The sequence below is a fragment of the Streptomyces sp. NPDC102451 genome, from assembly GCF_044765485.1.
Classification (GTDB): Bacteria; Actinomycetota; Actinomycetes; order Streptomycetales; family Streptomycetaceae; genus Streptomyces.
The window spans coordinates 171239-622444 of sequence record NZ_JBIWKD010000001.1 but is presented as its reverse complement, the minus strand read 5'-3'; the positions used below and the strand labels follow the sequence as shown (position 1 = coordinate 622444).

The 451206-nt window shown below is 70.6% G+C and carries 433 protein-coding genes, 1 tRNA gene, 1 other RNA gene, 7 pseudogenes and 2 riboswitches (2 of these 444 only partly in view); of the genes and pseudogenes, 232 read left to right on the top strand and 210 right to left on the bottom strand.

All coding sequences use genetic code 11. From position 1 onward, the window contains the following. Positions 1 to 1026 carry the 3' portion of an alkaline phosphatase D family protein gene (locus ACIRD8_RS02960; RefSeq protein ID WP_403985317.1) on the top strand. The gene continues 645 nt to the left of window position 1, outside the view, so only the last 1026 of its 1671 coding nucleotides appear in the window; the start codon falls outside the window, past its left edge; the stop codon is at positions 1024 to 1026. 53 nt (positions 1027 to 1079) lie between these two features. Here ACIRD8_RS02960 and ACIRD8_RS02955 read toward each other — a convergent pair whose 3' ends face one another. After that, on the bottom strand, positions 1080 to 1658 hold the full coding sequence (locus ACIRD8_RS02955) for a dienelactone hydrolase family protein (RefSeq protein ID WP_403985315.1): 579 nt from the start codon (positions 1656 to 1658) through the stop codon (positions 1080 to 1082). Positions 1659 to 1695: 37 nt separating this feature from the next. Here ACIRD8_RS02955 and ACIRD8_RS02950 point away from each other — a divergent pair, with 37 nt between their 5' ends. After that, a complete protein-coding gene (locus tag ACIRD8_RS02950) occupies positions 1696 to 2838 on the top strand; it encodes a mechanosensitive ion channel family protein (RefSeq protein WP_403985313.1) in 1143 nt (380 codons plus the stop codon). 28 nt (positions 2839 to 2866) lie between these two features. On the opposite strand, the gene ACIRD8_RS02945 is transcribed toward ACIRD8_RS02950, so the two are convergent. The 5 genes from ACIRD8_RS02945 to ACIRD8_RS02925 form a co-directional block, all read right to left on the bottom strand. Beyond that, positions 2867 to 4453, bottom strand: a complete 1587-nt coding sequence (locus ACIRD8_RS02945) for a Na+/H+ antiporter (RefSeq protein ID WP_403985312.1) — start codon at positions 4451 to 4453, stop codon at positions 2867 to 2869. Positions 4454 to 4567: 114 nt separating this feature from the next. Beyond that, on the bottom strand, positions 4568 to 5044 hold the full coding sequence (locus ACIRD8_RS02940) for a GNAT family N-acetyltransferase (RefSeq protein ID WP_403985310.1): 477 nt from the start codon (positions 5042 to 5044) through the stop codon (positions 4568 to 4570). Further along, the gene (locus ACIRD8_RS02935) at positions 5041 to 5982 is read right to left on the bottom strand and encodes an RluA family pseudouridine synthase (protein WP_403985308.1); all 942 of its coding nucleotides are present in this window, start codon (positions 5980 to 5982) and stop codon (positions 5041 to 5043) included. Before ACIRD8_RS02935 ends, ACIRD8_RS02940 begins: the two co-directional genes overlap by 4 nt. A gap of 23 nt (positions 5983 to 6005) precedes the next feature. Continuing rightward, on the bottom strand, positions 6006 to 6620 hold the full coding sequence (gene lspA, locus ACIRD8_RS02930) for a signal peptidase II (protein ID WP_403985306.1): 615 nt from the start codon (positions 6618 to 6620) through the stop codon (positions 6006 to 6008). 210 nt (positions 6621 to 6830) lie between these two features. Next, a complete protein-coding gene (locus ACIRD8_RS02925) occupies positions 6831 to 7577 on the bottom strand; it encodes a TraR/DksA family transcriptional regulator (protein WP_403985304.1) in 747 nt (248 codons plus the stop codon). Positions 7578 to 8126: 549 nt separating this feature from the next. Here ACIRD8_RS02925 and ileS point away from each other — a divergent pair. After that, complete coding sequence (gene ileS, locus ACIRD8_RS02920; protein WP_403985302.1) at positions 8127 to 11276, top strand: isoleucine--tRNA ligase; 3150 nt, start codon at positions 8127 to 8129, stop codon at positions 11274 to 11276. Between the two features lie 325 nt (positions 11277 to 11601). Here ileS and ACIRD8_RS02915 read toward each other — a convergent pair whose 3' ends face one another. The 16 genes from ACIRD8_RS02915 to rsmH all read right to left on the bottom strand — a co-directional run bounded on the left by ACIRD8_RS02915 (position 11602) and on the right by rsmH (position 29589). Next, positions 11602 to 12759 carry a DivIVA domain-containing protein gene (locus ACIRD8_RS02915; protein WP_403985300.1) on the bottom strand — a complete coding sequence of 386 codons (1158 nt, stop codon included), beginning with the start codon at positions 12757 to 12759 and terminating at the stop codon, positions 11602 to 11604. Positions 12760 to 12808: 49 nt separating this feature from the next. Next, on the bottom strand, positions 12809 to 13105 hold the full coding sequence (locus ACIRD8_RS02910) for a YggT family protein (protein WP_403985298.1): 297 nt from the start codon (positions 13103 to 13105) through the stop codon (positions 12809 to 12811). A 67-nt stretch (positions 13106 to 13172) separates the two neighbouring features. After that, positions 13173 to 13784 (bottom strand): cell division protein SepF, encoded by a 612-nt coding sequence (locus ACIRD8_RS02905; protein ID WP_033303289.1) that lies wholly within the window; start codon positions 13782 to 13784, stop codon positions 13173 to 13175. 127 nt (positions 13785 to 13911) lie between these two features. Next, positions 13912 to 14631 carry a YggS family pyridoxal phosphate-dependent enzyme gene (locus ACIRD8_RS02900; RefSeq protein WP_403985296.1) on the bottom strand — a complete coding sequence of 240 codons (720 nt, stop codon included), beginning with the start codon at positions 14629 to 14631 and terminating at the stop codon, positions 13912 to 13914. Positions 14632 to 14637: 6 nt separating this feature from the next. Next, the gene (pgeF, locus tag ACIRD8_RS02895; RefSeq protein ID WP_403985637.1) at positions 14638 to 15369 is read right to left on the bottom strand and encodes a peptidoglycan editing factor PgeF; all 732 of its coding nucleotides are present in this window, start codon (positions 15367 to 15369) and stop codon (positions 14638 to 14640) included. Between the two features lie 17 nt (positions 15370 to 15386). After that, a complete protein-coding gene (gene ftsZ / locus ACIRD8_RS02890; RefSeq protein WP_403985294.1) occupies positions 15387 to 16601 on the bottom strand; it encodes a cell division protein FtsZ in 1215 nt (404 codons plus the stop codon). A gap of 276 nt (positions 16602 to 16877) precedes the next feature. Continuing rightward, complete coding sequence (locus tag ACIRD8_RS02885) at positions 16878 to 17669, bottom strand: cell division protein FtsQ/DivIB (RefSeq protein ID WP_403985292.1); 792 nt, start codon at positions 17667 to 17669, stop codon at positions 16878 to 16880. 49 nt (positions 17670 to 17718) lie between these two features. Beyond that, entirely contained in the window at positions 17719 to 18813 is a 1095-nt protein-coding gene (murG, locus tag ACIRD8_RS02880; RefSeq protein ID WP_014156748.1) for an undecaprenyldiphospho-muramoylpentapeptide beta-N-acetylglucosaminyltransferase, read from the bottom strand. Between the two features lie 6 nt (positions 18814 to 18819). After that, positions 18820 to 20286: a putative lipid II flippase FtsW gene (gene ftsW / locus ACIRD8_RS02875; RefSeq protein ID WP_403985290.1), complete on the bottom strand. Its 1467-nt coding sequence runs from the start codon at positions 20284 to 20286 to the stop codon at positions 18820 to 18822. Between the two features lie 105 nt (positions 20287 to 20391). Beyond that, complete coding sequence (gene murD / locus ACIRD8_RS02870; protein ID WP_403985635.1) at positions 20392 to 21819, bottom strand: UDP-N-acetylmuramoyl-L-alanine--D-glutamate ligase; 1428 nt, start codon at positions 21817 to 21819, stop codon at positions 20392 to 20394. Next, complete coding sequence (gene mraY, locus ACIRD8_RS02865) at positions 21816 to 22886, bottom strand: phospho-N-acetylmuramoyl-pentapeptide-transferase (RefSeq protein ID WP_403985288.1); 1071 nt, start codon at positions 22884 to 22886, stop codon at positions 21816 to 21818. Before mraY ends, murD begins: the two co-directional genes overlap by 4 nt. Beyond that, on the bottom strand, positions 22883 to 24301 hold the full coding sequence (gene murF / locus ACIRD8_RS02860) for a UDP-N-acetylmuramoyl-tripeptide--D-alanyl-D-alanine ligase (protein ID WP_403985286.1): 1419 nt from the start codon (positions 24299 to 24301) through the stop codon (positions 22883 to 22885). The genes mraY and murF overlap by 4 nt, the downstream gene beginning before the upstream one ends. Positions 24302 to 24315: 14 nt before the next feature. Continuing rightward, on the bottom strand, positions 24316 to 26037 hold the full coding sequence (locus tag ACIRD8_RS02855; RefSeq protein WP_403985284.1) for a UDP-N-acetylmuramoyl-L-alanyl-D-glutamate--2,6-diaminopimelate ligase: 1722 nt from the start codon (positions 26035 to 26037) through the stop codon (positions 24316 to 24318). A 16-nt stretch (positions 26038 to 26053) separates the two neighbouring features. Then, positions 26054 to 28045, bottom strand: a complete 1992-nt coding sequence (locus tag ACIRD8_RS02850) for a peptidoglycan D,D-transpeptidase FtsI family protein (RefSeq protein ID WP_403985282.1) — start codon at positions 28043 to 28045, stop codon at positions 26054 to 26056. A 4-nt stretch (positions 28046 to 28049) separates the two neighbouring features. Next, a complete protein-coding gene (locus tag ACIRD8_RS02845; protein ID WP_403985280.1) occupies positions 28050 to 28580 on the bottom strand; it encodes a septum formation initiator family protein in 531 nt (176 codons plus the stop codon). Positions 28581 to 28623: 43 nt separating this feature from the next. Further along, complete coding sequence (gene rsmH / locus ACIRD8_RS02840) at positions 28624 to 29589, bottom strand: 16S rRNA (cytosine(1402)-N(4))-methyltransferase RsmH (protein WP_403985278.1); 966 nt, start codon at positions 29587 to 29589, stop codon at positions 28624 to 28626. Positions 29590 to 29998: 409 nt separating this feature from the next. Between rsmH and ACIRD8_RS02835 the strand changes: the two genes are divergently transcribed. The 4 genes from ACIRD8_RS02835 to ACIRD8_RS02820 all read left to right on the top strand — a co-directional run bounded on the left by ACIRD8_RS02835 (position 29999) and on the right by ACIRD8_RS02820 (position 35585). After that, positions 29999 to 30562, top strand: a complete 564-nt coding sequence (locus ACIRD8_RS02835) for a beta-class carbonic anhydrase (protein WP_403985276.1) — start codon at positions 29999 to 30001, stop codon at positions 30560 to 30562. Between the two features lie 189 nt (positions 30563 to 30751). Then, the gene (locus tag ACIRD8_RS02830; protein ID WP_403985274.1) at positions 30752 to 31798 is read left to right on the top strand and encodes an AAA family ATPase; all 1047 of its coding nucleotides are present in this window, start codon (positions 30752 to 30754) and stop codon (positions 31796 to 31798) included. Further along, the gene (locus ACIRD8_RS02825; RefSeq protein WP_403985272.1) at positions 31798 to 33168 is read left to right on the top strand and encodes a DUF58 domain-containing protein; all 1371 of its coding nucleotides are present in this window, start codon (positions 31798 to 31800) and stop codon (positions 33166 to 33168) included. The genes ACIRD8_RS02830 and ACIRD8_RS02825 overlap by 1 nt, the downstream gene beginning before the upstream one ends. Next, the gene (locus tag ACIRD8_RS02820) at positions 33165 to 35585 is read left to right on the top strand and encodes a transglutaminaseTgpA domain-containing protein (protein WP_403985270.1); all 2421 of its coding nucleotides are present in this window, start codon (positions 33165 to 33167) and stop codon (positions 35583 to 35585) included. The genes ACIRD8_RS02825 and ACIRD8_RS02820 overlap by 4 nt, the downstream gene beginning before the upstream one ends. A 323-nt stretch (positions 35586 to 35908) precedes the next feature. On the opposite strand, the gene ACIRD8_RS02815 is transcribed toward ACIRD8_RS02820, so the two are convergent. From ACIRD8_RS02815 to ACIRD8_RS02805, 3 genes are all read right to left on the bottom strand, one after another. After that, positions 35909 to 36313 carry a DUF3040 domain-containing protein gene (locus ACIRD8_RS02815; RefSeq protein ID WP_033303312.1) on the bottom strand — a complete coding sequence of 135 codons (405 nt, stop codon included), beginning with the start codon at positions 36311 to 36313 and terminating at the stop codon, positions 35909 to 35911. 301 nt (positions 36314 to 36614) lie between these two features. Next, positions 36615 to 37373 (bottom strand): class I SAM-dependent methyltransferase, encoded by a 759-nt coding sequence (locus ACIRD8_RS02810; protein WP_403985268.1) that lies wholly within the window; start codon positions 37371 to 37373, stop codon positions 36615 to 36617. 102 nt (positions 37374 to 37475) lie between these two features. Further along, entirely contained in the window at positions 37476 to 38018 is a 543-nt protein-coding gene (locus ACIRD8_RS02805) for an SAV_6107 family HEPN domain-containing protein (RefSeq protein ID WP_403985266.1), read from the bottom strand. Positions 38019 to 38188: 170 nt separating this feature from the next. On the opposite strand from ACIRD8_RS02805, the gene ACIRD8_RS02800 reads away from it, so the two are divergent. The 5 genes from ACIRD8_RS02800 to ACIRD8_RS02780 all read left to right on the top strand — a co-directional run bounded on the left by ACIRD8_RS02800 (position 38189) and on the right by ACIRD8_RS02780 (position 44144). Continuing rightward, a complete protein-coding gene (locus ACIRD8_RS02800; protein WP_403985264.1) occupies positions 38189 to 38962 on the top strand; it encodes an ATP-binding cassette domain-containing protein in 774 nt (257 codons plus the stop codon). Next, complete coding sequence (locus ACIRD8_RS02795; protein WP_403985262.1) at positions 38934 to 41021, top strand: YhgE/Pip family protein; 2088 nt, start codon at positions 38934 to 38936, stop codon at positions 41019 to 41021. The genes ACIRD8_RS02800 and ACIRD8_RS02795 overlap by 29 nt, the downstream gene beginning before the upstream one ends. 29 nt (positions 41022 to 41050) lie before the next feature. Next, the gene (locus ACIRD8_RS02790) at positions 41051 to 41662 is read left to right on the top strand and encodes a TetR/AcrR family transcriptional regulator (RefSeq protein WP_403985260.1); all 612 of its coding nucleotides are present in this window, start codon (positions 41051 to 41053) and stop codon (positions 41660 to 41662) included. Positions 41663 to 41998: 336 nt separating this feature from the next. Beyond that, positions 41999 to 42616: a DUF4126 domain-containing protein gene (locus tag ACIRD8_RS02785; RefSeq protein WP_403985258.1), complete on the top strand. Its 618-nt coding sequence runs from the start codon at positions 41999 to 42001 to the stop codon at positions 42614 to 42616. Between the two features lie 31 nt (positions 42617 to 42647). Then, positions 42648 to 44144, top strand: coding sequence for a phytoene desaturase family protein (locus tag ACIRD8_RS02780; protein ID WP_403985256.1), 1497 nt, complete (start codon positions 42648 to 42650; stop codon positions 44142 to 44144). Positions 44145 to 44178: 34 nt separating this feature from the next. On the opposite strand, the gene ACIRD8_RS02775 is transcribed toward ACIRD8_RS02780, so the two are convergent. From ACIRD8_RS02775 to ACIRD8_RS02750, 6 genes are all read right to left on the bottom strand, one after another. After that, complete coding sequence (locus ACIRD8_RS02775; RefSeq protein WP_403985254.1) at positions 44179 to 45102, bottom strand: hypothetical protein; 924 nt, start codon at positions 45100 to 45102, stop codon at positions 44179 to 44181. Positions 45103 to 45152: 50 nt separating this feature from the next. After that, positions 45153 to 46070, bottom strand: a complete 918-nt coding sequence (gene metF, locus ACIRD8_RS02770) for a methylenetetrahydrofolate reductase [NAD(P)H] (protein ID WP_403985252.1) — start codon at positions 46068 to 46070, stop codon at positions 45153 to 45155. 176 nt (positions 46071 to 46246) lie between these two features. After that, positions 46247 to 46897: a thiamine phosphate synthase gene (thiE, locus tag ACIRD8_RS02765; protein WP_403985250.1), complete on the bottom strand. Its 651-nt coding sequence runs from the start codon at positions 46895 to 46897 to the stop codon at positions 46247 to 46249. Positions 46898 to 47043: 146 nt separating this feature from the next. Continuing rightward, positions 47044 to 47409 carry an Rv2175c family DNA-binding protein gene (locus tag ACIRD8_RS02760; protein ID WP_403985248.1) on the bottom strand — a complete coding sequence of 122 codons (366 nt, stop codon included), beginning with the start codon at positions 47407 to 47409 and terminating at the stop codon, positions 47044 to 47046. Positions 47410 to 47471: 62 nt separating this feature from the next. Further along, the gene (locus ACIRD8_RS02755) at positions 47472 to 48710 is read right to left on the bottom strand and encodes an NAD(P)/FAD-dependent oxidoreductase (protein WP_403985246.1); all 1239 of its coding nucleotides are present in this window, start codon (positions 48708 to 48710) and stop codon (positions 47472 to 47474) included. Between the two features lie 28 nt (positions 48711 to 48738). Continuing rightward, positions 48739 to 49080, bottom strand: a complete 342-nt coding sequence (locus ACIRD8_RS02750; RefSeq protein ID WP_403985244.1) for a hypothetical protein — start codon at positions 49078 to 49080, stop codon at positions 48739 to 48741. Between the two features lie 51 nt (positions 49081 to 49131). Beyond that, positions 49132 to 49244, top strand: a riboswitch (TPP riboswitch). Between ACIRD8_RS02750 and thiO the strand changes: the two genes are divergently transcribed. From thiO to ACIRD8_RS02725, 5 genes are all read left to right on the top strand, one after another. Next, positions 49242 to 50453, top strand: coding sequence for a glycine oxidase ThiO (gene thiO, locus ACIRD8_RS02745; protein ID WP_403985242.1), 1212 nt, complete (start codon positions 49242 to 49244; stop codon positions 50451 to 50453). (Overlaps the previous riboswitch by 3 nt.) Next, entirely contained in the window at positions 50450 to 50680 is a 231-nt protein-coding gene (gene thiS / locus ACIRD8_RS02740) for a sulfur carrier protein ThiS (protein WP_403985240.1), read from the top strand. Before thiO ends, thiS begins: the two co-directional genes overlap by 4 nt. 2 nt (positions 50681 to 50682) lie before the next feature. Beyond that, positions 50683 to 51477, top strand: coding sequence for a thiazole synthase (locus ACIRD8_RS02735; protein WP_403985238.1), 795 nt, complete (start codon positions 50683 to 50685; stop codon positions 51475 to 51477). Between the two features lie 126 nt (positions 51478 to 51603). After that, the gene (gene pknB, locus ACIRD8_RS02730) at positions 51604 to 53526 is read left to right on the top strand and encodes a Stk1 family PASTA domain-containing Ser/Thr kinase (protein WP_403985236.1); all 1923 of its coding nucleotides are present in this window, start codon (positions 51604 to 51606) and stop codon (positions 53524 to 53526) included. A 34-nt stretch (positions 53527 to 53560) separates the two neighbouring features. After that, the gene (locus ACIRD8_RS02725; RefSeq protein ID WP_403985234.1) at positions 53561 to 54424 is read left to right on the top strand and encodes a deoxyribonuclease IV; all 864 of its coding nucleotides are present in this window, start codon (positions 53561 to 53563) and stop codon (positions 54422 to 54424) included. Positions 54425 to 54434: 10 nt separating this feature from the next. On the opposite strand, the gene ACIRD8_RS02720 is transcribed toward ACIRD8_RS02725, so the two are convergent. After that, entirely contained in the window at positions 54435 to 55067 is a 633-nt protein-coding gene (locus ACIRD8_RS02720; protein WP_365929133.1) for a sulfite oxidase-like oxidoreductase, read from the bottom strand. A 156-nt stretch (positions 55068 to 55223) separates the two neighbouring features. Here ACIRD8_RS02720 and bfr point away from each other — a divergent pair, with 156 nt between their 5' ends. After that, on the top strand, positions 55224 to 55703 hold the full coding sequence (gene bfr / locus ACIRD8_RS02715) for a bacterioferritin (RefSeq protein WP_403985232.1): 480 nt from the start codon (positions 55224 to 55226) through the stop codon (positions 55701 to 55703). 45 nt (positions 55704 to 55748) lie between these two features. On the opposite strand, the gene ACIRD8_RS02710 is transcribed toward bfr, so the two are convergent. Beyond that, positions 55749 to 56018, bottom strand: coding sequence for a bacterioferritin-associated ferredoxin (locus ACIRD8_RS02710; RefSeq protein ID WP_403985230.1), 270 nt, complete (start codon positions 56016 to 56018; stop codon positions 55749 to 55751). A gap of 160 nt (positions 56019 to 56178) precedes the next feature. Beyond that, positions 56179 to 57525 carry a class II 3-deoxy-7-phosphoheptulonate synthase gene (locus ACIRD8_RS02705; protein WP_403985228.1) on the bottom strand — a complete coding sequence of 449 codons (1347 nt, stop codon included), beginning with the start codon at positions 57523 to 57525 and terminating at the stop codon, positions 56179 to 56181. Between the two features lie 104 nt (positions 57526 to 57629). Between ACIRD8_RS02705 and ACIRD8_RS02700 the strand changes: the two genes are divergently transcribed. After that, complete coding sequence (locus ACIRD8_RS02700) at positions 57630 to 57686, top strand: trp operon leader peptide (protein WP_124277238.1); 57 nt, start codon at positions 57630 to 57632, stop codon at positions 57684 to 57686. Positions 57687 to 57782: 96 nt separating this feature from the next. Beyond that, positions 57783 to 59741 carry an anthranilate synthase family protein gene (locus ACIRD8_RS02695; protein ID WP_403985226.1) on the top strand — a complete coding sequence of 653 codons (1959 nt, stop codon included), beginning with the start codon at positions 57783 to 57785 and terminating at the stop codon, positions 59739 to 59741. Positions 59742 to 59764: 23 nt separating this feature from the next. Here ACIRD8_RS02695 and ACIRD8_RS02690 read toward each other — a convergent pair whose 3' ends face one another. From ACIRD8_RS02690 to ACIRD8_RS02675, 4 genes are all read right to left on the bottom strand, one after another. Next, the gene (locus ACIRD8_RS02690) at positions 59765 to 60769 is read right to left on the bottom strand and encodes a 2-hydroxyacid dehydrogenase (protein WP_403985224.1); all 1005 of its coding nucleotides are present in this window, start codon (positions 60767 to 60769) and stop codon (positions 59765 to 59767) included. A gap of 75 nt (positions 60770 to 60844) precedes the next feature. Beyond that, a complete protein-coding gene (locus ACIRD8_RS02685; RefSeq protein WP_403985222.1) occupies positions 60845 to 61546 on the bottom strand; it encodes a response regulator in 702 nt (233 codons plus the stop codon). After that, complete coding sequence (gene macS / locus ACIRD8_RS02680; RefSeq protein WP_403985220.1) at positions 61543 to 62769, bottom strand: MacS family sensor histidine kinase; 1227 nt, start codon at positions 62767 to 62769, stop codon at positions 61543 to 61545. Before macS ends, ACIRD8_RS02685 begins: the two co-directional genes overlap by 4 nt. 57 nt (positions 62770 to 62826) lie before the next feature. Next, on the bottom strand, positions 62827 to 63546 hold the full coding sequence (locus tag ACIRD8_RS02675; protein ID WP_403985218.1) for a lysophospholipid acyltransferase family protein: 720 nt from the start codon (positions 63544 to 63546) through the stop codon (positions 62827 to 62829). Positions 63547 to 63761: 215 nt separating this feature from the next. Here ACIRD8_RS02675 and ACIRD8_RS02670 point away from each other — a divergent pair, with 215 nt between their 5' ends. Next, positions 63762 to 64541, top strand: coding sequence for an alpha/beta hydrolase (locus tag ACIRD8_RS02670; RefSeq protein WP_403985217.1), 780 nt, complete (start codon positions 63762 to 63764; stop codon positions 64539 to 64541). Continuing rightward, positions 64534 to 65202 carry a hypothetical protein gene (locus ACIRD8_RS02665; protein WP_403985215.1) on the top strand — a complete coding sequence of 223 codons (669 nt, stop codon included), beginning with the start codon at positions 64534 to 64536 and terminating at the stop codon, positions 65200 to 65202. Before ACIRD8_RS02670 ends, ACIRD8_RS02665 begins: the two co-directional genes overlap by 8 nt. A gap of 20 nt (positions 65203 to 65222) precedes the next feature. Here ACIRD8_RS02665 and ACIRD8_RS02660 read toward each other — a convergent pair whose 3' ends face one another. The 6 genes from ACIRD8_RS02660 to ACIRD8_RS02635 all read right to left on the bottom strand — a co-directional run bounded on the left by ACIRD8_RS02660 (position 65223) and on the right by ACIRD8_RS02635 (position 70224). Further along, entirely contained in the window at positions 65223 to 65984 is a 762-nt protein-coding gene (locus tag ACIRD8_RS02660; RefSeq protein ID WP_403985213.1) for an endonuclease/exonuclease/phosphatase family protein, read from the bottom strand. Positions 65985 to 66056: 72 nt separating this feature from the next. Further along, positions 66057 to 66998, bottom strand: coding sequence for an ROK family glucokinase (locus ACIRD8_RS02655; protein WP_403985211.1), 942 nt, complete (start codon positions 66996 to 66998; stop codon positions 66057 to 66059). 86 nt (positions 66999 to 67084) lie between these two features. Beyond that, on the bottom strand, positions 67085 to 67555 hold the full coding sequence (locus tag ACIRD8_RS02650; protein ID WP_403985209.1) for a DUF5304 domain-containing protein: 471 nt from the start codon (positions 67553 to 67555) through the stop codon (positions 67085 to 67087). Between the two features lie 80 nt (positions 67556 to 67635). Continuing rightward, the gene (locus ACIRD8_RS02645; RefSeq protein WP_403985207.1) at positions 67636 to 68817 is read right to left on the bottom strand and encodes an ArsA-related P-loop ATPase; all 1182 of its coding nucleotides are present in this window, start codon (positions 68815 to 68817) and stop codon (positions 67636 to 67638) included. Between the two features lie 4 nt (positions 68818 to 68821). Beyond that, entirely contained in the window at positions 68822 to 69271 is a 450-nt protein-coding gene (locus ACIRD8_RS02640; RefSeq protein WP_124276889.1) for an SRPBCC family protein, read from the bottom strand. 143 nt (positions 69272 to 69414) lie between these two features. Further along, positions 69415 to 70224 carry a metallophosphoesterase gene (locus ACIRD8_RS02635; RefSeq protein WP_403985205.1) on the bottom strand — a complete coding sequence of 270 codons (810 nt, stop codon included), beginning with the start codon at positions 70222 to 70224 and terminating at the stop codon, positions 69415 to 69417. A gap of 279 nt (positions 70225 to 70503) precedes the next feature. Here ACIRD8_RS02635 and ACIRD8_RS02630 point away from each other — a divergent pair, with 279 nt between their 5' ends. Beyond that, entirely contained in the window at positions 70504 to 72300 is a 1797-nt protein-coding gene (locus tag ACIRD8_RS02630) for an AMP-dependent synthetase/ligase (RefSeq protein WP_403985203.1), read from the top strand. Positions 72301 to 72366: 66 nt separating this feature from the next. On the opposite strand, the gene ACIRD8_RS02625 is transcribed toward ACIRD8_RS02630, so the two are convergent. Then, the gene (locus ACIRD8_RS02625) at positions 72367 to 73509 is read right to left on the bottom strand and encodes a glycosyltransferase family 4 protein (RefSeq protein ID WP_403985201.1); all 1143 of its coding nucleotides are present in this window, start codon (positions 73507 to 73509) and stop codon (positions 72367 to 72369) included. Between the two features lie 77 nt (positions 73510 to 73586). Here ACIRD8_RS02625 and ACIRD8_RS02620 point away from each other — a divergent pair, with 77 nt between their 5' ends. Continuing rightward, entirely contained in the window at positions 73587 to 74852 is a 1266-nt protein-coding gene (locus ACIRD8_RS02620) for a glycosyltransferase 87 family protein (RefSeq protein ID WP_403985199.1), read from the top strand. On the opposite strand, the gene ACIRD8_RS02615 is transcribed toward ACIRD8_RS02620, so the two are convergent. The 5 genes from ACIRD8_RS02615 to ACIRD8_RS02595 all read right to left on the bottom strand — a co-directional run bounded on the left by ACIRD8_RS02615 (position 74809) and on the right by ACIRD8_RS02595 (position 80301). After that, on the bottom strand, positions 74809 to 76062 hold the full coding sequence (locus ACIRD8_RS02615; RefSeq protein ID WP_403985197.1) for a hypothetical protein: 1254 nt from the start codon (positions 76060 to 76062) through the stop codon (positions 74809 to 74811). The genes ACIRD8_RS02620 and ACIRD8_RS02615 overlap by 44 nt on opposite strands. Before the next feature lie 16 nt (positions 76063 to 76078). Further along, complete coding sequence (locus ACIRD8_RS02610) at positions 76079 to 77098, bottom strand: NlpC/P60 family protein (protein WP_403985195.1); 1020 nt, start codon at positions 77096 to 77098, stop codon at positions 76079 to 76081. Between the two features lie 238 nt (positions 77099 to 77336). After that, positions 77337 to 78362 carry an NlpC/P60 family protein gene (locus ACIRD8_RS02605; RefSeq protein ID WP_403985193.1) on the bottom strand — a complete coding sequence of 342 codons (1026 nt, stop codon included), beginning with the start codon at positions 78360 to 78362 and terminating at the stop codon, positions 77337 to 77339. 297 nt (positions 78363 to 78659) lie between these two features. Then, entirely contained in the window at positions 78660 to 80021 is a 1362-nt protein-coding gene (locus tag ACIRD8_RS02600; protein WP_403985191.1) for an NYN domain-containing protein, read from the bottom strand. A gap of 37 nt (positions 80022 to 80058) precedes the next feature. Beyond that, complete coding sequence (locus tag ACIRD8_RS02595; protein WP_014156692.1) at positions 80059 to 80301, bottom strand: hypothetical protein; 243 nt, start codon at positions 80299 to 80301, stop codon at positions 80059 to 80061. Between the two features lie 170 nt (positions 80302 to 80471). Here ACIRD8_RS02595 and ACIRD8_RS02590 point away from each other — a divergent pair, with 170 nt between their 5' ends. Both ACIRD8_RS02590 and ACIRD8_RS02585 read left to right on the top strand, forming a co-directional pair. Next, positions 80472 to 81221 carry a rhomboid family intramembrane serine protease gene (locus tag ACIRD8_RS02590; protein ID WP_403985189.1) on the top strand — a complete coding sequence of 250 codons (750 nt, stop codon included), beginning with the start codon at positions 80472 to 80474 and terminating at the stop codon, positions 81219 to 81221. Further along, complete coding sequence (locus ACIRD8_RS02585; protein ID WP_362886998.1) at positions 81218 to 81499, top strand: Lrp/AsnC ligand binding domain-containing protein; 282 nt, start codon at positions 81218 to 81220, stop codon at positions 81497 to 81499. The genes ACIRD8_RS02590 and ACIRD8_RS02585 overlap by 4 nt, the downstream gene beginning before the upstream one ends. 72 nt (positions 81500 to 81571) lie before the next feature. Here ACIRD8_RS02585 and ACIRD8_RS02580 read toward each other — a convergent pair whose 3' ends face one another. The 6 genes from ACIRD8_RS02580 to ACIRD8_RS02555 all read right to left on the bottom strand — a co-directional run bounded on the left by ACIRD8_RS02580 (position 81572) and on the right by ACIRD8_RS02555 (position 88671). After that, complete coding sequence (locus tag ACIRD8_RS02580; RefSeq protein ID WP_403985187.1) at positions 81572 to 82948, bottom strand: aminotransferase class V-fold PLP-dependent enzyme; 1377 nt, start codon at positions 82946 to 82948, stop codon at positions 81572 to 81574. A 176-nt stretch (positions 82949 to 83124) separates the two neighbouring features. Next, positions 83125 to 83242, bottom strand: a riboswitch (SAM riboswitch). A gap of 84 nt (positions 83243 to 83326) precedes the next feature. After that, positions 83327 to 84391, bottom strand: a complete 1065-nt coding sequence (gene trpD / locus ACIRD8_RS02575) for an anthranilate phosphoribosyltransferase (protein WP_403985185.1) — start codon at positions 84389 to 84391, stop codon at positions 83327 to 83329. 123 nt (positions 84392 to 84514) lie between these two features. After that, entirely contained in the window at positions 84515 to 86140 is a 1626-nt protein-coding gene (locus ACIRD8_RS02570; protein WP_403985183.1) for a cytochrome bc complex cytochrome b subunit, read from the bottom strand. Beyond that, positions 86137 to 87189 (bottom strand): Rieske 2Fe-2S domain-containing protein, encoded by a 1053-nt coding sequence (locus ACIRD8_RS02565; RefSeq protein ID WP_403985181.1) that lies wholly within the window; start codon positions 87187 to 87189, stop codon positions 86137 to 86139. The genes ACIRD8_RS02570 and ACIRD8_RS02565 overlap by 4 nt, the downstream gene beginning before the upstream one ends. After that, positions 87186 to 87995, bottom strand: coding sequence for a c-type cytochrome (locus ACIRD8_RS02560; RefSeq protein WP_403985179.1), 810 nt, complete (start codon positions 87993 to 87995; stop codon positions 87186 to 87188). The genes ACIRD8_RS02565 and ACIRD8_RS02560 overlap by 4 nt, the downstream gene beginning before the upstream one ends. 55 nt (positions 87996 to 88050) lie before the next feature. Then, complete coding sequence (locus tag ACIRD8_RS02555; RefSeq protein ID WP_014045480.1) at positions 88051 to 88671, bottom strand: heme-copper oxidase subunit III; 621 nt, start codon at positions 88669 to 88671, stop codon at positions 88051 to 88053. 197 nt (positions 88672 to 88868) lie between these two features. Here ACIRD8_RS02555 and ACIRD8_RS02550 point away from each other — a divergent pair, with 197 nt between their 5' ends. Further along, entirely contained in the window at positions 88869 to 89270 is a 402-nt protein-coding gene (locus tag ACIRD8_RS02550) for a hypothetical protein (protein WP_403985177.1), read from the top strand. Between the two features lie 62 nt (positions 89271 to 89332). Here the strand turns inward: ACIRD8_RS02550 and ACIRD8_RS02545 are convergent, their stop codons facing one another. The 4 genes from ACIRD8_RS02545 to coxB all read right to left on the bottom strand — a co-directional run bounded on the left by ACIRD8_RS02545 (position 89333) and on the right by coxB (position 93822). Continuing rightward, positions 89333 to 90595, bottom strand: a complete 1263-nt coding sequence (locus ACIRD8_RS02545) for an Ig-like domain-containing protein (protein ID WP_403985175.1) — start codon at positions 90593 to 90595, stop codon at positions 89333 to 89335. Positions 90596 to 90725: 130 nt separating this feature from the next. Then, entirely contained in the window at positions 90726 to 91124 is a 399-nt protein-coding gene (locus ACIRD8_RS02540) for a cytochrome c oxidase subunit 4 (RefSeq protein WP_403985173.1), read from the bottom strand. Then, complete coding sequence (gene ctaD / locus ACIRD8_RS02535) at positions 91121 to 92857, bottom strand: cytochrome c oxidase subunit I (RefSeq protein WP_403985171.1); 1737 nt, start codon at positions 92855 to 92857, stop codon at positions 91121 to 91123. The genes ACIRD8_RS02540 and ctaD overlap by 4 nt, the downstream gene beginning before the upstream one ends. Beyond that, positions 92854 to 93822: a cytochrome c oxidase subunit II gene (gene coxB / locus ACIRD8_RS02530; protein WP_403985169.1), complete on the bottom strand. Its 969-nt coding sequence runs from the start codon at positions 93820 to 93822 to the stop codon at positions 92854 to 92856. Before coxB ends, ctaD begins: the two co-directional genes overlap by 4 nt. A 272-nt stretch (positions 93823 to 94094) precedes the next feature. On the opposite strand from coxB, the gene ACIRD8_RS02525 reads away from it, so the two are divergent. Then, complete coding sequence (locus ACIRD8_RS02525; RefSeq protein WP_403985167.1) at positions 94095 to 95477, top strand: cysteine desulfurase/sulfurtransferase TusA family protein; 1383 nt, start codon at positions 94095 to 94097, stop codon at positions 95475 to 95477. Positions 95478 to 95502: 25 nt separating this feature from the next. Here the strand turns inward: ACIRD8_RS02525 and ACIRD8_RS02520 are convergent, their stop codons facing one another. Next, positions 95503 to 96477 (bottom strand): carbohydrate kinase family protein, encoded by a 975-nt coding sequence (locus ACIRD8_RS02520; protein ID WP_403985165.1) that lies wholly within the window; start codon positions 96475 to 96477, stop codon positions 95503 to 95505. Between the two features lie 160 nt (positions 96478 to 96637). On the opposite strand from ACIRD8_RS02520, the gene ACIRD8_RS02515 reads away from it, so the two are divergent. Together ACIRD8_RS02515 and ACIRD8_RS02510 are read left to right on the top strand one after the other, a co-directional pair. Further along, positions 96638 to 96850 carry a hypothetical protein gene (locus ACIRD8_RS02515; RefSeq protein WP_403985163.1) on the top strand — a complete coding sequence of 71 codons (213 nt, stop codon included), beginning with the start codon at positions 96638 to 96640 and terminating at the stop codon, positions 96848 to 96850. A gap of 138 nt (positions 96851 to 96988) precedes the next feature. Further along, positions 96989 to 98422 (top strand): hypothetical protein, encoded by a 1434-nt coding sequence (locus ACIRD8_RS02510; RefSeq protein WP_403985161.1) that lies wholly within the window; start codon positions 96989 to 96991, stop codon positions 98420 to 98422. Positions 98423 to 98498: 76 nt separating this feature from the next. Here the strand turns inward: ACIRD8_RS02510 and ACIRD8_RS02505 are convergent, their stop codons facing one another. Then, the gene (locus ACIRD8_RS02505) at positions 98499 to 98855 is read right to left on the bottom strand and encodes an iron-sulfur cluster assembly accessory protein (RefSeq protein WP_056784314.1); all 357 of its coding nucleotides are present in this window, start codon (positions 98853 to 98855) and stop codon (positions 98499 to 98501) included. 221 nt (positions 98856 to 99076) lie between these two features. On the opposite strand from ACIRD8_RS02505, the gene nadA reads away from it, so the two are divergent. Beyond that, positions 99077 to 100264: a quinolinate synthase NadA gene (nadA, locus tag ACIRD8_RS02500; RefSeq protein WP_403985159.1), complete on the top strand. Its 1188-nt coding sequence runs from the start codon at positions 99077 to 99079 to the stop codon at positions 100262 to 100264. Between the two features lie 79 nt (positions 100265 to 100343). Here the strand turns inward: nadA and ACIRD8_RS02495 are convergent, their stop codons facing one another. From ACIRD8_RS02495 to ACIRD8_RS02475, 5 genes are all read right to left on the bottom strand, one after another. Further along, positions 100344 to 103499 (bottom strand): efflux RND transporter permease subunit, encoded by a 3156-nt coding sequence (locus ACIRD8_RS02495; RefSeq protein WP_403985157.1) that lies wholly within the window; start codon positions 103497 to 103499, stop codon positions 100344 to 100346. A 186-nt stretch (positions 103500 to 103685) separates the two neighbouring features. Next, the gene (locus ACIRD8_RS02490) at positions 103686 to 104375 is read right to left on the bottom strand and encodes a response regulator (protein WP_403985155.1); all 690 of its coding nucleotides are present in this window, start codon (positions 104373 to 104375) and stop codon (positions 103686 to 103688) included. Then, positions 104372 to 105631 carry a sensor histidine kinase gene (locus tag ACIRD8_RS02485; RefSeq protein WP_403985153.1) on the bottom strand — a complete coding sequence of 420 codons (1260 nt, stop codon included), beginning with the start codon at positions 105629 to 105631 and terminating at the stop codon, positions 104372 to 104374. The genes ACIRD8_RS02490 and ACIRD8_RS02485 overlap by 4 nt, the downstream gene beginning before the upstream one ends. Positions 105632 to 105760: 129 nt before the next feature. After that, entirely contained in the window at positions 105761 to 106039 is a 279-nt protein-coding gene (locus ACIRD8_RS02480) for a hypothetical protein (RefSeq protein ID WP_033299956.1), read from the bottom strand. A 10-nt stretch (positions 106040 to 106049) separates the two neighbouring features. After that, positions 106050 to 106832: a PspA/IM30 family protein gene (locus ACIRD8_RS02475; RefSeq protein WP_014156668.1), complete on the bottom strand. Its 783-nt coding sequence runs from the start codon at positions 106830 to 106832 to the stop codon at positions 106050 to 106052. A gap of 296 nt (positions 106833 to 107128) precedes the next feature. Between ACIRD8_RS02475 and ACIRD8_RS02470 the strand changes: the two genes are divergently transcribed. The 3 genes from ACIRD8_RS02470 (at position 107129) to ACIRD8_RS02460 (ending at position 109701) form a co-directional block, all read left to right on the top strand. Further along, positions 107129 to 107728 (top strand): DUF3043 domain-containing protein, encoded by a 600-nt coding sequence (locus ACIRD8_RS02470; protein WP_124276868.1) that lies wholly within the window; start codon positions 107129 to 107131, stop codon positions 107726 to 107728. 59 nt (positions 107729 to 107787) lie between these two features. Next, positions 107788 to 108522: a class I SAM-dependent methyltransferase gene (locus ACIRD8_RS02465; RefSeq protein ID WP_403985633.1), complete on the top strand. Its 735-nt coding sequence runs from the start codon at positions 107788 to 107790 to the stop codon at positions 108520 to 108522. 105 nt (positions 108523 to 108627) lie between these two features. Further along, entirely contained in the window at positions 108628 to 109701 is a 1074-nt protein-coding gene (locus ACIRD8_RS02460; protein WP_403985151.1) for a S1C family serine protease, read from the top strand. A gap of 77 nt (positions 109702 to 109778) precedes the next feature. On the opposite strand, the gene ACIRD8_RS02455 is transcribed toward ACIRD8_RS02460, so the two are convergent. Then, positions 109779 to 109982 (bottom strand): hypothetical protein, encoded by a 204-nt coding sequence (locus tag ACIRD8_RS02455; protein ID WP_099176312.1) that lies wholly within the window; start codon positions 109980 to 109982, stop codon positions 109779 to 109781. Positions 109983 to 110068: 86 nt separating this feature from the next. Here ACIRD8_RS02455 and ACIRD8_RS02450 point away from each other — a divergent pair, with 86 nt between their 5' ends. Together ACIRD8_RS02450 and cobT are read left to right on the top strand one after the other, a co-directional pair. Beyond that, complete coding sequence (locus ACIRD8_RS02450; RefSeq protein WP_403985149.1) at positions 110069 to 111271, top strand: bifunctional adenosylcobinamide kinase/adenosylcobinamide-phosphate guanylyltransferase; 1203 nt, start codon at positions 110069 to 110071, stop codon at positions 111269 to 111271. Positions 111272 to 111383: 112 nt separating this feature from the next. Continuing rightward, entirely contained in the window at positions 111384 to 112493 is a 1110-nt protein-coding gene (gene cobT / locus ACIRD8_RS02445; protein WP_403985147.1) for a nicotinate-nucleotide--dimethylbenzimidazole phosphoribosyltransferase, read from the top strand. A 39-nt stretch (positions 112494 to 112532) separates the two neighbouring features. On the opposite strand, the gene ACIRD8_RS02440 is transcribed toward cobT, so the two are convergent. Continuing rightward, positions 112533 to 113306, bottom strand: coding sequence for a hypothetical protein (locus ACIRD8_RS02440; protein ID WP_403985145.1), 774 nt, complete (start codon positions 113304 to 113306; stop codon positions 112533 to 112535). Positions 113307 to 113394: 88 nt separating this feature from the next. On the opposite strand from ACIRD8_RS02440, the gene ACIRD8_RS02435 reads away from it, so the two are divergent. The 11 genes from ACIRD8_RS02435 (at position 113395) to ACIRD8_RS02385 (ending at position 129335) form a co-directional block, all read left to right on the top strand. Continuing rightward, on the top strand, positions 113395 to 114177 hold the full coding sequence (locus ACIRD8_RS02435; protein WP_403985143.1) for an adenosylcobinamide-GDP ribazoletransferase: 783 nt from the start codon (positions 113395 to 113397) through the stop codon (positions 114175 to 114177). A 177-nt stretch (positions 114178 to 114354) separates the two neighbouring features. Continuing rightward, on the top strand, positions 114355 to 115902 hold the full coding sequence (locus ACIRD8_RS02430; protein ID WP_403985141.1) for a leucyl aminopeptidase: 1548 nt from the start codon (positions 114355 to 114357) through the stop codon (positions 115900 to 115902). A 343-nt stretch (positions 115903 to 116245) separates the two neighbouring features. Further along, positions 116246 to 117634 carry a dihydrolipoyl dehydrogenase gene (lpdA, locus tag ACIRD8_RS02425; protein ID WP_403985139.1) on the top strand — a complete coding sequence of 463 codons (1389 nt, stop codon included), beginning with the start codon at positions 116246 to 116248 and terminating at the stop codon, positions 117632 to 117634. Between the two features lie 55 nt (positions 117635 to 117689). Then, positions 117690 to 119465, top strand: coding sequence for a 2-oxoglutarate dehydrogenase, E2 component, dihydrolipoamide succinyltransferase (gene sucB / locus ACIRD8_RS02420; RefSeq protein WP_403985137.1), 1776 nt, complete (start codon positions 117690 to 117692; stop codon positions 119463 to 119465). Positions 119466 to 119624: 159 nt separating this feature from the next. Then, positions 119625 to 120248: a GntR family transcriptional regulator gene (locus ACIRD8_RS02415; RefSeq protein WP_403985135.1), complete on the top strand. Its 624-nt coding sequence runs from the start codon at positions 119625 to 119627 to the stop codon at positions 120246 to 120248. 265 nt (positions 120249 to 120513) lie between these two features. Next, complete coding sequence (gene aceE, locus ACIRD8_RS02410; protein ID WP_403985133.1) at positions 120514 to 123183, top strand: pyruvate dehydrogenase (acetyl-transferring), homodimeric type; 2670 nt, start codon at positions 120514 to 120516, stop codon at positions 123181 to 123183. 343 nt (positions 123184 to 123526) lie between these two features. After that, entirely contained in the window at positions 123527 to 125185 is a 1659-nt protein-coding gene (locus ACIRD8_RS02405) for a glycosyltransferase (RefSeq protein ID WP_403985131.1), read from the top strand. 70 nt (positions 125186 to 125255) lie between these two features. Beyond that, the gene (locus ACIRD8_RS02400) at positions 125256 to 126224 is read left to right on the top strand and encodes a helix-turn-helix transcriptional regulator (RefSeq protein ID WP_403985129.1); all 969 of its coding nucleotides are present in this window, start codon (positions 125256 to 125258) and stop codon (positions 126222 to 126224) included. 83 nt (positions 126225 to 126307) lie between these two features. Next, positions 126308 to 126829 carry a DUF4240 domain-containing protein gene (locus ACIRD8_RS02395; protein ID WP_403985631.1) on the top strand — a complete coding sequence of 174 codons (522 nt, stop codon included), beginning with the start codon at positions 126308 to 126310 and terminating at the stop codon, positions 126827 to 126829. Positions 126830 to 126932: 103 nt separating this feature from the next. Beyond that, positions 126933 to 127832 carry a TIGR01777 family oxidoreductase gene (locus tag ACIRD8_RS02390; RefSeq protein ID WP_403985127.1) on the top strand — a complete coding sequence of 300 codons (900 nt, stop codon included), beginning with the start codon at positions 126933 to 126935 and terminating at the stop codon, positions 127830 to 127832. 183 nt (positions 127833 to 128015) lie between these two features. After that, positions 128016 to 129335: an NAD(P)/FAD-dependent oxidoreductase gene (locus tag ACIRD8_RS02385; protein WP_403985126.1), complete on the top strand. Its 1320-nt coding sequence runs from the start codon at positions 128016 to 128018 to the stop codon at positions 129333 to 129335. Between the two features lie 9 nt (positions 129336 to 129344). Here the strand turns inward: ACIRD8_RS02385 and ACIRD8_RS02380 are convergent, their stop codons facing one another. Further along, the gene (locus ACIRD8_RS02380; RefSeq protein WP_403985124.1) at positions 129345 to 130976 is read right to left on the bottom strand and encodes a regulator; all 1632 of its coding nucleotides are present in this window, start codon (positions 130974 to 130976) and stop codon (positions 129345 to 129347) included. Between the two features lie 316 nt (positions 130977 to 131292). Here ACIRD8_RS02380 and lipB point away from each other — a divergent pair, with 316 nt between their 5' ends. The 4 genes from lipB (at position 131293) to ACIRD8_RS02360 (ending at position 134402) form a co-directional block, all read left to right on the top strand. Further along, complete coding sequence (gene lipB, locus ACIRD8_RS02375) at positions 131293 to 132102, top strand: lipoyl(octanoyl) transferase LipB (RefSeq protein ID WP_403985122.1); 810 nt, start codon at positions 131293 to 131295, stop codon at positions 132100 to 132102. A gap of 123 nt (positions 132103 to 132225) precedes the next feature. Continuing rightward, positions 132226 to 133194, top strand: coding sequence for a lipoyl synthase (gene lipA, locus ACIRD8_RS02370; protein WP_403985120.1), 969 nt, complete (start codon positions 132226 to 132228; stop codon positions 133192 to 133194). A 269-nt stretch (positions 133195 to 133463) separates the two neighbouring features. Then, positions 133464 to 133664 (top strand): hypothetical protein, encoded by a 201-nt coding sequence (locus ACIRD8_RS02365; protein ID WP_099176328.1) that lies wholly within the window; start codon positions 133464 to 133466, stop codon positions 133662 to 133664. Between the two features lie 30 nt (positions 133665 to 133694). After that, complete coding sequence (locus ACIRD8_RS02360) at positions 133695 to 134402, top strand: DUF4191 domain-containing protein (protein ID WP_124276851.1); 708 nt, start codon at positions 133695 to 133697, stop codon at positions 134400 to 134402. Positions 134403 to 134493: 91 nt separating this feature from the next. Here the strand turns inward: ACIRD8_RS02360 and ACIRD8_RS02355 are convergent, their stop codons facing one another. Beyond that, positions 134494 to 134961 (bottom strand): RDD family protein, encoded by a 468-nt coding sequence (locus ACIRD8_RS02355; RefSeq protein ID WP_099176330.1) that lies wholly within the window; start codon positions 134959 to 134961, stop codon positions 134494 to 134496. Positions 134962 to 135183: 222 nt separating this feature from the next. On the opposite strand from ACIRD8_RS02355, the gene glnA (ACIRD8_RS02350) reads away from it, so the two are divergent. After that, positions 135184 to 136593, top strand: a complete 1410-nt coding sequence (gene glnA, locus ACIRD8_RS02350) for a type I glutamate--ammonia ligase (protein ID WP_403985118.1) — start codon at positions 135184 to 135186, stop codon at positions 136591 to 136593. A gap of 154 nt (positions 136594 to 136747) precedes the next feature. Here glnA (ACIRD8_RS02350) and ACIRD8_RS02345 read toward each other — a convergent pair whose 3' ends face one another. The 10 genes from ACIRD8_RS02345 to ACIRD8_RS02300 form a co-directional block, all read right to left on the bottom strand. Further along, complete coding sequence (locus ACIRD8_RS02345; protein ID WP_403985116.1) at positions 136748 to 137152, bottom strand: hypothetical protein; 405 nt, start codon at positions 137150 to 137152, stop codon at positions 136748 to 136750. Between the two features lie 440 nt (positions 137153 to 137592). Continuing rightward, positions 137593 to 137913 (bottom strand): hypothetical protein, encoded by a 321-nt coding sequence (locus tag ACIRD8_RS02340; RefSeq protein WP_391603428.1) that lies wholly within the window; start codon positions 137911 to 137913, stop codon positions 137593 to 137595. Continuing rightward, complete coding sequence (locus ACIRD8_RS02335; protein WP_403985114.1) at positions 137910 to 138860, bottom strand: LamG domain-containing protein; 951 nt, start codon at positions 138858 to 138860, stop codon at positions 137910 to 137912. The genes ACIRD8_RS02340 and ACIRD8_RS02335 overlap by 4 nt, the downstream gene beginning before the upstream one ends. 547 nt (positions 138861 to 139407) lie before the next feature. Continuing rightward, entirely contained in the window at positions 139408 to 140307 is a 900-nt protein-coding gene (locus ACIRD8_RS02330) for a phage major capsid protein (RefSeq protein WP_403985112.1), read from the bottom strand. A gap of 144 nt (positions 140308 to 140451) precedes the next feature. Continuing rightward, on the bottom strand, positions 140452 to 140841 hold the full coding sequence (locus tag ACIRD8_RS02325; protein ID WP_403985110.1) for a phage scaffolding protein: 390 nt from the start codon (positions 140839 to 140841) through the stop codon (positions 140452 to 140454). Beyond that, a complete protein-coding gene (locus ACIRD8_RS02320; protein ID WP_403985108.1) occupies positions 140841 to 141005 on the bottom strand; it encodes a hypothetical protein in 165 nt (54 codons plus the stop codon). Before ACIRD8_RS02320 ends, ACIRD8_RS02325 begins: the two co-directional genes overlap by 1 nt. Further along, a complete protein-coding gene (locus ACIRD8_RS02315; RefSeq protein WP_403985106.1) occupies positions 141002 to 142426 on the bottom strand; it encodes a phage portal protein in 1425 nt (474 codons plus the stop codon). The genes ACIRD8_RS02320 and ACIRD8_RS02315 overlap by 4 nt, the downstream gene beginning before the upstream one ends. Positions 142427 to 142545: 119 nt before the next feature. After that, positions 142546 to 144213, bottom strand: a complete 1668-nt coding sequence (locus ACIRD8_RS02310; protein ID WP_403985104.1) for a hypothetical protein — start codon at positions 144211 to 144213, stop codon at positions 142546 to 142548. 199 nt (positions 144214 to 144412) lie between these two features. After that, complete coding sequence (locus tag ACIRD8_RS02305) at positions 144413 to 144883, bottom strand: hypothetical protein (RefSeq protein ID WP_403985102.1); 471 nt, start codon at positions 144881 to 144883, stop codon at positions 144413 to 144415. An 891-nt stretch (positions 144884 to 145774) separates the two neighbouring features. Next, positions 145775 to 146356, bottom strand: a complete 582-nt coding sequence (locus ACIRD8_RS02300; protein WP_403985100.1) for a hypothetical protein — start codon at positions 146354 to 146356, stop codon at positions 145775 to 145777. 1367 nt (positions 146357 to 147723) lie between these two features. On the opposite strand from ACIRD8_RS02300, the gene ACIRD8_RS02295 reads away from it, so the two are divergent. Beyond that, positions 147724 to 148065: an Lsr2 family protein gene (locus ACIRD8_RS02295; RefSeq protein ID WP_403985098.1), complete on the top strand. Its 342-nt coding sequence runs from the start codon at positions 147724 to 147726 to the stop codon at positions 148063 to 148065. A gap of 688 nt (positions 148066 to 148753) precedes the next feature. On the opposite strand, the gene ACIRD8_RS02290 is transcribed toward ACIRD8_RS02295, so the two are convergent. Continuing rightward, positions 148754 to 148996, bottom strand: coding sequence for an HNH endonuclease (locus ACIRD8_RS02290; protein ID WP_403985629.1), 243 nt, complete (start codon positions 148994 to 148996; stop codon positions 148754 to 148756). A 373-nt stretch (positions 148997 to 149369) separates the two neighbouring features. Continuing rightward, entirely contained in the window at positions 149370 to 150131 is a 762-nt protein-coding gene (locus tag ACIRD8_RS02285) for a tyrosine-type recombinase/integrase (RefSeq protein ID WP_403985096.1), read from the bottom strand. A gap of 277 nt (positions 150132 to 150408) precedes the next feature. Between ACIRD8_RS02285 and ACIRD8_RS02280 the strand changes: the two genes are divergently transcribed. From ACIRD8_RS02280 to ACIRD8_RS02260, 5 genes are all read left to right on the top strand, one after another. Then, on the top strand, positions 150409 to 150681 hold the full coding sequence (locus ACIRD8_RS02280; RefSeq protein ID WP_124276850.1) for a GlsB/YeaQ/YmgE family stress response membrane protein: 273 nt from the start codon (positions 150409 to 150411) through the stop codon (positions 150679 to 150681). Positions 150682 to 150837: 156 nt separating this feature from the next. Beyond that, a complete protein-coding gene (locus ACIRD8_RS02275; protein WP_403985094.1) occupies positions 150838 to 151188 on the top strand; it encodes an ArsR/SmtB family transcription factor in 351 nt (116 codons plus the stop codon). Next, entirely contained in the window at positions 151172 to 153805 is a 2634-nt protein-coding gene (mgtA, locus tag ACIRD8_RS02270) for a magnesium-translocating P-type ATPase (RefSeq protein WP_403985092.1), read from the top strand. The genes ACIRD8_RS02275 and mgtA overlap by 17 nt, the downstream gene beginning before the upstream one ends. A gap of 90 nt (positions 153806 to 153895) precedes the next feature. After that, positions 153896 to 154108: a Sec-independent protein translocase subunit TatA gene (tatA, locus tag ACIRD8_RS02265; RefSeq protein WP_403985627.1), complete on the top strand. Its 213-nt coding sequence runs from the start codon at positions 153896 to 153898 to the stop codon at positions 154106 to 154108. Positions 154109 to 154241: 133 nt separating this feature from the next. Further along, positions 154242 to 154817, top strand: coding sequence for a TerD family protein (locus tag ACIRD8_RS02260; protein WP_403985090.1), 576 nt, complete (start codon positions 154242 to 154244; stop codon positions 154815 to 154817). Positions 154818 to 154893: 76 nt separating this feature from the next. Here ACIRD8_RS02260 and ACIRD8_RS02255 read toward each other — a convergent pair whose 3' ends face one another. The 4 genes from ACIRD8_RS02255 to ACIRD8_RS02240 all read right to left on the bottom strand — a co-directional run bounded on the left by ACIRD8_RS02255 (position 154894) and on the right by ACIRD8_RS02240 (position 158935). Beyond that, entirely contained in the window at positions 154894 to 156705 is a 1812-nt protein-coding gene (locus ACIRD8_RS02255) for a choline/carnitine O-acyltransferase (RefSeq protein ID WP_403985088.1), read from the bottom strand. A gap of 36 nt (positions 156706 to 156741) precedes the next feature. After that, positions 156742 to 157548: a class I SAM-dependent methyltransferase gene (locus tag ACIRD8_RS02250; protein WP_403985086.1), complete on the bottom strand. Its 807-nt coding sequence runs from the start codon at positions 157546 to 157548 to the stop codon at positions 156742 to 156744. 55 nt (positions 157549 to 157603) lie between these two features. Continuing rightward, a complete protein-coding gene (locus tag ACIRD8_RS02245) occupies positions 157604 to 158473 on the bottom strand; it encodes an arpA protein (protein WP_403985084.1) in 870 nt (289 codons plus the stop codon). Between the two features lie 192 nt (positions 158474 to 158665). Beyond that, on the bottom strand, positions 158666 to 158935 hold the full coding sequence (locus ACIRD8_RS02240) for a hypothetical protein (protein ID WP_403985082.1): 270 nt from the start codon (positions 158933 to 158935) through the stop codon (positions 158666 to 158668). Positions 158936 to 159054: 119 nt separating this feature from the next. Here ACIRD8_RS02240 and ACIRD8_RS02235 point away from each other — a divergent pair, with 119 nt between their 5' ends. Beyond that, positions 159055 to 159414: an arsenate reductase family protein gene (locus tag ACIRD8_RS02235; protein ID WP_403985080.1), complete on the top strand. Its 360-nt coding sequence runs from the start codon at positions 159055 to 159057 to the stop codon at positions 159412 to 159414. Positions 159415 to 159496: 82 nt separating this feature from the next. On the opposite strand, the gene ACIRD8_RS02230 is transcribed toward ACIRD8_RS02235, so the two are convergent. Next, positions 159497 to 159742: a hypothetical protein gene (locus ACIRD8_RS02230; protein WP_403985079.1), complete on the bottom strand. Its 246-nt coding sequence runs from the start codon at positions 159740 to 159742 to the stop codon at positions 159497 to 159499. Between the two features lie 80 nt (positions 159743 to 159822). Then, the gene (locus ACIRD8_RS02225; RefSeq protein WP_403985078.1) at positions 159823 to 160746 is read right to left on the bottom strand and encodes a Gfo/Idh/MocA family protein; all 924 of its coding nucleotides are present in this window, start codon (positions 160744 to 160746) and stop codon (positions 159823 to 159825) included. Positions 160747 to 160949: 203 nt separating this feature from the next. Here ACIRD8_RS02225 and glnII point away from each other — a divergent pair, with 203 nt between their 5' ends. The 4 genes from glnII to ACIRD8_RS02205 all read left to right on the top strand — a co-directional run bounded on the left by glnII (position 160950) and on the right by ACIRD8_RS02205 (position 165071). Continuing rightward, on the top strand, positions 160950 to 161984 hold the full coding sequence (gene glnII, locus ACIRD8_RS02220) for a glutamine synthetase (RefSeq protein ID WP_403985076.1): 1035 nt from the start codon (positions 160950 to 160952) through the stop codon (positions 161982 to 161984). Positions 161985 to 162363: 379 nt separating this feature from the next. Next, positions 162364 to 162996 (top strand): winged helix-turn-helix domain-containing protein, encoded by a 633-nt coding sequence (locus ACIRD8_RS02215; protein ID WP_403985074.1) that lies wholly within the window; start codon positions 162364 to 162366, stop codon positions 162994 to 162996. A gap of 177 nt (positions 162997 to 163173) precedes the next feature. Next, positions 163174 to 164439: a sensor domain-containing protein gene (locus tag ACIRD8_RS02210; protein WP_403985072.1), complete on the top strand. Its 1266-nt coding sequence runs from the start codon at positions 163174 to 163176 to the stop codon at positions 164437 to 164439. After that, positions 164424 to 165071 (top strand): LuxR C-terminal-related transcriptional regulator, encoded by a 648-nt coding sequence (locus tag ACIRD8_RS02205; RefSeq protein WP_403985070.1) that lies wholly within the window; start codon positions 164424 to 164426, stop codon positions 165069 to 165071. Before ACIRD8_RS02210 ends, ACIRD8_RS02205 begins: the two co-directional genes overlap by 16 nt. 17 nt (positions 165072 to 165088) lie before the next feature. Here ACIRD8_RS02205 and ACIRD8_RS02200 read toward each other — a convergent pair whose 3' ends face one another. Beyond that, positions 165089 to 165571 (bottom strand): MarR family winged helix-turn-helix transcriptional regulator, encoded by a 483-nt coding sequence (locus ACIRD8_RS02200; protein ID WP_403985068.1) that lies wholly within the window; start codon positions 165569 to 165571, stop codon positions 165089 to 165091. A gap of 68 nt (positions 165572 to 165639) precedes the next feature. Between ACIRD8_RS02200 and ACIRD8_RS02195 the strand changes: the two genes are divergently transcribed. Together ACIRD8_RS02195 and ACIRD8_RS02190 are read left to right on the top strand one after the other, a co-directional pair. After that, positions 165640 to 166185: a carboxymuconolactone decarboxylase family protein gene (locus tag ACIRD8_RS02195; RefSeq protein WP_403985066.1), complete on the top strand. Its 546-nt coding sequence runs from the start codon at positions 165640 to 165642 to the stop codon at positions 166183 to 166185. Positions 166186 to 166295: 110 nt separating this feature from the next. Next, entirely contained in the window at positions 166296 to 167840 is a 1545-nt protein-coding gene (locus tag ACIRD8_RS02190) for a DUF1996 domain-containing protein (RefSeq protein ID WP_403985064.1), read from the top strand. A 47-nt stretch (positions 167841 to 167887) separates the two neighbouring features. On the opposite strand, the gene ACIRD8_RS02185 is transcribed toward ACIRD8_RS02190, so the two are convergent. Further along, positions 167888 to 168364, bottom strand: a complete 477-nt coding sequence (locus tag ACIRD8_RS02185; RefSeq protein ID WP_403985062.1) for a hypothetical protein — start codon at positions 168362 to 168364, stop codon at positions 167888 to 167890. A gap of 108 nt (positions 168365 to 168472) precedes the next feature. Here ACIRD8_RS02185 and ACIRD8_RS02180 point away from each other — a divergent pair, with 108 nt between their 5' ends. Both ACIRD8_RS02180 and ACIRD8_RS02175 read left to right on the top strand, forming a co-directional pair. Continuing rightward, a complete protein-coding gene (locus tag ACIRD8_RS02180) occupies positions 168473 to 170398 on the top strand; it encodes a hypothetical protein (RefSeq protein ID WP_403985060.1) in 1926 nt (641 codons plus the stop codon). 56 nt (positions 170399 to 170454) lie between these two features. Further along, complete coding sequence (locus tag ACIRD8_RS02175; protein WP_403985058.1) at positions 170455 to 171186, top strand: TetR/AcrR family transcriptional regulator; 732 nt, start codon at positions 170455 to 170457, stop codon at positions 171184 to 171186. Here ACIRD8_RS02175 and ACIRD8_RS02170 read toward each other — a convergent pair. The 3 genes from ACIRD8_RS02170 to ACIRD8_RS02160 form a co-directional block, all read right to left on the bottom strand. Beyond that, positions 171171 to 171521 carry a 5-carboxymethyl-2-hydroxymuconate Delta-isomerase gene (locus ACIRD8_RS02170; protein WP_403985056.1) on the bottom strand — a complete coding sequence of 117 codons (351 nt, stop codon included), beginning with the start codon at positions 171519 to 171521 and terminating at the stop codon, positions 171171 to 171173. The genes ACIRD8_RS02175 and ACIRD8_RS02170 overlap by 16 nt on opposite strands. A gap of 177 nt (positions 171522 to 171698) precedes the next feature. Continuing rightward, a complete protein-coding gene (gene pulA / locus ACIRD8_RS02165) occupies positions 171699 to 177005 on the bottom strand; it encodes a pullulanase-type alpha-1,6-glucosidase (RefSeq protein WP_403985054.1) in 5307 nt (1768 codons plus the stop codon). 89 nt (positions 177006 to 177094) lie between these two features. After that, positions 177095 to 178819: a carbohydrate-binding module family 20 domain-containing protein gene (locus ACIRD8_RS02160; protein WP_403985052.1), complete on the bottom strand. Its 1725-nt coding sequence runs from the start codon at positions 178817 to 178819 to the stop codon at positions 177095 to 177097. A gap of 421 nt (positions 178820 to 179240) precedes the next feature. On the opposite strand from ACIRD8_RS02160, the gene ACIRD8_RS02155 reads away from it, so the two are divergent. Then, positions 179241 to 179702, top strand: a complete 462-nt coding sequence (locus tag ACIRD8_RS02155; RefSeq protein ID WP_403985050.1) for a hypothetical protein — start codon at positions 179241 to 179243, stop codon at positions 179700 to 179702. Here ACIRD8_RS02155 and ACIRD8_RS02150 read toward each other — a convergent pair. The 5 genes from ACIRD8_RS02150 to ACIRD8_RS02130 form a co-directional block, all read right to left on the bottom strand. Beyond that, entirely contained in the window at positions 179699 to 180262 is a 564-nt protein-coding gene (locus ACIRD8_RS02150) for a dihydrofolate reductase family protein (RefSeq protein WP_403985048.1), read from the bottom strand. The two genes, ACIRD8_RS02155 and ACIRD8_RS02150, sit on opposite strands and share 4 nt — an antisense overlap. 65 nt (positions 180263 to 180327) lie before the next feature. Continuing rightward, the gene (locus tag ACIRD8_RS02145; RefSeq protein ID WP_403985046.1) at positions 180328 to 180612 is read right to left on the bottom strand and encodes a hypothetical protein; all 285 of its coding nucleotides are present in this window, start codon (positions 180610 to 180612) and stop codon (positions 180328 to 180330) included. Between the two features lie 76 nt (positions 180613 to 180688). Continuing rightward, positions 180689 to 181636 carry a hypothetical protein gene (locus ACIRD8_RS02140; protein ID WP_403985044.1) on the bottom strand — a complete coding sequence of 316 codons (948 nt, stop codon included), beginning with the start codon at positions 181634 to 181636 and terminating at the stop codon, positions 180689 to 180691. Between the two features lie 16 nt (positions 181637 to 181652). Further along, the gene (locus tag ACIRD8_RS02135; protein WP_403985042.1) at positions 181653 to 182567 is read right to left on the bottom strand and encodes a helix-turn-helix domain-containing protein; all 915 of its coding nucleotides are present in this window, start codon (positions 182565 to 182567) and stop codon (positions 181653 to 181655) included. Positions 182568 to 182848: 281 nt separating this feature from the next. Then, positions 182849 to 183274: an ATP-binding protein gene (locus ACIRD8_RS02130; RefSeq protein WP_403985040.1), complete on the bottom strand. Its 426-nt coding sequence runs from the start codon at positions 183272 to 183274 to the stop codon at positions 182849 to 182851. A 151-nt stretch (positions 183275 to 183425) separates the two neighbouring features. Between ACIRD8_RS02130 and ACIRD8_RS02125 the strand changes: the two genes are divergently transcribed. Both ACIRD8_RS02125 and ACIRD8_RS02120 read left to right on the top strand, forming a co-directional pair. Continuing rightward, on the top strand, positions 183426 to 184304 hold the full coding sequence (locus ACIRD8_RS02125; protein ID WP_403985038.1) for a helix-turn-helix transcriptional regulator: 879 nt from the start codon (positions 183426 to 183428) through the stop codon (positions 184302 to 184304). Beyond that, the gene (locus ACIRD8_RS02120; protein ID WP_403985036.1) at positions 184301 to 184510 is read left to right on the top strand and encodes a DUF397 domain-containing protein; all 210 of its coding nucleotides are present in this window, start codon (positions 184301 to 184303) and stop codon (positions 184508 to 184510) included. The genes ACIRD8_RS02125 and ACIRD8_RS02120 overlap by 4 nt, the downstream gene beginning before the upstream one ends. Positions 184511 to 184581: 71 nt before the next feature. Here ACIRD8_RS02120 and ACIRD8_RS02115 read toward each other — a convergent pair whose 3' ends face one another. The 6 genes from ACIRD8_RS02115 to ACIRD8_RS02090 form a co-directional block, all read right to left on the bottom strand. Next, positions 184582 to 185343, bottom strand: coding sequence for a hypothetical protein (locus tag ACIRD8_RS02115; RefSeq protein ID WP_403985034.1), 762 nt, complete (start codon positions 185341 to 185343; stop codon positions 184582 to 184584). A 155-nt stretch (positions 185344 to 185498) separates the two neighbouring features. Continuing rightward, positions 185499 to 186557: a LacI family DNA-binding transcriptional regulator gene (locus tag ACIRD8_RS02110; RefSeq protein WP_403985032.1), complete on the bottom strand. Its 1059-nt coding sequence runs from the start codon at positions 186555 to 186557 to the stop codon at positions 185499 to 185501. Next, the gene (locus ACIRD8_RS02105) at positions 186542 to 188218 is read right to left on the bottom strand and encodes a glycoside hydrolase family 13 protein (RefSeq protein ID WP_403985030.1); all 1677 of its coding nucleotides are present in this window, start codon (positions 188216 to 188218) and stop codon (positions 186542 to 186544) included. Before ACIRD8_RS02105 ends, ACIRD8_RS02110 begins: the two co-directional genes overlap by 16 nt. A 130-nt stretch (positions 188219 to 188348) precedes the next feature. Then, positions 188349 to 189227, bottom strand: coding sequence for a sugar ABC transporter permease (locus ACIRD8_RS02100; RefSeq protein WP_403985028.1), 879 nt, complete (start codon positions 189225 to 189227; stop codon positions 188349 to 188351). Further along, positions 189224 to 190240 (bottom strand): carbohydrate ABC transporter permease, encoded by a 1017-nt coding sequence (locus tag ACIRD8_RS02095; protein WP_403985026.1) that lies wholly within the window; start codon positions 190238 to 190240, stop codon positions 189224 to 189226. Before ACIRD8_RS02095 ends, ACIRD8_RS02100 begins: the two co-directional genes overlap by 4 nt. A gap of 21 nt (positions 190241 to 190261) precedes the next feature. Beyond that, a complete protein-coding gene (locus ACIRD8_RS02090; protein ID WP_403985024.1) occupies positions 190262 to 191533 on the bottom strand; it encodes an extracellular solute-binding protein in 1272 nt (423 codons plus the stop codon). A 360-nt stretch (positions 191534 to 191893) separates the two neighbouring features. On the opposite strand from ACIRD8_RS02090, the gene ACIRD8_RS02085 reads away from it, so the two are divergent. Further along, positions 191894 to 192937 (top strand): LacI family DNA-binding transcriptional regulator, encoded by a 1044-nt coding sequence (locus ACIRD8_RS02085; RefSeq protein WP_403985022.1) that lies wholly within the window; start codon positions 191894 to 191896, stop codon positions 192935 to 192937. Positions 192938 to 193124: 187 nt separating this feature from the next. Then, entirely contained in the window at positions 193125 to 193997 is an 873-nt protein-coding gene (locus ACIRD8_RS02080) for a phosphatase PAP2 family protein (protein ID WP_403985625.1), read from the top strand. 62 nt (positions 193998 to 194059) lie between these two features. On the opposite strand, the gene ACIRD8_RS02075 is transcribed toward ACIRD8_RS02080, so the two are convergent. Beyond that, on the bottom strand, positions 194060 to 197056 hold the full coding sequence (locus ACIRD8_RS02075; RefSeq protein WP_403985020.1) for a bifunctional [glutamine synthetase] adenylyltransferase/[glutamine synthetase]-adenylyl-L-tyrosine phosphorylase: 2997 nt from the start codon (positions 197054 to 197056) through the stop codon (positions 194060 to 194062). A gap of 148 nt (positions 197057 to 197204) precedes the next feature. On the opposite strand from ACIRD8_RS02075, the gene ACIRD8_RS02070 reads away from it, so the two are divergent. Continuing rightward, the gene (locus tag ACIRD8_RS02070) at positions 197205 to 197732 is read left to right on the top strand and encodes a pyridoxamine 5'-phosphate oxidase family protein (RefSeq protein ID WP_403985018.1); all 528 of its coding nucleotides are present in this window, start codon (positions 197205 to 197207) and stop codon (positions 197730 to 197732) included. Positions 197733 to 197772: 40 nt separating this feature from the next. Here ACIRD8_RS02070 and ACIRD8_RS02065 read toward each other — a convergent pair whose 3' ends face one another. Continuing rightward, entirely contained in the window at positions 197773 to 198561 is a 789-nt protein-coding gene (locus tag ACIRD8_RS02065; protein ID WP_403985016.1) for a putative protein N(5)-glutamine methyltransferase, read from the bottom strand. A gap of 171 nt (positions 198562 to 198732) precedes the next feature. Continuing rightward, entirely contained in the window at positions 198733 to 199494 is a 762-nt protein-coding gene (locus tag ACIRD8_RS02060) for an AraC family transcriptional regulator (protein ID WP_403985014.1), read from the bottom strand. Positions 199495 to 199548: 54 nt separating this feature from the next. On the opposite strand from ACIRD8_RS02060, the gene ACIRD8_RS02055 reads away from it, so the two are divergent. After that, positions 199549 to 200739 carry an MFS transporter gene (locus ACIRD8_RS02055; protein ID WP_403985012.1) on the top strand — a complete coding sequence of 397 codons (1191 nt, stop codon included), beginning with the start codon at positions 199549 to 199551 and terminating at the stop codon, positions 200737 to 200739. 51 nt (positions 200740 to 200790) lie between these two features. Here the strand turns inward: ACIRD8_RS02055 and ACIRD8_RS02050 are convergent, their stop codons facing one another. Then, the gene (locus ACIRD8_RS02050) at positions 200791 to 202290 is read right to left on the bottom strand and encodes an MDR family MFS transporter (protein WP_403985623.1); all 1500 of its coding nucleotides are present in this window, start codon (positions 202288 to 202290) and stop codon (positions 200791 to 200793) included. Between the two features lie 183 nt (positions 202291 to 202473). Between ACIRD8_RS02050 and ACIRD8_RS02045 the strand changes: the two genes are divergently transcribed. Continuing rightward, complete coding sequence (locus ACIRD8_RS02045) at positions 202474 to 203064, top strand: TetR family transcriptional regulator (protein ID WP_403985010.1); 591 nt, start codon at positions 202474 to 202476, stop codon at positions 203062 to 203064. A 252-nt stretch (positions 203065 to 203316) separates the two neighbouring features. Here the strand turns inward: ACIRD8_RS02045 and ACIRD8_RS02040 are convergent, their stop codons facing one another. From ACIRD8_RS02040 to ACIRD8_RS02025, 4 genes are all read right to left on the bottom strand, one after another. After that, positions 203317 to 203682, bottom strand: coding sequence for an iron chaperone (locus ACIRD8_RS02040; RefSeq protein ID WP_403985008.1), 366 nt, complete (start codon positions 203680 to 203682; stop codon positions 203317 to 203319). 111 nt (positions 203683 to 203793) lie between these two features. Continuing rightward, positions 203794 to 204153 (bottom strand): hypothetical protein, encoded by a 360-nt coding sequence (locus tag ACIRD8_RS02035; protein ID WP_403985006.1) that lies wholly within the window; start codon positions 204151 to 204153, stop codon positions 203794 to 203796. A gap of 252 nt (positions 204154 to 204405) precedes the next feature. Further along, a complete protein-coding gene (locus ACIRD8_RS02030) occupies positions 204406 to 205677 on the bottom strand; it encodes a hemolysin family protein (RefSeq protein ID WP_403985004.1) in 1272 nt (423 codons plus the stop codon). 106 nt (positions 205678 to 205783) lie between these two features. After that, the gene (locus ACIRD8_RS02025; protein WP_403985002.1) at positions 205784 to 206671 is read right to left on the bottom strand and encodes a universal stress protein; all 888 of its coding nucleotides are present in this window, start codon (positions 206669 to 206671) and stop codon (positions 205784 to 205786) included. A gap of 154 nt (positions 206672 to 206825) precedes the next feature. Between ACIRD8_RS02025 and ACIRD8_RS02020 the strand changes: the two genes are divergently transcribed. After that, positions 206826 to 207800: a TerC family protein gene (locus tag ACIRD8_RS02020; RefSeq protein ID WP_403985000.1), complete on the top strand. Its 975-nt coding sequence runs from the start codon at positions 206826 to 206828 to the stop codon at positions 207798 to 207800. Positions 207801 to 207860: 60 nt separating this feature from the next. On the opposite strand, the gene glnA (ACIRD8_RS02015) is transcribed toward ACIRD8_RS02020, so the two are convergent. Further along, positions 207861 to 209222 carry a type I glutamate--ammonia ligase gene (glnA, locus tag ACIRD8_RS02015; protein WP_099176388.1) on the bottom strand — a complete coding sequence of 454 codons (1362 nt, stop codon included), beginning with the start codon at positions 209220 to 209222 and terminating at the stop codon, positions 207861 to 207863. A gap of 245 nt (positions 209223 to 209467) precedes the next feature. Here glnA (ACIRD8_RS02015) and ACIRD8_RS02010 point away from each other — a divergent pair, with 245 nt between their 5' ends. From ACIRD8_RS02010 to ACIRD8_RS01985, 6 genes are all read left to right on the top strand, one after another. Continuing rightward, positions 209468 to 210142, top strand: coding sequence for a DUF3105 domain-containing protein (locus ACIRD8_RS02010; RefSeq protein WP_403984998.1), 675 nt, complete (start codon positions 209468 to 209470; stop codon positions 210140 to 210142). Next, a complete protein-coding gene (locus ACIRD8_RS02005; RefSeq protein ID WP_403984996.1) occupies positions 210139 to 210822 on the top strand; it encodes a DUF305 domain-containing protein in 684 nt (227 codons plus the stop codon). Before ACIRD8_RS02010 ends, ACIRD8_RS02005 begins: the two co-directional genes overlap by 4 nt. Before the next feature lie 124 nt (positions 210823 to 210946). Further along, the gene (locus ACIRD8_RS02000; protein ID WP_403984994.1) at positions 210947 to 211372 is read left to right on the top strand and encodes a CBS domain-containing protein; all 426 of its coding nucleotides are present in this window, start codon (positions 210947 to 210949) and stop codon (positions 211370 to 211372) included. A 230-nt stretch (positions 211373 to 211602) separates the two neighbouring features. After that, complete coding sequence (locus ACIRD8_RS01995; protein WP_403984992.1) at positions 211603 to 213180, top strand: multicopper oxidase family protein; 1578 nt, start codon at positions 211603 to 211605, stop codon at positions 213178 to 213180. A 92-nt stretch (positions 213181 to 213272) separates the two neighbouring features. Beyond that, positions 213273 to 215027 (top strand): NAD+ synthase, encoded by a 1755-nt coding sequence (locus ACIRD8_RS01990; RefSeq protein WP_403984990.1) that lies wholly within the window; start codon positions 213273 to 213275, stop codon positions 215025 to 215027. A 101-nt stretch (positions 215028 to 215128) separates the two neighbouring features. Next, complete coding sequence (locus ACIRD8_RS01985; protein ID WP_403984988.1) at positions 215129 to 216355, top strand: MFS transporter; 1227 nt, start codon at positions 215129 to 215131, stop codon at positions 216353 to 216355. 4 nt (positions 216356 to 216359) lie between these two features. On the opposite strand, the gene ACIRD8_RS01980 is transcribed toward ACIRD8_RS01985, so the two are convergent. Beyond that, positions 216360 to 217577: an MFS transporter gene (locus ACIRD8_RS01980; protein ID WP_403984986.1), complete on the bottom strand. Its 1218-nt coding sequence runs from the start codon at positions 217575 to 217577 to the stop codon at positions 216360 to 216362. Between the two features lie 202 nt (positions 217578 to 217779). Between ACIRD8_RS01980 and ACIRD8_RS01975 the strand changes: the two are divergent. Continuing rightward, positions 217780 to 218112, top strand: a pseudogene (locus ACIRD8_RS01975) (short-chain dehydrogenase); the annotation flags it as partial. A gap of 264 nt (positions 218113 to 218376) precedes the next feature. Here the strand turns inward: ACIRD8_RS01975 and ACIRD8_RS01970 are convergent. The 3 genes from ACIRD8_RS01970 to ACIRD8_RS01960 form a co-directional block, all read right to left on the bottom strand. Next, on the bottom strand, positions 218377 to 219399 hold the full coding sequence (locus ACIRD8_RS01970; protein WP_403985621.1) for an endonuclease/exonuclease/phosphatase family protein: 1023 nt from the start codon (positions 219397 to 219399) through the stop codon (positions 218377 to 218379). A 167-nt stretch (positions 219400 to 219566) separates the two neighbouring features. Further along, positions 219567 to 220271: a TetR/AcrR family transcriptional regulator gene (locus ACIRD8_RS01965; RefSeq protein ID WP_403984984.1), complete on the bottom strand. Its 705-nt coding sequence runs from the start codon at positions 220269 to 220271 to the stop codon at positions 219567 to 219569. A 128-nt stretch (positions 220272 to 220399) separates the two neighbouring features. Beyond that, on the bottom strand, positions 220400 to 222022 hold the full coding sequence (locus ACIRD8_RS01960; RefSeq protein WP_403984982.1) for a DHA2 family efflux MFS transporter permease subunit: 1623 nt from the start codon (positions 222020 to 222022) through the stop codon (positions 220400 to 220402). A gap of 184 nt (positions 222023 to 222206) precedes the next feature. On the opposite strand from ACIRD8_RS01960, the gene panB reads away from it, so the two are divergent. The 3 genes from panB (at position 222207) to ACIRD8_RS01945 (ending at position 225086) form a co-directional block, all read left to right on the top strand. Beyond that, positions 222207 to 223091 carry a 3-methyl-2-oxobutanoate hydroxymethyltransferase gene (panB, locus tag ACIRD8_RS01955; protein ID WP_403984980.1) on the top strand — a complete coding sequence of 295 codons (885 nt, stop codon included), beginning with the start codon at positions 222207 to 222209 and terminating at the stop codon, positions 223089 to 223091. A 121-nt stretch (positions 223092 to 223212) separates the two neighbouring features. After that, the gene (locus ACIRD8_RS01950) at positions 223213 to 224232 is read left to right on the top strand and encodes an ATP-binding cassette domain-containing protein (protein WP_403984978.1); all 1020 of its coding nucleotides are present in this window, start codon (positions 223213 to 223215) and stop codon (positions 224230 to 224232) included. After that, entirely contained in the window at positions 224229 to 225086 is an 858-nt protein-coding gene (locus ACIRD8_RS01945; RefSeq protein WP_403984976.1) for an ABC transporter permease, read from the top strand. The genes ACIRD8_RS01950 and ACIRD8_RS01945 overlap by 4 nt, the downstream gene beginning before the upstream one ends. Before the next feature lie 32 nt (positions 225087 to 225118). Here ACIRD8_RS01945 and ACIRD8_RS01940 read toward each other — a convergent pair whose 3' ends face one another. Next, entirely contained in the window at positions 225119 to 228424 is a 3306-nt protein-coding gene (locus tag ACIRD8_RS01940) for a BTAD domain-containing putative transcriptional regulator (RefSeq protein ID WP_403984974.1), read from the bottom strand. A gap of 123 nt (positions 228425 to 228547) precedes the next feature. Here ACIRD8_RS01940 and ACIRD8_RS01935 point away from each other — a divergent pair, with 123 nt between their 5' ends. Beyond that, the gene (locus tag ACIRD8_RS01935; protein ID WP_403984972.1) at positions 228548 to 229360 is read left to right on the top strand and encodes a site-2 protease family protein; all 813 of its coding nucleotides are present in this window, start codon (positions 228548 to 228550) and stop codon (positions 229358 to 229360) included. 196 nt (positions 229361 to 229556) lie between these two features. Here ACIRD8_RS01935 and ACIRD8_RS01930 read toward each other — a convergent pair whose 3' ends face one another. Together ACIRD8_RS01930 and npdG are read right to left on the bottom strand one after the other, a co-directional pair. After that, positions 229557 to 229742 carry a hypothetical protein gene (locus ACIRD8_RS01930; RefSeq protein WP_403984970.1) on the bottom strand — a complete coding sequence of 62 codons (186 nt, stop codon included), beginning with the start codon at positions 229740 to 229742 and terminating at the stop codon, positions 229557 to 229559. 95 nt (positions 229743 to 229837) lie between these two features. Further along, positions 229838 to 230548 (bottom strand): NADPH-dependent F420 reductase, encoded by a 711-nt coding sequence (npdG, locus tag ACIRD8_RS01925; RefSeq protein WP_403984968.1) that lies wholly within the window; start codon positions 230546 to 230548, stop codon positions 229838 to 229840. A gap of 120 nt (positions 230549 to 230668) precedes the next feature. Between npdG and ACIRD8_RS01920 the strand changes: the two genes are divergently transcribed. Then, on the top strand, positions 230669 to 231271 hold the full coding sequence (locus ACIRD8_RS01920; RefSeq protein WP_403984966.1) for a hypothetical protein: 603 nt from the start codon (positions 230669 to 230671) through the stop codon (positions 231269 to 231271). A 40-nt stretch (positions 231272 to 231311) separates the two neighbouring features. On the opposite strand, the gene ACIRD8_RS01915 is transcribed toward ACIRD8_RS01920, so the two are convergent. Then, complete coding sequence (locus ACIRD8_RS01915) at positions 231312 to 231545, bottom strand: hypothetical protein (RefSeq protein WP_403984964.1); 234 nt, start codon at positions 231543 to 231545, stop codon at positions 231312 to 231314. Positions 231546 to 231603: 58 nt separating this feature from the next. On the opposite strand from ACIRD8_RS01915, the gene map reads away from it, so the two are divergent. Both map and ACIRD8_RS01905 read left to right on the top strand, forming a co-directional pair. Beyond that, positions 231604 to 232461, top strand: coding sequence for a type I methionyl aminopeptidase (gene map, locus ACIRD8_RS01910; RefSeq protein WP_403984962.1), 858 nt, complete (start codon positions 231604 to 231606; stop codon positions 232459 to 232461). 156 nt (positions 232462 to 232617) lie between these two features. Continuing rightward, entirely contained in the window at positions 232618 to 233283 is a 666-nt protein-coding gene (locus ACIRD8_RS01905) for a heme oxygenase (biliverdin-producing) (RefSeq protein WP_403984960.1), read from the top strand. Here ACIRD8_RS01905 and ACIRD8_RS01900 read toward each other — a convergent pair whose 3' ends face one another. The 3 genes from ACIRD8_RS01900 to ACIRD8_RS01890 form a co-directional block, all read right to left on the bottom strand. Beyond that, a complete protein-coding gene (locus tag ACIRD8_RS01900; RefSeq protein WP_403984958.1) occupies positions 233284 to 233955 on the bottom strand; it encodes a PhzF family phenazine biosynthesis protein in 672 nt (223 codons plus the stop codon). It lies immediately after the preceding gene. Between the two features lie 97 nt (positions 233956 to 234052). Continuing rightward, on the bottom strand, positions 234053 to 235594 hold the full coding sequence (locus ACIRD8_RS01895; protein ID WP_403984956.1) for an HtaA domain-containing protein: 1542 nt from the start codon (positions 235592 to 235594) through the stop codon (positions 234053 to 234055). 40 nt (positions 235595 to 235634) lie between these two features. Then, positions 235635 to 237029: an HtaA domain-containing protein gene (locus tag ACIRD8_RS01890; RefSeq protein ID WP_403984954.1), complete on the bottom strand. Its 1395-nt coding sequence runs from the start codon at positions 237027 to 237029 to the stop codon at positions 235635 to 235637. Between the two features lie 134 nt (positions 237030 to 237163). Between ACIRD8_RS01890 and ACIRD8_RS01885 the strand changes: the two genes are divergently transcribed. From ACIRD8_RS01885 to ACIRD8_RS01870, 4 genes are all read left to right on the top strand, one after another. Next, positions 237164 to 238249, top strand: a complete 1086-nt coding sequence (locus tag ACIRD8_RS01885) for a hemin ABC transporter substrate-binding protein (protein WP_403984952.1) — start codon at positions 237164 to 237166, stop codon at positions 238247 to 238249. After that, positions 238246 to 239328 carry a FecCD family ABC transporter permease gene (locus ACIRD8_RS01880; RefSeq protein WP_403984950.1) on the top strand — a complete coding sequence of 361 codons (1083 nt, stop codon included), beginning with the start codon at positions 238246 to 238248 and terminating at the stop codon, positions 239326 to 239328. The genes ACIRD8_RS01885 and ACIRD8_RS01880 overlap by 4 nt, the downstream gene beginning before the upstream one ends. Next, positions 239325 to 240164, top strand: a complete 840-nt coding sequence (locus tag ACIRD8_RS01875) for a heme ABC transporter ATP-binding protein (RefSeq protein WP_403984948.1) — start codon at positions 239325 to 239327, stop codon at positions 240162 to 240164. The genes ACIRD8_RS01880 and ACIRD8_RS01875 overlap by 4 nt, the downstream gene beginning before the upstream one ends. Positions 240165 to 240291: 127 nt before the next feature. Further along, positions 240292 to 241299 (top strand): hypothetical protein, encoded by a 1008-nt coding sequence (locus ACIRD8_RS01870; protein ID WP_403984946.1) that lies wholly within the window; start codon positions 240292 to 240294, stop codon positions 241297 to 241299. Between the two features lie 113 nt (positions 241300 to 241412). Here ACIRD8_RS01870 and ACIRD8_RS01865 read toward each other — a convergent pair whose 3' ends face one another. Both ACIRD8_RS01865 and ACIRD8_RS01860 read right to left on the bottom strand, forming a co-directional pair. Beyond that, on the bottom strand, positions 241413 to 242150 hold the full coding sequence (locus tag ACIRD8_RS01865) for a bifunctional DNA primase/polymerase (protein WP_403984944.1): 738 nt from the start codon (positions 242148 to 242150) through the stop codon (positions 241413 to 241415). 142 nt (positions 242151 to 242292) lie between these two features. Further along, positions 242293 to 242952 carry a TetR/AcrR family transcriptional regulator gene (locus ACIRD8_RS01860; protein ID WP_403984942.1) on the bottom strand — a complete coding sequence of 220 codons (660 nt, stop codon included), beginning with the start codon at positions 242950 to 242952 and terminating at the stop codon, positions 242293 to 242295. Positions 242953 to 243125: 173 nt separating this feature from the next. On the opposite strand from ACIRD8_RS01860, the pseudogene ddaH reads away from it, so the two are divergent. After that, a pseudogene (gene ddaH, locus ACIRD8_RS01855) lies at positions 243126 to 243962 on the top strand (dimethylargininase); the annotation flags it as partial. Here the strand turns inward: ddaH and ACIRD8_RS01850 are convergent. Further along, positions 243959 to 244951 (bottom strand): small ribosomal subunit Rsm22 family protein, encoded by a 993-nt coding sequence (locus ACIRD8_RS01850; protein ID WP_403984940.1) that lies wholly within the window; start codon positions 244949 to 244951, stop codon positions 243959 to 243961. The pseudogene ddaH and the gene ACIRD8_RS01850 overlap by 4 nt on opposite strands. 183 nt (positions 244952 to 245134) lie before the next feature. Between ACIRD8_RS01850 and ACIRD8_RS01845 the strand changes: the two genes are divergently transcribed. After that, complete coding sequence (locus tag ACIRD8_RS01845; RefSeq protein ID WP_403984938.1) at positions 245135 to 246442, top strand: hypothetical protein; 1308 nt, start codon at positions 245135 to 245137, stop codon at positions 246440 to 246442. A 50-nt stretch (positions 246443 to 246492) separates the two neighbouring features. Here the strand turns inward: ACIRD8_RS01845 and ACIRD8_RS01840 are convergent, their stop codons facing one another. Beyond that, the gene (locus tag ACIRD8_RS01840; RefSeq protein ID WP_403984936.1) at positions 246493 to 247884 is read right to left on the bottom strand and encodes a Bcr/CflA family multidrug efflux MFS transporter; all 1392 of its coding nucleotides are present in this window, start codon (positions 247882 to 247884) and stop codon (positions 246493 to 246495) included. 84 nt (positions 247885 to 247968) lie between these two features. Between ACIRD8_RS01840 and ACIRD8_RS01835 the strand changes: the two genes are divergently transcribed. Beyond that, positions 247969 to 248976: a Gfo/Idh/MocA family protein gene (locus ACIRD8_RS01835; protein WP_403984934.1), complete on the top strand. Its 1008-nt coding sequence runs from the start codon at positions 247969 to 247971 to the stop codon at positions 248974 to 248976. Between the two features lie 22 nt (positions 248977 to 248998). On the opposite strand, the gene ACIRD8_RS01830 is transcribed toward ACIRD8_RS01835, so the two are convergent. Then, the gene (locus ACIRD8_RS01830) at positions 248999 to 250666 is read right to left on the bottom strand and encodes an alkaline phosphatase D family protein (protein WP_403984932.1); all 1668 of its coding nucleotides are present in this window, start codon (positions 250664 to 250666) and stop codon (positions 248999 to 249001) included. A 142-nt stretch (positions 250667 to 250808) separates the two neighbouring features. On the opposite strand from ACIRD8_RS01830, the gene ACIRD8_RS01825 reads away from it, so the two are divergent. The 4 genes from ACIRD8_RS01825 to ACIRD8_RS01810 all read left to right on the top strand — a co-directional run bounded on the left by ACIRD8_RS01825 (position 250809) and on the right by ACIRD8_RS01810 (position 254135). Further along, entirely contained in the window at positions 250809 to 251564 is a 756-nt protein-coding gene (locus ACIRD8_RS01825; RefSeq protein WP_403984930.1) for an SDR family oxidoreductase, read from the top strand. 147 nt (positions 251565 to 251711) lie between these two features. Further along, positions 251712 to 252176 carry a lamin tail domain-containing protein gene (locus tag ACIRD8_RS01820; protein WP_403984928.1) on the top strand — a complete coding sequence of 155 codons (465 nt, stop codon included), beginning with the start codon at positions 251712 to 251714 and terminating at the stop codon, positions 252174 to 252176. Between the two features lie 149 nt (positions 252177 to 252325). After that, positions 252326 to 253180 (top strand): PhzF family phenazine biosynthesis protein, encoded by an 855-nt coding sequence (locus ACIRD8_RS01815; protein WP_403984926.1) that lies wholly within the window; start codon positions 252326 to 252328, stop codon positions 253178 to 253180. A 157-nt stretch (positions 253181 to 253337) separates the two neighbouring features. Beyond that, a complete protein-coding gene (locus tag ACIRD8_RS01810) occupies positions 253338 to 254135 on the top strand; it encodes an SAM-dependent methyltransferase (RefSeq protein ID WP_403984924.1) in 798 nt (265 codons plus the stop codon). Between the two features lie 23 nt (positions 254136 to 254158). Here ACIRD8_RS01810 and ACIRD8_RS01805 read toward each other — a convergent pair whose 3' ends face one another. Further along, a complete protein-coding gene (locus ACIRD8_RS01805; RefSeq protein ID WP_403984922.1) occupies positions 254159 to 254788 on the bottom strand; it encodes a TetR/AcrR family transcriptional regulator in 630 nt (209 codons plus the stop codon). Positions 254789 to 254949: 161 nt separating this feature from the next. Here ACIRD8_RS01805 and ACIRD8_RS01800 point away from each other — a divergent pair, with 161 nt between their 5' ends. The 5 genes from ACIRD8_RS01800 to ACIRD8_RS01780 all read left to right on the top strand — a co-directional run bounded on the left by ACIRD8_RS01800 (position 254950) and on the right by ACIRD8_RS01780 (position 259217). Next, the gene (locus ACIRD8_RS01800; RefSeq protein ID WP_403984920.1) at positions 254950 to 255531 is read left to right on the top strand and encodes a GNAT family N-acetyltransferase; all 582 of its coding nucleotides are present in this window, start codon (positions 254950 to 254952) and stop codon (positions 255529 to 255531) included. Positions 255532 to 255610: 79 nt separating this feature from the next. Beyond that, positions 255611 to 256513, top strand: a complete 903-nt coding sequence (locus ACIRD8_RS01795) for a glycosyltransferase family 2 protein (RefSeq protein WP_403984918.1) — start codon at positions 255611 to 255613, stop codon at positions 256511 to 256513. A gap of 137 nt (positions 256514 to 256650) precedes the next feature. Further along, positions 256651 to 257079, top strand: coding sequence for a pyridoxamine 5'-phosphate oxidase family protein (locus tag ACIRD8_RS01790; RefSeq protein WP_403984916.1), 429 nt, complete (start codon positions 256651 to 256653; stop codon positions 257077 to 257079). 73 nt (positions 257080 to 257152) lie between these two features. Next, positions 257153 to 257920 carry an alpha/beta fold hydrolase gene (locus tag ACIRD8_RS01785; protein WP_403984914.1) on the top strand — a complete coding sequence of 256 codons (768 nt, stop codon included), beginning with the start codon at positions 257153 to 257155 and terminating at the stop codon, positions 257918 to 257920. Between the two features lie 265 nt (positions 257921 to 258185). After that, positions 258186 to 259217 (top strand): 7-epi-alpha-eudesmol synthase, encoded by a 1032-nt coding sequence (locus tag ACIRD8_RS01780; RefSeq protein WP_403984912.1) that lies wholly within the window; start codon positions 258186 to 258188, stop codon positions 259215 to 259217. A 66-nt stretch (positions 259218 to 259283) separates the two neighbouring features. On the opposite strand, the gene ACIRD8_RS01775 is transcribed toward ACIRD8_RS01780, so the two are convergent. From ACIRD8_RS01775 to ACIRD8_RS01730, 10 genes are all read right to left on the bottom strand, one after another. Beyond that, complete coding sequence (locus tag ACIRD8_RS01775) at positions 259284 to 260537, bottom strand: cytochrome P450 (RefSeq protein ID WP_403984910.1); 1254 nt, start codon at positions 260535 to 260537, stop codon at positions 259284 to 259286. Further along, positions 260534 to 261142: an ATP/GTP-binding protein gene (locus ACIRD8_RS01770; RefSeq protein ID WP_099172314.1), complete on the bottom strand. Its 609-nt coding sequence runs from the start codon at positions 261140 to 261142 to the stop codon at positions 260534 to 260536. The genes ACIRD8_RS01775 and ACIRD8_RS01770 overlap by 4 nt, the downstream gene beginning before the upstream one ends. Continuing rightward, on the bottom strand, positions 261123 to 261494 hold the full coding sequence (locus ACIRD8_RS01765) for a DUF742 domain-containing protein (protein ID WP_203185867.1): 372 nt from the start codon (positions 261492 to 261494) through the stop codon (positions 261123 to 261125). Before ACIRD8_RS01765 ends, ACIRD8_RS01770 begins: the two co-directional genes overlap by 20 nt. Next, the gene (locus ACIRD8_RS01760; RefSeq protein ID WP_099172315.1) at positions 261491 to 261901 is read right to left on the bottom strand and encodes a roadblock/LC7 domain-containing protein; all 411 of its coding nucleotides are present in this window, start codon (positions 261899 to 261901) and stop codon (positions 261491 to 261493) included. Before ACIRD8_RS01760 ends, ACIRD8_RS01765 begins: the two co-directional genes overlap by 4 nt. 5 nt (positions 261902 to 261906) lie before the next feature. Further along, positions 261907 to 263580: an ATP-binding protein gene (locus ACIRD8_RS01755; protein ID WP_403984908.1), complete on the bottom strand. Its 1674-nt coding sequence runs from the start codon at positions 263578 to 263580 to the stop codon at positions 261907 to 261909. 269 nt (positions 263581 to 263849) lie between these two features. After that, complete coding sequence (locus ACIRD8_RS01750; protein WP_403984906.1) at positions 263850 to 265331, bottom strand: MFS transporter; 1482 nt, start codon at positions 265329 to 265331, stop codon at positions 263850 to 263852. Between the two features lie 203 nt (positions 265332 to 265534). Next, positions 265535 to 265934, bottom strand: an RNA gene (gene rnpB, locus ACIRD8_RS01745) — RNase P RNA component class A. Positions 265935 to 265993: 59 nt separating this feature from the next. After that, a complete protein-coding gene (locus tag ACIRD8_RS01740; protein ID WP_403985619.1) occupies positions 265994 to 266563 on the bottom strand; it encodes a Uma2 family endonuclease in 570 nt (189 codons plus the stop codon). 115 nt (positions 266564 to 266678) lie between these two features. Continuing rightward, a complete protein-coding gene (locus ACIRD8_RS01735) occupies positions 266679 to 267209 on the bottom strand; it encodes a TetR/AcrR family transcriptional regulator (RefSeq protein WP_403984904.1) in 531 nt (176 codons plus the stop codon). A gap of 104 nt (positions 267210 to 267313) precedes the next feature. Further along, positions 267314 to 268732 carry an RNB domain-containing ribonuclease gene (locus tag ACIRD8_RS01730; protein WP_403985617.1) on the bottom strand — a complete coding sequence of 473 codons (1419 nt, stop codon included), beginning with the start codon at positions 268730 to 268732 and terminating at the stop codon, positions 267314 to 267316. 154 nt (positions 268733 to 268886) lie between these two features. On the opposite strand from ACIRD8_RS01730, the gene yaaA reads away from it, so the two are divergent. Together yaaA and eda are read left to right on the top strand one after the other, a co-directional pair. Further along, positions 268887 to 269687, top strand: coding sequence for a peroxide stress protein YaaA (gene yaaA / locus ACIRD8_RS01725; protein WP_403984902.1), 801 nt, complete (start codon positions 268887 to 268889; stop codon positions 269685 to 269687). A gap of 72 nt (positions 269688 to 269759) precedes the next feature. Further along, positions 269760 to 270407, top strand: coding sequence for a bifunctional 4-hydroxy-2-oxoglutarate aldolase/2-dehydro-3-deoxy-phosphogluconate aldolase (gene eda, locus ACIRD8_RS01720; RefSeq protein ID WP_403984900.1), 648 nt, complete (start codon positions 269760 to 269762; stop codon positions 270405 to 270407). A 33-nt stretch (positions 270408 to 270440) separates the two neighbouring features. On the opposite strand, the gene ACIRD8_RS01715 is transcribed toward eda, so the two are convergent. The 5 genes from ACIRD8_RS01715 to ACIRD8_RS01695 all read right to left on the bottom strand — a co-directional run bounded on the left by ACIRD8_RS01715 (position 270441) and on the right by ACIRD8_RS01695 (position 275227). After that, on the bottom strand, positions 270441 to 271229 hold the full coding sequence (locus ACIRD8_RS01715) for a sulfite exporter TauE/SafE family protein (RefSeq protein WP_403984898.1): 789 nt from the start codon (positions 271227 to 271229) through the stop codon (positions 270441 to 270443). A gap of 11 nt (positions 271230 to 271240) precedes the next feature. Beyond that, positions 271241 to 272503: a bifunctional RNase H/acid phosphatase gene (locus ACIRD8_RS01710; protein WP_403984896.1), complete on the bottom strand. Its 1263-nt coding sequence runs from the start codon at positions 272501 to 272503 to the stop codon at positions 271241 to 271243. Next, positions 272503 to 273246, bottom strand: coding sequence for a zinc ribbon domain-containing protein (locus ACIRD8_RS01705; protein WP_403985615.1), 744 nt, complete (start codon positions 273244 to 273246; stop codon positions 272503 to 272505). The genes ACIRD8_RS01710 and ACIRD8_RS01705 overlap by 1 nt, the downstream gene beginning before the upstream one ends. After that, positions 273243 to 274079 (bottom strand): Nif3-like dinuclear metal center hexameric protein, encoded by an 837-nt coding sequence (locus tag ACIRD8_RS01700; protein ID WP_403984894.1) that lies wholly within the window; start codon positions 274077 to 274079, stop codon positions 273243 to 273245. The genes ACIRD8_RS01705 and ACIRD8_RS01700 overlap by 4 nt, the downstream gene beginning before the upstream one ends. A 107-nt stretch (positions 274080 to 274186) precedes the next feature. Beyond that, positions 274187 to 275227 carry an ABC transporter substrate-binding protein gene (locus ACIRD8_RS01695; protein ID WP_403984892.1) on the bottom strand — a complete coding sequence of 347 codons (1041 nt, stop codon included), beginning with the start codon at positions 275225 to 275227 and terminating at the stop codon, positions 274187 to 274189. A gap of 196 nt (positions 275228 to 275423) precedes the next feature. Between ACIRD8_RS01695 and ACIRD8_RS01690 the strand changes: the two genes are divergently transcribed. From ACIRD8_RS01690 to ACIRD8_RS01670, 5 genes are all read left to right on the top strand, one after another. Beyond that, entirely contained in the window at positions 275424 to 276998 is a 1575-nt protein-coding gene (locus ACIRD8_RS01690) for a hypothetical protein (protein ID WP_403984890.1), read from the top strand. 497 nt (positions 276999 to 277495) lie between these two features. Further along, positions 277496 to 278404: an ABC transporter ATP-binding protein gene (locus ACIRD8_RS01685; protein ID WP_403985613.1), complete on the top strand. Its 909-nt coding sequence runs from the start codon at positions 277496 to 277498 to the stop codon at positions 278402 to 278404. After that, positions 278404 to 279126 (top strand): ABC transporter permease, encoded by a 723-nt coding sequence (locus ACIRD8_RS01680; RefSeq protein WP_403984888.1) that lies wholly within the window; start codon positions 278404 to 278406, stop codon positions 279124 to 279126. Before ACIRD8_RS01685 ends, ACIRD8_RS01680 begins: the two co-directional genes overlap by 1 nt. A gap of 11 nt (positions 279127 to 279137) precedes the next feature. Further along, on the top strand, positions 279138 to 280301 hold the full coding sequence (locus ACIRD8_RS01675) for a sensor histidine kinase (RefSeq protein ID WP_403984886.1): 1164 nt from the start codon (positions 279138 to 279140) through the stop codon (positions 280299 to 280301). Between the two features lie 80 nt (positions 280302 to 280381). Continuing rightward, a complete protein-coding gene (locus tag ACIRD8_RS01670) occupies positions 280382 to 281014 on the top strand; it encodes a response regulator (protein ID WP_403985611.1) in 633 nt (210 codons plus the stop codon). Positions 281015 to 281042: 28 nt separating this feature from the next. Here ACIRD8_RS01670 and ACIRD8_RS01665 read toward each other — a convergent pair whose 3' ends face one another. After that, complete coding sequence (locus ACIRD8_RS01665) at positions 281043 to 282545, bottom strand: MFS transporter (RefSeq protein WP_403984884.1); 1503 nt, start codon at positions 282543 to 282545, stop codon at positions 281043 to 281045. Between the two features lie 248 nt (positions 282546 to 282793). Here ACIRD8_RS01665 and ACIRD8_RS01660 point away from each other — a divergent pair, with 248 nt between their 5' ends. The 4 genes from ACIRD8_RS01660 to ACIRD8_RS01645 all read left to right on the top strand — a co-directional run bounded on the left by ACIRD8_RS01660 (position 282794) and on the right by ACIRD8_RS01645 (position 287121). After that, on the top strand, positions 282794 to 284341 hold the full coding sequence (locus ACIRD8_RS01660) for an MFS transporter (protein ID WP_403984882.1): 1548 nt from the start codon (positions 282794 to 282796) through the stop codon (positions 284339 to 284341). A 175-nt stretch (positions 284342 to 284516) separates the two neighbouring features. Beyond that, a complete protein-coding gene (locus ACIRD8_RS01655; protein ID WP_403984880.1) occupies positions 284517 to 285173 on the top strand; it encodes a class I SAM-dependent methyltransferase in 657 nt (218 codons plus the stop codon). A 22-nt stretch (positions 285174 to 285195) separates the two neighbouring features. Next, a complete protein-coding gene (locus ACIRD8_RS01650; protein ID WP_403984878.1) occupies positions 285196 to 286110 on the top strand; it encodes an N-acetylmuramoyl-L-alanine amidase in 915 nt (304 codons plus the stop codon). A 186-nt stretch (positions 286111 to 286296) separates the two neighbouring features. Then, positions 286297 to 287121, top strand: a complete 825-nt coding sequence (locus ACIRD8_RS01645) for a DUF5336 domain-containing protein (RefSeq protein WP_403984876.1) — start codon at positions 286297 to 286299, stop codon at positions 287119 to 287121. Positions 287122 to 287178: 57 nt separating this feature from the next. Here ACIRD8_RS01645 and ACIRD8_RS01640 read toward each other — a convergent pair whose 3' ends face one another. After that, complete coding sequence (locus ACIRD8_RS01640; RefSeq protein ID WP_403984874.1) at positions 287179 to 287733, bottom strand: hypothetical protein; 555 nt, start codon at positions 287731 to 287733, stop codon at positions 287179 to 287181. A 140-nt stretch (positions 287734 to 287873) separates the two neighbouring features. On the opposite strand from ACIRD8_RS01640, the gene ACIRD8_RS01635 reads away from it, so the two are divergent. Next, a complete protein-coding gene (locus ACIRD8_RS01635; protein ID WP_099172340.1) occupies positions 287874 to 288167 on the top strand; it encodes a hypothetical protein in 294 nt (97 codons plus the stop codon). Here the strand turns inward: ACIRD8_RS01635 and ACIRD8_RS01630 are convergent. The 3 genes from ACIRD8_RS01630 to ACIRD8_RS01620 are packed head-to-tail and all read right to left on the bottom strand — an operon-like array spanning position 288164 to position 291340. Beyond that, positions 288164 to 289246 (bottom strand): prenyltransferase, encoded by a 1083-nt coding sequence (locus ACIRD8_RS01630; protein WP_403984872.1) that lies wholly within the window; start codon positions 289244 to 289246, stop codon positions 288164 to 288166. The two genes, ACIRD8_RS01635 and ACIRD8_RS01630, sit on opposite strands and share 4 nt — an antisense overlap. After that, positions 289243 to 289974, bottom strand: a complete 732-nt coding sequence (locus ACIRD8_RS01625; RefSeq protein ID WP_403984870.1) for a class I SAM-dependent methyltransferase — start codon at positions 289972 to 289974, stop codon at positions 289243 to 289245. The genes ACIRD8_RS01630 and ACIRD8_RS01625 overlap by 4 nt, the downstream gene beginning before the upstream one ends. Positions 289975 to 290026: 52 nt before the next feature. Continuing rightward, on the bottom strand, positions 290027 to 291340 hold the full coding sequence (locus ACIRD8_RS01620; protein WP_403984869.1) for a glycosyltransferase family 4 protein: 1314 nt from the start codon (positions 291338 to 291340) through the stop codon (positions 290027 to 290029). Positions 291341 to 291571: 231 nt separating this feature from the next. Between ACIRD8_RS01620 and ACIRD8_RS01615 the strand changes: the two genes are divergently transcribed. From ACIRD8_RS01615 to ACIRD8_RS01585, 7 genes are all read left to right on the top strand, one after another. Then, positions 291572 to 292177, top strand: coding sequence for a TetR family transcriptional regulator (locus ACIRD8_RS01615; RefSeq protein ID WP_403984867.1), 606 nt, complete (start codon positions 291572 to 291574; stop codon positions 292175 to 292177). Positions 292178 to 292331: 154 nt separating this feature from the next. Next, on the top strand, positions 292332 to 293567 hold the full coding sequence (locus tag ACIRD8_RS01610; protein ID WP_403984865.1) for a substrate-binding domain-containing protein: 1236 nt from the start codon (positions 292332 to 292334) through the stop codon (positions 293565 to 293567). 3 nt (positions 293568 to 293570) lie between these two features. After that, positions 293571 to 294362: an ABC transporter ATP-binding protein gene (locus ACIRD8_RS01605; protein ID WP_403984863.1), complete on the top strand. Its 792-nt coding sequence runs from the start codon at positions 293571 to 293573 to the stop codon at positions 294360 to 294362. Beyond that, positions 294359 to 295102: an ABC transporter ATP-binding protein gene (locus ACIRD8_RS01600; protein ID WP_403984861.1), complete on the top strand. Its 744-nt coding sequence runs from the start codon at positions 294359 to 294361 to the stop codon at positions 295100 to 295102. Before ACIRD8_RS01605 ends, ACIRD8_RS01600 begins: the two co-directional genes overlap by 4 nt. Beyond that, positions 295102 to 295989 carry a branched-chain amino acid ABC transporter permease gene (locus tag ACIRD8_RS01595; protein WP_403984859.1) on the top strand — a complete coding sequence of 296 codons (888 nt, stop codon included), beginning with the start codon at positions 295102 to 295104 and terminating at the stop codon, positions 295987 to 295989. The genes ACIRD8_RS01600 and ACIRD8_RS01595 overlap by 1 nt, the downstream gene beginning before the upstream one ends. Beyond that, positions 295986 to 297080: a branched-chain amino acid ABC transporter permease gene (locus ACIRD8_RS01590; protein ID WP_403984857.1), complete on the top strand. Its 1095-nt coding sequence runs from the start codon at positions 295986 to 295988 to the stop codon at positions 297078 to 297080. The genes ACIRD8_RS01595 and ACIRD8_RS01590 overlap by 4 nt, the downstream gene beginning before the upstream one ends. Then, on the top strand, positions 297077 to 297967 hold the full coding sequence (locus ACIRD8_RS01585; protein WP_403984855.1) for an alpha/beta fold hydrolase: 891 nt from the start codon (positions 297077 to 297079) through the stop codon (positions 297965 to 297967). Before ACIRD8_RS01590 ends, ACIRD8_RS01585 begins: the two co-directional genes overlap by 4 nt. Positions 297968 to 298010: 43 nt before the next feature. Here ACIRD8_RS01585 and ACIRD8_RS01580 read toward each other — a convergent pair whose 3' ends face one another. After that, a complete protein-coding gene (locus tag ACIRD8_RS01580) occupies positions 298011 to 299987 on the bottom strand; it encodes a helix-turn-helix domain-containing protein (RefSeq protein WP_403984853.1) in 1977 nt (658 codons plus the stop codon). Positions 299988 to 300034: 47 nt separating this feature from the next. Continuing rightward, a complete protein-coding gene (locus ACIRD8_RS01575) occupies positions 300035 to 300820 on the bottom strand; it encodes a 3-hydroxybutyrate dehydrogenase (protein WP_403984851.1) in 786 nt (261 codons plus the stop codon). A gap of 320 nt (positions 300821 to 301140) precedes the next feature. Between ACIRD8_RS01575 and ACIRD8_RS01570 the strand changes: the two genes are divergently transcribed. Continuing rightward, positions 301141 to 302622, top strand: coding sequence for a PHB depolymerase family esterase (locus tag ACIRD8_RS01570; protein ID WP_403984849.1), 1482 nt, complete (start codon positions 301141 to 301143; stop codon positions 302620 to 302622). Here ACIRD8_RS01570 and ACIRD8_RS01565 read toward each other — a convergent pair. After that, positions 302604 to 303113, bottom strand: coding sequence for a hypothetical protein (locus ACIRD8_RS01565; RefSeq protein ID WP_403984847.1), 510 nt, complete (start codon positions 303111 to 303113; stop codon positions 302604 to 302606). The genes ACIRD8_RS01570 and ACIRD8_RS01565 overlap by 19 nt on opposite strands. 272 nt (positions 303114 to 303385) lie before the next feature. Between ACIRD8_RS01565 and ACIRD8_RS01560 the strand changes: the two genes are divergently transcribed. From ACIRD8_RS01560 to ACIRD8_RS01540, 5 genes are read left to right on the top strand one after another with little or no spacing between them, the layout of a single operon-like run. Next, positions 303386 to 304645: a prenyltransferase/squalene oxidase repeat-containing protein gene (locus ACIRD8_RS01560; RefSeq protein ID WP_403984846.1), complete on the top strand. Its 1260-nt coding sequence runs from the start codon at positions 303386 to 303388 to the stop codon at positions 304643 to 304645. Then, a complete protein-coding gene (locus ACIRD8_RS01555; protein WP_403984844.1) occupies positions 304642 to 305349 on the top strand; it encodes an SCO2322 family protein in 708 nt (235 codons plus the stop codon). The genes ACIRD8_RS01560 and ACIRD8_RS01555 overlap by 4 nt, the downstream gene beginning before the upstream one ends. Beyond that, positions 305346 to 306533 (top strand): energy-coupling factor transporter transmembrane protein EcfT, encoded by a 1188-nt coding sequence (locus tag ACIRD8_RS01550; protein WP_403984842.1) that lies wholly within the window; start codon positions 305346 to 305348, stop codon positions 306531 to 306533. The genes ACIRD8_RS01555 and ACIRD8_RS01550 overlap by 4 nt, the downstream gene beginning before the upstream one ends. After that, positions 306530 to 308245, top strand: a complete 1716-nt coding sequence (locus tag ACIRD8_RS01545; protein WP_403984840.1) for an ABC transporter ATP-binding protein — start codon at positions 306530 to 306532, stop codon at positions 308243 to 308245. Before ACIRD8_RS01550 ends, ACIRD8_RS01545 begins: the two co-directional genes overlap by 4 nt. Then, positions 308242 to 309051, top strand: coding sequence for an ECF transporter S component (locus ACIRD8_RS01540; RefSeq protein WP_403984838.1), 810 nt, complete (start codon positions 308242 to 308244; stop codon positions 309049 to 309051). Before ACIRD8_RS01545 ends, ACIRD8_RS01540 begins: the two co-directional genes overlap by 4 nt. 26 nt (positions 309052 to 309077) lie before the next feature. Here the strand turns inward: ACIRD8_RS01540 and ACIRD8_RS01535 are convergent, their stop codons facing one another. Both ACIRD8_RS01535 and ACIRD8_RS01530 read right to left on the bottom strand, forming a co-directional pair. Continuing rightward, the gene (locus ACIRD8_RS01535; protein ID WP_403984836.1) at positions 309078 to 311126 is read right to left on the bottom strand and encodes a bifunctional glycosyltransferase 87/phosphatase PAP2 family protein; all 2049 of its coding nucleotides are present in this window, start codon (positions 311124 to 311126) and stop codon (positions 309078 to 309080) included. Positions 311127 to 311315: 189 nt separating this feature from the next. Beyond that, positions 311316 to 312407, bottom strand: coding sequence for a serpin family protein (locus tag ACIRD8_RS01530; RefSeq protein WP_403984834.1), 1092 nt, complete (start codon positions 312405 to 312407; stop codon positions 311316 to 311318). Positions 312408 to 312488: 81 nt separating this feature from the next. Between ACIRD8_RS01530 and ACIRD8_RS01525 the strand changes: the two genes are divergently transcribed. Further along, the gene (locus ACIRD8_RS01525; RefSeq protein ID WP_403984832.1) at positions 312489 to 312965 is read left to right on the top strand and encodes a GNAT family N-acetyltransferase; all 477 of its coding nucleotides are present in this window, start codon (positions 312489 to 312491) and stop codon (positions 312963 to 312965) included. Between the two features lie 12 nt (positions 312966 to 312977). Here ACIRD8_RS01525 and ACIRD8_RS01520 read toward each other — a convergent pair whose 3' ends face one another. Further along, positions 312978 to 315023, bottom strand: a complete 2046-nt coding sequence (locus tag ACIRD8_RS01520; protein ID WP_403984830.1) for a DHA2 family efflux MFS transporter permease subunit — start codon at positions 315021 to 315023, stop codon at positions 312978 to 312980. A gap of 139 nt (positions 315024 to 315162) precedes the next feature. Here ACIRD8_RS01520 and ACIRD8_RS01515 point away from each other — a divergent pair, with 139 nt between their 5' ends. Together ACIRD8_RS01515 and ACIRD8_RS01510 are read left to right on the top strand one after the other, a co-directional pair. Then, a complete protein-coding gene (locus ACIRD8_RS01515; RefSeq protein ID WP_403984828.1) occupies positions 315163 to 316155 on the top strand; it encodes a peptidoglycan-binding protein in 993 nt (330 codons plus the stop codon). Between the two features lie 222 nt (positions 316156 to 316377). Continuing rightward, on the top strand, positions 316378 to 317040 hold the full coding sequence (locus ACIRD8_RS01510; protein WP_403984826.1) for an HAD-IA family hydrolase: 663 nt from the start codon (positions 316378 to 316380) through the stop codon (positions 317038 to 317040). 48 nt (positions 317041 to 317088) lie between these two features. On the opposite strand, the gene ACIRD8_RS01505 is transcribed toward ACIRD8_RS01510, so the two are convergent. Then, complete coding sequence (locus tag ACIRD8_RS01505) at positions 317089 to 317823, bottom strand: ABC transporter permease (protein WP_403984824.1); 735 nt, start codon at positions 317821 to 317823, stop codon at positions 317089 to 317091. Between the two features lie 228 nt (positions 317824 to 318051). On the opposite strand from ACIRD8_RS01505, the gene ACIRD8_RS01500 reads away from it, so the two are divergent. The 4 genes from ACIRD8_RS01500 (at position 318052) to ACIRD8_RS01485 (ending at position 321981) form a co-directional block, all read left to right on the top strand. Then, a complete protein-coding gene (locus ACIRD8_RS01500; RefSeq protein ID WP_403984822.1) occupies positions 318052 to 318696 on the top strand; it encodes an HNH endonuclease family protein in 645 nt (214 codons plus the stop codon). A gap of 93 nt (positions 318697 to 318789) precedes the next feature. Beyond that, on the top strand, positions 318790 to 320541 hold the full coding sequence (locus ACIRD8_RS01495) for an alkaline phosphatase D family protein (protein ID WP_403984820.1): 1752 nt from the start codon (positions 318790 to 318792) through the stop codon (positions 320539 to 320541). A gap of 112 nt (positions 320542 to 320653) precedes the next feature. Next, on the top strand, positions 320654 to 321112 hold the full coding sequence (locus ACIRD8_RS01490) for a DoxX family protein (protein ID WP_403984818.1): 459 nt from the start codon (positions 320654 to 320656) through the stop codon (positions 321110 to 321112). 215 nt (positions 321113 to 321327) lie between these two features. Further along, complete coding sequence (locus ACIRD8_RS01485; protein ID WP_403984816.1) at positions 321328 to 321981, top strand: DedA family protein; 654 nt, start codon at positions 321328 to 321330, stop codon at positions 321979 to 321981. A gap of 15 nt (positions 321982 to 321996) precedes the next feature. Here the strand turns inward: ACIRD8_RS01485 and ACIRD8_RS01480 are convergent, their stop codons facing one another. The 5 genes from ACIRD8_RS01480 to ACIRD8_RS01460 all read right to left on the bottom strand — a co-directional run bounded on the left by ACIRD8_RS01480 (position 321997) and on the right by ACIRD8_RS01460 (position 324839). Further along, entirely contained in the window at positions 321997 to 322218 is a 222-nt protein-coding gene (locus ACIRD8_RS01480) for a DUF2277 domain-containing protein (RefSeq protein ID WP_403984814.1), read from the bottom strand. A gap of 98 nt (positions 322219 to 322316) precedes the next feature. Continuing rightward, complete coding sequence (locus tag ACIRD8_RS01475) at positions 322317 to 323681, bottom strand: DUF1254 domain-containing protein (protein ID WP_403984813.1); 1365 nt, start codon at positions 323679 to 323681, stop codon at positions 322317 to 322319. 22 nt (positions 323682 to 323703) lie between these two features. Continuing rightward, on the bottom strand, positions 323704 to 324138 hold the full coding sequence (locus tag ACIRD8_RS01470; RefSeq protein WP_403984811.1) for a hypothetical protein: 435 nt from the start codon (positions 324136 to 324138) through the stop codon (positions 323704 to 323706). Between the two features lie 124 nt (positions 324139 to 324262). Next, on the bottom strand, positions 324263 to 324619 hold the full coding sequence (locus tag ACIRD8_RS01465; protein WP_403984809.1) for a hypothetical protein: 357 nt from the start codon (positions 324617 to 324619) through the stop codon (positions 324263 to 324265). A gap of 4 nt (positions 324620 to 324623) precedes the next feature. After that, complete coding sequence (locus ACIRD8_RS01460) at positions 324624 to 324839, bottom strand: hypothetical protein (protein WP_403984807.1); 216 nt, start codon at positions 324837 to 324839, stop codon at positions 324624 to 324626. Positions 324840 to 324962: 123 nt separating this feature from the next. On the opposite strand from ACIRD8_RS01460, the gene ACIRD8_RS01455 reads away from it, so the two are divergent. Together ACIRD8_RS01455 and ACIRD8_RS01450 are read left to right on the top strand one after the other, a co-directional pair. Next, positions 324963 to 325475 (top strand): hypothetical protein, encoded by a 513-nt coding sequence (locus ACIRD8_RS01455; protein ID WP_403984805.1) that lies wholly within the window; start codon positions 324963 to 324965, stop codon positions 325473 to 325475. Positions 325476 to 325540: 65 nt separating this feature from the next. After that, the gene (locus ACIRD8_RS01450; protein WP_403984804.1) at positions 325541 to 326104 is read left to right on the top strand and encodes a flavoprotein; all 564 of its coding nucleotides are present in this window, start codon (positions 325541 to 325543) and stop codon (positions 326102 to 326104) included. 25 nt (positions 326105 to 326129) lie between these two features. Here ACIRD8_RS01450 and ACIRD8_RS01445 read toward each other — a convergent pair whose 3' ends face one another. Then, entirely contained in the window at positions 326130 to 326621 is a 492-nt protein-coding gene (locus tag ACIRD8_RS01445) for a DUF6194 family protein (protein WP_403984802.1), read from the bottom strand. 63 nt (positions 326622 to 326684) lie between these two features. On the opposite strand from ACIRD8_RS01445, the gene ACIRD8_RS01440 reads away from it, so the two are divergent. Next, complete coding sequence (locus tag ACIRD8_RS01440; protein WP_403984800.1) at positions 326685 to 327410, top strand: MerR family transcriptional regulator; 726 nt, start codon at positions 326685 to 326687, stop codon at positions 327408 to 327410. A 47-nt stretch (positions 327411 to 327457) separates the two neighbouring features. Then, positions 327458 to 328018, top strand: coding sequence for a hypothetical protein (locus ACIRD8_RS01435; RefSeq protein WP_403984798.1), 561 nt, complete (start codon positions 327458 to 327460; stop codon positions 328016 to 328018). 4 nt (positions 328019 to 328022) lie between these two features. Here ACIRD8_RS01435 and ACIRD8_RS01430 read toward each other — a convergent pair. After that, positions 328023 to 328232, bottom strand: a pseudogene (locus tag ACIRD8_RS01430) (DUF6879 family protein); the annotation flags it as partial. 75 nt (positions 328233 to 328307) lie between these two features. Further along, positions 328308 to 328454, bottom strand: a complete 147-nt coding sequence (locus tag ACIRD8_RS01425; protein ID WP_403984796.1) for a hypothetical protein — start codon at positions 328452 to 328454, stop codon at positions 328308 to 328310. Positions 328455 to 329096: 642 nt separating this feature from the next. On the opposite strand from ACIRD8_RS01425, the gene ACIRD8_RS01420 reads away from it, so the two are divergent. The 7 genes from ACIRD8_RS01420 to ACIRD8_RS01390 all read left to right on the top strand — a co-directional run bounded on the left by ACIRD8_RS01420 (position 329097) and on the right by ACIRD8_RS01390 (position 332491). Next, complete coding sequence (locus ACIRD8_RS01420; protein ID WP_403984794.1) at positions 329097 to 329420, top strand: hypothetical protein; 324 nt, start codon at positions 329097 to 329099, stop codon at positions 329418 to 329420. Positions 329421 to 329531: 111 nt separating this feature from the next. Further along, complete coding sequence (locus tag ACIRD8_RS01415; RefSeq protein ID WP_403984792.1) at positions 329532 to 329762, top strand: hypothetical protein; 231 nt, start codon at positions 329532 to 329534, stop codon at positions 329760 to 329762. A gap of 161 nt (positions 329763 to 329923) precedes the next feature. Further along, a complete protein-coding gene (locus ACIRD8_RS01410) occupies positions 329924 to 330394 on the top strand; it encodes a MarR family transcriptional regulator (RefSeq protein ID WP_403984790.1) in 471 nt (156 codons plus the stop codon). A gap of 85 nt (positions 330395 to 330479) precedes the next feature. Continuing rightward, positions 330480 to 330893 (top strand): hypothetical protein, encoded by a 414-nt coding sequence (locus ACIRD8_RS01405; RefSeq protein ID WP_403984788.1) that lies wholly within the window; start codon positions 330480 to 330482, stop codon positions 330891 to 330893. A gap of 84 nt (positions 330894 to 330977) precedes the next feature. Further along, on the top strand, positions 330978 to 331433 hold the full coding sequence (locus tag ACIRD8_RS01400) for a VOC family protein (protein ID WP_403984786.1): 456 nt from the start codon (positions 330978 to 330980) through the stop codon (positions 331431 to 331433). 156 nt (positions 331434 to 331589) lie between these two features. Next, a complete protein-coding gene (locus ACIRD8_RS01395) occupies positions 331590 to 332102 on the top strand; it encodes a hypothetical protein (protein WP_403984784.1) in 513 nt (170 codons plus the stop codon). Between the two features lie 122 nt (positions 332103 to 332224). Beyond that, positions 332225 to 332491 carry a DUF6959 family protein gene (locus ACIRD8_RS01390; RefSeq protein WP_403984783.1) on the top strand — a complete coding sequence of 89 codons (267 nt, stop codon included), beginning with the start codon at positions 332225 to 332227 and terminating at the stop codon, positions 332489 to 332491. A 183-nt stretch (positions 332492 to 332674) separates the two neighbouring features. On the opposite strand, the gene ACIRD8_RS01385 is transcribed toward ACIRD8_RS01390, so the two are convergent. Continuing rightward, positions 332675 to 333019 carry a hypothetical protein gene (locus ACIRD8_RS01385; RefSeq protein ID WP_403984781.1) on the bottom strand — a complete coding sequence of 115 codons (345 nt, stop codon included), beginning with the start codon at positions 333017 to 333019 and terminating at the stop codon, positions 332675 to 332677. Between the two features lie 123 nt (positions 333020 to 333142). On the opposite strand from ACIRD8_RS01385, the pseudogene ACIRD8_RS01380 reads away from it, so the two are divergent. Further along, positions 333143 to 333262: pseudogene (locus ACIRD8_RS01380) on the top strand (DUF3631 domain-containing protein); the annotation flags it as partial. A 426-nt stretch (positions 333263 to 333688) separates the two neighbouring features. On the opposite strand, the pseudogene ACIRD8_RS01375 reads toward ACIRD8_RS01380, so the two are convergent. Both ACIRD8_RS01375 and ACIRD8_RS01370 read right to left on the bottom strand, forming a co-directional pair. Further along, positions 333689 to 333868: pseudogene (locus ACIRD8_RS01375) on the bottom strand (UTRA domain-containing protein); the annotation flags it as partial. A 326-nt stretch (positions 333869 to 334194) separates the two neighbouring features. Further along, positions 334195 to 335013, bottom strand: coding sequence for a class I SAM-dependent methyltransferase (locus ACIRD8_RS01370; protein ID WP_403984779.1), 819 nt, complete (start codon positions 335011 to 335013; stop codon positions 334195 to 334197). A 56-nt stretch (positions 335014 to 335069) separates the two neighbouring features. Between ACIRD8_RS01370 and ACIRD8_RS01365 the strand changes: the two genes are divergently transcribed. From ACIRD8_RS01365 to ACIRD8_RS01295, 15 genes are all read left to right on the top strand, one after another. Beyond that, the gene (locus tag ACIRD8_RS01365) at positions 335070 to 335786 is read left to right on the top strand and encodes a GntR family transcriptional regulator (protein ID WP_403984777.1); all 717 of its coding nucleotides are present in this window, start codon (positions 335070 to 335072) and stop codon (positions 335784 to 335786) included. Positions 335787 to 336396: 610 nt separating this feature from the next. Further along, positions 336397 to 336663 carry a DUF6284 family protein gene (locus ACIRD8_RS01360; RefSeq protein WP_403984775.1) on the top strand — a complete coding sequence of 89 codons (267 nt, stop codon included), beginning with the start codon at positions 336397 to 336399 and terminating at the stop codon, positions 336661 to 336663. After that, a complete protein-coding gene (locus ACIRD8_RS01355) occupies positions 336660 to 336845 on the top strand; it encodes a hypothetical protein (protein WP_403984773.1) in 186 nt (61 codons plus the stop codon). Before ACIRD8_RS01360 ends, ACIRD8_RS01355 begins: the two co-directional genes overlap by 4 nt. Further along, positions 336842 to 337702 carry a protein spdB gene (locus tag ACIRD8_RS01350; RefSeq protein WP_403984771.1) on the top strand — a complete coding sequence of 287 codons (861 nt, stop codon included), beginning with the start codon at positions 336842 to 336844 and terminating at the stop codon, positions 337700 to 337702. The genes ACIRD8_RS01355 and ACIRD8_RS01350 overlap by 4 nt, the downstream gene beginning before the upstream one ends. After that, the gene (locus ACIRD8_RS01345; protein ID WP_403985609.1) at positions 337702 to 338442 is read left to right on the top strand and encodes a DNA methylase; all 741 of its coding nucleotides are present in this window, start codon (positions 337702 to 337704) and stop codon (positions 338440 to 338442) included. The genes ACIRD8_RS01350 and ACIRD8_RS01345 overlap by 1 nt, the downstream gene beginning before the upstream one ends. Next, positions 338442 to 338774: an RRQRL motif-containing zinc-binding protein gene (locus ACIRD8_RS01340; RefSeq protein ID WP_403984769.1), complete on the top strand. Its 333-nt coding sequence runs from the start codon at positions 338442 to 338444 to the stop codon at positions 338772 to 338774. The genes ACIRD8_RS01345 and ACIRD8_RS01340 overlap by 1 nt, the downstream gene beginning before the upstream one ends. A 25-nt stretch (positions 338775 to 338799) precedes the next feature. After that, positions 338800 to 339354, top strand: a complete 555-nt coding sequence (locus ACIRD8_RS01335; RefSeq protein WP_403984767.1) for a hypothetical protein — start codon at positions 338800 to 338802, stop codon at positions 339352 to 339354. A 63-nt stretch (positions 339355 to 339417) separates the two neighbouring features. Next, on the top strand, positions 339418 to 341535 hold the full coding sequence (locus ACIRD8_RS01330; RefSeq protein WP_403984765.1) for an ATP-binding protein: 2118 nt from the start codon (positions 339418 to 339420) through the stop codon (positions 341533 to 341535). A gap of 205 nt (positions 341536 to 341740) precedes the next feature. After that, complete coding sequence (locus ACIRD8_RS01325) at positions 341741 to 342208, top strand: hypothetical protein (protein ID WP_403984763.1); 468 nt, start codon at positions 341741 to 341743, stop codon at positions 342206 to 342208. A 305-nt stretch (positions 342209 to 342513) separates the two neighbouring features. After that, positions 342514 to 343428 (top strand): bifunctional DNA primase/polymerase, encoded by a 915-nt coding sequence (locus tag ACIRD8_RS01320; protein WP_403984761.1) that lies wholly within the window; start codon positions 342514 to 342516, stop codon positions 343426 to 343428. Next, positions 343425 to 343754 carry a hypothetical protein gene (locus tag ACIRD8_RS01315; protein ID WP_403984759.1) on the top strand — a complete coding sequence of 110 codons (330 nt, stop codon included), beginning with the start codon at positions 343425 to 343427 and terminating at the stop codon, positions 343752 to 343754. Before ACIRD8_RS01320 ends, ACIRD8_RS01315 begins: the two co-directional genes overlap by 4 nt. Beyond that, on the top strand, positions 343751 to 345157 hold the full coding sequence (locus tag ACIRD8_RS01310) for a phage/plasmid primase, P4 family (RefSeq protein WP_403984757.1): 1407 nt from the start codon (positions 343751 to 343753) through the stop codon (positions 345155 to 345157). The genes ACIRD8_RS01315 and ACIRD8_RS01310 overlap by 4 nt, the downstream gene beginning before the upstream one ends. Before the next feature lie 107 nt (positions 345158 to 345264). After that, positions 345265 to 345462, top strand: a complete 198-nt coding sequence (locus ACIRD8_RS01305) for a helix-turn-helix domain-containing protein (protein ID WP_403984755.1) — start codon at positions 345265 to 345267, stop codon at positions 345460 to 345462. Then, positions 345462 to 346610: a tyrosine-type recombinase/integrase gene (locus ACIRD8_RS01300; protein WP_403984753.1), complete on the top strand. Its 1149-nt coding sequence runs from the start codon at positions 345462 to 345464 to the stop codon at positions 346608 to 346610. The genes ACIRD8_RS01305 and ACIRD8_RS01300 overlap by 1 nt, the downstream gene beginning before the upstream one ends. Before the next feature lie 192 nt (positions 346611 to 346802). Further along, positions 346803 to 348080 (top strand): PIN-like domain-containing protein, encoded by a 1278-nt coding sequence (locus ACIRD8_RS01295; protein ID WP_403984751.1) that lies wholly within the window; start codon positions 346803 to 346805, stop codon positions 348078 to 348080. A gap of 366 nt (positions 348081 to 348446) precedes the next feature. Here ACIRD8_RS01295 and ACIRD8_RS01290 read toward each other — a convergent pair whose 3' ends face one another. Together ACIRD8_RS01290 and ACIRD8_RS01285 are read right to left on the bottom strand one after the other, a co-directional pair. Continuing rightward, positions 348447 to 348872: a hypothetical protein gene (locus ACIRD8_RS01290; RefSeq protein ID WP_403984749.1), complete on the bottom strand. Its 426-nt coding sequence runs from the start codon at positions 348870 to 348872 to the stop codon at positions 348447 to 348449. A 133-nt stretch (positions 348873 to 349005) separates the two neighbouring features. Beyond that, positions 349006 to 349854 carry a GIY-YIG nuclease family protein gene (locus tag ACIRD8_RS01285; protein WP_403984747.1) on the bottom strand — a complete coding sequence of 283 codons (849 nt, stop codon included), beginning with the start codon at positions 349852 to 349854 and terminating at the stop codon, positions 349006 to 349008. Positions 349855 to 349975: 121 nt separating this feature from the next. Between ACIRD8_RS01285 and ACIRD8_RS01280 the strand changes: the two genes are divergently transcribed. Beyond that, positions 349976 to 351328 (top strand): DNA cytosine methyltransferase, encoded by a 1353-nt coding sequence (locus tag ACIRD8_RS01280; protein ID WP_403984745.1) that lies wholly within the window; start codon positions 349976 to 349978, stop codon positions 351326 to 351328. An 8-nt stretch (positions 351329 to 351336) separates the two neighbouring features. Further along, positions 351337 to 352113: a very short patch repair endonuclease gene (locus ACIRD8_RS01275; RefSeq protein WP_403984743.1), complete on the top strand. Its 777-nt coding sequence runs from the start codon at positions 351337 to 351339 to the stop codon at positions 352111 to 352113. Positions 352114 to 352716: 603 nt separating this feature from the next. Here ACIRD8_RS01275 and ACIRD8_RS01270 read toward each other — a convergent pair. After that, complete coding sequence (locus tag ACIRD8_RS01270; protein WP_403984741.1) at positions 352717 to 354654, bottom strand: hypothetical protein; 1938 nt, start codon at positions 354652 to 354654, stop codon at positions 352717 to 352719. Between the two features lie 781 nt (positions 354655 to 355435). Here ACIRD8_RS01270 and ACIRD8_RS01265 point away from each other — a divergent pair. Then, positions 355436 to 356272 (top strand): hypothetical protein, encoded by an 837-nt coding sequence (locus tag ACIRD8_RS01265; RefSeq protein ID WP_403984739.1) that lies wholly within the window; start codon positions 355436 to 355438, stop codon positions 356270 to 356272. A 478-nt stretch (positions 356273 to 356750) separates the two neighbouring features. On the opposite strand, the gene ACIRD8_RS01260 is transcribed toward ACIRD8_RS01265, so the two are convergent. After that, entirely contained in the window at positions 356751 to 357260 is a 510-nt protein-coding gene (locus ACIRD8_RS01260; RefSeq protein ID WP_403984737.1) for a GNAT family N-acetyltransferase, read from the bottom strand. A gap of 20 nt (positions 357261 to 357280) precedes the next feature. Further along, a complete protein-coding gene (locus tag ACIRD8_RS01255; RefSeq protein ID WP_403984735.1) occupies positions 357281 to 358054 on the bottom strand; it encodes a GntR family transcriptional regulator in 774 nt (257 codons plus the stop codon). Positions 358055 to 358194: 140 nt separating this feature from the next. Between ACIRD8_RS01255 and ACIRD8_RS01250 the strand changes: the two genes are divergently transcribed. The 13 genes from ACIRD8_RS01250 to ACIRD8_RS01190 all read left to right on the top strand — a co-directional run bounded on the left by ACIRD8_RS01250 (position 358195) and on the right by ACIRD8_RS01190 (position 365912). After that, on the top strand, positions 358195 to 358524 hold the full coding sequence (locus ACIRD8_RS01250; RefSeq protein WP_033249554.1) for a hypothetical protein: 330 nt from the start codon (positions 358195 to 358197) through the stop codon (positions 358522 to 358524). Positions 358525 to 358526: 2 nt separating this feature from the next. Next, a complete protein-coding gene (locus ACIRD8_RS01245; RefSeq protein ID WP_403984733.1) occupies positions 358527 to 359879 on the top strand; it encodes an FtsK/SpoIIIE domain-containing protein in 1353 nt (450 codons plus the stop codon). An 84-nt stretch (positions 359880 to 359963) separates the two neighbouring features. Next, entirely contained in the window at positions 359964 to 360152 is a 189-nt protein-coding gene (locus ACIRD8_RS01240) for a hypothetical protein (RefSeq protein WP_403984731.1), read from the top strand. A 76-nt stretch (positions 360153 to 360228) separates the two neighbouring features. Further along, positions 360229 to 360897 carry a DUF2637 domain-containing protein gene (locus ACIRD8_RS01235; RefSeq protein ID WP_403984729.1) on the top strand — a complete coding sequence of 223 codons (669 nt, stop codon included), beginning with the start codon at positions 360229 to 360231 and terminating at the stop codon, positions 360895 to 360897. 18 nt (positions 360898 to 360915) lie between these two features. Continuing rightward, on the top strand, positions 360916 to 361104 hold the full coding sequence (locus ACIRD8_RS01230; RefSeq protein ID WP_386320233.1) for a mobile element transfer protein: 189 nt from the start codon (positions 360916 to 360918) through the stop codon (positions 361102 to 361104). Between the two features lie 11 nt (positions 361105 to 361115). Then, on the top strand, positions 361116 to 361454 hold the full coding sequence (locus ACIRD8_RS01225; protein WP_403984727.1) for a SpdD protein: 339 nt from the start codon (positions 361116 to 361118) through the stop codon (positions 361452 to 361454). Between the two features lie 5 nt (positions 361455 to 361459). Beyond that, on the top strand, positions 361460 to 362014 hold the full coding sequence (locus ACIRD8_RS01220) for a GGDEF domain-containing protein (protein ID WP_403985607.1): 555 nt from the start codon (positions 361460 to 361462) through the stop codon (positions 362012 to 362014). 93 nt (positions 362015 to 362107) lie between these two features. Then, positions 362108 to 362290, top strand: coding sequence for a hypothetical protein (locus ACIRD8_RS01215; RefSeq protein WP_403984725.1), 183 nt, complete (start codon positions 362108 to 362110; stop codon positions 362288 to 362290). A gap of 5 nt (positions 362291 to 362295) precedes the next feature. After that, complete coding sequence (locus ACIRD8_RS01210; RefSeq protein ID WP_403984723.1) at positions 362296 to 362463, top strand: hypothetical protein; 168 nt, start codon at positions 362296 to 362298, stop codon at positions 362461 to 362463. Next, positions 362460 to 363158, top strand: coding sequence for a DNA methylase (locus tag ACIRD8_RS01205; protein ID WP_403984721.1), 699 nt, complete (start codon positions 362460 to 362462; stop codon positions 363156 to 363158). Before ACIRD8_RS01210 ends, ACIRD8_RS01205 begins: the two co-directional genes overlap by 4 nt. Further along, a complete protein-coding gene (gene repSA, locus ACIRD8_RS01200) occupies positions 363155 to 364567 on the top strand; it encodes a replication initiator protein RepSA (RefSeq protein WP_403984719.1) in 1413 nt (470 codons plus the stop codon). Before ACIRD8_RS01205 ends, repSA begins: the two co-directional genes overlap by 4 nt. Then, positions 364564 to 364776: an excisionase family DNA-binding protein gene (locus ACIRD8_RS01195; protein WP_403984717.1), complete on the top strand. Its 213-nt coding sequence runs from the start codon at positions 364564 to 364566 to the stop codon at positions 364774 to 364776. Before repSA ends, ACIRD8_RS01195 begins: the two co-directional genes overlap by 4 nt. After that, complete coding sequence (locus ACIRD8_RS01190; RefSeq protein WP_403984715.1) at positions 364776 to 365912, top strand: tyrosine-type recombinase/integrase; 1137 nt, start codon at positions 364776 to 364778, stop codon at positions 365910 to 365912. The genes ACIRD8_RS01195 and ACIRD8_RS01190 overlap by 1 nt, the downstream gene beginning before the upstream one ends. Before the next feature lie 100 nt (positions 365913 to 366012). Here ACIRD8_RS01190 and ACIRD8_RS01185 read toward each other — a convergent pair. Continuing rightward, positions 366013 to 366087, bottom strand: a tRNA-Val gene (locus ACIRD8_RS01185). A gap of 255 nt (positions 366088 to 366342) precedes the next feature. Between ACIRD8_RS01185 and ACIRD8_RS01180 the strand changes: the two genes are divergently transcribed. The 4 genes from ACIRD8_RS01180 to ACIRD8_RS01165 all read left to right on the top strand — a co-directional run bounded on the left by ACIRD8_RS01180 (position 366343) and on the right by ACIRD8_RS01165 (position 369498). Further along, positions 366343 to 367116, top strand: a complete 774-nt coding sequence (locus tag ACIRD8_RS01180) for a DUF4097 family beta strand repeat-containing protein (protein WP_403984713.1) — start codon at positions 366343 to 366345, stop codon at positions 367114 to 367116. A gap of 70 nt (positions 367117 to 367186) precedes the next feature. Continuing rightward, complete coding sequence (locus tag ACIRD8_RS01175) at positions 367187 to 368554, top strand: hypothetical protein (RefSeq protein WP_403984711.1); 1368 nt, start codon at positions 367187 to 367189, stop codon at positions 368552 to 368554. Between the two features lie 122 nt (positions 368555 to 368676). After that, on the top strand, positions 368677 to 369261 hold the full coding sequence (locus ACIRD8_RS01170; RefSeq protein ID WP_403984709.1) for a DUF4383 domain-containing protein: 585 nt from the start codon (positions 368677 to 368679) through the stop codon (positions 369259 to 369261). A gap of 9 nt (positions 369262 to 369270) precedes the next feature. Further along, the gene (locus ACIRD8_RS01165; RefSeq protein WP_403984707.1) at positions 369271 to 369498 is read left to right on the top strand and encodes a zinc ribbon domain-containing protein; all 228 of its coding nucleotides are present in this window, start codon (positions 369271 to 369273) and stop codon (positions 369496 to 369498) included. Positions 369499 to 369500: 2 nt separating this feature from the next. Here ACIRD8_RS01165 and ACIRD8_RS01160 read toward each other — a convergent pair whose 3' ends face one another. From ACIRD8_RS01160 to ACIRD8_RS01145, 4 genes are read right to left on the bottom strand one after another with little or no spacing between them, the layout of a single operon-like run. Beyond that, positions 369501 to 370160: an O-methyltransferase gene (locus ACIRD8_RS01160; protein ID WP_403984705.1), complete on the bottom strand. Its 660-nt coding sequence runs from the start codon at positions 370158 to 370160 to the stop codon at positions 369501 to 369503. A gap of 56 nt (positions 370161 to 370216) precedes the next feature. Continuing rightward, entirely contained in the window at positions 370217 to 371119 is a 903-nt protein-coding gene (locus tag ACIRD8_RS01155) for an HAD family hydrolase (protein ID WP_403984703.1), read from the bottom strand. After that, positions 371116 to 373626 (bottom strand): phosphoribosyltransferase, encoded by a 2511-nt coding sequence (locus tag ACIRD8_RS01150; protein WP_403984701.1) that lies wholly within the window; start codon positions 373624 to 373626, stop codon positions 371116 to 371118. The genes ACIRD8_RS01155 and ACIRD8_RS01150 overlap by 4 nt, the downstream gene beginning before the upstream one ends. An 8-nt stretch (positions 373627 to 373634) precedes the next feature. Further along, a complete protein-coding gene (locus ACIRD8_RS01145) occupies positions 373635 to 374795 on the bottom strand; it encodes an HpcH/HpaI aldolase/citrate lyase family protein (RefSeq protein ID WP_403984699.1) in 1161 nt (386 codons plus the stop codon). 221 nt (positions 374796 to 375016) lie between these two features. On the opposite strand from ACIRD8_RS01145, the gene ACIRD8_RS01140 reads away from it, so the two are divergent. Further along, positions 375017 to 375907, top strand: a complete 891-nt coding sequence (locus ACIRD8_RS01140; RefSeq protein WP_403984697.1) for a TerD family protein — start codon at positions 375017 to 375019, stop codon at positions 375905 to 375907. Between the two features lie 36 nt (positions 375908 to 375943). Here the strand turns inward: ACIRD8_RS01140 and ACIRD8_RS01135 are convergent, their stop codons facing one another. From ACIRD8_RS01135 to ACIRD8_RS01110, 6 genes are all read right to left on the bottom strand, one after another. Beyond that, positions 375944 to 376678: a Tellurium resistance gene (locus ACIRD8_RS01135; protein WP_403984695.1), complete on the bottom strand. Its 735-nt coding sequence runs from the start codon at positions 376676 to 376678 to the stop codon at positions 375944 to 375946. Between the two features lie 161 nt (positions 376679 to 376839). Next, positions 376840 to 377991 carry a DUF475 domain-containing protein gene (locus ACIRD8_RS01130; RefSeq protein WP_403984693.1) on the bottom strand — a complete coding sequence of 384 codons (1152 nt, stop codon included), beginning with the start codon at positions 377989 to 377991 and terminating at the stop codon, positions 376840 to 376842. A 71-nt stretch (positions 377992 to 378062) separates the two neighbouring features. Continuing rightward, positions 378063 to 378638, bottom strand: a complete 576-nt coding sequence (locus tag ACIRD8_RS01125; protein ID WP_322985414.1) for a TerD family protein — start codon at positions 378636 to 378638, stop codon at positions 378063 to 378065. A gap of 198 nt (positions 378639 to 378836) precedes the next feature. Then, complete coding sequence (locus ACIRD8_RS01120; protein ID WP_403984691.1) at positions 378837 to 379412, bottom strand: TerD family protein; 576 nt, start codon at positions 379410 to 379412, stop codon at positions 378837 to 378839. 179 nt (positions 379413 to 379591) lie between these two features. Continuing rightward, on the bottom strand, positions 379592 to 380050 hold the full coding sequence (locus ACIRD8_RS01115; protein ID WP_360362640.1) for a peroxiredoxin: 459 nt from the start codon (positions 380048 to 380050) through the stop codon (positions 379592 to 379594). Between the two features lie 166 nt (positions 380051 to 380216). After that, positions 380217 to 380654, bottom strand: a complete 438-nt coding sequence (locus ACIRD8_RS01110) for a DUF3052 domain-containing protein (protein WP_056784969.1) — start codon at positions 380652 to 380654, stop codon at positions 380217 to 380219. Between the two features lie 501 nt (positions 380655 to 381155). Here ACIRD8_RS01110 and aceE (ACIRD8_RS01105) point away from each other — a divergent pair. After that, positions 381156 to 383897 (top strand): pyruvate dehydrogenase (acetyl-transferring), homodimeric type, encoded by a 2742-nt coding sequence (aceE, locus tag ACIRD8_RS01105; RefSeq protein WP_403984689.1) that lies wholly within the window; start codon positions 381156 to 381158, stop codon positions 383895 to 383897. 66 nt (positions 383898 to 383963) lie between these two features. Here the strand turns inward: aceE (ACIRD8_RS01105) and ACIRD8_RS01100 are convergent, their stop codons facing one another. Next, the gene (locus tag ACIRD8_RS01100; RefSeq protein WP_403984687.1) at positions 383964 to 384389 is read right to left on the bottom strand and encodes a peptidase inhibitor family I36 protein; all 426 of its coding nucleotides are present in this window, start codon (positions 384387 to 384389) and stop codon (positions 383964 to 383966) included. Positions 384390 to 384597: 208 nt separating this feature from the next. Continuing rightward, positions 384598 to 386208, bottom strand: a complete 1611-nt coding sequence (locus ACIRD8_RS01095) for an MFS transporter (protein WP_403984685.1) — start codon at positions 386206 to 386208, stop codon at positions 384598 to 384600. Between the two features lie 115 nt (positions 386209 to 386323). Here ACIRD8_RS01095 and ACIRD8_RS01090 point away from each other — a divergent pair, with 115 nt between their 5' ends. The 7 genes from ACIRD8_RS01090 to ACIRD8_RS01060 all read left to right on the top strand — a co-directional run bounded on the left by ACIRD8_RS01090 (position 386324) and on the right by ACIRD8_RS01060 (position 394091). Beyond that, complete coding sequence (locus ACIRD8_RS01090) at positions 386324 to 386992, top strand: TetR family transcriptional regulator (RefSeq protein WP_403984683.1); 669 nt, start codon at positions 386324 to 386326, stop codon at positions 386990 to 386992. Positions 386993 to 387229: 237 nt separating this feature from the next. Then, positions 387230 to 388444, top strand: coding sequence for an alpha/beta hydrolase (locus tag ACIRD8_RS01085; RefSeq protein WP_403984681.1), 1215 nt, complete (start codon positions 387230 to 387232; stop codon positions 388442 to 388444). Between the two features lie 117 nt (positions 388445 to 388561). Beyond that, positions 388562 to 389476, top strand: a complete 915-nt coding sequence (locus ACIRD8_RS01080) for a DUF4429 domain-containing protein (protein ID WP_403984679.1) — start codon at positions 388562 to 388564, stop codon at positions 389474 to 389476. A 166-nt stretch (positions 389477 to 389642) separates the two neighbouring features. Then, positions 389643 to 391001, top strand: coding sequence for a sensor histidine kinase (locus ACIRD8_RS01075; protein ID WP_403984677.1), 1359 nt, complete (start codon positions 389643 to 389645; stop codon positions 390999 to 391001). Next, positions 390998 to 391678, top strand: coding sequence for a response regulator (locus ACIRD8_RS01070; RefSeq protein ID WP_403984675.1), 681 nt, complete (start codon positions 390998 to 391000; stop codon positions 391676 to 391678). Before ACIRD8_RS01075 ends, ACIRD8_RS01070 begins: the two co-directional genes overlap by 4 nt. Positions 391679 to 391845: 167 nt before the next feature. Beyond that, positions 391846 to 392889, top strand: coding sequence for an alpha/beta hydrolase (locus ACIRD8_RS01065; protein ID WP_403984673.1), 1044 nt, complete (start codon positions 391846 to 391848; stop codon positions 392887 to 392889). Continuing rightward, entirely contained in the window at positions 392886 to 394091 is a 1206-nt protein-coding gene (locus tag ACIRD8_RS01060; RefSeq protein WP_403984671.1) for an acyltransferase, read from the top strand. Before ACIRD8_RS01065 ends, ACIRD8_RS01060 begins: the two co-directional genes overlap by 4 nt. Before the next feature lie 15 nt (positions 394092 to 394106). Here the strand turns inward: ACIRD8_RS01060 and ACIRD8_RS01055 are convergent, their stop codons facing one another. Together ACIRD8_RS01055 and ACIRD8_RS01050 are read right to left on the bottom strand one after the other, a co-directional pair. Continuing rightward, positions 394107 to 394763, bottom strand: coding sequence for a response regulator (locus ACIRD8_RS01055; protein ID WP_403984669.1), 657 nt, complete (start codon positions 394761 to 394763; stop codon positions 394107 to 394109). Then, positions 394760 to 395977, bottom strand: coding sequence for a histidine kinase (locus tag ACIRD8_RS01050; RefSeq protein ID WP_403984667.1), 1218 nt, complete (start codon positions 395975 to 395977; stop codon positions 394760 to 394762). Before ACIRD8_RS01050 ends, ACIRD8_RS01055 begins: the two co-directional genes overlap by 4 nt. A 281-nt stretch (positions 395978 to 396258) precedes the next feature. Between ACIRD8_RS01050 and ACIRD8_RS01045 the strand changes: the two genes are divergently transcribed. Next, positions 396259 to 397248, top strand: coding sequence for an ABC transporter ATP-binding protein (locus ACIRD8_RS01045; protein ID WP_403984665.1), 990 nt, complete (start codon positions 396259 to 396261; stop codon positions 397246 to 397248). Next, entirely contained in the window at positions 397245 to 398267 is a 1023-nt protein-coding gene (locus ACIRD8_RS01040; RefSeq protein ID WP_403984663.1) for an ABC transporter permease subunit, read from the top strand. The genes ACIRD8_RS01045 and ACIRD8_RS01040 overlap by 4 nt, the downstream gene beginning before the upstream one ends. 43 nt (positions 398268 to 398310) lie before the next feature. Here ACIRD8_RS01040 and ACIRD8_RS01035 read toward each other — a convergent pair whose 3' ends face one another. Continuing rightward, on the bottom strand, positions 398311 to 399330 hold the full coding sequence (locus tag ACIRD8_RS01035; protein WP_403984661.1) for an aldo/keto reductase: 1020 nt from the start codon (positions 399328 to 399330) through the stop codon (positions 398311 to 398313). Between the two features lie 4 nt (positions 399331 to 399334). After that, positions 399335 to 399796 carry a MerR family transcriptional regulator gene (locus tag ACIRD8_RS01030; protein WP_403984659.1) on the bottom strand — a complete coding sequence of 154 codons (462 nt, stop codon included), beginning with the start codon at positions 399794 to 399796 and terminating at the stop codon, positions 399335 to 399337. 87 nt (positions 399797 to 399883) lie between these two features. On the opposite strand from ACIRD8_RS01030, the gene ACIRD8_RS01025 reads away from it, so the two are divergent. Further along, on the top strand, positions 399884 to 400705 hold the full coding sequence (locus ACIRD8_RS01025) for a serine hydrolase domain-containing protein (RefSeq protein WP_403984657.1): 822 nt from the start codon (positions 399884 to 399886) through the stop codon (positions 400703 to 400705). On the opposite strand, the pseudogene ACIRD8_RS01020 reads toward ACIRD8_RS01025, so the two are convergent. Further along, positions 400705 to 401118 (bottom strand): annotated as a pseudogene (locus ACIRD8_RS01020) (ATP-binding protein); the annotation flags it as partial. The gene ACIRD8_RS01025 and the pseudogene ACIRD8_RS01020 overlap by 1 nt on opposite strands. Before the next feature lie 85 nt (positions 401119 to 401203). On the opposite strand from ACIRD8_RS01020, the gene ACIRD8_RS01015 reads away from it, so the two are divergent. From ACIRD8_RS01015 to ACIRD8_RS01000, 4 genes are read left to right on the top strand one after another with little or no spacing between them, the layout of a single operon-like run. Further along, on the top strand, positions 401204 to 402052 hold the full coding sequence (locus ACIRD8_RS01015) for a helix-turn-helix domain-containing protein (protein ID WP_403984655.1): 849 nt from the start codon (positions 401204 to 401206) through the stop codon (positions 402050 to 402052). Next, positions 402012 to 402278: a DUF397 domain-containing protein gene (locus tag ACIRD8_RS01010; RefSeq protein ID WP_403984653.1), complete on the top strand. Its 267-nt coding sequence runs from the start codon at positions 402012 to 402014 to the stop codon at positions 402276 to 402278. The genes ACIRD8_RS01015 and ACIRD8_RS01010 overlap by 41 nt, the downstream gene beginning before the upstream one ends. 3 nt (positions 402279 to 402281) lie before the next feature. After that, positions 402282 to 402776, top strand: coding sequence for an HAD domain-containing protein (locus tag ACIRD8_RS01005; protein WP_403984651.1), 495 nt, complete (start codon positions 402282 to 402284; stop codon positions 402774 to 402776). Positions 402777 to 402798: 22 nt separating this feature from the next. Further along, complete coding sequence (locus tag ACIRD8_RS01000; RefSeq protein WP_403984649.1) at positions 402799 to 403089, top strand: hypothetical protein; 291 nt, start codon at positions 402799 to 402801, stop codon at positions 403087 to 403089. Positions 403090 to 403104: 15 nt separating this feature from the next. On the opposite strand, the gene ACIRD8_RS00995 is transcribed toward ACIRD8_RS01000, so the two are convergent. Further along, positions 403105 to 403470 (bottom strand): DoxX family protein, encoded by a 366-nt coding sequence (locus ACIRD8_RS00995; RefSeq protein WP_403984647.1) that lies wholly within the window; start codon positions 403468 to 403470, stop codon positions 403105 to 403107. Between the two features lie 104 nt (positions 403471 to 403574). Here ACIRD8_RS00995 and ACIRD8_RS00990 point away from each other — a divergent pair, with 104 nt between their 5' ends. Then, positions 403575 to 403952: a winged helix-turn-helix transcriptional regulator gene (locus ACIRD8_RS00990; RefSeq protein WP_403984645.1), complete on the top strand. Its 378-nt coding sequence runs from the start codon at positions 403575 to 403577 to the stop codon at positions 403950 to 403952. A 417-nt stretch (positions 403953 to 404369) separates the two neighbouring features. Next, a complete protein-coding gene (locus ACIRD8_RS00985) occupies positions 404370 to 404996 on the top strand; it encodes a DUF4232 domain-containing protein (RefSeq protein WP_403985605.1) in 627 nt (208 codons plus the stop codon). 16 nt (positions 404997 to 405012) lie between these two features. Here ACIRD8_RS00985 and ACIRD8_RS00980 read toward each other — a convergent pair whose 3' ends face one another. Beyond that, positions 405013 to 405681, bottom strand: coding sequence for a pirin family protein (locus ACIRD8_RS00980; protein ID WP_403985603.1), 669 nt, complete (start codon positions 405679 to 405681; stop codon positions 405013 to 405015). Between the two features lie 81 nt (positions 405682 to 405762). Here ACIRD8_RS00980 and ACIRD8_RS00975 point away from each other — a divergent pair, with 81 nt between their 5' ends. The 5 genes from ACIRD8_RS00975 (at position 405763) to fabF (ending at position 410759) form a co-directional block, all read left to right on the top strand. Then, entirely contained in the window at positions 405763 to 406962 is a 1200-nt protein-coding gene (locus ACIRD8_RS00975; RefSeq protein ID WP_161198863.1) for a CdaR family transcriptional regulator, read from the top strand. A gap of 89 nt (positions 406963 to 407051) precedes the next feature. After that, positions 407052 to 407966, top strand: coding sequence for an ACP S-malonyltransferase (locus tag ACIRD8_RS00970; RefSeq protein WP_403984643.1), 915 nt, complete (start codon positions 407052 to 407054; stop codon positions 407964 to 407966). Between the two features lie 13 nt (positions 407967 to 407979). After that, positions 407980 to 409011 (top strand): ketoacyl-ACP synthase III, encoded by a 1032-nt coding sequence (locus ACIRD8_RS00965; RefSeq protein ID WP_403984641.1) that lies wholly within the window; start codon positions 407980 to 407982, stop codon positions 409009 to 409011. A 157-nt stretch (positions 409012 to 409168) separates the two neighbouring features. After that, positions 409169 to 409417 (top strand): acyl carrier protein, encoded by a 249-nt coding sequence (locus tag ACIRD8_RS00960; RefSeq protein ID WP_014045780.1) that lies wholly within the window; start codon positions 409169 to 409171, stop codon positions 409415 to 409417. Positions 409418 to 409496: 79 nt separating this feature from the next. Next, complete coding sequence (gene fabF / locus ACIRD8_RS00955) at positions 409497 to 410759, top strand: beta-ketoacyl-ACP synthase II (RefSeq protein ID WP_403984639.1); 1263 nt, start codon at positions 409497 to 409499, stop codon at positions 410757 to 410759. 233 nt (positions 410760 to 410992) lie between these two features. On the opposite strand, the gene ACIRD8_RS00950 is transcribed toward fabF, so the two are convergent. Beyond that, positions 410993 to 411487: a DUF3145 domain-containing protein gene (locus tag ACIRD8_RS00950; RefSeq protein WP_382994309.1), complete on the bottom strand. Its 495-nt coding sequence runs from the start codon at positions 411485 to 411487 to the stop codon at positions 410993 to 410995. 372 nt (positions 411488 to 411859) lie between these two features. On the opposite strand from ACIRD8_RS00950, the gene ACIRD8_RS00945 reads away from it, so the two are divergent. Both ACIRD8_RS00945 and ACIRD8_RS00940 read left to right on the top strand, forming a co-directional pair. Beyond that, complete coding sequence (locus tag ACIRD8_RS00945) at positions 411860 to 412774, top strand: SGNH/GDSL hydrolase family protein (protein WP_403984637.1); 915 nt, start codon at positions 411860 to 411862, stop codon at positions 412772 to 412774. 11 nt (positions 412775 to 412785) lie between these two features. Continuing rightward, entirely contained in the window at positions 412786 to 413778 is a 993-nt protein-coding gene (locus ACIRD8_RS00940) for an aldose epimerase family protein (RefSeq protein ID WP_403984635.1), read from the top strand. Between the two features lie 31 nt (positions 413779 to 413809). On the opposite strand, the gene ACIRD8_RS00935 is transcribed toward ACIRD8_RS00940, so the two are convergent. Next, the gene (locus tag ACIRD8_RS00935) at positions 413810 to 414595 is read right to left on the bottom strand and encodes an EI24 domain-containing protein (RefSeq protein ID WP_403984633.1); all 786 of its coding nucleotides are present in this window, start codon (positions 414593 to 414595) and stop codon (positions 413810 to 413812) included. A gap of 111 nt (positions 414596 to 414706) precedes the next feature. Between ACIRD8_RS00935 and ACIRD8_RS00930 the strand changes: the two genes are divergently transcribed. The 6 genes from ACIRD8_RS00930 (at position 414707) to mmsB (ending at position 422056) form a co-directional block, all read left to right on the top strand. Further along, a complete protein-coding gene (locus tag ACIRD8_RS00930) occupies positions 414707 to 415861 on the top strand; it encodes a mandelate racemase/muconate lactonizing enzyme family protein (protein WP_403984631.1) in 1155 nt (384 codons plus the stop codon). Continuing rightward, positions 415858 to 416877, top strand: a complete 1020-nt coding sequence (locus ACIRD8_RS00925; protein WP_403984629.1) for a zinc-binding dehydrogenase — start codon at positions 415858 to 415860, stop codon at positions 416875 to 416877. Before ACIRD8_RS00930 ends, ACIRD8_RS00925 begins: the two co-directional genes overlap by 4 nt. Positions 416878 to 417020: 143 nt before the next feature. Continuing rightward, positions 417021 to 418004 (top strand): hypothetical protein, encoded by a 984-nt coding sequence (locus ACIRD8_RS00920; protein WP_403984627.1) that lies wholly within the window; start codon positions 417021 to 417023, stop codon positions 418002 to 418004. A 118-nt stretch (positions 418005 to 418122) separates the two neighbouring features. Further along, entirely contained in the window at positions 418123 to 419232 is a 1110-nt protein-coding gene (gene chvE, locus ACIRD8_RS00915) for a multiple monosaccharide ABC transporter substrate-binding protein (RefSeq protein ID WP_403984625.1), read from the top strand. Positions 419233 to 419264: 32 nt separating this feature from the next. Beyond that, positions 419265 to 420815 carry a multiple monosaccharide ABC transporter ATP-binding protein gene (gene mmsA, locus ACIRD8_RS00910; RefSeq protein ID WP_403984623.1) on the top strand — a complete coding sequence of 517 codons (1551 nt, stop codon included), beginning with the start codon at positions 419265 to 419267 and terminating at the stop codon, positions 420813 to 420815. Next, positions 420812 to 422056: a multiple monosaccharide ABC transporter permease gene (mmsB, locus tag ACIRD8_RS00905; RefSeq protein WP_403984621.1), complete on the top strand. Its 1245-nt coding sequence runs from the start codon at positions 420812 to 420814 to the stop codon at positions 422054 to 422056. The genes mmsA and mmsB overlap by 4 nt, the downstream gene beginning before the upstream one ends. Before the next feature lie 58 nt (positions 422057 to 422114). On the opposite strand, the gene ACIRD8_RS00900 is transcribed toward mmsB, so the two are convergent. Both ACIRD8_RS00900 and ACIRD8_RS00895 read right to left on the bottom strand, forming a co-directional pair. After that, positions 422115 to 423632 carry an alpha-N-arabinofuranosidase gene (locus ACIRD8_RS00900; protein ID WP_403984619.1) on the bottom strand — a complete coding sequence of 506 codons (1518 nt, stop codon included), beginning with the start codon at positions 423630 to 423632 and terminating at the stop codon, positions 422115 to 422117. A 175-nt stretch (positions 423633 to 423807) separates the two neighbouring features. Further along, complete coding sequence (locus tag ACIRD8_RS00895; protein WP_403984617.1) at positions 423808 to 424236, bottom strand: organic hydroperoxide resistance protein; 429 nt, start codon at positions 424234 to 424236, stop codon at positions 423808 to 423810. Between the two features lie 116 nt (positions 424237 to 424352). Here ACIRD8_RS00895 and ACIRD8_RS00890 point away from each other — a divergent pair, with 116 nt between their 5' ends. After that, on the top strand, positions 424353 to 424823 hold the full coding sequence (locus tag ACIRD8_RS00890; protein ID WP_403984615.1) for an MSMEG_6728 family protein: 471 nt from the start codon (positions 424353 to 424355) through the stop codon (positions 424821 to 424823). A 55-nt stretch (positions 424824 to 424878) separates the two neighbouring features. On the opposite strand, the gene ACIRD8_RS00885 is transcribed toward ACIRD8_RS00890, so the two are convergent. Further along, positions 424879 to 425898, bottom strand: coding sequence for an NADP-dependent oxidoreductase (locus tag ACIRD8_RS00885; protein WP_403984613.1), 1020 nt, complete (start codon positions 425896 to 425898; stop codon positions 424879 to 424881). 114 nt (positions 425899 to 426012) lie between these two features. Between ACIRD8_RS00885 and ACIRD8_RS00880 the strand changes: the two genes are divergently transcribed. After that, the gene (locus tag ACIRD8_RS00880; protein WP_403984611.1) at positions 426013 to 426444 is read left to right on the top strand and encodes a MarR family winged helix-turn-helix transcriptional regulator; all 432 of its coding nucleotides are present in this window, start codon (positions 426013 to 426015) and stop codon (positions 426442 to 426444) included. A 13-nt stretch (positions 426445 to 426457) separates the two neighbouring features. Here ACIRD8_RS00880 and ACIRD8_RS00875 read toward each other — a convergent pair whose 3' ends face one another. Next, on the bottom strand, positions 426458 to 427054 hold the full coding sequence (locus tag ACIRD8_RS00875; RefSeq protein ID WP_403984609.1) for a hypothetical protein: 597 nt from the start codon (positions 427052 to 427054) through the stop codon (positions 426458 to 426460). 219 nt (positions 427055 to 427273) lie between these two features. On the opposite strand from ACIRD8_RS00875, the gene ACIRD8_RS00870 reads away from it, so the two are divergent. The 3 genes from ACIRD8_RS00870 (at position 427274) to ACIRD8_RS00860 (ending at position 430540) form a co-directional block, all read left to right on the top strand. Continuing rightward, positions 427274 to 427846, top strand: coding sequence for a hypothetical protein (locus ACIRD8_RS00870; protein ID WP_403984607.1), 573 nt, complete (start codon positions 427274 to 427276; stop codon positions 427844 to 427846). A gap of 132 nt (positions 427847 to 427978) precedes the next feature. Next, entirely contained in the window at positions 427979 to 429016 is a 1038-nt protein-coding gene (locus tag ACIRD8_RS00865) for a rod shape-determining protein (RefSeq protein ID WP_403984605.1), read from the top strand. Positions 429017 to 429034: 18 nt separating this feature from the next. Next, entirely contained in the window at positions 429035 to 430540 is a 1506-nt protein-coding gene (locus ACIRD8_RS00860) for a GAF domain-containing protein (protein ID WP_403984603.1), read from the top strand. On the opposite strand, the gene ACIRD8_RS00855 is transcribed toward ACIRD8_RS00860, so the two are convergent. Next, entirely contained in the window at positions 430518 to 430949 is a 432-nt protein-coding gene (locus ACIRD8_RS00855) for an Lrp/AsnC family transcriptional regulator (protein ID WP_403984601.1), read from the bottom strand. The genes ACIRD8_RS00860 and ACIRD8_RS00855 overlap by 23 nt on opposite strands. A gap of 159 nt (positions 430950 to 431108) precedes the next feature. Between ACIRD8_RS00855 and ACIRD8_RS00850 the strand changes: the two genes are divergently transcribed. The 4 genes from ACIRD8_RS00850 to ACIRD8_RS00835 all read left to right on the top strand — a co-directional run bounded on the left by ACIRD8_RS00850 (position 431109) and on the right by ACIRD8_RS00835 (position 436061). Beyond that, positions 431109 to 432320 carry a nitrate/nitrite transporter gene (locus ACIRD8_RS00850; RefSeq protein WP_403984600.1) on the top strand — a complete coding sequence of 404 codons (1212 nt, stop codon included), beginning with the start codon at positions 431109 to 431111 and terminating at the stop codon, positions 432318 to 432320. A 46-nt stretch (positions 432321 to 432366) separates the two neighbouring features. Then, on the top strand, positions 432367 to 433830 hold the full coding sequence (locus ACIRD8_RS00845) for an acyl-CoA synthetase (RefSeq protein WP_403984598.1): 1464 nt from the start codon (positions 432367 to 432369) through the stop codon (positions 433828 to 433830). After that, positions 433823 to 435181, top strand: coding sequence for a carboxyl transferase domain-containing protein (locus ACIRD8_RS00840; RefSeq protein WP_403984596.1), 1359 nt, complete (start codon positions 433823 to 433825; stop codon positions 435179 to 435181). The genes ACIRD8_RS00845 and ACIRD8_RS00840 overlap by 8 nt, the downstream gene beginning before the upstream one ends. An 82-nt stretch (positions 435182 to 435263) precedes the next feature. Next, the gene (locus ACIRD8_RS00835) at positions 435264 to 436061 is read left to right on the top strand and encodes a VOC family protein (protein WP_403984594.1); all 798 of its coding nucleotides are present in this window, start codon (positions 435264 to 435266) and stop codon (positions 436059 to 436061) included. 16 nt (positions 436062 to 436077) lie between these two features. Here the strand turns inward: ACIRD8_RS00835 and ACIRD8_RS00830 are convergent, their stop codons facing one another. From ACIRD8_RS00830 to ACIRD8_RS00805, 6 genes are all read right to left on the bottom strand, one after another. Beyond that, on the bottom strand, positions 436078 to 437178 hold the full coding sequence (locus ACIRD8_RS00830) for an LLM class flavin-dependent oxidoreductase (RefSeq protein WP_403984592.1): 1101 nt from the start codon (positions 437176 to 437178) through the stop codon (positions 436078 to 436080). Between the two features lie 416 nt (positions 437179 to 437594). Further along, positions 437595 to 438863 (bottom strand): MFS transporter, encoded by a 1269-nt coding sequence (locus ACIRD8_RS00825; protein ID WP_403984590.1) that lies wholly within the window; start codon positions 438861 to 438863, stop codon positions 437595 to 437597. A 19-nt stretch (positions 438864 to 438882) separates the two neighbouring features. After that, complete coding sequence (locus ACIRD8_RS00820) at positions 438883 to 439158, bottom strand: DUF3817 domain-containing protein (protein WP_403984589.1); 276 nt, start codon at positions 439156 to 439158, stop codon at positions 438883 to 438885. Further along, positions 439155 to 439634 (bottom strand): hypothetical protein, encoded by a 480-nt coding sequence (locus ACIRD8_RS00815; protein ID WP_403984587.1) that lies wholly within the window; start codon positions 439632 to 439634, stop codon positions 439155 to 439157. Before ACIRD8_RS00815 ends, ACIRD8_RS00820 begins: the two co-directional genes overlap by 4 nt. 2 nt (positions 439635 to 439636) lie before the next feature. Next, complete coding sequence (locus ACIRD8_RS00810) at positions 439637 to 439957, bottom strand: hypothetical protein (RefSeq protein WP_403984585.1); 321 nt, start codon at positions 439955 to 439957, stop codon at positions 439637 to 439639. 55 nt (positions 439958 to 440012) lie between these two features. Next, a complete protein-coding gene (locus ACIRD8_RS00805; protein WP_403984583.1) occupies positions 440013 to 440702 on the bottom strand; it encodes a DJ-1/PfpI family protein in 690 nt (229 codons plus the stop codon). A 198-nt stretch (positions 440703 to 440900) separates the two neighbouring features. Here ACIRD8_RS00805 and ACIRD8_RS00800 point away from each other — a divergent pair, with 198 nt between their 5' ends. After that, positions 440901 to 441839 carry a GlxA family transcriptional regulator gene (locus ACIRD8_RS00800; protein WP_403984580.1) on the top strand — a complete coding sequence of 313 codons (939 nt, stop codon included), beginning with the start codon at positions 440901 to 440903 and terminating at the stop codon, positions 441837 to 441839. Between the two features lie 225 nt (positions 441840 to 442064). Next, on the top strand, positions 442065 to 443606 hold the full coding sequence (locus ACIRD8_RS00795; RefSeq protein WP_403984578.1) for a PQQ-dependent sugar dehydrogenase: 1542 nt from the start codon (positions 442065 to 442067) through the stop codon (positions 443604 to 443606). Between the two features lie 57 nt (positions 443607 to 443663). Here the strand turns inward: ACIRD8_RS00795 and ACIRD8_RS00790 are convergent, their stop codons facing one another. After that, on the bottom strand, positions 443664 to 444440 hold the full coding sequence (locus tag ACIRD8_RS00790) for an IclR family transcriptional regulator (protein WP_403984576.1): 777 nt from the start codon (positions 444438 to 444440) through the stop codon (positions 443664 to 443666). A 76-nt stretch (positions 444441 to 444516) separates the two neighbouring features. Between ACIRD8_RS00790 and ACIRD8_RS00785 the strand changes: the two genes are divergently transcribed. From ACIRD8_RS00785 to ACIRD8_RS00765, 5 genes and pseudogenes are all read left to right on the top strand, one after another. After that, complete coding sequence (locus tag ACIRD8_RS00785; protein ID WP_403984574.1) at positions 444517 to 445677, top strand: cupin domain-containing protein; 1161 nt, start codon at positions 444517 to 444519, stop codon at positions 445675 to 445677. A gap of 2 nt (positions 445678 to 445679) precedes the next feature. Continuing rightward, entirely contained in the window at positions 445680 to 446507 is an 828-nt protein-coding gene (locus ACIRD8_RS00780; RefSeq protein WP_403984572.1) for a fumarylacetoacetate hydrolase family protein, read from the top strand. Continuing rightward, complete coding sequence (locus ACIRD8_RS00775; protein ID WP_403984570.1) at positions 446504 to 447136, top strand: maleylpyruvate isomerase family mycothiol-dependent enzyme; 633 nt, start codon at positions 446504 to 446506, stop codon at positions 447134 to 447136. Before ACIRD8_RS00780 ends, ACIRD8_RS00775 begins: the two co-directional genes overlap by 4 nt. Before the next feature lie 12 nt (positions 447137 to 447148). Next, positions 447149 to 448432 (top strand): FAD-dependent monooxygenase, encoded by a 1284-nt coding sequence (locus ACIRD8_RS00770; RefSeq protein ID WP_403984568.1) that lies wholly within the window; start codon positions 447149 to 447151, stop codon positions 448430 to 448432. 118 nt (positions 448433 to 448550) lie between these two features. After that, a pseudogene (locus tag ACIRD8_RS00765) lies at positions 448551 to 448802 on the top strand (FCD domain-containing protein); the annotation flags it as partial. A gap of 54 nt (positions 448803 to 448856) precedes the next feature. Here the strand turns inward: ACIRD8_RS00765 and ACIRD8_RS00760 are convergent. Further along, positions 448857 to 450854 carry a hypothetical protein gene (locus ACIRD8_RS00760; RefSeq protein ID WP_403984566.1) on the bottom strand — a complete coding sequence of 666 codons (1998 nt, stop codon included), beginning with the start codon at positions 450852 to 450854 and terminating at the stop codon, positions 448857 to 448859. A 286-nt stretch (positions 450855 to 451140) separates the two neighbouring features. Continuing rightward, positions 451141 to 451206, bottom strand: partial view of an ABC transporter substrate-binding protein gene (locus tag ACIRD8_RS00755; protein ID WP_403984564.1) — the end only. It continues 999 nt past the right edge of the window; the window shows 66 of its 1065 coding nt (coding positions 1000–1065); the start codon falls outside the window, past its right edge — the gene reads right to left on this strand; it ends in the stop codon at positions 451141 to 451143.

Below are 451206 nucleotides of genomic sequence, written 5' to 3'. Positions count from 1 at the left end.
CACGCCCCGCTCCACGAGATCACCACCCTGGCCGACTACCGCCTCCGGCACGGCACGTACAAGACGGACACCGACCTCCAGGCGCTGCACGCCGCCCATCCGGTGATCGCGATCTGGGACGACCACGAGTTCGCCAACGACGCCTGGTCGGGCGGAGCCGAGAACCACACCCCCGGCACGGAGGGCTCCTGGACCGCCCGGATGGCCGCCGCGAAGCAGGCGTACTTCGAGTGGATGCCGGTCCGCGCCTCCACCGAGGGCACCGTCTACCGGCGTCTGAGCTTCGGCGGACTCGCCGAGCTGCACCTGCTCGACCTGCGCAGCTTCCGTTCCGAGCAGGCCTCGATCGGCAACGGCGCGGTCGACGACCCGGAGCGCTCGATCACGGGCCGGGCGCAGCTGGACTGGCTGAAGGCCGGACTGACCGCGTCGGACGCCCGCTGGAAGCTGGTCGGCACCTCGGTGATGATCTCGCCGGTCGCCTTCGGTGCGCTGCCGGCCCATCTCCTCGCGCCGCTCGCGGAGCTGCTGGGGCTGCCCGGGGAGGGGCTGGCGGTCAACGTCGACCAGTGGGACGGCTACACGGACGACCGCAAGGAGCTGATCTCCCATCTGCGGGACAACGGCGTCTCCGACACGGTCTTCCTCACCGGTGACATCCATATGGCATGGGCCAACGACGTACCCGTGAAGGCGGCGACGTATCCGCTGTCCGCCTCCGCGGCGACCGAGTTCGTGGTGACGTCGGTGACCTCGGACAACCTCGACGACATCCTGCGGGTGGCTCCGCAGACGGTGTCGCTGGTCGCCGCGGCGGCGGTGAAGGCGGCCAACCGCCATGTGAAGTGGGTCGATCTGGACTCGCACGGCTACGGCGTCCTCGACGTGACGGCCGAGCGCTCGCAGATGGACTACTACGCGGTCTCCGACAAGACCGCGAAGGACGCGACGTCGTCCTGGGTCCGCTCCTACCGCACGCTCAGCGGCACCCAGAAGGTCGAGCGGGTGAACGCCCCGGTGCGCTGACCGGCGGAGGCCGGGGCAGGGCCGCGCACCGGGGTGCACGGCCCTGCCGGGCGCTACAGCGTGGCGAGGAAGCCGAGCGCGACCTTCCAGGTCAGCTCGGCGGCGTCCTGGTCGAAGTCGGGCAGCTCGGGGTCGGTGTACAGGTGCCCGGCCCCGGGGTAGCGGTAGATCTCCACGTCGGCCCCGGTCCGCTGCATCTGGAGGTACCAGCTGTTCAGCCAGTCCGGCGACTCGAAGGCGTCGGGGTCGGCGACGTGCAGCTGGACGGGCAGCTCGTCCACCGAGGCGTTCTCGGCGATGTCCGACGTGCCGTGGAGCAGCAGCAGGCCGCGGGCCTTCGCGTCACCGAGCGCGAGGGTCTGGGCCACCGACGCCCCGAACGAGAATCCCGCGTACACGAGGCCCTGGTCGGAGTAGGGCGCGGCGGCCAGCACGGCGCGCTTGAGCAGCTCGTCCTTGCCGACCTCTTCCTTGAAGGCCATCCCGTCCTCGACCGTTTCGAAGGTGTGCCCCTCGAAGAGATCGGGCACGCGCACCTCGTGCCCGGCTGCGCGCAGCCGCTCGGCAGACGCGTGCACGGCCGGCCTCAGACCGTAGGTCGAGTGGAAAAGCATGATGTTCATGCGCTCCATGGTGCCAGGCCCGCCCCGACTCTTGGAGGACGACGGAATGGAGAACGTACTGCGACCGCTGCTCGTGCTGGGCGGGTCGCTGGTGATCACCCTGCTGGTGGGGTGGCTGGTCGATCTGCTGCTGCGCCGCGCGGACGGCCGCCATCACGAGACACCTGTCTGGGGTCTGCTGCGGCTCTGCCGCCCGCCCATGCAGGTGGTGCTCTGCACGGCGCTGCTGAGGGCCAGCTTCGGCCAGCTCCGGGCCGACGTGGTGCGGGACAACCGGGACGCGATCGGCCAGGTCCTGACCCTGGTGCTGATCGCGGCGTCGGCCTGGCTGGTGATCCGCGTGGCCGCCACGATCGTCCAGTCCTCGTACGCCCGGTACGCGACCTCCACCCGCGATCCCGCCCGTGTCCGCCGGGTCCGGACCCAGGTCACGCTGATCCAGCGTGTGGTCACCGCGGTGGTGGCGACGGTCGCGGTCGCCGCGATGCTGCTCACCTTCCCCGCCATGCAGACCGTCGGCACCTCGATGCTGGCCTCGGCCGGTGTGCTCGGCATCGTCGCCGGTGTCGCGGCCCAGTCGACCCTCGGCAACCTCTTCGCCGGGTTCCAGATCGCCTTCGGCGACATGGTGCGGCTCGGTGACACCGTGGTGGTGGACGGGGAATGGGGCACGGTGGAGGAGATCACCCTGACCTTCCTCACCGTGCGGACCTGGGACGAGCGGCGGTTCACCATGCCCGTGTCCTACTTCACGAGCAACCCGTTCGAGAACTGGTCGCGCGGCGGCGTGCAGATGACCGGCACCGTCTTCTTCCAGCTCGACCACTCGGCCCCGATCGCGGCGATGCGCGACAGGCTGCGCGACATCCTCGGCGAGTGCGCAGCCTGGGACGGCCGCGACTGGTCCCTGGCCGTCACGGACAGCACCCCCACGACGATCGAGGTGCGTGCGGTGGTCACCGCGAAGGACGCGGACGACATCTGGACGGTGCGCTGCGCCGTGCGGGAGCAGATGATCGGCTGGCTCCGCGACCACCACCCGTACGCGCTGCCCCGGGTCGTGACGTCGCCCGCGGCGCTGCCGCCGGGCGACCACTGGCGGGAGCTGACGGGCGCGGAGACCCACCGGACCCCGCCCAACGGCCATGTGCCGACCCCGGACAAGGCGCCCCGCACAGGGCGCGGCTGAACGGTCGCCGCCGTTCTCTTCCGACGGGTCAGCGCAGGCTGTGCACGTCCAGGAAGCGCAGCACCCGGTCCACCACCTCGGGGTCCGAGCCCGGCTCGCTGCGGGCGGCGAGCACCGCGTGACGGGCGGCCGACATCATCTCGCGCTGGATCCGGCCGACCTCCTTGAACCGCTTGGCGCGCTGCGCGTAGGCGTCGCGCCGGTCCTCGTCGACCATGTCGGGGCTGATCCGTGCCCCGATGTCGTACGCCGCCCGCTGGAGCCGTTCCAGGACCTCCTCCGGGAGTTCCTCGGTGTTCTGGACCTCCTTGAGGCGGGCCTTGGCGGCCTTGGCCGCACGGATCGCGAGGTCGCGCTCCAGGGCCTGCTCGGCGTCGGTGTCCGCCCGGACGCCGAGCTTGCGCACGAGCCACGGCAGGGTCAGGCCCTGGAGGACGAGGGTGACCATGATGACGACGAACGCGATGAAGATGATCTCGTCCCGGCCGGGGAACGGTTTGCCGTCGTCCGTCTCCAGCGGGATCGCGAGCGCCAGCGCGACGGAGGCCACCCCGCGCATCCCGGCCCACCACATGACGACGGTCTCGCGCACGCTGGTGGGGATCTCCTCGCTGACGTCACGCCGGGTGTGCAGTCTTTTGGCGAGCCAGCTGGCGGGGAGCAGCCACAGGAGCCGTACGCCGACGACGACCACGGCGATGGCGAGCCCCCAGCCCAGCAGGCGCAGTTCGCGCCCGTCGGCGGTGCCGAAGACGTTGTGGAGTTCGAGGCCGATCAGTCCGAAGGCGACGCCGGTGACGAGGGTGTCGACGATCTCCCAGAAGGACCGGCCGGTGAGCCGCCCGAGGACGTCGTCGGCGTCCGCCGTGTGCTCGGCGAGGAAGAGCGCCGTGGTGAGGACGGCGAGCACGCCCGAGCCCATCAGCTCCTCGGCCAGTACGTAGCTGACGAACGGCACGAGCAGGGTCAGGCCGACCTGGAGGGTGGCGTCGCCCAGGTACCCCATCAGTTTGATGGTGAGCCAGCCGAGCACCAGGCCGACCACCACGGCGACCACGGCGGAGAGGACGAGCAGCCCGAACGCTGCGGGGAGGGAGAAGGTGCCGCTGACGGCGGCGGCGATCGCCACGTGGTAGAGCACGATGGCCGTGACGTCGTTGAACAGCCCCTCGCCCTCCAGGACCGACACGAGCCGGCGCGGCAGTCCGACCGAGCCGGCCACGGCCGTCGCCGCGACCGGGTCGGGCGGGGCGACGAGCGCGCCCAGGGCCACGGCCGCGGCGATGGGCAGGCCGGGCACCAGCGCGTTGGCGGCCGTCGCCACCGCGGCCGTCGTGACGAAGACCAGGGCGACGGCCAGCAGGAAGATCGGCCGCCGGTTGGCCGCGAACTGCCGCCAGGAGGTGCGCTGCACGGAGGCGTAGAGCAAGGGCGGCAGCAGGGCGGGGAGGATGAACTCCGGTGGGATCTCCACGTCGGGGACGAAACTGGCGAAGGCCATGACGATCCCGGCGAGGGTCATCAGGATCGGTGCCGGGAGACGCAGACGCTCCCCGAGCGGCACCGTGACCACCGCTCCTAGCAGGAGCAGGAGCAGGAGTGCCATCTGGTCCACGTTGTGCCTTCCGCAGCGCGCCGGGCCTCCGGGGCCCGTTGATCAGCCGGTGAGGGCTCCAGCGTGCCACGCGTGGCCGGCGGGCCCGCGGATGCCCCCCTGCGGACCGTGCGGTCAGAGCGTGCGGCGCATGGACCGGTGCGGAATCCCGGCGTCCGGGAACTCGGGGCCGTACGCCGTGTAGCCGAGCCGCTCGTAGAAGCCGAGGGCGTGCGTCTGGGCGTGCAGGTCCACGGCGGTCAGGCCCAGCGTGCGGGCCTCCTCCTCTATGGCCCGGACCAGGGCGGCCCCGACACCCAGGCCCCTGGCCGCACGGGTCACGGCGAGCCGGCCGAGCGACCCGACGGCCCGGTCGCCGCCGGTCCTGTCCGCCGCGGCCTCGCCGTGCAGCAGCCGTCCCGTGCCGAGCGCGGAGCCGTCCGCCGCTACGGCGATGACATGCACCGCCGTGGCGTCATGGGCGTCGTACTCGATCTCCTCGGGCACCTGCTGCTCGCCGACGAAGACGTCCTTGCGGACCTGGAAGCAGGCGGCGAGGTCGCTCTCTCCGAGCGCCCTGCGGGTGCTGTACGGGGCAGTGCCGGAGGTCATTCGCTCTCCGCGGCGATCGTGTCGAGGGCGTGGCGCAGGTCGTCCGGGTAGCTGCTCTCGAATTCGACCCAACGGCCGTCGGACGGGTGCTCGAAGCCGAGCCGGACCGCGTGGAGCCACTGCCGGGTCAGGCCGAGACGCTTGGCCAGCGTGGGGTCGGCGCCGTAGGTCAGGTCGCCGACGCAGGGGTGACGGTGCGCGGACATGTGCACCCGGATCTGGTGGGTGCGCCCGGTCTCCAGCTTGATGTCGAGCAGGCTGGCCGCGCGGTAGGCCTCGATGAGGTCGTAGTGCGTCACGGAGGGCTTGCCCTCGGCGGTAACGGCCCACTTGTAGTCGTGCTGCGGGTGGCGGCCGATGGGGGCGTCGATGGTGCCGCTCATCGGGTCGGGGTGGCCCTGCACCAGCGCGTGGTACTTCTTCTCGACGACCCGGTCGCGGAACTGTGCCTTGAGCAGCGTGTAGGCCCGCTCGGACTTGGCCACGACCATCAGGCCGGAGGTGCCGACGTCCAGCCGGTGCACGATGCCCTGGCGCTCGGCGGCGCCCGACGTCGAGATGCGGTAGCCGGCCGCGGCGAGGCCGCCGATGACGGTGGTGCCGGTCCAGCCGGGGCTGGGGTGGGCGGCGACGCCCACCGGCTTCATGATGACGACTATGTCGTCGTCGTCGTGGACGATCTCCATGCCCTCGACGGGCTCGGCGACGATCTGGACCGGAGCGGCCGCCTGGGGCATCTCCACCTCCAGCCAGGCGCCGCCGTGCACCCGCTCGGACTTCCCGGCCACCGCGCCGTCCACCTGGACCTTCCCGGCAGCGGCCAGCTCGGCGGCCTTGGTGCGGGAGAAACCGAACATCCGGGAGATGGCGGCGTCGACACGCTCGCCCTCCAGGCCGTCGGGTACGGGCAGGGTGCGGACCTCGGGATACGTACTCACCAGTCGAGTATGCCTTGCGCCCACTAGTCCTTGTGCACGGTGCCGTCGGGGTCCAGGCCCTTGAAGGAAAGGATCACGATGAGGATTCCGCCGCAGACGATGGCGGAGTCGGCGAGGTTGAAGACGGCGAAGTGCGCGGGGGCGATGAAGTCCACGACCGCGCCCTTGAAGACCCCGGGGGCCCGGAAGATGCGGTCGGTGAGGTTGCCGAGCGCTCCGCCGAGCAGCAGTCCCAGGGCGATGGCCCAGGGCAGGCTGTAGAGCTTGCGGGCGAGACGGATGATCACGATGATCACGACGGCCGCGATGGCCGTGAAGATCACGGTGAACGCCTCACCGATCCCGAAGGCGGCGCCCGCGTTGCGGATCGCGTCGAACTTCAGCCAGTCGCCGAGGATCTCGATCGGCGGCTGGTGCTCCAGCTTCGCGACCACGATCATCTTGCTGATCAGGTCCAGGAGGTAGGCCAGGACGGCCACGCCGAGGAGTACCAGGATCTTCTTCCTGCCCCGGCCGCTGCCCTGCTCGTCGTCCCCTGCCCGGGTCGAGCCCCCGGCGGGCTGCTGGGGCTCAGCCCCGTCGGCCCCCTCGGCATCAGGGATATCCGGCGTACCGATGATGCGCTCCGCCTCTGCCACGTGAGTCCCTCAACCTAGGTGCCTGACTGAGGACGAGGGTACGACACACCCGGGGGACCGGGGGCCCCAGGACCCGGCCTCCGCGGCTCCCACGGCCGCCGGGGCCTCCGCCGGATCGGGCCTGGTCAGGCCGGACCGGCCCGGAACGAGCCGGTCCGGTCCGGGATCCGCGCCGTCCGGCCGGGTCCGGCCCGACCGGGACGGGACGCCCTATCCGCGCCGCTCCTGCTTCTGCTTGTCCTCCACGCAGAGCGTGGCCCGGGGGAAGGCCTGCATCCGCGCCTTGCCGATCGGCTTGCCGCAGACCTCGCAGAGCCCGTAGGTCCCCGCGTCGAGCCTGGCGAGGGCGCGCTCGGTCTGGTCCAGCGTCTCCTGGGCGTGGGCCGCCAGGGACAGCTCGTGCTCCCTGGTGATGTTCTTCGTTCCGGTGTCCGCGTCGTCGTCGCCTGCTCCGTCCCCGGAGTCGCGCATCAGGCCGGCCAGCGCCGCCCCCGACGCCTCCAGCTCGGTGCGCAGCCTCAGGACCTCGCCGGTCAGCTCGGTCCGGGCCGCGTCGACCTCCTCCGGGGTCCAGGGATCCTCCCCCGGCCGGACCGCCAGGTCTCCGGGCGCCGTCGCCGCGCGGGCCCTGGCCGGGGGGACCGCGGTCGCGGTGCCCTCTCCTACCGCCGTGGTCCGGGCCGCGCTCTTCTTGGCTACCACCGTGTGGGCTCCTGTCTGCTCGGCGGCCTGGGCCGCCCCCGTGACCTTCTTCGACGCCTTCTTGGCTGCGCTCTTCTTCGCCGTGCTCTTCTTGGCCGTGCTCTTCTTCGCCGGCCCGTGGTGCGCCGGGTCCTGACCGGACTGTTCCGCCTCCGGGCCGGCCTCCTCGCCCGCCTTCCCGGTCTCCTCCTCGGCAGCCGCAGCCGTGGATCTCTCGGACGCCGTTCTCGATGCGGCGGTCTTCTTCGCCACCATGGCCGCGGCCCCTTCACATATTGTGATCTTGCACGCGAATCGTGCTGGGACGATAAATCGACCCCAGCTCCGCGGCAACGGGGCACGCCGCCGGTTCGCCCCTCCCCGCTGCCGGGCAGTGGCGCGCCTGCAACCGTTGTGCCCAGCTCCCCGCGCGGTAATCCGCCCCGCACGCTCTCCGGAGACTGCTGCCGCCCCGACTGGCCATTCGGGTGCACGCACCTCCCCCCGCGCCGCCGGCCGATAACCGGTCGGCCGTCGGCCCTACGGGCCCGTACACTGGCCGGAGCGAGAGGCATGGATGGGACGAGTAGCGTCGTACGCAGCCAGGAGCGACCCGGGGACGGTGGGAGCCCGGGGGCGAGCGCGCCGTGAAGATCACCCCGGAGCCGCCGGAAGAACGCCGCGAGGCAAGTAGAACCGGCATCGCACCCCAATGAGGGGGCCGCGGGCACACACCCGGGGCCAAGGAGGGTGGTACCGCGGGAGCTGATCCGGCTCTCGTCCCTCCGACGGAAGTGGAAGACGTCCGCCGGAGGAAGCCCGCACATGACATCGCCGCAGTACCGCCAGGTACCCGCCCAGGTCGACCTGCCCGCCCTCGAGCACGCCGTGCTCGACTTCTGGCGCGACAGCAAGGTCTTCACCAAGAGCCTCGAACAGTCCGAGGGCCGCCCCGAGTGGGTCTTCTACGAGGGCCCGCCGACCGCCAACGGCATGCCCGGGGCCCACCACATCGAGGCCCGCGTCTTCAAGGACGTCTTCCCGCGCTTCCGCACCATGCAGGGCTACCACGTCGGCCGCAAGGCGGGCTGGGACTGCCACGGCCTGCCGGTCGAGCTCGCGGTGGAGAAGGAGCTGGGCTTCAACGGCAAGAAGGACATCGAGGCCTACGGCATCGCCGAGTTCAACGCGAAGTGCCGTGAGTCCGTCACCCGCCACACCGACGCGTTCGCCGAGCTCACGACCCGCATGGGGTACTGGGTCGACCTGGACGACGCCTACCGCACGATGGACCCGGAGTACGTCGACTCCGTGTGGTGGTCGCTGAAGGAGATCTTCAACAAGGACCTGCTGGTCCAGGACCACCGCGTCGCGCCCTGGTGTCCGCGCTGCGGCACCGGCCTCTCGGACCACGAGCTCGCCCAGGGGTACGAGACGGTCGTCGACCCCTCGGTCTTCGTACGCTTCCCGCTGACGAGCGGACCGCTGGCCGGCGAGGCCGCACTGCTGGTCTGGACGACCACCCCGTGGACCCTGGTCTCCAACACCGCCGTCGCCGCGCACCCCGACGTCACGTACGTCGTCGCGACGGACGGCACGGAGAAGCTGGTCGTCGCGCGGCCGCTGGTCGAGAAGGCGCTCGGCGAGGGCTGGGAGCTCACCGGCGAGACCTTCACGGGCCGTGAGATGGAGCGCTGGACGTACGAACGCCCGTTCCAGCTCGTGGAGTTCCCGAGCGAGGCGCACTTCGTCGTCAACGCCGAGTACGTCACGACCGAGGACGGCACGGGTCTGGTCCACCAGTCCCCCGCGTTCGGCGCCGACGACCTCCTGGTCTGCCGTGCGTACGGCCTCCCGGTGGTGAACCCGGTCCGCCCCGACGGCACCTTCGAGGAGGATCTCCCGCTGGTCGGCGGCGTCTTCTTCAAGAAGGCCGACGAGGCGCTCACCGAGGACCTGGACGCGCGCGGCAAGCTCTTCCGCCACGTCCCGTACGAGCACAGCTACCCGCACTGCTGGCGCTGCCACACGGCGCTGCTCTACTACGCGCAGCCGTCCTGGTACATCCGCACGACGGCGGTCAAGGACCGGCTGCTCCAGGAGAACGAGAAGACCAACTGGTTCCCGGACTCGGTCAAGAACGGCCGCTTCGGCGACTGGCTGAACAACAACGTCGACTGGGCGCTGTCCCGCAACCGCTACTGGGGCACGCCGCTGCCGATCTGGCGCTGCGAGGACAACCACCTGACGTGCGTGGGCTCACGCGCCGAGCTGACGGAACTGACGGGCACCGACCAGTCGTCGCTCGACCCGCACCGCCCGTTCATCGACGAGATCACCTTCACCTGCACCCACGAGAACTGCCAGCTGGAGGCGTACCGCGTCCCGGAGGTCATCGACGCCTGGTACGACTCGGGTTCGATGCCGTTCGCGCAGTGGGGCTACCCGTACAAGAACAAGGAGATCTTCGAGAGCCGCTACCCGGCGCAGTTCATCTCGGAGGCCATCGACCAGACCCGCGGCTGGTTCTACACGCTGATGGCGGTCGGCACCCTGGTCTTCGACAAGTCGTCCTACGAGAACGTGGTCTGCCTGGGCCACATCCTCGCCGAGGACGGCCGGAAGATGTCCAAGCACCTGGGCAACATCCTGCAGCCGATCCCGCTCATGGACCAGCACGGCGCCGACGCGGTGCGCTGGTTCATGGCAGCCGGCGGCTCCCCGTGGGCCGCGCGCCGGGTGGGCCACGGCACGATCCAGGAGGTCGTCCGCAAGACGCTCCTCACGTACTGGAACACGGTCGCCTTCCAGGCGCTGTACGCCCGTACGTCGGGCTGGGCCCCGTCCGCGGCCGACCCGGCACCCGCCGACCGCACGGTCCTGGACCGCTGGCTGCTGAGCGAGCTCGGCACCCTGGCGGACGAGGTCACCAAGGCTCTGGAGGGTTACGACACCCAGCGCGCCGGCAAGCTCCTCTCGGCGTTCGTGGACGACCTGTCCAACTGGTATGTCCGCCGCTCGCGCCGCCGCTTCTGGCAGGGCGACAAGGCGGCGCTGCGCACGCTGCACGAGGTCGTGGAGACGGTCACCCGGCTGATGGCCCCGCTGACGCCGTTCATCACGGAGCGGGTCTGGCAGGACCTGATCGCGCCGGTCACCCCGGACGCCCCGGAGTCGGTCCACCTCTCCTCCTGGCCGAAGGCGGACCTGCCGGCGATCGACCCGACCCTGTCCACGCAGATGGCACTGGTACGCCGCCTGGTGGAGCTGGGCCGGGCCACGCGGGCCGAGTCGGGGGTCAAGACCCGGCAGCCGCTCTCGCGGGCCCTGGTCGCGGCCTCGGGCTTCGAGTCGCTCACGCCGGAGCTGCGCGCCCAGATCACGGAGGAGCTGAACGTCTCCTCCCTGGCCTCCCTCTCCGAAGTCGGCGGCTCACTGGTGGACACCACGGCCAAGGCGAACTTCCGCGCGCTGGGCAAGCGGTTCGGCAAGGGCGTCCAGGCGGTCGCCAAGGCGGTGGCGAACACCGACGCGGCGGCCCTCTCCCTCGCCCTGCGCGAGGGCACGGCTTCGGTGGAGGTCGACGGCGAGCAGGTCACCCTCACCCCCGACGAGGTCATCATCACGGAGACCCCGCGCGAGGGCTGGTCGGTGGCGTCCGACGCGGGCGCGACGGTCGCCCTGGACCTGGAGATCACCCCGGAGCTGCGGCGCGCGGGCCTGGCCCGTGACGCGATCCGCCTCATCCAGGAGGCCCGTAAGAACAGTGGCCTGGACGTGGCGGACCGCATCGCCGTCCGCTGGACCTCCACCTCGCCGGCGACGGCCGAGGCCCTGACGGAGCACACGCCCCTGATCGCGGACGAGGTTCTGGCCCTGGACTACGCACAGGGTGAGGCGGACGACACGTACGGCACCCCGTTCGAGGACGAGGGCCTGTCCCTGACCTTCCGCCTCCGCAAGACGGAGCAGTAGCCGACAGCACGCAGGGCCCGGCCGGAGACGTACGCATCCGGCCGGGCCCTTTCTGTTCCCCTGCCCGCCCCTTCCCGTAACCGGGGCTCCGCCCCGGACCCCGCGCCTCAAACGCCGGCGAGGCTGGATTTGCGACCCTGGGAATGGAGCCGAACCCGGCAGAACCAAGCCCGCACATCCAAGCCCCTCCGGCGATTGAGGAGCGGGGGTCCGGGGGCGGAGCCCCCGGTGCACGGGGCCACGGCAAAGGGCCGGGCCCCAGGGGAATCCCCGGGGCCCGGCCCTCTGCCTGCCGACGGCTACGCGCTCAGCGAGCGCAACCCGCTCAGTTGTCGTCCTCGTCGATCAGGAACCCACGCATCGGCGACGGCGCCTGCTGCATCGGCTGCGGCGCCTGCGGCCGCACCGGCGCCATCGGCTGCGTCATCGCGGGCGACATCTGCTGCTGGCCGCCACCGTACGACGGGCCACCGCCCATCGACTGGTTGCCGCCGCCCATCTGCTGGCTGCCGTGACCGCCGTGGTTGCCACCCATGGTGTGCCCCATCGCACCCGCACCGGCCGGAGCCAGCGAAGGCGACGGCGGCAGCGAGGCGGCGGCGGGCGTCCGCGGCGGAGCCAGCGAGTCGTCGGCCTGGGTCTCCAGCTGACGCAGCTGGCTCTCCAGGTAGGATTTCAGACGGGTCCGGTACTCGCGCTCGAAGCCACGCAGGTCCTCGACCTTGCGCTCCAGCGTCGCGCGGGCCGACTCCAGCGAGCCCATCGCCACGCGGTGCTTCTCCTGCGCGTCCCGCTCCAGGGCGTCCGCCTTGGCCCGTGCGTCACGCTCGAGGCCCTCGGCACGGCTGCGCGCCTCGCCGACGATCTTGTTGGCCTCGGAACGGGCCTCCGCGATCGCCTGGTCGGCGGTCTGCTGCGCAAGGGAGAGGACACGGGCGGCGCTGTCGCCGCCGGGGCCCTGACCGGGCTGCTGCATCTGCTGCTGCTGCATTTGCTGCTGCTGCATCTGCTGCTGCTGCGGGGCGTGACCGCCCATGGGACCGCCCATCGGGCCACCCATGGGACCGCCCTGCATCGGGCCGGGGCCGTGCGGGCCCTGCGGACCGGGGCCGTGGCCGCCCTGGGGGCCATGACCGCTGGGACCGGCAGGCAGCTGAGGAGCACCACCGGGCAGCTGGGGGGGACCCATCTGCGGGGGCTGCTGCTGCTGTACCGGCGGACCAGATATGGCGGCGGGCACCGGGGCCCCCGGCCGGTCCTGCTGCTCCGGCGGTTTACGCATTCCCTGCTGCTGCTGGTTCTGCGCGGCCGCACGCGTGGCGGCGGCCAGCTTGGCGCGCAGGTCCTCGTTCTCACGGAGCAGACGGGTCAGTTCCGATTCGACCTCGTCGAGGAAGGCATCGACCTCGTCCTCGTCATAGCCTTCTCGGAGGCGGACGGTCGTGAACTGCTTGTTCCGCACGTCCTCGGGGGTCAGCGGCATCTCTTCTTCACCTCTACGTAGTCGTCGGCAGTCGGCAAGACCGTATCGTTCACACGCTGCTCGCGAACTTGCCCACGAGATTGAGCAGAATGTAGACGATGATCATCAGAACGAAGAAGGACAGGTCAAGTGCCACGCCCCCGAGACGCAACGGCGGTATGAACCGCCGCAGAAGCTTCAACGGTGGATCCGTGACAGTGTAAGTGCCCTCGAGAACGACCACCATCGCCTTGCCTGGCTGCCATGAACGTGCGAACTGGAAGACATAGTCCATGACCAGCCGGAAGATCAGCACGATGAGGAAACACATCAGCGCGATATAGACCACATCCAGTGCGACGCCCATGTCCCGCGCTTCCCTCTCCCCTGGCTCTCGTAGCCCCGGCCTCCCGGCCGGGTTGTTCCCGGTGTTCTCAGCTCTGGTTGAAGAACCCGCCCTCTGCGATGCGGGCCTTGTCCTCCGCCGTGACATCGACGTTAGCAGGCGACAACAGGAACACCTTCTGCGTCACACGCTCAATGCTGCCATGGAGACCGAAGACGAGTCCCGCGGCAAAGTCGACAAGTCGCTTCGCATCGGTGTCGTCCATCTCCGTGAGATTCATGATCACCGGAGTGCCTTCGCGGAAGTGTTCCCCGATGGTACGGGCCTCGTTATAGGTCCTGGGGTGCAGCGTGGTGATCCGGTAGGGCTCCCGCTCGGACACGACCTTGGGCATGATCACCGGTGCGTTCTTCTCCATGTTCGGGCGGTCAGGTGTGATGGATGCCACGGGGGCGATTCGGGCGGGTCGTCCGCTTTCCGCCGGGAGCTGAACCGGTTCCCGCGGTGCGGGTGGCTGTACCGCTCGCACCGGTTCGTCCCGTTCCCGCTCCACCGGATGCGCGGGCTGATGCCGCCGCCGGTCGCGCTCGGGCTCCGGCTCGGGTTCGAATTCGTCGTCGGGGTCGAACCCCGGACCGTCGTACCCATCGTCCTCCACGAGGCCGAGGTAGACCGCCATCTTGCGCATCGCGCCGGCCATGCTCCGAGTCCTCCGCTCTGTGGTGGATCGGCATTCGTGTCACCAAGTGCCCGAGATCCACTCCGGCCTGCCCGCTTCGAGCGGGAATGACCATATTTTCTGCTGTGGTCCGACTTGCTTCGCGACGTTACCCGAGCCGGGGTCGGACTCCGAGTACCGCCGTACCGACGCGTACATGTGTCGCTCCGGCCGCGACCGCGTCCTCGAGATCCGCGCTCATCCCAGCAGAGACCATGTTCGCAGCCGGATGGTTCCCGCGCAGGCGGGATGAGAATTCCATCAGCCGGTCGAACGCGGCCCGCTGCCGGCCGGCATAGGGGCCGGCGAGCGGGGCGACGGTCATCAGACCGTCGAGCCTGAGCCCTTCCGCCGCCTCCACGGACGCGGCCAACTCCTCGATCGCGTCGGGCGCGACCCCGCCCCGGTCCCCGCGTTCGCCGCTCTCCGCGTCGAGGGCGACCTGGATGAGGCAGCCGAGCTCACGCTCACCCCTGACCGCCGCCGCCGAGAGCGCGGATACCAGCTTCACCCGGTCCACCGACTGCACCACATCGGCATAACCGGCCACGGAACGGACCTTGTTGGTCTGCAACTGTCCGACAAAGTGCCATGCGAGCGACAGATCCGCACAAGCAGCGGCTTTCGGCGCCGCGTCCTGATCACGGTTCTCCGCGACCTGGCGCACACCGAGTTCGTGCAGAATGCGCACATCGCTCGCGGGGTAGGTCTTGGTGACCGCGATGAGGGTCACTTCCTCCCGCTTGCGGCCGGCCGAGGCGCAGGCGGAAGCAATGCGTTCCTCCACCTGTGCCAGGTTCGCCGCGAGTTGAGCCCTGCGGTCCGTCATGTCCTATCAGTCCAACCAGACATATCCGGCGAGCCGTCCTGTGGTGCGGTCGCGGCGGTAGGAGAAATGGTCGCCGGATTCCAGGGTGCAGAACGGCGAGCTGTGCCGGTCCTCCACCCCCAGCTCGGCGAGCTGGGCGTGCACTCCGGCCGTGACGTCCACCGCGGGTGTTCCCCAGGAGGTCTCCGACCACGACGCCGGGACGACCCCGGCGACCTCGGCGCGCATCTGCTCCGGAACCTCGTAGCACCGTCCGCAGACGGCCGGTCCGGTGTGCGCGGTGATCCGGGACGGTTCCGCGCCGAGCGCGGTCATGGCCTCGACGGCGGCCGGTACGACCCCCGCGACCAGACCGGGCCGTCCCGCGTGGGCGGCGGCGACGACACCGGCCGCCGGATCGGCGAGGAGCACGGGCGTGCAGTCGGCGGTGAGCACCGCGAGCGGCAGTCCGCGCCGCGCCGTCACCACCGCGTCCACCGCGGGGATGTCCGGGGTGTCGCCCCAGGGGCCGTCGACCACGGCCACGTCGCGCCCGTGCACCTGGTTCATCCAGACCACCAGGGCCGGGTCGAGACCGAGGGAACGGGCGGCGCGGTCGCGGTTGACGCGGACGGCGGCGGGGTCGTCGCCGACCGCACCGCCGAGGTTGAGCTCCTCGTACGGAACGGCGCTCACTCCGCCCCACCTGTCGGTGAAGGCGAAATGGGCGCCGCCCGCCGAAGACTCCGCGGCTTCCACCGCGTGCTGCGGACCTATCACTTCAAGAAATCCGGTACGTCCAGCTCTTCGGCCTGGTTGTCCTGGTAGGGACGGGCCGTCGGGACGTGCGGCGGGGTGACCGGCGGCAGCGAGGTCTCGTTCGCCACCGGCGCCGGCTCGGCCGGGGTCTGGGGCTCCTCGCGCGGGGGCACGGAGCCCAGTCCGCCGGTCTGGCGCGCCGGTTCGGCAGCCCGGGCCGGCGGAGCCGGCTCCTCGCGCTTGCCGGCGCTCGATCCGAGGACGTTCTCCCGGCGGGCCGGCGGCTGTCCGCCGTCGAAGCCGGCGGCGATGACGGTGACCCGCACCTCGTCGCCCAGCGCGTCGTCGATGACCGCGCCGAAGATGATGTTCGCCTCGGGGTGGGCCGCCTCGCTCACCAGCTGGGCGGCCTCGTTGATCTCGAAGAGACCGAGGTCGCTGCCGCCGGAGATCGAGAGCAGGACGCCACGGGCGCCGTCGATGGACGCCTCCAGGAGCGGCGAGGAGATCGCCATCTCCGCGGCGGCCACCGCGCGGTCGTCGCCGCGGGCCGAGCCGATGCCCATGAGTGCCGATCCGGCCTCGGACATGACCGACTTGACGTCGGCGAAGTCGAGGTTGATCAGACCCGGGGTCGTGATGAGGTCGGTGATGCCCTGGACACCCGAGAGCAGCACCTGGTCGGCCGACTTGAACGCGTCGAGCACGCTGACCTGGCGGTCCGAGATGGACAGCAGCCGGTCGTTGGGGATGACGATGAGGGTGTCGACCTCTTCGCGGAGTTCGGCGATGCCGTCCTCCGCCTGGTTCGCGCGTCGCCGGCCCTCGAACGTGAACGGGCGGGTGACCACACCGATCGTCAGGGCGCCCAGCGAGCGTGCGATGTTGGCGACGACGGGTGCGCCGCCGGTGCCGGTGCCGCCGCCTTCTCCGGCGGTGACGAAGACCATGTCGGCCCCCTTGAGGACCTCCTCGATCTCCTCACGGTGGTCCTCTGCCGCCTTACGACCGACGGCCGGGTTCGCCCCGGCGCCGAGGCCACGGGTGAGTTCACGGCCGACGTCGAGCTTGACGTCGGCGTCGCTCATCAACAGTGCTTGCGCATCGGTGTTGATCGCGATGAACTCGACGCCCTTGAGACCGACCTCGATCATTCGGTTGATGGCATTGACACCACCGCCGCCGACACCGATGACCTTGATGACTGCGAGGTAGTTCTGCGGTGCTGCCACGTCGAAGGCCTCTCGCCTCGAGTTACGTGTCGTCGCTTCGCGGTAGTCCCGCCGCGACGACGGATGCCGATTGGGTCGGTCCGGACGCCGACCCAAACCCTAACCTTGAAGTTTAGGGTTACCAGTGTGTCTGCTTCTTGGACTCTTCCGAACAGGACACTAAGTCGACAAGTGGCGCACGTTCAACGAACACGCCGAACCTCCCGTTTTTCTTTTCACCCTATGTGATCACCCGTAGCGCTGACCAACCAGGGGGCTGGCCAGGCCAAACGCGCGTCAACTCTTCGACACCGCAGGGGCGGTGGGAGCACTCACGTCGAAGTGTCCCGCTTTGGGCGACGCTTTCATGAGAGCGGTGAGCACCCGTGCCTTCACGGGCCCTTGCTCACTGCTGCCCCACATCACGGTTCGCCCCCCGGTGAGTTCCAGGACCGCGGAGTCGTACGAGGCGACCCGCACGGTCTCGGTCTCCCCCGCGACCTTTCCCGGAAGGTCCCCCGCGACGCGCACCGCTTCCCGCAGCAGACGGTCACTGCCGAAGCGGCGCAGGCTCGCGGACCGATCGGGCGTCAGTTCCAGCAACGGCACATGCGCGGGCGCTTTGTCCACGGTTGCGAAGCGCACGCCTTTTGCGTCCACTTCAATGAACTTCTTGCCCTTTTCCACCAGCAGGACCGGTTTCCGTTCGGTCACTTTAAGGCTGACACCGTGCGGCCATGACCGTACGACATCCACGGAGTCGATACGAGGCAACTTCTGGCGCAACCGGTCAGCGATCGCTCCGGTGTCCACGGAGATCAGCGGGGATCCGACCGGGGCCGCCGCGGCGGCCTCCACCTCGCTCCTGGTCAGGACCTCGGTGCCGGTGCTCGTCACCCGCTCCAGCCTCAGCCAGGACGAGCCGTAGAGCACCCAGACCGTGGCCGCGGAGATCAGCACGAGGCCGACGGCGGCCAAAACCAGCCGCGTACGGCCGGTCAGTCCTCGCCCCTGGGGGCCGATGTGCGGCGGGCGGGCCGGGGTGTCGGCCCGCTCTGCCTCACCGCGCTGGGCGGTCGTCGGTCCCACGCTCGCTCCTTCGCCGGACCCGGGGCGCACACCCCGGGTCCGCACCGCCTCACGCCTGGCGGCGTGCGGCAATCGCCTCGTACACCATGCCGACGAGCAGGTCGTCGGCGTCCCGTCGCCCGAACTCCGCGGCGGCACGGGACATCTCGTACAGCCGGTGCGGATCCGAGAGCACCGGAAGGACGTTGCCCTGCACCCATTCCGGGGTGAGAGCCGCGTCGTCCACCAGCAGACCACCGCCGGCGTTGACCACCGGCTGGGCGTTGAGCCGCTGTTCGCCGTTGCCGATCGGCAACGGGACGTAGGCGGCGGGCAGCCCGACGGCGGAGAGTTCAGCGACGGTCATCGCGCCCGCGCGGCAGAGCATCATGTCGGCCGCGGCGTACGCGAGGTCCATCCGGTCCACGTACGGTACCGGGATGTAGGGCGGCATCCCGGGCATGTTGTCGATGCGCGGCAATTCGTTCTTCGGGCCGACCACATGGAGGATCTGGATCCCGGACCGCTGGAGCAGCGGCGCGATCCGCGTGACCACCTCGTTGAGGTGGCGGGCGCCCTGCGAGCCGCCGGAGACGAGCAGCGTCGGCAGGTTGGGGTCGAGGCCGAAGGCGGCACGCGCCTCCGGGCGGACCCGGGCCCGGTCGAGGGTGGCGATGGTCCGGCGCAGCGGGATGCCGATGTAGCGGGCACCGCGCAGCTTGCTGTCCGGGGTGGAGACGGCGACCCCGTGGGCGTACCGCGAACCGATCTTGTTCGCCAGGCCGGGCCTGGCGTTGGCCTCATGGACGACGATCGGGACCCCGACGCGCTTGGCCGCGAGGTAGCCGGGCAGGGCGACGTAGCCGCCGAAGCCCACCACGCAGTCCGCCTTGGTGCGCTCCAGGATCTGCTCGGCGGCCTTGATGGTGCCGCGCAGCCGCCCCGGGACGGTGATCAGCTCGGGTGTGGGCTTGCGCGGCAGCGGTACGGCAGGGATCAGTGCCAGGTCGTACCCCCGCTCGGGTACGAGCCTGGTCTCGAGTCCGCGCTCCGTGCCGAGGGCAGTGATTCCCACGGTCGGGTCCTGCCTCCGCAGGGCGTCTGCGAGGGCAAGCGCGGGCTCGATGTGCCCGGCGGTCCCCCCGCCGGCGAGTACGACATGCACCGAAATTCACCGCTCTCCGGACGAACGCTTCATGACGCGCCGTCTCATCGTCTTCCATCTGACCCCGGGCCTCCGCATGGCCAGGGCCGCTCTCGCCGCAGGGTCCTCTCGCGCGAAGGCGATCAGTAGCCCGACAGCGAACATGGTCGGCAGCAGGGCCGAGCCCCCGTAGGAGAACAGCGGCAACGGGACACCGGCGATCGGCAACAGACCGAGCACCGCACCGATGTTGATCACGGCCTGCGCCGTGATCCAGGTGGTCACGCCTCCCGCTGCGTACCTCACGAAGGGGTCCTCCGTGCGTCCGGCCACGCGGATACCCGCATAGCCTAGAGCCGCGAAGAGGGCCAGTACCGACAGCGTCCCCGCCAGGCCCAGTTCCTCCCCGGTGATGGCGAAGATGAAGTCGGTGTGCGGTTCCGGAAGTTGACCCCATTTTTCCACACTCGCGCCGAGCCCGGATCCGAACCATCCGCCGGAGGCGAGAGCGTAGATTCCGTGCACCGCCTGCCAGCACGAGTCGCCGGGGCCCGGCTCGGACGCGCCGATGCAGCCGAGCCGGGACATCCGGTTGGGGCTGGTCTTGATGAGCAGGAATCCGATGAGGCCGGCGAAGGCGAGCACTCCGGCGAAGAGCCTGGTGGGGGCGCCGGCCAGCCAGAGCAGGCCGAAGAGGATCGCGGTGAGGATGATCGCGGTGCCCATGTCGCCGCCGAGCATGATCAGTCCGAGCAGCATGAAGGCGACCGGCACGAGCGGCACCAGCATGTGCTTCCACTGGGCGAGCAGCCGCTTGTCCTGTTTGCGGGCGAGCAGGTCGGCGCCCCAGAGGATGAGGGCGAGTTTGCCGAACTCACTGGGCTGGAGCTGGAAGGGCCCGCCGAGGTAGATCCAGTTCTGGTTGCCGTTGACCGACATCCCTATCCCCGGCACCTGGACCAGGACCATCAGGAAGACCGTGCCCATGAGCAGCGGGTAGGCCAGCGCCCGGTGGAGCTTGACGGGCATCCTGGAGGCCAGCAGCATCAGCCCGGCCCCGATCACGGCGGCGAGGAACTGCTTGCGGAAGAAGTACGTGCCTGGCCGCGCCAGTTCCAGCGCCTTGATCATCGAGGCGGAGTAGACCATGACGAGGCCGAGCACGGTGATGAGCAGGCTCGATCCGAGAATCAGGTAGTACGCCGTCAGAGGGCGGTCCCAGGCCCGTCGTACCCGCTCGTAGGTCCTGCGCACCCCTGCGCCCCGGCGTGGCCCCGGCTGCCCGCCCCCGACTGCGGACGGGCCCCTGCCACGCGCCGCGGGGGGCCTTCGGGGCCCGGTGGCGGGCCGGCTCCGCAGGGCGGTCCCGGCGAGGGACCCGGGGCCCGCGGGCAGCGGTCCGGCGAGCAGGGGCGGGGTGAGCGCCCGGGTGATCGCGGCGGTGGCCCGTGAACGGCCGGCCCCGCGGGCGGCTGAGCTCTCGTCGGCCGGCATTGTCGCTGTCCCCTCCACTGCTCGTGCCCGGGGCTGTGCTGCTCATGGGCCGGTCCCCGGACCGTTCCGGTCCTCCGGGACAGTACGACGCGGGGACCGGGCCCGTCAGGCGCTCTCGTCGGCGAGTTCGCGGACCGCGTCTGCGAACGCCTCGCCCCGCTTGTTGTAGTTGACGAACATGTCCATCGAGGCGCAGGCCGGGGCCAGCAGGACGGTGTCACCCGGCCTGGCGAGCCGTGCCGCTTCGCGGACCGCCGCGGACATCGCCCCAGTGTCGGTCCGGTCGAGGTCGACCACCGGTACCTCGGGGGCGTGTCGCGCCAGGGCTTCGCGGATCAGGGCACGGTCGGCGCCCATCAGCACGACGCCCCTGAGCCGCTTCGCCGCCCCGGTCACCAGCTCGTCGAAGGTGGCACCCTTGGCGAGGCCGCCGGCGATCCAGACGATCGGTTCGTAGGCCGCGAGGGAGGCCTCGGCGGCGTGGGTGTTGGTGGCCTTGGAGTCGTCGATGTACGTGACGCCGGAGACGTCGGCGACGTGTTCAATGCGGTGGGCGTCGGGGCGGAAGGCCCGCAGCCCGTCCCGCACGGCCTTCGCCGGTACGCCGAAGGCGCGGGCCAGTGCCGCCGCGGCCAGGGCGTTGGCGATGTTGTGGGGGGCCGGAGGGTTGATGTCGCTCGTCTCGGCGAGCTCCTGGGCCTGCTTCTGCCGGTCGGCGACGAAGGCCCGGTCGACGAGGATGCCGTCGACCACCCCTAGCTGCGAGGGGCCCGGCGTACCGAGGGTGAAGCCGATGGCCCGGCAGCCCTCCTCGACGTCGGCCTCGCGCACCAGGTCCTCGGTGGCTCCGTCCTGCGCGTTGTAGACGCAGGCGACGCTGTTGCCCTCGTAGATCCGGCCCTTGTCGGCGGCGTAACCCGCCATGGAGCCGTGCCAGTCGAGGTGGTCCGGGGCCAGGTTGAGCACGGCCCCGGAGTGGGCCCGCAGCGAGGGGGCCCAGTGGAGCTGGTAGCTGGAGAGCTCGACGGCGAGTACGTCGTACGTCTCGTCGCCGAGCACCGCGTCCAGCAGGGACACCCCGATGTTGCCGACCGCGGCCGTGCGCAGGCCGGCCGCTTCGAGGATCGAGGCGAGCATGCGCACGGTCGTGGTCTTGCCGTTGGTGCCGGTGACCGCGAGCCAGGGTGCCGGTTCCCGGCCGTCCTGCCCCCGCAGCCGCCAGGCGAGTTCGACGTCGCCCCAGACGGGGACGCCCGCCTCGGCGGCCGCCAGGAAGAGCGGCTTGCCGGGCTTCCAGCCGGGGGCCGTGACGACGAGTTCGGTGGACTCCGGCAGGGTGTCGCCGTCGCCGAGGCGCACGGTGATCCCGAGCGCCTCCAGTTCGGCGGCCTGGGCGCGGGAGCGCTCGTCGTCGCCGTCGTTGACGACGGTGACCAGCGCCCCGCGCTCGTGCAGGGCACGGGCGGCGGGGATTCCGCTGACGCCGAGTCCGGCGACCGTGACGTGCTTGCCCTGCCAGTCCACGTTGCTCACTTCTTGGCTGCCCATCCCGCGTAGAAGAGGCCGAGTCCGACGATCACGCACATGCCCTGGATGATCCAGAACCGGACCACCACGAGGACCTCGGACCACCCCTTGAGTTCGAAGTGGTGCTGGAGGGGCGCCATGCGGAAGACCCGCTTGCCGGTCATCTTGAACGAGCCGACCTGGATGACCACGGACATGGTGATCATCACGAAGAGGCCGCCGAGGATGGCCATCAGGAACTCGGTGCGGGAGCAGATCGCGAGACCCGCGAGCGCGCCGCCGAGGGCGAGCGAACCGGTGTCGCCCATGAAGATCTTCGCGGGTGAGGTGTTCCACCACAGGAAGCCGAAGCAGGCGCCCATGAGGGCGGAGGCGACGACCGCGAGGTCGAGCGGATCGCGCACCTCGAAGCAGGCGCTGGGGTTGGTCAGCGTCTCCGCGTTGGCGCAGGACTCCTGGAACTGCCAGAGCCCGATGAAGGTGTAGGCGCCGAAGACCATCACCGAGGCGCCGGTGGCCAGTCCGTCCAGACCGTCCGTCAGGTTCACGCCGTTGGACATGGCGAGGATCATGAACAGCGCCCAGACGCAGAACAGCACCGGGCCGATCGACCAGCCGAAGTCCTCGACGAACGAGAGCCGGGTGGAGGCCGGGGTGTTGCCGTGGACGTCGGCGAACTGGAGCGAGAGCACCGCGAAGGCGATGCCGACGATCAGCTGGCCGGCCATCTTCGCCTTGGCCCTGAGGCCCAGCGAGCGCTGCTTGACGATCTTGATGTAGTCGTCGAGGAAGCCGACGAGCCCCATGCCGGTCATCAGGAACAGGACGAGGACGCCCGAGAAGCGCATGTCCTCGCCGGTGATCACCTTCGCCAGGACGTACGCGATGATCGTCGCCAGGATGAAGGCGATACCACCCATGGTGGGTGTGCCCTTTTTGCTGCCGTGGGTACGCGGGCCGTCGTCCCGGATGAACTGCCCGTAGCCCTTGCGGGCCAGAAGTTTGATCAGCAGCGGGGTGCCGACCAGGGTCAGGAAGAGCCCTATGGCCCCTGCGAAGAGGATCTGCCTCATCGGACGGCGACCTCGCCCTCGGTCGTATCCAGCAGTGCCAGGGCGACCTTCTCCAGGCCGACCGACCGGGACGCCTTCACCAGCACGACGTCTCCCGGGCGCAGTTCACTGCGCAACAGGTCGACGGCCGCCTGTGCGTCGGACACGTGCACCGACTCCTCACCCCACGAACCCTCGTTATATGCGCCCAGTTGCAGCCAGGAGGCTTCTCTTCCTCCGACAGCGACGAGCTTGCTGACGTTGAGCCGGACGGCGAGCCGTCCGACCGCGTCGTGCTCGGCGAGCGACGCGTCACCGAGCTCGGCCATCTGACCGAGCACCGCCCACGTGCGCCCCCCGTCTGCCCGTCGGGCCTTGCCCATGGCGGCCAGCGCACGGAGTGCGGCCTTCATGGATTCGGGGTTCGCGTTGTAGGCGTCATTGACGACCGTCACACCGTCCGGACGCTCGGTGACCTCCATGCGCCAGCGGGAGAGGGTGCCCGCCCCGGAGAGCGCATCGGCGATCTCGGTCACGGACATGCCCAACTCATGGGCGACGGCGGCCGCGGCGAGCGCGTTCGACACGTGGTGCTCACCGTACAGGCGCAAGGTCACGTCGCTGCACCCGGTGGGTGTGTGGAGCTCGAAAGCGGGGCGGCCGTCGTCGGTGAGCCGCACGTTCTCTCCCCGTACGTCCGCATCCGGGCCCTCCCCGAAGAGGAGCACCCGGGCTTTTGTGCGGGACGCCATGGCCCGCACGAGCGGGTCGTCGGCGTTGAGGATCGCCGCGCCGTCCTCCGGGAGGACCTCGACGAGCTCGCCCTTGGCCTGGGCGATGGCCTCGCGGCTGCCGAACTCCCCGATGTGGGCGCTGCCCACGTTGAGGACCAGGCCGATCCGCGGGGGCGTCAGGTCGGCGAGGTAGTGGATGTGGCCGATTCCGCGCGCACCCATCTCCAGCACGAGATGGCGGGTTTCCGCCGTGGCGCGGAGCGCGGTGAGCGGCAGCCCGATCTCGTTGTTGAGGGAGCCGGGTGTCCAGACCGTGGGCGCCTTGCGTTCCAGGATCTGGGCGATCAGGTCCTTCGTGGACGTCTTGCCCGCCGATCCGGTCAGCGCGACTACGGTGGTGCCGAGGCGTTCCACGGCGGCGCGGGCGAGGGCGCCGAGCGCGGCCACGACGTCGTCGACCACGATCGCGGGCACGCCGACGGGGCGGGCGGCGAGCACGGCCACCGCGCCGGCCTCGACGGCGAGCCGCGCGTAGTCGTGGCCGTCGACGCGCTCGCCCGCGAACGCGGCGAACAGGGAGCCCTGCCGCACCTCCCGGGAGTCGATGACGACGGGCCCGGTGACGACGGCGGACAGGTCCGGCACGTCGTGCGGCTGCCCGCCGACGATTCCGGCGATCTCGGCGAGGGAAAGGGCGATCACTTGGTCATCCCTGACTAGTTGTTCTCATGGGTGTGTACGCGGTCCTCGGGGGCCTGCGCGGTGCTCGTGCGTCCAAGGGAGCGTTCGATGGCCTCGCGCAGGACCTTCCGGTCGTCGAAGGGACGTACCACTCCGTGGATGTCCTGGCCCTGCTCGTGTCCCTTTCCGGCCACCAGCACGGTGTCGCCGGGCTCGGCCCGGGCGACCGCGGCGGCGATGGCCGCGGCCCGGTCGGCGTCGACGAGCACATCGCCGCGCTCGTGGACGGGCACCTCGGCCGCGCCGGAGAGCATCGCGGCGAGGATCGAGAGGGGGTCCTCGGAGCGGGGGTTGTCGGAGGTCAGTACGGCGGTGTCGGAGAGCCGTGCCGCGGCAGCGCCCATCGGGCCGCGCTTCGTCGTGTCGCGGTCGCCGCCGCAGCCGAGCACGATGTGCACCCGGCCCTCGGTGACCTTCTGCAGGGAGCGCAGGACGGACTCGACGGCGTCGGTCTTGTGCGCGTAGTCGACGACCGCGAGGTACGGCTGTCCGGCGTCGACGCGTTCCAGCCGGCCGGGCACACCCGGGACCTCCGCGATGCCGTCGGCGGCGGTCTGCGGGTCGACGCCCGCGACGGCCAGGGTGACGATCGCGGCGAGGGTGTTGGCGACGTTGAACGGGCCGGGCAGCGGGGCCCTGGCGGTGACGCGCTCGCCCTTGGGGCCGATCACGGTGAAGCTGCTGTCCCGGGGGCCGACCTCGACGTCCTCGGCCCGCCAGTCGGCGTCCGGGTGGCCCTCCGCGGAGAAGGTGACGACCGGGACGGACGCCTCCTTCACCAGCCTGCGGCCGTACTCGTCGTCGAAGTTGACGACACCGAGCTTGCTGCGCTGCGGCGTGAACAGCTGCGCCTTGGCCTGGAAGTAGTCCTCCATCCCGGAGTGGAACTCCATGTGCTCCGGGCTGAGGTTGTTGAAGACGGCGACGTCGAAGACGCAGCCGTCGACCCGGCCGAGCACCAGGGCGTGGCTGGAGACCTCCATGGCGACCGCCTCGACCCCGCGTTCGCGCATGACGGCGAACAGGGCCTGGAGGTCGGTGGCTTCGGGAGTGGTGCGCTCCGACTTGATGCGCTCGTCGCCGATCCGCATCTCGACGGTGCCGATCAGCCCGGTGCTGCGGCCGGCGCCGCGCAGCCCGCCCTCGACGAGGTACGCCGTGGTGGTCTTGCCGGACGTTCCGGTGATGCCGATCTGGAGGAGGCCGACGCCGGGCCGTCCGTAGATCTCGGCCGCGATGTCGCCCATCCGGCCGCGCGGGTCCTCGGTGACGAGGACCGGCAGGCCGGTGGCGGCGGCGCGCTCGGCGCCCGCCGGGTCGGTGAGAATCGCGGCCGCGCCGAGACCCTCGGCCTGGGCGGAGAAGTCGGCGCCGTGGAAGCGGGCACCGGGCAGAGCCGCGTACACGTCCCCGGGGCGCACGGCCCGGGAGTCGTGGGTGATGCCGGTGACCTCACCGGAATCCTGCGGTCCGGCACCGAGCCGGGCGGCCAGCTCTCCGATGGACGTCGGCCGGATCCGGTCCGGTCGGGGCGCTCCCGGGTAGGTCACAGGCGCGTCCTTCTGAGTGGTTTGGCACTGATCAGCGTGGGGCACGGCGGTGAGCGTACCGGGCGGACCCGGCCTCTCGCGAAGTGAGGGGCCGGGGTTGCGGTACTTCTCGTTCCGGTTCCCGGGATCAGGGGTGATGGTCGTCACTGAGGGTTCCCCCGAGTCACTCGCCGGGCTTGAAGGACACCGGCAGCCTGGCTGGATCGCTGCCGGAGGGAGGGGTCTGGAGGGTCTTCAGGGCGAACTCCATGACCTTCTTGTAGATCGGCCCGCAGATCTGGCCGCCGAAGTAGCTGCCCTTGGTGGGGTTCTGGATGGCGCAGTAGACGGTGATCTGCGGATCGTCCGCGGGGGCGAACCCCGCGAAGGACGCGGTGTAGCCCTTGTAGATGCCGCGTACGGGGTCGACACGGTTGGCCGTGCCCGTCTTGCCCGCGACCCGGTAGCCCTGGATGTGGGCCTTGGTCCCGGTGCCTTCCCGGTCGTCGACCACGGACTCCAGCATCTTCGCCAGGGTGTCGGCGGTCTTCTCGCTGACCACCCGGGTGCGTTCGGGGGCCTCGGACGCCGTGTAGCGGCCGTCGGCTCCCTTGGTCCCGCGGACGAGGGTCGGCTCGATCCTGACGCCGCCGTTGGCGATGGTCGAGTAGACCGACGCGGCCTGCATGGCGTTGAGCGAGAGGCCCTGGCCGAACGGGATCGTGTACTGCTGCGAGGTCGACCAGTCCTGGGGCTTGGCGAGGATGCCGGGCGACTCGCCCGGGTAGTCGAGCCCGGTGGTGCTGCCGATGCCGAACTTGCGCAGGTAGGAGTGCAGGACCTTGTTGGCCTCGGCCTGGGTCTTCCCCAGCTGCCCGGTGGCCAGGATGGTGCCGATGTTGCTCGACTTGGCGAGTACGCCGTTGAGCGTGAGGTACCAGGTGGGGTGGTCGATGTCGTCCCGGAAGAGCCGGTCGCCCCGGTGCAGCCGGTTGGGGACCGTGACGTGCGTCCCGGGCGTGGCCGCCCCCTCCTCCAGCACCGCGGCCATGGACATGACCTTGCTGGTGGAGCCGGGCTCGTACACGTCCTGGAGGGCCGCGTTGCCCAGGGCGGCCGAATTGCTCTGTGCGAGGTCGTTCGGGTCGTAGCCGGGGGCGTTGGCCATGGCGAGCACCTCGCCGGTCCTCGTGTTCTGGACGACCACGTAGCCGCGGTCGGCCTCGGACTTCTCGACCTGGTCGGCGATGGCGCGCTGGGCCGCCCACTGGATGTCGCGGTCGATCGTCAGCTCGACGTCGGTGCCGGCGACGGCCGGGATCTCCGTGGAGCCGGCGGTCGGCACGGGGCGGCCGCCCGCCTGGGCGTAGCGGATCTTGCCGTCCTCGCCCTGGAGCTGCTTGTTCAGCTGTGCTTCCAGGCCGCCGCCGCCCTTGCCCTCGGCGTTGACGAATCCCAGTATCCCGGCGGCGAGGTCGCCGTTGGGGTACACGCGCTTGGTGGTGGGCTCCTGGAGGACCCCGGCCAGCACGTTCGATCCGGGGCCGCCCTTCGCCTTGTCCTCGGCGGCCTTCTCCGCGAAGACGGACTTGAGGTCCTTGATCTGCTTCCAGACCTGCGGGGTCTGGCGCCGGGCCAGCACGGTGTAGCGGCTCTTGGGGGTGGAGAGCTTCTTCGCCAGTTCCGCCTCGTCCTTGCCGAGGATCGGGGCGAGCAGGGCCGCCGCCTGCTGCGGCGCGTCCGGGGCCTTGCTGTCCTCGGGCGTGAACAGCTTCGGGTCGGCCGTGATGTCGTGCGCGTCGACGCTGGTGGCCAGGGCGATACCGCTGCGGTCGGTGATCTCGCCGCGCTCGGCGGCGATCGTGTACTCCAGGTAGCGGTTCTTCTCGGCCTTGGCGGCGTACGTACTGGCGTCGACCGCCTGGACCTGGAGGAGTCGGATGACGAACGCCAGCATGACGAGGGTCAGGCAGAGGCTGATCAGGCGCAGCCGGGGGCGCGGACTGCCCAGCCGGATGGACCGTGAGGAGCCGCCTCGTCGCTTCCTGGCCACCGGGCGCCCCGGGCGCCGGGGGTCGGGGCGGGCGGCGGGCCGGGGGCGTCCCGATCCGCCGGCCGCGTTACGGGAGCGCGCGGGGCCGGGTACGCGGCGGCGCGGCGGTTCCTTGGACGGCACTGCGTCACCTGCCGGAGCTCGTCGGGGTCGGGGGGTTCGGGGCCGGTGCGGCGGGGGCCGTCGACGGCGTCGCGGGCGACGGCGACGCGGGACCGGAGGAGGGTGGAGAGCCCGCGGACACGGCGGCGCTCGCCCCGGATCCGGGGACGGCGGTGGGCGAAGGCTGCGCGGTGGCCCGCTCGGGCGCCCCGCGGACGGTGCCGTCGGGGTCGAGGAAGGCGGGGCTGCCGCCGGGGACCATGCCGAGCTCCCTGGCCCGGCGCTCCAGCGCGTCGGGTTCGGAGTAGCTGTCGACGTCCCGCTGGAGGGCCTGCTGCTCGTCGGTGAGCTCGGTGGTCTCCCGCTTCAGCTTGCTGAGCCTGAACGATCCTTCGTTGAGCGCCGAGTTCAGCAGGAGGAGCGAGATCAGGCCACCCGCGAGCAGCAGGACGACCAGCAGGACGAAGGGGGTACGGGCCGCGGTGCTCGGCCCCGACGGCATCAGCCGGGCGAGCCGGCCGGCCCGCCCCTTCATCTGCTCGGCCGTCCCGGTCACCGCGGTGCCACCGTCCCCGTCCGGCCGGCCCGTCCGGGCCCGCTCATCGCTCCTCCTCGCGGATCCGCTGGGCGCCGCGCAGCCTGGCGGGGGCGGCCCGCCGGTTCTCGGCGACCTCTTCCTCGGTGGGCAGCTCGGCGCCGCGGGTCAGCAGCTTCAGCCGGGGCTGGTAGCGCTCGGGGACGACGGGCAGTCCGGGCGGCGCCGTGTTGGCCGCACCGGCCGCGAAGACCTGCTTGACGAGACGGTCCTCCAGCGAGTGGTACGAGAGGACGGCGATCCGGCCACCGACGGCGAGGCTTCCCACCGCCGCCGGAACGGCCCGCTCCAGGACGGTGAGTTCACCGTTCACCTCGATGCGCAGGGCCTGGAAGGTGCGCTTGGCCGGATTGCCGCCGGTGCGCTTGGCGGCCTGCGGCAGGGAGTCGCGGATCAGCTCCACGAGGCGGGCACTGTTGCTGAAGGGTTCCTTCTCGCGCTCGCGCACGACGGCCGAGACGATGCGCTTGGCCTGCTTCTCCTCGCCGTACGCGCGCAGGATCCGCACGAGTTCGCCCGGCGGGTAGGTGTTGAGCACCTCGGCGGCGCTGACGCCGGTCGTCTGGTCCATGCGCATGTCGAGCGGCGCGTCCTGGGCGTACGCGAAGCCGCGGTCCGCCTCGTCCAGCTGCATGGAGGAGACACCGAGGTCGAAGAGCACACCCTGGACCTTGGGGATCCCCAGCCGGTCGAGGACCTCGGGGAGTTCGTCGTAGACCGCGTGCACCAGCGTGGCGCGGTCGCCGTACGGGGCCAGGCGCTCGCCGGAGAGCCGCAGCGCCTCCTTGTCCCGGTCCAGGGCGACCAGCCGGGCCTCGGGGAAGGCGGCGAGCAGGGCCTCGCTGTGCCCACCGAGCCCGAGGGTGCAGTCGACGACGACGGGGGGCCGCGGTCCCGTCGCCTCCAGAGCCGGGGCCAACAGGTCCAGGCATCGCTGGAGCATCACCGGGACGTGGCGGGTCTGGCTCAAAGCGCCCTCTCAGGCTCTGTCCCGTGTGGCCGTACATACGGTCTGGTCCCCGCCCGCCCGGAAGGGGAGGTCGGCCGGCGCCGGGGAAGGAGGCGTCGGCCGGCCGTCGAGCGGGAGAGGGCCGGGCCGCATGTACGCCGCACATCACGGGGAACTCGAAACAAGTAAAAACATGCGGAATGCGCAGGCGTGTCGGTAACTTCGCGTCACTTTAGTCCACCCTGCCATTCGATCCATTCCCGATCAATGAACCGCGCAGCGCGTCGCACCGCCGCGGCGGTGCGGGAACCTCACCCGGTCGGGTGCCTGCTCGTGAGGCTTGTGGGTTAGCTCACAACAAGGCACGTTGACGTTCTTTGTCCCCTTCCACAGCACGCCAGGAGGGGTCACGAACGCTAACGTCATACCTATGTCGACTTCTGCGCAGCCTTCCGCCGAGACCGATTCGTCCTCCTCCTCCGTGGCCCGTTCCGGAGGAACGGTCACCGACCGCCTGGTCGAACTGAACACGCGTTACGCGAAGGCGTTCACCGACCCCGGCATGGACGCCCGGCCCGTCCTGCACGTGGCCGTGGTCGCCTGTATGGACGCCCGCCTCGACCTCCACGCCGCACTCGGCCTGGAGCTCGGCGACTGCCACACCATCCGCAACGCGGGCGGTGTGGTCACCGACGACGTCATCCGGTCGCTGACCATCAGCCAGCGGGCGCTCGGCACCCGCAGCATCGTCCTCATCCACCACACCAACTGCGGTCTGGAGTCGCTCACCGAGGACTTCCGACAGGAGCTGGAGCGCGAGGTCGGCCAGCGTCCGGTCTGGTCGGTGGAGGCCTACACGGACGCCGACCAGGACGTGCGGCAGTCGATGCAGCGCGTGCGCACCTCGCCGTTCCTCCTGCACACGGACGACATCCGCGGTTTCGTCTTCGACGTGACCACCGGCTCGCTGCGCGAGATCCTGCCCACCACCTGAACCCCTCGACATACGGGCCACATCCGGCATATCGCACCCACTTATCCACAGGCGAGTGACACGAAGCGGTAACGGCAACAAGAATGCGGGTGTGACATCTCTCCGGGTCCTCCGGAGAGTGTCCGTATTTCGGGGTGGGCCGGGCATCTTTGTGCGTCGGCCCGTGCACAAGGGGCCGAGGAGGGCCGGGTGACGACCTATGACGATCGAGCGAGCCTCACAGATCTGACGACCACAGCGGAGCGGGTGCGCAGGTCGGTCGAGGGTGTGATCGAGGGCAAGCCTGAGGTCGTACGGCTTTCGCTGACCGTTCTGCTCGCCGAGGGGCACCTCCTGATCGAGGATGTGCCCGGGGTCGGCAAGACGATGCTGGCCAAGGCGCTGGCGCGGTCCATCGACTGTTCGGTGCGGCGCATCCAGTTCACGCCGGACCTGCTGCCCTCGGACATCACCGGGGTCTCGATCTTCGATCAGCAGCGACGCGACTTCGAGTTCAAACCGGGCGCGATCTTCGCCCAGATCGTGATCGGCGACGAGATCAACCGCGCGTCGCCCAAGACCCAGTCGGCGCTGCTGGAGTCGATGGAGGAGCGCCAGGTCACGATCGACGGCACGACCTACGAGCTGCCCGATCCCTTCATGGTCGTGGCCACCCAGAACCCGGTGGAGATGGAGGGCACCTACCCTCTCCCCGAGGCGCAGCGCGACCGTTTCATGGCCCGGGTGTCGATCGGATACCCGAGCGCCGAGGCCGAGCTCCAGATGCTCGACGTGCACGGCGCGGCCTCCCCGCTGGACGACCTGCAGCCGGTGGCGCACGCCCACGACATCGTGAAGCTGATCGACGCGGTGCGCACGGTCCACGTGGCCGAGGCCGTCCGGCGGTACGCGGTGCAGCTGGTGGCCGCCACCCGCCAGCACCCGGACCTCAGACTCGGCGCCTCGCCGCGTGCGACCCTGCATCTGCTGCGCGCCGCCAAGGCGTCGGCCGCACTGAGCGGGCGGGACTACGCCCTGCCGGACGACGTCCAGGCCCTCGCGGTCGCGGTGCTGGCCCACCGGCTGCTGCCGACGGCGCAGGCGCAGCTCAACCGCCGTACGGCGGAGCAGGTCGTGCTGGACATCCTGCAGCGCACCCCGGTGCCGACGTCGGGCAGCACGTCGGCGCCCGCGCAGCCCCAGCACCGGCCCGGCAGCCCGGTGTACGGCGGGCAGCCCGGCGCACGGCGGCTGTGATGACGGCCGGGGCGCCCGGCCCCGTGGACGACAGCGACGACAAGGGCGGCCTGCGGGCGGCGCTGAGCGGACTCACCACACGGGGGCGGTCCTTCCTGGCCGCCGGTGTGGCGGCGGCGGTCTGCGCCTACGCGCTGGGCCAGGGCGACCTGCTCCGGGTCGGCCTGCTGCTGGCGGTGCTGCCCCTGGTCTGCGTGACCGTGCTCTACCGCACCCGCTACAGGGTGGCGGGCAGCCGGCGGCTGTCGCCTTCGCGGGTGCCGGCGGGCTCGGAGGCGCGGGTCCATCTGCGCATGGACAACGTCTCCCGGCTGCACACGGGTCTGCTGATGCTCCAGGACCGCGTGCCGTACGTCCTGGGCCCCCGGCCCCGGTTCGTACTGGACCGGGTGGAGCCGGGCGGCGTACGGGAGGTCTCCTACCGGGTCCGCTCGGACCTGCGCGGGCGCTATCCGCTGGGGCCGCTGCAGCTGCAGCTGAGCGATCCGTTCGGGATGTGCGAGCTGACGCGTTCCTTCAACGCCTACGACACCCTGGTGGTCATCCCCCGTACCGAGCCGCTGCCGGCGCTGCGGCTGGCCGGGTCGGCCACCGGGTACGGCGACGGCAGGCAGCGTTCGCTGGCTCTGGCCGGCGAGGACGACATCATTCCGCGCGGCTACCGCCACGGGGACGACCTGCGCCGGGTGCACTGGCGCTCCACCGCGCGCTACGGCGAGCTGATGGTGCGGCGGGAGGAACAGCCGCAGCGGGCCAGGTGCACGGTGCTGCTGGACACCCGGCGGATCGCCTACCAGGGGACCGGGCCCGGCTCGGCCTTCGAATGGGCGGTGTCCGGGGCGGCGTCCGCGCTGGTGCACATGCTGGAGCGCGGCTTCGCGGTGCGGCTGCTCACGGACGAGGGGAGCGTCGTGCCGGAGGAGGGCGCCGACGGCTTCGCCGGGTCGACCCAGGACTCCGCGGACTCGGCTGGTCTGATGATGGACTCCCTCGCGGTCGTCGACCACTCCGACGGCGGCGGTCTCTCCCGCGCGTACGACGTGCTGCGCGGGGGCGACGAGGGGCTGCTGGTGGCGTTCTTCGGCGATCTCGACGAGGAGCAGACGGCGGTGGCGGCCAGGATGCGGCAGCGCAGCCGAGGGGCCGTCGCGTTCGTGCTGGACGGCGACGACTGGGCGCGCGGTGCCGAAGCCGTGCCGCCCGCGCCGGTCTCCGACCGCCTGCGGCTGCTGCGCGAAGCGGGATGGACGGCGGTGGCGGTGCCACCCGGGGTGGAGCTCGCCCGGCTCTGGCAGCAGGCGGGCCAGGACGGCGGCGCGCAGTCCTCCGTGGCAGGAACGACGACAGGGCTCTCCGGGGGATGGTCATGAGCGGGCGTACCCGACTGGCGCTCTGCGCCTTCGCGGCCACGATGATGGCGGCGGGGTCCCTGCTGCCCCTGGTCGAGACGTCGAAGTGGGTCCTGCAGGCAGCGTTCCTGCTGGCCGTCCAGAGCGGTGTGGGCGTGCTCGCCCGCCGGGTGCGCCTGGCGCGGGTCCTGACGGTCTCCCTCCAGGTGCTCGTCACCCTGCTGACACTGACCGTGGCGTTCGCCAGGGAGTACGCCCTGTTCGGCGTGGTGCCCGGGCCCCAGGCAGTCCAGGGGCTCGCCGAGCTGCTGACCATGGGCGCCGACGACGTCAACAGGTACGCCATTCCCGCACCGGCGACGGACGGCATCCGGCTGATGCTGATCGGCGGGGTGCTCCTGATCGGGCTCACCGTGGACGTCCTCGCGGTGACCGTCCGCGCCGCGGCCCCGGCCGGTCTGCCGCTGCTCGCCCTGTACTCGGTGGCGGCAGGGCTCTCCGACGGCGGGGCGGGCTGGCTCTGGTTCCTGCTCGCGGCGTGCGGTTACCTGCTTCTGCTGCTGGCCGAGGGCCGGGACCGGCTGTCCCAGTGGGGGCGGGTCTTCGGCGGGGTCTCCCGTACGTCGGGCGGTCTGGCGGCCGGCCTGGACGGGTCCGGGCGCGCCGTGGCGTCGGTCCGTACGGGACGGCGCATCGGCGCGGTGGCGCTGGGCATCGCGCTGGCCGTGCCCGCGGCCCTGCCCGCCCTGGACGGCGGGCTGCTGGGCGGCGCGGGAGGCGGGTCGGGCAAGGGCGGCGGCGGGGGCACGATCTCCGCGGTGAACCCGCTGGTCTCCCTGCAGAACAACCTCAACCAGCCGGAGAACCGGGAGGTGATGTCGTACCGCACCAACTCGGGGAGCCCGCAGGACTTCTATCTGCGCATCCTGGCTCTGGACCAGTTCAGCGGCGGCGAGTGGCGTCCGTCGACCCGCCGGCTGAGGGATGTCCCGGACAGGCTGCCGCAGCCGGCCGGGCTGAACGGGGACGTCGCCGTCACCGAGGTCAGGACGAACATCTCGGCCTCGCGCTCGTACCAGCAGACGTATCTGCCGCTCCCCTACCCGGCGAGCGAGGTGGACGTCCAGGGCCGCTGGCGGTTCGAGCCCGAGGGGCGCACCCTCGTCGGCGACGACGGGCAGACGACGCGCGGCGTGCAGTACAAGGTGAGCAGTCTGCTGGTGGAGCCGACGGCCGCGCAGCTCGCGGGGGCGATGGAGCCGCCTGCGGACCTGGTCCGTGAGTACACGCGGGTGCCCGGGTCGCTGCCCGATGTCGTCGAGGAGACCGCGAAGCGGGTCACCGCGGGCGCCGCCGACGACTACGAGCGGGCCGTGAAGCTCCAGGACTGGTTCGCCTCGGAGGGCGGTTTCCGCTACGACACGACGGTGACCTCGGGCACGGGCGGAGCGGCGATCGAGCGTTTCCTGCAGGCGAAGGAGGGCTTCTGCGTCCACTTCTCCTCCACCATGGCCGCGATGGCCAGGACCCTGGGCATTCCGGCCCGGGTCGCGGTGGGCTTCACGCCCGGCACGGTCCAGGCGGACGGTTCGGTGTCGGTCGGGCTGCGGGACGCGCACGCCTGGCCCGAGCTGTACTTCGAGGGTGTGGGCTGGACCCGCTTCGAGCCGACACCGTCCCGGGGCACCACCCCGGCGTACACGCTGCCGGACGCTCCCTCGCAGGACCCCAGCGATCCGGCGCTGCCGACGGACGGGGCCTCCGCTGCCCCCAGCGACACCCCCTCCACCTCGGAGTCCTGCCCGGCGCAGGAGCGTCAGCAGGGGCAGTGCGGTGCGTCCACGGCTCCCGGTGTGACGGACTCCGCCGGCCCCGGGACCCCGGCGGGCACGGTGGCGCTCTGGGTGCTCGGCTCCCTGGCGGTGCTCACGCTCCCGCTGGTGCCGATGCTCTGGCGGACACGGGCCCGGGGCCGGCGGCTCGGCTCCTCGGGAGGGCGTACGGCCGCCGATGCCGCGGCCAGGGTGATGGCCGCCTGGGACGAGATCACCGATTCGGCCTGGGACCACGGGATTCCGCCGGACGAGTCGCTGACCCCTCGCAAGGCCGCGGCGCGCGCCGTACGGCTGGGACGGCTGGACGGCCGGGCGGCCGCTGCGGTGCACCGGGTCGCGGGCGCGGTGGAGCAGGTGCTGTACGCGCCCGGGCCGGGCACGGCCTCCGCACCGGCCGAGGACGTACTGGCCGTCCGGGCGGGGCTGTGGGCCTCGGCCGGCCGCTGGGGCAAGGTACGGGCGACGCTCGCACCGCGTTCGGCCGTCCGGGTGATCTGGGCGGCATCGGAACGCCGGACGGCGTTCGGCCGCCGGTGGTCGGACCGTGTGGGACGGGAGCGCTTGGCGGCGCGGCTGCGCCGCCCGTCCCGGCAGCAGGGCTGACCCCCTGGTTCCGGGGGCGGGGGCGGGGGCGGGGGCGGGGGCGGGGGCATCCGGGGCCGGGGGCATCCGGGGGCCAGGGAAACCCATGCCGGGGAAATCCATGGCCGGGGCATCCTGCGCCCGGGGCCGGCCGCAGGCCGGTCGGCCCCGGCCCCGGATGCCGGGCCGGACACCGCCTGCCGGGGCGAGACGCACGTGAGGGGCGGTCGCTGTGAAGCGACCGCCCCTCACGTGTGAGGTCCAGCGTCAAGTTCTCGGTGTGCGCGATCCGCGTCCGGGGCCGGTGGCTGAGGCTGTCCACCGCCGGCCTGGAGGCGGAAGGCTCACTGGCCCTGTTCGTCGCGGCGGCGCTGCCACCGCTGTTCGATCCGGTTCATCATCGACCGGCGCTGCCTGGGATGTCGGCGTTCGCCTCCGCCCCCGCTCGCACTCCCTGCCGGCTGCTGCTCACCGGGCTTCGGCGCTTTGCGCCATCCGGTGACCGCCAGCACGGCACAGCCCAGCATGACGAGGAAACCCGCCACACTGACCCAGGTCTGCTGGAAAACCATTCCGGCCATGAGGAGCGCGATACCCACCAGAAAACCGGCTACCGCCTGGTAGACCCGTCGCCGGGTGTACCTGCGCAGCCCGCTTCCCTCAAGCGCTGTAGCGAACTTGGGATCTTCGGCGTACAGCGCTCGCTCCATCTGCTCGAGCATTCGCTGCTCGTGCTCCGAGAGCGGCACGGAGTCCTCCTCGTCGTCGGCCGCGGGGGCGACCGGTATGCGGCCCTTCCAGGATAGGCAGGGATTCGCCCCCGTGAAACCCGCCCTCTAGCCATAGCCAGTCCGGACCGCCATTTCGGCTCGGCTGCTGAGGCGTAGATTCCCCGACCTCCGATCCGTCATGCCGGATGGTGTCACCCGATCATACGGGGCCCGCGGCCCGATCGGGTGTTCCAGGCTGTACTCCGTCTGCAGCTGCGTTGCTGATCAGCCGGGCCGCCGCCGGTTCCGGGGCCGTACTCCGCCGGTGTCACGTCACGGCTCAGGCGCGCTTCTCTCCCAGAACGTGCAGCTGGGTCGCCACCGAGTGGAAGGCCGGCAGTTCCGCGACGGCCGCCTCCAGCCTGAGGAGCTCCTCCATCGCGCCCGGTTCCGTGTCCACGAGAACGCCCGGCACGAGGTCGGCGAAAACCCGCACAGCGTGGACCGCGCCGACCTCGATGCCCGCGTCGCCGACCAGTCGGGTCAGCTGGTCCGCGGTGAACCTGCGGGGCACGGGGTCGCCGTCGCCCCAGCGTCCGGCGGGGTCCGTCAGTGCCTGCCGGGCCTCGGCGAAGTGTCCCGCGAGCGCCCGGGCCAGGACGGCGCCGCCCAGGCCGGCGCCGAGCAGGCTCAGCGCTCCGGACGGGCGGAGCGCGTCGACCGCGTTGCGCACGCCCTCGGCGGGGTCGTCCACGTACTCCAGGACGCCGTGGCACAGGACCGCGTCGTAACCCGCGCGGTCCACCACCTCGAAGAGGCCGAGGATGTCGCCCTGGACGCCCCGGACCCGGTCGGCGACACCGGCCTCCTCGGCGCGGCGCTCCAGCGCGAACAGGGCGTTCGGGCTGGGGTCGACGACGGTGACCCGGTGGCCGAGCCGGGCGACGGGCACGGCGAAATTGCCGGTGCCGCCGCCGGTGTCCAGCACGTCCAGGGCTTCCCTGCCGGTCGCCTTCACCCGGCGCTCGAGAGCGTCCCTGAGGACCTCCCAGACCACGGCGGTACGGAGGGAGGCTCGGGGGCGCAGCTGGTCCGACACGGCAGTTGACTCCTCGGCACGGTGCCGCCACGGACGGCGGAGCGTGAACGGTGCAGGTGGTACGGGTGCTCTCCACCCTATTGCCTCGCACCGCCCGCACGGTCACCCCGCGTCGGGCCGCTGCCGCCCGGGCCCGTCCCTGCGGGGCTGTGGAAGGACGGGCTGGAGGACCAGCATCCGCTCGACCAGGCGCAGGAACATGGCCGCGTCACGCAGCAGGTCGTCGGCGTCGCGGCTGGTGGCCGCGCCGGGTATGCCCGCTTCCGCACGGGCCCTGCGCGGGGCACCGGAGGCGAACAGGGCGCTCCACTCGGTGAGTTCCGGTGCGATGTCCGGGAGGACCTCCCAGGCGCTGCGGATCCGCTCCCTGCGGCGCCTGCCGGTTTCGGGCCGGCCGCGGGCGGCGAGCACGGCGGCCGCGGTGCGCAGCGCGGCGAGGTGTGCGGTGGCGTACCGCTCGTTGGGCACGTCGAGGACGGCGGCCTCGTCCAGTCCGGCGTGTGCCTGGGCGAGCAGATCGAGCGCGGCGGGCGGCGCGGTGGTGCGGCGCAGCACGGGGTGGACGTCGGTTGCCGGACCGGTCAGTGAGGGGGCAGGGCTGCCTGCGCGGCGCCGCGGGGCGGCGGCTGCGGACGAGCTGGCCATGACGAACCTCCTGTCGTCGTGTGACGGCTCCGTGGCCGTATGTGTCCATCGTGACTGCCCCCACTGACAATCCCTCAGGTCCCGCCTCTGACCAGGCACTTTGCTTCGAGCGCGAGTTCGGGCTAGCTTTTTGCACTGACTGGTCAGTTCAAAAACTTGGGGGTGGGGTCGTGGACAGCCCGCACGGGGCGTCGCTGAGCGCCGAGGACTTCGGGCTGAAGGGCCCGCGCGGCTGGGCCTTCCGGGGAGTGGAGTTCAGCGCGGATCCCGGATCGCTCGTCGCGGTGGAAGGGCCCTCCGGCTCCGGCCGTACGTGTCTGCTGCTCGCGCTCACCGGCCGGATGCGCTCCACGCAGGGCCACGCCGAGGTCGGCGGTGAGCGCCTGCCCGGACGGCTCGCCGCCGTACGCGGGTTCAGTGCCCTCGGCCCGGTCCCCGGCGTGAGCGACCTGGACCCGTCCTTCACCGTGGCCGAGCACCTTCGGGAACGGGCGCTGCTGCGGCGCCGGTTCGGCGGTTCGCCGCGCGCCCTCCTGCGGCCCCGCGCCGAACGCGCCGCCACGGCGCGGGCGACGATCGACACCGCGCTGGAGGCCGCGGGTCTCGACCTCGCGGAGCTGCCCAAGGCCGAACGGACCTCCGTACGGGACCTGGAGCGCCTGGAGGCCCTGCGCCTGTCCGTCGCCCTCGCCCTGATGAGCCGTCCGCGGCTCCTCGCGGTGGACGACACCGACCTCAAACTCTCCGCCACGGACCGCGCCCTGGCCTGGGAGCTGCTGCGCACCCTCGCGGCCGACGGCACCACCGTGCTGGCCGTGTGCAGCGAGTCCCCCGAGGACGCGCTCACCGTGCGCACCCGCCCGGCGGCGGAGACCGATACGCCCGACGACACCACGACCGGGAAGGAAGCGGACGATGCGATCGCCGAGACTGGCCGCGCTTGAGCTGAGGCGGTTCGGCAGGGGCCGGATGCCCCGCGCCGCACTCGTGGCCCTCCTCCTGCTGCCCCTGCTGTACGGAGCGCTCTACCTCTGGTCCTTCTGGGACCCGTACGGGCGGCTCGACCGCATCCCCGTGGCGCTCGTCAACGACGACAAGGGCGCGAGCACCGGGGGCGAACACCTCGCGGCCGGTGACGAGATCACCGGCAAGCTGCTCGACTCGAAGGTCTTCGACTGGCACGAGGTCGGCTCCGCCGAGGCGGAGAAGGGCGTCGAGGACGGGACGTACTACCTCTCCCTGACCATGCCCGCGGACTTCAGCAAGCAGATCGCGTCGAGCGGCGGGGACTCCCCCGAGACCGGCGCCCTCGAGGTCCGTACGAACGACGCCAACAACTACATCGTCGGGCAGATCTCCAGGACGGTCTTCGCCGAGGTCCGCGGCGCCGCGTCGACGAAGGCCTCGCGCGGCTTCCTGGACCGGATCTTCATCAACTTCTCCGGCCTGCACGACTCCACCGCGAAGGCGGCCAAGGGGGCCGACGACCTCGAGAGCGGTCTGACGAAGGCGAAGAAGGGCTCCGAGGATCTCGCGGACGGCCTCAGGAACGCGAAGTCGGGCAGCGGCACGCTCTCCACCGGCGTCACCAAGCTGAACAAGGGCGCGGGCGACCTGGAGACGGGTTCCAAGCAGGTCGCCGGCGGTACCCAGCTGCTCGCCGACAAGGTCAACGCCGTCGCCGGGGACGTACGCCCCTTCCTGAAGGACAACGGGAAGGCCATCGGGGACACGGCCCGGCTGGTCGCGGACTCCTCGAAGGCCGTACGGGACAACCTCGACCTGCTGGTGGAGGCGGCGCCCACCGCCTCGGCCGCAGCCCACAAGGCCTCCGACGACCTGACCGAGGTCTACCGCCTCCGCTGCGAGGAGCAGCCGCTCCCCGACCCCGGGGTCTGCCCGCAGCTGAAGCGCGCCAAGACCGCGGCCGAGGACGTCGCCAAGGTGTCCGACGACGTGAACGCACTGGTCACGAACCAGAAGGGCGACCTCACCAAGCTGCGCACCCAGCTGACCGACCTGGAGAAGCAGGCCGACGCCCTGGCGAAGCGGGCGCCGGACCTGGACTCGGACCTCGAGTCGGCCGTGAAGAAGATCAACGCGCTCAACACCGGTGCGCACAAGGTCGCCAAGGGCGCCGACGCGCTCCACACCGGCCTCGGCACCGCGAAGACGGGGGCCGAGGACCTGGACGCCGGCGTCAAGAAGCTCAAGGCGGGAGCCAAGACGCTGGACAGCGGGCTGTACCGGCTGGGCGACGGCTCCGCGACGCTCGCGCAGGGTCTGAACGACGGGGTCGGCAAGATCCCGGACTACGACAAGAAGGACCGCGACGCCCGTACCGGTGTCATGGCCGACCCCGTGCAGCTGGCCTCCTCCTCGCTGCACGCGGCGCCCAACTACGGCACCGGCTTCGCCCCGTACTTCATCCCGCTCTCGCTGTGGGTCGGCGCGATGGTGGCGTACATGCTGATCCAGCCGCTCAACCGGCGGGCGCTCGCGGCCGGGGCCCCGGCCTGGCGGATCGCCTTCGCGGGCTGGCTGCCCGTCGCCGCGACGGGCCTGCTCCAGGTCGCCGCCCTGATGTCGGTACTGCACTGGCAGCTCGGGCTGCAGATGGCGCACGCCGCCGGGACGATGGGCTTCCTGGCGCTGGTGACCTGCTGCTTCGCCGCGATCGTGCAGTGGCTCAACGCCCGCTTCGGCGCGGCGGGCCGGATCCTCGTCCTGGCGGTGCTGATGCTCCAGCTGACCTCGGCCGGGGGCACCTACCCCGTCCAGACCAGTCCGGGGTTCTTCGGGGCGATCCACCCCTACCTGCCGATGACCTACGTCGTGGAGGGGCTGCGCCGGCTGATCACGGGCGGCGGACTCGGCCCGGTCTGGCAGGGCTGCGCGGTGCTGCTGGCCTTCACCGCGGGCGCGCTGGCGCTGACCGCGCTCTCCGCCCGCCGCAAGCAGGTGTGGACCCTGGACCGGCTGCACCCGGAGCTGAGTCTGTGACCGCGACGGAACCTGTGAGAATCGGGGGCATGGACAGCAGTAGCACCACGCGCCGCCAGGTCACCCGGCAGAAGCTCTACGAGGCGGCGGTGACCCTCATCGCGGAGAAGGGGTTCTCCGCGACGACGGTGGACGAGATCGCCGAGCGCGCCGGGGTCGCCAAGGGCACGGTCTACTACAACTTCAAGAGCAAGACCGAGCTGTTCGAGGAACTGCTGCGGCACGGTGTCGGGCTGCTCACCCAGTCGCTGCGGTCCGCCGCGGACGCGACGGAGGAGCGCGGCGGCACCCGCGTGGAGGCGCTGGACGCGATGATCAGGGCCGGTCTGGTCTTCATCGACCGCTACCCGGCCTTCACCCAGCTGTACGTCGCCGAGCTCTGGCGCACCAACCGCGCCTGGCAGTCGACCCTCCTGGTGGTGCGCCAGGAGGCCGTGGCCGTCGTCGAGGGGGTGCTCCGGGAGGGCGTCGCGGGCGGCGAGCTCAGCGAGGAGATCGATGTCCAGCTGACGGCCGCCGCGCTGGTCGGGATGGTCCTGGTGGCTGCGCTCGACTGGCAGGCGTTCCAGCCGGAACGGACGATCGACGACGTGCACTCCGCGCTGTCGCTGCTGCTGCACGGCCGGGTCAGCGGGCGCTGACCTCGCGCACGAAACGCCGGTCCGGTGGAATTCGATCCCCCCGAATTCCGCCGGACCGGCGTCCCGTACGGCCGCGGAGCCCTCCCCCGTGACCCCGTGTCCCCCGTGGTCCCGGAGCTCCGCGTCGTGCGCCCCCGTTACGTCCGGGGTGCCGCGCCGTTCCGCCGCCCCGTGCCGGCGGTCCGGGCGCCACGCCCCTTCCGTGGTCTCCACTCTTCCGTCCGCGCAGGTGGGGGCCCATCCGCATCCCTACTCATCTCCCGCACTAGGTAGAGATACTCAGGCCTGTGCGGAAGGGCCCACCCCCGCGTCCCGCGACTGGTTACGATCGCGTCCGTGTCCGTACTCCCCCTGGTGTTCACGAGTGGCTGGGCGAGCGGGATCAACGCCTACGCGGTGGTCCTCCTCCTCGGCCTCTTCGGCGCGACCGGTCTCGCCGACGAGGTGCCCGAGTCCCTCCAGCGCACCGATGTGCTCGTCATCGCCGGTGTGCTGTTCCTGTGCGAGGCGGTGGCCGACAAGATCCCGTACGTGGACTCGGCCTGGGACACCGCGCACACGGTGATCCGGCCCGTGGCGGGCGCGGTCGTCGCGGCGCTGCTGGCCGGGGGGAGCGGGTCGCTGCCGGAGCTCGCGGCGGGCGCCATCGGCGGCTCCACCGCGCTGATGAGCCATCTGGTGAAGGCCGGGACCAGGATGGCGGTCAACACCTCGCCGGAACCCTTCAGCAACGTCGGGGTCAGCGTCCTGGAGGACCTGGGGGTCGCCGGGATCATCACCTTCGCGGTCTTCCACCCTGTGGCCGCGGCCGTCATCGCCGGGACCCTGCTGCTGCTCGGACTACTGGTCCTGGTGTTCCTGGCCTCCCGGATCCGCCGGTTCCTGCGCCGCAGGGCCCGGCGCCGCGAGGAGAGACATCCGGCCGGAGCGGGCGGGCCCTGGCCTCACGGATGAGCTGTCGGTGGCACCCCTTAAAGTCACTGACATGGCACGAATTGCGGTGATCGGCGCCGGGACCGGCGCGATGGCGGCGGCTGCCCGGCTCTCCGTGGCAGGCCACCGGGTGACGGTGTACGAGCGGTCGGAGACCTACGGCGGCTCGCTCGGGCGGTATGCGCGTGAGGGCTTCGTCTTCGACACCGGCCCCGGGCTGCTGCATCTGCCCGCGGTCTACCGCGACCTGTTCGTGAAGACGGGCAAGGAGAGCCTGGAGCAGTGCGTCACGCTCTCCCAGGTCGACCCGGCGAGCCGCCATCTCTTCGCGGACGGCACCGAGGTGTCGCTGCCCAACGCCTCACGGGCCGGCGCGGTCGGCGCGCTGGACCGCTCGCTCGGCGAGCGGTCCGGCGCCCGCTGGGGAGACTTCCTGGACCGGGCGGGCACCGCCTGGAACAGGTCGCGCAGACCGCTGCTGGAGGAGCCGCTGCCCGAGGACCCGGGAGTGCTCGGCCGCGATCCCTACCCCGCGCTGCGCCGCCGCAGGCTGCTGCGCGCCGCCCGGCAGGCGGCGACGGTGGCGGAGGTGGGCGCCTGGGAGCTGGCGGACCCCCGCCTGGCGGCCCTGCTCGACGGCTACGCCCTGTCGTACGGCCTCGACCCGCGCCGCGCCCCGGCCGCCGCGGCCCTCCTGCCGTACATGGAGGAGACCTTCGGCACCTGGTACGTCGCGGGGGGCATGCGCGCGCTGGCCGACGCGGTGTACGAGCGGTGTCTGGCCCGCCGGGTGGAGTTCGTCTTCGGCGCCGAGGCGGTCCGGGTGCGGGAGAAGGACGGGCGGGCCGCGGGGATCGAGCTGGCGGACGGCAGGTGTGTGGAGGCAGACCACGTGGTCGTGGGCGTGCAGCCGGGGCCCGGGCTCCTGCCCGTCCGGGAGGAGCGGACCGCCGGGGCGCCCGCCGCTCCGGTGCCGGGCCGCTTCCTCGTCCTGCTGTCGCTGCGCGGCGCCCGGGAGGCCGGCGCGGTGCACCGGACGCTGGTGCACGCCGCGGACCCCGGCGCGGAGCAGGAGGCGGTGTTCGGCGGCGGGGTGGCGGAGCTCCCCACGGTGACGGTGCTGCGCCCGGACGATCCTGCCACCCGCCCCGACGAGGACCACGAGGCGGTGACCCTGATGGCGACGGTGGCGCCGCACGGTCCGGTCGACTGGACGGACACGGCGCTGCGCGAACGGTTCGCGGAGGTGGTGATCGGCCGGGCCGCCGAGGCGCTTCCGGGCCTCCGCGAGCGGATACTCCACGCCGAGGTGCGCACGCCCGCCGAGACCGCGGCCGACACCGGCGCCGAGGGCGGTTCGGTGCCGGCTCCGGCCCTGGCGGGGGCCGGGGGTGCGTATCTGCACTCCGGGAACCGCACCCCGCTGCCGGGTCTCTATCTGGCGGGCGGCTGGTCGCATCCGGGCGGCGGGACGGCCCACGCCGGGATGTCGGGGGCACTGGTCGCCGGACTGGTCGTGGAGGGTGACGGCTTCCGCGGCTCGCAGTGAGCCCGGCTCCGGCGCTCCGGAGCCGGCCGGCGGGTCAGTAGCGGTACTGCTCGTTCTGCCCGGTGTCGTACCCGTTGCCGTACGGGGCCTGGACGGGCGCCTCCGGCGGCAGCGGGGGGTACTGGTCGGCGTCGCGCTGCTGCGGGACCCAGACACCGCCCGGCGGGGTGTCGGTGTACTGCCCGTTGGCGTACGGGTCCGTGGGCTGCTGCTGGGTGCCGTAGGAGGGGTCGTAACCGCCGCCGTAGCTGTCGTACGTGGCGTACTGCCCGGTGCCCGCGGCGGTGTCCGTGCCGAGGTACGGGTCGGAGTAGGCGGCATAGCCCGCCTGGCCCGTGCCGTAGTCGTACTGGCCCACGTAGGTGCCCTGGTCCTGGTACGTCTCCTGGCCCTGGTAGCCCTGGCCGCCGTACGGGTCCTGGGGGGCCGGCTGACCGTAGCCGTTGTACGGGTCGTAGCCGGCGTACTGGGGCTGGGGTTCGCCGTGCTGGTCCTGCCGGTCGTCGCGGCCCGCCGGGACGGGGTCGGTGTAGATGCCGTACTGCCCGGTGTCGTCCGGCAGCGGCTCCGGTTCGTAGACCGCCGAGGGGGCGGCGGTCTCCGCCTGCTGCTGGTCCCCCTCGTACTCCACGCCGGAGACCTCGAGTGTGGGCTTGCGGCTCTCAGGGCCGCCCGCCCCGCGCCGGCGGCGGCTCTCACCGGGGCTGCCGCCTATGGCCCAGCCCGTCGAGAAGCCGCGCCGGAAGGAGAGCGTCACATACGTCTGGCCCGTCGCGAAGGCCACCGCTCCGACGGCGATCACCAGCACGGAGGGGATCAGAACGCCCAGGACCACACCGAGGAAGCCGGCGAAGGCGAGCAGCCGCCAGCGCAGGCGTGCCTTGTACTGCAGCAGCACCTCGCCCAGCAGCCACAGCGCCACTATGCCGAATGCGATGTAGAGGACCGTCCAGCCCACGCCCGCCCCCTCCTACGGCCACCGCCCCGGTTGGTGGCGGGTACGGCCGGTCAGGACTGCTTGTGCAGTCCGAGATTCTCGTAGATCTCGAGTGTCGCCGTCGAGTTGTTGAGCGTGATGAAGTGCAGCCCCGGGACACCCTCGGAGAGCAGTTTCGCGCAGAACTCCGTGGCGAACTCGATGCCAATGGAGCGTACAGCGGCTGGGTCGTCCTTCGCGGCGAGGATGCGTTCTTTCAGTGAGGAAGGCAGGGACGCGTTGCTGAGCTGCGCGAATCTCTCCAGCTGCTTGACGCTGGTGAGCGGCATCACCTCGGGAATGACCGGGGTGTCACAACCCGCAGCGACCACACGGTCACGCATCTGCAGATAGCTCTCCGGGTGGAAGAACATCTGGGTGATCGCATAGTCGGCACCGGCGCGGCACTTGTCCACGAAATGACCGATGTCGGAGTCCCAGTCGGTGGATCGCGGATGCATTTCGGGAAAAGCCGCGACGCCGACGCAGAAATCACCGGCTTCCTTGATCAGCCGGACGAGGTCCGCCGCGTACCGCACACCCTTCGGGTGTTCGATCCACTCGCCCATCGGGTCGCCGGGCGGGTCGCCGCGCACCGCGAGGATGTTGCGGATCCCGGCGTCGGCGTACTGCCCGACCATGTTGCGCAGCTCGGCCACCGAGTGGTCGACGGCGGTGAGGTGGGCGACCGGGGTGAGCGTGGAGTCCGCCGCGATCTGCTGGGTCGCCCGGACGGTCCCGGCGCGGGTCGAACCGCCCGCCCCGTACGTCACGGAGACGAAGCTCGGTCCCACCGCCTCGACCCGGCGCAGGGCGTTCCAGAGGTTCCGTTCGCCCTTCTCGGTCTTGGGCGCCCAGAACTCGAACGAGAACGACGTCTCGCCGGTCGCGAGCAGCTCACGCACCGTACGCGCGTGATCTGTCCTGGTGGAAGGTGTGCCAAGGGCCATAATGGGAGGTTAACCAGGGCCCGGCGGTACCCCAACCAGAGAGGGGGAATTGCCCGGAATGAGGTAGGTTTTGTCCACCCCTCGGACACCCTGCCGGACGCTCCCTCGGACACCCTGCCGGACGCCCCGTCGGTCGCTCCCCCGGGCGCCTTCCCGGACCGGCCCCGGATCTCGGCTCAGAGGGCGCGGGCCCGGATCCGCTCCGCGAGCGAGGCGGCCGCCCGGCCCGGATCCGCCGCCTCGGTGATCGCCCGTACGACCACGACCCGGCGGGCTCCGGCGTCCAGCACCTCGTCCAGATTGCCCGCGTCGATCCCGCCGATGGCGAACCACGGGCGCGTGGGGGCGAGCGAGGCGGCGTAGCGCACGAGGCCGAGGCCCGGGGCGTGCCGGCCGGGCTTGGTCGGGGTGGGCCAGCAGGGGCCCGTGCAGAAGTAGTCGACGCCCGCCTCTGCGACGGCGGCGTCGACCTCGGCCTCGGCGTGGGTGGAGCGGCCGATCACCACGTCGCCGCCCAGGACGGCGCGGGCGGCGGGAACCGGCAGGTCGCCCTGTCCGAGGTGGAGCACGTCGGAGCCGATGGCGTGGGCGACGTCGGCCCGGTCGTTCACGGCGAGGAGCGCGCCGTGGCGCTTGCAGGCGTCGGCGAACACCGCGAGGTGTTCGAGCTCCTCGGCCGCCTCCATGCCCTTGTCCCGCAGCTGCACGATGTCCACGCCGCCGGCCAGCACGGCGTCGAGGAACTCGGGGAGGTCGCCCTGCCGCTTGCGGGCGTCCGTGCAGAGGTAGAGCCGGGCTCCGGAGAGCCGGTCGCGAGGCGTGGACATGAAGATTTCCCCCGTCGGTACGTCGTTGGATCACTGCTGCGGCGGCTGCGCGCCCGTACGTCGGTGGATCGCCGCGCCGGCCGCCCGGTAACGGCGGAGTGCGGGCCGTGTGTGCCACGGCCCGCACCCCACTCACGGTCGTCCGGTCAGACGGCGAGCGCCTGGGCCCGGCGCTTCACCTCCGTACCGCGATTCTCGCTCAGGGCCTGCGCGGGGGTGCCGGGCAGGGTCGGGTCGGGGGTGAAGAGCCAGTCCAGCATCTCTTCGTCGTTGTAGCCGTCGTCCCTCAGGAGCGTCAGGGTCCCTGCGAGACCCTTGACCACCTTGTCGCCGTCGATGAAGGCGGCAGGCACCTGGAGCGTCCGGTTCTCACCACGGCGTACGGCGATGAGCTGGCCTTCCTTGACCAGCTGCCGTACGCGCGTCACCTCGACATCGAGCATTTCCGCGATGTCGGGAAGGTGGAGCCAGGCGGGGACGAGAGCATCGATCTTTACGTCAATCTCGGTCACAAGGACAAGCGTGCCATCCCGGACCGACAGTCGGTACCCGGGCCGCCCGTACGAGGCCGTGGCTACCCCTGGAGCACCGTCGATTTCAGCGGTACGGACGAGTCGGCGGCCCGCACCGGATCGATCCGCGCCCCCGCCTCGACGAGCTTGCGCCCCTGCGCCAGGTCCCGCGGCCGGCTCACGGCCAGCACGGCGACGAGGACGCCCTGCCGCAGCCAGCAGACCGTCCAGGACGGGTCCGCCGGGTCGCCCCGCCACAGCAGCGTGTCGGCGCCCGCGTGGTGGCCGGCGTACTGCACGAAGCGGCCGAACTGCTCGGACCAGAAGTAGGGCACCGGGTCGTACGTCCTGACCGCACCGTCCGCGAGGGCGGCGGCGACCGTCCGGGGCCCCTGCAGGGCGTTGTCCCAGTGGTGGACCAGGAGCCGCTCCCCGTAGCGGGCGGACGGGAAGGACGCGCAGTCGCCCACCGCGTGGACATCGGGCAGCGAGGTGCGCAGCGAGCTGTCCGCGGTGACCGAGCCGTCCGGGCCGAGCGCGATGCCCGAGTCCTCGAGCCACCCGGTGGCGGGCCGGGCGCCGATGCCGACGACCACCGCTCCGGCGGGGATCACACGGCCGTCCGCCAGGTGGACGGCGCCCTGCTCGACGCGCGCGACCCGGGCGCCGGTGAGGAGTTCGGCTCCGCTCTCGGCGTACCAGGCGGCCATCGGCTCGGCGACCTCGGCGGGCATGGTGCCCGCGAGGGGACGGTCGGCGGCCTCCACGACGGTGACCGCGCAGCCGGCCGCGCGGGCGGCGGTGGCGAACTCCGCGCCGATCCAGCCCGCTCCGACGACGACCACGTCGTGCTGCCGCTCCAGGACGGGCCGCAGCCGTGCGGCGTCGTCGAGGGTGCGCAGCAGATGGACTCCGGGCACGCCCTCGGAGCCGGGCAGCCCGACGGGCTCGGCGCCGGTGGCGAGGACCAGCACGTCGTAGGCGACGGGCCCCTCCGGGGTGTCCAGTTCGTGCGCCCCGGCACGCAGACCGGACACGTCGAGCCCCAGGCGCAGCGTGATGTCCAGGGCCTCGAAGTCGACGTCGAAGGCGGAGTCCTCCGCCTTGCCGAGCAGGACCGCCTTGGACAGGGGCGGCCTGTCGTACGGCTGGTGCGGTTCGGCGCCGATCAGGGTGACGGGGTCCGTGAAGCCCTGTTCGCGCAGGGCCACGGCCGTCTGCACCCCGGCCATGCCGGCGCCCACGATCACGACTCCGTGCGGCCGCCGTCCCACTGCCGGGTCCTGTGTCTGCTCGCTCACCCGTCCACCCTAGTCACCTGACGCATCGTCAGCTCACGAGCTCCTCAACCACGCTCGTCCCGCTGCCCTCCTGGGACTCCCACGCCCATGTCTCGTCCAGCCGCACCCGTCCGTCCAGGAGCTCGGTGACCGTGGAGGCGCAGTGGCCCGAGGAGGTCGTCCCGTCCTGCTTGAGCTGGACGTATCTGAAGTCGAGGGTGTCCCCCTCCCGGGTGCCGACGAGGTGCCCGCGGACGACGTCGCCGCCCGCGTACTCGGCCCAGATCCGGCCGTCCTGCTCGTGGTACGTGAAGCGGGTCCGGGTCCCGACCTGGCCGGGGGCCTGGTCGGCGACCGGCGAGAGGACGAGTCCGTCGAGTGAACGGGCCACGGGTACCGCTCCCTTACTGGCCGTGCGGGGTGGGGTCTAGGCTGGCCACCGTAAGGCACTCGCGGGAGTCCGGACGCACCGGGCTGAGAGGGAGGCTGACCGGCCTCCGACCGTACGAACCTGATCCGGGTCATGCCGGCGAAGGGAGGGGCTGGACGCCCATGCGCATCTCCGCGGACATCTCCGCAGACAGTTCCGACGTCCTGGTCGTCGGAGGCGGCATCATCGGTCTGGTGACCGCCTGGCGGTCGGCCCAGCACGGCCTGCGCACCACGCTGGCCGATCCGGAACCGGGCGGCGGCGCCGCCCGGGTCGCGGCCGGGATGCTCGCCGCCGTCACCGAACTCCACTACGGCGAGCAGACGCTGCTCGGTCTCAACGTGGCCTCCGCGGCACGCTATCCGGCGTTCGTGGCCGAGCTGGAGGAGGCGAGCGGGCAGGGGACCGGCTTCCGCGCCTGCGGCACCCTCTCCGTCGCGCTGGACTCCGACGACCGGGCGCACCTGCGGGAGCTGCACGCCCTGCAGCAGCGTTCCGGGCTGGAGTCCGAGTGGCTCACCGGCCGCGAGTGCCGCCGCCTGGAGCCGATGCTCGCCCCGGGCGTGCGCGGCGGTCTGCGGGTCGACGGCGACCACCAGGTGGATCCCAGGCGGCTGGCCTCGGCCCTGGTCATCGCGTGCGAGCGGGCGGGGGTGGCGTTCCGCCGCGCCTGGGTCCAGCGGCTCTCCGTCACGGGCGGCCGGGCGACGGGCGCGGTCCTGGCGGACGGTACGGAGCTCGCCGCCGGCCAGGTGGTGCTCGCCGGGGGCAGCCTCAGCGGCCGGCTCGAGGGCGTGCCCGAGGCGGTCGTGCCGCCCGTACGCCCGGTCAAGGGCCAGGTGCTGCGGCTGACGGTGCCGCCCGCGTACGCCCCCTTCCTCAGCAGGACGGTGCGGGCCGTGGTGCGCGGCAGCCAGGTCTATCTGGTCCCGCGTGCCGACGGTGAGCTGGTGGTCGGTGCGACCACCGAGGAGCTGGGCTGGGACACCACGGTGACCGCGGGCGGGGTGTACGAGCTGCTGCGGGACGCCCATGAGCTGATGCCGGGCATCACGGAGCTGCCGCTGACCGAGACCCGGGCCGGTCTGCGGCCCGCCTCGCCGGACAACGCGCCGCTGCTGGGCCCCACGGCGCTGCCCGGACTGCACCTCGCCACCGGGCACCACCGCAACGGGGTGCTGCTGACCCCCGTCACCGGCGACGTGATGGCCCATGTGCTGACCACCGGCGAGCTGCCCGAGCCGGCCCGGCCCTTCGCGCCGGACCGCTTCACCGCCGCGTCCCCGTCCTCCCCCGAAGACACCGCCCCCGCGCCGCAGGAGCAGCCCGTATGACACAGCCCGTGCCCGCCGATCACCCCGTCCGCGTCTCCGTCAACGGGGAACACCGCTCCCTTCCCTCCGGCACCGCCCTGGACACCCTGGTCGCACAGCTGACCACGGCTCCCTCGGGTGTCGCCGCCGCGGTCAACGAGGCCGTCGTCCCACGCGGCCAGTGGCCGGCCACCGCGCTCGCCGACGGCGACCGCGTCGAGATCCTCACCGCGGTCCAGGGAGGCTGACCATGTCCGACGACCTCTTCACGCTCGGTCCCACCGCGTTCTCGTCACGGCTGATCATGGGGACGGGCGGAGCACCCAGCCTGGACGTGCTGGAGCGCTCCCTGATCGCCTCGGGCACCGAACTGACCACCGTGGCGATGCGCCGGCTCGACCCGACGGTGCAGGGCTCGGTGCTCTCCGTCCTGGAACGCCTCTCCATCCAGGTCCTGCCGAACACCGCGGGCTGTTTCACCGCGGGTGAGGCCGTGCTGACCGCCCGGCTGGCCAGGGAGGCGCTGGGCACCGACTGGATCAAGCTGGAGGTCGTGGCCGACGAGCGCACCCTGCTGCCCGACCCGATCGAGCTGCTGGACGCCGCCGAGATCCTGGTCGACGACGGCTTCACCGTCCTGCCGTACACCAATGACGACCCGGTCCTGGCCCGCAAGCTCCAGGACGTGGGGTGCGCGGCGATCATGCCGCTGGGCTCCCCCATCGGTTCCGGGCTCGGCATCCGCAACCCGCACAACTTCCAGCTGATCGTCGAGCAGGCCGGGGTCCCGGTGATCCTGGACGCGGGCGCCGGGACGGCGTCGGACGCGGCGCTGGCGATGGAGCTGGGCTGTGCCGCTGTGATGCTCGCCTCGGCGGTGACCCGGGCGCAGGAGCCCGAGCTGATGGCGGCGGCGATGCGGCACGCGGTGGACGGCGGGCGGCTGGCCTACCGGGCGGGGCGCATCCCGCGCCGCCATTTCGCCGAGGCGTCCTCGCCGGCGGAGGGCCGCGCGGTGCTCGATCCGGAGCGCCCGGCCTTCTGAGATCCGGGCCACGGCGGCGGTTCCCCGTCACAGCACGTGCATCCCGCTGTCACGGCTCGGCACCGGAACGGGCCCCGGGAGACCTGGCCCATCCGCGGTGTCCGTGACAGCTCGTAGACTCGCCCCGTGGACACGACCCTCCAGGACCCGCTTGTCGGGCAGCTGCTCGACGGCCGCTATCGCATCGACGCGCGCATCGCCGTCGGCGGTATGGCCACGGTCTACCGGGCCATGGACACCCGGCTCGACCGGGTGCTCGCCCTCAAGGTGATGCACCCGGCCCTGGCGACCGACGCGGCGTTCGTCGAACGCTTCATCCGCGAGGCCAAGTCCGTGGCCCGGCTCGCCCACCCCAATGTGGTGGCCGTCTTCGACCAGGGTGCCCAGGGCGCGTACGTGTACCTCGCGATGGAGTACGTCGCCGGGTGCACCCTGCGTGACGTCCTGCGCGAGCGCGGGGCGCTGCAGCCCCGGGCGGCGCTGGACATCCTGGAGCCGGTGCTGGCCGCCCTCGGCGCCGCGCACCGCGCGGGCTTCGTCCACCGCGACATGAAGCCGGAGAACGTCCTGATCGGGGACGACGGCCGGGTGAAGGTCGCCGACTTCGGTCTCGTACGCGCGGTGGGGACCGCCACGGACACCACGGGATCGCTGCTGGGCACGGTCTCGTACCTCGCCCCGGAGCAGATCGAGCAGGGCACGGCCGACACCCGGTCCGATGTGTACGCCTGCGGTGTGGTGCTCTACGAGATGCTGACCGGCGGCAAGCCGCACGGCGGGGACACCGCGGCCCAGGTCCTCTACCAGCACCTGAACGAGGACGTCCCGGCACCGTCCGGCGCCGTGCCGGGCCTGGCCGCCGGGCTGGACGAGCTGGTGGCCGCCGCGACGGCGCGCAACCCCGACGTCCGCCCGGAGGACGCGGTGGCCCTGCTCTCGCGGTCCCGCGGGATACGGGCGGGGCTCACCGAGGAGCAGCTCGACGCGGTGCCGCCGCAGGCCATCGCCCAGGAGCACGACGCCGCCGAGGACCGTACGAGCGTGATCCCCAGGGTGATCCCGCCCGGCCAGGGCACCGCGCACCACACCAGCCGGCTGGAGATGCCGCCGTCCCCGCCCCAGCGGCCCGGGCGCGGGCGACGCGGCCTCCTGTCCGGCCGGGGCCGGCGCGGGCCGCTCGCCGTGCTCGTCGCCGTCCTGCTGGTGCTGGGGGCCGGCGCGGGCGTCTGGTATATCAACTCGGGCCAGTTCACCCGGGTCCCCTCCCTCCTGGGCCAGACGCGGAGCGCGGCCGAGAAGCGGCTCGCGGACGAGGGTCTCGATCTGAAGGGCGTCGAATACGCCTACAGCGACACGGTGAAGCGCTCCACGGTGATCAGCAGCGATCCGGGCTCCGGTGAGCGGATCCGGGGCAACGACGCGGTGAAGCTGGTGATCTCGCGCGGCCCGGAGATCGTGAAGGTCCCCGACGTCGAGTCGCTCGCCCTCGCCGAGGCCCGGCGCGAGCTGAAGAGGACGGGGCTCGCGCCCGGCATGGTGACGCGGGAGTTCAGCGAGGAGATCGACCGGGGCAAGGTGATCCGTACGGATCCGCGGGCCGGCACCGAGCGCCACCCCGACTCGGCGGTCGCCCTGGTCGTCAGCAAGGGCAGCCCCGTCGACGTGCCCGACGTCACCGGGCTCTCCGTCGAGGACGCCAGGGCCGCTCTGGACGAGGCGGGTCTCAAGACGAAGGTGCTGACCGACCGGGTCAACTCCCGCGAGGCGGAGGGCGACATCGCCCGGCAGACGCCCGGAAGCGGTGCGGAGGCCGCCGAGGGCGACACCGTGGAGCTGACGGTCTCCAAGGGCCCGCGCATGCTCCCGGTCCCGGACGTCACGGGGACGGACGTCGACGAGGCCAGGAGCACACTGGAGGAGGCGGGATTCGAGGTCAAGGTCGACCGCCCGTTCCTCTCCTTCAGCGACACGGTCAAGAGCCAGTCGGTGGAGGGCGGCGAGAAGGCCGCCGAAGGCTCCACGATCACCATCAGGACCAAGGCCCTGTAGACAACCCTGTAGACAACCCGAAGGCCGGCAGCACATGCGTAACCCCATCGGCGGCCACGTTCCCGTGGCCGGCGGACTCGCCAAGATCGGCCTCGGCTACGCCCGTGAGCTGGCGGCGGAGACCGTGCAGGTCTTCGTCGCCAATCCGCGCGGCTGGGCGACACCGCCCGGGAACCCGGCGCAGGACGAGCTGTTCCGCACGGAGTGCGAGGCCGGGGCGATCCCCGCGTACGTCCATGCGCCGTACCTGATCAACTTCGGCTCGCACACCGAGGCCACGGTCGAGCGGTCGGTCCTTTCCCTGCGCCACTCGCTGCGCCGGGCGCGCGCGATAGGCGCCCTGGGTGTGGTGGTGCACACCGGCTCGGCGACCGGCGGACGCCCGCGTGAGGTGGCCCTGGCCCAGGTGCGTACGCACATGCTCCCGCTGCTGGACGAGCTGACCCACGACGACGATCCGTTCCTGCTGCTGGAGTCGACCGCCGGGCAGGGCTCCTCGCTCTGCTCGCGGACCTGGGACTTCGGCCCGTATTTCGAGGCCCTGGACTCCCACCCCAAGCTGGGGGTCTGCCTGGACACCTGCCACATCTACGCGGCGGGCCACGATCTGACCGGTCCCGCCGGCATGCGGCAGACCCTGGATCTGCTGGTGGACACGGTCGGCAAGGGCCGGCTGAAGCTGATCCACGCCAATGACTCCAAGGACGTGGTGGGCGCCCACAAGGACCGGCACGAGAACATCGGCTCGGGTCATATCGGGGCCGGGCCGTTCCGCGAGCTGTTCTCGCACCCGGCGACCGAGGGCGTGCCGCTGGTCATCGAGACGCCCGGCGGCAAGGAAGGCCATGCGGCGGACGTGGCGCGGCTGAAGGAGCTCAGGGGCTCCGCCACCGGGTGAGAGCCGGGGCTCAGAGCTCGGGGCCGTCCCCGGGCTCCTCCTGGTAGGAGTAGCGCTGCTCGCTCCACGGGTCGCCGATGTTGTGGTAGCCGCGCTCCTCCCAGAAACCGCGGCGGTCGGCCGACATGTATTCGATGCCCCGGACCCATTTGGGCCCCTTCCAGGCATACAGGTGCGGGACGACCAGGCGCAGCGGGAATCCGTGTTCGGCGGTGAGCAGTTCGCCGTCCTTATGGGTGGCGAACAGGGTCCGGTCCGATGCGAAGTCGGCGATCCGGAGGTTCGAGCTGAATCCGTATTCGGCCCAGACCATCACATGGGTGACATGGGGTGCGGGCGGCGCCAGTTCCACCACCTCGCGGGCCAGGATTCCGCCCCATTCAGCTCCGAGCATGCTGAATTTCGTCACGCAGTGGAGGTCCGCGACGACGGAGGAGAAGGGAAGTGCCGTGAATTCCTGGTGATTCCAGCAGTGCTTGTCGCCGTCGGCCGTGGCACCGAAGACCCGGAACTCCCAGCGGTCCGGTTTGAACTTGGGCACGGGCCCGTAATGGGTGACAGGCCAGCCGCGCTGCAGCCGCTGCCCCGGCGGAAGCCCGGACTGCTCTGCTGTGCCGCGTTCCCGGCTTTCCGGCTGACCCATGCCTCCATGGTGACAGACAGCCAGGGGTGGTCATGACCAGGGGAGAGTCGATTCGGGCAACTCATACTAAGCGTGCACTTACTGGACGACCGTTGAGTGCGATGCGAGGATGCGCGCAAACATGCCTGGTTCAACCGGTTGGAAGGAGCCTCTGCGATGCAGGGCGACCCCGAGGTCCTCGAGTTCCTCAACGAACAGCTGACCGCCGAATTGACTGCCATCAATCAGTACTTCCTGCACGCGAAGATGCAGGACAACTTCGGCTGGACGAAGCTCGCCAAGTACACCCGCGCGGAATCGTTCGACGAGATGAAGCACGCGGAGATCCTCACGGACCGGATCCTGTTCCTGGACGGGCTGCCCAACTATCAACGGCTCTTCCACGTGCGGGTCGGCCAGACGGTCACGGAGATGTTCCAGGCCGACCGCCAGGTGGAGGTGGAGGCGATCGACCGCCTCAGGCGGGGCATCGAGCTGATGCGCGGCAAGGGCGACATCACCTCGGCGAACATCTTCGAGTCGATCCTCGAGGACGAGGAGCACCACATCGACTATCTCGACACCCAGCTGGAGCTGGTGGAGAAGCTCGGTGAGCCGCTCTACATCGCCCAGGTGATCGAGCAGCCCGACAGCTGATCCGCCGACGGCTCCTGCGCGGCGGCACGGCCCCGGGCGGGATGCTCAGGCGGCGTCGGAGAGCCTGACCTCGGACGTGGTGCCGAGAGCGGCGGGCGCCCCGGCCGGGGCGCCCGCCGGCGCCGTACGTCCCTCGATGAGCTCGCGGCGCGGGCAGTCGCCACGGCCGAGCAGTGCCTGGATCCTGCGGACGCAGCCGCCGCAGTCGGTGCCGGCCTTGCAGGCGGAGGCGATCTGGCGGGGTGTGCACGCTCCGCCGTCCGCATGCTGCTTGACCTGGGCCTCCGTGATGCCGAAGCAGGAGCAGACGTACATGCGGTTCACCTCCCGACGGGTCGATCGCGGCGCCGTCCCGATTTTTCGGTGAGGCTAACCTAACCTTACCCGTGAGCCCCTGACCACAAAAGCCCGGATACGCCTGTGGGGCACGGATCACATCGATCCGTGCCCCACGTGCGTCACCAGGGAAGATCCCCTACTGGTCGCGGTACATCTCGGCGACCAGGAAGGCCAGGTCGAGGGACTGGCTGCGGTTGAGGCGCGGGTCGCAGGCCGTCTCGTAGCGCTGGTGCAGGTCGTCCACGAAGATCTCGTGGCCGCCGCCGACGCACTCGGTGACGTCGTCGCCCGTGAGCTCGACGTGGATGCCGCCGGGGTGCGTCCCGAGCTGCTTGTGCACCTCGAAGAAGCCCTTGACCTCGTCCAGGACGTCGTCGAAGCGGCGCGTCTTGTGGCCGGACGCGGCCTCGAAGGTGTTCCCGTGCATCGGGTCGGTCACCCACACCACCTGGGCACCCGACGCGGTGACCTTCTCGACCAGCTCGGGGAGCTTGTCGCGGACCTTGTCGGCGCCCATGCGGACGATGAAGGTCAGCCGGCCCGGCTCGCGCTCGGGGTCGAGGCGGTCGATGTAGCCGAGCGCCTCGTCGACGGTGGTCGTCGGGCCGAGCTTGATGCCGATCGGGTTGCGGATCTTCGACGCGAACTCGATGTGCGCGCCGTCCATCTGGCGGGTGCGCTCACCGACCCAGACCATGTGGCCCGAGGTGTCGTAGAGCTGGCCGGTGCGCGAGTCGGTGCGGGTCAGCGAGGACTCGTAGTCCAGCAGCAGTGCCTCGTGCGAGGCGTAGAACTCGACCGCCTTGAACTCGGCCGGGTCGGTGCCGCACGCCTTCATGAAGTTCAGCGCGTTGTCGATCTCGCGGGCCAGGGCCTCGTAACGCTGGCCGGACGGCGAGGACTTCACGAAGTCCTGGTTCCAGGCGTGCACCTGGCGCAGGTCGGCGTAACCACCGGTGGTGAAGGCGCGCACCAGGTTCAGCGTCGAAGCGGACGCGTGGTACATCTGCTTCAGCCGCTCGGGGTCCGGGACGCGGGACGCCTCGGTGAACTCGAACCCGTTGACGGAGTCGCCGCGGTAGGTCGGCAGCGTCACGCCGTCGCGGGTCTCGGTCGGCTTGGAGCGGGGCTTGGAGTACTGCCCGGCGATCCGGCCGATCTTGACGACCGGCACGGAGGCGGCGTAGGTCAGGACGGCGCTCATCTGGAGCAGCGTCTTCAGCTTGGCCCGGATGTGCTCGGCGGACACGGCGTCGAAGGCCTCGGCGCAGTCGCCGCCCTGCAGCAGGAACGCCTCGCCCTTGGCGACGGCTCCCAGGCGGGCGCGCAGCTGGTCGCACTCGCCCGCGAAGACGAGCGGAGGATACGACTCGAGGTCCGCGAGTACGTCGCGCAGAGCCTCGGCATCGGGGTACTCGGGCTGCTGCGCCGCGGGAAGGTCTCGCCAGGTGTGGCCACCGGCGACGGAGGTATTGGCGTTCACGGTCACCTTGACAACATTACGGGGTCGGCGAGTGCGTCCCATCCGCCCGCTCAACAAATGAGACGCGCGCTCGTTTGTCCACCGCTTCCGCTAAGGTACGTGGCATGTTCGCGCAGACGACCCAGAACTGGTGGTGGACCGCTCATCCGGCGGCCCGCTGATTCATCGCGCGTACAGACTTCGCGAAGGCCGCCCGAGGGGCGGCCTTCTCTGCGTTCAGGAGCCGGGAGCCGTTCCTCCATCAGGAAGGAACACCCATGCCCGAGCCCACGTCCGACGGTGCCGGGAGCACGGCCGATGTGCTGTCCATGCTGCTCCGTGACGACGCCCCGCCCTTCGCCCTGCTGCGCAGGCGCACGCCCGGCCGGGACCACGACACCGTCGAGGTCCTGACCGGCGAGGTGCGGGAGGTGGACCGGCTCGCCGGCATCCCGGTGGGCGAGCTGCCCTCGCTGGCCCTGGTGCCCTTCCGGCAGATCGCGGAGCGCGGTTTCGACGTACGGGACGACGGGACCCCTCTCGCCGTGCTGGTCGCCGAGCGGGCGTACGAGCTGCCGCTGGCCGAGGTGCTCGCGGAGCTGCCCGGCCATGACGTGCGCGTCGAGGACGGTTCCTTCGACGTCCCGGACGAGGAGTACGCGGACATCGTCCGGCAGGTCATCGACAACGAGATCGGGCAGGGCGAGGGCGCGAACTTCGTGATCCGCCGGACCTTCGGCGGCGAGATCCCCGGTTTCGGCAGGGCCGACGCGCTGGCGCTGTTCCGGCGGCTGCTGGCGGGCGAGCGCGGGGCGTACTGGACGTTCGTCGTCCACACAGGTGGCAGCGAGCCCGAAGGGCTCTCGACTTCGGGGCGGCGGCGGGTGACGGGTGGGCGGACGCTGGTCGGCGCCAGCCCCGAGGTCCATGTGCGGATGTCCGGCGGGACCGTCGTGATGAACCCCATCAGCGGGACCTACCGCTACCCGTCCGAGGGGCCGACCGCCGAGGGTCTGCTGGCCTTCCTCGGCGACCGCAAGGAGACCGAGGAGCTCTCCATGGTGGTCGACGAGGAGCTCAAGATGATGTGCACGGTCGGCGACATGGGCGGTGTGGTGATCGGCCCCCGGCTCAAGGAGATGGCCCATCTCGCGCACACGGAGTACGAGTTGCGCGGGCGTTCCTCGCTGGACGTGCGCGAGGTCCTGAAGGAGACCATGTTCGCGGCGACGGTCACCGGCTCCCCGGTGCAGAACGCCTGCCGGGTGATCGAGCGGTACGAGCCCGGGGGCCGCGGCTACTACGCGGGCGCCCTGGCGCTGGTGAGCCGCGAGCCGGGCGGGGCGCAGACGCTGGACTCGCCGATCCTGATCCGCACCGCGGACATCTCGGCGTCGGGCCGGCTGCGGGTGCCGGTGGGCGCCACGCTCGTACGCCACTCCGATCCCGCGGGGGAGGTCGCCGAGACCCATGCGAAGGCGGCCGGGGTGCTCGCGGCGCTGGGGGTGAGGCCGGGCAGGCCCGAGTCGGAGGCGGACCGCCCGCGGCTGGCCTCCGATCCGCGGGTGCAGGCCGCCCTGGACGACCGGCGCGGCGGTCTGGCCCCCTTCTGGCTGCGGATGCAGGAGCGCACACGGGACCTTTCCGGCCATGCGCTGGTGGTGGACGGCGAGGACACCTTCACGGCGATGCTGGCGCACCTGCTGCGCTCCTCGGGCCTCACGGTGTCGGTGCGCCGGTACGACGAGCCCGGGCTGCGCGAGGCCGTGCGGGCGCACGAGGGTCCGGTGGTGCTGGGGCCCGGGCCCGGCGACCCGCGGGACGCGGCCGATCCGAAGATGCGGCTGCTGAGGGCGCTGGCGGCCGAGCTGGTCGCGGAACACCGCCACGGGCTGCTCGGTGTCTGCCTCGGCCATGAGCTGATCGCGGCGGAGCTGGGCCTGGAGATCGCGCGGAAGGCCGTGCCGTACCAGGGGGCGCAGACGCGGATCGATCTGTTCGGCAGGCCCGAGACCGTCGGCTTCTACAACAGCTTCACCGCGCTCTGTGACGACGCGGCGGCCCTGGAGCTGGGCGCGCACGGCATCGAGGCGAGCAGGGACACGGCCTCCGGTGAGCTGCACGCGCTGCGGGGCCGGGGCTTCGCCTCGGTGCAGTTCCACCCGGAGTCGGTGCTCACGCTGCGTGGCGCCGCGATCGTGACCGGTCTGCTGGCCGCGCTGCCGGTGGCCGGCTGAAGGACCTCGCAGCCGGGCGCCGGCTAACGCGCGGGCAGCGCGGGGACCAGGACGTTGTCGCTGCGGCGGCCCGCCAGGTAGTCGGTGACGTTCCGCACCGTGGCGTCGATGATCTGCCCCACGGCATCCCGTGTGTAGTACGCCTGGTGCGAGGTCACGATGACGTTCGGGAAGGTGACGAGCCGTGCGAGGGTGTCGTCGTCGATGCCCTCCACGGACTTGTCGACGTAGAAGAGCCCCGCCTCCGCCTCGTAGACGTCGAGTCCGACGCCGGTGAAGCGGCCGGTCCGCAGCTCGGTGACGAGCGCGCGGGTGTCGATGAGGCCGCCCCGGCTGGAGTTGACCAGGATCGCGTCGTCCTTCATCAGGGACAGGGCCTCCTCGCCGACGATGTGCTCCGTGGCGGGCAGCAGCGGCACATGGAGGCTGATCAGGTCGGCCTCGGCGAAGAGCCGCTCCTTGTCCACGTACGTCATGCCGAGCTCGGTGCAGGCGGGGTTCTCGGCGATGTCCCAGCCCAGCAGCTCCATGCCGAAGCCGTGGGCGATGCGGGTGAACGCCTCTCCGATCTTGCCCGTGCCGACCACACCGGCCGTGCGGCCGTGCATGTCCCGGCCGAGGAGCCCGTCCAGCCGGAAGTCGAAGTCCCGGGTGCGGCTCACCGCGCGGACGATACGGCGGTTGACGGCCATGGCCAGGGTCCAGGCGAACTCGGCGACCGAGTACGGCGAGTAGTACGAGACCCGGGCGACGCGCAGGGCGAGCCGTTCGGCGACGTCGAGGTCGATGTTGTTGAAGCCGGTGGAACGCTGGGCGATCATCTGCGTGCCGCCCGCCGCGAGGGTCTGCAGGACGCGGCTGCCGAGGTCGGCGTTGACGCTGGTGGAGATGATCTCGTAGCCCGCGGCGATCGGGGCGGTGTCCTCGGTGAGGAAGACGTCCAGACAGCGGACGTCGTGCAGGCCGGCGAAGGCCTTCTCGATCAGTGGCTTCTCGTCGGACTGCACGCCGAATGCCAGGATTTCCACGACGTCTCCCGGGTGAGGGGGTGGGGCCGGTCCTCGCGAATATACGGCCCGCACCCCCGGGGCGCCGCTCGGCCGTCAGACGTCGTCGAGGCCGGCCTCGATGGCGTAGCGCACGAGCTCCACACGGTTGTGCAGCTGGAGCTTGCCCAGGGTGTTCTGGACGTGGTTCTGCACGGTGCGGTGGGAGATGACCAGGCGCTCGGCGATCTGCTTGTACGAGAGCCCCTTGGCGACCAGCCGCAGGACCTCCGTCTCACGGTCGGTCAGCTGCGGGACCGCCCGCTGGTCGGGGGCGGCGGGGGCCGGGTCGGAGGCGAGCCGGCGGTACTCCCCCAGGACCAGTCCGGCGAGGCCCGGTGTGAAGACCGGGTCGCCCGCGGCGGTGGCGCGCACGGCGTCGGTCAGCTCCTGGGTGCTGGCCGACTTCAGGAGGTAGCCGGTGGCGCCCGACTTCACGGCCTCCAGGACGTCGGCGTGCTCGCCGCTGGCGGAGAGCACCAGGACGCGCAGCCCGGGGTGCGATCCGACGAGCTCCTTGCAGACCTGGACGCCGGGCATCCCCGGCAGGTTCAGGTCGAGCACCAGGACGTCGGGCACGGCGGCCCTGGCCCGGCGTACGGCGCCCGGGCCGTCGCCTGCGGTCGCCACCACGTCGAACCCGGACTCGGCCAGGTCGCGGGCGACGGCGTCGCGCCACATCGGGTGGTCGTCGACGACCATCACCTTGATGGCGCGCTCCTGGGACGTCTGTGCCTGCGGTGTACTCGGTGTGCTCATCGGGTCGTTCCTGCCTTCCCCCGTGAAACCTTCGGGACCTTCAGTTCGACCTCGGTGCCCTGGCCCGGGACCGAGATCAGTTCTGCTGTGCCGCCCAGATCGCGCAGCCGCCCGCGGATCGAGAGCGCGACACCGAGCCGGCCCTCCCCCTCCGCCTGGCCGAGCCTGCCCTCCGGGATGCCCGGGCCGTCGTCCCGGACCGTGACGATCACCTCGGCCGGCTCGTCCTCGACCAGGATCCACGCCTGGGCGTCCGGGCCCGCGTGGGCCCGTACGTTGTCCAGCGCGGCGCTCACCGCGGCGGCGAGCTCGCGCGCCGCGCCGGCCGCGAGCACCACCGGGGCGCCGGGCTCGGCGAAGGTGACCCGGGAGCCTGCGTGCGGGGCGAGCAGCGCGCGCAGGTCGGCCTCGGCACTCTCCGGCTCGTCCGAGCCGTCGGTCACCACCTCGCGGACCACCGCGCCCTCGGCGCTGTCCTCGGAGACCCGGGTCGTGGGGACCAGGCCGCTGGAGACCAGGGTCCGCAGGGCGACCTCCTGCTCCCCGGCCATCCGGCCGAGCTCCGCGGCCTCACCGCCCAGGGCCGTGCCGCGCCGCTGGACCATGGCCAGGACCTGGAGGACGCTGTCGTGGATGTCGCGGGCCAGCCGCTCCCGCTCCCGGGTGGCCGCCTCGATCTCCAGCGCCCGTGCCAGGGTGCGCTCACTGGCGCGGGCCACCTCGACGACGTAACCGATGGCGATGGAGGCGACCCAGACCAGCACCACGTTGTGGAAGGTGTCCTCGCTGGGCTCGCCGCGCTCGACGATGTTGGCGACGGCGACGAGGGTGGAGGCGAAGGCCGCCCAGCGCCAGCCGCCCTTCAGCGCGAAGGCGAGGACGGAACCCGCGGTCCAGATCGACGGCAGCGTCGGGCCGTCCATGTGCTGGGCGTCGAAGTCGGCGAGCGGGGTCAGGAGGATCCCGCCCATGGCGACGGTGAGGTCCAGGCCGAGGAAGCGCTTGGTGCAGCGGGCCGCGTTGGCCACCCTGGGCAGGGTGGCGAAGGTCCAGACGGCGAGGACCGCCAGGAAGGCCACGGCCACCCAGGGCCGCTCGTACTTCGCGTGGCCGAAGCCCGCGAGCAGCGCCGCGTAGACCAGTGTCAGCACGCGGTACGCGGTCAGCGCACGCCACAGCGGCTGCTCGACCGACATCCGTACGACCCGTTCACGCCCGGCCATGTGCTCTCCCCCGGTTCCCGCCCCTGTCCTGCTGCCCGCTCCGGGCCGGCCGCGCTCCTACGCGCCGGACCGTTCCGTTCCCTTGTCCTTCGCCTCCTCGGCGATCTGCCGCTTGGCCGCGGTGGCGTAGATGTCCACGTACTCCTGGCCCGAGAGCTTCATGATCTCGTACATGACCTCGTCGGTCACCGAGCGCAGGATGAAACGGTCGCCGTCCATGCCCTGGTAGCGGCTGAAGTCCAGCGGCTCGCCGATCCTGATCCCGGGGCGCATCAGCCTGGGCACCACCTGGCCGGGCGGCTGGATCTTCTCCGTGTCGATCATCGCCACGGGGATGACCGGCGCACCGGTGGCGAGCGCCACCCGGGCGAGGCCGCCGGGCTTGCCCCGGTAGAGCCGTCCGTCGGGCGAGCGGGTGCCCTCCGGGTAGATGCCGAAGAGCCCGCCGCTCTCGATGACCTGGATGCCCGCCCTGATGGCCGCCTCGCCGGCGCCGCGGCCGCCGGAGCGGTCCACCGGGAGCTGTCCCACGCCCTTGAAGAAGGCGGCGGTGAGCTTGCCCTTCACCCCGGGGGCGGTGAAGTACTCCGCCTTGGCGATGAAGGTGACCTTGCGGTCGAGGACGGCCGGCAGGAAGAAGGAGTCGGAGAAGGACAGATGGTTGCTCGCGAGGATCGCCGGCCCGTGTGCGGGGATGTTCTCCAGGCCCTCCACCCACGGCCTGAAGGCGAGCTTCAGGGACCCGCCGATGGAGAACTTCATTGCGCCGTAGATCAACTCTGGTGCCTCCTGTGTGCCGTCGATGAGACCTTAACCCGTGGGGCCGCGGCCTCCCCCGTCCGCTCGGGGCGGTATGCCTCACGGCTGCCCCCGCCGGTGACGGCTGCTCGGGCGGTGACGGCCCTGGTCGGTGTCGGTCCGGTCGCGTACGGTGAAGTAATCCTTTTGCACACCCCCCGCACCCCAGCCCGCTTCATGAACAGGAGACCCCGGTGCCGGTCCTCCCTGGAGCCGAGCCGTTCCGCCACGAGGGCGGAGAGGTCGGCGTCCTCCTCTGTCACGGATTCACGGGTTCGCCGCAGTCCCTGCGCCCCTGGGCCGACCACCTGGCGGAGCGTGGACTGACCGTGTCCCTCCCGCTGCTGCCGGGGCACGGCACGCGCTGGGAGGACATGGCGGTCACGGGCTGGCAGGACTGGTACGCGGAGGTGGACCGGGAGCTGCGGGCACTGCGGGCGCGGTGCGAGGTGGTCTTCGTGTTCGGCCTCTCCATGGGCGGCGCCCTGGCGCTGCGCCTCGCCGCGAAGCACGGGGACGCAATCGCGGGCCTGGTGCTGGTGAATCCGGCGAACAAGGTGCACGGCCTCTCGGCGTACGCCCTGCCGGTGGCCCGTCATGTGGTGCGGACGACGAAGGGGCTGACCAGCGACATCGCCCTGGCGGGCGCGGAGGAGGTCGGCTACGACCGGGTGCCGCTGCACGCCGCGCACTCCGTGCGGGCGTTCTTCCGGCTGGTCGACGCCGACCTGCCCCAGGTCACCCAGCCGATCGTGCTGCTGCACAGCCCGCAGGACCATGTCGTGCCGCCGGCGGACTCGGCGCGGATCCTCAGCCGGGTCTCGTCCAGGGACGTCGAGGAGATCCTCCTGGAACAGAGCTACCACGTGGCGACGTTGGACCACGATGCGGAGCGGATCTTCGACGAGAGCTACCGGTTCATCGACCGCCTCGCAACCGACGCTGGCAAGAAGGGGAGCACGTCCGGTGGCTGAGCACGACGCGGAGCGCGCGGGCAGTGACGAGGAGCGCGAACCGCGCCCCACGGAAGGAACGGCGGTCCCCGAGGGTTCGGAGGGGGCCTCGCTCGACGAGGCCGCGGCCTGGGAGGCGATCGTCGCGGGGTACGGCGAGGAGCCGCCGGACCCGCCGGGCGCCAAGCCGTTCAAGTCGATCGAGGACCTGGCCCTGCTGGAGGACGACCAGCTCAACGTCCTGGGCCCCTCGCCGGAGTCCGGCGCGGGCGACGACCCGGACAAGGGCGTGGGCGGGAAGACGCCGGGCGGGCCGCCGGAGAAGAAGCCGCTCGGCGGTTCCGTCGTCTTCGCGCCCGGGGTCGCGGGCCCGCGCGACTACGGCCTGGAGGAGCCCGGGGACGGCGACATCGACGATCCGGACGACAGCGAGGAGGGGCACTTCGTCCCGCCGGAGCCGCCGCCGCTTCCCGAGGCCGATGTGACGGCCAAGTTCGCCTGGCTCGCCGTGGTCGGCGGTCCGGTGCTGATGCTGCTCGCCGTGCTGATGCAGTGGGAGATGACGTGGTGGCTCACCACGCTCTCCATCGGCGGTTTCCTGGGCGGGTTCGCCACCCTGGTGGCGCGTATGCCCCCCGACGACGACGAGGACGACGACCCGGGGCGCGGCGCGGTCGTCTGACCCGCCGCGAAAGCCCCGGCTCAGTCCCCCGCGGGCACCCTGAGGGCGGCCAGTACGGGCAGATGGTCCGTGGCCGCCCGCAGGTCCGCGCCGGTGACGCCGGGCAGGCCCTCGGGGACGCCGCAGCCGAGCACCTCGATGCCGTCGGTCGCGAACACCGCGTCGATCCGCTTGCGCGGCGCGCCGGGCGGGAAGGTGAGTTCGCCGCCCCACGGCCGCACGGTCCGGCAGTCCTGGAGCCGCCCGGCCAGCCGCCGGAAGGCACTCCCCTCCGGTACGTCGTTGAGGTCGCCGGCCACCACGGCGTGCGGGACGTCCATCGCGTCGACCCGGTCCAGCACCATCTCCGCCTGCGCCCGGCGTTCCTCCCGCTGCAGACCGAGGTGGCAGCTCAGGACACCGATCCGGGTCCCGGCGACCCGTACGACCGCCGTGGCCAGACCCCGCCGGTGCTGTCCCGGTGTGAGCGGCAGCAGGATGTCCTCGGTGCTTTCCACGGTGGCCCGCAGGGAGCAGAGCAGCAGGGGCCCGGCCGCCGTGGCCCCGCCGCTGAGGATCACCAGGTCGGTCATGGCCGCGAGCCGGGCCGCCGCCTTGCGCCAGCGGAAGAAGCGCGGCGCCTCCTGGACGCACACCAGGTCGGGTGCGCAGGCGCGGATGACACGGGCCAGCGCCTCGGTGTCGTCGCGCAGCGAGCGGACGTTGTAGCTGAGCACCCTGATGACGGCCGAACCGTCCGGCTCGGTACGGGAGTCGGGCAGCGGTGTCTCCGTCGTGACCATGGGAGGCACGATACGACGGACGCCCGCCGCTCCCCGGAGGGCGCGACGGGCGTCGGACGTGCTGCGGTGCGGTCAGCCCTGGCGTGCCAGGTCCGCCGCGCCCACCAGGCCGGCCTTGCCGCCCAGTTGGGCCGCGAGTACCTGCGCGTGCGGGCGCCACTCGCCGCCGATCAGCCAGCGCCGGAACGACTTGCGGATCGGGTCGAGGACCAGTTCGCCCTCGTCCGAGACGCCGCCGCCGACGATGAAGGCCGACGGGTCGAAGAGCGAGGCGAGGTCGGCCAGTCCGGCGCCGGCCCAGCGGGCCAGCTCACGGAAGGAGTCGACCGCCACCGGGCAGCCCTGCCGGGCGGCCTCGCTGATGTGCTTGCCCTCGATGCCCTCCACCGTGCCGTCGCCGAGTCCCAGCAGGATCGGGGCGTTCTCCGGGGTGGCGTTGGCGCGCTGCTTCGCGTACCGCACGAGCGCACGCCCGGAGGCGTACTGCTCCCAGCAGCCCTGGCTGCCGCAGCCGCAGAGCAGGCCGTCCGGGACGACCCGGATGTGACCGAATTCCGCCGCCACACCGAAGCGTCCCCGGCGCAGCTTGTTGCCGATGATGATGCCGCCGCCCAGGCCGGTGCCGAGCGTGATGCAGATGACGTCCTCGTGGCCCTGGCCGGCGCCGAAGCGGTATTCGCCCCAGGCCGCCGCGTTGGCGTCGTTCTCGACGACGACGGGGAGGCCGACGCGCTGCTCGACCTTGTCCTTGAGCGGCTCGTGGCGCCAGTTGATGTTCGGAGCGAACAGCACGGTGGCACGCTTGTCGTCGACGTATCCGGCCGCGCCGATGCCTACGGCCTCGACGTCGTGCCCCTCGCTCGCCCCGGACACGGCGGCGCTGATCGCGTCCACGATGCCTTCGGCGGTCGGCGGGGTCGATACCTTGAACGTCGAGAGGATCCGGCCCTCTTCGTCGACCACTCCAGCCGCGATCTTCGTGCCGCCGATATCGACGCCGATGGTGAGTCCCATGAATCCCTCAGTTTCGGTCGAGCCCCGCTACGGCCAACCGTACCCGAGCCGGGGACGGGTATTTCCTGCCCAGGGTCGGTCCTGGGTCAGTCCAGGTCGATGTGTTCGCTGCCGCCGGTGCCCTCGTCGCGCGGGTCGGAGGGGTCGTCGGCGGCCGTCTTCCCTGTACCGGAGGTGCCTCCGGCACCTTCGGTGCCCCGGGTCCAGCGGCCTTCCTGGCCCTCGACCGCGGAGCGGTAGGCGGCGAGGAGTTCGTTCCCCGCGGCGGCGAGATGGTCGAAGAGGTCCGGATTGCGCTCGATGACGGGCTCGACGGCGGACTTCGCCTGCCGGATCACCTGCTGGACGGTGCCCTGGGCGGCCATGCCGAGCAGCGGCGACTGCAGCGAGGAGACCTTGTCGGCCACGGCGTCGATGAGCTTGCGCAGCTCGTCGGCGGCGGAGCCGGGCTGCTGTCCGTACTGGGCCCGGCGGCGGGCCTTCTCCGCCGCCAGGTCCTCGGCGCAGGCCTCCGCCCACGCGTCGTCGTCGACGGGACGATCGGTGGCTTCACTCATGGCGGACTCCTGCGACGCGGTTGCCTGCGTGACCGTGCGGGTCACGTACTACCGACGTTACCCGAACGGTGGTACGCCGTTCATTGTGTCCGGGGCCAGAGCGCGGGGTCAGGCGTGAACCGGACACGCAGGACGCCGTCGGTGAGCGCGGCCCCGGAGACGGTGCAGCGGCGCAGCGCCGACTCCAGGCGGACGATCCGGTGGAACGGTCCCGCGGTGAGCAGCAGTTCGTCGCCGCGCCGGACCAGCTTGAGGTCCTCCTTGACCGCCCCGGGCAGCGGCAGGCACCAGGCGATGACCCCGTCCCCCGCGTCCTCGGTCCACCAGGGGTCCCCGGCGTGTCCCGGCGCCCGGTCGTCGGGCGCGCAGGTCTCGGCGAGCAGGGCCAGGTCATCGGCGGTGCGCGGCTCACGGCCGAGGTGGGCGGTCTCGCGTACGGAGGTCCCGGGCGCCCACTCCTGGTGCCAGTGGTCCAGGCACTTCTCCTGCCGGGCGGCGAGATCGGCGAACCAGGGGTCGGCGGAGTGGCGGGGCAGGACCCGGGTGGCCACGAGGGAGTCGACGCGCAGTCCGTGCAGGGCGAGTCCCGTACGGGCGGAGCGGAGCGCCTCCTGGCCGGCCTGCCCGGGTTCGGCGACGAGCCGCACGGTGGTCGCGCCGTCCTCGATCAGCGCCTGGACCGCGGCGAGTTCGGCGTCCTTGCGGGCGGCGGCCTCGTACAGCCACTGGGCCGGCATCGGGACGCCGGCGAGCTGGGCGAGCACCGGGCGCAGGGCGCGGGCGGCCTGGCGCTCCCGGGGCAGGAGGCGGCGCAGATAGCGGCGCAGCTGCTCGGGCAGGGCGAGCAGGGCGAGGGCGTCGGTGAGCGGGGGCAGGTCGACGACGAGGACCTCGTAGCCGCGCTCCGCCCAGTCGCCCTCGACCGCCCGCCGCAGGGTGTGCAGGACGGCGAGCTGTGCGCTGCCCGGCAGTTCGGTGAGTTCCTCGCCGTCGAGCCGGTTGGCGCCGAGCAGGTCGAGCACCCCGGACGCCCGCCCCTGGAGCTCGAGCAGCTCGCCGCGGAAGTGCGCGGCGGAGTCGATGCGGGCGCAGTCCAGCCGCTCGGCGGCCTCCGCGGGCTCGGCGCCCGCCGGGAAGGCGGGCACGGCGTCGGCGGAGATCAGGAGGGTGCGGCGGCCGTCGCACGCCGAGGCGAGCGCGGTCGCCGCGGCGACGGTGGTACGGCCTGCGCCGCCGGGGCCGGTGACGAGGACCGTACGCACGTGATCAGGCCTTCGGGACGGACTCGACGCGCTTCTTCAGCCCGGCGAGGGCCCGGTCGATGATGACCTTCTCGGCCTTGCGCTTGATCATGCCGAGGAGCGGGATCTTGACGTCGACGGCGAGCCGGTAGGTGACCTCGGTGCGGTCACCGTCGCCCAGCGGCGCCAGCGCGTAACTGCCGTCGAGGGCGCGCAGCATCTGGGACTTGACCAGGGACCAGTCCACCTCGTACGGGCTGTTCCAGGTGTAGGCGAGGACGTGGTCGTCCTTGATCGCTCCGGCGTCCAGGACGAGGCGGACCTGCTCGGCGCGGCCCTGGTCGTCGGTGGCCAGGATCTCGGCCTCCTTGACCTCGCCGGTCCATTCCGGATAGCGGGCGAAGTCGGCGATCACTCCCATGACGTCGGCCGGTGCCGCCTCGATCGTGATGCTCGAGCTGGTGTGTTCAGCCATCGCCGTGGCCCTCCAGTGCGGTGTACCGGTCGCGTTCGGCAGAGGCCTGCCAGGTGCAGGCTATCGCGTGCCGGTGGCCCGCCCGTCCGCGCCCCGGCCCGTGGCCGGTGGCCGTGTCGCTCACGGCCTCACGGGCGGGGCCGTCACCACTCAAGGGCCCAGGGCCGCCCGCTGGAGGCGAAGTGGCCGACGTTGACGCACTCCGTGGCGCCGAGCCGCATCCTGCGGACCAGCGGCTGGTGGACGTGGCCGAAAATCGCGTAGCGGGGGCGGGTGCGGTGGATGGCGTCGAGGAGCGCGCGGCTGCCGCGCTCGAAGCGCCGGGCCACGGTGTCGTAGGTCAGCTCCGGGACGTCCGGCGGGATGTGCGAGCAGAGGACGTCCACCGGGCCGAGCGCCTCGACCTTGGCGGCGTACTCCTCGTCGCTGATCTCGTACGGGGTGTTCATGGGGGTCCTGAGGCCGCCCCCGACGAAGCCGAAGACCCGGCCTCCGATCTCGACCCGTTCGCCGTCCAGCACGGTGGTACCGGAATTGGCGTACTCGGGCCAGAGCGTGGGGACGTCGACGTTGCCGTACGTGGCGTAGGTCGGGGTGGGCATGACGGCGAACATCTCGGCGTACTGCTTGCGCACGGCGGACAGGATCGCCGCGTTACGGTCCACGCCCGCCCAGAGCTCGCGGCCGAAGGCGCGGGCCTCCTCGTAGCGGCGCGCGGTGCGCAGCTCGACGATGCGGTCGGCGTTGGCGACGCCGAACAGGTCGGGGAAGATGCCGCGCGAATGGTCGGCGTAGTCGAGGAAGAGGACCAGGTCGCCCAGGCAGATCAGGGCGTCCGCCCCGTCCCCGGCGCGCGCCAGCGCCTCCGCGTTCCCGTGCACGTCGCTGACCACGTGCACGCGTGTCCGTCGGGTGGGGGTTGTGTGCTGATTTCGCGGTGCGCCGGCTCGCATGGAGATCACCCTAGGTCTCTGTTCGCTGCTCTGGGTAGAGGCCGTCGGACCTGCGATTACTTCCGGATCGGGACACGGGTGGACTAATGTGCGCCGAAGGACCACTGATATGTGTGATGCATAAGACATCTGGCCGGAACCCCCTTTCCGGAACCGAGTACCGGTGGGTAACGTCCTGCCGGTCCAGTCGTGCTCACCCCACTGAGCATCTGCCAGTCTTGGACCGATCCGGTGCGTCACACAGAGCCGTGAACCGGAGCCCGATGAGGAGCAGCAGTCTTGCGCGAGTTCAGCCTTCCGGCCCTGTACGAGGTCCCCACGGACGGCAACCTGACGGATCTCATCCGCCGCAACGCCGCTCAGCATCCCGATGTCGCGGTGATGAGCCGGAAGGTGGCCGACGTCTGGACGGACGTCACGGCGACCCGGTTCCTCGCTGAGGTCGGAGAGACGGCCAAGGGCCTGATCGCGGCGGGCATCCAGCCCGGCGACCGGGTCGCGCTCATGTCCCGCACCCGCTTCGAGTGGGTCCTGCTGGACTTCGCCATCTGGAGCGCGGGCGCCGTCACCGTGCCGGTGTACGAGACCAGCTCCGCCGAGCAGGTCCAGTGGATACTCGGCGACTCGGGCGCGGTCGCGGTCGTCGTGGAGAGCGGCGCGCACGCGGAGTCCGTCGCCTCCGTACGGGACCGGCTCCCGGGCCTGCAGCACGTCTGGGAGATCGACCGGGGCGCCGTCGGCGAGCTCGTCACGGCGGGTGCCGGGGTCTCCGACGAGACGCTGGACCTGCGCATGGTGAGCGCGAAGGCCGACGACCCGGCGACGATCGTCTACACCTCGGGCACCACCGGCCGCCCCAAGGGCTGTGTGCTGACGCACCGCAGCTTCTTCGCGGAGTGCGGCAACATCGTGGAGCGGCTCAAGCCCCTCTTCCGTACCGGTGAGTGCTCCGTCCTGCTCTTCCTCCCCACCGCGCACGTCTTCGGCCGGCTGGTCGAGGTGGCGTCCGTGATGGCGCCGATCAAGCTCGGCTGCGTACCGGACATCAAGAACCTCACCGACGAGCTGGCCTCGTTCCGGCCGACGCTGATCCTCGGTGTGCCGCGGGTGTTCGAGAAGGTCTACAACTCGGCGCGGGCCAAGGCCCAGGCCGACGGCAAGGGCAAGATCTTCGACCGGGCCGCCGACACCGCGATCGCGTACAGCCGCGCGCTGGGCACGCCGGAGGGCCCCTCGGTGGGTCTGAAGGTCAAGCACAAGGTCTTCGACAAGCTGGTCTTCAGCAAGCTGCGGGCCGTGCTCGGCGGCCGCGGCGAGTACGCCATCTCCGGCGGCGCCCCGCTGGGCGAGCGGCTCGGCCACTTCTTCCGCGGCATCGGCTTCACGGTGCTGGAGGGCTACGGCCTCACCGAGACCTGCGCGGCCACGGCGTTCAACCCGTGGGACCGGCAGAAGATCGGTACGGTCGGCCAGCCGCTGCCGGGCTCGGTGGTGCGGATCGCCGACGACGGTGAGGTGCTGCTGCACGGCGAGCACCTGTTCACCGGGTACTGGAAGAACGACGCGGCGACGGCCGAGGCGCTGGCCGACGGCTGGTTCCACACGGGTGACATCGGCACGCTCGACGAGGACGGCTATCTCGCGATCACGGGCCGCAAGAAGGAGATCATCGTCACGGCGGGCGGCAAGAACGTCGCGCCCGCGGTGATCGAGGACCGCATCCGCGCCCACGCCCTGGTCGCCGAGTGCATGGTGGTCGGCGACGGACGGCCGTTCGTCGGCGCGCTGCTCACCCTCGACGAGGAGTTCCTCTCCCGCTGGGCCGAGGAGCACGGCAAGCCGGCCGGCTCGACGGCGGTCTCGCTGCGCGAGGACCCCGAACTGCTGGCCGAGGTGCAGCGGGCCGTGGACGACGGCAACGCGGCGGTGTCCAAGGCGGAGTCGGTACGCAAGTTCCGCATCCTGGGAGCGCAGTTCACCGAGGAGGCGGGCCACATCACGCCGTCGCTGAAGCTGAAGCGCAACGTCGTGGCGAAGGACTTCGCGGACGAGGTCGAGTCGATCTACCGCGGCTGAAGCCGGACGTACGCACGAGGAGGGGCCCCGCACCACGAACGGTGCGGGGCCCCTCCTCGTACCCGCTCAGAGCAGCGTCTTCGCCTTCTCCGCGAGCAGGTCCCAGCGCCATTTCTCCTCGACCCACGCCCGGCCCCGCTCCCCCATGCGGCGGCTCAGGTCCGGGTCGCCGAGCAGGGTGACGATCCGGTCGGCGGACTCCTCGGCGGAGCCGCCCTTCACCACCCACCCGGTCTCTCCGTCGAGCACGGCGTCCGGGGCGCCCCCCGAGTCGCCCGCCACGACGGGCAGTCCGGTCGCGGAGGCCTCCAGGTAGACGATGCCGAGGCCCTCGACGTCGAGCCCGCCGCGCCGGGTGCGGCAGGGCATGGCGAACACGTCGCCTGCGCCGTAGTGGGCGGGCAGCTCCTCCCAGGGCACCGGTCCGGTGAAGCGCACGGAGTCCTCGACACCGGTCTCGGCCGCCAGCTTCCTCAGCTGCCCGGCGTACGGGCCGCCGCCCACGACGAGCAGGACCGCGTCCGGCACCCGGGCCAGGATCGCGGGCATGGCCAGGATGAGAGTGTCCTGGCCCTTGCGCGGCACGAGCCGTGAGACGCAGACGACGACGGGCCGGTCCGCCAGTCCCAGCCTTGCCCTGATCCGGTCGCCGCCGGAGGCCGGGTGGAAGGTCTTCTCGTCGACCCCGGGCGGCAGCTGCACCATGCGGGCCGCGGCCTCCGGGGTGAGCGCGGCGGCGATCCTGGACCGGGTGTACTCACCGAGGTAGGTGATCGTGTCGGTGCCCTCACCGATGCGGCGCAGCAGCTGCCGGGACGCGGGCAGTTGCGCCCAGCCCGCCTCGTGGCCGTGCGTGGTGGCCACGATCCTGCGGGCACCGGCCGCGCGCAGCGACGGCGCCATCAGCCCGAGGGGCGCGGCCGCGCCGAACCACACGGAGGAGCAGCCGTGTTCGCGCAGCAGCCGGACCGCCCTCCGGGTGACGCGCGGGGTGGGCAGCAGCATCGTCGTACGGTCGCGTACGACGGTGAAGGGCTGCTCCGCGTCGAAGGCGGCGGTGGCCTCCGCGCCCTCCGTGCCGCGCTTCCAGGTGGAGGCGTAGACCACGATCCGCTCGGGGTCCATGCGCAGCGCCATGTTGTGCAGGAAGGCCTGGATGCCGCCGGGGCGGGGCGGGAAGTCGTTCGTCACGATCAGCGTCTTGTCCATCGCCGCCGACAGTACCGGGCGCCCCGACGGCCCTGCCTGACGGCTCCCGCACAGCCCGGGCCTGCATCATGGCGTCCATGACGGACAGGACGGACACGAGTGGCCGGGGGATCCGGGCTCTGTCCCTCGCCGTATGGGGTCTCACCCGGGCGGTGCTGCTGCTGTGTGTTTTCAAGGTGTTCACGGTGCCGGGCCCCGATGTCACGAGCGACGTCTCGGTGATCTACCGGGGCTGGTACGAGGTGCTCCGCACCGGCACGTACCCGCTGGACGACGTCACCTGGCAGTACCCGCCCGCGGCCGCCCTCGCAATGCTCTCCCCGGATCTGCTGCCGTTCCTGGAGTACGCCTCCGCCTTCTTCGTCCTCGTCCTGCTCTGTGACGCGCTGGTGTTCGGGCTGTTGCTGTACGCGGGCAGCCGTCCGGGGATGCGGGACGCGGGAGCCTGGCTGTGGGTGGCGGGTGTGCCGCTGCTCGGGCCGACGGTGTACGCCCGTTACGACCTGATGGTGACGGCCGTCGCGGTGGCGGCGCTGCTGGCGGGTGTGCGCCATCCCAGGGTGCTGGGGGCGCTGGCCGCCTTCGGGACGCTGCTGAAGGTGTGGCCGGTGCTGGTGCTGGTGGGTACGGCCAAGGGCGGGGCCACCCGCAGGTCCTGGTCGGCGGCGGCGGTGACGGGAGCCGTGCTGGCCCTGGTGGCCGCGGTGGCGGTGCCCGGGGCGTTCGCCTTCCTGACGTTCCAGCGGGACCGGGGTCTTGAGATCGAGTCGCTGGGGGCGCTGGTCTTCCATGTGGCCCGGCAGTTCGGCTGGGAGGGCCGGGTGGAGCTCCGCTACGGCTCGATGGAGTTCGCCGGGCCGCACGTGGCGCTGGTGAGCACCCTGGCCCTGGCGCTGAGCGTGCTCGCCTTCGGCTGGCTGCTGGTGTGGCGGCTGCGGGCCCGTACGTTCGCGGTGCACACCCCGGCGGACGCGGCGTTCACGGCGGTGCTGCTGTTCACGGTGACCAGCCGGGTCATCAGCCCCCAGTACATGGTGTGGCCGCTCGGCGTCGCCGCGGTGTGCCTGGTCTTCCGGGGCAGCCGGATGGCGCTGCCCGCGTGTCTGGTCCTGGTGGCCACGGCCGTCACCCTGCTGGAGTTCCCGCTCGGCTTCGCGCACGTGGTGAACAGCGACGGGGCGGGCCTGGAGCTCATGGCCGTACGCAACGGTCTGCTGCTCCTCGCGACGCCGATCGCCGGGCGGCGGCTGTGGCGGGACACCGTCCCGGGGGCGCGGCAGGGGCGCGCGGCGGAGCCGGTCAGCCCAGCCGGTCGCGCAGATACTCCCGCCAGCGCGCCGTGAAGTCCTCGGGCGTGGTGGAGAGCACCGTGTGCATGGCCTGCTCCACGGCCCCGTCCCGCCCGGAACGGCTCCCCACGGCCTCGTAGAAGGCGATCAGCTCCTCCTCGCCCCAGTCCCGCGCGATCAGCTCACAGGCCAGCCAGCCGCCCTCGTAGGCCCGTGAGAGCCTCGCCGCGTCCTCGCCGAAACCGAAGTCCTCGTCGGTCGGCAGCCGCGCGGGCAGGTCGCCGCTGCGGACCGCCTCGGCGAGCTCGGGTGCGATCTCGGGTGCGGTGCGGCTCTCCCGGCGGTAGGCGGTCCAGTCGGCGAACCCCTCGGAGAGCCAGACGGGCGTGGCGGCGGAGGTGTGCGCCCGGGTCGCCACATGGGTGGTCTCATGGGTGAGGACGACCCGCTGCCCGAAGTCGCCGAGCATCCCGTACGCCTGCGGATTGACGATCACCCGGTCCGCCGGCGCCCGGCCGGTGCCGCCGACCTCGCCGGTGGTGACGGCCGCTATGCCCCGGTAGCTGGCCGCGGGCGAGTCGAGCAGCTCCGCCATGTCCTCCACGGATCCGGGGACGAGCACCACGATCCGCTGCGCCCAGGGCTCCGGCCAGGTGCCGGTGACGGCGGGGACCGCCCGGTCCGCGGTGCCCGCGATCCGGCGCAGCTCGGCCGGCTGCCGGCCGACCCCGAGGACCAGGCTGTGGGTTCCCCGTACGACCTCGACGTCGCCCTGCTGCCAGAGCTGTTCCGGGGTGCCGTCGGCGGCGCGGTCGGCGGCGATGTACCAGGTGCGGCCGTCGCCCCGGCGGACCAGCTCCACCATGCGGGAGGAGGACATGGGTGCCGTGTCGTAGCCCTTGATCCGGTAGCGCAGCTCGACCTCGGCGGTCGCCCGGTCCTCGCCGTCGCCGGTCACGTCCTTCACCTCGTACGCCCATGACTCCAGCGGTACGTCGGCGAGGTTGTGCAGCTCGGTGCGCTGGGCGGCCCGGAAGGACGTGGCCCGGGGGTCGAGGCCGGCCAGGTAGGCGTCGGTGTCGTGCTCCATGACCGCCGCGGCGCGGCGGTCCAGCGTGGCGCCGAGCTCCTGCGCGGTGAGGCCGGTGGCGGAGTCCCCGGGACCGGCGCACGCGGGCGCGAGCAGCAGCACGGCGAGCACGGCACCCGCCGTGCGCCGTCCGCGGGTGCGCTCCCGCCGCGCGTCCTGTGTCCGAACAGCCATCGGGCCGATCGTACGGTCAGACGCGGGTGACCGAGGAGACGGGCATCATGCCGACGGGGTCGTAGCGCACCGCCGCGCCCGGGTAGGGGGCGTGGATGACCTGCCCGTTGCCCGCGTACATCCCAATGTGGCTCGCGTCCGCGCGGTAGGCGACCAGATCGCCGGGCCGCGCCTCGGCGAGCGGCACCATGCGGCCCGCGTACCGCTGCGCCTGCGAGGTCCTCGGCAGGCCGACCCCGGCCTGCGCGTACGCCCACCGCATGAGCCCGGAGCAGTCGAATCCGTCGGGTCCGTCGGCGCCCCAGACGTACGGGCGTCCAAGCGCCTGCCGTGCCGCCGTGAGAGCCGCCAGGCCACGCGCGGAGGCGGGGGCGTCGCCGGTGAGCCAGGGGGCACCGGCAGGCGCCGCGCGGCCCAGGGCCTCGCGGTCGGCGGCGGGAAGCGTGTGCAGCAGCTCCCGGGCCCGGGCCAGCTTTCCCTCCACGGTGCGCTTGTGGCGGGCCACCGCCGCACGGTCGCGTTCCAGGGCGGCGAGGGCCCCGGCGGCCTCCGCACGGCTCTGGGCGATCTTCCGCTGGGCGCGGTGGAGCTTGCCCAGGGTCACGGCCCGGCGCTCGCCCACGCGGTCCAGGGTGGCCGCCCGGTCCAGGAAGGTGTCCGGGTCCGAGGAGAGCAGCAGCTGGACCGACGGGTCGAGGCCGCCCGAGCGGTACTGGGCGCCCGCCATCGAGCCGAGGGACGCCCGCATCCGGTTGATGTCCTCCTGCGTCCGGGCGGCCGCGTCCTGGACCCTGGCGACCCGGCCGCGCAGCCGGCCCAGGCTCTCCCTGGCGGCGTTGTACTGCTCGGTGGCGCGCTCGGCCTCCACGTACAGCCGGTCGACCGCGGCCTTCGCCGACTCGGGGGTGTCCTCGGGTGCGGCGCTCGCGGGCGCGGCCCCGAGGGTGGCCGCCGCGGTGGCCGCCGCGGCGGACAGGACGGTGGCCCGGACGCCACGGTTGAGGCCGGGCCGGGTGGGACGGCGATGCGACACCACAGGAAGCCGCACTCCCTTCCGCTGTACGCAGATGTGCGCAGCCCCTGCCGCCCGGGATGGGCGGACCGACGACCGGGAGCTGCACGGCAGCGCAGAGAGTAACCGGACGGCTACGGGCCCACCAAAGGTCACGCCGGGTGCGGGGAGGGCGGGAAACAGCGGCGCCCCGCCGGTGACCTGTTGGTCTCCGGCGGGGCGGGGCGTTGCCGAGGGGTGCCGCGATTCGCCCGTTCGGGCGTCAGACGCGGACGCCGAACTGGAAGGTGCCCATGTAGTCCATCGACTCGTAGCGGACCACGGCACCGGGCTTCGGGGCGTGCAGGATCTGGTTGTTGCCCGCGTACAGGCCCACGTGCGAGGTGTTGTTGAAGAAGACCAGGTCGCCCGGCTTCAGGGCGCTGCGGCCTATCCGGACACCGTCGTTGATCTGGGTGTACGTGGTACGGGTGATCTGGACACCGGCCTGGGCGTAGGCCCACTGGGTCAGACCCGAGCAGTCGAACGAGTTGGGGCCGGTGCCGCCGGAGACGTACGGCTTGCCCTGCTGCGTGGACGCGGCCTGGAGGGCGGCGGCACCACGGGCGGACGCGGGGACCTCGTTGCCGAGGTCGACCCGGTCACCGGCGGCGCGGCTGGCGCGCTGCTCGTCGGCGGCCATCTTGGCGCGCTCGGCGGCGGTGAGGGTGTTCAGCAGCTTCTGGGCGTCGGCGAGCTTGCCCTGGTACTTCTTCTTGTTCTCGTTCAGCGTCTTGCGGACGTCGGCGAGGTCGGCGAGCTTGCCCTGCGCCTCCTGGCGCTGCTGCGCGAGGGTGCGCTGCTTCGCCTGGATCTTCTGCAGCGACTCGGCCTGCTTGGCCGTCAGCTGGTCCAGCGCGGAGGCCTGGTCGAGGAAGCTGTCCGGGTCCGAGGAGAGCAGCAGCTGGACCGACGGGTCGAGACCGCCGGAGCGGTACTGCGCGGTGGCCAGCGAACCGAGCTCGCCGCGCAGGGTGTTGAGCTCGTCCTGGCCGCGGGCGACCTTGTCCTGGAGCGCGTCGGCCTGCTTCTTGAGCTTGTCCTGCTGCTCCTTGGCGCCGTTGGCCTTCTCCGTGGCGACCTCGGCCTCGTGGTAGAGCTTGTCGACCTTGGCCTTGACCTCGCTCTTGGTCGGCTTGGGGTCGGCGTGGGCCGCCTGGGAGGTCAGGGCGACGGCCGCTGCGGCGGTCGCGGTGAGCACGGTCACACGGGTGCGGCTCGGCTGCTTGGGACGACGGTGGGACGCCACGAAGGCGAGCTCCTTCTTCCTCGAGCCGCCTACCGGGCTGTGGGGGGATACAGGCGAATCCCCGGCTCCGTGCACGTCACGGACTCGGCGGTTCCTTCGCCGTCACCCCGGATGGGCAATCAACCGTGCGAAGGTTCGAGGCCTGACCCTAGTGACCATCTTGTGATCAGTTCAAATCCTCACGAGCAAAATCTCGTCACACCAGGCACTTCTTTACTTTCATCACACTGCGTGTAGCGACGACTTGACGGTACGTTCCATAAATTCCGGCAAGCCACCCATGTCTCACATGACGCATCAGACGCGCGAAAGGCGCTTCAGGAGCAAGGCGGACGCGACCGGCCGCGCCCCGGCCTTCGCCACACCGTCGGCCACTTCACGGTCGGTGGAGACCACGACGACGGGCCTGCCCGGCGGTTCGGCGCGCGCCAGCTGCCGGATCAGCTCGTCGGCGGTCACCCCCGCCTTGCTGAACAGCACACGGACTCCGCGCGGCGGCGCCAGCAGGACCGGGACGGCCAGTTCGGCGCCGTCGAAGACACAGGTCATCTCGGCGCCGGTCTGCGCCGCGAGGACCGAGAGCCCGCCCAGCAGACGCAACCGCTGCTTCTCCAGCGGCATCTGGGGATAGCCGGTCTTGGTGACGTTGTAGCCGTCGACGATCAGATGCGCCTGGGGCAGCGCGAGCAGCTGGTCGAGCAGCGCCGGATCGGTCTCCGAAAGCGCCCTGGCCGCAATGTCCTTCGGTGACATCCGGCCGGGCTCCACCGCTTCGACGCCGTCCGCGGGGCGGAGCGAGGAGGGGGGCAGGGCGAGCTCACGGCGGAGCCCCTGTGCCGCGTCGAGCACGGTGTCCAGGAGCAGCCGCAGCCGCATGTCCTCGACCGAGCGGCCCTCCCTGGCCGCCCGGCGGCCCGCCTCGACGGAGGCCTCCGCCTCGGCCAGCCGCGCCTTGAGCCGGCGGGACTCGCTCTCGGCGGCGGAGACCTGGGCGGCGGCCTCGGCCCGCACGGCGTCCGCCTCGGCGCCGGCCTTGCGCAGAGCGGCCTCCCCGCGCTTCACCTCGTTGAGGGCGCTGCGCAGCTTGCGGTGCAGCGAATCGTTCTCCTTGCGCGCGGCGTCCAGCTCCGAGCGCAGCCGCTCGGTGTCGGCCCTGGTCTGGCCGCGGGCGTGGTCGAGTTCCTCGCGCAGCCGCTCCAGCTCGCGTCTGGTCTCCTCGTCCGCCCGCTCCGCGTGCGCCCGCTGGACCTCCTCGCCGGCCGCCGCCACCAGCTTGACCCAGCCGGCCGGCCGCAGCACGTACGCGGCGGCGGCCACATCGACGGGGTCGGCGGCGGCGGGCGGCGCACCGGACGTGAGGGCGTCGGCCAGCTCCGGCTGGGTCTGGCCGATCCGTTCGCCGATGCGCCGGCGGAACACCGGGTCGCTCTCCAGGGCGGCGGCCATCGCGTTACCCGCGAACTTGGCCCGCCTGCTGGGGGTGAAGCGTGCGTACTGCCGTAGCTGGGCGGGGAGTTCGCCGACGGTCAGGCCGCCGAAGGCGTCCGAGACCAGCGCCACGACCTTGCGGCGCACGCCTTCGGGCAGCGGACGGTCGAGCGACTCCGCGGTACCGTCGGCCGCGTCGGCCGGTCCGGCGCCGCCTGTCGGCTGCTCCACCATCCATCACCCCAATATGTCTGTCCGCACGACCCCGTCAGGAGTCGGCACCAGGCCTGTCGACCAGCTCGATCTGGTCCACGGCGTTGCACCAACGGCAGCGCACCGACTCGATGGTCTCACTGACCACCTCGCGCTCCTCGACACTCGACTCCCCGGCCAGGTCGAGATGCACGTACTCCACGACCTTCGAGGAGCGCGTCACATCGAAACGGGTCAGGTTGCCGCAGAGCGTGCAGCGCCAGCGGGTCCCGTCCGTCGGCTGGGGAACCGTCGTCATCGTTGCGTCCTCTTTCGTCGTTCGTCGAGTCTTGTACGTGCCCAGGTCTTCGATCTCGCGGTGCGCCGTCGAACTGCGGATGTCCTGCCGCAACCCTACGGCCTTGCGCATACCTATCGACACGGCGAGGCGGTCTGCCCCGTTCTCACCTGGTGCGTCATGCTCTGTACGTGACCGAGCGGCGGGAAGTCCACTGGCGGAAGCGGGCCCGGGAGCTCGGGGCGGCGGCCGCGGCGGGCGGTGCCCCGGTCACGTACGGGCTGATCGCTCTGTGCTGCGCGGTGTTCCTGATCAGCCCGCTCTCCGGGTTCAACCCCGTCTACGGCAGTGGCGACGCGCTGCTGGCCGCGCAGGCCGGGTACTTCGAGCGGTGGGGCGTGATCCCCAGCGAGCTCATGGACGGCTCCGCGCACGCGGCCCTGACCCCGCTGACCGCGCTCTTCGTCCACGGCAGCTGGCTGCACCTGCTGGGCAACCTGCTCTTCCTCTACGTGTTCGGCGCGATGGCCGAGGAGCGCATGGGCCGCACCGAGTTCACGTTCTTCTATCTCATCTGCGGCTACTTCGCCCTGGTGGCCTACGCCGTGGTGCACGCGGGGTCCGACCAGACGCTGGTCGGCGCGTCGGGGGCGATCTCCGCGGTGCTCGGCGCGTTCCTCTGCCTCTTCCCCCGGGCCCGTGTCACCAGCCTCTTCCCCTTCCTCTTCTTCCTGCCGCTGCGCTTCCCCGCCTGGATCGTGCTGGTGTTCTGGTTCGTCCTGCAGTGGCTGGCGGCGCAGAGCGCGGGCAGCGGCCCGGGCGTGGCGTACCTCGCCCACGTGGCGGGCTTCTCGGCCGGGTTCCTCTACGCCTGGGTGCGGTTCCGGGGGACTAGAGTGAAGTCTCCAGCCACGGCCACCGAGGGAGAAAGCCAGCCGTGATCACCGCGATCGTTCTCATCAAGACCAGCGTGGACCGGATTCCCGAGATCGCCGAGGCCATCGCCGCGCTGGACAGTGTCAGCGAAGTCTTCTCGGTCACCGGTACGTACGACCTGATCGCCATGGTCCGGGTGCCCCGGCACGACGATCTCGCCGACGTCATCCCCGGCCGGATCAGCAAGATCCAGGGCGTCGAGGCCACCGACACCCATGTAGCTTTCCGTACGTACTCGCAGCACGACCTCGAGGCGGCCTTCGCCATCGGTCTCGACGGCTAGTACGGCGTACTGCATACGGCTCCGGCCGGGCACGGGAGATGCCTCCCGTGCCCGGCCGGAGCCGTATCCGTGTCAGACCTGCGCCGCGCCCCGGTCGGGCACGCAGCGGCCCTCCTCGGTGCGGTAGGTCCAGCGGGCGCCCTTGCTCACCAGCTCGCGGACGGCACCCAGGAACCGCTCGATGTGCTCGTCCGGCGTGCCGGCGCCGAAGCTCACCCGGATCGCGTTGAGGGACCTCTCCCCCGGCCCGGCCTCCGGCGCGCCGCACTCGCCCGGGTCCTGGGGCTCACTGCCCAGCAGGGTCCGCACCAGCGGGTGCGCGCAGAACAGTCCGTCGCGCACCCCGATGCCGTACTCGGCGGAGAGCGCCGCGGCGAAGTGCGAGCTGTTCCATCCCTCGACCACGAAGGAGATGACGCCGACCCTCGGGGCGTCGCCGCCGAAGAGCGAGAGCACCTTGACCTCGGGGACGTCGGCGAGGCCCTCGCGGACCCGGGTCACCAGCTGCTGCTCGCGGGCGACCAGCCGGTCGAAGCCGGCCTCGGTCAGGGCCTTGCAGGCGGCGGCGATGGAGTAGACGCCGATGACGTTGGGCGATCCCGCCTCGTGGCGGGCGGCGGTGGTGTGCCACTCGACGTCCACACCGCCGTCGGTGCGCCGGGCGACCTTGCGGGAGGCGCCGCCGCCCGCGAGGTACGGCTCCGCGTCCACCAGCCAGTCGGCGCGGCCGGCGAGGACACCCGAGCCGAAGGGCGCGTACAGCTTGTGCCCGGAGAAGGCGACCCAGTCGACGTCCAGCTCGGCGATGTCCACCGGGTGGTGGGGCGCCAGCTGCGCCGCGTCGAGCACGATCCGCGCCCCGTGGGCGTGGGCGGCGGCGGCGAGTTCTCGCACCGGCCACAGCTCCCCGGTGACGTTGGACGCGCCGGTCACGCAGACCAGTGCGGGTCCGTAGGGCTCGCGGTCGGCCAGTGCCCGCTCCAGCGTGGCGACGGCCTGGTCCGGGGTGCGCGGGGCGTCGAGGTAGGTGACGCGGGCGTCGCGCCAGGGCAGCAGCGAGGCGTGGTGCTCGGTCTCGAACACGAACACCTCGCAGCCGGCGGGAAGCACGGCGGCGAGCAGGTTGAGGGAGTCGGTCGTCGAGCGGGTGAAGACCACCTGGTCCTCCGCACGGCAGCCGAGGAACTGCGCCACGGTCTCGCGGCTGCCCTCGAACAGATCGGTGGAGAGCTGCGAGAGGTATCCGGCGCCACGGTGCACGCTGCCGTAGTACGGGGCGTAGGCCGCCACGTCGTCCCACACCCGCTGGAGGGCGGGGGCGCTGGCCGCATAGTCGAGGGCGGCGTAGGTGACGTCTCCGCCCGTCACGAGCGGAACGGTGACATCGGCACCCAGAACCGGCAGCGGGGCACAAATGGACTGGTCGACGGCAGCGGTGGAGACAGACATGGCGAACTCCCGTAAGAGGCAGGCGAAATCCTCGCGCCGGCGGCAGTGCGCGGCAGCGCGGGAAGAAAGGAAAAGAGGTGTGCGGAGAAGGGCGTGGCGCCCTATCGCATTCGCTTGCTCACAAGAGGCTCCCTGGGACCAGGACCCCAAGGGGTGGCATCCGAACGATGCCGAGGGGCCCGCGCTTGCCACAGACCTCGCTGCCTGCGGCCTGGTCTTCACCCGGGGCACCCCGCCACGGACGGAGGGTTGCCGGACAGCGGGCCGGGGCCGTAGTCGCTGTCACTCATGACCTGCGCAGCATCTTGCCATACCCACGGTGACGCGCAAGGGCGCAGTCCGCGATCCGGACTGCGCCCTGGCTCACACCGTGCGCGCTCAGGCGTTGCTGGCCGCCACCCAGCGCTCCAGCGCGCCCTTGGCCGCCCCCGAGTCGATGGACTCGGCGGCCCGCGCGATCCCGGCCGAGAGCTGCTCCTCCAGCGTGCCCGCGCCCGGGTCAAGCGCGACCAGCGCGGCAGCGGTGTTGAGCAGCACCGCGTCCCGTACGGGGCCGGTCTCCCCGTCCAGCAGCCGGCGGGCCACGTCCGCGTTGTACGCGGAGTCGGCGCCGCGCAGCGCCTCGACGGGAACCAGCTCCAGGCCGACGTCACGCGGGTCGAAGGCCTGCTCGCGGACGGCGCCGTCGCGGACGATCCACACCCGCGAGGTGGCCGTCGTGGTCAGCTCGTCGAGGCCGTCGTCCCCCCGGAAGACGAGCGCCGAGTTCCCCCGGTCCGCCAGCACGCCGGCGACGATGGGCGCCATCTTCGGGTCGGCGACGCCGATGGCCTGGGAGCGCACCCGGGCCGGGTTGGTGAGCGGGCCCAGGATGTTGAACGTGGTCTGCGTGCCGAGCTCCTTGCGCGCCCTGGCGGCATACCGCAGGGCGGGGTGGAACTTGACCGCGAAGCAGAAGGTGATGCCCGCTTCCTCGGCGACGGCGACGACGCGCTGCGGCGTCAGTTCGAGATTGACGCCGAGCTTCTCCAGTACGTCGGAGGCCCCGCTGGCCGAGGAGGAGGCACGGTTGCCGTGCTTGACGACCTTGGCGCCCGTCCCCGCGACGACGATGGCCGACATGGTGGAGATGTTGACCGTCTTGGCCATGTCGCCGCCGGTGCCCACGATGTCGACCGTACGGCCGGGCACCTCGATGGTGTGGGCGTGCTCGTACATGGCGCGGACGAGTCCGGTGACCTCGTCGACGGTCTCGCCCTTGGCCCGCAGGGCGATCGCGAAGCCGGCGATCTGCACGTCGGTGGCCTCGCCGCTCATGATGCGGTCCATGGCCCACGCGGTGTCGTCCGCGCCCAGGTGCTCACCGCGCAGGAGGGGGGTCAGCACGCCGGGCCAGGTACGGGCCGCCACGCTGTCGCCGCCGTCCTGGGTCACAACGTTCATGGTCCGCTCCTGGGGTCCACAGCCGATACACGTATGCCTCCCACCCTATCCAGCCCCGGGGACAGCGAAGAGCCCCGTCCATCGGATGGACGGGGCTCCCGCTGTGGCGTTCAGCTGAGGTGATCAGTGGTGGCCGTGGCCGCTGGTGATCTCCTTGTACTCCTCGGCGGTGGGCTTGGCGATCTGGTTGTCCTCGCCGTAGTAGCTCCTGCTGAGCCTGGCCCGCAGCTTCTGCAGCGCCGACGGCTTGCGCTCGACACCGTTCTCGTCGACCGTCGGGCCGATCTCGAGCGGCTTGTACTGCTCGTGCGCCGTGAGCGTGTGCAGCTGCCCCTGGCCGAGCGGCTCGTGGATCTCGACGAACTCACCGTGCGGCAGGCGCTTGATGGTGCCGGACTCGCGTCCGTGCAGCACCTTCTCCTTGTCCCGGCGCTGGAGGCCGAGGCAGATCCGCCGGGTGACGACGAACGCCAGGACCGGTCCGACGAAGAACGCGATCCGGACGAACCAGCTGATCGCGTTGAGCGACAGGCTGAAGTGGGTCGCCCAGATGTCGTTGCCGCCGCCGATGAGCATGACGAAGTAGATCGTCACCCAGGCGACACCGAGCGCCGTCCGGGTCGGAGCGTTGCGCGGCCGGTCCAGGATGTGGTGCTCGCGTTTGTCCCCGGTGATCCAGGACTCGATGAACGGGTAGAGCGCGAGCGCCGCCAGGATCACACCGAACAGGACCAGCGGGATCAGCACACCGAGGACCAGCGTGTGGCCCCAGAGGTTGATCTCCCAGCCGGGCATCACACGGACGAAGCCTTCGGCGAAGCCCATGTACCAGTCCGGCTGGGCGCCCGTGGACACCTGGTCGGGACGGTAGGGGCCGAGCGCCCAGATCGGGTTGATCGAGGCGATGCCCGCGATGATGGCGATGAAGCCGAAGACCAGGAAGAAGAACCCGCCGGCCTTGGCCATGTACACCGGCAGCAGCGGCATGCCGACGACGTTCTTGTTCGTACGGCCCGGACCCGCGAACTGGGTGTGCTTGTGGAAGAAGACCAGGATGAGGTGGCCGACCACGAGCCCGAGCATGATGCCCGGCAGCAGCAGGATGTGGATCGAGTAGAACCGGGCGATGATGTCGCCGCCGGGGAACTCCCCGCCGAACAGGAACATCGAGATGTACGTGCCCACGATCGGCATCGACAGGATGGCGCCCTGCGTGAAGCGCACACCCGTGCCGGAGAGCAGGTCGTCCGGGAGCGAGTAGCCGGTGAACCCGGTGAACATGCCGAGGACGAACAGCAGGAAGCCGAACAGCCAGTTGATCTCACGCGGCTTGCGGTACGCGCCGGTGAAGAACACCCGGAACATGTGCACGAACATGCCGGCGAGGAAGATCACCGCTGCCCAGTGGTGGATCTGCCGGACGAGCAGACCACCGCGGACGTCGAAGCTGATGTCCAGCGTCGAGGCGTAGGCCTCGGACATCCGGATGCCCTGCATCGGCTCGTACGAGCCGTGGTAGACGACCTCGTTCATGCTGGGGTGGAAGAACAGCGTCAGATACACACCCGTGAGGATGATGATGATGAAGCTGTAGAGGCAGATCTCACCGAGCATGAAGGACCAGTGGTCCGGGAAGATCTTGCGCATGTTGGCCTTGGCCAGGCCGTAGATGCCGAGCCGGCCGTCCGCCCAGTCGGCCACCCGCTCACCGGCGGGCGCCTTGCGCTGTGTTTCCGTCGCAGTACTCATCCGCGCTCCCAGAAGGCAGGACCGACGGGCTCTTCGAAGTCACCGAGCGCCTCGAGGTTGCCCTCGCTGTTCACACCGATCCGCAGCTGCGGAAGGGGGTGACCGGCCGGACCGAAGATGACGCGGGCGCCGTCGGAGAGGTCGAAGGTGGACTGGTGGCACGGGCAGAGCACGTGATGCGTCTGCTGCTCGTACAGGCTGATCGGGCAGCCGACGTGGGTGCAGATCTTGGAGAAGGCCACGATTCCCTCGTGGGCCCACTCACGCTCCTGCTTGTCCTTGATGTTGTCCGGCTCGATCCGGATGATCATCAGGGCGGCCTTGGCGATCTGCGTCTGGAAGTCGTGCGCGTCCTCCTCCAGGCCCTCGGGCATGGCGAAGGTCAGCGAACCGACGACGACGTCCTCGGGGCGCAGCGGCTCCATGGTGTTCATGTTGACGAGCTGCTTGCCCTTGGCCCACAGGGTCTTGCGGAGCTTCTTCTCCGGCAGCGGACCGAGGTCGCGCAGCAGCACCACACCGGAGAGCGGCACCAGGGCCAGCGCACCGAACATGGTGTTGCGGATCAGCTTCCGCCGTCCGATCGCGGACTCCCGCGCACCGTCCGCGAAGTCGGCCATGACCTTGGCCTTGACCTCGGGCGTCGCCTCGATGGCGTGACGGTCGTCGGCCACCTCCACGTCGGACATCAGGGTGCGCGCCCAGTGGACGGCGCCCGCGCCGATGAGGAAGAGGGCCAGACCCAGGGTCAGCCCCAGGGAGAAGTTGAGCGCGCTCACATGGCCGAACGGCCAGATGTAGACGATCTTGTCGACCGGGAAGATGACGTACGAGGCGATGAAGCCGACCGTCGCCAGCATGGACAGCGTGAACAGGAAGGCGACGGCTCGCTCGGAGCGATTCGCAGCCCGTTCGTCGATGTCCTGGATGCGCGGCTTGTGGGCCGGCAGCCCCGGGTCGGCGAACGGGTCGCCCGCACCCTCTACCGCGCCGTGCGCGGTGCCCTGCTCTACCGGCAGGTTCTCTTCTGGAATCTGTTGGCTACTCATGACTTCTTGGCCTTAGCGGTGTGGGCCGCGACCCATACGGCGATGGCGACCAGGCCGCCCAGGCCGAAGATCCAGCCGAAGAGACCTTCACTGACGGGGCCGAGGCCACCGAGCGAGAGGCCGCCGGGGTCTTCGGACTCATCACCGTTGACGGTCTTGATGTACGCGATGATGTCTTTCTTCTCCTGCTCGGGCATGGTGCTGTCCGGGAAGGAGGGCATGCTCTGCGGGCCGGTCTGCATGGCCTCGTAGATGTGCTTCGGGCTCACGCCTTCGAGGTCCGGGGCGTACTTGCCGTTCGTCAGCGCGCCGCCCTTTCCGGTGAAGTTGTGGCACTGCGCGCAGTTGGTGCGGAACAGGTCACCGCCCTTGGCCACGTCCGCGCCGGCAGGGTCGACCTGGCTTCCGGTGGGCGTGATCGGACCGGCGCCCAGGGACGCGACGTACGCCGCGAGCTGGTCGATCTCGGCCTGGCTGTAGATGACCTTCTTCTTCGGGACCTGGGCGCCCGGCTGCTGAGCCGGCATGCGTCCGGTACCGACCTGGAAGTCGACGGCGGCGGAGCCGACGCCCACGAGGGACGGCCCGTCGGTGGTGCCCTGACCGCCGGATCCGTGGCAGCTGGCGCAGCCCACGGAGTAGAGCTTCTTGCCCTCGTCGATGGCGAGGGACTGGGCGGTTTCGTCGGCCTGCGCCTTACCCGCAGGCGCAAACGCGGCGTACAGCCCCCCGGTAGCCGCCAGCGCGAGGAGTAGTACGACGACCGCCGCCAGCGGATGGCGTCGTCGTGCGGAGAGCTTTTTCACGGATTACCCCGGTGTCAGGATCTTCTGCGTCGATGATGGGTGGGTGCGAGCCCGGTTACTTGATCATGTAGATCGTGGCGAACAGGCCGATCCAGACGACATCGACGAAGTGCCAGTAGTAGGACACGACGATGGCGGCGGTGGCCTGCTCATGGGTGAATCTCGAGGCCGCGTATGTCCTGCCCAGGACGAGCAGGAAGGCGATGAGACCGCCTGTCACATGCAGACCGTGGAAGCCGGTCGTCAGGTAGAACACCGAACCGTACGGGTCGGAGGACAGGGAGAGACCCGCCTCCTTGACCAGCTCGGTGTACTCGAGGACCTGGCCTCCGATGAAGATCGCACCCATCACGAACGTGATGATGAACCAGGTGCGGAGCTTCTTCACATCGCCCCGCTCCGCGGCGAATACGCCGAGCTGGCAGGTGAGAGAGGAAAGCACCAGGATCGTGGTGTTCGTCGCCGAGAACGGGAAGTTCAGATGGTGAGCCATCTCCTTCCAGTGATCGGGTCCCATCACCGATCGCAGGGTGAAGTACATCGCGAAGAGGGCCGCGAAGAACATCAGCTCGGAACTCAACCAGATGATGGTTCCGACGCTGGTGAGGTTCGGCCGATTGACCGACGGGTGCGCGTGCCCGGTTTCTACTGTCGTTGCTGTCGCCACGACCGACATTATGTCGGTCGCTTATCCCGCCCTCACTCCGGGGGGTGCCGTTCGGTGTGTCAGTGGGGTGTGTCCGCACCGAACGGCCCATCGAATCGCTGACTTCACCGGTGCTGACAGGCAGTCCGCCGGAGTACGATCCGCCCATCGGTTCATGCCCGCAGAGCCCCGAGAGCCCCCGAGAACACAGACGTCACGGAGGAACAATGCAGCCGACCGCCACGGTCCTGGTCTACAGCGACGACGCCAACACCCGCGAGCAGGTGAGGCTGGCAGCCGGGCGGAGGCCTGCGGCGGACGTGCCGCCGGTGGAGTTCCTGGAGTGCGCCACCCTGCCCGCCGTCCTGAGCGCCCTGGGACGGGGCGGCGTCGACGTCTGCGTGCTGGACGGCGAGACGGCTCCCGCGGGCGGCATGGGCGTCTGCCGGCAGATCAAGGACGAGGTCTTCGACTGCCCGCCCGTGCTGCTGCTGATCGGACGCCCGCAGGACGCCTGGCTGGCCACGTGGAGCCGTGCGGACGCCGCTGTGACGCATCCGGTGGACCCGGTCGACTTCGCGGACGCCCTGGCCTCGCTGCTGCGCCACAGGCTGGCCGTGGAGGCCTGAGGCGGAGGGGCCCCGAACCCCTCCGCGGTGTTCTTCCGGGGCGCGGCGCACTCCCGGCCGGGTCAGACCTGGGGGCGCAGCCGCGCCGTCCGGACGTCGGTGCCGGAGTCGGGGTCGGGCGTGGAGCCGCCGTGCAGGGCGCTGCCCTTCTGCCAGGCGTCCCAGGCCAGGTTCCAGTCGCCGAAGCCGTTGTCGAACGGCGTCATCGTCTCGCCGTCGCTCCCGACGACCTTGACGATGTCGCCCTCGCGTACGGTTTCGAAGAACCATTCGGCGTCGGCGGTGCTCATCCCCGTACAGCCGTGGCTGACGTTGGCGTTGCCCTGCGAACCCGTCGACCAGGGCGCCGCGTGGACGTACTCGCCGCTCCAGGTGACGCGTGTGGCCCAGTAGACGGGCAGGTCGTAGGACTCCGAGGAGCCGGCGGAGATGCCGATGCTCTCACCGCGCATGCGTACGAACTGTTCCTTGGCCAGCACCACCTTGACGCCGTTGCGGGTGTCGAAGCCGGGCTTGCCGGTGGTGACCGGCAGGGTGTTGATCACTTCACCGTTGCGCAGAACGGTCATGGAGTGGTCCGAGGCATCGGTGATCGCTTCTATGCGGTCCCCGGTGCGGAGCTTCAGGGGCTTGGCGGCGGCCCCGTACAGGGCGTTGGTGACCTTGATGCCCTTGAGGTTGCTGCGGACGTCGATGGTGGCGTCGGCGGGCCAGTACTCCTTGGGGCGGTAGTGCAGGGTCTTGTCGTCGACCCAGTACCAGGAGCCCGTGACGGCGGGGGCGGACCGGACCTGCAGCCCGCGTTCCACGGTGGCCCGTGAGGCCTTGTCGGCGACCGGAGCGCTGAGTTCCGCTGTGAGGGGCTGTCCGACGCCGTAGGTGCCCGCCTGCGGGCCGAAGGTGACCTTCAGGAACTTCTTGGCCGCGGCGGTGCCGAAGGCGTACGTACGGCTGCCGGGAGCGCCGTCGCCGTTCTCGGTGGAGACCTTGACGGTGTATCGGGTGCCGGCCGCGAGCGGGGTGGTGGAATGCCACCGCTTGCCGTCGGCGTCGAGTTCGCCGGCCAGGTGGCGGCCCTCGGTGTCGATGGCCGTCACGTCCGTGATCTTCGCGTCGTCGTCCTTGACGGTGGCTTCGAGTGGCTTGTCGGGGTCGGCCTTCTTGTTCTCGGCCGGACCGTTGAAGGAGATCAGGTCGGCGGCGTCGTAGGGCTCCAGGGACAGTTGATGGCCGTCGGGCTCGCCACAGGCGGTCGCACCCGCTACCAGGGTCACGACCAGCAGAGTGCAGCTCACTACGGTGCGGATGCGCGGCGTGTGGTTCATGAACCCACGCTAAGAAGATTCATCCGATCCAGCGCGTTCAATGACTGCAAACGGGGGCCCGGCCCGCTCATTGCTGAGCGGACCGGGCCCCCGTACGGGTGCGACTCGCCCGGTGAGGGCGTGTCGGGCACTACTGGGTGCGGTTCTCTCCCCGGTAGTACTCGAAGACCCAGCCGAAGAGGCCGATCAGGAGCAGCGGGGCCGAGAAGTAGGCCAGCCACCAGCCGAAGACGACGGCCATGAAGAGGAAGGCGCCACCGATGGCCAGCGAGAGCGGCTGCCAGCTGTGCGGGGAGAAGAAGCCCACCTCACCGGCCTCGTCCGCGATGTCGGCTTCCTTGTTGTCCTGGGCCATCGCGTCGACCCTGTTGGCCGTGAAGGCCAGGTAGAAGCCGATCATGATGGCCAGTCCGAAGGCCAGGACCAGTGCCGTGGTGCCGACCGGCTCCTTGGACCACACGCCGTACGTGACGGCCATGGCCAGCAGGAAGACGCTCAGCCAGAGGAAGAGCTTGCCCTGGATCTTCACTTGCCGTCCTCCTTGCCACCGACGAGGACCTTGTCACCCTCGGACAGGTGATCGAGCTGCTCGAGTGCCGCGATCTCCGGGTGGTGCAGGTCGAACGCCGGCGATTCGGAACGGATCCTCGGCAGGCTGAGGAAGTTGTGCCGCGGGGGCGGGCAGGACGTCGCCCATTCGAGCGAACGGCCGTAGCCCCAGGGGTCGTCGACCTCGATCTTCTTGCCGTACTTGGCGGTCTTCCAGACGTTGTACATGAAGGGAAGCATCGACAGTCCGAGCACGAACGAGGAGATCGTCGAGATCGTGTTCAGGGCGGTGAAGCCGTCGGCGGCGAGGTAGTCCGCGTACCGACGCGGCATGCCCTCGGCACCGAGCCAGTGCTGCACCAGGAAGGTGCCGTGGAAGCCGATGAACAGCGTCCAGAAGGTCATCTTCCCGAGCCGCTCGTCCAGCATCTTGCCGGTGAACTTCGGCCACCAGAAGTGGAATCCGGCGAACATCGCGAAGACCACGGTGCCGAAGACGACGTAGTGGAAGTGCGCGACGACGAAGTACGAGTCGGAGACGTGGAAGTCCAGCGGCGGCGAGGCCAGGATCACGCCGGTCAGACCACCGAAGGCGAAGGTGATCAGGAAGCCGACCGACCAGAGCATCGGTGTCTCGAAGGACAACGACCCCTTCCACATCGTCCCGATCCAGTTGAAGAACTTCACACCGGTCGGTACCGCGATGAGGAATGTCATGAACGAGAAGAACGGCAACAGCACGCCGCCCGTGACGTACATGTGGTGCGCCCACACCGTCACCGAAAGGCCGGCGATGGAAATGGTCGCCGCGATGAGGCCGATGTAGCCGAACATCGGCTTGCGGCTGAACACCGGAATAATTTCGGAAATGATTCCGAAGAATGGTAGCGCGATGATGTACACCTCTGGATGGCCGAAGAACCAGAAGAGGTGTTGCCAGAGCAATGCGCCGCCGTTGGACGCATCGAAGATATGTGCGCCGAATTTTCGGTCCACCTCCAGCGCGAAGAGCGCGGCGGCGAGGACCGGGAAGGCCAGCAGGACCAGGACACCGGTCAGCAGGACGTTCCAGGTGAAGATCGGCATACGGAACATCGTCATGCCGGGGGCGCGCATGCAGATGATCGTGGTGATGAAGTTGACCGAGCCGAGGATCGTGCCGAAGCCGGAGAAGGCCAGACCCATGATCCACATATCGGCGCCGACACCCGGCGAGCGGACGGCGTCCGACAGCGGGGAGTAGGCGAACCAGCCGAAGTCGGCCGCACCCTGCGGGGTGAGGAAGCCGGCCACCGCGATCAGCGAACCGAAGAGGTACAGCCAGTACGCGAACATGTTCAGCCGCGGGAACGCCACGTCGGGCGCGCCGATCTGCAGCGGCATGATCCAGTTCGCGAACCCGGAGAACAGCGGCGTCGCGAACATCAGCAGCATGATCGTGCCGTGCATCGTGAACGCCTGGTTGAACTGCTCGTTCGACATGATCTGCGTACCCGGACGGGCCAGCTCGGCGCGCATGAAGAGCGCCAGGAGGCCACCGATGCAGAAGAAGGCGAACGATGTGACCAGGTACATCGTGCCGATCGTCTTGTGGTCGGTGGTGGTCAGCCACTTGACGACGACACTCCCCGGCTGCTTGCGCCGCACCGGCAGCTCGTCCTCGAACGAGTCGTCTGCTGCCGCGGCACCCTGGGATTCATTGAGGATGCTCACAGTTTGTTCGTCTCCGCATTCCTGGCCGGGTCCGTCTGCTCGATGCCTGCCGGCACGTAGCCCGTCTGACCCTTCTCCGCCAGCTCCTTGAGGTGCTGCTGGTAACGCTCGGGAGAGACGATCTTGACGTTGAAGAGCATCCGGGAGTGGTCGACGCCGCAGAGCTCGGCGCACTTACCCATGTAGGTGCCCTCCTTCTTCGGCGTGACCTCGAAGGAGTTGGTGTGGCCCGGGATGACGTCCTGCTTCATGAGGAACGGCACCACCCAGAAGGAGTGGATGACGTCACGCGAAGTCAGGATGAAACGGACCTTCTCACCCTTCGGCAGCCACAGGGTCGGACCCGGGTTGCCGTTCTGCGGGTTACGCGTACCGGGGATGCCCACGTCGTAGACGCCGTTGGCGTCCGCGGGGAAGTCCTTCCGGAACTTGTCGGGGATGGCGTCGAGCTCCTTGGGGATCTCGTTGCCGGTGGAGGGCTCGCCCTCCACGTTCTCGATGTAGTTGAAGCCCCAGCTCCACTGGTAGCCGACCACGTTGATGGTGTGGGCCGGCTTCGGGCTGAGCTCGAGGAGCTTCGACTCATCGCGCGCGGTGAAGTAGAAGAACACCGAGACGATGATGAGGGGGACCACTGTGTACAACGCCTCGATAGGCATGTTGTACCTGGTCTGCTGCGGTACCTCCACCTTGGTCCTGCTTCGCCGGTGGAAGATGACGCTCCAGATGATCAGCCCCCAGACAAGGACGCCCGTGGCGAGCGCTGCCGCCCACGAGCCCTGCCAGAGGGAGAGGATCCGAGGGGCCTCTTCCGTTACCGGGGTGGGCATTCCGAGGCGGGGAAAATCCTCCCAGTTGTATGAACAACCGGAGGCCGTCGCCAGGACCAGGCCCGCAGTCAGCACCTGCGGCAGCTTCCGCCGCATCGGGCGCCGCGACGAGCGGTCGGAGCCGTTGGGACTCACGTAGCGCCTTCCCGAGAGTCTCGCCCGCACGGTCGGCGCGGCCGTCTCACTTGGTCGGTCGCCGGCCCTGACGCGGGCAGGGGTTTGGATGTTTATGCGGACCAAACCCTACTGGACGCTATTTGGGGCCGCGCGGGGAGGGTGCCCAACGCGCCGCACGACACCCCGAAGGGATGGAATGCGAGCCTCCGGCCGCCATCTGACGCCCCCTCTCCCCACCGTGACCACGGCCGGCCGCCTCCTCGCGCGGCCGCGCGGGCTAGCGTGACGGCGTGCCCTACTTCGACGCGGCTTCCTCCGCCCCCCTGCACCCCGTCGCCCGCCAGGCGCTGCAAGCCTCACTCGACGAGGGCTGGGCCGATCCCGCCCGGCTCTACCGCGAGGGGCGGCGGGCCGCGCTGCTCCTGGACGCGGCCAGGGAGACCGCGGCGGAGGCCGTCGGCTGCCGCCCGGACGAGCTCGTCTTCACCTCGTCCGGCACCCGGGCGGTGCACTCGGCGATCGCCGGCGTGCTGTCCGGGCGTCGGCGTGTCGGCCGCCATCTGGTGCTCTCGGCCGTCGAGCACTCCTCGGTGCTCCACTCGGCCGCCGCCCTCGAAGCGGCCGGGGGGTCGTTCACCGAGGTGCCGGTGGACCGGACCGGGGCGGTGGACCCTTCGGCGTACGACCGGGCCCTGCGGCCGGACACCGCGCTGGCCTGCCTGCAGTCCGCCAACCACGAGGTGGGGACCGAGCAGCCGGTGGTGGAGACCGCCGAGATCTGCGCCGAGGCGGGCGTGCCGCTGCTGGTGGACGCCGCGCAGTCGCTGGGCTGGGGGCCGGTACCGGGCCGCTGGTCGCTGCTGGCCGCGAGCGCCCACAAGTGGGGCGGGCCGGCCGGGGTCGGGCTGCTCGCCGTACGCAAGGGGGTCCGGTTCGCACCCCAAGGCCCCGTCGACGAGCGGGAGTCGGGGCGGGCCGCCGGTTTCGAGAACATCCCGGCGATCGTGGCGGCCGCGGCCTCGCTGCGGGCGGTGCGCGCGGACGCCGAGTCGGAGGCCGAGCGGCTGCGCGCCCTCGTGGACCGGATCCGGGCCGCGGTGGCGTCCCTGGTCCCCGACGTGGAGGTGGTCGGTGATCCGGTGCGGCGGCTTCCGCATCTGGTCACCTTCTCCTGTCTCTATGTCGACGGAGAGACATTGCTCCATGAGCTGGACCGGGCCGGATTCTCCGTTTCGTCTGGATCGTCCTGCACGAGCAGCACGCTGACGCCCAGCCATGTCCTGAAGGCGATGGGGGTCCTCACGGAGGGGAACATCCGGGTGTCGCTTCCGGCCCGGACGACGCGGGAAGAGGTCGGCCGCTTCCTCGACGTACTGCCGGGTGTGGTCGCCGAGGTGCGGGAGAAGCTCGGCGCACCGGCTCCGTCCGCGCCCTCCCCGGCACCGCGGGCCTCGCTCGTGGTCGACGCGCTGGGCAGGCGCTGCCCGATCCCGGTGATCGAACTCGCAAAGGTGATCGGAGAGGTACCCGTGGGCGGCACGGTGACGGTGCTCTCGGACGACGAGGCCGCCCGCCTCGACATTCCGGCCTGGTGCACGATGCGCGAACAGGAGTACGTGGGCGAGGAGCCGGCGGACCGCGGCTCGGCCTATGTGGTCCGCCGGCTCCTCTGAGCCCGTATCGCGTGCGCCCGGTCCGTCAGGAGAGGTGCTTACGGACCTCCGAGGCCGCCTCGTCCCCGTAGGCCTTGGTGAAGCGGTCCATGAAGTGGGTGCGGCGCAGGGTGTACTCCTGGGTGCCGACGGTCTCGATGACCAGGGTCGCGAGCATGCAGCCGACCTGGGCGGCGCGCTCCAGGCTCACGCCCCAGGCGAGGCCGGAGAGGAAACCGGCCCGGAAGGCGTCGCCGACGCCGGTCGGGTCGGCCTTGCGCTCCTCCTCGGCGCAGCCGACCTCGACGGTGTCCTCGCCGGCCCGCTCGATGCGGACGCCGCGGGCGCCGAGGGTCGTGACGCGGTGGCCGACCCTGGACAGGATCTCCTCGTCGCTCCAGCCGGTCTTGGACTCGATGAGCCCCTTCTCGTACTCGTTGGAGAAGAGGTACGTCGCGCCGTCGAGGAGGATCCGGATCTCCTCGCCGTCCATCCGGGCGATCTGCTGCGAGAAGTCCGCGGCGAACGGGATGCCCCGCGAGCGGCACTCCTCGGTGTGGCGGAGCATCGCCTCGGGGTCGTCGGCCCCGATCGAGACGAGGTCGAGGCCGCCGACGCGGTCGGCAACGCTCTTGAGCTCGATCAGCCGGGCCTCGCTCATGGCGCCCGTGTAGAAGGAGCCGATCTGGTTGTGGTCGGAGTCCGTCGTGCAGACGAAGCGCGCCGTGTGCAGGACCTCGGAGACCCGGACGGAGTCGGTGTCGACGCCGTGCCGGTCGAGCCAGGCGCGGTAGTCGTCGAAGTCGGCGCCTACGGCACCGACGAGGATCGGCTGCGTGCCGAGCACGCCCATGCCGAAGGCGATGTTGGCTCCGACTCCGCCGCGTCGCACGTCGAGGTTGTCGACCAGGAAGGAGAGCGAGACCGTGTGCAGCTGATCCGCGACCAGCTGGTCGGCGAATCGGCCGGGGAAGGTCATGAGGTGGTCTGTGGCGATGGAGCCTGTGACTGCGATGCGCACGGGGTGGCTGCTCCTGCGGAAGGCGAAGGGAACGCGTGAGCGCGCCCTCCGGGACGGCGTGACAGTTCACGCTACCCGGTGACGCCACCATGCCTGAAGGGGCAAAACTACCCGATAGTAGGTCTTTCTACCTGGGTGCTCCTGTGCATACGGTGCGGATATGTCGAACACCGTCGTTCCGCGTGAGTCCGTACCGCGAGAGTCCGAGATGAGCCTGGCCGAGCTGCGCGGTGACTGCGCGCGGATGGCGCCGCACTGGGTCGTACCCGCGAAGACCGCCGCGAAGCCGGTGGAGCCCTCCCGCATCCACGGGGTCAGGGTGCCGCCGTCCTCGGCCCGCCTGATCGACGGCATGTCCGACTACGGGGACTGAGCGGGACTCCGAAGGCTCCGAGGCGGTTCCCCGCGCATACGGGGGAACCGCCCGCTCCCCTGGCCCGTCCCACCGGTGTCCCCGCCCCGGGGACGGATGATGCGCCAGTGACGGCCAGGCAGCCGAAGGAGCGATCCGGTGAGCACCGAGCGACCCGAGAATGACGTGACCGGCCCCCGGCGGCGGCGCTCGCCGCTCGCCGTGGCCTCGGTGGCGGCAGCCGTGCTGCTGACCGGGGGCGGGGCGGAGTACTGGGCATCGACTGCCTCGGGGGACGGCGGTACGGACGCGGGCCGGGCTGCGGCCGGGGACGGCTCCCCTCCGCTGCTCGCGCTGGACCGCGCGGACAGCCCGTCGGCGCCCCCGGGCATCGCGCCGGGTGAGCCGGACCCCCATGGCGGCGGGACCGTGTACCGCGCCTCGGGCGAGCTGCCCGACGGCCCGGACGAGGCCGCCGTCCACCGCGCGACCGGCACCGTGACCTCGGCGGAGGTGGCACGCCTCGCGAAGGCCCTCGGGGTGCAGGGAACACCGCGTACGGAAGGCACGGCCTGGAAGGTCGGGAGCGACGGCGACGGTTCCGGGCCGTTCCTGAGGGTGACCAAGCAGGCGCCCGGGACCTGGACGTTCGCCCGGTACGGCTCCGGCGGCCCGGACGCGTGCGGGTCCGGGCCGACCTGCGCGAAGCAGGACCGGTCCCCCGCGTCCGGCTCCCCCGTCGGCGAGAAGGCGGCGAAGGCCGCGGCGGTGCCGGTACTGAAGGCCGTGGGGCAGGACGGCGCCGCGCTCGACGCGGACCAGCTGATGGGTTCCGTACGGGTGGTCAACGCCGACCCCGTGGTGGACGGCCTGCCGACCTACGGCTGGTCGACCGGGATCCAGGTGGGTGCCGGGGGCGAGATCGTCGGCGGCAGCGGGCATCTGAAGGGCCTGGAGAAGGGCGACAGCTATCCGGTGACCGGCGCGGACGACGCGCTGAAGCAGCTGAACGCGGAGAGCCGGCGCGCCGCGAAGTCCGGCGTCGGCGACTGCGCGACCCCGGAGCCGCTGGAGGGCGATCCGGCCTCGCCGAAGGCCGACTGCGGCGGGACCCCGCCGGCCACCACGATGACGGTCGGGAAGGCCCGGTTCGGGCTCGCGGCGCAGTACGCGGACGGCGAGCAGATCCTCGTACCCTCGTGGCTCTTCTCCGTGGAGCCCGCCGGGGGCGGCCCCGCGAGCACGGTCGTCCAGGTCGCGGTGGACCCGGACCATCTGGCGCCGGAGAGCACCCGGCCGGCCCCGGAGCCCACGAAGGACCCGCAGGGCAAGGGCCCGAGCCTCATCGCGTACAGCGCGGACGGGCGGACGCTGGACGTCACGTTCTGGGGCGGCGTGTGCAGCACCTACGCGGCCCGTGCCACGGAGGACGGCTCGACGGTGCGGATCACGGTCACCGAGTCGAAGCCGGACCCCGGCAGGGCCTGCATCATGATCGCCAAGGAGCTGACCCGGACGGTGACGCTGGATGAGCCGCTGGACGGCCGGAAGGTGGTCGACGCCGGGACGGGCGAGCCGGTGCCGCGCGGCTGACGCGACCGCCCGCGCAGACGACAGCGGCGGCGTTCCCGGATTCCGGGAGCGCCGCCGCTGTCGTACGACTCAGGGTTCAGCTGAAGGAGTCACCGCAGGCGCAGGAGCCCGTGGCGTTCGGGTTGTCGATCGTGAAGCCCTGCTTCTCGATGGTGTCCACGAAGTCGACGGAGGCGCCGCCCAGGTACGGGGCGCTCATCCGGTCCGTGACGACCTTGACGCCGCCGAAGTCCTTCACGACGTCCCCGTCGAGCGAGCGCTCGTCGAAGAAGAGCTGGTACCGCAGGCCCGAGCAGCCTCCGGGCTGCACGGCGACGCGCAGTGCGAGGTCGTCCCGGCCCTCCTGCTCGAGCAGGGTCCTGACCTTGTCTGCGGCGGCGTCGGACAGGAGGATGCCGTCGCTCACGGTGGTGGTCTCGTCCGATACGGACATCTGCTTCTCTCCCGGGTTGTACGGACTGCTTGCCGACGGTCCAACCATCGGGGCCGCGGATTCATTCCGGGCCAGGCGCGTGTCTGTTCCCCTTCATGCTCGCACACCGCATGCGCGGGGGGATGCGTCACATCGACGCTATGGACATCGTCAAGCTGACACGAAGCGGTTATGATAGATAACGTCAATTAGACGAAAAGGCGTTTCGCAGAAAAGAAAGGGTGCGTGTCGTGACCACCGCCCAGCCCCTGGATGTCCAGCCCACGCCCCTCGCCCTTCTGCTGCTCGGCCGCGAGGCCGACCCGCGGAGCGAGCGCGGGGTCGAATGCCCCGGCGACCTGCCCTCCCCGTCCGACCCGGACCTGGTGGAGCGGGCCCGTGCCGCCAAGGAGAAGCTCGGGGACAAGGTCTTCGTGCTCGGGCACCACTACCAGCGCGACGAGGTCATCCAGTTCGCGGACGTCACCGGCGACTCCTTCAAGCTGGCCCGGGACGCGGCGGCGCGGCCCGAGGCGGAGTACATCGTCTTCTGCGGTGTGCACTTCATGGCCGAGTCCGCGGACATCCTGACGGGCGACGACCAGAAGGTCGTCCTGCCGGACCTGGCCGCCGGCTGCTCAATGGCCGACATGGCCACCGCGGAGCAGGTCGCCGAGTGCTGGGACGTGCTGACCGAGGCGGGGGTCGCCGACCAGGTCGTGCCCGTCTCGTACATGAACTCCTCGGCCGACATCAAGGCCTTCACCGGTAAGCACGGCGGCACGATCTGCACCTCGTCCAACGCGAAGCGGGCGCTGGAGTGGGCGTTCGAGCAGGGCGAGAAGATCCTCTTCCTCCCCGACCAGCACCTGGGCCGTAACACGGCCGTACGGGACATGGGGATGACCCTGGAGGACTGCGTCCTGTACAACCCGCACAAGCCGAACGGCGGCCTCACCGCCGAGCAGCTGCGGAACGCGAAGATGATCCTGTGGCGCGGGCACTGCTCGGTCCACGGCCGCTTCTCGGTCGAGTCGGTCGAGGACGTACGGGCGCGGATCCCCGGCGTCAACGTACTGGTGCACCCGGAGTGCAAGCACGAGGTCGTGGCGGCCGCGGACTATGTCGGCTCGACGGAATACATCATCAAGGCCCTGGAGGCGGCCCCGGCCGGCTCCAAGTGGGCGATCGGCACGGAGCTGAATCTGGTGCGCCGACTGGCGAACCGTTTCGCCGCCGAGGACAAGGAAATCGTTTTCCTCGACAAGACGGTGTGCTTCTGCTCGACGATGAACCGGATCGACCTGCCGCACCTGGTGTGGACGCTGGAGTCCCTGGCCGAGGGGAACCTGGTCAACCGGATCCAGGTCGACCCCGAGACCGAGAAGTTCGCGAAGCTCGCGCTGGAGCGGATGCTGGCGCTGCCGTAGCGGAACGCCCGGACGGGAGGAAGGCCCCCGATGCCGTTGTTCGGCGTCGGGGGCCTTCCTGTGTGACTCGCGGGGAGTGTCAGGCCTTTGCGGGCTCCGGCTCCTCGGAGGTGGCTTCCTCCGCCTCGCCGGGGGCCGCCGCGCCGGACTTCGCCTCGCGCTTGGCCGCCTTCTTCTTGGCGCGGCGCTCCTTGCGGAGTTCGACCATCGCGTAGAGCGTCGGCACCAGGAGCAGGGTCAGCAGCGTGGAGGTGATCAGACCGCCGATCACCACGACCGCCAGCGGCTGGGAGATGAACCCGCCTTCGCCCGTGACGCCGAGCGCCATCGGGAGCAGGGCGAAGATCGTCGCCAGCGCCGTCATCAGGATCGGGCGGAGCCGGTGACGGCCGCCCTCGACGACCGCCTCGACGACGCCCATGCCCTGCGACCTGTACTGGTTGATCAGGTCGATCAGCACGATCGCGTTGGTCACCACGATGCCGATCAGCATCAGCATGCCGATCATCGCCGGGACGCCCATCGGGGTGCCGGTGACGATCAGGAGGCCGATGGCGCCCGTCGCCGCGAAGGGGATGGAGACCAGCAGGATCAGCGGCTGGATGAGCGACCGGAAGGTGGCCACCAGCAGCATGAAGACGATCGCGATGGCCGCCAGCATGGCCAGGCCCAGCTTCATGAAGGCGTCGTTCTGGTCCTCGGAGACACCACCGATGGTCGCGGTGGCGCCCTCCGGGAGGTCCAGGGCGTCGATCTTCGTCTGGAGCGAGGTGCTGACCGCGCCCGTGTTGTCGCCGGTCGGCTTGGCGGTGATCGTCGCCGCGCGCTGGCCGTCGATCCGGGTCATCGAGACCGGGCCGGGGACCAGCTCGACGTCGGCGATCTGGCCGAGCTTCACCGGACCGAGCTGAAGGGCCTTGAGCTCAGCCATCGTGGTGGCCGGGCTGGACGACTTCACGACGACGTCACGCTCGGTGTCGTCCATGATCGCCTTGCCGGACGGGGTGCCCCGCACCGCGCCCGCGACCGCCGCGCCGAGGGTGGTCTCGTTGAATCCGGCGTCGGCCGCCCTGTCGTTGGCCTTGACCGAGATACGCGGGACGCTCTGCGCCAGGTCGCTCTGGACATCGGTGACGTCCTTGAGTTCGGCGACCTCGCTGCGTACCGCTTCGGAGGCCTTCTTCAGGACGTCGGCGTCGGCGGCCTTGACCACGACGCTGAGGTCCTGGCTGCCGAAGCCGTCGCCCGCGGCGATCGTGGTGTCCCCGATGCCGTCGAGCTTGCCCAGGGCCTCGTCGATGCGGTCCTGGGTGGCGTCGAAGTCCGCCGAGTCCTTCAGGGTGACCTGGTAGGAGGCCTGGTTGGCGCCCGTGCCGCCGCCGAAGGCCGCCATGAAGCCGGAGGAGCCGACGGTGACCTGGTAGTCCTCGACACCCTTGTCGGCGGCGAGGACCTTCTCGACCTTCTGCGCGGCCTCGTCGGCCGCGGCCAGGCTGGTGCCGGGGGTCAGCTCCTGCTTGATGGAGAGGACTTCCTGCTCGCCCTGGTCGAAGAAGTTCGTCTTCAGCAGGGGGGCCATGCCGAAGGTGCCGAACAGGACCACGAAGGCGATGACGATGCTGGTGACGCGGCGCCGGGTGGCGAAGCGCAGCACCGGGACGTAGATCCGCTGGAGCCGGCTGGCGGCTTCCTTCTCCTCGGCCTTGCGGCGCGCCTCGTCCGGGTCTGCGGCGGTGCCCTTGGGGGCCCGCAGGAACCAGAACGAGAGGACCGGGACCACAGTCAGCGAGACCAGCAGGGAGGCCAGCAGGGCCGCCGTGACGGTCAGGGAGAACGAGCCGAAGAGCTGGCCGACCATGCCGCCGACCAGGCCGATGGGCAGGAAGACCGCGACGGTGGTGAGCGTGGACGAGGTGACCGCGCCGGCCACCTCCTTGACCGCGGTGATGATCGCCGACTGGCGCTCCTCGCCGTAGCCGAGGTGCCGCTTGATGTTCTCCAGGACCACGATCGAGTCGTCGACGACGCGGCCGATCGCGATGGTCAGCGCGCCCAGGGTCAGCATGTTCAGCGACAGGTCGCGGGTCCAGAGCACGATCAGCGCGAGGACCACGGAGAGCGGGATGGAGACCGCGGTGACCAGCGTCGAGCGGATCGACGCGAGGAACACCAGGATCACCACGACCGCGAAGAGCAGGCCGAGCGCACCCTCGGTGGTCAGACCGGAGATCGCCTTGGAGACGGCGGGCCCCTGGTCGGAGACCACGGTCAGCTCGGCGCCCGCGCCGAGGTCCTTGCGCAGGTCGGGGAGCTTGTCCTGGACGGCGTCCGAGATGGCGACGGCGCTGCCGTCCTTGTCCATCGTCGCCATCACTGCGAGGCTCGGCTTGCCGTTCGTACGGGTGATGGAGACCGCCGTGGACGGCTCCTGCTTCACCGTGGCGATGTCACCGACGCGGACCGGCTTGCCGGCTCCCCCCGACGCCGGGTCGGCGGCGGAGACCTTCAGGTCCTCGATCTGCTGGAGCGAGGTGTAGGAGCCGCCCACCTGGATGGTGCGGCTCTTGCCCGACTCGGAGAAGGAGCCGGCCGGGACGGTGGCGCCGCCGGCCTGGAGGGCCTGGGCCAGCGAGCCGGCGTTCATGCCGGCCGCGGCGAGCTTCTTGTCGTCGGGGACGACGGAGACCTGGAGTTCCTGGACGCCGTCGACGGCGACCTGTCCCACGCCGTCGATGTCCTCGAGCGCCGGGACGACCGTGCGGTCCAGCTGGTCGGCGAGCGCCTGCTGGTCCTTGTCGGAGGTGACGGCGAGGACAACGGTCGGGATGTCGTCCGTGGAGCCAGCGATGACCTGCGGGTCCACATCGTCGGGCAGCTGGATGCGGGCGCGGTTCACTGCCTGCTGGATGTCGGCGACGAGCTGCTTCGTGCCCTCGTCGCCGAAGTCGAAGGTCGCCATGACGACGGCGTTGCCCTCGCTGGCGGTCGAGGTGATGCCCTCGACACCGTCGACGGCCTTGATGGCGTTCTCGAGGGGTTCGACGACCTGCTTCTCGACCACATCGGGGGACGCACCCTGGTAGGGCGCCAGCACCGACACCATCGGCAGTTCGATGGTGGGCAGCAGCTGCTGCTTGAGCTGCGGGATCGCGATCGCTCCGAAAACGAGCGCGACGATCGAGATCAGCCCGATCAGGGCCCGTTGCGCGAGGCTGAATCTGGACAGCCAGGACATGGGTGGGTCTCTCTTCTGTGGCGTACGCGGCAGGTGGGCGGCTGTGCGGTGCCCACTTCGGCGGACACAGCGGGGACACAGCCCGCCCGTCTATACGATCGCCGGTTCGCCGAGCGAAAACGTCGGCCCCCGGGTTGCTTTCCTGTCCCGCGCATACCGCAGCTGGAGTAGCCCCGGCTCCACCCGTCACTCCACCCTGGGGCGGACCAGACCCGATTCGTAGGCAATGACGACCAATTGCGCCCGGTCCCGCGCCCTCAGTTTCGCCATGGTCCGGTTCACATGGGTCTTGACGGTGAGCGGGCTGACGACGAGCCTCTCGGCGATCTGGTCGTTGGAGTGTCCGCCGGCGACCTGGACGAGCACCTCCCGCTCCCGCCCGGTGAGCGCGGCGAGGCGCTCGGTGTACTCGGTGCCGTCCGGGTTCTCCGCGGCGCTGCCGCCCTGGGCGAGGAAGCTGGCGATGAGGCCCTTGGTCGCGACCGGGGAGAGCAGCGCCTCACCGGCCGCGGCGACACGGATGGCGTTGAGCAGTTCGTCCGGCTCCGCGCCCTTGCCCAGGAAGCCGGAGGCCCCCGCGCGCAGGGACTGCACCACGTACTCGTCCACCTCGAAGGTGGTGAGCATGACGATCCGTACGCCTGCCAGGTCCGGGTCCGCGCTGATCATCCGGGTGGCGGCGAGTCCGTCGGTGCCCGGCATCCGGATGTCCATCAGCACGACGTCGGCGCGGGTCGAACGGGCCAGGGCCACGGCCTCCGCCCCGTCGGCGGCCTCGCCGACGACCCGCATGTCGGGTTCGGAGTCGACCAGCACCCGGAACGCGCTGCGCAGCAGTGCCTGGTCGTCGGCGAGCAGCACCTTGATGGGCGTCATGCGCATCCCCCCCTGATCCCCGCCGTGCCCGGCCTGTCCGGTTCGCGCGTGCGGGACGTGACGGGCAGGATCGCATGGACCCGGAATCCGCCTCCGTAACGGGGCCCCGCCGTGAGGGTGCCGCCCAGCGCGGTGACGCGCTCGCGCATGCCGATCAGACCGTGCCTGCCGCCGTCGGCCGGGGCGGGGCCGGCTCCCCTGCCGTTGTCGAGCACGGTGACCTCCGCGGTCCCCCCGACCCGTACGACGCTCACCTCGGCCTTCGCACCGGCGCCCGCGTGCTTGCGCACGTTGGTCAGGGCTTCCTGGATGATCCGGTAGGCCGCGAGGTCGACCGCCGCGGGCAGCGGGCTGTCCGGGTCGGTGCAGGCGACCTCGACGGGGAGCCCGGCGTTGCGGAAGGTGTCGATCAGGCTGCCGAGGACGGCGAGCCCCGGGGCGGGTTCCGTGGGCGCCTCCGGGTCGCCGGACTGACGGAGCAGCCCGACCGTGGCCCGCAGTTCGTTCAGGGCGGAGCGGCTGGCTTCCCGTACGTGGGCGAGCGCCTCCTTCGCCTGGTCGGGCCGCTTGTCCATGACATGGGCCGCCACGCCGGCCTGGACGTTGACCAGGGCGATGTGGTGGGCGACGACGTCGTGCAGGTCGCGGGCGATCCGCAGCCGCTCCTCCGCGACCCTGCGGCGGGCCTCCTCATCACGGGTGCGCTCCGCGCGTTCGGCCCGTTCCCTGATCGCGTCGATGAACGCGCGTCTGCTGCGTACGGCGTCTCCCGCGGCCCCGGCCAGGCCGGTCCAGGCGAGCACGCCGAGGTTCTCCTGGCTGTACCAGGGCGTCGAGCCGACCACCATCGCGGCCACGGTCAGCACCCCCATGGTCAGCAGGGCGGCCCGCCAGGTGGTGGGGCGGTCGGTGCCGGCCGCGACGGCGAAGAGCGCGACGACCGCGCTCATCACCACGGGTGCGGGCGGATCCATCAGGAGGAACTCGACGGCGGACAGCAGCCCGGTCACCGCGAGCACCGCCACGGGCCGCCGCCGGCGCAGGACGAGCGCCGCGGCGGCGAGCACCATCAGCAGCACGCTGGCCGCTCCGGGCGTCCTGGCTCCGAGGACCGGCCCGTGGCCCGGGTCCGGCTCGGCGAACGACGCGCAGATCATGCAGACGAGCACGGCCACGGCGAGGCCACCGTCGAAGGCGAGGGGATGGCCGCGCAGCCAGCGGCGGGCGCGCACGAGCCCGGTTCCGAGGGTGGTCACGTCGGACTACGGTACGGCGTGCCGTCGAGGGGGCGGTCCGGACAGGTGTCCTGAGGGCGTCGCAGCACGATGCCCCGCGCCGGACGGGCCGGGCGGGGCATCGTGGGAGTGCGGAGCGGGCAGCCCCGGTCAGCCGGGGATGAGCCCGTCGTCGCGGAGCATGGAGCGCACCTCTTCGAGGGTGGCGTCAGGTGCCGGAAGGATCAGTTCCGACGGCTCCAGGGAGTCGTCGGGGAGGGGCGAGCCGAGCTCGCGCACCTTGTCCAGGAGAGCGTGGAGCGTGGTGCGGAAGCCGGGTCCGTCACCGCTCTCCATCTCCGCGAGGAGTATGTCGTCGAGCTTGTTCAGCTCGGCGACATGACTGTCGGCCAGTACGACCTGGCCCTCCCCCATGATCCGTACGATCATGACGCCGCCCTCACTGCTTGTCGAACTTGTGCGGGGACTGCTGCGACTGCGGTGCCGCGTCCTCGGCGCCGCCCTCGATGGCCTGCTGCTGCCCGGCGGAACCGCCGGCCAGCTCGGCCTTCATGCGCTGCAGTTCCAGTTCTACATCCGTACCACCGGAGATCCGGTCCAGCTCGGCGGCGATGTCGTCCTTCGCCGTGCCGGACGGGTCGTCGAGGGCACCGGAGGCCAGCAGCTCGTCGATGGCTCCCGCACGCGCCTGGAGCTGCTGCGTCTTGTCCTCGGCCCGCTGGATCGCCAGGCCGACGTCGCCCATCTCCTCGGAGATGCCGGAGAAGGCCTCGCCGATCCGGGTCTGGGCCTGGGCGGCGGTGTAGGTGGCCTTGATGGTCTCCTTCTTGGTCCGGAAGGCGTCGACCTTGGCCTGCAGCCGCTGGGCCGCGAGAGTGAGCTTCTCCTCCTCACCCTGCAGCGTCTGGTGCTGCGTCTCCAGGTCCGTGACCTGCTGCTGGAGGGCGGCGCGCCTGGACAGCGCCTCGCGGGCCAGGTCCTCGCGGCCGAGCGCGAGTGCCTTGCGGCCCTGGTCCTCCAGCTTGGACGACTGGCCCTGCAGCTGGTTCAGCTGCAGCTCCAGACGCTTGCGCGACGTCGCCACATCGGCGACACCGCGGCGCACCTTCTGAAGCAGTTCGAGCTGCTTCTGGTACGAGTAATCGAGGGTCTCGCGCGGATCCTCGGCCCGGTCAAGGGCCTTGTTTGCCTTCGCGCGGAAGATCATTCCCATACGCTTCATGACACCGCTCATGGGCTTCGCGCGCCCCCTTCTGACGGACTGAGCTCCAGCACTCCAACAGAACCCACAGTACGGGCCCTGTCTCCATTACCGCACTGTTCGAGCACGGATGTGGTCCTCCGCAAGGACGACTGCCGACGGTGACCGCTCCCGCCCAGGGAGTAGACGACCATCAGGGATGACGTCGACAACGTCCGTTCTGCCCCTGTCGGGACACTTTTCAGGACGCAGGCCGTTGCCGGATCGTTCCCGCCCGGTCCCCGGGAGTCGCGGCCGACCCCGTACCCTTGGGTTTTGTGTTCCGTAGCCGTTCCAAGGAAGAGAAGGCCCCCACCGGCAAGGTGACGGCGGACCTCTCCAAGCAGCCCCGCGACCCCCAGGCTCCGAAGGGTCGCCCCACCCCCAAGCGCAGCGATGCCCAGACGCAGCGCCGACGTGCCTCCAGCGGTGCGCCGACCGACCGCAAGGAGGCCGCGAAGCGCCAGCGTGAAGCACGCCGGGCCGACATGGCCCGGCAGCGGGAGGCTCTCGCGTCCGGCGACGAGCGCTATCTGCCGGTGCGTGACAAGGGGCCCGTGCGCCGCTTCGTCCGTGACTTCGTGGACTCGCGCTTCTGCATCGCGGAGTATTTCCTTCCGCTCGCAGTGATCATCCTGATCCTCAGCGTGATCCAGGTCCAGAACATCCAGAACATCTCGCTGCTGCTCTGGCTCGGCGTGATCGTGCTGATCGTCGTCGACTCCATCGGCCTCGGGTTCCGTCTGAAGAAGCAGCTGGCCCAGCGCTTCCCGGACACCCCGAAGCGCGGCGCGGTGGCCTACGGCCTGATGCGTACGCTCCAGATGCGCCGGCTGCGTCTTCCCAAGCCCCAGGTCAAGCGCGGAGAGCGGCCCTGAGCACGGAGACCTCCGGCTTCACGGGGGTGTCCGCCCAGTGGCTGGGCGGGCTCGGCGGACTGCGCAACACGGTCCGCCAGGAGCTCGTCGCCCGGCAGCTCGACGAGCAGATAGCCGCGCGCTATCCCGTGGGGCAGCGTCTGCGGGTGCTCGACGTCGGCATGGGCCAGGGCACGCAGGCGCTGCGCCTGGCGCGGGCCGGGCACTCCGTGACGGGCCTGGAGTCCGACGGCGAGATGCTGCGGACCGCGCGGGAGTCCCTGGCGGGCGAGCCCGAGGGCATCCGGGAGCGGGTGCGGCTCATCGAGGGCGACGGCCGTGACACCGGGGTGCACTTCCTGCCCGGCAGCTTCGACGTGGTGCTCTGCCACGGCGTGCTGATGTACGTCCCCGAGCCGGACCCGCTGCTTGCGGGCCTGGCCCGGATGCTGGCACCGGGCGGGCTGCTCTCCCTGCTCGTGCGGAACGCGGACGCGCTCGCGATGCGCCCGGGGACGGCGGGCGACTTCGACGCGGCTCTCGCGGCGTTCGACACGGACACGTACACGAACAGGCTCGGCCTCGACGTCAGGGCCGACCGGCTCGAGGTGCTGCGGGCCACCCTCGCGGGGATCGCGGCCCCGCTGCACGCCTGGTACGGCGTGCGGGTCTTCACGGACAACGTGAGCAACGACGCGGAGCTGCCCGGCCCCGAGGAGCTGGCCCGGGTGTTCGCGGCCGAGGACCGGGCGGGGCGGACCGATCCGTACCGCGGGGTGGCGGCGCTGCTGCACCTGTGCGGCGTACGCGGCTGAACCACCCGCCGTAGACCCGATGCCGTCGTACACCTGAGGCCGTCGTACGCCTGATCGGCCCACCAGCGCAGGCCGTCGGCACCGGGCCCTGGCGATACTCCGGGCATGGACGCAATCCCTTCCCGCAGCCGGGTACGCCGCTCGCTCACTCCCCTGGCGGCCGGCGCCACCGTGATCGCCCTGGCGGGCGGCTGCGCGGGGCCGGGCCCGGCCCCGTCCGCCGCACCGGCCCAGCAGGCGGCGGCGGTCCGGTCCGCGGGCGACCTGGAGGACCAGTACCAGACCGTCATCAGGGACGTGCTGCCCTCCGTCGTGCAGATCGGCGCCGGGGACGCGCTCGGCTCGGGCATCGTCTACGACGACAAGGGCCACATCGTCACGAACGCCCATGTCGTGGGCAGCGAGAAGACCTTCGACGTCAGCGTCGCCACCGGCGAGAAGGTGCTCAAGGCGTCCCTGGTCTCCTCCTATCCGGAGCAGGACCTGGCCGTCGTCAAGCTCGACGACGTCCCCGACGGGCTGCGGGCCGCGAAGTTCGGGGACACCGAGAAGGTAGAGGTGGGGCAGATCGTCCTGGCGATGGGCTCGCCGCTCGGCCTGTCCAGCAGCGTCACCCAGGGCATCGTCTCGGCCGTGGGGCGGACCGTCAGCGAGAGCAGCTCGGGCGGCGGCACCGGGGCGACGCTCGCCGACATGGTGCAGACCTCGGCGGCCATCAACCCGGGCAACAGCGGCGGCGCCCTGGTGAACCTCGACAGCGAGGTCATCGGCATCCCGACCCTCGCGGCGACCGACTCGGAGCAGGGAGGCGGCGCCGCACCCGGCATCGGGTTCGCGATCCCCGTCTCGATGGTGCGGACGGTCGCCGACCAGATCATCACGTCGGGAAAGGTCACCGACTCGGGCCGGGCCGCCCTGGACATCACGGGCCGCACCGTCGTCGACGACGACTACCGGCCCGCCGGTGTCGCGATCGTCAGCGTCCAGGAGGACGGGGCCGCGAAGAAGGCCGGCCTGCGCGTCGGGGACGTCATCACCCGGCTCGGCGACGCCCGGGTCACGACGATCACCTCGCTCTCGGAGGCCCTGGCCGCCGAGAAGCCGGGCCGGAAGGTCACGGTGACGTACACGCGGGGGGACTCGGCGAAGAAGGCCGAGGTCACCCTGGGCGAGATCTGAGAGCCGTTCAGGGGCGCGGGGCCACCCGGGGGCGGGTGGCCCGCCCGGACACCGGGGCCCGGGCGGGCCTGCGGGCCTCAGTCGGCCTGGAGGCTCATCGGGCCGTAGATCTTCGTCGCGTCCTCGAAGAGCGTCACCTGGTCCGCGCCGCCTTCGAGGAGCTCCTTCCAGAACTCACCGATCCAGGACTCCGCGTCGCCCTGAGTCGTGAACTCCTCCGGCTGCAGCGCCGGCTCCGTCTCCGTACCGTCGGACTTCTCGAACCGCCACGTCCACGCCATGTCCGCCTCCTGGGTCACGTTGCTCCCCGAAGACTAGTGGGTGTCCCGGGCGCGCAGGTGGTTCATGGACACGGGAGGATCGACACGTGGAACTGACACTGCTCGGCACCGGAGCCCCCGACGGGCTGCCGCGGCCCGACTGCCCCTGCGCCGTCTGCGCGTCCTCCCGCGGCACCGGGGCACGCGCCGCGACCGCGCTGCTCGTGGACGACGCGCTGCTGCTGGACCTCACCCCGGGCGCCGTGTTCGCCGCCGCCCGTGCGGGACACTCGCTCGCCGGCGTACGGCAGGTGCTGCTGACCCACCCTCATGACGGGCCCGCCGTGGAGCTGCCGGCCTCACTCCCGCCGGCGGGGCGTGTCCCGGACGGCCAGGAGCTGACGCTGATCAGCGGGCACCGGATCCGGGCCATGGCGATGGACTCCCCGGGCACCGGTTACGAGGTGACGGCGCCGGAGGGTGAGCGGCTGCTCTATCTGCCGCCCGGGGCCTCCCCCGCCGGTCTGGCCGACCCGGTGGCGGAGCCGTACGACATGGTCGTGTGCGATGTGACCGGACGGCCGGACGCCGTGGCCAGGCTGCGGGCCGTCCGGGCCGTCGGGCCCGCCACCGAGGTGATCGCCGTCCATCTGGACCACGACGCGCCGCCCGGACCCGAGCTGGACCGCCGGCTCGCGGCCGGCGGGGCACGGGCCGTGCCGGACGGGACGACGCTTCCGGTGGGCGCCTACCACGCGACACCCGAGGTGCCCCGGCGCACGCTGGTCACGGGCGGGGCCAGGTCGGGGAAGTCGGTGGAGGCCGAACAGCGCCTGGAGACCTTCCCCGAGGTGGTGTACGTGGCGACGGGCGGACGCCGCTCGGGGGATTCGGAGTGGGAGGCCCGGATCGGGCTGCACCGGGAGCGCAGGCCCGCCGCGTGGCGCACCGAGGAGACCTGCGAGCTGGTGGGGCTGCTGGAGGAGGATGGCCCGCCGCTGCTGATCGACTGTCTGTCGCTGTGGCTGACGGACGCGATGGACCGGGTCGAGGCCTGGGACGACGGCCGGTGGGCGGACGGCGGGGAGGAGAAGCTGCGCGAGCGGGTCGCGGAATTGGTCCGCGCGGTGCGCGGGACGCGTCGTACGGTCGTCGCCGTGACCAACGAGGCCGGCTCGGGCGTGGTCCCGGCGACGGCCTCGGGGCGGCGCTTCCGGGACGAACTGGGCCGGCTGAACGCCGCTTTCGCCGCCGAGTGCGAGCAGGTGCTGCTGGTGGTGGCGGGGCGGGCCCTGGTGCTGCGGGGCTGACCGGGGCGGGTGCGGGGCCGGGGGTGCGGGAGTGGGGCCCGGGTACTGTTCCGCACAGGAGCCCCCCGGCGGGTTCCGGCCCACCTAGCGACGACCCGCGAGGCAGACCCCCGTGAATCTGGACGACTTCTCCGACCTGATCGAACGCCCCGACGGGGGCGTACGGCGTGCTGCCGAGGAACGCCGGGAGCGGCTCACCGTTCCCGTCGGCGCCCTCGGCCGCCTCGACGAGCTGGGGGAATGGCTGTCGGCCGCCCAGCAGTCGGTGCCCGTCAAGGCGGTCGAGCAGCCGCGCGTCGTGCTGTTCGCCGGTGATCACGGGGTGGCCGAGCTGGAGGTCTCCGGCCGGGCGGCGGGGACCGCGCACGAGCTGGTCCGGGCGGTGCTGGACGGTGCGAGCCCCGTCGCCGTGCTGGCCCGGCGCTTCTCCGTGCCCGTACGGATCGTGGACGCCGGTCTGGACTGTGATCCGGAGCTGCTGCCCGAGGCCGTCGTACGCCACCGGGTGCGGCGCGGCAGCGGCCGGATCGACGTGGAGGACGCGCTGACCGCCGAGGAGGCCGAGCAGGCCGTACGCCTCGGGATGCGCGTCGCCGACGAGGAGGCCGACTCCGGCACGGACCTGGTGGTGCTGGGTGACCTGAGTGTCGGCGGTACGACGGCGGCCTCGACGCTGATCGCCGCCCTCTGCGGTACGGACGCCTCGGTGGTGACCGGGCGCGGCGGCGCGGGCATCGACGACCTGGCCTGGATGCGCAAGTGCGCCGCGATCCGGGACGCGCTGCGGCGGGCCCGGCCGGTCCTCGGTGACCAGCTGGAGCTGCTGGCGGCCGTGGGCGGCGCGGATCTGGCGGCCATGACGGGATTCCTGCTGCAGAGCGCGGTGCGCCGGATGCCCGTGGTGCTGGACGGAGTGGTCTCGGCGGCCTGTGCGCTGGTGGCGCAGCGGGCGGCCTTCCGGGCCCCGGACTGGTGGCTGGCGGGGCAGCTCAGCGGGGAGCCCGCCCAGCTGAAGGCGCTGGACCGGATGGCGCTTACCCCGCTGCTGGACCACGGGGTGACGGTGGGCGGGGGAAGCGGGGCGCTGCTGGCGCTGCCGCTCGTCCAGGCCGCGGCGGCGCTGGCGGCGGAGCTGCCCGAGCGCGCGCCGGAAGAACCGGAAGCGGAAGAGGAAGCGGAAGAGCAGTCCGGGGCCACGGAGCCCGCGGACACGACCGCCTGAGCGCCGCCGCCCCTTCGCGGGCGGCACGGTGGCGGGGCCTCAGGTTCCGCCGCCGGGGCGGGGGCCCGGCAGCGGGGTCCTGTCCGGGGCCCCGCCGATCAGGTCCTGGAACCTGCGGCGCGGGCCCGCCCAGCGCACATCGTGGTGATACGCCCTCAGCACCGCCCTGGCGCGGGCCCGGTGGCGCCGGCGGTAGAAGCGCTTCGCCCACAGCGAGGCGGGCCGGGCCAGCCGGAGTGCGCCGATCAGCGCGATGAACGGGATGAGGGTGCCGATCACCGCCATCCGGGCCTTGCCCTTGAACAGGGCGATCAGCACGAAGCCGAAGTTGACGAGGTAGGTCAGGACGACGCCCAGCCTGTTCTGCTGCTGATCATCACTCAGTTCGTCCACACCGAGCGGCGAGAACCCGGCGAGCACGAGCAGGACGAGCGAGGCGGTGAGGACGACCACCTCCACGCTCTGCCGGCCCTCCTCGGTCCAGTACACGTCGTCGAGGTGCAGGATGAGGGCGAACTCGTCGAGGACCAGGCCGGCGCCCACCGCGAAGACGACCGCGAAGATCCCGGCGGCCGCGCCGCGTTGACCGCTCGCGACCGCGCCGAAGCCTCCGACCACCGAGAGCACGACGCCGGGCACCACGTGGTGGACGTGCACCCCGCCGGGCGTGAAGTTGCGGAAGGGGCCCTTGCCTGCCCTGATCATCCGGGTGATCACGCGGGTGATCGCGAAGGTCAGCACGAACGCGCTCAGGGCGAGCAGCAGCGGGAGTTTGCCCGGCTCGACGATGTTCTGCTGGAACCAGTGACCCATGCCACCTCCTCCCTGAGACCCACCTCTGCGGCATTTTGGGTCACTCTGCCCGATCCGGCGTGCCGCCGCACCGGCTAGCCTGCGCGCGGTGACCTCCCTGAACAGCCACGGCCCGCGATTCGCCTTCGGCACCCTGACCGCGCTCCCCGTCCGCGTCTCCCGCTGGGACCGCGGCACCGCCCGCGCCGGCATGCTGTGCGCCCCGCTCGCCGGGGTCGTCGTGGGGCTGCTCGCGGCCGTGCCCGGCGTGCTGTTCCTGCTCGGCGGGTCGGGCCCCCTGGTGGCGGCGGTCGCCTCCGCCGCACTCCCGGCCGCGCTGACCCGGGGACTCCACCTGGACGGGCTCGCGGACACCGCCGACGGGCTCGGCAGCGCCAAGCCGGCCGAGGACGCGCTGCGGATCATGAAGCAGTCGGACATCGGCCCGTTCGGTGTGATCACCCTGCTGTTCGTGCTGCTGGCCCAGACCGCGGCGCTCTTCGAGCTGTACGGCCGCGGCTGGGCGGACGGCGCGCTCGGCACGGTCGCCGCCGCCGTCACCGCCCGGCTCGCGCTCACGCTGGCCTCGCGGCGCGGCGTCCCGCCCGCCCGGCCGGAGGGGCTCGGCGCCGCGGTGGCGGGCACCGTCCCGCCCCTGGGCGCCGCGGCCGTGGCCGGCGCGGTGGTCCTGTGCTGCGCGGCGGCGGGCGCGCTGCTGGGCGGATACGGCGCCGCCCTGCACCACGCCCTCGCCGCCCTGGCCGGTCTCGGTGCCGCGCAGGTGATGCTGCGTCACTGCGTGCGGCGCTTCGGCGGGGTGACCGGTGACGTGTTCGGCGCCCTGGAGGAGACGGCCGCCACGGTGGCGCTGCTGGCACTGTCCCTCGGCTGACGGCGCCCCTTCCGTGAGGACTCCCCCACCCCGGACGGCCCCGCCCCCGTGAGCCGGAAGCAGGGGCGCGCGTAGGCTCGTTCCCGGCGCGTCACGGCGGGATCTACGATGCGCTGGGCACGGTCGGCCCACCCCCTCGACCGGCACACAACTCAACGGAAGCGAGATTTCACCACCGTGACTGCTCTCACTCTCAGCACCTCAGGTGCGGCGACGCTGCGCGCCGACGCACTCGTCGTCGGCGTCGCCAAGGGCACTGGGTCCAAGTCCGGCCTGGTCGTCGCACCGGGCGCCGAGGCCGTGGACAAGGCGTTCGACGGGAAGCTCGCCGCCGTCCTGGAGACCCTGGGCGCCTCCGGTGCCGAGGGCGAAGTGACCAAGCTCCCCGCCCCGGCGGGCCTCAAGGTCCCGGTCGTCATCGCGGTCGGGCTCGGTCAGGTCCCGGCGAAGGACGAGGCGTACGACGCCGAGGCACTGCGCCGGGCCGCGGGCAGCGCCGCGCGTGCGCTGAAGGGCTCGAAGAAGGCCGGCTTCGCGCTGCCGACGGAGTCCGCCGAGGACGCCGGGGCCGTCGCGGAGGGCGCCCTGCTGGGTGCGTACGCCTTCACCGCCTACCAGGGCGGCGAGGACAAGCTCGCCCCCAAGGGCGCCAAGAGCCCGGCGAAGCTTCCGCTCGGCGAGGTCGCCCTGCTCGGCACCAAGCCGCGGGACAAGGCCTTCAAGGCCGCCGCCGAGCGCGCCGTCGCGGTCACCGAGGAGATCAACCGGGCCCGCGACCTGATCAACACCCCGCCGAACGACCTGTACCCCGAGTCCTTCGCCGCCGTGGCCACCGCCGCCGGCAAGGAGCACGGCATCAAGGTGCAGGTCCTGGACGAGAAGGCGCTCGTCAAGGGCGGCTACGGCGGTCTGCTCGGCGTCGGCCAGGGCTCCACGCACGGCCCGCGCCTGGTGAAGCTGGCCTACACCCACCCCAAGGCGGAGAAGACGCTCGCCCTGGTCGGCAAGGGCATCACCTACGACTCGGGCGGCATCTCGCTCAAGCCGGCCGGCCACAACGAGACGATGAAGTGCGACATGAGCGGTGCCGCCGCCGTGTTCGCCGCCGTCGTCGCGGCCTCCCGCCTCGGCCTCCAGGTCAACGTCACCGGCTGGCTGGCGCTCGCCGAGAACATGCCGTCGGGCAACGCCACCCGCCCGGGTGACGTGCTGCACATGTACAGCGGCAAGACCGTCGAGGTCCTCAACACCGACGCCGAGGGCCGGCTCGTGCTCGCCGACGCGCTGACCCGCGCGTCGGAGGAGAAGCCGGACGCGATCGTCGACGTGGCGACCCTGACCGGCGCGATGGTGCTGGCGCTCGGCAACCGCACCTTCGGTGTGATGGCCAACGACGACGCCTTCCGTACGTCGATCCACGAGATCGCCGAGGAGGTCGGCGAGGCCTCCTGGCCGATGCCGCTCCCCGCCGACCTGCGCAAGGGCATGGACTCCCCGACCGCCGACATCGCCAACATGGGCGAGCGGATGGGCGGCGGCCTGGTGGCCGGCCTGTTCCTGAAGGAGTTCGTCGGCGAGGGCATCGCCTGGGCGCACCTGGACATCGCGGGCCCGGCCTTCCACGAGGGCGCGCCGTACGGCTACACGCCCAAGGGCGGCACCGGATCCGCGGTCCGCACCCTGGTGCGGCTGGCGGAGCGCACCGCGGCCGGCGACCTCGGCTGAGTCCGGAGCCGGCACCGCGCGTGGACCCCGCGCGCAAGGTTCGCTTGCGGCGCAGACGGCCCCGGGCATACGTCCGGGGCCGTCGGTGTTCCTCACGGTGGAACCGACCGGCATATTTCCGGAAATCTGTACGTATCGGTAACCATCCGGCCGGGATCTTGATCCGGCTCGGAGCAGGGGCCCGCGTCCCGTCCGGACTCAACAAGTGCGAAGATGGGTTCTCGGCAGGACAGGGCCCCCACCACAGGGCCGAATAACGCAAGCGGCCGAACACCAGCCGACCGGCCGGTCACACCCCAGCGACGGGGCCCGGCGTACGGCGCACATGCATGGAGGACGTGACGTGGCGAACGACGCCAGCACCGTTTTCGACCTAGTGATCCTCGGCGGTGGTAGCGGCGGTTATGCCGCGGCCCTGCGCGGAGCTCAGCTGGGCCTGGACGTCGCACTGATCGAGAAGGGCAAGGTCGGCGGCACCTGCCTGCACAACGGCTGCATCCCCACGAAGGCGCTGCTGCACGCCGGCGAGATCGCCGACCAGGCCCGCGAGGCCGAGCAGTTCGGCGTGAAGGCCACCTTCGAGGGCATCGACATGGAGGCCGTCCACAAGTACAAGGACGACGTGATCTCGGGCCTGTACAAGGGTCTGCAGGGTCTCATCGCCTCGCGCAAGGTGCACTACATCGAGGGTGAGGGCCGTCTCTCGTCGCCCACCTCGGTGGACGTCAACGGCCAGCGCGTCCAGGGCCGCCATGTCCTGCTGGCGACCGGTTCCGTGCCGAAGTCGCTGCCGGGCCTGGAGATCGACGGCAACCGCATCATCTCCTCGGACCACGCGCTGAAGCTGGACCGGGTGCCGAAGTCGGCGATCGTCCTGGGCGGCGGCGTCATCGGCGTCGAGTTCGCCTCGGCGTGGAAGTCCTTCGGCAGCGACATCACCATCGTCGAGGGTCTGAAGCACCTGGTCCCGGTCGAGGACGAGAACAGCTCGAAGCTTCTTGAGCGCGCGTTCCGCAAGCGCGGCATCAAGTTCAACCTCGGCACCTTCTTCGACAAGGCCGAGTACACGCAGGACGGCGTGAAGGTCACCCTCGCCGACGGCAAGACCTTCGAGGCGGAGGTGCTGCTGGTCGCGATCGGCCGCGGCCCGGTCTCGCAGGGTCTGGGCTACGAGGAGGCGGGTGTCGCGCTGGACCGCGGCTACGTCCTCGTCGACGAGTACATGCAGACCAACGTCCCGACGATCTCGGCCGTCGGTGACCTGGTCCCGACCCTCCAGCTGGCGCACGTCGGCTTCGCCGAGGGCATCCTGGTGGCGGAGCGCCTGGCCGGTCTCAAGACCGTGCCGGTCGACTACGACGGCGTGCCGAAGGTGACGTACTGCCACCCCGAGGTCGCCTCCGTCGGCATCACCGAGGCCAAGGCCAAGGAGATCTACGGTGCGGACAAGGTGGTCGCCCTCAAGTACAACCTGGCGGGCAACGGCAAGAGCAAGATCCTGAAGACCGCGGGCGAGATCAAGCTCGTCCAGGTCAAGGACGGTGCCGTGGTCGGCGTCCACATGGTCGGTGACCGTATGGGCGAGCAGGTCGGCGAAGCCCAGCTGATCTACAACTGGGAGGCGCTGCCGGCCGAGGTCGCGCAGCTCATCCACGCCCACCCGACGCAGAACGAGGCGATGGGCGAGGCGCACCTGGCCCTGGCCGGCAAGCCTCTCCACTCCCACGACTGATCCAGTCCCGGGGACGACCGACCACTTCACACTTTCGTAAGGAGCAACTGAAACCATGTCGGTTTCCGTAACCCTTCCGGCGCTCGGCGAGAGCGTCACCGAGGGCACCGTCACCCGCTGGCTGAAGGCCGAGGGCGAGCACGTCGAGGCCGACGAGCCGCTGCTCGAGGTCTCGACCGACAAGGTCGACACCGAGATCCCCGCGCCCGCCTCCGGCGTGCTCGCGTCCATCAAGGTCGCCGAGGACGAGACCGTCGAGGTCGGCGCCGAGCTGGCCGTCATCGACGACGGTTCGGGCGCGCCCGCCGCCGCCGAGGCTCCGGCCGCCGAGCCGGAGGCCGCTCCGGCTCCGGCCCAGGAGGCTCCGGCGCCCGCCGCGGAGGCCCCTGCCGCCGAGGCTCCCGCCGCCGCTCCGGCCGGTGGTGCCTCCGGCACCGACGTCACCCTTCCGGCGCTCGGCGAGAGCGTCACCGAGGGCACCGTCACCCGCTGGCTGAAGGAGGTCGGCGAGGAGGTCGCGGAGGACGAGCCCCTGCTCGAGGTCTCCACGGACAAGGTCGACACCGAGATCCCCGCCCCGGTCGCCGGTGTGCTGCTGGAGATCGTCGTCGCCGAGGACGAGACCGCCGAGGTCGGCGCCAAGCTCGCCGTCATCGGTGCTCCGGGCGCCGCACCGGCCGCCGCTCCGGCAGAGGCCGCTCCGGCCCCCGCCGCTGCTCCGGCCCCCGCTGCCCCGGCACCGGCCCCTGCCGCTCCGGCACCGGCTCCCGCTGCTCCGGCCGCTCCGGCTCCGGCGCCTGCTCAGGCCGCGCCCGCCGCCCCGGCACCGGCTCCGGCCGCGCCCGCACCGGCCGCCGCTGCTCCGGCTCCGGCCGCTGCCGCTCCGGCCGCGCCTTCCGGTGACGACGGCGCGTACGTCACGCCGCTGGTCCGCAAGCTCGCCGCCGAGAACGGCGTCGACCTGGGCGCGGTCAAGGGCACCGGCGTCGGTGGCCGTATCCGCAAGCAGGACGTCGTGGCCGCCGCGGAGGCCGCCAAGGCCGCCGCCGCTCCGGCTCCGGCCGCCGCTGCCCCGGCAGCCAAGGCCGCGCCGAAGCTCGAGGCGTCGCCGCTGCGCGGTCAGACGGTCAAGATGACCCGCATGCGCAAGGTCATCGGCGACAACATGATGAAGGCGCTGCACTCGCAGGCCCAGCTGACCTCGGTCCTCGAGGTCGACATCACGAAGCTGATGAAGCTGCGCAACCAGGCGAAGGAGTCCTTCGCCGCCCGTGAGGGCGTCAAGCTGTCCCCGATGCCGTTCTTCGTGAAGGCGGCGGCCCAGGCGCTGAAGGCCCACCCGGTCGTCAACGCCCGGATCAACGAGGACGAGGGCACCATCACGTACTTCGACTCGGAGAACATCGGCATCGCCGTTGACGCCGAGAAGGGTCTGATGACCCCGGTCATCAAGGGTGCGGGCGACCTGAACATCGCCGGTATCGCGAAGAAGACCGCCGAGCTGGCCGGCAAGGCCCGCGGTGGCGGCCTCACCCCGGACGACATGTCCGGCGCGACCTTCACCGTCAGCAACACCGGTTCGCGCGGTGCGCTGTTCGACACGGTCATCGTGCCGCCGAACCAGGCGGCCATCCTGGGCATCGGTGCCACCGTCAAGCGTCCGGCGGTCATCGAGACCGCCGAGGGCACCGTCATCGGCGTCCGCGACATGACGTACCTCTCGCTCTCCTACGACCACCGTCTGGTGGACGGCGCGGACGCCGCCCGTTACCTGACCACGGTCAAGGCGATCCTGGAGGCGGGCGAGTTCGAGGTCGAGCTCGGCCTCTGAGCCGTACAGCAGCGGTCCAGCTGTAACCAGCCTCACCAGCGGCGCCCCCGTCCGGAACACTTCCGGGCGGGGGCGCCGCCGTATTGTCTAGACACCACCGGTCGCCCCCGGCAGCCGTGTCGGTGCACGCACCACCGGTTCGCCCCGAAGGAGCCCCCCATGACCCCGCCCGTCGTCCACTCGCTGCGCGAACAGATCCGCGAGCACATCGTGGAGGGGATAGTCAGCGGGCGCTGGAAGCCGGGTGAGCGGATCGTGGAGCGCCGTATCGCCACCGAGCTGGAGGTCAGCCAGACACCCGTGCGCGAGGCGCTGAGGGAGCTGGAGACGCTGCGGCTGATCGAGTCGGCGCCCAACAAGGGGGTCAGGGTCCGCAATCTGACCGCGGCCGACCTGGAGGAGAGCTATCCCGTACGGGCCGGGCTCGAACAGATCGCGGCGGAGCTGGCCGCCCCGGCCCTGGCCGAGGACTGCTCGGCGCTGACCCCGCACGTGACGGCGCTGTACGAGGCGGACCGGCTGGCCGACGGCGAGGCGCAGGTGCGGCACACGGTGGCCTTCCACCGGGAGATGGTGCGCGCCGCGGGCAACGCGGTGCTGCTGCACACCTGGGAGGGGCTGGGCATCGAGGTGTTCACGGCCCTGTCGATCCGCTGGCTGGGCACCGTGCAGAAGTCGTACGCCGAGGAGCACGAGGCCCTCATCGAGGCGTTCCTGCGGCGGGACCCGGCGATCGCCGTACTGGTGAAGGAGCACGTCCTCGGGTGCGCACCGCGCGCCTGAGCGGCCGGGGCCGTGCGCCCATCTGCGGGGACGGGCGCTCTACCGTGCAGGTCAGTGCCCGTTTCACCCCCTTGATCCCGTCACTCCGTGCCCCATTTCGCGGCACCGCATGCCACTTTTCTTCATATCGAGAAGTTTTGCCCTTCACCCTTTGATCGATCATCGATCGGCGACTTACAGTTCAGTCGCGGGCCCACCGGCCCGATCGCCCTGTCCTGCCAGTCAGGGCCTTCTCCACCCCCTCCCACTCCGGAAGGCGGCGATCATGACCGACCCCGTAGCAAAGCTTCCGAGCGAGCTCGACCAGCTCCCGGACCGCGACCCCGAGGAGACCGCCGAGTGGGCGGCCTCCCTGGACGCCGTCACCAAGGCCGCGGGCCCGCACCGCGCCGCGTACCTGATGCGGCGTTCGCTCCAGCACGCCGAGGGCGCCGGCATCGCGCTGCCCAAGCTGCTGGAGAGCGATTACGTCAACACCATCCCCACCTCCGCCGAGCCCGCGTTCGACGGCGACCTGGAGATGGAATCGAAGATCACCGCGTGGAACCGCTGGAACGCGGCCGCGATGGTCACCCGTGGCGCCCGGTACGGCGTCGGAGGCCACATCGCCACGTTCGCCTCGGCGGCCTGGCTGTACGAGACCGGCTTCAACCACTTCTTCCGCGGCAAGGAAGGTGACGGCTCCGGCGACCAGCTCTACATCCAGGGCCACGCCTCGCCCGGCATCTACGCCCGCGCCTTCCTCGACGGCCGCCTCGGCGAGCAGCAGCTCGACAACTTCCGCCAGGAGTCGGGTGGCGACGGCCTGCCGTCCTACCCGCACCCGCGGCGGCTGCCCTGGCTGTGGGAGTTCCCCACGGTGTCGATGGGCCTCGGCCCGCTCTCGGCGATCTACCAGGCGCGCTTCAACCGCTATCTGACCAACCGCAGGATCAAGGACACGTCGAACTCGCACGTCTGGGCCTTCCTGGGCGACGGCGAGATGGACGAGCCCGAGTCGACCGCCGCCCTCGCCCTCGCGGCGCGTGAGCAGCTCGACAACCTGACCTTCGTCATCAACTGCAACCTGCAGCGCCTCGACGGCCCGGTCCGCGCCAACTTCCGCGTGGTCCAGGAGCTGGAGGGCGCCTTCCGCGGGGCCGGCTGGAACGTCATCAAGACGCTCTGGGGCAACGCCTGGGACGAGCTGTTCCAGCTGGACACCACGGGCGCGCTGATCCGCCGCCTCCGCGAGGTCCCGGACGCGCAGTTCCAGACGTACGCGACGCGCGACGTCGCCTACATCCGCGAGCACTTCTTCGGGACCGAGCCCGCCCTCGTCGAGCTGGCGAAACTCCTGAGCGACGCGAAGATCGCCGAGTGTTTCTACAGCTCCCGCGGCGGCCACGAGGCCCGCAAGGTGTACGCGGCCTACCGCGCGGCCCTGGAGCACAAGGGCGCGCCGACCGTGATCCTGGCCCAGACGGTCAAGGGCTACACGCTCGGCAAGGGCTTCGAGTCCAAGAACGCCAACCACCAGATGAAGAAGCTGTCGATCGACGAGTTCAAGGGCATGCGCGAGCTGCTCGGCCTCCCGATCCCGGACAGCGCCTTCGAGGACGGTCTCGTCCCCTACGGCCACCCGGGCGCCGACTCCCCCGAGGTCCGCTACCTCCAGGAGCGCCGTGCCGCCCTCGGCGGTCCGGCCCCCGCCCGCCGGGTGCACGCCGTGGCGCTGCCCCAGCCGGAGGAGCGCGCGTTCAAGGCCCTGTACAAGGGGTCCGGCAAGCAGGAGATGGCCACCACCATGGCGTTCGTCCGCCTGGTGAAGGACCTGATGCGGGACAAGGAGACCGGCAGGCGCTGGGTTCCGATCGTCCCGGACGAGGCCCGTACCTTCGGTATGGAGTCGCTGTTCCCCTCGGCCGGCATCTACTCGCCGCTCGGCCAGACGTACGAGCCGGTCGACCGCGACCAGCTGATGTACTACAAGGAGGCCAAGGACGGCCAGATCCTCAACGAGGGGATCACCGAGGCCGGGGCCATGGCCGACTTCATCGCCGCCGCCTCGTCGTACGCGACGCACGGCGAGACGATGATCCCGTTCTACATCTTCTACTCGATGTTCGGCTGGCAGCGGACCGGCGACCAGATGTGGCAGCTCGCCGACCAGCTCGGCAAGGGCTTCATCGTCGGCGCCACGGCCGGCCGTACGACGCTGACGGGTGAGGGCCTCCAGCACGCGGACGGCCACTCGCACCTGATCGCGTCCACGAACCCCGCGTCGCTCAACTACGACCCGGCGTTCGCGTACGAGATCGCGGTGATCGTCAAGGACGGTCTGCGCAGGATGTACGGCCCCGAGGCCGAGAACGTCTTCTACTACCTGACGGTCTACAACGAGCCGAAGCAGCAGCCCGCGATGCCGGAAGGCGTCGAGGACGGCATCGTCAAGGGCCTGTACCGCTTCAAGGAGGGCGTGCCCGCCGAGGCGGACGCGCCGCGCCTCCAGCTGCTCGCCTCCGGTACGGCGATCCACTGGGCCCTGGAGGCCCAGGAGCTGCTGGCCGCCGACTGGGGCGTCACGGCCGACGTCTGGTCCGCCACCTCGTGGGGCGAGCTGCGCCGTGACGCGCTGGAGTCCGACGAGGCACTGCTCCGCGGCGAGGAGCGCGTGCCCTACGTGACCCAGGCGCTCTCCGGCGCGCCGGGCCCGGTCCTCGCGGTCAGCGACTGGATGCGCGCGGTCCCGGACTCCATCAGCCAGTGGGTGGAGCAGGACTGGTCCTCGCTGGGCACGGACGGCTTCGGCCTCTCCGACACCCGCGACGGGGCCCGCCGCCACTTCGGTGTCGACGCGCAGTCCGTCACGGTCGCCGCGCTGGCCCAGCTGGCCCGCCGTGGCGAGATCCCGGCCTCGAAGGTCAAGGAGGCGCGGGAGCAGTACGGCCTCTGAGGGACCGGCCGCCGTCTCCTCGCTCCGCACCGCAGGGCGGGCCCGCTCCGGGCCCGCCCTGCGGGCGTCTCCAGCCGGGCGCATGAACCGGAGCGCAACAAATCAATAACGTGATGCGATGAACCGACAGATCCGTGCAACGCGCAGCCGTGTTCGGCGGTCTAGGGGAGCGAGTCCCACGCCCTCGGGTGACGGGTCCGTTCCGGTTGGAGACCGGCCGGTGGATACCTGTCCCTTGAGCGGCGATTTATGGGCTCATACGGGTATATCAAACGAATACCGTTACGTGCGATGGGGCGGGTATCCCCCACTACCCCCCGGCACGGCCTTGAGGGGGCGCAGCATGACCACTGCCGAGAAGTTCCCGCCGCACACGTTGCGGGCCACGATCGTCGTACCGATCTACAACGCGTCCCACTACATAGAGGCGTGCGCTCCGTCCCTGCTCCGGCAGAGCATCGGTCCCGACCGGTACGAAGTCGTGTACGTCGACGACGGATCGACGGATGACTCCGCGGAGCGCCTGGACCGGCTGGCCGCCGCCCACCCGCACGTCCGCGTGATCCACCAGGAGAACTCGGGCTGGCCCGGCAAGCCGCGCAACGTGGGGGTGGCGAGCAGCAGGGGGGAGTTCGTCCAGTTCGTGGACCAGGACGACGAACTGGGCGAGGAGGCCCTGGAGCGGCTGTGCGCCCTGGGCACGAAGAACCGGTCGGACATCGTGCTGGGCAAGGTCGCCGGCACGATGCAGGCGCCGAGCACCGTGTTCGCCCGCACCATCGACCGCTGCTCGGTGCGCGACCACGGGCTGATGGACTCGCTCACCCCGCACAAGATGTTCCGGCGGTCGTTCCTCCTGGAGAACGGCATCACCTTCCCGGAGGGCAGGTGCCGGCTGGAGGACCAGCTGTTCATGGCCCGCGCCTACGTCGCCACCGACCGGGTCTCCGTGCTGGCCGACTACCCCTGCTACTACTGGATGCGCCGCGAGGACAAGGGCAACAACAGCAGCGCGCCGATCGACGTCAAGGGCTACTTCGGCAATCTCCGCCAGGTCGTCCAGGCGCTGAAGGACGGCACGGAGCCGGGGGCCGAGCGCGACGCGCTGCTCCGCCGCACCTACCGGGTGGAGATACTCCACCAGGTGAGCGAGCCCCGGGTGCTCAGCTCCACCCTCGACGTCCGTTCCCGTTTCGAGACGGTCCGCCGGCTCGTCGCGGACGAGTTCTCCCCCGGCGTACGCGAAGGGCTCCCCGCGGTGCAGCGGCTGCGCGCGACGCTCCTGGAGGACGGCCGCCTGGACGGTCTGCGCGCACTGGCCGAGCGCACCCGCACGCTGCGGGCACGGGCCGAGCTGGGCCGGCTGCGCTGGCGGGACGGCAGGCTGACCGCACCCCTCCAGATGGCCATGACGCATGCCGACGGCACACCGGTGATCATGCTGGAGCGCGACGGGCGCCTGCTGCTCGACCCCCGGCTGCTGGAGGGCAACCCGGCGGTCACGGAGTGGGAGATCGGCGACCCCCTGCGGGCGGCGAACGCACGCGTGCTCCTGAAGGACCGCAAGCGGCCGATGGGCTGGTTCCCCACCTGCGATCTCAGGCCCATGGTCGTCCCCGCGGGCCCGGGACGGAGCCGGCTGGTCGTCCGGGGCAGTCTGGAGATCGATCCGCTCACGGCGGCCGGCGGCGGCGCGCTCCAGCGCGGGATCTACGACGTGCGGGGCTCGGTACAGCTCCTCGGGGTGGGCAGGAGCGTCCGGATCGAAGGGGACCGGCGCAGCGAGCTGACGGCGGCCGGAGCCACCCGGGTCGGGCCGGACGCCGTCGGCGTCGTCCCCTACTGGACCGCGGGGGGCACACTCGCCGTCGACATGGACGAGTTCTACCACCGCATGGACGCCCTCCCGTCGCGCAGGTGGACCGTGCACATCCCGGCGCCGGCCCGCCGCCCGCTCGGGCGGACCTGGCGCAGTCTGCGTGCGAAGGTGCCGCCGCGCTGAGCCCCCGTCCCCGTGCCGCACCTCCGGGGACCGCCCGCGGAGGTGCGGCACGGGGACGCACAATGGCCGCATGCGTGCTGCCCGGCTGATCAAGATGGTGCTGCTCCTGCAGTCCCGGCCCTCCATGACCGCCTCCCAGCTGGCGGAGGAGCTGGAGGTGTCGGAGCGCACCGTGACCCGGGACGCCCAGGCGCTCTCCGAGGCGGGTGTGCCCGTGTACGCCGACCGCGGCCGGGCCGGCGGCTACCGGCTCGTGGGTGGCTACCGGACGCGGCTCACCGGGCTGGCCCGCGATGAGGCCGAGGCGCTGTTCCTGTCCGGGCTGCCCTCGGCCCTGCGCGAGATGGGGCTCGAGGACGCCGCCTCGGCGGCCCGGCTGAAGGTCTCGGCCGCCCTGCTCCCCTCGCTCCGGGACGCCTCGCGCAGCGCCGCGCAGCGCTTCCATCTGGACGCCCCCGGCTGGTACCAGGATCCGGCCACCCCCGAGCTGCTGCCCGCCGTCGCGGAGGCCGTCCGGGACGACCGGCTGGTCCGGGCGCGCTACCGCCGCCGCCCCTCGGACGAGGTGGAGCGCGAACTCGCCCCGTACGGCCTCGTCCTGAAGGCCGGGGTCTGGTACCTCTGTGCCCGGGCCGGGGACGACTTCCGGGTGTACCGCATCGACCGGTTCGCCGCCGTCGACGTGTCGGAGACCCGCTTCGCACGGGACGAGGACTTCGACCTGCCACGCTTCTGGGCGGAGCGGGCCGCGCAGTTCGCCCGGTCGATCCTGCGTACCGAGGTGACCGTACGTCTGTCGCGGGAGGGTGTACGGCGGCTTCCGCAGGCCGTGGACCGGGCGGCCGCCGCCGAGGCGCTGGCCGGGGACACCGCGCCGGACGCGGACGGCCGGCGCACGGTCGTCCTGCCGGTCGAGTCCGCCGAGGTGGCGTACGAGCAGTTGCTGGTCCTCGGGCCAGAGGTGGAGGTCCTGGCCCCCGCCGCCCTGCGCGAACGCTTTGCCGATACCGCCGAACGACTGCGCGACCTCTATCGCTGAAGTGGCCCGGAAGTGACGTCGAAGGCTTCAATTCGGTGTCTGGGCGTGCGTCGCCCGCCCTCGGGGCAGATGCTGGACCCGTGATGGACGAAACGGAGTTCTGGGAGATCATCGACAGCACCCGCGAGGCCGCCGATGGCGACCCCGAGGAGCACGCCGACCTGCTCGTCGAACGGCTGGTACGGCTCGATCCCGACTCCGTGCTGGACTTCGCCAGGCACTTCGAGGCCCGCTACAACCGGGCGTACCACTGGGACCTGTGGGGCGCCGCGGCGGTCCTGCTCGGCGGGGCGAGCGACGACGCGTTCGACTACTTCCGCTGCTGGCTGATCGCGCAGGGCCGGGAGGTCTTCGAGGGCGCGATGCACGACCCGGACAGCCTGGCCGAACTGCTGGACGACTTCGACGAGGAGCTCGACGGGGACGGCGAGGACCTCGGCTACGCCGCCGACGAGGCGTACGAGCAGCTGACCGGAGTGGTCGCCCCGGACCTGGGACTGCCCCCGCAGACACCTGAACCGGCGGGCACGCCCTTCGGCTTCGACGACGACGCGGCGCTGGCCGAGCGCTATCCCGCGCTCTGGGAACGCTTCGGGCCGGCCTGAGCCCGGGGCGGGCGCCGACGAGGCCCTGACGGGCCGCCGGCCGACGGCCCGTCAGGGCCTCGTCGTCCGTGTCGCCGGCTGCTCATGGGGCAGGATGGACGTCATGCCGCGCTCACGCATCGCCGTCACCGGATCGACCGGACTCATCGGGGCGGCGCTCGTGCGCTCGCTCCGGGCCGACGGGCACGAGGTGGTGCGCCTGGTGCGCCGCCCGGCCGCCACCGGTGACGAGGTGGAGTGGGACCCGAAGCGCCAGTACGTCGATGCGGCGGGCCTGGTCGGCTGCGACGCGGTCGTCCACCTCGCCGGGGCGGGGGTCGGCGACCACCGGTGGACCGAGGCGTACAAGCGGGAGATCCGTGACAGCCGGGTGCTGGGCACGGCGGCCGTCGCCGAGGCGGTGGCCTCCCTGGACACCCCGCCGAAGGTGCTGCTGTCCGGGTCCGCCATCGGCTTCTACGGCGACACCGGCGACCGTGCCGTCGACGAGAGCGCGCCGCCCGGCGAGGGCTTCCTGCCGTCCGTGTGCGTGGACTGGGAGGAGGCCACGGCCCCCGCCGAGGAGGCGGGCGTCCGGACGGTCCACGCGCGGACGGGTCTGGTCGTCTCCCGCCGGGGCGGCGCCTGGGGGCGGCTCTTCCCGCTGTTCAAGGCGGGGCTAGGCGGGCGGATGGGGGACGGCCGGCAGTACTGGAGCTTCATCGCGCTGCACGACCACATCGCGGCCCTGCGACACATCCTCGACACGGAGACGCTGTCCGGGCCGGTCAACCTGACAAGCCCCTCCCCCGTCACCAACGGCGAGGTGACGGCCGCCATGGGGCGGGTGCTGCGGCGTCCGACCCTGTTCACCGCCCCGGCGCCCGCGCTGAAGGCGGCGCTGGGTGAGTTCGCCGGGGACGTCCTGGCCAGTCAGCGGGTGCTGCCCGGCCAACTTCTCGACTCGGGCTTCGCCTTCGCCTTCCCGGGCGTCGACGACGCCATCCGCGCCGCGCTGCGCTGACCACGGCCCGGCGCTCCCCCGGCCCCGCACGGGCCGCCGTGCGACCCCGTGCACCGGTGCCCGGGGTGCGCGCGACTGCGCCGCTCTCGGCCATACACCTAGCCTCATCCCGAACTCGGGCATTCCGGGGGCCTGTTGGGGGCAATAGCCCCCCACCAGTCGCACCGACTCGGGGAGGGGCACGTGATCGGGGCACACACAGCAGACCACGCGGATGTGGTCATCATCGGGGCCGGGATCGCCGGCCTGTCGGCGGCCCACCAGCTGATCAGCGCGGGAGTGGGCGTCAGCGTTCTGGAAGCGGCCGCGCAGGTGGGCGGCCGGATGGCCACCCATGACGTGGACGGGTTCCGGCTCGACCATCTGGGCCCGCTGCTCAGCTCCGCGTATCCGGAGCTGAGCCGCACACCGGGGCTCGAAGGGCTGGTCCTGCGGGACTTCGCCCCCGGGGTGCTCGTCCACAGTGGGGGGCGGCAGTACCGCGCCGGGGACGTACGGAGCGCGCGGGGCGCACTCCGTGCCGTGCGCTCCCGGTCGAGCGCCCCTCGCGCGCCCCTGGGCGGGGCGATCGAACAGGCCAGGCTCGGTGCCTGGCTGGCCCGTCTCGCCACCACTCCGGACTCCCGGATCCTGGCGAGGCCGGACAGGGCCGCACTCGACGCGCTGTCGGCGCGCGGTCTGCCGCCCCGTACGGTCGGCGGCTTCCTGCGCCCCCTGCTCTCGGCGCTGCTCGGCGATCCCGGGCCGGCCACGTCCAGCCGCATGGCCGACCTCACCCTCCGGGACTACGCGCGCGGCCGGCTGTGCGTGCCCTCGGGCGGCTCCGCGACGCTGCCCGAGCTGCTGGCGGCCGCTCTGCCGCCCGGGACCGTACGCACCGGGGTGCATGTGACGGGAGCCGACATCACCTCCGTACGCACCAAGGAGCACGGCGAGCTCAGCTGCCGGTCGCTGCTGCTGGCCACCGGTGCGGGGGCCGCCGCCGAGCTGCTGCCCGGTCTGCGGATGCCCGCGTTCCATCCGGTGACCGTGCTGCACCACACCACCGGGGAGGCGCCCGCACCGCGGACCGGAGGGTGTCTGCTGCTGGACGCGGACCGTTCGGGTCCGGTCGCGCACACCGTCGTGATGAGCGAGGTCGACCCCTCGCGTGCCCCCCGCGGCCGGACCCTGATCACCTCCACGGTGCTCGGCCCCCCGCCACAGGACCTGGACGGCGAGGTGCGCGCCCATCTGGCCCGGCTGTACGGCACGCCCACCGACGGCTGGGAGCTGCTGGCCTCCCGTCACGACCCGGAGGCGGTCCCCGCCATGCCACCGCCGCACGATCCGCGCCGGCCGGTCCGGCTGCTCGCCGGGCTGTACGTCTGCGGTGACCACCGCGACACCAGCACGGTCCAGGGCGCACTGCGCTCCGGCAGGCGCGCCGCCTCGGCGATCCTCACGGACCTGGGGGTGCGCGTGCGGCAGGGCGACGGAACGGAGCTGCCGGCCGCCGCCTGAGCCCGTCGTTCAGCCCAGCGCGGCGACCCGGTCGCGGTATCCGCGTACGGCGACGGCGTCGCGGTACGGCTCCAGGCGGCGCTCGAAGTCCCGTACGTACTCCGTCGCGCGCACCGACCGCATCTCCGCCGCCTGCTGGGCCGCCTCGGCGCCCAGCAGGCAGGCCTGGTCCAGCTCGCCGAGGCCGAGCCGCGCGGAGGCGAGCACCACCCGGCAGAACAGCCTGCTCCGGGCGTACGCCGGCGCACGCAGCTGGAGCGACCGCTCGGCGTGCTGGGCGGCGACGCGGTACTGCTGGAGATCGCGGTGGCAGTGGCCGAACTCGTCGGCGAGCTGGGCCTCGTCGAAGTAGCGGGCCCAGTACGGCACGTCGTCCCCCGGCCGGGAGATCCCCAGCGCGCGTTCCGCCCGCACCAGTGCGGCGACGCACTGCCGGTTCTCCCCGAGGACGCCGTGTCCGCGGGCCTCCACCGAGTGCATCAGGGCCATGACGACGGGCGGTGCCGAGGAGCCGATGCCCTGCTGGGCGACGCGGGCGAGCTGGACGGCTTCCCTGCCGTGCCCGAGGTAGACCGCCTGCCGGCTCATCGTGATCAGGACGAAGGCGCCGTACGCCCGGTCCCCGGCGGCCTGGGCGAGCCGCAGCGCCTGGACGAAGTAGCGCTGGGCGAGACCGTGCGCCGCGATGTCGTACGAGGTCCATCCCGCGAGCCGGGTCAGATCGGCCGCGGCCGAGAACAGCCGGCGGCCCATCGTCTCGCCGTAGCTCCCGCGGAGCATCGGCTCGGCCTCGTGCTCCAGGTACCGGACGAGCGCCTGCCTGGCGTGCCCGCCGCCGTAGGCGTTGTCCAGCGTGCGGAAGAGCTCGCCCACCGAGCGCAGGGCGGCGACGTCACCGCTGCCGACCCGCTGGCCGGTGCCGCGGTCGGTCTGCCGCTGGCGCGGGACGCCGAGGAGCGGCGGCGCGGGAGCGGACGGGCGGGAGGGGGCGGGCCCGCGGGTGGAGCCGTGCCGTACGCCGCCGGGGCCCGCCCCGTGCGCCGCGCCGGGGGCCCCGGGGGCCTGCAGGGTGCCGGCTCCGCCGGACGACTGCTGGAGCCCGTGCGGCGCCCGGGCCCCGTGGCCCTCGGCGGGCGTACGGGGGGCGGGCAGGCCGGCGGAGCCGTTCGCACGGTCCTGCGGCTCGCCGCGGCCGACCCATTCGTCGGCCCGGCCGATCAGCCAGTCCCTGCTGGGCACGACCAGTCCGGCGGGCGTGAAGGCGATCTTGCGCAGCTCCGCATGGCTGCCGGAGTCCTTGCGCCACAGCCCGCTGACGATGTCGACGGCCTCGGCGGGCGTGGCCGCGAACTCCAGGCCCGCGTAGACGGGCGCACACGCGTCCAGGCCCAGGTCCTGTGCGGAGAGCCGGCGCCCGAGCCGTCTCGTGAAGACCTCGGCGATCAGCGCGGGGGTGGTGCCCCGGGGCTGCTGGCCGCGCAGCCAGCGGGTCACCGAGGTCTTGTCGTATCGCAGGTCGAGCCCGTGTTCGAGGCCGAGCTGGTCCACCCGGCGGGCCAGGCCCGCATGGGAGAACCCGGCCTCCGCGATGAGGGCAGCGAGCCGCCTGTTCGGGGTGCGCTGCGGAGGTCGTTCCGACATCAGCTGTAAGGTCTCCTGCCTTCGGCGCCGGGCGGGCAGCCCTTACGGGCTCCCCCACGTTTTGGGAGCGGGCGAGCCCGTCATGGAACGGCGCGAACTTAACCGCCCCGGCGGCGGTGGCGACGGCCTTCGCTCCACGTTCATCCGATCGTGTGAGGATTGTCCGATCGCTGACGGGCGGCGCCCCGTCCGTAACCTGCCGGACTCCGCCCTCCGGAGCGGTCGTACAGTGGCTCAGGGCGCACATCAGTGCATGGTGACGTGGCTCCGGGGACACCCCCCGGTCCTCCGGCACCGCGAGTAGGGAGGCACCCGAGTGAGTGAGCTGCGGTTCGTCCGTCTGGGATTCGGTGAGGAACGAGTCGACTACCAGGAGGCCTGGCAGAAGCAGCGCGAGGTGCATGCCGCCCGGTTCGAGGACACCGTCCCCGACACCTGCCTGCTCCTCGAGCACCCGTCCGTCTACACGGCGGGGAGGCGCACGACGGAGAGCGAGCGCCCTCTGGACGGCACCCCCGTCATCGACGTCGACCGCGGCGGGAAGATCACCTGGCACGGCCCGGGACAGCTCATCGGCTACCCGATCCTCAAGCTGCCCCGCCCGGTGGACGTGGTCGCCCACGTCCGCCGCCTGGAGGACGCCCTGATCCTCACGGCCGCGGAGTTCGGCGTGGAGACCAGCCGGGTCGAGGGCCGCAGCGGTGTCTGGGTCCTCGGCGACCCGGTCGAGGACCGTCCCGCGCTCGGCGGGCTCTCCCTCGACTTCGACCCCCGGCTGCACGACGAGGAGTTCGATGCCCGGCTGAACGGCCCCGAGTACGCGCCGTCCAACGCCGGACAGCGCCGCGAGGACCGCAAGCTGGCCGCGATCGGCATCCGGGTCGCCAAGGGGGTCACCATGCACGGCTTCTCCCTGAACGTGAACCCGGACAACACCTCGTTCGACCGGATCGTGCCCTGCGGGATCCGGGACGCGGGCGTGACCTCGCTCTCGTACGAGCTGGGCCGCGAGGTCACGATCGACGACGTGCTCCCGGTCGTCGAGGGACACCTGCGGGACGTCCTGGAGAACGCGGACCTCGCGCCCCGCGTCATCGCGCCGAAGGAGCCGGCCGCCTCCGCATAGGGGAGGCCGTAGGGAATAGGCCCCCTCGGCCACAGGTTGGCCAGACGCAAGGCCGTTCTAACCACGGGCGTACCCTGGTGTTCGCCGAAGAATCCAATGCAGCGAAAGCAAAGGGGTGCCGGAGTGTCCGGTGTCGCACCCGACGGGCGCAAGATGCTGCGCCTGGAGGTCCGAAACAGCCAGACCCCCATCGAGCGCAAGCCCGAGTGGATCAAAACCCGGGCGAAGATGGGCCCCGAGTACACGAAGATGCAGGCGCTCGTGAAGGGCGAGGGACTGCACACCGTGTGCCAGGAGGCCGGCTGTCCGAACATCTACGAGTGCTGGGAGGACCGCGAGGCGACGTTCCTCATCGGCGGCGACCAGTGCACCCGGCGCTGCGACTTCTGCCAGATCGACACGGGGAAGCCGCAGGCGCTGGACCGTGACGAGCCGCGCCGCGTGGGCGAGTCCGTCGTGACGATGGACCTGAACTACGCCACGATCACCGGCGTCGCACGCGACGACCTGGACGACGGCGGCGCGTGGCTGTACGCGGAGACCGTGCGCCAGATCCACGCCCAGACCGCGGAGCGGGAGGCCGGCGCCACCAAGGTGGAGCTGCTGATCCCCGACTTCAACGCGGAGCCCGAGCAGCTCGCCGAGGTCTTCTCCTCGCGCCCCCAGGTGCTCGCGCACAACGTCGAGACGGTGCCGCGGATCTTCAAGCGGATCCGCCCCGGCTTCCGCTACGAGCGCTCCCTGGAGGTCATCACGCGGGCCCGCGAGGCCGGTCTGGTGACGAAGTCCAACCTGATCCTCGGCATGGGCGAGACCCGCGAGGAGGTCAGCGAGGCGCTCCAGGACCTGTACGACGCGGGTTGCGAGCTCATCACGATTACGCAGTACCTGCGGCCCTCTGCGCGGCACCATCCGGTCGAGCGCTGGGTGAAGCCGCAGGAGTTCGTCGAGCTGAAGGACGAGGCCGACGCGATCGGTTACTCGGGCGTCATGTCCGGCCCGCTGGTGCGTTCCTCGTACCGCGCGGGACGCCTCTTCCAGCAGGCGATGGAGCGGCGCGGTGCGACCGCCTCGGCCGCACCGGCCGTGTGAATCGGCGCACAAGGAGCTACTGAGCGTCAACGCCCGCAACGACGCGGCCCGTACGTCCCCCGCAGGCAGGGGGCCCGTATGGGCCGCGTCGGCGTGCGCGCCGCCGAAATCAGAGTTTCATTGGTGTTTGACCGACCGGTCATGCACTGGTAACACCGAGCAGTGACCCTAGGTACATACGCGGTGGCTCCGCAGCCGCCGTCGTCATTGCTTCCCGCTACTCAGTGCGCGCCGGGCGCGCGCATCCGCTCCGAGGGGGAACACCCACGATGCATGCCGCACCGGTACGAGCCAACGCCATCCCGACCGTCACCACCGCGCTCCGCGCGGTCGAGTCGCTGCTGATGAGCAGCGGCCAGCGCACCGCCCGCCGCAACGCCTGGACGGCCGTCCTGGAGGACCGCCGCAGGGCACAGGACCGGGTCGAGGCGGAGCATGTGCTGAAGGCCGTGGCCGACCACCGTTCCTAGGTCGCTCCGGGGCCACGTAAACTTCGCTACATGGCGAGGAAGGCAAACACTGAAGGCGCGGACAGCGCCGAGAACGCGGGGCGGCTCAAGCAGATCGCCCTGACCTACAAGATGACCAGGCGGTCGGACCCCAAGGTGGGTCTCGTCGTCGCGGGTGTGGGAATCGTCACCTTCGGTGTCCTCCTCGCGATCGGTTTCCTGATCGGTCACCCCGTCTACGCGGGCATCCTGGGCTTCGTCCTGGCCTTCCTCGCGATGGCGATCATCTTCGGACGGCGTGCCGAGCGTGCGGCCTTCGGACAGATGGAGGGCCAGCCGGGCGCGGCCGCGGCGGTGCTGGACCGGGTGGGCCGTGGCTGGACCACGACCCCGGCCGTCGCGATGAACCGCAGCCAGGACGTCGTCCACCGGGCGGTCGGCAAGGCCGGCATCGTCCTGGTGGCGGAGGGCAACCCGAACCGGGTGAAGAGCCTGCTGGCGGCCGAGAAGAAGCGGATGGCCCGCATCGTCGTCGACGTACCGGTGCACGACATCATCGTCGGTGACGGCGAGGGCCAGGTGCCGCTGAAGAAGGTGCGCACCACGATGCTGAAGCTTCCGCGGGTCCTGACCGGCCCGCAGGTGACCGCCGCCAACGACCGGCTCCGGGCGATGGGCGACCTGATGAGCAACATGCCGCTGCCGAAGGGCCCGATGCCGAAGGGCATGCGGATGCCGCGCGGCGGAAAGATGCGCTGACCGAGCACGTACGCAGGAGAGCGGCCCCGGACGACGTACGCGTCCGGGGCCGCTCTTCTGGTCTCTGTCCGTCCTCTGTTGCCCGTACGGCTCAGATGCGGACCTGGACGGCGCGGGCCAGCCGGTCGTGGAGGCCGCGGCTGTCGCGGTCCCAGACGATGGCCGGGATCACCAGGAGCAGCAGCACCGTCCGCAGGACGACCCGCACGGTGCCGAGCCGCCCGCCGTCCTCGGCGACGACCCGCAGCCCCATGATCCGCTTGCCCGGGGTGGAGCCGACGGTCCCGACCGTGAGCAGGCTCAGCACGAGGAAGACGCCGAGCGCCCAGTTTCCCGCCGCCTGCTGGTCACCGCGAGCGATCAGCCCGTATGCGATCAGCATGCAGGCGGCCCAGTCGATGAAAAGGGCCCCGAAACGCCGGCCGAGCGGGGCCACGGACCCCGGGCCTTCCTGGGGCAGACCGAGGCGCTCGCCCCGGTAACCGAAGTCGGCGCCCATCTCCTCGGCGGCCGCGCGGGGCCCCGAGAGCCACGATCCGATTGCTTGCCTGTTGTCCACCCGACCACGGTACTGCGCCCACGTTTGTACCCGGCCGGGCGGGGCACCGAACACGTCGCCGAGGTGCTGACCACCGGCGCCCTGGTTAACTTGTGCGAAACAAATGGGTCATGCTGGAGAAATCCTGTCTGCCTATGGTCGGGTCCAGCGTGTGCCACCGCACTGGCCACACAGACGAGCTGCAACCCCGCCCGTTCCCGGGTCGGGAGTAGGAGGAGTTGGATGTTCCAGAACGCCGACGAAGTCCAGAAGTACATCGCCGACAACGACGTCAAGTTCATCGACGTCCGGTTCTGCGACCTGCCGGGTGTGATGCAGCACTTCACGATCCCTGCGGCGACCTTCGACCCGGCCGATGAACTGGCTTTCGACGGCTCGTCGATCCGCGGCTTCCAGGCCATCCACGAGTCGGACATGGCGCTCCGTGCGGACCTGTCCACGGCCCGTGTCGACCCGTTCCGCCGCGACAAGACGGTGAACGTCAACTTCTTCATCCACGACCCGATCACCGGCGAGCAGTACAGCCGTGACCCGCGGAACGTGGCCAAGAAGGCCGAGGCGTACCTCGCCTCGACCGGTATCGCCGACACCGCGTACTTCGGCCCCGAGGCCGAGTTCTACGTCTTCGACAACGTCCGCTTCCAGACGTCGGCGAACGAGAGCTTCTACCACATCGACTCCGAGGCCGGCGCCTGGAACACCGGTGCGGTCGAGAACAACCGCGGTTACAAGGTCCGCTACAAGGGCGGCTACTTCCCGACGCCGCCGGTCGACCACTTCGCCGACCTGCGCGCCGAGATCTCCATGGAGCTGGACAAGAACGGCCTCCAGGTCGAGCGCCAGCACCACGAGGTCGGCACCGCCGGCCAGGCCGAGATCAACTACAAGTTCAACACGCTGCTCGCCGCGGCCGACGACCTGATGCTCTTCAAGTACATCGTGAAGAACGTCGCCTGGCGCAACGGCAAGACCGCGACCTTCATGCCGAAGCCGATCTTCGGTGACAACGGCTCGGGCATGCACGTCCACCAGTCCCTGTGGTCCGGCGGCTCGCCGCTGTTCTACGACGAGCAGGGTTACGCGGGCCTCTCGGACATGGCGCGCTACTACATCGGCGGCATCCTGAAGCACGCCCCGTCGCTGCTGGCCTTCACCAACCCGACGGTGAACTCGTACCACCGCCTGGTCCCGGGCTTCGAGGCGCCGGTCAACATGGTGTACTCGCAGCGCAACCGCTCCGCCGCGATGCGTATCCCGATCACGGGCTCCAACCCGAAGGCGAAGCGCGTCGAGTTCCGCGCCCCGGACCCGTCCTCCAACCCGTACCTGGCGTTCTCGGCCCTGCTGATGGCCGGCCTGGACGGTGTCAAGAACAAGATCGAGCCGCCGGAGCCGATCGACAAGGACCTCTACGAGCTGGCCCCCGAGGAGCACGCGAGCGTCCAGCAGGTCCCGACCTCGCTCCCGGCGGTCCTCGACGCCCTGGAGGCCGACCACGAGTACCTCCAGGCCGGCGGTGTCTTCACGCCCGACCTGATCGAGACGTGGATCGACTACAAGCGCACGCACGAGATCGCCCCGATCCAGCTGCGCCCGCACCCGCACGAGTTCGAGCTGTACTTCGACATTTAATTGCTTTGTGTCTTAGTAGCAGTTCTACTCATGCACGCTGTCAGGGACAGATACTATCAGCCCTGTCAAGTTGAGTAATTGGCCCGATAAGCCAGCCGCTATTAAGGCAAAGCAGAGAAGGACCCTTACCGGGATTGGTGAGGGTCCTTTCTCGTTATGGCTGTAGAGAACTTCTAGCCGCTACCACTTGATAGTCAATAGTCTTGCCGTTCAAATCAATCTGAGGAAAGACACCCCTGATATCAAAGATGGTGGGCTTACCGTCAGACTCGGCATAGAGGATTTCCCCTGCCTTGTTCCTGATGTTACCTACCCTTGCGGTCAAGAGAGGACGGTAAGGCATGAACAACTGAATCCAGTTTTCGTTGTAGTAGCTACTTCCGAATCCCTTCCTGTCAGGCAACCACTGTTCAATTGACTGCCATGTCCTAGCAGAACCGCCAGTAGCTCTTACGCCTCTCGGATTCTCATAGTCCCAGTAAACCGGGATGGAACCACTTTCGTTCTGTTCTCCGAAATACTGTGTATAGATGTCAGCGCGCATTTCATAGCGCTTCATTGCCATAACTCTCACAGGATGTGCCACCCCCACTTGCCCCGCATTCTGCGAGTCTCGCGGTTCTGCCTCTTTAGCTCCTTGCGGTAATCCATCGGGGCAAACTGAAGCATTCGGCTCTTACGCCATGACACATTCCCGATAGCCTTTTGAGCTAGCGGAGCCAACCAAACATCCTTATTGCCAACAACCATCTTGTCATCACCATGAGAGTAAGACTCTAGATTCGGCTGCTCAAATACAGATGTTGGGTCCTCTTCCATATAGGCACACTGGTAAGCGACTGCCTTTCGTAGCCAAAGAATATCCGTTTCGTTGGTTACTAGTTCCGCTAGTCTTCCGCTAGCTGTTTCAATGATTGCCTGAGCCTTCTTCAAGGTAGCTAGGTCAACGGAAACCCCCGCGATTTCGTAAACGTCATCAACTGTTGCGAACACTATTCTTTAGTCCTCCAATCCTGGCACCACTACTACTCGCAGGGGTGTTGTGTAATCCGCTCCTGAGCCTGCCGAAAGCTTCAAAGCAATTCGGTAGTCTCCCGGAACATCAAAGAGGGAAGTAGCGGGCCACTCATAAGTAACCGTGCCGTTCTCCTCATCTGTGATTGCTGCTGTTCCTCCGGTACGCAAAACACCATCGGGACCGGACACAAGCAAAGCCGCGCCGGTATAGGCAGACAAGTCACGCGCATTGCCGTTCTCATCCTGTACAGGAATGAGAAGAGGCTCAACCGGGATTTGCCCGGTTACATAAGTCAGGCTCATTTACCTTCAATCTCCGTTCGTAGAATCTTCCTCGGTAGCTCTAGAGGAATCTCATTAGAGCCAAGGGTGAGGATTGCCCTTTTGCGAGCGAGCGTCATAGCTAGCTCTGTGTACGTAGGCCCGTCAACCAATTCAATGGTTGCTCCCATAGCCCCCGAAAAGGCAGCTACACCAGGGACACCCGCTTGAAGCGCCACAGGAGGAATCACAGGGGCCTCAAACGACAGTGAGGCTCCCAGGGTGCCCCGGAACGCTGCTAGGCCCGGAGAACCGGCCTCTAGCACCTTCTCGACCCCCGGCGCGGTTGCGCCTGAGTTGTAGTGAGCCAAAACCCGAGTGCTTGAGAGAGCCGACGAATAAACGGCGAACTCATCAAGCGTTCCGTTCAAGGCATAAGAGCCAGAGGCATAGCTAAGCTCTAGATTTCCGCTAGTGCTAGAAGTGCCAGGGCTTACCGTATTGCTTGCCACCTGTACCCCATCGAGATACAGGCGATTGGTTCCGCTATCTCTGATGACGACAACGGCATGATGCCAATTGCCATCTGTCACCGTTGCTGATGACGTGAGATTGATTCCGGGTGACTGTCCATCGTTTGCCACAAAGTACAGCTTTCCAGAACCGTTAGTGCTCAAGTAGAAATACGGGGACCTTGTATAGATACAGATAGTGCCATCCGTCTTAGTCGTCTTGAACCATGTTTCGATTGAATAGGTTCCGTTGAACAAAGAGGGGGCAACGCTGTATCTCGCATAAGCCAAAGCGGTATTACCGAAAGCCAAAGCACTATCAGAGCCGCCCGGAATTCCCGGCTGCCCTCTTGTGATGGCACCACCATAAGAAGCTGAGCCACCTAGAGAGCCAGCATTAGCAAGGTTGCCGGAAGCCTCATCGAGCTTGAAATAGATTGAGGGGCTATCCGCTAGCACCACATCTGAGTAAGCCATGATTCACCCCCTTATACCGTTGCTCGGAGGATTCCAGAATCCGTTGTAATTGCTGAAGACTCGGGGTCCTGGTAGAAGTATTCCCACTTGATTGTCATGTCTTGATTCGTAGCCGACTGAGTAGAGCCAAAGTCCAGGATTCCAAGGAGAGGCTTTCCCGAAACGGTGTCGTCATAGATAACCACGTATCGGAAGGATGCCGTAATGGAAGGCCAAGTAACGTCCGCAGCATCAAAGGTCCAAGCGTCATTAGCGTTGGAGTAAGTCCAAGTCTTAGACGTGAGAGCCTTACCGCCCGCCGTATATCCCGTACCTGACATTTCATAGGTAGAGACATCCGCCCACTCATCATGAGTGTCACGGTTAGGCGTATAGCTACCGGTTACCAAAGCCACCTTGATTGTGTCGTTGACCAAATCAATCTGCTTGCTTAGTGCCTTGCCAATGGCAGGGCCGTACCAACTAATAGTCATTGTTCATGCTCCTTTCATGAGAGAAGGGGTGAGGCTCGAAAACCTCACCCCTTTCAATCGGTCCTAAGCGGGGCTCAGGACTTGGTTAGCTCCAGAATTCCGAACGCTGAAGGCTGACCAACTGCGAAGCCCTTACGGGTACGCATCTTGAGCAAAGGCTCATCTGTACGCGCTCCGGCTTCCTCAACTAGGCGGTACTCCATTGGCGTACGGTCACCAAGAATTAGGTGCTGTCGGTTACCCGCTACAAGAAGAGGGTTACCGGCCGCGCCCGCAGCTCCACCCGCGCCACCTGGGGCACTTGAAGCGGTAGCAGACGTGATAGCGCCAAATGAGAAGTTGACCTGATATCCGAAGAGAGTTGACGGAGTTCCGGCAAGACCCTCAACGAAGATTGGACGACCATTTGAATCAACGATTCCACGAAGTACAGACTTGAACTTAGGGTGTGCAATTACAACAGTGTCAGCGTCATTCCAGAATGCGCCACCCTCAACAAGTGCGAGAGTGTCAGAAAGGGCCGCGTAAGTAGCTGCGGTAACACCAATCTTCTGACCTGAACCAGTCGCCTTGTAAACAGAGGTGAATGGAACAGTTCCAAGGTTTGCATTTGCTGTAGTACCAAGGCAAGCAACGTCAAGGTGAGTTGCATAAGCGGTAGCTACCTCAAGCTGATGAGAAGCGATGATGTCAACGTTGGCATCCTCTAGGTCTTCCTCAGCAACAACGAGAGCGTTCGTGAACTTGACGGCCTTTAGCTCGACATTGTCTAGCGTTGGGTTGTCGTCAACATACGCTCCACCCTTTGCCACAACGGTTGTTGCAGCGGCACCCGCGCGGGGAACCTCAGTAATGTTGCTGCCCATTACATAGTGACGGGCAACGGCCTCAATCGCTGAAGACTGAAGCACTCGGTTTAGAACTTCGGAACCATACTCCTCCGGTACCCAAGCATCGGCATTAACTCTAGCCATTTTTAGTTATTCTCCTGATATTTATTTAGTTGTCCGGAACACCTCCTAGGAGATATCCGGTAGGTGCTCACAGACACCTAATTCAATTGTTATTCAGTTATTCCTGATAAACCCGAGCCGGCTCGGGAATTCAGAATTCTTCGATTAGTGCTTTAGATAACCCGCAACTAGCTTTTCTGCGCTGCTCTTTGTAGGACTTGTTTCCCTCTTGTCTGAGGCGTCCGCACCGCTAATGCCGTTGGGCTTTCCCGCACCAAATAGCTCTGGGAAATCTTCCTTCAGAGAATCAATCTGGTCTGTCAGTCCCTCAAGCTCTCCGGATTCCGTCACGGTAATCTCTGAGAGGTTCAGCAACTTGCGAACCTTTGGGTTATTGATACCGGCCTCTGAAAGCGTCCTTTCGGCCTTGAGACCAATAGCCATGTCTCTAAAGGTGTTTCTCTCATTGCGGTAATGCGCTGCCTCTCCGTTTGCCTTCTTCAAGGCGGACTCCATAGCCGCAATATCGTTAGTCTTCTCTGTCGTGTCTTCCATTATTTCTTTTCCTCCGTCTCGGTAGTGTTCTCTGTAATGGAAATGGTTACTGTGTAACCCAATGTTTCAAATCTGTTCGCTGCTAGCTGTAGCTCATCAAGAAGACGCTTCTTATTCAGCTCTGCTTGCAGCTCCCTAATACGTGCTTCTACTTCCTCGTTCATGCAGCCTTCTGTTCCCCGGCCTCTGAGCCTGTCTCAAGGGCTGCTGTGTCGGCAGGCTGTACCGGCGTCGTCTCGACTCCTGTACGGCCCTCAGAGCCGCCCCTAGCGGCTTCCTGAGCCCTGAGAGCTGCTGTCGCTGCCCACTGGTCAACTAGAGCCTTGTCGTAACCCATCTCGTACATTCGCTGTTCGAATGGCAATCCGGCCTGTTGCTTCTTATAGGCAATCTCCCACGCTTCCTTTGTGTCGAACGTTTCCACTGCGCGCCAATGAACCTGTACGTCTTCCTTCATTCCCTGTGCCTCAAGGATGAATGAGAAGACCTTTCGCCATGTCGAACCAAAGGACAACTGACGCATCTTTGTCTTCTTCACTAGCGGAGCCTCAGCAACTCTTAGAGCCTCACCGGATGGCACATTTCCTGTTGGCTCGAAGTAATGCAAAGGTGTAGCAGTGACAGTAGCCATTGCGCGGATATTGACCCGCATAGGCTCAATAAACGTTGATGGGTCAGCGGAGTTGAATTCTCCGACTGCCTTGATTCCCTTGAGAACGGCCAGAGAGCCAGGCTGATTAGCTACATCAACTGTCTCTGAATCATCATCAAAGTCCGCGTTTTCTGATGAGCCCTCTTGAGTAAGTGCCCAACGCTGCGGGAATCCGTGGAAGTCGTTGGCTGCCATTTGAGTTACAACGAACTTGTTAATGGCATCCTGGGGACCATAGGCCCTAATGTGTTCCGGCGTACCCTCTGGCATCTCCGTACGGAAATGGAAGACCGGAATAACCTTCTGCTTCAAAGGATTAGCCATAACGCCGTTAGCGTCGGTGTACTCATCTACATAAGGCTTGAACTCTGACGGCTGAGGATTAGTGGTCAGCTTCTTGTTAAGGCTGATGTACTTTTCCCAGCGGTCCGGGTAATAGAGATTGACGCGAGTGCGTGTCTCTCGCTTCCCGTTTGTATCGACCGTGATTTCCCAAACCTTAGCGGCATAGCGCATTAGCTTAGGGTTTTCCTCATCGTAAATAACGATGGTGGTCTTTGGGGAGTTGTAATGCACCTGTAGGGAATCCCCATCAGGCAGAACCATTAGATAGGCGTCGCCATAAATCAGAGCGTTCTTATGGACCTGAGCAATGTCTAGCTGTAGCTCATCAGTAGCCCAAACTCTGTCGAGATACTGCCCGGCGTTCTCTGAAACGGCGGACACAGAGGTAATCTCTAGGCGGTTATTTACTGTGTCTACGGGGACAGCCGCAAAGTTAAGTCGGAATTCCCCGGCTGTATCCTTTAGGGCCTTATAGGCAGCCTTGGAGGTGAATACCTCTTCAGCTCTACCGTAGTAGTAATCTTCTGCGGTTTCGTAGTCGTTTCTCCTATCAAGAATCTCCTTAACCGCGATGGTTAGGTCTGTCATTTGTGTGTGTTATTAACTCCTTATACCTGAGTATAAGTCATTTCCTTTCTAATTGCAATTAGTGGTCCGAGCCGGCTCGGATATTGGATAAACAATTCCGAGCCCAACTCCATTCAATCTCAGATGTAACTCTGAGCTTTAATGCTTACCTGCACTTGAGGCTTACCGAAGAAGTACAGAACTCCGGAACAAACAGCGTCCACAACGTCGTCTTTCTGGACCTTAGGGAACGCATACATCTGTGTTGTCAGCGTGTCGAAATGGGCTTCATGGAAGACCTTTCCCCGCTGGTAGAAGTCAAGAGCGTGAGTTGCCCTTAGCTCCTTTGCTCCTACCGCTCTCTCTAGGCGGAGCTTTGCCGGAATCCCGTCAAAGACAGATTTCCATACGTCGCCACCCTGGTTGGACTCCACATAGACAACCTTGGCCCCGTAGCGCTCACAGAGGCTTGTCACAAGGTCTCGCAGCTCTGGACCGGGACTTACCTTGTGCTGTTCGGCGTAACGCACGTACAAGGCTTCCTGAGGCTTCCCGTTCTCATCCAAGCCACGGGAGATAACCGCAATTCCTGTGTAGTCGCTTCTCTTCTTGGTAGTAACCGCAGGGTCAACAACCAAGAGAGTGTTTCCATAACCGGCAGGCTTACCAATCTGAATATCCTTGTCCTGCCAATAGGCAGCATCAAGAGAGACCGGCCGGTTCATAAAGTTCATCTGAAAAGAACGAGTGCCCCGGATAGAGTCCAAGAACTCCATAGACCAGAACTCAGGCCAAAGAGAACGCTCTGAGCCGTCCTCACCCTTAACGATTGCCGGGAAGTAATGAACCCTAATGTTCTCATCGAGCACCCAACGCAAATCAGGGTCCAGAGAGTCGTAAAACTCAGGGTCCAACTTTTTCAAATTTTCTGTATTTGAAAGGGTTGTAGATATAGGCAATTCTGAGCGAATTACTTTAGTACCGCTTTTATGATGCCCCTCAAATTCACCAGGAATTCCGGGGAATTCAGATTCCTGCCATTCCCTAGCCTTTTCCTCAACCATTCTCATTTGGTCAATGACACTTCCCGGCATTGTGGTAGTTCCAGCAAATACCACACGGGCATAAATGTTCATTGGAAGAATGGCATTGAGAACGGTGCCCCTACGCTTAATAGCCTCATTCTCTGAATAGTTAGCCTCTTGAGGCTCAATGTCATCAAAGAGAATGAGATTGGGACGCACGTTATCAATCTTTAGTCCCAGAGTCTTTGAGTCCGCACCCTTAGCAACAAAGATGAATCCATTAGCCTGCCGGATTTGGTCTCTGCTCTGAGCAATCGCAGTGTTCTTGCGCTTACCGACAAGAGGAGTGCACAGGTCGGGGAAGTCTTGCCGTAGTGCCTTGTTGTTCTCTAGCTCTGTCTTGAACGTCTGTAGGTGCTCCTCTGCCTGTGCTGCTGAGTCGGCAAAGGCAGCAACGAACGTGATGTGTCCGTGTGCTGCGCCCCACATAGGAAGGATGGTGAATAGCCATGTGCTCTTGCCTCCATTCCTTGGGGCAATGAATGAGTCCCGGCTTTCTCTTTCCTTCCTTGGCTTATCAACCCAAGCCTTAGCGTATTCACACAGAGCCAAATGGAATTCACTAAGGCTGATAACCCCGGCTTCATTAGTGATGTGATGCCGCATGTACAGAATGGCAAAGAGAAGTGGATTGTTCTTTGTCTGTCTAATCCTGCCTTCTCGTGTAGCTAGGTCCTGTACTACCTCCTTTGGGAGTCCTGCAATGTATTCTTCAATCTTCATAGTGTTTGTCCTGGTTTATCCCTTCTTCTAGAAACCCGCTGGTCAATGGCCTGTGTGCATGAGTTGGACGCCAACTGAGACAGGCTCTTGCCGACACAGACTTTGTATTGCGCTTTGTAGCAACCCCCCGAGGCCGGCAAATACCCTTGGTACAAATAGTGATACAGAGATTGGCTGTGCGCCTTTCTCCGGGGTTGGATTACTGACCCTGGTCTCTGAGGTCAGACACCTTCTGTTCGTCGCTGTATGCCGCCTTCAAGAAGCTGTCTAGGGCTGCATCGGTCTCGGATGGCTGCTCCGTGCCGTTGCGGGTGGTTGCCTTGCCCTGAATCAGATTCATTGTCTCGACTGCCCGTTTCACACCCTCTGTCACCTTCTTGTATTCATCGGGGCTTAGCTCATCACTTGAGTTGATGTATTCCATTCCTCTATCGATGATGTCTTGCATGGCTACTAGTAGCTCTTCCTCCCGATACCACTGGTTAAAGGATGCCGACTTAGCCTTTAGGTCAGATAGGGCAATAGAGACGTTGAACTCCTTTGCCCACGAATTAGCCGTACTCCAACTGTTTGGATAGCCTAGTTCACGTCTTGCCCTGCTATGCCCGATTTCACTGGCCTTTTCCAGGTATTCGAGCTTTTCCCTTTCTGTGTACTTCTTCTGATTCACCATTTATTTCATTTACGAACGCGTGAGACCCAGGTATTACGTCTATTCACTCTTTTCTAGAGTGGCTTCTCTAGAGCTTTTCGATTCCTCTAGCCAAAGAAGAGTCTTGATGATTCTGCTTACCGACAAGGGATTAGCGTCTAGCTCTTTCGCTACCTGCTTTGGGTCTAGCTTTTCTCCGCTTCGTATCCTTTCTTTGATGTGGTCTATCTCAGACATCATTAGTTCTCTGTCTGATTCTCTTGGTCCGGTCATTGTCTCCTCTCTGACCCCGCCGTTTTCCTTCATTCCAGCTAGTTACCGAGTCACCTCAATAGCTCGGTATAAGAGAACCCCGGTAGCAAGGAGAAGAGCCTAGCCATGTGGCATAACTACCGGGGTCATCCTGATTTATTGGAGATGTAAGCAAATGAGTAATGAAGACTACCGATGCTTACTCTTTGAGTATAAGGGAATTCCCTTTCAAACTCAACTATTCTTGTTCTTTTTGTACCAGTCTCTAGACCTTTTACGGAAGACCTCCCTTCCTTCTTCTGTTGAATACTTCTCCTTTAGCCAATCCTTGTGGTAGGTGGGATTCTTCTTACGCCACCCGGCGAAATATTCTTTCTGACAGTCTCGGCATTTGGTGTGCAGTCCGTCTTTCTTTGCCCGGCTCTTCTGAAAATCCTTTTCAGGCTTCTTCTTCTTACATGTGCTGCATTGTTTCACTTCTTCCGAATCTCAACGATGTATTGAGACCCCTCCTTTCTTCCTAGCTCTAGTCCCTTATGCCTGCCGTAGAAGTAGGCAAGGGTAATGAGGATTGCCACGATGATTACTGTTGTCATGTCTCCCCTTAGGTAAACCCGCCCGGATTCGAGCGGGTGTCTCTCAAACGGTCTGTACGGCTTACCAGGACTCTTCTAGAAGCGCCGGGGTGTCTGGCACCACGTTGATTAGCTGAGCCTCTAGGAATTCGATACGTTCCCGGCAAGCGTCAATCTCTGCTTGCATTCTCGTCTTGACCTTTCCGACGATTTCCTTTGCGGATTCAAGGTCATCTAGGCTTACCGCTGTAATCGTTTGTGCTACGTCAATGTAGGAAACAACACGGGTTGTCGTCTCGGTTGCCCGGTAAAACCCGCCGTCTTCTGTGTGAAGTTGGTTGTTCAGTACCGGAATGCGCTTATGAATCTGCTTTCGCTCCGCAAGTTCAATGAGCCTTGAGGGTCCGCCTCTTACCACGTGCATACGGTCAACGTCCTTAGTCAATAGGTGCTGCTTAAATCTCGAACGCGGGTCCTTAGCGATTCCGATATAGACCAACTCACCGAACTTGTACAAGCCGTATAGGAATCTCTCGGCATCCCTGTCTGTTTCTGCCTTGTAGGTGACTGCATTTTCCAGGCAGGAATCATGGACGTGACTACTCTCAATTGATTCACCGCAAAGCAAGCAGTGTGTTACTTCCTTGCTCTTGAGGTCTCTCAATAGGTGAAGCCTGATGTCTTGCCACAGAGTCATACGTGCGGACCAAGGTGACAGTTCTTCCCTATCCTCGCGTACTGCTAGTGCATTAAACCTCTTCAATTGGTAACTACTAATCATCTTCTAGTCTCTTTTCTGTTATCACCTCCTTGCCTTTCAAGGGGTAGAAGCTTGCGGCCCTTAGGCCGCCCGCCCGGAGGGCGGAACTCAATTACTTAGGTTCCCAGCAAAAGAAGTGAACTACCTTCTTGCCGGGGTCCTTAGTGTGGTCATACCAAACCTTGACACCTTCTAGATAAGGTCTAGTGCAGATAGCGCAGAATCCATTGAACTTAGCGTGCATCTCAACCTTGTTGCCGTGTCTCTGTGGCTTCTTAGGCTTCTGCTTTCTCTGCTTTGTTGGGGGGTTCTTGCCAACCCTCTCCATCTTGTTCCGATGTTCCCAATTCATCCTTGCCATTAGATAACGTCCCTGAAGTTTCTACCCTTACGGGTTGGGTTAGTCCTATCGAACCGAGGACGCTTCTTAACGGTCTTCCTAAATTCGTAGTTAGTCATCCTTTCCCTAACTTCCTCATCGGAACAGTTGGAGTGAGCGAAAAACTTCCTTCCCTCCCAGGTGAGGCACTGCTCATCCTTGTTAATCATTCGGGTACAGAGAGAACAGAAAGTCTTGTATCGGCTTACCGTCTTAAACTCTGTTCCATCAAAGCCTAGAGTCTTCATAGTGTTTTTCCTTTCGTTGTTTAACGACTAATTTCGGGTAGGCGGATTCCGGTCTAAGGTTCCGTTGCATCCGGCCCCACAGAAAGAATCTGCCGCTTCTTATCCTTACTGCTCTAGAAGGTGCTTCCCCATTTGGATAACTCTTCTAGGCTCTACCCTGCGCTAAGGGGGGCTCGTAGGACTTTTCAAGTACGTGCCGGAACCGAAGTCTGCGCAAGCTTGGGGGCAAAAGAAAAACCCCCGGATTGGTGGGGCAAGCACCGTATCCGGGGGTTCTATGAAGACTTCTCAGTCTAAGCTTTGAAGTGTATTCCTAGGTAAACCTCTCAACGTTCTTGCCCAACGTTTTCTAACTACTACTACCTTACCATCTGGCAGGCTTCTTGTCAAGAATTCAGGTCCCTTATGAGGGTCGCCCTGCGGGCCTTTCCTTGGCTTTTTCTTGTCTCTTTCAGAGTACCATCCGTGTCAAGTCCCTTTGGTTTATCGGAGCCTTTTTCATAAAGCCCTGAATATCCGAGCCGGCCTGGACCCCCCATTTTAATTAGAAAGGGCTCAGACATTTTCCTAGGCGTCGTCCTGGACGTGGTTAGCCGGGGGTCTGCTATTCTCTTGCTCGCACGTACAACACAAGGAGAGAGAACGTGGCAAAGCGCGTAATCGTAGAGTCGGACCTTTCCGGAGACCCGGAAGCGTCTACCGTCCCGTTTGCCTTTGACGGGAAGCGCTACACCATCGACCTTACCGAGGAAGAGAAGGAGGAATTCGGCAAGCTTCTCGCTAAGTACATCGACGTAGCGGAGGAAGTCGAGAACGTACCGGCAAACGGACAGACCACGATTCCGAATCAGAGCAACGGTCCCGACCCTGCCAAGGTTCGAGCTTGGGCACGAGAGAACGGCATTGAGGTAAACGACAAGGGACGTGTTCCGCATTCCGTCGTGTCGCAGTACCTCAAGGCTCAGGAAGAACCGGCCGACGCATGAGCGGGTACCGCGTAACGGTCCTGGTGAACAACCAGCCGTCCGCCGAGTCAACCTGTGCCGACTGGACAGAGGTTCGGTCCGTCATCGGTGAGGGCGTAGAAGCGGCCCTGAGCGCTCTTGAGGAGTGGCAGAGGGAAGATGCCTACGCCCTGGACGTTCCGCCCCTACAGCGGGCGCTCACGCGTCCCGAGACCCAAGAGGCCGTAGACAGCTCCGGAGCTTGGGCCACACGTCTTGGGTCCGTACCGGTTCAACTCAGGGTCACCAGGGTCTAGCCTGTAGGGGCAAGTCGAGAGAACGGAGAAAGCATGGAAAAGGGCCGGTACAAAGTCGTCTCACTTCCTGGTGAGGGACCGTCCTACGAGAAGTGGGTAATTCTCGATTGGGAAACGTGGGGTTACTGCACGCTTCCCGATGACCCTGCAAGCGAACACCCAAATCTCCTGCCCCTGGAATGGACGCAGAAAGAAGGGGCTAAGCACTGGCTCAATCAGTGCTACCGAACGTGGGCACAGTGGGAAAAGCAGGGGAAGGAAGTTCCCCAGGGTTGGCGTCCGCTTCCCCCTTTGTCCTACGTCCCCTTTGACGGGGTGAACACCAACTTCAACTGAATAGCTGTCTTAGGTTCTGCGCAGACCTAAGAAGGCAGGCAAAAGGCCGGTAGTCGAAAGTTGGCTACCGGCCTTTGTCATGTGGTGATTGTGTCTACAAGGATTCCATTATCAGGGATTCGGTAATCCGCACTGTTCCAATTGCGCTTACCGCTGTTGCATGAACGGCAAAGAATCTGAGCGTTGGTTAGGTCGTCCCTTCCTCCGAGACTCAAGGGGATGACGTGGTCTAGGGCTAGGTCCTGAGTCGCCCCACACTCAGGACGGCCACAGACGGCCCCGTACGCCCTCTGTAGGGCTTGCCAGGCACCGGAAGGCATCTGACCCTCTGCTAGGCGCTCACGCGCCCGCCTACGGCTTCCGTGGGCTCTCACCTTGTCTCGGTTGGCCTGTCGCCACTCCCTCATGTACTCCGCGTGCTTCTCTTTATTGGCCCGGTAGTAATCCTTATGGCTAGCTAGTTTCTTCTCTCGGTTCCTTTCCTTCCAAGCATCATCCTTCTTCTTAACGCATGGCTTGCACCACCTATGCAATCCATCCTTACGGCTCTTGTCTTTGTGGAAATCTGTCAGTGGCGTTTCTACGCCGCACTTAGTGCAGTTCTTTGTCATACCTCTATTCTCTCGTGAAAGTCACCACAAAGCAAACAGGGCCCCTCCCGATTTGGGAAAGGCCCTGAGCTTTTTTCTGCGGCTATCCGAATACGCTAGCCACGGCTGACGCGATGTCCTTTTCTTCGTGCTGCACGTAATAGCGCAGACTCACCGCAACGTCATGATGACGCATTTGGGCTTTGAGGATGTTCGGGCTTACGCCTGCCGCAACAAGCGTAGTTGCGAACAGATGCCTTAGGGCGTGAGGGTTCAACTCAATGCCCAACTCTTTCTTGGCTTTGCGCTTAACGCCCCTGTAGACCGTGGCGTGATTGATTGCGCCTAGCTGATAGGTCGCGTACTCCTCTGCGAACCAATCGGGGACAATGACAGGCCCGGTGGTTTTGGCGGGGGTGATTTCGTTCTGTGGTGTCCTCTGTCGGTCAATGTTGATGACCTTGCCCTTAAGGGGCTGATTCACCAGAGACTCACCAATCCTCATACCGGCAAAGGTCATGCCGTAGACGTGAGGACGGTATTTCGAGTCTGCGAAAGCTTCCCTGACTTCCTGGACCGTGGGGAGGTCATAGACCTTTTGCTTAGGTGCAGGGGTAGGCACCTTGATTCCAAGACAGGCTTGGAGATTTACCGCGTGCTTCCTACGCGTGCTTTGAGTGATGACTGTGGAGAGTCGCCTACCCAATTCACGAACCGTTGCCTTCTCGATGGGAAGGTCTTCAATCTCCAAAGCCCTGAGAGTCTGGAGATAGGACCGATAGGTGTTGTCCTTGATGGCCCGCAATTCCAGCCGCTCATAGGCCAGAGCCAAACAGGTTCCCGACGTTGCCTGTCGAAGTTCCATGTCTACTTCGAACTCCCGCAAATTTCGCGTCCGCCGTGCACGAGTTCGAGCTGTACTTCGACCTCTAGGAACGTGGTGGTCCGCACCGCCGGTCCACCGAGCTGAGGTCAGGAAAACGAGCGAGGGCCGTCACCCCCTGTCGGGGTGGCGGCCCTCGCTCGTTTTCCGCGCAGGGCGGGAGCGTGGTGGTCCGGGTCCCGGCGTTTGGAAACGCCGGGACGGTAAACACGGTTCCTTGACAGCAGCTTCATACAACGTACGAGGTAGGAGACGCACCATGGGCATCATCGCCTGGATCATCATCGGTCTGCTCGCCGGCCTCATCGCCAAGGCACTGATGCCGGGCAAGGACCCCGGCGGCATCATCATCACGATGCTCATCGGTATCGCGGGTGGCCTGCTCGGCGGCTGGCTCGGCAAGGTCATCTTCGGGGTCGACTCCATCGACGGATTCTTCGACCTCTCCACCTGGATCGCCGCCATCGTCGGCTCGCTCATCCTCCTCGCCCTGTACCGCGTGATCACGGGCAACCGGCGCTCCCACCGCTGACCCGGCACTCCGCAGCCCCGCCGAACGGCTCCGCCTCCCCCTGGGGGTGCGGGGCCGTTCCGCGGTCCGGAGCGCGGGGATCCGCTCACGGCGCGACACCTAGACTGAGAGCCTTCGGGCCCGGCAGCGCGGCCCAGGCCGGACAGGAGCGCGAAGGTGGCAGCAGGGAACCCCGACGATCCGCCCGCCGAGGTGCTGGCGGACGCGGCTGCGGCGTTCGGGCTGCTGGCGTCGCCCCCGCGCCTGCACATCGTGTGGGCCCTGGCCGAGGGTGAGAGCGATGTGAGCGGACTGGCCCAGCGCGTGGGCGGTGCCCTGCCCGCGGTGAGCCAGCATCTGACGAAACTGAAACTCGCAGGCCTCGTACGCTCCCGTCGGGAGGGGCGGCGGCAGGTCTATTACGTCGACGACGCCGACGTGGTGACGGTGGTGCGGCTGATGATCGGCCAGCTGACCACCCGTGCCACGGGTGGTTCGGTACCCCGCCTCCGTGACCTCGGTGCCTGAGACCGCAACGGCGGGAAGTACCGGTCCTGCGGGTCCCGGGGAGCAGTGGGCGCGGCGGGCGGTGGGCGAACCGCCGTCCTGGTCCGGGCTCACCTCCCTCCAGGTACTGCGGCATCTGGACAGCGGGCCCCGCGGGCTCGTCGAGGCGGAGGCCGGGGAGCGGCTCGCCGGGTTCGGTGAGAACACGGTGCCGTCGTGGCACACGGCCTCCTGGCCCCGCCGCCTCGGTGGAAGCCTGCGCGACCCGTTCACCGCGGTCCTGCTGTGTCTGGGGCTGGTGTCGGCCGCTGTGGGGGCCTGGGGCACCGCGGGCGTGATCCTCTCCCTGGTGCTGGTCAGCTGTGTGCTGCGGGCGGGCGGGGAGCGCCGGGCCGACCGGTCCGTGGCCGAGCTGCGGAAGCTGGTGGCGACCACGGCGACCGTGCTGCGGCGTACGGCGGAGGACGGGGCACCCCGGCCGCGGGAGGTCCCGGTCGCCGAGCTGGTGCCGGGCGATGTGATCCGCCTCGGGCCCGGTGATCTGGTCCCCGCCGACGTGCGGCTGCTGCGCGCGAGTGGCCTCACGGTGCATCAGGCACCGCTGACCGGCGAGTCGGCGCCGGTGGCCAAGCATCCGGTCGACCTGCCGGAGGCGCGGGGCGGGCCGTTCGACCAGCCGCAGTCGTGCTTCCAGGGCAGCAGCGTGGCGTCGGGCAGCGGTACCGCGGTCGTCGTCACGACCGGGCCGCGCACCCGTTTCGCCGCCACCCGGAGCGGTCCGGGACGGCGTGCGGCCAGTGCGTTCGACCAGTCGGTGCACGGGATCTCCTGGGTCCTCATCCGCTTCGTGCTGCTGACCCCGCCGCTGGTGCTCATGGCCAACGCGGCGCTGCGCGGCCGGGGCTTCGAGACGCTGCCGTTCGCGGTGGCGGTCGCGGTCGGGCTCACCCCGGAGATGCTTCCGGTCATCGTCACGACCACCCTGGCCCGTGGGGCGTCCCTCCTCGCCCGTGACCACCGGGTGATCGTCAAGAGGCTCCCCGCGCTGCACGATCTCGGCGCGGTCGATGTGCTGTGCCTGGACAAGACGGGCACCCTCACCCAGGACCGGCCGGTCCTGCACCATGCGCTGGACGTGCGGGGCAGGCCGGATCCCGAGGTGCTGCACTGGGCCGGAGTCAACGCCTGGTGGACTCTCCAGCTCGCCGACCTGCCCGCCCCGGACGCCCTGGACGAGGCGATCCTGGACGCCGTCGGGGAGGACGAGCCACTGGCGTACGAGGGTGTGGCGGCGCTGCCCTTCGATCCGGTACGGCGTCTCTCCACCGCGGTCGTGCGCCGCCCGGGCCGCCTCGGTCTCCACACGATGGTCGTCAAGGGCGCCGCGGAGAACGTGCTCGAACGCTGTGTGCTCGCCGAGGACGAACGGGCCCGGCTGCTCGCGCTCGCCGCACGGGAGGCGCGCAGCGGCCTGCGGCTCCTCGCGGTCGCCACCGCCGAACGGCCCGCCCGGAACCGCGACCACACCCCGGCCGACGAGCGCGGCCTCACCCTCCTCGGCTTCGTCGCCCTGCGCGACACCCTCGCGCCGACCGCGGCGCACGCCCTGGAGGTCTTCGCGGACCGGGGCGTCGCCGTCAAGATCCTGACCGGTGACCATCCGGGCACCGCGGCCCGGGCCTGCGGGGATCTCGGGCTCGACCCCGGTGCCGTCGTCTGCGCCGACACCATCGAAGGCGTCACGGACGACGAGCTCGCGGACCTCGCCCGCCGCACCACCGTCTTCGCGCGCTGCGCTCCCGAGCACAAGGCGCGGATCATCTCCGTGCTGCGCGCCGGCGGGCACACCACGGGGTTCCTCGGCGACGGTGTCAACGACCTGCCCGCGCTCCACGCGGCCGATGTCGGAATCTGTCCGCGCGACGCCGTGGACGTCGTCCGTGAGAGCGCCGACGTGGTCCTGGCCGAGAAGGACCTCACGGCCATCGCGCACGCGATCACCTCCGGCCGGCACAGCAGCGTGAACATCGCCTCGTATCTGCGCGTCACGCTCTCCTCCAACCTCGGCAACGTGATCGCGATGCTCGTCACGGGCCTGATGCTGCCCTTCCTGCCGATGCTCCCGTCGCAGATCCTGGTGCAGAACCTGTGCTTCGACGCGGCCCAGCTCGCCTTCGCCTTCGACCGGCTCCACCCCGCCGCCCTCCGCCGGCCGACGGTGCTGCAGCCCCGCCGCTTCCTCCGCTTCATCACCGGTTTCGGGATGCTGGGAGCCGCCGCCGACCTGGCCACCTTCGGCGTCCTGGCGCTCGCCCTGCACGACGCCTCCGGCTCCGGTGAGGCGGCCTTCCACTCCGGGTGGTTCACCGAGAACCTGCTCACCCAGGCGCTGGTGATGCTGCTGCTGCGTACCGGTCGCCGCACCGTCCCGGGCGCCACCGTGAGCCCGGTCCGCCGGGCCGCCGCCGGCCTGGCCGTCATCGGCATCCTGCTGCCGCCCTCCCCGCTCGGGCCGCTGCTGGGGATGACCGCGCCGCCGCCCCTGTACTACCCGCTGCTCGCCGGGGTCCTCGCGCTGTACACGGTGGCGCTGAGGGTCAGCCGGTCCCGTTACGAGAAGGCCGGCACCGAGGGGTAGGTCCGCCCGCCCGGACCACCGCCCAAGCTTGTACAGTTGCGCAATCCAGCAATCTTCGGTTTGCATGACGAGAGAAAGGACGGGGTGGCGATGCTCCGTAACGGACTGGAACCCTGGCACCTGCTGATCCTGGCGATCGTGGTCATCATGCTGTTCGGGTCGAAGAAGCTGCCGGACTCCGCACGCGCACTGGGGCAGTCCCTGCGGATCCTCAAGAGCGAGACGAAGGCCATGAAGGAGGACGGCGCGGCGCCCGGCCACCCGGCCCAGCAGCCCGCTCCGGAGAGCGGCACCCAGGCCTGACGGCCCGGGCCGCCTCACGGCGCCGGCTGACCGGCCCCGACAGTTTCCGGGTTGCGCAAACGAGGGAACCATGGTGGCCGCCCGGGCGTTGGACGGGATGACGACACAGACCGGAAGCGATGGAGGAACACCCGTGGGAGTCAGCCTGGCCAAGGGCGGCAACGTCTCGCTCAGCAAGGAGGCCCCAGGCCTCACCGCCGTGACGGTCGGACTCGGCTGGGACGTGCGGACCACCACCGGCGCCGATCACGACCTCGACGCCAGCGCCCTGATGTGCACGGAGGCCGGCAAGGTCGTCTCCGACGGGCACTTCGTGTTCTACAACAACCTCACCAGCCCGGACGGTTCGGTCCAGCACACCGGCGACAACCTCACCGGTGAGGGCGAGGGGGACGACGAGTCCGTCAACGTGGACCTGGCGTCCGTACCGGCCGAGGTCGCGAAGATCGTCTTCCCGGTCTCGATCCATGACGCCTCCGCCCGGGGCCAGAGCTTCGGCCAGGTCCGCAACGCGTTCATCCGCGTGGTCAACCGGTCCGACAACGCCGAGCTGGCCCGCTACGACCTGAGCGAGGACGCCTCGACGGAGACCGCCATGGTCTTCGGCGAGCTCTACCGGCACGGCAGCGAGTGGAAGTTCCGCGCGGTGGGCCAGGGCTACGCCTCCGGCCTGGCGGGCATCGCCGCCGACTTCGGCGTCAACATCTGACGGTCCGGTACGCACGCCCCGAGCCGCCGGGGAAGGGGACCATCCACGGGACCCCTTCCCCGGCGGCTCGGCCCGCTCAGTCCGTCAGCAGTTCCCGCAGTTCGGTGACCGCCTCGCGAAGGTGGTCACCGAAGGCGTGCATCTGGCCGGCCACCGCCTGCGGGGTGCTCAGGTAGAGATTGAAGCGGTCCGGCAGCAGGACGTAGGCGATGCCGATGCAGCGGCTGCTCGTGGAGCCGAAGCCGAAGTACTGGATGTTCTCGGACGGCGCCGAGCTCGTGCTCAGGTAGTCGTCCCGCATCGTGAGCCAGCCCGGGGAGCGGTACAGGGCGGGCTGTTCGGTGACGCCGAGTTCGTCGCCGCGGCGGCGCTGGATCAGTTCCAGCTCCCAGAGGTGCTGCTCGGGAGCCTCGCCCGCCTGGCACTCCTTCGCCCGTGCCACATGGGCTCCGGCGGCGGCCCGGAACGCGGCGCGGCGGGTCTCGCGGTCCGCCGCCGGGTCGTCCATCGCCGCGACGAAGAGCGGCATCTCGGGGGTGACCACGCGCATCGCCTCGGTGCGGCCGTGGCGGTACTGGCGGGTGGCGATCGACTCGTACGTGGCTCCCAGGTGGCCCTTGGCGCGCTGGTGGGCCAGTTGGTACGCGGCCTGGACGAAGGCGTCCGGGGACACCCCGAGCGCCTTGGCCGCCGTGCTGCCGAAGTCGCCGAACGACACGGTGCGGGTGGCGGTGGCCTCGCCGTACGCGGCGAACGCCTCGGCCGCGGTGCGCACCTGGGCGCGCAGGGGCGCGTCCAGCTCGAAGGCCAGGGGGTGCGGAACCGGCTCGCCCTGGGGGCGGGCTCCGGAGCCGCGGGAGTGCTCGTCCGGCGAGGCGCCGAGCAGGGCGTCGGTGAAGCTGAGGATGGTGGTCCCGTCCAGCTCGCAGTGCTCGACGTTGATGCCGGCCCGCCCGTCCGCGTAGACGACGAAGGAGACGGCCTTGTCGAACCAGCGGTTGCCCCGGTCCCCGTACAGCAGTTCGTCGCAGGCGGTCTGGGTGTCCTCGGGCGCGAAGTCCTCCAGACAGACGCAGAAGAGCGCGGTCTCGATGTCCTCCAGCGTCCGGGCGTTGCCGGGGTGACCGTCGACGAGGGACGCCCTGGCCGCCGCCCACTCCGCCCGGGCCATGGTGGTGAGATGGCCGACCCGGTCCTCCTCGGCCGTGTGGACGTCGGCCTTGGTGACCGCGCGCAGCCCGGCCTCGATCTCGTCGAGGCCGTGCGGGACGCCGTCGGGGCCGAGCACGTCCAGCCGGAACATGGTGCCCCGGAAGTACACCACGATGTGCCGGGCCGTGGACGGTCCGGGCGCCTCGTCGCTGTACGGGGCGCGCACGGTGTCCAGCGGCACCCCGGGGACACGGGTCGTGGAGAAGAGGTACGCGTTCTGCACCATCGACTGGGGCACCCCGCGCTGCTCCACCGGCGCGATCAGCCCCTCGTCGAGCCGGCGCTTGTAGTGCAGCGCCCCCGCGACGAGCCCGGCCGCACGGTCGAGCTGCCCCTGGCCGGTGTCCTTGAACAGGAAGAAGAAGTTGGCGTTGAGCGCGATCCGGTCCCGGCGCCCGAGGTAGCGGTACGGCCAGAACGTGTCGAGCCAGCTGTGCACGCCCTCCGTCGCGTCGTACTCCTCGAGCGCCGCGTGCAGGGTCCGGCCGGGGCCGCCGGGCCGCAGGAACGCGGCGACCTCGGCCTCCGTCGCCGCCCGCTCCTCGGCGGTCAGCAGTGGGGCGCACCAGGCGAGGAACCTCTCGCAGCTCGCCTCGAGCGTGGGCAGCGGCACGCGCGGGAGGCTGCCTTCACGGGCGAAGGTCGCGCCGGCTGCTGCTTCCTGACTGACGTTCAATGCGGCTCTCTTCTCGGTGAGTGGGGATGGGTGGGTCTACCGGTCCTTCGGCCTGGAGAGATGGAGCTGAGCGTAGAGCCAGCCGTCCTCCTCCAGCCCGCTCGCGTCGACACCGGCCGCGTCCAGGCTGTCCAGGACGCCCCGTTGTTCCTGCGGGCCCGCGAACCGCCGCTGCTTGAAGACCTCGTCGACCCGGACCGTCCGGTAGCCCAGCTCGTCCAGGGCGGCCTCGACGGGGTCGAAGGGGAACATCCGCAGCACGAAGTGCGCCATCCAGGGGAGGCGGCCGTCCTGCGCGCGGACCACCCGGGTCAGGGTGCGCTCGGTGACGTAGCCGATGCAGCCCGTCGAGATCACCAGGTCCGTCCCGGCGAGGCGGTCGCGCTGTGCGGGCGTGGGGTCGTCCGCCTCCAGGTCGGCGTGGACGGTGTCGTCGAGGAACCCGGCCTCGTGCGCGTAGGCCAGGGCGCTGGTGGAGGCGTCCAGGCCGGTGAAGCGCAGGGCGTGCGCGGGGCTGCGGGAGCGGGAGAGGTCGCGGTCGCGCTCCAGGAGTTCGGCGCGGGAGGCGGGGGCGCTGCCGTCGTAGCGTGCGTACAGCTCGTCCATCGTGGCGTCGTACTTGAGCAGGGCGGCGTTGATCCCGTACGAGCAGCCGATGTCCAGCACCCGGGGGACGGCCACCCGTTCGGTCTCCCGGTACTCCTTGATGAGCTTGTCGAACCAGGGCTTGGCCAGTTGGGGGACGCGGTAGCCGAGCGGGCGGAGCACCTGGAAGTACGTGCGGGGGTCGGGCGCGGTGTAGATGTGGTCCAGCGAGACTTTTCCGGACGCGTCGAGACGCAAGGGGCTTCTCCTCGGTGGGGGCGCGTGGCAGGGCCTGGGACCGTTCGGAAAGGCCCTAGTCCAGCAGCTGGTCGCCCCGTACGGCGCGTCCCTCGGCGGCCAGGTGTTCGGGCAGGACGCGGCCGAAGAGCTGCCGGGTGCGCGACACGCTCCCGATGACGCCGGGGCGCTCGCTGTAGGCGAAGATCGCGCTGTGCCGGGCGAGTTCACCGCGTACGGGGCTGACGCGGTGCAGCGCGTAACGGCCCTTGAACAGCTGGAGGTCGCCCGGCCTCAGCGGCAGGCGCTCCGGCTGCCGTGCGCCGGTGCCGTCCAGGACTCCGCGCACGTCGTCGAAGCGCTCGTCCTCGGCGGACCTGATGTTCGGGCAGTACTCGAAGGAGCCGCCCTCCTGCGCCTCCTGGGTCAGCATGCTGACCGTGTACTCGTTGGTGTCGAAGTGCCAGGGGTGCTCCATGCCCGGCCGTACGACGTTGAGCACGAGCCCGGAGAGCGGGTCGGCGAGCTCGTACAGGCGGGGCAGCCCGAAGCAGTCGGCGACGAAGCGCTGGAACGACTCATGGGCGTAGAGCCTGCCGATGAGGGTGTCCCCGGGGATGCGGTCGCGGGCGACGAACGCGTTGCCGCGCTCGAAGGTGCGGCGGCCGGGGTGGCCCTCGGGCAGGTCGGCGTCCACGTCGATGTTGTAGACGTTGACCGTCTCGACGTCGAAGTACGCGTCCGGGGCGAGGGCGGCGCATTCCCGCCGCAGGACCTCGTGGAGCGAGGGCCGGATGAAGTCCGGCAGTACGGTGCAGCCGACCTCGGCCAGTTCGCGCCTGGCCCGCGCCACGACGGCGCGGGTTTCGGTGTGCCCGGGGTCCGACAGGGGGTAGTGGTCCGTGTCGACCACCTGGTCGAGCGTGATGGCTTGCAGAGTGCTCATCTGACCCTCTCCGCGCACATGTCGGTAACTCAACTGGCGAGTAACAGGGTTGAAGTTCCCACAGGCCCGCCGCGTTGTCTGTGACACGTCACACTTCCGGACGGCGCGTGCGGTGGCCAGAGGCCCTTTCCGGCCGCGCGCCGGAGCGACCGCGCCCGCACCCCCGGACGCGCCGGGGGTGCGGGCTGCCGGTCAGCGGCCGTAGCGGATCAGGGCACGGACCATGCGGCAAGTGGTGTCGGACGGCGGGTGGATGGCGAGGCGGTCGGCCGCCGCGCGGATACGGGCGTTGTCGGCGCTCGACGGCTGGTACACCCCGGTGTCGAGCAGGGCTATCGCCAGGCGCATGGCCTTCAGGCGGCGGTTGTGGGAGACATACCACTCACGGGGCCGGCCCGCGGGGAGCGGCTTCTTCCGCAGGGGCTTGTGGAGCGGCTCGGTCGTGACTGTGGCAACGGCCATCGGCAACCTCCTGGCACGGTGGTGGAACCCTCACGAACTCCCTCCATTCTACTGCCCCCCACTGACAATCGCCCCTGGCCAGAGGCCTTTTGGAGGTTCACTCCCGTACCCTGGGCCCCATGGAGATCTGGATCAATCCCGCCTGTTCCAAGTGCCGCAGCGCGCTGAGTCTGCTCGACGCGGAGGGCGCCGACTACACGGTCCGCCGCTATCTGGAGGACGTGCCGTCGCCCGAGGAGATCCGGGCCGTGCTCGACCGGCTCGGGCTGGAGCCGTGGGACATCACCCGGACCCAGGAGGCGGAGGCGAAGGAGCTCGGGATCAAGGAGTGGGCGAAGGACGCCGGTTCGCGCGAGCGGTGGATCGAGGCACTGGCCGGTCACCCGAAGCTGATCCAGCGTCCGATCATCACCGCGCAGGACGGTTCGGCCGTGGTGGCGCGGACGGACGAGGCGGTACGGGACGCGCTGGGGCGCTGAGGAGGACCGGGGGCGCCGAGCAGCAGGGACCGGGGCGCCGAGGAGGACCGGGGGCGCCGGCGAGGGGCCGGGACGCCCCCGCTCAGGGCTCCCGCCGCCCGGCCTTCCTCTGCAGCGCGAGGCGCCGCTCACGGAGGTCGGCCTGGCGCCGGCGGCTCGCCTTGCCGGCGGCGGCCCGGGCCTTCGCCTCGGGGTCCTTCCGCCGGCGGCCGATCAGCAGGAGCGCCCCGAACAAGGCCAGCACGATCACCAGGGCGAGGATGCCGAGGGTCGCCGCCAGCCAGTCGGGCAGGGAGTCCATGCCGTGGTCGCGGTACCTCTGGTTCATGGTTCCCTCTCCCCCCTGACGGACGGCCTTCGACCACCGCACCCTAGCGGGTCGTGCCGGCTCACCCCCTGCGGCTGCGCTCAAGCCCGCCCCAGCTGTGCCTCCGCCTCGGCGAGCACCTCGGTGAGGCGCAGCCCGAACCGTACGTCGCAGGGGTGCGCCTCCCCCGTACGCGCGGCCTCCAGCAGGGCGTCCACGGCCGCCCCGAAGGCTTCCAGGGCGCTGCCGCCGCCCTCGGGCAGGGCGAAGACCCCGTGCTCGCCCCGGAACTCGACCTCGGTGCCGGCCGCCGCCGACGGGGCGTCCAGGGCGAGGGTGACGGTGCTGGACGCCCCGGAGGCGTGGCGCAGCAGCAGATGGGTGGCGTCGGCGGGGCCGGGGGCCGCGACCACGTCCGTCACGTCCCCGAGGACCGGGATCAGCACCGAGAGGGCGTGCGGGCCGCAGTCCCAGAGGCCGCCCTTCTCGCGGCGCCAGGGCGAGGCGGCGAACTCGTTGCCGGTGCCCGGGGCGTAGAGGGCGGCAAGCCACTGGGCACGGGCGGTGAACCAGCCGCCCGTCGCGGCCTGTTCGGCGACCCAGCCGGCCGTGCCCTTCGCGAACCGCAGCGTGCAGAAGACCACGGAGGCGACCTGGGCCCGCTCCGCGGCGTCGGCGACCTCGCGCGCCGCGGTCACCGTCGTGGCGACCGGTTTGTCCAGCAGGAGGTGGCATCCGGCGTCGGCGGCCCGCACGGCCAGGGGCGCCTGGACGTCCGGCGGCACGGCGAACGCCACCGCGTCGCTCGCGGCCAGCAGCGCGTCGAGGCCCGCATCGCCGGTGTACGCCCCGGTGCCGTGGGCCGCGGCGAGCGCGTCCGCCGCCTCGGGACGGCGGCCCCATACGCCGCTCAGTACGACGCCGGGGTGGGCGGCGAGGGCGGGGGCGTGGGTCATGCGCGCCCAGGGGCCCGCACCGACGAGGCCGACCCGCAGCGGGGCGGTGGAAGCTGGAGGTGTGGTCATGGCGCCAGTCTGCCTGCCCGGCCCGGCGGTGCGGAACGTATCCAGTACGACGCAGGGTGAGACGCCCCGGAGCGGCGGGGACCTGCCGTCCGGCACACCCGCGAAACCTCGGTAACACCGGGTTCACATTCGGGCAACGGACGGGAAATCGCGTCTTGCCAAGCTGCGCACATAGACCGCAGCACCCGCAAAGGATGGCGTCCGTGACGTTCAAGGCTGAGTACATCTGGATCGACGGCACCGAGCCGACCGCCAAGCTTCGTTCCAAGACGAAGATCATGGCCGGCAGCCCCGCGCAGGGCGTGGCGGATCTGCCCATCTGGGGCTTCGACGGTTCGAGCACCAACCAGGCCGAGGGCCACTCCTCCGACCGGGTCCTGAAGCCGGTCTTCTCGTGTCCGGACCCGATCCGCGGCGGCGACGACATCCTCGTCCTGTGCGAGGTCTTCAACATCGACATGACTCCGCACGAGTCGAACACCCGCGCCTCGCTGCGTCCGCTCGCCGAGCAGTTCGCGGACCAGGAGCCGATCTTCGGCATCGAGCAGGAGTACACCTTCTTCGCCGGACACCGTCCGCTCGGCTTCCCCGAGGGCGGCTTCCCGGCCGCGCAGGGCGGCTACTACTGCGGTGTGGGCTCCGACGAGATCTTCGGCCGCGACATCGTCGAGAAGCACCTGGACAACTGCCTGAAGGCGGGCCTCGCCATCTCCGGCATCAACGCCGAGGTCATGCCCGGCCAGTGGGAGTTCCAGGTCGGCCCGGTCTCGCCGCTGGAGGTCTCCGACCACCTGTGGATCGCCCGCTGGCTGCTCTACCGCACCGCCGAGGACTTCGACGTCTCCGCGACCCTGGACCCGAAGCCGGTCAAGGGCGACTGGAACGGCGCGGGCGCGCACACCAACTTCTCGACCAAGGCGATGCGCGAGGGCTACGACGCGATCATCACCGCGGCCGAGTCCCTCGGTGAGGGCTCCAAGCCGATGGACCACGTCAAGAACTACGGCGCGGGCATCGACGACCGCCTCACCGGCCTGCACGAGACCGCCCCGTGGAACGAGTACAGCTACGGCGTCTCCGACCGCGGCGCCTCGGTCCGCATCCCGTGGCAGGTCGAGCAGGACCGCAAGGGCTACATCGAGGACCGCCGCCCGAACGCCAACGTCGACCCGTACGTGGTCACGCGGCTGATCGTCGACACCTGCTGCACCGCGCTGGAGAAGGCCGGCCAGGTCTGATCCGTCACCGGCACGGCATGAAGGGGCGTCCGCTCGCGGGCGCCCCTTCGGCGTGCCCGGCCGGCGCGGAAGGGGGATCGTGCCGGTACGCAAGGGGGGCGTGAGGAACCTGACACAGCGGTCCGTATCGACGGGTGAGAGAACACTGCTGCGCGGCGCCGATGTCTGCTTCAATGGGGGCATGGCCAGCTTCCAGTACATCGCGTCGGGTCGCAGCGACCTCGAGCCGTTCTGGCCCTCTCGTCAGCACCATGACTTCGACCGGGTGTGTTGCCGCGCGTGGAACGCGCAGGCCCTCTAAAGCCGCATCACCCCGGCCTTCGGCCCGCGCGCACGACGTACGTCCTCGACGACTCCTCGCGCGAAAGAGCTGACCCTCATGGCGAACACCCGTACCTTCTCCACCGCGTCCGCCGCCACCGCGGCGTCCGCGGTGTCCGCTGCGGCCACCACCACCGCTCGCACCCCCCTGTCCCCCAACCGCCGACTGCGTGCCGTCGACCGTGACGAGGTCGTCGAGTTCCCGGACGTGGCCGGCTTCCTGCCGCCGGGCGCCACCTGGCTGCCCGCGCCCCAGCACACGCTGCCGGCCCTGCCGGGCCGGCCCCCGATGGTCGGCTACCTGGTCCTCGTGCCCGCCGACCAGCAGCCGGCCCTGGCCGGGGCCGTGGCCTCCGCCCAGCACCGGGAGCTCGTGCCGGAGCAGGCGCCGCCCGGCACCGCCCCGGCGGGCGGTCCCGTGCGGATCGACTCCACACGGCGCACCGCCGCCGTGGACGGTGTCACCCTCGATCTCACGTACCTCGAATTCGAGCTGCTGGCCCACCTGGTGGCGCACCCGCACCGGGTGCACACCCGCGATCAGCTGGTGACGACGGTCTGGGGTTACGGGCATGTGGGCGACGGGCGCACCGTCGACGTCCACGTGGCCCGGCTGCGCCGCAAGCTGGGCGCCGAGCACCGCCGGTCGATCCAGACCGTGCGGCGCGTGGGCTACAAGTACGCGCCCTGATCACACCCCGCTCACACAGGAGGCCCCGGGTTCACCGCCCGGGGCCTCCCCCGTTTCATGGTGGTGCCAGGTACACCCCCGGCCGGGTGGCGGAACGGCTGACGGTGGCCCCCTCCCGGAGGCGAGACTGGGTGCCGAACGGGACCCGACAGGGACCCGGCGAGGGGAGACACCATCATGAGAACGGCACAGGGCCGGGTAAGGACCGCGCTGCTCACCGGTGGGCGGGCGTTCGTCCTGTCCTTCGCGAGCATCGCGGGCTCGACCACCCTCTTCGTCCTGTCGGTCCTCTCGATCGCCTTCGTCCTGCTGGGCATCGGCCTCGTCACCACCCCGTGGGTCATGGAAGCCGTGCGCAAGCACGCCAACCAGCGCCGGCTGCTGGCGGCGGAGTGGTCGGACATCCGCATCCCGGTCCCCTACCGGCCGTTCCCGAAGGATGTGCGCACCGGCTTCACCGGGCAGGTCGAGCGCACCACACTGCTGCTGAAGGACCCGGCGACCTGGCGGGACCTGCGGTGGCTGCTGCTCGACATGACGGCGGGCTACGTGGTGCTGGTCCTCGCCTTCGCGCTGCTGGTCTTCCCGCTGGAGGGGTTCGTCCTGGCGGCCGGGCTGTGGCGGGTGTTCGAGGACAGCACGTACTGGTACGGCTTCGTGCCGGTCAGCAGCCAGGCGACCGGCCTGGCCGCCGCGGCGCTCGGCATCGCGATCTTCCACGTCGGGCTGTTCGCGAGCAAGCCCCTGCTGCGGCTGCACTTCGTGCTCGCCCGGTCGGCGCTGGCACCCACCCAGGAGGAGCTCGCGCGGCGCATCGCCCGGCTCACCGAGACCCGCCACGAGGCCGTGGACACGGCGGCGTCCGAACTGCGGCGCATCGAGCGGGACCTGCACGACGGGGCGCAGGCCCGGCTGGTCGCCATGGGCATGAACCTCGGCACGATCGAGGCACTCGTCGAGAAGGACCCGGCGGAGGCGAAGAAGCTACTGGCGATGGCGCGTACGTCCTCCGCGGAGGCGCTGACCGAGCTGCGTGATCTCGTACGGGGCATCCACCCGCCGGTGCTCGCCGAGCGGGGGCTCGGGGACGCGGTGAAGGCGCTGGCCCTGCGGATGCCGGTGCCGTCCGAGGTGACCGTGGAGCTTCCCGGCCGGGCGGACGCCCCGGTCGAGTCGGCGGCGTACTTCGCGGTCAGCGAGGCCCTGACGAACGCGGTGAAGCACGCGGCCGCCGACCGCCTGTGGGTGGACGTGCACCACGCGGACGGCATGCTGCGGATTTCCGTCACGGACAACGGCAGGGGCGGTGCGGCCGTCGGCGCCGGATCGGGACTGGGCGGGATCGAACGCCGACTGGGTACATTCGACGGCGTACTGGCTGTCAGCAGCCCTGCGGGCGGCCCCACCATGGTGACCATGGAGATCCCTTGCGCGTTGTCCTAGCCGAAGATCTCTTCCTGCTCCGCGACGGCCTCGTACGCATGCTCGAAGCCTACGATTTCGAGATCGCCGCAGCAGTCGAGAGCGGGCCCGAACTCACCAGGGCACTGGCCGAGTTGGAGCCGGACGTTGCCGTCGTCGACGTCCGGCTCCCGCCGTCCCACACCGACGAGGGCCTGCAGTGCGCGCTGGCCGCCCGCCGCAACAGGCCGGGTCTGCCGGTGCTCGTCCTGTCGCAGCACGTGGAGCAGTTGTACGCCCGTGAGCTGCTGGCCGACGGCAACGGCGGCATCGGCTACCTGCTGAAGGACCGGGTGTTCGACGCCGACCAGTTCATCGACGCGGTACGCCGGGTCGCCGCCGGGGGTACGGCGATGGATCCGCAGGTCATCTCGCAGCTGCTGTCACGGCGTTCGGCGGACGAGCCGATGGGCGGCCTGACGCCCCGGGAGCGCGAGGTCATGGAGCTGATGGCACAGGGGCGTTCGAACGTGGCGATCGCCTCGCAACTGGTGGTCACCGAGCGGGCGGTGGCCAAGCACACCTCGAACATCTTCGGCAAGCTCGGCCTGCCCGTGTCGGACGACGACAACCGCCGCGTGCTCGCTGTCCTCGCCTACCTCGACCGGGGCTGACCCACGGGCGGCGGCCCTCAGCCCGCGAACCACCTCTCCGCGTCCAGCCGGAACGCGCCCGCGGGTGCCATCCTGCGCAGGTCCGCCTCCAGGGCCGCGACCCGCTCCGCGCCGAGGACTTCGGCCCACTCGGCGCGGATCCGGTCGAAGCCCTCGGCGGATCTGACCAGCATGTCGGCGCCGTGTGCGGTGACCCTGACCAATTTGCGCCGGCCGTCGTCGGGGTCGTCAACCCGTTCCACGTATCCGAGGCCCTCCAGCTTGTCGACCGTCTTCCCGGCGGCCTGCTTGGAGACACCCAGCCGCCGGCCGATCTCGCTGGCGCTCGCTCCCTCCCGCCCGACCGCCTGGAGCGCGAAGCCGTACGCCGGGCGCACGTCCTGGTGGCCGTGGGCGGCCAGGTCGCGGTGGAGCGCGTCGATGATCGACCGGAAGCCCGCGAACAGCAGCAGCGGCAGTTCGAACCCCGCCTCTCGGCCTTCGTTCCCGTCCTCAGCCATTGCGCACCTCGACAACCTGGTTTACCTTTTCGACAATCACGTTGTCGAGTTTACCGCGAGGGGACCCCATGTCCGGTACGCACTTCCCCGATCACACCATCGACTCGGCGCCGCCCGCCGCCCGTCGCACCATGGAAGCGATGGCCGGCAGGCAGGGCGGCCGTGTCCCGTCCGCGGTGGCCCGGCTCGCCACGTCGCCGGAGACGCTCAACGGCTTCCTCCAGGCGAGCGCGGCCTTCGAGTCGAGCACCCTGGACCCGCTGTCCCGCGAGGTCGTCGTCATGACGATGGCCACCCGCAACGAGTGCCACATCTGCGTGGAGATGCACACGGCGAAGCTGAGGGCGCTCGGCGCGGAGCCGGAGCTCGTCACCGTGCTGCGGGCACCCGGGGAGCAGCCCCTGCCCGACGAACGGCTGGAGGGCGTACGCCGGTTCACCCTCGCGGCGCTGGCGACGGCCGGCGCGGTCGGGGACGAGGACCTCCAGGACTTCCTGTCCCTGGGCTACACCTCGCGCAACGCCCTGGAGGTGGTTCTCGGCATCGGCGCCTACACGATGTCGACGCTGGCCAACCGGATGACGGGAGCCCCCGTGGACGCCGTGCCGGTGTAGTCCGCCGCACGGATTCCGCGGGGTGCTGAACGGATGGGGCTCCCGGTCCGTATGGGACGTCACGCTTCCGACTCGAAGCACTCGAAGCGGACTCGAAGCGGAGGAGTTCCATGGCACGCACATCGCGCAAGAAACGTTCGACGCTCACCAACCGGGCCGTCGTCGCCGCGGCAGCACTGTTCCTGGGGGGAGGCGGGCTGATCGCCGTCAATGTCTACGCGAGCGCGGGGGAAGGCGGGTCCGGTGCGCCTCCGGGGCAGTTCCGGAACGCGGCTCGTCAAATGTCCACCATCGACTGTCCCGACGCGGGGATCGCCCTTCCCGACATACCGGACGGGGCCCGCCCGGAGGTCGACCGTGAACTGGCTGCCATGGACACGCAGATCACCGACGCGTACCGGGAGTTCGCGGACCGCAAGGAGCGGATCGCCCGGGATCCGGCGCTCGCCGAGAACGCGGTGCTCGGTCCGCTGAAGAGCAAGCGGGCGGCCAGTCTCGACCGGATCGGGACCGCCGTCGAGCGGTCCGAGGGCCGACGGCCGCAGGGCCTGGAAGGGCTCGCCGGCTGCGGCCTGCGCGCCGATGACGACGGCAACGGCTCGGGCGGCGGTCAGGACGGCGGGGACGGCCAGGGCGACGGAGACGGCCAGGGGGACGGTCAGGACGACGGGCAGGACGGCGGCCAGGACCAGGGCGGAGGCCAGGACCAGGGAGACGGCCAAGGCGAGGACCAGGGCGGCGATCAGGGCGGCGACCAGGACCCGCAGGGCAACGGGCCCGAGGCGTCCGACTTCGTCGACATCCAGTCCGTCCAGCCCGACGGCGACCGCCCCCGCAACCGCCGGGGCGCCTCCCGGGGCACGTTCACCACCGACTGCGGCCGTAACGAGAACGGCAAGTTCAACCCGGACAACGTCATCGCGGCCCCCGGTGTGAGCAACGGCGCCCACCACATGCACGACTACGTGGGCAACCAGGCCACCGACGCGTTCGCCGGCGACGACCAGCTGGCCGCCGGGGAGACGACCTGCCGCAACCAGGGCGACCGGTCCACGTACTACTGGCCCGTGCTCCGCCTGCAGAACGGCCAGGACGAGAACGACGTGGACGCGGACGGCGGCGGCAGGGACCAGAACACCGGGGAGATCCAGACCCCGTCCCAGGTCACGCTGAAGTTCGTCGGCTCCCCCACCGGGAAGGTCACGGCCATGCCGCGCTTCCTGCGGATCATCACCGGGGACGCCAAGGCCTTCACCAACGGCGACGCCAACGCCAACGCCTCCTGGAGCTGCACCGGGTTCGAGGACAGGCAGCTCAAGGACAAGTACCCGATCTGCCCCGAGGGCAGCCAGGTCGTGCGGTCCTTCGCCTTCCAGAGCTGCTGGGACGGGCAGAACACCGACAGCGCCAACCACCGCACCCATGTGGCGTTCGCCCAGGACGACGGGCGGTGCCCGGGCGGCTTCAGGGCCATCCCGCAGCTGGTCCAGCGCATCGTGTACGACGTCCCGCCGGGACCCGGCTTCGCCGTGGACTCCTTCCCGGAGCAGCTGCACAAGCCCGTCACCGACCACGGCGACTTCATCAACGTCTTCGACGACAAGCTGATGAAGAAGGTGGTGAGCTGCATCAACGGCGGGCGTAAGTGCCGCTGATCAGCACCGGGGGCGGCGTCGTCGCCGCCCCCTCCATACCTGCGCGGTCAGCTCGTGCGGTGACCGGAGTGCCCTTCCTCGCTCCCCCCACTGCCACTGTTCCCCGAGTGGTGCGGCGAGGCGGTCTCCACCGTCCCCCCGAGCCGGCCGCGCAGCGCCGCGACCACGTCCGCGTCACCGACCGCGACCCATTTCCGGCCGACGAGATACGAGCCGCCGTAGTCGTTGGCCTCGTTGATCCACTCCCGCTGGCCGCGGTCGGTGGCGAAGGTCGCCAGGACGTAACGTCCGTCACCCGTCTTGCAGTTCGCCTGCCGGATCTCCTCGGCGTCGGTCTGCAGGTCCGGCTCGCAGCGCGCCTTGGACGCGAGCTGCTCCAGGGTCCCGCTCGCGGTGGGCGGTACGGCGGGCCGGTCGTCGCCGTCCGCTCCCCCGCCGCACGCGGTGAGCAGGGCGAACCCCGCCAGCACGGCCACGGACACCAGGCCGGTCCGTCCTCGTCGCCACTCCAGCTGCTCCACCATGCGGCCATCGTGCCCCGGTGCTCCCGGCTTTCGCGGGGAAACCGCACAACCCGCCCCGGAGCGCGCACGCCGGAGTGACCATCGCACCATTCGCTCGTTCAGCTGAATATGCCCCCTCTGCGAGCAGTACCGCCGTCCGCCGGCCGCCCGTACGCGGAGCAGGCCGCCGGGGAGCGTGCCGAGGCCGCGCCCGCCGAGCACTACGCCCGGCTGGCGCGGCTCGCGTATCTCGTGCTGGCGCCCTCCCTCGGCCGCAACCGCCGGGTGCTGTCGGCGCATTGGATGGCCCAGCGGGCCCTGGCCGGCGGGCAGGGCGCCGACCCGGCGGGCGCGTACGCGTACGTACGGCTGCGGGTGCTGCGTTCCGCGCTGGAGGCCGGGCTGCCGTTGCTCCGGTTCGGGCGGCCGCGGCGGGCGCAGTTCCCGCCGCTGGTGCCGCAGGTGTGGGGGCTGCGGCTGTTCCCGCACTCCTGCGGCGCGGACGAGCTGGCCCTGGAGCAGGCCCTGGCGGAGACGTCGGCCCCCTGCCGGGCCGCGCACGTGCTGCGGGGGCTCGAAGGGCTGGACGACGCCGAGGTGTGCCGGGTCCTCGACGCGGCGGGCGTCGACGACCCACGGGCGGCGCTGCTGGAGGCCGACGCGCTCACGGCGCCCCACGCGCTGCTGGCCTCACCGGAGTTCGACCCGTGCTCACTCCAGGTGCGGCCGACGGACCCGGTCCGCCGCCTGCGGCGCGGGCGCACCGTCCTGGCCGGTGCCGGCGCCCTGCTGGTCTGCGGGACGCTGCTGCTGATGCCGGGCGACGGCCTGGGCGGCCCGAGCGCCACGTCCGCACCGCTCTACTCACGCAACCACACCGCCCAGCGGGCGCTGGACCCCGCCTCGTTGCGCCGGGTGCCGGAGGGGCTCTGGCGGGGCTCCACCCGCCGGGACTTCACCGTCTGGCCGACGCGCGGCGACCGGACCGGGGACACCGGGCTGCTGGGCCGTGCCCTCGCCGCCTGGGCACGGCCCGGCCCCGCGGTGGTTCCGTCGGCGACGCCCGGGACGCCCGACGGTCCGCCGATGGGACCGCCGCAACTGCTGTACGCGGGCGAGGTCGGCCGGGCGGCCGTGGTGCTGTTCCACGACGGCCTGCGCGTCGTGCGCTACGCCGAACCGCGCAACGCCGATCCGTCCGGGGGCGCCGCGCTGGACTTCGCCCGGGTGGACGGCGCGGACGCGGTGACCGCGAGTGCGCTGGTGGTGCAGCGCCGCACCGGCCGGATCCGCTATCTGACGGCGCCCTGGGTGCGGGACGTCGGCGTACGCGATCTGCTCGCCCCGCACGGGGCGGCCCGGCCGCTGCTCCGTGACCGGCACGGGGTGACGGACCCGCTGACGGAGCCGGAGTCGGAGGAGGGGGGCCGGGCGGACTGCCGTTCCTGGCAGGCCCTCGAACTGCGGGACGGTGCCGCGGCGCGGCTGATGACGGATCTCGGCGAGCTCACCCCCGTACGCCTCACCTCGGGCTCTCCGGCGGCTCCGCACGACGTGTCGGGCCGGGCCGAGCGGGAGAGCTGGGCACGCACCGCCTGCCTCCTCCCCGCGGTGCGGTCCAACGGCGTCCGGTCGGTGAACTCCTGGCCGTTCGCGAGGCAGCGGCTGCCGGAGGGGGCGGGGGACGCCCTGTGGTTCTGCACCCGGGCGGACACCTGGCGGGGTACGGGCAGCCGGGTCCTGGCCCAGTTCCAGGCGCCGCCCGAGCTGTCGGGCGGTGCCGGGGCGCCCGCGGCGGTCGCGGCCCGTGCCGAGGATTCGCCGGACTGCGGGATACGCAGGCCGCGGGTGCTGGCGGGCGTGCTGTGGAAGTCGGAGACCGGGCGGTGGTACGTACTGGCGGCGGGCTCACGGCAGTTCGCGGCCCTGTCCGCGACCGGAGGGGTGCGGGGCCGGACGGCCGGGCGGCTGCTGGCGCTGCCCGCCAGCGAGGGCGACCGGCCCCGGCTGGCCGGGCTGCTGACGGACGGCAGCCGGGTGGGCTCCCTCCGCTGAGGCCGGGGCGGCGGGCGGACGAAGCCCGCTCGGCCTGCCCCGTTAGGCTGTCCGGCATGACGACCGGGGTGCGACGCAGGATGGGCGTCGATGAGCGCAGGGCCCAGTTGATCCGTGTCGCCCTGGAGTTGTTCAGTCACCGCTCGCCCGACGAGGTCTCGATCGACGAGATCGCGGCGGCGGCCGGTATCTCACGCCCGCTCGTCTACCACTACTTCCCGGGGAAGCGCAGTCTGTACGAGGCGGCGCTGAAGCGGGCCGCCGACGAGTTGGCCGGCCGCTTCCTGGAGGCGCACGAGGGACCTCTGGGGGCCCGTCTGATCCGGGTGATGCGCCGGTTCTTCGACTTCGTCGAGGAGCACGGCCCGGGTTTCGCGGCCTTGATCCGGGGCGGCCCGGCCGGTGGTTCGTCCACGGCCAACGCCCTGGTGGACGGGGTGCGGCAGGCGGCGTACGAGCAGATCATCGCCCACCTCGGTGTTCCGCACCCGCCCGCGCGTCTGGAGCTCGTCGTGCGGTCCTGGGTGTCGCTGGCCGAGTCGACGGCGCTGCTCTGGCTCGACGGGAAGCGCATTCCGCGCGGCGAGCTGGAGTTGCAGCTGGTGCACGACTTCGCGGCGCTGGCGGCGGTGAGCGCCGCGTACGACCAGGAGATGGCCGGCATCATGCTGCGGGTCTTCGCGCAGGAGCCGGCGGACGGCCCGTTCGGCGAACTGATCACCAGGCTCTCGGCCCTGGCCCCCGCCGCACCGGCCGTCCCGCCGCAGCGGTCTCAGCCCTTGCGGTAGGAGGCGTCCAGGTCGCGGACCTCGGCCGAGGCGTGGACGGTGAGGCCGTCGACGGGCTTCAGGTGCCCGGCCAGCAGCTCCAGGACGGCCTCCGTCAGCCGCGCCTTGGTCTCGGGGGTCCGGCCGGGCAGCATCGCGATGGAGACGTTCACGAGGGTGTCGCCCGCCGGGGCGTCGCCGACTACCGTGTCCTCGGCCCTGCGGAACCGGGTCTTGCAGGCGGGGACCTTGGTGGAGACGGTCTCGGCGACGAGCGGGTGCAGGGCCAGCGCGAAGCCGCGCCGGTCGAAGCTGTCGTCGAGCTCGGCGGAGTAGTCGACGGTGATCTGCGGCATCAAGCGCTCCTGATCGCGGGTGCGGTACGGGTCCGTATACATGTACAGCGTGCACGCACGTGTACGGCTTCAGCTTCCCGTGATCGCGCCGCCCGCACAAGGGAGCGCCGAAAGGGCCGGTCCCGGCCTCCGCCACGAGGGGCGGGGACCGGGACCGGTAGGCGGGGGGGGTTGGCGTCAGCGCCGGGAGAACACGGCGACCGTGCGTCCCGGGACGGTGAAGCCGCCCGACTTCCCTTCGTACGAGGACTTCTTGACCGTGGCGTCCGCGCCCGCCGCCTGGACGGGGTGGAGCGCGTACGCCTTCCCGGCGAGCGCGGGGACGACCTGGCTCTGTGTGCCGGGGGTGGCGTTCATGACGACGACCAGCTTGCCCAGGCGCATCGTGATCACCCCGGGGGTCTCCTCCTTGCCGGAGAGCGGGAAGGACAGGGTGTCCTGAACCTGCCCGGCGGTGGCCAGGCCGAAGTCCTTCTCGGTGGTACGGATCCTGAGCAGGTCCTGGTAGGCGGCGGACGCGCCCGTGATCTGCGCGCACCCGGGGGTGAGCGAGGCGTTGGTCAGCAGCGGCTTGCCGTAGGACCACTTGTCCTTGTTGTCGGCGGCGGGCGGCAGGCCCCGCCCGAAGCCGTTGCCCTTGCGGCAGTCCCAGTGCAGCGCGTTGAACCAGTCGCCGCTGTCGAAGGAGTTGCGGTCCAGCGACTTGGAGCGCAGCAGGTCGGTGCCGGCCTGGGAGAGCGCCGGTCCCTGCGAGAGCACGGCGGTCGCCATGGCCAGGACCTGCATGCGGGCCCGGTCGGCGGCCGAGGTGTCCGCGGGGAGCTTGAAGGCGAGGGCGTCGTAGAGGGTCTCGTTGTCGTGAGCGTCGGCGTAGGCGAGCGCGTCACCGGGCGCCGCCGCGTATCCGGCGGGGGCCCCGTTGTAGTCGACGGCCGAGCCCTTGACCGTACGGCCCTGGGTGTCGGTGAAGGTGTAGTCGGCGAGGTTGCCGGTGAGGCCGACCTTGATCAGGTCCTGGTAGTGGAGCAGCCGGGCCTTCTGTTCGGCCTCGGTGCCGTTGGCGGCCGAAGTGTTGGGGTCGGTGTAGAGGCCGGAGGCGAAGCCCTGGACGCCGGGGTCCTCGTCGAAGGGGCCGCCGCCGCGCACGGCGTCGCGGGCCCGGTCGGAGAAGGTGGCGATGCCGGTGCCGGCCATGTTCTTCTGGGTGGCCTGGACGAAGCGGGCGTCGTCGGCGATCTCGCCGAAGTTCCAGCCCTCGCCGTACAGGACGATCTTCTTCCCGTCGACGCCGTCCTTGGCGACGGTCAGCCCGTCGAGGGCCTTGCGGACGGCGAGGATGTTGGCCTTGGGGTGGTGTCCCATCAGGTCGAAGCGGAAGCCGTCGACCTTGTACTCCTTGGCCCAGGTGACGACCGAGTCGACGACGAGCTTGCCCATCATGGTGTTCTCGGGGGCGGTGTTGGCGCAGCAGGTCGAGGTGGCGACGGTGCCGTCCTCCAGGAGCCGCTGGTAGTAGCCGGGCACGATCCTGTCGAGGACGGACTTGTCGTCCTGGCCGGAGGCGACGGTGTGGTTGTAGACGACGTCCATGACGGTGCGCAGCCCGGCGCCGTTGAGGCCCTGGACCATCTGGCGGAACTCGACGGTGCGCTTCGTGCCGTTCGGGTCGGAGGCGTAACTGCCCTCGGGGACGGTGTAGTGCAGCGGGTCGTAGCCCCAGTTGAAGGCGTCCTTCGAGGCGGCCTTCGTGACGCAGGCCTGCTGTTCCTCGGAGTCGGGGGCGTAGACGGACAGGTCGCAGGCCGGCTGCTGCCGGCCGGACTTCTTCTCGGGGATCGTCCCGATGTCGAAGGCGGGCAGCAGGTGCACATAGCTGGTGCCGGAGCCGGCGAGCTGCTTGAGGTGCTTCATGCCGTCGGAGCGGGTGTCGGTGAAGGCGAGGTACTCGCCGGGGTGCTTCGAGGTGGTGTCCGTGACGGAGAAGTCACGGATGTGCAGCTCCTGGATCTGGGCGTCCCGCAGCGGCACGGCGGCGGGCTTCTTCAGCCCTGACCAGCCGCGCGGGGCGAGTTCCGGGGCGTCGAGGTCGACGACGAGACTGCGGGCGGAGTCGGTGGTGAGGGCGGTGGAGTAGGGGTCGGTGACCTTGTTGGTGACCATCTTCTGGACGGTGGGCGCCCAGACCTGGACGGCGTACCGGTAGGGCTTGCCCGTCCAGGACTTGTTCCCGGTGACCGACCAGACGCCGGTGCGGTCGTCGCGCCGCATCGGGACGCTCTTCCCGTCGAGTTCGAGGGAGACCGTGCGGGCGGTGGGCGCCCAGACGGAGAGCGTCGGGGTGCTCTTGCGGAAGACGGGCCCAAGGGCGGCGCCGCTCGCGGCCTTCCCGTACAGCGTGTCCAGGACGCCCGCGGTCTGTACGCCGGTGGCGGCGAGCAGGGCGCCGTTGGCGGCGCGCTGGGTGGCGATCAGCTGGCCGCGCAGGGATTCACGGACGCGGTCCCGGTCGCGGGGGTCGACGGTGAAGGCCGGGTAGTCCTTGAGGTGCGGGTACTTCGCCTTCTGCGCGTCGGTCAGCTGGGTGGCGCCGAGCCGGAGCCACCGGCCCTCGTCGGAGAGGGCGCCGTCGACGACGGAGATGCCGCCGTTCTTCGCGTACACGAGCTGCTGGCTGGTGGCGGCGGTGGCCTTCACCTTCCAGACGACGGTGTTCGCGTCGATCCACTGGGCCTCGGCCTTGGTGAGGTCGGGGGTGGGCACCCCGCCGGCCTGCGGCAGCAGGTAGCCGGGCTTCCCGCCGAGCATCCAGACCTCGTGCCCGTAGGAGGCGATGTCGAGGGACTGGTCGCTGGGGAGGTCCTTCTCGTCGCCCTTGTGGAGGATGTAGCTGAGCGAGGTGGCGCCGTCGGTGAGCGGGACCTCGAAGGTCACGCCGTAGGCGTCGGTCCGCACGGGCTCCAGCGGCTTGGCCCAGTCCGTGGGGGCGGCGGCACCCGTCCAGGTGTGCAGGCCCCAGCCGTCGTAGTTCCCGTCGGCGCGGTGGTAGTGCAGGACGGCCTTGGAGGTGTCCTGCGGCGGGGTCTCCGGCGCCTCGGTGGTCTGCTCGTCCTTGCCCTGCTCGACCCAGACCTGGCCGGTCGCCGCCAGGTCGACGGTGCGCCCGGGGCCGTCGGCCGTGCCGTTCTTCTCGATGGTGTACGGCACCGAGGAGGTGCCTTCGTCGAGGTCGATCCAGGCGAACGCGCCGTAGGCGTCGCGGCCGATGAAGTCGGCGCTCTTGTCGCCGGACTTCAGTTGCCAGCCCTCGTAGTCACCGTCGGACCGCTTGTAGTGGACGATCGCCTGGTCGCGTTCGACGGCGACGGGCTTCGGGGCGGGCGGGGCCTGGCCCGCGGTGCCGGCGGCCAGGGCGCTCGCGGTGCGTCCGGCGCGGTCGACGACGACGGCCTTGTAGCGCAGCGGCGTCCCGGCCTTCACGGAACCGTCCAGGTGCTGGGTGACCTTGTACGGGGCGTGGTCGGCGGAGCCGAGGGTGACCCACTTGCCGTTGCCGGTCTGCGCGGCGAACACGACCCGGTCGGTCCCGCCGCCCTTGACGTCGGCGGTGAGCTCGACGGTGCCGGTGGCACCTGCGGCCGGGGCCTTCAGGGTGACCGACGGCTTGGTGGCGGGGGTGCCGAGCGGCTTGTCGGCGCGGAGCACGATGCTGGACAGCGCGGGCACGGTGACCTTGACGCTCTTGTCGGAGCCGCTGCGGACGGCGCCGGAACCCCCGTACAGGGTGCGGAAGTTCATGCCCGCGGACTCGGTGGGCAGCTGGACGGTCCGCGCCTCGGTGCCATTGTTGGAGGCGACGAGGTACTCGTACGGACGCTTGGTGTCCGTACGGGAGAAGGCGTAGACCGAGTCCTTGGAGTAGCGCTCGGTCTGCACGCCGTCGCGCAGCGCCGGGTGTTCGGCCGTGAGCTTGGACAGGGCCGCTATGGAGCGGTAGAGCGGGTGGGTCGTGTCGTACGCGTCGGAGGCGTGCGTGCGGTCGGTGCCCAGCTGGTCGTCGTCGAGGTAGTCGGCGGTCCTCGACGCGAAGAGGGTCTGGCGGGCGTCCTTGTCACCGCCCGCGCCGGTGTAGCCCTGCTCGTCGCCGTAGTAGATCACCGGGTTGCCGCGGCCGAGGAACATCAGCTCGTTCGCGAGCCGGGCCCGGTCCAGGAGCTCGGCGTCGCCGGCCTTCGGGTTGTCCTGCTTCAGGAAGGTGCCGATCCGGCCCATGTCGTGGTTGCCGAGGAAGGTCACCTGCTCGTAGGCGTTGGCCTTGTCGGTGGTGTAGCGGTAGTCGTCACCGTAGACCGCGGCGAGCTTCGAGGCGGGGGCGCCCTGGGAGGCGTACTGCCGGGCGGCTTCCTGGAAGGGGAAGTCGAGCGTGGCGTCGAGGCGGCCCTGTGTCACGTAGGGCGAGGTGATCGCGGTGTCGGCGGAGTAGACCTCGCCGAACATGAAGAAGTCGTCGCGCCCGTGCTTGGCCGCGTAGCCGTCGAGGGCGGTGGCCCACTGGGTCCAGAAGTCGAGGTCGACGTGTTTGACGGTGTCGATGCGGAAGCCGTCGATGTCGAAGTCGCGGACCCACTTCTCGTAGATCTTCTCCATGCCGGAGACGACCTCGGGGCGCTCGGTCCACAGGTCGTCGAGGCCGGAGAAGTCGCCGTACTCGGTGGACTCACCGGCGTACGTCGAGTCGCCCCTGTTGTGGTACATCGTGGTGTCGTTGAGCCAGGCGGGGACCTTCTTGCCCGTGTTCTGCGGGGTGTACGGGAACGAGTCGGCGTCCACCTTCCCGACGCCCTGGGTGTCGTCGAAGGGACGGCCGTCCTCGTCGAGGTACGGGTAGGCGCCCTTGGACTTGTAGCCGTACTCCTTCTCGGCGTAGTCGACGGTGTCGGCGGTGTGGTTGGTGATGACGTCGAAGAAGACCTTCATGCCCTTGCCGTGGGCCTTGTCGATCAGCTTCGTGAGGTCGGCGTTGGTCCCGAAGTGCGGGTCGACCTGGGTGAAGTCGGTGATCCAGTAGCCGTGGTAGCCGGCCGAGGCGTCGTCCCCCGTGCCCTGGACGGGGCGGTTCTTGAAGATCGGGGCGAGCCAGATGGCGGTGGTGCCGAGGCCCTTGATGTAGTCGAGCCGCTGGGTGAGGCCCTTGAGGTCGCCGCCCTGGTAGAACCCCTTGTCCGTGGGGTCGAAGCCGGTCTCCAGCCGTGAGCCGGTCAGCCCGCCGCGGTCGTTGGAGGTGTCGCCGTTGGCGAAGCGGTCGGGCAGCACGAAGTAGAACTGCTCGCGGGTCAGGTCGTGTCTGGCCGGCTCCTCGGCGAGCTTCGCGTCCGAGGGCGGGGAGGGCGGTCTGGGCGCGGCGGACGCGGAGGCCGCCGGCACGACGGGCAGCAGCGCCGCGCACAGTGCGGCGACGGCTCCCCGCCGGAGGGTGGTTCGGGACACGGGCGGGTACTCCTCGGCTTTCGGGGGTGGGATCGAGCGGTGCGGGCCGGGGACGCCGTCGATCGCGGCCCCGGCCCGCAGGTGGTGGTTCAGCTGCGCCAGACGTCGGCGGTCAGGGCGACCTTGCCGGAGGCCGGCACGGTGGCGGTGCGGTTGGCACCGCTCTCCCAGGTGACGTTGCCGCTCGCGTCCTTGCGCAGGTACTTGTACTCGAAGGACGTCCCGGCGGGCAGGGCGACGTCGAGCTTCCAGACGGGGTACGTCGCCGGGTCGAGCTTCAGCGCACTGCCGGGGGCCCAGCTGCCGAGGGCGGCCTGGTTGCCGGTGACGTAGATGTTCTGGCCGAGCTGGGTGGTGGCGTTGACGCCGAAGGAGGCGCCGGACTGGCCCGTGCCGGGGTCGGGGTCGGGTGTCGTGCCGCCACCGGTGCAGGTGCGGGCGCCGGTGTGCAGCGCGACGGCGGTGTTGGAGCCGAGGGTGGCGGTGAACTGGCCGGATCCGTTGACGGTGACGCCGTTGCCGGACTGGACGTCGCAGTAGTCACCGGCGGGCAGCGACGTCTGGAACGTACGGGTCAGCGAGGAGCCCTCGTGGTTGATGGCGACGTACGCCTTGGAGCCCCGGCCGAAGGCGATCTGGTCGCCGCCGTTGTCCCACCAGTTCGAGACGGCCTCGCCGCGGGCGGTGTTGCGGAAGCCGACCATGGAGGCGATCTCGCGCCAGGCGTGCTGGCACTTCCAGCCGTCGCTGTAGCAGGCGTTCACCTGGCCGCCGTTGGGCGGGCCGGCGTCCTTGTCGGACCACTCGTAGCCGGAGTGGACGTCCGGGGAGCCGTAGGGGTAGGCCAGCATGAAGACGCTCGCCAGGGTGTAGTTGGCGCCGTCCTTGTAGTTCAGCGTCTCGCCGTTGCGCTCGGTGTCGTGGTTGTCGACGAAGACCGCCGACCTGCCCGACTCCATGAAGCCCCAGCCCTCGCCGAAGTTCTTCAGGTTGGCGAGGTTCTCGTTGTTGAAGGTCTGCTTGAGGCTGCGGGCGTAACGGAACTCCTGGACGTCGCCGCTGCCGAGGTACTCGGTGGGTGAGACGGCCTCGCCCGCGCCGTAGATGGCCTCGTGCTTCCAGTACACGCCGGGGTTGCTGAGCCGGGACTTGATGTTGGCGAGGTCACCGGCCGGCATGTGCTTGGCGGCGTCGATCCGGAAGCCGTCGACACCGAGGGAGAGCAGGTCGTTGAGGTAGCCGGCGATCCTGCCGCGTACGTAGTCCTCGCCGGTGTCCAGGTCGGCGAGCCCCACCAGCTCGCAGTTCTGCACGTTGGCCCGGTCGCCGTAGTTGTTGATCTGCGACTGGCAGTCGTTCATGTCGCTGACCGAATAGGTGCCCGGGTAGTCGTACTTGGAGTACGAGGAGCCGCCGGTGCCGGTGCCGGACCCGGCGGACATGTGGTTGATGACCGAGTCGGCGATGACCTTGACGCCCGCGCCGTGGCAGGTACTGACCATGTTCGCGAAGGCCGTACGGTCACCGAGCCGGCCGGCGATCTTGTAGCTGACCGGCTGGTACGAGGTCCACCACTGGCCGCCCTGGATGTGCTCCTGGGGCGGCGAGACCTGGACGTAGCCGTAGCCGGCCGGGCCGAGGTTGTCGGTGCAGGCCTTGGCCACCGAGTCGAACTTCCACTCGAACAGCACGGCGGTGACGTCCTTCTCACCGCCCGGCGCGGCCTGGGCCGTACCGGCGGCCGCGGGGACGGCGAGAATAGCGGCGCCCAGGGCGAGGGCGAGCGCGCCGGCGGACAAGGGTCTGTGTGCCATGAGGTTCCTCCTGCGGTGGGGGAAGAGCGGGGATGGCGGAGCAGCCTCACATGGCAACGCGCCGTGCCCTCAAGGCCTATGAAGGTTCTTGCAGCAAGGATGCAAAACCCTGTGTGCCGCAGACCGTACGATCCTGACCTGCCCCGGTCAACCCCCTGGACACGAGACGATTACGTCCCGCTCACATCCGCGAAATCCTGGAGATTTCTTCCTGCAAGGTCTTACGCAAAATATTGCGGGCCTGTTAAGTTCATCCCGACTCCGGCCCGGTCGGCCGGGGGCCCGGCACCCCGGGCCCCACGCGCCCGGCCGACCGGGCCGGTCATGACGTGGAGAGGTCCGGAAGTCGCTTCCCCGCCGGCCCATCCTGGGCCGACTCCCGGACCTCTCCCGTGCGTTGCCCCGCTAGGATCACCGTCACATGAGTACCGGACGCGTTCTGCGCACCCGCGAGCGGGTGTTCATCCGCATAGCCATCGCCTTCGTCCTTCTCATCGCCCTGGGCGGCGGGCTCGGCCTGGCGGCCGAGGGGATCGAGGGCCGCACCGCCCTGCGGGACGGCCCGGTCGGCGCCCTGACCCCGACCGACCGCCGGTGCGGCAAGGAGTCCTGCGGCTGGATCGGCACGTTCACGGGCACCGAGGGCACCGTCACGGAGCGGGACGTCCAGCTGAAGGACGACGTCGAGGTCCGCCGCGGCGACACCATGCCGGGCGCGATCGACGGCGTACGGCTCGCGGAGGACGGCGGGACCGCCTACACCGCCGACTACGGCTGGCGCGCACCGGTCGTGAAGGGCGCCGCCCTCGCCGTCGTCGGCCTGGCCGTCGCGACCGGCCTCTTCCTGATGCTGCGCCGCCACCGGGCCGGACGAGCCGGCTAACGCGCCACGCGGTGGTGGAGGCAGACGACTCCGGAGCTGAAGGTGCGGGTCCCCACGAGCTCGAGATCCACCCGGCGCTCGTGCCGGGGAAGGAACGGAACGCCACCGCCGACCAGCACCGGGTGGACCATGGACCGGTACTCGTCGATCAGACCGGCCGCGCTCGCCTCGGCGGCGAGGGTCGCGCCTCCGATCGCGATCTCGCCCTCCCCCGGCTCGGCCCGCAACCTCTCGATCTCCTCCGCCAGGCCGCCGGAGGCCAGGCGGGCATTGCCCTCCACCGCCGACAGCGTGGTGGAGAACACGACCTTGGGGAGCGGCTTCCAGAGCGCGGCCCATTCGAGCATGGAGTCGTCGAGCGAGGGATCCTGGTCGGCGGTCTCCCAATACAGCATCGTCTCGTACAGCCGTCGCCCCAGCAGGTGGACGCCGACCTGCCGGAGGTCGTCGATCCAGAAGCGGAACACCTCCTCGTCGGGCGCCGTCCAGTCGAACTCGCCGTCCGGCCCGACGATGTAGCCGTCGAGCGAGACACCCATGGAATACGTCACGCTGCGCATCGGAGAAGTCCTCTCGGTGTCCTGTCGGGGTGACTCATGGGCGCGCCGCCGCGGAACGCGGCGCGTTACCGATCGGTGGGAGCTACATCGTCGAAGATCTGGTCGGATGTCGTGACGACCGCTGCGTGCGCCAACCACCGACGGAGGAGCTCCAGGTCATCGCAGGTGGTGACCCTGTCCCGGGTGGTGTCGGTGATCTCGATGCCGCGGACATTCAGGATGAGCAGGACACCCTCGGCGTGACTCTCGACGCGGCCTTCAACGCGCCCTTCGACGCGGCCTTCGGCGCGGCCTTCGTCACGGATTTCCTCGGAGAGCGGCGAGGTGTAGAAGGAGAGATCCACGGCCACCAGGTTCCTCCACTGTGATGCCGACGGGCCGATGCCGGTACGCCGCGAAGAGCAACCGGCATCGGAGGACGCGACGCTACCGATCGGCGGGAGCTACATCGTCGAAGATCTGGTCGGATGTCGTGACGACCGCTGCGTGCGCCAACCACCGACGGAGGAGCTCCGGGTCATCGCAGGTGGTGACCCTGTCCCGGGTGGTGTCGGTGATCTCGATGCCGCGGACATTCAGGATGAGCAGGACACCCTCGGCGTGACTCTCGACGCGGCCTTCGACGCGCCCTTCGGCGCGGCCTTCAACGCGCCCTTCGACGCGGCCTTCGACGCGGCCTTCGTCACGGATTTCCTCGGAGAGCGGCGAGGTGTAGAAGGAGAGATCCACGGCCACCAGGTTCCTCCACTGTTGTGCAGCCGGGCGGTTGCCCAGGCCTTGTGCGATGAATTCGACGACGGGTCCAGCGATCGCTTCCGGTGTGTCGCGCAGGGCGACGGACATCGTCTTCAGTATCGCATCGACGTCCGGATTGTCAGCGTGTGTGATGGCGGCGAGTGTGGCGAGCGGCAGATCCTTGCGGGCTTCGGCCACGTTGGTGATGACAGGCATGTTGTGCGGTCCCGCCACCAGGGGGCGGGTGGTCACCGTCGGCCATTGGGGCAGGCCGATGGTGAGAGGGCGGGCGGCCCATGCGGCGGTCGCGTGATCCTGACAGACGACCAGGAGAAGGACCGGAAGCCGGTACTTGTTGTTCAGGTACGTGACGTAGTACGGCCAGCTGGCCGTCTTGCCCGGGTCCTTCTTCCCCTGGGCCTCGACCACGAGGAGGAACGGGCCGTCGTTCTCCGTCCCGATCCGCAGGAGGGTGTCGACACGCCGTTCGAGCGGCTCGGTTTCGGTGAGATCGACGGTCACGGGCTCCGCCGACACGACGGGCGGCAGTTCGAGCCCGAGGACGCCGGAGAGCTGGGACACGAGCTCCGGGTACTCCTGGAAGATGCGGTGCATCGCTTCGTGCGGTGCGCTGACCATGGGGTTCCGTTCGGGATCAGGCGGCTGTGGGCAGGTCGGTACGGCAGTCACGGCAGTGACCGGGGTGCCGTGAGCGGAAGGCACGGTCGCACCGGTCGCAGTTCTGGAGCGGGATGACGACCACGCGCGGGCGCGCGGCTTCCAGCTCGCGCATCCCGGGCAGCGGCGGCGGCAGGAGCGTGGAGATCCGGTGCCGCAGGAGCTTGGCCGGGTGCTTCAGCGGCACGGGCAGGTCGGCGGTGAGGGCATGCCGGACGGTGTCGGGCGGGGTGTCGCGTTCGAGCCAGGCGACGACTCCGGGCGTCAGTGCGCTGATGTCCGCCTCGGACACGACGAGTTGAGGCGCGTGGCGGCGCAGATCGGCGAGCAGCGCGGAGGCCGTGCGCTGGAGCTCCAGCGTGAGGGCCTGCGGCTGCGGAAGCGGCGGGGGTGGTGCCGTACGGGCGGTAGGCGCCGGTACGAGAACCGGGGCGGGCGGCGGTGGGGACGGCACCGGTGAGGCCGTCGGCGCAGGCGCCACGGGCTCGGCCGCGCCACGCGCGGGCCGGGGCCGGGGGAAGGTGGCGGGCGCGCCGGCGGCGATCGTGCCCGGCTGGTTGTACGAGACGGTCCGGGTCACGATGCGGCCGTCGGCGAGGCGTACGCGGCTGCGGTGCAGGTATCCGGCCGACTCCAACTCCCGTAGGGCGGCGGCGATACGGGTCTCGCTCTCCGGGAAGCGCTCGGCGAGCCGCTTGATGCCGATCCTCGCCCCCTCCGGCAGCGACTGGATGTGCGCGGCCAGCCCGATCGCGACGAGGGAGAGGCCACGGTGCTGGGCGAGGTGGTTACCGATGACGGTGAAGCCTGCGGCGTGCCGGACATTGCTGTGAATCACGCCCGAAACGGCGGGCCGGGCGGACGGAGGCGCGCTAATCTGCGGGGTATCCATCAGGAAGCTTCTTCTTCCTCGGTGGTCAGGCCCTCGATCGGGATGCCAGTCCCGTCGGGGGCCGTCGCATGTCTGTGACGGTCGAGGTGAGCATATGCCCGACAACACATGCAAAATCCAGCCCAGTTGCCCTATGTCACCCAAGTGAGTGACGAAGCGCGCAGGAGGGACGGGTTGGGTTGGGGAGGGTGATTTCCCGAGTTCTTTCAAAGCATTTAGCGTCGTGGCCCACCACGTCGCGGCCCACCGGGTCGCGGGCCACCGCGACCCGGTGGCGGCGGTCACCGTACGAGGTCGAGCTCGGCCCAGACCGTCTTGCGCGGGGCAGGTCCGACGTCGATCCCCCAACGGTCCGCGAGTGCCCCGACGATCAGCAGCCCGCGCCCCGACTCCGCGTCCTCGGGCGGCACCTCGGAGGCAGGCAGCCGCTCACTGCGGGTGTCGGTCACCTCGATCCGGAGAAGCGCATCACCGTGCACCGCGAGGCGCAGCCGGAAGTCCCTGCCCGGTACGCGGCCGTGCACGGCGGCGTTGGCGGCCAACTCGGCCACGACGTGCGCGGCGGGCCCGACGGGGATCCCCCAGTCGCCCAGATGGGCCGTGGCGAGGAGCCGGGCGAGCCTGGCACCCCGGCGCGTGGGAGAGAGCAGCACAGTGAACTCCCGTGTCGGAGCGGAATGTTCGGTTCGGGTGATTTCTTGGGTCACGTCACTCAGCGTGGCCCTGCCTGCATAGCGTGAGAAGCGACAAGCCGGTTACGTACGGTGATTGTCCAGTGCTGTCCCGGCTGTCCGGAGTGACCCCCGGGGACGACACGGGTTGGGCAGGAACGACAAGCGCGTCGGAAGTGGGGCACGGATGAGCGTGGACGAGGTCGGTACGGCACGCGGCAACGACGGGGCGGACGAACCCGGCTGGGAGGTCGACCCGGACGACGAGCCGGGCGCGGCACTGGTCACCTCTGTGGGCCGCCAGATCAAGGCCTGGCGTGAGTCAGCGGGAATGCGCGCCGGTGAGTTCGGGGCCGCGATCGGGTACGGGGAGGACCTGGTCTTCAAGGTGGAGAGCGGCCGCCGCATCCCACGCCCGGAGTTCCTGGACAAGGCGGACGAAGCGCTCGGCGCAGCCGGCAAGCTCGCCATGTTCAAGAGGGAAATGGCGGAGGTCCGATACCCGAAGAAGGTGCGAGACCTGGCACGACTGGAGGCCAAGGCCGTCGAACTGGAGGCGTATCACCACCACAACATCAACGGCCTGTTGCAGACCGAGGAGCACATGAGGGCGCTGTTCGCCTCATGGTTGCCGACCTACACACAGGACGAGACGGACCGAGTGGTGGGTGCTCGTCTGGCCCGGCAATCCATCCTCCACCGGACTCCCCTGCCCTCGCTGAGCTTTGTCCAGGAGGAGGTGACACTCCGCCGCCCGGTCGGAGGCACAATGGTTCTGCGTCGCCAACTCGAACATCTCTTGGAGGTGGGGCGATTGTCGAACGTGGCAATCCAGGTGATGCCGACGTGTCGCGAGGAGCATCCCGGGACGGGTGGGCTGATCGAGGTACTGCGATTTCCCGACGGTAGTGCGGTGGGGCGATCCGAGGGGGCGTTCAGTGGCCGTCCGGTCTCCGACCCGAAGCAGCTCAGGATCCTCGGATTGCGCTATGGCATGATCCGGGCGCAGGCTCTTACGCCACGTGAGTCTCTGGCCTTCATTGAGCAACTGCTGGGAGAAACATGATCCACAAGCCCTCTGCCGAGGGAGCCACGGAGCTGGAGTGGCTCAGGAGCAGCTACAGCAGCAGCGGTGACGGCAACGACTGCGTCGAGGTGGCGGCCACAACCTCCACGATGCACGTCCGCGACTCCAAGCGCACCGTCGGCCCCCACCTCGGGTTCACCCCCACCGCGTGGGAAGCCTTCGTGACGTACGCCGCCGAGAACTGACCCGGCGGCCCGATGACGTACGTACGGTTCCAGTCGCCGCACCGGAACGGGCGCGGGCGCTCGCATACGGCTCAGTAGGTGTGCCCCGGCCAGTGCGGGTCCTCCCAGCGGGCAGGGCCGGGAATGCCGAGCAGCCGTACCGCGTCGTGCAGTTCCTCGGAGGCTCCCTGGGAGGTGAGCCGTGCGGGGGCGTGTTGGGCCAGCCACGTGCTCAGTTCGGTGACCCTCCTCTCGTCGTGGTCCCAGGCGTGCCAGGGGAGTTCGTCGCCCAGCAGGTCGCACTCCCACAGGTCCACCGCCTCCGCCAGGCGCCTGTCGGCCGTGGGGTGGGTCGTCGCGGCCCACACAGCGAGCCAGGGAGTCACGGTGTCCGAGGCCTCGGCGCACAGGGCGAAGACGTCGGGCGCCGGCACGGCCACGTCGGGTGCCGTGAGGCTGTCGGCCCACCATGCGTGCAGGAACTCCCGTACGGAGGCTGCCTGACCGGCGGGCCATCGCTGCCACCTGCCGCGCGCGAAGGACCGGCCGACGTCGCCCATGTCGAAGAGCGGCTCCACCTGGCCTTCGACAAGGGCTGCCGCGAACTGAGGCAGGATGCGGCGCAGCACCGCCCCGTGATCGCGCCAGTCGACCGCTTCCCATGTGCGGCGCAGCAGGTCCGGGTCGAGTTCCGCGTCCGGTGTCTTGAGCTGGGCGAGCTCGTCCTCGCTCCCCCAGTGGCACTCACAGTTGGCCTCGTCCGGGACGGCCGTCATCCCACGGAACGTGGCGGCGACGTCGTGCAGCGCGGCATCGAGGCGGAGACGGGCCGGTGTCGGGGCGGGGAGAGTCATGGGCGGTCGCCTTCAGGGCTCCGGACGGTCGGACCGGCCGAAGAGAGCTACGTTACCGGCCTCCGGCTCCGCCCGACGAGGGACCGGCCGGAAAACCTGTGGGGCCGGGTCCCCCCTCCGGACCCGGCCCCACGTCTTCCCGCTGACGCGCCGGCTCAGGCGACCCGCGCCGCCGCCGTCGAGCCGCGTACCACCAGCTCCGGCTGGAACACGTACTCCGTGCGCTGCACGGGGCTTCCGGCGATCTCCTCCAGCAGTGCCCCCACCGCCGCGGCCGCCATCGCCTGCACCGGCTGGCGCACCGTGGTCAGGGGCGGGTCGGTGAAGGCGATGAGCTGGGAGTCGTCGAAGCCGACGACGGAGACGTCGCGCGGGACGTCCAGGCCCCTCCCCCGGGCCGCCCTGACCACGCCGAGCGCCATCAGGTCGCTGCCGCAGACGATGCCGGTGCAGCCGCGGTCGAGCAGTGCGCCCGCCGCGACCTGACCGCCCTCGACGCTGAACAGCGTGGAGCAGACGAGGAGTTCGGCCTCGTCGCGGTCCATGTCCAGCAGCGAGACGGCCGCGTCGACGAAGCCGTCGCGCTTGCGGCGGGAGGGCACGTAACGCTGCGGTCCGATCGCCAGGCCGATCCGCCGGTGCCCGAGCTCGGCGAGGTGGCCGACGGCCATGCGTACGGCTGCCTGGTCGTCGGGGGAGACGAACGGGGCGCTGATGCGCTCGTTGTAGCCGTTGATCAGGACGAACGGCACGCCGCGTTCGGTGAGCGCGGCGTAGCGGGCCGGGTCGGCCGAGGTGTCGGCGTGCAGCCCGGACAGGAACACGATGCCGCCCACGCCCCGCTCGACGAGCTGTTCGACGAGCTCGTCCTCCGTCGCGCCGCCGGGCAGCTGGGTGCAGAGCACGGGCGTGTAGCCGTGGCCCGCGAGTACCTGCTCCACGGACTGGGCGAACGCCGGGAAGATCGGGTTGGTGAGTTCGGGCGTTACCAGTCCGATGAGTCCGGCGCTGCGCTGCCGCAGCCGTACGGGGCGTTCGTAACCGAGGATGTCGAGCGCCGCGAGCACCCGCTGACGCGTGGTGTCCGCGACGCCCGGCTTCCCGTTCAGCACCCGGCTGACGGTGGCCTCGCTGACCGCGGCCTGACCGGCGATGTCGGAGAGCCGCAGCGCCGGTCCGGTCCTGGGTGCGGGGACGGTCACACCGTCCACCACACCGTGGTGTCGGCGGGCAGCTCGACCGTGTCGCCGTCGACGGCCACCGGGCCGCCGGCCAGCAGCAGGCGGCCGGGGGCGGGGATCCGCACCGGCGCGCCCGTCGTGTTGACGGTGCAGACGAAGCCGGGGCGGCCGAGGGCCAGCACGCCGTCGGGGGCGTCCAGCCACTCGACGTCCGTGCCGGCGCCGAGGCCCGGGTGCTCGCGCCGGGTGGCGATGGCGGCGCGGTACAGCTCCAGGGTGGAGCCCTCCGTGCCGTTCTGCGCCTCGACGGAGTACGCGCCCCAGGTGGCGGGCTGCGGGAGCCAGCTGCCGCCGGCGCCGAAGCCGTACGAGCTGCCCTCGCGGGTCCACGGGATCGGCACCCTGCACCCGTCGCGGAAGCCGTCCTGGCCCTCCGCGCGGAAGAACGACGGGTCCTGGCGGGCCTCGTCGGGCAGGTCGGTGACGTCGGGCAGGCCCAGCTCCTCGCCCTGGTAGACGTAGGCGGAGCCGGGCAGGGCCAGCATCAGCAGGGTCGCCGCGCGCGCCCGGCGCAGACCGAGCTCGCCGTCGCCGGGGGTGCGGATCTGGGTGCCCAGGCCCGGCGGGTTGGCGAAGCGGGTGGTGTGCCGGGTGACGTCGTGGTTGGAGAGCACCCAGGTGGTGGGGGCCCCCACCGGACGCATCGCGTCGAGCGAGGAGTCGATGACGGCGCGCAGCTCGGCGGCGTCCCAGGCGGTCGACAGGTACTGGAAGTTGAAGGCCTGGTGCATCTCGTCGGGGCGCACGTAGTTGGCGGTGCGCTCGACGGTGGGGGTCCACGCCTCGGCGACGAGAATCCGGTCGCCGGGGTACTCGTCGAGGATGGTGCGCCAGCTGCGGTAGATCTCGTGGACGCCGTCCTGGTCGAAGAAGGGCATGACGTCATTGCCCAGCAGCTTCAGCTGGTCGTGCGATCCGAGGTCCGGGAGGCCCTCCGCCTTGACCAGGCCGTGGGCGACGTCGACGCGGAAGCCGTCGACGCCCATGTCGAGCCAGAAGCGCAGGATGGAGCGGAACTCGTCGGCGACGGCCGGGTGCTCCCAGTTGAAGTCGGGCTGCTCCGGGGCGAAGAGGTGCAGGTACCACTCGCCGGGGGTGCCGTCCGGGTTCGTGGTACGGGTCCAGGCGGGGCCGCCGAAGATGGACTCCCAGTCGTTGGGCGGGAGTTCGCCGTCGGCGCCCTTGCCGGCACGGAAGTGGTAGCGCTCGCGCAGGGCCGAGCCGGGGCCCTCGGCGAGGGCGCGCTTGAACCACTCGTGCTGGTCGGAGGAGTGGTTGGGGACCAGGTCGACGATGATGCGCAGGCCCAGGCCGTGGGCCTCGCGGATCAGCCCGTCGGCGTCGAGGAGCGTGCCGAACATCGGGTCGATCGCCCGGTAGTCGGCGACGTCGTAGCCGGCGTCGGCCTGCGGCGAGGCGTAGAAGGGGCTGAGCCAGACGGCGTCCACACCGAGGTCCCGGAGGTACGGGAGCCGCGCGGTGACACCCGCGAGGTCCCCCATGCCGTCGCCGTTGCCGTCGGCGAAGCTGCGCGGGTACACCTGGTAGATCACCGCGTCCTGCCACCAGCCGGTGGGGTGGCCCGGGGCGTCGGCGGACGTGCCGGTGGAGGGGGCAGCGAGGTGCTGGGTCATGTCGTCCCTGGGGTGTCTGGGTGGGGAGCGGCGCCGGGACCGGGTCGGGGATCCGGCGCCGCCGTGACGGGTGCGGTCGTACGGTCGTACGGGTCTGTGCGTCAGCCCATGACGCGTCGGCCCATGACGCTCAGCCCTTGACGGCGCCGGCGGACATGCCGGTGACCAGGTGCTTCTGCGCGAAGAGGAAGACCAGGGCGGCCGGGATCGCGATGAGCACGGACGCGGCGGTCATCGGGCCCCACTGGGCGCCGTACTGGTTGACGAACTTCTGCAGTCCGCCGGCGAGCGTGAGGTTCTCGTCACCGACCATGAAGGCGGAGGCGTACGCCACCTCGCCCCAGGCGGTGATGAAGGAGTAGAAGGCGGTGACCGCGAGGCCGGGCTTGGCGAGCGGCAGGATCAGCCGCCAGAACGTGCCGAACGGGGTGAGTCCGTCGACCTGGCCCGACTCGTCGATCTCGCGCGGGATCGTGTCGAAGAAGCCCTTCATCATCCAGGCGCAGAAGGGCACCGAGATGGTGAGGTAGGTGATGACGAGGCCGGCCGGCTGGTTGAGCAGGCCCATCGTCGACATGATGTTGTAGATCGGCACGATGAGGACGGCGACCGGGAACATCTGGGTGACGAGCAGGGTCCACATCAGGCCGCGCTTGCCGGGGAAGCGGAAGCGGCTGACGGCGTAGCCGGTGGTGGCGGAGACGAAGACTCCGATGACGGTGGAGAGTCCCGCGACGATCACGGAGTTCGCGAACCAGCTCAGGAACTCGGTGTCCTTGATCAGGTTCGTGTAGTTCTCGAACGTCGTCTCTTTGAAGAAGCTCGTGGTCGAGGCGTACTTCGCGGGCTTCAGCGAGGTCAGCAGGACCCACAGCACCGGGAAGACCGCGATCACCGAGGTGACGATCAGGGTGAGGTGCAGGGCCAGGGAGGCGGCGGGCGAGCGCTCGCCGCGCTTGCGGACCTTGCGGGCGCTGTGCCGGGCGGAGGTTGCCGTAACGGTGGTCACCAGTTGTCTCCCTGCGTGCGGAGCACTCGCCGGTACACCATGGCGAAGAGCATCAGGAGTACGAGGATCAGCACGCCCCAGGTGGAGGACTGCGCGAAGTCGCGCGGGCTGATCTCGAAGGAGAATTTGTAGGCCTGGGTCACCAGGATCTGGGTGGCCTCACCGGGTCCGCCGCGGGTCAGCAGGAAGATCACCGGGAACATGTTGAAGGTCCAGATGGTGGAGAGCAGGACCACCGTGGTGGAGACCGGGCGCAGTCCGGGGAGCGTGACGTGGCGGAAGCGCTGCCAGGCGGTGGCCCCGTCCATCTCCGCGGCCTCGTACTGCTCGGAGGGGATCGACTGCAGTCCGCCGAGCAGGGCGACCATCATGAACGGCACGCCGAGCCAGACGTTGACGGCGATGACGGAGAACTTGGCCCAGGCGGGGTCGTTCAGCCAGGGTATGCCGTCGATCCCGGCACCGCCGAGGATCTTGTTCAGCAGGCCGTTGTTCTCGTTGTAGAGGAAGCGCCAGGCGAAGACCGAGACGAAGCCGGGGATCGCCCAGGGCAGGATCAGCGCCATGCGGTAGGCGGAGCGGCCGGCGATCCTGCGGTTGAGGATGTTGGCGAGGGCCATGCCCAGGCAGAAGGTGATGGTCACACAGGAGACCGTCCACACCAGCGTCCAGCCGAGCGTGCCGAGGAACTGGTTGCCGGTCAGGGCATCGGCGTAGTTGTCCAGGCCCACGAACTCGTACGTGGCGGGCATCTTGTTGACGCCGATGGACCGGGCGACGTTGCGCTCGTCGGCGTCGGTCATCGACAGCCAGATACCGCGGACCAGCGGGTAGCCGATGATCACGCCGATCACGAGCACGACGGGGGCGACCATGGTCCAGGCGTACCAGTGGACCGAGAGGGCGCGCCGGAGCTTGCTCGGTGGAGCGGATTTACCAGTACCGCGGCTCCGGCCGCGGGCGACGTCGTCGCCCGCGGCCTTCGCCACCGACTGGCTGGTGTGGACAGCCATCAGTCGGCCTGCCTTCCTGTGTTACTTCCAGCCCTTGAGGAGCTTGCGGTAGGAGTCGCCGGTCGCCTTGGCGGCCTTCTCCGGCGTGGTCTGGCCGGTGAGCACCTTGGTGTACTCGACGTTCAGCGGGGCGAAGAGGCTGCCGGTCTCCGGGATCCAGGGGCGCTCGACCGAGCTCTCGACGACGGGCTTGAAGAACTGGACGATCTCGCTGTCCACGGCCTCCTTCTTGGAGTACGCGGAGGTGCGGGTCGGCAGCAGGTTCAGCTCACCGGCGGTCTGCGCCTGGGACTCGACCGAGGTCATGTAGTCGACGAAGGCGTAGGAGGCGTCGAGGTTCTTGGAGCCCGCGTAGACGCCGAGGTTGTGGCCGCCCTGCGGGGCGCCCTGCGCGGCGGAGCCGGCCGGCACCGTGGAGATGCCGAGGTTCGCCTTGTCGGTGAACTCCTTGCCGGTCAGCGTGTCGGCCACGGCCCAGGGGCCGTTGATCATCATCGCGACGTCGCCGTTCTTGAACGCCGACATCATGTTCTCCCAGCCGTCCGTGGCGTCGGTCTTCGCCGTCCCGGATTCGACGAGGTCCTTCACGACACCGAAGGCCTTGACGCCCTCGGCGTTGTCCACGGTGACGGTCTTCGCGTCGGCGTCGACCAGGTCGCCGCCCTCGCCGTAGAGGAAGGAGAGGAAGTAGTACGAGTCGTCGCCGCGCAGGTAGAGACCGGTCTTGCCGGTCTTGTCCTTGATCTTCTTGGCGATGGACTTCAGGTCGGCGATCTTCGCGGGCGGCTCGACGCCGGCGTCCGCGAACATCTTCTTGTTGTAGAAGATGCCCATGGAGTCGATCACCTGCGGGACGGCGTACGTCTTGCCCTTGTACTTCGTCGACGCGGCGGCCTGCTTGAGGAAGTCGTCCTGGTCCTTCAGCGCCGCGGTGCCGTCCAGCGGGGCGAGGTAGCCGAGGTCGGCGAACTCGGGGGTCCAGGCGACCTCGGAGCGGATGACGTCGGGGGCGCCGGAACCGGCCTGGGCCGCGTTCTTGAACTTGTTCTGCGCCTCGCCGAAGGGGACGTTGACGTACTTGACGTCGACCTTCGGGTGCTTCTTCTCGAAGCCCTCGGCGATCTTCTTGAAGACCTTGTCCTCGCTGCCGACGTTCGAGGTGTCCCACCACGTCACCGTGCCGGAGAGCTCACCCGAGCTCTTGCTGCCGCCGGTCTCGTCGTCGCTGCCGCAAGCGGTCGCCGCGAGCGCCAGGGTCGCGACCAGGGCGGTGGCCGTTATGCCACGTCGCATCTGAACTCCTTCAACTGCCGTACCGCTCCGTCGCGGCGCCGGGTCGACGTGAACGTAACAAGGATGAAAGACGACCGAAAGACTTTGCGGAAGATTTCTGCAAGCGCTGCTGATCGTTACATTGGCGTGTCCGCAAGGTTGCCGTCAAGCCTCTTGACGGAAGCCCTTTCACCCTGCCCACGCCTGGCCAGGCCCGCTGTGGCAGCGGTAAGACGATCCCACCGGGGTGGCCGGGCCGGACCCGCAAGGCCTTGCAAGATGTTGCCGCGCGGAGGCCGCCGGCCGGTGATCGCCGGGCCGGAGTGCCCGGATCCCGTGCATGGTGGGCAATCCGACACGCGCCCGGTACAGTCCATTGCCATGACCGCACGGCTTGCCGATATCGCAACTCAGGCGGGGGTCAGCGAAGCGACGGTCAGCCGCGTACTGAACGGCAAGCCCGGTGTCGCTGCGGCCACCCGTGAATCCGTCCTCGCGGCGCTCGACGTCCTCGGGTACGAGCGGCCCGTCCGGCTGCGCCGTCGCAGCGCCGGACTCGTCGGCCTGATCACGCCGGAGCTGGAGAACCCGATCTTCCCAGCGCTGGCCCAGGTCATCGGCCAGGCGCTCACCAGGCAGGGCTACACACCGGTGCTGGCGACACAGACGCCGGGCGGCTCCACCGAGGACGAGCTCACCGAGATGCTCGTCGACCGCGGTGTCTCGGGGATCATCTTCGTCTCCGGACTGCACGCCGACACCTCCGCCGACATGCAGCGCTACGAGCAACTGCGCGCCCAGGGTGTCCCCTTCGTCCTGGTCAACGGCTTCTCCCCCAAGGTGCAGGCCCCGTTCATCTCCCCCGACGACCGGGCGGCGATGCGGCTCGCGGTGACACATCTGGTCGCGCTGGGTCACCAGCGCATCGGCCTGGCGGTCGGACCCAAGCGTTTCGTGCCGGTGCTCCGCAAGATCGAGGGGTTCCACGCCACGATGCGGGAGCAGCTGGATCTCACCGCCGACGCCGTGGAGGAGCTGATCCAGCACTCCCTGTACACACTGGAGGGCGGCCAGGCCGCAGCCTCGGCGCTGATGGAACGCGGCTGCACCGCGGTGGTGTGCGCGAGCGACATGATGGCGCTCGGTGCGATCCGGGCGGCCCGCCGGCTGTCGAAGGACGTTCCGCGCGACCTCTCGGTGGTCGGGTACGACGACTCGCCCCTCATAGCCTTCACCGATCCTCCGCTGACCACGATCCGGCAGCCGGTGACCGCGATGGGCCAGGCCGCGGTGCGCACCCTGCTGGAGGAGATCGGCGGCACGCCCGCACCGCACAGCGAGTTCGTGTTCATGCCCGAACTCGTCGTACGCGGTTCAACCGCCTCGGGTCCGGGCCCCTCCCCGGCTCCCGGCTCCCGTCGGTGACGTACTGGATGTGCGACCGGATCCCGATCGGAGGATCATCGGGCGGAGGGGGACGTATCTGGCAGACTCTGCGCCTATGGGTGAATCGCACGTGACCACGCAGGAAGACCGCACGGCGGCCACCCCGTCACCCGTCGCGGACGGGATGGCGGTGTCCGGTTCGACGCGGGCGACGCCCCTGTCACGGATGCGCCGCGCCCGGCCCTCACTCCGTTCGCTGCGCTCCCCGCGCCGCCCGCGCCTCTGGTTCGAGATCCTTCTGATCGGGGTCAGTTACTGGCTCTACTCGCTGGTGCGCAACGCCGTCCCGGAGCAGAAGGCCGCGGCCCTGCGGAACGCCGACTGGATCTGGTCCCTGGAGCACACCTTCGGGCTCGCCTTCGAGGAGACGGTCAACCGGGCCGTCAATTCGGTGACATGGCTGATCGTGTCGATGAACTACTACTACGCGACGCTGCACTTCATCGTCACCATCGGTGTGCTCATCTGGCTGTTCCGCCGCCATCCGGGCCGCTATGCGGCGGCCCGCCTGATCCTCTTCGCCACCACGGCGGTGGCCCTGCTCGGCTACTACGTCTTCCCGCTGGCACCGCCCCGGCTGATGAGGGGCGGCGGCTTCATCGACACGGTGATGCTGCACCAGACATGGGGCTCGATGGCCTCGGGCAACTTCAAGCACATGTCGAACCAGTACGCGGCGATGCCGTCGATGCACATCGGCTGGTCCCTGTGGTGCGGTCTGACCATGTGCGTGCTGGCCACCGCCCCCTGGGCGCGCATCCTGGGCGCCCTGTACCCGGTGGCCACGCTGGTCGTGATCGTGGCGACGGCGAACCACTTCTGGCTGGACGCGGTGGGCGGGATGGCCTGTCTGACGTTCGGCATCGCCCTCTCCTACGCCTGGTACGGGTCGCTGCCGCACCGCCTGCCGAAGCGGGTGCAGCGTCCCGGCGCGGCCCGTCTGCGCGCCCTGCGGAGGCCGCCCGCCCGGGCGCCCCGGCTGGGGCCCCGGGCCGACACGTCCACGTCACCCGCCGGAACGGGCACGCCCGGCGACTGAGGTGCTGCCGCCCGCACGACCCGCGGCACCACCCGTCCCACCCCCGGGCAGCACCCGCCGTGTCACCCCGCGGCGCCGTAGAACCGCTCCTCGACGACCGCCCGGGCCCGCCGGGTGATCCGCCGGTAGTCCTCCAGCATGTCCCCCGCGTGCCCCGGCTCGTAGCCGAGGTACCGGCCCACCGCCGTGAGCTCACGCGGGTTCGAGGGGAACGTGTCGCCCGGCCGCCCCCGCACCAGCATCACCGCGTTGCGCACGCGTGAGGCCAGGACCCACGCCTCGTCCAGCGTCTGCGCCTCCTCGGCCGGGATCAGCCCCGCCGCGCACGCCGCCGCCAGCGCCTCACGCGTGCGCGGGGTGCGCAGCCCGGGTTCCTCCCAGCCGTGCTGCATCTGCATCAGCTGGACCGTCCACTCGACGTCGCTGAGCCCGCCGCGGCCCAGCTTGGTGTGGAGCGTCGGGTCGGCGCCGCGCGGCATGCGCTCGGACTCCATGCGTGCCTTGAGCCGCCGGATCTCCCGGACCGCGTCGTCGCCCAGCCCCTCCGCCGGGTAGCGCAGCGGGTCGATGAGCTCGACGAACGCGCGGCCCAGCTCCGCGTCGCCGGCCACCGGATCGGCGCGCAGCAGTGCCTGGCTCTCCCAGATCAGCGACCAGCGCCGGTAGTAGGCCTCGTACGACTTCAGGGTGCGTGCCAGGGGCCCCGTCTTGCCCTCCGGCCGCAGGTCGGCGTCGATGAGCAGCGGCGGGTCGGCGGTCGGCAGCTCCAGCAGTCTGCGCATCTCGGTGACGACGGCGTTCGCGGCCCGGGCCGCCTCCTCGTCGCTGACCCCGTCGCGGGGTTCGTGCACGAAGAGGACGTCCGCGTCGGAGCCGTAACCCAGCTCGTGCCCGCCGAAGCGTCCCATCCCGATGACGGTGAACCGGGTCGGCAGGGTGTCGCCCCACCGCTCCCGGACGGCGGCGCGCAGGGCCCCGGAGAGGGTGGCCGCGTTGAGGTCGGTGACCGCGGACCCGACCCGGTCGGCGAGGGCGCCCGGGTCGGGTTCGGCCGGGTTGTCCTCGGTGCCGTACGAGCCGATGATGTCGGCCGCCGTCGTACGGAACAGCTCCCGCCGCCGTACCCCGCGCGCCACCGCGACGGCCGCTTCGGCGCCGGGGGCGCGGCCGACCGCGGCCAGCACCTCCTGTTCCAGGTGGCCCCGGCTGCGCGGCTTCAGCCCCTCCGGGTCGCCGAGGATGGCGACGGCCTCCGGGGCCCGCATCAGCAGGTCGGGGGCGAGGCGGCCGGCGGACAGGACCCGGGCGAGGTTCTCGGCGGCGGCTCCCTCGTCGCGCAGCAGCCGCAGGTACCACGGGGTCTTGCCGAGGGCGTCGGACACCTGGCGGAAGCCGAGGAGCCCGGCGTCCGGGTCGGCGGAGTCCGCGAACCAGCCGAGCAGCACCGGCAGCAGCGTGCGCTGGATCGCGGCCTTCCGGGAGACGCCCGACGACAGGGCTTCCAGGTGGCGCAGCGCGGCGGCGGGATCGGCGTAACCGAGGGCCTCCAGCCGGACGACGGCGGCCTTGGCGCTGAGCCTGCTCTCGCCGGGGGCGAGCTGGGCGACGGCGTCCAGGAGCGGCCGGTAGAAGAGCTTCTCGTGCAGCCGCCGTACGACGGAGGCGTGCCGCCGCCAGGCCCGGTTGAGCTCGGCGACCGGGTCCGTGCGCAGTCCGAGGGAGCGCCCGAGCCTGCGCAGGTCGGCCTCGTCCTCGGGGACGAGGTGGGTGCGGCGCAGCCGGTAGAGCTGGATGCGGTGCTCCATGGCGCGCAGGAAGCGGTACGCCTCGTCCAGCTGCGCGGCGTCCGCCCGCCCGACGTATCCGCCGTCGGCGAGGGCCCGCAGGGCCTCCAGGGTGGAGCCGGCGTGCAGGGAGCTGTCGCTGCGGCCGTGGACGAGCTGGAGCAGCTGGACGGCGAACTCGACGTCCCGGAGTCCGCCAGGGCCGAGCTTGAGCTCCCGGTCGACGCGGTCGACGGGGATGTTGTCGACGACGCGGCGGCGCATCTTCTGTACGTCGCCGACGAAGTTCTCCCGGTCCGCGGCCTGCCACACCAGCGGGGACACGGCCTCGACGTACGCCGCCCCGAGCTCGGGGTCCCCGGCGACCGGCCGGGCCTTGAGCAGCGCCTGGAACTCCCAGGTCTTGGCCCAGCGCTGGTAGTACGCGAGGTGCGAGGTCAGGGTCCGTACCAGTGGTCCGTTGCGGCCCTCGGGGCGGAGGTTGGCGTCGACGGGCCAGATGGTGCCCTCGACGGTGGTGTCGGAGCAGATCCGCATCAGATGGGCGACGAGCCGGGTGGCGGCCTGCATGGCGCCGCTCTCCTCCGCGCCCTCGATGGGCTCGCCCACGAAGATCACGTCGACGTCGGACACGTAGTTCAGCTCGTGGCCGCCGCACTTGCCCATCGCGATGACGGCGATCCGGCACTGCGCGGCGTCGGAGGGCGCGTCGGCGCGGGCGATGGCGAGCGCCGCCCGCAGGGTGGCCGTCGCCAGGTCGGCGAGCTCGGCGGCGACCTGCGCGACATCCGTCGTCCCGCACACGTCGCGGGCCGCGATGGACAGCAGGGACCTGCGGTAGGCGACCCGCAGCGAGTCCGGGTCGACGGCGTCGCTGAGCATGTCCTCGAACTCGGGGACCCCGGGGTGCAGATCGGTGGCCTCGTAGGTGACCAGCACCTGCCAGTCGCGGGGGTGCCGTGCCAGGTGGTCCCCGAGCGCCTCGGAGGCGCCGAGGGCGCCGAGGAGCCGGTCCCGCAGCGGTTTGGCCGTGACGAGCGTGTCCAGCAGGATCTGCCGTTCGTCGGCCTCCTCGGCCTCGACGAGCCGTACGAGCCCGTGGAGGGCCAGATCGGGGTCGGCGGTCGCTCCGAGGGCCTCGAAGAGGACGGGATCGGCCCGTACGGAGGAGAGCTCGGGCAGGTCCAGCAGCCTTTCGGCGGCGGACGGGTCGGTGAAACCGTGCCGCAGCAGTCGGGTGAACGTACTGCTCCTGCGCCCCGGCACCGTCGTCATCCTGTGTCTCCTGCCCGCCGATCACACATGTCCGCCCTTCGAGCCTAGCCCCCGCCGATGAATTCGGAGCGGGAGCGGAGTCCGCACTTCACGGGGACGATCGGGGAGAGGACCCCGCACGCCGCGACACCGCTCCTGGAGGCCCGAAATGCCGGAGAAGGACACCCCCGACGCCGCCGAGACCAGCCTGGACCCGCACTACAGCAGCGAGGGAGCCACCGCCCGCCCCTGGGCGGAGGCGGTCGCGCTGCTGGAGCGCGCGGAGCTGTACTGGCTGTCCACGGTCCGGCCCGACGGCCGCCCGCACGTCACCCCGCTGATCGGTCTCTGGTCGCAGGGTGCGCTGCACTTCTGCACGGGGCCCTCGGAACGCAAGGCGCGCAACCTGGCGGCCAACCCGGAGGTCGTCCTCACGACCGGCGCCAACTCGCTGACCCACGGGTTCGACGTGGTGGTCGAGGGCCGGGCCGCCCGGGTGACGGACGAACGGCGGCTGATCGCACTGGCCGAGGCCTGGGAGACGAAGTACGGCGCCGACTGGCACTTCGGCGTCACCGACGGCATGTTCTCCAACGGTGCGGGCGGCCGTGCGGAGGTCTTCGCGGTGGCCCCCAGCACGGCCTTCGGCTTCGCCAAGGGAGACCCGTACGGCCAGACGCGCTGGCTCTTCGCCTGAGCCCTGGCGCCCGGGGCCCCCGGCACCCCTGGCCCGCCGGCTACCGGGGCCGGGTGCCGATGACGACGGTGGCGTACAGCTCCTCGGAGACGACGACGCGCGCGGTCAGTCCGCCGCTCCCCACCGTCTCCTCGGCGCGCGCCGCCTGCCGCTCGCTCGTCTCCACCAGCAGACTGCCGCCGGGGGCCAGCCAGTCGGTCGCCTCCGCGACGACGCGCCGCATCACGTCGAGCCCGTCGCCGCCTCCGTCGAGCGCGACGAGCGGCTCGTGGATGCGGGCCTCGGCGGGCAGCAGCCCGACGTCCTCGGTGGGCACGTACGGCACGTTGGCGAGCAGGACGTCGACCCTGCCCCGCAGCGACCGGGGCAGGGGCGCGAAGAGGTCGCCCTCGTAGACGGTGCCGTGTGTTCCCACGTTGCGCCGGGCGCAGCGCACGGCGGCGGGTTCGACGTCGGCGGCGTGCAGTTCGGCCTCACGCAGCGAGGAGACGAGTGCCCTGCCGAGGGCGCCCGTACCGCAGCAGAGGTCGACGACGACCGCCCGGTCGGGTGCGAGCGCCTCGGCCTGCCGTACGAGGAATTCCGTACGCCGCCGGGGCACGAAGACCCCGGGGTCCACGTCGATCCGCAGCCCGCAGAACTCGGCCCAGCCGAGGACGTGTTCGAGCGGCAGGCCGGCGACGCGGCGTTCCAGCATGGCGGCGAGTCCGGCGGGGTCGGCCGCCGTGGAGAGGAGGAGCTCCGCCTCGTCCTCGGCGAAGACACAGCCGGCGGTGCGGAGTTCGGTGACGAGGGCGGAGAAGGTGAGCGGGGGGACGAATTCCTGCATGGTGCGGAGCCTTTCGGGATGACCGATGGGCGCTCCGCGATCGCTCAGGCCCGGTGGGCCGTACGACGGCGAGGGGTGAGCGCCCAGCCTGCTGAAGCGGTAATGGGTCTCACCTCCTGGGTCGGTCCCGTCTTCGGGAGGGGTCACACTACCCGAACCGGGCCGCGCCCCTCATCGCTCTTCCGCTCCTCCTCGGGGCAGGTGGGCGCCGGGTGTGCGGCCGTAGGCCCGGCGGAACACGTCGATGAAGGCGCTGGCGGACGACCAGCCGCAGGCGTGCGCCACGGTGGTGACGGGGGTTCCCTCGGCGAGCATCACCAGGGCGCGGTAGAGGCGGAGCTGGGTGCGCCACTGGGGGAACGTCATGCCGAGGTCGCTCCTGAACAGCCGGGACAGGGTGCGGTCGCTCGCGCCGACCTCCCTGCCCAGCGCGGCGAGTGTGCGCGGGTCGCCCGGGTCGGCGTGCAGGATCGCGCAGAGGGCCCGCAGCGCGGGGGCGGTGGGGGCGGGCAGGTGCACGGGCATCTGGGGCGAGGCGCGCAACTGGTCGAGGAGCACGGCCCGCAGCCGACGGCGGGCGGGGCTCCCGTCGTCGGGGGCACGCGTGTAGGCGAGGATCAGTTCGCGCAGCAGGGGGCCGACCGTCAGCACGGCCGGCTCGTCCAGGCCGAGCGGGTTCTCCGCCGGGGGCAGCCCGACCAGGTGGAGTTCGAGTCCGCCGTGGGCCTGATGGGCGTGGACGGTCCCGGCGGGCACCCAGACCGCGCGGTTGGCGGGCGCGACCCACGTGCCCGCCCCTGTGGTGACGGCCAGCACTCCACGCGCCGCGTAGACGATCTGGTGGTCGTCGTGGCGGTGGGCGTCGATGGCAGCCCCGGGTGCGACCCACTGGCTGCGGGTGGGCGCGGTCGGCTGGTGGCGGAATTCCGGCATCGGTCGGCAGATTATCGGAAGCGCGACGGGGTGCGGGGCCGTGACGATGACGGTGTGCCAGCGAACAGAACGATCCTCCTGCTGTCGGTCGGGCACGGCTGCGTGGACGTCTACCAGGGCTCCGTGGCCGCGCTCATCCCCTTCTTCGTCGCCGAGCGGTCGTACACCTATGCGGTGGCGTCGGGCATCGTGCTCGCCGCGTCGCTGCTGTCCTCGGTCGCCCAGCCGCTGTTCGGCGTGCTCACCGACCGGTGGGCGCTGCCGTGGCTGCTGCCGGCGAGCACGCTGCTGGGCGGGGCGGGGGTCGCGCTGAGCGGCCTCGGCGGTTCGTACGCCCTGACCCTGGTGTTCGTCGCGGTGTCCGGTGTCGGGGTCGCGGCCTACCACCCCGAGTCGGCGCGTGTCGCGCGGATCGCCTCCCTGGGCAGCCACACCGCGATGGGCTGGTTCTCGCTCGGCGGCAACATCGGCTTCGCCGCCGCGCCGTTCATGGTCACGGCCGCGATCGCCGCCGGGGGCCTGCGCTTCACACCCCTGCTGATCCTGCCGGCCCTGGTGGGCAGCGTCCTGTGCCTGCCCGTGCTGCGTGCCCTGAGGAGGGCCGACGCGGCGGCGGGGAAGGGGAGTTCGGCGCCACCGGCGGAGCGGGAGCACGACGACACCAGGTCGTTCGTCAAGCTGTCGTGCGCGGTGGCCTTCCGGTCCGTGGCGTTCATGGGCCTGAGCACGTTCATCGCGCTCTACGCCCGGCAGCGCACGGGCGGCGGCACGACGTCGGGCACGGTGGCGCTGTCCGTGCTGTACCTCGGCGGCGCGGTGGGCACCGTGCTCGGGGGCCGGCTCGCCACCCGGTTCGACCGGGTCGCCGTGGTACGCGGCGCGTACCTGGCGGGCATCGTCGCCGTCGCGGGCACGGTGCTCGTCCCGGGGCCCGCCCTGTACCTCTTCGTGGCGCTGACCTCCGCGAGCCTGTACGTCCCGTTCTCGCTCCAGGTGACGCTCGGTCAGGACTACCTGCCGTCGCGGATGGGCACGGCGAGCGGGATCACTCTCGGGCTGGCGGTCAGCGTGGGCGGCGTCGCCGGTCCCCTGATCGGGGCGCTGGCCGACGCGACGTCCCTGCGTACGGCCCTGCTTCCGCTGATCCTCATGCCGGGACTGGCCTGTCTGATGGTGAGCACGCTCCGGGAGCCGCCCGTGCACCGGCTCGTGGCGCCCGCGCCGGTGCCCGAGCGGCAGCCCTGAACAGGGACCGGCGGGGCCCCGGGCACGGTCCGGCCGGGGCCCCGGGCGGGGTCAGAGATCCACGCTGTCGCGCAGCTTCGTCGGCGTCAGGAAGAGTGTCGCGATGACACCGACCACCGCGATACCGGCCGAGATCAGGAAGATGTGGCCGGTCGCGTCACCGTAGGCGGCACGCACCACTTCCTGGATCTCCGGCGGCATGGCGGCGATGTTCAGCGTCGAGCCGCCCGAGGAGGAGGCGGCCGGATCGATGCCCAGCTTCGTCAGCCCGTCGGCGATCTTCGTGGCGACCTGGTTGGCGAGCACCGCGCCCAGCACGGAGACACCGATGGTCCCTCCGAGCGAGCGGAAGAAGGTGATCGCACCGCTGGCTGCGCCGAGTTCGCTGAACGGGACGGTGTTCTGGACCACGAGCACCAGGTTCTGCATCGACATGCCGACGCCGGCGCCGACGGCCAGCATGCCCAGCGACACGATGACCAGCGAGGTCTCGTGGTCGATCGTGGACAGCCCCAGGAAGCCGAGGGCGAGCACGATGACACCGGTGATGATGTACGGCTTCACCTTGCCGGTCCGTGAGACGAGGCGGCCCGCGACGGTCGAGGAGACGAGCACACCGAACATCAGCGGGATGGTGAGCAGTCCGGCCTCGGTCGGCGAGTTGCCGCGGCCGATCTGGAAGTACTGGCCGAGGAAGACCGCACCGCCGAACATCGCCATGCCCACCGCGAGGCTCGCGATGATGGCGAGGGCGGGGTCCCGGCGGCGTACGACGTGGAGCGGGACGACCGGCTCCTTGACCCGCGCCTCGACGAGGACGGCCACGGCGAGGATCACGACGCTCGCACCGACCATGACGCCGGTCTGCCAGGAGATCCAGGCGAAGTCGTTGTCGACGAAGGTGACCCAGAGCAGCAGGAGGCTGACGCCGGCGGCGATGAGCGTGGCCCCCAGGTAGTCGACCTTGACGTCCGGGCGGCGGATCTCGGTGAGGTGCAGGGTGCGGGTCAGCAGCACGAAGGCGACGAGGGTGAACGGTACGGCGATGAAGAAGCACCAGCGCCAGCCGAGCCAGGAGGTGTCGGTGATGAACCCGCCGAGCAGCGGCCCGCCGACGGTGGCCACGGCCATGACCCCGCCGAGGTAACCGTTGTACCGGCCGCGCTCCTTGGGGCTGATCATCGCGGCGATGATCACCTGGACGAGCACCTGGAGCGCGCCCATGCCGAGGCCCTGAATCACACGGAAGCCGATGAGCTGCCCGGTGGTCTGGGCGAAGCCGCAGGCGATCGACGAGACGACGAACAGGCCGATGGCTATCTGGAGCAGCAGTTTCTTGCTGAACAGGTCGGCGAGCTTGCCCCAGATCGGGGTGGAGGCCGTGGAGGCCAGCAGGGTCGCGGTGACGACCCAGGTGTACTGCGACTGGGTGCCGTTCAGCGATCCGATGATCTGCGGGAGGGCGACCGAGACCACCGTGCTGCTGATCATCGCCACGAACAGCACGATCAGCAGCCCGCTCAGGGCGCGCATCACGTGGCGGTGGTCCATGGGCGCGGCCTCTGCGGGCGCGGCCGTTTGTGCGCTCACGCGCAACCTCCGGGGCATTCGAGGGAGCACCCGAGAAGGAGGGTGCAGGGAAGAGGGGGAGCGGAGAGGAAGCCTTCATCATACATGCACAGTGGGCAATATTGCCCACTGTGCAAGTTTTCCGGTGGCGTAGATAATGGCCGTATGGAAAGCCCTGTGGGACTGCGGGAACGCAAGAAGGCGGCCACGCGGCAGGCCGTGCACGAGGCGACGATGCGGCTGACCGTCGAGCACGGCTTCGACCACGTGACGGTGGAGGCGGTGGCCGACGCGGCCGGCATCTCCCGCAGGACGTTCTCGAACTACTTCACCAACAAGGAGGACGCCCTCCTCTACGGCGAGGAACAGCTCATCGGGTCGCTGGTGCGCGCCGTCAGGGACCGCCCCGCCGACGAGCCGGCCTGGACGGCGCTGAGGGCCGCGGTGACGGAGTTCTCGCGGCGCGTCGAGCCCCCGGAGCGGGAGTGGGCGATCCGCACGAGGCTCGCCATGCGCCACCCCTCGCTCCTGGCCCGCCAGCTCGCCAATCACGCGGAGCTGGAACGGGACCTGGCGGACGCCATAGCCGTACGCCGGGGCCCCGCGAACGACCCGGTCCGTCCGGTGGTCATGGCGGCCGCGTTCCTCGCCACGCTGCGGATCGCGATGCGCATGTGGATCGAGGAGGACCTGGCCCGGTCACCCGGAGAGGTGATCGACGAGGTCCTCCAGGAGATGGCGCGCAGCTTCGACTGAGAGCGGCCGCCGGGGCGCGGGGGCCGGTTCAGATCACGACCCGGTAGCCCCCCGGCGACGCGGGACGACCCGCACCCCGTACTCCTCGCACCCCGTACTCCTCGCGGCCCGCGCCCGAGCGGCCCGCCACTACGACCGCCACCACCGGACACAGGGCGCCCAGAACGAAATCTGAAGGGGCTAAGGACAGTTGCCCGCGGTGCGGAGGGCGGCGAAAGTGCCGAAACCCCTACCGATATCCACCCGCCGCAGTCAGCAGACCGTGCCCGGCCCGGCCGCCGTGGCGCGGAGGAGGTCGCGGAGGAGGGGGAAGTCGATCGCTTCGGGCCTGCGGAAGCGGAGGCATCCCTTGCCCATGTCGTGCCCCTCCAGCCGCTCGGCGAACGCCTCGCGGACGTCGCTGCGCAGCAGATAGACGGAGATGTACTGCTTCTGGCTAGCGAAGGCGACCTCTCCGACGCCGCCCCGCTCGTAGGCGGGCATCCCGTACGCCATCACCTCGGTGAACCCGGTCAGCTCCGCCCGGCACAGGTCGCGCAACCGGGTCAGGGCCTCCCTGCGTTCAACGGGCACCTCGGCGAGGTAGCTGTCGACGTCTTCCGCCTGGCTCTGCACCATGCTCCGAGGGTAGGCCACGCGGCGCGACGCATCACTCGCACGAACCTCACCTGCCGAAACCGAGGCGGCCTTTCCCTGAAGAAGGAAAGGCCGCCTCGGATTTCAAAGAAATCAGGTCACGGTGAGGTCGGTCGTACCACAGGTGGACGTCCAGACATCCCGGGTCGCATATTCGCCGATACACGCCTGGTAATACACGTACGTCCCCTCGGGGAGCCCGTAATTGCAGTCGTTGTACCCGTTGTTCGCCCCGTTGGCGTCCCAGCAGTAGTGGTACTGGGCATCCGGGCCGGTCTGGCGCCACCGCCCGACGGCCGAGTGATGGTCGGCGCTGACGTCCGTCACCCTGAAGTGCTCGCCGTAGGCGAAGAACTTGGCTTCTGCGGAGTAGGTGGTGTCGTAGACCCACACCCCCTCCGCGGCAGCCGCACTTCCCGACAGACCCACGCTGATCGCGAAGACTCCGGTCATGGCGACCAGACCCCTGACGATCCTTCGGAAAGACTTCCCCACTGCTTTTCCCTTCCCCCATGCCCGCGCACAATTGCCGATCGGCACATCGCAGCGGGCCGCCTGTTCCCCTTTGTTCGCCATCGCGTCGAGAACCGACCTGCGATGATCATGAGGATGCGGCCGACAGGCTAACGAAGAGAGAACACCTCGGCAAATCACGGAGCGCATTCGCCAGGGAATGCCCTTCCTGTCGGTTATCTCCGCCCGGCCTCACCGTTGTCGGAGGCGGACGGCCGTGATCGCGTGCCGTTCGACGCCGGTGACCTCGATGGTCCACTGTGCGAGCCGGACGGTGTCTCCGGGCTGTTGCGGCAGCTCCCCGAGGCGGGCCAGGACGAGGCCGGCGACGGTGGTGAACGGGCCGTGGACGGAGTCGCCGAGGTCGATCCCGAGGTCGGGCAGGTCATGGAGGGGAAGGCTGCCGGGCAGGAGCAGTGAGCCGTCGGGCTGGGTGCGCACGGTTGCCGTGTCACGGTCGGCCTCGTCGTAGATCTCACCGACGATCTCCTCCAGGAGGTCTTCGATGGTGACGATGCCGTCGACGGAGCCGTGCTCGTCGACCACGAGAGCCAGTTGCTCGTGGGCGGCCATCAGCCGCCCCAGCGCTTCGGAGACCTTCACGAAGTCGGAGAAGAACAGCGGTGGGCGGGCGAGGGCGCTGACGGGGGCCGTGTCCCCGCCGGTGGTCAGGTCACGGAGGTGGACGACGCCGAGAACATCGTCGATGTGGCCGGCGCCCAGGACCGGGGCCCGGGAGTGGCCCGAGCGGGCCAGAGCGAGACGAGCCCGGGCCGTGGGCATGTCGCCGGGCAGGGTGAAGACCTCCAGGCGCGGCACGAGGACGGCTCGCAGCGGGCGCTCCTGAATTTCCAGAGCCCTGGAGATGATCGTGCGCTGCTGCGCGGTGAGACCTCGGTGGCTGATGACCATGTCCCGCAGCTCTTCCGGCCCGGGCGGCTGCTGCGCCTCGCGCGGGTCGCCGCCGAACAGACGCACCACCAGGTCCGTGGACTTGCCCAGCGTCCACACGGCGGGGCGGGCGGCGGTCGCCAGGAGGTCGAGGGGTGTGGCCGCCACCAGGGCCCACCGCTGGGCGTACTGCATGGCCAGGCGTTTGGGCGCGAGTTCGCCCGCGACGAGGGTGACGAAGGTCAGGAGCAGGGTCACCAGGGCGATGGCCAGCGGTTCGGCGGCCCGGCCGGTGAATCCCAGGAGGGGGACCAGCGGCTCGGCCAGAGACACCGCGGCGGTGGCGGAGGCCAGGAATCCGGCGAGTGTGATGCCGATCTGGATGGTGGCGAGGAAGCGGTTGGGGTCCTCGGTCAGGTGGAGCAGCCGTGCCGCACGGGTCCCCCCTCGCTTCCGCAGCCGGCGCAGCTGGCTCTCGCGCAGGGAGATCAACGCGATCTCACTGCCGGCGAAGAGCGCGTTGAGCAGGATCAGCGCGGCGATGAGCGCGAGGTCGAACCCGTAACCGTCCATGGGCGCCACCGTGTCATCCGTGGGGCCGCATCGCTCTCACACGGCGCTGCCGTGGTGTCGCGGGCGGCCGTACGGCCGGATCGGCGACCGCACCGCACCGCGGCCGTCAACGAGGTTCGGTGGGTGCCCGCACCACGGCGACGGAACAGTGCGCATGGTGCAGCATGGCCTGGCTGACCGACCCCAGCAACAGCCCGACGAAGCCACCACGCCCCCGGGCTCCGACCACGAGCGTCCGCGCGGAGCGGCTCGCCTCGATCAGCGCCTCCCGGGTCCGGCTCCGCGTCACCCGGTGCTCCACGGCCACCCCCGGGTACCGCTCCCGACGCCCCGCCAGCGCCTCGTGCACCAGGCGCTCCTCCGTATCGGCAAGTTCACCCGGCCGGGCGGCGTACGGCTCCGCGGCGTTCTGCGGAGGGGGCAGAGGTGCGTTCCACGCGGTCCAGGCATGCAGCGCGGTCAGCGGCTCCCCGCGCAAGGACGCCTCCTCGAAGGCGAACTCGACCGCCGCGTCGGCGGCCGGCGATCCGTCGCAGCCCAGGAGAATCCCACGGCCGGGAGACGCCTGCTTCCGCGCCAGGAGGACCGGGCACTGGCTGTGGGCGGCCAGATGCACCGCCGTCGATCCCAGCAGCAACCCTACGAACCCGCCCAGCCCCCGGCTGCCGACCACGATCAGCGGGGCCTGCCGGGACTGGGCTTCCAGCACCGTCAGCGGCTCGCCCGTGACCACCGCGTTGGTGACCTCCAGCTCGGGCTCGACGGACCGGGCACGTTCCACCGCCTCGGCCACGATCCGGCCCACCATGTTGCGGAGCCCGCCCCCCGGCGGCCCCACGGACGGTGCTCCCTGATGCACGTGCATCATCGGCCAGATGAACGCGTGCACCACCCTGAGCCCGCGTCCACGCAGCCGCGCCTCGCGGGCCGCAAGATCGACCGCGTCCAGACTCGACGCCGAACCGTCCACACCCACGACAACAGGCGCACTCACGACGACCCTCCGATCTTCAGATGTACCCCCGTCCCGCTTACCACGTTTCCTCACATGCGCCCGTCCCGCCAACGCGTGCGGGCGACACGACGAACCCGCTGGGGCAGAATGCGGACAAGGCAGGCATTCGCCCCGCAGGTGTGAGGGGTCTCCCGTGCTCGATGTACCGCTCTGGCTCTGGGCCGCGTTCGTCGTCACCGTGGTCGTGTCGCTGACCGTGGATCTGCTCGCGCACCGGGACACGCATGTCATCGGGTTCAAGGAGGCCGCTGCCTGGAGTGCGGTGTGGGTCGGTCTCGCCCTCTCCTTCGGCGCGATCGTCTTCCTGGTCCTGGGCACGACACCAGGGGTCGACTACACCACCGCGTGGCTGCTGGAGAAGAGCCTGTCGGTCGACAACCTCTTCGTCTTCGCGCTGATCTTCGCCTACTTCAAGGTGCCGCGCGCCTACCAGCACCGTGTGCTGTTCTTCGGCGTCATCGGCGCGCTGGTGTTCCGAGGCGTCTTCCTGGCCGCCGGAGTGGCCCTGGTCAGCCGGTTCACCGCAGTGCTGTTCGCCTTCGCCGCGGTCCTCTTCTACAGCACGTACAAGATCCTCAAGGGGGACGAGGACAGGTTCGACCCGGGCGGGAGCATCGCCGTGCGCCTGCTGCGCAAGGTGGTGCCGGTCCGGGACGAGTACGCCGGGACGAAGTTCTTCGTGAAGGAAGCCGGCAAGCGGGTCGCCACCCCGCTGCTCGCCGTCGTCGTGGCGATCGAGGCAGCCGATCTGATCTTCGCCGTGGACAGCGTGCCCGCCGTCCTCGCGGTCAGCGACGAGGCCTTCATCGTCTACACCAGCAACGCGTTCGCCATCCTCGGCCTGCGCGCTCTGTACTTCCTGCTCGCCGGGCTGCTGGACAAATTCCGCTACCTCGGCCAGGGCGTCGCGCTGATCCTCGCCTTCATCGGCGTGAAACTCATCCTTCAGGCGTCGCACAAGCTGATCAGCACCAGTATCCCGGAGATCCCTTCTCCCATCAGCCTGGCGGTGATCGCCACGATCCTGGCCGTGTCCGTCCTGCTGAGCATCCGGCACCCGAGCTCGGCCACCGCGCGGAAGGCGGAGGATCCGGGCGACGAAGACTGACGTCGGGCCGGCGGTGCGCGCACCGCCGGCCCGAAGCCCCCACTCCTACGACGGCCCCCGCTACAGCACCGGCAGCAGGTTCTTCAGCTCGAAGGCCGTGACCTCGCTGCGGTACTCCTCCCACTCCTGCTTCTTGTTGCGCAGGAAGAAGTCGAAGACGTGCTCGCCCAGCGTCTCGGCGACCAGTTCGCTCTTCTCCATCAGCGAGATCGCCTCGCCCAGGTTCTGCGGGAGCGGCTCGATGCCCATCGCGCGGCGTTCCGAGTCGGAGAGGGCCCAGACGTCGTCGTCGGCACCGGCCGGGAGTTCGTAGCCCTCCTCGATGCCCTTGAGGCCCGCGGCGAGCAGCACCGCGTACGTCAGGTAGGGGTTGGCGCCGGAGTCGATGGAGCGGACCTCGACGCGGGCCGAGCCGGTCTTGCCGGGCTTGTACATCGGGACGCGGATCAGCGCGGAGCGGTTGTTGTGGCCCCAGCAGATGTACGAGGGGGCCTCGCCGCCCGCACCCGCGGAGCGGCTGGAGCCGCCCCAGATGCGCTTGTACGAGTTGACCCACTGGTTGGTCACGGCGGAGATCTCCGCGGCGTGCGTGAGGAGGCCCGCGATGAAGGAGCGGCCCACCTTCGACAGCTGGTACTCGGCGCCCGACTCGTAGAAGGCGTTGCGGTCGCCCTCGAAGAGGGAGAGGTGGGTGTGCATGCCCGAGCCCGGGTACTCCGAGAACGGCTTCGGCATGAAGGTGGCCTGCACGCCCTGCTCCAGCGCGACCTGCTTCATGACCAGGCGGAAGGTCATGATGTTGTCGGCGGTGGAGAGCGCGTCGGCGTACCGCAGGTCGATCTCCTGCTGGCCGGGGGCGCCCTCGTGGTGGCTGAACTCGACCGAGATGCCCATCGATTCGAGCATGGTGATCGCCTGGCGGCGGAAGTCCATGCCGACGTTCTGCGGGGTGTGGTCGAAGTAGCCGGAGCTGTCGGCCGGGGTGGGGCGGCTGCCGTCGACCGGCTTGTTCTTCAGCAGGAAGAACTCGATCTCCGGGTGGGTGTAGAAGGTGAAGCCCAGGTCGGAGGTCTTCGCGAGGATGCGCTTGAGCACGAAGCGAGGGTCGGCGAAGGAGGGCGAGCCGTCCGGCATCAGGATGTCGCAGAACATCCGTGCCGTGCCCGGGGCCTCCGCGCGCCAGGGGAGGATCTGGAACGTGCCGGGGTCCGGCTTCGCGATCATGTCCGATTCGTATACACGGGCGAAGCCCTCGATCGCGGAGCCATCGAAGCCGATGCCCTCGTCAAAGGCCTGTTCGAGCTCGGCCGGGGCCACGGCGACGGACTTGAGGTAACCGAGAACATCGGTGAACCACAGCCGTACGAAGCGGATGTCGCGCTCCTCAAGCGTCCTGAGGACGAATTCCTGCTGCTTGTCCATAGCCACATCCTTGCAGTTCAGACGGTCCGTGCACCACCGCCCGGGGTAGGGGAGACACCTCAGTATCACGACCCGGGATTTCACCCAGATTACGCACACGGTGTGAGAGAGAGCACGCGGCCACCCACTACGATCGGCGCCCGTGGTGTGCAAGGGCCGCAGCCGCTCGGCCGTGGCCCGCCGCGACCGGGAATTCCCGCTCCGCTTCCGTCCCTCCCGACCCCTTGGCAGAAGGACCCGACGTCATGAGCTTCGACCGCAGGACCCGCGCAGAGCAGATGCGCGACGCCGACCGTGCGCACGGCCGCCACAGCCATGTCGTCGCCATAGGCCTGAGTGCCGTCGTGGTCGCCGGACTGCTCGGTTTCGGGTCCTACATGCTCCTGGAGAAGTCCGAGGCGAAGGAGAAGCTCGGGGGCGGCCTGGCCCAGGACGCCAAGCAGACCGAGCAGGGGGAGAAGGACCTCGCCGCGGGGCCGATCGCGGGTGAGAAGACGTGGGACGCGACGAAGCTGACCCGCGACCACGTCACGACCGACGTGACGTACCCGATGGAGCCGCCCGTCGGCGGGAACCACAATCCGGCCTGGCTGAACTGCGACGGCGTCGTATACGAAAAGGCCGTCCCGAACGTCAACGCCGTGCACGCCCTTGAGCACGGTGCGGTCTGGGTGACGGTCAGCGAGAAGGCCTCTCCCGACGCCGTCGCCGCACTCGCGTCCCGGGTGAAGAGCACCCCGTACTCCCTGATGTCCCCGTACGAGGGACAGGCGGGGGCGATCATGCTGAGTGCCTGGGGCAAGCAGGTCACGGTGGACGGCGCGGACGACCCGCGGGTGGCCGCCTTCTTCGCGAAGTACGTCCAGGGCGCGCAGACGCCCGAACCGGGCGCGCCGTGCACCGGCGGGGTCGACGGGTGAGCCGGGCGGGCAACCTGCGTACGCGGTGGGTCGCAGGTTCCGCGGTGGCCCTCGCCCTGCTGTTCGCCGGCGCGGCGACGGTCGCCTCCGCGCGGGGTGACGGGGCTCCGGCCGCACCCCGTACGCCGTCGGCGCGGTCCGCGGACGCGGGCTTCGCGCGGGACATGGCCGTCCACCATCAGCAGGCCGTGGAGATGTCGTTCATCGTGCGGGACGGCACGCAGGACGAGGACGTACGGCGTCTCGCCTACGACATCGCCAACACGCAGGCCAATCAGCGGGGCATGCTGCTCGGCTGGCTCGATCTGTGGGAGCTGCCGAAGACGGCGCCGGACGGGCAGGGGCCGATGGCCTGGATGACCGGCGACGGTCACAGCGGTCACGAAATGGAGGGCATGGAGGGCATGGATCATGATGCGGCCGCCCTCATGCCCGGCATGGCGACCAGGACCGAGCTCGGCCGGCTCCGGGCGGCCCGTGGCGAGCAGGCCGAGATCCTCTTCCTGCAGCTGATGACCGACCACCACAAGGGCGGCGTCGCGATGGCCCGCGGCTGCGCCGAGCGGTGCACCGTGCCGGTGGAGAAGCGCCTGGCCCGGGGCATGGTCGAGGCCCAGCAGTCCGAGCTGGACCTGATGGCGGACATGCTCGCGGCGCGCGGGGCGGCGCCCCGTTCCTGAGCGCGGGACCGGCCCGGCGTACGCCCGAACGGGTGACAGCGTTCGCGTGCGCCGGGCGGGCCCGCGACGATGGAAGGACTCGGGGCCGCACACCAGTGCCCACGGGCACGCAGGAGGCAAGCCCATGACCACGGCCAAGGACATCATGCACACGGGGGCCCACTGGATCCCCGCCCACGAGACGCTCGACCGCGCCGCGCAGATGATGCGTGACCACAAGGTGGGGGCGCTGCCCGTCTCCGCCAACGGTGAGCAGGACCGGATGGTCGGGATCATCACCGACCGCGACATCGTGATCGGCTGTGTGGCGGAGGGACACGATCCGTCGAAGGTGACGGCGGGCGAACTCTGCGAGGGCACCCCGCGCTGGATCGAGTCGTCGGCGGACGTCGACGCGGTGCTGGAGGAGATGCAGAGCCATCGGATCCGCCGGCTCCCGGTGGTCGAGGACAAGAAGCTCATCGGCATGATCAGCGAGGCCGACCTGGCGCTCCACCTCTCGGACGAGCAGGTCGCCGGCTGGGCGGAGATGGTCTACGCCCGCGCCTGACGCCCGCGCCTGACACCCCCTGACCGGGCACCGTCCGCACCCGCCCGGCGCCCGGTCCCGCGCCCCGGACGGCCGGGCGCCCCGCCACGGCCGGGCGCCCCGCACGGATCCGGACGGCCCGGCGTCCCGGACGGAGCCCACGGCCCGGCGTTCCCCGCACGCAGGAGGAGCGCCGGGCCGCCGGGTGTCGGGGCCGCACCCTTATACCGGCCAGGGGTACGGTGCGCAATATGTCTGAAATGCCTACTCGTCGCGCCCTGCTCGGCGCCGGTATCGCCCTCGCGGGAACAGCAGGCCTCGCCTCCCGGGCCGTCGCATCCCCGGCCCACGCCTCTCCCGTCCGCGCCCCCTCCCCCGCGCGCGCCGCCGACCAGTACGTCACCCCCGACGGACCGGAGGTGGTGGACGCCGAGACCCGGCGGGGCGCCGGGCCCCTGCGGACGGTCTCGCTCACCGCCGCCGCGTCCCGCTTCGAGCTGGGCGACGGCCTGACCGTCCCCACCTGGGCGTACGGGGACCGTCTGCCCGGCGAGGCGATCCGGATCACGGCGGGCGACACCCTGGAGCTCGCCCTGGCCAACCATCTGACGCAGAGCACCACGATGCACTGGCACGGCCTCTCGATCCGCAACGACATGGACGGGGTCCCGGGGCTGACCCAGCAGCCGATCAAGGCAGGCGCCGACTTCACCTACCGGTTCGCGGTCACCCGCCCGGGGACCCACTGGATCCACCCGCACTCCGGGGTCCAGCTCGACCGGGGGCTGTACGCGCCGCTGATCGTCGACGACCCGAAGGAGCCGCTCGCGTACGACAAGGAGTGGATCGTCGTCCTGGACGACTGGCTCGACGGGGTGGACGGCTCCACCCCCGACGCGGTCCTCGACGAGCTCACCAAGGGCCGGGGCACCGCCCATGACGCGGCCGGTCACGACACGGCGCGCGCGGCCGGCGCCGAGGGCCCCTCCCGGCTGCTGGAGGGGGCGGAGAGCGACCTGCTCGGCGGCCACGCGGGCGATGTCGCCTACCCTCACTACCTGATCAACGGCCTCAGGGCCCAGGCCCCTTCGGTCTTCGAGGCCCGGCCCGGCGACCGCATCCGGCTGCGCGTCATCAACGCCGGCGGGGACACCGCGTTCCGGCTGGCGCTCGGCGGCCACCGGATGACGGTGACGCACACGGACGGCTTCCCGGTGCGGCACACGGAGACCGACGCCCTGCTGCTCGGCATGGGCGAGCGCTACGACGTGCTGGTGACGGCCGGGGACGGGGTGTTCCCGCTGACCGCCCTCGCCGAGGGCAAGGGCGCGTCGGCCCTGGCCGTGCTGCGGACGGGGACGGGGGCGCTGCCGCCCGCCTCCGTACGGCCCGTCGAGCTGGACGGCGAGCTGGTGACGGCCGACCGGCTGGCCCCGGACGAGTCGGTGGCGCTGGCGGCGCGTGAGCCCGACCGGACCGTACGGATCACGCTCACGGGCTCCATGGCGGCGTACGACTGGGGCTTCGACGGCAAGAGCTACGACCCGGCGGCGCGGCTGCCCGTCCGGGCCGGGGAGCGGGTGCGTCTGGTCTTCACCAACCGCACCTCCATGTGGCACCCCCTCCACCTCCACGGCCACACCTTCGCGCTGGCGGGCACGGGCCAGGGGGCCGGCCTCGGGGCGCGCAAGGACACCGCGGCGATCCTGCCCGGACGCACGCTGACGGTCGACTTCGACGCGGACAACCCGGGGCTGTGGATGCTGCACTGCCACAACGTCTACCACGCGGAGGCGGGGATGATGACGGTCCTCGGCTACCTGCGCTGAGCCACCCCGCACGTCCCCGTCCGGAGGCGGCACCCCGCCTCCGGACGGGAGACTCCAGGACATCGCGTCAGTCAGACGATTACACTGGCGGGGTGCCTCAACTACGTCTCGCACTCAATCAGATCGACGCGACCGTCGGTGACCTCGCCGGCAACTCCGAGTCGATCGTCCACTGGACCCGGCACGCCGCCGAGCAGGGCGCCCACCTGGTGGCGTTCCCCGAGATGGTGCTGACCGGGTACCCCGTCGAGGACCTGGCCCTGCGGTCCTCGTTCGTCGAGGCCTCCCGGACGGCGCTGCGCGTCCTGGCCGCCCGCCTCGCCGACGAGGGCTTCGGGGAACTGCCGGTCGTCGTCGGCTACCTCGACCGCTCGGAGCACCCGGCGGCACGCTACGGCCAGCCCGCCGGTTCCCCGCGCAACGCGGCCGCGGTGCTGCACCGCGGGCGGGTCGCGCTGAACTTCGCCAAGCACCACCTGCCCAACTACGGCGTGTTCGACGAGTTCCGGTACTTCGTGCCGGGCGACTCGATGCCCGTCGTGCGGGTGCACGGCGTCGACGTGGCGCTCGCGATCTGCGAGGACCTCTGGCAGGACGGCGGACGTGTCCCGGCCGCGCGGGCCGCCGGTGCCGGGCTGCTGCTGTCGATCAACGCCTCGCCGTACGAGCGCGACAAGGACGACACCCGGCTGGAGCTGGTCCGTAAGCGCGCCCAGGAGGCCGGGTGCACGACGGCGTACCTGGCGATGATCGGCGGCCAGGACGAGCTGGTCTTCGACGGGGACTCCATCGTCGTCGACCGGCACGGCGAAGTCATCGCCCGCGCACCGCAGTTCGCCGAGGGCAGCGTGATCCTCGACCTGGACCTGCCGGCCGCCGCGGCCCAGGCGCCGTCAGGGGTGGTCAACGACGGGCTGCGCATCGACCACGTGGTGCTGAGCGCGGCTCCGCTCCCCGCCTACGCGCCGGAGCTGGCCGGCGGGTACGCGGAGCGGCTCGACGACGACGAGGAGCTGTACTCGGCACTGGTCGTGGGCCTGCGCGCGTACGCCGCGAAGAACGGGTTCAGCAGCGTCCTGATCGGGCTCTCGGGCGGCATCGACTCGGCGCTCGTCGCGGCGATCGCCTGCGACGCGCTGGGGGCCCGGCACGTGTACGGCATCTCGATGCCCTCGAAGTACTCCTCGGACCACTCCAAGGGCGACGCGGCCGAGCTGGCCCGGCGTACGGGGCTGAACTTCCGCACCGTACCGATCGAGCCGATGTTCGACGCGTACATGGGGTCGCTGGGGCTCACCAATCTCGCCGAGGAGAACCTCCAGTCGCGGCTGCGCGGCACGATGCTGATGGCCGTCTCCAACCAGGAGGGCCAGATCGTGCTGGCGCCGGGCAACAAGTCCGAGCTGGCGGTGGGCTATTCCACGCTGTACGGGGACTCCGTCGGCGCGTACGGGCCGATCAAGGACGTGTACAAGACGTCGGTCTTCCGCCTCGCGAAGTGGCGCAACCGCGCCGCCGAGGAGCGTGGCCAGACCCCGCCGATCCCGGAGGCGTCGATCACCAAGCCGCCGAGCGCCGAACTGCGCCCGGACCAGGTGGACACGGACTCCCTGCCGGACTACGACGTGCTGGACCGGATCCTGGAGCTGTACGTCGACCGGGACCAGGGCCGGGACGCGATCGTGGCGGCCGGGTTCGACGAGGCCCTGGTGACGAGGACGCTGCGGATGGTGGACACGGCGGAGTACAAGCGGCGGCAGTACCCGCCGGGCACGAAGATCTCGCCGAAGGGCTTCGGCAAGGACCGCCGGCTGCCGATCACGAACCGGTGGCGCGAGTCGGGCTGACGCGGGGCAGCCCTTAGGGCATCTGCCCGATGCCGGTGACCCGCCTCAGTCGTCAGCATGGCCCCAGGTGCGGGCCGGGCGACGGGGCGGGGTGCGGCAGGATGGTGCTGGGAGCGGTGGTGCGGGACCGGACGGCCCTACTCTGTCTCACGGGGCTGCTCGTGTCGGGGTTCGGCACCTCGGCGATGTGGCTGACGGCGGGTGTCTGGGTGAAGTCGGCCACCGGGTCGGACAGTCTGGCCGCCCTGACGGTGGCGGCGATGTGGGCGCCGGTCCTCGCGGGGCCCTGGCTCGGGGCGGTCGCGGACCTGGTGCCCCGCCGGGCCCTGCTGATCTCGGTGAACCTGGTGATGGCCGGGCTGATGGGCTCGCTCCTCCTCGTCGGCCCCGACCACCGGATCGGGGTGCTCTTCGCGGTGCTGGTCGTCTACGGCGTGAGCGGGGTGCTGCTGGACGCGGCGGAGGCGGCGCTCGTGGCAGGGGCGGTCGGCCCTCGGCTGCTGGGCGACTTCAACGGGCTGCGTACGACGGCGAACGAGGGCATGAAGCTGCTCGCGCCGCTCGCGGGCGCGGGGCTGTTCGCCCGGTACGGCGCGGTGCCCGTGGTCGCGCTGGACGCGGTGACGTTCGCGCTGGCCGCGCTGGTCTTCGCGCGGCTGCGGGTCCGCGAGCCGGCGGGCGCGGCGCGCACGAGGGTGCGCCGGGGCGGTACGGCGGCGGGGATACGGCTGCTGCGCGGTTCGGCGGTCCTGCGCCCGCTGGTGTGCGCCGGAGCGCTGACGATGCTGCTGGCGGGGCTCAACGGGGCGGCGGTGTACGCCGTCGTCGAGGCGCTCGGCCGCCCACCGGCGTTCGCCGGGGTGCTGTACGCCTTCCAGGGCGCGGGTTCCGTGGCGGCCGGGCTGCTGGCCGGTCCGCTGCTGCGGCGGATGCCGGAGCGGGCCTTCGCCGGGGCGGGGATCGCGGTGTTCGCGGTGGCCGTGGGCGCGCGGGCGCTGGGCGGTGACGCGGTGGCCCTCGCGGCGAGCGCCGCGATCGGGGCCGGCCTGCCCTGTGTGCTGATCGCCGCGATGACGGCGGTGCAGCGGGAGACGCCGGACGCGGTGCTGGGCCGCACGGCGGCGGCGGCCAACTCGCTGATGACGGTGCCGAACGCGGTGGCGCTGGCGGGCGGCGCGGGGCTGGTCGCCGTGGTGGATGTCCGGCTGCTGCTTCCGCCGGCGGCGCTGGCGGGACTGGTCACAGCGGCCTGGCTGGGCTCGGGCCGGCGGGGCTCGGGCCGGCGGGGGCGCGTGTCCGGCGCCCCCGCCGGGCCGTCATCGTCGTAGGCGCTCAGGCGGAGTGGGTCTCCACCGGCTCGTGCGCCTCGCTGCGGGCGGTGCCGGACGCCACGACGCGCGAGGTGCCCGGGGTACGGTCCAGCACGCCCGCCGTGACCGCAACGGCGAGTCCGGCCACGGCCAGCACCGCGCCGACCAGGGCCGGAGAGGTCCAGCCCCAGCCCGCCGCGATGGCGACCCCGCCGAGCCAGGCCCCGCCCGCGTTGGCGAGGTTGAAGGCGGAGTGGTTGGAGGCGGACGCCAGGGTGGGGGCGTCCTTCGCCTTGTTCATCACGAGCATCTGCAGCGGTGTGGTCGTCATGAAGCCGACGCCGCCGAGCAGTACGACCATGACCAGCGCGGCCCACTGCACATGGACGGTGAACGGGAAGACGACTAGGACGACCGCGAGGGCGCCCAGCGAGCCGTAGAGGGTGGGGCGCAGCGCCCGGTCGGTCAGGGGTCCCGCGGCGAGTGCGCCGAGGGTCATCCCGATGCCGAAGAGGGCGAGGACGAGCGTCACCGAGGACTCGCCGAAGCCCATCGCCTCGGTCGTCATGGACGAGAGGTAGGAGTAGACGGCGAAGACACCGGCGAAGCCGAGGACGGCGGTGAGCAGGCCGAGGACGACCTGCCGGTTGCCGAGCGCGCTCAGTTCACGGCGTACGTTCTGGTGCGCCTCGACGGGGATCTGCGGCACGAGGCGGGCGAGCGCGGCCATCGCGGCCAGGCCGATCACCGCGACCACCATGAACGTGGCGCGCCAGCCGAGGTGCTGTCCCAGCAGGGTGGCGGCCGGTACGCCGACGATGTTGGCCACGGTCAGGCCGAGGAACATGGTGGCGACGGCACGGGCCTGGCGCCCGTCGGGCACGAGGCGGGCGGCGACGACCGCGCCGACGCCGAAGAAGGCACCGTGCGGCAGCCCGGCCAGGAAGCGGCCGGCCAGCAGCCAGCCGAAGTCGGGGGCGAAGGCGGAGGCGAGGTTGCCGACGGTGAAGACGGCCATCAGCAGCAGGAGCATCCGCTTGCGCGGGATCCTGGAGCCGAGGCCGGTGAGCAGCGGGGCACCGAGGACGACGCCGATCGCGTACGCCGAGACGAGGTAACCGGCGGTGGGCACGGACGTTCCCAGATCGTCCGCGACGTTGGGCAGCAGGCCCATCATCACGAACTCGGTGGTGCCGATGCCGAAGGCGCTCACAGCGAGGGCGAGCAGGGCCAGGGGCATGGAGAGGACCTTTCGGGCGGGGGCCCGCCCGGGCCGTGGAGGGCCGGGCGGCGGCGGTGTGTGTGCGGGAGCGTCGGCTTCTTTGCCGGGACGGGTTATGTATCCCGTCGGAACAAAGTCTCTCAGACGTTTTATGCCCGGACGTGAACATGCCGTTGCGTCGGGGTGTGATGTGGACGTCACTCGGCCGGTCCACCCCCGGGCCGGAAGTCCGGTTCGCAGCGTGCTCGCCCACCCCGGATACACCGCCACCGGACTGCAGAAGGGCACCCCGGTGGGCCTGTGGCGCCTGCTGCTCGGCCGCATCGGCAACCCCCTGTTCGCCCAGCGGCCGGAGCACGGCGCCCTGCCGCAGCTGTTCGCGGCGACCGACCCGGGGGTGCGGGGCGGCGAGTTCATCGGCCCGGACGGCCCGGCCGAGCTGCGGGGTGCCCCGGTGCGCGCCAGCCCTTCACCGGCATGGGCCGACCCGGCGACGGGCGTACGCCTGTGGGAGCTGTCCGAGCGCCTGACGGAGGTGCAGTACGCGCTCTAGGTGACGGCAGGGCGGAGTGGACGGCGACGAAGACGCCGAGGAGGAGCAGCAGCGCCCGGCGCCGGGGCCAGGTGCGCCCGGTGTGAGAAGGAGACCCCTTGTGCGGAACCGTCGGAGGAACGAGCGGTGTGCAGGGGATGCGGGCCGCGCCCGTCGTCACGCGCGGGGGCGCGAGGACAGCGACACGGTGGAATGTCCGGTGTGCGCACGGGACATGAGAGGGGCGGGAGAGCGTACCGCCTCACCGAAAGGCGGCGGCGGCGCTCACAGCTGCACGCGGGCCGCGATCGGCAGGTGGTCGCTGTCCGTGGCGGGCAGGGTCCAGGAGGCGAGGGGTTCGACGCCCCGGACCATGATCTGGTCGATCCGGGCCATCGGGAACGCCGCCGGCCAGCTGAAGCCGAAGCCGTCGCCCGCCGCGCCCTGGGTGGAGCGCATCTGGGCCGTCACCGCGTGCAGCGAGCGGTCGTTCATGGTGCCGTTCAGGTCGCCGAGCAGGACCACCCGCTCCAGGGGTTCGTCGGCGATCGCCTCGCCCAGCGCGTCCGCGCTGTCGTCGCGCTGGTTGGCGGTGAAGCCCGCGTTCAGCTTGACCCGCACGGAGGGGAGGTGGGCGACGTACACCTTCACCTTGCCCTCGGGGGTGGTGACCGTGGCCCGCATGGCGCGGGTCCAGCCCAGCTTGATGTCGACGGGGCTGGAGTCCGTCACCGGGTACTTGCTCCACAGGCCGACGGTGCCCTGGACGGAGTGGTGCGGGTAGCGGTCGGCGAGCGCGTCCTCGTACGCCGCCACCTTGCCGGTCGGCAGTTCCTGGAGCGCCACGATGTCCGCGCCGGAGCCCGCGACCTGCTGGGCGGTGCCCGCGGGGTCGGGGTTGCCGGCGTTGACGTTGTGCGTGGCGACCGTGAGGTCGCCGCCGGTGCCCGACTTGTCGGCGAACAGCAGGCCGCCGAAGAGGTTGAGCCAGACCGCGACCGGCAGGACGAGGGCGATCACCGCGGTGGCGGAGCGCCGGACCAGGCCGAGGATCAGCAGCACCGGCAGGAGCACGCCGAGCCAGGGCAGGAACGTCTCGATGAGGCTGCCCAGGTTGCCGATGGTGTTCGGGATGTCCGAGTGGAAGACCATCACGACGGTCAGGAACACCGAGCAGAGCGCCAGGAGGATGCCGCGCCGCCAGATGCCCCGGTCGGAGGCCAGTCCGTGTAGCAGGGCCCGGAATCGGGAGCCCGCCCGGGGCCCCGCGTCGGCGTCCTCGGTGTCCGCCCTGTACGCCTGCACCATTGCGCTCGTCCTCACTGCCTTGCCGTACACATCACCGCGCCTCCCGACCCTAGGCGATGGGTGACGCCGTTCCTGCCGTCGACGACGGCCGTACTGCCATCAGGACGACGGATCCGGTGCGGAGGGTTCCGGCCGCGGGGTCGGTTGTGAGGCTCGTGACAGTACGCTCACGCCGGGGCGGCCGCTGGTTCCTCGGCTGTGACCTGCGCGTTCGCCGAATGCGGCGCGAGGCCCTGGAGGAGGGTCCGGATGATGCGGTCGGCCAGGTCCTCCGGCAGAGCCGCGTCGGGGCGGTGGACGGTACGGACCAGCATGGGCCCCAGGAACAGATCGTCCATGAGCTCCACGTCGAGGTCGTCGCGGAGCTCCCCGGCGTCCACCGCCCGCCCCACGGCGGCCAGCATCGCGTCGCGCCGGGGCCCGATGACGGTGGTCTGGTACTCGGTCCAGAGCCTGGGGTGCTTCTTCATCTGCACGAACACGTTGTGCAGGAGGGTGGAGGAGCGCTGGGCGAGACCGCGCGTCCGCATGGACTCCAGCAGGACGCGCAGATCGTCCAGGCCGGCCGTGCCGGAGACGGTGGGCTCGGCGGGCTCGATGTCGCGCAGTACGTCGACGAAGAGCTCCTCCTTGCCGCTCCAGCGGCGGTAGATGGTGGCCTTGCCGACGCCCGCGGTGCGGGCGACGCGCTCGATGGACAGGCCGTCCAGGGTCTCCCCCGACTCCAGCAGCTCCACGACGGCGTCCAGGATCGCCCGCTCCGCGGCCGCGCTGCGGGGGCGGCCGCGGCGAGGCTCCTGCCCCTGGCAGGGCGGGCCCGCGGCCGGGTCCTGCCCGGGGTCCTGCACCGGGTTCTGTGCCGCCTGCCGCACGTGGGCCGCCTCTCGCTGCGCCGTCCGCCGTCGCTGTTCGCCGTACGTCCGGTTCTCGGTTCGCCGTACGTCCGATTCTCGCCGACCGGCCGGGGAAGAGCGACACTCCCCCGGCCGGGGGCGGCGGATCAGGACTGGCGCGCCGGCTCCTCGGCTGCCTGCTGGACTCCGGCCGGCTCGCCCGGGTCCGGCTTCCCCTGCGCGGGAGCCCGGCCCGGCAGGAACGCGGCCACCACGGCCGCGCCGATCAGGGCGACCGCCGCCGAGCCGAGCGCGGTGACGTGCATCGCCCCGATGAAGGCGTCGTTCGCCGCGGCGACCAGCGGTTTGCCGGCCGGGCCCAGCTTCTCGGCGACGCCGAGGGTCGCCTCGATGGACTCGCCCGCGACGTCCCGCGCGGCGGCCGGTACGCCGTCGAGGTGGCCCTCGATGTCGCCCCGGTAGACCGTGGAGAGCACCGAGCCGAGTACGGCGATGCCGAGCGCCCCGCCGACCTGGCGGAACGTGTTGTTGATGGCGGAGCCCGAGCCCGCCCGCTCGCGCGGCAGGGCCTGCATCACGGCGACGGTGACCGGCGGCATGATGTGCGCCATGCCGGTGCCCTGGACGAAGAAGACCAGGCACAGCACCCAGAGCGGGGTGTCCGCGTCGAACAGCGCGAAGGCCGCGAGGCCGGCCGCGACGAGCAGCATGCCGACGGTGCAGACCGCCTTGGCCCCGAACCGGTCGACGACCAGCCGGGCGCGCGGCGCGAAGATCATCTGCGCGGCGGCGAGCGGCAGGATCAGCAGCCCGGACTCGAGCGCGGTGTAGCCGCGCACGCTCTGCAGGTAGAACGCGGAGAAGAAGGTGACGCCCATCAGCGCGAAGAAGACCAGCGCGATGGCGGCGACAGCGGCGGAGAAGGCGGGCTTGCGGAAGTAGGAGATGTCGATCGACGGGTGGGTGCTGCGCTTCTCGTGCCAGACGAAGCCGGCGAGCACCAGCAGACCGCCGATCAGCGGTGCGAGGACGGTGAGGTCGGTGAAGGAGGCGAGCTCGCCGCCGCGGATGATGCCGTAGACCAGCAGGACCAGGCCGACGATGGACAGGACGACCCCGAACGGGTCGACGCGGCCGGGGTCGGGGTCCCGGGAGTCGGGCACGAGGATCGCCATGGCGACGAGCGCGATGACCACCACGGGCACGTTGACCAGGAAGATCGAGCCCCACCAGAAGTGCTCCAGGAGCAGCCCGCCGGTGATCGGGCCGATCGCGATGCCGAGGCCGACGCTGCCGGCCCAGATGCCGATGGCCTTGGGCTGCTCGTCGCGCTCGAAGACGTTCATCAGGACGGCGAGGGTGGCGGGCATCACGAACGCCGCGCCGAAGCCCATCAGCGCGCGCCAGGTGATGAGCTCGCCGGGCGAGGTGGAGAGCGCGGCCAGGGCCGAGCCGATGCCGAAGACGAGGATGCCGGCCAGCAGGACCTTCTTGCGGCCGATGCGGTCGCCCAGGAGTCCGGCGGTGAAGAGGAGGCCCGCGAAGACGAGCGTGTACGAGTTGATCGCCCACTCGAGCTCGCTCTGGGTGGCGCCGATACCGGTCGGCGCGGGGCTGGCGATCGTCTTGACCGCGACGTTCAGGATCGAGTTGTCCAGAACGACGATGAGCAGGCTGAACATGAGGACGCCGAGGATGGCCCAGCGGCGGCGGTGGACCGCCTCCGGGACGCGGGGCGCGGCGGCGGGAGCGCCGGACGGTATGGACATGCGCCCGACCCTAGCCGACTTCCAATACGAGACCGTCTCGTATTGGAAAGACTTTACCCGGTTGCCGCGCACCGCTCACCGGGCGCGGTGGGCCCACTTCCCGGGAACGGTTCCGGGATGCCACCATGGAAGGGATCCGGGGACGCCGTCAGGGCGCCTCGAGATGACGAAGGAGCCGTTGGCCATGTCGCTTCAGGCTGCGCAGAACCAGTCCGCCACACCCGCGGGCCCCACTCCCGGCGCCGGCAAGGCGCTGTACGGGGGCAAGAGCACCCGCCGCATCACCGTCCACGACATCACCGCCGCCAGTGAGCGCGGCGAGAAGTGGCCGATGCTCACCGCCTACGACGCGATGACCGCGTCCGTCTTCGACGAGGCCGGCATCCCGGTCATGCTCGTCGGCGACTCCATGGGCAACTGTCACCTCGGTTACGAGACGACCGTGCCCGTCACCATGGACGAGATGTCCATCCTCTCGGCCGCCGTCGTACGGGGCACGAAGCGCGCCCTCATCGTGGCGGACCTGCCCTTCGGGGCGTACCAGGAGGGCCCGGTCCAGGCCCTGCGCAACGCCACCCGGCTGATCAAGGACGCCGGTGTCGGCGCGGTCAAGCTGGAGGGCGGCGAGCGCTCCCACGAGCAGATCCGGCTCCTGGTCGAGGCCGGGATCCCGGTCATGGGCCACATCGGCCTGACCCCTCAGTCCGTCAACGCGATGGGCTACCGCGTGCAGGGCCGCGGCGAGGAGGCGGCGCAGCAGCTGCTGCGCGACGCGAAGGCGGTGCAGGACGCGGGCGCGTTCGCCGTCGTCCTGGAGCTCGTACCGGCCGAGCTGGCCGCCGAGGTCACCCGCACCCTGCACATCCCGACCGTCGGCATCGGCGCCGGGCCCGACACGGACGCGCAGGTGCTGGTCTACACCGACATGGTCGGTCTGACCGGCGGCAAGGTCCCACGCTTCACCAAGCAGTACGCGAACCTGCGTCAGGTGCTCACCGACGCCGCCAAGGAGTACGCCGAAGAGGTCGTCGGCGGCACGTTCCCGGCGGCGGAGCACACCTTCCACTGACGCCCTCACGACCACTGCCGCACCACCGACAGCCCGCCGACTTCCCCCATCGGCGGGCTGTCGCCTGCTGTGGGCCCGCTGTCAGCGACATGTCGGTGACTTGTCGGTGACGGCTGGTCTGATGGTGTCCATGAAGCGACACGACAACAACCTCAGGGACGGCAGGAACGCCGTCGAGGTGCGAGGGCTGGTCAAGCACTACGGCGAGACCAAGGCGCTGGACGGTGTGGACCTCGACGTACGCGAGGGCACCGTCCTCGGCGTGCTCGGCCCCAACGGCGCCGGCAAGACCACCCTCGTACGCTGCCTGTCCACCCTGATCCTGCCCGACGCCGGGCACGCGGTCGTGGCGGGCTACGACGTGGTGAAGCAGCCCCGGCAGCTGCGCCGCACCATAGGCCTCACCGGCCAGTACGCCTCGGTCGACGAGAAGCTCTCCGGCTGGGAGAACCTCTACATGATCGGGCGGCTGCTCGACCTGCCGCGCAAGAAGGCCCGGTCCCGCGCCGACGAGCTGCTGGAGCGCTTCTCGCTCACCGACGCGGCGAAGAAGGCCGCGATGGACTACTCCGGCGGCATGCGGCGCCGGCTGGACCTGGCCGCGTCCATGATCGGCAGCCCTGCCGTGCTCTATCTGGACGAGCCGACGACGGGGCTCGACCCCCGTACCCGTAACGAGGTCTGGGACGAGGTGCAGCGCATGGTCGCGGAGGGGGCGACCGTGCTGCTCACCACCCAGTACATGGAAGAGGCCGAGCAGCTCGCCAGCGAGCTCACCGTGATCGACAAGGGCAGGATCATCGCGCGCGGCGGTGTCGACGAGCTCAAGGCGAAGGTCGGCGGCCGCACCCTCCAGATCCGGCCGTCGGACCCGGCCGAGCTGGCCGCGATGGCGCAGGCGCTGCGGGAGACCGGTCTCGACGGGGTCGCGGGCGCGCAGGCGGTCCCGGACGAGGGCCTGCTGTACGTACCGATCCTCAGCGACGAGCAGCTCACCGCCGTCATCGGCCTGCTGGGCACCCGGGGCTTCTCGCTGGCGCACGTCGCCACCGCGCTGCCCAGCCTGGACGAGGTGTTCCTCGCCATCACGGGCGACAAGGCCACCGTCACCGACACGATTCCCCAGGAGGTCGCGGCATGAGCACGACGACTCTGACGCCCACCCCCACCGACCCGGCCACGACCGCCCGGGCCACGGACCTCCACGACGAGGGCCGGATCGGGCTCCGGAACAACCTGCGGCACATCGGGGCGCTGGTGCGGCGCAATCTGCTCCAGATCAAGAAGGATCCGGAGTCGATGTTCGACGCGCTCCTGATGCCGGTCATCTTCGTGCTGCTGTTCGTCTACGTCTTCGGCGGCTCGGTCGGCAGCAGCCTGGGCGGTGACCGGCAGGACTATCTGAACTACCTGATCCCCGGCCTGATGGCGATGATGGGCATGAACATCGCCATGGCCGTCGGAAGCGGTGTCAACGACGACTTCCGCAAGGGGGTCATGGACCGGTTCCGGACGATGCCGATCGCCCGTTCCTCGGTGCTCATCGCGAAGATCGTGGTCGAGCTCGGCCGGATGATGGTCGCCACGCTGATCCTGCTGGGCATGGGCTTCGCGCTCGGCCTGGAGCTCCACGGATCGGTGCTGGGGCTGGTGGGGGCGATCGCCCTGGCCGCCGCGTTCGGCGCCGCCATCATGTGGATCTTCATCCTGCTCGGACTGACGATGAAGACGGCCCAGGCTGTGCAGGGGATGGGGATGATCGTGATGATGCCGCTCCAGTTCGGCTCCTCCATCTTCGCCCCGACGCAGACGATGCCGGGCTGGCTTCAGACGTTCACCGACTACAACCCGCTGTCCAACCTGGCCGACTCGGCCCGTGGCCTGATGATGGGCGGCCCGCTCGGCCACTCGGTCTGGCTGACGCTCGGCTGGACCGTGGTCATCACCGCGGTGATGGCACCGCTCGCGGTGTCGAAGTTCCGCAAGAAGTCCTGACGCACCACCGGGCGGCCGGGGTGGGTCACCGGCTAGTCGGCGTACGTCTCCGCGAGGGCGGTGGCCTCCTTCTGGGAGAGGCCGCCGCCCTCGGTGTACGCGGCCTCGTAGGCGGCGTCCCCGAGAACACCGCGGGCCAGCCCCTCGGCCGCGGCGACGTTGCTCCGCTCCAGCGACGTCGTCACGTGCTCGTCCGGCAGCAGCGCCGCTCCCGCGCCCAGCAGCCGCGCCGCGAGCGTGGCCCGCCGCTCACCGCCGAGCCCCGCCAGCGCCCGTGCCACGGTGACCAGGTGGAGTACGTGCATCTGCGGGGCCACCATCTGCGACAACCGGTCGTCGGCCAGGGCCAGCGCCTCCTGGCCGCGGGCCAGGGCATCCGCGTACAGCCCCTCCTCGTTGTCCAGCCAGGCGACGCCGCCCAGCACGAACGCCTCGAAGAACCCCATGGACGCGTCCCTGAAGTGCTCGTGCAGCACGGTCAGTTGCTCACGTGCCTCCACGGTCCGGCCGGACATGCCCAGATACATGGCCAGGAAGAACCGGGCGAACGCCGTCGCCTCGTGTCCCGCGTGCCGGCCCTCGGCCAGCACCTCCCGGAGGATCGCCTCGCCCTCCGCTCCCCGGCCGAGCTCCGTCAGCGCGGCGGCGTAGCGCGTACGGAGCACCAGCACCTGGGCCCGGGCGCCGAGCTTCTCCGCGTAGCCGATCGCCGCCAGGTAGTCCTCGGCGGCCCGGGCGCAGTCGCCCGTCTTCTCGTTGGCCTCGCCCCGTGAGGAGAGCGCCTCGGCCGCACCCCAGTCGTCGCCGAGGCGGCCGAAGATCTCCAGGCTCTCGTCGGCGTCCGCACGGGCGGCGGCCGCCCAGTCGGGCCGGTTGGCCAGCACGTTGGCGCGCATCTGGAGCGTGGTGGCCAGCTCCCAGTCGTCGCCGAGCTCCCGTGCGGCGTGGACCGTCTCGTCCAGCAGCTCCCTCGGGTCGGACACGTCCCCGGTGAGCATCACGGCGAAGAACCAGAGCATCCCCATGCTGCGGCAGGTCTGCGGCTGCCCGGCCCGGTAGGTGGCGGCGACGACCCGCAGCCGTTCCAGACCCGCCTTGTCGGCCCAGACGTCCATCGCGTGGTCCAGGCTCGCCATCCCCACCAGCGCGACCTGGCGCCGCGCCTCCTGGAGCAGCTCGGGGCCCATCGGCGGCGGCGCGTCGGTGCAGCGCTCGACGAGCGAGGGGGCGGGGCGGGCGGGCCCGGCGAAGGGGTCGGGGCCGAGCGCGGAGGCGGCCTCGGCCCATTGGAGGGCGTCGCTGCGCAGGTCCCGCATCTGCCAGTACCAGGCGAGCGAGAGCACCATGCAGAGCGTCTCCTGCTCGTCGCGGGCGGCCACGGCGTGCCGGAGCGCGGTGCGCACGTTCTCGTACTCGCGCTGGAGGAGTTCGAGGGCGGCGAGCTGTCCGGGGCCCCGCAGTTCGGGGTCGGTGGTGCGGGCCAGCTCCCGGTAGAACACGAGGTGCTGCCGTTCGACGGCGTCCCGCTCCTCCGCCTCGCCGAGCCGTTCGGCGGCGTACTCCCCGACGGTCTCCAGGAGGCGGTAGCGCATCCGGCCGTCCGCGGCGGGTGCGGCGACGACGAGGGACTTGTCGACGAGCGAGCCGAGCACCCCCGCCACGTCCTGCCCGTCCTGCAGCCGGTCCGCGCAGACGGCCTCCGCGGCGCCGAGGGTGCAGCCGCCGGAGAAGACCGACAGCCGCCGCAGGACGGTGCGTTCGTCCTCGTCCAGGAGGTCCCAGGACCAGTCGACGACCGCGCGCAGGGTCTGCTGGCGCGGCAGTACGGTGCGGCTGCCGCTGGTCAGCAGGCGGAACCGGTCGTCGAGACGGCCGGCGATCTGACGCGGGGTGAGCATGCGCAGCCGGGCCGCGGCCAGCTCGATGGCGAGCGGGAGCCCGTCGAGACGGTGGCAGATCTCGGCGCAGGCCGCCGCCGTCTCCTCGTCCGCGTCGACCCGGAAGCCGGACAGCGCGGCGGCCCCCCGGTCGGCGAACAGGCGCAGCGCCACCGGATCGGGCAGCGGGTCGACCGGCCGTACGAACTCACCCGGTACGCCGAGGGGTTCACGGCTGGTCGCGAGCACGGTGAGCCCGGGGCAGCGGGCCAGCAGATGGTCGGCGAGGGCGGCGGCGGCCTCGATGAGGTGCTCGCAGTTGTCCAGGAGCAGCAGTATGCGGCGCCCGGAGCAGCGTTCGGTGAGCCGGGCGAGCGGTTCGCCCGCGCCCCGCTCCGCCGCCCGGAGCTCCTCGGCGCCCGCCCCGCGCAGCACGGTCTCGCGGCCGCCGAGCGCGGTGAGGACGGCCTCCGGCACCGCCTCGGGGTCGTCGACCGGTGCGAGCTCGGCCAGCCATACGCCGTCCGGCCAGGCGGCCCGGTCGACGGACTCGGCCACCTCCTGGGAGAGCCTGGTCTTGCCCGCGCCGCCGGGGCCCAGAAGGGTGACCAGCCGGGCCCGGGTCAGGTCCTCGCGCAGGGCGGCGATGTCCGCCTCCCGTCCCACGAAGCTCGTGAGCCTGGCCCGCAGATTGCCCGCCGGCGCGACATGGGGGGCGGGCACGGGGGCCGGGGCGGGCGGGTCCTGGTGCAGCAGCCCCTCGTACAGGGCGCGCAGTGCGGGTCCCGGGTCGGTGCCGAGCCGGTCGGCGAGCAGGGTGCGCACCTCGTCGTACGCCGCGAGGGCCTGCGCGGTGCGTCCGGCGTCCCGCAGGGCCCTGATGCGGAGGGCCTGGAGGGGCTCGTCCAGGGGGTGGTCGGCGCAGAGCCCGGCGAGCTCGGGCAGCGCCTCGGCTGCTCGGCCCTGCGCGAGGGCGGCCGCGATCCGGGTCCGCCGGGCGTCCAGCCGCCTGGCCTCCCAGCGGGCCGCGGCCACGGCGCGGTCCGGCAGGTCGGCGAGGGCGGGGCCGCGCCACAGGGCGAGCGCGTCGTCGAGGACGGTGGCGGCCTTCGCCGCGTCACCCTCCTCCAGGGCCCGGGCTCCCTCGCCCGCGAGCCGCTCGAAGCGGTGCAGGTCCACGGCGTCCGGGTCGGCGGCGAGGCGGTAGCCGTCGGCGGCCGACTCGACGGCGTCGCGGCCCAGCGCGCGCCTGAGCCGGCCCACGAGGGCCTGGAGGGCGCCGGGGGCGTCGGCGGGCGGGTCGCCGTCCCAGACCTCGTCGACGAGGACCCCGGCGGGGACCGCACGGCCGGGCTGCAGGGCGAGCACGGTGAGCAGGGCGCGCAGCCGCGGCCCGCCGAGTGCGACGGCCGTGCCGTCGGCGCGGAGGGCGCGGGTGGTACCGAGGATGCCGTAGTGCACGCGCCCATTGTCCGTGACGGCTCCTCCCCCGGGGAACTGCCACCCGTCCGTGAGACGTTCTCGCCGTTTCACCCGTACGCTCGAGGGCTCCAGCCGCCGTCCAGCCCCTCAGGAGAGCCTGCGATGACCACCGCGTTCCGCCGACCCAGCGACCGGCGGGTCAGCCCGATCTTCCTCGGGATCGTCGCCGTCATGGCCGTCTCGGGCTGGGCGGTGTGGACGGACTTCGCCGAGCAGACCGGCTTCGCGGTCTTCCTCTTCGTCACCGCGGCGTGGATCGTCTCGCTCTGCCTCCACGAGTACGCGCACGCGCGCACCGCGCTGCACAGCGGTGACATCTCGATCGGGGCGAAGGGCTATCTGACGCTCAACCCGCTCAAGTACACCCACGCCCTGCTGAGCATCGTGCTGCCCGTGCTGTTCGTGATCATGGGCGGCATCGGTCTGCCGGGCGGGGCGGTCTTCATCGAGCGGGGCCGCATCAGCGGGCGCTGGAAGCACAGCCTGATCTCGGCGGCCGGCCCCCTGACGAACGTGCTGTTCGCGATCGTCTGCACGGCGCCGTTCTGGCTGGACGCCCTGGACGGCGTTCCGCTGACCTTCCGGTTCGCGCTGGCGTTCCTGGCGCTGCTCCAGGTGACGGCGGCCATCCTGAACTCGCTGCCCGTGCCGGGCCTCGACGGCTACGGCGTGATCGAGCCGTGGCTCTCGTACAAGGTCCGCCGTCAGGTGGAACCGTTCGCGCCGTTCGGGCTGATCGCCGTCTTCGCGCTCCTGTGGGTCCCGGAGGTCAACGGGTTCTTCTTCGACGGGGTGGACGCGCTGCTGCGGGGCCTGGGCGTCAGCGAGGTCGAGACGTACTGCGGGCTCGACACCTACCGCTTCTGGCAGGAGTGGTTCGGCGACCAGGACCCGGGCTGCGCGCTGATCCGCTAGGGCCTTTCGTTTGGATCAGGCCGGATCAGGGAGCGGGGTCTGGTGCCGTGCATCGCAAGGCGGAGGAGGGAGTCAACGCGGAGCGTTTGGGGTCTCCCCTGGTCGAGCGGAGCCGAGACCTTGGGGAAGAGTGACGACAACGCCGCGAGGTGCGGCACCAGGGCACGCGAGCCCGGCCTGATCCAAACGAAAGGCCCTAGGCCGCTTCGGCGCGGGATTCCGCCCGCTGCCGGCGCAGGTAGAACCACGCCATGTTGGAGGAGAGGCCGGCCAGCAGCACCCAGACGACGCCCGGCAGGATGCTGCCCTGGACGAAGGAGACCACGGCCGCGGCGACGGCGAGGACGCAGACGATGCTGGCGTAGAGAGCGAGGCGGGGCATGAGGGCTGGTGCTCCTGTCCGGGGATGGTGCGCGGTCCCGTCCAGTGTCCCTCATGCCCGTTTCGGCTCCGGGCAGGGCCCACCGGCAGCCGCTCCTACACGTCGGTGGTGCGCAGCCCCGCGTGTGCCTTGTAGCGGCGGTTGACGGAGATCAGGTTCGCGACCAGCGACTCCACCTGGTGCGCGTTGCGCAGCCGGCCCGCGAAGACGCCTCGCATGCCGGGGATGCGGCTCGCGAGCGCCTGCACGGTGTCGGTGTCGGCACGTGCCTCGCCCAGCACGAGCACATCGGTGTCGATCTCCTCGATCGTCTCGTCCTGGAGGAGCACCGCCGACAGGTGGTGGAAGGCCGCGGTGACCCGCGAGTCGGGCAGCAGGGCGGCGGCCTGCTCGGCGGCGCTGCCCTCCTCGGGCTTCAGGGCGTAGGCGCCCTTCTTGTCGAAGCCGAGCGGGTTGACGCAGTCGACGACGATCTTCCCGGCGAGTTCCTCGCGCAGTGATTCCAGCGTCTTGGCGTGGCCGTCCCACGGCACGGCGACGATCACGATGTCGCTGCGGCGCGCGCACTCCGCGTTGTCCGCGCCCTCGACGCCGTGGCCCAGCTCGGCGGCGGCGGCCTCGGCACGGTCGGCGGCGCGCGAGCCGATGACGACCTTCTGTCCGGCGCGCGCGAAACGGTAGGCGAGGCCACGGCCCTGGGGGCCGGTACCGCCGAGTACGCCCACGGTCAGGCCGGACACATCGGGGAGGTCCCAGGGGTCCTTGGCGGGGGGCTTGGGGGCGCTTCCACTGTCATTCGTAGTCATGGAGCCGACCCTACTGCCAGGTAGGGATGGCCGCTCCGGCCCGGCCCCACGCTTCCCGTTCGGGTGGATCGGAGGCGTTCGGGGGGTCACGGGGCCGGGACAGCGGCATGATGCCGGGCCATGGATGCCGTACGTGTCGCGTTGCTGCGTGAGGTGCTCGCCGGGACGGAGTGGCCGGAGGCGGCACGGGGGTTCGCCCGGACCCTGCGGTCCTCGGTCGTTCCGCAGGGCGGCGGGCTGCTGCTGGTGGGGACCGAGGTCTACGAGCCGTGGCACATGGCCGCGCACCTGGTGGACGAGTCGACGTGGTCGGGGCTGCCGCAGCTGCGCCCCACGCTCGTACGCCACCGGGTGGAGCCGGACGACCCGGTGCACCTGGCCGTGGGTCTGGGCCGGATCGAGGCGGCGGGGCGCGGTGAGACGCTGCTCGTGGTGGCGCCCGAGCAGCCGGACGGCGGCCTGCTGGAACGGGTGCACGACGCGCGGCGGGCCGGGGCGACGGTGCTCGCGCTGGACGGCGGCGACCCGGAGGTGCGGGGCCTGGCCCATGAGGCGCTCACGGTCTCCGACGGCGACGAGGTGGACCTGGACACGGTCCAGCACCTGGTCAGCGCGGCGGCGGGAGAGAACGGCGCCCCTTCTCCCCGGGGCCGCCGCACCTTCCGCGACCGCCTCTCCCGCCTGGCCGACCAGCTGACGGCGCCGCCCCCGGCCCGCTGGTGAGCGGCCACGGGCCGGGCATGCGGGACGTCGCGGATGCCGCCTAAGGCGTCTCGTCCGTGGGCTTGTCCGTGCGGTCGTGCCACTTCGGGTCGTTCTCCCACTCCAGGTTCCGCTCACGCGCCGTGTCCATGGCGTGCTGGGCCTCCCCCGGGGTGGCGTACGGGCCGAACCGGTCCTTGCCCGGGCACTCGGGGCCCTCCTCGACCTTCTTGTGTTCCAGGCAGTAGTACCATTCGCCCGGTTTGCCCACCGTGCGCTTCTTGAACAGGGCCATTGCGGGATCCTTTCCTCGTTGCCATGGTGCCCCGAGCACGCTGGTTAGACTCGCTGACATGTCTGGCCAGTCGCTTCTCGTACCAGGGGAGATCACTCCCGTCCGTTCCGTGCCCGGAAGGATCCGGCGCCCCGAGTACGTGGGGAAGCCCGCCCCCACGCCGTACACCGGGCCCGAGGTCCAGGACTCCGACACCGTGGAGCGCATGCGGATCGCGGGCCGTATCGCGGCGCAGGCGATGGAGGAGGCCGCCAAGCACATCGCGCCGGGGGTCACCACCGACGAACTCGACCGGGTGGCCCATGAGTTCATGGTGGACCGCGGGGCGTACCCGTCGACCCTCGGTTACCGGGGCTTCCCGAAGTCGCTCTGCACCTCGCTCAACGAGGTCATCTGCCACGGCATCCCCGACTCGACCGTGCTGCGCGACGGCGACATCGTGAACCTCGACGTCACGGCGTACATCGACGGTGTGCACGGCGACAACAACGCCACCTACCTCTGCGGGGACGTCGACGAGGAGTCGCGGCTGCTCGTGGAGCGCACCCGGGAGTCACTGAACCGGGCCATCAAGGCGGTGCGTCCCGGACGGCAGATCAATGTGATCGGGCGCGTCATCGAGTCGTACGCGAAGCGGTTCGGCTACGGGGTGGTGCGGGACTTCACCGGGCACGGGATCAACTCCTCGTTCCACTCCGGGCTGATCATCCCGCACTACGACAGCCCGCACGCGACGACCGTGATGCAGCCCGGGATGACGTTCACCATCGAGCCGATGCTCACGCTCGGGACCCATGACTACGACATGTGGGACGACGGCTGGACCGTGGTGACGAAGGACCGGAAGCGGACGGCGCAGTTCGAGCACACACTGGTCGTGACGGAGACCGGGGCGGAGATCCTCACGCTTCCGTAGCGCGCCGATTTTACCGACAGACGGTCGGGAACCTGTTGACTTAGGTATGCCTAAGTAGGAGGATCAGCATATCGGTGCGCGGCAGCATGTACAGCTGCTGCCGGTACATCCGTTTCTGTCCGGACTTCCCGTCCCCTCGGTCCCCGGAGGCCCGCCTTGGACTCGACCGCCACCACCACGCCCTTCTCGACGCTCATCCGCACCGCCTCGCACGAGCAGCACACGGAGGCGGAGTCCTCGTCCTTCATGAGCGACATGCTCGGCGGACGGCTCGGGGTGGACGCTTACACGCGCTACACCGAGCAGCTGTGGTTCGTCTACCGGGCGCTGGAGGACGGCGCGGAGGCCCTGCGCCAGGACCCGGTCGCCGGGCCCTTCATCCAGCCGGAGCTGATGCGCACGGCCGAGCTGGAGCGCGACCTGGGTCATCTGCGGGGCGAGGGGTGGCGCGAGGGGCTGGAGCCGCTGCCCGCGACCGTGGCGTACGCCGAGCGGGTCGCCGAGTGCGCCCGTGAGTGGCCCGCAGGTTATGTGGCCCACCACTACACCCGTTACCTCGGCGATCTCTCGGGCGGCCAGATCATCCGCGGTACGGCGGAGAAGACCTGGGGCTTCGAGCGCAAGGGCGACGGGGTGCGGTTCTACGTGTTCGAGCAGATCTCCAACCCGGCCGCGTTCAAGCGGGAGTACCGGGAGCTGCTGGACGCGGTGAACGCGGACGATCTGGAGAAGCAGCGCATCGTCGACGAGTGCAAGCGCGCCTTCGCGCTGAACACCGCCGTCTTCCGCGAGCTGGGCGAGGTCTTCCCGCTGAGCGCGTGATCAGGAAGCGACCACCAGAAGGACGCGGCCCCCGACCTCCATCGTGCCGTCCGGCGCGGGTGCGGTGAGGATCTGGGAGCCGCGTCCTTGTGTGATGTTCAGGGCCCGGCCGAGTTCGGCGCTCAGCAGCATCGCCGCGGCGCCGGTCGCCTCGTCCTCGTCGATGTGGTCGTCGCGCCGGGGGAAGGCCCGGGCCCGTACGCGGCCGGCGGCCTCGTCCTCCCAGGCCCAGACGTAGAGCCAGCCCTCGCCGGGCGGCGGCTCCGTCAGCGCCTCGACCTCCGCGGCCGACGCGTATCGCTCCAGGGTCCTCGGCGGCGCCCACTCCGGGCGGGCCGTGATCCAGGTGAACTCGCCGTCCTGGCGGGCCGTCACGTCCCCGACGGGCAGCTCCAGCACCTCCAGGTCGAGCAGCCAGGCCGCGCCGACGAGCGGGTGTCCCGCGAACGGCAGCCGCAGCCCGGGGGTGCGGATGTCGACGGTGCCGCGCTCCGGGTCGTCCACGAACACGGTCTCGCTGAAGCCGAGCTTCCGTGCGAGCGCCTGCCGGGACTCGTTGCCGGGATACCTGCGCCCGTCGCGCACGACGCCCAGCGCGTTGCCGTGGCGGCCGTCCGGGCCGCAGAACACGCGCAGTACGTCGATGCCTTCGGGTACCTCGAAGTCGTTCACACGCGCATTCAAGCACCGCGCGGGGCCCTCCTACGCCACAGGGCCGCACCGGCACGATGTGTGCCGGTGCGGCCCTGGCGCCGTGGGGGGACGGGGATCAGGCGGTACGACGACGACGCGCCGCGATCACCACTCCGGCGCCCGCCGCCACGACGACGCCCGCGGCGGCGGCGAGGGCGCCGGCCGGGACGTCGGAGCCGGTGGAGGCGAGGGAGGCCGAGCCCCCCACGGTGCCGCCGCCGACGGTTCCGCTGCCGCCGGTCGTGGAACCGGTGGTGGAGCCGCTGCCGCCGGTGGTGCCGGATCCGCCGGTGGCGCCCGGGAGTTCGGCGTCCTCGTCGAGGGCGACGGAGACGGTCAGGGCGTCGAGCTGGGTGCCCTCGGTGTACATGCCGCCGAATGCCTTGGTGCCGTCGGCGGTCAGGGTGGCCGGCACGGCGGAGAGGGTCACCACGCCGTCCTTCGCGGCGAGTTCACCGCTGGGGAGCTTCAGGTCGGCGAGGGCGAGGTCGGTGTAGGTGGTGACCTTCTTGGTCTCCCGGTCCTTGCTGGAGACGTCGGCGACCAGGGTGCCGGCGCCGTCCTTCACCTGGACCTCGAGGCCGGTGAGGGAGAGGTCGAGCGTGTAGGCGTCGCCCTCCTTGTGGCCCAGGAAGCGGACCTGGCCGTCGAACTCGGCGTCCAGGGTCTGCTCGTCGGCGTCGAAGCTGCCCGTCGCGTCGGGGAAGTGGTAGCCGGTGGCCGAAGCAGTGGCGCCGCCCGTCGTCTCGACCTTGCCGTTCGCGATGGGGCCGGTGACGTAGGAGCGGAAGGACTCCTTGACGCCCCAGTCCAGGGTGCCGTCCACGAGCTCGCCCTGCTCGGCCGCCGGGGTGGTGGCCGACGCGGTGGGGGCCGGGGTGGTGGGCTTCTCCGTGGGCTTCTCCGTGGGCGTGACCGTCGGCTTCTCGGTGGGCTTCTCCGTCGGCTTCTCGGTGGGCTCCTCCGTCGGCTTGTCCGTCGGCTCCTCGGTCGGGGGTGTGACCGCCTTGACCGACAGGGTGGCCGGGTCGAGGACCTCGCCCTCCGCGTACATGCCGTTGAAGGCGGCGGAACCGGCCTTCGTCAGCTTCGAGGGGATGTCCTTGAAGACCATCGCGCCGCCCTCGCCCTGGCCGGGGCGGACCCCCGACAGGTCGAGCTCGGCGAACGCGACGTCGTCCTGGGTGCCCTCCGGGGTCTTCAGGTCGACGGTGACGGCGCCGGAGGTTCCGGCCGTGGAGACCTTGACGTCGGAGATGGTGATGTCGAGGACACCGCCGTGGGCGTTGAAGTTGACGCTGCCGTCGAAGGCGGTGTCGGTGCCGTGGGTGGTCGTGTCGTACGTGCCCTTGCCGTTGCCGAAGGTGAAGACCCCGTTGCCGGCCGCCTGGGTGGCGCCGTCCTTGACGGTGATCGTGCCCGCGCCGCCGATGTATCTGCGGAAGGACTCCTTGAAGCCCCAGTCGAGCGTGCCGTCGGTCAGCTCCATGGTGGCCGCGGGCGCGGCGGCCGGAGCCGTGGTGTCGGCCGCGAGGGCGGGGAGGGCGAACGTCGCGCCGAGGGCGGCCGCGGTGGCGACAGCGGCGGCGAGGGCTATGGGGCGGCGGGTGGCTGCCATGACAGTGACTCCTGGTGGACGTAAGTGATGAGAGGGGATGTCAGGTGTTCCGTGCCGCACCGCGGCGACGGGCCGCGTACAGCACGCCGGCGACGGCCGCGATCAGCACGGCCCCGCCCCCGACGGCGAGAGGGATGAGGGAGCCGGAGTCCTCCGCCGCCGGCTGGGCGGCGGGGGTTCCGGTGGGCTGCGTGGCGGGCGTGGCGGAGGGTTCGGCCTCGCTGCCCAGGTCGGGCAGTGCGGGCAGTTCCGCCTTCGCGTCGACGGCGACGGCGAGGGAGACCGGGTCCATCGCGGTGCCGGCCCTGTAGAGGGAGCCGAAGGCCTTGGCCCCCTCGGCGGTCAGGGTCGCGGGGGCCTCGGTGAGGACGGCGAGGCCGTCCTCGGGCGCGAGGTCCGCGGCGGCGAAGGTGACCAGGGGCACGGCCTTGTCGGTGGTGCTGCCGCTGGTGACGTCGGCCAGGAGCGTGCCCTTGCCGGAGGCGGTCCGTACGGCGAACCCGGCGAGCTTCAGGTCCAGTCCGTCCGCTCCGGTGAAGTGGACGCTGCCGGAGAAGGTGGCGTCCAGCTTCCGCTTGCCGTCGTACGTGCCCTTGCCCTGCGGGAAGCGGAAGAGCGCCCCGCCGTCCTGGGCACCGTCGGCGAGTGTCCACCTGCCCTGGCCGATGGAGCCGGTGACGTACTCGCGGAAGGTGCGGCGCACGCCCCAGTCGACGGCCGCGTCCTCGAAGCGGCCCGCGTTCTCCTTCTTCTTCGTCGTCGCGGAGGGCGACGGGGAGGAGGCGGGGGACTTCGAGGGCTTCGCGGCGGCAGGTGCCTTCGTGTCGACGGAGAGGCTGACCGCGTCCAGCGGCGTCCCGGCCGTGTAGTAGCCGGCGAAGGCGCTCGCGCCCTGCGAAGTGAGCGTCGCCGGGACGTTGTTGAGGCCGATGGGCGTGGAGCCGCCCTTCATGTTGATCCCGGAGAGGCCGAGGTTGGCCAGCGGCACCTGGGACGAGGTGGTGACCCGGCCGCTCCCGCGCTCCTTGCTGACCATGTCGGCGTAGAGGGTTCCGCCGCCTCCGGAGATCCGGACCGTGGGGCGGCTGATGGTGAGGTCCAGCTCGTAGCCGCCGGCCTTCTTGTGGCCCACGAAGTGGACGCCGCCGGAGAAGCCTGCCTGGAAGGCACCGCTCGCCGGGTCGTAGGTGCCGGTGGCGGAGTGGAAGCGGAACTGGCTTCCGCCGACCGTCGCGGCCCCGCCGGTGAGGCTCCAACTGCCCTGGGCGATGGGCCCGGTGACGTAGCTCTGGAAGGAGGACTTGATGCCCCAGTCCAGTCGGCCGCCCTGCACCGTGCGGCTCGCCGCCTGCGCGGCGGTGGCCGGGAGCAGCGCTCCGAGCAGCACCGCGAGGAGCGCGACGGCGGACGCGCGGACGGATCTGGACGGCGGCATGGAGCCCTCCCGGGAGCAAATGATGAGGTAAGGCTAACCTAAACTAGGTGAGGCGAGGCTAACCTAATACGACCCAGCGGATGCCGGAACCCCCTCGTCACTCCGCTCCCGTGACAGCTCAGGACGGTGCACCCGTGCGTTTGCCCCACTACTCCGCCGCGGCGGGCCGAAGAACCGTGCGACGGCGTACGGTCCGGCTCGGCGCCCTGACCGCCGTGGTGACGCTCGCCGCGGTCCTCACCGGCTGCGGCGGCACGGGGAGCGAGGCCGCCGGACCCGCCTCCGCGGCGAGCGCCTCCGCGGCGGCCGATGCCGTCGAGCCGCTGGCCAAGGCGCCGGAGCCCCGACTGCCCGTCACCGTGCGCTCGGCTGACGGCAAGGACGTCACCGTCACCTCCACGGACCGGATCGTGCCGCTGACCGGATCGCTCAGCGAGATCGTGTTCACGCTCGGCCTCGGTGAGCAGGTGGTGGCCCGCGACATCACCGCCACCTTCGAACAGGCGGAGAAGCTCCCGGTCGTGACCCGTGCGCACGACGTCTCGGCCGAGAGCGTGCTCTCCCTGAAGCCGACGGTCGTCCTCGCGGACACCACGACGGGCCCGGCCGAGGCGATCGACCAGATCCGTGACGCCGGGATCGCCCTCGTCGTCGTCGAACCCGCCAAGGAACTCGCCGATGTGGGGCGCCGGATCGACACCGTGGCCGCGGCCCTGGGCGTGACGTCCGCGGGCGACGAGCTGGAGGCGCGTACGCAGTCGCGCATCGCCGCCGTGCAGAAGACGATCCCCGCGCGCCGGAAGAACGACGGGGGCGGCGGGGGCGACGCACCGCGCGTCGCCTTCCTCTACCTGCGTGGCTCGGCCTCCGTCTATCTGCTGGGCGGCCGGGAGTCCGGCGCGAGTTCGCTCCTCGAAGCGGCGGGTGCCGTCGACGCGGGCAAGGCCTCCGGGCTGAAGAAGGACTTCACCGCCATCACCAGCGAGGCACTCGCCGAGGCCGCGCCGGACGCGATCCTCGTCATGACCAAGGGCCTCGAATCCGTGGGCGGCGTCGACGGACTGGTCAAGATCCCCGGTGTCGCCGAGACGCCCGCCGGGATGGACCGCAGGATCGTCTCGATCGACGACGGGGTCCTGCTGAACTACGGTCCGCGCACCGACCGGGTGCTGGCCGAACTCGTCGAGCAGCTGTACCCGGAAGGCGGGAGGAGCGAGTGACGACCGCCTCCTACGACGGATCCGCCGCGAAGGCCGAGAAGGCCCCGGGGCGGCGCGGCAAGGCGTTCGTCCTCACCGTCTCCCTGTCCGTCGCGCTGCTCGTCGGCTGTCTGCTCTCCGCCGGGCTCGGCGCGTACAGCATTCCCCTCGGTGACGTCCTCTCCTCCGTCCAGCACCGGGTCGGCCTCGGCGGACAGGCGCTGGACCGGGTCGGCGAGAGCGTCCTGTGGAACGTACGGCTGCCGAGGGTCGTCCTCGCGCTGCTCGTCGGCTCCTCCCTGGGGTGCGCGGGCGCGCTGATGCAGGGCGTGTTCGGGAATCCGCTGGCCGAGCCCGGGGTCATCGGGATCTCCTCGGGTGCCGCGGTCGGAGCGGTCGCCTCGATCGCACTCGGGCTGACCTTCTTCGGCAACTGGACGATCACCGTCTGCGCGTTCGTCTCCGGTCTCGCCACCGTCCTGCTGGTGTACGTGCTCTCCCGGTCGGGAGGACGGACCGAGGTGGTGACGCTGATTCTGACCGGGATCGCCGTCAACGCCTTCGCGGGCGCCCTGATCGGCCTGTTCATCTTCTTCGCCGACAACGCGCAGATCACCCAGATCACGTTCTGGCAGCTCGGCTCGCTGTCCCAGGCGACCTGGCCGAAGGTGCTCGCCGTACTGCCGTGCGCGGCCCTGGGACTGCTCGTCGCCCCGTTCTACGCGAGGAAGCTGGACCTGCTCGCGCTCGGCGAGCGGCCGGCCCGGCACCTGGGCGTCGATGTCGAGAGGCTGCGGATCGTGCTCGTCCTTGTCGTGGCGCTGCTGACGGCGGCGGCGGTCGCCGTCGCCGGGATCATCTCCTTCGTGGGGCTGCTCGTCCCGCATCTGCTGCGGATGGCGAACGGCCCCGGGCACCGCTTCCTGGTGCCCGGCAGCGCGCTCGGCGGGGCACTGGTCCTGGTGGCGGGCGATCTCGCGGCGCGCACCGTCGCCGATCCCGCCGAGCTCCCGCTCGGTGTGCTGACCGCCCTCTTCGGCAGCCCGTTCTTCTTCTGGCTGCTGCGCAGGACCCGTCGTAGGCAAGGTGGTTGGGCGTGAACCCGTTCAAGTCGCTGCTCGCGGCCCGGAGCCGGGAGCTGCCCTCCCCCGTGCCGGCCGGCTCCCCCTCCGCCGAGGTGGCCGGGGTCGGAGTCCGGCTGGGCCGGCGGCCGGTCCTGGACTCCGTGGAGCTGACCGTACGGGCGGGCGAGGTGCTGGCCCTCGTCGGACCGAACGGGGCCGGGAAGTCGACGCTGCTGTCGGCGCTCGCGGCGGACCTGCCCGTGGACAGCGGAGAGGTACGCATCGACGGACGGCCGGCGTCCGGCTGGTCGGCTCCTGAACTGGCCCTGCGCCGGGCCGTCCTGCCGCAGTCCGCCGCGCTCGCCTTCCCGTTCCCGGTCGAGGACGTCGTACGGATGGGACGGGCGCCCTGGGCGGGGACGGCCCGGGAGGACGAGGACGACGCGGCGGTCGCCGGGGCGATGGCGGCGACGGAGGTGACGGAGTTCGCCGCCCGCCCGTTCTCCGCGCTGTCCGGCGGCGAGCGGGCCCGGGTCGCCCTGGCCCGCGTGCTGGCGCAGCGCGCCCCGCTGCTGCTCCTGGACGAGCCGACGGCCGCGCTGGACCTGCGCCATCAGGAGCTGGTGCTGCGGATCTGCCGTGAGCGGGCCGCCGCCGGTGACGCGGTGGTCGTGGTGCTGCACGACCTGGGTCTCGCGGCGGCGTACGCGGACCGGGCCGTGGTGCTGCACGGCGGCCGGGTCGCGGTGGCCGGGCCGCCCGCCGAGGTGTTCACGGACACGCTGCTCGGCGAGGTGTACCGGCAGCCGGTCGAGGTGTTCCCGCACCCGCGGACCGGGGTGCCGCTCGTCGTCCCGCACCGGGCCCCCTGATCCGGCCGGCCCTCCTCATGTCACGGTTGGGCGCTGTATCTCATCCCGTCGCTCGCGCTGTTCGCCTCCCCGGTAGGGTTCAGGCGGTCAGTGCGGACGACGGATCAGAAGGCGCAGAAGGCAACGGATGACAAGGCTGGGTCGACTGGCGGCGGGACTCGCGACGGCGACGGTGCTGAGCGTGACGGCGAGCGGCTGCGTAACGGTGCACGGCGAACTGGAAGTCGTGCCGGGAGCGACGGAGTCCGAGGCGGCGAAGGCCCTGGAGGACTTCACCGTCGCGTACAACAAGGCGGACAAGGCGTACGATCCGGCGCTCGACGAGGACCGGGTGACCGGTTCGCTCGGCGCGATCAACCAGGCCGGTCTGGCCGCGCGGCGGAAGAACAGTCCGGAGGGCAACGCGCAGCACAAGCCGCTGGAGCTGACCGACGCCTCGTACGCCATTCCCAAGAAGGCGGGCTGGCCGCGCTGGTTCGTCGCGGACACCGACTCCAACCGTGACCAGGACGGCGGGAAGCAGGACACCCGCTGGCTGCTGGCGTTCGTCCGTACCGGGCCGGACGCGCCGTGGAAGGTCTCCTACCTGGCGGTGGCCTCCCCGTCCGAGATACCGAAGTTCCGCAAGGACGCGGACGGGTGGGCGCAGCCCGTGCCCTCCGCCGGCACGGACGCCACGCTGGCCACCCCGCCGGGTGAGCTGAGCACCACGTACACGGACTACCTCACGGACGGTGCCCCGGACGTCTTCGCCCCGGGGTCGATGACCTCGGGCTGGCGGGACGCGCGGAAGAACACCCGCAGGGCGGGCTTCTCCTACCAGTACGTCGACCAGGCGCTGGACTCGGGGACGTTCGCGCCGCTGGGTCTGACGACGGAGGACGGCGGGGCGCTGGTCTTCTTCAGCAGCAAGCACTTCGAGCGGCAGACGGCGGCGCAGGGGCTTCGGCCGACGGTCACCGCGGACGTGGAGGCGCTGCTGACCGGCGAGGTGAAGAGCACCCTCACCAAGGAGCGGGTCTCCAGCCAGCTGGTCTACGTGCCGAAGAAGGCCGCGGGAGACGCGTCGGATACGGACGGCAAGGTGCGCGTGCTGAACCGGCTGCCCGGTCTGGTCGCGGCGCAGGGGTCCTGACCGCCCTCAGCCGTGGGGCGGGGTGCGCCCCTCCCAGTGCGTTTCGTGCGGCGCTCGACGACGAAGGGCCGGTCCGGCGAGGCGAGCGCGGCGGGCAGCCGGGAAAGGACAGGTCAGCGGCTCATCGGCCAGGCGACGGCGTCGTGGTCGCTCGCGTCGGCCGTGTCCGCGTACTGCGCGCAGGCGTCGGTGAGCGTCTCCAGGAGGGTCAGCGGATCGGGGAGGGGGTTCTCCGGGCCGCGGATCCAGTGCACGTCCAGCTCACCGGGGAGCCGGGCGGGGGGCAGCAGGACGTAGCTGCCGCGGCAGTGCCAGCGGAGCCCCGGATGCTCGTCCATGGTCTCGGGGTGGCAGTCCAGCTCGCAGGGCCACCACTCGTCCTCGTCGTCGGGGGTGCCGCGGGTGGCGGTGAAGAAGAGCATCCGGTCGGTGCCGGACTGGGCCACGGGGCCGACGTCGATGCCCGCCGCGAGGAGCCGCTCCAGAGCGGCGCTCCCCGCACTGAGGGGGACGTCCAGGACGTCGTGGATCAGGCCCGTCGCGGTGATGAAGTTGGCCAGCGGCTGGTTGGCCGCCCAGCGCTCGATCTGTGCGCGGTCCGTCGTGGACTGCGTCTGCCAGGCGAACGAGATGGGGTGCCGTGCGGGCGTCGGACAGCCGATGCGCTCGCACGAACATCGGTAACCGGACGGGTGCGCCGCGGGTGAGACGGGCATCCCTGCCTCGGCGACGGCCAGGAGCAGCGCCAGCCGCGCCGCGTCGTCGGCCTCCGGCTGTGTTTTCGGCCGCCTGCGCAGCCACTGGGAAATCCTGCCCTCTGTGCCGCGATAGCGGCCGGAATCGGCGCCCATCTATCCCCTCACCTCAGCGGTTTCCACTCCATGGTCCCACCATCCTGCTCCTCGGGTGGCCAGAGTTCCCAAGCGGGGTGCTCGGGCGGTCGCGCAGAGGTCGGCACACTCATACGGAATGTCATGAAATGCGCCGCCCGCCTCATGGCCGGATCAAGATCCCCCGCAGCGCGAGGTCGACGACGGAGTCCGCGTACGCATGGGTGAGCGGAAGCGTTCTCAGCAGCCAGCGGTGGGTGAGCGGGGCGATCAGAAGCTCCAGCGCGATCCGCGGATCGACGTCCGCGTCCACCTCGCCGGCCTCCTGGGCGGCACGCAGGCGTGTGACATACAACTGGAGCTGCGGTTCGAGCAGGTTTTCGACGAATTGGGCCCCGAGTGCCGGATCGATGACCCCCTCGGCGGTCAGGGCCCGGGTGGGCGCCTCGGTCGCGGGATCGTTCAGTTCGTCGACCGTGGCCCGCAGGACCAGCTTGAGGTCGGCCGCCAGGTCACCGGTGTCGGGGATCCCGTACGCGCCGTCCGCCCCGGCCCCCTCCGCCTCGGCCGCCCGGCGGGCACTCGTGGCCACCTGGTCGAGGAACGCATCCATGAGCACGGCGGCTTTCGACGGCCACCAGCGGTAGATCGTCTGCTTGCCGACCCCGGCCCGGGCGGCGATACCCTCGATCGTCGTCCTCGCGTACCCCACCTCGCCCACGAGTGCGAGCGCGGCGTCGTGGATCGCGCGGCGGGAGCGGTCGCTGCGGCGGCTGGAGTCGGGGGCCTTGTGACGGGAGTCGGGGGCCTTGTGGGATGACATCCGGCCATCCTAGGGGCCGACGGTCCGATACGTATCGTCTTGTGTGCCCTCATGTACGCCACCCCGCCGGCCCGCGCGAACCACCCGAACGGATGACAGCGCGACGGCCCTGCGCGGCGCACCATGAACTCACGCGCACACCCCGCGCGTCCCACCGTTCCGCGGCCACGGCCGCCGTTCGCGAGGAGCCTGCATTGACCCGTGACGCCACCCCTCGTCGCTACCTGATGTGCGCCCCGGCCCACTTCGAGGTCACCTACTCCATCAACCCGTGGATGGATCCGTCGAAACCCGTGGATCTGCCCCTGGCCAACACCCAGTGGGAGGACCTGCGCGACCGCTACCGGGCGCTCGGCCACACCGTGGAGCTCCTCACTCCCCGCCCCGACCTGCCCGACATGGTGTTCGCCGCCAACGGGGCCACCGTGATCGACGGCAAGGTGCTCGGGGCCCTGTTCGCCTACCGGGAGCGGTACGCGGAGGCCGAGGCGCACCGGGAGTGGTTCCGGGCCGACGGCTTCACCGAGATCCACGAGCCGGCCCATGTCAACGAGGGCGAGGGCGACTTCGCCGTGACCGCCTCGTACCTGCTGGCCGGGCGGGGCTTCCGGTCCAGTCCGCTCTCCCACGACGAGGCCCAGGAGTTCTTCGGGCGCCCGGTGATCGGCCTCGACCTGGTGGACCCGCGCTACTACCACCTGGACACGGCGCTGTGCGTGCTCGACGACGCGGCGGACGAGATCATGTACTACCCCGGGGCGTTCTCGCCGGGCAGCAGGTCCGTGCTGGCCCGGCTCTTCCCCGACGCGCTGCTGGCCGAGGAGGCGGACGCCGCCGCGCTGGGCCTCAACGCGGTCAGCGACGGGCGCCATGTGCTGCTCCCGCAGGCCGCCGTGGGGCTCTTCGACCCGCTGCGGGACCGGGGTTTCGACCCGGTCCCGATGGATCTGGGTGAGCTGCTCAAGGGCGGCGGCAGCGTGAAGTGCTGCACCCAGGAGCTGCGGGCCTAGCCCTCCTCGGGCGGCGGCCAGGCGTCGCCCCACGCGGTGTCCCGGGCGGCACGGTAGAGCGCGCCGTGCCGCTTGGTGACCGTGGCGCGCTTCAGGCCCTCGTCGCGGGTGCAGAGCTCCAGCAGCACCTGCCCCTTGCGGATCTGCGGCCTGCGGGTGACCCGTTCACGTACCGGTTCGGTGGGGAAGCGGGTCGCCACGACGTAGCTGAACTTCTCGTCCTCGTGGCTGAGCGAGCCGCCCTTGACCTGGCGGTGCAGGGAGGAGCGGCTGACCCGCGCCGAGAAGTGGCACCAGTCCGTGCCGCGCTCGATGGGGCACGCGTCGTCGTGCGGGCAGGGCGCGGCGATGCTCAGCCCCGCGGCGATCAGCCGGTCGCGGGCCTCGATGACACGGTCGTAGCCGTCGGGGGTGCCGGGCTCCACGATCACCACGGCCTGCGCGGCTGCCGCCGCGTCCACGACGGCGGCCCGGTTCCCGGGCGTGAGCTCCTTGAGTACGTACGAGACGGTCACCAGGTCCGTGGGCGCCGGGGCCGGTGACGTACCGATCCGTGCCCGCTCCCAGGTGGCCTCCCGGAGTGCGGGGATGCCGGAGGACACGGCCAGTTCACGGCCGAGCGCGAGGGCCGGCTCGGACCAGTCCAGGACCGTCGTCCGCGGCCCGTCCCAGGCCCCGGCGACCGCCCAGCTCGCCGCGCCAGTGCCGCCCCCGATGTCGGTGTGGGTGGCGGGCGCCCAGTCCGGCGCGGCCTCGCGGAGTGCGGCGAGGCAGGACCGTACGGCCTCGAACGTCGCGGGCATCCGGTACGCGGCGTACGCGGCGACGTCCGAGCGGTCCCGCAGGATCGGGGCGTCGGTGGGGGTGGTCCCGCGGTAGCTGGCGATCAGCCGTTCGACGGCCTGCGCCGCCTGGGTCGGGGGCAGCCCGTCGAGCAGGGCGGCCAGCGCGGCACGCAGGGCTTCCGCGGTGGGGAGGGTGGCGTTCACCGCCGAATTGTAGGCGCAGCGGGCCCCGCCCCCGCAGCCCGGTGCTCCGGTACGCAACCGGGACAGAACGGCTACGGCACCGAACTGCTCGCCAGTACGCGCCCGTTGCTACGCTGGCCGACGCCGCGCCGGGGATGGACCAGGGGCCGGCCGGTCGGGGGGACCATGCGACACAGGGTGACCATGCGGCAGAGGGTCGTGCGTCTGGCTCTGGTGGGCGGGGTGCTCGTCCTCGCCCTGCTGCTCCTGCTGGCGACCTGCGGGGGCGGCGGGACCGGCGGCGACGACGAGCCGGCGAAGCCCGTGAGGAAGAGCACCGGCCCCGCGACGCGGCTGAACGTCCCCCCGGAGTACACGACGGGGCGCGGCTGGGAGGTCGTCGGCGCCGGGCCCGACTACGCCGTCTCGCACACCACGGGCCGGCTGGCCTATCTGGTGAGGGCATCCGACCGGCGCTACCGGCTGCGGACCCTCGACACGGAGACCGGCCGGCCCGGCTGGAGCGGTGAGGCGTGGCGGCCGCCGGACCCGGCGGACTTCCCGAAGCTGCTCACCGTCGCCAAGGACGACCGGCAGTTCTTCGTGGCCTGGTCGTACGGGAAGACCGGCGACGGGCTCGCACCGGAGCGGACCTTCGTCTCCCTCGACGTGTACGACGTGGTGGACGGGGAGCGCCGGCGCGTCGAGGTGCCGTGGTCCGGTGCGCCGACCGTCACGGCGACCGGTCCGTCCATCCTGATCAGCGACGGCCGGGCGAACAGCGCGGCCGTGGACCCGGTCAGCGGTGAGGTGTCGGAGACCGTCGCGTCCGCGGTGAGGTATCCGGCGGGCTGCACGGCCTGCAAGCAGCTCACGGAGGTACGCGGGCAGACCGCGAAGGGCCTGCTGCTGAGCGGGGTGCGCGAATTCTGGGTGCGGGGCGGCTGGTACAGCAGGAGGACGGCGCCGAAGGGCGCGGACCCGGCGACCGGGGTGCCGACCTCCGTGGCACCGGGGCTGATCCTGGCGAAGTGGCAGCTCGCCGAGGGGGCGAAGCGGGCCGCCACCCACCAGATGTGGGCGGTCCATGACGCGGTGAGCGGGAAGCCGGTCGTCACCGTGGAGTGCCACACCCCGGCCATAGAGCCGGGGCGCTACCCGCGGGCCGTCGTCTCACCCTCGGGCACGTACCTGGTCGCGGGGAACCTGGCGTTCGACCTGAAGGCGAAGAAGGGGTTCTGCTTCGAGGAGGAGGACGGTTCGGCGGCGCTGACGTTCGCGTCGGTGACCGACGGGGGCAGTGCCTACGGCGCGACGACCGCGCGTGACGCGGACGAGGCGCTGGAGGGCGACGGGGTCAACCCGGTCGCGATGAGCTTCACGACGTGGGACGTCGGGACACTGGCCCCGAACACGCGGCTGCCGGAGCTGGAGACCTCCGGCGTCGGCGTGTTCCGCTGGACGGACCGCAAGGACCGGCTGCACCTGCTGGGCTATCCGCGGGTGGGCTGACCGGCCGACGGGCAGCCCGGCCGGTCCTCACCGGCCGGGCTGTTCCCGGCTCACTTCGTGAGCTGCTCCGGCACGGCCGCCGTGCTCCGCCACGGCCTGCACAGCAGCAGGAAGCACACCATCGCGGACACGGAGCAGACCACCTGCACCACGGCCATCGGCACGGCGGTCTTCTCCCCGGCGATCCCGACCAGGGGCGAGGCGATGGCACCGATCAGGAACTGGGAGGTCCCCAGCAGCGCGGAGGCCGAGCCGGCCGCGTGCCTGGTCCGCATCAGCGCCTGCGTGTTGGTGTTGGGCATCGCCAGGCCCATCGCGGACATCAGCACGAACAGTCCGGCGGCGACCGGCACGAGGCCGACATCGCCGAACACCCCGGAGGTCATCAGCAGCAGCGCGACCGCCGCGACGGTGATGACGGCGAGGCCGAAGCCGAGCGCCTTGTCCAGGCTGACCCGTCCGACGAGCAGCTTGCCGTTGATCTGGCCGACGGCGATCAGCCCGATGGAGTTGATCCCGAAGAGCAGGCTGAAGGTCTGCGGGGACGCCCCGTAGATCTCCTGGACGACGAACGGCGAGGCGCTCACGTAGGCGAACAGCGCGGCGAAGGCGAGGCTGCCCGCGACCATGTAGCCCGTGAAGACCCGGTCGGCCAGCAGCCCGCGCATGGTGCGCAGCGCGTCGCCGACCCCGCCGGTGTGCCGCGCCTGGGCCGGGAGCGTCTCGTGGAGCCACTTCCAGACGACGAAGGTGAGCAGCACCCCGACGAAGGTGAGGACGACGAAGATGCCCCGCCAGTCGGTGAACTGGAGCACCTGGCCGCCGATCACCGGTGCGATGACGGGGGCGACTCCCGAGATCAGCATCAGGGTCGAGAAGAACCGGGCCATCTCGTCGCCGTCGTAGAGGTCGCGTACGACGGCCCGGGAGATCACGATGCCGGCGGCGCCGGCCAGGCCCTGCAGGAGGCGGAAGCCGATGAGGAGTTCCGCGGTGGGGGCGACGGCGCAGATCGCGGTCGCCAGGACGTAGACGACCATGCCGAGGAGCAGCGGCGTGCGCCGGCCCCAGCGGTCGCTCATGGGACCGACGACGAGCTGGCCGAGCGCCATACCGGTGAGGCAGGCCGTCAGGGTCAGCTGGACCGTCGCGGCCGGGGCGTGCAGCGCGTCGGTGACCTCCGGGAGTGCCGGGAGGTACATGTCCATCGAGAGGGGCGGCAGTGCGGTGAGCCCGCCCAGCACGAGGGTGACCAGGAGTCCGGCCCGTCGTGCGGTGGTGGTGGAGGCGGCCGGGAGTCCCGGCGCGGTGGTCATGGAGATGGCCGGGACACCCGCAGCGGTGGGGGTGGCGGTGGCCTGGGCGCTGAGTGCGGCGCCCTTGCTGCTCGTCGGTATGTGCTCGTCTTCTTGCTGGGCCCGGCTCACGCCGTTGTCCGGCATCCTCGTCTCCGCTTCGTTGAATCCGCATCTATGCTCTCAGGTCAGTCGGAGTGGTCGATACCTTTTTGTGTGGGGCGGGCGGGCATGAGCGGGACTGTGCGTTGGGGTGTACTGGCGACGGGCGGCATAGCCGCGACGTTCACGGGTGACCTGCTGGCGATGAAGGACTCCGGGGCCGAGGTCGTGGCGGTCGCGTCCCGTACCGAGGCCTCCGCGCGGGCGTTCGCCGAGCGGTTCGGGATCGGGCAGGCGTACGGCAGCTGGGCGGAGCTCGTCGCCGACGACACCGTCGACGTCGTGTACGTCGCCACCCCGCACTCCGCGCACCGGGAGGCCGCCGGGCTCGCCCTGGAGGCCGGCAAGCACGTGCTGTGCGAGAAGGCGTTCACGCTGAACGAGCGGGAGGCGCGGGAGCTGGTGGATCTGGCCCGGGAGCGCGGGCTGTTCCTGATGGAAGCCATGTGGACGTACTGCAATCCGCTCATCCGCCGGATGACCGAGCTGGTCCGGGACGGCGCGATCGGTGAGATCCGCACGGTGCAGGCCGACTTCGGCTTCGCGGGTGCCTTCGGGGCCGAGCACCGGCTGCGCGATCCCGCGCTGGGCGGCGGCGCGCTGCTGGACCTGGGGGTGTACCCGGTGTCGTTCGCGCAGCTGCTGCTGGGTGAGCCGGACCGGGTGCAGGCGGACGCCCTGCTGTCCCCGGAGGGCGTCGACCTGAACACCGGGATGCTGCTGGGCTGGAACTCGGGTGCCACGGCGCTGCTGAGCTGCTCGGTCGTCGGGGACCTGCCGACGGTCGCGTCGGTGACGGGTACGGCGGGGCGGATCGACTTCCCGCAGGGCTTCTTCCACCCGGAGCACTTCGTCCTGCACCGGCCGGGCCGGGAGCCCGAGAAGGTCGTCACGGGCCCGGGCCCACAGGGCCTTTCGGGCATGCAGTACGAGGCGGCGGAGGTGACGCGCGCCCTGCTGGCGGGCGAGAAGGAGTCCCCGCTGGTGCCGCTGGAGGGTTCGCTCGCCGTGATGCGGACGCTCGACGCGGTGCGTGACCGGGTCGGCGTCCGCTATCCGGCGGACGACCGCGCCTGAACCGTGCGCGGCCGGGGCCGGGTCATGCGGGGATGAGCCCCGGGTTCCCGGCCTCGGTCACGAAGGAGCCGGCGGTGGCGACCGGCGCGCCGGGTGTGGTGACGGCCGACACCGTACGGAAGTCGGCGCGCGCCTGCCGCGTGCCGAGGGTGACGAGGGCGTAGCCGCGGCGGCCGTTGTAGAACTTCAGGTGGGGGTTGGCCCGGGTCTGGTTGTCCCAGTTGGCGGGCTTCTCCGAGCCGTCCTTGCCGCTGGCGATCGAGGTGGCGACGACCTCGGTGCCGACGGTCCGGGAGGCCGGGTCGTCGAAGTCCTTCTTGAGGTCGAAGCCGTAGCCGACGTGCACATCGCCGGTGAGGACCATCAGGTTCTCGATCCCGGCTGCCTCCGCGCCGTCCATGACGCGCTGCCGGGAGGCGGGGTAGCCGTCCCAGGAGTCCATGGACAGCTTGTAGGCGTCGGTCGGCACGTCGCGCCGCTGGGCGAAGGTGACCTGCTGCGGGACGACGTTCCACCGGGCTTCCGAGGACTTCCAGCCGTCGATCAGCCAGCGCTCCTGGGCGGCGCCCGTCAGGGTCCGCGACGGGTCCTCGGACTCCGGTCCGGGGACCTGCCAGCCGTCGCCGTAGGCCTGGTCGCTGCGGTACTGGCGGGTGTCGAGGATATCGAACTGCGCGAGCCGGCCGAAGTGCAGCCTGCGGTAGAGCCGCATGTCGGGGCCGGTGGGGCGCTGCGGGGTGCGCAGCGGCTGGTTCTCCCAGTACGCGCGGTAGGCGGCGGCCCTGCGCAGCAGGAACTCCTCCGGGGGCACGCTGTTCTCCGGGGTGTCGCCCGCGTAGTTGTTCTCGGTCTCGTGGTCGTCCCAGGTGACGACGAAGGGGTGCGCGGCGTGGGCGGCGCGCAGGTCCGGGTCGGACTTGTAGAGGCCGTACCGCATGCGGTAGTCCTCCAGCGTGATCGTCTCCCGGTTGTAGTGGTCGGGCAGGACGCGGTCCGTGTACTTGCGGGCTCCGCCGGTGGCGGTGACCGCGTACTCGTAGAGGTAGTCGCCGAGGTGGAAGACCACGTCGACGTCCTCGTCCGCGAGGTGCTGGTAGGCGGTGAAGTAGCCGTCGTGGTAGGCCTGGCAGGAGACGGCGGCCAGGGTCAGGGAGCTGTTGCGGGCGTTCCTGGCGGGTGCGGTGCGGGTGCGGCCGGTGGGGCTGGTCCAGCTGCCGGTACGGAAGCGGTAGTAGAAGCTCCGGCCGGAGTCGAGGCCGTCCACGTCCACATGGACGCTGTGCCCGAACTCCGGGTGGGCGGTGGCGGATCCGCGCCGGACGATCCGCCGGAAGCGCTCGTCGCGGGCGATCTCCCAGCGGACCTCGACGCGCCGGGCGGGCAGCCCGCCGTCGGCCTCGTACGGGCGGGGCGCGAGTCTCGTCCACAGGAGTACGGACGCCGGCAGGGGGTCCCCGGACGCCACCCCGAGGGTGAAGGGGTCCTCGGTGATCTTCCGGGCGTCGAGCTCGGCGGCCGCCGCCGTACCCGCGCCGGGCAGGTTCACCGCGAAGGCCAGTGCGGCGGCGGCGCCGGTGACGGTGAGGAAACGGCGTCGGCCCACGCCCGGTCCGAGCCTCTGTGCGGCGAGGCGCAGCTCGGCGGAATGGCCGAGCCGGCCGGGCGTGCTGCTGATCTGTGCGGGTGTCATGTGCCCCTCCCCTGCCGGATGTTGTCAGAGGCATTGGAGTGCGGAGCGACGACGTCCCGTTGGCACGTACACAACATCCGTATGGCGGTGCGATGAGCACCGGGTGCCGGCCGCCGTGAAACCTCCCGTACGCTGCCGGGCCATGAACGCTGAGCAGAGAATCGCTGTCGTCACGGGTGCCGGGTCGGGGATCGGAAGGGCCGTGGCCCTCACCCTCACGGGTGCGGGCTGGACGGTGGCCCTCGCGGGGCGGCGGGCCGGGGCCCTGGAGGAGACGGCTGCCGCGGCCGGTCCGGGCACCGCGGTGTGTCTGCCCACCGATGTGAGCGACCCGGACTCGGTGGCCGCGCTCTTCACCTCCGTACGGGACCGTTTCGGCCGGCTGGACCTGCTCTTCAACAACGCGGGGACGTTCGGGCCACGTGCGACGCCCGTCGAGGACCTCGCGTACGAGGACTGGCGGGCAGTGGTGGACGTCAATCTGACGGGGGCCTTCCTGTGTGCGCAGGCGGCGTACCGCCTGATGAAGGAGCAGGACCCGCAGGGCGGCCGGATCATCAACAACGGGTCGGTCTCCGCCCATGCGCCGCGCCCGCACTCCCTCGCCTACACGGCGACGAAGCACGCGATGACCGGCCTGACGAAGTCGCTGTCGCTGGACGGGCGGCCGTACCGGATCGCCTGCGGGCAGATCGACATCGGCAACGCGGCGACCGACATGACGGAGCGGATGAGCACGGGGATCCTCCAGGCCAACGGCGAGGTGGCGGCCGAGCCGGTCATGGCGGCGGACGACGTGGCCCGGACGGTCCTGCACATGGCGGAGCTGCCGCTGGAGGCCAATGTGCAGTTCGCGACGGTGCTGGCGACCGCGATGCCGTACGTCGGCCGGGGCTGATCCACTTCGATCCACGCCTGCCCGGACCGCGCCGGAACTCGCCCTCGGATGACAGAGTTTGCGAGTTTCCCTCGTTGGGTCCGGGCAAGCGCGTGCTGCCCGTATGCTACTGACCTTCACCGGATGTACACAGAAGGACCACACAGCATGCGCATACGCACCGCCGCGCCCCTCGCCCTGGCCGCCGCCACCGCACTGGCCGGCTCGCTCCTCGCCTCGGTCCCGGCCTCCGCGGCCGCCCACCAGGGCGGTCTGCACCTCGGCAAGATCCAGTACGACAGCCCCGGCAAGGACACCCGGACGAACACGTCCCTGAACGCCGAGTACGTGGACATCCACAACAACGGCAAGTCGAAGCTCCAGCTCAAGGGCTACAAGCTCAAGGACAACACCGGGTACACGTACACCTTCCCCAGCTTCACCGTCGCGGCCGGGAAGACGGTCCGGGTCCACACGGGCAAGGGCAAGAACTCCGCGGCCCACGTGTACTGGAACCGCGGTTCGTACGTCTGGAACAACACCGGCGACAAGGCCCGGCTGATCAAGCCGAGCGGTGCGCTCCTGGACTCCTGCTCCTGGGGCAAGGGCACCGGCGTGAAGGTCTGCCACTGACCGCACTGAATGGGGCCGCCGCGGCCGGGGGGTCCGCGGGAGCGGCCAGGGGTGGTGGTCCGGGGGTCAGGACCCGGACCACCACCCCGCGGACACGCTCATGGGCGCGGGCGGGAATGAGCGGCGACGCCTCCCGGTTGACCTGCGACATGAGCTCTCACGCCGGCCCCGAGGTCCTCCGTTACACCGCGTTCTCCGCCGATCCCGAGGGGGGCAACCCGGCGGGCGTCGTCCTGGACGCCTCCGGGCTGGACGACGCGGCGATGCTCGCCGTCGCCGCGGAGCTGGGATACAGCGAGTCGGCGTTCCTCACCGCGCCGGACGGCCGCGGCGGGCACACGGTCCGCTACTTCAGCCCGAAGGCCGAGGTCCCCTTCTGCGGCCATGCCACGGTGGCCGCCGCCCTCGCGCTCGCCGAGCGGGACGGGCCGGGCGACCTGGTGTTCTCCACCGCCGCGGGTGCGGTCCCGGTCACCGTCGTACGCGAGGGCGGAGAGCTGCGCGCCACCCTCACCAGCGTCGACCCGCACCTCACGGACGCCGCCCCCGGGGACGTGACGGAGGCCCTGGCCGCCCTGGACTGGCCGGCCGCCGATCTGGACCCGGCGCTGCCGCCCCGCATCGCCTACGCGGGCGCCCGGCACCTGGTGCTGGCCGCCGCGACCCGGGAACGGCTGGCGGACCTGTCGTACGACTTCGCCCGGCTGGAAGCCCTCATGCACCGGCTCGACCTGACGACCGTCCAGCTCGTGTGGCGGGAATCGGCCACCGTCTTCCACGTCCGCGACCCGTTCCCGGTCGGCGGCGTCGTCGAGGATCCGGCGACGGGCGCGGCGGCCGCGGCCTTCGGGGCGTACGCACGCGAGCTCGGCCTCGTCCCGGGCGAGGCGGTCCTCACGCTGCACCAGGGCGCCGACATGGGCCGGCCGGGCACCCTCACCGTCGGGCTGCGACCGGGTGACGCACGGATCAGGGTGACGGGGACGGGGACCCGTATCGGCTGAGCGGCGGACCCTCGGCACGACGTCGGCTGCCCGTGACGTGTCCGAGGGGCCCCTCCGTGCTCCCGCCCCAACTTCCTTATGCTGCTGTCAGGTTGATCAGCTGCTCGACATCCCGTCCTCGGAGGCCGGCGATGCCGCAACGGAGAACGGGACGACAATGACCCCTACGGACATCGACACCAGCAAGCCGCACCCGGCACGGCTGTACGACTGGTACCTCGGAGGCAAGGACAACTACCCGGTGGACGAGGAGCTGGGCAGACGGCTGACCGCCTTCGCCCCGGTCATACCGGTGATGGCGCGCATGAACCGGGCGTTCACCCACCGGGCCACCCGGTGGCTCGCCGGTCAGGGGATCCGTCAGTTCCTGGACATCGGCACCGGGATCCCGACCGAACCCAACCTCCACCAGGTGGCCCAGGCGATCGCCCCGGACGCCCGGGTCGTCTACTGCGACAACGACCCCGTCGTCCTCAGCCATGCCCAGGCCCTGCTGAACGGGTCCGACGAGGGTGCGCTCGGTTACGTACAGGCCGATGCCCGGGAGACGGACCGCATCCTGGCCGAGGCGGCCGAGGTCCTCGACTTCGGCCGGCCGGTCGCCCTCTCGCTGAACGCGCTGCTGCACTTCCTGAGCGACGAGATGGGCGCCTACGAGGTGGTGGAGAAGCTGACGGCCGCTCTGGCGCCCGGCAGTTACCTGGTGATCTCGCACCTCACCCCGGACTTCCACCCCGAGGAGGCGTCGCAGAAGGTCCGCGACATGTACAAGGCCAACGGGCTCACCCTGGACATGCGCGACCGCGACCGCTTCGCCCGCTTCTTCGACGGGCTCGGCCTGGTCACCCCCGGCATCGTGGCCGCCGAGGAGTGGCACCCGGAGCTCGGCGAGCCGGTCCCCGGCCAGGAGGGCGCGCACAGCGGGGAGTACGTGGCGGTGGCCCGGAAGGCCTGAACGTCCGGAGGCCCGGGGCGGGCTCAGTTCACGTACACGCCCGCCCTCGCGGCCACCGCCGCCGCCTCTGCCGCCCGGTCGGCGACCGCCTCGTCCAGGGGGTCGCCGCTGGCGAGCAGCCGGTAGTAGAGGGGCGCAGACACGGCGCGGATCACCTCGCGGGCATCGGTGCGCGGGGGCAGCTCACCCCGGGCGACCGCCGCGTCGACGCAGCCGGCCCACTCCTCGATGCGCACCGCGTAGAAGCGGTGCAGGGCCTCGGCCGTCCGGGCGTCGCAGGTCGCCGCCGCGACGACGGCGGTGAAGAGGGGGCCCTGGCGCGGGTCGGTCAGCGTCCGCACCACGAGCCGCGCGTTGGACCGCAGGTCCTCGTCCAGGGACCCCGTGTCCGTACGCGGGACGGACTGCTCCGCCATCTCCGTCAGCAGGTCGGCGACCAGTCCCGCCGCGGTGGACCAGCGCCGGTAGACCGTGGTCTTGCCGACCTCGGCGCGGCGGGCGACGTCGGCGAGATCGAGCCGGTCGAAGCCCTGCTCGACCAGGGCGTCACCGGCCGCGCGCAGCACGGACTCCCGCACCCGGGCCGTGCGCCCACCGGGCCGGACGGTGCCCGGCTCCCCGTCCGTCCCATCCCCTGCGTCTCCTGCGCCCATGAGCATCTCCAGCTCTGTCGACAACCCACGCCCTGCACAACGGCGCCATACTAACGGAACCATGGGGCCGTTAGATCGTCCCGAGGGCGTCCCTCGGCCGGGCGGGTCCGGGGGTGAGTCGGGCCCGGGCCGCGGGACGCGGGCGCGGCAGGATGACGGTCATGGCACAACCGCTGACCGTCCCCAGCATGACCGCCGGAGCCGACTTCGTCCTGCGCCCCTGGGAGATGAGCGACCTGCCCCTCGTCCGCGAGGCGGCCAAGGACGACTACATCCCGCTGGTCACCACGATCCCCTCGCCGTACTCCGACGAGGCGGCCCAGGCCTACGTAAGACGGCAGTGGGACCGCGCCGCCCACGGCGAGGGGTATCCGTTCGCCATCGTCCGCACCCGGGACCGGCGGCCGGTCGGCTCCATCGGGCTCTGGCTCGCGGAGGCGGCCCAGGGCAGGGCGACGCTCGGTTACTGGATGACCGCCCCGGACCGCGGCCAGGGCGTCGCGGGCGCGGCGCTGCGCACGGTCACCACGTGGGCCCTGCACGAGCTGCGCATCCCCCGGGTCCAGCTTCTGATCGAGCCGTGGAACACGGCGTCGGTACGGACCGCCGAGAGCGCCGGCTACCGGCGCGAGGGCCTGCTGCGCGGCTGGCAGGAGATCGGCGGGCAGCGGCGGGACATGCTGATGTACGCACAGCTGAACGGCGACCGTCCGTCCGATGGCCGGGCACCCGCCGGCGCCTGAACACGAGACGTTACGATCGCGGGCACCGCGGTGGCACCGCGGTGCCCGATCCACCGAAATCCCCCGGGAGAGCCGAGCCTTGTCCGAACCACGCATCGGCGTATCCATCGTGACCATGGGAGACCGCCCGCAGCAGGTCGAGGCCCTGCTGGCGTCGGTGGCCATGCAGGACGTGCGCCCCTCCAGGGTGGTCGTCGTGGGCAACGGCTCACCGCTCCCCGACTACGGCTCCTTCCCCGGCCTTGAGGATCTGGCCGGGGGCGTGACCATGCTCGAACTCGACGAGAACCTCGGCTGCCCCGGCGGCCGCAACGAGGCCCTGGACGCGCTCGCCGGCTTCGGCGACGTGGACGTGGTGATCGAGCTGGACGACGACGGACTCCTGGTGGACAAGGACGTCTTCCGCACGGTCCAGGAGCTGTACGCCGCCGACCCGCGCCTCGGCATCGTCGGCTTCCGCATCGCCGACGAGCAGGGCGAGACCCAGCGCCGGCACGTCCCACGGCTGCGCGCCAAGGACCCGATGCGCCCGGGCCCGGTCACCGCGTTCCTCGGCGGGGGCCACGCGCTCTCCATGAGGATGCTCGCCGAGACCGGCTCCTGGCCGGCCGAGTTCTTCTTCACGCACGAGGAGACGGACCTGTCCTGGCGGGCGCTGGACGCGGGCTGGAAGATCCTCTACGAGCCCGGCCTGCTGCTCCAGCACCCCAGGACGTCCCCCGCCCGGCACGCCGTCTACTACCGCATGACGGCCCGCAACCGCGTCTGGCTGGCGCGCCGCAACCTGCCCCTCCCCCTCGTCCCGGCCTACCTCGGCACCTGGATCCTGCTCACCGCAGCCCGCACCCGCTCGGCCTCCGGCCTGCGCGCCTGGGCGGCGGGCTTCGCCGAAGGGGTGCGCACCGAGTGCGGCGAACGGAAGCCGATGCGCTGGCGCACGGTGTGGCGGATGACGCGCCTGGGCCGCCCACCGGTCATCTGAACGCTCAGGGCTGCCCGCCGCAGATACGGCAGTGGAACACGCGGACCGGGAGGGCGTGTGACTGCCCTGCCGGACCGGGGCGGGCGTTGCATAATGCGGCCCTGAGGCGACCCCGCACCCACCTGAGGAGCCCGACCATGGCTTTGACCCGCACGGAGCGTGAGCTGTTTCTGGCCGAACCGCATATCGCCGCGCTGGCGGTGGACGCACCGGAGGAGGGCCGGGCCCCGCTCACCGTGCCGATCTGGTACCAGTACGCGCCCGGCGGCGACCTGTGGATCATGACGGGGCGTGACTCCCGCAAGGGGACCGCCATCGCCGGTGCGGGCCGTTTCAGCATCATGGTCGAGCGCGTCTCGCCGACCATCCGCTACGTCTCCGTCGAGGGTCCGGTCATCGCCACGCTCCCCGCCACCCGGGAGCAGCTGGTGGAGATCTCGTCGCGCTACCTCCCCGCCGAGAAGGTCGGGGGCTACGTCGACTTCGCCTGGAAGGAGCACGGCGAGCAGGTGGTCATCCACATGCGCCCCCAGCGCTGGCTCAGCTCCGACCTGGGCGAGGTCTGACCCGGCGTCATACGCCCTCGCCCCGGCGGCTACGCTCACCTCCCACCCGGTCCCGACCTCAGGGGAGCAGAGAGTGCGCGACGCCGCCGTCACACCGGAAGGTGACCGGATCCGCTGGGTCGAGCTGCCCGGCCGGGAGCCCACCCGTGTCTATGTGCACGGGCTCGGGGCCACCTCGCCCGCGTACTTCGCGGCGACCGCCGTTCACCCCGCCCTCGCCGGCCACCGCTCGCTGCTCGTCGACCTGATGGGGCACGGCATGAGCGACCGGCCGACGGGTTTCGACTACACCCTGGAATCGCACGCCGATGCCCTGGCCGCGGCGCTCGACGGGGCCGGGGTCACCGGTGCCGAGGTGATCGCGCACAGCATGGGAGGCTCGGTCGCCGTCGTCCTGGCGTCCCGGCATCCGCACCTGGTCTCCCGCCTGGTCCTGGCCGACGCCAACCTCGACCCGGTCACACCCGCGCCCGGCGCACCGGGCAGCGGGGGGATCGCCGCTCACACGGAGCAGGAGTTCCTCCGGGGCGGCTGGGAGCAGGTACGGGACCGGGCGGGCGCCCACTGGTGGGCGACGATGCGTCTGGCGGGCCGGGAGGGCCTCCACCGCAGCGCGGTCCATCTCACCCGTGGGACCTCCCCCATGATGCGTGAGCTGCTGCTGCGCCTGCCCATCCCCCGGGCCTTCCTCTTCCCCGAGGCCGACGGCCCGTTCCCGGGGGCCGGGGAACTCCGGCGCGCGGGCGTCACCGTGGCCCCGGTCCCCGACTGCGGTCACAACATCATGCTGGACAACCCCGAGGCGTTCGCCCGGGCGACCGCAGCCGCCCTGAGCAGCTGACGGCAACTCAGGGCCAGGCCCCGGTACAGGTTCTGGTCCGGTTCCGGTCCGGTTTCCGGTTCGGCGATGCTGAACGCGTCGTTCCGGAAGATCTCCTTCGAGCGGATCTTGTTGCATAGATCGTTTAGGGTCTGGGCAGCATCAGGGCGCACATGATGAGCCGTCAATTCTGGACTCAAAACGTGCACTTCGAGTCAATGGGCGTCAATTCCGATCGCCCTGTCACGGGGCGGGGGCCTGTGAATCGCCGCAAGAAAGGACGCCAATGCCGCAGGACGTCACATTCGACCTCCCCTTCGAGACCCCGGTCAGCGAGCACCTCGCATACGCACGGGAGCACCACCTTCGCTGGGTGTGGGAGATGGGCCTGGTGCGCAGCCAGGCCGGGTTCGAGGAATATCAGTCCTGGGACCTGCCCCAGGCGGCGGCGCGGACGTACCCGTACGCCTCGGCCGAGGACATGGTCGTCCTGATGAACTGGTTCTCCCTGGCCTTCCTGTTCGACGACCAGTTCGACTCCGGAAGCCCTGACCGCGCGGACCGCATAGCGGAGGTCGCGCGGGAGCTCATAGCCACGCCGCTGCGACCGGCCGGGACGGCCCCCCGCGTGACCTGCCCGATCACCCTGGCCTGGGCCGAGGTGTGGGCCCATCTCTCGGATGGCATGTCCCTGACCTGGAAGACACGGTTCGCCGCCTCCTGGGGACGTTTCCTCGTGGCACACACCGAGGAGGTCGACCTGGCGGCCGAGGGCCGGGCCGGGACGCTCGGCACCGACGAGTACGCCGAGTTCCGCCGCCGCACCGTGGGCATCCACCACAGCATCGACGCCGGTGAGCGCAGCCGCGGCTTCGAGGTCCCGGCGCAGGTGCAGGCGCACCCGCTGATGGTCCGGATGCGGGACCTGGCCGCGGACACCATCGGCTTCATGAACGACATCCACTCCTTCGAGCGCGAGAAGCGCCGGGGGGACGGCCACAACCTCATCGCCGTCCTGCACCGGGAGCGCGGCTGCACCTGGGAGGAGGCCGCCGCCGAGGCGTACCGGATGACGACGGTGTGCCTCGACGAGTACCTCGCGCTCGAGGCGCTCGTCCCGGGGATGTGCGAGGAGCTCGGCCTCGGTGCCGAGCAGCGCGACCAGGTGCGGATGGGCGTGGAAGCCATCCAGCACTGGATCGGCGGCAACTACGAGTGGGCGCTGACCTCCGGCCGTTACGCCGCCGCGAAGGAGGGCCCGGCCGCCACCGCCGAGCTGGCGGGCCGGGGCTCGCTGGACGATCTGCTCGCCGTCTGACGCACGGAACCCGCCCGGCCGTGGACGGCCGGGCGGGAACGTGGGGCGCGGTGGGACCGGCGCGGACTACGCGGCGAACTCGACCGGGAGGGCGTCCAGGCGCGCTTCCCAGGTCGATGCCGTCGAGGTGAGCTCACCGGCGGGTACGGACAGGCGCAGTCCGGGCAGCCGGTGCAGCAGGGTGTCGACGGCGGTCTCGATGATGGCCTGGCCGATGTTCTGGCCGGGGCACTCGTGCGGACCGCCGCTGAACGCCAGGTGCGACTGGTTGCCGTGTACGGAGACACCCGAGTCCGGACGGATGTCCGGGTCGAGGTTCCCCGCGGCGAGCCCGAGCACCAGCAGGTCGCCCTCCTTGATCTGCGTACCGCCGAGTTCGAGGTCCGCGGTCGCGAAACGCCCCGGGAGGACCGCCAGCGGCGGGGTGTTCCACATGACCTCCTCCACGACCTCGGAGACGGCCCGCTGGCCGCTGACGAGTCCCGCGAGACGGGAGGCGTCGGTGAGGATCAGCTCCAGCACCCGGGCCAGCAGGTTGCTGGTCGTGGTGTGCGCGGTGATCAGCACCAGACGCAGATGGCTGAGGATCTCGCCCTCGTCGAGTCCGGCGGTGTGCGCGAGCAGCCCGGTGGTGAAGTCGGGGCCCGGTTCGAGGCGCTTGCGCTCGGCGAGCTCCCCGAGGATCTCCATGATGCGGTCGTTGTGCGCGAGGGCGTCGGGACCGCCCTTGAGGACCTGGGCGCAGGCGGCCGCGAGGCTGCGCCCCTCGGCCGCCGGGAGCCCGAACAGCCTGGTCAGCACGAGCATCGGCAGGTACTCGGCGTACTCGCCCACCAGGTCGGCACTGCCCTTCCCGGCGAACGCGTCGATCTGCTTGTTCGCGAAGTGCGTGACATGGCGCCGGATCCCGCGCCCCGCAAGGGTGTCCAGGTTGTCGGTGACCGCCCGGCGCAGCCTGCGGTGCGGCTCACCGTCCTGGGACACGCAGTCGGGACGCCAGCCGAGCATCTGGATCAGCGGCGAGGTCTCCTCGACTCCCCCTTCCTGCCAGTCCCGCCAGATGCGCGAGTCCCGGCTGAACTGGAGGGGGTTGTCGAGCACGCGCCGGCTCTCGCGGTAGCCGAGGACCAGCCAGGCGCGGACGTCCCCCTCCAGGAGCACGGGTGCCACGGCTCCGTACTCCTTGCGCAGCCTTCCGTAGATGCCTTGCGGGTCGACCGCCGCGTCCGGCCCGTACAGCCGGGTCAGGTCGTCGGCGCCGCCGTGCATGACGGGGCAGCCGCGGGGGGCGTCCGCGCCGTCGGCCGGGTGATCGGTCATCGGGGCTCCAGAGCGACGGCCGAGCGGGCCTTGAGATGACGTATCAGCGCGATCAGCACATCGCGGCTGGAGTTACGGTCCCGGGCGTCGCAGGTCACGACCGGCGTGTGCTCGGGGATGTCCAGCGCGTCGCGGATCTCCTCGACCGGGTGGTCCTTGGAGTCCGGGAACACGTTGAGGGCGATGACGAAGGGCACGTCCTGCCGCTCCATCTCCTCGATGGCCCGGAAGCTGGAGGCCAGCCGCCGGGTGTCCACCAGGACGACCGCCCCGAGGGCGCCCTTGAACAGACCGTTCCAGAGGAACCAGAACCGCTCCTGCCCGGGTGTCCCGAACAGGTACAGCACCAGTTCCTCGTTGATGCCGATCTTGCCGAAGTCGAGGCTGACGGTGGTCTGCTGCTTGTCCGCCACCCCGATCAGGTCGTCGACGTCCACGCTGGCCTGGGTCAGCGTCTCCTCGGTGGTGAGCGGCTTGATGTCGCTGACCGACCGCACCAGGGTGGTTTTCCCGGTGCCGAAGCCGCCGGCGATCATCACCTTCACCGAGCGGGTGCCGCCTCCGGCCGTCTGCCGGTCGGGATGGTCAAAGCCTTTGAAGTCCACTGAGTACCTCCTCAAGGAGCGCGAGGTCGGGCCCGCGGCCGGCGTCGGACGCCGGGATGGGGTCACGGGCTTCGACGCGGCCTGCGTCCAGCAGATCGGCCAGGAGCACCGCGAGAATGTTGAAGGGCAATCCGAGGTGGGCGCCGAGTTCGGCCACCGACAGCGGATCGCGGCAGCGCCGGAGTATCTCCTCGTGCTCGTGCTGCAGGCCGGGCTCGGCTGCGGCACGGGAGATGATGAGGGTCGCCACGTCCAGGGTCGACGCCGAACCACCCGGTCCGCTGCGCCCCCCGGTGAGGACGTAGTAGCGCTCGAGACCGGGCGGGTCCGTGGGCCGGCGGGGACCACTCATCCAGGCTGCTCCTCCAGGCGCGGACTGGTGCCGAGAAGCTCACCCATCCTCCGCGCCAGGTCCCTCATCTGGTGACCGAGCAGGCCCTGGTCGAGCCCTTCCCGGGCGAGCACCCCGAGGTACGTCTCCACACCGGCCCGCACCACGAAGAGATGGCCGCCGTCGACCTCGATCATCGCCAGGCGCAACTGCCCCGCATACGTGGGGAATTGCTCGGCCACCGGCTGCGCGAGCGCCTGCAGCCCCGCGACCACCGCGGCGAAGCGGTCGACGTCGTCCGGGTCGTCGGCGCCGTAGGAGGTGATGGCCTTGCCGTCACTGGAGGCCACGAGGGCGAAGCGGATCTCCCGGATGCTCTCCGTCAGATCCCGGAGCGCCCAGCTCACGTCGGTTCCCTGTTGCGTCATGTGGACTAGTCGCTCTCTTCAGTGCGGTTGGACTCGCGGCCGGCAGTCGTCTCGCGGGCGCCCGGGGCGGCGTCCGCGGTAGTCCCCCCTGGTGGCCCGCTCTCACGCCCGGCCGTGGCGAAGGCGGCGAGGCCGGCGAACGACGCGTCCGGCGGCACGGCGGCCCTGGACTCCGCGGTCCGGTCGGCGGCGGCCGGGCGGGCGGTGGGCGCGTCGGCCCGCCTGCTCCTGCGCCGCGGCAGGCCGCCCGGCGTGGTGTCCATGGTGTCGATCGCTTCGGTGCTCTCCACGGGCGCGGCGGCCACGACCGGCTCGGGGACCGGCTCGGCCCTCTCCACCGCGGGCCTGACCGGCTCGGTGACGGGGGCGGGCAGGTGGCTGAAGTACTTGTGGGGAACCACCACGACCACGGAGGTGCCGAGCCACGGGGAGTCCGCGAAGGTGACCCGGATGCCGTAGCGGCGCGCCAGGGCCCCGACCACGCGCAGGCCCAGGTTGGCGTCCTCGGAGATACCGCCGAGGCCGGGGCCCCTGGACGTACCCGCGATGGACTGCTCCGCCTCGCGCTTGCGCTCGTCGCTGAGCCCCTTGCCCGCGTCCTGGATCTCGATGCCGACGCCGTTGGGCACCTCCTTGCCGGAGACGACCACGGGCTCGGTGGGCGGCGAGTAGCGTGCCGCGTTGTCGAGGAGGTGGGCGAAGATCAGCGTGAGGTGGTCCACCAGACCGCCGTCGACGCCGAGTTCGGGCAGGTGACGGACCTGGATGCGGTTGAAGTCCTTGATCCGCCCGATGCCGCCGCGGACCACGCTGAGCAGTCGCTGCGGCTCCTGCCACTGGCGTCCGGGACGGTCCGAACCACCGAGTACGCCGATGCTGGCGGCCAGACAGTCGGCGGGGCCGATCTCCTGGTCCAGCTCCATGAGGCCCTGGGCGACCGCGGGCAGCCGCCCGTGCTCGCCCTGCATCTCGTGCAGCCGGCCGCGCAGCCGGCCCGTCAGTACGTGGATCCGGCTGCCGATGCCGACCACGGCCTGCTCGGCCGAGGTGGAGCGGTTCAGCTCCTCCTCCACGGAGAGCAGCGCGGTCCGCAGGACCTTGCGCAGCGCGGCGCGCAGCTCCGGGCTCGCGTCGCCCTCCTGGCCGGCCTCGGCCAGGATGTCGTCGATGGCCTCGCCGTCACGCAGCCGCTCGACCGCTTCGGGGAGGTAGCTGTCGCCGAGCCTGACGACGACGGCCTGCTGGAGCGCGATCCGCTCCTCCGTCGCGCGGGCCCGGTCGGCGATGCCGGCCTCGTACGCCTGGGTGTGTTCGGCGAGCCGGGCCTCGAAGAGGGCCGCCTGCTCGCCGAGTTGGGCCTCCAGGGCGGAGCGCTCGGCGGCGAATCTCTGCTCCCGGCCGCGCACCTCGGCGTACCGCTGCTGGGACTGCTCGGCCTGGGCCGAGCGGAAGTCGTCGTTCGCACGGCGGAGTTGGGACCGGGACCGGACGAGGAGCCGTACACAGGCCGCACCGGCGACCGTGACCGCGGCTCCCGCGAACGTCGCGGGTATCTGGACCTGGTCAGGTCCCGCCACTGCGGTGGCGACGGTACCTGCTCCTAAGGCCAGCGGCATCAGCCACCAGCCGTACCAGGCGACCGGTGCACGTGCCGCCGGGGGTGGAGTGGCAAGTTCCATCTGCATCCTTCGAGAGCAACACAATCGAACAGGGGGTCGCGAGGCGCCGCACACGCCGAGCGGGCAGCGCGGCGGCGGCCGGTTGAGTTCGAGTCAACTCGCCGCGCCGCAAAGGAGCCTATCGGGTCAGAGGCAGAAGTGATCAACTCCCCTCCGCATACCGACAAGTACGTGATCGGGTCTGGCCGGAACCTTCCGGTCTCCCACACGACAATGCGGCGCGGCAGACCACGTGGTATGGCTGCCGCGCCGCGCGTACGACCGGAGGTTCAGCCCCTGGGGGCCGCCCCGGAGAGCTCCCGTTCCTCCGCGTCCGCGTCGAATCCGACCGGTTCCCAGCGCTTCACCAGCAGCGCGATCAGGCCGAGAACAGGGGCGGCGAGGATGACCCAGTAGACATGGGTGCCCAGGCCGCTGCTCAGGATGGGGAAGAAGAACAGCGTCAGCGTGGAACCGAGGCGCAGCACCGCCTGGTTGAAGCCGATGCTGACCCCGCGCATCGACGTCGGGAAGCCCAGCGAGGCGTAGCTCATGATGTGCGCGCCGGGGCCGAAACCCTGGGCGAACATGAACGCGCCCAGCATCAGGATCCCGCCCGTCACGTAGGCCGTCCCGGACGGGTCCCCGATGAGCCCGAGCACCGTGATGGCGACGAACTGGATCGCGAAGCCGAGCGTCATCATCGGCCAGGCACCGCGGGTCGACGCCCAGCGGATGCCGAGCAGCCCACCGGTCAGGGCGAAGACGAGGTTCAGCGCGAAGGAGGACGCGATCGTGGTCAGCGGGCCCTGGGTCATCAGCGTGGCGATGATGATCGGCAGTCCGAACGCGACCGCGTTGTAGCCGAAGGTCTCGGCCACGCCGACCGTCACCGACTGGACCGTGCGGGCACGGTAGGGCGGGGCGAAGAGCCGGGCGTACGCGGCGAGGCCCGGCCGGGGCGGCCGCGGCGGCGTCGCGGGTACGTCGTCGGGGACGCGGGCGTCCACGCCGTAGGACTGCCGCAGGATCTTCGCGGCGCCCTCCAGGTCGCCCTGGTCGGCGGCCCAGGTCGGGGACTCGTTCATGTACCGCCGGCGCAGCAGCAGGACGATCACCGCGGGCACCGCGCCGAAGCCGACGGTGAACCGCCACAGCCAGCCCAGGTGGGCGTCGGGCAGGACGAAGTACAGCAGCATGATCACCAGGTAGCAGCCGCTGGTCGCGGTGTACCAGGCGGGCGACCAGGCGGCCGTGCGCGAGCCCTTGCTGCCCTTGCCGCGCAGCCGGGAGAACTCGGCGAGGAACGCGATCGCGACCGGGATGTCCATGCCGACGCCGATGCCCATCACGAAGCGCGCGGCGATCAGCGTCCACACGTCCTGCGCCAGCGCGCACACCAGCGCGGTGACGACGAAGAAGAGCATGTTGGCCATGAAGACCCGGTAGCGGCCGATCCGGTCCACCAGCCACCCGCCGACGAGGGCGCCGATCAGCGAACCGACACTGATGGAGGCGGTGACCGTCCCGGCCATGGTGGAGCTGAGGCCGAACTGCCGGGTGATGTCGGGCAGCCCGTAGGCGAGGGAACTCAGGTCGTAGGCGTCGAGGAAGATGCCGCCGAGCGCGATGACCACGATCATCTTGGCGTGACTGCCACGAGCCGTGCCCGAATTGACCAGGTCGGAGACGTCGGCCGCGGAGCGGATCGGAACCGTGCCCGGGGCCGTCACCGGGGAGGTGCCGGCGGGGAGGGGGGAGGTGGAGCTCACGAGCGCCTTCTGGTGTGCTGCGGGGACTGTGGGGACTGACTGTGGGGGGACGTACCGACGGATCGTAGACACCAAGCGGAATGTGTTCTTACGCTTGTCCGAATGATGGGCACGATGTGGCCGGGATCACGGGCACAAAGGGTGGGTAAACCGAAAAAAGGCCCCCTGACCAGCGTGTTCACTGGTCGGGGACCTGGTGGCGGCAGACGAGTCGGGCTGTACGCCGGGTTCTGTCGCCCGGTCGCCTCGCGGCGGCCGGGGAGACGGCCATCCATCTAGGACCGGCATTGCTGCCGGTCTCGTGCGGTCTACCCGCGAACTCGGGCGGGCAGCCCTCGGACGTTCGCGCAGGAGCACCGGGGTGCTCCCTCTTGACCTTGCTCCGGGTGGGGTTTACCTAGCCGCCTGAGTCGCCTCAGGCGCTGGTGGTCTCTTACACCACCGTTTCACCCTTACCGGGGACCGAGGTCCCCGGCGGTCTGTTTTCTGTGGCACTGTCCCGCGGGTCACCCCGGGTGGCCGTTAGCCATCACCCTGCCCTGTGGAGCCCGGACGTTCCTCGGGAGGATCCGGGGATCCTCACGCGGCCGTCCGCCCGGCTCGTCTGCCGTGATGACCATGCTACCCGCAGGGACGAGGCCGGACGCCAGGGCGTGGACGGCTCAGAGGAACGCCTCGGTCTGCAGATCGATCGCGAACGGCGCCGGAAGGCGGACCGGTTTACCGAAGGGCACCGTGCAGTGCTGTCGGTAGTCGTCCCCCTGCGGGTCGCTGAACAGCGTCACCGAGGACTCCTCCCGGTCGACCAGCAGGTAGAGGGGTACGGGGCCCCTCGCATAGCAGTGCCGCTTGCCCGTCCGGTCGGCACTCGGCTTGGAGGAGGTGACCTCGACGACCAGGGCCACCCCCTCGCAGGGCATCCAGGGGTCGGCTCCTCTGTACAGGCGCAGCTCCGCGGGAGCGAAGGTTCCGTCGGGGATGACGTGGTTCTTGGGGCATCCCCCGCCACTGCGCAGTTTCAGCCCTTTGTTCCCGGAGAAATCCATGTCCGTCCGTGCAAGCCTGATCACCTGCTTCATGATCACGCTGATGTAGTCCTCATGATCCCCGTCCGGCGGCGGCGTCACGACGATCTCCCCCTCGATCAGCTCGGCCCGGAAGCCCTCCGGCGTATCCAGCGCCAGGAAGCCCTCAAGCAGGACGTCCGCCTGCGAGAGCGGTTCGTGCGGCATGGCAGACATGTCACGCCCCTTCCTCGGTCGCTCGCCAGCGTGGGACATCGGGGGATCAGCCGTCCGTGAGTAGGGAGCGTTTCCCCCGATCGTGGCACAGGACGACGCGGTCGTGTCAGAGGCGGACCGGGGCGAACGCCGCGATCCCCGCCTCCCAGGCCGCCGAGAGGTCGGCGCCCGGCGGGAAGCGGCCGTTGAGCTCCAGGACCACCATGCCGTGGGCGAAGGCCCAGGCCGCCCGGGCCCGGTCCTCGTCGCCACCGGCGGCCCGGAACAGCGGGGCCGCGGCGGCGGCCGCGGCTCCCCCTGTGGGGAGCGGACGGCCCATGGTGAGGAGGTAGAGGTGCGGGTGGGCCAGGGCGTACGTGCGGTACGCGGTGGCGAGCGCGGAGAAGGAGCCCGGGGCCGCCGCCTCGGCGGCCGCCAGGACTCCGGCCGTCTCCCTGAGCATCTCGTCGGCCAGGGCCGCCACCACGGAGGACTTGTCCGGGAAGTGCTTGTACAGGGACGGTGCCGTGACGCCCACCCGGTCCGCCAGCCGGCGCATGGTGAGCGCTTCGGGCCCTTCCGCCTCCAGCAGGGCGCGCGCGGCGGCGACGATCTGCCGGGGCCGGCCGGTGGCGGGGGCGGAGGCGAGGTCAGTCACGCATGAGACCTTCCCTGGTACGGCGGCGCTACGCGGTCCGTAGCCGAGGACGCGATCGTACGAGATGCGGACAAGCCGGTCGCCGGGGGCTCGGCGGTCCGCGCTCACGCGGGTGCGAACAGCACCTTCGACGAGCCCAGGTCGGCCCGGGTGAGGCGGACCCGCAGCCGTTCGCCCAGCGGGAGCGGGGTGCCGGACTCGATCCGGGCGACGATCGCGGGGTCCTCGATGTGGACGGTGCCGACGCCCGGTCCGTCGTCCTTGACGTCGATCACGTACCCGTCGAAGACGTCGCCGACCCGGTTCCCGAGCAGCGCCGCCTCGACGAGGTCGACGCACTCGCGCTCCACGGTGTTGGCGCGGCGGGTGCCCTCGGCCATCTCCGCGGGCAGGCCGGGCAGCGCCCGGAGCACCCACTCCGGGGGCAGGCGCTCGGCGGTCGCCGCGAGGCACAGCTCGGCGGCGTAACGGTCGACGAGGCGGCGCAGTGGCGCGGTGCAGTGCGTGTAGAGCTCGGCGACGGCGGCGTGCACGGCGGGGACGGGGAGGTCTCCGTGCTCGAACACGCTGTAGCCGGCGCCGCGCAGGAGCGTGGTGCACTCCTGGAGGAACGCCGCGTGGCTGCCGCTCGTGGGGTCGAGGGAGCGCACCACCTCGGCGTACGGAACGTGGTGCGGCCAGTCGATGCGCAGGGCCTCGGCGGAGCGCCTGAGCCGGGCGACCGCGCCGTCCGGGGCGACCGGAAGCGTACGGAGGATTCCGGTGCCCGAGTCCCGCATGATCCCGGCGGCCGCCATGCCGGCGAGCAGGGAGATCTGGGCGTTCCACCCCTCGGCGGGCACCGGCGCCCGGTAGTCCAGGTCGTAGGTGCCGTCGCGTGCGACGATCTCCTGCTCGGGTACGTCGAGCGAGATGCCGCCCCGTCCGGTCTCCTGCTGTTCGCGCAGCAGCCCGATGTCCTTGAGCAGGGCGAGGGGACCTTCGGCCGTCCCGGCGTCGATCTGCCGCTGGACGCCCTCGTAGTCGAGCTTCGCGCGGCTGCGCACGAGGGCCCGGCGCACCTCGGCGGCGACCGTACGGCCCTCCGGGTCGAGGTCGATCCGCCAGAGCGCCGCGGGGCGGGTCTCGCCGGGGAGGAGGCTGGCGGCGCCCTCGGAGAGCCCCGGCGGGTGCAGCGGGACCTTGCCGTCGGGGAAGTACAGGGTGGTCACCCGGCGGTGGGCCTCGGCGTCCAGTTCGCCTCCGGGGCGGACGAAGGCGGCGACGTCGGCGATGGCGTAGAGCACGCGGTAGCCGTGCGGGCGCCGTTCCAGATGCATCGCCTGGTCGAGGTCCGTGGAGGCGGGCGGATCGATCGTGAAGAACGGCAGGTCCGTGGCGTCCAGGTGGCCGGACACGTCGGGGGACCGCGCCGCCTCCCCCGCCTCGGCGAGGACGGCGGGCGGGAAGCCCGCGGGCAGGCCGAGCTCGTTGCGCAGGGCGCGGAGGGCCGCCCGCAGCGGGGTGCCGTCCGCGCCGGTCATATGAAGCTGGCGGCGAGGCATGCCACCGAGCGTAGGCCGGGGCGGTGCGGTCGGCATCCCGGTCTCCGGGGGCTCCGGGCGGACCGGCCCCCGTACCCTTGGCGGGGGCTCCCACGCGCGCGGGGCCCTGTGCCGCGTATGAAGGAGAACGCCCGTGCTCGTGCTGTTGCCGCCCTCCGAAGGTAAGGCCGCTTCGGGGCGCGGGGCACCGCTGAAGCCGGAGTCCCTGTCCCTGCCGGGCCTCGCCGACGCCCGGGCCGCGATCCTCGACGAGCTGGTCGAACTGTGCCTGGCGGACGAGGAGAAGGCCCGTGAGGTGCTGGGCCTGAGCGAGGGACTGCGCGGCGAGGTCGCGAAGAACGCGGAGCTGCGCACGGCCGGGACCAGGCCGGCCGGGGAGATCTACACCGGGGTGCTGTACGACGCCCTCGGCCTGGCCTCGCTGGACGCGGCGGCCGGGCGGCGGGCCGGGAAGTCGCTGCTGGTCTTCTCCGGGCTGTGGGGCGCGGTGCGGGTGGGCGACCGGATCCCCTCGTACCGCTGCTCGATGGGGGTGAAGCTGCCGGGCCTGGGCGCGCTGAACGCGTACTGGCGCGCCCCGATGGCGTCGGTCATGCCGGAGGCGGCCGGGGAGGGGCTGGTCCTGGATCTGCGTTCCTCCGCGTACGCGGGGGCGTGGAAGCCCTCGGGCGAGGTCGCGGAGCGCACGGCGAGCGTGCGGGTGCTCCAGTCCCGGATGGTCGACGGGGTGGAGAAGCGCTCCGTGGTCAGCCACTTCAACAAGGCGACGAAGGGCCGGATGGTCCGCGACCTGCTGCTGGCCGGGGCCGCTCCGAAAGATCCTGCGGAGCTGGTGGAGGTGGTGCGTGACCTCGGTTACGTCGTGGAGGCGGAGGCCCCGGAGCGGGCGGGCCGGCCGTGGTCGCTCGACGTGGTGGTCACCGAGATCCACTGATCCACCGCGCAGGCGTTGCAACATACGCAACGCGCGTTGCGTATTGTGCGGTTCTCGCGGCAGGATGAGTCCATGACCTCCTCCGCGCCCGCCGCCGTGTCCGCTTCCGTGCTGGACCTCGCCCCCGTCGTCCCCGTCGTCGTGCTGGAGGACGCGGCCGACGCGGTGCCGCTGGCGCGCGCGCTCGTCGCGGGCGGGCTCCCCGCCATCGAGGTCACCCTGCGGACGGCTGCCGCCCTCGACTCGATCCGGGCGATCGCCAAGGAGGTCCCGGACGCCGTGGTCGGCGCCGGCACGGTGATCTCCCCTGCGCACGTGACCACGACCGTCGCGGCCGGCGCGCGCTTCCTGGTCAGCCCCGGCTGGACGGACGCTCTGCTGGACGCGATGAAGGCGTCGGGCGTGCCGTTCCTGCCGGGCGTCTCCACGACGTCCGAGGTGGTCGCTCTGCTGGAGCGCGGGGTCACGGAGATGAAGTTCTTCCCCGCCGAGGCCGCGGGCGGCACCGCCTACCTCAAGGCCCTGGCCTCCCCGCTCCCCCAGGCCCGGTTCTGCCCGACGGGCGGCATCTCGCTCGCCTCGGCGCCGTCGTATCTGGCCCTGCCCAACGTCGGCTGTGTGGGCGGAAGTTGGATGGTGCCCGGTGACGCGGTGGCGGCGAAGGACTGGGCGCGCGTGGAGCGGCTGGCCGCGGAGGCCTCGGCGCTGGGCCGAGGCTGAGCCCCGGCCCGGCCGATCCACCAGGACCGTGGCTCAGCTCGCCGCCCGGACCGCGTAGAGCAGGCCGATGCCCAGGGCCATGACGCCCAGCAGGAGCCGGAGCGCCGTCTCGGGCAGGCGGGGCTGGAGCCGCGCCCCGAGGTAGCCGCCGCAGAGTCCGCCGAGACCGCAGGTCAGGCCGAGCGCCCAGTCGGGCGCGATGTCGCCCGTGGCCGTCAGGGACAGCAGCGCGTAGGCGCCCGCCCCCGCCAGGGACGTGACGAAGGTGCAGGCGAGCGCGGCGGGGGCGACCTTGGCGACGGGGACCCCGCGCCCGACGAGGATCGGGCCGATCAGGGAGCCGCCGCCGATCCCGTAGACGCCCCCCGCGACACCCACGGCCAGGGCGAGGCCCCTGGTGGCCCGGGGCGAGGGAGGATCCGCCTCGGCCGCCACGTGCCGTGCGGGACGCAGCGTACGGGCGCACAGCCAGGCCCCCAGGGGGAGCAGCAGGACGGCGATGAACGCCCGGAACACGGTGGGCCCCGGTACGGCGAAGACCCGGATCACCGCACCGATCACCACGCCCGGTACGGCGCCCGCCACGAGCAGCCGGGTCAGCGGACCGCGCAGACCGCCGCTGCTGCGGTAGCGCAGGAGGGCCCCCGGGCACGAGACCACGTTGTACAGCAGGTTGGTGGGGGTCACCGCCGGACTGGGCACGCCCAGGACGCTGACCTGCACCGGCAGCAGGAACACCGCGCCGGACACCCCCACGGGTGCGGTCGCCACCGAGATCAGCAGTCCGGCGACGAAGCCCAGGAGTCCCGTGGACCAGCTCACCCCGACGCCGGCTACCACAGGTGCGAGGTGTCGTTGAGGAGTCTCAGCGAGGGGTTCCCGTCCGCGTAGTACGCCACCGTCGAGACGGACGCGGGCGAGAGCTCCATGCGGAACAGTGACTCCGGCGGGGCACCCAGCGCGAGCCTGACCAGGGTCTTGATCGGGGTGACGTGCGTGACCAGGAGGGCCGTGCGGCCCGCGTGACGGGCGATCAGCCGGTCGCGCGTCGCCGACACCCGCTCGGCGACCTCGGCGAAGCTCTCACCGCCGCCCGTGGGCGCCGCGTCGGGGGACGCCAGCCAGGTGGTGAGGTCGGCGCCGTAGCGCTCCCTGACCTCGCCGAAGGTGAGCCCCTCCCAGACCCCGAAGTCCGTCTCGCGCAGGCCCTCCTCGATACGGACCTGGAGGCCGAGCCTGGCCGCCACGGCCTGTGCCGTCTCACGGCAGCGGCGCAGCGGGGAACTCACGATCTCCTGGACCGTGCCCCGGGCGGCGAACGCCTCGGCCGCGCAGGCGGCCTGGTGACGGCCGGTCTCCGAGAGCTCCGGGTCGCTGCCGCCGCTGCCCGAGAACCGCTTCTCGGGGGTGAGGGCCGTCTCGCCGTGCCGGAGCAGGATGAAGGTGGCGGGCGCGCCCAGGTCGGGTGCGCTCCCCCAGCCCACCTGCGGCGTCGCGGACACGCTCCCCGGGGCGGCCTCCGAGGGGCGGGCGGCCGCCATGGCGGCGCGGACCTTCGCCGCGCCCGCCGCCGCGTCGCCGGGCGGTCCCGACCGGGGCGGCGCGTCCGGGACGACGAGCGTGCGCGGCGTGTCCTGGTCGGCCGTCGAGGCCGCCGGGTCCCACTGCCCGCCCCGCTTGCCGGCGTCCATCGCCTCGTTGGCGAGCCGGTCGGCGTGCTTGTTCTCCGCTCGCGGGATCCACTCGTACGTGACCGAGGAGGCGGGCAGGATGCGCGCGGCCTCCTCGGCGAGCGGCTTCATGCCGGGGTGCTTGATCTTCCAGCGGCCCGACATCTGCTCGACCACCAGCTTGGAGTCCATCCGGACACGGACCTGCACGTCCGCGTCCGGGAAGAGCTCCCTCACCGCCGTCAGACCGGCGATCAGGCCCTTGTACTCGGCGACGTTGTTCGTCGCGACGCCGATGTACTCGGCGGTCTCGGCGAGCGCCTGGCCGTCGGCCGGGTCGATGACGACGGCGCCGTAACCCGCGGGGCCCGGGTTGCCCCGGGAGCCCCCGTCGGCCTCGACGACCAGCTGGCGGGGAGCGGACATTACAGGCCCGACTCCGAGGTGCGGACGAGGATGCGGTGGCAGTTCTCGCAGCGCAGCACCGTGTCGGGGGACGCGGCCTTCACGTCGTTGACCTCGGTGATGTTCAGCTCCAGGCGGCAGCCCTCGCAGCGGCGCTGGTAGAGCCGTGCGGCGCCGACGCCGCCCTGCTGGGCGCGCAGCTTGTCGTACAGCTTGAGCAGGTCGGCGGGTACGGCGCCCGCGACGACCTCGCGGTCCTTGGCCACGGTGGCGGCCTCGGAGTCGAGCTCCTGGGAGGCCGCGTCCCGGCGGGCGGTCGCGTCGTCGACCTTGGCCTGGACGGCGCTGACGCGCTCGGTCAGTTCGGTGACGCGCTCCTGGGCGGACTCACGGCGCTCCATGATCTCGAGGACGACGTCCTCCAGATCACCCTGGCGCTTGGCCAGCGAGGTGATCTCGCGCTGGAGGCTCTCCAGGTCCTTCGGCGAGGAGACCGCGCCGGAGTCGAGCCGCTGCTGGTCGCGGACGGCGCGCTGGCGCACCTGGTCGACGTCCTGCTCCGCCTTGGTCTGCTCGCGGGTGGTGTCACTCTCCTCGGTCTGCGAGGCGACGAGGAGGTCGCGGAGCTGCGCGAGGTCGCTGCCCAGCGAGTCGAGCTCGGCGTGCTCGGGCAGCGAGGTGCGCTTGTGGGAGAGCTGCGACAGACGTACGTCGAGTGCCTGGACTTCGAGGAGTCGGATCTGGTCGGCGGGCGCGGCGTTCAGTTGGGGGCTCCAGAAGAGTGGTGGGTGGTCCAGGGGTCGGTGACCTGCTTCGAGACATGGACCCGCAGGTCCCATCCGTGGCGGTCGGAAAGTGCGTCGAGCTGCGCGGCGGCCTGCTCGCACCAGGGCCACTCGGTAGCCCAGTGTGCGGCATCGACGAGGCCGAGCGGTGAGTGCTGGACGGCCTCGGAGGCCGGGTGGTGGCGCAGGTCCGCGGTGAGGAAGGCGTCCACACCGGCGGCGCGGACCGCGTCGAAGAGGCTGTCGCCGGAGCCGCCGCTCACCGCGACCCGGCGCACGAGGGCGTCGGGGTCGCCTGCCAGCCGGATGCCCTGCGCGGTGGCGGGGAGCCGGGCGGCGGCGCGGGCGGCGAAGTCGCGGAGGGTCTCGGGGTGGTCGAGCTCGCAGATCCGGCCGAGCCCGCGGCGTCCGGCGGCGTCGGTGGGGTCCGGCACGAGGGGGCCGGTGACCCGCAGGTCCAGGGCGCCGGCGAGGGCGTCGGAGACCCCGGGGTCGGCGGTGTCGGCATTGGTGTGCGCGACGTGCAGGGCGATGTCGTGCTTGATGAGCCCGTGGACGACCCGGCCCTTGAAGTTGGTGGCCGCGACCGTGGTCGTACCGCGCAGATAGAGCGGGTGGTGGGTGACGATCAGCTGGGCGCCGAGGGTGCGGGCCTCGTCGGCGACCTGCTGGACGGGGTCGACGGCGAAGAGGACCCGGTCGATCTCCGCTCCGGGATCTCCGCAGACCGTGCCGACGGCGTCCCATCCTTCGGCCCGCTCGGGAGGCCAGAGGGCGTCGAGCTCGGCGATGACTTCAGACAGACGGGGCACGGGGGAAAGGCTACCTGTCCCCCGTGCCCCGCCGCCCCTGGCCGCCGGGGCCCGTGCAGCGATACCCGCAGCCGGTGCGAATCGTTACCCGGTCCGCACCCGGCCGGTCACTTGACGAGGTCGGCGCGGAGGTCGTCGAGGACCAGGTTCGCGGAGGTGACGCCGAGACCGAGGTACCAGGTCTCGTCGGAGACGTCCTTGGCCCGGCCGGCCTTCACCGCGGCGAGGTTCTTCCACAGCGGGTTGGCGCGGGCGGTGTCGCGCTTCGTGGCCTTGGCGTCGCCGTAGACACCGGTGAAGATCCAGTCGCCGTCCGCCTGGTCCATGTTCTCGGGGCTGATCTCCGCGGCGAGGTCGTCGATCTGCTGGTTCTCCGGCCGCGGCAGGCCCACGTCCTGGAGGATCGTGCCGATGAAGGAGGCCTTGGCGTAGAGCCGGATCTTGTCCGGCATGTAGCGGACCATGGAGACGGTCGGCTTGTCAGGGCCGATGTCCTCGCCGAGCTTCTCCGCCTTCGCCTCGTACGCGGCGAGCTCGGACTCCGCCTTCGCGGTCCTGTCGAGCGCGGCGGCGTTCAGCAGGTAGTTCTCCTTCCAGGTGAAGCCGGGGCGGATGGAGAACACGGTCGGCGCGATCTTCGAGAGCTCGTCGTACATGTCCGCCGCGCGCAGCTGGCTGCCGAGGATCAGGTCCGGCTTCAGTCCGGCGATCGCCTCCAGGTTGAGGCTGTTGATCGTCCCGACGCTCACCGGGTCGCCGGCGTCCTTCTTCAGGTAGGAGGGGATGGCGGCGTCGCCCTCGGAGGGGGCGTAGCCGACGGGCTTCACACCGAGCGAGACGACGTTGTCGAACTCGCCGACGTCCAGCACGATCACGCGCTCGGGAGCGTGCTCGATCTTCGTGGTGCCCATGGCGTGGGTGAGCGTACGGGGGAACTCGCCGGCTTCGGCGTCGGTCCCGTACGCCGCGGTCTTCTTCGCCGCGTCGGCAAAGTCCTTGCCGCCCGTGGCGACCGCCGCCTTCTTGTCGCCGCCCGAACCGCTCCCCGACGCGTCGGCGGCGTCGTCTCCGCCTCCGCAGGCGGAGAGGGAGAGGGCGGCCGCGACCGCGAGGCCGATCGCGGCGGTGCCGCGGCGTCTGAAGGACATGTTCTGCTCCGGTTCGGGACGTGCACAGGAAATTCTTAGGGAAGGCTCACCTTAGTTCACAGGGAATCAACAGCACAGTCACCCCCGCCTCCGCAGGCGAATCAGGACATCGGCACCCTTATGTGTGAAGTGACGTGGCTCGTGTTGTCCGGTGGGGAGTGCGAACCTAGCTTCGGTTGCCGGAGGTGACCGGACCATGACTGCCTGTGCCATCGAGGACAAGACCGCCGGAGTCGCGGGGACCGCGGCGGCGGCCGGACCCGCGCCCGAAGCCGCGGACCCGGACGGGCCGGCGGAGCCCGTGGAACCCGTGGAACCCCCCGCCGCGGGGGCGGCGGCCGAGGACACGGCCGGAGCGGACACGGCCGCCGGGGACACCGGAGCGGATACGTCCGGTGGGGGCGGCGGTCCGGACGCGACGGGGGCGGCCCCAGGGCGGGGCGGCGATCCGGGCGCCCCGGTGACAGCGGCCGCACCGCGCGACGCGGAGGCGCCCGCGGACCCGCGCGACGCGGAGGCGTCGGCCGCACCGCAGGACCCGGCTCAAGACCTTGGGGCGCCCACCGCACCGCCCGCGCCCTCCGCCCCGCCCGTCCCGTCGGCGCCGCCCGTACCGCTCGGGCCCCCCGCGCGGACGGACGAGGCGGCTCTCCCCCCGGCCCCGTCGCGTCTCGTGCCGCCCGCGCTCACCCTCGGCGCCGACCACGCGTACGCGGCGCGGCTCACCCCTGCAGGGGAGGCGACCGGGCCGGGCTGGTTCCCCGAGCGCTGGACGCTGGACGGCCCCGAGCCGTACGCCGTACCGCTCCCCCTGGACCGGCCCGAGGAGGCCGCCTCCGACGTACTGCCGCTCTCGGACGGGCGGGTGCTGATCCGGCGCGAGGTGGCGGCCGGCCGGCACACCTTCTCGCTGCTCTACCCGACGGGCCCCGGCACGGGCGAGGTCCCGCTGGGCGCCCTCGACTGCACGGGGCTCACGCTCCTCCCCCCGTCCCCGGACGGCATGAGCGCCTACGCCCTGCTCCCGGGAAAACGTTCCACCGGCGTCTGGCTGGTGGCGGGCGGCGCGTTCGGCCCCGAGCAGGTCGCCGACGTCCCGGGCCGCTGTTCGGGCGGTGTCTGGCTGGACCGCGAGGGCCGGCTGCTCGCCCTGGACCGGCAGATGCCGGGCGGCGGCCCCGTGAAGGCGGTCGTCGTGGACCTGGGGCGCGGCGGCGGGGTGACCCCCCTGCTGCAGATCGCGCCGGAGAGCAACGACCGGCTGCTGCTGGCCGACGCCGACAGCGGGCTCCTGCTGGTCCGCTCGGACGCGCCCGGCCACGACCGGCTCGGCTGGGGCGTGCTCGGCAGCTGCCTCCCGGTGCGGTTCCCCGAGTGCCTGCGCGCCCCGGACGAGACGCTGACGCCGTTCGCCGTGCAGCCCGGCCAGATGCTGATGCCGGAGAGCTGCGCGGTGGCGCTGCGGATCGACGGGGCCGGGGGCAGCTGGGTGGGGCTGTGGCGTCCGGCGGGGCGCCGGCTGCACCAGTTCGCGGCGCCCGGCGGATGGCTCGCCGGGTCGGGCTTCTGGACCCGGGAAGGGGTGCTCCATCTGCCGTACTCGCAGGAGGACGCGCCCTGCGCCGTGGCGTTGATGGAGGCTCCGGTGGACGAACCGCACCCGGCCGTCACGAACGGAACGAACACGTCCGGGGTCACGCCCGCGCGCGGGGTCTGCACGCCCGTGCCACTGGGGCAGGCGCCTCTCACCGGACGCACCGCACCTGGATAAACTCGGCCCGGGGCTACGCAGCCGTTCCGTGCGGACGCCGACGGTGACCGTGCCGGGTGGCGGCGGGGCCGCGACACACACGTAAGCGATTGCAACGGGGAGACTTCCCACATGTCTGAAGCCCGAACCGACACGACCCAGACGCGTCCGCCGGAAGCGGACACGGAACGGGCCGAAGCCGGCGGCTACGGAAAGCACCGAGGAGGCGCATCTGCGGAGAGCGTGACCGCGCAGCCGCACGGCCGTCACCGGCGCCCCTCCGAAGGGGGTGGCAGCGCGGCGGCCTGAACCGCTCCGTACGACACGAGGGCCGTCGCAGCCACCTGGCCGCGGCGGCCCTCGGCGGTGCGGCGGCCGCGTCCCGCTCCCAACGGCGCGTGCACCCAGGACATTTGTCATCGCCGAGTCCGTACGCACGCCCCTGCCGCGGCGAGTGCCGGGTCCGTAGCGTCATCGCCATGACACGGACAACGGGGACCAAGGGGAACGGACCGGCGGTGGAGTTCACCGCGGCGGTCAAGACGTTCGGCCGGGCGGGGAGCACCGTCCGGGCGGTCGACGGGATGGATCTGACGGTCGGGCGGGGCGAGACCGTCGCGCTGCTGGGCCGCAACGGCGCGGGGAAGTCCACGGCCATCAGCCTGCTGCTGGGCCTGAACGATCCCGACTCGGGCACGGTGCGCCTCCTCGGACGCAGCCCCGACCGGGCGGTGCGCGCCGGGCTGGCCGGGGCGATGCTCCAGGACGGGCGGCCGATTCCCCGGGTGACGGTGGGTGAGCTGATCCGCTTCGTCGCGGCCCTCTACCCGCGCCCGCTGCCGGTGGCCGAGGCGCTCGCCCTCGCGGGGGTGGCGGAGTACGCGGACCGGCGCGTCGACAAGCTGTCCGGCGGCCAGGTGCAGCGCGTCCGGTTCGCCGTCGCGCTGGCCGGCGATCCCGAGCTGGTCGTGCTGGACGAGCCGACGGCCGCTCTGGACGTGGAGGCGAGGCGCGCGTTCTGGGTCTCGATCCGGTCCTTCGCCGAGCGCGGCAGGACCGTCCTGTTCTCCACGCACCACCTGGAGGAGGCCGACGGGAACGCCGACCGGATCGTGGTCCTGCACCGGGGCCGGGTCGTCGCGGACGGCAGCGGCGAGGCAATCAAGCGCTCGGCGGGCGGCGGCCTGGTCTCGTTCGACCTGGCGGGCCGTTCCACCGCCGGGCTGGAGTCGCTCCCCGGTGTCGTGGGCGTCGAGGTGCGCGGGGGCCGGGCCCTGCTGCGTACGGACGACTCGGACGCGACCGTCGTCGAGCTGGCACGGATCGGGGCGGTACGCGGGCTCCAGGTCGGCAGGGCCACCCTGGAGGACGCGTTCCTCTCGCTCACCGCACCCACGGCAGCCGACCAGGTGAAGGAGGCCGCGTGATGTTCCCGTACATCGCACTGGAGATCCGGCGGACCCTGCGTGACCCCACGTTCCTCGTCTTCGGGACGGGCATGCCGCTGATGATGTATCTGCTCTTCACCAATCTCGGCGGGAGCGGTTCCTACGACGACTGGAAGGCCGCGTCGATGGTCGGCATGGCGGCGTACGGGGCGCTCGGCTCCGCCATGGCGATCGGGACGGGCATCGCGTCGGACAAGTCCCTCGGCTGGCTCCAGCAGTTGAGGATCACACCGCTGGACCCGTGGCGCGCGGTGACCGGCCGCGCGATCAGCAGTTCGGTGACGGTCCTGCCGACCGTCCTGGCCATCCTGCTGGCCGGGGGGCTCGTCAACGGCGTACGGCTGGCGGCCTGGCAGTGGGGCGCGCTGGTGCTGCTGCTGTGGCTCGGCGCGCTGCCGTTCACCCTGCTCGGCATCGGCAACGGGTACCGGCTCACCCCGCAGGGCACCGGTGTGGTCAACGTGGCCTGTCTGATGGGCTTCGCGCTCGTCGGCGGGCTGTGGTTCCCGCTCGGCGTGTTCCCCGGGTGGCTGCGCGCCGTCGGCGGGTACACCCCCGCGCACGGGTTCGCCGACCTGGGCTGGTCGACGATCGCCGGGCACGCCCCGGGGGCCGGATCCCTGGCCGTACTGGGCGGTTGGCTGTTGCTGTTCGGCGGTTACGCCGTGATGTCCTACCGTCGGTCGGCGAGGACCGTGTGAGTGGAGTGAGCGTGTCCAGGAAGACGACGACGAAGAAGAGGAACAGGCGGCCGGGCCCGCCCGGTCCGTACGCCCTGCTGCCCGTGCTGCTGATGGGGCTCGGCGCGTTCTCCAACCTCCTGCAGGGCGAGACGTCGAACCCCTGGGTCGGCGGTCTCGGGCTGCTGGCCTTCAACTCCCTGTACGTATCGGTGGTGTTCCGGGGCTTCGACCGGAGGAAGCGGGAGAGCGTCACGTCGTACGTGCTGCTGGCCGCGATGGGGGCCCTCACGTTCGGTCTCGCGATGGGGTACGGCGGCAACTGGCTGCTGTTCTTCCCGTTGTTCTCGCTGGCCTGCGGGACGATCCTGCGCGGCCGGCGGCTGGGCATCGGCCTGATCGTCCTGGCCGGGTGTGCGTGCGCGGTGGCCGTATGGCGCGGCGACCACGTCTCGGAGCCGTGGACCATCGGTTACGGCACCTTCATCTCCGGGGGTGTGACCGCAGCGATCCTCACCCTGTCCGAGACGGTGATGGAGCTGCGCGCGACCCGGCAGGAGCTGGCCCGCAGCGCCGTCGAGCAGGAGCGGCTGCGCTTCTCGCGCGATCTGCACGATCTGCTCGGCCACACCCTGTCGGTCGTCGTCGTCAAGTCGGAGGCGGCCCGGAGGCTCGCTCCGCTCGACATCGACGCGGCGCTCGCCCAGGTCTCCGACATCGAGTCCGTGGGCCGCCAGGCGCTGACCGAGATCCGTGAGGCGGTGACGGGCTACCGCGAGGGGAGCCTCGCCACCGAGCTGGACCGGGCCGGGCCGGTGCTGAGCACCGCCGGGATCGAGGCGGTCGTCCACCGCTCGGGACCGCCGCCCGCCCCGGAGACCGACGCGCTGCTGGGCTGGGTCGCCCGTGAGGCCGTCACCAACGCCGTACGCCACAGTGGCGCGACCCGCTGTGTGTTCGTGCTCGACACCACACCCGAACGGGTCAGGCTGACCGTGACGGACGACGGCGCGGGCCCCGGCCCGGAGCGGCCCGCGGGCACGGCCGGCGGTACGGGGCTGAAGGGACTGTCCGAGCGGCTGGCCGCCGCGGGCGGCTCCCTTGAGTCGGGCCCCGGGCCGGACGGCGGCTTCGTGGTGACCGCGGAACTGCCCGCCGACGCGGGGGACGGGCCGGGCGGTCGGGACTGCGGCTGAGGGGCGCCTCCGCAGGGCCGGGTGCCGTCACGGGGCCTCCGTCGGACCGCTCCTCGGCCTACGCTGAGCCCGTGAACGAGATGCCGCAGGACCACCGGCCCACGGGTTCGGTACGCATCCTGCTCGCCGAGGACCAGGGCATGATGCGCAGCGCCCTCGCCCTGCTGCTCGGGATGGAGCCGGACTTCGAGGTGGTCGCCCAGGTGGCCGCCGGGGACAGGATCGTGGACGAGGCGCTCCTCTCCCGCCCGGACGTGGCGCTGCTGGACATCGAACTCCCGGGCCGCAGCGGCCTGGACGCGGCCGCCGACCTGCGCACGGAGGTGCCGGACTGCCGGGTGCTGATCCTGACGACCTTCGGCAGGCCGGGCTATCTGCGGCGCGCCATGGAGGCCGGCGCCTCCGGTTTCCTGGTGAAGGACGGGCCGGTCGGGGACCTGGCGAAGGCGATCCGGCAGGTGCTGGGCGGCGAGACCGTGATCGATCCTGCGCTGGCCGCCGCCGCGCTGGGCGCGGGCCCGAGTCCACTGACCCCGCGGGAGCGGGACGCGCTCAACGCGTCCGTGGACGGGGCGACGGTCGCCGACATCGCCACGAAGCTGAGTCTGTCGGAGTCCACGGTCCGCAACTACCTCTCCTCGGCGATCGGCAAGACGGGCACGCGCAACCGCATGGAGGCGATGCGCGCGGCACGCCGGGAGGGCTGGCTCTGACGCTCCGGCCCGATCCGGAGGAAAGGCCTCAGGCCTCCGGGGAGTGCAGAGCCGGCGCCGTCTCCTTCCCGGCCCGTCCCGGCCGGCCCCCGGCCCGGGTGCCCGTGTGCTTCTCGCCCCGCCCGGGCAGCCAGACCAGCATCATCAGCGCCCCGGCCACCAGCACCACGGCGGAGGTGCGGAAGGCCAGGGCGTAACCGGCGGTGATCTCCGCGGCGCCTGCGGAGCCCGCCGTGCGGGCCGCGGCGACCGTGGAGAGCACCGCGAGGCCCAGTGCGCCGCCCATGGTGCGGGAGGTGTTGACCAGTCCGGAGACGAGTCCGGCGTCGCCGGGTGCCGCGCCTGAGGTGGCGAGCGTGGCCAGCGGGGTGGAGGCCAGTCCGGCCCCGGCCATCATCAGGACGCCCGGGAGGCAGACCGAGGTGAGGTAGGAGCCGTGCACGCCCATGGTGGACTGCCAGCCGAAACCGGCGGCGGCGACCAGGGCGCCGGCCACGGCCAGGGTCTTGGCGCCGGTCCGTGCCATGAGCGCGGGCGCGGCCTTGGCGCCGATGAAGACGGCGGCGGAGCTCGGTACGAGCGCGAACCCGGCCTCCAGCGGTGTGTAGCCCAGGACGTTCTGGGCGTAGACGGTCATGAAGTACCACATGCAGAACGTCGCCGAACCCAGCAGCAGCATCGACACGTTCGCCGCCGAGACGGCCCGCACACCGAGGACCCGCAGCGGCATCAGCGGCGCGGCCGTCCGCCACTCCACCAGGACGAACACACCGAGGAGCGCCAGTCCGCCCAGGAGGGGCACCAGGGTGGCGGCGGCCGCCCAGCCGGCGGCCTCGGTCTGCACGATGCCGTACGCCGTCGTCGCCAGGCCCGCCGTGACGAGCACCGCGCCCAGCAGGTCGACGCGGCGCCGGTCGCCCGCCCGGCCCTCGGCCAGCCACACCGCAGCGCCGGCGATGACGAGGACGCCGACCGGCACGTTGATGAGCAGGACCCACCGCCAGGACAGGACGTCGGTGAGCACCCCGCCGATCAGCCCGCCGGCCGCTCCGCCGCCCGCGCCGACCGCCATCCAGGTGCCGATCGCCCTGCTCCGCGCGGGGCCCTCGGGGACGGCTGCGGTGAGGATCGTGAGGGTCGCCGGGGACAGCACGGCGGCGCCGAGCCCCTGCCCGGCGCGCGCGGCGAGGAGTTGCCAGCCCTCCTGCGCCAGGCCGCCGGCGAGCGAGGCCGCGGTGAAGAGGGCGAGCCCGGTCAGGAACATCCGCTTGCGGCCGTAGATGTCCGCGGCCCGCCCGCCGAGCAGCATGAAGCCGGCGAAGGCGATGGAGTAGGCGTTGACGACCCACTGCAGTCCGGGTGCGCTCAGGTCCAGGTCGGTGCGCATGGACGGCAGTGCCACGTTGACGACGGACACGTCGAGGACGACCAGGAACTGGCCGGTGCAGGCCGCCGCGACCACGGCCCACGTACGGGTTCTCGATCGTGCGGGCGGCCGCGTGGGCGGGGAGACGTCAACCATGGATGTCATACTCGCAGGCCATTCGTGCCCCGTACATCCGTTTCCGCTCCCCCTTCGGTCCCATCGCTTCTCCGCCCCCCGGCGTAGGACCTTCGCCGACTTCGCTGTTTTTACGCCGCGTTCACCGGAATATCGCAGGCGTACGGAAGCGTTCAGCATGCACACACTTGGCGGTCGGCGCTGCCCGCTCGGCGCGCCGCCGCACGCTCCACCCCGCTCTGACTGCCGCATCTTTTCCCTGCCCGGAGGCCTCACGTATGCAACGGACGACGAACGAACCGCAGGAGGGGGAGCTCCCCGACCCGGGCAAGGGCAGGGGCGGGAGCAAGGGCGGCGGCGTCGTCCCCGTACTCGCGTTCGCGGGGATCACCGTCGCGGTGATGCAGACCCTGCTCGTCCCCGTCATCAAGGACCTGCCGTCCCTGCTCGGCACCGACCCGGCGAACGCCACCTGGGTGATGACCGCCACACTGCTCGCCGGGGCCGTCGCCACCCCGATCATGGGACGGCTCGGCGATCTGAACGGCAAGCGGCGGATGCTGCTGGCCAGCCTCGCCGTGATGGTGGTCGGCTCGCTGATCTGCGCCTCCACCGACAGCCTGGTGGTCATGATCGTCGGCCGGGCGCTCCAGGGCTTCGCCATGGGCGCCATCCCGCTGGGCATCGGCATCATGCGCGACGTGCTGCCGCGCGAGAAGCTCGGCTCGGCGATGGCCCTGATGAGCTCCTCCATAGGCGTGGGCGGCGGACTCGCGCTGCCCGCGGCCGCGCTCGTCGCCCAGCACGCCGACTGGCACGCGCTCTTCCTCGCCTCGGCCGCGCTCGGGGTGCTGGCCATGACGCTGACCGTCCTCGCCGTGCCGGAGCCGCCGCTGCGCGCGCCGGGGCGCTTCGACCTCGCCGGGGCGCTGGGGCTCTCCCTCGGCCTGGTCTGCCTGCTGCTGCCGGTGACCAAGGGCGGCGACTGGGGCTGGACCTCTCCCCTGACCCTCGGTCTGATCGCCGCGTCCCTGGTGATCCTGGTGCTGTGGGGCCTGTTCGAGCTGCGCTCACCGGCGCCACTGGTCGATCTGCGGACCAGTGCCCGCCGTGAGGTGCTGCTCACCAACCTCGTCTCGATCATGGTCGGGGTCGCCTTCTACGCCGTCTCCCTGGTCCTGCCGCAGCTGCTCCAGCTGCCCGCGGCGACGGGGTACGGCCTGGGGCAGTCCATGGTGGTGGCCGGGCTCTGCGTGGCGCCGCTGGGCCTGACCATGATGTTCGTGGCCCCGCTGTACGCCCGGCTCTCCGCCCGCCGCGGTCCCAAGACCACCCTGATCCTGGGCATGCTGGTCATCGCCGTCGGTTACGGGGCGGGGCTCGGCCTGATGAGCGCCGCCTGGCAGACCGTGATCATCGCGGTGGTGCTCGGCGCGGGCATCGGGCTGGCGTACTCCTCGCTGCCCGCCCTGATCATCGGCGCGGTCGACGCGTCGGAGACGGGCGCGGCAAACGGTCTGAACACGCTGATGCGGTCGATCGGCACCTCGCTGTCGAGCGCGGTGATCGGCATGGTGCTGGCGAACACCTCGGTGCGGATGGGGGCGGTCGACGTCCCCACCATGGAGGGCTTCCGGACCTCGTTCATGATCGCCACGGGGGCGGTGCTGATCGGCCTGGTGCTGGCCGCGTTCCTGCCCGCGCAGCGGCAGCCGCGCCCGGTGCTGCTGGCCAGCAGCGCGGGCGACGCGCGTGCCGCCGCGGAGGCCGCCCCCGTAGCGGTGCCGGTCAGCGCGCCGGAGCTTCGAACCACGGCCGAGCGCTGAGCAGTTGGGACACATCGCTCCCGGCCGCGGGTTCGGCCTCAAGGGGCTGAAGCTCCCGCACGACCTGCACTACGGCCGGCTCCGGCAGACCCGCTGACCCCCGCCACGGGGTCCGACAGGGGCGTACGGCACGATGGGACGCCGTCCGAACCACCGCCCCACCAGGAGGAACCCCGTGGCCGCCGAGTCGCCCGCCCACCCCGACCCGGAGATCCTCGCCGCCTTCGAGGCCACCAAGGGCTTCATGCCGGTCCACGAGGGGCTCGCCCTGTACGCCGCCGCCGCCGAGGCGGCCGCGCTCGGGCTCCCGCTGCTGGAGGTCGGCACCTACTGCGGGCGGTCCACGATCCTGCTGGCGGACGCGGCCCGTGCCGCCGGGGTCACGGCGCTCACCGTCGACCACCACCGGGGCAGCGAGGAGCAGCAGCCGGGGTGGGAGTACCACGACCCGTCGGTGGTGGACCCGGAGATCGGCCTGATGGACACGCTGCCGACCTTCCGGCGCACCCTGCACCGGGCCGGTCTGGAGGAGCACGTGGTGGCGCTCGTCGGGCGGTCCCCGCAGGTCGCGGCCGTCTGGGGCGGGCAGCTCGGCCTGGTCTTCATCGACGGCGGGCACACCGACGAGCACGCGAACGGTGACTACGAGGGCTGGGCCCCGAAGGTCGCCGAGGGCGGGCTGCTGGTCATCCACGACGTGTTCCCGGACCCGGCGGACGGTGGGCAGGCCCCGCACCGCGTCCACCAACGGGCCCTGGCCTCCGGCGCGTTCACCGAGATCTCGGTGACGGATTCGCTGCGCGTCCTGCGGCGTACGGGGGCGGGGATCTGAGGCGCACGGATAGCATCGCGACGTGCGTCACGAAGACTTCACTCCCCCCATATCGCGTCCGGGTCCGCACCTCAGGGCCGTGTTCACCGCCGCGGCTCTCGCCGGTGTCTGTCTGACCGCCGCGGGGTGCGGTGGCGACGGCGGGCAGAGCCCCGGGACCGCGTCCCGGTCTGCGTCGGCCGCCCCCACCCCCTCCCCCACGCAGTCCTCGGCCCCGACGCCCACCGGCTCCGCTTCGGCTTCCGCCGAGCCCCTGCCCCGGGGCCCGCTCACGGGCCGGACCGTGGTGATCGACCCCGGGCACAACCCGGGCAACGTCGACCACACCCGGGAGATCAACGCGCAGGTGGACATGGGCAACGGGCGCAAGGAGTGCGACACCACGGGCACGTCCACCGACTCCGGTTACGCGGAAGCCCGGTTCACCCTCGATGTCTCCCGCCGGCTGCGCACGCTGCTGGAGGCGCAGGGCGCGAAGGTCGTCCTCACCCAGGACGGCGACCGTCCCTTCGGCCCGTGCGTCGACGAGCGTGCGCGGATCGGCAACAAGGCACACGCCGACGCGGTCGTCTCGGTCCACGCGGACGGTTCCGCAACCGGCAACCGGGGATTCCACGTCATTCTCCCCGCAGCGGTGAACGGACAGGACGCGGACGCCGCCAGGATGCTCGCCCCTTCGCGTGAACTTGGAGTACGGATTGCAGGGAATTTCGTACGCGTTACCGGAAGCGCCCCTTCCAATTACATCGGCGACGGCACCGGGCTGGACACCCGTGACGATCTCGGCGGACTGAATCTGTCGACCGTGCCCAAGGTGTTCATCGAATGCGGCAATATGCGTGATCCGAAGGACGCCGCTCTGCTCACCAGCGCGGGCTGGCGTCAGAAAGCCGCTCTCGGTATCGCCGAGGGCATCGGCAGCTATCTGAAGAGGTAGTTCTGCGGTGATAGTGGCGACATTGGGGGGATAGCCGGTCCGAGGTCCGGGCAGCATCACAACCCGCCCGGGCAGACGATAGATTCATCCGTACGATGGGGAGCCGCCCCCGAGCTTCGCGCCGTAACCGCCGTTCGGGCGGCATCGACGACCGCCCCGACGAGACGACCGACTAAGGACTTTCACGTGAATATCCGCTCCCTCACTCGAGGCGACGGCGTGGTGATCGGAGCAGCGGTCGTGCTGTTCATCGCCTCTTTCCTCGACCTCTCCGGCTACGACTGCCCCTCGGGCGTGGACTGCTCGGGGTACACCAGCGCGAACGCCTGGGACTCGCTGTCCACCCTGATGAGCATCTACCTGGCGGGCATCATCGGCGCCGCGCTGCTGATCGTCAGCCGCGCCATGCCGGGCCGCAAGGTGGTCGGCTTCGAACTCGGCCAGTTCGGGGCCGCTTTCACGGTGTTCTCCCTGTGGACCATGTTCTGGACGATCATCGACGCCGGTGACGCGGGCGCGGGCCTGATCCTCGGACTGCTGGCGGCCATCGTGCTGGCCGGCGCCGCCGTGGCCGCTCCGCTGGTCCCCGCGCTCAAGGCCCCGCTCCTCGGCGCACCGCGCCCGGCGCAGGGTGTGCAGCCGGCGTACGGCCAGCAGCCCGGTTACGGCTACCCCGGTGGCCAGCAGGCGGCCTTCGGCGCGCAGCCCGGCCAGCCCCAGCCGTACGGTGCCCAGCCGGGTCAGCCCGGTCAGCCGGAGCACCAGCAGCAGGCCGCGCAGCAGGCTCCGCAGGGCGGTGGGGCACCGGCTGGTGACTTCACCCCCTTCTGGTTCGCGGTCCCGGTGGCCCGCCCGCTGTACGGCGAGGACGGCGCCCCCAACCCGATCGCGGAGCTCGCTCCGGGTACGTGGTACCTCGCGGTCGAGCAGCGTGGTCCCGGCCTCATCGCCCAGACGCAGGACGGCCGTCGCGGCGTCCTCCAGGACACCACGGGCATCCAGCGCGGCTGAGCCGTCGCGCACGAGTGGCCCCCGCCCTGCCAGGGCGGGGGCCACTGCCGTCGTGGGTCATCCGCTCAGCTGGGAGGTGGACGGGACCTTGTTCTTCACCTCGGCGCCCGCGCTCTTCCCGGCGTCCTTGATGCTGTTGATGACGCTCTCGAACGCCCCCACGTCCCCGGCGCCCGCCTCGCCCTTGCCCATCCTGGTGGCCACGTCCTTGAGCGAGTCGATCCCGGCGGTCAGCGGGGCGACGGCCTTGGACAGGAGCGGGTCGCCCTTGGCGTTCTCCGCGGCGGCCTTGAGCCGGTTGTACGCGAAGGTGCCCGCGAGCCCCGCCTTGACCACCGCGAAGGTCCGCCCGTCCGCGCCCTTCTTGAACTTCCCCGCCCTGTACGGCTTCACGATCCACTGGTACGCCGCCCCTGCCGCGAGGCCCGCGTTGGCCACGAAGCGCGTCTTGGCGTACTTCTGCTTCTGTGCCGACGTCGTGGGGCTCGGGCTCGCGGAACCGCTCGTTGTCGTGGTGCCGTCGCCGTCCCCGCAGCCGGTGGTCCCCACCAGGACGGTGCAGGAGAGCAGCAGCGCCACGACGAGCCGGCGCAGCGGTACGGAACGGGGCACGACGGGCCTCCCTGACCGGGGTTCTCACGGTGAGTGACGCGGGCCGGCACTCGTCGTCAGGCTCGCCCGTGCGGGGACGGGCCGCCACCCGGCGGGCGCCGTACGGGTTTCACTCACGGTAAAGCGGCAATCCGGAGAGCATGTCTCCCAGAACAGGCACAGGAAGCAGTACCGCCGCACGTGTCATAGCCGTCGTCGCGGACATCATGGCGTTCATCATCATTCTGTGGATCCTGATGTACCTGCTCGACGCCAACCGGGGCAACGACCTGGTCCAGTGGGTCCAGGACTCGGCCCGCTGGCTGGCCGGCTGGTCGTACGACCTGTTCACCTTCGACGAAGCGTGGGCACGGGTCGTCACCGGTTACGGACTGGCCGCCGTCGTCTATCTGTTCATCGGCCACGCTGTGGCCGGCCGGGTCCGCCGCTTCTAGCCGGCGACCCGGCAGCAGTCCGGCTCCAGTCCGGCCGGCAGCCGGTCGCCACTGAAGACCGCGGTGGTCGCCTCGTCCCCTCCGAGCGCGGCCACCGCGAGCAGCAGGGATCCGGCGGTCCAGGTGGTGAGTTCCTCCGGCCATATGGCTCGTTCGCCCTCGAAGACGTACCCGGTCCAGTAGAGGCCGCCCTCGGCCCGCAGGTGCTGGATGGACTGGAGGATCTCCAGGGCGCGGTCCGACTCCCCCGTCACCCAGAGCGCCAGGGCCAGTTCGCAGCTCTCGCCGCCCGTCACCCAGGGGTTGGGGAGCACGCAGCGCACACCGAGTCCGGGGACCACGAAGTCGTCCCAGCCGTCCTCGATCCGCCGGGTCGCGGCTGAGCCGGTGACCGCGCCGCCGAGGACCGGGTAGTACCAGTCCATCGAGTAGCGGCTCTTGTCCAGGAAGCGCTCGGGGTGGCTGCGGATCGCGTGGCCGAGCGCCCCGGCCGCGAGCTCCCAGTCGGGCTGGGCCTCCTCGCGCTGTTCGGCCAGCGCCAGGGCGCAGCGCAGCGCCTGGTGGACGGAGGAGGAGCCGGTCAGCAGGGCGTCGGTGACCGGGGTGCCGTCCGCCTCTCGCTTCCAGCCGATCTGACCGCCGGGCTGCTGGAGCCGCAGCACGAACTCGATCGCGGCGAAGACCGTCGGCCACATCCGGTCGACGAACGCGTCGTCGCCGGTGGCGAGGTAGTGGTGCCAGACGCCGACGGCCACGTACGCGCAGAAGTTGGTCTCGCGCCCCAGGTCGGTCGGCTGCTCGGGGTCGCCGTCGTGGTAGGCGGCGTACCAGGAGCCGTCCTCGTTCTGATGGCGGGCCAGCCACGCGTAGGCGCGGGCGGCGGCCTCGTGCTCACCGGCCGCGTCCAGCGCCATCGCGGCCTCGGTGTGGTCCCACGGGTCGAGGTGGTGGCCGCGGAACCAGGGCAGTGCCCCGTCCTCGCGCTGCACGGCGAGCAGCGCGGCGACCGTCTCGCCCGCCTGATCGGCCGTCAGGACACCTGGCAGGACGAGGTGTTCGGTCTGCTCCGGCGTGCTCACGCCTCGGCCTTCGGCAGGTGCGGCTTGGTCGCGTACGCCACGAAGCTCTTGCCGACGACCGGGTTGAGCAGCTGCTCGGCGACCCGGGTGGCCAGGGGCTTCTTCATGATGTCCCAGACGAGCAGCTTGTGGTACGCCCGCACCGGCAGCGCCTTCTCGTTGTCGACGCCGAACGCGCACTTCAGCCACCAGTAGGGGCTGTGCAGGGCGTGCGCGTGGTGAGTGCCGTAGGGCTTGAGGCCCGCTTCCCGGATCTTGCCGAGGAGTTCGTCGGCCTTGTAGATGCGGATGTGGCCGCCCTCGACCTCGTGGTACGCGTCGGAGAGCGTCCAGCAGACCTTCTCGGGGCCGTAGCGGGGCACCGTGATCGCGATCCGGCCGCCCGGCTTCAGCACGCGGACCATCTCGGCGAGGACGCCCTTGTCGTCGGGGATGTGCTCCATCACCTCGGAGATGATCACGACGTCGAACGAGGCGTCGGGGAACGGCAGGTTGAGCGCGTCGCCCTCCATCGCGGTGGCGGTCGCGCCCACGGGCGCCTCACCGGCCTCCTTCATGGCGGCGAACCACTTCGCGACCTCGCGGATCTCCTCGGCGTTCTGATCGAGGGCCACCACCTGGGCGCCGCGCCGGTAGCACTCGAAGGCATGCCGGCCGGCGCCGCAGCCCAGATCGAGCACCCGGTCGCCGGCGGCGAGCGGGAAGCGGGTGAAGTCGACGGTCAGCACAGGGGCCTGCCTTCGAGGTCGGAGGTACGGGTTCCGGGAGCCACGGGTGCGCTCACCTGCGGGCTCCGCGGGCGGCGATCGACTGACGGTACAGCGCGGCGGTTCCGGCGGCAGCCCTGGCCCAGGTGAAGTTGGCCAGCACCCGGGCGCGGCCGGCCTCGCCGAGGCGGGCGCGCAGTTCGCGGTCGCCGAGGAGCCGGCCGAGCGCGGTGGCCAGCGCCCCCGCGTCGCCGGGCGGCACGGCGAGGCAGGTCTCCCCGTCGGGCCCCGTGACCTCGGGGATCGCGCCGCCGGTGGTGGCCACCAGCGGGGTCCCGGTGGCCATGGCCTCGGCGGCGGGCAGCGAGAAGCCCTCGTACAGGGAGGGGACGCAGGAGACCTGGGCGCTGCGGACCAGGTCGACGAGTTCGGCGTCGCTGATGCCCTTCACGAACTCGACGGCGTCCTGGAGTCCGTAGCGCTCGATGGCCCGGGCGACGGGGCCGCGTTCGGCCCGCTTACCGACGACCACGAGGTGCGCCGCCGGGTTCTCGGTGCGGAGCTTGGCGAGGGCCTCCACGAGGTGGACGAGGCCCTTGAGGGGGACGTCGGCGCTGGAGGTGGTGACGATCCGGCCGGGGACCTCGGCGACCGAGGGGTCGGGCGACCAGAGGTCGGTGTCGGCCCCGATGTGCACGACCTGGATGCGGTCCGGGCGCACCCCGAGGTGCTCCACGATCTCCTGCTGCGAGGAACCGGAGACGGTGAGGACGGACGGCAACCGGCGGGCGACGCGCTTCTGCATGCGGGTGAAGCCGTACCAACGGCGCACGGCGAGCCGGCGGCGCATCGATCCCGCGGCGTCCAGGTCCAGCCTGCGGTCGACGGTGATCGGGTGGTGGATCGTGGTGACGAGGGGCGCGCCGAGGTCGCCGAGCAGGCCGTAGCCGAGCGTCTGGTTGTCGTGCACCACGTCGAAGTCACCGCGCCTGGCGAGGAGATGACGGCGTGCCCGCAGGCTGAAGGTGAAGGGCTCGGGGAAGCCGCCGGTCCACATGGTGGCGACCTCGGCGGCGTCGATCCAGTCGCGGTACTCGCCGCGTCCCGGAGTGCGGAACGGGTCGGGCTGGCGGTAGAGGTCCAGGCTCGGCAGCTCGGTGAGCGGGACGCCCTCGTCGAGCACCGGGTAGGGCTGGGCGCCGATCACTTCGACGCTGTGGCCCAGCCGGGCCAGCTCGCGGCCGAGATGGCGTACGTAGACGCCCTGGCCGCCGCAGAAGGGGTTGCCCTTGTAGGTCAGGAGTGCGATGCGCAACGGCCGGTCACCGTCGGTGCCCGACGTGTCGCCGCCCGCGAAGGGGCCTGTCTCTATGGCCTCAGCGGTCACACTCGGCCCCCTTCTCACTGCGTGTTCGCCGGAGCGTAACCGGTCGCGCTAATCTAGAACAAGTTTCAGACTCGTTGGTTCAACCCGCATCGAATCTACCGGCAGGTAGCGTCGGTGTGACGGCCGGATCAGGTGATTCGCGCCACGGCAGACACCCTGGCATGCTGTGCGCGCCCGGAAACAGGCGCCCGGCCGGACAGGGAACCGGTTCTCCCTTTTGGATGGGGCCAGATGACAGCGGAAGCCAAACCTGCGGTGCCTCCCCTGACGGAACGCCAGGAGGCCCGCCGTCGCGGCATTCTGCAGGCCGGCGCCCAGCTCGCGGGGCGGGGCGGTTTCGAGGCGGTGCAGATGCGCGAGGTGGCGGACGCCGCCGGGGTCGCGCTGGGCACGCTCTACCGCTACTTCCCGTCCAAGGTCCATCTCCTGGTCGCCCTCATGCAGGACCAGCTCCAGCATCTGCACGCCTCGCTCCGCAGGCGGCCGACCGCCGGGGACGACGCCGCCCGGCGGGTCGCCGACACACTGATGCTGGCCTTCCGGGCGCTCCAGCGCGACCCCCATCTCGCGGACGCCATGGTGCGGGCGCTGACCTTCGCCGACCGTGGGGTCAGCCCCGAGGTGGACGCGGTGTCCCGGCTGACGACGGCGATCGTCCTGGACGCGATGGGGGTGGAGAACCCCACGCAGGAGCAGCTCTCGGTGGTCCGCGTCATCGAGCACACCTGGCACTCGGCGCTGATCACCTGGCTGTCGGGGCGGGAGTCGATCGCGCAGGTGAAGGGCGACATCGACACGGTGTGCGGGCTGATCGACCTTCCGGCGGACACCCGCTGAGGCGCACCTGAGCGGACACCCGCCGGTAGGTGCCCATGTGCGGTGCCCACACCGGCACCCGCCCAGGTGAGGTTCCCTGCACCATATCGACGGCGCCACGGTGTTCGTACGGTTCGGCCGACATCACCCGAACCCTGCCGAGGAGCCGGTCACCATGCGTCGCAGAGCCGTAGGCACCGTCCAGAGAAGAACCCTGACCGCGACCGCGCTCGGCGCCGCCGGTCTGCTCCTGGTGGGATGCACCGCCGCCGGGCAGGCGGGCAGCGGATCCGGGTCGGGCAAAGGTGAGGACGAGGCCGTGAAGGTGGGCCTCGTCTACTCCCGTACGGGACTGCTCGCCGCGTACGGGAAGCAGTACCGCGACGGCTTCATGGCAGGGCTCGACTACGCGACGAAGGGCACCGGGAAGGCGGGCGGCCACCCGGTCGAGGTCACCGAGCAGGACGACGCGGGCGACCCCGGGAAGGCCGTCTCCGCCGCCAAGAACCTGATCGGCAAGGGCTACAAGGTGCTGGCCGGCACCACCGACTCCGGGGTCGCGCTCCAGATGGCACCGCTGGCGGCCCAGAACAAGGTGCTGTACGTCAACGGCCCGGCCGCGACGGACGCGGTGACCGGCATCAACACGTACACCTTCCGGTCGGGCCGGCAGTCCTACCAGGACATCCTGACGGCGGGCACCATGCTCGGGGACCCGAAGGGCAAGAAGGTCACCGTCCTCGCGCAGGACTCCACCTTCGGCCAGGCCAACGTCGCCGCCGTGAAGGCGGTCCTGGGGGCCGAGGGAGCGACGGTGGGCTCCGTCCTCGCCCCGCCCAGCGCCACGGACCTGACGCCGTTCGCCCGGCAGGTCAAGGCGGGCGGCCCCGATCTGGTCTTCGTCGCCTGGGCCGGCGCGACCGCCCCCGCCCTGTGGACCGCGCTGGACCAGCAGGGCGTGCTGAGCGCCGGCAAGGTCGTCACCGGGCTGGCCGGCACGGCTTCGTACCCGGTGTTCGGGGCGGCCGGGGCGAAGGTCTCCTTCCTCGCGCACTACTTCCCGGGCGCGGGCGGCGGCAACGCCGTGGAGAAGGCGATGATCGACGGCGTCGGGAAGGCGGGCGGCACCCCCGACCTGTTCAGCACCGACGGATTCACCGCGGCGCAGATGATCGTGCGGGCCGTCGAGGAGGGCAGCGCCACCGACACCGCCGCCATGGTGAAGGCCCTGGAGGGCTGGAGCTTCGACGGGGTGAAGGGGAAGCAGCAGATCCGCGCCGAGGACCACGCGCTGGTCCAGCCGATGTTCGTGGCCAAGCTCGTCGGGTCGGGAGCCGCGGCGAAGCCCGAGCTGGTGAGCACACAGCCGATGGACGCCGTGGCCCCGCCCGCGAAGCCCTCGGCGGGCTGACCCATGACGGCATCCGGCACCGCCACCGCGCGGGACGAGGGGGCGCGTACGGGCGCCCCGGTGCTCCGGCTGGACGGACTGGGGTGGCGCGTCGGCGGGGCGGCCATCGTCGAGGACGTCACGCTCGATGTCCGGGAGGGCGAGTTCCTCGCCTTCATCGGGCCCAACGGGGCGGGAAAGACCTCCCTGTTCAACCTGATCAGCGGGATCGTCCCGGCCACCACCGGCACCCTCGCGCTGGACGGCGCGGACCTGACCGGCCTGCCCGTGCACACCCGCGCCCGGCGCGGGATCGGACGGACCTTCCAGACCTCCAGCCTCTGGCCGCAGATGACGGTGGCCGAGCACGTCCGGCTGGCCGCGCAGGCCGCGCGGGGCGGTTCGCACCGGCTCTGGCGGCGCGCCTCCGCGTACACCGCCGAGGTGGGCGGCGTGCTGGAGCGCACCGGTCTCGGCCATCGCTCCGGGGCCACGGCGGCCGAGCTCTCGCACGGCGAGAAGCGCAAGCTGGAGCTCGCGGTGCTGCTGGTGGGCGAGCCCCGGCTCATGCTGCTCGACGAACCGATGGCCGGGGTGAGCGCCGAGGAGGTCCCGGCCCTCACCGAGCTGATCCGGGCGCTGCACCGCGACGAGGGCCGCACCGTGCTCATGGTCGAGCACCACATGGACGTCCTGCTGGGACTCGCGGACCGGCTGGCCGTGATGCACCACGGCCGGCTGCTCGCCCTGGACACCCCGGGCGCGGTGACCGCCGACCCGGTCGTCCAGCAGGCCTACCTCGGGGAGGAGTTGTGACGGCGCCCGCACTGCTCGTCGTACGGGACCTGCGGGTCCTCATCGGCGGCCGGCACATCCTGCACGGCGTGGACCTGGACGTGGCCCGCCACGGCGTGACCGCGCTGCTGGGCCGCAACGGGGCCGGCAAGACCACGACCGTACGCGGCATCCTCGGGCTGGTCCCGCGCACCGGCAGCGTGCTCCTGGACGGTGAGGAGACCGTGGGCCTGCCCACCCACACCCTGGTCCGCCGGGGCGTCGGCTACGCCCCCGAGGACCGGGGGATCTTCGCCGGCCTCACCGTGGCCGAGAACCTGCGGCTGGCCGAGCGCCGGGGCGCGGACGGGCCCGCGTACGGCCTTGTCCATGAGCTCTTCCCCGAACTGAAGCTCCGGGAGCGGCAGTTGGCGGGGACCCTGTCCGGCGGGCAGCAGCAGATGGTGGCCATCGGCCGCACCCTGCTCAACGGGAACCGGCTGATCATCGCCGACGAGCCCACCAAGGGCCTGGCCCCCAAGGTCGTCACCGAGGTCGCCCAGGTACTGGAGCGCGCCGCGGAGGCGGTGCCCGTGCTCCTGGTCGAGCAGAACCTCGCCGTCGTCCGCAGGCTCGCCGCGCACTGCGCGGTGCTCGCCGACGGCCGGACGGCCCACCAGGGCGAGGCGGCCGGGCTGCTCGGCGACGAGGAGGCCACCCGGCGGCTGCTCGGCGTGGGCCGGGGCCCGCTCACCCCACTCACAGCTGAGGCGGATTCCTGATGTCCACCATCGTGCTGCTCACCATGACCGGACTCGGTCTGGGGGCGCTCTACTTCCTCATCGCCTCGGGCCTCTCGCTGATCTTCGGCCTGATGGACGTACTCAACTTCGCCCACGGGGCGCTGCTCTCCATCGGCGCGTACGGCACCTGGTGGGCGGCGTCCGGGAATCTGCCCGGCGCCGGCCCCGGCGGCTGGGGCTTCGCCCTGGCGGTCCTGTTCGGTACGGCGGTGGGCACGCTGGCCGCCGTGGTGCTGGAACTGGTCGTCGTACGCCCCCTGTACACCCGGCCCCGGGAGCAGGTCCTGGCCACGGTGGGTGTGGGGCTGGCCGTGCCCGCGCTGCTGTCGGGCGTCTGGGGCTCGGACGCCCGGACGTTCCCCGGGCCCGAGGCCCTGTCCGGCACCTTCGGGCTGCTGGGCGCGGACGTGCCCGTCAACCGGATCGTCCTGATCGCCGCGGCGGTCGTCGTCCTCGTCGCCCTGCGCCTGTTCCTCGGCCGGACCCGGCACGGGCTCGTCGTACGGGCCGGTGTCGAGGACCGGGCGATGGTGACCGCGCTCGGCATCGACGTCCGCAAGGCGTTCACGCTGGTCTTCGCGATCGGCGGCTGCGCGGCCGCGCTGGGCGGGGCGCTGGGCGGGCTTTACTTCGGCTCGGTCGACCCCCGGCAGGGCACCTCGCTGCTGATCTTCGCGTTCGTCGTCGTGGTCACGGGTGGCATGGGCTCGGTGACCGGTGCGGCCGTGGCGGCCGTCGTCATCGGCCTGGTCCAGCAGTTCGCCAACTACTACACCGCAGCGGGCCTCGGCGACCTGGCCGTCGTCGTCCTGCTCGCCGCGCTGCTGCTCGTCCGGCCGCGCGGACTGACCGGGAGGCTCGCGTGAGCACCGCCACCACACCCGCACCCACGCCCACCGCCGTGAAGACGGCCCCCGGGCGCGAGGGGCCCCGGCTGCTGCGCTGGTGGCCGGCCGCCGTCCTGGTGCTGCTGGCCGTCGCGCCGTACAGCGCGCTGCCCCTCCCCGGGCTGCTGGACGGCCCGGTCGGCAGCCCGGGGAGCCTGCAACTCCTGGCGACCTGCCTGCTGTTCGGGGCCCTCGCCACCGGCTACGACCTGCTGCTGGGCCGCACGGGGCTGCTCTCCTTCGGGCACGCCCTGTACTTCGCGGCGGGCAGCTACGCCACGAACATGTTCCTCCTGGAGGCCGGTCTGCCGTTCGCCGTGGCCGCGGTCCTCGGCCTCTGCTCCGGCACCCTGCTCGCGCTGGTGCTGGGCTCGGTGAGCCTGCGGGTCTCGGGCATCGGCTTCTCCATGGTGACGCTGGCCTTCGCGCAGGCGGGCTCGATCCTGGTCTCACGCAATCCGGGCGGCCTGACCGGGGGCGAGGAGGGCCGGGCGGCCCCGGCGGAGCTGCTGCCGTCCTGGCTGGTGGGCATCGACCACACCGCGAACCTCTACTGGATCGCGCTCGCCTACCTCGTCCTCACCCTCGCCGTCGTCCACCGGGCGGTCCGCTCCCCCACCGGCCGGGTCTGGGAGGGCATCAAGGAGAACGAGCGCCGGGTGGAGGTGCTGGGCCTGAAGCCGTACGGGTTCAAGCTCACGGCGTTCGTCCTCGCCGGGGCGCTGGCGGCGGCGGGCGGGCTCGTCCACCTGCTGCTGACCGGCGGTTCCACACCGCAGACGACGACCTCGGACTTCACCCTGTCGCTGCTGGTCATGGTGGTGCTGGGCGGATCGGGCACCCGCTGGGGCCCGATGGTCGGCGGCATCCTCTACACCTGGGCCGACCACCGGCTGGGCGACCTCGCCGGCTCGGGCGCGGTCGCCGATCTGCCCGCGGTCCTGCGGGTACCGCTCTCCCAGCCGCTGTTCCTGCTCGGGGTGCTGTTCGTGGCCGTGGTACACCTGCTGCCCGGCGGCCTGGCCCGTCTTCCGTCCCGACTGCGCAGGACCCGTGAGGAGCACCGATGATCCCGTACGAGGAGCTACGCATCCCCGTCACCGGCGGCGAACTGGCCGCGCTGCGCTGGCCCGCCCCCGATCCGGACGCTCCGGTGGCCGTGGCCCTGCACGGCATCACGGCCAACGCGCTGTCCTGGGGCGCGGTGGCCCGGGAGCTCGCCGGCCGGGCCACGCTGGTCGCCCCCGACCTGCGCGGCCGGGCCGGCAGCGCGGGGCTGCCCGGCCCGTACGGGATCGCCGCGCACGCGGACGACGCGGCCGCGGTGGCCGGGGCGCTCGGCGGGGACCGGGTGGTGCTGGCCGGCCATTCGATGGGCGCCTTCGTCGCCGCGCTCGCGTCCGCACGCCATCCGGGGCGCTTCGGCCCCCTGGTCCTCGTCGACGGCGGGTTCGGGTTCCCCGCGCCCACCCATCTGTCGGCCGACGAGCTGATCACGGCCGTGATCGGGCCCGCCATGGACCGGCTCTCGATGACCTTCCCCGACCGGGACGCGTACCGCTCGTTCTGGCAGGCCCACCCCGCGTTCGGGGACGACGACTGGTCGCCCGAGGTGGACGCGTACATCCAGCGGGACCTGACGGGCGAGGAGCCCGCGCTGCGCTCCGGCTGCCGGCTGGAGGCGGTCCGCACGGACGGGGTGGGCCTCTTCCAGGACGAGGTGCTCGCGGCCGTACGCGAACTGCCGCATCCCGCAACGCTGTTGTGGGCGGAGCGGGGGCTGATGAACGAGGAGCAGGGGCTGTACGACGAGTCCCGGCTGGCGGCGGCGGGCCAGCCGGACACGAACGTCAGGGCGGTGCGCGTCGAGGGCGTCAACCACTACACGGTGCTGACGGGGAAGAAGGGGGCCGGAGAGGTCGCCGATGCCCTGCTGCGGGCTGCGCTGCCGGACTGAGGGGGCGGGCGGCCGGGGTGCTCAGCCCTCCGGACCGGGGTGCTCAGCCCTCCCGGCCGCCCGACAGCAGGTGCAGCCGCAGGGCGAGTTGGAGCTCCAGCGCGCGGTCGGGCTCGTTCCAGTCGCGGCCCAGCAGCACCTGGATCCGGTCGAGACGCTGCACCACCGTGTTCACGTGCACGTGCAGCTCGTCCTTGGCCCGGATCAGGCTGCCGCCCGCGCCGAAGTACGCCCGTAGCGTCCGTACGAGATGGGTGCCGCGCCGTTCGTCGTAGCGCAGCAGCGGGCCCAGTACGGCGGTCACGAAGCCGTCCACGTCCTTCGCGTTGCCCAGGACGACGCCCAGGAAGCCGAGTTCGCCGACGTCGGCCCCCTCGCCCTCGCGCCCCAGCACCCGCATGGCGCGCAGGCAGCGGGCGGATTCCGCGTAGGCGGCGGCGAGTTCACGGGCGCCGGCCGCCGGGCCCGTACCGGCGACGGTGACGGGTGCCTGGACGAGGTGGCCGAGCTGCGCCGCCGCCGCGCGTGCGGCGCCGCCCGCGGGCGTGCCCTCGTCGTCGCAGTCGATCAGCAGCACGACCGTGCCCGCGTGTTCGGCGCTCACCCCGTGGATGTCGCCGCCGAACAGGTACCGCATCGCGGCGCCGCCGAGCCTCTCCCTGGCCTGCGCCTCGGCGACGAGCACCAGATGCGGCCGGTCCAGGTCGATGCCCAGCCTCCGGCCCCGCTCGGCCAGCCCGGCCGGGTCGCGCTCCGGGTCGCCGAGCAGGTCGCTGATCAGCTCGCCCCGTATCCGGTTCTCGGTCTCGGCGACCGTGCGGCGCAGCAGCAGGAGCAGGCCGGTGACGACGGCGGCGCGTTCGAAGAGCCGCCGGTCGGAGTCGTCGAGCCGGTCGGGCCGGTGCAGCACCAGGCTGGCCAGCAGCTCCTGGCCGGCGAGCACGGCACAGATCCACCGGCCGTCGCGGTGCACGGCGCGCGCCCCGTGGCGGGACTCCTCGGCGGTCCCGGCGAGCCAGCCCGCGTCCATGCTGTCGGCGGCGAACCCGGTGCCGTCGGTCCGTACGGCGGCCAGCGGACGTCCGCCGGGGTCATGGATGGTGAGGGGGCTGCCGAGGAGTCCGGCGACGGACACGGCGACGTCCTTCACGTCGCCGCCGCGCAGCACCAGGTCGGTGAGCCGGTCGTGGGCCTCCTCGGCGCGCTGCATGGCGGCCGAGTGCGCGCGTACGGCGGCGTTGGCCCCGGCGAGCTCCTCGTTCGCGCCGGCGAGTTCCGCGAGGGCGGTCCGGGTGTCGTCCAGGGCGCGGGCGGTGTCGATGGCGATCGCGGCGTGCGCGGCGAGCGAGCAGAGCAGGGCCACCTCGTCCGGGCTGAAGACCCGGGCGGCGCGGTCGGCGGCGAAGAGGACCCCGATGACCTTTCCGGTGCCGCCCCGGCTGGAGCCGAGCAGCAGGGGGACGCCGAGGATCGCGACGAGCCCTTCATCCAGCACACCGGCGTTGATGTTGCGGGTGTGGCGGAAGCGGTCGTCGGTGCGGTAGTCGGGGGTGGCGTACGGACTGGCGGTCTGGGCCACGAGGCCGCCGAGCCCCTCGCCCAGTTCGAGCCGAAGCCGCTGGAAGAGCACGGACACCGATCCGTCGGTCACCCGCATGTAGGTGTCCCCGGCCTCCTCGTCGGGGAGCGTGAGATAGGCGGTGTCGGTGCCGAGCAGCATCCTGGCCCGCCGCACGATCGCCTTGAGCACGTCGTCCAGGTCACGGGAGGCCGCGAGGTCGCCCGCCGTGTCGAAGAGGGCGGTGAGCTGGAGTTCCCTGCGCCGGTGCTGGCGCAGGGCGCCCCTGATCCGCAGGGCGGTGGCGGCCGCCCGCTCCACCTCGGCCAGGTCGGCCGCGGGCACACCTGCGGCCCTCGCCTCCGAGGTGACGGCGCCCAGCTCCTCGGCGGGGGCGTCGTCGGCCAGCAGGTCGAGGAGGCGCGCCAGGAGCGGTGCGGCGGAGGGGGACGGTTCAGACATGGGCGGCCATCGTTCTTCCGGCTTCGGGGCGGTCGGGCGTCAGCTTCTCAGTTGGCGGTCCAGCCGCCGTCCATCGTGAGGGAGCTGCCGGTGATGTGGGCCGTGCCCGGCCCGCACAGCCACAGGACGGCCCCGGCGACGTCGGCGGGCTCGATCAGCGACTTGAGGGCGCTGCGTTCCAGCAGCACCCGGCCCACCACCTCCTGTTCGGAGATGCCGTGGCTGCGGGCCTGGTCGGCGATCTGGTCCTCGACCAGGGGGGTGCGGACGTAGCCGGGGCTGACGCAGTTGCTCGTCACGCCGTGCGGCGCCGCTTCGAGTGCGACCACTTTGCTGAGGCCCTCCAGTGCGTGCTTGGCCGAGACGTAGGCCGACTTGTAGGGGCTGGCGCGCAGCCCGTGCACGGACGAGATGTTGACCACGCGGCCCCAGCCGCGTTCGTACATGCCGGGGAGCGTGCGGCGCAAGATGCGGAACGGTGCTTCCACCATGACGCGGTGGATCAGTGCGAAGCGGTCCGGCGGGAACTCGTGCACGGGTGCCACGTGCTGGAGCCCAGCGTTGTTGACCACGATGTCCACGTCGGCGGGCAGCCCGTCCACCTCCTCGGCGAGTGAGAGGTCGGCCACCCAGGCCGTCCCGCCGATGCGTGCCGCCACGCTCTTGGCGGCGTCGCCCGCCTTGTCCACGACGTGCACATGGGCTCCGGCGGCGGCGAGCGCCTGCGCGCAGGCCAGTCCGATGCCGCTGGCGGCCCCGGTGACCAGGGCGGTGCGTCCGGCGAGGGCGGAGGGGGCGAGGGGGTCGTGCTGGGGGGTCCGGGAAGTCTCCATGGGCGTCACCGTAAGGATGTCGCCGCCCGCATCACACGGGGCCGGTGCACACACCCCGGTACGGCCGCATGGTGGCGGCGTACATGGTGCGGGCCGGGGGCCCGGGAGCGCACGGGTGGGCCGGGGCGGCGGCGCAAGAGGAGCGCCGCACACAGCGGGGAGCGGCGGATGTCCGCCTGCCACATGGGCGGCCCCGCCCCCTGCTCATAGGTTCCGGCAGCAGTTCCCCACGACCGTCCGCACGTCCCCACGACAGCCCCCACGACTGTCCGCACATCTGTCCGCACGACTGTCCGCACGTCCGACGAGGAGGCCCCACCGTGCGCCCACCGATCCTGCGACGCCTGCTCCGCCGCGTCGCCTCCGTCGCCGTACTGACCCTGCTCGCCGCGCATCCGCTCTCCGCGGCCGCCGCGCCCGCGGCCCCGGCGGCCGCCGGTCTCCAGCAGGTCACCGGCTTCGGCTCGAACCCCGGCAACCTCCAGATGTTCGCCTACTCGCCCGACGGGGTCGCGGAAGGCGCGCCCCTGGTGGTCGCGCTGCACGGCTGCACCCAGTCCGCGAACGCGTACTACACCAACTCGGGCTGGACCAAGTACGCCGACCTCTGGGGCTTCGACGTCGTCTTCCCGCAGACCACCTCGGCGAACAACTCGCTGTCCTGCTTCGGCTGGTTCGACCAGGCCGAGAGCACGCGGGGCCGGGGCGAGGCGGCGTCGATCGTGCAGATGGTCGAGTACGCGAAGCAGACGTACGGCTCCGACGGCCGCCGGGTGTACGTCACCGGGCTCTCGGCGGGCGGCGGGATGACCGCCGATCTGCTGGCCGCCTACCCGGACGTCTTCGCGGGCGGGTCCGTGGCCTCCGGGCTGCCCGCGCAGTGTGCCACCAGCCAGGCCGCCGCGTCGGGCTGTCAGACGGGCCCGCAGAAGCTGTCGCCCGCCCAGTGGGGCGACAAGGTCCGCGCCTCCTACCCGGGCTGGACCGGCCCGTGGCCCCGGGTCGCGATCTGGCAGGGCACCTCCGACTACACGGTCTACCCGGCCAACGCGACGGCGCTGCGCGACCAGTGGACCGACGTCTGGGGCATCGGCCAGACCCCGTCCAGCACCCGGAGCCTGCCCGGCAACACCACCCAGAGCATCTACGACGACGCGTCCGGGCAGCCCGCGGTGGAGACGTTCTCGGTGTCCGGCATGGGGCACGGCCTGCCGGTGAGCCCGGGGTCCGGCGCCGAGCAGTGCGGGTCGACGGCCGCGTACTTCCTGAACACCATCTGCTCGGCGTACCACACGGGCGTGTTCTGGGGGCTGGACAAGGACACCCCGGGCGGCGGGGGCGGGCTGCCCGCCCCGGCCGGCCTGAAGGTCACCGGGGTCACCGACAGCAGCGCCTCATTGGCCTGGAACGCGGTGTCGGGCGCCGCCTCCTACGCGGTGTACCGGGACGGCGCGAAGATCACCACGACCGCCTCGACGTCCTTCACGGACACCGGACTGACCGCCGGCACCTCCTACCGCTACTCCGTGACGGCGGCCGACTCCTCGGGTACCGCCGGGGCCGGCTCGTCCGCCGTCACCGCGACCACGTCGGGCGGCACCGCGCCCGCCCGGTGCTTCACCGCGACGAACTACGCGCATGTGGCGGCGGGCCGGGCCCACACCTCCGGCGGGCACGCCTACGCGAACGGTTCGGAGCAGGACATGGGGCTGTACAACACCTTCGTCACGCACACGCTCCGGGAGTCACCGGCGGGCCACTTCGTGATCGCCGACTCCGGCTGTCAGGCCGGGTCCTCGTAGGTGCTCCTGATCTTCCCGGGCAGCCGGCAGCCGTCCTCGACCGCGGTGAGGGAGACGGTCCGGGCGGTGTCGGCGTCGGCGTAGAACCGGGCGTACAGCTTCCAGCCCCGCTTGGCGAGGGTGCGGTAGGTGACGTCCCGTTCGGCGTGGCTGGAGACGATCTCCCAGTCGTGCTGCCGCAGCCGCAGCACCGTCGCCTCGAAGGCGCCGGCGGCGTCCGCCGCCGGCGCGTAGCCCGTCCACGGGGCCACGCACGTGTGCCAGTCGCCCTTCGGCAGCGCGGCCGTGGAGGTGTCGCCCGGCGGGAGGCCCCCGGCCCGGGCGAAGCCGGCTATCTCGTCGGCGACCGTCTGCGTGACGAACGGCGGGGTGGGCTCCGGGGAGGCGGCCGGGACGCTCCCGCTGTCACCGGTGAGGCCGCAGCCCGCCGTCACGGTCATGAATCCGGCCGCCACGGCGGCGGCCGCCGTGCCTCTTCTGGTCCCTCGCACTGAATGCTTCCCACCGGTCGTCGCACCCGCACGGGCCCGCGCCCGTGTGACCCCCGCCGGAGTCTGGCACGGGCTCTGACCTGCTGGGAAGGCCCTTCGTCCACGAGGTGCGGCTGTCCGCCCGGAGGGGGTCGGGAGCGCCCCGGTAGAGTGGGCGGGTCTTCATCATGCCCGTACAGGGGGAAGCCGGTGCGAATCCGGCGCCGACCCGACCCCTACGCGCTCGGCCTGGCTCGAGCAGGGGAAACCCCATTCGAGAGGCCCAGCCCGCCATGTCCGTACGCCGCCGCGCGGCAGCGCTCGCGATCACCGCCGTGCTCTGTGGAGCGGCCGCCCCGGTGGCGGTCGCCGCGCCGAGTCCGTCCCCGTCCCCTTCCACGCCCGATCTTCCGGCGGGGCTGTACGGCACCAAGGACCCGACGTACGACGGCGTGTGGCGCCAGTCGCTCGCCTTCCTCGCCCAGAAGATCGAACTGGTCACGCCCGCCACGAAGTCGGTGGACTGGCTCGTCGGCCAGCAGTGCGACAGCGGGGCCTTCGCCTCCTACCGCGACGCCTCGAAGCCCTGCGACGCCAAGACGGTCGCGGACACCAACGCCACGGCGGCCGCGGTCCAGGCCATGGTCGAACTGGCCGTGCACCGCGAGGTCGTGGACAACGGGGTCACCTGGCTGAAGTCCGTGCAGAACGAGGACGGCGGCTGGGGCTACAACGCCGGCAGCCCGAGCGACGCCAACTCCACCGCCGTCGTGACCGGGGCGCTGGCACGGGCGGGTGTGCCGCTCGCCGACGTCACCAAGGCGGGCGGGAAGACTCCGTACACGGCGCTGCAGACCTTCGCGCTGCCGTGCGGGGGCAAGGACGGCGGGGCGTTCGCCTACCAGCCGGACAAGGACGGCAAGCTCACCGCCAACGCGGACGCCACGGCGGCCGCGGTCATCGGCGCGATGGGCAAGGGCATGGCCGCGGGGAACTCCAACGCGGTGAAGGCCCCCGTCTGCACCAAGGGCACCGGCCTCACCGCCGAGCAGTCCGCGCAGAACGGCGCGTACTACCTGGCGAAGACGCTCGCCGGGTCGGGACACCTGGATCTGCCGCCGATGCCGGGCGCCGAGGAGTCCGCGCCGCAGCCGGACTTCGGCAACACGGCGGACGCGGTCGTGGCGCTGGCGGCGTCGGGCCACAAGGACAAGGCGGCCGAGGCGGTCGCGTACCTGGAGAAGCACGCCCAGGGCTGGGCGAAGGAGGGCGGCCCCGCCGCCAACGCCCAGCTGGTGCTCGCCGCCCACGCGACCGGCAGCGACGCCCGTGACTTCGGCGGCGTCGACCTCGTCGCACAGCTCAACGCGACGGGCCCGGCGCCCGCCGCCACCGCGGTGCCCTCGCCGACCGCGACGGCACCGGAGAAGCCCGCGGACACGAGCAGCGACGACGAGGGGCTCGGCCTCTGGTGGATCATCGGCATCGGTCTCGCCCTCGGCGCGGGCATCGGCTTCCTGCTGAGCGGACGCCGGAAGAACCAGCAGCTGTGAGGCGCCCGCCGGTCACAGCGGCGGTGCTCCTCCTCGTCGGCGCCGTCCTGGCCGTGCTGGGTGCGGGGAGCGCGCAGGCGGCCGGTTACCGCTACTGGTCGTTCTGGGAGAGCGACGGCGGGAAGAACTGGACGTACGCCACCCAGGGGCCCTCCCTGGTCCGCCCGGACGACGGCGCGGTGCAGGGGTTCCGCTTCTCGGTGAGCGCCGACTCTCAGGACTCCGCGCAGCCGCGCCGCGCGCCCGACTTCGGGGCCGTCTGCGCCGGCACCCCGGCGAAGGACGGCCTGAAGCGCGTCGCGCTGGTCATCGACCCGGGTACGGCCGAGGACGCCCCGGACGGCGAGAAGCCGCCCGCGCTGCGTGCCGCGTGCGCGCAGGTCGCGCCGGACGCGAGCACCGCGGAGGCCCTCGCCGCGGTGGCGAAGCCGCTGCGCTACGACAGCTCGGCGATGCTGTGCGCGATCTCGGGCTATCCGCGGTCGGGCTGCGGTGAGCAGGTCGGCGGGGGCGGGTCCCCCGAGGCCACCGACCCGGCCGAGGCGTCCACCACGGACTCCTCCGACACCGCCGCCTCCGACGACGGCGACGGCGACGGCAATGACGACGGCGACGGCGGCCCCTCGGTCGGGGTGCTCACCGGTGTCGGCGCGGTGCTCGTGCTGGGTGTCGCCGCCGTGCTGCAGGCCCGCCGCCGCCGATGACCCGCTCCACCGGCCCGGCCCGGCTCCACCCTGCCCTGCGCGCCCCCGAGGCCACCCGCGCCAACGCCCTGCCGGCCGGGGCCTGGTGGCTGTGGGCGCTGGGGCTCGCGACCGCCGCGTCCCGTACGACCAATCCGCTGCTGCTCGGGCTGCTGGTGGGCGTCGCCGGTTACGTGGTGGCGGCGCGCCGCACGGACGCGCCGTGGGCCCGTTCGTACGGGGCGTTCATCAAGCTCGGGCTGTTCGTCGTCGGCGTACGGCTGGTGTTCTCCGTCCTCCTCGGCTCCCCGGTGCCCGGCACGCACACCCTGTTCACGCTGCCCGACGTGCCGATGCCCGACTGGGCGCAGGGGGTGAGGATCGGCGGCCGGGTCACGGCGGAGCAGCTGGTCTTCGCGCTGTACGACGGCGCGAAGCTGGCCACCCTGCTGATCTGCATCGGCGCCGCGAACTCGCTGGCCAACCCGGCCCGGCTGCTGAAGTCGCTGCCGGGCGCCCTGTACGAGGTGGGGGTCGCCGTCGTCGTCGCCATGACGTTCGCGCCGAACATGGTCGCGGACGTGGCACGGCTGCGGACGGCCCGGAGGCTGCGCGGCCGTCCGACCGGGGGCATCGGGGCGGTGCTCCAGATCGGGCTGCCGGTGCTGGAGGGCGCGCTGGAACGCTCGGTGGCCGTCGCTGCGTCGATGGACGCGCGGGGGTACGGGCGCACCGCGCAGGTCCCGCCCGCCGTCCGCCGCACCACGCATGTGCTGACGCTCGGCGGGCTGCTGGGGGTGTGCGCGGGGACGTACGGACTGCTGGCCGCGCAGGGCGCCGTGCACGGGCTGCCGCTGCTGCTGGCCGGGCTGCTCGCCGCGCTGGCGGGGCTCCGGCTCGGCGGGCGCCGCTCGGTGCGTACCCGCTACCGGCCGGACCGCTGGGGCGTACGCGCCTGGCTCGTCGCGGGCTCGGGAGCGGCCGTCGCGGCGGCGATGATCTGGGCGGGTGCCGCCGCCCCGGAGGCCCTGCGTCCGGGCGTCGTCCCGCTCACCGCTCCCGTGCTCCCGCTGTGGCCCGCCGCCGCCGTGCTGATCGGTCTGCTGCCCGCCGTGGTGGCGCCGCTGCCCCCTGTCGTCGCGCCGCCGCCCGCCGTGGCGGCGCCGCTGCCCGCTCACCCCTCGGACTCCAAGGAGCGCTCATGATCCGGTTCGAGAACGTCTCGGTGCGGTACGAGGGCGCGGAGCGCCCCACCCTGTCCGGGGTCGGCCTCACGATCCCCGAGGGCGAACTGGTGCTGGTCGTCGGCCCGTCCGGTGTCGGTAAGTCGACTCTGCTGGGTGCCGTGTCCGGTCTCGTGCCGCACTTCACCGGCGGGGTGCTGGGCGGCCGGGTCACGGTCGGCGGCCGTGACACCCGGACCCACAAGCCGCGTGAACTCGCCGACCTGGTCGGCACGGTGGGCCAGGACCCGCTCGCCCACTTCGTCACGGACACCGTCGAGGACGAGCTGGCGTACGGCATGGAGTCGCTGGGCCTCGCCCCGGACGTGATGCGGCGCCGCGTCGAGGAGACGCTGGACCTGCTGGGGCTGGCCGAGCTGCGCGACCGGCCGATCGCCACGCTCTCCGGCGGCCAGCGGCAGCGGGTCGCGATCGGCTCCGTCCTCACCCCGCACCCCAGGGTCCTGGTCCTCGACGAGCCGACGTCCGCCCTGGACCCGGCGGCCGCCGAGGACGTCCTCGCGGTCCTCCAGCGGCTGGTGCACGACCTGGGCACGACGGTGCTGATGGCCGAGCACCGGCTGGAGCGCGTCGTGCAGTACGCCGACCAGGTCCTGCTGCTGCCGGAGCCCGGCGCCGCCCCGGTGATGGGCGCACCCGCCGACATCATGGCGCTCTCCCCCGTACGGCCGCCGGTGGTGGCCCTGGGACGGCTCGTGGGCTGGGATCCGCTGCCGCTGTCGGTGCGCGACGCCCGGCGCCGTGCGGTGGACCTGAGGGAGCGGCTGGCCGACGTGGAACCGCCGCCGCGCGAGACCCCGGCGGACACCGCGGTGGCCCCGCTCCCCGCCCCGGCCGGCGCCCGCCCGGGTCTGCTGGCCCGGCTGTTCGGCCGCCGTCCGGGCCCCGGCCCCGCGAAGCCCCCGGCCCACGGCCCCGCCGTCCTGACCGAGGGACTCGGGGTGCGGCACGGGCGGGTCCAGGCGCTGCGCGGGGTAACCCTGTCCGTCGCGCCGGGCGAGACCGTGGCCCTGATGGGACGTAACGGCGCGGGGAAGTCGACCCTGCTGACGACCCTCGTCGGGATGACCGAGCCGACCACGGGTTCCGTCCTCGTCGGCGGGCTCCAGCCGTCCCGTACGCCGCCGCGCGACATGGTGCGCAGGGTCGGTCTCGTCCCCCAGGAGCCGCGCGACCTGCTGTACGCGGACACGGTCGCCGCCGAGTGCGCGGCGGCCGACTCCGACGCGGGCGCGCCCGCGGGCAGTTGCCGGGCGCTGGTGTCCGAGCTGCTGCCCGGGGTGCCGGACGACGTCCACCCCCGTGACCTCTCCGAGGGGCAGCGGCTGGCGCTGGCCCTCGCCCTGGTGCTCACCGCCCGGCCCCCGCTCCTCCTCCTGGACGAGCCGACGCGCGGCCTGGACTACGCGGCGAAGGCGCGGCTCGTCGGCGTGCTGCGCCGGCTGGCCGCCGAGGGTCACGCCATCATCCTGGCCACGCACGATGTGGAACTGGCGGCGGAGCTGGCGCACCGGGTGGTGATCCTGGCCGACGGTGAGGCCGTCGCCGACGGTCCGACCCGGCAGGTCGTGGTCTCCTCCCCGGCCTTCGCCCCGCAGACCGCGAAGATCCTGGCGCCACGGGAGTGGCTGACGGTGTCGCAGGTGCGCACGGCCCTTGAGGGCCTGGCATGACGTCCCGGTCCGCCCGCCCGGTGCGGCTCGGCCCGCACGCCGTCGCCGCGCTCGTCCTGATCAGCGCGGTCGGGCTGGTCGCCTTCGGCTGGCCGCTGCTGGCGGGGGCGGGCTCGGGTCTCGCCCACGCGCAGGACGCGCCGTGGCTCTTCGCCGTCCTGCTGGTGCTGCTCGTCGGGGTGGTCCTCGCGACGGTCGCGGACTCCGGCCTGGACGCGAAGGCGGTGGCGATGCTGGGCGTGCTCGCCGCGGTCGGCGCGGCGCTGCGCCCGCTGGGCGCCGGAACCGCCGGCCTGGAGCCGATGTTCTTCCTGATGGTGCTGAGCGGCCGGGTACTGGGCCCCGGCTTCGGATTCGTGCTCGGCTCGGTCACGATGTTCGCCTCGGCGCTGCTCACGGGCGGGGTCGGGCCGTGGATGCCGTTCCAGATGCTGTCGATGGGCTGGTTCACGATGGGCGCGGGCCTGCTGCCCGGCCCGGACCGGCTGCGCGGCCGGGGCGAGCTGCTGATGCTGGCGGGGTACGGCTTTGTGGCGGCGTTCGCGTACGGCACGGTCATGAATCTGTACGGCTGGACGATCGTGCCCGGGCTCGGCACCGGGATCTCCTTCGTCGCGGGCGACCCGCTGCACGAGAACCTGGTCCGTTTCCTGGCCTACTGCACCGCGACCTCGCTGGGCTGGGACCTGGGCCGCGCCGTCCTCACCGTGGCGCTGACCGTGGCCATCGGCCCGACGCTGCTGAGGGCCCTGCGCCGGGCCACCCGCCGCGCCGCGTTCGACGCGCGGGCGGACTTCGATGCCTGACCCCCCGTAGAGCCTCCGTACGGCGCTTACGCTTTGGTGCCGGCCGGTTCGGGTACGGCGTCCCCGGCGGTCCCCGCCCCACGGTCGAGGTCCGGTTGCCCGGCCGCTCCGGCCTCGGCGGACCGGAGCCTGCGGGGCCCGGCCAGGGCGTACGTCAGCCCGAAGCCGGCGGCCACCACGGCCGCTCCGCCGACCGCGTCCAGCACCCAGTGGTTGCCCGTGGCGATGATGGCGGAGACCGTGAACAGCGGGTGCAGCAGCCCCAGGACCTTCATCCACGCCTTCGGCGCGAGCAGGGCGATCACCGCACCGCACCACAGCGACCAGCCGAAGTGCAGGGACGGCATCGCCGCGTACTGGTTGGTCATCGCGGTCAGCGCCCCGAAGTCGGGGCTGTCCAGGTCCTGCACCCCGTGGACCGTGTCGATGAAGCCGAGTCCCGGCATCAGGCGCGGCGGTGCCAGCGGGTAGAGCCAGAAGCCGAGCAGGGCGAGGACCGTGGCGAAGCCGATGGTGGAGCGGGCCCAGCGGTAGTCGGAGGGCCGGCGTACGTACAGCACACCGAGGATGGCGAGCGGCACGATGAAGTGGAACGTCGAGTAGTAGTAGTCGAAGAAGTCGCGCAGCCAGGGGATGGCGACCACGGTGTGGTTCGCCCAGTGCTCGATGTCGATGTGCAGCCACTGCTCGGCGGAGTGGATCTGCCGGCCGTGCTCCTCGGCGGTGGAGCGCCCGGCGGTGGCCGCCAGCCGTACCTGCGCGTACGCGGAGTAGACGACCCGGATGAGCAGGAGTTCCAGCAGCAGGTTGGGGCGGCTGAGCACCCGGCGCCAGAACGGCAGCAGCGGCACCCAGGCGTACCGCGCGGGCACCGGCTTCGCGTAGTCCGTGGGGACCGGCCGCTGCCAGTGCGGCGAGGTGCGGGACAGGAACGGCACGGCGCAGGCCGCGCCGAGGGCGGCGACGAGCAGCACGTTGTCCCGCACGGGAAGGACCACGCCGACGTTGGGCAGCAGCATCTTCCCGGGCAGGGTGAGCACGAGCACCACGACCGCCGGCCAGACCAGCCGGTCCGAGGCCCGGGTGCCGACCCGTCCGACGACTGCGAGCAGCACCCAGAGCAGCTGGTGCTGCCAGGCGGTGGGCGACACGGCGACGGCGACGCAGCCCGTGACCGCGACGGCCAGGAGCAACTGCCCGTCCCGGGCGTAGCGGGTGGCGCGGCGCAGACCGAGGACGACGACGGCGGCGGCGAGAACCAGGAACAGGGCGATCTCCAGGGGGCCCTGGAGCCCGAACCGCAGCAGCGCGCCGTGCAGTGACTGGTTCGCCAGGCTGTCCGGGCGCTCGCCGAGTCCGGCGCCCGCGAGATGGTGCACCCAGTACGCCCAGGAGTCACGCGGCATCACCGCCCAGGCCAGCGCCGTGCAGACGGCGAACGTGGCGCCACCGCTCACGGCGGCCCTGCGTCTCCCGGTGAGCCAGAGCAGGACGGCGAAGAGCAGGACGGCGGGCTGGAGGGCCGCGGCGACACCGGTCAGCACGCCGGGCAGGCGCTCGCCCCGTACCGCGAAACAGGCGAGGAGCACCAGCAGGACCGGCAGAATGCTGGTCTGGCCCAGATGCAGGGTGGTGCGGACCGGCAGCGACACCATCAGCAGGGTGACCGCGACGGGCGCCGCCAGGAACGCGGTGCGCCGGCTCACCGGTGCGGGCAGGGCGCGGACGGCGACGAAGCCGAGCGCCACGACGAGCAGCAGCGAACCGAAGGTCCAGACGACGCCGAGGGCCTGTTCGGCCGAGACCGTCAGCGGTCTCAGCGCCAGTCCGGCGAACGGCGTCCCGGTGAACCGGCCCGGTTCGTACAGGGACCCCGCGATGTGCAGGACCCCGGTCGCACCGGTCCAGGTCTCCAGATCGGTGAGGCGTTCACCGGGTGGCCGGCGCAGCACCACCGCCACCTGCCGTACCGCCAGGACCCCGACGAGCAGCCAGAGGAAAGCTCTGACCGCCGCGGCTCTGGTCCCCGGGTCCGCCGCCGCGTCCCCCCGCACACTGCGCTCCACGTCTGCCACGCTGCGCCGCCCCTCCCGTTTCCATGCACTGTCCCATCGGCCCGGGTATGTGCGGATGAAGCCTCGCATTGCCCCGTGAGATAGCCCCAATCAACCCCCACTTAGCCTGACTGTCACCACTGATTTGCCGAAAGAATGCCCGCCCACCGGTGGGTGACGGCTCGTGCGGCCGCCCCCGGGAGGCCGGAATCAGCCCTCGTGCGCCGGAATGTCCGCCTGCCAGCCCGCGAAGAGGGGGACGTCCGACGAGCCGTCCAGGACGACGACTCCGAAGGGCCGGTCGAAGGCGAGGTGCCGCACCACCTGGGGCCTCGCGGCCGCGGCCCGCGCCGCCACCACCGTGACCGCCGCGGCCTCCACGCCCTTCTCGGCGATCTTCACCACCGCTTCCTGGACCGCCTCGGAGATGTGGAGGCATACGGGCGAGAGGCCGGAGAGGTCCGCAGCAGCGGGGTCGGTCGCGAGCCGCACGCCGAGCGCCGGCAGCTGCCCGGTGATCCGGATCTTTGTGCGCAGAGTGAGGCGCGGCAGTGCGACGGTCACGGCGTCGGCGTCGACCGCCGCCCGCGACTCCTCCGGGGCCCACGCCAGGGGAAGGACCCGGTCCGCCGCCTCGCCCGGCTCCCCGAGGACGAACCTGACCCGCGCCGGTGCCGCGCCGCCGGGCTCCGTACGGCAGCGCAGTTCGACGACGTACGCGCCCGATGCCGTCCAGGCGCCCCCGCGCCGGACCGGAGCGTGCATCGTCGGCACGGGCAGGGTCGTGCCCGCCGCGTCGGTGAAGGGGAGGTCGCGGGTGCGCGCCTTGTCGAAGGGCGCCTCCCAGAGCGCGTTCAGGGCGAGCACGCCGACCAGGGCGAGGGCGACGTCGCCGCCGAGGTCCAGCGGCAGCCGCTCGATCAGGCCGTCCGTGCGCTCGCGGACCCATGCGTCGATCTCCGTGACGTCGACCGGGCCGAAGGCGATGTCCGGCAGCGCCTGCTCGTACTCCGGGTGGAGCGGCACGCTGTTCCACACCCGGGTCGCCACGTTCAGCGCCTCGGTGCGCCCCCAGTCACGCGCAGCCTCCGTCACCACGGCGGCGGCCTCCTGGCCTGCCACCCCGAGCAGCGTCCGCAGCTCGGCGGCCGTCTCCGTACGGGCGCCCGCCGCGACGGCGGTCAGGGCCAGCCACAGTCCGGCGGGCGAGCACACGAAGCTGCCCCCGCCGGGCCGCGCCAGCTCCCGTATCCACCGCTCCCCGAGCCGCTGGACCGGTGCTTCGACTGCTGTGTCCCTCATGATCGCCGCCCCCTGCGCATTGATGGTTCGTCTGCGTATTAATGGTTCGTCACGCCGTCACACCAAGGACAGAATGGATCAGTGACCTGGACCGTGACCCCCGAACACTTCGCCGGCCCCGATGCGGCCCTGCTGCGGCGGGACTACTACGACGAGGTGGCGAGCCGCTACTGGGGCCGCCCGGCGACCACGGCGGAGATCGACGACGGTCTCAGGGACGACGGTGCCGACCGGCTGGCACCGCCCACCGGCGAGTTCCTGGTGGGACGGTACGACGGCAAGCCGGCCGGCTGCGCGGGCCTGCGGCTGGTCGACGCGGCGACGGCGGAGCTGACCCGGGTGTTCGTCCGGCCCGCCTTCCGCTCGACGGGCGGCGGCGGCCTGCTGCTGACGGCCGTCGAGAGCGCCGCGCGGGCGTTCGGGGTGCGGCGGATCCGGCTGGACACCCGCAACGACCTGGTGGAGGCGCGCGGGCTGTACGCGAAGCACGGGTACGCGGAGATCCCGGCGTTCAACCAGGGCCCCTACGCCGAGCACTGGTTCGCCAAGGACCTCTGAGCCTCCGGGCCGTCAGCCCACGGAGTGGTCACGGCGCGGTTCGGGCATGTGCGGGCGCTCCTTGCTCGATCCGCTCACCTCGGCCGACAGCTCCGTCACCAGGCGGATCAGGTCGGTGGGCCGGTCCGGTCCCCACCAGTCGCCGAGCAGCTCGGCCAGGGACTCCTCACGGGCCTCGGAGAGCCTGACCACGGCCTCCGCGCCCTTGTCGGTGAGCACCAGCTGCATGCCCTCGCGGCGGGCGAAGCCGTGCCCCTCCACCTGACGGGCGGCCGAGGTGATCACCCGCAGCGGCACGGGGGCGACCTCGGCGAGCCGGCCGGGCTCGACGGTGCCGTGCCGTTTGATGCGCAGCAGGAGCCAGCTGGCGGCGGGCTGCAGGTCGTACCCGGCCTTCTCGGTGATCTTCTCGTAGATCTCCCGGCGCCCCTCCCGGGTGGCGAGCACCGACAGGGCGCGGGCGCATTCGTCGTACGAGGAGCGGTGGACCGGGTTCGAGGCCAGGGTCTCGCTGGTGTCGGGCGCCGTCACCGACCCGCGCAGGGGCTCCTCCTTGAGGAACCAGGCGAAGACGAAGGCGACGAGGACGACGGGTGCCGCGTAGAGGAAGACATCGGTGATCGCGGTGGAGTAGGCGTCCAGCACCGAGGGGCGCAGGTCCGCGGGGAGGCGGCCGATGGCGCGGGGGTCGGCGGCCAGTGCCCCGGCGTCGACGCCGGGCGGCAGGGCACGGCCGCTGAGGGCGGCCTCGAGTTTGCCGGACAGCCGGTTGGTGAAGATGGTGCCGAAGACGGCCACACCGAAGGACGCGCCGATGGAGCGGAAGAAGGTCGCCCCGGAGGTGGCGACGCCGAGGTCCTCGTAGCCGACGGAGTTCTGCACGATCAGCACGAGCACCTGCATCACCAGGCCGAGCCCGGCGCCGAAGACGAAGAAGCAGAGGCTCATCGTCCAGGTGGAGCTGGTCTCGGAGAGCGTGTGGAGCAGCAGCAGGCCGACGACGGTGAGGGCGGTGCCGGCGATCGGGAAGACCTTCCAGCGGCCCGTACGGCTGACGATCTGGCCGGAGCCGGTCGAGGTGAGCAGCAGGCCGAAGACCATGGGCAGCATGTGCACACCGGACAGGGTCGGGGTGATGCCGTGCACGACCTGGAGGAAGGTCGGCAGATAGGTCATGGCGCCGAACATCGCGAAGCCGATGACGAAGCTGATGACGGCGACGAGGCTGAAGGTCCGCTGCCTGAACAGCTTCAGCGGCAGCACCGGCTCGGCCGCCCGGCGCTCGGCCGCGACGAACGCGACGAGCAGCACCACGGCGAGGATCGCGAGGACGATGATCTGCGGTGAGCTCCAGGCCCAGGTGGTCCCGCCGAGTGAGGCGACGAGGATCAGGCAGGTCGCGACGGAGGCGATGAGGAAGGTGCCCAGGTAGTCGATGGTGTGCTTGGTGCGGCGGACCGGGATGTGCAGGGCCGCGGCGATGACGAGCAGCGCGACGATGCCGACGGGCAGGTTGATGTAGAAGACCCAGCGCCAGCTGAGGTGTTCGGTGAAGAAGCCGCCGAGCAGCGGTCCCAGCACGCTGGTCACGCCGAACACCGCGCCGAACAGACCCTGGTACTTGCCTCGTTCGCGCGGGGTGACGATGTCGCCGACGATGGCCATCGACAGCACCATCAGCCCGCCGCCGCCGAGCCCCTGGAGTGCGCGGAAGCCGATCAGCTGCGGCATGTTCTGGGCCATGCCGCAGAGCGCGGAGCCGATGAGGAAGATGACGATGGCCGTCTGGAAGAGCTTCTTGCGCCCGTACTGGTCGCCGAGCTTGCCCCAGAGCGGGGTCGCCGCGGTCGCCGCCAGCAGGTAGGCGGTCACCACCCAGGACAGATGGTCCAGGCCGCCCAGTTCGCTGACGATCGTGGGCAGGGCCGTGGACACAATGGTCTGATCGAGTGCGGCGAGCAGCATGCCGAGGAGCAGTGCGCCGATGGACACCAGGACATTCCGCCGGGACCGCCCCTCACCTGCTGCAAGGGGTGGCGGGCTCAACTGCTGGGCCATGAGCATCTCCTCGGGTCCGCTTCACCCCCATCCTGGCCGCTGTGTGCCGTTATGGCCTGCCGAGCAGTGGTACGGGCGTTGGGCTTCCCCGTGGCGGCCTGCATAATCGCAGGCAGTTCAATGGGGAGGGGAACCCACGATGACCGGACACATGTGCCCGGAGTGCGGCGGCGAGCAGGGCGCGAGACCCGGGGCGGGGTGCGCCTGCGGAGGCCGTACGGCCGAGCGGGACGCCCGGTCGGCGGAGATCGCGGCGGCGGAGGACTTCGACCCGCTGCGGATCCGTCCGTACGTGACGCTGAGCAGCGACGACACCCAGGACCACGAGCCGGCCCGGCCGGAGGCGGCAGCGGCGGCCACGACGATGCCGCTGTTCCTGGACGGCGTACGGGACGGAGCTCCCGGGGCGGAGCCGGGCGCCGCGCCAGGGGCCGGCCCCGGTCCGCTGCCCGGTGCCGTCGCCGCCGACGAGACCCGTCGGCGTACCGCCGCGGGCTACGCGGGCAGTGGCCCCGACCCGGTGCAGCCCCGCCGTCGCCGGCCGTTCGTCGTCGTCGCCGTGGGGGCGGCCGTGGCGGCGGTGGTGGGTACGGCCGCGTTCGCGAGCGGACTGTTCGACGACAAGGACGGCCGGGACGCGGCGCTGCCCGAGGTGACGGCGAGCGTGCCGGACACGGGCGGCGAGCCGGCCGCGTCGGTGTCGGAGTCCCCTTCGGCGTCCCCCTCGGCCACGCCGTCCCGGTCGGCGTCGGCGTCACCCTCGGCGTCCCCCTCACCCTCGAAGAGCCCGTCGGCGTCGCCTTCGGCGTCCGCTTCGGCCCCGCCGTCACCGTCGGTGTCCGCGACGAAGGCCCCGGCCACGACCGCGGCGGCGCCGCCTGCCGAGGAGGCGTCCGGGAGCACGCTGCGGCGCGGGGACCGGGGTGCGGAGGTCTCGGAGCTCCAGCGGCGGCTGCAGGAGATCTGGGTCTACCGCGGACCGGAGAACGGCGACTACTCGGAGCAGGTGGAGCAGGCCGTCGCGGAGTTCCAGAGGTGGGTCTCGGTCCAGGGCGACCCGTCGGGCGTCTACGGCCCGGAGACGCGGCGCGCCCTGGAGGCGCAGACGAGCGGCCAGGGGCGCCGGTCCTGAGGGGCCTCGCCGGTCCTGAGGGTGGATCCGGTCGGCTCCCGGGGGCGGATCCGGTCCGCCCGCGCACAGGATTGGCGTTTCGGCGACGGTTTTTGTATCGTGGTGGAACAAAGTAGCCTCCGCCCGTTCTCCCTGACCGGCGGGCGGGGCTGCTTGTTTTCTTCACCCGTGTTTTCTCCACCCGCAGCTACGAGCTGTTCCCCCGCGCTCTGGAGCATGCCGATGTCGGCCACCGTCCTCGAAGCCCGCGCCCTCCTGCTGGACATGGACGGCACCCTCGTGAATTCCGACGCGGTGGTGGAACGCTGCTGGCGCCGCTGGGCGATCGCACAGGGACTCGACCCCGAAGCGGCGCTCAAGGTGGTCCACGGCCGCCAGGGTTACGCCACGATGGCCGCCCTGCTGCCGGACCGCCCCATGGAGCAGAACTACGCGGAGAACCGGATCATGCTCGCCGAGGAGACCGCGGACACGGACGGCGTGGTGCCCATCGGCGGCGCCACCGCCTTCATGGCGTCGATCGCCGGTCTTCCCCACGCACTCGTGACCTCGGCCGACGAGGCGCTCGCCCAGGCCCGGATGACGGCCGCGGCGCTGCCGGTGCCGGAGACCCGTGTCACCGCGGAGATGGTCGGCGCCAGCAAGCCGGACCCCGAGGGCTTCCTCAAGGGCGCGGCCGAGCTGGGCTTCGACCCGGCGGACTGCATCGTGTTCGAGGACTCCGAGGCGGGCATCGCGGCGGGCCGTGCGGCCGGCATGCGCGTCGTGGGCGTAGGCCCGCGCGCGGCGGCGCTCTCCCCCGACGCCCATGTCGAGGACCTGACGCAGCTCCGGGTGGAGGCGGCCGCGGACGGTTCGATCCGTCTGCACGTCGACGCCCGGTAGGTCCCGGGGGCCTTCCGGGCGCCTCGCGCCCTGACGGCCCGCCCCGAGTCACTCCCGGTGCAGCACCCCCCGCGCGACCAGCTCCAGCACCAGAGCGACGGCGACCGCCTGCACCGCCATCAGTGCCACCAGGACGAACAGCTGAACGGCGCCCGCCTCCACAGGTGAGGCGCCGCCCAGCAGCATGCCTACGAAGGCCCCGGGCAGGGTGACGAGCCCGACGGTCCTGGTCTGGTCGAGGCCCGGCAGCAGCGCGTCCGACGCCGCGGGGCGGGCGATCTCCAGCCGGGCGTCCCGGTCGGGCAGACCGAGCGCCATCCCGGCCTCCACCTCCCCCCGCCGCGCCCCGAGTTCGTCCAGCGCGCGCCGCCCGCCGAGCACGGTCGCGGTGAGCGCGCCCCCGATGAGGATGCCCGTGACCGGGATCAGCGCGATGCCGCGCAACGGCAGGAGCCCGGTGAGCAGGAGCGTCACCACCACCGGTACGACGCCCGCCGCGATCGGCAGGGCGGCCCACCACCAGGTGCCGTTGGGAGTGATCCGCCGGCCCGCGGTGCGCACGGCGACCGCGAACATCAGCACCAGGAAGCCGAGCAGGGGCCCCGGCGAGCGCACCACCCAGCCGATGAGCAGGGAGACAGCGGCCAGTTGGACCGCGGCCCGCACCCCGGCGACGGCGATCTCACGGGACCGGCCCAGCGACGCCCAGGCCGCGACGGCGACGGCGGACACCAGGAGCACGGCGAGCACGGCCCCGAGCGCGGGACTGACCGGAAGCAGCACGCGGTCACCCTAGAGGGGCGCCCCCGGCCCCGGAACTGCGGGGCCGTCACCCCTGCGCGTCGAACACCTTTCGGACGGGACGTCAGACCGACCGTCCTACCTCTTGATGTGACGTGCGCATGTCGTCACTCTGTTACCTGACGACCACCCCACCGAAACCCGGCGCCGCCACGATGGCCGGGCTCGCAGGTCGTCCGCTCAACAGCCCCCCACATCAAGGGAGTTCGAATGTCCGGTATCTACGCGCGTCGCATAGCCGTCCTCGCCGCCTCGGCCGCGCTCGCCGCCACCTCGGGGCTGCTCACCGCCCCGACCGCCCAGGCCGCGATGCCCACCCCGGTCGCCGCCTCGACCGCCCGTACGTATCTGAGCCAGCTCACCGTCTCCGCCGAGGGCTCCTCGTCCGGCTACAGCCGTGACAAGTTCCCGCACTGGATCACGCAGTCGGGCGCCTGCAACACCCGCGAGGTGGTGCTGAAGCGCGACGGCACCGGTGTCGTCCAGGACTCCTCCTGCGCCGCGACCAGCGGCAGTTGGTACTCGGAGTACGACGGCGCCACCTGGACGGCCGCGGCCGATCTGGACATCGACCACATGGTCCCCCTCGCCGAGGCCTGGCGCTCAGGGGCCAGCAGCTGGACCACTGCCCAGCGCCAGTCCTTCGCCAACGACCTGACCCGCCCGCAGCTGATCGCGGTCACCGACAACGTCAACCAGTCCAAGAGCGACCAGGACCCGGGCGAGTGGCTCCCCTCGCGCACGGCCTACCGCTGCACCTACGCACGCGCCTGGGTGCACGTGAAGCACTACTACGGCCTCACCGTCGACTCCACCGAGAAGAGCGCCCTGCAGTCCGTGCTCAACGGCTGCTGACCCACCCTCCCGCCCCGGCGGAACCAACCCGCCCTCCTCCGTCGTTCCGTACCCTACGGAGCCATCGGTGACGGCGACGCGAGGAGGGCACACATGGCCGGGCTACGCCTGGGACCACTGCTGAGGTACGTCGACTGGGAGTCCGGCTCCCGGGCGACGGTCTGGGTGGAGGCGACCAGGCCCTGCACGGCGGAGGTCCGCTGCGCGGACGGGGCGGCCGGGGCCTCCCCGACGTTCGCCGTGCAGGGCCACCACTACGCCCTGGTCGTGGTGACGGGCCTGACACCCGGCTCGACCACGCCGTACGAGGTGCTGCTCGACGGGCGCCGCGTATGGCCGCCCGAGGAGTCCCGCTTCCCGCCGAGCACCATCAGCACGCCCGCCGTGCCGCAGCCGGAGGAGGCGGGTCCGGTCCGGGTCGCGTTCGGCTCCTGCCGCTGGGCGGCCCCGCCGGCCCACGGCCACGGTTCCGCAGGCTCCCGCCTGCACCCGCACACGGGCGATCCCTCCCCGAGCTCCCGGCTCCGCTCGAGCAGGGCAGACCCCATCGGCCCGGACGCGCTCGACGCGCTGGCCTCCCGCCTCGCCTCCGACCCCGGAGCCGTACGCCCGGACGTCCTCCTGCTCCTCGGCGACCAGGTGTACGCGGACGAGACCTCGCCGGCCACCCGCCGCCGGCTCGCGGCCCGCCGCGACCTGGACGAGGCGCCCGGCGCCGAGGTCGCGGACTACGAGGAGTACACCCACCTCTACGACGAGTCCTGGCAGGACCCGGAGGTGCGATGGCTGCTCTCCACCGTCCCCAGCTGCATGATCTTCGACGACCACGACGTGGTGGACGACTGGAACACCAGCGCCGCATGGGTCCGGGACATGCGCCGCACACCGTGGTGGCACGAGCGGATCGTCAGCGGGCTCATGTCGTACTGGGTCTACCAGCACCTCGGCAACCTCTCCCCCGACGCTCTGGAGGCCGACCCGGTCTACGCGGCCGTACGCGCCGCTCCGGACGGGACCGAGACGCTGCGCGTCCATGCCGCGGCCGCGGACGCCGACCCCACACGCACCCGATGGAGCTACCGGCGTGTTTTCGGCCGAGTACGGCTGCTGATGGTCGACACCCGGGCGGCCAGGTCCCTCGACGAACAGCAGCGGTCGATGCTGCGCGACGAGGAGGAGCGGTGGCTGCGCGACGAGGTGCTCGCGGACCCCGGGGCGTACGACCATCTGCTGATCGGCACCTCGCTGCCGTGGCTGCTTCCGCCCCTCATACACGACGCGGAGACCTGGAACGCCGCACTGTGCCGTGGGGACCGGGGCGAGCGCTGGGCACGGCTCGGGGAGAAGGTGCGCCGGGCCGGTGACCTGGAGCATTGGGCCGCGTTCCCGGAGTCCTTCCGCCGACTGTCCCAGCTGCTGAGGGAGGCGGGGCGCGCCCCCGGCGCCCCCGCGACGATATGCGTGCTCTCGGGCGATGTGCACCATGCGTACGTCGCCGAACCCCAGTGGCCCGATTCCACCCCGGACGGCACTCCCGGCGCACGCGTCCTGCAACTGACCTGCTCCCCCGTCCACAACTCCATCCCCGGCTACATACGCGCCGGCTTCCGTTTCGGCTGGAGCCGGGCGGGCCGTTGGCTCGGGCGCGCGCTGGCGCTCCACGGGCGGACGGGGAGCCCTCCGATGCGCTGGCGCAAGAACGGTGGGCCGTGGTTCGGCAATCAGCTCATGACGCTCACCCTGCATGGCCGGAAAGCTGCGCTGACATTGGTTCAGGCCAGAGCAAGGCCAACGGGGGCACAGCTCGAGACCGTTCTGGAGCGCACGCTGACTTCAAACGAATGACCTTTTTTCAGCCAGTCGACAAAATGTTGAACTTGCAAGCACAAGTGAGGTCACCCTAACCTGAGGGCCCCCGATCGGTTCACGTCCCCAGACCGAAGGAGCCCCACCTCCCATGCCCATACGCCTGGACCGGGCCCAGCCCTACGCACTCGCCCTCTTCCGTATCGTCATCGGTTTCCTCTTCGCCTGCCACGGCGCCGCCTCGCTCTTCGGAGTCCTCGGCGGCTCCATGGGCGGCGGCACCGTCCCCACCGGCACCTGGCCGGGCTGGTACGCCGCCGTGATCCAGCTCGTCGGCGGCATCCTGGTCGCGCTCGGCCTCGGTACCCGGGTCGCCGCTCTCATCTCCTCCGGCTCGATGGCCTACGCGTACTTCAAGGTGCACCAGCCCGATTCGCTGTTCCCCCTGCAGAACGGCGGCGAGGCCTCGGCCGTCTTCTGCTGGACCTTCCTCCTGCTGGTCTTCACCGGCCCCGGCGCCGTCGCCCTGGACCGGCTGTTCTCCTCGCGCGGCGGTTCCGCGCAGGAGAGCTCACCCGCCCACGAGAAGGCACAAACCGTCTCGGTCTGAACCCCACGCTCCCCCGCACCCCGGCCCCCCTCCTCCCGAGGGGGGCCGGGGTCGTCACGTGACCTGCACGACATCGGACGCCCGCCCGGTGAATACCAGGTGAACCGCGTGATCGGCAGGCGTACGCTGTACAGCTGGCCCTGCCGCTCCTGCCGCTCCCCTGCGACGTCGCGGCGTTGACGCGGAACACGGGAACCGGGAACGGGGAGTAGAAAGTGCTCGAGAGTGTGGGTGCGCTGACCGGCAGCCCATGGATCTACGTGGTGGTCGCCCTCTCGGTGCTCCTGGACGTCTTCCTTCCCGTCCTGCCCAGCGGTGTGCTCGTGATCACCGCGGCCACGGCCGCCGCCGCGAGCACGACCACGGTCACCGCCGCGGCCGGTGAGGCCACCCGGCAGGTGCCCTCGCTCCTGGTGCTGACCCTCTGCGCGGCCACCGCCTCGGTGCTCGGCGACCTCGTCGCCTACCGCCTCGCCTGGCGCGGCGGCGAGCGTCTGGACCGGGCCATCGCCAGGTCCCGCCGCCTCACCTCCGCGCAGGAGCGCCTCGGCGCGGCGCTGAGCCGTGGCGGAGGGGCGCTGGTCGTCGTCGCCCGCTTCGCCCCGGCCGGCCGCTCCGTCGTCTCCCTGGGCGCGGGCGCCGCCCACCGCAAGGTGAAGGAGTTCCTGCCCTGGTCGGCCGTGGCCGGGGTGGCCTGGGCGGTCTACAGCGTGGGGCTCGGCTACTTCGGCGGCCAGTGGCTGGGCGCGGGCTGGCTGGGCACGGCCGTCTCGGTCCTCGCCCTGTTCGTCGCCGGCGCCCTCGCGGCAGTCGTCGTCCGCCGCCCCGCCCACACCGCGCCGGCCGCCGGCGCCCCGGCCGGCACCTGACGGCGGGCGGGTCGCTCAGACCCGGGCGGCGCCGCGTATCTCCAGGCCGTCCAGCAGCCGCTGGGTGGCCTCGGTGATCTCGGCCACGGCCCGGTCGAAGACCTCCTGGTTGTGCGCGGCGGGCGCGCGGAAGCCCGACACCTTGCGCACGTACTGCAGGGCGGCGGCTCTCATCTCCTCCTCGGTGGCCTCTTCGGGGATGGACGGGGGACGAAGTGTCTTGATGGAGCGGCACATGTCTCCAGTGTGCGACGCGCCACTGACAACGCGCCCGAGGACCTAGGGTCTTTCGCGTGCCAGACCCCGCGAGCCCGGCATGATCCAAACGAGAGGCCCTACGCGCCCGGTGGGTCCCCGAGCCGTTCGAGCGCCGGGATGACGTAGCTCCCGTCGAGAACGGCCTGGTCGGGGAGGTGGAGCCGCAGCACCGGCCGGAAACCACCGGCCGGCAGCGGCAGCCAGTTCGCCGCGCCCTCGCTGTCCGTCGGCGGCTCCGCGGACAGGTGCAGCGTCAGCGACCCGTCGTCGCCGTGGACGAGTCCGGGCGTACGGTCCCCGATCGCGTACCGGTCCGCCGCGTTGGCGACCAGGTGGCCCCCTGGGGTGTCGTACACGGTCAGCGACCAGAAGGCCCGGACCGGCGGCGGCTGTGCGAAGCGCAGCGCATAGCGGTGAGCTCCGTCGAGCGGGCGGCCGCGGGAGTCGCGGGAGGTGTGCGCGTACACCGCCTCGTACCCATGCGGCAGCCACTGCCCACGCCGTGCCGCAACCGCCCTGACCAGGTACGACGCCTCCCGGTCGGGGAGCATCCACTCCGGTGTGCCGAGCGTGCCCGCACCGAAGTGGTCCAGGTTGTAGTCCCGCAGGTGCGGAGTCGCCTGCCAGGCACCCGGCGGCCTGTCGGCCACGACCTGGGGCAGCCGGGCCGCCTCCTCCACCCGCAGCCTGCCCAGCGCGAGCCCCCGCCCCAGCGCGCGTACGAGGTGGGGCCCGGCGGACACGTACGGCGAGATCCCCTCCTCCAGGAGCCCCAGCGGCTGGAAGCGGTCCTGGTACGCGCGATCGGCGGCGGCGGGCGGGAAGTCCGCCATCCACACCCGGAGCTCCTCGAAGAACCGCAGCTCCCCCGGCACCCCGGGCTCGGTCGCCGGGAGACCGGTCCGGTGGGCGCGGTCACCCAGGTGCGTGAGCGTCAGCTCCTGCTGGAGCGCCCTGACCCTGGGCATGTCACCGGGCCCGTCGCAGACGAGTCGGCCGAGGACGGAAACGATGGAGGTGGGCGCGTCGATCACCCCCGACACCACGTCGGGCACGGTGCCGGCCCAGCCGGGCGGCACGACCAGCCAGTCCCCCTCGCCCGTACCGGTGGCCCGGGTTCCGAGGTAGGCGAAGATGTTGCCCCACGCGTCGACGAACTGGAGGACGTAGTACGCCCCTCCGGTGTCCGGGACGTGCAGCCTGACCGGCCCGCCGGAGAGGTCGAGCTGGGCCGGCGCGTCGACGAGGTCGGCCGGGGCGTACGGGGTGTGCGTGCCGGGCGTGGCCGGGCCGTCCGCGTGGGCGAAGTCGTTGAACGGCGTGGGTGCCATCCCCCCGCGGCCCTCGTGGATGCAGGCCTGGACGCCCGACAGCCGGCGGACGAGCGGGGACCCGTAGACGTACGCGTCGGCGGCCAGCGCCGTGATCGCGTCCGGCTCCATGCCGCTCCGCCCGGGGGCCACGTCAGATGACCGGCTTCGCCCGGTGGGCGCACAGGGCCCAGATCACGAAGGTGTCGAGCGCGATCGAGATGACCGCCCACACCGGCTGGTACGGCAGCCACATGAAGTTGGCGATGAGGTTCAGCGCCGCCAGCCCGATGCCCACGCCCCAGGCCCAGGGCGCGCCCTTGAGGATGCTCCAGCCGACGAACACCAGGATCACCCCGAGGACCAGGTGGATCCAGCCCCAGGCGGTGATGTCGAACTTGAACGTGTAGTTGCTGATGCGCGTGTACACATCGTCGGACGCGATGCCCGCGATCCCCTTGACGACGGCGAGGATGCCGTCGACGAGGAGCACGACCCCCGCGAACATCGCCCCGGCTGCCCCCCACGGGCCGGGGTCGGAGGCGGAGGGCCGGGAGGAACCGGGAACGGACGATGCTGACTGGGTCATGGGATTCCTCCGCTCGACGGGCCACCCGCACTGCTGCGGGCAGCTCCGACCCTGTGTGACGACCTCCTCGGCCACGACCCGGACGCGCCCGTTCGGGTGATAGCCCGGACGCGCCCCGCCCCGCTCAGGGCGCTGCCACGGTCACGACCTGCCCCTGGGCGTCGACGGTGAGCACCACCCGCTCGATGTCGTTCCTCAGCGCCAGGACCGCCCACACGATGCCCCAGACGCAGCACGAGAAGACGGTCAGGAAGGCGTGCAGCACATGGTTGACGGGCTGCCCGCGCACCAGCACGGCCTGGCTCCCGGACCGGGACTCCACCCGCCACCCGTCGGCGACCCGCCGGCTCACCATCCAGTCCAGGATCAGGCCCCGCTGTGTGGCGTCGGGGGTTCCCGTGCTCGCCCCGTAGTAGCCGGGGGGTGGTTCGAGTGACGCCTCGCGCCGGTGTCCGTGTCCTCCACGATGACGACGCTTCACGGGCTCACCTCCAGGTGTCGAGGTCTCCGCCCCGCCACTCGATCAACTCCGGCTGGTCCAGATCGATCTCCTCGGCCCCCTCGGCGAACCCGGCCCGCCGGAGGAACGAGGCGACCTCCCCGCGCCCGTGCGCCAGCCCGACGATCTGTCCGCGCACGGTGACCCGCCGCCCACCGGTCGGCGAGGGCGGGTACACGATCACGGGCGGATGTCCGGACATGCCTCCACGGTCCCCCGCGCCCCGTCGCCTCGCATCCCGGGCACGCCCCGGCGGCAGCGGGTCGTGGTGAGGATCGGGAACCTGATGGGTCCGGCGGGTGCGCCACTGGCTAGGGTCGTCGGCATGAGTGCCGCCATAGCCGCCATGCTCACCGCAGTCGTCGGCGTGCTCGGCACGCTCTTCGCGCCGTTGATCACGAGTTGGGTGACCAGACGCCAACGCACGACGGAGATCCGGGCCGAGGAGCAACGACGCTCCTTCGAGGACCGGCGCACCGCGTACACCGCGATGAACCGGGCGACGCGCCACTTCCACACCCTGCTCAAGGACGCTCTGCACCGCATGCGGGACGGGGTCTACACCGACGACGACCGGGTGCAGCTGGAGGAGGGCCGCCGCGACTACCGCGACCGGTACGCCGAGGCGCAGATGATCGTTCCCGCCACCGTCCTCGCCGCCTCCCGCGACATCAACGTGGTCCTCGCCGGAGTGGACGCCGCGCTCAAGCGCATCGACCGCGGTCTGCCCCGCGACGGCGAGACGGCCGATCAGCTGCTCCAGGACCTCAAGGCGGCGGATCCGGAACTCACCGCCATGCGCCGCATCATGCGCCAGGACCTCGGGATCGCCGACTGAAGCACTGCCGTACACACGGCCGGCCGGCCGTGTGGGCAGACCGACCGAGAGCGGAGGACCGGACAGTGAGCGCAGGCAGCCGCGGGGTGCTGGGAGTCGTGGGTACGGCGACGGACGGGGTCGAGACGCTGCGTACCGGCCTGGTCGAGCCGGCCCTCGCGCTGGGCTGGCAGGTCGCGGTGACGCTCACCCCGAACGCCGGCCGGTGGCTGAGGGCGAACGGCGAGTGGGACCGGCTGGAGTCACTGACCGGCCTCCCGGTACGGGACACCCCTCGCCTGCCCACCGAGCCCCGCCCGCACCCCGTCGCCGACTGCTACGTCGTCGCACCGGCGAGCGCGAACTTCGTCGCCAAGCTCGCGACGGGCATCGCGGACAACCAGGCCCTGACGCAGGTGGGCGAAGCACTCGGCACGGCCGGCGTCCCGGTCGTGGTGTTCCCCCGGGTCAACGCGGCCCATGCGCGGCACCCGGCATGGACGGGGCACATCGAGGCCCTGCGCCGGGCAGGCGTGGAGCTCGTGTACGGCGCGGATGTCTGGCCCCTGTACGAACCGCGTGAGGGCCCGGCGGTCCGGGAGCTTCCGTGGCGGGCGATCCTGGCCCGCCCGGCTGTGGGACCGCGTTGAGGCTGTGCGTCCCTCCGTACGGACGTCACCGGGCAGGGGTGCTCCTATCGCGCTCGTGCCGCGCTCGCCGCTCATGTCGCGAACGCGCGAGGTCACAGGCATGGCGAAGCAGCCGCCGCACCGCCGCGTCGGTCCGCGGGCCCGGATTCACCACGGCGAGCCAGGCGGCGGCACCGTGGACGGGGTGCGCGATCACGACGTCGGTGACGCCGGGATCGTCGTCGCCGGATGATTCGCGCGGCGTGCGTCCGGTCCAGTCGCCGAACGTCGCCTTCCCGACCGCCACATTGACGCGGAAGGTGTCAGGGCGCTCCAGGCGCGAACTCTCGTCGCCCGGGTAGTTCTTCGTCACGACCGTGGCGAACGGCTGGGTCGCCTGCGGCACGACGCCGTCAGGGGCGTAGTAGAAGAACACGTCGCCCCAGCTGATCTCCGGTGAGCCGTCACCGGCCACCGGCCTCAAGGCCAGGGCCCCGTCGAGGCCTTGCACGAAGTCGATGATCTCGTCGATGGTCATGTGCTCAAGCGTTTCATTAAGGTGCTTGTCGAGACTTCGGACCGGGATACGGAGGTGCGGCGGGTGGCAACCCTCAACTCGCCGGTCCTGCGCCCGGTCGATGTCGCGCGGCGTGCCGGGTACTCGGTCCAGCAGGTCCGCAACCTCGAACGGGACGGTGTCCTGCCACCGGCGGCGCGTACGGCGGCGGGCTACCGGATCTACGGGGAGAGCCACCTGCACTCCGCACTGGCCTACCGGGCCCTCGCGGCCGGCACGGGTCCGGTCGAGGCCAAGCGGATCGTGCGTGCCGTACATGAGCGCCCGGTCGCGGAGGTACTCGCGCTGCTCGACGCGGCACACGCCCGGCTCGACCGGGAGCGTACGGACCTGGAGCTGGCCAGGGAGGCCGCGGCAGCGATCTCCGCCGAGCCGGTCGAGGACGTACGCCCGTCGGACGCAATGAGCGTCTCCGAAGTGGCCGCGGCCCTGGGCGTACGCCCGTCGACGCTGCGGCACTGGGACGCCGAGGGCCTGGCGATCCCGGACCGGCTCCCTCCGCGAGGAACACGACGGTACTCACCGGCCCAGGTCCGGGACGCCCGGATCGTGCACCAGCTACGCGGCGCCGGCTACCGGATCGCCCCGCTCCGGGCCCTGATGCCGAGCCTGCGACGCGGACACGGACGGGAAGAGATCGGAGCCGCGCTGACCGCCCGGGACGCGAGCATCACGGCACGCTCCCGGGCCTTGCTCGATGCCGCCGCCCCACTCGGTACGCTCCTCGCCGCCGGTGGATCACTGGCATAGGCTCCGCGTGTTCGCATGCGGGAGCATGCATGACCGAGGGGGCGTTCATGAGTGATTCCTGGAGAGACGATGCGCCGGACAGCGATACGCCGGACGACGGACCCCGAAGGGGCCGCCTGCTCCGACGCCTGACGATCACCCTCCTCGTCCTGGCGGTTCCCGCAGGAGGGCTGGTCTGGCTGTTCCAGGACGAGCTGTTCCACCCGTTCGGCGACACCCGGGCCTGCGAGGGCAGCGACGCACCGCTGTCGGGCCTGCTTGGCCCGGGGGGCGTACCGCTCCCCGGGGACGCGTCCGAGGTCCACTACTACACGCAGGACGGCCGCACCCAAGTCGCGTTCGTGAGCAGCCGGATACCGGAGTTCCTCCACCGGGCGGGCTTCGTCCCGGACGACGCATCCCCGTTCGACGAGTCGTACGACGAAGACCACTACGCGCTCGGCGAAGGCGAGACAGAACTCCCGAAGGGCCTGTGCGGCACCGGCGTCCGGGGCCCGGTCCTGACCTACGGCAGCTCGGCGGCCACCATCATGGTCGAACGCTCCCCCTTCACGACGGACCGCTTCCGGGGCCCGGCACGCGCCATAGTCACGTACGGCCCTTCCTGACGGGTCAGCGAATCGTGTACTCGTCGTGCGGCACGGCACGTTTCCACACCGCTTCGAACGCGTCCGCGCACAGCTTCACAGTGGCCGGGTCGTCGGTGAGTTCGGGTCCCTGCGACGAACCGTCACCAGCAAAGTGGTTCCACCGGACAAGGTGACCGTCGAACAGCCAGAAGTCGTTGCCCGGCAGCGCGATATCGAGCCCGCCAGGCCGGGGCGCGGGGCTTGACGGGGGGTGCCCCGTAATGCAGGAACGGCCCGGCCTACCTTGCCCTGCTCGGAGATCAACTCGTCACGGGCCCTCGGTGAAGCGGACGGACCACGCGTAGCCGCTCAGCGTGTCGTGCGGAACCCGCCGGACCTCTCTGACCTGGCAACTGTCGTGGGCGTACTTGAGGGCGAACCGCTCGTGGCGCTGCTCGTCGGTGAGGTCCTCCATGGACAGAGGTGCTCCGACGACGAGGTCTTCGTGAATGACTCCGTCCGTGCTGGCGCCCCCGTTCGAGCAGGCCGAGCAATGGTGCGTTTTCGGTAGGGCCATACGTTCAGTGTGCGCCTGATCCGGAGGCTCCACATTTACAGAGCGCACGGCCGCGCTGCACAGCATCTCCGGTCAGCGGTGGCTGAGGATCGAGACCCTGAGGGGTGTACGGCATGATCGAGGACGACGTATTCCCTGGGGGTGCAGTTGATTGGTCTGAGCACACAGTGATACGCGATGGCGTCCGGCTCCTGTTCCGGGACTGGGGCGGGACGGGGCAGCCCGTCGTCCTGCTGCACGGACTGGCCGACCACGTCGGCGAACGGGATCCGCTGGCTCAGCGTCTGCCCCCCTGTGCATCCCCGGGAGCGGCCACGACCTGCACCTGGACCGACCGGACGCCCTGCACCACGCGCTCTCGGACTTCCTGGCCGAGCTCACCTGACGGCGGCGTCGGCGCAACGACGGCAGTGAAGGCACGTGAAGATTGCCTGGTCCTGTCATGGCCAGGCGCTACCAGGCCCGGCGATCATGGAGGCATCTTCGAGCGGGTCGTAACTCTCGTTCCGGACCTCACCTGATCGGAAGCGGTGCAGCCCTATGGCATGGGTAGCGGCAACAGGAATGCTCATAGGTCTGCTGGCCATCGCATTGGGAATCAGCACGCTTCGGACCGGGTGGATCCTGCCCCCGGCGCGCGGCCACGTCACCAGGCCCCGGCTCTGCGGCCTCGACGCCCTGCTCACCGGCGCGTCCGTGCTTCTGCAGTGCCTCGTCCAGTTCCACATCCTGCCGGGCGTTTCCTGGGAGGTCCGCTTCTTCGGCGGAAACGCCCTCCTGCTGTCCGGACTTCTCCTTACCGCCCTCAGCCACCTGCTGCCGCTCCGCCGGAAGTCGGACCACGCCGATCCGTCAGGGATCTGAGGAGGGCCGGCGGCTGTACGGCAGGATCGAACGGTGTCCCGATCAGTAGGCCCGCACACAGCCGACCCGTGCCCTCGGTGCTTCGTCGAAGCGGTCCGTACGGGGATGCCGATGACGGTTGAGGGATGCGATGTGGTCGGCTACCGCTGCGAGCACTGCGCGCATGCGTGGACCCGGCCGGTCGAGGGTGATCTGGAGGTCTACGACATCGTCAGAGTTGATCTCCCCGACGCCACGCTCTACGGGACCGTCTGGCAGGTGGAGGACGACCGCGTCCAGGTACGCGGTTCGGGTGGCCAGTGGCTGCTCTGGGCCGAGCGCTGGCGGCTCGTCCTCTACTGACCAGCAGCCCGCGCCATGAGCTCGGGAGCCTGGATCGCCGCTTGGCCGGCCTGGTGGGCGCCTCCGAACCGACCTTGTCCTCAACCGCACTTGAGGTCGTACGGTCTCCCATGACCTGCACAGCGCGCAGGCTGAGAACCGAGCATCAGGAGGGGCATCCCATGACGACGACCCAGCAGATCTCCGACGCCGAACTCGCCGGACAGCCCGCCGCGTACTGGACCGGTGTCGCCTACGAGGCGCTCATCGCATACACCCGGGCTCAACAGGTCGCAAAGGGCTACACCCAGCCCCAGTTCTGGCTGCTGCGCAACCTGTCGGAGAACGACATCTCACCCGACGGCGAGGGGATGACCCTGCCCGACCTGAGGGAAGCCATGGCCTCGTACATCCGGCCCGAGGACGATCTGGCGGCGGAGTCCGAAGCACTCGTACAGCGTGGCTGGCTGACCCGGGACGCCGAGGACCGGCTGTGGCTCACCAAGGAGGGTGAACAGGCTCGCGTCGACCTCGCGCGCAATGCCCCCGCGATCCGCGCCGCCCTCCACGAGGGCATCGACGACACCGACTACGTCACCACGGTGAAGGTGCTCCAGCAGCTGATCCGCAACGCGGGCGGGCAGGGCGCCTGAGGCGCCCTGGTTGAGCGATGTCCGGGATGGAGCTCTGCTGTCCGAGTCCAGCCGGCGATCCGAACGAGGGTGCGATGATGCCCTCGTGGTGACAGTTGCCGAGTGGGCTCGGATTCGCAGTGGCCTGCGCTTCGGGCAGATCCTTGAGGGCACCGTCGTGAAGGTTCCTCGGCCGGGGGCAATCGGGGTCTTCGTGGACGTCGGCCTGAGTGTCGGAGGTTTCGTCGACGTCCTGTTGCTGCCGGAACGGGGTGAGGACTGGCCGACGGAAGGCACGGTCGGTGAGTTCGAGATCTGGTGGGCCGACAGCCGCCGGCAGATCCGGCTGAAGCCGGCCGATTCCCGTTATCTGCGTGACAACTTCGCAGACTTCGTCGAACGCTTCCGTCCCGGTTGGCCGTCCGACATCGGCCGTCCCGTGCGTGACCCCGGCCCTCCGTCACTTGAGGAGTTGCGAGCCACTGCTCGCTCTGATGAACCGCCGGCCGATTCCCCATGAGGTCTGGTGAGGGGGCCGACTGCCCCGACCAGGGCCTGTTGCGATCGTGGATCGTCTGTCAGACCTGCCTGAGATGCTCCGGGAATGGAGATGAGAATGCAGCTGACGATCGACTGCTCCGATCCGCAGCGCATGGTGACCTTCTGGGCGGAGGCCCTGGGCTACGTGCCTGAGCCTCCGCCGGGCGGGCACACCACGTGGCGTGCTTACTGGGCGTCGATGGGGGTGCCCCAGGCAGAGTTGCCGGCCGGCGCCGGGGACATTCCGGAGTCGATCATCGACCCCGCGGGACGGGGACCGAGGGTGTGGTTCCAGCAGGTTCCGGAGCCGAAGGTCGCCAAGAACCGGTGGCACTTCGACCTGAAGGTCGGTGGGGGCCGCGACGTCCCGCTGGACGTCCGCACTGAGCGGGTCAAGGCCACCGTGGAACGGCTGGTCACAGCTGGTGCCACCGTGCTGCGGATCAAGGATGAGCCGGACATGGGGCTCTACGCCGCCGCGATGCACGACCTCGAGGGCAACGAATTCGACGTCGTATGAGGACCGTTGCAACGACGCTGATCACAGCCACTTGTTCACGGCTGCGCCCAGCGCAACTGCCCCGTAGCGGACGGACAGTTTGACCGTGGTCACCCCACGATCCGGCAGGCGTCCGACAGGGAGGATGTACCGACCGGGGAAGCTAACTTGGTCAGCATGACGAGCCAGATCATCACGCTGATCGGCGTCCTCGCGGGTGCCTTTCTGTCCTTCGCTGCCACGCACTGGGCCGAACGGACAAAATTCCGGCAGACACTCGCCACTCGCTGGGACGAACGCAAGCTCGACGCGTACATCCAGTACATATCCTGCGTGAAGGAGGAAGTCCGGACCGCACGAAAGGCCATAGAGGCCTGCGAGCGGGGAGACGACAACACCGAAGCGCTCGCCGAGATGGAAGCGTCGGAAGCCAGGCGCTCCGTGCTTTTCGAAGGCCTCATCCTGCTGAGCAACGACGCTGCCGCCGATGCCGCCAGAGCGGTCAACGAGAGAACGTGGGATCTCCTGAGCTGGGCACGTAATCCCGGCCCTGAAATGAGCACGCGTCGGCGTGAGCTGAGCCATCTCGTCATTGAAGCGCTCAACGTGCTTCACCTCGCAGCACGAAGGGATCTTGCCATGCACAACCGTCCCCCCTCCCCGGGGCGTCGGCAGACACCTACCGCGTAGGTTCGACCGGACGACCGTCACACCGAGCCGTCCTCTGGGCGATGGCGCTGCGGACAGCAGCCCAATACGGCAGCTGTAGGCCGTCGTTGATGTCAGATGGTGATGTCAGGTTGGATGACCGCATGGAGCACATCGAAGCTGAGCTGTTCACGGACGGTGGGAACAACGCTGTGGTGCGCCTGCCACCCCGTCGGCTCCCGGGCGTCTTGATCCAGGGCGACTCTCTCTCCATCATCCGCAGCGAAGTTGCCGAAGTCATTGAGGCCTGCGACCAGGGCGACCTCACCGGGGCCCGCGAAACCGCCGACCTCCTGCTGGCCGACCTCGATGCCCTGCTGGCGCGGTACAGCGCTGCACTGGATGCCCACAAGATCCCGCGACCGTACTGATCGCCAGGGTCGGAGCTTGCCCAGCTGGTTCGCTGCTTCGCGAGCCTGGCGCTGGCCTCTGACCCATCACCGCAGCTCAGTCTGTCTGTGCGACGCGACGGCTGTCACTAGCTGCGGGCGCCGTGACATTCCCCAAGTGACTGCGGTTGAGCGCTTGTTCTGACACGTATCTGGCATGCGCGCCTAGAGCTCAACACGCTCGCTCACAACGTCGTCACCGGGTTCCCCGTAGCGCAGCACGACGTGTGCCGGCCGAAACGGAAGCATGCGCAACGCAGGCTCCATCACCCGGAACAAAGCTTCGGCATCAGGACCATAGGCGTAGATCACAACTTCTCCCCCGCCGAACTCATTGCCGTCGACCTCACCAACACCAGCGGCTGCGACCGCGGCCCCGATGGACCGCTCGGCTTCAAAGACCAATGACCTCTGGTCAGGTTCACCGAAGTCGTCGCAGCCCAGCTGGAAGCGAGCGATCACGGCATGTTCCGGAGGCTCTTCCGGCAAGTCGAAGAGTGCGTCCTGCATGGCGATACCCTCCCGCTCGGCTCTGACAGCCGGTCTCCGGCCCGGGCATCTGAGCGGGCGGCGCTGAGAGGGCCGATCCGTTCCGGGCCCGACTCCACGAAGCCGAGCCGACGTTGGAAGCCGCTGCTGTCCCTCGCGATCCTGGACCGGCTGTGCGCGCTGGACGAAGCACCGTGGGCGGATATGAGCGGCAGGCCGCTCGACTCCCGAGGTCTGGCCAAGATGCTCGGGGAGTACATGACGCTGAGATGTCCGTCCTCAGATCCTCAGGATCCAGTGTCTCGTGTGTCCAACATCAGGGGTCAAGGCCCGCCTTCTGATCCGTAGCTCCAGCCGGATCGGTCAGCTACGGCCATACCGGCCGTTACGAGGGCCCGGAGAGGCAGTGGCGGGCGGGGGCGGTTGCTGTGGTTGCGGCACGCCGCTGCTGTACCGCAGCGTTGAAGTGCCCTCCTTTGGGCAAGCCTGCCTGAAGGCTGACGCATCGGTTCGCTTGTCAGTGCGGACAGCTAGGGTCGGTGTCGCGCGGTCGGCGGCGAGGTATCCAGCTCTGAAGTGCAGCTGCATCCCTGACTCTGCCTGGGGGCGGTCCGGTATCCAACCCGTGGCCCAACCGACGATCAGGCCCTGTTGATGGCCAAGGAGAGACCTGTCTGCGTCGGCCGCGCACACAATCTCGCAGTGCGCTGCGGGCACCACGATGTCCGCTGTCTCCACGGGCCGGCCCTGGTCGCTGTAGTACGTCCGCCGGATGTGCGTCACGAGTGCGGCTTTCTGGATGCCGAGTAGCGATGCCTCCTCGGCGGTCGCCTGTCGCGGCTCCGGCTGCTCCACGGCATGGCTGACAGTGTGCTGCGAGGCCGATCAGCGAGCATCGGCTCAGTCCCCGGGGAACAGGTCGATGTCACCGACGACGCATCCGGCACCTGACCGGCACGACGCCTCTCCACAGCCCCGCGACTGAGAAACGAACAAGGCCCAGGCTCCCGGTTCGCTACCGGTGACCTGGGCCTTCGTCGTGTGTCCTGCTGGTGGGCGCGGACGGTTTCGAACCGCCGACATCTGCTTTGTAAGTTCGCCCGGGAGCCCTTACGAGCTTGGCCAACGCGGCTTCTGTCGCGCTGCGCTGTGCGTGGAAGTGCTGCCCGGTGCAGTGGTGTGCGCCCACGTTGCCGTCACTGCTTGCCGTCAGGCGCCCTGCCGACGGCAAGCAGGTGAGAGCTGGCAGCGAGCAGCTCCGGGTACGGCTCTGCCATCCGCGCCGCCGCCATGGCAGAGGCAATCAGGTCATCCGTCGGCCCCTCGCCCGGCTGCTGTTCAGCAGCCTTCACGAGAGACCACGCCGGCCCCTCGATTCCGAAGACCTGAACATCCTGGAGACCTGCGGCAACCAGTTCCGCCACGAGCTCTTCGGCTCGATGGAAGTACGACAGGGTGAATCCCCGCACGCCGTCGTAGACAGCCGTTTCCAGAATCTTGGAGACGGACGCGTGAATGCGTTCGGTGTGGAGGTGGGCGTACGTGACGTGCTCGAAGAGCGACGCATAGCGGTTGATCGCGGCGGCGGCGACCAGTCCGCCGGGTTTGGCGACACGGGAAGCTTCCGCTAGCGCCTGTTGCCTGTCGGCGGGGTCGGGCAGGTGGTAGAGCGGCCCGAGGAGCTGCACGACGTCGAAGCTGTCGTCTGGCTCGACCAGGGCGCGCGCGTCCCCTACGGCCGCTGGGCACACCGCCGACGCAGCCTCAACGTGACGGGGCACCGGGTCCACCAGAGCGACGTCGTAGCCGTCCTTCACCAGCCACTCAGCGTGAATCCCGGTCCCCCCGCCCACGTCGAGCACACGCGCCGGCGCGGGGGGCAGGAAGCGCCGGAGGAGTTCTTGAGTCCTGGCCAGTTCCATCCGACCGTCTGCCGAGCTGCGCAGGCGACTGTCCTCGTTGACCGTCTCGCCATAGAACCGCATCACGGAGGGAGCCAATTCGAGATTCGACATGGTCGCAGTATCGTGTGTACCGGTGGACCAGTCCAGCGCAGGAATTAGGGGAAACCATGGCAGTCCTGAAGTACGAAGAGATCGCAGAGTTCCTGCGCGCCCGCATCGCCGCCGGTGACCCCGGTCCGGGGGAGACGATCCCGTCGGGCCGCGAGCTGGCCGAGCAGTGGGATGTGTCACGGGCAACCGCCATCAAGGCCGTCGACGTGCTGCGGGCTGACGGCGTAGTCGTGGCCAAGCAGGGAACCGGGTTCGTCGTCACGGAAACGCCCGTGGCACGCCCTGCCGGCGCTCGCCGCGCGGGGTCGGCTCGCATCCTGGGCGGCATGCCGTTCCTGCGCATCGGTACGCCTGACTGGGCGGAACCCCCCACCCACGTCGCCGCCGCCCTCCGCCTCTCCCCCGGGGCTAAGGCGCTTCGGCGTGTTCGAGTCCTCCAGCTCCCGGACGGAACCCCGAATAGCTGCGTTGAGGCGTGGTTCCCCCCGGATGTCGCGGAGGTGGCACCACGCCTTGCCGACACCAACCCGATCGCCGAAGGCACAACGCGGTACGTCCGGCGCCAGACTGGGCGAGGCCCTGCCGAAGGTGTAGACGTCACCACCGTGCGGCTTGCGTCGGAGACGGAGGCAGACCGCTTGAAGGTGCCGCAGGGGGCACCGGTGGCTGTGCTTCTGCACACGGCGTATGACGAACAGGGAGAGCCGCTGGTCTGCGAGGAGGGCGTAACACCGTCGTCGTTCTTCGAGCAGGTGGACACCTACGCCATGTAGACGCGCCGCGAGACACAGAGACGGCTGGACCGGTCCACCGGTTCAGCTTTTTTTGTTGCCTCAAAAGCACTCTCCACCTGGTCTTTTCATCTCGACGACGCGACGGCGTACGGATTCAACGCTTGACTGGACCGGTCCACCGGTCCAGTCTCTTGGTGTGGCCATCGCCCGATCCGGAATCTCCGGAGTGGGCCGATTCCGTCACGCCAAAACTCAACAGCGTGATCCACCGCGTCAGTACAGCCGTGACCACACCGGCCGGGGTGAGTGGAGACCAGCCGATCGAGAACCGGCCCCCTTCACACCGGGGCCCACACCCCCCTGACCGGGGAACGCCATCGGCTCTAAGAACCGCACGGCACACCTTCGAAACTGCGACGACTTCCGGGATATCGGACCTCCCCGGAACGAGCAGCGCCGCGCGACATCAGGAGAACCGAAGCACCAGCGCTCACGGTGCCCGGCATTCGGGCCTGCCTCTTCGGCGGGCTGCGGTGCCGGGACGCCGTGGTCGCTCGTAGCCCACGAACGACCCAGACGGCGCGAGGCCCCGGTGCGGACACACCGGGGCCTCTCTATGGGCCGTCCCACCGTGAGGAGAAAACGACCCATGAAGACCATCGTTGCACTTCAGCCCCTTGTTACGGCCGCCTCGCTCGACTTCGAGCCGTCGGCCGCCGAGCTGGACGCGATCGACCGGGAGATGCCGCTCATCCGGGCGGAGGTCGCCCTGCTGGACGCGCAGATCATGACCATCGACCGGCCGGCGAACGAGCTGGACACCCGCCGGGTTCGCCGGGCCCGTCACCGGGTCCTGGCCGCGCGCCGCGACCTGACCAACCGCGCCGGCACGGTGCAGCCGGGCGGTGCGGCATGAGTGACCGCTCCTTCCCCCTCAGTCCGCAGCCTGAGGACGATGCCCGGTTCACCCGGGGCCTGTCCATCGACGTGGCGGACGTGCTCGTTCGGCACGGCTACCCCGAGCCCACCGGTCTGGACTGGGTGGAGTTGCAGCTCGCTCTCTTCCGGTTCCTCTACGAAACGGGCGGTGCTGCGTGAACGCCAAGACCGTACTGCCCGCCGTCGGCATGACCGCGGTCTCCATGGTCCTGACTTTGGCCGTGGTGGTGATGTGGCTGGGCACGGCGATGCCGTGGCCGGTCGCGTTGGTCGTCGGTCTCGGGATCGACGGCGGATGGCTCGCCACCCTCGCCTACGAACGCCGCCTGGCCGCGCAGGGTGACCACTCCACCCCGGTCGCCGTCGTCGGCTGGTCCTTCGGCCTGATCGCGACCGGTGTCCTGATCGCCCACGCCCTCACCGAAGAGTCTTCCGGTGCGTGGCTGGCCGTCGCGTGGCTGCCGATCGCAGCCAAAGCTCTGTGGCTGGTTCACGGTCTGTGGGAGCGGACCGCGCTCACCGGTGAAGCCCTGGACGCGATCCGGGGGATCCAGCAGGAAGCCCGCGACGAAGCCGCCGTGGCCCGCGCCCGCCTGCGGGCCGAAGCAGCCACGGAGGAGACAAGGTTGACGGCCGTGACGCAGGCCGGTGCCCGCGTCGCACACGTACAGGCCCGTACCGCCGACACCCTCTCCAAGGCGTGGTCGACGCTGGAGACGGCGCGGGAGGGTGAGGACACCGGACGGGCGCTGACCAGCGTGACGAGCCGCGTCACGCCCGGCGTCACACCCCACTGGGAGCTCCCCATCTGGGGCCCCACCGAACCGGTGTCCGCGTTCGCCCTGGAGTCTGCGGGCGCGCTCACCGATGAGGCGCTGGACGCGGTCGTCGACCGGATCCGGCACAGCGAGACTCCGGCCCTGTCCTACCGGGAGATGGCCGCCCGCTTCCGCACCGCCGGGCACTCCGCGTCCGAGGTCCGGTTGCGGGCCGCGTGGAAGCGCGTGGCCGCGTGATGCGCCGGCCACGGGTGCTCGATCTGTTCTGCTGCGCGGGTGGCGCGTCGATGGGGTACTACCGGGCCGGGTTCGACGTGGTCGGTGTCGACATCGTCCCCCGACCCGCCTACCCGTTCCGCTTCGTCCAGGGCGACGCCCTGGATGCGGCCCGGGAGATGTGCCAGGAATTCGACCTGGTCCACTACTCGCCCCCGTGTCAGGCGTCGTGCGCGTTGACGAAGGGGACCAACCGAGGCCGCCGTACCCACCTGGACCTGATTCCGCAGGTGCGGGAGGTCTGTGAGTGGTACGGCGTCCCGTACGTCATCGAGAACGTCCAGGGCGCCAAGCTCCGCAAGGATCTGCTGCTGTGCGGGGAGATGTTCGGGCTGTCGGTGCTCCGGCATCGGTACTTCGAACTCGGGCCGTACTGGACCCCTCGCCCGGCCCCGCACAAGCCGCACCGTGGTCCGGTGCGGGGCTGGCGCCACGGGGTGTGGCGTGACGGCCCGTACATCGCCGCGTACGGCAAGGGCGGTGGCAAGGGCAGCGTCACCGAGATGCAGCAGGCCATGGGCATCACCTGGACTGACGTGCACGAGGAACTCACCGAGGCGATCCCACCCGCCTACACCGAGCACATCGGCCGCGACTTCATCGCGGACAACTGGGGACCGCCCACGGTGCCCGTCGACATCCGGCTCCTCCAGTTCGCCCGCCCCGCGCCCCACCCCAGCGAACTGGAGGTGGCCGCGTAATGGCCGCCATCCACGTCTACCGGTGGCGCCTGGCCCCGGATGGGCTGGCCACCCGCCGTCAGCTCCGTGCGATGGGGCTGCGGCCCGGCGGGCAGGAGGTGGCCGCGCAGCTCGAACGCCCCCGGCGCCGGCGGGGCCCGCTGGTCGCCTACCTCTACCGCATCGACCAGGCAAAGCCCGTACGGCCGATGACGCCCGCCCGCATGGCCGCCCTGGAAGCGGCCATGCGGGCCCGGCGGACCTGCCCCAACTGCCGTCGCGATGCCGGGTACTGCATCCCGCGCTCGCTCGGCATGTGCGTGCCCTGCTCGGACCTTGAGACTGCCGCCTGAGCTGCGGCAACGAGACGGAGTTGTAGTGAAGCTGGACGTCAGCACACACAAGCTCTTCGGCTACGGATCCACCCTGCGCACCGCCAAGCGCCTGAGCGAACAGGCCGTCAGGGTCGTGGGCCGGTCGGTGGCCGGGCGGATGCCCGACGTGAAGGTCGTCCTCACCGGTGAGCGGAACCTCGCCGAGGTGACCACGGCTGCCGAGTGCGAGACCGCCGGGTGCACCGACAAGCGGGTCCAGGCCCGTGCCCTGCGGTCCGCGAAGCGGTACGCCCGGGACATTGCCGGGCGGTCCATCCCGCTCGCCGACGGCGGGGTGCTGGTCGTCATCAACGTCGACCAGCACCCCAACGAAGCCGTCTTCGCGATCACGCTCGTGCACGAGCTGGTCCACGCCATGCAGACCAGCCGTAAGGGCGTCCGCGACCGGCTGATCGCAGGCATGCGCCACGACCTTGGTGTCGAGCGTCTGTCGCGCCGCCAGAGCCGTGAGCTGGACCGGCTGTTGGAGGCCGACGAGAAGGAGGCGTACGGCTCCGAGTACCTCGCCGGTCGCCTCGTTCCCGCCGCCGCAGCCTGACCCCACCCCCACACCTTCCGCCTTCCTCGCCCCAAGGTAGGGGCAGTCAGGAGTCGTTCCGTCATGAGCGACAACGTCGTTCCCCTCTTCGAGAAGACCACCCCCGCCCCCATAGAGCCCTCGGACGTCCTCACGGCTGCTGTAGCAGTCCCGGCCGCCGTGACGGCGCCTGTGCCCCTGTGGGTGCGTTCCGGGCGGGCTATCCGCACGTTGGCCACCCACGACACCACCACGACCGTGTGCCGCGCGGCGGCCCGCCACGGCCTCTACGTCGTGGGCGGAACCAGGATCGTGGCCCGCCGCACGTGGGAGAGCCGCACCGCCTCCCGCTACGAACGTCTCCTGCGCGCGGCGGAAGCCGCGGGCAACATGGAGGCCGCCGCCGAGTGGGAAGAGCGCGGGCAGCGCTTCCGCCAGGAGCGCCACCGGCGCCGCATGGACCTGCTCACCGCCCCCATGGACGCCGCAAAGGGCATCGCCGCCGGGGCTGGGATCGGGGCGGGCGGTCTCTTGCTGCTGGGCATCATGCTCGCCGTCGGCACCAAGGACTGGACCAACATCGGCGCCCCCACGATGGCGCTGATCGAGCTGGTCCGCTGGATCGTCTTCATCATCACCGTGACCTGGGGGCCCCTGATCACGATCGGCCCGTGGGCCGTCCTGCTCGGACTGTGGGCCGTCGGCAAGAACCAGCAGGCCGCACCCCAATGGGCCCTGCCCGCCAACATCCGGTCCGGGGAGGGGGAGCCGATCACCCCGTCCATCGTCGTCCTAGCCCTGCGCAACCTCGGCATCGCCCCGTTACGCAACGCCATCAAGGAGATGGGCGACGCCGGCGCGAGCATGCTGGGCCCGATCCGCATCGCCGGATGTGGTGTCGAGGTGGACGTCACGCTGCCGTCCGGGGTCTCCACCAACGAGGTGCAGAACAAGCGGCGGAAGCTTGCCGAGAACCTGGCCCGGCATGAGCACGAGGTGTTCATCACCATCCCGCAGGCCGCCCGCACCGTCCGGCTCTGGGTCGCGGACAGTGGCGCGCTGGACGAGCCGATCGGCCCGTCCCCGCTGACCACCGACCAGGACCTCACCGCGAACTACAAGACTGGCAAGGCACCGTGGGGCCAGGACCTGCGCGGCGACGCGGCGGCCCTGAGCCTCTACCAGCGCCACCTCCTGATCACCGGCCTGTCCAACCAGGGCAAGACCGCAGCCCTGCGCGCCCTCGCGCTGTGGCTCGCGCTCGACAAGACGGTGGAGTTCCGCATCGCCGACCTCAAGGGCGCCGGGGACTGGGCCATGTTCGACGGCCTGGCCACCGTGCTCATTCAGGGCCCGACCGACGGCCACGTCGTCGAAGCGACCGAGATGCTCGAAGACGGCGTGTCCGAGATGGAACGCCGGTTGCAGGCCCCGCCCGGGACCGTGTTCCCGCCGCTCGTGCTGCTGGTCGACGAAGCGCAGGTGGCATTCATGTGCCCGACCGTGGACGAGAAGAAGCGCCCCTACGGCGGGTCCAAGGCGACCTCCCGGTACTTCATGGCCTCGCGGAAGATTCACAACCAGGGCCGGGCGGTCAACGTCACGTTGTGGCAGGGCACGCAGGACCCGACCGACCAGAACCTTCCCAAGCTGGTCCGCGAGGGCGCCCACACCCGCGCGTCCCTCGCGCTCGGCACCGAGTCGCAGGCCCGCATGGCCCTCGGTGACAAGGCCGTCGACGGTGGCGCCGCACCCAACCTGCTCCGCCCGGGGCTCGACAAGGGCACGCTCGTCGTCGCTTCCGACGGCATCGCGATCCCGGCCGGCCAGGCGTCCATCACCGTGCGGACCCACTTCATCGACACCGACGAAGCCGCCCTCATCACCGCCCGCGCCAAGGCGATGCGCGACGGGGTCACCACGCTGCACGTCATCGAGCGCGACGAGGAGCGGGACCCGCTCGCGGACATCGCGGCCGTCATCGGCGACACGAAGCGCGTCCTCACCCAGGACGTGCTGCAGCGCCTCGCCGTGCTGTCCGAGGACGCCTACGGCGACTGGACGCACGCCGACCTCAAGCGCGTCCTGGACGGCACCGCCGCCGAGCCCTACAAGTCCGACGGCCGGATGGTCGTCGGCCGCGAGCGCATCGCCCGCGCCCTCGCCAACCGGGACGCCGACGGTTCCGCTTCCGCTTCCTGATCACAGGAAGCCAGCCCGGGGCGGGTCAGGGAGGGAGGGAGAACTCCCTAACCGCCTCCCTGACCCGCCTCCCTGGACTTGACCTGCGCAAATGATGTTCAGGGAGTCAGGGAGTCGCCCAGCTCAACACCCCCGCACCCCCTTCACAGCACTCCCGGCAGGGGGTGCTTCCGCCTCCCTGACCGTGTAGAGGAAGGGATTCCGCATGTTCCCCGAGAACACCAGCCACCGGCCCGCCGAGCAGGCCGTGACCATCCACCAGCCCACCCCGATCACGCCCTACCCGGCCGCCCCGGCCGCCCCGGTCGTCCCGGTACAGCCCGGACCGGTCCCGGCCGTGACATCGATCGTGCTGCCGGACGGGCGGGTCATCACCGGCTACGCCATCGACCACAGCCAGCCCGAGCCGGTCACGGCCAAGCCGCTCGTGTCGCGTACGGCGGTGAACATCGCGATCGGTGGAATCGGGTTCGCCGCGGTCTGTGGCGGGCTGGTCCTGCTGACCACGTTCATCGCCGCACTCGCCGCCCTGGTCCAGCAGCTCATCATCCTGGCCGCCGTCATCTTCGGCGGCTTCATCGCCGTACAGGTCCTCACCACCGGAGGAGAGCGCGGCGCCACGACGGTGAATATCCGCAAGGCCGTGATCAAGCGCAACCACTTCCACGGCTGACCACCTCCGAGGAACGGCGCCCCCTCCCGCCTCGCACCACGACCGGTCAGGAAGGGCCGAGATGAGCGACAGCCGAGGAAAGCACAACAGGCCCACCAGCAGCAGCCCCGCGATGCCGTGCGGTTCGGGGCCCGGCCGCTGGAACACCGAGAGCGGCAGCCGACCCTCCACCACGACCACCCACACCCCGAGCCGCCCGCGCGGCCCGAAGACTTCATGACCGACGGGCGGCCCCCGTCTCACGCCAATGAACCTGGGGCCGCCGTCGTCCAGCCGTCCTCATCAGAGAACTGGAGACACCCAGCATGACCCAACCTGCCCCGATCCGGCGAGTACCGGGCCACCCGATCCCGTTACTCCTGACCGCTCTCCACCTCGCGGCGGCCGGCGTTCCCGTACTGCCCCTGCGGGCGGGAAAGCTCCCGTTCGGCAACTGCATTCGGTGCACCGGCAACGCCTGCGGCGGACGCCCCAACATGAAGAGCGCCGGACACTGCTCATGCCCCGATGCCTGCCACGGCTGGGCAGCCGCCACCACCGACACCGCCACCCTCACCTCCCCCGAGTGGACGCGGACGTGGGAGCAGGCTCATGCCATCGCCTACCACCCCGGCGGGGCCGGACTGACCGTCGTGGACCTCGACAACGCCGACGCCACCGCATGGGCCAGGCAGAGCCTGCCCGCCACCCGGACAGTGCCCACCACCCGTGGGGAGCACTGGGTCTACCTCGGTGCCATGCGGTCCGCGAACGCGGTACGGCCCGGCGTCGACATCAAGTCGCTCATGCAGTACGCGCGTTGGCTCGGGCCCGGCAGCGGCACCATGACCCGCCTGCCGTCGGCCGTCCGCGTTTTGATGGAGAGGGAAGAGACCACCCCCGCCCGGGGCGAGGTGGTCTCTTCTGTCGTCCGGCGAGCCGAGTGGGACCGCAGCGTGGCCACCGGCTGCCGCCACACCGCCCGCTACGTCCGCACCGGCCTGGAACGCGGCCTGGCCCTGATCCGGGCCCGCACCGAATCCGGCGCAGGGTCGCAGACGTTCGGCGTTGCCCAGTTCCTCGCCAAGCAGCACACCGGCTGCCCCGGGCCTTGCGCCCTGGACGTCCTCGGAGAGCAGCTCATCGCCACCGCCGTCTCCGTCGGTGTCCCCGAGCCGTACGCGGCCAGGGCCGTCACCAACGGCCTGTACGGCCCGCAGGCCGTGGGGCGGGTCTCGTGACCGCCCACGACCCGCGCGGCGCCGTACAGGCATCGCTGCGGACGGCCGTGGGCGCGAAAGACGTCGCCCGTCAGGGCGTCCTTACTGCTGTTCGCCCTGACCCGCGCACGGTCACCGTGACCGGCATCCAGCCCGGTCTGAGCCTGCATGGCCTGGACCGGTACGAGATCCCCGTAGCGGACTGGCTCTGTGCCTGCGGGCACTTCGAGCGAGCCCGCGGCCGCAAGGCCGTCACCGAACTGACCACCCGCGTGCGCGTCGGCCAGTGCCCACACACCGCTACTACCACCGCCTCGCTTCGTGCCGAGAGGAGGCGCGCCGCATGAGCCCGACCGAGGAACTGCCGCCGCCGTCCCACCCCATGGCCGTCGCCCGACGTCTGCTGCCCGACTGGCAGACCGAGGACGGCAAGCTCGTCTGCCGCCGGTGGCGCGCCTCATGGATGCGCTGGACCGGCACGTGCTGGCGCGAGATCGACGAAGCCCAAGTACGCAAGGGCATGTACGAGCGCCTTGAGCACGCCGTCTTCCGAGTACCTGGCAAGGAGGGTGCGACCGAGGAACGGGACTGGGCGCCCACGAAACCGAAGATCAGCAACCTGCTGGACGCCCTCGGAGCGGTCACCCTGCTGCCCACCGACACCGACGTCCCCGCATGGCTCGACGGTGCCGAGGTGAGCGAGCCGGACGACGGTCCGATCGTGGCGTGCGCGAACGGCCTGCTCAGGATCCGGGACCGCGCCCTGCGAGCCCACACACCCGGCTTCTTCAACCTCGTGTCCGTCCCCTTCGACTACGACCCGGACGCCACCGCACCCACATGGGAACGCTTCCTGTCCCAGGTCTGGCCCGACGATCCCGACGCCATCACCGCACTCCAGGAATGGTTCGGCTACGTCCTGTCCGGCCGCACCGATCTCCAGAAGATCCTGCTCATGGTCGGCCCCTCCCGCTCAGGAAAGGGCACCATCGCGCGAGTCCTCAAGGCGCTGGTCGGCAAGGAGAACCTCGCCGGGCCGACGCTGGCCGGACTGGGCACGAACTTCGGCCTGGCCACCCTGGTCGGCAAGTCGCTGGCGATCATCTCCGACGCCCGACTCTCCGGCAACGACAACAGCCAGGTCGTGGAACGGCTGCTGACCATCTCCGGCGACGACACCATCGACGTGGACCGCAAGTACCGCGAGCAGTGGACCGGCAAGCTGCCCTCCCGGCTGATGATCCTGTCCAACGAACTGCCGCACTTCGGCGACTCCTCCGGCGTCATCGCCAACCGGTTCGTCCTGCTCAGCATGCGCGTGTCCTGGCTGGGCAAGGAAGACCCCACCCTCACCGACCGCCTCACCGCGGAGATGCCCGGCATCCTCAACTGGGCGCTGGACGGCCTCGCCCGACTCCAGCAGACGCGCCGGATCACGGAACCGGTGTCCAGCCGCGACGCGGTCACCACCATGCGCGACACTGCCTCCCCCACTTCCGCGTTCGTCCGCGAACGCTGCACCACCGGGCCCGCGTGCACCGTCCCCGTCGACGACCTGTGGACCGTCTGGCGCGAGTGGGCCGAGGACAACGGCGTACGCGCCGGCACGAAGCAAGTCTTCGGCCGCAACCTCCTCTCCCTCATCCCCCAGCTCAACCGGACCCGCCCCCGCGCCCCGTCCGGCGAGCAGGTGGCCACATACAACGGGATCACCCTCCGCACGTCCGAATCACATTCGGCTGAGTCGTGACTCATCGCGACTCAAGCCCCCTCCGACCCGCCTTGAGTCGCGATGAGTCGCGACTCAACGCAATGTGGCCCGACTCTCCCGCAGCCCGGACGAAACGAGGAGCCCCGGTGTCCAACTCTCTGTCCGGCACCCCCGAGGCATTGACGGTCCCCGAAGTCATGCGCGCGCTGCGTCTCAGCCGCTTCAAGGTCTACGACCTCATCCGTTCGCGCGAACTCGCCAGCATCAAGATCGGGCGCTGCCGCAGGGTGCCCGCCGACGCTCTCCGCACCTTCATTGAGCACCAGTTGAAAGAGGCTGCCTAATGGCACGCAAGAGGAATCCGAACGGCGCCGGCAGCATCTGGCAGCGCAAAGACGGCCGTTACGAGGCGCGCGTCTACGTCCCCCAGCCGGACGGCACGCGCAAGCGCAAGACCGTCTACGGCAGCACCTGGGACGAGTGCGACACCAAGCGGCAGGAGCTGGTCCTACGTGACCGGCAAGGCGTCCCGACGCCCACCCGCTCCGCCAAGCTCTCTGAGTGGCTGCCCTACTGGCTGGAGGAGTTCGTCAGGGACGACCGCAAAAAGACGACGTACGCCAAGTACGAGACGCACGTGCGCCGCTACCTGGTCCCGCACATCGGCTCCAAACGCCTGGAGACCCTTGGGGCCGCCGACGTGCGCCGCATGCTCACAGCCGTGACGGCACAGGCGTCGGCTGCGACAGCCAAGGAGTCTCACCGCGTTCTCCGCAGCGCTCTTACGGCCGCATGCCGGGAGGAGCTGATCACCAGAAACGTGGTCATGCTCGTTCCGGCCCCTCGTGTTCAGTCACGAGAGCTGAAGCCGTGGGATCTGGAGGAGACGACGACATTCCTGGAGGCTGCAAGGAAGGATCCGCTGTACGCGGCCTTCGTTCTCGCCGTGGCTTTGGGGCTACGGCGGGGGGAGGTCCTCGGACTCCGCTGGTCAGACATCGACCTGGAACGCCGCACGCTCACCGTGCGGAATCAGATCCAGCGGGTGCAGAAGGAGCTGTATGCGGACTCCACGAAGAACCGCCGCACGCGCGCCATCCCCGTACCGCTCATGTGCGTGGCACCGCTGCGCTGGCAGCGTCTCCGTCAAGCCACGCAGCGCCACGACGCGGGGCAGGCCTGGCATGACAGCGACTACGTGTTCACGACCAGGACCGGGCGAACGATCGAGCCGAGGAACCTCAGCCGGTCGTTCGAGCGCATCACGGAGGACGCGGGGCTCCGTCGCATTCGCCTGCATGACGCTCGGCACGGATGCGCCACGCTCCTGTTCGCCGCTGGTGTGCCGGCGCGCGTCGTGATGGAGATTCTGGGCCACTCCCAGATCGCCGTCACGATGAACATCTACACCCACGTGTCAGATGACAACAGGCGGGAGGCCATGGAGAACATGGACCGGCTCCTACGACGGCCAGCCCGACGCCCTCTCTGAACCTTGCCGTGTCCGCCCCGAAGCCAACTTTGGGGCGGACACGGCAGCGGGTTGCACTCACACTCGCTGAGAAGGCGGCCTCATTCGTAGAGCGGTCCACGACTAGACGACCACTTCGGCCTTTTTTCCTGAATGCCTACGGTGTCACCCGCAAGCCGGGTACCCTCATTAATCCCGACTCCGGAGGCCCAAGTGAAGGAAACATTCAGCGAGTACTACTCACCTTCCGATGCGGAATACTCGGAATTTCTAGAGAGAGGGATGATCGCCCTGGACGCAAATGTCCTCCTCGCTCCGTATAGAGTTGACAGCGACGCCCGCAAGCAGATTTTTGACATCCTGACCCAGCTCAAGGACCGACTCTGGGTTCCCTATCAAGCGGGTTATGAATTCTTCAAGAATCGACCTGCAGTAATGGCAGGGGAAGACAAGGTATACCAGTCCCTCGAATCACCCCTCGTTGCAGCTCGCAGAAAGATCGAAGACCACCTCAAGAGCATCACCGGACATCCAGTCGTTACTGCACCGGACGCCGCAAGTATTCTGAACGGAATCGACCAAGTAATCTCCACGATCCACACCCTACAGAAAGGAAGGGATTCAAAACTGGAAGACTCTTTGCGTAATGACAAAATCCTGAGTAAATGGGAGGTCCTGTTGGAATCCCGCATAGGGACATGCCCCTCCCCGGAGATCCATCGAGAGACGTCAGAAGCAGTAAAACTGCGCTATGCAGAGGGAGTCCCACCCGGCTTGCAGGACGAAGATAAGCCGGACAATGCCTACGGTGACGGGATACTCTGGCTGCAGCTTATCGATCAGGCCAAGCTTACCAAGTCACCTACCCTGCTGATAACAGACGACGTGAAGGATGACTGGTACAGGCGCCACGGAGGAAAGACGATAGGTCCGCGCATCGAGCTCATTCGAGAAATGCGGGACTCAGCTGGCGTTCCATACTACCAGCAGCCCCTTTCCTTCTTTGTTCAGCGAGCAGGGAAAGTACTGCATAAGCCGGTTTCCGACAAGACCGTCAGGCAGGTGGTGGACCTATCTGTACCCAATATCTCCGGAGAAGGGTTCCGAAATGCGGTCGTATCCGAGCTGCAAAGACATTTCCCCGTCGGCGAACTGATCGAGTACTCTCAGGAATTTGCACACGTCGACCTAGCAGTTCGAGTTGGCTCTGCGGTGGTTGGGGTGATGATAAATCGCACTCCCGGGGCTCTACGCCGCCCCACCATCCACCGCCTCGCCGAAGCCGTCAGTGGACGCAAATTTGATGCAATCCTGCTAGTGACACGTAAGCCGTTCACCGAGAATGATCAAGATACGCTAATTGACCTACAGGACGAGTCAATCAAGCCATTTGATGCCATCCACTGGAATCCCCATTCCAGTACATCTCGCCTGCTCAATACAATACTGCGGCTTGCTGAACAGTCAGTTTCCACTGTCCGAGGGTCATAGATTCCTAATCCCTCCCCTGGTGCAAGGGGCTAGGTCGCTAGGAGATCTGTGCGCGACAAGCCTCGTCGTAGCCACCGGCCGAGGAGCAACTGCCGTCACCGGCTACCGTCAACGCCCCCGCAGCGGCTCGCTGCGGGGGCGTTCTGGCTGGTGGGCGCGGACGGTTTCGAACCGCCGACATCTGCTTTGTAAGCCTGGTGCCGACCACGAAACGGTCTTAGCTGGTCAACCGCCGTAGAGCAGCGCCAAGCCTGTCAGCGCCTACCTTCCCCGACTCACACCCCTATTGACCGTGGCTGACTGCTCGTTCTGGCACGGATCTGGCACAGCAGCGTTGGATGTCAGCACGGTTCTCGCGGCCCCACGTCATGCCACGGCGGAGCGAGCCCCGTGGCGCTCGTAGAGCCGCTTCATTTGCTTGATCCAGAAGGCAAACTTCTCGTCCTTCGATGCACTCATGGGCAGAAGCTGGAGCTCCTTGGCCAACTGATAGAAGCCTGGGCCGGCGTCGTTGGCATCCAAATAGTTCACCAGGGCTGAGAGCATGAGAGGAGGGTCGGAGGGAGCGCTCGCCTGATCTCGCTCCACGATCAGACCCAGTAGATGCCCCATGGCGGCCCGCTCGTCAGCACGCTCGAAGTCGAAGGCTCGAAAGCCGGTTCGCCTTGCCAAAGTGACGTTGAGCTCCGTGTATGAGGTGACCTTGCCAAGCTTCGCTCGTTCGACAAGGAAGTCTCGCCCGGTGCTTACCAGCGAGTCCCACTCATTCTCCGCGCGGCCGTATCCAGACATCCCGCCCCCCTCTACCCCGAAACCACTCCGTACGCCGGAACCTACCGTGATGGCGGAGTGCCCACAATCGCTCGTTTGGTGCATGACTGCGTCGTAATCCTGACTACGCGCCGCCCTGCAACCCCCTAGATGGCTACCCCTCCTCGGCATCATCCTCTTCGATGATCTCTGCGTGCTCCTGGTCGATCTCAGGATCAACATCGACCACTTGTCCCATGCGGTAGTACCGCCAGGCACTGGGATAGTTACGTTCACCCTCTGGGTACATAATCGCGTACCCATGCAACACAGCGATCTGCCACTGCTCGGTCAGCGTCTCACCGATGAGCGAGAAAAGATCACCAGCAGTTAGCTCCCCCTCGGGCACGCCGACTTCCCTGTCGCCCATCGCCCCCAGGGCTTTTATCGCATAGCGGAAGTTGTACGGCAACTGCTTCTTGACATCCGCGAGAAGTTGACGAAGTGACGTAGCCCCGGACTTAACTCCAGGGATCACCCGGTCCAGATCGATCGGATGCCGAACATCGAAATGATTTACCTTGATTACGGTGTCATCTCGCCGACGCCCAGGGTCATTATTACCAAAGCCATTGGTATTCCATGGAATCTCACCTTTCTCCCGATACTTCGCGATCAAGAGCCTCTCCGGCGCCACTGCGGGAAAGTCCTCATCAACATACAAACAGGCGAATCGCATCTCGCCAACAGAAATGTTATTCCGTCCGGAGATCTTCCGAAGGTGCTTCCCTATGCGCTGCGGAAGGTTCTTATCGGCCTTGCCCACGTAGACGAATCGCTCGCCGTGGTGCAACTGGTAGATCCCCCCACGCCGTTCAAGCTCCTCAAGAGCCCCCATCGAGAGGGGCGCCGGCTCCAGATCATCGAGGGCTTGGGCCAGTTGGTCCTTCAAGGCTCGCGTGATGCTCAGCCTGAAGTCTGCTCGATGCGAAGCTCCACCATCCAACTCGGACTGCTGCGTCACCTGTGTCCCAACTCTCATACGACCGCTTGACCAGGCGAACCGTACGCCCCTGCATGATCAAGAGCTTCCCGGTTTGGCCAAGTCGCCTCAAAGATCTTCTACTCCGCGGTATGCTCCCGCCATGGTTGAGCAGCGCAAAGACGCCACACGTAGCCGCACCAGCGTCGAGCTGTTCGCGGGTGGTGGCGGTCTGGCCATGGCAGTCCATCAGGCCGGCTTTCGCCCGCTCCTGTTCAATGAGTTCAACCCTCGCGCTTGCGAGACACTCGAAGCGAGCGCGACAAAAACACTCGGTGTCGACGGCATCGCACGCACAGAGGACAGGAAGCCGGTTGCCCCGGATCCCGGCGAACCTGCACCGCTGTACGCAGGCGATGTGCGAGATCTAGACCTCAGCGCACTTCGTGGGCAAGTGGACGTCCTGGCCGGAGGCCCGCCCTGTCAGCCGTTCAGTGCTGGCGGCGTCGCCAAGGGGGACGAAGACAAGCGGAACATGTTCCCCGCCATGTTTAAAGCGGTACGTGAGATGCAGCCCAAAGCCATTATCTGCGAAAACGTACGCGGCCTGCTTCGCCCATCCTTTAGTGACTACTTTCAGTACATCCAGCGAGAGCTGGAACTCCCATTCGTTGAGCGAGATGACAGCGATGAATGGCAGATCCATAACGCCCAGCTTGAGCGTCTCCTGAAGCAGCGTCCGGATAACGATAGAGATGACCAGCGTTATCGAGTAGTCCAAGTATCCGTAAATGCCGCTAACTACGGCGTACCGCAAATCCGCCACCGAGTTGTATTGATCGGATTCCGAGCCGATCTGGACGTCGACGTCGACGCTTTCGAAAAGTACGTTAAGACACCGCAGTACTCATCCGCTGCTCTCTTTCGTTCGATGAAGGACGAAGACGGCGAGTACTGGCGTCGTCACTCCAGTGTCCCGAGTCATGTTCGCGAGCGTGTCCGAGCCAACCTTCCGCGCATCATCGAGGAAGACGACTGCGCCCCATGGCGAACGCTTCGCGACGCCATCCAGGGGCATGGAAGCGATGTGCCGCTGCCCGCCCTTCCGCCGGTCGACCTCGGAAAGCTCGATCGCAAGACTGAGCAGGCCCAACATCTGGGCATTGCCGATCACATCGGTTGGCCGGATGCTCGCATCTACAAGGGACACACGCCCAACGAGCTCGACCGTCCCGCCAAAACGGTCAAGGCAGGAGTTCACGGTGTGCCAGGCGGGGAGTCGGTGATGCTCCTAGACGAACGGGAACCTGACTCCAGCACCGATGATGGTTGGCGCTACAAGCATCGGTACATGACGGTGCGTGAGACAGCTCGGGTGATGACGTTCCCGGACGAGTGGCACGGTGTCGGCCCGCGCGGAGAAAAGATGCGGCAGTTGGGAAATGCCGTGCCTGTCACTCTCGGTGAATTCTTCGCGAAGGCCGTCGCAGACGGGCTTAGTAACTCGGGGCACTGAACAGCGACATGGAGGAACGCCGCAGCACATGGAACGAGAAACTGCCTCCTGAACGGGCCTACAAGCACGTCAAAGGCGTCTCCCCCGTAACGGAGCAAGACAGGGCGGCCGGAGGCCGGCATCGACGAATGGTCGCCTTGGGGGATGGGCAATTCGCCAGGGCTTCGGTTGCACTCAGGCTGTACAAGAGAACCAGAAGGATTCGTGCCGTCCTCCGATGGTCCCACGAGGGCAAGTCGCCGGAGATCTATCTCGGCGAAGTATCTGGAAACACCCGGCAGGCAAACCTGCGTCTGGCATGGCAACGCGCTTGGGAGCGGGGTCTGCTCACTGAGGAGCCCTTGCCACCCGAGTCCAAAGCGTCATCTCGTGAGGTCCGCGCCGTGATGCGCGCGAATCGCAGCAGGGATACCAAGCCGGAACTCGCCTTGCGCTCCCTGCTTCACGCGAATGGCCTGCGGTATCGCGTGGATGCAAGCCCGCTCCCAGGCGTACGGCGCCGGGCGGACGTTATATTTCCCAAGGACAGGCTTGCCGTCTTCGTAGACGGTTGCTTCTGGCATGGGTGCCCCCAGCATCTACGGCCAGCGAAGACGAACGCCGCAGCTTGGGCTGCCAAGCTTGAAGAGAATCAAGCCCGTGATGCCCACACGAATGAGCTCCTACGTGCGGCCGGCTGGACAGTTATCAGGGTGTGGGAGCACGAGGACCCAGCCGTAGCCGCAGAGATGGTGGTTCAGGCGTTGTTGCGTCTGCGCGGCGGAGAACAGGACAGCGGCGGATGAACGGTAGTGCGCCCGACGGAGCGGAGCGCAGCCGTGCATTGAACACGCAGGGGGGTTTCCACACAGCGCAGCGCGATACGCTCAGTCAACTGCCGCCACCTACTACCATCAACGCCCCCTAGCGGCTTGCTGCGTGGGCGTTTCAGTTGGCGGGCGCGGACGCCCTCGAACCGCCGACATCTTCTTTGTAAGTTCGATCGGACGGATTTTGCGGGGCTGGCTCAAGAGCGCTTTCCTGCTACCGCCGAACGTCCAACGCCGCCTGCGTCCCGCCCGCGCTGATGTCAGCTAGTGATGTCAGGAGTCGGGACGGGCCTGGCACTGCTCGCACTCGTCGTCTCGCTGGTGGAGTCGTCAAAGGTCTTGCAGCGCGACGCTGGGGAAATAATCTCGACGCTAGTGTCCACTTCCGTCCCTCGACGCCAGAGCCGCCACCTCACCTCGCCGGTTCGAGGTCGAAGGAGACCCGCTAGACGGACGATTCGCAGTGGAGACCCGCCACCCGAAACAACAACTCGACCAAAGCGTCCGTAAGACCCGGCAGAGCCGCCGACTTGCGCTAGTCGACGGCTCTGCCTCGCGCTTCGGTATTGGCCGTGCTTCCTACGCGTCTGCGCGCCGGCCGAACTGCCCCCCACCCTGAGTCAGAATGCGCTGCTCAACGTTGACGAGGCCCAGCAGCGATGCGGATAGGGCGGCGGGCTCCAAGAGCTCCCGCACGTCTTCTTCACCAATGTGAATCGGCTCATCGTCTTCTGTCTTGCCTACGAGGGTTCCGTTCAGCCGTTGTGCATGAACTACGTGCGCGACCGCCTCTTCGCCGTAAACACGCTGCACCAACTCCTGCACCTTCGCTGGATCGGCCTTGGGCCAGATCTGGTCGGCCCAGTAGGTGAACTCCTGGACGAACATCGGGTGAGCGGAGTTGAGGTAGACAACGCCTCGGTACTCCGTCCCCTCAATGGTGCGTGTGTCGTTGCGTACGTACTGCGCCAGGTACTTGCTCTCGTCGGGGTCAAACCGCTTCCAGTCGAAGGCTGGGTACCCGCCCCGCACCCGCGAAGGCGAACCCTGCGTCGACCCAGCCGTCGTAGGCACAAGGATGTGCCGGGGCCCGGACGTTCCACCTGTCCCGCCAGGCCGTCCCGTTCCACCAGCGGGCCGCGGACCACGTGATCCAGGAGAGCCAGCGAACGATCCACTGGGGTTCCCGAGGACCTTACCCATTGCCGAACTGAGAACCCTGGACGCTTTGAAGCGGGGGTTCAGCCGATCCAGGATTCGTGCGAGGTTCTTGGCCATCGACGGATCCGTCTGCTTGGTGTCCCGAGCGCGGGCCTGTTGTTGTGCCTTGGTCAATTCCTCGGGGAAGTTCTCGAAGAAGGCGTCTCCCCACTCTTCCCAAGGCAACTCCAAGCCGCCCTTGCCGAAAAGGATGTGGCGCGATGCCTGCGTGATCACACCCCATCGGGTGGGCTGACTGTCGCTGTAAACCGGCGGACGCACGATCAACCAGGTACGGCCCATGATCTCGTCAGTGATGCCGAACAGGCGGTAACGGCTCTTGTTCCGGTCCGCGTGGTAGGCCTCACCCTGGTAGTCCACGACCGCGATTGGTCGTTGGACGATGTAGTCGGACGTACCACCGACAGGCTCATCCGGCTCGGGAACATAGAACCAGTCCACTTGGGTTCCATGTCCATCGACGGTGACCGTGCCCGTCAGGGCGACATCCGGGATGTAGTGCCGCAGACCGTAGACGCGCCGAGGGCGCCAAACCATGGCTTTACCATCGGGGAGGTTCACGGTCTTGTCCTGGGTGTCCCTGCGGCCAACGCTCTTCTTGGCGTACAGGTCTACGACCGTGGTTTCGATGGGTGCACCTTCCCGCTTCGGCACCTCAATCAGCCGGCTGTTCAGGTACCGAATGAGGTCGTCAACCGACTCCTTGCGGGAGGGGTCCTGGTCTCCCATCCACGTGTCGGTGTCCGAGGACGACCCCAGCAACACCATGATGGTTCCAGTTGCCATCCATCGGGGGCGGATGCGGCTCCAGTCACAGCCATGCTCCTCATCCACGAACGGCTGAACCACGTCGGTGAGGCTGACGAACTCACCGTTCTCGTCCTCGGCCGACCATTCCTTGAGGGCGTAGTTGCCATCGCTGTCGCGGTAGATCCACAGCATCGCGCCGTCCGGCGCCTCCGCTGTATAGCTGATGACGACCACGCCGTACGGGTTCCACGGCAAGACAGAGGATTTGAAACCCTGTCCGAAGTTGCCATCGACCCCGATGGGCTTACCTCCGCCACCAAACGTCGTGAGGAACACCTTGAGGTCGTTCGGCTGCATCCCGGCGCCGTTGTCCATGATCGTGCGTCGGAGAACGCCCTGTCGTTCCGCAGCCTGTTCTTCGATCCCAAAGTGGATGATCGAAGCGCCGCTTTCCTCGGAGTTCTTCCACGCCTCGCGCGCCCACTGGTAGGGCCCGCCCGCCTCGTAGGCTTGGCGGATGAGGTGAGTCGTGGCCTCCGTTGGCACATGCACAAACCTAGGCATATCTGCCCCCTTCTCCCCTAGAGCCGCAACCCTAGAGATCCCGACAAGAGCGGTGGCCCTTGTCGGGAGCACCGTACCTCCAGCCTGTGCGTGGTGCGACCGGATTGGGCCCGGAGGGCGTGTCAGGAAGCACTGGGCCCCAGTGCATGAGCCAAGCACCACGGCCACGAGTGCCAGTCCGTCGCCGACGTGCCGGCCGTACGAGGGTGCCTCCCGGTCGGGTATTGAGGAGAGACTCCAGCCCTCCGCCATCGACCCAGGACAAGCCGAGCACACACGGCTCCGGGCCCCGCGCTCGCGACTTAGCACTAGTTCAGCCGCTCGCGATGGCCCAGACGGGTCTCTACCCAGTCCACAATCAAGCTCAGGAAGGCTGCCGGAGCCCTCCTCGGCATCCGTCGTTGACCGTGGCGTACCGCTCTCGCGGGCACGGGCCGGGCACGAGGTCGAGTGACGACCGCTTCGGGGGCCGGATGCCCGGTGCTCCGTCGTGCGTTGGATCTAAAAGTGGGCAGAGTTCTGGCCTGCGTTCTGCCAGAATCCCTGTATGGGGCCTAAAAAGATCGTCTACCTTGACCAAAACAAGTGGATCGAGCTACTAAAAGCTGAGAAGAGTGGCGCGGATTCACCTTCCCTCAATGCCGCTAACGCCCTCCGAGAGGCCGTGCAGTCAGGGAGCATAGTGGTCCCTCTCTCGGCAGGTCATTACCTTGAAACATGGCATCGATCGAATTCGAAATCCAGGTATGACTTGGCACGAGTTATGCGTGAACTTTCGCAGTTTTCTTCTTTGTCTCCGGCGCATCGCGTGCAACGTTGGGAGATAGAGCATGCCCTCACCCAATATCTCGGGTTCGATTCTGAGGGCACGGACTCCAGCGCCATCATGGATAAAATTCTCGGTCGTGGCGTCGATCACGCTTTCGCGTCACCCACAGGGCGTCTACGGCTAGTCAGTCGAGTTGCCTCTGAGGGTGCTTCCGAAGGTGATCCCCTAGAGCCTGAGCCTGAGCTCCTGGAACTTTTGGAGCAGGTGCGATCTCTGCCCAACGATGCCTACGAGTGGTGGTCTCTGGCAGGCAACGAGGATGACTCGATGATCCATGAGGACTGGGATACGCGAGGTCAGCACAGGATCGGTTCCTCATACGCCGAGCAGGAGCAAGCCCTGTCCAATCACCTGGCATCTAATCCAAAAAAGAAGGGGAAGCTCGATCAATTGATTGCTGCTCAGGATCTGGTTGAAATATCGGAAGATGTGCATGAGGCCGCGACGGATCTGGGAATTAATCCGCTCAACGTCTACGGGAGACTACTTGAGATGGGAGGGCCGGAGGCAGTTAAAGGGTTTTTGTTGGCCATGCCGTCCGTTGCTGTCAGATATGAAGCGCGTCGCCTGAAGCACCGAAACCTTCAATGGTCGTGGCAACAGCATGACCACATCGACTTGACTTCTCTTGCCGTGGCAGTTCCCTACGCAGATATCGTCGTTACAGAGCGACAGTGGGGCCATCTCTTCAAGGTGGCCAAGCTGGATGTCAGGTTTGGCACGCGCGTAATTAGCCGGCTCGCGGAGTTGCCGCAAGTCTTGGCTGAATAGCCAACGGCGGTGTGGAGATCGCTCACTTTCTACCCACCACTCGCCCCGGCTCCCATCCCGTCCGCCTTCGACCCACACGTCGTGGAGCGGTCGTGGTCCAGGGCGTCAAGGTGGAGCGCGCCACTGTACGAACGACCTTGACGCCCTGGACCACGACCGCTCGGCTCTGCCTGGGTCGAAGGTGGTCGGGATGGGAGCCACCACGACGCTCACCACGCTCCGGCCGGCACTCGCGAACGGCGCCATCGCCATCCCGGTGCCGGAGCGCCCCCGCCGGAGGCATGTCTTGAAGCCGCGGGCGTGGTTCTCGTCTCATGCCCAACGGGCCTATCCACTACGGGCGCGCGTCGGCGGCGGCAGCGCCGAGCGGGCCGAAGGCAGGAGCGCGGGCGCAGCCAGAGCCGGGAAGCGCGCCCGGCGGAGCGGAGCGCAGCCGGGTGCCTTGATGAGGTAGAGAAACCTGTAACAGCTCTCGTTGTCAGGCGGGTGCCACGAAGCAGACCGCATCAAAGCGCTCGCCGGCGAAGGTATGTTCTGTCTCGCCGAATCGCTGCCAGCCGAGGCGCTCGTACAAGCGGATCGCTGCGGCATCCTTCGTCAACACCTCAAGGACCAAGCGCAGATTGTTCGCTCTGGCGTAGGACGCTGCTGCGTCCATGAGGTGCTGCCCTGCGGAGCCCTTGCGTGCATCACTGGCGACGAAGAGCCTTGCTAGTACGCCTACCTGCGAGGGGGCGGCACCACTCTTCTCGCTCCAGAGGTATGCAACCTCGTCTCCTGACCGAGGACTGTTGACTGCCACGTGCCCCACCACATGCCCGTCCAGTTCGGCAACCCACGCCGCCAGAAGACCGTCGGGAGAAAGCCATCCTTGAGGGTCCTCAACGCCCTCAACGGGATAGCCATCGGATTTGTGCACCGCGATCAAAACCTCTGCGACTTCGGCAAGGTCGCGGGCTTCGCGCCGACGGACCATAGGCTTTGGCATGGTGGCCTTTCGTCCTCTGCTTACTCAACTGGCAGTTCATAGAGCAGACCAGTCTGGTCAGCTCGGTGCACGTATCGGGACACTTCAAACGGCTTCAGGTCCTGGTCGAGGCTGGTGTGCAGCACTTCAAGGATCGGAACGCCCGGTAGTAGTTGGAGAATCGCGGCTTCCTCGGGTGACGGCATCCGGGCGCTGATCTCGTCACGTACCCGCGTCATGACGTGCCCGAGCTCCTCAAGTCGCCCGTAGATCCCGTCTTTGCCGGTCTTGGGCTGCATGAGAAGCGTGTCCTTCGCTTCGTCCCAGCGCAGGTATGTCGAGACGATTTGTACGGGTTCATCGTCCGCGAAGTAGTGGTTCTCCCGGTGCACAACGCTCTGCTCGTCGGCCGGCACGCCGAGACGCTCGGCTACGTCGAGGGGAGGAGTTTCACGGGCGATGGATGGGACGTCAATCCTCGGCGTCTTGCCCTGGCGCTTAGCTTCGAGCCTGAACGGAGTCAGCCCGGTCTCGCGATTCTTGATCGAGTAGCGATCGCTGCCGAACCTGAAGAGCCTCCGCGGTTCCCGGACGAACACGCCCCGCCCGTGCTTCGCGGTGACGAGACCCTGCTCCGCGAGCAGGCGCACAGCCTCGCGCGCCGTATTGCGCGCTGCCCCGTACCTCTCCGCCAGCACGCGTTCCGAAGGCAATTTTTCTCCGGTCGCGATCTCGCCAGCGTGGATCTGCCGACGTAGTTCTTCCGCGATGCGCCTGCTTGCTGGCTGCTGAGTAGGGGGCTCGGACGAGGTCATGCGGTCAGCCTAGCAACTGGCTCAAGCCAGAAGCTTGACGAGCACACCGACACATGCTCAACTGGCTTAAGCCAGTAAGTGGCTCAAGCCAGTTGGGGTTGGCGATCCTCATGCTGCCCCAGCGCGATGAGGGAGACGCTATGCCGTCGTTCAAGATCGATGTTTCGACCGCTGTCGTGTTCGTTGCGACGCCTCCGACGCCGAAGCTCGTGAGTAAGCAGACCGGTGAGATCGCGATGGACCGGGAGACCGGTGCTCCGCTCGCGACGGTGGGTCTGCTGATCTCGGACGAGGGGGAGGGCAACCTCTACCAGGTGACGGTGCCGAGCACGGGGGTCCCGGAGAATCTGACCCCGGGGACGCCGGTCACGGTCATCGGCCTCAAGGCGCGGGACTGGGAGAACACGTTCAACGGGCAGACCCGGCACGGGATCAGCTTCCGCGCGGTGGCCATCACGGCGGGTGCCTGACCATGTCGGACCTGACCACGGTGATCGAGGTGGCGGGGGCCTTATCGGCTGCCGGCGGTCTCGGCTATGCAAAGGTGCACGCTCCTCGTGTGTTCTGGTCGCTGGCCGGTCTGCCGGTCGCCCGGGTCCGCTTCGCCGCCACGTACCGATCCACGATGGATGTGTGCGGGCTGACGGTCCAGCCGTCCCGCCTGCGGTCGTTCATGGTCCGCAACGTGGCCCGCCGCCCCGATGTGCAGCCGGTCCCGCCGAAGGTTCGCCGGGTCCGCGGCTCCTCCACCGGCATGCGGGTCACCCTCCGCCTCCCCGCCGGCCTTGAGCCCGCCGACGTCGCCGCCGCTTCCGAGCGTCTGCGGCACGCCTGGGGCGTCCACTCCGTCCACGTCGTCGAGACCAAGCCTGGCTTCGTCGAACTCCGCATGACCGGGTATGACGTGCTGCGCCGGGTGAAGATGCCCCGCCGGCTGCCCCGCACGGTCGCCTCGGGCCCGTTGGTGGTGCCGGTGGCGCTGCGGGAGGACGGGACCGCGTTCGTCCGCGACTACACGAAGATCCCGCACAGCCTGACCCTGGGCGCGAACCAGTCGGGCAAGTCGATGTTCCAGCGCAACCTGATCACCGGCCTCGCCAAGCTCCCGGTCGGCCTGGTCGGGATCGACTGCAAGCGCGGTGTCGAACAACGCGGCTACGCACCCCGCCTCTCCGCCCTCGCGGTCACCCCGGACGAAGCCTCACAGCTCCTGGAAGTCCTGGTCCGGGAGATGGAGGACCGCTTCGACATCCTCAGCGCTCACGGGGTCTCGGATCTCTGGGACCTGCCCGTGAAGGTGCGGCCGGTGCCGGTGGTGGTGCTGGTGGACGAGGTCGCCGAACTGTTCCTGACCGCGGTCAAGAAGGATGAGGAACGCCGGGACCGCATGGTGATGCACCTGGTGCGCCTCGCGCAGATGGCCCGTGCGGTCGGGATCTATCTGGAGATCTGCGGGCAGCGCTTCGGCTCCGAGCTCGGCAAGGGCGCCACGATGCTCCGTGCCCAGCTCACCGGCCGTGTCATCCACCGGGTCAACGACAAGCAGACGGCGGACATGGGCCTCGGCGACATCGCCCCCGATGCCGTCTACGCCGTCACCACCATTGCGCCGGATCGCCCCGGTGTGGCTGTGGCCGGCGACGCCTCCGGCGGCTGGTCCCGCATCCGCACCCCCGAACTGAGCGCCGCCGACGCCGTGGCCACCTGCCACGCATACGCGCACATGACCCCCGACGTCCCGGCCTTGGCCCCGTTCCGCCCGGTCGTCCGCACTGCCTCGGCTCCGGCTTCGCCGCTGGTCAATCCGCGGCCGGTCACTGAGTAACACCCCTCCGCACCGCCGGTTGGCGTGACCGTCTCGCGCCAGGTCCCTACCCCGCCCATGCCCGGAACCGGAAGGACCCACGTCATGGCCCCACGGACCACCAAGCCCAAGAAGAACCCCACGGCCCTCGACGAGCCAGCTGTCTGCAAGCCGTGCGGCGGGACCGGAAACGTCCCCACCACGGTGCGCGTCGGTCGCAAGCGCCGCCCGGTCGGCCAGCAGGACGGCCTCTGCCTCAACTGCCTCGGCTCCGGCACCGACCCCGACGCCTGACCCCAACGCCCCGGGTGCCGGGCGGAGACCACCACATCCCGCCCGGCCCCGGCCTACCCCGAAAGGAGGTGATCCCATGTCTCGTGTTCGCCTGGATGCCGTCCTGGTCCAAGCCGTCATTGCCGGTGCTCTGTCTTTCGCTCACCTGCATGACCTGGCCGAAGCGGCCGGACAGGACGGCTGGAAAGCCTGGGCCTACCCGATCAGCGTGGACCTGCTCCTCGTCGCCGCCTGGCGCCGCATGCGCACCCACGCCGACAACCGCGCCGCCTGGATCTGGTTCGTCATCGCCCTGGCCGCGTCGCTCGGCGCGAACATCGCCACCGCCGGACTCCTCGACCTCGCCAACGTCCCGGCCTGGCTCCGCATCCTCGTCGCCGGCTGGCCCGCCCTCGCCTTCCTCGGCGGCACCCTCCTCGCCCACACACCCACCACACCCGCCCCCGCAGCCCCGACCGCTGCACCGCTGGCTGCCCCGGACCCCGAACCGGCCCCGAACGTCACGGTGGAACGCGCTCCCGAGCCTGCCCCCGAACTCCCGCTGGCCTCTGCCCGGGCTGCTGCCTCGGCTCCGGCGACAGCGCCGCCGACCATGGCTGTTCCGCCGGCCCTGCTCGATCACGCCCGGAAGGTCGCGGACACGCATCACGCGACGACCGGCGCCCGGATCGACTCGGCCACCCTCCGCGCTCGCCTCGGCGTCCCGGCCCCGCTGGCTGACGCCATCAACGCCCAACTCGTCTAACCGAAAGGACGTTTCGTCATGCCGCGTCCGAACCGCTTCACCGACGTGATCCGTATCGGCCCTGTCCAGGTCGGCACGCACTACGACGGCCGGGGCCGGACCAAGCACACCGCGGCCTGCACCGCCCCCGGCTGCAACTTCTCCGCCGACTACCACGGCCGCGCCGCCGCCGAACTCGCCGCCAAAACCCACCGCTGCAACCCCTGAGAGGAGAACCCATGTTCACCCCGAAGTACCCGACCCCGGACACGGCCCCCACCGCGGACACGTCCCTCGTCCGCCCGCTCACCGGCCTCGTGCACCCCCCGGCCTGCACCTGCCACCCCACCACCGCACCGGCCCCCGCACCCGTGCCCGCTCAGGACCCGGTCGGCCAGCCCTCGGTCCAGCTCACCCCCGGTGCCCTGATCGTCGCCGCCGCGGGCGGGACCGGTGTGGTCCTCGTCGTCGGCGCGGTCCTGGTCTCGATGCTCCTCGCGGTCGCCATCACCGCCGCGTCCGTCGCGATCTGCGCCGTCGTCCTGCGCACGCTCCTCAACAACCACCAGGGGCGGTGACCGTCGTGGAGCTGCCCGTCATCGCCGCGGCGTTACCCGCCCTCGGGTGGGCCCTGCACGGCAGCCTGCTCACCCGCCGCCTCTCCACCGCCCGCCGGGATCCGCTCACCGGTCTCCACAACCGCGCCGGCTGGACGACCCGCGCCGAATGCATCGCCACCCGCTCACCCCGCGCCCTGGCCCTGCTCGTGGACCTGGACGACTTCAAGGCCATCAACGACACCCACGGCCACCTCGCCGGCGATGCGGTCATCACCGCCACCGCCGCCCGGCTCGCCGACTGGGTCGCAGGGCACGGCATTGCCGCCCGCCTCGGGGGCGACGAATTCGCCGCCATCATCACCGACCCGGCCAACGTCCCCGGCGCCACCGCACTGCACGAAGCGCTGCACCGCCCGGTCACCTACCGCGGGTTGGTCATCCCGGTCGCCGCCTCGGTCGGCTTCTGCCACCTGACCGACCTGCCCGTACGCACCCTCACCGACGCCCTGTCCGCCGCTGACGCCGCGATGTACGCGGTCAAAGGCCACGGCCGGCGCAACAACACCCTGCGCCCTTAACCGGCCCCCGGGACGGCCTCGGTCGCCAAACTTCCGCCGCCCCGGGCGCCCAACCCCATCCAGATCCAACGGACCCGAAAGGGAGACCCCATCATGCCCGACAACACCCGCCCCCGGCCGATCTGCGCCCACTGCGACGGCTTCCCCCAGGTCGCCATCACCACCGGACAGACCACCCCCACCGGGCACCGGCAGACCATCACCGCCGACTGCCCCGCCTGCAACGGCACCGGCCACACCTCCCCCGCCCGCGCCTACGCCCGTACCGGGGCGTGATCCCCATGGCCCTCCTGGACTGGAGCGACAAGAAGCACTTCGACCCCACCGGCGACAAGCCCTGCGTGCTCTGCGACAAACCCACCCCGCTGCGCTCCGACCGCGGCAAGCCCGTCCACAAGGTCTGCGCCGAAGAGTGGATCGACAACCACCCGCCCAAGGACAACCGATGACCGACAACCGGCCTCGCGTCCTCGACCTCTTCTCCTGCGCCGGCGGTGCCGCCATGGGCTACCACCGCGCCGGCTTCGACGTCGACGGCGTCGACATCGCCCACCGCCCCAACTACCCCTTTCCCTACCACCAGGGCGACGCCCTCGACCGTCTCACTCACCTCGTCGCCACCAGGGAGATCGAGCGGTACGCCCTCGTGCACGCCTCCCCGCCCTGCCAGGCACAGTGCGCCCTCACCGTGGGCACCAACCGGGCACAGGGCTGGGGCGGAACACACGCCGACCTCGTCGCCCCCACCCGGGCCCTGCTGGAGCTGACCGGACTGCCGTACGTGATCGAGCAGCCCAACGGCCGCGCCACCATCCGCAAAGACCTGTCCCTGTGCGGGGAAATGTTCGGCCTGGGTGTCCTGCGCCACCGCAACTTCGAACTCGGCGGCTGGATGGCCCCCCGACCCGTCCACCCCGCTCACCGCGGTTACGTGCGGGGCCACCGCCACGGCGTCTACCGGGAAGGGCCCTACGTCGCCCCGTACGGCTCCGGCGGCGGCAAAGCCACCGTGCCCGAAATGCAAGCGGCGATGGGCATCACCTGGACCGACGTCCGCGAGGAACTCACCGAAGCGATCCCCCCGGCCTACACGAAGTGGATCGGAACCGCGTTCCTCACCTGCCGGCAAGAGGTGCTCGTATGACCGACCCCGTCACCGCGGCGGGTCTGGACCCGGCCACTCTGGGCGATCTGCTCCGGGTGGCCGGCTCCGCGGACTTCGACCGCTGGAACGAGCAGATCCGCCGCACTGGGGGATGCGCACAGCCCATCCACCTCACCGGCGCCACCAAGACCACCGACCGGGCAACCGGCACCCTCCTGCACCACTACACGACCGACACCGAGCCCGGCGGCCGGTTACGCATCGCCTGCGGCAACCGCCGCGCCTCCCGCTGCCCCGCCTGCGCCTGGACCTACGCAGGCGACACCTACCACCTCATCCGCGCCGGACTCACCGGAGACCCCGACAAAGGCACCCCGACCACCATCCGCGATCACCCCCGCGTCTTCGCCACCCTCACCGCCCCGTCGTTCGGCCCGGTCCACAACCGGCCCGGAAACCGGCCCTGCCGCTGCGGCACCCACCACCCGGAGACCGCCCCCGAACTCGGTACCCCGCTCGACCTCGACCGGTACGACTACGCCGGTGCGGTGTTGTGGAATAACCACGCCTCCGACCTCTGGCGCTACTTCACGATCTACCTCCGCCGCGAAATCGCCCGCCGCGCCGGCCTCACCCAGAAGGCCGCCCGCGAACAGTCCCGGCTGTCCTTCGGCAAGGTCGCCGAGTACCAAAAGCGCGGTGCCGTGCACTTTCACGCGGTGATCCGCTTCGACGGACCCGACGGCCCGGATTCGCCGCCTCCGGCCTGGGCCACCCTCGAACTCCTCGACGACGCCATTCGCGCGGCTGCCGCCCGGGTCGAAGTCACCGTGCCGGCCAACCCGGCTGCCGGAATCGTCAAGGACTGGGTGCTGCACTGGGGCACGCAGCTCGACGTCCAGCCCATCCGCGCGTTCGGCAACGGTGAGGACCTCACCGAGCAAGCCGTTGCCTCCTACGTCGCGAAGTACGCCACGAAAGCAGCCGAGACGACCGGCACCGTCGACCACCGGATCGGCAACAAGGAAGCCCTGGTGCTGCTCGACGTGCCCGAGCACCCGCGCCGGCTTATCGAAGCGTGCCTCGACCTCCACCACGCCTACCCGGATCGCAAGCTCCGCGACTGGGCGCACATGCTCGGCTTCCGCGGCCACTTCTCCACCAAGTCACGCCGCTACTCCACCACCCTCGGGGCTCTTCGCCAGGTCCGGGCCGACTACCGAGCCGCACAGCAACGTGAAGCCCTCGGCCTTCCCGACCCGGACGGCAACCCGGAAGCCCCCACGCTCACGCTCGCGCACTGGGCCTACGCCGGCCACGGCCACACACCCGGCGAATCCTGGCTCGCCGCCAACATCCACCGCGACATCCAACACAACCGCGACCACGCCCGCGAACACCGCGCCGAACTGCAAGACCAACTCGCTCTGGAAGGGGCCGAAGCATGAAGGACCGGCTGATGAACGTTTCAGAGGTCGCCTCGTACCTCGGAACGACGGAACGATTCCCACGTCGTCTGATCGCCGAGCGACGCATTGTGTTCGTCAAGGTGGGGCGACATGTCCGCATCCCTGAGCGGGCCTTGGCGGACTTCGTGGCTGCCAATACGGTTCAACCAGTGGTTTCGGTTCGCCGCCGGTTCGGGGCGGTGGCCTGATGGCGAACCAAAAGGGCAAACGCCGCCGGTTCGGTTCGGTCCGCAAGTTGCCGTCCGGCCGCTTTCAAGCCCGGTATCCCGGCCCGGACGGTCTGTTGCGTTCGGCGTCGGAGACCTTCCCCACTCAGACCGATGCTGATCGGTGGCTCGTCCGCAAGGAAGCGGAGATCCTCGACGGGCGATGGAAGAACCCGGACGACAAGGTCCTGTTCGGCGTGTACGCCGATGCCTGGTTCAAGGAACGCGACTACGCGGCGACCACCCGCGAGCGCAACGGCAGCGCGCTACGCCTCCACATCCTGCCGACCTTCGCGAACCTGGTCCTGAGCGAGATCACGACACCGCAGATCCGCCGCTGGCGTGCCGGCCTCCTGGAGTCCGGTGTCGGTGAGGCGACGGTGGCCAAGGCGTATCAGATCCTCCGCGCCATCATGAACACCGCGGTCGACGACGAGGTGATCCAGCGCAACCCCTGCCGTATCAAGGGCGCTGGCGCGGCCAAGACCGCAGAGCGGCCTTTCCTCGATGTCACCGAGGTCTTCCAGCTCGCCGACGCCGTGCCCGCGCGCTTCCGGGTGTTCATCCTCCTGGCGGCCTTCACCGGCCTCCGCTTCGGGGAGCTGGCCGCGCTCCAGCGCCATGACGTCGACCTCGAACGGCGAACCGTCGCAGTACGGCGTGCCCTGGCCGAGACCCGCACGGACGGCATCCTGGTCAAGGCACCAAAGAGCGCGGCCGGTGTGCGTACTGTCGCCTTCCCGGCCTCGTTGACGGAAAGCCTGGCTGCGCACCTCGCCGCCTACGCCGAGCCGGGGCGCACTGGGCTCGTCTTCACGGGAGCAAGGGGCGGGCAGCTTCGCCGGAACAACTTCCGCCGCCTGTGGCTACGGGCGCTGGAGGCGACCGGCCTGGGAGACGTCCACTTCCACGATCTGCGCCACACCGGAAACACCCTCGCCGCGACCGGCGGTGCGACTACCCGCGAGCTGATGCAGCGAATGGGGCACTCGTCGGTGCGTGCCGCGCTGATCTACCAGCACCTGGTGAACGGCCGTGACCAGGCGATAGCCGCTCACGTCGACGAGCAGATCAGAAAGGTCCGGCCGGCAGAGCCCGGCGACGCATCTGGCACGTGACTGGCACGACGCCTCTTTCCCGCCCTCGCGGCTGAGTAACGAACAAGGCCCAGGCTCCCGGTTCTGTACCGGTGGCCTGGGCCTTCGTCGTGCTTACTGCTGGTGGGCGCGGACGGTTTCGAACCGCCGACATCTGCTTTGTAAGAGCAGCGCTCTACCCCTGAGCTACGCACCCGTGGATGAGGCAACAGGTTACATGGCCCAGGCCCCCCGGCCGCAATCCGGTTCCCGGCCGGTCCGGCCGCCCCTCCTGGCCACAGGGCTGCCGCCTCCCCGGGTCTCCGCCCCGCCGCTCCCCGGGCATCCAACCGCTGAGGCCGTACGGGGGCTATCCCCACCCCCGAGACGGTAGCCGTCCGGATCGTCCGTGGGGTGGGCCCGTACATACGGTGGTGCCACACCGGCAGCGCTCTCAGGGGGATCCGACATCATGACCATCCGTACACGACGCACCGACGCACTCGTGGCCGCCGCCGGGGCCGTGCTCCTCGTGGCCGCGCTCAGTGGCTGTGGCAGTACGGACGCGGAGGACGCCCCCGCCGAGCACAAGTCGTTCGCCTTCGGCGGGAAGGCGCTGAGCATCGATGCCGAGAACTCGACCCTGGAGCTCGTGCCCGCCGATGTGGAGCAGATCGAGGTCACCCGGCGGGTCGACGGATGGGTCGTGCTGGGCAGTGGGCCCGACCCCGTGTGGAAGCTCGACGGGGACGAGCTGAGGCTCGAGGTGAAGTGTCACGCGGTGATCAGCAACTGTGAGGCGCACCATCAGGTGAAGGTCCCCCGCGGGCTGGCCGTGACCGTGCAGGGGGACAACGGGAAGGTCACCGCCACCGGATTCAGTGCCCCGCTCAAGATCTCCGCCGACAACGGCGAGGTCACGGTGCGTGATACCTCCGGGCCGCTGGAGCTGGCCTCCGACAACGGCGCGGTGGAAGCCGAGCGGATCTCGGGGAGTTCCGTGATCGCCCGCTCGGACAACGGGTCGGTCAGGCTCGGGTTCACCCGGGTCCCTGATCTGGTGGACACGGTCAGTGACAACGGGAGCATCGCCATCGACCTGCCCGCCGGCAAGAGTACGTACGCGGTGTCCGCCGAGGCCGACAACGGTGAGGTCTCCGTCAGGGTGCCCCGCAGCGACAGCAGCGAGCACGTGGTGAAGGCGCGCAGCGACAACGGTGAAGTCACCGTCCGAAGTGCGAACTAACCGGCCCGTGCGTTCGTCCTAACTGGTGCGAGAATGAACCGGGCAGGGCGGATCGGCACGGGAGAGGGATGTGACGGCGACACACACGCGGCCGCGGGTGAAAGCGGGTGTTGGTTCCGCCGTCAGGGACGTCCTGGTGCTGATGCTGCTGCCGGTTCCCCTGGTCGCCGCCGCGCTGCCGGGCGCCTTCGCGGGCGGGGGCACCCGCCGGTGGTTCGGGGGGCGTGGGGAGAATCAGCGCGCCGACGCGCAGGCGGCGAAGGACGCGGCGGCCGCCGCCTTCTACGAGCTGGACACCGCTCAGCGGGATCTGCGGATCTCCATAGAGACGATCACCGCGGTGGACAGTTCGCCCCGCGCCCGTAAGGCCGTGGAGGACTTCGCGGCGCTGGGCCGGCGGATCGACGAGGTCAGTCATGAGTACATCACCGCGGTCGACGCCCATGACCTCGACCGGGACGATCTGGAGCCCTCGGCGGCGGCCGGTGCGCGGACCCAGCTGACCCGGGCCAAGGACGATCTCGTACGGGTCAAGGGGGAGCTCGACCGGTTCGCCCAGGGCCTCGGGACGCTGCTCAGCAGTGCGGAGACCCAGCTCGCGCGGCTCGCTCCCGCCGTGGAGCGGGCCCGCCAGGCGTTGCTCGCCGCGAGCAACGCCCTGGACGCCGTACGTGCCTCGGGGCTGCGGGCGGACGATCTCGCGGCCCGGCTCGCGGCGCTCGCCCCTGAGCTGACCAAGCTCAACCAGGGTGCGGGGCAGCACGGTGTGGCCGAGACGCTGCAGCGTGCCGATCAGGTGCTGCGGGACGCCGAGGCGCTCCGGGCGGAGGCGGACCAGCTGCCCGAGCGGGCCGCCGAGATCGACCGCAGGCTGGTGTCGCTGCGTACCCGCGCCCAGGCCCTGACGACGCGGGCCGGGCAGGTCGAGCCGGTGCTCAGCGAGCTCCGGCGGCGCTTCTCGGCCGCCTGCTGGCAGGATCTGCAGCCGGTTCCCGAGCAGGCCGTGGTCAATGTCCGGCAGGCCGAGGCGAAGCTGGCGGAGGCCGCCGAGGCGCGGTCCGAGCAGCGCTGGGCCGATGCGACGTCCCGGCTGAGTACGGTCCGGGCGCTGCTCAACGCGACCGACGAGGCGGTGTCGGCCGCCGGTGACCGGCTGCGGCGGCTCGACGCGGTGGCCAAGAATCCGCAGGCGGAGATCGAGCGCACCCGGTTCGCGATCCGGGACGCCCAGCGCCTCGCCATGGCCGGGCGCCACACGCCCGACCCGCGCCATGCCCGTCCGCTGGACGACGCGGTGGCGCGGCTGGAGCGGGCGATCGAGGGGCTGGACGGACGCCACCCGGACTACTGGCACTTCCTCACCGAGACGGAGGCCGTGCGGCAGACGGCGAACCGGGTGGTCTCCGCGATCCGCGAGGAGCTGGGAGGCGGCGCCTGAGCGCGCCGTACGAGTGGTGGGGAAGGCCTGATTTGTCCCCGGCAGCCGGTGGGCCGATCCTGGAGGTACGCAGCGGCTTCCGCTGAGGCGTCCCTGGCCGTACACGGCCGAAGGAGGCCGTCATGGCCACTCATGTCCTGCATCCCCCGAGCCGGCGCGGCAAGCCCGCCCCCCGCAAGGGTTTCCTCGACGAACAACTGCCCGTCGACCATCGCCTCAGCCAGGTCTACCGGGTGGGGGCCGGCCTGATGGGCCTGCTGCTCGTCGCCTTCGGCATCCTGGGGCTCATCGACCGCATCGGCTTCTTCGACACCGGCGGCGACACGGTGGCGGGCCTCAACACCAACGGTGCGCTGAGCATCCTGTCCATCTGTGTCGGGCTGCTGCTCTTCGTCGGCATGGTCATCGGCGGGAACTTCGCGTCGACCCTGAACATGGTCCTGGGCATCGCCTTCATCCTCAGCGGGTTCGTGAATCTGGCTCTGCTGGACACCGGCATGAACTTCCTGGCCTTCCAGATGCAGAACGTGCTGTTCAGCTTCGTGGTCGGGCTGTTGCTGATGATGTTCGGCATGTACGGAAGGGTCAGCGGCGGGCTGCCCCACGACAATCCGTACTGGCGGGCCCGTCACCCCGAGCAGGCCGAGAAGGAGCAGCGCCGCGCACGGCCCCGGATGCCCGAGGCCGTGGAGAGGAAGAGGCTCTAATCTGGGGCCATGCCTCGTTACGAGTACCGCTGCCGCCCCTGCGGCGAGACGTTCGAACTCAGCCGTCCGATGGCCGAGTCATCCGACCCCGCGTCCTGCCCCGCCGGGCACGAGGACACCGTGAAGCTGCTCTCCACCGTGGCCGTGGGCGGCTCGGGATCCTCAGCCTCCGCACCGGCTTCCGCCCCCGCGGGCGGCGGCGGTGGAGGTTGCTGCGGCGGGGGCTGCTGCGGCTGACGCTACTTCTTGCGTGAGAGCGTCAGCCCGTCCGCCACGGTCAGCAGCACGCTCTCCATCCGGGCATCGGCGGCCACATGGTCGTTGAAGCCCCTGATGGCGGCCGCGCTCCCGGTGGCCAGCGGGTCGGTGACGCCTCCGTGGAAGAGCACGTTGTCGGTGACGACGAGCCCGCCGGGGCTCATGCGCGGGACGAGCTCCTCCCAGTACGCGACGTAGTTGCCCTTGTCCGCGTCCAGGTAGGCCATGTCGATGTGCGGCTCGGCCGGCATCGCGCGCAGGGTGTCCAGGGCGGGCGCGATCCGCAGGTCGATGCGGTCGGCGACGCCCGCCCGCTCCCACGCGTCCCGGCCGTACGCCGTCCACTCCTCGGAGACGTCGCAGGCGATGAGCACCCCGCCCGGGGGCAGCGCCTGCGCCATGGAGAGCGCCGAGAAGCCGGTGAAGGTCCCGACCTCCACGATGTGCCGGGCCCCCGTCAGCCGCACGAGGAAGGCCAGCAGCGGTCCCTGTTCCTGCGCGGACTGCATGCCCGCGTGGCCGGGCAGCTCGGCGTACGTGGTCTCCACCAGCTCGCGCTGCACCACGTCCAGCGGGGGGTTGTGGGCCAGCGTGTACGCATACAGCTCGTCAGTGATCTTGGTTTGGTTGCCCTTGGTCATGCGCGTCTCCTCCGGTCGGCGGCCCGCCCAGCTTGCCGAAGATCGCTCGCGCGTGCTCAGCGACTCACCCGCAGGGGGTCGGCGGCCCGCACGAAGCGGCGCAGGATCTCCTCGCCCGCGGCGCCGCCGCGCTCCCGGAGCACCTCGGTGGTGGGCGCTCCCCAGCCGCAGTCGGCGAGCTCGCCGTGGCCCGGGCGCCAGGCCCGGTCGGCGGCGATCAGCAGGTCGGCGTCCAGGAGCGAGTCACCGGCGGCGAGCGTCAGCGTGGCACCGCAGCGGCGGGCCACCTCGTGCATCGCGGCGCTCTTGGTGAGCGGCTTGGGAACGGCGTAGACCTTACGGCCCTGCAGGGAGACGGTCCATCCCTTGATGTCCGCCCAGGCCGTCAGCTCCTTGACCCAGCCCTCGGGGAGGGCGCCGCGGTCGACGACGAGGTAGGCGAAGAGGTCTTCGGCGACCCGTTCCTTGAGCAGCCAGGAGGGGTGGGCCGTCGCCTGGATGTGGGCGCGGACCTCCCCGAGGGAGGCGCACTCGCCCGCGATCCGGCGGACCACGTGGTCCTGCCAGTCCGGGTCGGAGACGCCGTCGACGAGGATGTGTCCGCCGTTGGCACAGATGGCGTACCGGGGGGCGGGTCCTGGCAGGTGGATGCGGCCGTACTGCTCCCGGGTCCGGGTGGTGGTCGGGACGAACACCGTGGTGCGGGCGAGTTCGTCGAGCAGGGCGGCGGCCGTCTCCGTCATGTAGGAGAGGGGCGCCCCGCCGTACACCTCCACGCAGAGCAGGCGCGGGGCCTGTGCGTCCGGCATGGTCAGCTGGAGGGACGCCGCCGAGTAGATGAGGGTGCGGTCGAGGTCGCTGGCCACCAGCGTCACGGGGGCACCGGCGGATCCGGGTACGCCGGCGGATCCGGGGGCGTCGGCGGACGGGCTCTCAGGTGTGTTCACGCTCTCGCTCACTTCGCCGTCACCGCCGTGCCGTCCGCGCCGGTGGCGCCCCGGGTGTACTTGGGGTGGATCAACCCGACGCAGGTGTACGGGAGTTCTCCGACCTCCTCGACCGGGACACCGCGCTGCTCGGCGAGCAGTCGTACGTGGTCGAGGTCGGCGCCGGCTCCCCGCTTGGCCAGGATCTTCCAGGGGACGCGGCGCAGCAGCACCCGGGTCGTCTCGCCGACGCCGGGCTTGACCAGGTTGACGTCGTGGATGCCGTACTCCTCGCTGATCCGTTCGACGGCGGCCCAGCCCTCCCAGGTGGGCGCGCGGTCCGCGGCGAGCAGTTCCTTCGCCTCGGCGTCCACGGCGCCGGCGACCTCGTCGAAGCGGGCGGCGACCGTGTCGAGGAACAGGCCGGAGACATCGGTGTCCGCGAGTTCGCGGTAGAACTTCGCGCCGTGGAAGTCGTGCGGCCCGACCAGGTCGGCGCGCAGCACCGTACGGGAAATCAGCCCGGAGACCGTGGAGTTGAGGCAGGCGGACGGGATGAGGAAGTCCTCGCGCGTGCCGTACGTCCGTACGCAGCCGCCCGGGTCGGCCAGTACGGCGATCTCCGGGTCGAAGCGCCCGCATTCAGGGTGAGCGGCCGCGAACTCCTCCAGCGCCGCCGCGAGTTCGCGGGTGATGGCGCCCTTCCCGGTCCAGCCGTCGACGAACACGACGTCGGCCGGGTCGTGGTGGGCGGCCAGCCAGCGCAGGGCGTTGGCGTCGATGCCGCGCCCCCGGACGATGGAGACGGCGTAGTGCGGCAGGTCGAGGCCGTGGCGGTGCTGCGCCCAGCGGCGCATCAAAACGCCGACGGGGGTGCCGGCCCGGGCCAGGGAGACCAGGACGGGGCGGGGCCCCCTCTCGGCGAGGACCGTCTCGGTGACCGTGCCGACGGCCCGGGCGATACGGGCCGCCGAGGTGTCCAGAGCCGCCTTGAACAGCTCCTGGTACTGCGGGCTGGGCTGGTACTCGACGGGGAGCGACTCGGCGTAGTGCGCGCCGCCGCTCTGGATGGCCTCCTCGCGCTCCTCCGTGGGGGCCTCCAGGGCCGTGTCCGAGAGGTCCTGGAGCAGCCAGCCGACGTCGTCCGCCGCGTAGGAGGAGAAGGCGGGTCCCCGGAGGGGTTCGGGCAGCATGACGGCTTCCTGCCTGTGGGGGGTCGGCGACGGAACGTACGAGGGGACGACCGCGAGCACGACCTGGTCGGTGTGGCCGGCGAGCCGGGCCAGCAGTCCGTCGGGGGCGTGCAGGGCGGGGGTGTCGGCGGTGGAGTCGACCACGGCGACGACGGCGTCGAATCCGCCGCCCGCGACGTTGTAGGCGTACCGGTCCCCCGGCCCGTCGGCGGGGTCGTCGTGGGCGGGGAAGACGAGGCGGCTGCGTATCGCGTAGCCCGGGTCGTCCACGGCGAGCACCGGCGAGCGGGTCGTCGTGGAGTAGCGCACCTCGGCCGTGGTGGCGTCCTCCAGCGCGGTGGCGAGCCGCAGCGGCGCGTACATCAGCTCCTCGAAGCCGAGGACGAGCACCCTGCGCGCCTCGCCCAGGGCGTCGGCGATACGGGCGCCCATGGCCGGGAGCGCGGCTTCCAGGGCGGCGCGGTGGACGGGGGTGAAGCCGTGGCGTCCGCCGTCGGGGACCCCGGCCGGCCAGTCCAGGGCGACGCGTACGGGGGCGGACCGTGGCGCGGGGGCCTCGTCCGCCGCGGGCTCGGCGTCCTGCGCGTCGTACGCCGCCACCAGGGCCCGGCCCTTCTCCAGGACCCCCTCGGGCAGCCGCACGGTGCCCCGGGCGCGGGCCACCAGGTCGACGCGGGCGCCGATCTCCTCGGCGAACTCGGCGAGCCGCCCCTGGTCGGCCTCGGAGCGCATGTCCACCAGGGCGACGATGACGTACCGGTCCCGGGGGTAGCGCGCGTGCAGGGCCCTGATGGTGTTGAGCACGGTGTTGCCGGTGGAGAACTCGTCGTCGACCAGGACCAGCGGCGATCCCTCCGCGGTGGCGTGCAGCAGGTCCGGGTCCTCGGGCAGCAGCAGATGGGAGGTGGCGTGCGAGTGCGCCTCCTCGAAGCCGCCGGCCTGGGCGACGCCCGCGACGGGGCGCCGGGTCGAGTGGAGGTACGGGGCCACGCCGAGCCCGTCCGCGACGGCGTGGCCGAGGCCCGTCGCCGTCTCCGCGTAGCCGAGGACGACCGCGCGGCGGGCCTCCGCCTCGCCCAGCAGGTTCCGCACCCGTTCGCCGAGCTCGAAGCCCGCGCCGTGGACGACGGACGGCCGCTGCGGCACGTGCTTGCCCAGGACGTTCGAGACGAGCAGATGGGCCCGCTTCGGGTTGCGGCGCAGGGCGAGGCCCAGCAGCTCCCTGAGCTCCCCGTCGCCGACGAGCTCGACCCCGAGCCGCCCGGCGACCCAGTTACCCGACCACTCCACGTCCACTGCCTCTTCTTCCCGTATGTGCTCGTCCGCTGCTCGCCCGTGCTCGCCCATGTCCGCGCTCAGGCCGTCACGCCGGCGGCCAGGAGCTCCACGAAGCCGACGTCCTCGCGGGCCACGCCGAAGACCTCGGCGCGCTGGAGGGTCCGCTCGGCCCAGGCGCGGTGGGGCTTCACTTCGTTCATCTTGTTCGTGTAGGCGGAGCGCAGCACCCCGCCGCCGCCCCGCTCGGGGCGCAGGATGTCCTGCGCGTCGCTGTACTCCTCGTGGCTGACGACCGACAGGGCGTGCACCGGCAGGACGTGGGACGGATGGATGCAGGTCTTGCCGAGCAGCCCGTTGGCCCGGTCGAGCTCGATCTCGCGCAGCAGCCCGTCGAGGTCGTGCTCGATGAGCGCGGTGCGCAGCTCCTCGGCCTGCCCCATGAAGGGGCTGCGGCGCAGCTGGGGCTTGAACATCCGCTCCTGGAGCCGGAAGTACTCCCATACGGGGCCGGTGATGGTGAATCCGGTGCCGTCCGCCCTGCCCAGCACGTTGACGACGTCCCCGATGACGGCACCGACGATCTGGACGTCGTACGCCGTCATGTCGGGGGCCCGGCGCAGGCCGTAGGCGGAGCAGAAGTCGGTGACGCCCAGCCGCAGCGCGAGGACCCGCTCGCGGTACTTGTCGACGGTACGGGCGATTCCCCGCAGGATTTCGCCCCTCGTCTCCAGGTGGAGCAGCTCGGGCGATTCGAGGACGGGCATCGCGAACAGCCGGTGTCCGCTCTCCGCTTCGGCCGCGGTGAGGGCCTCCAGGAAGAGCTCGCCCCGCTCTTCCGTGAATTTGGGAAGTACGAATCCGGACAACCATCGGACGGAGCTTCCCAGCCGCCGTACGAGGTCGGAGATCTGCTCCGGCTCACGGACCCTGATGAAGAGCAGGGGCACATCGGCGCCGCGCGCCTCGATGTCCGCGAACTGCCGGACCAGGTTGGCCTCGGCGCCGGTCACTTCGGCGTCGTCGATGGAATCCTCCAGGCAGAGCACCATGGAGACGACTCCCTGCCCGCCCTGCTTGATCACGTCGTCGGCCAGCCTGGGGCGCGTCGCGGGGCTGTAGAGCGTGGCGCCCAGGGCCGCGGACAGCATTCGGGAGGGGGAACCCGCGTCGAACTCGCAGGGCTCCCTGAAGAACAGGCTCTCCCGGACAGCGGGCGAGATGTGCCCGAAATGACGCATGTGATTCCCCCGTACTGCCTGATGGACCGGACAAACATGTGGCCGGTAATAGTACGTTCGGACAGGTGTCGCCAGTTCCCCGTCCTTGTGAACTTCGGGTGTCCCCGGCGTATCTCACACCCCGTGCGGCGCGCCTTCGTGCCCCTCGCGAACAGTGCCTGGCCTACTGGTTCGTACCCCCGCGTTGTCCGGACTCCCCCCGAGCAGGCAGGATGACCGCCATGACGCACGCGATGCTGAAGGGCTCGAACGTCCCTCTCGACGCCATGGCCGTACGGGCCGTGCTGCGCTGGACCCCGGGCGCCGGGGTCCCTGATGTGGACGCATCCGCCCTGCTGATCGGGCCCTCCGGCCGGGTGCGTTCCGACGAGGACTTCGTCTTCTACAACCAGCCGCGGCACCCTTCGGGCCTCGTGCGGCGGCTGCCCAAGCGCAGTTCCCCCGAAGGGCTCACCGACACGATCGAGGCGGACCTCTCCTCGCTCGCCCCCTCCGTGGACCAGGTGGTCATCGCCGCGTCCTGCGACGAGGAGGCGTTCGAGCGGGTGACGGACCTGCGGATATCGCTGTACGACGCGGCGTCCGCCGACGGTGAGCCGCTCGCGGTCTTCGATGTGCGGGCCGAGACCGGCGAGGAGACCGCCGTCATCTGCGGCGAGCTGTACCGGCGGGGTGACGGCTGGAAGTTCCGGGCGGTGGGGCAGGGATACCCGACGGGCCTCGTCGGACTGGCCACCGCCTTCGGGATCTCGGTGGACGAGGCCGAGGCGGCCTCCGAGCCCGGCCCCGCGGCCGTACCCGGCACTCCCGACACGTCGGCGTCCTTCCCGCCCGCCCCGGACTCCCAGGCCACGGTGCAGCACCAGCAGCCCGCTCCGGACTCCCAGGCCACGGTCCAGCACCAGCAGCCCGCGTACGGCTATCCCCAGCCCGCGGCGGCCCAGCCGGCGTACGGCTACCCGCAGCAGCCCACGGCGGCCCCTCAGCCCGCCTACGGCTACCCCCAGCCCGCCGCGCCGGGGTACGGCTACCCGCAGCCCGCGGCCGCCGCGGCGCCCGCCGCCGACCCGAATTTCGTGCTCCCCCCGCAGGGCCCGCAGTTCCTCCGGTAGTGAACCGGAGGCGCGGCCGCCCTTCACGGCGCGCACTCAGGCCCGCGTCTTGTAGCCGCGTCCCCACTGCATGCCGAAGCCGTACATCCGGTCCAGCTCCGACTGGAAGCCGTACACGAACTTCACCTCACGGCGCACGATCAGCTCGCCCTTGACGTTCTCCACCGTGAACACCGCGCAGGAACGGGCCTGCGGGGCACGCTCGTCCAGCTCGATCTCGATGCGCGGGCCGTTGCCCGGATAGAGCGTCACCTTGGCGTGCGTACGGTCGAAGGCCGGGGTCTGGTCGTAGATGTACACGAAGAACAGCAGGCGCTTGATCTCGTCGCGCTTGTCGAGGTTCACGTAGACGGTCTCGCCCGACGGCGCCCCGAAGCGGTCGTCCCCGCTGAGCCTGATGTACGGGGCCGCGTTCAGGTCGCCGATGAGGTTGCCCAGGGGCTGCACGACCCCCTTGGTCCCGTCCGCCAGTTCGTACATGCAGCCCAGGTCCAGGTCGACGTTGACCATGCCCTGGGTGTGCGCCTGGACCACGTCGGGCTGGAAGAGCTTCAGCGGGCGCAGCAGCCGGCCGCTCTGCCGCGACCTTCCGCCGATGTCCGACGTACGCATCCGCCACGACAGGTTGACGCGCAGATTGCCCGACAGCGCGCCCTGCTTGTTCAGCGAGACCGTGGCATTGCGCTTGGAGAGCACGATCGAGTTCGTCGCGGAGTTACCCGACTCGAACTGCGACGCCCGCCTCGGAAACAGGCCGTCCCAGAAGGCCATCCCAACCCCCATATGTATCGGTAGTACCGCTCGGCCCCGCACCTGCGGCCCACACACCCCGCACGTCACTGCGGGGCGGCCGCCGCGCCGGGTCCGGGTGTTCCCGGAGAACCGCCGCCGTGGCCGCCCCGCAGAGAGAGCGTTCCTCAATCCTTACCGGGTCACACCCCGGAGGACACTTCCGCCTTGGAATCCGAGCCGTCGCCGCCGTCGCCGCCGGCCGCCTCGATGGCCTTGTTGCGCCGGACCGAGGACCAGAAGGACCAGGCGATCAGGATGACCCCGACGGAACCGGTGATGAGCTCGTTGATCTCGTACTGGATGGTGACGAGCAGGATGACCGACAGGGCGCCGATCGCGTAGTGCGCGCCGTGCTCCAGGTAGACGTAGTCGTCGAGCGTGCCCTGGCGGACCAGGTACACGGTGAGCGAACGGACGTACATGGCGCCGATACCGAGGCCGAGCGCCATCAGGACGATCTCGTTGGTGATGGCGAAGGCGCCGATGACGCCGTCGAACGAGAAGGACGCGTCGAGGACCTCGAGGTAGAGGAACATGAAGAACGCGGCCTTGCCCGCGAGGAGCACCGCAGAAGCCGGCTTCCCGGCCTTCCTGGCCTCTTCCTCGGCCTCGTGCTCGCGCTCCTCCTCCTCTTCGAGCTTGTCCTCGAAGAATCCGGAGAGACCGCCGACCACGAGGTAGGTGATGAGGCCCGCGATGCCGGAGAGCAGGACGGTCGAGGCCTTGTCGACGTGCCCGCCACCGTGCTGGTGGGCGTGGGTCGCGACCGTCATGGACGCGACCAGCAGGACGATGAGCGCGACGCAGACCGACAGCATGTCGACCTTGCCGAGCTTGGCCAGCGGGCGCTCGATCCAGCGCAGCCACTGGATGTCACGGTCCTCGAAGATGAAGTCGAGGAAGATCATGAGCAGGAACATGCCACCGAAGGCGGCGATCGACGGATGGGCGTCCGTCACCAGTTCCTTGTAGCGGTCGGGGTCGTTGAACGAGAGGTCGATGGCCTCGATCGGACCCAGTTGCGCGCTGATGGCCACGATCACGACGGGGAAGACCAGCCGCATACCGAAGACCGCGATGATCACGCCGATGGTGAGGAAGATCTTCTGCCAGAAGGCATTCATCTTCTTCAGGATTCCGGCGTTGATCACCGCGTTGTCGAAGGACAGCGAGATCTCGAGGACCGACAGGATCGCGACGATGCCGAATGCCTGCCACCCCCCGTAGAACACCGCTGCGACCAGACCGATCGCGGTGACCGCGAACGACCAGCCGAAGGTTTTCAGAAGCACTGGCTACCCCATCGTGTATGTAACGGGTCTCCCCCGGTTGAGTACGGGGCTCCCCCGCGCCGTGCGCGGCTTTACGAAACGTTGACCCCGAAGTCTAGAGCGATGCCCCGGAGCCCTGACGCGTACCCCTGTCCGACTGCACGGAATTTCCACTCACCGCCATAGCGGTAGAGCTCACCGAAGATCATCGCCGTCTCCGTCGACGCGTCCTCACTGAGGTCGTAGCGCGCCAGTTCCTGTCCGTCCGCCTGATTCACCACGCGGATGAAGGCATTGGCCACCTGCCCGAAGGTCTGCCCGCGATTGTCGGCCTCATGGATCGAGACCGGGAAAAGAATCTTGTCGCAGTGCGCCGGCACCTGCGTGAGGTTCACGATGACGGACTCGTCGTCGCCCTCACCCTCCCCCGTGAGGTTGTCGCCGGTGTGCTCGACGGAGCCGTCGGGGCTGGTCAGGTTGTTGTAGAACACGAACCACTCGTCGCCGAGGACCCGGCCCGACTGGCACAGCAGTGCGCTGGCGTCGAGGTCGAAGTCGGCTCCCGTCGTGGATCGTGCGTCCCAGCCGAGCCCGACCAGCACCTGCGTGAGGTTGGGTGCGGCCTTGGAGAGGGAGACATTGCCTCCCTTGGCGAGCGTGACGCCCATGGTGTGTCCTCCCCGAGTCGATGGACGGTCCTGCGAGACCTCGCCCACGATTGCCGGTGGCGTCGCGGCGAGGTCGTTACGGCCCGGCACGGGCGCCTGACGGACGCGGGGCGCCCTGCCGAGCGCGTCCGGCGCCGCACATCGTGCGGCGCCGGACGCGGTGGAGCTGTGGGTGTCCGGAGCGTGCCCCGGACCGGCTCAGACGTTGACGCCGAAGTCCTGCGCGATGCCGCGCAGACCCGAGGCGTACCCCTGGCCGATGGCACGGAACTTCCACTCCGCGCCGTTGCGGTAGAGCTCACCGAAGACCATGGCGGTCTCCGTCGAGGCGTCCTCGCTCAGGTCGTAGCGGGCGAGCTCGCTGTTGTCCGCGTCGTTCACCACGCGGATGTACGCGTTGCGCACCTGGCCGAAGCTCTGCTGGCGGCTCTCGGCCTCGTAGATCGAGACCGGGAAGACGATCTTGTCGACGTCGGCCGGGACTCCGGCCAGGTTGACCTTGATGACCTCGTCGTCGCCCTCGCCCTCACCGGTGAGGTTGTCACCGGTGTGCTCGACCGAGCCGTCGGGGCTCTTGAGGTTGTTGAAGAAGACGAAATTCCCGTCGCTGCCGACCTTGCCCTCGGCGTTCGTCAGCAGCGCGCTGGCGTCGAGGTCGAAGTCACCGCCGGTTGTCGTCCGGGCGTCCCAGCCCAGACCGACGATGACCGCCGTCAGGTTCGGCGCGGCCTTGGTCAGCGAGACGTTGCCGCCCTTGCTGAGGCTGACTCCCACGAGTCCTCCAAAAGTTTTGAGAGGGCCGGCAGACACCAGCGCCCCCGTTGTGCGATGGCATCGGATCAACGATTGGATCCTAGTGACCGGTTCCCGGCCAAAACAGGCTTTTGGCCGGTCGCCGCCAGGAGATCCCCGGATCCGGCGGGTCGCAAACCCCGGATCCCGTACAACCCGGATCAGATCGAGTCGAGCGCCTTGATGTAGTCGTTCAGGTCACGCGCGTCCGGCAGGCCGTTGACGACGGTCCAGCGGACCACGCCCTCCTTGTCGATGATGAACGTGCCGCGCACCGCGCAGCCCTTGTCCTCGTCGAAGACGCCGTACGCCCGCGAGGTCTCGCCGTGCGGCCAGAAGTCCGAGAGCAGCGGGTACTCCAGGCCCTCCTGCTCGGCGAAGACGCGCAGGGTGTGGATCGAGTCGTTGGAGACGGCGAGCAGCTGGGTGTCGTCGTTCTCGAACTTGGGGAGCTCGTCGCGGAGCGCGCACAGCTCCCCCGTGCAGACGCCGGTGAAGGCGAAGGGGTAGAAGAGCAGGACCACGTTCTTCTCGCCACGGAAATCGGAGAGCTTCACGGTGCGCCCGTGGTTGTCCTTCAGCTCGAAATCCGGAGCCTTCGTGCCGACCTCGATCGCCATGTACACGTATCCCTTCACGAACGTCACACTTCCCCGGCCTGGGCCGTCCGGGTGACACCCACCCTACGCAGCGTCCCCGGCGGGAGCCGGGCAGGGACGCACCGGGGCGTACGAAGGCCCCCGCCGGCGTGGTGCCGTCGGGGGCCTCGGGTGATGAAAGGAGCTCTCAGCGCTTGGCCTTGGCCCCCTTGGGGGTGACCAGACGGCTGCCCGTCCAGTCCTTGCCCGCGCTGATGCTCTTGGTCTGGGCGAGACCAGCTGTCTGGGCAGCCTCGTTGATGTCGCTCGGTTCGACGTATCCGTCGCGGCCGGTCTTGGGCGTCAGCAGCCAGACCGCCCCACCGTCCTCGATCAGACCAATGGCATCCACCAGCGCGTCCGTAAGGTCGCCGTCCTCGTCGCGGAACCAGAGCAGGACGACGTCAGCGACGTCGTCGTAGTCCTCGTCGACGAGTTCCTGGCCGATTGTGGCCTCAATGCCCTCACGGAGCTCCTGCTCGACGTCGTCGTCGTAGCCGATCTCCTGGACCACCTGTCCGGGCTCGAACCCAAGCCTTGCGGCCGTGTTGGTCCGTTCCTCCGCGTGGTCCGCGGTCGCGCTCACGGGTTGCCTCCTGATCATGTTTCGGAAAATGCTTCAGCCACGCGCGTGCGCGGGGCATTGGCCGTAGTCCACACGGGCTCGGCGAATCGCGCAAGTACCCGGCGTCCGAGACCGCCTAAACGGTGACGTTCCCTGCCACGTCGCCGCAACCTCCGGTATGTCTCCTGCGGGGCCGGAAATGGTGTCCGGACCCTTAGGACCGACCGGCGTCGGTCTTACGTCCTTCCTCAGCTTATGCCGTTTCGCTCCGCCATTCGGATTCGAACGGGCTTTGGGAACGCTTGGCCGGGTTGAGCGTATGGTTGCGGTTTGGGCGGTACCGCCCTCACGCTGCTGGTACTCGTGCCCGGACACGGCGTCCGGGAACCTTGCGTTACCCCACAGTAGAGATGACGTTTGGGGCCTCGCGGTACACGATGGATGCGGCGTAAGCAGCCTCCCCGGGGGTACGTTCCCCGCAACCAGGCCCCGAAGAGCACCACCGAACAGCGAAGGAACAGCGTGGCTTCCGGATCCGATCGCAACCCGATCATCATTGGCGGCCTTCCCAGCCAGGTCCCGGACTTCGATCCTGAAGAGACCCAGGAATGGCTCGACTCCCTCGACGCCGCCGTCGACGAGCGCGGCCGTGAGCGGGCCCGCTATCTGATGCTCCGGCTCATCGAGCGTGCGCGCGAGAAGCGCGTGGCCGTGCCCGAGATGCGCAGTACCGACTACATCAACACGATCGCCACGAAGGACGAGCCGTTCTTCCCCGGCGACGAGGAGATCGAGCGCAAGGTCCTCAACGCGACCCGGTGGAACGCAGCGGTGATGGTCTCCCGCGCCCAGCGTCCCGGGATCGGCGTCGGCGGGCACATCGCCACCTTCGCCTCCTCCGCCTCGCTGTACGACGTGGGCTTCAACCACTTCTTCCGGGGCAAGGACGACGGCCTGGGCGGCGACCAGATCTTCTTCCAGGGCCACGCGTCCCCGGGCATCTACGCCCGCGCCTTCCTGCTGGACCGGCTGAGCGAGGCGCAGCTCGACGGCTTCCGCCAGGAGAAGTCCAAGGCCGGTCACGCGCTGTCCAGCTATCCGCACCCGCGGTCGATGCCGGACTTCTGGGAGTTCCCGACCGTCTCGATGGGCCTCGGCCCGCTCGGCGCGATCTACCAGGCGCGGATGAACCGCTACATGGAGGCGCGCGGCATCGCCGACACCTCCAAGTCGCATGTCTGGGCCTACCTCGGCGACGGCGAGATGGACGAGCCGGAGTCGCTCGGCCAGCTGTCCATCGCCGCCCGTGAGGGCCTGGACAACCTCACCTTCGTGGTCAACTGCAACCTGCAGCGCCTCGACGGCCCGGTGCGCGGCAACGGCAAGATCATCCAGGAGCTGGAGTCGCAGTTCCGCGGCGCCGGCTGGAACGTCATCAAGCTGGTCTGGGACCGCACCTGGGACCCGCTGCTCGCGCAGGACCGCACGGGCATCCTGGTCAACAAGCTGAACACCACCCCGGACGGCCAGTTCCAGACGTACGCGACCGAGACCGGGGCGTACATCCGTGACCACTTCTTCGGTGACGACCCGCGGCTGCGGGACATGGTCAAGGACATGTCCGACGACCAGATCCTGCACCTGGGCCGCGGCGGTCACGACCACCGCAAGGTCTACGCGGCGTACGCGGCGGCCAAGGCCCACAAGGGCCAGCCGACCGTGATCCTGGCGCAGACGGTCAAGGGCTGGACGCTCGGACCGAACTTCGAGGGCCGCAACGCGACCCACCAGATGAAGAAGCTCACGGCCGACGACCTCAAGCGCTTCCGTGACCGACTGCACATCCCGATCGCGGACAAGCAGCTGGAGGACGGTAACCCGCCGTACTACCACCCGGGCCGCGACTCGGAAGAGATCCAGTACATGCACGACCGCCGCAAGGGTCTGGGCGGGTACGTCCCGACCCGGGTGGTGCGGGCGAAGCCGCTGCCCCTGCCTGACGACAAGGCGTACGCGACCGCGAAGAAGGGTTCGGGTCAGCAGTCGATCGCCACGACCATGGCGTTCGTCCGCGTCCTGAAGGACCTCATGCGGGACAAGGAGATCGGCAAGCGGTTCGTGCTGATTGCGCCCGACGAGTACCGCACCTTCGGCATGGACGCGTTCTTCCCGAGTGCGAAGATCTACAACCCGCTCGGCCAGCAGTACGAGTCCGTGGACCGTGAGCTCCTCCTCGCGTACAAGGAGTCGCCGACCGGCCAGATGCTGCACGACGGCATCTCCGAGGCCGGCTGTACGGCCTCGCTGATCGCCGCGGGTTCGGCGTACGCCACGCACGGCGAGCCGCTGATCCCGGTGTACGTCTTCTACTCGATGTTCGGTTTCCAGCGCACCGGTGACCAGTTCTGGCAGATGGCCGACCAGCTCTCGCGCGGTTTCGTGCTGGGTGCGACCGCCGGCCGTACGACGCTGACCGGTGAGGGTCTCCAGCACGCGGACGGCCACTCGCAGCTGCTCGCGTCGACGAACCCGGCCTGTGTCTCCTACGACCCGGCGTTCGGGTACGAGATCGCGCACATCGTCAAGGACGGTCTGCGCAGGATGTACGGCGGGGCCCCCGACGAGAACGAGGACGTCTTCTACTACCTCACCGTCTACAACGAGCCGATCCAGCACCCCGCCGAGCCCGCCGATGTGGATGTCGAGGGCATCCTCAAGGGCGTGCACCGCTACCGCAGCGGCGAGCAGGGCGAGATCCCGGCCCAGATCCTGGCGTCCGGCGTGGCGGTCCCGTGGGCGGTCGAGGCCCAGCGGATCCTCGCCGAGGAGTGGAACGTGAAGGCGGACGTCTGGTCGGCGACCTCCTGGAACGAGCTGCGCCGTGAGGCCGTGGAGGTGGAGCGGCACAACCTGCTCCACCCGGAGGAGGAGCAGCGCGTCCCCTATGTGACGCAGAAGCTCTCCGGCTCCGAGGGCCCGTTCGTGGCGGTCTCGGACTGGATGCGTTCCGTGCCGGACCAGATCTCGCGCTGGGTGCCCGGCGCCTACCAGTCGCTGGGTGCGGACGGCTTCGGCTTCGCCGACACCCGGGGTGCGGCCCGCCGCTACTTCCACATCGACGCGCAGTCGATCGTGCTCGCGGTGCTGACCGAGCTGGCGAAGGAAGGCAAGATCGACCGTTCGGCGCTGAAGACGGCGCTGGACCGCTACGAGCTGCTGGACGTGGCCGCCGCGAGCCCCGGCGCGGCCGGCGGCGACGCGTAAGGATCACGGTTCCTCGAAGGGCGGCGGAGCTTCACGGCTCCGCCGCCCTTCGGCGTTCACCGGCGCTCAGCTCTCCCAGATCTTGAAGGCCCGCGCTGTGTACGGCGACCTGGGGACCCAGGTGCCGCCGCCCGGGTACGTCTCGAACTCACCGGTCTCGGCGCACTCGGCCGACTGGTAGGTGGTGACGGGCCGCCCGGTGCGGTTGACGAGCGCCTGGGCGGGGCGGCCGGCCGGGAGGGGGACGCAGCTCTCGATGTCGACGGTGGACAGTTCGTGGACCTGCCTGGCCCCGGTGAAGTCGGGCTTCGCCCAGAGGCAGAGCTGCCCCGCTCCGCACGGCGCGAGCCCCGCCGGTGCGGCGTGCGGTGCGCTGCGGGTGCGCTCGGTGGGCCCGTGCTGGGCGGCCGGTGTGGCGCCCGAGGACAGGGCGGCCGTGGCCGGGACGAGTGCGGTGGCCGCCAGGGTGGAGGCGAGAACGGTCGTGCGCATGGTGGATCAACCCCCGTGGTCGAGCGAGCCGGGCGGCTCGCATGTCCGCACTCTGACCTGCGGAGGTACGGGCCGGGAAGGGCCCGGGAGGCGGACCACCCTGATAGGCGACAGCCCCGCCGGAACCTTCCGGCGGGGCTGTCAGGTGCACTGTGTTGACGGCTCGGGACCCCTGGGCCGCCGGGGGCGGTCCAGGGTCCGAGGGGGATCAGATGTGGCCCGCACCCACTCCGGCCTCGGCGTTCGCACCGCGCTTGGTGAGCGTGGCGACCAGGGCGGCGACCACCGCGACGATGCCCGCGACCATGAAGGCCGAGCTCATGCCCGACACGAACGTGTCATGGGCGACGCCCGTGATCTTCGCCGCGATCTCCGGCGGGGTGCCGGGTGCGACCGGCGGCATGCCGACCTTGATGGCGGCGGACGCCTGGTCCAGCTGCGCCGGCTCGACCGGCGGAAGGCCGGCGGCCTTCCAGTTGTCGCCGAGCTTCGCGTCGACCTGGGCGGCCATGACGGCGCCGAGGACGGCCGTACCGAGGCTTCCGCCGACCTGCATGGCGGCCTGCTGGAGTCCGCCCGCGACACCGGAGAGCTCCATCGGGGCGTTGCCGACGATGACCTCGGTGGCGCCGACCATGACCGGTGCGAGGCCGAAGCCGAGCAGGGCGAACCAGAGCGACATGGTCAGCGTGCCGGTGCCGATGGCCAGCTGCGACATCCCGAACATGGCGACCGCGACGGACACCATGCCGCCGACCAGCGGCACACGGGGGCCGAACCTGGTGATCGCGGCGCCGGCGAGCGGCGAGCCGACGATCATCATTCCGGTCAGCGGCAGCAGGTGCAGACCGCTGTCGACCGGGCTCATGCCATGGACGTTCTGCAGGTAGAAGGTGACGAAGAACAGGCCGCCCATGAAGGCGAACGCCATCAGCACCATCAGGACCACACCGGCCGACAGCGGTACGGAGCGGAACATGGCCAGCGGGATCAGCGGTTCCCGGACCTTCGTCTGGGTGAACGCGAACGCGGCGAACAGGACGACGGCGCCGACGAGGAAGCCGATCGTCTTGAGGTCGCCCCAGCCCCACTCGGAGCCCTTGATCAGCGACCAGATCAGGCAGAACATCGCCGACGACAGCAGCACGATGCCGCCGATGTCGAAGGACTTCGGCGCGTTCTCGGCACGGTGGTCCTTGAGGATCACCAGACCGAAGACGAGCGCGATCACACCGACCGGCACATTGATGAAAAAGACGGACTGCCAGTTGACGTGCTCCACGAGCACGCCGCCGAGGATGGGGCCGCCCGCGGTCGAGGCGCCGATCACCATGCCCCAGATGCCGATCGCCATGTTCAGCTTCTCGGCCGGGAAGGTGGCGCGCAGCAGGCCGAGCGCAGCAGGCATCAGCAGGGCGCCGAAGAGCCCCTGGAGCACCCGGAAGATGATCACCAGGGCCACGCCCTGGGAGAGGCCGATCGCCGCCGACGCGGCGGCGAAGCCCGCGATGCCTATCAGGAAGGTCTGGCGGTGGCCGAAGCGGTCACCGAGCTTGCCCGCGGTGATCAAAGACACCGCGAGGGCCAGCATGTAGCCGTTGGTGATCCACTGGACGTCGGCGAGCGAGGCGCCGAGGTCCTGCTGGATGGCGGGGTTGGCGATCGCGACGATCGTGCCGTCGAGCGCCACCATCATCACGCCGATGGCGACGGAGAAGAGCGTCAGCCAGGGATGGCCGCGCAGCCCTTTCACCGGTGCGGGAACAGGGGTGTCTTCGGGCTCCCGCGGTGCCTTCTCGACAGTGGTCTGACTAGTCATGCACCGGACGTTATGTCAGCCTCTGACAGTTGACAAACCAATTCGCAGGACAGTAACTGTCGCGTAGCTCACAGGTAGTCTGAACAGGTAAAAGCAGGGAAAAGAGGTCCGGTACGTGACGAGCAGGCAGACATCCGGGGTTCCCGTGCCGGGAGCCCCGAACGGGTTGCGCGAACGCAAGAAGCGGCGCACCCGTGAGGCCCTGCTGCACTCCGCCCTCCGGCTCTTCACCGCGCAGGGGTACGACCGGACCACGGTCGACGAGATCGTCGACGCCGTCGACGTCTCCCAGCGCACCTTCTTCCGCTACTTCGCGAACAAGGAGGCCGTCGCCTTCGCCGTGCAGGAGGCGATGGACGCGCGCTTCCTCACGGAGCTGCGTCAACGCCCCGCCGCGGAGGCCCCTTTCGAGGCAATGCGCCGGGCCGCCCTGAGCACCTGGATGACCCTCTCCGAGGCCGACGACGACGACATCTCGGCCGAACTCCAGATGCGCGCCTACCGGATGATCGAATCGACCCCCGCACTGCACGCCGCCCACATGCGGCGCCATGTCGTCCTGGAGCAGCAGACCGCCCTGCTGATCGCGGAGCGTGAGGGGCTCGACGTGGAGGCGGATCCCCGCCCCCGGGTGGCCGTGGCGGCGTTCTCCGGGGTGATGAGGATGACCGGTCAGCTCTGGGGCCGGCGGAAGGACCCCGGTCTCGACGCGCTCCGGGCGCTGAGCGAACTCCACCTGGACCAGCTCGGACCTGCGCTCTCCGGGAGCTGGCGCACCGCGTAGGCGCATTCTTTACGCGAACCGCACAGCTGTGCCGCACCCCTCACCACCGCCACATGGCCGAACTCACAATGCCCCTGCGACTCAGGCCGATTCGGGCATCCGGCGGGCTTCCGCCGCGCCGGACCGTGGATCCGGCGCACACGGAGCGTAAGAGACGGAGGGTCAATTCCCTGCGGTCGAGTGATCCGTGTCACCCCTGCGACGGCGTCGCGCACCCGTCTCCTAGGGTGGGGCGCAGTGACTTCCTTCGACTCCTCCCCCACTCTCACCGCGTGGCGCGCGCTGCTCGCCATCGCGGTCGTGTTCGTGATGCTGGCGACCACCGGATGGACCGCCGTGCGTCAGCAGCACTCCGACTCGGCGCACGAGACCGCGCTCGCCTCCTGGGCGAAGGACCGTATAGCCGGTCACAGCCTCCCGGACGTGAGCGCCCCGGCGTACCGGCTGGCCCACTTCTTCGCGACGCTCACGGCGGGCCAGCAGGTCGCCCTGGCCGACAAGTACCCGCTGGTGGTGGGGAATCTGAACGGTGCCCCGGTCACCCTGCGCTACCGGGCCAACCGGCACGCCCTGACCCAGGCGGAATCGGCCGAGCAACAGCGGACGCTGGACACCCGGCTCTCACCGGACGGGCGCCATCAGGCCGCGCTCCGGCTGGAGCGCTTCCGGTCCATGCTCGCCGGTGACCGGCAGATCCTCGCCTTCGATCCGTCGGGTCGCGGCCGGGCGGCCGAGGTCATCGGGGACCTCGACCGGGCCGAGCGGGTCTCGGTCGTCGTGCCCGGGGTCGACACGAACCTCCTGACCCTGGAGCGCACGGGCGTCAAGAAGAACGCGGCGCCCGTCGGCATGGCGCAGTCGCTGTACGACGCCGAGCGCACGGCGCGCCCCGGTTCGCGTACGGCGGTCATCGCGTGGGCCGACTACACGGCGCCCGTCGGGATCGGCATGGACGCCGTGCTGGGCGGGCTTGCGGCGGAGGGCGCGGGGCGGCTGAACAATCTGCTGGACGCGCTGCCCGGCACCTCGGACGTCTCGCTGTTCTGCCACAGCTACGGCTCCGTGCTGTGCGGCATGGCCGCGCACGAGCTGCCGTCCAGGGTGTCCGACATCGCGGTCGCCGGCAGTCCCGGGATGCGGGCGGACAACGCTGGCGCCCTGCGCACCCGGGCCACGGTGTGGGCGATGCGGGACGGCGACGACTGGATCGCGGACGTGCCGAACATGGCGGTCGGCGGGCTGGGACACGGCGCCGACCCGGTCGACCCGGCTTTCGGCGCGCGCATCGTGTCGGCGAGCGGCGCGATCGGGCACAGCGGCTATTTCGAGCCGGGCACCGAGAGCCTCAGCAACTTCGCCGCGATCGGCGTGGGCGCCTATGACTCGGTCACCTGTGCGAGCACCGACAACAACACCTGCCACCGGGAGATTTCCGGCGAGTCAGAGGCCTGACGCGCGTAGAGAGACGTCTGACGCGCGTAGAGAGCGGCGAACGGCCTGTCCGCCTGGTCGTGATTCCGCCTGTACCGAAGGGGGACGTGCGGGCCTGTGCCACATACGATGAAGCACATGGGTGATGTGCTGGCCGGAATTCATGCCACCTGGGAGTTCGACACCGACTCCGTGCTCATCCGCTTCGAACGGGGAATCCGCACGCCGAGGCTCTTCCAGAGCCTGCGTGAACGCCGCATTCCGTACGCGGCGTTGTCTTCGGTGACGCTGACCCCCGGCAAGCGGGGCACGGTGGTCCTTCGGGCGGTGCCGAGACCAGGTGCCGATCCACTGCTGGAGGCCGCGGCCGGACAGCTCAAGGAGGGTCACGACCCCTACCGTCTGGTGCTGCCGGCCGAGCGCGGGACGCTCGCCGAGTACTACGCCGACGAGCTGCGCGGCCTGCTCGGGTCCGAGGCGTCCCTGCCCGCCGAGCGCTTCCTGGTGACGGCTCCCGAGACGCCGATGCACTTCAAGGCGTACGACGGCCGGGCCGGCTTCGACGGGGCGCTGGTCTCCTTCCGGTGGTTCTGGACGGGCGCGTCGAGCGCCAAGTGGAAGTCGGGCGACCAGTCGTTCCCCGTGGCGGAGCTGGGCGGGGTCGAGTGGCGTTCGCCCGAGGCGCTGGAGGGGTATCTGCGGCTGCTGCCACGCGGCCCGGCGGCGGACTCCGACGCGGGCGGCCCAGGGCCTGATCCGGCGCCCGGCGTCACCACCCGGGTCCAGCCGGACCAGGATCCCGCTTCCGTCGTGTTCGGCCTGGGCTACGGTCCGGTGCACGAGTCGCTGCCGTTCGCCGCGGCGGTCCTGGAGTCCGTCCGCCGGACCCAGTCGGTGCCCGTGGCGACCGCCCCGGTCCCGGTGGGCGGCGCGCGGCGCGACCCGGCGGACATCGCGGAGCGGATCCGCCACCTCGGGGACCTGCACCAGGCGGGCCTGGTGACGGACGCGGAGTACAGCGCGAAGAAGGCGGAGCTCCTCGCCGAGCTGTAGCTGTGGGCCGGACCGACGGCACCGGCCCCTCGTCGCCCCGGAGCCGCGCCCCCTACCCGGGTACGGGGCGAGCCGCGCCCCCTACCCGGGTACGGGGCCGGGGGCCCGTGGTCCACCCCCCGGTATGACGCCGCCCGGCGCACTCCGCGCCTACGCTGACCCGATCATGCCCCCATCTCCTGCCGGGCCCCCGCCCGCCGACGGTCTGCTGAGCGCCGCCCGCCGCAATCTGCGCGAGCTCGCCCAGGGGCTGTCCCACGCGTCCCATCCGCCGGTCCCGCCGTTCGCCGGCTCCCCAAGACGCTGGCTGCGGCTGCTGCCGTACGCGGTCGTACTCGCCCTCACCGCCGTCTTCGTCCCCGTCACGATCAATGTGCTGACCAGCGACTACGGGGTGCCCGGCGGGCTCGCCGGAGCTCTGGCCGTCGGGCAGGCCGCGCCCCTGCTGCTGCTGGCGCACCGGCCGCTGCAGGCCTGGTGGATCGTCTTCACCGCCGACGTCGTGGGCGCCCTGGTGCTGCTGGGGCAGGGGCTGCGCCCTGACACCCTCTGGCCGTGGACCCCGCCGGGCGTCGTCGGCTACCTCTTCGTGCTGCTGGCCCTCGGGCTGCGGGAGAGCCGGCGGACCGCGATCGGCGTCTGGCTGGCGACGGGCGCGGCCGGCCTGCTGCTGTTCCTGGTCAGGCCCTCGCACGGCAACAGCAGCACGCTCCTGCTGTTCGTCCTCGGCGGGGTGGTGCTGGTGATCGGGGCCGCGGTACGCGAGCGGAGCGACGCCCAGCGCAGGCTCGTCGAGCAGGAGACGATCAGCGAGGCCGAACGGGCGCAGCGCACGCTGCTGGAGGAGCGCACCCGGATCGCCCGGGAGCTCCACGACGTGGTGGCGCACCACATGTCGGTGATCACCGTGCAGGCCGACTCGGCGCCGTACCGGGTCGAGGGGCTCTCCGAGGAGGCGCGGGCGGAGTTCGCGTCGATCGCGGCCGGGGCCAGGGAGTCGCTGGCCGAGATGCGCCGGCTTCTTTCGGTGCTGCGCAGTGACGGCAGCCGGGGCGAACTGGCCCCGCAGCCCGGCCTCGACCGGGTGCAGCAGCTGGTGGAGGCGACGGTGCGGGCGGGGCTCCCGGCCGAGCTGTCGCTGGCCTCGGACGTGCGGGAGGCGGTGGAGCGGGGCGGCGTACCGCAGGCGGTGGACCTGTCGGCGTACCGCATCGTGCAGGAGGCGCTGGCCAATGTGGTGCGGCACGCGCCGGGTGCGCGGACCCGGGTGTCGGTCACGGCGCGCGACGGTCATCTGACGGTGCTGGTCGTCAACGAGAGGCCCCAGGAGACGGGTTCGCCGCTGAGGAAGCTGGAGACGTCGGGCACGGGACACGGCCTGGTCGGCATGCGGGAACGCGTACGGTTGACCGGCGGCACGCTCGACACCGGCCCGCTGCCGGACGGGGGCTTCCGGGTGGCCGCGCGGCTCCCGCTGCCGCCGCCCCTGCCGCCCTCGGCATCCGCGACCCCGGAGGAACCGTGACCATCCGCGTGATCATCGTCGACGACCAGGCCATGGTGCGGGCCGGGTTCGCCGCCCTGCTGGCGGCCCAGAGCGACATCGACGTGGTGGGCGAGGCCCCGGACGGGCGCAAGGGCGTCGAGGTCAGCAGGTCGGTGCACCCGGACGTCGTCCTGATGGACGTGCGGATGCCGGAGATGGACGGACTGGCCGCCGCCCGCGAGCTGTTGAGCCCGCCGGTGGGGGTGGTGCACCGGCCGAAGGTCCTGATGCTCACCACCTTCGACGTCGACGACTACGTGTACGAGGCGCTGCGCGCCGGGGCGTCCGGGTTCCTGCTGAAGGACGCCCCTCCGGCGGATCTGATCTCCGCGGTGCGGGTCGTGGCGGCGGGCGACGCGCTGCTCGCGCCGTCGGTGACACGGCGGCTCATCGCGGACTTCGCGCGGCAGCGGCCGGCACCGCCGTCCGGCGGGCCGGCGCTGCGGCTGAACGGTCTGACGCCGCGTGAGACGGAGGTCCTGGAGCTGATCGCCCGGGGCCTGTCGAACCAGGAGATCGCGGCCCGGCTGGTGGTGGCCGAGCAGACGGTGAAGACGCACATCGGCAAGGTGCTGGCGAAGCTGGGGCTCCGGGACCGGGCGCAGGCCGTGATCTTCGCGTACGAGTCGGGGCTGGTGGCTCCGGGCGAGGCGTAGCTTCCGGGCAGCCCACCGGTACGCCGTGGGGCTTTCCCCCCGTACTCCCCCTACCCCGGTATCACCGGACAGTTGGCTCCCCGGGGTGACGCCCCGGCACCCGCCGTCTTCCTACCTTCCTCCCCGGCACACCGGACGGTGTGCGCACGCCGTACGGGGAGGGCACGATGCGCCGATTCACGAGGACACTGGCCGCGGTGGCACTGGCCGCCACCGTGGTGGCCGGGACGGCCGGCTGGGCGTCCGGGAACACTCAGCGGGCGGTTACGGGGCCACCGCCCGGCAGCGCCTCATGGCGTGCCGACGGGGTGCTGGGGCGGGAGCTGCCCGATCCGGGCCGGGCGACGCCGGGGCAGGTCCGGGAGTTCTTCCGTGAGTTGAGCACGACCGACCGGCAACTGCTGCTGGAGCGGCATCCGTCGGTGGTCGGCAATCTGGACGGGGCGCCGCTGGAGCTCCGCTACCGTGCCAACGCCCGTGCGCTGCGGGCCTCCCACGATCCCCGGTACGCCGGACTCGCCGCGCCGGGGAGGCAGATCCTCGCCTTCGACCCGCGGGGGCGCGGCCAGGTAGCCGAGGTGTTCGGGGACCTGCGCACCGCACGTCATGTGTCCGTGGTGGTGCCCGGGTCGGACATCGACGCCGGGACCTTCGACCGGCGCGGCGATGTGTACGGCACCCCGGCGGGCATGGCGAAGTCGCTGTACGCCGGCACGGGCCGGGGCAGCGCGGTCATCGCCTGGGCCGGTTACACCACCCCGGTCGGCCTCGGCCTGGACGCGGCGACGGGGACGCTGGCCGAGGCGGGGGCGGAGCGGCTGACCCGGTTCACGGCGGGCCTCGCGGCCGACGGGCTGCCCGCGCCGGTCGTGTTCTGCCACAGCTACGGCTCGGTGGTGTGCGGGCTCGCGGCCTCCGGTCTCGGCGCCACGGACCTGGTCGTGCTCGGCTCCCCGGGGATGCGGGCCGACGACGTGGCCGGTCTGCACACCACCGCCCGGGTCTGGGCGGCCAAGGACGACACCGACTGGATCGACGACGTACCGCACGTCCGGGTGGCGGGTCTCGGGCACGGCGCCGACCCGGCCGGCGAGGGGTTCGGGGCGCGCCAGGTGCCCGCCGAGGACGCCGAGGGCCACACCGGGTACTTCGCCCCCGGCACGGACTCGCTCACCGCGTTCACCGCCATCGCCGAGGGGGTGGCCCGATGAGCGTGCGCCGGCTGGTCTCCCGTATCGACGCGGGCACTCCCGCCCACCGCGACCGCGCGGTCGACGGACTGCGCGCCCTCGCCCTGCTGGCCGTGCCGGCCGGTCACTGGCTGCTCGGCGGGTTCGAGCTGGACGGCGACGGCCTGCACAACGCCAGCCCGCTCTCCGCGTTCCCCGTGTTCTCGCCGGTGAGCTGGGTGCTCCAGATGCTGGGCGTGTTCTTCCTGGTCGGCGGCTACGCCTCGGTCCTCTCCTACCACCGCCGCCCTTCCACCACCCGTGCCTGGCTGCGCGCCCGTATGGTCCGGCTGGGCAGGCCCGTGCTGGGCGTGACCGCCGTGTGGGCGCTGATGATTCCGGTGCTGTACGCCGCCGGGGTGCCCGAGGACACCTTGCGTACGGGGGCGAAGCTGGTGATCCAGCCGCTCTGGTTCGTCGGGGTGTACGCCGTGGTCACCGCCCTCACGCCGTACTGCGTGCGCCTGGCCCGGCGGATCGGCGGCTGGGCCGCGGCCCCGCTGATCGGCTCGGTCGCCGTGGTCGACCTCCTGCGCTACGGGCCGTACGCCGACGCCGTGCCGTCCTGGCTGAGCCTGCTGAACATCCTGCCCGGCTGGCTCTTCGCGTATCAGCTGGGCGTCAGCTGGGGCGAGGGCCGGCTCTCGCGGCGCGGCGCCCGGCTCCTGCTCGTCGGCGGCACCGCCCTGTTCGCCGTGCTGCTGCTCGTCTTCCACTACCCGGCGTCGATGGTCGGCGTACCGGGCGAGGCGCGGACCAACTCGCATCCGCCGTCGCTGCTGGTCCTCGCGCTGGCCTCGGCGCAGAGCGGTGCGGCGGTCCTGCTGCACGGCAGGATCGGCCGGGCGCTGCGCCGCCCCTCGCTGTGGGCCCCCGTGGTCGTGATCAACCTGTCGGCGATGACGATCCTGTGCTGGCACCAGACGGCGATGCTGGCCGCAGCCGTGCCGGCCTCCTTCGCCGGGACGGTGCCCGGGCTGACGACGGCCCCGGACTCGGTCGGCTGGATCCTGGCCCGGCTGGCGTGGATGCCGCTGTTCGCCGCCGTGCTCGTGCTGCTCTCCCGCTACGCCCGCCGGTTCGAGGCCCCCTGGGAGGCGGACGGCCGGGCCGGGAAGGCCCGCCGGGCAGCGGCGGGGCTGCTCGCGGCGGGCTTCGCGGTCTTCGCGCTCCGGCTGGCCTGAGCCGCCGGACCGGCCCTACCGGCCTCCGTCGACCAGGCCGGATTCCCAGGCCCAGGCGGCGATCTCCACGCGGTTACGGGCGGACAGCTTGACCTGGACGTTGCCGAGGTGGGTCTTCACCGTGCCCACCGAGATGGACAGTTCGGCGGCGATCTCGGCGTTGGTCAGTCCTCTGGCCACCAGGCGCACCAGGTCCGTCTCCCTCGTGGAGAGCGCGGTGTGCGGCTCCCGGGGCGCGGGCACGGCTCTGTTGAGCTGCCTCAGCAGCCGGACGGTGATGGCCGGGCTCACCAGCGCCTCGCCGGAGGCGGCCGCCCTGATGGCCTCGACCAGCAGGGCGGGTCCGGAGTCCTTGATCAGGAAACCGGAGGCGCCTTCGCTCAGGGCCCTCTGGACGTACTCGTCGTCGTCGAACGTCGTGACCACGACGACCTTCGGCGGGTTCACGGTGCCGGGGCGGGTCAGTCTGCGCAGCGCCTCCAGCCCGTCCATGCGGGGCATGCGGATGTCCATCAGCACGACGTCGGGCCGGTGGCGCTCGGCGAGTTCCACGGCGTGCACCCCGTCCGTGGCCTCCCCGACGACGTCGATGTCGTCCTCCGCCGAGAGGATCATCGCGAATCCCGCACGGACCATGGCCTGGTCGTCGGCGATGAGTACGCGGATCGTCATGAGACGGTCACCGCCTCCGTGGACACCGGGAGGGACGCCTCGACGCCCCAGCCACCGGCCGTCACCGGGCCGGCCTGCACGCTTCCGCCGATCAGGCCGACCCGCTCGTCGAGGCCCTTCAGGCCGAAGCCGCCCTGGGAGACATGGCGCGGCCGTCCGTCGTCGCTGACCCGTACGGTGACCCGGTCCCCCGAGCGCTCCATGCGCACCCGCACCTCGGTGCATCCCTGGGCGTGTTTACGTACGTTGGTGAGGGCCTCCATCACCACCCGGTGCGCGGTGGTGGTCACCTCCACCGGCAGGCCGTCGAAGGTCCCTTCCAGATCGAGCCGCGCCCGGGCGCCGCCGACGGCCGAGAACTCCTCGACGAGCGACCGCACTTCTCCGATACCGGCCAGCGGAGTCAGCGCCACTTCCCCGTCGGCGTCGCGCAGCATCCCCACCATGTGCCGCATGGAGGTCAGCGCCTCCGAGCCGGCCTGTTCGATCCGCTGGAGCGCGGGCGGCACGAGGTCGGGCCGCCGGTCCGCGATCGCGTGGGCTCCCTGCGCCTGGACGACGATGCCGGTCACGTGGTGGGCGACGAAGTCGTGCAGGTCCCGGGCGAACTCCGTGCGCTGCTCCAGCCTGAGCGCCGCCGCCTGCCGCCGCCGGTCCATCAGGAGCAGGCGCATCCCGAGGCCGATGCCGAGCGCCATGAGCGCCACCAGGGCGTAGATCAACGCGAAGATGATCGTGGACTGCTTGAACTGGACCGACACCGGTCGCAGCACGATCGCCAGGTACAGCAGCGGCACAGCCACCGCCGCCCACGACGGCTTCCCCCGCCGGGCGACGACCACGAGGAGCCACACCAGAGCCGCCGGTTCGGCGAATCCCAGCGCCTGCGCGCCGACCCTCATCTCCATGTGCAGAGCCACCGAGAGACCCAGCGACACGACCGCCAGTGCGCAGCCGGCCGCCGGCAGCGCCCGGCTGCCGAGCCGGAACGAGGCGACGACCAGAGCGATGGCCAGCAGGGCGCCGACCAGCTTGGCGGGGCCCAGCGGGGAGGGGCCGTGGCGCCCGGCGATCCGGTAGAAGTCGCCGCCCGCCCAGTCCATCACGACGAGGCTGAGCAGGGCCCCGACGAGCAGCAGCCGCAGCGTGGCGGGCAGGAGCCGCGGATGGTTCTTCCCCCGTGCGGCCGCGGCTGCGGCCCACCTCTTCAGCATCTCTCTCACTGTCCTCCCGCCGACCGGCCGAAAGTCGGAGCCGGCCACAGATGATCTGTCTTTCGCCCGATCCGCCGCGGGACGCGACGGACAAGAGTGGTCCTCACCGGGCGGCGTTCGCCGTTCATCACACAAGGAGGGTGTCACGACCGCGGCCGGCCTCGCCTCGAAGCGGAACCCCGCGCAGGCGCTGTCGCGGCCCAGCGGCCGACCGCACGCACAGCCGGGCCCACTCCCCCACGTACAGGGCCCGCCCCTCCCCCCACGCACAGGAGACACGGATGGATCACGCACAGTCGCAGTACGGAAGCGGAACGGAGTTCGCGCGGCCGCCCGTCGGTGCGGCGGCGATCGAGGCCCAGGGGCTCGGCAAGGAGTACCGGCGCGGCTGGGCCCTGCGGGACGTCTCCTTCCGGCTGCCGGCCGGGCGGGTGTGCGGCCTCGTCGGCCCCAACGGCGCCGGGAAGAGCACCCTGATGGGCCTGGCCACGAACATGATCCGGCCGACGACCGGCGCCCTGCGGGTGTTCGGCGCGGCGCCGGGATCGACCGAGGCCGTCCTGCGGACCGCGTTCCTGACCCAGGAGAAGCCACTGTTCCGGCGCTTCACCGTCGCCGAAACCCTGCGGCTGGGACGCGAGTTCAACCCCCACTGGGACCAGGAGGTCGCCGAGGGCATCGTCCGCGCGGGGCAGGTGCCGCTGACGGCGAAGGTCGGCACGCTGTCCGGCGGTCAGCGCACCCGCGTCGCCTTCGCCCTGGCCTTCGGGAAGCGCCCCGACCTGCTGATCCTCGACGAGCCGATGGCCGATCTGGACCCGCTGGTCCGCCGCGAGCTCATGGCCACGCTGACGGCGGAGGCCGCCGAGCACGGCACCACGGTGCTGGTGTCCTCGCACATGCTCGCCGAGCTGGAGCACATCTGCGACTACCTCGTCGTCATCGCGAACGGCGGTCTGCGCCTCGCGGGCGAGGTGAACGAACTGCGCGCCGCGCACGCCCTGCTCGACGTGGCGGGGAGCGGCCCGGTACCGGCCGTCGCACCCCACACGGTCATCGAGTCCGGCCGGGGCGACGGCCGGCCCGGCGTCCTGGTGCGGCTGGGCGGACCTGTCGCGTACGGCGGCCAGGCCGAGCCCCCCACCCTGGAGGAGCTCCTGCTCGCCTACTTGCGCTCACCCGACGCTCCTGCGCTGATCACCCCCGGCGCCCGTGTCGGCGACATCCACGACGTCATCACCCGCGACCGGACGAAGGCTGTGACCGCATGACCACGCTCACCCGTGACCCTGCCCGTACGGCCCCCGCCGGATCCTTCCGGGACACCTGGATCCCCCGGCTCGGCGGCCCGGTCTGGCTCGCCTGGCGCCAGCACCGCGCGGCGCTCTGGACGCTCGTCGCCGTCACCCTCGTGGGCGTGGCGGTCATGGTCCACCTGCGCGGGCAGATGATGGACCTCCTGGCCGCCCAGGACCCGACCTCGCGGAGGGCCGGCGGCCTGCCGCCCGAGTTCGAGGCGTACATCGACCGTCTGCTGAGCATCGGGAGCTACCTCGGCTACATCCCCGTCCTGGCCGGTGTCCTGCTCGGAGCACCGCTCATCGCCGGCGACCTGGAGACCGGTACCGCCAAGCTGGTCACCTCGCAGTCCGTCAGCCGGATGCGGTGGCTCACCGTGAAGCTCGCCGTTCCCGCCGCGGTGCTCGCCCTGTCGACCGGCGTGCTCAGCGCCGTCCTCACCTGGTGGTGGAACCCGGTCAAGGGGTTCTCCGAAGGCCTCATCTGGACCGCCTTCTTCAGTGTCACGGGGGTCGTCCCGGTGGCCTACGCCCTCCTCACGTTCACCGTGGGCGTGGCGGTCGGCCTGGTCCTGCGCCGCACGCTGGTGTCGATGGTGGTCACGCTCGGCATCGTCGTGGCGCTCGGGTTCGTCTGGAGCGAACTCTGGCGGAGCCTGGGGAACGTCATGTCGATCAACACCGACAAGGGTGTCGGGCCCGGTCTGGTACCGCCGGAGCTGCCCGACCAGGCGGAGCAGCAGGGGCAGGGCACCTACTTCCTCACCAGCTCCGGAGACCGCCTGGACTGGACCACCTGCCTCGATCAGATGGAGAACGACAAGGCGCACACCGCCTGCCTGGAGTCGAAGCACGTCATCGGCTGGTCCCTCGACTACCTCGACGTCTCCCAGATGCAGACGATGCAGTGGCTCGGAGCCGGCGCCATGTTCGCCCTCACCGCGGCCGTCGCCGCCTTCGTGATCGTCTGGGGCCGCAAGCGGCTCCTGTGACCCGTCGGCGGGGGCCCTGCGAAGGACCCCCGCCGGGCCCCGCCTACTCGCGTGCGGTGGCCGTGTTGCTCATGTCCGGGTAGCGGTCCCCCGCCACCTGGGCCGCGATGGGCTCCAGCAGCTCCAGCTCCTGGCCGGTCAGCGTGAGCCGGGTCGCCGCCACGTTCTCCAGCAGCCGGCTGCGCTTACGCGTCCCGGGGATCGGCACCACGGTCAGACCGTGCACCTGCGCCCGCTGCTGCACCCAGGCCAGGGCGACCTGCGCGGCGGTCACACCGTGCGCCGCCGCGATCTTGTGCACCGGTTCCAGCAGCGCCGCGTTGGTCTTCGCGTTCTCGCCGGTGAAGCGCGGCTGGTGCTTACGGAAGTCGCCCTCCTCCAGGTCCTTGGCCGCGTCCGCGAACGCCCCGGTCAGGAACCCGCGGCCGAGCGGCGAGTACGGCACGAAGGCCACCCCGAGCTCGACGGCCGCGGGCACGGCGCTGCGCTCCACGTCCCGGCTGAAGAGCGACCACTCGGACTGCAGGGCCGCGATCGGGTGCACGGCGTGCGCGGCACGGAGCTCGTCCCCGGTCACCTCGCTCAGACCGAGCTGCTTGACCTTGCCCTGCTGCACCAACTCGGCCATCGCGCCCACCGATTCCTCGAACGGGACGAGCGGGTCGCGGCGGTGCATGTAGTAGAGGTCGATGACGTCGGTGCCCAGCCGGCGCAGGCTGGCCTCGACGGCCCCACGGATGTACGCGGGGTCGTTGCGCACGCCCCGGTAGTGCGGGTCGTCGTCCTTCCGCTCGATGGCGAACTTGGTCGCCAGCGTGATCTCGTCGCGGTGCGCCCCGACGAACGGCGCGAGGAACGTCTCGTTGGCCCCGCTGCCGTAGATGTCAGCGGTGTCGAACAGGGTGACGCCGGCTTCCAGCGCCGCTTCCAGGGTGTCCCGGGCGGAGGCCTCATCGGTGTTCCCGTAGAACTCGCTGATGCCCATGCAGCCGAGCCCCTGGACACCGACCTGCGGGCCTTCGGTGCCGAGCCGCACGGTCGCGATCTTTCCGGTGTCGCTCATCTGCTCAGACCCTTTCCGATTCCGACGCCGCACGGGCGCCGCCATAAAAGTCGATCTTGAAGTCGAGTACGGCGAGGGTTCCCTGGAGCTCCGCGATCCGCGTCTTCACATCGCGCCGGGTCGCCTCCAGCAGTTCCTGCCGCTCGGCGAAGGTGTGGTCGCCCTCCCGGAGCAGTTCGGCGTACCTGACCATGTCGGCGACCGGCATTCCGGTCAGCCTCAGCTTGCCGACGAACGCCAGCCAGTCCAAGTCGCGGTTGCGGAAGCGGCGCTGCCCCGTGTGGGAGCGGTCGACGTGCGGCATCAGTCCGATCCGCTCGTACCAGCGCAGCGTGTGGGCGGTGAGCCCGCTGAAGGCGACGACCTCGCTGATGGTGTAGTGGTCCTGGCCCTCGGGGCGTGGATGCGCCGTCGGGGCGGAAGCGCAGGTGTCCGTGCGTGCGGAAATGCTCTCCATCACCGTCATGCCCTCCACGCTAGAACCTTGGAGTGCACTCGAAGCAAGCGTATTCGGGTGGCGGGCCCGGTTTCGGCTCCCGTTAGGCTCGTACGCATGCAGAGCCTGGCGATGATCGAGAACTGGCCCGTCCCCACCGCGGCAGCCGCCGTCGTCACCTCGGACGGCACGCTCCTGGGTACCCATGGTCCCACCGCGCACCGTTTCCCGCTGGCCTCGGTCAGCAAGCCGCTCGCGGCCTACGCGGCGCTGGTGGCCTACGAGGAGGGCGCCGTCGAGCTGGACGAAGCGGCCGGTCCCGAGGGCTCGACCGTCCGCCACCTCCTCGCGCACACCAGCGGTCTCGCCTTCGACGAGCACCGGGTCACGGCGCCTCCCGGCACCCGCAGGCTGTACTCCAACGCGGGCTTCGAGGTGCTCGGCGACCACATCGCGAAGGCCACGGAGATCCCGTTCCCCGAGTACGTGCGCCAGGCCGTCCTGGAACCCCTGGGCATGACGTCGACGGCCATGGAGGGCTCCCCGGCCAAGGACGGCGTCTCGACCGTGGACGACCTGGTGCGGTTCGCGGCGGAGGTGCAGGCCCCGCGGCTCCTCGACCCGCGTACGGTCCTGGAGGCGCAGACCGTGGTGCACCCCGGCCTCAAGGGCGTACTCCCCGGCTACGGTCACCAGAGCCCGAACGACTGGGGACTCGGCTTCGAGATCCGCGACTCCAAGTCGCCGCACTGGACCGGGGGTTCGTCCTCCCCCGCCACCTTCGGCCACTTCGGCCAGTCCGGTACGTTCCTGTGGATCGACCCGGCGGCGGGCGCGGCCTGCGTCGCACTGTCGGACCGGGCCTTCGGGCCGTGGGCGACCGAGGCCTGGCCGCCGTTCACCGACGCGGTGCTGGCGGAGCTCGCCGCCGCGCGCTGAACGCACTCGAACCACACCGTCTTCCCCCGGCCGTCCCGGCGCACCTCCACACCCCAGCTGTCGGTGACGGCGTCCACCAGCAGCAGCCCCCGCCCGCCCTCGTCGAGCACGTCCCCGGCGAGGGGCCGGGGCAGCCGGGGGCAGGCGTCCGCGACCTCGACCCGTACGCCGCCGTCGGGGAGCAGGAAGATCAGGGTCTGGCAGCGGCGGCCCGGAACGTGCCGCACGACGTTGGCGATCAGCTCGGTGAGCGCCAGCTCCGCCGCGTCCACCACATCGAGCAGCTTCCAACGGGTCAGGTACAGCCGCAGGATGCGGCGCAGATGCCGGGCGGAGTGCGCGCCCATCGCGAGGTCGGCACGGTAGACCGCGTCCTCTGCGTCACCGGTCCGGGTATCGGATACGTGATTCATGTCACCAGCGTGCAATGCAATGGTTACTCTCGGCTACGACCTGAAACGAACGCCGCCAGGCGTTGTACGCGAGAGGCACCCCGCCGTGGCCAACGTGCAGTCGCTCGACCCCAGCGCTTCCCCTCTGGACTACTACGGCTGGGAACTGCGCCGCCAGCGCGAGGCCCACGGCCTCAAACAGGGCCAGCTCGGCGAGATCATCTTCTGCACGGGCTCGCTGATCGGCCAGATCGAGACGACGAAGAAGGTCCCGACCCGCGACTTCTCGGAGCGCCTGGACGCGGCACTGGGCACGGACGGGGTGTTCTCACGGCTGATCGGCCTGGTCCTGCGGAGCCAACTGCCGACGTGGTTCCAGCCGTACGCGGAGATGGAGGCGCGGGCGACGTACATCTCGACGTACCAGGCGCAGTTGGTCTACGGGCTGCTCCAGACGGAGGAGTACGCGCGAGCGGTGCTGGCCACCGGTATGCCCGACGATCTGGAGGGGCTGCTCGCGGCCCGGATGGAACGCCAGCGGATCCTGGAGCGCAAGCAACCGCCCCTGGCCTGGGCAATCCTGGACGAGGCGGTGCTGCGCCGCCTGGTCGGCGGCCATGAAGTCATGCGCGCACAACTACGCCGACTGTTGGAGTTCAGCAGGAACCGGTGGATGCAGATCCAGGTACTGCCCTTCACCGCAGGGGAACACGCCAGCATGGAGGGGTCGTTCACCACCATGCGCTTCGATGACGACCCGGACATCATCTACACCGAGGACATCATTTCCGGTCACATGACCGCCAGTCCCGACATGGTCCGAGAGTCCTCGCTCCGATACGCTCATCTGCAGGCTGCGGCCCTCTCGGTTGAGGATTCAGCGGCTCTGATCGCCCGCGTGATGGAGGAGCGTTATGGAAACCGGCCCCGACCTGATGAACGCGCAGTGGCGTAAGTCCAGCTACAGCGGAAGTTCTGGCGGCGAATGCGTCGAATGCACCGTCACCGGGGGCGCCACCTGGCGCAAGTCCTCGTACAGCGGAAACACCGGCGGTGATTGCGTCGAGATCGCCGACGGCTGCCCCGCCTCCGTGCCCGTCCGGGACAGCAAGAACCCCTCCGGCCCCGTCCTCACCGTGGGCACCGCCGCCTGGCAGGCCTTCGTGGACGGGCTCCGCTGACGCGTGACCGCGCTCCTCTTCCTCGACGTCGACGGCCCGCTCCTCCCGTTCGGTGCGACGCGGCAGCAACTACCCGGCGGCTACCCGGTCTTCGGTGACACGGACGAGAACCCGCTCATGGCCAGGATCGATCCGGCCCTGGGGCCTCGGCTGAGGTCGTTGTCGTGCGAGCTGGTGTGGGCCACGACGTGGATTTCCGACGCGAACGCGTACATCGCGCCGTGGCTCGGGCTGCCCGAACTGCCCGTGGTGGACTGGCCGGATCCACCCGTCGAGGACGGGACGCGCGGGCTGCACTGGAAGACGCCCGGGCTCGTCGAGTGGGCCGCCGGGCGCCCGTTCGCCTGGGTCGACGACGAGATCACCGAGGTCGATCGCGCCTGGGTGGAGTCGCACCACCCGGGGCGGCACCTGCTCCACCGTGTCGAGGCCTGGCGGGGCCTGACCGTCGCGGACTTCACCGCCCTGGACACATGGCTGCGGCATCACACGGACTGAGGCTCCGATAGATTCGGCCGCTATGCGATCACGTGATTACGACCTGGAGTTCCGCGAGCAGGCAGCGAAGGTACGCACCTGGGGCCTCGTCCTGTTCGGCGCCGCCGTCGTGCTGTGGATCTGGGGTGCCAAGGAGCTGTTCCTGCCCTACGAGCCCGACCTGGAGAAGGTCGTGACCGTGCTCGGGGCCTCGATACCGGTCTCGGTGGTCGGCGTAGGACTGTTCACGATCGGCACCGTGTCCCGCCGGATGAGCGCCCACGGCCAGGCGATCCGGGAACTCGACAAGCTGGCGGCCAGGCCCAAGATCTGACTGGACGTCCGCTCGTCAAAGCCAGACCGTCGCCAGCCAGGCGGTCACCGCGGCCCACACCAGCAGGACGACGTTGAGCCCGGTCGCCCGCGCCTCGCCACGCGACAGGTGCAGCGCCAGTCCGCCGATCTGCACCAGCACGAGGCCGACCGCCGCGGCGACGGCGAGCACGACCGCGAAACCGGTGAGGGGCGGCAGCACCAGACCGAGCGCGCCGAGCACCTCCAGGGCGCCGATGGCTTTGACGAGCGGCATGGGCACCTGGTCGACCCAGCCCATCATGGGCCGCAGCCCGTCCTGGTCCTGGAGGACCTTCTTGCCTCCCGCGTAGAGGTAGAACAGGGCCAGCAGTGCGGCAGTGATCCAGTACGCGACCTGCATGGGGTGCCTCCCGATGGTTACGAACCGTAAGTAGCCTCATCATGAGTGACTGTCGGGACGCCTACAAAAGGCACACGGATGTCAGTAATGGGCAAGGAGCGGCCGTGGAGCAGTACGAGCACACCTGCATGATCCGAGGGGACGGCGGCCGGGCGATCCGGGGCATCCTGGACCGGATCTGCGACAAGTGGACGATGCTGATCGTGGCGACGCTCGACGAGGGGCGCATGCGCTTCACGCACCTCCACCAGCACATCCCCGGGATCTCGCAGCGGATGCTGACTCTGACCCTGCGCAACCTCGAACGGGACGGGCTGGTCTCCCGCACCGCGTACGCCGAGGTTCCGCCGCGCGTCGAGTACGCGCTCACCGACCGGGGGAAGAGCCTCATCCCCCCGGCCCTGGCGCTCGCCCGCTGGGCGATCGAGCACAGCACCGACATCCAGGCCAGCAGGGACGCGTACGACACCCCGGACACGTGACCACCTCCCGAGCCGGGGAGAGTGGGAGCGGTGCCGCACCGGTGAAGACGTTGTGCCGCAGATGATGTTCAAGGGGCCGCAGGTCACGGGTCTGTCCCAGCCGTCGAGGGCCGCAGAGGTCCACGGTGCACGCCGCTGAACCGGCGGTCCGGCCGCGCGGTGACGCATCGCTCCCCATGCCGCCCGGGCCCCATGTGACGGGCCTGACGGCGCTGCGGAGCCAGGGTGGCGCCGTCGCGGCGCGGGCGGGGCGCGCCCGGCGCACACGCCCTTGCACCGGCCAATCGCGTGTAACAGGCATGTATTAGGGGGCGGCCGGCCGCAACGTCCCCGGGGCCGCTGCGGGTCTTGGTGATCAGCAAGGCCCGCTCGCACCGGGCGGACCGCACCGACCGCACCGACCGCAAGGAAGAAACGATGCGCACCAAGACGCTCACCCTCGCCGCCCTGACCCTCGCCGCCGGCCTCTCGCTCACCGCCTGCCAGGGTGGCGATGACTCCGCCGCGAGCACGAGCAACTCCGGGTCGTCATCGCAAGCCGGGACCTCGGCCGACAGCAGCGCGTCCGACGGGAACGCCTCAGCCACCGGCGACGACGACTCGACCGCCACGCAGTCCGCCGAGGGCAGCGGCAACGGGCAGATCACCACCGGCGCCTGCAAGACGGAGAACCTCGACTTCAGCACCACCAACGGCATGGGCGAGGGCATGCTCACGATCAGGCTCAAGAACACCGGCGGCGACGCCTGCACCCTCAAGGGCTTTCCCGGTGTCGACCTCAAGTCCCAGGACGCCTCCGGCCCGCTGAGCGCCCAGCGCAGCGACCTCGACGCCCCGGTCGTCAACCTCGCCGACGGCGAGACGACCCGCTTCACGCTGCACTACCCGCCGGCCGAGGGCTCGGGCGCCTACGTCAGCGCCATCGAGGTCACCCCGCCCAACGAGACCCGCTCCAAGGCCCTGCCGGTCTCCCTGCGCCTCCAGATCGCCGACGGCGCCGACCAGAAGGTCGTCGTGGACCCGGTCGGCACCGGAAAGCAGTGAGCACGGGCGGCGGCGCTCAGACCTCGGCGAGCTCCCAGAGCAGCGCCTCGGCCGGTTCCAGCGCCTCCAGCTCCAACCCCCGGGACTCCGTGACACGCGCGGAGTCACCCGGGCCCAGCTCCTCGCCCGCGAGGAGGACCCGGCCCCGTACGACGTGGACGTAGACGCCCGCCGCATCCGGCACGGCGGTCCGCTCGCCCTCGGACTGCCGGCGCACATGGAGCATCGCGCCCGCCTCGGGGAGGGCGTACGGGGTGGAGTCGGCGATCCCCGCGACGTGCGTGTAGGAGGGCTCGCCGCCCGGCTGCAGAGGAGCCAGCCACATCTGAACGAACGTCAGCGGCCCTTCCCCGTCGTTGCGCTCGACGTGCCGCACCCCGGCGGCCGAGCTGAGGTGCTGGACATCACCGGGCCGTACGACGGTGGCGTGCGCGGCCGAGTCGCGGTGGGTGAGCTCGCCCTCCACCACCCAGGTGACGATCTCGGTGTGGCTGTGCGGATGCTCGTCGAAGCCGGCGCCCGGGGCGAGACGCTCCTCGTTGCAGGCCAGGATCGGTCCGAAGCGCAGATTGTCCGGATCGTAGAACCGCCCGAAGGAGAACGCGTGCAGCGTCTCGATGCCCGCGGAGTCACCCGTGGCCGGGTCTCCGCCGCGGAAGCGGTCCCCGGAGCGGCGTACGTCCATCACTCCCCCACGGTATCCCCGTCGGCCGGTCTTCCGCCCCGGCCCTCCGTGCACCTGTCCCGATAAGGCAGTCTTGTGTGCGTGCCCCGACCCGATCCTGAGCAGCCCGCCTCGCACGACGCCCATCTCCACGCCGCGACCCTGAAACGCCTGGAGCAGTCCTCCGGCCGGCTGGCCGCGAACGCCATCGCCCGCATGGACGAGACGCTGCCGTGGTACCGGGCGATGCCACCGGAGAACCGGTCCTGGATCGGCCTGGTCGCCCAGGCCGGTATCGCCGCGTTCACCGAGTGGTTCCGGCACCCGGAGACACCGCAGGCGATCTCCACCGACGTCTTCGGCACGGCTCCGCGCGAGCTGACCCGGGCGATCACCCTGCGGCAGACCGTCGAGATGGTGCGTACGACGATCGAGGTCATGGAGACCGCGATCGAGGAGGTCGCGGCGCCCGGCGACGAGTCGGTGCTGCGCGAGGCGCTGCTCGTCTACGCGCGCGAGATCGCCTTCGCGACCGCCCAGGTGTACGCGCAGGCCGCCGAGGCCCGTGGCGCGTGGGACGCCCGGCTGGAGTCGCTCGTGGTGAACGCGGTGCTGTCCGGCGAGGCGGACGAGGGCGCCGTGTCGCGGGCCGCCGCCCTCGGCTGGAACTCCCCCGAGCATGTGTGCGTCGTCCTCGGCACCGCCCCGGAGGGCGACAGCGAGCTCACCGTCGAGGCGATCCGCCGGGCGGCACGGCACGCCAAGCTCCAGGTGCTGACCGGGGTGCTCGGACACCGGCTGGTCGTGATCGCGGGCGGCAGCGACAACCCCCTGAACGTCGCGAAGTCGCTGATCGGGCCCTATGCGGCCGGACCCGTCGTCGCCGGACCCGTGGTTCCGGACCTGCTCGCGGCCACCCGGTCCGCACAGGCCGCGGCAGCCGGTCTCAAAGCCTGCTCGGCGTGGCAGGACGCTCCGAGGCCCGTCCTGTCGGACGATCTCCTTCCTGAGCGTGCGATGGCGGGAGACCCTGCCGCGCGCGATCAGTTGGTGGAGGAGATCTACAGACCGCTGGAAGAAGCGGGTTCGGCACTTCTGGAGACGCTGAGTGTGTATCTGGAGCAGGCGAGCAGTCTTGAGGGCGCGGCACGGATGCTGTTCGTGCACCCCAATACCGTGCGCTACCGGCTGCGACGTGTGACCGACGTCACCGGCTGGTCACCCTCCGACGTCCGTTCCGCGTTCACGCTGCGGATCGCCCTCATCCTGGGGCGCTTGGCCGCCGGGGACACCCAGTCCTAGACTTTTGTCGAACTTCAACAATTCCCCTGACGGTTCTTCGTCCCTGTCCCCACGGGCCTCCGGGGCCGTCCACAAGAGAGAGTGTGAGGGTGCTCGTACTCGTCGCTCCCGGCCAAGGCGCTCAGACGCCCGGCTTCCTGACTCCCTGGCTCGAACTCCCCGGTGCCGCAGACCGCATCGCGGGATGGTCCGACGCCATCGGGCTCGACCTTGCCCACTACGGCACGAAGGCCGACGCGGACGAGATCCGCGACACGGCGGTGGCTCAGCCGCTGCTGGTCGCCTCGGGTCTCCTCTCCGCCGCGGCCCTGGACGCCTCGCCCGGCGTCGTCGCCGGACACAGCGTCGGTGAGATCACCGCCGCCGCGCTCGCCGGTGTCATCGACGACGAGGCGGCGCTCCGTCTCGTACGCACCCGGGGGCTCGGCATGGCCGAGGCCGCCGCGGTCACCGAGACCGGCATGGCCGCGCTCCTCGGCGGTGACCCGGAGGTCACGGTCCCGCACCTGGAGAAGCTGGGGCTCACCCCGGCCAACGTCAACGGCGGCGGGCAGATCGTGGCCGCCGGCACCGCGGCCCAGATCGCCGAGCTGGCCGAGAACATGCCCGAAGGCGTACGCCGTGTGGTGCCGCTCAAGGTGGCCGGCGCCTTCCACACGCACCACATGGCTCCGGCCGTGGAGAAGCTGCGTGCCGCCGCCACCGCCCTGACGGTCACCGACCCGAAGGTCACGTACGTGTCGAACGCCGACGGGAAGACGGTCGCCACCGGCGACGAGGTCATCTCGCGGCTCGTCGGCCAGGTCGCCAACCCGGTCCGCTGGGACCTGTGCATGGAGACCTTCGCCGCGCTCGGTGTCACGGCTCTCATCGAGGCAGCGCCGGGTGGGACCCTGGTCGGGCTCGCCAAGCGGGCGCTGCCCGGCGTGAAGACCCTCGCGCTCAAGACCCCCGACGACCTAGACGCGGCCCGCGCGCTCATCTCCGAGCACGCAGGCGCCTGAGGAGCCCGAGAGCATGTCGAAGATCAAGCCCAGCAAGGGCGCCCCGTACGCACGGATCCTGGGTGTGGGCGGCTACCGTCCGACCCGTGTCGTGCCCAACGAGGTGATCCTCGAGACGATCGACTCGTCCGACGAGTGGATCCGCTCCCGCTCCGGTATCGCCACCCGCCACTGGGCCTCCGACGAGGAGACCGTGGCCATGATGTCCGTGGAGGCGTCAGGCAAGGCGATCGCCGACGCCGGGATCGCTCCCGAGCAGATCGGCGGAGTCATCGTCTCCACCGTCTCTCACTTCAAGCAGACCCCCGCCGTCGCGACCGACATCGCGCACCGGGTCGGTGCGGGCAAGCCCGCCGCCTTCGACATCTCGGCCGGCTGCGCGGGCTTCGGCTACGGCCTCACGCTCGCCAAGGGCATGATCGTCGAGGGCTCGGCAGAGTACGTACTTGTCATCGGCGTCGAGCGGCTCAGCGACCTCACCGACCTGGAGGACCGCGCGACGGCCTTCCTCTTCGGCGACGGCGCGGGCGCGGTCGTGGTCGGCCCGTCCCAGGAGCCGGCCATCGGCCCGACGGTCTGGGGTTCCGAGGGCGACAAGTCCGAGACGATCAAGCAGACCGTCGCGTGGAACGACTTCCACATCGGCGACGTCTCGAACCTTCCGCTCAACGAGCGGGGCGAGGTCAAGTTCCCGGCCATCACGCAGGAGGGCCAGGCGGTCTTCCGCTGGGCCGTCTTCGAGATGGCGAAGGTCGCCCAGCAGGCGCTGGAAGCGGCCGGGATCTCCCCGGAGGACCTGGACGTCTTCATTCCGCACCAGGCCAACATGCGGATCATCGACTCGATGGTGAAGACCCTCAAGCTGCCGGAGCACGTCACGGTCGCGCGTGACGTGGAAACCACCGGCAACACGTCGGCCGCCTCGATTCCGCTCGCAATGGAGCGGCTTCTGGCGACCGGTCAGGCCAAGAGCGGCGACACGGCGCTCATCATCGGCTTCGGGGCGGGTCTCGTCTACGCCGCGACGGTCGTTACCCTCCCCTAGGAAGGAGCTGAAGATCTTGGCAGGGCTCGCAACGTCCGGTACGCGCATCTGCCGCCGCTCCCTGATCCAGCCAAGATCTTCAGCACCCTCCTTGGCACACCGGACCTTTCGGTCCGCCCGCCCGAACCCTGCATAAACACATCGAAGGAGCGCCAACATGGCCGCCACTCAGGAAGAGATCGTCACCGGTCTCGCCGAGATCGTCAACGAGATCGCCGGTATCCCGGTCGAGGACGTCCAGCTGGACAAGTCCTTCACCGACGACCTGGACGTCGACTCGCTGTCCATGGTCGAGGTCGTCGTCGCCGCCGAAGAGCGCTTCGACGTCAAGATCCCCGACGAGGACGTCAAGAACCTCAAGACGGTCGGCGACGCCGCCGACTACATCCTGAAGCACCAGGGCTGATCCCAGCCCGTCCCGTGTGTCGCCACCCGGCGGTGGCGCCGCTGATTCACGACCCTCTACACGTGGAGAAGATTTTCCAGTGAGCCCGACCAATCGCACCGTGGTCGTCACCGGTATCGGCGCAACCACTCCGCTGGGTGGCGACTCCGCATCGACCTGGGAAGGTCTGATGGCCGGCCGTTCCGGCGTCAAGCCTCTCGAGGGCGAACGTTTCGCCGAACTGCCCGTCCGGATCGCCGCCCTCGCGGCCGTCGATCCCGGCGAGGTACTGCCCCGACCGCTCGCCCGCAAGCTGGACCGCTCGGCGCAGTTCGCGCTGATCGCCGCCCGCGAGGCATGGGCGGACGCCGGCTTCACCGGCAAGGCCGGTGAGGACGAGAAGATCCAGCCCGAGCGTCTGGGTTCGGTCATCGCCTCCGGCATCGGTGGCGTGATCACCCTGCTCGACCAGTACGACGTGCTGAAGGAGAAGGGCGTACGCCGCGTCTCCCCGCACACCGTTCCCATGCTCATGCCCAACGGCCCGGCGGCCAACGTCGGCCTGGAGGTCAACGCCCAGGCCGGTGTCCACACCCCGGTCTCCGCCTGCGCGTCGGGTGCCGAGGCCATCGGGTACGCCGTCGAGATGATCCGTACCGGCCGTGCCGACGTGGTCGTCGCCGGTGGCACCGAGGCGGCCATCCACCCGCTGCCGATCGCGGCGTTCGCCAACATGATGGCGATGTCCAAGAGCAACGACGAGCCCGAGAAGGCCTCGCGTCCGTACGACACGGGCCGTGACGGCTTCGTCCTCGGCGAGGGCGCCGGTGTCGTGATCCTGGAGTCCGCGGAGCACGCCGCCGCGCGTGGCGCCAAGGTCTACTGCGAGGTGCTGGGCCAGGGTCTGTCCGCGGACGCCCACCACATCGCGCAGCCCGAGCCCACCGGGCGCGGGATCGCCGCCGCGATGCAGAACCTGCTGGACTCCACGGACCTCAAGCCGTCCGAGGTCGTCCACCTCAACGCGCACGCCACGTCCACGCCGCAGGGTGACGTCGCGGAGATCAAGGCGCTGCGTGCGGTGCTCGGCGACGACCTGGACCATGTCGCGATCTCCGCCACGAAGTCCATGACGGGTCACCTGCTGGGTGGCGCGGGCGGTATCGAGACCGTGGCGACGGTGCTGGCACTGCACCACCGGACGGCTCCGCCCACGATCAATGTCGACGAGCTCGACGAGGCGGTCGAGGCGGACATCGTGCGGGGTGAGCCGCGGGCGCTGCCGGAGGGGTCGATCGCCGCGATCAACAACTCGTTCGGCTTCGGTGGCCACAATGTGGTGCTGGCGTTCCGTTCGGTCTGACCTGCGCTTGGCTGTCGCGAGGCCCGCTTCTGCCCCTGCCGGGGGGGAGGCGGGCTTTTCGCATGCCGCGGGCCGTTCCCGGGGGCTCCGCCCCCGGACCCCCGCGCCTCAAACGCCGGGGGCTGATTTTGCCCCCTGCGCCGGGAGGTGTGCGGGGCAGGCCGAATAGCGCCCCCTGCGGAGAAACGTTTCGGCTCGGTGAGGGTGCGTGTTCCGGGCAAGGGGTGGGGGTGTCAGACCACCTGGTGGAGCCAGCGGACCGGGGCGCCCTCGCCTGCGTGGCGGAAGGACTCCAGTTCGTCGTCCCACGGCTTGCCCAGGAGCTTGGCGACCTCGGCCTCCAGGTCCGTCTCGCCGTTCAGGGAGCGCGCCAGGGCCGCCCGCAGGCGGTCCTCGGGGACCAGGATGTCGCCGTGCATGCCGGTGACGGCGTGGAAGATGCCGAGACCCGGCGTGGAGCTGTAGCGCTCGCCCTCCGCCGTGGGGCAGGGCTCCGCCGTCACCTCGAAGCGGAGCAGGTCCCAGCCCCGGAGGGACGAGGCCAGCTCGGAGGCCGTGCCGACGCGGCCCTTCCAGGAGAATTCGGACCGCCAGGTGCCGGGGGCGGCCGGCTGTCTGATCCAGTCCAGCTGGACCCGCACACCGAGTACGCCCGCCACCGCCCATTCGACATGCGGGCACAGCGCGCGCGGTGCGGAGTGAACGTAAAGGACTCCACGTGTCGTCACCGGGACCTCCAGTGTGGGACGAGGTTCGCCTTCCCCAGCGGCCTCGCGCCCGTACGGTCTCTTCCCGGCCGGCTCCCGAGGTTGTCTTCAGTAAACAGCATCGGGAGTGAATCTCCTGAAAAGGGACAGTATGTGACGTGAGATAACTTACCCGACCCGCTGATACCCGCCGATTCTTCCGCGGGCCGGCCGGGCGCCACTGGTTCGACGGGGAAAAGCTACCGTGCGCCGGGGCCGGGTGTGTGACGTACCGTCGGTCCCGGGCCCATGATTCGCTCAGCATTCACCCGCGAGGGCGTGGGGGCCCGCCACCTGGGGCTGTCCGGGTGTGCCAGGGGCACAGTCACCCGTGTGACCGGAGGGAAAAAAGGGATGCCTGAGCGTTCGCCACGCCGCAGCGCACGGGGCGCCGCGGTCACTCTGGCGGCGGTCGCGCTCGTCGGCGCCGCCGCGCTCACGGGCTGCACCTCCGACGGGGGCACGACGGCGGGGAGCACCGCGGGCGCACGGAGCCCCTCCCCCTCGCCGACGCCGGCGTGGGACGCGAGCCCTGCCTCCATCGCGGCCGTCGGGGATTCCATCACCCGGGGCTTCGACGCCTGCGCCGTGCTGGCCGACTGCCCCGAGGTGTCCTGGGCGACCGGGACCGACGGCGGGGTGCGCAGCCTCGCCGTACGGCTCCTGGGTGCGTCGAAGGCGGCCTCGCACAGCTGGAACCACGCCGTGTCGGGCGCCAGGATGGCTCAGCTGCCGGAACAGATGGCGCTGGCCGCGAAGGACGGGCCGGAGCTGGTCACGGTGATGATCGGCGCGAACGACGCCTGCCGGGACTCGGTGCGGCTCATGACCCCGGTGGCCGACTTCCGGGCCTCGTTCGAGGCGTCGATGCGGCAGCTGCGCGCCTCGGCCCCGAAGTCGCAGGTGTACGTGTCGAGCGTGCCGGATCTCAAGCGGCTCTGGGCGACCGGGCGCGAGAACCCGCTGGGCAAGCAGATCTGGAAGCTGGGGATCTGCCGTTCGATGCTGGGCGACGCCGACGACATGGGCAGCGCGGCCGTCGCCCGGCGCGACGCGGTGCTGGAGCGGGTCGTCGCGTACAACGGGGTGCTGCGGGACGTCTGCGCGCGGGACGAACGCTGCCGTTACGACGGCGGGGCGGTGTTCGACTACCGGTTCACCGGTGCGCAGCTCAGCGAGTGGGACTGGTTCCACCCGGGCCGCAACGGCCAGGCCAGGCTGGCAGAAATCGCTTACCGCAACGTCACGGCGGCCGGGCCCCCGGCGTAAAGTTCTTGATCATGACGACGGGTACAGCGGTACAGAGCGAAGACTTCTCCACCCGCACGGACGGTACGCCGGTCCGGCGCTGGACCCTGGAACGCGGGGGCACACGGGTGCGGGTGCTGACGTACGGCGCCGTGGTGCAGTCCGTCGTGGTGCCCGGGAGGGACGGGACCCCGGCCGAGGTGGCCCTGGGACTGCCGGACGTCAAGGCGTACGAGACGTACACGGGCCCCTACTTCGGTGCCGTCGTCGGCCGGTACGCGAACCGGATCGCGGGCGGGTCCTTCGTCCTGGACGGCCGGACGCACCGGGTGACGGCGAACGAGGGCCGCAACACCCTGCACGGCGGTGGGCGCGGCTTCGACAAGCGGGTGTGGGACGCCGAGGAGGTGCCGGACGGGGTGCGGCTCTCCCTGGTCGCCGAGGACGGCGAGGAGGGCTTCCCGGGGCGGCTGGCGGTGTCGGTGACGTACTCCCTGGACGAGGACGGCGCGCTGCGGATCGCCTACCGGGCGACGACGGACGCGCCGACCGTGGTGAACCTGACGAATCACACGTACTGGAACCTGGCCGGGGCGGACAGCGGGAGCGCGCTCGGGCACGAACTGCGGCTCGCGGCCGGGCGGATCACCCCGGTGGACGGGGAGTCGATCCCGACGGGCGAGCTCCTGCCGGTGGACGGGACCCGGTTCGACTTCCGGGAGCCGAAGCCGGTGGGCCCGGGCTACGACATCAACTACGTACTGGAGGAGACCGGCGGGGAGCCGGCCGCCGAGCTGTACGACCCCGCGTCGGGCCGGCTGATGACGGTGCGCACGACGGAGCCGGGGATCCAGCTGTACACCGCCGACCACCTCGGCGGCGGCCCGTTCGTGCCGTGCGCGGGGATCGCGCTGGAGACACAGCACTTCCCGGACGCGCCGAACCGCCCTGAGTTCCCCGGCACGGTGCTGCGCCCGGGCGAGGAGTTCGCCTCCACGACGGTGTACGGGTTCTCCGTGCGCTGAAGCCGTTCCTCCACGACCGGCCCGGGCCCCCTCAGTCCTTGTGCAGGGTGTACGGCGACGAGGGGGCCGGCTCCGGCGCGGGCGTCGCCGTGAGCTCGCGGGCCAGCAGCGTGGCCCCGGCGACGGCGCCCGGCATCAGCAGCACGGCGACGAAGGGGACGACGAAGGCGACCGCGAGCGGCACCCCGAAGCCCAGGACCATCATGCGGCGGGCGCGCAGCAGGGCGAGCCGGTCCTTCTGGACCATGCCGCGGCGCTGGAGGGCGACGGCGGTGAGCTCCTCGGACAGGAAGTAGCCGGAGACGCAGAAGCCGAGGGCGGGGACCACGGTCTGCCCGACGACGGGGATGAACCCGAGGACGAAGAGCAGCACCCCGTAGAACGCGACGCGCAGCAGGATGCGGACGGAGTCGCGGGCGGAGATCCACAGCTCGCGCCAGAGCGGCAGGTCCGACTCGGCCACCTCGCCGCCCTCGCTGCGGTCGACCTCCTCGGAGAGCGACTCGTAGAACGGCTGGCCGACCAGCAGGGTCACCGCGGTGAAGGTGATGACCGCGAGGAATATCCCGAACACGAAGACCAGGACGACCAGGGTGTTGCGCAGGAGCCCCAGCCAGGGCGAGGACCAGTCGTCGGCGAACGGGGTGGCCCAGGCGACGAAGTCGTCGGCGCCGTAGCCCAGTCCGACCAGCGCGCCGGCGTAGACGACCAGGGTGACGAGCGCGGGCAGCAGGCCGAAGCCGAACCACCGGCCGTGTCCGAAGACCCAGCGCTGCCCCTTGACCAAGTAACCGAAGCCCGCCCCGAGATCACTCATGGCGTCACCCTACTTGCGCGAACCATTGACACGTCCCCTGGCCCGTCATTACCGTCACGCCAGCATTTCGAACGAGTGACGAAATACCGAACACGTTGAGAGGCAACACCCGTGCGCATCACCGGAATCAGCACGCATGTCGTCGGCACGCCGTGGCGCAACCTCACCTACGTCCAGGTCCACACCGACGAGGGCCTCACCGGGGTCGGCGAGACCCGCATGCTGGGCCGCACGGACGCGCTGCTCGGCTATCTGCGTGAGGCGTCGGCCAACCACATCGTGGGTTCCGACCCGTTCGCGATCGAGGACCTCGTCCGCCGCATGAAGTACGGCGACTACGGCCGCGCCGGGGAGATCGTGATGTCCGGCATCGCGGTCGTCGAGATGGCCTGCTGGGACATCAAGGGCAAGGCGCTCGGCGTCCCCGTCTGGCAGCTGCTGGGCGGCAAGGTCACCGACCGGGTCAAGGCGTACGCCAACGGCTGGTACACCACCGAGCGCACCCCGGAGGCGTACCACAAGGCGGCCCAGGGGGTCGTCGAGCGCGGCTACCGGGCGCTGAAGATCGACCCGTTCGGCACGGGACACTTCGAGCTGGGCCAGGAGGAGACCCGTTACGCCGTGTCCCTCATCGAGGCCGTGCGGGACGCCATCGGGCCCGACACCGAGCTGATGCTGGAGATGCACGGGCGGTTCAGCCCGTCGACGGCGGTGCGGATCGCCCGCGAGATGGCGCCGTTCAGGCCGGCCTGGCTGGAGGAGCCGGTGCCGCCGGAGAACCTCAAGGCGCTGAGCAAGGTCGCGGAGAAGGTCGACATGCCGATCGCGACCGGTGAACGCATCCACGACCGGATCGAGTTCCGGGAGCTCTTCGAGTCGCAGGCCGCCGACATCATCCAGCCGGACGTCGGCCACATCGGCGGCATCCTGGAGACCCGCAAGCTCGCGGCGACCGCGGAGACCCACTACACGCTGATCGCCCCGCACAACGTGGGCGGTTCGGTGCTGACCGCGGCCAGCCTCCAGGTCGCGGGCTGCACCCCCAACTTCAAGATCCTCGAACACTTCAACGACTTCGCGGACGCGGACATCAAGAAGGTCGTCAAGGGCGCCCCGGCGGTCGACCCCGCCACCGGCTGCTTCGAGCTCTCCGACGCACCCGGGCTCGGCGTGGAGCTGGACGTGGACGCGGCGGCGGAGTTCCCGCAGCAGCAGGCGCGGTTCGACCTGTGGGCGGACGGCTGGGAGAAGAGGCAGCCCAAGTGACGTCTCTCTCGCGGTCGTTGACCGTCGACCGGCCCGGCAGTCACCTGCTGACCGAGGGGCCGCTCCCGGAGCCGGGCCCCGGCGAGGTCAGGGTGCGGGTCGCCGCGGCCGGGATCTGCATGAGCGACCGCGAGGTGTACGACGGCCACCGGGACCCGGCCTATGTGCGCTACCCGGTGGTGCCGGGCCACGAGTGGTCGGGGACCGTCGACGCGGTCGGCGAGGGCGTCGATCCCGCGCTGACCGGGCGGCGTACGGTCGCCGAGGGCTTCCGGGCCTGCGGGCGCTGCGAGCGGTGCCGGTACGGGGAGACCTCGCTGTGCACGGCGGGGTACGACGAGACGGGGTTCACCCGGCCCGGCGCGTTCGCCGACCACGTGGTGGTCCCGGCGCGGCTGCTGCACCCGCTCGCCGACGACGCCGACCTGCGCGCCGCGGCCCTGCTGGAGCCGGCCGCGGTCGTCGCGGCGGCGGTGCGGGCCGGGGCGCCGGAGCCCGGTGAGCGGATCGCCGTCCTGGGGGCGGGCACGCTCGGCCTCCTCGCAGTGCAGCTGCTGGCTGCGGTGTCGCCCGCCGAGCTCACCGTGATCGACCCGAGGGAGCAACGGGCCGCCCAGGCGCTGGACTTCGGGGCGAGCGAGGCACGGGTGCCCAAGGAGGCCGAGGAGGTGCGGGGCCGCTACGACCTGGTCGTGGAGACGGCCGGAGCGCCGTCCACCGCGGCCGACGCGTGTCTGCTGGCGCGCCGGGGCGGGCGGGTGGTGCTGACCGGGATGTTCACCCCGGGCGCGGTGGGTATCGACCCGGTGCACCTGTCGCTGAGCCAGCTCACCGTGCGCAGCGTCTTCGGGGCGTCCTCGGCGGCCTGGTCGTACGCGGTGCGGGCGTTCACGGCGGGGCTGCTCGACCCGGCACCGCTGATCACCCACGAGTTCCCGCTGGAGCGGTTCGCCGAGGCGGTGGCGCTGGTGGGGTCCGGGGATCCGGAGACCGGGAAGGTGCTGCTGCGGCCGTGACGGGCCGGCCCTGATCCGTACGCCGGTACGGCGGCGCCCTGACCGCTCCCGTGCCGGCGTACTCCCCGAAGATCCGCGCCCCCGGGGACCGCACCCCCAAAGATCCGAACTTCGTCCGAAATACCGAACATGAAGGACCAGTCGTGACCGACGCCCCTGTCTCTTCCCCCGGTGCCGCCGGCGCCCGCCGCCCCGGCGACGCCGCGCTCACCGCGCTCGGCCTCGGCCCGGCACCCCTGTCCCCGGCCGACGCCTCCCCGCACTCCTTCCCCGACGGCGGGAGCTGGCGCACCGAGGTGCCGTCCGTGGAGGGTCCGGAGGCCCTCGGCGTCGTACTGGAGGAGTCCGCCAGGCTCGACGTCCCGGTCCACCGCATCAGCCAGGGCAGCGGCATCTGGATGCTGACCGACGCGGAGATCACCGAGATGGTGGACCGCTGCGCCGAACGGGACATCGAGCTCTGCCTGTTCACGGGCCCGCGCGGCACCTGGGACACCGGCGCGTCCGTCCGTACGGACTCCGGCGGCGCCGGGCTGCGCTCCCGTGGCCACGACGCGCTGGCCGGCTGCGTGGAGGATGCCCTGCGCGCGACCGGACTGGGCGTGAAGTGCCTGCTCGTGGCCGACGAGGGCGTGCTGTGGACCCTGCACCGGCTGCGTGAGCAGGGGGTCCTGCCCGCGGACACCACCTTCAAGGTGTCGGCGCTCATCGGGCCCGTGAACCCGGCCTCGTACGCCGTGTTCGAGCAGCTCGGCGCCGACTCGATCAACATCCCGTCCGACCTGACGCTCGCCCAGTTCACCGAGATCCGCCGGGTCTCGCGGGCCCCGATGGACCTCTACATCGAGGCTCCGGACGACCTGGGCGGTTATGTGCGGATGTACGAGGTCGCCGAACTGATCCGGCGCGGGGCGCCGCTGTACCTGAAGTTCGGCCTCTCCAAGGCGCCCGGGATCTATCCGTACGGGCAGCACCTGCGGGAGCTGGCGCTGTCCACCGCCAGGGAGCGGGTGCGGCGCGGCAGGCTCGCGCTGGACCTGCTGACACGGCACGGGGCGGAGGGCGGCATGGCCGCCCTCGGCAGCCGACTGCCGGGCCCGCTCAACCGGTTCGGCATCTCGTCATAACGTTCCGGAAACTCCGCGCACAAAAGAAGACACAGACGCGCACAATCCCACACACCTGATCTGCCCCGCGTTCCGGCCCCACCGGACCGAGCCATGACACACATCAAGGATGATGACCATGCGCAACCGCAGAGCCGCACTTGCCGCCATAGCCTCCGCCGCTTCCCTCGCCCTCGCCCTGACCGCCTGCGGCCAGAACAGCGAAGGCGGCAGCGACGAGAAGAAGGGTGGCTCCGAAGGCGCCACCATCGGCGTCGCCATGCCGACCAAGTCCTCCGAGCGCTGGATCGCCGACGGCGCCAACGTCGTGAAGGAGCTCAAGGCCAAGGGCTACAAGACGAAGCTCGTCTACGGCGAGGACGACCCGGACCAGCAGGTCTCGCAGATCGAGAACATGATCACGCAGGGTGTGGACGCCCTGATCGTCGCCGCGATCGACAACAAGTCCCTCAACAACGTGCTCCAGCAGGCCAAGGACGCCGACATCCCGGTGATCTCCTACGACCGGCTGATCCTCGGCACGGAGAACGTCGACTACTACGCCTCGTTCGACAACGAGAAGGTCGGCGAGCTGCAGGGCACGTACATCGTGGACAAGCTCGGCCTGGAGGACGGCAAGAAGGGCCCCTTCAGCATCGAGCTGTTCGCCGGTTCCAACGACGACAACAACACCAAGTACTTCTTCCAGGGCGCGATGAACGTCCTCAAGCCGTACGTGGACAAGGGCGAGCTGGTCGTCAGGTCCAAGCAGACCGCCCTCAACCAGGTCACCACCCTGCGCTGGGACGGCGGCACCGCGCAGAAGCGCATGGACGACCTGCTGACGTCCAGCTACCGCAGCACTCGGGTCGACGCCGTTCTCTCGCCGTACGACGGCATCTCCATCGGCATCCTCTCCGCCCTGAAGTCGGACGGCTACGGCACGAAGGCCAAGCCGATGCCGGTCGTCACGGGCCAGGACGCCGAGGTCGCCTCGGTGAAGTCGATCATCACGGGTGAGCAGACGCAGACGGTCTACAAGGACCTGCGCAAGCTCGCCGAGGTCGCCTCGAACATGGTCGACGCGGTCCTGAACGACAAGAAGCCCGAGACCAACGACACCAAGTCCTACGACAACGGCTCCAAGGTCGTCCCCGCCTTCCTGCTCCAGCCGGTCAGCGTCGACAAGGCCAACTACAAGGAGGTCCTCGTCGACGGCGGCTACTACACCGAGAACGACCTCAAGTAACCGGGCCCCCTCAAGGATTGGAAGGCACAACCATGGCGGGACCCGTCCTGGAAATGCGCTCGATCGTCAAGACCTTTCCCGGTGTCAAAGCGCTTTCGGACGTCACACTGACGGTCCGGCAGGGCGAGGTCCACGCCATCTGCGGTGAGAACGGCGCCGGCAAGTCGACCCTGATGAAGGTGCTCTCCGGCGTCCATCCGCACGGCACCTACGAAGGGGACGTCCTCTTCGAGGGCGGGACCTGCCGGTTCAAGGACATCCGGGCGAGCGAACAGCACGGCATCGTGATCATCCACCAGGAGCTGGCGCTGGTGCCGTACCTCTCCATCGCGGAGAACATCTTCCTCGGCAACGAGCACGCCAAGCGCGGGATGATCAACTGGAACGACACCCTTCGGCACGCAGGTGAACTGCTGCGCCGCGTCGGCCTGGACGAGCATCCGGAGACCCGCGTCGCCGACATCGGCGTGGGCAAGCAGCAGCTGGTGGAGATCGCCAAGGCACTGTCGAAGAAGGTGAAGCTGCTCATCCTCGACGAGCCGACGGCGGCGCTCAACGACGAGGACAGCGGCAAGCTCCTCGACCTGATCCTCTCGCTGAAGGAACAGGGCATCACCTCGATCATCATCTCGCACAAGCTCAACGAGATCCGCCGGGTCGCCGACTCGGTCACGATCATCCGCGACGGGCACTCCATCGAGACGCTCGACGTGAAGGCCGCGGAGACGACCGAGGACCGGATCATCAGCGGCATGGTCGGCCGCGACCTGGAGAACCGCTTCCCGGAGCGGACCCCGCACCATCCGGAGGAGGGCACCGCGCCCGCCCTGGAGATCCGCAACTGGACGGTGCACCACCCCATCGACCAGCAGCGCAAGGTCGTCGACGACGTCTCGATCGAGGTGCGGCGCGGCGAGATCGTCGGTATCGCCGGGCTCATGGGCGCCGGTCGCACCGAGCTGGCGATGAGCGTCTTCGGCCGCTCCTACGGCCGTTACGCGGGCGGCACCGTCCTGAGGGACGGCACCGAGATCCGTACGAAGTCCGTCCCCGAGGCGGTCCGGCACGGCATCGCGTACGCCACCGAGGACCGCAAGCACTACGGCCTCAACCTCATCGACACCATCAACCGGAACATCTCGCTGACCGCGCTGGGCAAGGTCTCCAAGCGGGGTGTGGTCGACGAGCACGGGGAGCGGCAGGTCGCCGAGGGCTTCCGGAAGTCCATGAACATCAAGGCGCCGACCGTCTTCGAGCCGGTGGGCAAGCTGTCCGGCGGCAACCAGCAGAAGGTCGTCCTCAGCAAGTGGATCTTCGCGGGTCCCGAGGTGCTGATCCTGGACGAGCCCACGCGCGGGATCGACGTGGGCGCCAAGTACGAGATCTACACGGTCATCGACCAGCTGGCCGCCCAGGGCAAGGCGGTCGTCTTCATTTCCTCCGAACTGCCGGAGCTGCTCGGCATGTGCGACCGCATCTACACGATGGCGGCGGGACGGCTGACGGGTGAGTTCTCGCGGGCCGAGGCCACGCAGGAAGCGCTGATGCGTCAGATGACGAAGGACAAAGAGGTAAACCGATGAGCACGGACGTGACCGCGAAGACCCCGGCCCCCGCGCCGTCCGGCGGAGGCGGGCAGGCCTCCGGCGACGGCCTGCTGCAGCTGATGCTCGGCGGCATGCGCCGCAACATGCGCCAGTACGGCATGCTGATGGCGCTCGGCCTGATCGTGGTGCTGTTCGCGGTGTGGTCGGGCGGCGACCTGCTGCTGCCGCGCAACGTCTCCAACCTGGTGCTGCAGAACAGCTACATCCTGATCCTCGCGATCGGCATGATGCTCGTCATCATCGCGGGGCACATCGACCTCTCGGTCGGCTCCCTGACCGCGTTCATCGGCGCGATGTCCGCCGTGCTGATGGTCGAGCACGATCTCGCCTGGCCGCTCGCGGTGGTGCTGTGCCTGGCCATCGGCGCCGTCGCGGGCTCGGTGCAGGGCTTCTTCATCGCCTACCTCGGCATCCCGTCGTTCATCGTGACCCTCGCGGGCATGCTGCTCTTCCGCGGTCTGACGGAGATCTTCCTGAAGGGGCAGACCCTCGGCCCGTTCCCGAAGGACCTGCAGAAGATAGCCAACGGCTTCCTGCCCGAGGTCGGCCCGAACACCAACTACCACAACCTCACCCTGCTGCTGGGCTTCGCCCTGATCGCCTTCGTGGTGTTCCAGGAGGTCCGTGACCGCAAGCGGCAGCAGGAGTTCGCCCTCGACGTACCGCCGGTCAAGCTGTTCCTGCTGAAGCTGGTCGCCCTGGTCGCGGCCGTCCTCACCGTCACGCTGCTGCTCGCCAGCTACAAGGGCGCCCCGGTCGTGCTGCTCATCCTCGGTGTGCTGGTCGTCGGCTTCGGCTATCTGATGCGCAACGCGATCATCGGCCGCCACATCTACGCCATCGGCGGCAACCTGCCCGCGGCGAAGCTGTCGGGCGTGAAGGACAAGAAGGTCACCTTCCTGGTCTTCCTCAACATGGGCATGCTCGCGGCCCTCGCGGGTCTGGTCTTCGCCGCCCGCTTCAACGCGGCCTCGCCCAAGGCCGGCCTCAACTTCGAACTGGAGGCCATCGCGGCCTCGTTCATCGGCGGTGCGTCGATGAGCGGCGGCGTCGGCACGGTCCTCGGCGCGATCATCGGTGGCCTGGTCCTGGGCGTGCTGAACAACGGCATGAACCTCGTCGGGATCGGCACCGACTGGCAGCAGGTCATCAAGGGCGCGGTGCTGCTGGCCGCGGTCGGCTTCGACGTCTGGAACAAGCGCAAGGTCGGTTCGTAACACCCCCTGCGGAACGGACGGCGCCCTCCCCGACCGAGGAGGGCGCCGTCCGTCGTTCTCACACCAGCCGGATCATGTTCCAGGACAGCGGCTCCAGCACGGCCCTCAGCGTGCCGCCGGCCAGCTCCGTGCCCTCGGCGGCGTGCGGGAGGACCCGCTCGGGCTCGGCGAGGGTGTTCCGGGCCTCCGGGTCGGCGTCCGCGACGACCTGGTGCTCGACGACGCGCTCCAGGTCCAGCCCGGCCAGGGCGACTTCGAGCGGCAGCGCGGTGTCCTGGCTGCGGTTGACCGCGAACACGGTCACGGCGCCCGTCTCCGGGTCGCGTACGGCGGTGGCGTGCAGCAGGTCCGTCTCGCCGTACTTCGCCGTCCCGTACGTCGGCGAGTCCACCCGTACGTCCAGGACCTGGCCACGGCCGTACCGTGCGGCCTGGGCGAAGGGGAAGAAGGTGGTCTGCCGCCAGGCCGGCCCGCCGGGCTCGGTCACGATCGGCGCGATCACGTTGACCAGCTGGGCGAGGCAGGCGACGGTCACCCGGTCCGCGTGCCGCAGCAGCGCGATGAGCAGGCTGCCGAAGACGACGGCGTCGGTGACGCTGTAGTTGTCCTCCAGCAGCCGCGGCGCCTCGGGCCAGTCGAGGGGGTTCTCCTCCGTCTCCTGCTGGAAGCGCTTCTGGTACCAGACGTTCCACTCGTCGAAGGAGAGGTTGATCCTCTTCGTGGACTTCAGGCGCGCCCCCACGTGGTCGCAGGTCGCGACGACGCTCTCGATGAAGGACTCCATGTCCACGGCCGAGGCGAGGAAGGAGTCACGGTCGCCGTCGGTCTCCTCGTAGTAGGCGTGCAGCGAGACATGGTCGACGAGGTCGTAGGTCTCGGCGAGGACCGTCGCCTCCCACGCCGCGAAGGTGGGCATGGCGCGGCTGGAGGACCCACAGGCGACGAGCTGGACCGTGGGGTCGATCTGCCGCATCGCGCGCGCCGTCTCGGCCGCGAGCCGCCCGTACTCCTCGGCGGTCTTGTGGCCGGTCTGCCACGGGCCGTCCATCTCGTTGCCCAGGCACCACAGCTTGATCCCGAAGGGGTCCTTGTCGCCGTGGGCGGCGCGCAGGTCGGAGAGGTCGGTGCCGGACGGGTGGTTGGCGTACTCCTGGAGCTGGATGGCCTCCTGGACGCCGCGGGTGCCGAGGTTGACCGCGAGCATCGGTTCGGCCTGCGGGCCGATCTTCCTGAGGAAGCCGATGTACTCGGCGAGGCCGAAACGATTCGTCTCGGTGGAGCGCCAGGCGAGGTCGAGCCTGCGGGGGCGCTCGTCGACGGGGCCGACGCTGTCCTCCCAGCGGTAGCCGGAGACGAAATTGCCACCGGGGTAGCGGATGACGGTGACACCGAGTTCGCGGACGAGATCCAGGACGTCGGTACGCAGTCCGGCCTCGTCCGCCGACGGGTGGCCGGGCTCGAATATGCCGTCGTAGACGCAGCGGCCGAGGTGCTCGACGAAGGAGCCGTAGAGCCGGGGGTCGACGTCGCCGACGGTGAAGGCCGGGTCGAGGGTGAAGCGCGCGGTGCGGGTCATGGCTTCCTTACTCGTTCGATATTTCGAATGCTGCTCGTAACCTCGAACGGGACCGTAGGGTTCCACCTCCGTGGCCGTCAATGCCTCTGCGCGTTTTTACGGGGACGGGCGGTGACGCACGACCGAGGGCCGCACCCCGGTGACGGGATGCGGCCCTCGGACGTACGCGATCAGGTCAGTTGGCGGACAGCTCGACCTTGATGTTGCCCCGGGTGGCGTTCGAGTACGGGCACACCTGGTGCGCCTTCTCGACGAGCGCCTGCGCGGTGGCCGGGTCGACGTTCGGGATGGAGGCGCTGATCGCGACCTCCAGTCCGAAGCCGCCCGCCGCGGTCTTGCCGATGGAGACCGATGCGGTCACCGTCGATCCGGAGATGTCGGCCTTCTCCTGACGGGCGACCACTCCGAGCGCGCCCTGGAAGCATGCGCTGTAGCCGGCGGCGAAGAGCTGCTCGGGGTTGGTCCCCGCGCCGCTTCCGCCCATCTCCTTCGGCGGGTTGACGACGACGTCGAGCTTGCCGTCGTCGGTGGAGACGCGTCCGTCGCGGCCGTTCTCAGCGGTGGCGACGGCGGTGTAGGCGACGTCGATGCTCTGGATGGTCATACGGGTGATCCTCCTGCTGGTGCGCCGCGACTCGCGCCCACGATCGCGACGGCCTGCGCCGAGCCTAGCGGGTGACGCCGGGGCGCACCGAGGCGCGGACGCGGTAGGCATGGTTCATGCAGACTTTCCTGCCGTACGCCGATTTCTCCCGGAGTGCCCTCGCGCTGGACCCGCGCCGGCTGGGCAAGCAGCGGGTCGAGACGATCCAGGTGCTGCGGGGACTCACCGTCCCCGGCTACGGCTGGCGGCACCACCCCGCCGTCCACATGTGGGCCGGGTACGAGGAGGCGCTCGTGCGCTACGGCCTGGACATGTGCGCCGCGTGGACCGCCGAGGGCAGGGCCGACACCTGCGCGGCGACCCTGCGCGAGGACCTCGCCGGCGCGCTCGGGCGCACCACCGTGCGGCCGGCCGCGGAACTCGCCGCGGCGGCCGAACTGCCCCCGTGGCTGGGCGACGAGGCGTTCCACGAGAGCCACCGCTCGGCGCTCGTGCGCAAGGACCCGGCGTACTACGGCCCGCTGTTCCCCGGGGTGCCTGCGGATCTTCCGTATGTGTGGCCCGCCTCGGACCGCGAAGGGCGGTGAGGGGACCTCCGGTGGCGGGCCCGTGACCTCAGGGGCCCGCCACCGGGGGGAGCCGTCAGGCGTCGAGCGAGACGATCATCTTGCCGGTGTTCTCGCCGCGCAGCAGGCCGACGAAGGCGTCGTAGCCGTTCTCGATGCCCTCGACCTTCGTCTCGCGGTACTGGAGCTCACCGGAGGCCAGCCAGCCGGCCACGTCCTGGACGAACTGCGGCTGGAGATCGGCGTGGTCGCCGACCAGCATGCCCTGGAGGCGCAGCCGCTTGCCGATGACGAGCGCCAGGTTGCGCGGGGCCGGGGTGGGCTCCGTGGCGTTGTACTGGGCGATCATCCCGCAGATGGTGGCGCGGCCGTGGACGTTGAACGAGGAGAGCGCGGCCTCCAGGTGCTCACCGCCGACGTTGTCGAAGTAGACGTCGATGCCGTCGGGGGCGGCCTCGGCGAGCTGGTCCCGGACGGGGCCGTTCTTGTAGTTGAAGGCCGCGTCGAAGCCGTACTCCTCGGTGAGGAGCTTGACCTTCTCGTCGGAGCCGGCCGAGCCGATGACGCGGGAGGCGCCCTTGATCCTGGCCATCTGGCCGACCTGGCTGCCGACCGCGCCGGCCGCGCCGGAGACGAAGACGGCGTCCCCCTCCTTGAAGGAGGCGACGTCGAACAGGCCGGCGTAGGCCGTGAGCCCGGGCATGCCGAGCACGCCGAGGTAGGCGGAGAGCGGCGCGATGGAGCCGTCGACCTTGACCGCGTGCTTGGCGGGGACGTCGGCGTACTCGCGCCAGCCGAGGCCGTGCAGGACGTGGTCACCCACGGCGAAGCCCTCGGCGTTCGACGCGACGACCTCGCCGACCGCGCCGCCGTCCATCGGGTGGTCGAGCTTGAAGGGCGGGGTGTACGACTTCACGTCGTTCATCCGGCCGCGCATGTAGGGGTCGACCGAGAAGTGGAGGTTGCGGACGAGGACGCGGCCCTCACCGGGGGCGGCCACCGGCGCCTCGCGCAGCGCGAAATCCGAGGCCTCGGGCCAGCCGTGCGGACGGGCGACGAGGTGCCATTCGCGGCTGGACGTGGGAAGTGCAGACATGGGCTCGGGTTCTCCTCGATGTCGTACGGGCGGGAAGCCGAAAAGCTTCAGGACATGAAACAACCATGCGTCCAGATATTTCACCTTGTCAAGTAATTCGGTACGCTGGGTGTCATGGCCACCTCGCGCTCGGATCCGCTCACCCTCGATGTCATCCAGCTCATCGGCGGGGTCGTCGCGCGCTACCACGAGGAGTACGACCGGGCCGCGGCCACACACGCGCTGACCGGCGCGCAGGCCAGGGTGCTCGGGCTGCTCTCCCTGGAGCCGATGCCCATGCGCAAGGTTGCCCGGAAACTGAAGTGCGAACCGTCCAACATCACCGGGATAGTCGACCGGCTGGAGCTCCGTGGCCTGGTGGAACGCCGCCCGGACCCGGCCGACCGGCGGGTGAAGCTCGCCGCCCCGACGGAGGAGGGCATCCGCACGGCCCGGCAGCTGCGGGACGCGCTGGACTTCGCCCGGGAGCCGCTCGCCGAGCTGTCGGAGGCGGAGCGGACGGTGCTGCGCGACCTGCTGCGGCGGATGCTCGGCGAGGACGCCTAGGAGCTCTGCGGCGTCAGAAGCAGAAGATGATCCAGCGGCAGGTCTCGGTGGGCGACGGACTGGGAGTCGGTTCCTCCGTGGGCTCCGGCGGGTCCGGGTCCGCGGTCGGCTTCCCCGAGCCGGAGGGCTCGGCCGGCGCGTCGGTTCCGTCCGGGTCCGTGGACGCGGACGGGGACGTCGGGGCGTCCGCCGGGGCGGAGGGCGACACGGTCACGCCCGGCGCCGCGGTGCGGGCGGGGCCGCCCGTCGCGGTCGCGGAGTGGGAATCGGTGACCGGCACGACGGTGGGCACCTCCACCGGGCCGGGATCGTCGGGCTCCGCGCTCGACGACGCCGACGGCAGGGGCTCGGTGGCGGAGGACGTGGCCTCGCTCACGTACTCCGCGGCGCCGTCGTCGCCCCCGGGCTCCATGGCCAGCTCGGCCAGGCTGAGCGCGCCCAGCGCCAGCACCACGCCCGCCGCCGTCAGCAGCAGTGCGCGGCCACGCCTCCGGTGCGCACGGCGGCCACGCCTGCGGGTTTCGCCCCGGGCACGGCGGCGGTGCCCGGCGGACCCGGACGCCTGCAGGGTCTCCTCGGCGGGCTCAGCGGCACGGCCGGACGGGCCCATGACGGCATAGGGGACCAGCGCGTCGGCGGGGGTCCCGCAACCGGCGCAGGCAAGCGCCCCGTTGAGGTGCCGTTGGCACGGGTGGCAGTAATCCATCGCGCCCGCAGACTAGACGTGCGCGGAACAACACAGGAAGCCGCGCAGGTGAGGATCCTGTGTGGAATTCAGGACTCCGGAGCAGGCCGCCCGATACGTGCGATACGCGGCAGGATGGGTCCCATGACCGCTCCCACCCCGTTCGGGCCGCTCCAGTTCCAGCTCGTCCTGCTGCGCCGGATGGCCGACCACCAGCCGGACCTCGTCGAGGAGGCCCGCCATGAACTGAGCGCCTCGCTCGCCGAGATGCGGGAGGCGAACCGGCGCTGGCAGGCGATGCTGCGCGCCCCGCGCGGCCGGGGCGCGCTCCGCCGCTACCGCTCGGTCCTGGGCGACCCCGAGTCGTCCGTACGCCGCAAGGTCGGCGATCTGGAGTGCGACGCGCTGCTGTGGCCGCTGCCGCTCTGGCCGGACCTGCGGTTCGAGGTGATGGCGGGCCCCGGCGGGGCCGTGTGGAACGAATGGCTGGTCCGCGCCCCCGGCACCGCGGGACCCGAACTGCGTACGGCCGCCGACCTCCGCCCGTGGTCCTGCACCGTCGACGAGGTGGCCAGGGCCTTCGCGCCGGCGCGCCCCATGGAGGGCAGCGCGCCGACCCGCTGGGCCCTGGCCTTCACCGACCCGGCGGGCAGCCGGCCCCGCGTCGCCGAGTTCACCTGGGGACTGTTCCAGCGGCTGCTGCCTGACGGCGACTGAGATCTGTCGCGCCGTCAGCTCGGTTCCCCCCTACGGCTCACCCAGCGCGCGCCGCCCCTGCCACGGCACGACGATGTCAGGAGAACCGGCTGCCGCCGGTGCCCCCCGCCAGCGCTCCCGGGAGAACCTGCCGTGACCGTCAGTCTCGAACAGTTGCGCCGTTGCCATGTAGCCGTCGATCTCGGGGCCGCGAGGACCCGTGTGTACATCAAGGGAGTGGGACTCGTCGTCGACGAGCCCAGTGTCGCCGCAGTGAACACGCGCACCGGCTCGCTCATCGCCGTCGGCGCGCTCGCCGAACAGATGACGGGCCGTACGCCCGCGTACATCCGGGTGGCCCGCCCGGTCTCCGGCGGGACGGTCGTCGACATCGACATGGCGCAGCGCATGCTGCGCCATCTGCTCGGTGAGAAGCTCCGCCGCCAGCTGCGCCGCAAGCCCCGGCTGCGGGCCGCCGCCTGCACCCCGCACGAGGCCGATCCGCTGGCCCAGCGGGCGACCGTCGAGACCCTCGTGGGGCTCGGCGCGCGCCGGGTGGAGCTGGTCGACACCCTGGTCGCCGCGGCGATCGGCTGCGGGCTCCCGGTCGAGCAGCCGACCGCCACCATGATCATGGTCTGCGGGGCTGCCACCACCCAGATCGCCGTGCTCTCGCTCGGCTCGATCGTGACGGCCGTACGCATCCCGATCGGCGGCGAGGCCATCGACCACGCGGTCATCCAGCACCTGCGCCAGCACCACCAGCTGATGCTGCCCAGCCAGTCGGTGCGCCCCCTGCAGCTGGCGCTCCGGGGCAACGGCCTCACGCTCAACGGCCCGGCAGTGACGGAGATCCACGGCCGTGACGTGGCCACCGGCCTGGCCCGGTCGGTGCAGGTCGACACCGCCGCCGTACGCCAGGCGATCCACACGCCGCTGACCGCCGTGCTCGACGGTCTCGGCAAGGTGCTGCGAAACTGCCCGCCCGACCTGGTGGCCGACATCGCGGAGTCCGGGATCATGATGGTCGGCGGCAGTGCCCTGCTGCCGGGGCTCGACCAGATGCTGCGCGACGCGACGGGTGTGCCGGTGAACATCGCGGAGCGGCCCGACGTGTGCTCCGTGCTGGGGCTCGGCGCGATGCTTGACGGCACGGTCCAGCCGCTGGTCCTCGCCCCGCTCGCCGGCTGAGAGCCGGCGGGCTCACCGGTGGGCGGGACGGATCTCGACCTGCGGACCACCCTCCAGCACATCGTGGACACCGCCACGGCGCTCGCCGGGGCGCGCTACGGCGCCCTGGCGCTCCTGCACGGGGAGGACCGCCGTGTCACCGACCTGTTCACCACCGGCATGTCCGACGACGAACGCCGCGCGGCGGGCCCGCTCCTCGACGGGCGTACGGGAGTGCTCGGGGCCCTGGTGGACGACGCGCAGGCCGTGCGCACCGACGATCTGACCGCGGGCCCGCACCCCCGCGGCCTGCCGGCTCCGCTCCTCCCGATGCGCTCCTTCCTCGCGGCGCCCGTCCGGGTGCACACCGAGGTGCTCGGCAGCCTGTGCCTCACCGCCGGGGAGCCGGGGCGCTTCACGGACACCGATTCGGCGCTGCTGCGGCTGCTCTCCTCCCAGGCCGCCGCGGCGATCAGCGGCGCCCATCTGTACGACGCGGCGCGGCAGCGGGAGCAATGGATCGAGGGGGCCGCGGCCGTCACCCGGGCGCTGCTGACCGGAGCGGGCACGACGGACGCCCTGATGACCGTCGCCGAGCGGGCCAGGGTGCTGGCCGGTGCAGCGGCCGGGGTGATCCTCCAGCCGACCCCGGGCGGCGGGATGGAGATCGTCGCCGCCTCCACCCTCGACGATCCGGCCGGTCTCGTCGGCACGGCCATCGCCCCGGGCTCCCCCGTCCTGGTCCAGCTGCTGGGCGGCGAGGAGGTCTTCATCGAGGACTCCGCCACGGACGACCGGATGACGACCGCCGTACGGTCCCGGTTCGGCCCCAGCATGATGCTGCCGCTGCAGAGCGACGGCAGGCTCATCGGCACGCTCGCCCTCCCCCGGCGGCGCGGCGAGGCCCCGTACACGGCGACGGACCGGCAGCTCGCCTCCCAGTTCGCCTCCCAGGCGGCGCTGGCCCTCGTGATGGCCGACGCGCAGCACTACCGGGAGCAGCTGGCGGTCTACGAGGACCGCGACCGCATCGCCCGTGACCTGCACGACCTAGTCGTACAGCGGCTGTTCGCGACGGAGATGATGCTGGAGTCGACGCGCCGCAAGGACCTGGCGGGCGATACGGAGACCGCCGAGCTGCTCGGACATGCCGTCGACGAGCTGGACTCCACCATCCAGGAGGTGAGGACCGCGATCTTCGCTCTCCAGCAGCCGCCCGCCGAGGCTCCCACGACCTTCCGCGGCCGGGTCCTGCGCGAGACGGGCGGCGCGGCGGCGGTGCTCGGCTTCCAGCCGTCGGTGCAGTTCACCGGCGCCGTGGACGCCCTGGTGACGGAGCCGGTCGACGGCGAACTGCTCGATGTGCTGCGCGGCGCCCTGGCCGCCGCGCACCGGCGGGCGGGGGTGTCGGCCGTCGAGGTGGAGGTGGACGCGACGGCCCGGCTGCCCGACGGACGCCCGGCGGTGCGGCTGGCGGTGGCTGACGACGGGCGCGCCGAGGACGGCGGCCGGTCGCCGACGGTCATCTGGCAGGCGCCGCTCTGAGGGCGATCCGGGTGCTGGAGTGGGCGACGCCCGCGTCCTTCTTCAGCCGGCGCAGCAACGCGTCCAGGGAGCCCGGGTCGGCCGCCGTGGCGCGTACGAGATAGTCGTGGCCGCCCGTCACGTGCACCACCTCGGTGATGCCGGGCAGGGTGAGCACCGAGCGTTCGAACTCCTCGTTCGTCGTGTCGAGGCGCAGCGACACGTCGATGAAGACGACGAGGCCCGAGCGGGTGTCGGCGGCCGGGTCCACGATGACCGTGAAGCCGCGGATCACCCCGTCGCGGCGCATGCGGCGTACGCGGTCACCCGCCGCGTTGGCACTGAGTCCCACGCGTACGCCCAGATCGCGGTACGAGATCCGGGCGTCCTCCTGGAGAATGCCGAGGATCTCTCGGTCGAGCCTGTCCATAGGGGCGATTGTGGCAGTCATGGGCGGAATCGGCGGGCGGGAGGCCTCTCCCCGGGCCGTGAAAGGGCCCGCTGCCCATGGGGCGTCTGCCGTGCCCCGCCCTACCCGGATGGCCCAGCCCGCCGTGCCACACCCTCCCCCCACCCCTTGACTTGCGGTGTGGACACAACCGCCGAGCAGGCCCCCGCCCCGGACCGGAGACAATCCGCCGCCGCCTACCGGAACCTGATCATGGCCACGATCGGATTCACGCTCACCTTCTGGGCGTGGAACCTGATCTCCCCGCTGTCGGGCGACTTCAAGGAGCGGCTCGGCCTGAGCTCCTTCCAGCAGTCGCTGCTGGTGGCCGTTCCCGTGCTCGTCGGCTCGCTCGGCCGGATCGCGGCGGGCGCGCTGACCGACAAGTACGGCGCCAAGCTGATGTTCCCGGCCGTCTCGGCCCTGACGATCGTCCCGGTGCTGCTGCTCATCCCGGCGAAGGACTCCTACGGGGCGATGCTGGCCGTCGGCTTCCTGCTCGGCCTCGGCGGCACGACGTTCGCGATCGGCATCCCCCTCGTCAACTCATGGTTCCCGCCCGAGAAGCGGGGCCTCGCACTCGGCGTGTTCGGGATGGGCATGGGCGGCGTCGCGCTGTCCGGCTACTTCACGCCGAGGATCGCCGAGCACGACGTGAACCTGCCGTTCTGGATCGTCGCCGGTGCCCTCCTGGTCTACTCGCTGCTCGCCGCGGTCCTCATCACCGACCACCCGGACCGCAAGATCCCGGCGGACTCGCTGGCCCACCGGCTGGGCGAGGCGGGCCGGCTGCGGGTGACCTGGGAGCTGTCCGCGCTGTACGCGATCGGCTTCGGCGGCATCGTCGCGTTCGGGGTGTACCTGCCGACGTACCTGAAGACCTGGTACGAGATGTCACCGACCGAGGCGGGCACCAAGGCGGCGGGTTTCGCGCTGGTCACCGTCATCTTCCGGCCGTTCGGCGGCTGGCTGTCGGACCGGGCCCACCCCGCCCTGGTCACGGCCGCGGCCCTGCTGCTGGCGGCGCTGATGGCCATCGTCCAGGCCTTCGACCCGCCGCTGGACCCGCTCGGCACGATCGCGCTGCTCTGCATGGCGGCGGGGCTCGGCACCGCGAGCGGAAGCGTCTTCGCCCTGGTCTCCCAGGTGACCCCGCAGGCCAAGGTGGGCAGTGTGACCGGCATCGTCGGGGCGATGGGCGGGCTCGGCGGATTCGTGCCGCCGCTGGTCATGGGCGCCATCTACAGCGCGAAGAACTCGTACTCGATCGGCTTCATGCTGCTCTCCGACCTGGCACTGGCGGGCGCGGTGTACGCCTACGGCCGGATGCGGACCATCCGTCGCGACGGCTGACGGGCGGTCCTGAGGGGCTCCGGGGGACAGCCCTTAGGCTCGGCACGTGACCTCTCTTCTGCCCGCGTTGCGCGGAGCGTCCGGCCGGACGGACTCCCCCGAGGCCGTCCGGTTCGGCGAACACGTCCTGACCTACGCACAGTTGGCCGATGCCTCCGCCTCCCTCGCCGTCCGGATCGCCGGGGCGGGGCGCGTCGCCGTCTGGGCCACGTCCACCCCGGAGACGGTGGTCGCCGTGGTGGCGGCGCTGCGGGCGGGGGTGCCCGCCGTGCCGCTCAACCCGAGGACCGGAGAGCGGGAACTCGCGCACATCGTCGCCGACAGCGCGCCCTCGGCGGTGCTGGCCGGCGCCGACGACGTACTGCCGTCGGCGCTCGGCGGCCTGGCGCGGCTCGATGTGGAGACGGCCACGGCCGCCCGTACGCCGGAGTCCGCCCTTCCCGAGCCCTCCGAGGACTCCCCCGCCCTGGTCGTCTACACCTCGGGCACGACGGGTCCGCCCAAGGGTGCCGTTCTGCCCCGCCGGGCGATCGCCGCGTCGCTGGACGCGCTGGAGGCCGCGTGGCGGTGGACCGGCGACGACGTCCTCGTGCACGCCCTGCCGCTGTTCCATGTGCACGGGCTGGTCCTGGGCGTCCTCGGCCCGCTGCGTCGGGGCGGTTCCCTGCGCCACCTCGGCCGGTTCTCGGTGGAGGGCGTGGCGCGGGAGCTGCTCTCCGGGGGGACGATGCTGTTCGGCGTGCCCACGATGTACCACCGGCTGGCCGGCGCGCTGGACGGCCCGGCCGGGCCCCGGAGCCTGGCGAAGGCCCTGGCGGGTGCCCGGCTGCTGGTCTCCGGCTCGGCGGCGCTGCCGGTCCACGACCACGAACGGATCACCGCGGCCACCGGGCGCGGGGTCGTCGAGCGGTACGGGATGACGGAGACCCTGATGAACACGGGCGTACGGGTGGACGGCGCGCCCCGCGCCGGGACGGTCGGCCCGCCGCTGCCGGGCGTGGAGCTCAGGCTCGTCGAGGAGGACGGCACCGTGCTCCGGGACACCGCGTCCATCGGCGAGATCCAGGTGCGCGGCCCGAACCTCTTCACCGGCTATCTGAACCGGCCGGAGGCCACGGCGGCCGCCTTCACCGAGGACGGCTTCTTCCGTACGGGCGACATGGCCACGGTCGACCCCGACGGCTACGTACGGATCGTCGGGCGCAAGGCCACCGACCTCATCAAGAGCGGCGGCTACAAGATCGGTGCGGGCGAGATCGAGAACGCCCTGCTCGACCACCCCGGCGTACGGGAGGCAGCCGTCACCGGTGAGCCGGACGCGGATCTCGGCGAGCGGATCGTCGCCTGGGTGGTGCCGGACGACCCCGGTTCGCCGCCCGGCGAGCGGGAGCTGGCGGACCATGTGGCGGGCCTGCTGGCCCCTCACAAGCGCCCGCGCGTCGTCCGCTACCTCGACGTGCTGCCCCGCAACGAGCTGGGCAAGATCATGAAGCGGTCGCTCGGTGCCTGACGCCGGGTGCGCCCGTCTGTGGGCGCGGGAGGCGGTTGCCGCCGTCACCGGGAGCTTCACGGAGCACCGGCCGCCCGAGCGCCCCGTACCTCCGGACGGTCCGCTCGGCTGGAGCGGTTACGCGGAGTCCAGGGCGCGCGCCTCGGCGCGGACCGGCGAGGAGGAGTCCGTCCTGTACGGGACCGCCGTCGTCGCCGGCCGGGAGTGCGTCCTGGTCTCGTTCGAATTCGGCTTCCTGGGCGGCTCGCTGGGCAGCCGCACCGGGGACCGGCTGGAGGCCGCGTACGCGCTGGCCGGTGAGCGGCGGCTGCCGCTGGTCTCGCTGGTGGCCACCGGGGGCAGCCGGATGCAGGAGGGCATGATCGCGCTGATACAGCTCCAGCGGGTGGCCCGCGCCTCCGCCCGGCTGAGGTCCCTGGGGCAGGCGCAGATCGCCGTACTGCGGGATCCGACGACCGGCGGCGGCTGGGCCACCGTGGGGGCGGGCTCCGACGTGGTGCTGGCGCTGCCCGGCGCGCAGATCGGGTTCGCGGGTTCCCGAGTGCGGCCCGCCGGCGCGGATCCGTACGCGTACACCGCCGAGGGCCAGCTGGCGGCGGGCCAGGTCGACGCGGTCGTCACTCCGGAGGAGCTGCCCGGGACGCTGGGCCGCTGGCTGGCGGCGCTGACGGTCACGGGGCCGGCGCAGACAGCCCCGGTGCCGGGCGCGCTGTCGTCCACGGGACTTCCGGACACCGGCTGGGAGGCGGTGGAGCAGGCCAGGGCGGTGGGGCGGCCGCGGGCCGAGGCCTATCTGGACGCGTACTTCGAGTACCGGCTGCCGCTGAGCGGCGACCGGTGCGGCGGCAGGGATCCGGGGCTGCTCTGCGGGGTGGGCATGCACGCCGGGCGGCCCGTGGCGTACGCCGCCCAGTGCGGCACCGCGACCCGCCCGGCGGGCTACCGCACGGCCGCACGGGTGATCCGGCTCGCGGACCGGCTCGGCCTCCCCGTGCTGACCCTGATCGACACCCCCGGCGCGGCCAACGACGCGGAGGCGGAACGGGCGGGTGCGGGCGCCGCCATCGCCGACGCCTTCGCGGCGATCGCCGGTGCCCGGGTCCCCGTGACGACGCTGGTCATCGGCGAGGGCGGCTCCGGCGGTGCGCTTGCCCTGGCGGCGCCGGACAACACCCATGTCACCACGGACAGTTACTTCTCGGTGATCGCACCGGAACTGGCGGCGGCCATCCTGAAGCGCGGCCCCGAGGAGGTACGGTCCACCGCCGGCCAGCTCCGGCTGCGCCCCCAGGACCTGGTGGAGCTCGGGGTCGCCCGCTCCGTCGTCGGGCCCGCCGGGCCGGAGCGCTGAGACGCGCTCGGCGCGCCGGTCGGGCGGGGTTTGGCTAGCGTGACAAGGAGGACCATCCGCCGAGTGAAGAAGGGTCCGAGTCATGGCCGCAGAATCCGAGGGCACCCCGTGCTGGGCCGACGGTACGTTCGGCGACCTGGAGGGGGCGAAGCGCTTCTACGGTGAGCTCCTGGGCTGGACGTACGGCGACTCGATGCCGGAGTACGGCAACTACACCCAGGCCTATGTGGACGGCAAGGCGGTCGCCGCGCTGTCGCCGCCCATGCCGGGCCAGGAGGCACCGTCCGCCTGGTGTCTGTATCTGGCCTCCCGGGACGCCGACGCCACCGCCGCGAAGGTCCGGGAGCACGGGGGCCATGTGCTGGTGGAGCCGATGCGGGTCGGCGACTTCGGGACGATGGTGCTCGCCGCCGACCCGGGCGGAGCGCCGTTCGGGGTGTGGCAGGCGGGCAGCCACAAGGGTTTCGAGGCGCAGGCGGTGCCCGGCGCCTACGCCTGGGCCGAGGTCTTCACCCGGGACCCGGAGAAGGCGGACGCCTTCTTCCACGCCGTCTTCGGCTACGGGGTGAAGCACCTGGACGACGACGCGATCGACTTCTCGCTCTACGACCTGGGCGCCGACCCGGTGCTCGGCCGGATGAAGATGGGCGAGGAGTTCCCGCCCCAGGTGCCCGCCCATCTGAACGTCTACTTCGCCGTCGCCGACTGCGACGCGGCGGTGGAAAAGGCGAAGTCGCTGGGGGCCGAGCTCCGGTTCGGCCCGATGACCATCCCGTTCGGCAGGTTCGCGTCCCTGACGGACCCGCAGGGCGCGGTGTTCTCGCTGTTCGACCCCACGACGACCGGGGGCGAGATGCCGAGCGTCACGAAGGTCTCCTGACCGGACCCCGGCCCCTTCAGGCCGCGTCGAGCGCGCGGAGCCGGGGGGCGACCTCCTCGCCCACCCGGTAGGCCTCCTCCAGGTGCGGATAGCCGGAGAGGATGAACTCGCCGATCCCCAGGCGCCGGTACGCGTGCAGCCGCTGGGCGACCTCGTCGTGCGAGCCGACGAGCGCCGTGCCGGCCCCTTCCCGTACGAGCCCGATGCCCGCCCAGAGGTTCGGGGCGACCTCCAGCTTCGCGGCGTCCGCGGAGCCGCCGCCGTGCAGCGCGGCCATCCGGGCCTGCCCGGTGGAGTCCATGCGGGCGAACCGTTCCTGGCTGGCCCGGACGGCCTCCGGGTCGATGCCCGCGAGGATGCGGTCGGCCTCGGCCCATGCCTCGGCGGCGGTGTCCCGGCTGATGATGTGCAGCCGCAGTCCGTAGCGCAGTTCGGGGGCGACGGCGCGGAGCCGGGCGATGCGCTGCGCGAGGGCGGCGGGCGGTTCACCCCAGAGCAGCTGTACGTCGGCCCGGCGGGCGGCGACGGCTTCGGCGGCCGGGGAGGCGCCGCCGAAGTAGAGGGGGACGGGGTGCTGGACGGCCGGGTCGTGGAGCTGGGCGCCCTCGACTGTCAGGTGTTCGCCGCTGTGGTCGACGAGCTTGCCGTCGAGGAGGTCACGCAGGACGGCCATCACCTCGTCGGTGCGCGCGTACCGCTGGTCGTGGGCCAAGTGATCGCCGTACGCACGCTGTTCGACGGGGTCGCCGCCGGTGACGACGTTGAGCCGGAGCCGCCCGCCGGCGAACCGCCGGAAGGCGTCGGCCTGCTGGGCCAGCAGGGTGGGGCTGGCGAAGCCGGCCCGGAAGGCGACCAGGAACCCGATGCGGTCGGTGTGCTGGGCGAGGGCCGAGGTGAGGATCCACGGGTCGACGCAGCCGAGCCCCACGGGGGTCAGCAGCGAGTGGAATCCGGCCTGTTCGGCGGCACGTGCCACCTGGGTGAGATAGCCGATGTCGGCGGGGCGGCGGGTGGCCGCGCCGGTCCTCCCCTGCACGGCCGTCACCCCGCCGGGATCGCGGCCGTCGCCGCCCGTGGGCAGGAACCAGTGGAGCAGGAGCGGGCTGTTGTCGGGCATGAGGGATCCTCGTGGGACGGCGGCGGGGGGACGCACCACGGCGTACGGGTGCGTGGGGGCACCGGCAGGCCGGGGTGTCCGGGAGATCAGGGGACGCGGAGGCGTCGGGAGGCCGGCGTCAGGGCCGGCGGGGCGTCACGTCAGCGACAGGACGGACAGCGGAGGCCGGCCCGACAGAGCATGGTCGAGACACGCACGAGATCCACGTGACGACGCGACACAAGAGCTGGGGCCATGCGGGCATCCTGGCGTCGCCCCGGGCACGGCGACAAGCGCCGCCCGTATGACGGACAGCGACGTATCAAGGTGTGGACCTGCTGTCACGGCTGGCCTGGTCGCGGCGGACCTGCTGTCACGGCTGGCCCGGTGACGGCCGACCTGTTGTCACGGCTGGCCCGGTCGCGGCCGACCTGCTGTCACGGCTGCGGATCGCGCGCGTCGTACTGGGCGAAGCCGCGCCAGCGCAGCCCCAGCAGGCACACCACCAGCACGCAGGCGATGCCGCCACCGGTCACCGCCACGGCCGGTGACGTCAGGTCGGCCACGGAGCCGGCCACGAGGTCGCCGAGCCGGGGGCCGCCGGCCACGACCACGATGAACACGCCCTGGAGCCGGCCGCGCATGTCGTCCGGGACCGCGGCCTGGAGCATGGTGTTGCGGAAGACCATGGAGATGGAGTCCGCGCACCCGGCGAGCGCGAGCAGGACAAGTCCCGGCCAGAGCTGCCGGGTGAGCCCGAACATGGCGATGGCTCCGCCCCAGCAGGCGACGGCGATCAGCACGGCGAGCCCGTGCCGGCGTACGCGGCCCAGCCAGCCGGAGAAGATGCTGCCGAGCAGCGCCCCCAGCGCCGGGGCGGCGACGAGGAGTCCGGTGGTCTTCGCGTCGCCGCCGAACCAGACCACGGCGACCACGGGGAAGAGGGCGCGCGGGTGGGCCAGCACCATGGCGCTCAGGTCGCTGAAGAAGGTCATCCGCAGATTGGGCCTGGTGCCGAGGAAGCGCAGCCCGTCCAGCACGGAGGCCCGCTTGGTCCCCTGCTCCCCCTCGGCCCGGTCGGGCAGCATCGAGGGCAGCCGCCACATCGCGTACAGCGAGGCGGTGAAGGTGACGGCGTCGACGGTGTACGCCGCCCGGTAGCCCCACCAGCCGACGATGAGGCCGCCGAGCATCGGGCCGGCCAGGCCGCCGGTGGTGGACGTCATGGCGCTGAGTGCGTTGGCGGCGGGCAGCTGTTCGGCCGGGAGGAGCCGGGCGATCATCGAGCTCCTGGCCGGGGAGTTGAGCGCGAAGCACACGGCCTGGAGGGCGACGACCGCGTAGAGCAGCCCGAGGTTCTCGACCCCGGCGAAGGTGACGGCGGCCAGTACGAGGGAGAGCAGGAACGACCCGGTGGCGCTGAAGAGCCCGAGCTTGCGCCGGTCGACGGTGTCGGCGACGGCCCCGCTGTACAGCCCGAGGAGCACCAGCGGAACGAGCGAACAGAGACCGATCAGCCCGACGGAGAACGCGGACCCGGTGATGTCGTAGACCTGGAGGGAGACGGCCAGCGCCGTCATGCCCTGCCCGATCCAGGAAACGGTGTTCCCGAACCAGAGCCGCCGGTAGTCCGGGGAGGAACGCAGCGGCGTCAGGTCGGCGAGTATGCGGGTGCGGGATACACCTTGTTCGGCTGTTTCGGTCACAGGGGATGGTAACGGCCCGCTAGGGAGCGGGTGCGGCGGCCGTCTCGAGGTCGAGCCTGCGGAGGGCCAGGAGCCCGCCGACACCGGGGACGACCGCGAGGGCCCTGACGGCGGTGGTGGCCCGGTCGTGACGCCAGGTCGCGATGGTGACGACGAGGTAGGCGCAGCCGTGGGTGGGGCCCATCAGGGAGGAGACGGGTCCGAGGTGGACGGTGGCCAGGTTGGCCAGCATGACGACCAGCGAGACGAGTTCGGCGTGGGCCGCGATGCGCAGGGGACGGAGGGACACGGTCATGCTCCCGTGGTGGAGCCGGGGCGGATGATCATCAGGACGGTAACCGTGGCCCAGAGCAGGTTGAACACACCGGTGGCCATGGCGAGACGGGCCGAGGCGCGGGCTTCGGCACCGGAGCCGGGTGCCTGTACGGATGCCTGTACGGCGGCGAGGGCGGCGCCCTGCGCGGGAAGGATCCGCAGGACCAGCAGACCGGCGGCCGCGGCGGTCAGGAGCATCGAGGTGATCAGCCAGGGGCTGCCGAGGACACCGAGACTGCTCGCCGTGGCGAGCCCGAACAGGGGTACGGCGATGCCGATGACCCCGTAGACGCGGCAGATGCGGTGCAGCATCCGCAGCGTCGTCAGCGCCTCGCCGTCACTTGGACCGCTGTGGGCCGTGCGAAGGGTCCGGGGGAACATGCTCGCGGCGACGGTGACCGGGCCGATGGCCAGGATCACGGCCAGGACGTGCAGGGAGAGGAAGAGTTTCGTCATGGTCAGTGCTCCGTGGCCGCCGGGGCGGTGCGGCGCAGGCCGGTGACCTTGGATGCGGGCAGGCGTCCGGCCCTGGAGGTGCCGGCCAGGCTGTCCCCCGCGACCGTCACGTCGAAGGCCAGGTTCAGGCGCATGGGCCTGGTGACGGCCTGCTTCCAGGTGAGGCGGTCGCCGTCGAGGAGGACGTCGCGGAGCGGGACCTCCTCCCCCGTGCCGTGGGCGGCACCGGTCAGGAGGCCGTCCTCACGGCGGAGTTCGACGACGGCCTTGATCGTGCCGATGGGGGTGGAGACGGACAGGTCCCAGATGCCTTCGACGGGCATGTGCATTCTTCCTTCGGGTGGTGGTGCGGGGTGGGGGAACGGGCGCGGGTGCCCGTCAGAAGGCGGCGGCGACCGGCCCCCGGTCCCGCCAGACGATGCCGCGCCGCTCATGGGCGAACATCTCCTCGACCGCGTGGGCGATCCGGGGCCCCACCTCGCGCTCCAGGAGGTGGAGCGCCAGGTCGAGTCCGGAGGTGACACCGGCGCCGGTGACGACGTCGCCGTCGTCGACGACGCGCGCCCGTACCGCGTGGACACCGGTGGCGTCGAGCATGTCCAGGCCCATGTGGTGGGTGGTGGCGTGCCGGCCCTCCAGCAGGCCGGCCATGGCCAGGACGAGGGAGCCGCCGCACACCGCGCAGACGGTGACCTCGGGGTTGTCCATCGCCGCCTTCAGCAGCGCGGGCAGCTCGGTGGTCAGGGTGCGGCCCAGCAGCACCGGGATGGACTCGTCCTGCTGCCGCTCGCCGGCGCCGAAGTCGTGGCCGGGTACCTCGTCCGGTTCGCCGACACGGCCGGAGGCCCCGGGTACGAGGACCAGGCCGGGCCGTGCGGGGTCGAGACCCGCCGTGGCGCGCAGGGACAGGGACCCGGTGCCGCTGAGCACCTCGCGCGGCCCCTCGGCCGACACCAGCTCCACGCTCACCAGCCCGCCGGAGGCCGTGCCGCCGGCGTGGAGCACTTCGTACGGAGCGATGACGTCGAGGGGGTCGAACCCGTCGAACAGGATGATCTGGGCGTGCATGGGGAGGTCCTCAGGATCGGGCCGGCCCGGTCCTGCGCCGGGTTCGCTCCCGACGCTAATCGGGTGCGTCCCCGCCTCCCAGAGGCGTGAGTGCCAGGTCCCGACGGGAAAGTGCCAGGCCCGGCCGCACCTCTCCGAGCTGGAGGTCTTCGCTCCTCAGGCCGTGGCCGTTCCCCGGCGGAGGGGTACATTTGTGCCATGCATACCGTCGCGGTCCTCGCGCTGGACCAGGTGATCCCCTTCGACCTGTCCACCCCGATCGAGGTCTTCACCCGCACCCGCCTGCCCGACGGCCGCCCCGGGTACCAGATCCGGGTGTGCGCCGAGCGGCAGGAGACCGACGCGGGTTCCTTCACCCTGCGCGCGCCCTGGGGGCTGGAGGGCCTCGTCGGAGCGGACACGATCATCGTCCCCGGCACCGCCAACCCCACCGCCCCGCTCGCCCCCGCCGTCCGTGACGCACTGCGGGCCGCCGCCCGGGACGGCACGCGCATCGCCTCCATCTGCTCGGGCACGTTCACCCTGGCGGCCACGGGACTCCTGGACGGCCTGCGGGCCACCACGCACTGGGTGGCGGCCGGCCTCCTTGCCGCCACCCACCCGGACGTCGAGGTCGACCCCGCCGTCCTGTACGTCGACAACGGCCGGATCCTCACCTCGGCGGGAGCCGCCGCCGGCCTGGACCTGTGCCTGCACATGATCCGTAAGGACTACGGTTCCGCCGTCGCCGCCGACGCGGCCCGGCTGTCCGTGATGCCGCTGGAACGCGAGGGCGGACAGGCCCAGTTCATCGTCCACGACTACGCGCCCACCCCTCAGGGCGGCACCCTCGAACCTCTGCTCGGCTGGCTCCAGGACAACCTCGCCGACGACCTCACGCTGGCCGACATCGCGGCCCACGCCGGGGTCAGCACCCGGACACTGATCCGCCGTTTCCGCGAACAGACCGGTACGACACCCCTCCAGTGGCTCCACCGCGCCCGCATCCGCCAGGCCCAGCACCTCCTGGAGTCCACCCAGCACACGGTGGAACGCATCGGCGCGCAGGTCGGTTTCGGCTCCCCGACCGCTTTCCGTGACCGGTTCAGGAAGACGACCGGTGTCAGCCCGCACAGCTACCGCCGCGCGTTCGGCTGACCGCCCTGGGCCCCGTACGCCACCTGCCTACCGCCTCGTTTGCGCCACACGGCGCGAACGTGGCGCAAACACGCGTTGCCGCCCTGCCCCGTGACGCGCAGCCTTGAGCGCGGGAGCGCTCCCATGCGGGTTGCCCCCACAGCCCGGCCCCGCTCCTTCTCCAAGGAACCCCCCACCGCGTACAGGCACCACCGCCGTGCAAGCGCCCTCTTTCCTGGAGCCGACATGTACAGACGCCGCTGGACCGGATCCGTTCTGCTGCCCCTGTTGCTGGGCCTCCTACTGACGGCCCCCGCCACGTCTCCCGCCACCGCGGCGGCTGCCGCGCCGACCACCGAGAGGGCGGCGCGCGCCTCCTCCGTACCCCTGCCGTCGCTCAGCGCGACCACCACCCAGGTCGCCTCCGGGCTGAAGCGGCCCACCGCGATCGCCGCCCCCGACGACGGCACGGACCGGCTGTTCATCACCGAGAAGTCCGGCACCGTCCGCGTCTATCAGCCGGACACCGGTCTGGCCGCGACCCCGGTCATCGACATCAAGTCCTCGGTGGACGAGTCGGGCAACGAGCGCGGCCTGCTCGGGATCGCCGTCCCGCCCGACTTCGCCGAGAGCCAGGACCTGTATCTCGCGTACACGGCGCTGCCCGACGCCGCGGTCACCCTGGCCCGTTACCGGCTCGACGAGTCCCGCCTGGAGGTCCTGCTCTCCCAGCCGCACGCCGAGAACAGCAACCACAACGGCGGCCAGCTCGCGTTCGGCCCGGACGGCGATCTGTACTGGAGCATCGGCGACGGCGGCGGCTCCGCCGACCCGCTCCGCGCCGCGCAGCGGCTGGACACCCTGCTGGGCAAGGTCATGCGCATCGACGTGAGCCGCAACTGCGGCGAACTCGCCTACTGCGTACCCGCCGACAACCCCTTCGTGGGGACCCCGGGCGCCCGCGGGGAGATCTGGCTGTACGGCCTGCGCAACCCGTGGCGGTTCTCCTTCGACCGCGCCGACGGCTCGATGTGGATCGGCGACGTCGGCCAGGGCAGATGGGAGGAGATCGACCACCTCGCCCCCGGCCGGGGAGGGCTGAACCTCGGCTGGTCCTGCTACGAGGGCCTGGAGAAGTTCGAGGGCGGCGACTGCAAGGCCGGCGAGACGTACACCGAGCCCGTGTTCACGTACTCACCGTACACAGGCGGCTGTTCGGTCATAGGCGGTCACGTCTACCGGGGTGAGGAGTACGCGGACCTGGCCGGCGGCACGTACATCGCGACGGACTACTGCTCGTCCACGATCTGGGCGCTGCGCCCGGACGGCCGGGGCGGCTACGAGCAGGCGGAGATCGGGGAGATGCCCACCCAGGTGACGTCGATCGGGACGACCGTGGACGGGGAGTTCTACGTGGTCAACGACCTGCCCGGCGGACTGCACCGGGTGTCGTTCGCGCAGGAGGAACCGACCTGCCGGGTGGACCGCACCGTGACGGCCTGGGGTACGGGCGCGACGGTCGACCTCACCGTCACCAACACCGGCAGCACCCCCGTGAACGGCTGGACGCTCGAATTCCCGCTGACCCTCGGGCAGACCGTCGTCTCCGACTGGAACGCGGACCTGGCCCAGAGCGGCAACATGGTCAAGGCGGCCGACGCCGGGCACAACGCCACGATCGCTCCCGGCGCGAGCATCACCCTCGGCTATCTCGCCGACCACACCGGCGACCGGTCCTCACCGCCGCGCTTCCTGCTCAACGGGGACGCCTGCGCGATCGGCGACTGAGCCGGCCGGGCCACGGCGGTGCGGGCCTCCGGGAGCCCGCGCCGCCGCGGGGTGCGGTCACCGCTGCTCGGCCAGGTCCTCCTCCAGGGCGTGCGCCGCGGCGTTCAGGGTGGCGACCAGGGGCTGGAGGCGGTGCGGGTCGTAGCGCATGGCGGGCATGGACACCGACAGACCCGCCACCGCCGTGCCGTCCCGGTCACGCACCGGCACACCGACGGCGACGAGCCCGCGCTCGGACCGCCCCTGGTTGACGGCGAACCCGTTGCGGCGCAGACGCCTCAGATCGGTACGCAGCCGGGAGAGATCGGGGAGCTCCCCCGGACGGTCCCGATAGCGCTCGGGTGCGTAGAGCTCGTCCAGTTCACCGTCGGGCAGATCGGCGAGCAGCAGGAGTCCCGCCGTGGTGCGGGCGGCGGGGAACACCATGCCCTCCCGCGATCCGACCCGCAGGGCCTGCCGGCACTCGACACTGGCGATGAACCTGGCCGTGTCCCCGGTGCGCACGATCAGGTTCGTGGTCTCGTCCAGGAGGCCGACGACCCGGTGCAGATGGGGCATGGCCACCCCGCGCAGCCGTGACACCAGGGACTGGGAGTGCGCGGCGAGTTCCAGCACCGGTCCCGCGCGGTAGGCGCGGCTCTCGTCCTGCACGGCGAAGTCCCGGTAGACGAGCATGGCCAGGATCCGGTGGGCGGTCGACCTGGCGACGCCCAGCCGCTCGGCGATCCCGGCCACGGTCGCACCCCCCTCCATCTGCAGGATGGTCGCCGCCCGCAGGGCGTGGTCCACGCTGGCGATGGGGTAGGGCGGGGGCGTCTTGAATTCCTTGTCCATGGCGACCGTCCTCGTGAAGATTCTGCTCTCCAGAATCCATATGTTCTCATGTGCGGACCGGTGCACGCTGAGCCCCGTGACTACATCACCCGTCTCCCAGAACTCCGCCACGGATTCCCCGGTCCAGCTCCAGGCCGTCTCCGGCGAGGGGCAGCCCGAGGTCACCCCGGCGCTCGAAGAGCTGTACCGCGGCTTCGAACAGGAACTCCTCGTCCCGCTGTGGACCGAGATCGGCGACCTGATGCCGGCCCACCCGCGCTCGCGCGCCGTACCGCACGTGTGGCGCTGGGAGCGGCTGCGGGAGCTGGCCGCGCAGGCCGGGGAACTGGTCCCGGTCGGCCGCGGCGGCGAGCGCCGCGCGATCGCGCTGGCCAATCCGTCCCTCGGCGGCCGGCCGTTCGCCACCCCCACCCTGTGGGCAGCCATCCAGTATCTGATGCCCGGCGAGGACGCCCCCGAGCACCGGCACACCCAGCACGCCTTCCGCTTCGTCGTCGAGGGCTCGGGTGTGTGGACGGTCGTCGGCGGCGACCCCGTACCGATGAACCGCGGCGACTTCCTCCCGCAGGCCGGCTGGAACTGGCACGCCCACCACAACGCCACGTCCGAGCCGATGGCCTGGATCGACGGCCTGGACATCCCCTTCCAGTACGTCACCGAGGCGCAGTTCTTCGAGTTCGGCCGCGACGGGATCAGCGACGCCGAGCGGACCACGCCGGAGCGTTCGCGCTCCGAGCGCCTGTGGGCCCACCCCGGTCTGCGCCCGCTGTCGGCCGCCCCGGTGTCCCCGGGCAGCCCGCTGCTCTCCTACAAGTGGGCGCACACCGACGCCGCCCTGGCCGACCAGCTCCTGCTGGAGAAGGAGGGCTTCGGAGGCACCGTCGAGCACGGCCACGCGGCGGTGCGCTACTCCGACCCGCACGACGGCTCCGACGTCCTGCCCACCGTCCGGGCCGAGTTCCACCGCATCGTCCGCGGCGCCGAGACCGCGCCGGTGCGTGAGACCGGTTCGTCCGTCTACCAGGTCTTCGACGGCTCCGGCGTGGTGACCGTCGGCGACAGGTCCTGGACGGTCGCCCGCGGCGACCTGTTCACCGTCCCGTCCTGGGAGCCGTTCTCCGCAAGGTCCGAGGCCGGCGCGACCGACTCCGACGGGGGCGGCCTCGACCTCTTCCGATTCTCCGACGCGCCCGTCTTCGAGGCGCTCAAGCTCAACCGCACCCAGAAGGACGCCTGAACATGAAGCTCGCCACCATCCGCACCGCCGACGGGACCCGCGCGGTCCGCCTCGACGGCGACGTCCACGTCGACCTCGGGTACGCCGACCTGGGCGAGCTGTTCGCCGGGGCCGACTGGCGGGACAGGGCCGCCACCGCGTCCGGCACCACCTACCCGGCCGAGGGCGCGGACTTCGCGCCGGTCGTCCCCAACCCGTCCAAGGTCGTCTGCGTCGGCCACAACTACACGAACCACATCAAGGAGATGGGCCGGGACCTGCCGGACTACCCGACCCTCTTCCCGAAGTTCGCCGAGACGCTGCTGGGCGCGGGCGACGACATCGTCAAGCCGCCCGAGACCGAGGCGTTCGACTGGGAGGTCGAGCTGGCCGTCGTGGTCGGCAGCACGGTGCGCCGCGCCGACGAGCAGCAGGCGGCCGACGCCATCGCCGGATTCACCGTCATGAACGACATCTCGGTGCGCGACTGGCAGTTCCGCACCATCGAGTGGACCCAGGGCAAGATCTGGGAGGCCACCACCCCGGTCGGCCCGTACGTCGTCACCCCCGACGAGGTCGGCGGCGTGCGCCCCGCGCTCCAGGTCAGGACGGTCGTCGACGGCCAGGTCATGCAGCAGGACGACACCGGCACGCTGCTGTTCGACCCGGTCTTCCTGGTCCAGTACATCTCCACCGTCATCACCCTGAACCCCGGCGACATCATCGCCACCGGCACCCCCGCAGGTGTGGGCAACGCCCGCGACCCCAAGGTCTTCCTCCTCCCCGGCCAGAGCGTGACCACCGAGATCACCGGCCTCGGCTCCTGCACCAACAAGGTGGTCGCGGCATGACGGACAGCACCCGGACACTCGCCGAGGCGCGCGAGTGGGCGCGCACGGGCACACGGCTGGTGCTCGACGCCGTCGCGGACCTCGACGAGGCCGCCTTCTCGGCCGACAGCGTGCTGCCGGGGTGGACCCGTAAGCACCTCGCCGCGCACGTCGCCGCCAACGCCGACGCGCTGTGCAACCTGGTGCACTGGGCTGCCACCGGCGAGGAGACACCGATGTACGCCTCCGCCGACGAGCGCGCCGCCGGCATCGCCAAGGGGCCGGACCTGACCGCGGACGAGCTCCGGGCCTGGCTGGCCGGCTCGGCGCGGAAGCTCGCGGAGGGCCTGGACGAACTCACCGACGGCCAGTGGGAGAGCAAGGTCGTCACCGCGCAGGGCCGGACCGTCCCCGCCACCGAGCTGCCCTGGATGCGGTCCCGCGAGGCCTGCGTCCACGCGGTCGACTTCGGCACCGGCGTCTCCTTCGCCGACCTCCCCGAGGGCTTCCTGACCGCGCTGGCCGACGAGATCGGCACCAAGCGCGGGCTGACCGAGCTGCCCGACGGCCTCCTCCCCCAGGTCACCGCCTGGCTGGCCGGCCGGCCCCACACCCTTGCCGACGCTCCCGAGCTCGGCCCGTGGCTCTGAGGAGTGAGAAGCATGTCCAACCCTGATGTGATCATCGTCGGCGGCGGCATCGGCGGCCTCGGCGCGGCGTTCTCGCTGACCCGCCAGGGCCTGAGCGTCCGGCTGCTGGAGAGCGCCCCCGCCTTCGGCGAGGTCGGCGCCGGCATCCAGCTCGCCCCCAACTGCACCCGCATCCTCGACGACTACGGCCTGCTCGACGAGGCCAAGAGCCTCGGCGTCGTACCGGACGCGATGGTGATGCGCGACGCGGTCGACGGTGACGAACTGACCCGGCTCGACCTGCGCGACCTGGAGAAGCGCTACGGCTACCCGTACATGGTGATCCACCGCAGCGACCTGCACGGGCTGCTGCTGCGCGCCTGCGAGCGGGCCGGCGTCGAGCTGGTCAACGACGCCCGGGTGGTGTCGTACGAGAACACCGAGGGCGGAGCCGCCGTCACGCTCGCCTCCGGCGAGGTCCACGAGGCGGGCCTGGTCCTCGCGGCCGACGGCCTGCACTCGGCCGCGCGCAAGCTGCTCGTCGACGACGAGCCCGTCTCCTCGGCGTACGTCGCCTACCGCGGCACCGTGCCCGCCGAGCAGCCGCGGGTCCAGGGCCTCGACCTCAGCGAGGTCGTGGTGCACGTCGGGCCGAGGTGCCACTTCGTCCACTACGGACTGCGCGGCGGCGAACTCCTCAACCAGGTCGCCGTCTTCGAGTCCCCCAGGGCCGTCGCCGGCGAGGAGGACTGGGGCACCCCGGACGAACTCGACCACGCCTTCGCCGGGACCTGCGACTTCGTCCAGGAGGGCCTGCCCTTCATGTGGCGGGAGAAGTGGTGGCGGATGTTCGACCGCGAGCCGATCATGAACTGGGTGCACGGCCGGATCGCGCTGCTCGGCGACTCGGCGCACCCCCCGCTCCAGTACATCGCGCAGGGCGCGATCATGGCGATCGAGGACGGCTGGGTGCTCGGCGAGCACGTCGCGCGCAACCGCGCCGCCGACGGCTCCGTCGACTGGGACGCCGCGCTCTTCGCCTACGAGGCGGTCCGCCCCGAGCACTGCCGCCGGGTGCTCACCACCTCCCGTGCGTGGGGCGAGCTGTGGCACCTCGACGGTGTCGCCCGCGAACAGCGCAACGCGCTGCTGCGGGCCCGTGAGACGTACGACTACGGGTTCGTGGACTGGCTGTACGGTCCGACCGCCCTGACCGTGGACGAGGAGCCCCCGATGTTCACACCGGTCCCGCTGTCCTCGGCCGTCGTGGGGACCACGGACACCGCGTTGGCGACGGCGGGCAGCGCCACGGCGTAGGCGACGCGCGGCACCCGCACCCCGTTCGGACGGTCGAAGGACCTCCGGGCGGGGCGCTGCCGTCAGCTGGGCCGGCACGCAGTGGAGCGCCGCCTCACCCGCCGACTCTGCCGGCACAATGGGCGAGGCGGAGTCCGCACGCGCCGAAGCGGAGTACTCCCGTCTGAACCGACGCCTCCACCAACACGTGCGGACAATCGCCCGGCAGCCCATTCTGTCCGGATTCGTCGACGCCCTCGTCTACCCCCTGGTCATGCGGCAGTGGCGTGACCTCACCCGAAGTCACCCACGGGCGAACCCACTGAACGAGCACCGCACCATCCTGGCGACGCCGCGGACCCGCAACCCAGATGCCGCCGCCGCGATGCGGCACCATCTCGCCTCCGGCATTTTCGAGTGCATGAGCGCCGGGGCCCTCTCCGGTTCACCGGGAGAGAACCTCCTGCGGGAGGTAGAGGGGCATGGAGTCCTCCCACTGGCTGTCGGTCAGCATCTTCTTGTCGGATCCGTCGGCCTTCATGCTGAAGACCTGACCGTAGGGCTGGAAGGTGTTGTCATAGAGCGCCGCCTCCTCCCGGAAGCCGTACATGCCGCTGCTGTACAGAATGCGTCCGTCGTAGTTCCAGACGGCGTGACCGTCGTTCGCGCCGGTGCTTGTCAGCACCCTCAGGCCACTCCCGTCCGGGCGGATGGTGCACACGTCGAAGTTGGTCGCACTCGTCTTGCGGGTGAAGAGGATCAGCTTGCCGTCCGGCGACCAGTCCGGCAGGTTGTCGGACTCCGTGGTCAGTACCGTTGTCGCCCTGGTGGAAAGATCGAGGACGCGCAGTCCGTTGTCCTCGCCCCACACCCGGTACACGACGCGGTTCCCGTCGGCGGAGTAACTGGGAAAGCCGGCGTTGGTGGTGCTGTCCGTGAGCGCTTCCAGGGCCGAACCGTCGCTGCGCACCCTCATCACCGTGGCCGTGGTCTCCGCGCGTTCCTGGAACCATCCGCCCAGGCCGAACGCGATCCACTGGCCGTCCGGCGACCACGCCGGCCGGAAGGCGCCGGCCAGTCCCTTGGCGACCATGGCCGGGTCGAGTCCGCTGGCTGCGGTATCGAAGACGACCGTGACGTCCGAACCATCCGGATTCATGGTGACGATCGAGGACTTACCGGAACCGGTCTGCTTCTCCGTGAGTGCGATCCGGCCCTGCGACGAGATGATGGGGAACACGTCACAGAATCGGTAGTCCCAGTCCGCGTCCCAGCTGTAGAGCGGCGCGTCGAGGGCGCGCGTGGTGAAGCCGACCTTCTCGTAGATCACCGACCGGCCGTCCGGTGACCAGACCGGCGAGCGCAGCGCCCGCTTGACGGACGGCAACGTGCCCGACGCGTAGGCCAGCCCCTCATTCGCACCGCCCTTGACGAGATAGCCGATCTCGGTGGCGTTGACGTACTGAGGGGCGACCTTCAGGTCGGGGCCCGAGGTGTGTGCGACCCGATCGGTACCGGTCGCGACGTCGACCGAGACGATCTGGGATTCGACGATCCCGATGGCTTCGGGGCGGTGCGCTCCCCAGGTGCCTTCGGTAGTGATCTCGTAGTAGACGATCCTGGCGCCGTCCGGCGACCACTTCGGTGAACCCAGGCAGTAGCCCGGCTTCGTCACCACCTGGCGGAACCCGGTGCCGTCGCGCTTCATGACGTAGATGCTCAATTCCTGGGTGTGTTCCCAGCCGTGGCCGTCATTGTGCCCACGCCACGTCGTGTTGCGGTCGCTGGAAAAGGCGATCCATTGCCCGTCGGGTGACCAGGAGGGGCGGAAGTGGCCGTCAGGGCTGGAGGGATCGCCGGCCAAGGCCGCGGTGCCGGTCAGGTTGGTCAGCTTCTGGGTACCCAGGTCGAGCAGCCAGATCTGAGAGAGATGGTCTGCCGAGCGGGTGGAGGCGAAGGCGAGCGTCTTTCCGTCCGGCGACACGGCGGCGGCGTCATCCATGGCCGGGCCCCCGACCAGAGACTGGATTCCCACCCCTTGGCCCGATCCGTTAAGACTGGCCCAGTAGATGCAGGAGTTACCGTCGCCGGTCCGCTCCGAGGTGAAGAACACCTTCTTGCCGTCGGCAGAGAAGGCGGCGTGACGGTCGTATGCCCCGCTCTCCAGCAGCCGGCGCTCATTGGAGCCGTCGGCATCGGCGATGTACAGGGTCGAGGACGACGGCCCGATCCGGTTCATCAGCATCACACCCTTCTTGCCCGAGGCAGCTGCGGCCACGGCGAAGGACTTGGGCATGAACGCAGCGCCGGCGACGGCTGCACCGGCCGTGAGAAACACTCGACGCTTCATGTCAGGGGACATCGGTGTCTGGGTCCTTTCGTTGTCGGCGGGCGTGCGGCTCCGGAGGACATCGCCTCGCACGACGGGATCGTCGGCTTTCACAGAGGGCTCCACGTCCCTCGCGGCCACTGCTCAGAACGTTCCCGCGAGGGCTGCTCGGCTTGTTGGTCACACGCGTCCGCCGCATGGATTGTCGAACAAGTTGGGCGTGACCGTAACACCGAGAAAATTCACTCACAAGGGTATGCACCAAAAACGCAGAGGCCAGCGGAAGATTCACCACCAAGGCCAGCAAATTTTGTCGGACAATCAAGCCGACCGGTTCACTGCTTCACCGCCCCAGGGGACAGGCCGGCCCAGCACCCTCACCGGTTCGCACGACGCCGTGTCACCCCAGGTACGCGTTGGTCCAGTCGCCCGTCGTGATCTCAGCGTCTTCCGGCAGACCACCCAG

Bases quoted from the DNA above. Each gene is read 5' to 3' on its own strand.
- ACIRD8_RS02955 (WP_403985315.1), bottom strand. From the start codon at position 1,658: ATGGAGCGCATGAACATCATGCTTTTCCACTCGACCTACGGTCTGAGG.
- ACIRD8_RS02950 (WP_403985313.1), top strand. From the start codon at position 1,696: ATGGAGAACGTACTGCGACCGCTGCTCGTGCTGGGCGGGTCGCTGGTG.
- ACIRD8_RS02940 (WP_403985310.1), bottom strand. From the start codon at position 5,044: ATGACCTCCGGCACTGCCCCGTACAGCACCCGCAGGGCGCTCGGAGAG.
- ACIRD8_RS02925 (WP_403985304.1), bottom strand. From the start codon at position 7,577: ATGGTGGCGAAGAAGACCGCCGCATCGAGAACGGCGTCCGAGAGATCC.
- ileS (WP_403985302.1), top strand. From the start codon at position 8,127: ATGACATCGCCGCAGTACCGCCAGGTACCCGCCCAGGTCGACCTGCCC.
- ACIRD8_RS02915 (WP_403985300.1), bottom strand. From the start codon at position 12,759: ATGCCGCTGACCCCCGAGGACGTGCGGAACAAGCAGTTCACGACCGTC.
- ACIRD8_RS02910 (WP_403985298.1), bottom strand. From the start codon at position 13,105: ATGGGCGTCGCACTGGATGTGGTCTATATCGCGCTGATGTGTTTCCTC.
- ACIRD8_RS02905 (WP_033303289.1), bottom strand. From the start codon at position 13,784: ATGGCCGGCGCGATGCGCAAGATGGCGGTCTACCTCGGCCTCGTGGAG.
- ACIRD8_RS02900 (WP_403985296.1), bottom strand. From the start codon at position 14,631: ATGACGGACCGCAGGGCTCAACTCGCGGCGAACCTGGCACAGGTGGAG.
- ftsW (WP_403985290.1), bottom strand. From the start codon at position 20,286: ATGCCGGCCGACGAGAGCTCAGCCGCCCGCGGGGCCGGCCGTTCACGG.
- mraY (WP_403985288.1), bottom strand. From the start codon at position 22,886: ATGAGGCAGATCCTCTTCGCAGGGGCCATAGGGCTCTTCCTGACCCTG.
- ACIRD8_RS02835 (WP_403985276.1), top strand. From the start codon at position 29,999: ATGTCGACTTCTGCGCAGCCTTCCGCCGAGACCGATTCGTCCTCCTCC.
- ACIRD8_RS02825 (WP_403985272.1), top strand. From the start codon at position 31,798: ATGACGGCCGGGGCGCCCGGCCCCGTGGACGACAGCGACGACAAGGGC.
- ACIRD8_RS02820 (WP_403985270.1), top strand. From the start codon at position 33,165: ATGAGCGGGCGTACCCGACTGGCGCTCTGCGCCTTCGCGGCCACGATG.
- ACIRD8_RS02805 (WP_403985266.1), bottom strand. From the start codon at position 38,018: ATGGCCAGCTCGTCCGCAGCCGCCGCCCCGCGGCGCCGCGCAGGCAGC.
- ACIRD8_RS02795 (WP_403985262.1), top strand. From the start codon at position 38,934: ATGCGATCGCCGAGACTGGCCGCGCTTGAGCTGAGGCGGTTCGGCAGG.
- ACIRD8_RS02790 (WP_403985260.1), top strand. From the start codon at position 41,051: ATGGACAGCAGTAGCACCACGCGCCGCCAGGTCACCCGGCAGAAGCTC.
- ACIRD8_RS02780 (WP_403985256.1), top strand. From the start codon at position 42,648: ATGGCACGAATTGCGGTGATCGGCGCCGGGACCGGCGCGATGGCGGCG.
- metF (WP_403985252.1), bottom strand. From the start codon at position 46,070: ATGGCCCTTGGCACACCTTCCACCAGGACAGATCACGCGCGTACGGTG.
- thiE (WP_403985250.1), bottom strand. From the start codon at position 46,897: ATGTCCACGCCTCGCGACCGGCTCTCCGGAGCCCGGCTCTACCTCTGC.
- thiO (WP_403985242.1), top strand. From the start codon at position 49,242: ATGCGCATCTCCGCGGACATCTCCGCAGACAGTTCCGACGTCCTGGTC.
- thiS (WP_403985240.1), top strand. From the start codon at position 50,450: ATGACACAGCCCGTGCCCGCCGATCACCCCGTCCGCGTCTCCGTCAAC.
- ACIRD8_RS02735 (WP_403985238.1), top strand. From the start codon at position 50,683: ATGTCCGACGACCTCTTCACGCTCGGTCCCACCGCGTTCTCGTCACGG.
- ACIRD8_RS02725 (WP_403985234.1), top strand. From the start codon at position 53,561: ATGCGTAACCCCATCGGCGGCCACGTTCCCGTGGCCGGCGGACTCGCC.
- ACIRD8_RS02720 (WP_365929133.1), bottom strand. From the start codon at position 55,067: ATGGGTCAGCCGGAAAGCCGGGAACGCGGCACAGCAGAGCAGTCCGGG.
- bfr (WP_403985232.1), top strand. From the start codon at position 55,224: ATGCAGGGCGACCCCGAGGTCCTCGAGTTCCTCAACGAACAGCTGACC.
- ACIRD8_RS02710 (WP_403985230.1), bottom strand. From the start codon at position 56,018: ATGTACGTCTGCTCCTGCTTCGGCATCACGGAGGCCCAGGTCAAGCAG.
- ACIRD8_RS02695 (WP_403985226.1), top strand. From the start codon at position 57,783: ATGCCCGAGCCCACGTCCGACGGTGCCGGGAGCACGGCCGATGTGCTG.
- ACIRD8_RS02685 (WP_403985222.1), bottom strand. From the start codon at position 61,546: ATGAGCACACCGAGTACACCGCAGGCACAGACGTCCCAGGAGCGCGCC.
- macS (WP_403985220.1), bottom strand. From the start codon at position 62,769: ATGGCCGGGCGTGAACGGGTCGTACGGATGTCGGTCGAGCAGCCGCTG.
- ACIRD8_RS02660 (WP_403985213.1), bottom strand. From the start codon at position 65,984: ATGGTCACGACGGAGACACCGCTGCCCGACTCCCGTACCGAGCCGGAC.
- ACIRD8_RS02655 (WP_403985211.1), bottom strand. From the start codon at position 66,998: ATGGGACTCACCATCGGCGTCGATATCGGCGGCACGAAGATCGCGGCT.
- ACIRD8_RS02650 (WP_403985209.1), bottom strand. From the start codon at position 67,555: ATGAGTGAAGCCACCGATCGTCCCGTCGACGACGACGCGTGGGCGGAG.
- ACIRD8_RS02640 (WP_124276889.1), bottom strand. From the start codon at position 69,271: ATGGCTGAACACACCAGCTCGAGCATCACGATCGAGGCGGCACCGGCC.
- ACIRD8_RS02635 (WP_403985205.1), bottom strand. From the start codon at position 70,224: ATGCGAGCCGGCGCACCGCGAAATCAGCACACAACCCCCACCCGACGG.
- ACIRD8_RS02625 (WP_403985201.1), bottom strand. From the start codon at position 73,509: ATGGACAAGACGCTGATCGTGACGAACGACTTCCCGCCCCGCCCCGGC.
- ACIRD8_RS02620 (WP_403985199.1), top strand. From the start codon at position 73,587: ATGACGGACAGGACGGACACGAGTGGCCGGGGGATCCGGGCTCTGTCC.
- ACIRD8_RS02615 (WP_403985197.1), bottom strand. From the start codon at position 76,062: ATGGCTGTTCGGACACAGGACGCGCGGCGGGAGCGCACCCGCGGACGG.
- ACIRD8_RS02595 (WP_014156692.1), bottom strand. From the start codon at position 80,301: ATGACGACGGTTCCCCAGCCGACGGACGGGACCCGCTGGCGCTGCACG.
- ACIRD8_RS02580 (WP_403985187.1), bottom strand. From the start codon at position 82,948: ATGTCTGTCTCCACCGCTGCCGTCGACCAGTCCATTTGTGCCCCGCTG.
- trpD (WP_403985185.1), bottom strand. From the start codon at position 84,391: ATGAACGTTGTGACCCAGGACGGCGGCGACAGCGTGGCGGCCCGTACC.
- ACIRD8_RS02570 (WP_403985183.1), bottom strand. From the start codon at position 86,140: ATGAGTACTGCGACGGAAACACAGCGCAAGGCGCCCGCCGGTGAGCGG.
- ACIRD8_RS02565 (WP_403985181.1), bottom strand. From the start codon at position 87,189: ATGAGTAGCCAACAGATTCCAGAAGAGAACCTGCCGGTAGAGCAGGGC.
- ACIRD8_RS02555 (WP_014045480.1), bottom strand. From the start codon at position 88,671: ATGTCGGTCGTGGCGACAGCAACGACAGTAGAAACCGGGCACGCGCAC.
- ACIRD8_RS02550 (WP_403985177.1), top strand. From the start codon at position 88,869: ATGCAGCCGACCGCCACGGTCCTGGTCTACAGCGACGACGCCAACACC.
- ACIRD8_RS02545 (WP_403985175.1), bottom strand. From the start codon at position 90,595: ATGAACCACACGCCGCGCATCCGCACCGTAGTGAGCTGCACTCTGCTG.
- ACIRD8_RS02515 (WP_403985163.1), top strand. From the start codon at position 96,638: ATGTCGAACACCGTCGTTCCGCGTGAGTCCGTACCGCGAGAGTCCGAG.
- ACIRD8_RS02505 (WP_056784314.1), bottom strand. From the start codon at position 98,855: ATGTCCGTATCGGACGAGACCACCACCGTGAGCGACGGCATCCTCCTG.
- ACIRD8_RS02495 (WP_403985157.1), bottom strand. From the start codon at position 103,499: ATGTCCTGGCTGTCCAGATTCAGCCTCGCGCAACGGGCCCTGATCGGG.
- ACIRD8_RS02490 (WP_403985155.1), bottom strand. From the start codon at position 104,375: ATGACGCCCATCAAGGTGCTGCTCGCCGACGACCAGGCACTGCTGCGC.
- ACIRD8_RS02480 (WP_033299956.1), bottom strand. From the start codon at position 106,039: ATGATCGTACGGATCATGGGGGAGGGCCAGGTCGTACTGGCCGACAGT.
- ACIRD8_RS02475 (WP_014156668.1), bottom strand. From the start codon at position 106,832: ATGAAGCGTATGGGAATGATCTTCCGCGCGAAGGCAAACAAGGCCCTT.
- ACIRD8_RS02460 (WP_403985151.1), top strand. From the start codon at position 108,628: ATGGACGCAATCCCTTCCCGCAGCCGGGTACGCCGCTCGCTCACTCCC.
- ACIRD8_RS02455 (WP_099176312.1), bottom strand. From the start codon at position 109,982: ATGGCGTGGACGTGGCGGTTCGAGAAGTCCGACGGTACGGAGACGGAG.
- ACIRD8_RS02440 (WP_403985145.1), bottom strand. From the start codon at position 113,306: ATGGGTCACTGGTTCCAGCAGAACATCGTCGAGCCGGGCAAACTCCCG.
- sucB (WP_403985137.1), top strand. From the start codon at position 117,690: ATGTCGGTTTCCGTAACCCTTCCGGCGCTCGGCGAGAGCGTCACCGAG.
- ACIRD8_RS02415 (WP_403985135.1), top strand. From the start codon at position 119,625: ATGACCCCGCCCGTCGTCCACTCGCTGCGCGAACAGATCCGCGAGCAC.
- aceE (WP_403985133.1), top strand. From the start codon at position 120,514: ATGACCGACCCCGTAGCAAAGCTTCCGAGCGAGCTCGACCAGCTCCCG.
- ACIRD8_RS02405 (WP_403985131.1), top strand. From the start codon at position 123,527: ATGACCACTGCCGAGAAGTTCCCGCCGCACACGTTGCGGGCCACGATC.
- ACIRD8_RS02400 (WP_403985129.1), top strand. From the start codon at position 125,256: ATGCGTGCTGCCCGGCTGATCAAGATGGTGCTGCTCCTGCAGTCCCGG.
- ACIRD8_RS02395 (WP_403985631.1), top strand. From the start codon at position 126,308: ATGGACGAAACGGAGTTCTGGGAGATCATCGACAGCACCCGCGAGGCC.
- ACIRD8_RS02390 (WP_403985127.1), top strand. From the start codon at position 126,933: ATGCCGCGCTCACGCATCGCCGTCACCGGATCGACCGGACTCATCGGG.
- ACIRD8_RS02380 (WP_403985124.1), bottom strand. From the start codon at position 130,976: ATGTCGGAACGACCTCCGCAGCGCACCCCGAACAGGCGGCTCGCTGCC.
- ACIRD8_RS02365 (WP_099176328.1), top strand. From the start codon at position 133,464: ATGCATGCCGCACCGGTACGAGCCAACGCCATCCCGACCGTCACCACC.
- ACIRD8_RS02360 (WP_124276851.1), top strand. From the start codon at position 133,695: ATGGCGAGGAAGGCAAACACTGAAGGCGCGGACAGCGCCGAGAACGCG.
- glnA (WP_403985118.1), top strand. From the start codon at position 135,184: ATGTTCCAGAACGCCGACGAAGTCCAGAAGTACATCGCCGACAACGAC.
- ACIRD8_RS02345 (WP_403985116.1), bottom strand. From the start codon at position 137,152: ATGAAGCGCTATGAAATGCGCGCTGACATCTATACACAGTATTTCGGA.
- ACIRD8_RS02340 (WP_391603428.1), bottom strand. From the start codon at position 137,913: ATGAGCCTGACTTATGTAACCGGGCAAATCCCGGTTGAGCCTCTTCTC.
- ACIRD8_RS02335 (WP_403985114.1), bottom strand. From the start codon at position 138,860: ATGGCTTACTCAGATGTGGTGCTAGCGGATAGCCCCTCAATCTATTTC.
- ACIRD8_RS02330 (WP_403985112.1), bottom strand. From the start codon at position 140,307: ATGGCTAGAGTTAATGCCGATGCTTGGGTACCGGAGGAGTATGGTTCC.
- ACIRD8_RS02325 (WP_403985110.1), bottom strand. From the start codon at position 140,841: ATGGAAGACACGACAGAGAAGACTAACGATATTGCGGCTATGGAGTCC.
- ACIRD8_RS02320 (WP_403985108.1), bottom strand. From the start codon at position 141,005: ATGAACGAGGAAGTAGAAGCACGTATTAGGGAGCTGCAAGCAGAGCTG.
- ACIRD8_RS02315 (WP_403985106.1), bottom strand. From the start codon at position 142,426: ATGACAGACCTAACCATCGCGGTTAAGGAGATTCTTGATAGGAGAAAC.
- ACIRD8_RS02310 (WP_403985104.1), bottom strand. From the start codon at position 144,213: ATGAAGATTGAAGAATACATTGCAGGACTCCCAAAGGAGGTAGTACAG.
- ACIRD8_RS02290 (WP_403985629.1), bottom strand. From the start codon at position 148,996: ATGCCTTCCGGTGCCTGGCAAGCCCTACAGAGGGCGTACGGGGCCGTC.
- ACIRD8_RS02285 (WP_403985096.1), bottom strand. From the start codon at position 150,131: ATGGAACTTCGACAGGCAACGTCGGGAACCTGTTTGGCTCTGGCCTAT.
- ACIRD8_RS02280 (WP_124276850.1), top strand. From the start codon at position 150,409: ATGGGCATCATCGCCTGGATCATCATCGGTCTGCTCGCCGGCCTCATC.
- tatA (WP_403985627.1), top strand. From the start codon at position 153,896: ATGCTCCGTAACGGACTGGAACCCTGGCACCTGCTGATCCTGGCGATC.
- ACIRD8_RS02245 (WP_403985084.1), bottom strand. From the start codon at position 158,473: ATGAGCACTCTGCAAGCCATCACGCTCGACCAGGTGGTCGACACGGAC.
- ACIRD8_RS02240 (WP_403985082.1), bottom strand. From the start codon at position 158,935: ATGGCCGTTGCCACAGTCACGACCGAGCCGCTCCACAAGCCCCTGCGG.
- ACIRD8_RS02235 (WP_403985080.1), top strand. From the start codon at position 159,055: ATGGAGATCTGGATCAATCCCGCCTGTTCCAAGTGCCGCAGCGCGCTG.
- ACIRD8_RS02230 (WP_403985079.1), bottom strand. From the start codon at position 159,742: ATGAACCAGAGGTACCGCGACCACGGCATGGACTCCCTGCCCGACTGG.
- ACIRD8_RS02225 (WP_403985078.1), bottom strand. From the start codon at position 160,746: ATGACCACACCTCCAGCTTCCACCGCCCCGCTGCGGGTCGGCCTCGTC.
- ACIRD8_RS02215 (WP_403985074.1), top strand. From the start codon at position 162,364: ATGGCGAACACCCGTACCTTCTCCACCGCGTCCGCCGCCACCGCGGCG.
- ACIRD8_RS02210 (WP_403985072.1), top strand. From the start codon at position 163,174: ATGAGAACGGCACAGGGCCGGGTAAGGACCGCGCTGCTCACCGGTGGG.
- ACIRD8_RS02200 (WP_403985068.1), bottom strand. From the start codon at position 165,571: ATGGCTGAGGACGGGAACGAAGGCCGAGAGGCGGGGTTCGAACTGCCG.
- ACIRD8_RS02195 (WP_403985066.1), top strand. From the start codon at position 165,640: ATGTCCGGTACGCACTTCCCCGATCACACCATCGACTCGGCGCCGCCC.
- ACIRD8_RS02190 (WP_403985064.1), top strand. From the start codon at position 166,296: ATGGCACGCACATCGCGCAAGAAACGTTCGACGCTCACCAACCGGGCC.
- ACIRD8_RS02185 (WP_403985062.1), bottom strand. From the start codon at position 168,364: ATGGTGGAGCAGCTGGAGTGGCGACGAGGACGGACCGGCCTGGTGTCC.
- ACIRD8_RS02180 (WP_403985060.1), top strand. From the start codon at position 168,473: ATGCCCCCTCTGCGAGCAGTACCGCCGTCCGCCGGCCGCCCGTACGCG.
- ACIRD8_RS02175 (WP_403985058.1), top strand. From the start codon at position 170,455: ATGACGACCGGGGTGCGACGCAGGATGGGCGTCGATGAGCGCAGGGCC.
- ACIRD8_RS02170 (WP_403985056.1), bottom strand. From the start codon at position 171,521: ATGCCGCAGATCACCGTCGACTACTCCGCCGAGCTCGACGACAGCTTC.
- ACIRD8_RS02160 (WP_403985052.1), bottom strand. From the start codon at position 178,819: ATGGCACACAGACCCTTGTCCGCCGGCGCGCTCGCCCTCGCCCTGGGC.
- ACIRD8_RS02155 (WP_403985050.1), top strand. From the start codon at position 179,241: ATGAGTACCGGACGCGTTCTGCGCACCCGCGAGCGGGTGTTCATCCGC.
- ACIRD8_RS02150 (WP_403985048.1), bottom strand. From the start codon at position 180,262: ATGCGCAGCGTGACGTATTCCATGGGTGTCTCGCTCGACGGCTACATC.
- ACIRD8_RS02140 (WP_403985044.1), bottom strand. From the start codon at position 181,636: ATGGTCAGCGCACCGCACGAAGCGATGCACCGCATCTTCCAGGAGTAC.
- ACIRD8_RS02135 (WP_403985042.1), bottom strand. From the start codon at position 182,567: ATGGATACCCCGCAGATTAGCGCGCCTCCGTCCGCCCGGCCCGCCGTT.
- ACIRD8_RS02125 (WP_403985038.1), top strand. From the start codon at position 183,426: ATGAGCGTGGACGAGGTCGGTACGGCACGCGGCAACGACGGGGCGGAC.
- ACIRD8_RS02120 (WP_403985036.1), top strand. From the start codon at position 184,301: ATGATCCACAAGCCCTCTGCCGAGGGAGCCACGGAGCTGGAGTGGCTC.
- ACIRD8_RS02115 (WP_403985034.1), bottom strand. From the start codon at position 185,343: ATGACTCTCCCCGCCCCGACACCGGCCCGTCTCCGCCTCGATGCCGCG.
- ACIRD8_RS02105 (WP_403985030.1), bottom strand. From the start codon at position 188,218: ATGACCCAGCACCTCGCTGCCCCCTCCACCGGCACGTCCGCCGACGCC.
- ACIRD8_RS02095 (WP_403985026.1), bottom strand. From the start codon at position 190,240: ATGGCTGTCCACACCAGCCAGTCGGTGGCGAAGGCCGCGGGCGACGAC.
- ACIRD8_RS02090 (WP_403985024.1), bottom strand. From the start codon at position 191,533: ATGCGACGTGGCATAACGGCCACCGCCCTGGTCGCGACCCTGGCGCTC.
- ACIRD8_RS02085 (WP_403985022.1), top strand. From the start codon at position 191,894: ATGACCGCACGGCTTGCCGATATCGCAACTCAGGCGGGGGTCAGCGAA.
- ACIRD8_RS02080 (WP_403985625.1), top strand. From the start codon at position 193,125: ATGCGCCGCGCCCGGCCCTCACTCCGTTCGCTGCGCTCCCCGCGCCGC.
- ACIRD8_RS02075 (WP_403985020.1), bottom strand. From the start codon at position 197,056: ATGACGACGGTGCCGGGGCGCAGGAGCAGTACGTTCACCCGACTGCTG.
- ACIRD8_RS02070 (WP_403985018.1), top strand. From the start codon at position 197,205: ATGCCGGAGAAGGACACCCCCGACGCCGCCGAGACCAGCCTGGACCCG.
- ACIRD8_RS02065 (WP_403985016.1), bottom strand. From the start codon at position 198,561: ATGCAGGAATTCGTCCCCCCGCTCACCTTCTCCGCCCTCGTCACCGAA.
- ACIRD8_RS02060 (WP_403985014.1), bottom strand. From the start codon at position 199,494: ATGCCGGAATTCCGCCACCAGCCGACCGCGCCCACCCGCAGCCAGTGG.
- ACIRD8_RS02050 (WP_403985623.1), bottom strand. From the start codon at position 202,290: ATGGACCACCGCCACGTGATGCGCGCCCTGAGCGGGCTGCTGATCGTG.
- ACIRD8_RS02045 (WP_403985010.1), top strand. From the start codon at position 202,474: ATGGAAAGCCCTGTGGGACTGCGGGAACGCAAGAAGGCGGCCACGCGG.
- ACIRD8_RS02040 (WP_403985008.1), bottom strand. From the start codon at position 203,682: ATGGTGCAGAGCCAGGCGGAAGACGTCGACAGCTACCTCGCCGAGGTG.
- ACIRD8_RS02035 (WP_403985006.1), bottom strand. From the start codon at position 204,153: ATGACCGGAGTCTTCGCGATCAGCGTGGGTCTGTCGGGAAGTGCGGCT.
- ACIRD8_RS02030 (WP_403985004.1), bottom strand. From the start codon at position 205,677: ATGGACGGTTACGGGTTCGACCTCGCGCTCATCGCCGCGCTGATCCTG.
- glnA (WP_099176388.1), bottom strand. From the start codon at position 209,222: ATGGACAAGCAGCAGGAATTCGTCCTCAGGACGCTTGAGGAGCGCGAC.
- ACIRD8_RS02010 (WP_403984998.1), top strand. From the start codon at position 209,468: ATGAGCTTCGACCGCAGGACCCGCGCAGAGCAGATGCGCGACGCCGAC.
- ACIRD8_RS02000 (WP_403984994.1), top strand. From the start codon at position 210,947: ATGACCACGGCCAAGGACATCATGCACACGGGGGCCCACTGGATCCCC.
- ACIRD8_RS01995 (WP_403984992.1), top strand. From the start codon at position 211,603: ATGTCTGAAATGCCTACTCGTCGCGCCCTGCTCGGCGCCGGTATCGCC.
- ACIRD8_RS01985 (WP_403984988.1), top strand. From the start codon at position 215,129: ATGGTGCTGGGAGCGGTGGTGCGGGACCGGACGGCCCTACTCTGTCTC.
- ACIRD8_RS01980 (WP_403984986.1), bottom strand. From the start codon at position 217,577: ATGCCCCTGGCCCTGCTCGCCCTCGCTGTGAGCGCCTTCGGCATCGGC.
- ACIRD8_RS01970 (WP_403985621.1), bottom strand. From the start codon at position 219,399: ATGGTGCAGGCGTACAGGGCGGACACCGAGGACGCCGACGCGGGGCCC.
- ACIRD8_RS01960 (WP_403984982.1), bottom strand. From the start codon at position 222,022: ATGTCCATACCGTCCGGCGCTCCCGCCGCCGCGCCCCGCGTCCCGGAG.
- panB (WP_403984980.1), top strand. From the start codon at position 222,207: ATGTCGCTTCAGGCTGCGCAGAACCAGTCCGCCACACCCGCGGGCCCC.
- ACIRD8_RS01950 (WP_403984978.1), top strand. From the start codon at position 223,213: ATGGTGTCCATGAAGCGACACGACAACAACCTCAGGGACGGCAGGAAC.
- ACIRD8_RS01945 (WP_403984976.1), top strand. From the start codon at position 224,229: ATGAGCACGACGACTCTGACGCCCACCCCCACCGACCCGGCCACGACC.
- ACIRD8_RS01935 (WP_403984972.1), top strand. From the start codon at position 228,548: ATGACCACCGCGTTCCGCCGACCCAGCGACCGGCGGGTCAGCCCGATC.
- ACIRD8_RS01930 (WP_403984970.1), bottom strand. From the start codon at position 229,742: ATGCCCCGCCTCGCTCTCTACGCCAGCATCGTCTGCGTCCTCGCCGTC.
- npdG (WP_403984968.1), bottom strand. From the start codon at position 230,548: ATGACTACGAATGACAGTGGAAGCGCCCCCAAGCCCCCCGCCAAGGAC.
- ACIRD8_RS01920 (WP_403984966.1), top strand. From the start codon at position 230,669: ATGGATGCCGTACGTGTCGCGTTGCTGCGTGAGGTGCTCGCCGGGACG.
- ACIRD8_RS01915 (WP_403984964.1), bottom strand. From the start codon at position 231,545: ATGGCCCTGTTCAAGAAGCGCACGGTGGGCAAACCGGGCGAATGGTAC.
- map (WP_403984962.1), top strand. From the start codon at position 231,604: ATGTCTGGCCAGTCGCTTCTCGTACCAGGGGAGATCACTCCCGTCCGT.
- ACIRD8_RS01895 (WP_403984956.1), bottom strand. From the start codon at position 235,594: ATGGCAGCCACCCGCCGCCCCATAGCCCTCGCCGCCGCTGTCGCCACC.
- ACIRD8_RS01890 (WP_403984954.1), bottom strand. From the start codon at position 237,029: ATGCCGCCGTCCAGATCCGTCCGCGCGTCCGCCGTCGCGCTCCTCGCG.
- ACIRD8_RS01870 (WP_403984946.1), top strand. From the start codon at position 240,292: ATGACAAGGCTGGGTCGACTGGCGGCGGGACTCGCGACGGCGACGGTG.
- ACIRD8_RS01865 (WP_403984944.1), bottom strand. From the start codon at position 242,150: ATGGGCGCCGATTCCGGCCGCTATCGCGGCACAGAGGGCAGGATTTCC.
- ACIRD8_RS01860 (WP_403984942.1), bottom strand. From the start codon at position 242,952: ATGTCATCCCACAAGGCCCCCGACTCCCGTCACAAGGCCCCCGACTCC.
- ACIRD8_RS01845 (WP_403984938.1), top strand. From the start codon at position 245,135: ATGCGGCAGAGGGTCGTGCGTCTGGCTCTGGTGGGCGGGGTGCTCGTC.
- ACIRD8_RS01840 (WP_403984936.1), bottom strand. From the start codon at position 247,884: ATGCCGGACAACGGCGTGAGCCGGGCCCAGCAAGAAGACGAGCACATA.
- ACIRD8_RS01835 (WP_403984934.1), top strand. From the start codon at position 247,969: ATGAGCGGGACTGTGCGTTGGGGTGTACTGGCGACGGGCGGCATAGCC.
- ACIRD8_RS01830 (WP_403984932.1), bottom strand. From the start codon at position 250,666: ATGACACCCGCACAGATCAGCAGCACGCCCGGCCGGCTCGGCCATTCC.
- ACIRD8_RS01825 (WP_403984930.1), top strand. From the start codon at position 250,809: ATGAACGCTGAGCAGAGAATCGCTGTCGTCACGGGTGCCGGGTCGGGG.
- ACIRD8_RS01820 (WP_403984928.1), top strand. From the start codon at position 251,712: ATGCGCATACGCACCGCCGCGCCCCTCGCCCTGGCCGCCGCCACCGCA.
- ACIRD8_RS01815 (WP_403984926.1), top strand. From the start codon at position 252,326: ATGAGCTCTCACGCCGGCCCCGAGGTCCTCCGTTACACCGCGTTCTCC.
- ACIRD8_RS01810 (WP_403984924.1), top strand. From the start codon at position 253,338: ATGACCCCTACGGACATCGACACCAGCAAGCCGCACCCGGCACGGCTG.
- ACIRD8_RS01805 (WP_403984922.1), bottom strand. From the start codon at position 254,788: ATGGGCGCAGGAGACGCAGGGGATGGGACGGACGGGGAGCCGGGCACC.
- ACIRD8_RS01800 (WP_403984920.1), top strand. From the start codon at position 254,950: ATGGCACAACCGCTGACCGTCCCCAGCATGACCGCCGGAGCCGACTTC.
- ACIRD8_RS01790 (WP_403984916.1), top strand. From the start codon at position 256,651: ATGGCTTTGACCCGCACGGAGCGTGAGCTGTTTCTGGCCGAACCGCAT.
- ACIRD8_RS01780 (WP_403984912.1), top strand. From the start codon at position 258,186: ATGCCGCAGGACGTCACATTCGACCTCCCCTTCGAGACCCCGGTCAGC.
- ACIRD8_RS01775 (WP_403984910.1), bottom strand. From the start codon at position 260,537: ATGACCGATCACCCGGCCGACGGCGCGGACGCCCCCCGCGGCTGCCCC.
- ACIRD8_RS01765 (WP_203185867.1), bottom strand. From the start codon at position 261,494: ATGAGTGGTCCCCGCCGGCCCACGGACCCGCCCGGTCTCGAGCGCTAC.
- ACIRD8_RS01760 (WP_099172315.1), bottom strand. From the start codon at position 261,901: ATGACGCAACAGGGAACCGACGTGAGCTGGGCGCTCCGGGATCTGACG.
- ACIRD8_RS01755 (WP_403984908.1), bottom strand. From the start codon at position 263,580: ATGGAACTTGCCACTCCACCCCCGGCGGCACGTGCACCGGTCGCCTGG.
- ACIRD8_RS01740 (WP_403985619.1), bottom strand. From the start codon at position 266,563: ATGCCGCACGAACCGCTCTCGCAGGCGGACGTCCTGCTTGAGGGCTTC.
- ACIRD8_RS01730 (WP_403985617.1), bottom strand. From the start codon at position 268,732: ATGACCGGCGCGGACGGCACCCCGCTGCGGGCGGCCCTCCGCGCCCTG.
- eda (WP_403984900.1), top strand. From the start codon at position 269,760: ATGACCTCCTCCGCGCCCGCCGCCGTGTCCGCTTCCGTGCTGGACCTC.
- ACIRD8_RS01710 (WP_403984896.1), bottom strand. From the start codon at position 272,503: ATGTCCGCTCCCCGCCAGCTGGTCGTCGAGGCCGACGGGGGCTCCCGG.
- ACIRD8_RS01695 (WP_403984892.1), bottom strand. From the start codon at position 275,227: ATGTCCTTCAGACGCCGCGGCACCGCCGCGATCGGCCTCGCGGTCGCG.
- ACIRD8_RS01690 (WP_403984890.1), top strand. From the start codon at position 275,424: ATGACTGCCTGTGCCATCGAGGACAAGACCGCCGGAGTCGCGGGGACC.
- ACIRD8_RS01680 (WP_403984888.1), top strand. From the start codon at position 278,404: ATGTTCCCGTACATCGCACTGGAGATCCGGCGGACCCTGCGTGACCCC.
- ACIRD8_RS01670 (WP_403985611.1), top strand. From the start codon at position 280,382: ATGCCGCAGGACCACCGGCCCACGGGTTCGGTACGCATCCTGCTCGCC.
- ACIRD8_RS01665 (WP_403984884.1), bottom strand. From the start codon at position 282,545: ATGACATCCATGGTTGACGTCTCCCCGCCCACGCGGCCGCCCGCACGA.
- ACIRD8_RS01660 (WP_403984882.1), top strand. From the start codon at position 282,794: ATGCAACGGACGACGAACGAACCGCAGGAGGGGGAGCTCCCCGACCCG.
- ACIRD8_RS01635 (WP_099172340.1), top strand. From the start codon at position 287,874: ATGTCTCCCAGAACAGGCACAGGAAGCAGTACCGCCGCACGTGTCATA.
- ACIRD8_RS01615 (WP_403984867.1), top strand. From the start codon at position 291,572: ATGACAGCGGAAGCCAAACCTGCGGTGCCTCCCCTGACGGAACGCCAG.
- ACIRD8_RS01610 (WP_403984865.1), top strand. From the start codon at position 292,332: ATGCGTCGCAGAGCCGTAGGCACCGTCCAGAGAAGAACCCTGACCGCG.
- ACIRD8_RS01605 (WP_403984863.1), top strand. From the start codon at position 293,571: ATGACGGCATCCGGCACCGCCACCGCGCGGGACGAGGGGGCGCGTACG.
- ACIRD8_RS01595 (WP_403984859.1), top strand. From the start codon at position 295,102: ATGTCCACCATCGTGCTGCTCACCATGACCGGACTCGGTCTGGGGGCG.
- ACIRD8_RS01585 (WP_403984855.1), top strand. From the start codon at position 297,077: ATGATCCCGTACGAGGAGCTACGCATCCCCGTCACCGGCGGCGAACTG.
- ACIRD8_RS01580 (WP_403984853.1), bottom strand. From the start codon at position 299,987: ATGTCTGAACCGTCCCCCTCCGCCGCACCGCTCCTGGCGCGCCTCCTC.
- ACIRD8_RS01575 (WP_403984851.1), bottom strand. From the start codon at position 300,820: ATGGAGACTTCCCGGACCCCCCAGCACGACCCCCTCGCCCCCTCCGCC.
- ACIRD8_RS01560 (WP_403984846.1), top strand. From the start codon at position 303,386: ATGTCCGTACGCCGCCGCGCGGCAGCGCTCGCGATCACCGCCGTGCTC.
- ACIRD8_RS01550 (WP_403984842.1), top strand. From the start codon at position 305,346: ATGACCCGCTCCACCGGCCCGGCCCGGCTCCACCCTGCCCTGCGCGCC.
- ACIRD8_RS01545 (WP_403984840.1), top strand. From the start codon at position 306,530: ATGATCCGGTTCGAGAACGTCTCGGTGCGGTACGAGGGCGCGGAGCGC.
- ACIRD8_RS01540 (WP_403984838.1), top strand. From the start codon at position 308,242: ATGACGTCCCGGTCCGCCCGCCCGGTGCGGCTCGGCCCGCACGCCGTC.
- ACIRD8_RS01530 (WP_403984834.1), bottom strand. From the start codon at position 312,407: ATGAGGGACACAGCAGTCGAAGCACCGGTCCAGCGGCTCGGGGAGCGG.
- ACIRD8_RS01520 (WP_403984830.1), bottom strand. From the start codon at position 315,023: ATGGCCCAGCAGTTGAGCCCGCCACCCCTTGCAGCAGGTGAGGGGCGG.
- ACIRD8_RS01515 (WP_403984828.1), top strand. From the start codon at position 315,163: ATGACCGGACACATGTGCCCGGAGTGCGGCGGCGAGCAGGGCGCGAGA.
- ACIRD8_RS01510 (WP_403984826.1), top strand. From the start codon at position 316,378: ATGTCGGCCACCGTCCTCGAAGCCCGCGCCCTCCTGCTGGACATGGAC.
- ACIRD8_RS01500 (WP_403984822.1), top strand. From the start codon at position 318,052: ATGTCCGGTATCTACGCGCGTCGCATAGCCGTCCTCGCCGCCTCGGCC.
- ACIRD8_RS01495 (WP_403984820.1), top strand. From the start codon at position 318,790: ATGGCCGGGCTACGCCTGGGACCACTGCTGAGGTACGTCGACTGGGAG.
- ACIRD8_RS01490 (WP_403984818.1), top strand. From the start codon at position 320,654: ATGCCCATACGCCTGGACCGGGCCCAGCCCTACGCACTCGCCCTCTTC.
- ACIRD8_RS01480 (WP_403984814.1), bottom strand. From the start codon at position 322,218: ATGTGCCGCTCCATCAAGACACTTCGTCCCCCGTCCATCCCCGAAGAG.
- ACIRD8_RS01475 (WP_403984813.1), bottom strand. From the start codon at position 323,681: ATGGAGCCGGACGCGATCACGGCGCTGGCCGCCGACGCGTACGTCTAC.
- ACIRD8_RS01470 (WP_403984811.1), bottom strand. From the start codon at position 324,138: ATGACCCAGTCAGCATCGTCCGTTCCCGGTTCCTCCCGGCCCTCCGCC.
- ACIRD8_RS01460 (WP_403984807.1), bottom strand. From the start codon at position 324,839: ATGTCCGGACATCCGCCCGTGATCGTGTACCCGCCCTCGCCGACCGGT.
- ACIRD8_RS01455 (WP_403984805.1), top strand. From the start codon at position 324,963: ATGAGTGCCGCCATAGCCGCCATGCTCACCGCAGTCGTCGGCGTGCTC.
- ACIRD8_RS01445 (WP_403984802.1), bottom strand. From the start codon at position 326,621: ATGACCATCGACGAGATCATCGACTTCGTGCAAGGCCTCGACGGGGCC.
- ACIRD8_RS01435 (WP_403984798.1), top strand. From the start codon at position 327,458: ATGAGTGATTCCTGGAGAGACGATGCGCCGGACAGCGATACGCCGGAC.
- ACIRD8_RS01425 (WP_403984796.1), bottom strand. From the start codon at position 328,454: ATGGAGGACCTCACCGACGAGCAGCGCCACGAGCGGTTCGCCCTCAAG.
- ACIRD8_RS01420 (WP_403984794.1), top strand. From the start codon at position 329,097: ATGGCATGGGTAGCGGCAACAGGAATGCTCATAGGTCTGCTGGCCATC.
- ACIRD8_RS01415 (WP_403984792.1), top strand. From the start codon at position 329,532: ATGACGGTTGAGGGATGCGATGTGGTCGGCTACCGCTGCGAGCACTGC.
- ACIRD8_RS01410 (WP_403984790.1), top strand. From the start codon at position 329,924: ATGACGACGACCCAGCAGATCTCCGACGCCGAACTCGCCGGACAGCCC.
- ACIRD8_RS01400 (WP_403984786.1), top strand. From the start codon at position 330,978: ATGGAGATGAGAATGCAGCTGACGATCGACTGCTCCGATCCGCAGCGC.
- ACIRD8_RS01395 (WP_403984784.1), top strand. From the start codon at position 331,590: ATGACGAGCCAGATCATCACGCTGATCGGCGTCCTCGCGGGTGCCTTT.
- ACIRD8_RS01390 (WP_403984783.1), top strand. From the start codon at position 332,225: ATGGAGCACATCGAAGCTGAGCTGTTCACGGACGGTGGGAACAACGCT.
- ACIRD8_RS01385 (WP_403984781.1), bottom strand. From the start codon at position 333,019: ATGCAGGACGCACTCTTCGACTTGCCGGAAGAGCCTCCGGAACATGCC.
- ACIRD8_RS01370 (WP_403984779.1), bottom strand. From the start codon at position 335,013: ATGTCGAATCTCGAATTGGCTCCCTCCGTGATGCGGTTCTATGGCGAG.
- ACIRD8_RS01365 (WP_403984777.1), top strand. From the start codon at position 335,070: ATGGCAGTCCTGAAGTACGAAGAGATCGCAGAGTTCCTGCGCGCCCGC.
- ACIRD8_RS01360 (WP_403984775.1), top strand. From the start codon at position 336,397: ATGAAGACCATCGTTGCACTTCAGCCCCTTGTTACGGCCGCCTCGCTC.
- ACIRD8_RS01355 (WP_403984773.1), top strand. From the start codon at position 336,660: ATGAGTGACCGCTCCTTCCCCCTCAGTCCGCAGCCTGAGGACGATGCC.
- ACIRD8_RS01345 (WP_403985609.1), top strand. From the start codon at position 337,702: ATGCGCCGGCCACGGGTGCTCGATCTGTTCTGCTGCGCGGGTGGCGCG.
- ACIRD8_RS01340 (WP_403984769.1), top strand. From the start codon at position 338,442: ATGGCCGCCATCCACGTCTACCGGTGGCGCCTGGCCCCGGATGGGCTG.
- ACIRD8_RS01330 (WP_403984765.1), top strand. From the start codon at position 339,418: ATGAGCGACAACGTCGTTCCCCTCTTCGAGAAGACCACCCCCGCCCCC.
- ACIRD8_RS01325 (WP_403984763.1), top strand. From the start codon at position 341,741: ATGTTCCCCGAGAACACCAGCCACCGGCCCGCCGAGCAGGCCGTGACC.
- ACIRD8_RS01320 (WP_403984761.1), top strand. From the start codon at position 342,514: ATGACCCAACCTGCCCCGATCCGGCGAGTACCGGGCCACCCGATCCCG.
- ACIRD8_RS01310 (WP_403984757.1), top strand. From the start codon at position 343,751: ATGAGCCCGACCGAGGAACTGCCGCCGCCGTCCCACCCCATGGCCGTC.
- ACIRD8_RS01300 (WP_403984753.1), top strand. From the start codon at position 345,462: ATGGCACGCAAGAGGAATCCGAACGGCGCCGGCAGCATCTGGCAGCGC.
- ACIRD8_RS01290 (WP_403984749.1), bottom strand. From the start codon at position 348,872: ATGTCTGGATACGGCCGCGCGGAGAATGAGTGGGACTCGCTGGTAAGC.
- ACIRD8_RS01280 (WP_403984745.1), top strand. From the start codon at position 349,976: ATGGTTGAGCAGCGCAAAGACGCCACACGTAGCCGCACCAGCGTCGAG.
- ACIRD8_RS01275 (WP_403984743.1), top strand. From the start codon at position 351,337: ATGGAGGAACGCCGCAGCACATGGAACGAGAAACTGCCTCCTGAACGG.
- ACIRD8_RS01265 (WP_403984739.1), top strand. From the start codon at position 355,436: ATGCGTGAACTTTCGCAGTTTTCTTCTTTGTCTCCGGCGCATCGCGTG.
- ACIRD8_RS01260 (WP_403984737.1), bottom strand. From the start codon at position 357,260: ATGCCAAAGCCTATGGTCCGTCGGCGCGAAGCCCGCGACCTTGCCGAA.
- ACIRD8_RS01255 (WP_403984735.1), bottom strand. From the start codon at position 358,054: ATGACCTCGTCCGAGCCCCCTACTCAGCAGCCAGCAAGCAGGCGCATC.
- ACIRD8_RS01250 (WP_033249554.1), top strand. From the start codon at position 358,195: ATGCCGTCGTTCAAGATCGATGTTTCGACCGCTGTCGTGTTCGTTGCG.
- ACIRD8_RS01245 (WP_403984733.1), top strand. From the start codon at position 358,527: ATGTCGGACCTGACCACGGTGATCGAGGTGGCGGGGGCCTTATCGGCT.
- ACIRD8_RS01240 (WP_403984731.1), top strand. From the start codon at position 359,964: ATGGCCCCACGGACCACCAAGCCCAAGAAGAACCCCACGGCCCTCGAC.
- ACIRD8_RS01235 (WP_403984729.1), top strand. From the start codon at position 360,229: ATGTCTCGTGTTCGCCTGGATGCCGTCCTGGTCCAAGCCGTCATTGCC.
- ACIRD8_RS01230 (WP_386320233.1), top strand. From the start codon at position 360,916: ATGCCGCGTCCGAACCGCTTCACCGACGTGATCCGTATCGGCCCTGTC.
- ACIRD8_RS01225 (WP_403984727.1), top strand. From the start codon at position 361,116: ATGTTCACCCCGAAGTACCCGACCCCGGACACGGCCCCCACCGCGGAC.
- ACIRD8_RS01215 (WP_403984725.1), top strand. From the start codon at position 362,108: ATGCCCGACAACACCCGCCCCCGGCCGATCTGCGCCCACTGCGACGGC.
- ACIRD8_RS01210 (WP_403984723.1), top strand. From the start codon at position 362,296: ATGGCCCTCCTGGACTGGAGCGACAAGAAGCACTTCGACCCCACCGGC.
- ACIRD8_RS01205 (WP_403984721.1), top strand. From the start codon at position 362,460: ATGACCGACAACCGGCCTCGCGTCCTCGACCTCTTCTCCTGCGCCGGC.
- repSA (WP_403984719.1), top strand. From the start codon at position 363,155: ATGACCGACCCCGTCACCGCGGCGGGTCTGGACCCGGCCACTCTGGGC.
- ACIRD8_RS01195 (WP_403984717.1), top strand. From the start codon at position 364,564: ATGAAGGACCGGCTGATGAACGTTTCAGAGGTCGCCTCGTACCTCGGA.
- ACIRD8_RS01190 (WP_403984715.1), top strand. From the start codon at position 364,776: ATGGCGAACCAAAAGGGCAAACGCCGCCGGTTCGGTTCGGTCCGCAAG.
- ACIRD8_RS01180 (WP_403984713.1), top strand. From the start codon at position 366,343: ATGACCATCCGTACACGACGCACCGACGCACTCGTGGCCGCCGCCGGG.
- ACIRD8_RS01170 (WP_403984709.1), top strand. From the start codon at position 368,677: ATGGCCACTCATGTCCTGCATCCCCCGAGCCGGCGCGGCAAGCCCGCC.
- ACIRD8_RS01165 (WP_403984707.1), top strand. From the start codon at position 369,271: ATGCCTCGTTACGAGTACCGCTGCCGCCCCTGCGGCGAGACGTTCGAA.
- ACIRD8_RS01160 (WP_403984705.1), bottom strand. From the start codon at position 370,160: ATGACCAAGGGCAACCAAACCAAGATCACTGACGAGCTGTATGCGTAC.
- ACIRD8_RS01150 (WP_403984701.1), bottom strand. From the start codon at position 373,626: ATGGGCGAGCACGGGCGAGCAGCGGACGAGCACATACGGGAAGAAGAG.
- ACIRD8_RS01145 (WP_403984699.1), bottom strand. From the start codon at position 374,795: ATGCGTCATTTCGGGCACATCTCGCCCGCTGTCCGGGAGAGCCTGTTC.
- ACIRD8_RS01140 (WP_403984697.1), top strand. From the start codon at position 375,017: ATGACGCACGCGATGCTGAAGGGCTCGAACGTCCCTCTCGACGCCATG.
- ACIRD8_RS01135 (WP_403984695.1), bottom strand. From the start codon at position 376,678: ATGGCCTTCTGGGACGGCCTGTTTCCGAGGCGGGCGTCGCAGTTCGAG.
- ACIRD8_RS01125 (WP_322985414.1), bottom strand. From the start codon at position 378,638: ATGGGCGTCACGCTCGCCAAGGGAGGCAATGTCTCCCTCTCCAAGGCC.
- ACIRD8_RS01115 (WP_360362640.1), bottom strand. From the start codon at position 380,050: ATGGCGATCGAGGTCGGCACGAAGGCTCCGGATTTCGAGCTGAAGGAC.
- ACIRD8_RS01100 (WP_403984687.1), bottom strand. From the start codon at position 384,389: ATGCGCACGACCGTTCTCGCCTCCACCCTGGCGGCCACCGCACTCGTC.
- ACIRD8_RS01095 (WP_403984685.1), bottom strand. From the start codon at position 386,208: ATGACTAGTCAGACCACTGTCGAGAAGGCACCGCGGGAGCCCGAAGAC.
- ACIRD8_RS01080 (WP_403984679.1), top strand. From the start codon at position 388,562: ATGGGTGATGTGCTGGCCGGAATTCATGCCACCTGGGAGTTCGACACC.
- ACIRD8_RS01075 (WP_403984677.1), top strand. From the start codon at position 389,643: ATGCCCCCATCTCCTGCCGGGCCCCCGCCCGCCGACGGTCTGCTGAGC.
- ACIRD8_RS01065 (WP_403984673.1), top strand. From the start codon at position 391,846: ATGCGCCGATTCACGAGGACACTGGCCGCGGTGGCACTGGCCGCCACC.
- ACIRD8_RS01060 (WP_403984671.1), top strand. From the start codon at position 392,886: ATGAGCGTGCGCCGGCTGGTCTCCCGTATCGACGCGGGCACTCCCGCC.
- ACIRD8_RS01055 (WP_403984669.1), bottom strand. From the start codon at position 394,763: ATGACGATCCGCGTACTCATCGCCGACGACCAGGCCATGGTCCGTGCG.
- ACIRD8_RS01050 (WP_403984667.1), bottom strand. From the start codon at position 395,977: ATGCTGAAGAGGTGGGCCGCAGCCGCGGCCGCACGGGGGAAGAACCAT.
- ACIRD8_RS01045 (WP_403984665.1), top strand. From the start codon at position 396,259: ATGGATCACGCACAGTCGCAGTACGGAAGCGGAACGGAGTTCGCGCGG.
- ACIRD8_RS01040 (WP_403984663.1), top strand. From the start codon at position 397,245: ATGACCACGCTCACCCGTGACCCTGCCCGTACGGCCCCCGCCGGATCC.
- ACIRD8_RS01035 (WP_403984661.1), bottom strand. From the start codon at position 399,330: ATGAGCGACACCGGAAAGATCGCGACCGTGCGGCTCGGCACCGAAGGC.
- ACIRD8_RS01030 (WP_403984659.1), bottom strand. From the start codon at position 399,796: ATGACGGTGATGGAGAGCATTTCCGCACGCACGGACACCTGCGCTTCC.
- ACIRD8_RS01025 (WP_403984657.1), top strand. From the start codon at position 399,884: ATGCAGAGCCTGGCGATGATCGAGAACTGGCCCGTCCCCACCGCGGCA.
- ACIRD8_RS01010 (WP_403984653.1), top strand. From the start codon at position 402,012: ATGGAAACCGGCCCCGACCTGATGAACGCGCAGTGGCGTAAGTCCAGC.
- ACIRD8_RS01000 (WP_403984649.1), top strand. From the start codon at position 402,799: ATGCGATCACGTGATTACGACCTGGAGTTCCGCGAGCAGGCAGCGAAG.
- ACIRD8_RS00995 (WP_403984647.1), bottom strand. From the start codon at position 403,470: ATGCAGGTCGCGTACTGGATCACTGCCGCACTGCTGGCCCTGTTCTAC.
- ACIRD8_RS00985 (WP_403985605.1), top strand. From the start codon at position 404,370: ATGCGCACCAAGACGCTCACCCTCGCCGCCCTGACCCTCGCCGCCGGC.
- ACIRD8_RS00980 (WP_403985603.1), bottom strand. From the start codon at position 405,681: ATGGACGTACGCCGCTCCGGGGACCGCTTCCGCGGCGGAGACCCGGCC.
- ACIRD8_RS00965 (WP_403984641.1), top strand. From the start codon at position 407,980: ATGTCGAAGATCAAGCCCAGCAAGGGCGCCCCGTACGCACGGATCCTG.
- ACIRD8_RS00960 (WP_014045780.1), top strand. From the start codon at position 409,169: ATGGCCGCCACTCAGGAAGAGATCGTCACCGGTCTCGCCGAGATCGTC.
- ACIRD8_RS00945 (WP_403984637.1), top strand. From the start codon at position 411,860: ATGCCTGAGCGTTCGCCACGCCGCAGCGCACGGGGCGCCGCGGTCACT.
- ACIRD8_RS00940 (WP_403984635.1), top strand. From the start codon at position 412,786: ATGACGACGGGTACAGCGGTACAGAGCGAAGACTTCTCCACCCGCACG.
- ACIRD8_RS00935 (WP_403984633.1), bottom strand. From the start codon at position 414,595: ATGAGTGATCTCGGGGCGGGCTTCGGTTACTTGGTCAAGGGGCAGCGC.
- chvE (WP_403984625.1), top strand. From the start codon at position 418,123: ATGCGCAACCGCAGAGCCGCACTTGCCGCCATAGCCTCCGCCGCTTCC.
- mmsA (WP_403984623.1), top strand. From the start codon at position 419,265: ATGGCGGGACCCGTCCTGGAAATGCGCTCGATCGTCAAGACCTTTCCC.
- mmsB (WP_403984621.1), top strand. From the start codon at position 420,812: ATGAGCACGGACGTGACCGCGAAGACCCCGGCCCCCGCGCCGTCCGGC.
- ACIRD8_RS00900 (WP_403984619.1), bottom strand. From the start codon at position 423,632: ATGACCCGCACCGCGCGCTTCACCCTCGACCCGGCCTTCACCGTCGGC.
- ACIRD8_RS00895 (WP_403984617.1), bottom strand. From the start codon at position 424,236: ATGACCATCCAGAGCATCGACGTCGCCTACACCGCCGTCGCCACCGCT.
- ACIRD8_RS00890 (WP_403984615.1), top strand. From the start codon at position 424,353: ATGCAGACTTTCCTGCCGTACGCCGATTTCTCCCGGAGTGCCCTCGCG.
- ACIRD8_RS00885 (WP_403984613.1), bottom strand. From the start codon at position 425,898: ATGTCTGCACTTCCCACGTCCAGCCGCGAATGGCACCTCGTCGCCCGT.
- ACIRD8_RS00880 (WP_403984611.1), top strand. From the start codon at position 426,013: ATGGCCACCTCGCGCTCGGATCCGCTCACCCTCGATGTCATCCAGCTC.
- ACIRD8_RS00875 (WP_403984609.1), bottom strand. From the start codon at position 427,054: ATGGGCCCGTCCGGCCGTGCCGCTGAGCCCGCCGAGGAGACCCTGCAG.
- ACIRD8_RS00870 (WP_403984607.1), top strand. From the start codon at position 427,274: ATGACCGCTCCCACCCCGTTCGGGCCGCTCCAGTTCCAGCTCGTCCTG.
- ACIRD8_RS00855 (WP_403984601.1), bottom strand. From the start codon at position 430,949: ATGGACAGGCTCGACCGAGAGATCCTCGGCATTCTCCAGGAGGACGCC.
- ACIRD8_RS00835 (WP_403984594.1), top strand. From the start codon at position 435,264: ATGGCCGCAGAATCCGAGGGCACCCCGTGCTGGGCCGACGGTACGTTC.
- ACIRD8_RS00830 (WP_403984592.1), bottom strand. From the start codon at position 437,178: ATGCCCGACAACAGCCCGCTCCTGCTCCACTGGTTCCTGCCCACGGGC.
- ACIRD8_RS00820 (WP_403984589.1), bottom strand. From the start codon at position 439,158: ATGACCGTGTCCCTCCGTCCCCTGCGCATCGCGGCCCACGCCGAACTC.
- ACIRD8_RS00815 (WP_403984587.1), bottom strand. From the start codon at position 439,634: ATGACGAAACTCTTCCTCTCCCTGCACGTCCTGGCCGTGATCCTGGCC.
- ACIRD8_RS00810 (WP_403984585.1), bottom strand. From the start codon at position 439,957: ATGCCCGTCGAAGGCATCTGGGACCTGTCCGTCTCCACCCCCATCGGC.
- ACIRD8_RS00805 (WP_403984583.1), bottom strand. From the start codon at position 440,702: ATGCACGCCCAGATCATCCTGTTCGACGGGTTCGACCCCCTCGACGTC.
- ACIRD8_RS00800 (WP_403984580.1), top strand. From the start codon at position 440,901: ATGCATACCGTCGCGGTCCTCGCGCTGGACCAGGTGATCCCCTTCGAC.
- ACIRD8_RS00795 (WP_403984578.1), top strand. From the start codon at position 442,065: ATGTACAGACGCCGCTGGACCGGATCCGTTCTGCTGCCCCTGTTGCTG.
- ACIRD8_RS00790 (WP_403984576.1), bottom strand. From the start codon at position 444,440: ATGGACAAGGAATTCAAGACGCCCCCGCCCTACCCCATCGCCAGCGTG.
- ACIRD8_RS00780 (WP_403984572.1), top strand. From the start codon at position 445,680: ATGAAGCTCGCCACCATCCGCACCGCCGACGGGACCCGCGCGGTCCGC.
- ACIRD8_RS00775 (WP_403984570.1), top strand. From the start codon at position 446,504: ATGACGGACAGCACCCGGACACTCGCCGAGGCGCGCGAGTGGGCGCGC.
- ACIRD8_RS00770 (WP_403984568.1), top strand. From the start codon at position 447,149: ATGTCCAACCCTGATGTGATCATCGTCGGCGGCGGCATCGGCGGCCTC.